Below are 461,373 nucleotides of genomic sequence, written 5' to 3'. Positions count from 1 at the left end.
TGTTTATGTGGGATTACGTTGGCATTGTGCGTACCACCAAACGTCTGGAACGCGCCTTACGACGTATTACTTTGCTCCAGCAGGAAATTGACGAGTACTACGCCAATTTCCGCGTGTCGAACAATTTGCTGGAGCTACGTAACCTGGTGCAGGTGGCGGAGCTTATCGTGCGCTGCGCTATGGAACGTAAGGAAAGCCGCGGCTTGCACTATACGCTGGATTATCCGGATCAGTTGCCTGAATCCGGCCCAACGGTGTTGTCGCCACGCACTTACATGAATAAATAGAAAGCCTGAGTGAGCGCGGTGTAACTTTCAGAATAATGCTGATCGGCACCGCGGATCGCCAGCCAGTCGGTGAAGCATTCCCCCGGCGTTGGCGAAAAGGCCATTAATACGCGATGCGGCGGGCGATTTTCATACTCCGCCACATCCGTACGTAACCGTAAGTGCCAGCCTATACCCTGCGCTTTTTGGGCAAAGGCTTCACTCACGTCCACCGGGAGGATCACGCAGAAGAAACCGTCTTCGGTGATAAGCGACGCCGCACAATCCAGCAGCGCTGCGTGATCCAGCGTCGTGGTATAGCGCGCCTGTTCCCGCTCCGGGGTCGCACATTGCACGCCCTGCGCAAAAAAAGGCGGGTTACTGACAATCAGATCGTAACGTGCCGTTTGCCCCGCACACCAATCGCGAATATCCGCATGATGGACATGAAAACGCGCAGCCCAGGGTGTCGCCTGGCCATTCTCCTGCGCCTGTGTGGCCGCTTGCTCATCGAGTTCTACTGCATCGACGATAACCGCATCGGTTGTTCTCTGCGCCAACATCAGCGCCACCAGCCCGCTGCCCGTGCCAATATCCAGCACCCTTTTCGCCCGCGAAACAGGCGACCACGCACCGAGTAAGATGCCGTCGGTGCCGACTTTCATGGCGCAACGATCGTGTGCAACAAAAAACGTTTTAAATGTGAAACCATCGCGGCGCAACTGCGCCTTCTGGTGGGGCATCTTTACAACCTCTATACGGAAACAGACGTAGCATAGGTGAAAGCAAAGCGCCGGAAAAGTAATAAGCTTACAAACAGATGAAGATTGCAGCCGTAACGTCTATAATCAGCGCCCCACACAGAGGTAGATCATGACTGTAACGACTTTTTCCGAACTCGAACTCGACGACAGCCTACTGGACGCGCTCCAGGAGAAAGGTTTCACACGCCCGACCGCCATCCAGGCCGCCGCCATTCCGCCTGCGCTTGAAGGGCGTGATGTACTTGGCTCAGCGCCGACCGGTACGGGTAAAACGGCGGCATATTTGCTGCCAGCGTTGCAGCACCTGCTGGACTTCCCACGTAAGAAATCCGGCCCGCCGCGCATTCTCATCCTGACGCCGACTCGTGAACTGGCGATGCAGGTTGCCGACCACGCCCGCGAGCTGGCAAAAAATACCCACCTGGATATTGCTACCATCACCGGCGGTGTGGCCTATATGAACCACGCCGAAGTGTTCAGCGAAAACCAGGATATCGTGGTCGCAACCACAGGCCGACTGCTGCAATACATTAAAGAAGAGAATTTTGACTGCCGTGCGGTCGAAACATTGATCCTCGACGAAGCGGATCGCATGCTGGATCTGGGCTTTGCGCAGGACATCGAGCATATTTCTGGCGAAACACGCTGGCGCAAACAGACCATGCTGTTTTCCGCAACGCTGGAAGGCGAAGCGATCAAAGACTTCGCCGAGCGTCTGCTGGAAGATCCGGTTGAAGTTTCTGCAACGCCGTCCACCCGCGAGCGTAAAAAGATCCACCAGTGGTACTACCGCGCGGACAACTACGAACACAAGCTGGAACTGCTCAAGCATTTGCTCAAGCAAGACGGCGTGACCCGTTCAATCGTCTTCGTGCGTAAACGCGAGCGTGTCCATGAACTGGCGGAGCAGTTACGTGCAGCGGGTATCAACAACTGCTATCTTGAGGGTGAGATGGCACAGGCGAAACGCGTTGAAGGCATCAAACGCCTGACCGAGGGTCGCGTTAATGTGCTGGTTGCCACCGACGTCGCCGCCCGTGGTATCGATATTCCTGACGTGAGCCATGTGTTTAACTTTGATATGCCGCGCAGTGGTGACACCTATCTGCACCGTATCGGCCGTACCGGTCGCGCGGGACGCAAAGGAACCGCGATTTCACTGGTCGAAACCCACGATCATCTGCTATTGCAAAAGATTGGTCGCTACGTTGAAGAACCGCTGAAAATCCGCGTGATTGATGAACTGCGCCCCACTACGCGCGCGCCGAGCGAAAAAATGACCGGCAAGCCGTCGAAGAAAGTGCTGGCTAAGCGTGCAGAGAAGAAAAAAGAGAAAGAAAAAGAGAAGCCGCGCGTTAAACAGCGCCACCGCGATACCAAAAATATTGGTAAGCGTCGTAAGCCAAGCGCCGCCACGACAGAACAACAAAATAACGAAGAGTAAAAAAACGCCGGGATAGCCCGGCGTTTTTATTTCTGCAGCCTGCGAATTACAGGCTTTCAGTAAAGGTACGAGCGATAACGTCGCGCTGCTGTTCCGGCGTCAGAGAATTGAAACGTACGGCATAGCCAGAAACACGGATGGTCAGCTGTGGGTATTTTTCCGGATGTTCTACAGCATCCAGAAGCGTTTCGCGACGCAGCACGTTTACGTTCAGATGCTGACCGCCTTCTACACGGACTTCCGGTTTCACTTCCATCGGAATTTCACGGTATTCAATGTCACCCAGTTTGCTAACGGCAACGACTTCGTCTTCGGAATAACCGGCTTTTGCACAAACACAGCGCGCTTCGCCTTTTTCGCTGTCGAGCAACCAGAAAGAGTTCAACAGATCATCGTTTGCCGCTTTAGTAATTTGGATACCCGTAATCATGATGTGCCTCCCTTAGGCATTATTTTTGATTTGATCGGCCTTGTGGCGGCCAATTGGTAAAACCATTGTTGCTTGAGTGTATATATACCCTCCACACACCCCTGATTCTTTGATTAAAATCAATAAAAACCACACCACGAAAAAGGTAATAGGCGGAATTTATTGTTTTACATCAAGTTAGCGACTTTTCACCCCTTAAAATTTTTGTAAATTTTCAATTTTTTTTAAGCATCTAACGTTCTGTTTTACGTGTCGATTTTGCGCCAGCAGAAGAAGCAGTTAAGCTACAGTCACTGAAATTGGCAGGAGAGCGGGATGACCACCTCATTAACATGGCACGATGTGCTGGCAGAAGAGAAACAACAGCCTTACTTTATCAATACCCTCAGCGCGGTAGCGACAGAACGGCAGTCCGGTGTCACCATCTATCCGCCGCAAAAAGATGTCTTCAATGCGTTCCGTTTTACTGAACTGGGCGATGTCAAAGTCGTGATCCTCGGTCAGGATCCCTATCACGGCCCCGGTCAGGCTCATGGGCTGGCATTTTCGGTACGTCCCGGTATCGCCATCCCGCCATCATTACTGAATATGTATAAAGAGCTCGAACAGTCGGTACCCGGGTTCGTTCGCCCGACGCATGGTTATCTGGAAAGCTGGGCGCATCAGGGCGTGCTGCTTCTCAATACTGTCTTAACGGTACGCGCCGGGCAGGCGCACTCCCATGCCAGCCTTGGCTGGGAGACCTTTACCGATAAAGTGATCAGTCTCATCAATGAACACCGTGAAGGCGTGGTGTTTTTACTTTGGGGATCGCATGCGCAGAAGAAAGGGGCAATTATCGATGGTAAACGCCACCATGTATTGAAAGCGCCCCACCCGTCACCGTTATCCGCACACAGGGGCTTCTTCGGGTGTAAGCACTTTGTTCTGGCAAATGAATGGCTGGAAAAACACGGCCAGACACCAATCGACTGGATGCCTGTGTTACCGGCGGAAAGTGAATAAATATCGCAGATCACATCCCGCAGCGATGGCGGGATGTGTCGAACACATTTACAGGTACTCCTCTCCCGTCGCAATTTCCCGCACGGCCCGTTCCCGAAACTGACTGGGACTTACGCCCGTATGTTTATGAAAGAAACGGGTAAAATAAGCCTCATCGTTAAATCCCAGAAAGGCAGCCAGTTGTTTGATGGTCTTTGAGGTATAAACCAGCTCGCGCTGCGCTTCCTGAATCACCCGCATATTAATCACATCCAGACTCGACATGCCCAGCGTTAAACGGCACAGACGCGAGAGATGTCCGGGCGACATTCCCATTTCACAGGAGTAATCATTCACCGTCAGCCGCTGGCGAAATTTCTGGTCAACGATGGCGAGGAATTTGTTGATCTGCGATGCCTTGCGCGATGAGTTATCCATCTGCTGATCGACGAGACCGGGCTCGGTAATCCGCGATAGATGAACAAACATAGAGATAAACAGCGACGCGCACATTGCTGTCTGGTTAATCATGGGCACGCGTAATTCATTCAGCATAGAGTAATAAAACGCCCAGATGGCATCCTTCTCGTCGGGGAAATACTCCAGCGAAATAATGCACGGTTTATGCACCAGCTTGAGGATATCGGGTGCCAGCACGCCAATGACCGACTCAAGCGGCCGCTGCGAAGCCGTAATAGTGAGTCCTTCGGTATCTGGCGTGTAGTGAAAACCGTGAACAGTCTGCGCAGGGACCAGAATCAGACAGGGGGCTTTGGCCAGTTGTCGCGTGCAGTTCATCAATACTTCGACCTGCCCTCGCTGGATGAATAGCACCTGAATAAGCGAGTCATGTACATGCGGGCTTGCCCGCCAGTTCAGATCCTTTGATCGCAAGGAGATCATCTCGACATTGAAAAAATTCTCCCAGCTAAGCCCAGACTGCTCACCGTATAATGCATAAGTAGGAATAGTGGTTGCCATCAATGCTCCTCTACTCTTCTCAGTGCTGCTGCACGGCCTGGCTGGTCTGTCGGGAACTGTGAAAACAGCGGACTTATTCCGCAATATCTGCGTTCAGCACTCGAAGACCAGCGCAGCAAACGATTTAAAAAACGAGATCGTCAGGCGGGTAAAATGACTGCCCCCTCCTGACGTAACGACTCGATATCTTTAGCTGAGTATCCATATTCATTCAGAATTTGTTGTGAGTGATATCCCAGTCGCCGGGACGGTTGGATCTGCGATTCTCCCATGCCGTGGATCGTAACAGGCGGCGTCACCAGCACCCGTTTGTTTCCCGTGGGGTACTCAACGTGACGCAGGCAGTCGGTCGCCCATGCCTGGTCATCTTCCAGAATCTCATCCGGGGTATATCCTTTCTCATGGGCAAAATCGTTTTCTTTTAAGAGCCGCATCATCTCGCTAAGTGGACGTTTGGCGACCTGCTCACTGATAATATTGATAATGTCCCGATTACGACCAAACTGGTTCACATCGGCAATACGGCAAAATTCCGGACTGTCGACCAGATCCTCACGGCCAAGAAGCACCATAAACTTATTGAAGAAGCGATCGTATTCCGGAATACAAATCACCATCCATCGCCCATCAAGGGTTTTATAGGTGTTGTTGAACGGGTTGGAGACTTCACAGCGCGACTTCGGATAGACGTTGCCGTACTGTGCTGAGGTCACAGCAATGCTCATCATAAACAGCGCCGTATGGTGCAGGCTAACCGTCACCTTCTCGCCCGTTCCCGAAAGCGTACGCCCGTACAGCGCAGCGCAAATACCCGACACCAGGCACATGGACGCCTGAAAATCACCAAAGCCGTTTACCGAGTTGATCGGGGTTTCGCCGCGCTCATTGGTTGACCCAAGGATCCCGCCGCGACAAACGTAAGCCGTCGCATCAAACCCGGCGGTGTCTTTTTCCGGCCCTTTTTCGCCATACCCCAGGATCTGCGCGAAGATTAAGCGTGGAAAGCGCAAGTGCAACTCTTCCCAGGAAAACCCAAGCCGTTCAAGCGCTTTTGTGCGATAGCTGGTCACAACGACATCTGCCGTCGAGAGGATGCGGTACGCAATAGCTTTCGCGCTCTCTTTTTTCAGGTTCAGGCACAGGAATCGTTTATTAGCGTTAGAGATATCAAATGCCGGGTTTTCGTCATCCTCGTAAGGCATGTTGAACACAGAAGCCTGAGTACGTCCCGGATCGCCAGACGGCGGTTCGATTTTGATCACATCCGCCCCCCAGTCACCCAGAATACGTGCCACGGTGGGTGCTGCCAGGAATGACGTTAAATCCACTACTTTAATGCCTTCTAATGGCCTCATAAGTCATGCTCCTTCATTTTGGAAAAACCCTGTCGCCCCGCCAGTCCGCCCGCGCCGCGCAAATTCCCGTGCAATCCTTTCTTTTCAATGGGTTTAATCCGGGCGATAAGCATGAAGAATGCGCCCAGAATGGCGATGCTTGCCCCCAGATAGAGCGCGTACTCATACTGTCCGGAAACATCAATAACCCATCCCGCCAGAACCGGCGAAAGAATACCCGCCAGCGTGCCAAATACGCCGTTCAACCCCACCAGCATGCCGGTGTTTTTCTGGGAGAAAATAATCGGAATGGAGAAATGCGCAGCCATGGTGAAACAGAGGAAAAAATTCGAGGCGGAGATGAGCGTAGCCGCGCTCCAGAGGCTGTTTGCTCGCGTCCCCAGAATCAGAAACACCCCGGCCAGCAGCAGTCCGGCAACCGGAGAGAGCTTACGCCCGATATTTTGCCCAAAGCGCCGACAGGCGGCGTCCGTGACCAGACCGCCGAGCGGATAGGCCAGAATGGCCACCAGATACGGGAGCATGGAGTAAATCGCGCTTTGTTTAAGATCGATACCGCGTCCCATCGCGAAATAGGTCGGCAACCAGGTCATAAAGAGAAAAAACAGATAATTCGTACAGAAGTAACACAACGCGCAGGCCCAGATAGAGGGTGTTGACAGGATATCGGCTTTCGTCAGATCGCCCCCTGCCGTCTCTTTCTGAGCGGATGGTTCCGCGTTAGCAACAGCCTGCCCCGCCTGAATATACGCAAGCTCCTGACGGTTGATGCGATTATCCATTTGCGGGCGACTGTTACCCAGCCACCACCACAGCAGGCACCACACTAACCCCGGCACAGAGACGATGTAAAAAACGGATTTCCAGCCCCAGGTTTGAATAATCCAGGCCGCCAGCACCATGGCAAAGGCGATCCCCGCAGGACAACCAACCTGTAGTAAGCCGGTCGCTTTGCCGGATTCACTTTTAGGTACCCATCTGGCCGCCAGCGAAAAGTTCGCCGGAACCAGCAGCCCCTGCCCGACGCCAACCAGAATACGCAGCAGCATCATGATGCCGAGCGTGGAACCTAGCGGTGTTAAGAAAGTAAAAACGACCCACCACAAGGTACCGGTTACCAGCACAATCCCACCGCCAAAGCGGTCAGCCAGCAGCCCTGCCGGCAACATTGTTATCGCGTAACCAATAAAAAATGCGGTGGAGACCCAGCCAAACTGAATGGCGGTCCAGCCATATTCATGCATCAGTGCCGGCCCGCACATCGACATACTGCTACGGGCAACAAACATAACGAAATAATCAATAATCAGCAGAACAATAATGCCCCAACGTCTATTCCCAGGTGATGTACTCATAGGTCACTCTCGCGAGAAAATAAGAATGATCGCACCCACGAAATCACGCGCAGTGTGCGATCACAGGCGGGATATAACGGAATAACATCCCGTGATATCCCTTCGTTGCATGGGCTCAGGCGGATTAGCGAATTTCACCCGCGGCGGCAATCAGCGGACGTGCAATCGTCAGGCGCTGAACGGTACGCGGGCCTTCTTCAAACCACAGCGCGCGTGCATCGCGATACATTCTTTCCACCGGGCCATACGGGTTATCTTCGAAGTAACCAATCCCACCGAAGATCTCCAGGCAGCTATCCGACACAGTTCGCACCGTATCAATACCGTGCAGTTTGCACATCGCCGAAACCATCTCGATGTCTTCGCCGCGGTCGAATTTCTGCGCGCAATCACGCAGCATTACGCGCAGGGCATGAACCTGAGTGCCCATGTCTGCCAGCGTTTGCTGAATGGCCTGACGCGCTACCAGTGGCTTACCGAACGTCACACGATCCTTCGCACGGGCAATCGCCAGTTCCAGGAAGCGCTGCGACATGCCCAGGCAGGTAACAGCAATCATCGCTCTGGAGTGCGCCAACGCATCCATGAAGATATCCAGACCATCGCCCTCTTTGCCCATAATGTTGTGCGCAGGCACTTCGCAGTTTTCAAAACGCAGATACGCATGGCCCGCGCCACGGCAGCCCATCATGTGTGGCATCGGATCGATGTAATAACCCGGCGTGTTGGTTTCGATAAAGAAAGCGGTTAATCCCCCTTTTTTGCGTTTGCTTTCATCCGTTACTGCAATAACGTAGCTACCGTCAGAAATATCCGTATGGGAGATCAGGGTCTTGGTACCATTGAGAATGTATTTATCCCCTTTTCTTACTGCGGTTGTCCGGATATCCGCCCCGGAACCACACTCTGCTTCGGTCAGTGCAAAGTTGATGTAAGCATCTTTATTGGCCAGTAACGGCAGCCATTTAGCGCGAAGGTCGGGGGCGCCATGGTCATACATGATGCGCCAGTTCAGGCCGTTAGCATGGTGCAGGTTCATACGCATACCGCCAGGGCCGCGGCAGAACTCCTCCATGACGGAAAAGAATTGCTCGCAGTTCAGTCCCAGACCGCCAAACTCTTCAGGAATGGCCAGGCGAAATAAATCATTTTTGCGACATACGTCGTAATAGGAGTCCGGGAAGACATTAGTTCGCTCAACCACCAGTTGGATTTCCTCCAACTCTGTTTCCGTGACTTTTCTGACTTTTTGTTTCAGTGCTTCCAGTTGCTGTTGAGATAAAATAGCCATATACCAACCCCACTTCATATTAAATGATTAAATAACCATTGAAGAATTCAGACGATACCAATGTAAGTTGCAATAAATCCTGGGCCCCTTTTCGTCTTTCTTCACGAATTGACACCGGGATTATAAAAAGTGGCGCAAAGGCTTGATATTGACATATCCAACCAATTATTGGACAAATCGAACATACATGATGTAGCGATAGCATATAAAATAACAATAAAAACAAATATATAAATAAAATAATCAGGCGATAAAAAATTTAAAAATTACCAACACGCATCACAAAACGGGCTTTAATGTTCGTTTTGTCCAGGATCAAGTGAGATATGTCTATATATCCTCGCAACACCTGTAATTATTATTCCAGATAAAACAACATTCGAACCAGTAATTATAAAAGCTGGCGAAGCGGACAGAATGATCGGCGATAAATAATGCCGGGGAGTGCTTTATTTTATAAATCCCCACCGGAGAACCTATCAAGAGGATGCGTCATGGACTTTAGCCTGACCGAAGAACAGGAATTACTATTAGCAAGTATTCGGGAGTTGATTACCCGTAATTTTCCCGAAGAGTATTTCAAAAGATGCGATGAGACACGGACTTTCCCGCGCGAGTTCTTCAATGCCTTAGCCGAAAGCGGCATTGGTTTATTGGGCATTCCCGAAGAGCTGGGCGGCGTGCCCGCCGACATGATGACCCAGGTACTGGTGCTCGAAGAGATTGCCCGCATGGGCGCCCCGGCCTACATCATGACCGAGGGGCAATGCATCCATAACATGCAGCGGTTTGGTAACGCAGAGCAACTGGCCAAAACCGCCGAGGTGGGCCTGACGGGGATCCCCGCCTACTCTCTGGCATTTACCGAACCCCAGGCCGGTTCAGACAACAATCGCATCGCCACCACCTACACCCGTAAGAACGGCAAAGTGTATCTGAATGGTCAAAAGACCTTTATCACCGGTGCAAAAGATTACCCCTACATGCTGGTGCTGGCACGCAATCCCGAGCCGGAAGATCCTAAGCGCTGTTTCACCTTATGGTGGCTGGATCCCAATTCCCCCGGCGTCAAACGCAACAATCTGCATAAAGTCGGCTGGCATATGGTCAGCAACTGCGAAGTCTTTCTGGATAACGTTGAGTTAGAAGAGAGCGACATGGTGGGCCAGGAAGGTTATGGCTTTATCCATATGATGCAAAACTTCGATATCGAACGCCTGGTCATTGCCGCCCACTCGCTGGGGGTGGCGGAATGCGCCTTCGAAGATGCTGCGCGCTACGCCAATCAGCGCATTCAATTCGGCCAAAACATTGGCCAGTTCCAGATGATACAGCTCAAGTTGACCCAAATGGCCATCAAAATTCAGAACATGAAAAACATGGTCTACCGCACCGCCTGGGAGTGCGACAACGATTTATCGATGCGTCTGTCCGCCCCGATGTGCAAGTTGTACTGCGCTCAGTCGGCCTGCGAGGTGATTGACGATGCGATGCAAATTCTGGGCGGTCTCGGCTACACCGATGACAGCCGCGTATCCCGCTTCTGGCGCGACACCCGCGTAAACCGCATTGGCGGCGGCACAGACGAGATTATGGTTTACATCTCCGCTCGCCAGATCCTGAAACAGTATGAAAAATAATAGGATATGCCATGAGATTTATTGCCTGCTACAAACTGGTTCCTGAGGAACAGGATATCGTTATCACGGCTGACAGAACCCTGGCGACAGACAAGGCCGGGGAAAAAATCAGCCCCTTTGATCTCAACGCGATTGAGGCCGCCGTTCAGCTCGCGGGGGAAAGCCATGAAGTGGTGGCCCTGAGCGTAGGGGGAAAAGCGCTCGATAACGCCAAACTGCGTAAAGACGCCCTTTCACGTGGTCCCAATGCGCTTTACCTGGTTCGCGATGATCGTCTGGCCAGTTCCCTGCCCTATGACACCGCACGCGCTATTGCTGCCGCGAGCCAGAAAATCGCCTTCGACCTGCTGATCTGTGGCGAAGGTTCCGGCGATATGTACGCCCAGCAAACCGGGCTGCTGGTCGGTGCAATGTTGCAGCTCCCGGCGGTGAACGGCGTCAGCAAAATTGAACTCAAAGAGGGCTTCGTCACCGTTGAGCGCACGCTGGAAAATGAAATAGAAGTGCTGGATGTGCCACTCCCGGCGGTACTGTGCGTCTCATCGGATATCAACCTGCCACGCATCCCCTCGATGAAAGCCATCCTCGGCGCCGGGAAGAAAAGCGTCACCCAATGGAGCGCGGGTGACATTGACTGGGCACCGGATTCAGCGCGGACTGAATTAGCTGGCGTCTACGCGCCGCAACAGACAGAACGCAAACACATCATCATTGAAGGCGACGGGCAGGAAGAGGTCTCTCGCCTGCGTGATTATCTGACCAACGCGTTGAGCTAAGGGCAGCGGAGAAGCATCATGGGCAAAATCAATAATGTTTGGGTATTCAGCGACAGTGCCGATCGCTATGCAGATCTGCTCGCTGGCGCACGACAACTGGGTGAACACGTTAACGCAGTGATATGGGATGAGCGTGACGTTACTGAGGTTAAACAGGCAGACGCGGTCTATTTGCTGTGTGGCAAAACCGATAAGCAGCGCGTCGAAAACTATGCGGAAACATTCGCCTCGCTTGTCAGAAAAGAAGACGGCAAAACGCTGATTCTGCTGGCCGCGACACGCCGTGGCAAAGGCCTGGCGGCAAAACTCAGCGTGCTGCTGCAATCCGCGCTGGTGAATGACGTGACCCTGCTGGAACGCAACGGCGACGACCTGTACGCCGAACATCGCATGTATGGCGGGCTGGCATTTGGGCGGGAAAAAGTGAATACCCCTGTCGCCGTCATCACGCTGGCGAGCGGTGTTTATGAGCCGTTGGCCGAAGTAAACGCCGCTACTCCCCCACTCACTCAGGTGGATTACATCCCACCCGCCAATGAAATGCTCTGTCGTGAACGGCGGTCAAAAACGGCCAGCAACGTCGACCTTGGCAAAGCGCGCCGTGTCATCGGTATTGGCCGTGGCCTACTGGCGAAAGAAGATCTGCAAATGGTCTGGGATCTGGCCTCTGCGCTGGATGCCGAAGTGGGCTGTTCGCGTCCGATTGCCGAAGGCGAACACTGGATGGATCGCGAACGTTACGTTGGCGTTTCCGGCGTGCTGCTGAAATCCGATATCTATCTCGCCCTGGGCATTTCCGGGCAGATCCAGCATATGGTCGGTGGCAATGGCGCCAAAACCATTATCGCCGTTAACAAAGATAAAAACGCGCCGATTTTCCAGTACGCCGATTATGGTCTGGTGGGCGATATCTATAAGGTCGTCCCCCTGTTAACGGAATTATTAAAACGATAAGACGCAAGCCGCCAGTCTTTCTGGCGGCAATGGAGTAAAAGTATGTCGGACGAAAAATTTGACGCGATTATCGTGGGTGCCGGAGTGGCGGGATGCACCGCCGCGTATGTGATGGCGAAAGCCGGGCTGGACGTACTGGTCATTGAGCGGGGGGATACCGCAGGCAGTAAAAATATGACGGGCGGGCGGCTCTATGCCCACAGCCTGGAAAAGATCATCCCCGCTTTTGCGCAAAGCGCCCCCGTTGAGCGAAAAATTACCAAAGAGAAGATCTCTTTTCTGACCAATGACAGCGCCGTCACGCTGGATTATCAGGCGCCGTCTCGCAATGCGAACCCGGAACAAGCGTCCTGGACAGTTCTGCGTCATGGATTTGATAGCTGGTTGATGGAACAAGCCGAAGCGGTTGGCGCACAGTTCATCACAGGCGTGCGGGTGGATGCGTTAATCCGCCAGCAGGGGCGGGTAACCGGAGTTCAGGCCGGGGAGGATGTCCTTGAGGCAAACGTGGTGGTGCTGGCCGACGGGGTAAATTCGCTGTTAGGTCGTTCAATTGGACTGGTACAAAAATCGAACCCTCATCATTACGCCGTCGGGGTTAAAGAGCTCATTTCACTGCCAGCCCAAACCATTCAGGACCGCTTTGGCGTAACGGGTGACGAAGGCGCGGCCTGGCTGTTTGCCGGTTCCCCGTCGGATGGCTTAATGGGCGGAGGGTTTCTCTATACCAACCGTGAATCCATTTCACTGGGTCTGGTGTGCGGCCTGGGGGGTATTGAAAAAGCGCAAAAATCGGTTCCGCAGATGCTGGAGGATTTTAAACAGCACCCGGCGGTGCGCCCCCTTATCGAAGGGGGAACGCTGCTTGAGTATTCCGCTCATCTGGTACCAGAAGGTGGAATCGAGATGCTGCCAAAACTGGCGGGCGATGGCGTGCTGGTCGTGGGTGATGCCGCCGGAATGTGTCTGAACCTCGGCTTTACCGTGCGGGGTATGGATCTGGCGATTGAGGCCGCGAATATCGCAGCGCAAACCATCATTGCCGCAAAAGAGAGTAATGATTTCAGTTATGCCCGGCTTGAAAAATACGCGCAGGCGCTGGAGAAAAGCTGCGTCTTGCAGGATATGCGGCACTATCGCAAGTTGCCTGGCCTGATGGAAAACCCGCGCCTCTTTACGCAATACCCACAGATGGCGGCCAATATCATGTCCGAACTTTTCACTGTGGATGGCGCCAAACCGACGCCCTTCTGGAAGACGATATTGAAACAGGGAAAACGCGTCGGGTTAATGAATTTATTAAAAGACGGCATCGCTGGAGGGCGCGCATTATGAGCACGGTAAATGTCGATGTGAAACTGGGCGTCAACAAATTCATAGTGGATGAAACTAACCCACACATCATTCTTGTGGCCGACCCTGACAAAGCGCAATTTCGTAAATTGATCACTGCCTGCCCTGCCGGGCTATATCGCGAGGATGAGGCAGGAAATATCCATTTTGATTATGCCGGCTGTCTGGAATGTGGCACATGTCGTGTGTTGTGCGAAGGGACAATATTAGAGAAATGGGAATATCCGCAGGGGAACTTCGGCGTTGAATTTCGTTTTGGCTGATCCCCTCTTTTGCTCGCGTCACCCTTTGTGGTGAACGTCACTCTCCCGTGCGGGGAGGATTTATGTCAACTCAGGAAAAAATTGATATCAGTACCGTTCTGGATAAGCACCCGATTAGCCGACGCCAGTGGCTGATAGTTTTTTTAGGGTTCTTTGTATTAGGTATTGATGGCTTTGATGTTACCGCAATAGGTTTTATTGCTCCGGCCTTGATCGATGACTGGCAGATATCCCGCCATATGTTAGGTCCGGTGATGATGAGCGGCTTATTTGGTCTGGCTGCCGGTTCACTTATTTCCGGGCCGCTGGCTGACCGCTACGGGCGTAAAAAACTCATCATTGGCTCTGTCATATTTTTTGGTGCAAGCAGCCTGCTTTCTGCGTGGTCGTGGAATTTATCCAGCCTGACCTTTTTTCGCTTTATTACCGGCCTGGGGCTGGGGGCTGCGATGCCCAATATCACCACGCTGGTGGCAGAGTATGCCCCCTGGCGTTATCGCTCGCGCCTGGCAACCGTAATCCACTGCGGTTTTAATACCGGTGCGGCATTGGGCGGTCTGCTGAGCCAGCAATTACTCGGTACCTTTGGCTGGCGTTCCGTCTTAATTACCGGCGGGGTATTACCGTTAATATTCGCGCTCATCCTGATACGTTACCTGCCGGAATCGATGCAATATCTGGTTCAAGACCCCGCGAATAAACAGCGTCTGACGCACTTGCTGAATAAATTCGTCCCCGGCATTGCCGACGCAAAGACCCATTTTTATACCTCTGAGCCGCAAAAAGCACATGCCAGTACTGCCAGATCGCTTCTGCATCCGCCATACACCTTTGGCACCCTCGCGCTGTGGCTAACACTGTTTGCCGGTTTGTTCTGTGTCTATCTGTTATCAAGCTGGCTGCCGCTGATGGTCAGGGACACCGGGATGACGCTGTCACAGGCCGTCATCATGGGTTCGGTATTTCAGATTGGCGGCATGATGGGCAATTTCTGCATCGGCATTGAAATGGACCGCTGGGGCAGGCATTGCGCCATCATTCTGACCCTGCTGGGGGGCGCCTGCAGCGCACTGATTCTGGGGATGCATATCCCGTCACTGCCGGTGCTATGTGTTCTGGTTCTGATGCTCGGGTTTACCGTCAATGGTATCAGCCCCGGTTGTTATGCGCTGGCCGCCCATTTTTATCCAACGTCCATTCGGGCCACCGGCGTGAGCTGGGCGACGGGAGTTGGCCGTCTGGGTGCCATAACCAGCGCAGGTGCGGGTTCAGCCATGCTGGCGGCGGGCTGGACATTCAGTGAAGTCTTTATGTTTCTGCCGCTTCCTCTGGTGGCAGGCGCGCTGGCGCTATATTGCAAAAAGCAACGAAGAGCTATCGCCAAAACTCATTAGGCCAGGTTATGTCCAGGGACAACGACGGAATGACAACCATGAAAATCAACGAGGCGCTGAAAATGCGTTATCGACAACAAGGATACTGGGGTGACGCGACGCTGGCGGATTACTGGCATCTGTCGGCAAAGGCGTCGGCGGATAAAATCGCCGTCAGCGACAACCACGGCACAGCGTATACCTACCGTGAACTCGATAACGCAGCAGGCGCGCTGGCGATGTGGCTTGTGGAAAACGGTATCCAGCCGGGTGATCGGGTCGCCCTGCAACTTCCCGGCTGGTGTGAGTTTACCGTTATCTATCTTGCCTGTCTCAAATGCGGCGCCGTCGTCGTGCCGCTGCTCCCGGCATTTCGGGAGTCTGAACTGGCATGGATCATGAACAAATGTCAGGCTCGTATTCTCTTTACCGCAACGCGCTTTAAAAATGTTCGTCCCATTCAAATGCTGCCCGCGCTGCGCCCGCTGCTTCCCTGGCTGGAGAAGGTGATTGCGGTCGATAAGCTCGAGCCCGCCCGGCACGAGTTGTCTTTGAGCCAGATACTGGCAAACACGCCACCATTAGCTCAGGCCATTGCGACAAAAAGCGATGACCTGGCCGCACTGCTGTTCACTTCCGGTACAGAGGGCCGCCCTAAAGGGGTAATGCTGACGCACAATAATATCATCGCCAGCGAACGGGCCTACTGCGCAACGCTTAATTTGAACAGCACGGATATTATGCTGATGCCAGCACCACTCGCCCACGCCACGGGTTTTATGCATGGGGTCACCGCCCCGTTTATGATGGGTGCCCGCAGCGTATTGCTGGATATTTTTAACCCGGAGCAGTGCCTTGAGATCATTGAACGGGAAAAATGCACCTGCATTATGGGGGCAACACCGTTTGCGTGCGATCTGCTTAAGGCGATGCAGGCCCGCCAGTGCGATATCTCTTCTTTGCGCTTTTTTTTGTGCGGCGGGACCACCATTCCGGGCAAACTGGTGCGTGATTACCACAAAGCCGGAGTTCCATTGCTGGGGGTATATGGCAGTACGGAGAGTGCGCCACATGCCATCGTCCGTCCCGAAGACTCGCTTATTCGCCAGGTAAATACGGATGGGGCGGCGGTAAACGGAGTGGAGATCAGAGTCGTCGATAAAAAGGGAAACACTCTGCCGGAATATACCGAAGGTGAAGAAGCTTCTCGCGGCCCGAATGTGTTTGTCGGCTATTTCGATGAACCGGAATTAACGGCACAGGCACTTGATGATGAAGGCTGGTATTACAGCGGGGATTATTGCCGGGTCGACAAGGCAGGGTATCTTAAAATTACCGGGCGAAAAAAAGACATCATTGTTCGCGGCGGTGAAAATATCAGTAGCCGGGAAGTGGAAGATATTCTGTTGCAACATCCTGATATTCGAGACGCCGCCGTCGTCGCGATGCCAGACCAGCGGCTGGGAGAACGTTCATGTGCCTATGTGGTACTGACCCATAAAGAACAACCTCTGGTACTGGCTGACATCATCCGTTTCTTTACCCATAAACGCATCGCTAAATATAAATATCCGGAGCACCTGGTGGTGGTCGACAATTTACCGCGAACGGCCTCCGGGAAAGTCAAAAAGTTCATGTTACGCAAAGATATCGTTCAGCGCCTGGCTCTTGCCTCCCGAGAAAACGCATCCCCGGCACTCGACGAGGCCATATCCAAATAAGGATACCAATGTGCTTATTAACAATAACCTTTCCGGCAGAACACAGCCTAAAACATCGACACGAATAAAAAACAGCACCAAGCCGTCTTTTATCCAGGGGGAGCCTACGTTTTATCACTGTCCCCGGTGCGGACAATTTCTTGTGACCATTAATAACAACGGCGGCGAGACACAACTACGCTGTTGTGACGAAACGCTGAGTGCATTAACCCCGCAGAATACAGACGATGCGCTGGCAGAAGACCACCTGCCGCAGATGACGATTTCCGGCGGCTTTGAATCAAATACCCTGACGGTGAATATCGGTACAACGCCACATCCGATGACAGACGATCACCGCCTGCTGTGGATCTACGTTTATACCTTTCAGGGTAGCCAGTTTAAATTCCTCAGGCCAGGCGATCTGCCAGAAGCCACCTTCGCACTGGCCGAAAACGATGCGTACGTCTACTGCGATCGTCCGGTCTGTAAAGGCAGCCGATGCAAATTTAACTGTAAACGAGGGTTCACCGCATACAGTTGGTGCAATCAGCATGGGTTATGGAAGCATTCATTTTGATGATGCATCTGCTCTGGGGGTAAAGCGAACAGACAGAGGAGAGAAGAAATCAGCATGCCGTGAAGGCATGCTGATCGTGGTTTTATCAGGCTTTGTTTTGACGCCACCATTCTGCCAGCAACACACCCGTTGCTACAGACACGTTAAGACTCTCAACGTTATTGGTGCCGTTAATCGAGATGCTCAGATCCGCGTTATCAAGCGCAGCATCGGAAAGACCGTCACGCTCCTGACCCAGCACCAGCACCATTTTCTTCGGCAACGTGGCGCTAAACAGCGGCGTGCCTTTATGGCTGGATGTGGTCACAATGGCATAACCGGCTTTGCGGAAAGCATCCAGCGCCTCGATAACGCTATCGCCCGTAATCGCCTGCACGTGCTCCGCACCGCCTTCCGCCGTACGAACTGCAGCACCGGATTCGATAACGGCCGCATCCTGCAACAGAACGCCTTTCACGCCGAAATGCGCGCAACTGCGCATCATCGCACCCAGGTTATGCGGGTTACCCACATCTTCCAGCGCCAGAACGCAATCTTCGGCGCCGGCCTGTGCCACCCACTGCTCAACACTGGTACCGTTACGTTTTTTGATCAGGAAGCAAACGCCACCGTGATGTTCAGTACCGGACGCTTTTGCCAGCTCAGCCTCATCAACCACATGGTAGGCTTTGCGGTTAGCCGCCATCCAGCGCAGTGCTTCTTTAAAGCGCGGGGTTACGCTCTGAACAAACCAGGCGCGCACGATGCAGTCAGGACGGCTGGCAAACAGCGCCTGACAGGCATTCTCGCCATAAACGCGGGTCTCTTCCGCACGCTGACGACGCAGTACTTCCGGATCGATAAAGCTTTTACCGCTGATACCGCCGTGATCCGGCTTTGTTGGTGTCTCGTCACCCGGCGCGCGGGAAACGGTACGCCACGGGGAATCACTCTGTGGACGGTCACGGTCGCGACCACGATCATTGCTTCGCTCTTCGCGAGCAGGACGGCGGCCACTGTTTTTCTCTTCGCGAGCGGGGCGACGGCCAGCATCGGCACGAGACGATCCGCTACGAGCAGGCCCTTTCCCGGTACGCGGGTTTTGGCTGCGTTTATCGGAATCATCATCACTGCGGACATACATCACTTTGACTTTGCCGCTTTTGTTTTTCAGTTCATCGTTCATGCTTTTCTCCACCAGCGCTGCGCGAGCGCGCAGATTACCTGATGTGTCGGCGCTTAGCCATTAATTCGTTCAAAAGCTATCGACTATTGTACTCATTGAATAAAACGCGTTGTCGTTTAAAACCACTTCATCAATAATATGTAACATATTAGAAACATATCGGCCTTGTGCCACTCTGTACCACTGCTCTCCCGAGGTTAGTTATGAATACCGTATGTGCAAGCTGCCAGGCGCTTAACCGCATCCCCGAAGCGCGCATTAGCGATGTCGCAAAATGCGGACGCTGTGGACATGAGCTGTTCGACGGCGATGTGATTAACGCCACTGGCGAAACACTGGATAAACTGCTGAAAGATGACCTGCCGGTCGTTGTCGATTTCTGGGCACCCTGGTGTGGTCCGTGCCGTAGCTTCGCACCGATTTTTGAAGACGTGGCGGAAGAGCGTAGCGGCAAAGTTCGCTTCGTCAAAGTGAACACCGAAGCTGAACGCGAACTCAGTGCACGCTTTCGTATCCGCAGCATCCCAACCATTATGTTGTTCAAAAATGGCGAGGTTGTCGACATCTTAAGCGGCGCCGTTCCCAAAGCCCCTTTTAATAGCTGGCTTAACGAATCTCTCTAATCCTGGCGGGGCACATCTTGTGCCCCGTTTTCAGCTCTGCGACAATGGCGTTTTTCACGCGATTCTCATGACTGATAACGCCGTACTCACGCTCCGGGCAATGCGTATTGCTCGTTCCACTCGCCCTTTCCTCGCCCGAGGCAATCGCGTTATTCGCTGCCAGCGCTGCCTGCTGCCAAAACAACAGTGCCTGTGCGACACCTTGCAACCCAGTACGGCCCGCAGCCGGTTCTGCCTGGTGATGTTCGATACGGAACCCATGAAGCCCAGCAATACTGGCAGGCTTATCGCCGATATTCTGCCTGACACAACGGCGTTTCTCTGGTCACGTACTGAGCCACCCCAGGCGCTTATTGATTTATGCAACAGCGAAGACTATCAGCCGATGGTCGTCTTTCCCGCATCCTATGCAGGAAACGAACGGCAGGTATTATCCGCACCGCCCTGTGGAAAACCGCCGCTATTTATCATGCTGGATGGGACCTGGACCGAAGCACGCAAAATGTTTCGCAAAAGTCCCTATCTGGACGCCCTGCCGGTTATCTCCGTCGATCTTTCACGGATATCAGCCTATCGTCTGCGCGAGTCGCATGCCGACGATCAGTACTGTACCGCTGAAGTCGCGATTGCGCTTCTCGATTTAGCAGGCGATCAAGCTGCCGCGAAAAGTCTCGGCGCCCATTTCTCCCTCTTTCGCGAACGTTACCTGGCGGGTAAAGCGAATCATCAGCGTAGCGTCACAGCAAAAGAAGCAGAAAACGTTTAAAATCATCGGGTCACTCTTTACTGGAGGCCGGTATGAGCCAACGTGGGCTGGAAGCGTTGTTACGTCCCAAGTCGATCGCCGTGATCGGGGCATCAATGAAACCGGATCGCGCCGGTTTCCTGATGATGCGCAATCTTCTGGCTGGCGGTTTTGCCGGGCCGGTTTTACCAGTGACACCCGCGTACAAAGCCGTACTTGGTGTACTGGCCTGGCCCGATATCGCCAGCCTGCCCTATGTGCCGGACCTCGCTGTGCTCTGTACCAATGCAAAACGTAATCTGCCTTTGCTGGAAGAGCTTGGTAAGAAGGGCTGTAAAACGTGCATTATTCTTTCTGCCACCCCTGAGCAACACGCCGAACTGCTGAACTGCGCAGGGCGTTACCAGATGCGCCTGCTCGGGCCAAACAGTATGGGGTTACTCGCGCCCTGGCAGGGTCTTAATGCCAGCTTTTCCCCGGTACCGATTACCCGTGGCAAGCTTGCATTTATTTCGCAATCCGCCGCCGTATCCAACACCATCCTGGACTGGGCTCAGCAACGTGAGATGGGGTTTTCCTATTTTATTGCGCTGGGTGACAGCCTGGATATTGACGTCGATGAACTGCTGGACTTCCTGGCACGTGATACCAAAACCAGCGCCATTCTGCTCTATCTCGAACATTTAAGCGACGCGCGCCGGTTCGTCTCGGCGGCTCGCAGCGCGTCACGCAATAAACCGATTCTGGTTATCAAGAGTGGCCGTAGCCCCGAAGCCCAGCGGCTTTTGCAAACCCGGGCAGGGCTGGATCCGGCTTGGGATGCCGCCATTCAGCGTGCCGGTCTGCTGCGTGTGCAAGATACCCACGAGCTGTTTTCCGCCGTCGAAACGCTCAGTCACATGCGCCCGCTTCGCGGCGACCGGCTGATGATCATCAGTAACGGCGCCGCCCCTGCCGCGCTGGCGCTCGATCAGCTGTGGTCGCGTAATGGCAAACTGGCAAAGTTGAGTGACGATACGCTGGCAAGGCTTCGCAATGGATTACCCGATTATGTCAATGTGGGTAATCCGCTGGATTTACGCGATGATGCCAGCAATGATCGCTACACCACCGCGCTTGAGATCCTGCTCGACAGCCAGGATTTTGATGCGCTGATGGTTATTCATTCTCCGAGCGCCGCCGCCCCCGGCAGAGAGAGCGCGCTGGCGCTCATTGAGGCGCTGAAAAAACATCCGCGCGGTAAATACGTTACGGTGCTGACAAACTGGTGTGGCGAGTATTCTTCCCAGGAAGCGCGACGGTTATTCAGCGAAGCGAGCCTGCCGACCTACCGTACGCCCGAAGGGACGATCACCGCATTTATGCATATGGTCGAGTACCGGCGTAACCAGAAGCAATTACGTGAAACGCCCGCCTTACCTACTCACCTGACGGCCAATACGGCCGAAGCCCATCAGTTACTGCAACAGGCGATAACAGAAGGGGCAACCACGCTCGATACTCATGAAGTGCAGCCGATACTCAGCGCCTGGGGTATCCAGACACTGCCGACGTGGATTGCTGGCGATAGCGCCGAAGCGGTACATATTGCCGAACAGATTGGTTACCCCGTAGCGCTAAAATTACGCTCGCCGGATATTCCGCATAAATCTGAGGTCCAGGGGGTCATGCTTTACCTGCGCACCGCGACAGAGGTCCAACAGGCCGCAGATGCGATTATCGACCGCGTCAAAATGAACTGGCCGCAGGCGCGTATTCATGGCTTGCAGGTACAAAGCATGGCAAACCGTGCCGGCGCACAGGAACTTCGTGTGGTCGTCGAATCCGATCCGGTGTTCGGTCCGCTTATCATGCTGGGGGAAGGCGGCGTCGAGTGGCGCGCGCAGGAGCAGGCCGCCGTTGCGCTACCACCGCTGAATATGAATCTGGCGCGTTATCTGGTTATCCAGGCCATTAAAAATAAGAAGATCCGCGGGCGTAGCGCCCTGCGCACACTGGATATCGCCGGGCTAAGTCAATTCCTGGTGCAGGTCTCAAACCTTATTGTGCACTGTCCGGAAATCCAGCGCCTGGACATTCATCCTCTGCTTGCCTCCGGCAATGAATTCACGGCACTTGATGTCACCCTCACGGTCGGGGCGTTTAGCGGCAACGGTGAAAGTCGTCTCGCGGTTCGCCCCTATCCGCAGCAACTAGAAGAGACCGTTGAGCTAAAAAACGGCGAGACCACGCTTTTCCGCCCTATTCTTCCTGAGGATGAACCGCAGCTACAGGCGTTCATCGCCAGGGTAACAAAGGAAGATTTGTACTACCGCTATTTCAGCGAGATCAACGAATTTACCCATGATGATTTAGCGAACATGACGCAGATCGACTACGATCGGGAAATGGCATTTGTTGCAGTGCGTCAGGTAGAAGGAAAGGATGAGATCCTTGGCGTAACCCGCGCCATCTCTGACCCGGATAACATTGATGCCGAATTCGCTGTGTTGGTTCGTTCCGATTTGAAAGGATTGGGTCTTGGGCGACGGTTACTGGAAAAGCTCATCAGTTACACTCGGGATCACGGACTTAAGCGTTTGAATGGTATTACTATGCCAAACAATCGCGGCATGGTGACTCTGGCGCGTAAACTGGGATTCGAGGTCGACATTCAGCTTGAGGACGGGATCGTTGGATTGTCCCTGAATCTGAAGCAGACCGGTGAATCCTGAGTAAGGTACTGGAAATGTTGACCACTTTCACAGGTACTGGTGTTATCATTGTCCGCTTCTGTCGGGGTTATCGGACAGAAGCCCTTTCAATAAACAGAGAAGAAACGCACTGTGATGTTGTCAAAATTTAAGCGTAATAAACATCAACAACACCTTGCCCAACTACCCAAGCTTTCCCAATCAGTTGATGATGTAGAGTTTTTCTACTCTCCCACTACTTTCAGGGAGACATTGCTGGAAAAAATTGCCAGCGCAACACGCCGTATCTGCATCATCGCTCTTTACCTTGAGCAGGATGATGGCGGTAAAGGTATCCTGAACGCCCTCTATGATGCCAAACGTCAGCGCCCTGAGCTTGAAATCTGCGTGCTCGTCGACTGGCACCGGGCACAGCGTGGTCGTATTGGCGCGGCGGCATCCAACACCAACGCCGACTGGTATTGCCGTATGGCGCAGGAAAACCCAGGCATTGATATTCCCGTTTACGGCGTGCCTGTAAATACCCGAGAAGCGCTTGGCGTACTGCATTTTAAAGGCTTCATTATCGACGATAGCGTGCTGTATAGCGGCGCGAGCCTGAACGATGTCTATCTCCACCAACACGATAAATACCGCTACGACCGCTACCAGCTTATTCGCAATCCCAAAATGGCGGATATCATGCTGGGCTGGGTCAAACAAAACCTGATTGAAGGGCGCGGCGTAAACCGCCTCGACAACGCGCAACGTCCGAAAAGCCCTGAAATCAAAAATGATATTCGTCTGTATCGTCAGGAATTACGCGACGCGGCCTATCATTTTGAGGGCGATGCCGATAACGATCAGCTTTCAGTTACGCCATTAGTTGGACTTGGAAAAACCAGCCTGCTGAATAAGACCATTTTTCATCTGATGCCCTGTGCGGAAGAGAAGCTGGTTATCTGCACGCCTTATTTCAACCTGCCAGCTGTGCTGGTACGCAATATTATTCAGCTCCTGCGTGAAGGAAAAAAAGTCGAAATTATCGTTGGCGATAAAACGGCTAATGACTTTTTTATTCCAGAAGATCAACCTTTTAAAATTATTGGCGCCCTGCCTTATCTGTATGAAATTAACCTGCGCCGCTTCCTGAGCCGTCTGCAGTATTACGTCAATACCGATCAATTGGTCGTGCGTTTGTGGAAAGACGACGACAACAGCTATCACCTGAAAGGGATGTGGGTTGATGACGAATGGGTGCTGCTGACGGGGAATAACCTTAATCCGCGTGCCTGGCGTCTGGATCTGGAAAATGCCATTCTGATCCACGACCCGAAACATGAATTAGCGGCTCAGCGTGACAAAGAGCTGGCTCTTATCCGTACCCATACCACAGTAGTTAACCATTATCGCGATCTGCAAAGTATCGCCGACTACCCGGTAAAAGTACGCAAGCTCATTCGCCGCTTACGTCGAATTCGTATCGATAAACTTATCAGCCGCATTCTGTAACACCCGGCCCCGTCATTTGATGGGGCTTTTTTTCAGGTTCCTCTATGATGCGATGCTTAATATTGACGAGTGTACTGTGTTTAACCGGATGCGCGCACATGGCAAATGACCAATGGAGCGGGCAGGATAAAGCACAGCATTTTATTGCTTCTGCCATGCTCTCAGCTGCGGGCAACGAATATGCACAACATCAGGGGATTAGTCGCGATCGCAGTGCCGTTTATGGCCTGATGTTTTCTGTTAGCCTTGGCGCATCAAAAGAGCTTTGGGACAGCCGCCCGGCAGGAAGCGGCTGGAGCTGGAAAGATTTTGCCTGGGATATTGCAGGCGCTACCACGGGTTACGCCGTCTGGCAGCTAGCCAATCACTAAAGACGAATACCTTTACCTTTCCGGTGCAGCATCAACGAAACAATAAATGCCAGTGCGCAAAACGCAGTGACATACCAAAAGAAGGCCGTCTCGATACCTGCCGATTTCAGCAACAGCGCAACATATTCAGCCGACCCGCCGAATAACGCATTGGCAATGGCGTAAGATAACCCCACGCCCAGCGCACGGACCTGTGCCGGGAACATTTCGGCTTTCAGGATACCGCTTATTGATGTATAGAAACTCACGATGAGCAGTGCCATCATCACTAATGCAAAGGCGGCATAGGGTGATGAGACATACTGTAGCGCGCTTAAAATAGGTAAAGTGAAGAGCGCCCCCAGCCCACCAAAACAGAGCATGGAAGCACGGCGACCAATACGATCGGATAAGGCGCCTATCAGGGGCTGAATAAGCATAAAAACAAATAACGCTACGGTCATCACAATGCTGGCCACATTGGCATGCATACCGGTCGTGTTAACCAGATATTTTTGCATATACGTCGTGAAGGTGTAGAAGCTCAATGAACCGCCTGCGGTAAAGCCGAGCACCATCACAAACGCCCGGCGATTACGCCATAACCCTTTAAGCGACCCAGCCTCTTTTAATACTCGTACCTCTTTTTTCGATGTTTCATCCAGTTGACGACGCAACCAGAGCGCGACTACAGCCAGTGCGGCGCCAATTGCAAAAGGAATACGCCAGCCCCATGCACGTAACTCAGCATCATCAAGGATCTGCTGAAGAACAACGACCACAAGAAGTGCCAGCAATTGACCACCAATTAAAGTTACGTACTGGAAAGAGGCATAAAACCCTTTACGTCCTTCAACGGCAATCTCACTCATATAAGTTGCACTGGTGCCGTATTCGCCACCCACGGATAACCCCTGGAACAGTCTTGCCAGTAATAACAATGCCGGAGCCCACGTACCAATGCTTTCATAGCCCGGTAAGCAAGCGATCACCAGAGATCCCAGACACATCATGCATACTGAGATCAACATTGACGTTTTGCGCCCATGTCTGTCAGCAATACGCCCAAACAGCCAGCCGCCAATCGGACGCATGAGAAATCCGGCGGCGAAAATGCCGGCCGTCTGAAGTAGCTGGGTCGTTGTATTTCCGGCAGGGAAAAAGATGTGAGCAAAGTAGAGCGAACAGAATGAATAAACATAGAAATCAAACCACTCCACCAGATTTCCCGATGACGCACCAACGATTGCCCACACTCTGCGACGTACATCGGTCAAATCGGTTGTTTTATGCTCAGGACGAGTGGTGACATCTGCCATATTTCCCCCTTTGATTGGACATCTTCGATTTTTTTATATAAATCAGATTACGCCGGGGTAAAAAGTTAATACAGTGTAAATGATTTGCCTGCTATCAATTCAGAATGTTAGCCTAAGAATGCGCTTATCCCCAGCGTGTGATATGTTCGCGCTTGCGCTGGAGATAATCTTTATCCTGGCGGATCTTATCCCACCATTTTTTAAAGATCGCCGCTGCGGCTGCTTTTACCGGGTTATTTCCTCTTTGCTGAACGCTACCGTCCTCAGCATACTTTTTACCCCCTTTATAGTTGGCGTAACGCCGGGCGCGGGTATACCCCATTTGTATAAATTTACGGGCCATATCCATGCCAACAAAGTCATTTTGCTGTCGATAGGTTTCGAATAATTGGTAAATTTTTTCAGCTGATGTTGTGGCGGATTCAGGATCTTTGTAACGCCACCAGGGAAGGATTTCACTCTTATAGGGCTCAACCAGCAAAACGCCTTGTTCACCACGCCCCACCTGATAGCACTCAGGATGATCACGAAAATTAATGCTGGCGAAATCTTGATGGTAATTGAAGGAATGGCTGGTCAACTATCGTCTCCTTAAACATCTCGAATGGATAAGGATAGGCTATTTAAAAGGCAATGCTATGCAGGCTGGAGAGAAGGAAAACTGTCGGAAATCGTTTTCAGGGGATTAAAACGCAAAAAGCCCATCCGTGAGGATGGGCTTCTTACTTGTTTGATGCCTGGCAGTTCCCTACTCTCACATGGGGAGACCCCACACTACCATCGGCGCTACGGCGTTTCACTTCTGAGTTCGGCATGGGGTCAGGTGGGACCACCGCGCTAAAGCCGCCAGGCAAATTCTGTTGCCAGAAACGAATCTTTTTCACTGTGGCTGCGTTGGCTGCATTCGCAAAGTCAGTCACATACTCATGTATGCTCCTTCCTTTACTTCATTTGCCGCCTTGCCTCAGCGTAAAATCTTTCGTTCCCGAAAATCTGTAATCAATGCTGAAAATCTTCTCAAATCCGCCAAAACATCTTCGGCGTTGTAAGGTTAAGCCTCACGGTTCATTAGTACCGGTTAGCTCAACGCATCGCTGCGCTTACACACCCGGCCTATCAACGTCGTCGTCTTCAACGTTCCTTTAGTGTCCTTAAAGGACAAGGGAGAACTCATCTCGGGGCAAGTTTCGTGCTTAGATGCTTTCAGCACTTATCTCTTCCGCATGTAGCTACCGGGCAATGCCATTGGCATGACAACCCGAACACCAGTGATGCGTCCACTCCGGTCCTCTCGTACTAGGAGCAGCCCCCCTCAATTCTCCAGCGCCCACGGCAGATAGGGACCGAACTGTCTCACGACGTTCTAAACCCAGCTCGCGTACCACTTTAAATGGCGAACAGCCATACCCTTGGGACCTACTTCAGCCCCAGGATGTGATGAGCCGACATCGAGGTGCCAAACACCGCCGTCGATATGAACTCTTGGGCGGTATCAGCCTGTTATCCCCGGAGTACCTTTTATCCGTTGAGCGATGGCCCTTCCATTCAGAACCACCGGATCACTATGACCTGCTTTCGCACCTGCTCGCGCCGTCACGCTCGCAGTCAAGCTGGCTTATGCCATTGCACTAACCTCCTGATGTCCGACAGGATTAGCCAACCTTCGTGCTCCTCCGTTACTCTTTGGGAGGAGACCGCCCCAGTCAAACTACCCACCAGACACTGTCCGCAACCCGGATCACGGGTCCACGTTAGAACATCAAACATTAAAGGGTGGTATTTCAAGGTTGGCTCCACGCAGACTGGCGTCCACGCTTCAAAGCCTCCCACCTATCCTACACATCAAGGCTCAATGTTCAGTGTCAAGCTATAGTAAAGGTTCACGGGGTCTTTCCGTCTTGCCGCGGGTACACTGCATCTTCACAGCGAGTTCAATTTCACTGAGTCTCGGGTGGAGACAGCCTGGCCATCATTACGCCATTCGTGCAGGTCGGAACTTACCCGACAAGGAATTTCGCTACCTTAGGACCGTTATAGTTACGGCCGCCGTTTACCGGGGCTTCGATCAAGAGCTTCTCCTTACGGATAACCCCATCAATTAACCTTCCGGCACCGGGCAGGCGTCACACCGTATACGTCCACTTTCGTGTTTGCACAGTGCTGTGTTTTTAATAAACAGTTGCAGCCAGCTGGTATCTTCGACTGATTTCAGCTCCACCCGCAGGGGCTTCACCTACATATCAGCGTGCCTTCTCCCGAAGTTACGGCACCATTTTGCCTAGTTCCTTCACCCGAGTTCTCTCAAGCGCCTTGGTATTCTCTACCTGACCACCTGTGTCGGTTTGGGGTACGATTTGATGTTACCTGATGCTTAGAGGCTTTTCCTGGAAGCAGGGCATTTGTTACTTCATCACCGTAGTGACTCGTCATCACACCTCAGCCTTGATTATCCGGATTTGCCTGGATAACCAGCCTACATGCTTAAACCGGGACAACCGTCGCCCGGCTAACATAGCCTTCTCCGTCCCCCTTCGCAGTAACACCAAGTACAGGAATATTAACCTGTTTCCCATCGACTACGCCTTTCGGCCTCGCCTTAGGGGTCGACTCACCCTGCCCCGATTAACGTTGGACAGGAACCCTTGGTCTTCCGGCGAGCGGGCTTTTCACCCGCTTTATCGTTACTTATGTCAGCATTCGCACTTCTGATACCTCCAGCATGCCTCACAGCACACCTTCGCAGGTTTACAGAACGCTCCCCTACCCAACAACACATAGTGTCGCTGCCGCAGCTTCGGTGCATGGTTTAGCCCCGTTACATCTTCCGCGCAGGCCGACTCGACCAGTGAGCTATTACGCTTTCTTTAAATGATGGCTGCTTCTAAGCCAACATCCTGGCTGTCTGTGCCTTCCCACATCGTTTCCCACTTAACCATGACTTTGGGACCTTAGCTGGCGGTCTGGGTTGTTTCCCTCTTCACGACGGACGTTAGCACCCGCCGTGTGTCTCCCGTGATAACATTCTCCGGTATTCGTAGTTTGCATCGGGTTGGTAAGCCGGGATGGCCCCCTAGCCGAAACAGTGCTCTACCCCCGGAGATGAATTCACGAGGCGCTACCTAAATAGCTTTCGGGGAGAACCAGCTATCTCCCGGTTTGATTGGCCTTTCACCCCCAGCCACAAGTCATCCGCTAATTTTTCAACATTAGTCGGTTCGGTCCTCCAGTTAGTGTTACCCAACCTTCAACCTGCCCATGGCTAGATCACCGGGTTTCGGGTCTATACCCTGCAACTTAACGCCCAGTTAAGACTCGGTTTCCCTTCGGCTCCCCTATTCGGTTAACCTTGCTACAGAATATAAGTCGCTGACCCATTATACAAAAGGTACGCAGTCACCCCATTAAGAGGCTCCCACTGCTTGTACGTACACGGTTTCAGGTTCTTTTTCACTCCCCTCGCCGGGGTTCTTTTCGCCTTTCCCTCACGGTACTGGTTCACTATCGGTCAGTCAGGAGTATTTAGCCTTGGAGGATGGTCCCCCCATATTCAGACAGGATACCACGTGTCCCGCCCTACTCATCGAGCTCACAACCTGTGTGCTTTCGTGTACGGGGCTGTCACCCTGTATCGCGCGACTTTCCAGACGCTTCCACTAACACACAAGCTGATTCAGGCTCTGGGCTGCTCCCCGTTCGCTCGCCGCTACTGGGGGAATCTCGGTTGATTTCTTTTCCTCGGGGTACTTAGATGTTTCAGTTCCCCCGGTTCGCCTCGTTTGACTATGTATTCATCAAACGATAGTGCAACGGATTGCACTGGGTTTCCCCATTCGGACATCGCCGGGTCAAAGGTTCATATCACCTCGCCGGCGCTTTTCGCAGATTAGCACGTCCTTCATCGCCTCTGACTGCCAGGGCATCCACCGTGTACGCTTAGTCGCTTAACCTCACAACCCGAAGATGTTTCTTTCGATTCATCATCGCGCTGCAAAAATTTGAGAGACTCGAACACACCGTCATCTGTTCTTATTACGGAGAACAGACACTGTGTGTCGTTTCAATTTTCAGCTTGATCCAGATTTTTAAAGAGCAAATATCTCAAACATCACCCGAAGATGAGTTTTGAGATATTAAGGCAGGTGACTTTCACTCACAAACCAGCAAGTGGCGTCCCCTAGGGGATTCGAACCCCTGTTACCGCCGTGAAAGGGCGGTGTCCTGGGCCTCTAGACGAAGGGGACACTTAAGTCTCACTCGCAAGACGCCTTGCTTTTTACTTTTCATCAGACAATCTGTGTGAGCACTACAAAGGCAGGTTCTTTAAGGTAAGGAGGTGATCCAACCGCAGGTTCCCCTACGGTTACCTTGTTACGACTTCACCCCAGTCATGAATCACAAAGTGGTAAGCGCCCTCCCGAAGGTTAAGCTACCTACTTCTTTTGCAACCCACTCCCATGGTGTGACGGGCGGTGTGTACAAGGCCCGGGAACGTATTCACCGTGGCATTCTGATCCACGATTACTAGCGATTCCGACTTCATGGAGTCGAGTTGCAGACTCCAATCCGGACTACGACATACTTTATGAGGTCCGCTTGCTCTCGCGAGGTCGCTTCTCTTTGTATATGCCATTGTAGCACGTGTGTAGCCCTGGTCGTAAGGGCCATGATGACTTGACGTCATCCCCACCTTCCTCCAGTTTATCACTGGCAGTCTCCTTTGAGTTCCCGGCCGGACCGCTGGCAACAAAGGATAAGGGTTGCGCTCGTTGCGGGACTTAACCCAACATTTCACAACACGAGCTGACGACAGCCATGCAGCACCTGTCTCACGGTTCCCGAAGGCACTAAGGCATCTCTGCCAAATTCCGTGGATGTCAAGACCAGGTAAGGTTCTTCGCGTTGCATCGAATTAAACCACATGCTCCACCGCTTGTGCGGGCCCCCGTCAATTCATTTGAGTTTTAACCTTGCGGCCGTACTCCCCAGGCGGTCGACTTAACGCGTTAGCTCCGGAAGCCACGCCTCAAGGGCACAACCTCCAAGTCGACATCGTTTACGGCGTGGACTACCAGGGTATCTAATCCTGTTTGCTCCCCACGCTTTCGCACCTGAGCGTCAGTCTTTGTCCAGGGGGCCGCCTTCGCCACCGGTATTCCTCCAGATCTCTACGCATTTCACCGCTACACCTGGAATTCTACCCCCCTCTACAAGACTCAAGCCTGCCAGTTTCGAATGCAGTTCCCAGGTTGAGCCCGGGGATTTCACATCCGACTTGACAGACCGCCTGCGTGCGCTTTACGCCCAGTAATTCCGATTAACGCTTGCACCCTCCGTATTACCGCGGCTGCTGGCACGGAGTTAGCCGGTGCTTCTTCTGCGGGTAACGTCAATCAACACGGTTATTAACCGTACTGCCTTCCTCCCCGCTGAAAGTGCTTTACAACCCGAAGGCCTTCTTCACACACGCGGCATGGCTGCATCAGGCTTGCGCCCATTGTGCAATATTCCCCACTGCTGCCTCCCGTAGGAGTCTGGACCGTGTCTCAGTTCCAGTGTGGCTGGTCATCCTCTCAGACCAGCTAGGGATCGTCGCCTTGGTGAGCCATTACCTCACCAACAAGCTAATCCCATCTGGGCACATCCGATGGCAAGAGGCCCGAAGGTCCCCCTCTTTGGTCTTGCGACATTATGCGGTATTAGCTACCGTTTCCAGTAGTTATCCCCCTCCATCGGGCAGTTTCCCAGACATTACTCACCCGTCCGCCACTCGTCACCCGAGGAGCAAGCTCCTCTGTGCTACCGTTCGACTTGCATGTGTTAGGCCTGCCGCCAGCGTTCAATCTGAGCCATGATCAAACTCTTCAATTTAAAAGTTTGATGCTCAATGAATTAAACTTCGTAATGAATTACGTGTTCACTCGTTGAGACTTGGTATTCATTTAGTGTCCGAGGACATTAAGAATCCATGTCACTTTGAGTGCCCACACAGATTGTCTGATAAATTGTTAAAGAGCAGTGCAACGCGGCTTTCGCTCACCGTTGCGAGGTGGCGTATATTACGCTTTCCTCTTTCAGAGTCAAGCGTTTATTTTCGCTTTTCTCTGCCGGGACTCTCAGGAGAACCCCGCTGACCCGGCGGCTTGTTTGCCGTTGTTCCGTGTCAGTGGAGGCGCATTATAGGGAGTTCTTAGGAAGTGACAAGTATAAAATTCAAAAAAAACGTCGTTTGCTCACTTTCCAGGCAAAACAGATATTGAGAGGCAATTCTTGCCTGGTTTTTAAACAAAAACGAGCCCCTGGAGGCTCGTTTTTGCTGTTTTGTGACTTACTGCACTGCCACAATCCGATCATCTTTCACAACTAATTGAATTATTTTGCCCGGTAAAAGTTCGCCAGACAAAATTTGCTGCGCCAGCGGGTTTTCAATCTGCTGCTGAATTGCACGTTTTAAAGGCCGTGCACCATACACCGGATCAAAACCATTCTCGCTCAGCAGTTTCAAAGCTTCATCGGAAAGGTTGACTTCATAACCACGCTCTTCCAGGCGCTTGTACAAACGCTGCAACTGGATTTGAGCAATAGAGGCAATGTGTTTTTCACCAAGCGGATGGAACACAACCACTTCATCTATACGGTTGATGAATTCCGGGCGGAAGCTATGGCTGACCACACCTAATACCAGATCTTTCATATGGCCGTAATCCAGTTCGCCAAACCGCTCCTGAATTAAATCCGACCCAAGGTTAGAGGTCATGATGACCACCGTGTTACGGAAGTCTACCGTTCTACCCTGCCCGTCGGTCAGGCGGCCATCATCCAACACCTGCAATAGGATGTTAAATACATCCGGATGCGCTTTCTCGATCTCATCAAGCAAGATGACGGAATAAGGACGGCGGCGGACCGCCTCGGTCAGATATCCCCCCTCTTCATATCCGACATATCCCGGAGGAGCACCGACGAGACGCGATACCGAGTGTTTCTCCATAAACTCAGACATATCGATACGCACCATGGCGTCATCACTATCAAACATAAAGTTAGCCAGCGATTTGCACAGTTCGGTTTTCCCTACCCCGGTCGGCCCAAGGAATAAGAAGGAACCAATCGGCCGATTCGGATCGGACAGCCCGGCGCGGCTACGGCGGATGGCATTCGATACAGCTTCAACAGCTTCATCCTGGCCAATCACACGCTGATGCAGCTCTTGCTCCATACGCAGCAGTTTGTCGCGTTCACCTTCCATCATTCTGGAAACCGGAATACCGGTCCAGCGCGCCAACACTTCGGCAATTTCTGCATCCGTCACTTTATTACGTAACAGACGCATCGTTTTACCTTCAGACTGAGTGGCCGCTTCCAGTTGTTTTTCCAGTTCCGGGATCTTGCCGTATTGCAGTTCAGACATCCGCGCCAGGTCACCAACACGACGCGCTTGCTCAATAGCAATTTTTGCCTGCTCAAGTTCGGCCTTTATCGACTGAGTACCGGAAAGCGAGGCTTTCTCAGCCTTCCACTCTTCTTCTAATGTGGAATACTGCCGTTCTTTATCTGAAAGCTCGTCGTTGAGCATCTCCAGACGTTTTTTACTGGCATCATCCGATTCTTTCAGCAACGCCTGCTGTTCAAGTTTGAGCTGGATAATACGGCGCTCGAGTCTGTCCAGTTCTTCCGGCTTAGAGTCGATCTGCATACGAATGCTGGACGCTGCTTCGTCGATCAGGTCAATCGCTTTATCCGGCAACTGGCGGTCAGCAATATAGCGGTGCGACAAAGTTGCAGCCGCCACGATAGCCGGGTCAGTGATCTGCACGTGATGATGCAGCTCGTAGCGTTCTTTCAGGCCACGCAGAATCGCGATCGTGTCTTCAACAGACGGCTCAGCAACAAACACTTTCTGGAAACGACGTTCCAGTGCCGCGTCTTTTTCGATGTACTGGCGATACTCATCAAGCGTCGTGGCCCCCACGCAGTGAAGCTCACCACGTGCCAGCGCCGGTTTTAGCATGTTCCCGGCGTCCATAGCACCGTCTGCTTTCCCCGCTCCCACCATAGTGTGCAACTCGTCGATAAAGAGAATAACGTTACCTTCCTGTTTGGAGAGGTCGTTAAGCACACCTTTTAAGCGCTCTTCAAATTCACCACGGTATTTCGCCCCGGCCACCAGCGACCCCATGTCCAGTGCCAATACCCGACGGCCTTTTAAACCTTCCGGGACTTCACCGTTAACAATACGCTGTGCCAGTCCTTCAACAATGGCGGTTTTACCGACACCAGGTTCACCAATAAGAACAGGGTTGTTTTTGGTACGACGCTGCAGTACCTGGATGGTACGGCGAATTTCTTCATCACGCCCGATAACCGGATCGAGCTTGCCTTGTTCAGCCCGCTCAGTCAGATCGACCGTGTATTTTTTCAAGGCCTGACGTTGGTCTTCGGCCCCTTGATCGTTCACGTTGTCACCTCCACGCATTTGATCAATTGCCTGAGTCACATTTGCCGTCGTCGCACCGGCTGATTTCAGCAGGTCGGCAAGCGAGCCGCGTGATTCAAGCGCCGCCAGAATAAAAAGCTCTGACGAAATAAAGTTGTCCCCTCTTTTCTGCGCCAGCTTGTCGCAGAGATTCAGTACTCGCATGAGGTCTTGCGAAGGCTGCACATCGCCGCCGGTGCCCTCCACCTGCGGCAAACGGCTTAACGCCTGCTCAATAGCCGTACGCAATTGCCCGGCGTTCACGCCAGCAGAGGTTAATAAAGGACGTACCGATCCCCCTTCCTGATTCAGCAAGGCGCTCATTAAATGAAGAGGTTCGATGAATTGGTTGTCGTGCCCCAGTGCAAGCGACTGGGCATCGGCAAGAGCAAGCTGGAATTTATTGGTAAGACGATCCAGACGCATAACTCCCCCCATAACAGGTCAAAATTGCTACTGGAGATTAAATGAGGTCATCCCTCAATTATTCAAGGTGAATGACCTGAATTATGCGAAAAGAAAGTTACACGTGCCGGATCGTCTTGATTCGATAGGTTATATCAGCCAAATGAAACTTGCCATACGGCCTGTGTTTTTGTCCCGACGATATGAGAAAAAATCATCCTTTTGGCTGAAAGTGCAACGATCGCCGCCGAAGACTTGCGTCACGCCGACGCTTGCCAGGCGCTGACGCGCAAGGGTGTAGATATCCGCGTAATATTTTTCCCCTGCCGGGCGAAACGCACTGTCTGCAATAGACTGTACTGCCATAAAAGCATCGCGCACTTCCGGGCCGACTTCGAAAGCATCGGGCCCAATAGCCGGTCCCAGCCAGGCAAGAATATTTTCGGGTTTATCAGCGAAGCAGTTCACGGTCTCTTCCAGTACACCCGCACAAAGCCCACGCCATCCCGCGTGAGCCGCTGCCACTTCTGTACCCGCGCGATTGCAAAAAAGTACGGGCAGACAGTCCGCGGTCATTACGGCACAAACTGTCCCTGCCGAATTGCTGTACGAGGCATCGGCACGCTTGCTGGCATATGGTTCACCGGTAAGTTTAAGGACATCCTTACCGTGCACCTGTTCAAGCCACACCGGTTTTGACGGAAGATTTCCCGCCATAAACGCTCGCTTACGGTTCTCTTCAACATGTGTCAGGTCATCACCGCAGTGCGCCCCCAGGTTGAGCGAATCGTAAGGTGGCAGGCTCACGCCGCCGATACGTGTAGAGCTACATGCCGCTACGCCTGAGGGAAGCGGCCATTCAGGGACAATCAGTTTGGTCATAACCAGGCCACATCATCCTTATGGGTTTCGAAGTCGGCACGCATGGCGTCAATCAGGTCAATCATGTCCTGCGGGATTGGCGCATGCCATTCCATCTCAATGCCAGTGATTGGATGGTACAGGCGAAGCATCGTTGCATGCAGCGCTTGTCTGTCGAACTTACGCAGCGCGGCAATAAATTCATCCGACGCACCTTTTGGCGGACGCGGGCGACCACCGTAGAGCTGGTCACCGACCAACGGATGCGTGATGTGCGCCATATGAACGCGGATCTGGTGGGTACGCCCCGTTTCCAGACGCAAACGCAGGCGCGTGTGAATACGGAAATGTTCCATGATGCGATAGTGCGTCACCGCAGGTTTACCCATCGGGTGTACAGACATATGCGTACGTTTGGTCGGGTGGCGACTAATAGGCTCTTCAACCGTACCGCCTGATGTCATATGACCAATCGCCACTGCTTCATATTCACGAGTTATCTCACGCAGCTGCAAAGATTCCACCAGGCGCGTCTGTGCCGGGACTGTTTTTGCCACCACCATCAGACCGGTCGTGTCTTTGTCCAGACGGTGAACAATCCCGGCGCGCGGAACATCCGCGATAGGGGGATAATAATGCAATAACGCATTGAGCACTGTCCCGTCGGGGTTGCCGGCGCCCGGGTGAACCACTAAATCACGCGGTTTGTTAATAACAATAATGTCGTCATCTTCATAGACAATATTAAGCGGGATATCCTGCGGTTCGAAACGCGCCTCTTCTTCTATCTCAGCGTTGATAGCAACGCTTTCTCCACCCAACACTTTTTCTTTGGGTTTGTCACACATTTTACCGTTGACCAGTACTTTCTGGTCGAGAATCCATTCTTTTATACGCGAACGCGAATAATCCGGGAACAATTCGGCCAAAGCCTGATCTAAGCGTTGACCGAGTTGATTTTCGGTAACCGTTGCGGTGAGTTGTACTCGTTGTGCCATATACAGCTTCTTCGTTAACGTTGGGTTTTACGGCTTTGCCGTTTAATATAGTGTGCTATTGTAGCTGGTCTTAGTCGGGAGCAGGAAAGACAATCTCCCGCATACACATTCTGAGGAAAGTCTAATCGTCATGACGCGCATGAAATATCTGGTGGCAGCCGCCACGTTGAGCCTGGCTTTGGCGGGTTGCTCCGGTTCAAAGGAAGTGGTGCCTGATAATCCGCCAAATGAAATCTACGCGACTGCCCAGCAAAAACTGCAAGACGGTAACTGGAAGGCAGCCATAACGCAACTGGAAGCGTTGGATAACCGTTATCCGTTTGGACCTTACTCGCAGCAGGTGCAGCTGGATCTGATCTACGCTTATTACAAAAATGCCGATCTTCCGCTGGCTCAGGCCGCAATCGACCGTTTCATACGTCTGAACCCAACCCATCCTAACATTGATTATGTCATGTATATGCGTGGTCTGACTAATATGGCGTTAGATGACAGCGCTCTGCAGGGTTTCTTTGGCGTTGATCGCAGCGATCGCGATCCGCAACATGCGCGTGAAGCATTTAAAGATTTCTCTAAATTGGTTCGTGGCTACCCGCGTAGTCAATACGTTACCGATGCAACCAAACGTCTGGTTTTCCTGAAAGACCGCCTCGCGAAATATGAGTACTCTGTGGCGGAGTACTACACCAAACGCGGCGCATGGGTCGCAGTGGTGAATCGTGTTGAAGGTATGATGCGTGACTTCCCGGATACCAAAGCAACGCGCGATGCGCTGCCGTTGATGGAAAATGCCTACCGTGAAATGCAGATGACCGCTCAGGCCGATAAAGTGGCAAAAATTATTGCTAGCAATGGTTCCAGTAGTTGAGTCATTCCAAAACGCAAAACGGCAGCCACGAGCTGCCGTTTTTTATGCCTGCAAGGCAGAGCTGAAGCGGTTTAGCTTCAAATCATCCTATCAACTATGACGGGTATTCCGGCCTTCGACAAGTAATATTTGCCCTCTTCCTGTCCTGCCTCACAAAACGTCTCCCTTGACAAAAAGTGACAAAATAATGTGATTTAAATCACACATTTTGACATTGGTCGAGGTATGCTGGAATCACCAAGACGGAAAGACAAGAGGTAAAATTTATGACAGTGAACATTACCAGCAAACAAATGGAAATCACCCCAGCAATTCGCCAACATGTCGCAGACCGTCTCGCCAAACTGGAAAAATGGCAAACACATCTTATTAATCCACATATCATCCTGTCGAAAGAACCGCAGGGCTTCATTGCAGATGCCACTATTAATACGCCAAACGGACATCTGGTCGCCAGCGCAAAACACGAAGATATGTATACCGCTATTAACGATTTGATCAACAAGCTGGAACGGCAGCTCAATAAAGTGCAGCACAAGGGTGAAGCGCGTCGCGCCACTACCTCGGTGAAAGACGCGGACTTCGTTGAAGAAGAATAACCTCACAGCATTGAGTTAATCAGCAACGCGCCTTCGGGCGCGTTTTTTATTGACAGAGAGAAAACAGTACAGGTACTTTAGTCTGACACTCAAAAGGAAATTTTCATGAAACATGTTCCGTTCTTCTTCGCATTCTTTTTTACCTTCCCATGACCGGGAGGCGATTCGTTTTGTGATAAAGAATGCGAAGACGAACAACAAGGCCTCCCACTCCGGGAGGCCTTTTTTATTGATAACAATTAAGGCAACAACATGACAGCGGATAACCCTTTACTGGATTTACGTGTAAAAATAAGCGCCCTGGATGAGCAGTTACTTTCCCTGTTGGCCGAGCGGCGTCAACTGGCGGTTGAGGTGGGTAAAGCAAAACTGGCTTCTCACCGCCCTGTTCGGGATATTGATCGTGAACGTGACCTGCTGGAACGTCTAATTCAATTAGGTAAAACGCATCACCTCGACGCCCATTACATCACTCGCCTGTTCCAGCTTATTATCGAAGATTCCGTTCTTACCCAGCAGGCGCTGCTCCAGCAGCATCTCAACAAAATTAACCCACACTCTGCCCGTATCGCTTTCCTCGGCCCGAAAGGTTCGTACTCTCATCTGGCTGCGCGCCAGTATGCCGCTCGTCATTTCGAGCAATTTATTGAGAGCGGCTGTCTGAAATTTCACGATATTTTTAATCAGGTTGAAACAGGTCAGGCTGATTACGCGGTCGTGCCACTGGAAAACACCAGTTCCGGGGCCATCAATGACGTTTACGATTTGCTACAACACACCAGCCTGTCGATTGTGGGTGAGCTGACCGTGCCAATTGACCACTGCGTGCTGGTATCCGGTTCCACCGACCTGGATAAAATCCAGACCGTTTACAGCCATCCGCAGCCTTTCCAACAATGTAGCCAGTTTTTGAATCGCTACCCGCACTTGAAAATTGAATATTGCGAAAGTACCTCCTCCGCCATGGAACGTGTGGCACAGGAAAACTCTCCGCATGTGGCCGCACTGGGTAATGAAGCCGGCGGGGCGTTGTATGGATTACAAGTACTGGAACGCAATCTGGCAAACCAAACGCAGAATATCACTCGCTTTGTGGTACTTGCCCGCAAAGCGATTGATGTCTCCGATCAGGTCCCGGCCAAAACCACACTGCTGATTGCAACCGGTCAACAGGCCGGTGCGCTGGTTGAAGCATTACTGGTGCTGCGTAATCACAACCTGATCATGACCAAACTGGAATCGCGCCCGATCCACGGCAACCCGTGGGAAGAGATGTTCTACCTGGATATTCAGGCGAATTTACACGCGTTGGATGTGCAAAAAGCCCTGCGTGAGCTGACATCCATTACCCGCTCGCTTAAGGTGCTCGGCTGTTATCCCAGTGAAAACGTCGTACCTGTCGACCCGGCTTAACGTTCTATAAACGGTGACTTCTTCATTCCTGCCACCTCAACCGGCAGGGTGAAGATCGCCCCCGAAAGAGGATAATCTGCTATCTCCTGCTCATCCATATTCTCCCGCGTGGTCGTAATAAACAGCGTTTTCATATCGGGTCCGCCAAAGCAGACCATTGTCGGGCAACGTACTGGCAGGCGATACTCTGCCAGTTGCTCTCCCTGCGGTGAAAACCGTGCAATACGCCAGCCATCGAACATTGCGCTCCAGTAGCAGCCTTCAACATCCATTGCCGCACCGTCCGGGATCCCTTCACCGACTTGAAATCTCCGGAAGACTTCGCGCGCACCAGGCTCCCCATGCTCATCCAGCGGCGTTCGATAGATGACCCCGTTTGGTGTATCAGATGTAAACATCCACTGCTTGTCGTGGCTGAACGCCAGACCGTTATGGCCTTGAATATCGCATTGGATCACCCTGGGTTTAAGGTCATTATCAATACGCATCAGAAGCGCACCGTTGTAATCGCCCGGCCCCCAGAATGTCCCTGCATAGAAACGGCCAAGGTGATCGGTGCCACCATCGTTAAAACGCGCCAGTTGCGGGTTTGACGGGTTATCACACACTTTCTGTACCAGCAACCCTCGCTTATCGGCGAGCCAGATAGCATTGCGCATCGCGACAATAAAACCGCCCTTTTCTCTCAATGCGAAGCAGCCAACCTCCTCGGGAAAACAAAGCACCGAGTGCTCACCGGTAGCAGGATGATAACGATGCAGTTCGCCTTCAAGAATATCGGCCCACCAGAGCGCCTGCTCCTCTTCACTCCATGTCGGGCATTCCGGCAGGTGCCCGGTATAATCAAACAGCAGTTGCGGTTCAGCCATATCTGTCCCTTAAAAAGAAAAAAGCCAGCGGTATACCACTGGCTTTTCAGTATAAACGGCTTTTTATTTATTGGCGGCTGTCATTTGCCTGACGCAGCAAGACGCGGCTTTCATTCTGGAAACGTTTAGCATAATCGCCAAACCAGTGTTCCACCTTACGGAAGCTGTCAATAAACGCCCGCTTGTCGCCGTGCTCCAGCAGGCTAATCGCCTCGCCGAAACGCTGGTAGTAGCGCTTTATTAGTGCCAGGTTATTTTCCGACGACATAATAATGTCGGCATAGAGTTGTGGATCCTGTGCGAACAAGCGGCCAACCATCGCCAGTTCAAGGCGATAAATAGGCGACGAGAGTGCCAGTAACTGCTCAAGCTGTACATTCTCTTCGGCCAGATGCAGCCCATATGCAAAAGTGGCAAAGTGGCGTAACGCCTGGATAAACGCCATATTCTGGTCATGCTCTACGGCGCTGATCCGATGTAAGCGCGCACCCCATACCTGAATTTGCTCCAGGAACCACTGGTAAGCATCCGGGTTTCGACCATCGCACCATACGACAACCTGTTTCGCCAGGCTACCGCTGTCAGGGCCAAACATCGGATGCAGACCGACGACAGGTCCTTTATGTGCTTCCAGCATCGCCTGCAATGGCCCGCTTTTTACTGACGCCAGGTCGACAAGGATACAATCGTCCGGTAACGGCGGTAACTGTGCGATCACCTTTTCAGTGATATGAATAGGAACACTCACAATGACCATGCCCGCATCAGCAACGATTGTCTGCGCCTGTGCCCAGTCATCTTTTTCCAGAATACGCACCTGGTAGCCAGAAAGTGTCAGCATTTTGGCAAACAACTGCCCCATTTGCCCATTGCCACCGACAAGTACGACCGGTCGTAGCGAAGGACAGAGGGTTTTGAACCCCTTGTCGTTTTCACTGGAATAGGATTCACGCATAACGCGACGCAGAACATCCTCAATCAAATCCGGTGACACCCCCAGGGCTTCAGCTTCCTGACGACGGGACGCCAGCATCGAGGCCTCGCGTTCCGGAACATAGATCGGCAGACCGTATTGGCTTTTTACTTCACCGACTTCGGCAACCAGCGACATACGGCGAGCCAGGAGTTCCAGCAACGCTTTATCGACTTCATCTATTTGATCGCGTAACGCGGTCAGCTCTGCAACCATAACACCCTCTTAAGCCAGACGTGCCGCAAGGCTACTGCGCAAGTCATTGCCGATTTCACGAAGCAACACCTCAGTGGTTTCCCAGCTAATACAAGCATCGGTGACGGATACACCGTATTTCATTTCATTACGCGGCTGCTCGGATGATTGATTGCCTTCGTGGATATTACTTTCAATCATCAAGCCAATAATTGAACGGTTTCCGTCTTTGATCTGCGCAACAACCGATTCAGCCACTGCTGGCTGGCGGCGATAATCTTTATTCGAATTGCCATGGCTGCAATCTACCATCAGTGCTGGCTTGAGTCCCGCCTGCTCCATCTCTTTTTCACACTGAGCAACATCCGCAGGGCTGTAGTTTGGCGCTTTACCACCGCGCAGAATCACGTGACCATCAGGGTTGCCTTGCGTTTGCAACAGGCAGACCTGGCCGGCCTGGTTAATACCGACGAAACGGTGCGGCATTGCTGCAGCGCGCATCGCGTTAATCGCTGTTGCCAGGCTGCCGTCAGTACCGTTTTTGAAGCCCACTGGCATTGATAAACCGGAAGCCATTTCACGGTGGGTTTGTGATTCCGTGGTGCGTGCACCAATGGCGGACCAGCTAAACAGGTCGCCCAGGTACTGCGGGCTATTCGGGTCGAGCGCTTCGGTTGCCAGCGGCAGCCCCATGTTGACCAGTTCCACCAATAACTGGCGAGCAATTTTCAGCCCGGCTTCAACATCAAACGAACCATCCATGTGGGGATCGTTAATCAACCCTTTCCAGCCGACGGTGGTACGGGGTTTTTCAAAATAGACGCGCATCACCAGATAGAGGCTATCGCTGACCTCTGCGGCTAGTGCTTTAAATCGACGAGCATATTCAAGTGCGGTTTCTGGATCATGAATTGAGCAGGGGCCGCAAACGACTAACAAACGCGGATCTTCTCCGGCGATGATGTTGGAAATCGTCTGGCGGGACTGCGCGATCTGCGCTTCCTGAGCAATACTCAGCGGGAAAGCGGCTTTCAGTTGATCCGGAGTAATCAGAACTTGTTCGTCGGTAATGTGTACGTTATTCAGCGCGTCTTTTTGCATGATTGGTGATCCTGTATGGCTCGTTTGCGATAGTTATTCCTCAGTGAGGAGGTGACACGATATCACAATCAGTAAAGAATTCAATCCAAAATACGTACATTTATCTTTACACATCAATTTTTATCCTCATCACATGGCAATAAAATGTAAACAATTTAATACACGCAATTTTCCAGAAGCCTGTAAGACCGCATATGAAGGCTTGCGCAAAAGTACCATGCAGGGCAAGCCATAAGCATCCATTGTATGGACGTTAGGCCGGTGTTCGACGACGAAGCAATTGTCTGGACTGGGGAGCAAGAACATGATGCTGGGGTTGGGACTTTGGATAAGCATTACCACTGCGGGTCATACGGATAAATGCAATTTCATATCCTTTTTTAAACCATAAAAAAAGGGCCAACCCACAGGCCAGCCCTTTCTAACAGGATGTCGCGAAAGCGAATCTTAGTTAAGACGCTCTTTGATACGAGCAGACTTACCAGTGCGCTCACGCAGGTAGTACAGTTTAGCTTTACGTACAGCACCACGACGTTTAACAGCAATGCTATCAACTACCGGAGAGTGGGTCTGGAAGACACGCTCAACGCCTTCGCCGTTGGAAATTTTACGAACAGTGAATGCAGAGTGCAGACCGCGGTTACGAATAGCGATAACCACGCCCTCGAATGCCTGCAGACGTTTTTTGGAACCTTCAACAACCCATACTTTCACTTCCACGGTATCACCCGGACGGAAGGAAGGTACGTCCTGCTTCATCTGTTCTTGTTCAATTTGCTTAATAATGTTGCTCATAATTTAATCTCTTATCCTGGGTAAACTGATATTGGGGGCTTACGCCGTCCCATCATGTTTATGTTGCTGTTATGCGTGTTCTTTTTTGAACTCCGCCAGCAACCTTGCTTGCTCTTCAGTCAGAGCCAGGTTTTCCAGAAGTTCAGGTCTTCTAAGCCAGGTGCGGCCCAGCGACTGTTTCAAACGCCAGCGACGTATCTCGGCATGATTTCCCGACAGTAACACTGGCGGTACTTCCATCCCTTCTAACAGCTCAGGTCGAGTATAGTGTGGGCAGTCCAGTAATCCATCAGCAAAGGAATCTTCCGTTGCCGAAGCTTCATGTCCCAGAACACCCGGAATAAACCGGGAGACCGAATCAATCAGCGTCATGGCTGGTAACTCACCACCACTGAGAACGTAATCGCCGATAGACCATTCTTCGTCAATCTCGGTTTGGATTACGCGCTCATCTATCCCTTCGTAGCGCCCGCACACCAGAATCAGTTTCTGATTCGTTGCCAGTTCGCTGACGCCCGCTTGATCAAGCTTACGCCCCTGAGGTGACAGATAAATCACTTTTGCGCCTTCACCGGCCGCATCTTTTGCTGCATGAATGGCATCCCGCAAAGGTTGCACCATCATTAGCATCCCCGGTCCGCCGCCGTAAGGACGATCGTCCACGGTACGGTGCCGGTCATGAGCAAAGTCACGTGGACTCCAGCTCTGGATGCTCAGCAGGCCATTTTTAACTGCCCGGCCAGTTACCCCGTAGTCGGTAATCGCGCGGAACATTTCAGGAAACAGGCTAATTATGCCAATCCACATAGCGCCGTCTTTTACCGTATATCCGGAGGTTTAAAAACCAGGATCCCAATCTACTTCAATGGTTTGAGTAGCGAGATCGACTTTCTTGATAACCTGCCCATCGAGGAACGGAACCAACCGCTCCTTGATACCAAATGCATCTTTCAGGTTTGCCTTGATGACGAGAACGTCATTTGACCCGGTTTCCATCATATCGATGACTTTACCGAGGCTATAACCTTCGGTGGTCACTACCTGGCAGCCCATCAGGTCTTTCCAGTAGTAGTCACCCTCTTCCAGTTCCGGCAACTGCGATGAATCTACGACAATTTCGCAATTGGTCAGCAGATTCGCGGCATCTCTGTCATCAACACCTTTCAGTTTGATGACGATGTCCTGATTGTGGTAGCGCCAGCTTTCCAGCTCAATGCTCTGCCACTGACCCGCCCGTTCAATAAACCAGGGCTGATAGTCAAAAATGCTTTCGGCGTCTTCGGTGGAAGAAAACACTCTGAGCCAACCACGGATACCGTAGGAAGATCCCAGTTTACCCAGAACGATAGGATTAACAGGGCTCTGCGCGGCGTGTTGCTTGCTCATCATGACCACCGTGACAGATTAAGCTGCTTTGTTTACTTCTTTGATCAGCGTAGCTACGCGATCAGAAACGGTAGCGCCCTGGCCAACCCAGTGAGCGATACGATCCAGATCCAGGCGGGTGCCTTCTTCTTTCTCGGACGCGATCGGGTTGAAGAAGCCAACGCGCTCAATGAAGCGACCGTTGCGTGCATTACGGCTGTCGGTGACAACAACCTGGTAGAACGGACGCTTTTTAGCGCCGTGACGTGCTAAACGAATAGTTACCATAACATCCTCTTGTGTGAATAAAACAACCGGGCCCCATCGAGGAACGGAGCCCGGTGTCATATTAAAAGCCCGAAAATTTTACTGATTTCTGGGGAAATTGCAATCAACAGTTTAGAAACTGTGATATCAAGGCCGTCGGCGTTGCAGTCAGTTTGGTGCTGCGTGCGCGCAGCCACCGGAACGTACACGCAGTACGTGAGGATGGCGAGCACACCCCGGCACCAAAATGGCCAATAAGCCAGGCCGATTTAGTCTTAGCGGCCAGGGAACCCCGGCGGCATCATCCCCTTCATACTTCTCATCATCTTCGCCATACCGCCCTTCTTCATTTTCTTCATCATGCGCTGCATGTCGTCGAACTGTTTCAGAAGGCGGTTAACATCCTGCACCTGCATCCCGCAGCCTGCAGCAATACGGCGCTTACGAGAGCCTTTGATGATTTCAGGATTCGCACGCTCTTTAAAGGTCATTGAGTTGATGATCGCTTCCATACGCACCAGGACTTTGTCATCCATTTGCGCTTTAACGTTGTCCGGAATCTGCCCCATGCCCGGCAACTTGCCCATCAGGCTCGCCATACCGCCCATGTTTTTCATCTGACGCAGTTGTTCCAGGAAGTCGGTCAGATCGAAACCGTCGCCTTTTTTCAGTTTGGACGCCAGTTTCTCAGCCTGAGCGCGGTCGACCTTGCTTTCGATATCTTCAATCAGCGACAGGACGTCACCCATGCCGAGGATACGCGAAGCAATACGGTCCGGATGGAACGGCTCCAGTGCTTCGGTTTTCTCGCCGACACCGAGGAACTTAATCGGTTTGCCAGTGATATTGCGAATGGAGAGCGCCGCACCGCCACGGGCGTCACCGTCCACTTTGGTCAATACAACACCCGTCAGCGGTAGCGCTTCGTTAAACGCTTTCGCGGTATTCGCCGCATCCTGACCGGTCATCGCATCAACAACAAACAGGGTTTCTACCGGGTTAATCGCGGCATGAACCTGTTTGATTTCATCCATCATCGCTTCGTCAACGTGCAGACGACCGGCGGTATCCACCAGCAGCACGTCGTAGAACTTAAGCTTCGCTTCTTTCAGCGCCGCATTAACGATATCTACCGGCTTTTGCGCGACATCAGAAGGGAAGAAGTCGACTTCCACCTGCTGCGCAAGGGTTTCCAGCTGTTTGATCGCCGCCGGGCGATAAACGTCCGCGGAAACCACCATTACCTTCTTCTTGTGTTTTTCACGCAGGAACTTACCCAGTTTACCTACGCTGGTAGTTTTACCTGCACCTTGCAGACCCGCCATCAATACAACGGCTGGCGGCTGAGCGGCCAGGTTAAGGCTCTGGTTCTCTTCGCCCATCGCCGCAACCAGTTCGTTGCGCACGATTTTGACGAACTCCTGACCCGGGGTCAGGCTCTTATTCACTTCATGACCAACCGCTTTTTCTTTTACGCGGTTGATGAAATCACGCACGACCGGCAAGGCGACGTCCGCTTCCAGCAGCGCCATACGCACTTCGCGTAGCGTGTCTTTAATGTTGTCTTCAGTGAGGCGTCCACGACCACTGATATTGCGCAGGGTGCGCGACAAACGATCGGTTAAATTATCAAACATTGTCTCTCGCCTGAGGTAAAACGATGGGCCGCCAGGGCGACGCATAACAGAAATTTGCGTCAGTATAACATGAAGACATTCGTGATGTATGTGATGCAACGGTTGGAGCCAGAGTCACGTAACGTTATACTGCTTCTCTTTCTTCTTAGGTCAACTGTCGACGTCACTATGCCCGTGTTCGCCTTAATTTCTCTTGCCGCCTATTCCATCAGTCTCGCACTGATCGTTCCCGGTTTGCTGCAGAAAAACAGCGGCTGGCGCCGCATGGCGATTTTATCAGCGGTTGTCGCGCTGATGTTTCATGGCTTCGCGCTTAAAGAGCGGATTTTCCCGGACGATGGTGGGCAAAACCTAAGTTTATTAAACGTCGGTTCGCTGGTCAGTTTGATGATCTGTACGGTCATGACCATTGTGGCGTCGAAAAACCGTGGCTGGCTGCTGTTGCCCATCGTCTATACCTTTGCGCTGATCAACCTCGCCTTCGCTATTTTTGTGCCGAACGAGTACATCACGCATCTCGAAACCACGCCTGGTATGATGATTCATATTGGGCTTTCACTCTTCTCGTATGCCACGCTGATTATCGCGGCGATGTATGCACTACAACTGGCGTGGATTGACTACCAACTGAAGAATAAACGACTGGCATTCAGCAGCGAAATGCCGCCGTTAATGAGTATTGAGCGCAAAATGTTTCATATCACGCAGATTGGCGTGGTTCTGCTGACTTTAACGCTCTGTACAGGTCTCTTCTTCCTCAAGAACCTGTTCAGCATGGAGAATATCGACAAAGCTGTCCTGTCGATCATCGCCTGGTTCGTCTATATCGTATTGCTGTGGGGCCATTACCATAAAGGGTGGCGCGGGCGCCGTGTCGTGTGGTTTAACGTCGCAGGTGCGGGCATTTTAACGCTGGCCTATTTCGGTAGCCGCGTTCTGCAGCATTTCCTAAGTTAATAAGGAGTTCCCCCTGGAACACATTTCCACCACGACGCTGATCGTCACCCTGATCATCATGGTGGTGATTTCGGCGTACTTCTCCGGTTCTGAAACCGGTATGATGACCGTTAACCGTTATCGCCTGCGTCATCTGGCAAAGCAGGGCCATCGAAGCGCTAAGCGCGTCGAAAAACTGCTGCGTAAACCTGACCGACTCATCAGCCTGGTATTGATTGGCAATAACCTCGTCAACATCCTCGCCTCTGCGCTGGGGACTATTGTTGGTATGCGTTTATACGGCAACGCTGGCGTGGCAATTGCAACCGGTGTGCTGACCTTTGTCGTGCTGGTATTTGCCGAAGTCCTGCCAAAAACCATCGCCGCTCTTTATCCCGAAAAAGTCGCTTTTCCCAGTAGCGTTCTGTTAGTACCACTGCAAATCATTATGATGCCGTTGGTCTGGCTGCTTAATGGTGTTACGCGGGTTCTGATGAGGATGGTGGGCATCAAAGCTGATGTCGTTATCAGCGGGGCCCTCAGTAAGGAGGAGTTGCGTACGATCGTGAACGAATCCCGCTCCCAGATATCCCGACGCAACCAGGACATGCTGTTGTCGATACTGGATCTGGAAAAAGTAAGCGTCAATGACATCATGGTGCCGCGTAGCGAAATCGTCGGTATTGATATCAACGACGACTGGAAGTCGATCGTGCGCCAGCTTACCCATTCGCCTCATGGCCGTATCGTGCTCTACCGGGATTCGCTTGACGATACCATCAGCATGCTTCGCGTGCGCGAAGCCTACCGCCTGATGACGGAGAAAAAAGAGTTCACCAAAGAGGTCATGCTGCGCGCCGCTGATGAGATTTATTATGTGCCGGAAGGTACGCCGCTCAGCATTCAACTGGTGAAATTCCAACGCAATAAAAAGAAAGTCGGCCTGGTCGTGGACGAATACGGCGATATTCAGGGGCTGATTACGGTTGAAGATATTCTTGAAGAGATTGTTGGGGACTTTACGACATCGATGTCGCCGTCGCTTGCCGAAGAAGTAACACCGCAGAATGACGGGTCTGTGATCATTGATGGCAGCGCCAACGTACGTGAGTTGAATAAAGCATTTAACTGGCAGTTACCGGAAGCAGAGGCCCGGACAATTAACGGAATGTTACTTGAAGCCCTGGAAGAGATCCCGGCCGCTGGCACCCGTGTGCGCATTGAACACTATGATATCGATATTCTCGATGTGCAGGACAATATGATTAAGCAGGTGCGGGTTATTCCGGTCAAATCCCTTCGCGATAGCGTGGCGGAATAATGCTTATAACCCTCTCCCGGCAGGGAGAGGGTTAACGTGAGGGGAAAATTAACCCTTCGCTTTTGCCACCGTCACCATCGCGGCACGAATCGTACGGCCATTGAGGGTAAAGCCTTTTTGCATCACGCCCAGCACGTTGCCCGGCGCCACCTCTTCTGACTCCACCATCGCGATAGCCTGATGCACATTCGGATCCAGCGGAACGTTGGTATCGGCCACAACTTCCACGCCGAATTTTTTCACCACATCCAGCATAGATTTCAGCGTCAGTTCAATACCTTCGACCATGGAGGACATGTCGGCATTGTTCTTGTCCGCAACTTCCAGTGCGCGATCCAGGCTATCAATTACCGGCAGCAGTTCGTTGATGAATTTTTCCAGCGCAAATTTATGCGCCTTTTCAACGTCCAGCTCGGTACGACGACGCAGGTTTTCCATTTCTGCTTTCACACGCAGAATACCGTCACGCTCACGGTTCTGCGCTTCAATCAGTTGCGCTTCGAGGTTGGCAATCTTCTCATCGCGCGGATCCACCTGCTCAGCAGAAGCGTCTGGTTCAACCGCCTCAATATCTTCGTGCTGATCCATGATAATTTCTTCCGGGGCTTGCCCGTCAGGCGTTTTCTGTTCTTTACTACTCATGAATTTCTCCGCGTTTTTTCGCATTCATCTCGCTAACTTCGCTTATTATGGGGATCAGTTTCCGGGTTTCAAGGGAACGCGACAGATTGTCATCATTCATTTGGCACAAGGACCACCAGAAAATGGCTCATCATTTCAAGTGTATTGGTATTGTCGGTCATCCACGCCACCCCACCGCGCTGACCACACATGAAATGCTCTATCGCTGGCTGTGTACAAAAGGGTATGACGTCATTGTCGAGCAGCAGATTGCACAAGAGTTACAGCTAAAAAACGTGCGTACCGGTACGCTGGCCGAAATTGGTCAGCAGGCGGATCTGGCGGTTGTCGTCGGCGGTGACGGTAATATGCTTGGCGCCGCACGCACGCTGGCGCGCTACGATATTAAAGTCATTGGCATCAACCGTGGCAATCTGGGCTTTCTGACAGACCTTGACCCCGACAACGCACAGCAGCAGTTGGCTGACGTTCTGGAAGGTTATTATATTGCGGAAAAGCGCTTTTTGCTGGAAGTACAAGTCTGCCAGCAGGACTGCCAGAAGCGCATCAGCACTGCCATCAATGAAGTCGTTCTCCATCCGGGTAAAGTTGCCCATATGATTGAGTTCGAAGTTTATATTGACGAGGTTTTTGCCTTCTCCCAACGTTCAGATGGCCTGATCATCTCCACGCCGACAGGTTCGACAGCCTACTCGCTTTCGGCGGGCGGCCCAATCCTGACCCCGTCATTGGATGCCATCACTTTGGTGCCCATGTTCCCGCATACGCTCTCAGCACGCCCGCTGGTCATTAACAGCAGCAGCACCATTCGCCTGCGTTTCTCACACCGTCGCAGCGATCTGGAAGTAAGTTGCGACAGCCAAATCGCACTGCCTATCCAGGAAGGCGAAGATGTATTGATTCGACGCTGCGACTACCATCTCAATCTTATACACCCTAAAGACTACAGTTATTTCAATACATTAAGCTCGAAACTCGGCTGGTCAAAAAAATTGTTCTGAAAACGTGCCCCAGGGCTTTACTGTATATAAAACCAGTTTATACTGTATTTAAACACAGTTATGGTTATTCATACAGGAAAGCAACCATGTTGGCACAACTGACTATCAGCAACTTTGCGATTGTTCGTGAACTCGAGATCGACTTCCATAGCGGAATGACGGCTATCACGGGTGAGACCGGCGCAGGTAAATCCATCGCTATTGATGCGCTGGGGCTTTGCCTGGGTGGTCGTGCCGATGCCGACATGGTGCGCGCGGGTGCTGCACGCGCTGACCTTTGCGCGCGTTTCGCCCTGAAAGATACGCCTGCGGCACAGCGCTGGCTGGAAGAAAACCAGCTTGAAGACGGTCGTGAGTGTTTACTTCGTCGCGTTATCAGCAGTGACGGGCGCTCTCGTGGTTTTATCAACGGCACGGCAGTTCCCCTTTCGCAATTGCGCGAACTGGGGCAGTTGCTGATTCAAATCCACGGCCAACACGCGCACCAGTTGCTCGTAAAATCTGAGCATCAAAAAGCGTTGCTGGATGGCTACGCAGGTGAGTATGCACTTACTCAACAGATGGCAGAACATTACCGCCAGTGGCATACAAGCTGCCGCGAACTGGCGCAGCATCAGCAGCAAAGTCAGGAGCGTACCGCGCGTGCCGAACTACTGCATTATCAATTGAAAGAACTGAACGAATTCAACCCGCAGCCGGGTGAATTTGAGCAGATCGATGAAGAGTACAAACGCCTCGCCAACAGCGGTCAGTTACTTAGTACCAGTCAGCATGCGCTGAATTTGCTGACCGACGGCGAAGATGCCAATCTGCAAAGCCAGCTATATACCGCACGCCAAATGGTTACCGAACTGGCAGGTATGGATGCCAGCCTGTCCGGCGTTCTCACGATGCTCGAAGAAGCGGCAATTCAGGTCAGCGAGGCCAGCGATGAACTGCGTCATTACTGTGACCGTCTGGACCTCGATCCGAACCGCTTGTATGAGCTTGAGCAGCGTATTTCAAAACAGATTTCGCTGGCACGCAAACACCATGTCAGTCCGGAAGCACTGCCGCAATTTCATCAGGCATTGCTGGAAGAACAGCAACAGCTTGATGACCAGGCTGACTCCCAGGAAACCCTGAAGCTTGCGGTGGCGAAGCACCACCAACTGGCACTGGACGCAGCCCGTCAGCTTCATACGCAGCGGGTACACTACGCGCAAGAACTGGGACAATTAATTACAGACAGCATGCATATGCTCTCGATGCCCCATGGGGTATTTGATATCGATGTTAGCTTTGATGAGTACACGCTCACGGCAGATGGCGCAGACCGTATTGAGTTCCGCGTTACAACGAACCCCGGCCAGCCCTTACAGGCTATTTCTAAAGTCGCTTCCGGCGGTGAGTTATCACGTATCGCATTAGCCATTCAGGTCATCACCGCCCGGAAAATGGAAACCCCGGCGCTGATTTTTGACGAAGTGGATGTAGGGATCAGTGGTCCAACTGCAGCGGTTGTTGGCAAACTTCTCCGCCAGTTAGGCGAATCTACCCAGGTGATGTGCGTGACTCACCTGCCTCAGGTTGCGGGCTGTGGGCACCATCACTTCTTTGTTAGCAAAGAGACCGATGGCGCAATGACCGAAACACATATGCTGCCTTTAGATAAACGTGCACGTTTACAGGAACTGGCACGGCTGTTAGGCGGTAGTGAAGTCACCCGAAATACACTGGCAAATGCGAAAGAGCTACTCGCTGCGTAAACTTTTTGCCATTAGTAAGGTCTCAGTACACGATAAATTCGCCGTCAGACCAGGTAGCAAAGGTTTTAAACTGGCTAAAGGTCTATTATTATCGGCACATTACAAATGAGCCACGTACTGTTCGGGCCCGAAAAGGAATCAAATCACTATGCGCTGTAAAATGCTGACTGCTGCCGCAGCGGTTCTTCTGATGTTGACCGCAGGCTGTTCCACTCTGGAGCGAGTGGTTTACCGTCCTGATATCAATCAGGGGAACTACCTGACTCCGAATGACGTTTCTAAAATCCGCGTAGGGATGACGCAACAGCAGGTTGCATACGCATTGGGTACGCCGATGATGACCGATCCGTTCGGAAGCAGTACCTGGTTCTACGTATTCCGTCAGCAGCCAGGGCACGAAGGTGTGACCCAGCAGACGCTGACTCTTACCTTTAACAGCAGCGGTGTATTAACCAACATTGATAACAAACCCGCCCTGACAAAAGAGTAATCGCAGGATTAGAAATGGCGCCCAATGGCGCCATTTTTCATTTCAGGGGAAGAGAAGATGGCCGTGCCAGAAAGCAAAACTGCCTTACTGGAAGCAATGGAAAAATCGGCAGGCGCCCTGCGCAAAAAACTCATCCGCATTCCGACGGACATCGCTTATCAGCAATGCCTGGAAGGGCACGTGGCCGGTAGTCGCATGAGTGTTGCTAATCTTGTCAGTTATCTGATTGGCTGGGGAGAGCAAGTTCTCTACTGGCACCAACAGGAAGCCGCAGGCGAAGAAGTAGACTTCCCGGCAAAAGGCTTTAAATGGAATGAACTGGGGAAGCTTGCACAAAAATACTACGCTGATTACCAGCATATTACGTCATGGCCAACGCTGCTTGCCATGCTGGAAGAGAATCAACAGCAACTGGTATCACTGGTGAATGGCTTTAGTGACGATGAGTTATACCACCAACTCTGGTACGGAAAATGGACACGAGGACGTATGATTCAATTCAACAGCGCCTCACCGTATAAGAATGCCAGCGCCAGGCTGAACAGCCTGTTAAAAACACTCGCCGAAGCCTGACTGAACAGACCTATTTCTTCGCCGCTCTCTCCGCACGCTGCCTGCGCAATTCTTTCGGATCAGCAATCAACGGGCGATAAATTTCGATACGGTCACCATCAGTAACAACATCTTGCAGTTTCGCCGGGCGACTATAAATGCCCACTTTGTTGCGGTTGAGATCGATATCTGTACGTAACTCAAGCAGGCCAGAGGCAACAATCGCCTGTTCGATGGTTGCCCCCTCTTCCAGGCTCACCCGCTGCAGGTACTGCTTTTCCGGCAACGCATACGCCACTTCCACCACAATCTTACCCGGCACTGTAGACCTCTTTGGCACGTACGGTAAAAGCATCTACCATATTGGCGGCCAGCTCTTTGAAAATACGACCAAACGCCAGCTCAATCAGCTTATTGGTAAATTCAAAATCAAGGTTAAACTCGATGCGGCACGCATCCGCTGATAGCGGAGTAAACTTCCACCCCCCCATCAACCTCTTGAATGGACCATCGACAAGGTGCATCAAAATGGTTTGGTTTGCCGTTAAGGTATTTCGCGTTGTGAAAGTCTTGCTGATTCCCGCTTTCGAGACATCCACTGCCGCCGTCATCTGCGTAGGGCCGGACTCCAACACGCGGCTTCCGGTGCACCCAGGCAGAAACTGCGGGTAAGATTTCACATCGTTAACCAATTCATACATTTGTTCCGCGCTGTAAGGCACCAGCGCAGAGCGACTAATCTGAGGCATAGCATTTCCTGCGATCACACAATCATCAAATAATAACATTTCCCATACATGAAAGGAAAACGCTACGCCGGAACTCGTGCTAAGATAACGCGTTGAACCTCACAGGATGCAATGAGGTCTTTTTGGATATCAGATTACCAATGGCTTCACGACACTTATGACGAAGAAAAAAGTACACAAACCCGGTTCCGCCACCATCGCGATGAATAAGCGCGCCCGCCATGAATATTTTATCGAAGAAGAGTTTGAGGCGGGTCTGTCTCTGCAGGGCTGGGAAGTCAAATCCCTGCGAGCGGGCAAAGCCAACATCGGCGACAGCTATGTGATTCTGAAAGATGGCGAAGCATACCTGTTCGGTGCCAACTTCACTCCGCTGGCGGTGGCTTCGAGCCACTATGTTTGCGATCCAACCCGTACGCGTAAGTTGCTGCTCAACCAACGTGAACTGGACAGCCTCTATGGTCGCGTAAACCGCGAAGGTTATACCGTTGTCGCGCTTTCGCTGTACTGGAAAAATGCCTGGTGTAAAGTCAAAATCGGCGTTGCGAAAGGCAAGAAACAGCACGATAAACGTTCCGATCTTAAAGAGCGTGAATGGCAACTGGATAAAGCCCGCATTATGAAAAACGCAGGCCGCTAATGACGCCAACCGGATGCTTCCGCAGCGGGAGTGTCCGGGCAACACATCTTTCCCGCAGAGCCTCGCTCACTTCGGGTGTAGAGAAATGTTTGAACATCAAGATTTCTCGTATGTCATGCCCTTCTCTTCCCATATCGCTTCTCTGAATTTTCCCTCTGAACTTAATCATCTTTATTCGTAACGGCATCAGTGGCTATTGTTCATATTCTCGCCAGACAGCTCTGGCAAAAGCATTACAGCGATATGGACTGGTGTGCTGCGTCATAAATCTGTTATACTCAGCGCAACACTTTTGGGGCTGATTCTGGATTCGACGGGATTTGCGAAACCCAAGGTGCATGCCGAGGGGCGGTTTGCCTCGTAAAAAGCCGCAAAAAATAGTCGCAAACGACGAAAACTACGCTTTAGCAGCTTAATAACCTGCTCTGAGCCCTCTCTCCCTAGCTTCCGCTCTTAAGACGGGGATCAAAGAGAGGTCAAACCCAAAAGAGATCGCGTGGAGGCCCTGCCTGGGGTTGAAGCGTTAAAACTAATCAGGCTAGTCTGGTAGTGGCGTGTCTGTCCGCAGGTGCCAGGCGAATGTAAAGACTGACTAAGCATGTAGTACCGAGGATGTAGGAATTTCGGACGCGGGTTCAACTCCCGCCAGCTCCACCAAAATTCTCCGTCGGTGATTACCAGAGTCATCCGATGAAGTCCTAAGAGCCCGCACGGCGCAAGCCCTGCGGGCTTTTTTGTGCCCTCAATTTGTCCTGCGAAGTCCGAAGAAAACTTATTAAATCCGAACCTTTTAGGCCCATTGATAGGCCCAACGAAAAGCTCTATTGTTTTCGTTGGGCCTAAATGCATGGAGACTCCCATGGCAAGAAAAACCAAGCCGTTAACCGATACGGAAATCAAAGCCGCCAAACCTAAAGATGCCGATTACCAGCTGTATGATGGTGACGGGCTTACTCTGTTAATCAAGTCCAGCGGTAGTAAGCTCTGGCAGTTCCGTTACTACCGACCTCTGACCAAGCAGCGAACCAAGCAGAGCTTCGGTGCCTACCCTGCCGTCTCACTTTCTGATGCGCGTAAACTCAGAGCCGAATCTCGAGTTTTATTGGCAAAAGATATTGATCCTCAGGAACATCAGAAAGAACAGGTGAGGAATTCTCAAGAGGCCAAAACCAACACCTTCTTGTTAGTTGCCGAGCGTTGGTGGAATGTGAAGAAAGCCAGCGTAACAGAGGACTATGCCGACGATATCTGGCGCTCGCTTGAGAGAGATGTTTTCCCGGCAATCGGTGATATTAGTGTCACTGAGATTAAGGCTCATACTCTGGTTAAAGCAGTACAGCCGGTTCAGGCCAGAGGTGCATTAGAGACTGTTCGCCGCCTTTGTCAGCGTATTAACGAAGTCATGATTTATGCGCAGAACACAGGCCTGATTGATGCAGTTCCCAGTGTAAATATCGGAAAAGCGTTCGAGAAACCGCAAAAGAAAAACATGCCGAGTATCCGTCCGGATCAGCTTCCACAGTTAATGCAAACAATGCGTACGGCAAGTATCAGTATGTCAACGCGGTGCTTGTTCATGTGGCAGCTTCTCACCATTACCCGCCCTGCCGAAGCCGCTGAGGCACGATGGGATGAGATCGATTTCAGTGCTAAAGAATGGAAAATTCCAGCAGCTCGTATGAAGATGAACCGAGACCATACGGTTCCACTATCGGATGAGGCTCTTTCTATTCTGGAAATGATGAAGTCACTCAGTGGTGGCCGAGAGTTTATCTTTCCCAGTCGCATCAAACCAACCCAGCCAATGAACAGCCAAACAGTTAATGCCGCACTTAAGCGTGCTGGCTTAGGAGGCGTACTCGTATCACACGGTTTACGCTCTATCGCTAGTACGGCACTCAATGAGGAAGGATTCCCGCCTGATGTCATTGAAGCAGCACTGGCTCATGTAGACAAAAATGAGGTACGTCGCGCTTACAACCGCAGTGATTACCTTGAGCAACGTCGTCCGATGATGCAGTGGTGGGCTTACTTTGTGAAAAAGGCAGATAGTGGCAGACTCACTGACGTTGAATTAACAACATTAAAGCTCACTGGATAAGACCAATTCTTAATCCACACAATGAATCGCCACGGGTTTAACAGACACCTCAGAGTCATTTAAGATGGCTTAAAGAGAGGTGCCCATGAGCGGTAAGCGTTATCCCGAAGAGTTTAAAACTGAAGCAGTCAAACAGGTTGTTGATCGCGGTTATTCTGTTGCCAGCGTTGCAACACGTCTCGATATCACCACCCACAGCCTTTATGCCTGGATAAAGAAGTACGGTCCGGATTCTTCCACTAATAAAGAACAGTCAGATGCTCAGGCCGAGATCCGCCGTCTCCAGAAAGAGCTGAAACGGGTTACCGACGAACGGGACATATTAAAAAAAGCCGCGGCGTACTTCGCAAAGCTGTCCGACTGAGGTACGCCTTTATCCGTGACAACTCCTGTTGCTGGCCTGTTCGCCTGCTCTGTCGGGTGCTGGATGTTCATCCCAGTGGTTTTTACGCCTGGCTTCAGCAGCCGCATTCACAACGCCATCAGGCAGACCTGAGACTGACAGGACAGATTAAACAGTTCTGGCTGGAGTCGGGATGCGTCTATGGTTATCGCAAAATCCATCTGGATCTGCGTGACAGCGGGCAACAGTGCGGAGTAAACAGAGTCTGGAGACTGATGAAACGTGTCGGAATAAAGGCTCAGGTCGGATACCGAAGCCCGCGGGCACGTAAAGGCGAGGCCAGTATCGTGTCACCCAACAGGCTCCAGCGACAGTTCAATCCGGATGCTCCTGATGAGCGTTGGGTAACGGACATAACCTACATCAGGACCCACGAAGGCTGGCTGTATCTTGCCGTTGTTGTTGATCTGTTCTCACGCAAAATTATCGGCTGGTCCATGCAATCCCGGATGACAAAGGACATTGTCCTGAACGCACTGCTGATGGCTGTATGGCGGCGTAATCCCGAAAAACAGGTGCTGGTTCATTCGGATCAGGGCAGTCAGTACACAAGCCATGAGTGGCAGTCGTTCCTGAAATCACACGGCCTGGAGGGTAGCATGAGCCGTCGCGGTAACTGCCATGATAATGCGGTTGCAGAAAGTTTTTTCCAGTTGTTGAAACGTGAACGGATAAAGAAAAAGATCTACGGAACGCGGGAAGAAGCCCGCAGTGATATTTTTGATTACATCGAAATGTTTTATAACAGTAAGCGTCGGCATGGTTCTAGCGAACAGATGTCACCGACAGAATATGAAAACCAGTATTATCAACGGCTCGGAAGTGTCTAGATTATCCGTGGCGATTCATGTAATGGAAAACCAGGTACGTGTGTCATTGTGATGAATACTACAAATCTGGTGGCAGTGATTAATCATAAATCGCTCAACGGGTGTGCCATGGGGGATTTCTACGTTGTCAGCAGACCAGAGCAGTTTTGGAGCCAGTATGATACGGGAACATGCAGCAAAGACGCCATATTTGCTGAAGGAACAATGAACAATGGTCAATATCGAACCATTGATATTCGTCTTCATGGTGAACTGGTTAAACAGTTTCCGATTGAATACTGGTCATTGGTCAAATCCTTTTCGGGCAAAAATCGCCCTTCGTGGGATAAAGCGAAGCAAAACCGTCAGCAGTAGGGTTGACTGATAACAATAAGACTCAATATTTTTCAAATCATCAGCCCCTGTCGCTTTAGCGCCGGGGGTTAATGCATTAAAAGGCATGAGGAAATGTCAGAACTTTCTCTATTACCATCTGAACCTTTGCTCCGCCAGTACACTGAAGTAATCACTGACCTCTATCGCAACATCACTATCGAGGGCAACCAGGCCAGTCACTTCCACGTGGTTGTTCGTGACTCTGAAAGCCGGATGGCCTGGCGGCATAGACTTTTGAAACAAGTGCCGAAGCTTGCCTTAATCGCGCTCTCCGACGGAACGGTACCCCATAGCTTCATCCTTTGACTGACCACTGCTATTCATCAGAAGACATTTAACATTCCCACACGTTCTTTACCCCCTTGTACGCCAGCCATCGCCGCTGGCGTTTTTTATTTACGGAGAAAATCCATGACGACACAAACTCAATGCGAGTTGGTACCCGCGAAAGAACCGCAACTCAACCTTACCGCCACGTCAGTTCCTGACGAACAGCGTATCCATTTCTGGCCTCAACTCTTTGGCTCCATCCCGCAGTGGATAACGCTGGAACCACGCATTTTCACCTGGATGGACCGCTTCTGTGATGAATACAGCGGTGGTATCTGGTCCTTTTACACGCTCAGTAATGGCGGAGCGTTTATTGCCCCTGATGCTGACAGTGACGATAAATGGCCTCTGTTCAACAGCATGAACGGCAATGGTGCGGAAATGAGCGTGGAAGCCGCAGGCATCGCTGTCTGCCTGATTGAATACAGCCATCACGCCTGTCGCACTGAATGCGATGCCATGACTGAGCACTATTACCGCCTGCGGGGTTATGCCCTGCAGCACCCTGAATCCAACGCAATTATTCGCATTACTGACTGAGTGATCGTAATGAATAGTGAAGAACTGTCCCGGTCTGATGCCCTGTGGGAGTTGCTAAAACACGCGCTGGTAACAGAGGAGGATGACGAAGTGGTTATAAGCGAGCCTTTCTTACATTTTCCAGCCGGAACTGGCATCACGACTATCTGGGCATGGTTTGAAGCCATCGATCCAACCTTTAGTGTGGCCCTGAAACTGTATGGTAAGACCGCGGGCCTTTTGAAGTAATACTTCCCTCATCAATATTCCTTACTTAACGGAAAACAGAAAATGGATACATCTCTTCATCCGGAGCATGGCTCGCTGTCCCTGAACACGCAGAGGACAGTAAAACGAGCTCTTAACCTGCTTGACCGACATCTGCGCGAAACAGGCGTAGCATTCACCTCTACCCAGGCCGCCCGTGACTGGCTGAAATTGAAAATGGCGGGGCTGGAGCGCGAAGAGTTTATGGTGCTGTATCTGAATCAGCAGAACCAGTTGATTGCCCATGAAACCCTGTTTGCCGGTTCCATTAGCAGCACCGAGGTACATCCCCGTGAGGTGGTCAAACGCGCCCTGTATTTCAATGCAGCCGCAGTGATACTGGCGCATAACCATCCCTCCGGCGACGCCACGCCCAGCCAGGCAGATAAGACCATCACGCAGCGTCTGGTGCAGGCGCTTCAGCTCGTTGATATCCGTGTGCCTGACCACCTTATCGTAGGTGGTACGCAGATATTGTCTTTCGCTGAACACGGTCTGCTTTGAGGTATGACATGAAAATTATCAGTAAACGCCGGGCGATGACGATTTACCGCCAGCATCCGGCCTCCCGCATTTTTCGATACTGCACCGGCAGATACCAGTAGCACGGCAGTGTCTGTCATTACACCGGTAAGGTGATTCCTGACATTCCCGGCGTGCTGACTGTATACGCCGAATGCCGCCAGGACCGCAACGGGCCCTATGCCTGTCTGATGAGTATCACTCTGAACTGACAATAAAGGTGGTTATAAATGAGCAACATTACATGGGGCCTGCAGCGGGATATCACGCCGCGTCTGGGAGCCCGTCAGGTACAGGAGGGCAACCGGCTGTACTATCTGGCTGACCGGGCCAGTATCACCGGTAAATTCAGTGACGCTGAATGCCGGAAGCTGGATGAAACATTCCCGCACTTTATCAGCCAGATGGAATCGATGCTGACCACTGGTGAAATGAATCCCCGCCATGCCCACTGTGTCACCCTGTACCACAACGGTTTCACCTGCGAAGCCGACACTCTTGGCAGTTGCGGCTATGTATACATCGCCGTCTATCCCACTCAACGCTAACGAATTTCACGAGAGCAAACATGAAAACTCTACCTGCTACAATTTCGCGGGCGACGAAGCCCTGTCTGTCGCCCGTGGCTGTCTGGCAAATGTTACTGACACACCTGCTGGAACAACACTATGGCCTGACGCTAAACGACACGCCGTTCAGTGATAAAACAGTTATTCAGGAACATATTAATGCTGGAGTATCGCTAAGCGATGCGGTGAACTTCCTTGTCGAAAAATACGAACTGGTTCGAATCGACCGAAAGGGATTTTCGTGGCAAGAACAAACCCCGTATATTTCCGTAGTGGATATTCTGCGAGCAAGGCGCTCTACCGGCTTGCTAAAAACTAATGTGAAATAAACGCTTAAATACAGAGCAGACTTAAGGAAAGCAAAATGCTAATCTCACAGACGAAGAGACTCCTGCTGTAACCTCCCCTCCCTGCAAAATACCTGACATTTTCTTTTAGGACCAACAATGGGACCAAAATGAAAATTGAACTGAAGGTTATCAGCCATTAAACAACAAGTTACAAACCCAATTCAGACTCCGCCAGCCCCAAAATTCTCCATCGGTGATTACCAGAGTCATCCGATGAAGTCCTGAAAGCCCGCACGGCGCAAGCCCTGCGGGCTTTTTTGTTGTATATGACCCGTCCTGAATAGCGTTGACACGTTCCATTCGTTTAGCAAAACTTCTCCCAGCGCCTTGTCTGTTCCACCGCAGGGGAGAAAAGAATGCATATTGCCGAAAGCGCGCTGGCGAGCCGCGTCCCTGTCTGGTATGCATTATCGGAGCTTTTCACGGGGCGGGAACTCCAGGATTATGACTATCGATGGATGGCTCAGGTAATAAAGGAATCCGGGCTTAGCCGGGAAACGATCTTCGTGATCCTGGATGAGGAGGTTGCCCCAGCCCTCCAGGCTAATATTATTTATAACCCAACACCGGTAATGGAAGGTTGGTCAGTAGAAGATATTAAAAAACTTGTAGCTGAGTATATAAAGAAAAAACCGACAATCATCGAGCGGATCATTCCGGCCCGCTTGCTATTAAAACAGCGTCGGAAGCACATTCAGTATGAGCTAAACAGACTTCTTGTCGAGCTGGATAAATGCACTTAGCAAAAAGCGTGAAGAGAAGACACCTGCAGTTGGTATTTCTTAAAGCGCTATTTCACACGCTTAGCTTGCCGCTTATCAAGTACAATGCATCTTCCTGACGCAACTGGTTGGCCTGAACAAACTGTGCGACATGATTTTGAATTCGCGACAAAGCGCACAAATCTTTCTCATTCTATTTCGGATATAAGCAAAGCGTGACGGTCAATTACCGGGAGTAAGGGTATTGAGAAGAAAAAAGACCCGTTGCGAAAGGGGTTTTCAGAGATGACTACCCATAAAATTGATAAGGATGAGGGAAGTGGTTATGCTTTTACTGAGCAGCGAAATACTCTACTTAGAAAAAAAAGAGTAATGACACTAAAAGACAGACATTTCCATTCATAATTTGCTATAAATTATTTTGCATCGGCGGTATATATATTGTGTCCACCTGAGAAACAAAAGTGATACGCTCGTTTGGTTTCCAGGAACCATTCGCAAAGAAGCAATTCGAAACACCACCAAATTCAAGTAAAAGGATCTGCAAATGTCAGAAGCACTGAAAGCCTTAAACAACATTCGCACACTGCGTGCTCAAACGCGTGAAGTTAGCCTGGAATATCTTGAAGATATTCTCGAAAAGTTCACGGTCATCGTTGAAGAACGCCGCGAAGAAGAAGCCTCTCAGCGTAAGGAACTCGAAGATAAACAGGCAAAACTCGAAGCGTTTCGTGTGAAACTTCTTGAGGAAGGCATTGACCCGGCAGAGCTCATCTCCTCCTTAAAAGGACAAGCGACAAAAACCAAATCGACCCGTGAACCTCGCCCGGCGAAATACAAATATATCGACGAAGACGGCAGCGAAAAAACCTGGACAGGCCAGGGCCGCACGCCTAAAGCGATTACCTCCGCGCTTGAGAAAGGGAAAAAACTGGAAGATTTCGCAATCTAATATCCAGCTATGGGGGGAGGCACGCTCCCCCGCAATGCTATGAAAAGTTTTATATAGTGAAACCCGCCCACCCTGCCGATAACATAAGATGATTGACCATCAACTACAGAATAATCTTAAGCACATGACAGAGAATTAAAACACACCGTCATATTCTCCCTTGTACTACTGCGCTTTATCGCACTCGCCTGATATTCACATCCCCGTCGCAGCAAGTCGGTTTAGCTAAATGTAATCCTTTACTCTCTATTACAATAAAACCATCCGCGTCTAATATAAGCAGCAGAGCCTGATAAACAGATGTTCAGGTTACCAGGCCAAACCGGGCCAATAACATCCCAGGTCGGTTCCCGAAAGGCCGGATCATTAAAATTAATACCCGTTGCAATATACTTTTGAAACGCAACGGCCCGGCATCAAGCCGATGCTGACACCCGACTATCAAATAACCAGGCAGGATAAAATGGCAACCAGCCACAAAAGTCTTCCTTGCTACCCATACCTGGCGCATCGTGAAAAAGCTCCGCATTTAAATCGCTTTTTCACTGAGGAAAATTTTTTACCCCAGGCGAAACTTTCCCGCGACATCCAGCGAACTGTCTATGAGCGTTAAATTCCCTAACCCCATGGAGCGCAACATGACACCGATGAAAAAACTCTTTTTGAGCCTTACCTCTGCCGTACTTCTTAGCGTCTCAATGCCGATGTTCAATGCCCAGGCCGCATTGCCAACCGGTGCACAGGCCCCCGATTTTCAATTGCAGGGCGCACTGGCGGGCAAGCCTTTGACGTTCTCACTGAAACAAGCCCTACAAAAAGGCCCGGTCGTGCTCTATTTTTTCCCGGCGGCATTCAGTAAAGGCTGCACCATCGAAGCCCACGCCTTTGCCGAAGCCACGGATGACTTCAAAAAACTGGGCGCGACCGTCATTGGCGTGACCGCAGGTAATGTGGACCAGGTGGATGAGTTCTCTAAACTGGAGTGCCGCGATAAGTTCACCGTCACGGCTGACCCTGGCGCAAAAGTCGCCTCTGAGTACCAGACGCTGATGCAGATGAATGGCAAAACCCTTTCTGACCGTACCTCATTTGTTATCGCGCCGGACGGTAAGATCCTGCTGAGCTACACTGACAGAAACCCGGAAACGCATATTCAGAAAACGATGGATGCGGTGAAACAGTACGCAAATTCGCACTCGTAAAAGGCGGACGTCACCCCCCCCATTAGCCATCAGAGACTCACTATGTTAACCGCAATGCTGGCCGCCTTCGCAGGCGGCATTATCCTTAATTTTATGCCCTGCGTTTTCCCGATAATCTCGCTTAAGGCGCTGGGGCTGGTTCGCCATTCGCACAGTACGGTGCAGACGCGCAAAGAAGGGCTTGGCTTCTTACTCGGCACGGTTGTCACCATGCTGATACTGGCCGCGGTTTTGTTAGCCCTACGCGCGGGTGGTACCGCCGTCGGTTGGGGGTTTCAGCTCCAGTCGCCGCTGGTGATTGCCTGCCTCGCACTGGTTATTCTGGGCGCTGCGCTGAATTTACTTGGCGTGTTTGAAGTGGGTCTGTCGATGCAGCGCGCCGGGGAAATTTCCGTTGAGCGCGGTGCGTTTGTCCGGGCAGCGCTAACCGGGGCGCTGTCGATCATTGTGGCAACCCCCTGTGCCGCCCCGTTTATGGCAGGCGCTATTGGCTATGCGCTGGTGCAACCACCTGCCGTGGCGCTGGTTATCTTCTTTGCACTCGCACTCGGTTTCGCCGCGCCATTCACTCTTATCTCCCTCTTCCCGGCGTTGGGAAAATGGCTACCGCGCCCCGGCGCCTGGATGAATACGCTAAAACGTGGCCTGGCGTTTCCGATGTTCGGCGCCTTCGGCTGGCTGGTATGGGTGCTGGCTCAGCAGGCAGGTACCACCGCGCTCGCCGCGATTCTGGCGGCCGCTGTAGTGTTGAGTTTCGCCGCCTGGCTCTATGGTATGGCGCAGCAACGGCGCTTTGCCGGTAAGCGACATCTCGCGTTGTTTGCAGTCACCGCTGCGCTGATTCTGGCAGGGATTGTTCCGCTGCCGTCGGTAATCAAAAATGGCGCCCTGCTTGAGACGACGGCACATGTCGAAGAGGTAAAATGGTCGCCGCAGAATGTGGCGGATAATCGTGGCCACGGCAAAGCGATTTTCGTCAATTTCACCGCATCCTGGTGTATCACTTGTCAGGTAAACGAGAAGACATCGCTGTCTACGCAGGCCGTGAAAGAGGCGCTGGCGCGCACGGGCACACTTTATATGGTGGCAGACTCAACCAAATTTAATGCCGATATCGATGACACGATGAACGCCCTGGGTCAGGGCAGCCTGCCGCTGTATGTGGTCTATCCGGCAGATGGCAGCGAACCGAAAATTTTGCCGCAGGTGCTCACCCCGTCGATAGTGGTCAACGCCCTGACACAGGCCAGCGGTAAAAAGACATGAGGCCGTAAGTAAGGCGGAATATGGAAAAACATGAGGCAACACGTGAGCAATGGCCGCAATTGATGGCGCTTGCCCAGGCCGGCGATCAGGCGGCCTACACGCAGTTGCTAAAGGCGTTGGTACCGGTTATCCGCTCGCTGGTACGTAAGCAGGTTGACGATGACATGCTGGTTGAAGATGTCATTCAGGATGTGCTGCTGACCGTGCACAGGGTACGTCACACCTACGATCCCGCTTCGCCTTTTTTACCGTGGCTGATGGCTATTGCCCATGCCCGTTCGGTTGATGCGCTACGCCGTCGTGGCCGTCATCGCCAGCGCGAGCAAGACGACAGCGAGGCGTCTGAGTACGCAAGCGAAGACCGTTATCTGGCCGAACAACACCAGTCGAGGGAAGAACTCGCCATGCTGTTAAACCAGCTTCCGGCGCGCCAGCGGCAGGTAATTGAACATGTACACCTGCACGAAATGACCCTTTCAGAAACCGCGACGCACAATAACCTGACGGTGGCGGCCGTTAAGTCTCTGCTGCATCGCGCATTAAGTAACCTTCGTCGGTTAGGAGCGCATCATGGCCGATCATGATCTTTTTATTGAGCAGTTAAGTCGTACTATCGAGCCCGTAAAACGTCCGTGGCAGCCAGGATGGCGGGTTGTAGCGTGGATCGTGATGGCATTGCCCTGTGGGGCGCTGGCCAGTTTTCTGGTGCACCGGACCTTTACCGACTGGTCTCAGACAGGCGCTGCGTGGGTTATCTTGCAGCTATTTCTGACCTTTATTACCGGCGCGCTGGCTATCCGTAATGCCTTTTTGCTGAGCATTGCCGGGCAGCAATCCCTGAGCTGGAAATGGTTTACGCCGCTGGTTAGCCTCTGGCTCGCACTTTCCTTTGCCAATATGCAGTTGCATCACCACCTCCCGGTACAAGGCAGCGAGGCGGGAACAAATTGTTATCTCTTTATGGTTGTGGTGAGCGTGCCGATGATGGCGATCGTGATTGGTTATCTACGCCGTACCCGCACGTTATTTCCCGCCCGGAGCCTGGCAGCCGCCGGGGCTGGCGTCGCCTGCATGGCGCTGACATTACTGGCCCTTTGCCACCCAACCCATGTGAGTGCGCTGGATTTTCTGATGCATCTCAGCGCCACGGCAACGATCATCCTTGGCACCATGCTGTTGGGCTATAAATGGGTGTCGCTGCCCCACCATTAGACGTATACCGTTCCCTTTGCTGGATAACACGCAGAGCGCACGCGGTTTTGCGTACCGTCCCAACATTCACTGATAACAGCAGGTAAAACTCTCCTCTGGGTCAAATGAGTGATATATTTTCACGCATTAACCCAAGGAGACGTCATGTCGGAATTTGATTCAATCGCGCAGGAGCTTCAGCGCCAGGCCGAAGCAGAAGACAAACGGCAACGAGAAGACGACAACGCATTGCTGGGCCGGGTACTGGAAATCTACGGACAAAAGTATGTGGCGGAACAGTTACGCAAACTGGGTCAAAACGAATGGAGTCGTGAAAGATTAAACCGGCGGGTCAACGGCAAAGGCACCCCTGCGCCATTGACCGCCGCCGAGGAAGCCTTACTGCGCAAAATGCTTCCTTCGCCGCCTGCGCACCATCCGCATTATCAATTCCGCTTTATCGACTTGTTCGCCGGTATTGGCGGTATCCGCAATGGTTTTGAAGCCATTGGCGGACAGTGTGTCTTTACCAGTGAATGGAATAAAAATGCGGTGCGGACTTACAAAGCTAACTGGTACAACGACGAAAGCAGCCATTGTTTTAATCAGGATATTCGCGAAGTTACGCTGAGCGGTAAACCGGACGTCACCGACGCGCAGGCCTATGCGCATATCGACGCACAGATCCCCGATCATGACGTCCTGTTGGCAGGATTTCCGTGCCAGCCGTTCAGCTTAGCCGGGGTGAGTAAAAAGAATGCCCTCGGTCGCGCCCATGGTTTTGAATGCGAAGCGCAAGGCACGCTCTTTTTCGATGTCGCGCGGATTATTAAAGCCAAACGCCCGGCTATCTTTGTGCTGGAAAATGTCAAAAACCTGAAAAGCCACGATCAGGGGAAGACCTTTACCGTGATCATGAATACCCTTGATGAACTGGGGTACGACGTGGCCGACGCCGAAGCGACCGGTAAAGATGACCCGAAGATTGTAGATGGCAAACACTTTCTGCCCCAGCACCGCGAACGTATTGTTCTGGTGGGTTTTCGCCGCGATTTACAGCTAAAGCAAGATTTTACCCTGCGTAATATCGACCGCTTCTATCCGCGCAGCAGACCGACCTTCGGTGAGCTCCTTGAGCCCACTGTTGATGCGAAGTATGTGCTGTCGCCCAAACTGTGGGATTACCTTTTCCATTATGCGAAGAAGCACGCGGCGAAAGGCAACGGTTTTGGATTTGGACTGGTTGATCCCACGAATGCAGCCAGCGTGGCACGAACCTTATCTGCCCGCTATCACAAAGATGGCTCAGAAATTCTGGTTGATCGCGGCTGGGATAAAGCGCTGGGTGAAAGCAACTTTAGCGACGCCGCCAACCAGCAGCGTCGTCCGCGCAGGCTAACGCCACGCGAATGCGCGCGCCTGATGGGTTTTGAGAAACCTGGCGAAAAACCGTTTCGCATTCCGGTGTCGGACACACAGGCCTATCGTCAGTTTGGTAACTCCGTGGTGGTGCCGGTGTTTGCTGCGGTCGCCCGGCTGCTGGAGCCCTGTATATTGCGCGCTGTCACTCTCAGGAAGGGGCAACCCACGCGTTGATATGGTCGAGCAAATGAGCAACATAGCGAGTGAGCTTAGGTAACGGACGGCGCTGCTGGCGATAAAGCAGCCACACCTGGCGCGGCTGTGGCGCAAAGTCCGTTAACACGCGTACCAGTTTGCCGCCTGCCAGCTCATCGGTCAGTAAGATCTCCGGCTGGAGTAATAACCCCGCTCCCGCAACAGCGGCAAGGCGCAATGCCTGCCCGTCATTACAACGAAATACCGGGTCTCGCCGCCAGGACATGTCACCGTCCGTTCCCGGTAGTTTCCATTCGTTATTCGCGTTCCAGACCATGTGCGACAGGCAGCGATGATGCTGTAAATCATCCGGCGTACGTGGCTCACCGTGCCGCGCCAGGTAATCGGGTGAAGCACAAATCACCATGCGATAAAGGCATAGTGGCTTTGCAACCACGTCATCGTTGTGTAACCCACCAATGCGGATCGCCAGATCGAATCCTTCATCAACCAGATCAACCCGTCGGTTGCTCAGATCCAGTTCGACGCGTACCTGCGGATGCGCATTAAGAAAGGCGGCAGTCAGCGGAGCCACTACGCAGGCGCCAAACGTCGTGGAGGCACTTACCCGCAACGTACCGGCGGGAGTATCGCGCAGTCGTTCAATGGAGGTATCCGCCATATGTACCTGCTCAAGCACCCGGCGTGCCTCTTCATAATAGACACGCCCGGCATCCGTCAGACTTTGTCGCCGGGTATTGCGCTCCACCAGCCTTGCGCCAAGCTGCTCCTCCAGCGCACCGATGTATTTCCCCACCATCACCGCCGACAGATTCAATTGACTTGCCGCCTGGGTGAAACTGCCGCAATCCGCAACGGTAATGAACACTTCCATACTGCGCAGCTTATCCATATTGCTAACCCACAGTTAGTAATCAATTAACGTTTAGCTCATTTATCTTATAAATAATTAGCGGAAGAATAGCCACTACTGCAACAGAGGAGCATAACGATGAAAATTTTACTGATTGGCGCAAGTGGTACCGTAGGTCGGGCGGTTGAGCAGGAGCTGAGCCAGGGTCAGCATGACATTATCCGCGCAGGGCGCACCAGTGGTGATGTCCATGTTGATATCACGTCCGATGAGAGCGTGGCAGCACTGTTTGAAAATGTGGGGAGAGTCGATGCTATCGTCGCCACCACCGGCAATCTTTTCTTTGGGCCGCTGGAGAAAATGACCAGCCGGGATTTTGCAATTGGCCTGCAGGATAAATTGCTCGGTCAGGTACGTCTGGCGTTGACAGGGCAACATTACCTGAACGAGGGTGGCTCAATTACGCTAACCAGCGGGATTGTTGGCCAGGAGCCTATCGCGCAAGGGGTCAATGCCACGACGGTCAACGCGGCGCTGGAAGGTTTTGTGAAGGCAGCGGCGTGCGAACTGAAACACGGGCAGCGTATAAATGTCGTTAGCCCGACCATGCTGAGTGAATCGCAAGAAGCTTACGGCTCCTTCTTTCCGGGGTTTGAGAGCGTGCCAGCCGCGCGGGTGGCGCTGGCTTATCGCCGCAGTATTGAAGGCGTGCAGACAGGGCGCGTCTATACCGTGGGCTATTAATCGCCCCTCATCCGTCAATGAGGGGCAGCGGATTAGACATCCGTTTTCAGGCCCGTGACAAAACTCTGCCACTGCTCCTGTAGTGCGCTGATATGGCCTTGCTCAATTTCACGGATGTAGGGTAACGAGCGATTTTTCGCAACCCAGTTGTTGATTGAAGAGAACCAGGCATCACTGTCTGTGGTACTGGCGGTGAGGCTCAGCATTGCATTGCGGACTGTCTGGGAAGAGTGCGTTCCTTCTGCCAGTTGTGCGAGGGCATCCTGATGATGCTGTGCCTGGTCGCGATCCCCCAGGCTTTCCGCCAGTCTGCTCGCCTGAGTGAGGACCACTTTGGTCATCTGATCGGCCTGTGAAGATTTATCACTAATAAACTGAGCGACAAATGCGCTGGCCTCAGTCTGGTAATCCGTTGCCACATACTTCTGTACCACCAGATTCAGCTTGGCTTGTGTTAAGGCCAGATCCATCGCATTGGTGGTGTAATCCCCGTTTTGAGTTGGGGATGTCAGGGCTTTATGCAGTGCGTCAGCCATCTCATCGGCGTTAACCGTGGCGTTCTGGAAAAAGGCCTGAAAACTGACCGCGTCGTTGGCGGTGGCGGGATCGGAATAGAAATCACTGGCAAGGCTCGGTCCCGTTGGCATACGCGCTATCGCCTGGTTACGCAGGTTGAGCACTTCGCGGGCGCTCGCGTCTATCTCCTCCTGAGTCGGCGGCGTTAAGTTATCCCTCGCTTGCGCCATCGCTTCCGGCGACAGACTGACCTCAACGGAATCAACGGGATCAACGTTTTTCCCCGTCACGGCATGCACCGTTTCCAAACGGGTAGTGGCAGGCATGTCCCTCAACGAGGCAGCCGAACTTACATCCTTAATGCTCATATCTTCTCCTTAGAATTGATGCCAAACGTATTTTTTATCGTCTCAATGGCGAAGAACTTTACGGACTCGCACAACAAAACGGAGAAAATATCAGGTTAACAATCAGTTATAAAAACATAAGGGCGAAAGCTCTCGCCCTTCGCCACTTAGTCACGTGACTGAACCCAAAAAGCGTGAATCAGGCCAGGGAAATAGCCAAGCAACGTCAGAATTACGTTGAGAATGAAAGCCCAGCCAAAGCCTTTACCAATGAGTACGCCCAGCGGGGGAAGAATAATCGTAAAAATAATACGCCAGAAACCCATAACTTCTCCATTGCGATAAAAATGCAGGTGATTGTTAAAAAAGGAATTTAATGTAAAAGCTTAGCCACTTTACGGAACACCGCCAGCCGGGCCTTGCGCTTTTACCCTCTTTTACGCAAAACAACATTTCATCAATAGCAGTCATCATCCGGCCCAACTGTACCTTGCGAGCAGTTCGCGCTAAGGTTTAATGACCAGGAAATAAGGAGGACAATATGATTACTGTTGGTGATGTAGTGCAGCCGCGTATTGGCGGACCGAAGTTAAAAGTCATTGAAGTGCATGAGGACCAAATCGTTGCCGTACCGGTGCATAATGACGCGGCAGAGAAAATTACCCTTAAAGCTGCGGACGTGTCTCTTTATAAAGAAGACGGCGATTTCGGCGTCTGCTAATTCCTTTTTGCGGTGAGCATTTCTCACCGCAACTTATCTGTATTTCCCCACCCTTCATCACCTTTCTTTATGCAAAGAATTCGCATATTTACCCAATCAAAGAAACAGCATTTAACGCTGGTAAAAGCGTTTGTATAGCATAAAAAATGCTACTGATTGAATTATGAACATCAGGGAAGGATTGTTCGCTAAAAGTACGCTTTGCTACGGTAAGTCATTTTGTGAATAACATCACAACTCATCCATAAGTTAATGATATCAAATGCTTTTACTGCCCCTCCCAACAAAAATAACGAAATGCGTAAAAAACAGGCAAAGGCAGAGCAATTTATCCAGAAAAAGAAAATAAATAAAAATTATTAGCTAGTTGTTAGTTTATATCCAGACATATAATCTAGCACCATAAAATGTGCCACAGCAAACCGCTAGTTACCGTCCGGTATCAGCTTATTTTCTCTTTTCAAGGAGCAGTACCATGTTCTCTTCGCAGTCCCGCCTGCGTCATGCCGTAGCAGACACCTTTGCAATGGTTGTCTATTGTTCGGTAGTGAACATGCTCATTGAAATATTCCTCTCTGGAATGACCTTCGAGCAGTCACTTTCATCACGTCTGGTTGCTATTCCGGTCAACATTATTATTGCCTGGCCTTATGGTCTGTATCGCGATGCGATCATGCGTTATGCCCGCCGTATTAGCCCGAAAAGCGGAATGCGAACACTGGCGGATGTTGTGGCCTATGTCACCTTCCAGTCACCGGTATATGTCGCTATTTTGCTGACTGTCGGCGCCGACTGGCATCAAATTGTCGCAGCGGTGAGTTCAAATGCGGTACTGTCGATGCTGATGGGTGCGCTGTACGGCTACTTCCTGGATTACTGCCGCCGTCTGTTTGGCGTGAGCTTTCAGCAGGCGAAAGCCTGAGGGTAGAGTGACAGGCCTGCGCCTGTCACTGCTTATTGAAACTCGCCGAACAGGCCCGATAAAAAACGCTCAAGCGCCAGCCGGGAACTGAAACCGTGTGGAATACCGTAATGTTCCTGCGCGTCCCCGCCTAAATATAACGGGAAGTTTTGATAGTGATCGCACGTCTTGATTTCCGAGGCGGGCTCCGCAAGGGACAGACTTCGTTCTTTTAGCGTGGGGTGAATGATCAGCGCCGTACGGCCCATGCGCGCCTCTCGATTTACATACACATAATTGTCACCACGGCGGTAACCATAAGCTTTCGTCGTCGCAACATCCATTCTAAAACCCACTTTCTCAAGAACGCGTGCCACCTCATCGGGTCGTAAATACATATATTTTCCTCGTCATCTTTTTACTGCACCGCAACCTTACATTACTCAGCATTAGCAACGCTTTCAGAAAAGTCCATAAACGAGGGCAAATGCCGTTTCGGTGATTAGCGGCACAAAATTATGGTCTAAACTAAAATTCACATCGAAAACAAAGGAGGATCCGATGTTTAACAGACCTAATCGCAGTGATGTAGATGATGGCGTTCAGGATATCCAGAATGATGTTCATAAACTGGCCGATAGCCTGGAAGATGTACTCAAGTCTCTGGGTAGCGATGCAAAAGACGAAGCGGATACCGCGCGTCGTAAAGCGCAGGCGCTGTTAAGAGAGACTCGGGCGCGTCTGCATGGTCGGACACCAGCACATCAGGCAGCGCGTGACGCGGTAAGCTGTGCGGGTACCTATGTGAAAGAGAATCCGGTCTATGCACTGGGGGCAGTTGCCGCCGTCGGGATTTTCCTGGGTGCGCTGATTTGTAACCGCCGTTAACCCCGTTTACTCTCCCCTCCTCAACCCCGGACGTGATGCACGTGCGGGGTTTTTTATTGCCTGCTGGCCTGTTTTACGCATATACAGCCCCCTCCTCGTTGCGCTCATCAAACAGGAAAAACCAATCTCAATTTCCTATATGTTGTGTGGTTGAAACTTTTATCAACTACATCTAGTATTCCTTTTAGTAACGAACACACGACTGACGCGAACCTTCGCGTCGTTCTCTTATTTTAAATGGAAACACGAATCATGCGCATTACTATTTACACTCAAAATGACTGTGTACAGTGCCACGCCACAAAACGGGCAATGGAAAGCCGCGGCCTTGAATTCGAAATGGTGAATGTCGATCTGGTACCGGACGCTGCAGATGAACTGCGCGCAATGGGTTTTCGTCAGTTACCGGTCGTGGTTGCAGGTGAAACCCAATGGTCTGGCTTCCGCCCGGATATGATCAACCGCCTGCACACCGCACCGCGTGTGGCCAGCGCATGAGCACCCTCGTCTACTTCTCCAGCAGCTCGGAAAACACGCAGCGGTTTATTGAGCGACTGGGGATATCGGCGGTGCGTATTCCACTCAATGAGCGTGAGCGCATCCGGGTAGACGAACCCTACATTCTTGTTGTTCCCAGTTATGGCGGCGGCGGTACGGCAGGTGCCGTGCCACGTCAGGTCATCCGCTTTTTAAACGATCAGCATAACCGTGCGCTGATTCGCGGCGTGATCGCCTCCGGCAATCGCAATTTTGGCGAAGCCTACGGGCGAGCCGGAGATGTGATCTCGCAGAAATGCGGCGTGCCGTATCTCTACCGTTTTGAGCTGATGGGAACCCAGCAGGACATTGAAAACGTGCGTAAAGGAGTGAGCGAATTTTGGCAACGACAACCGCAGAGCGCGTAATGCAAGCCGCACCGGATTACCATGCGCTGAACGCCATGCTGAATCTGTACGATAAAGCAGGCCGCATCCAGTTCGACAAAGACCACCAGGCGGTAGACGCGTTCTACAGCAACCATGTTCTGCCCAATAGCATGACATTCGCCAGCCAGGATGAGCGCCTTAACTATCTGGTGCAGGAAGAGTATTACGATGAAAGCGTGCTGGCGCGTTATGATCGCGCTTTCGTGGTCGACCTTTTTGCTCACGCCCATGCCAGCGGTTTCCGTTTCCAGACGTTCCTTGGCGCATGGAAGTACTACACCAGCTATACGCTGAAAACCTTCGACGGCAAACGTTATCTTGAGCATTTCGAAGACCGCGTGTGCATGGTCGCGCTTACCCTCGCCCAGGGAGATAAAACCCTGGCGCAGCAGTTGACCGATGAGATCCTGGCTGGTCGCTTCCAGCCAGCAACACCGACCTTCCTCAACTGCGGCAAAAAGCAGCGCGGCGAGCTGGTCTCCTGCTTCCTGTTACGTATTGAAGACAATATGGAATCCATTGGCCGCGCGGTGAACTCAGCGTTGCAGTTGTCCAAACGCGGCGGTGGCGTGGCCTTTTTGCTCTCAAATCTGCGCGAGGCCGGTGCGCCGATTAAACGCATTGAGAACCAGTCGTCGGGTGTGATTCCGGTGATGAAGATGCTGGAAGATGCCTTCTCTTATGCAAACCAGCTAGGCGCGCGCCAGGGAGCGGGTGCCGTTTATCTCAACGCGCACCACCCGGATATTTTGCGTTTTCTCGATACCAAACGGGAAAACGCCGACGAAAAAATTCGTATTAAAACGCTCTCACTGGGTGTGGTGATCCCGGATATCACTTTCCGTCTGGCAAAAGACAATGCTGACATGGCGCTGTTTTCACCCTATGACGTGGAGCGCCTGTACGGCAAACCCTTCGGTGATATCGCAGTAAGCGAGATGTATGAACAACTGGTTGCCGATGACCGCGTACGTAAGAAATACATCAACGCACGCGATTTCTTCCAGACGCTGGCGGAAATCCAGTTCGAATCAGGCTATCCGTACATCATGTTTGAAGATACGGTGAACCGCGCCAATCCCATTGCCGGGCGTATCAATATGAGCAACCTGTGCTCCGAGATTTTGCAGGTGAATAGCCCGTCCACGCTGGATGAAAACCTGGACTACGCGGATATTGGCCACGATATCTCTTGCAATCTCGGCTCGCTCAATATCGCCCATACCATGGATTCGCCTGACTTTGGCCGCACGGTGGAAACGGCGGTGCGTGGCCTGAGCGCGGTCTCAAACATGAGCCACATCCGCTCGGTTCCCTCGGTAGAAGCGGGGAATGCGGCATCGCACGCTATTGGCCTGGGGCAGATGAACCTGCACGGCTATCTGGCGCGTGAAGGCATTGCCTACGGCAGTGAAGAGGGGCTGGATTTCACCAACTTCTATTTTTACACCATCACCTGGCACGCGCTGAATACCTCAATGATGATGGCCCGCGAACGCAACCAGCGTTTTACAGGCTTCGAACAGTCGCGCTATGCCAGCGGGGAATTTTTCAATCAGTACCTGGAAAAGAACTGGCAGCCAAAAACAGAGAAAGTCCGTGCGCTCTTTGCCCGAAGCGGCATCACCCTCCCTGACCGCAATATGTGGGAGCAGTTGCGTGAGAGCGTGATGCGCTACGGCATTTACAACCAGAACCTGCAGGCGGTTCCGCCCACCGGGTCTATTTCTTACATCAATCACGCCACGTCGAGTATTCACCCTATCGTGTCGAAAATTGAGATTCGCAAGGAAGGCAAAACCGGGCGCGTTTACTACCCTGCCCCGTTTATGACCAACGAAAACCTGGCGTTTTATCAGGATGCCTATGAAATCGGGCCGGAGAAGATCATCGACACCTACGCTGAGGCCACGCGTCATGTGGATCAGGGGTTGTCATTGACGCTGTTCTTCCCGGACACCGCCACCACGCGCGACATTAATAGAGCGCAGATTTATGCGTGGAAGAAAGGTATCAAAACGCTGTACTACATCCGCCTGCGCCAACTGGCGCTGGAAGGGACTGAAATCGAGGGTTGCGTGTCCTGCGCGCTGTAAGGAGAAAAGGATGAAACCACTATCACGCGTGAGCGCCGTCAACTGGAACAAGATTCAGGATGATAAAGATCTTGAGGTCTGGAACCGCCTGACCAGTAACTTCTGGCTACCGGAAAAAATACCGCTGTCGAACGATATCCCCGCCTGGCAGACGCTGAGCCACGCGGAACAGCAACTGACGATCCGCGTTTTTACCGGGCTGACGCTGCTCGATACCATTCAGAATACCGTGGGTGCGCCGACATTAATGGCCGATGCGCTGACGCCTCATGAAGAGGCGGTCTTATCGAACGTCAGCTTTATGGAAGCGGTGCATGCTCGCTCTTACAGCTCGATTTTCTCCACGCTGTGCCAGACGAAAGATGTGGATGCGGCCTACGCCTGGAGTGAAGAGAACAGCGCGTTGCAGCGTAAGGCACAGCTCATTCTGGAGTATTACCGTGCCGATGATCCGCTGAAGAAGAAAATTGCCAGCGTCTTCCTGGAGTCGTTTTTGTTCTATTCCGGCTTCTGGCTGCCGATGTACTGGTCCAGCCGCGGCAAACTGACCAATACGGCGGATCTGATTCGTTTGATCATTCGCGACGAGGCGGTTCACGGCTATTACATTGGCTATAAGTATCAGAAAGGGCTGGAAAAAGTCAGCAGTGAAAAGCGTGAAGAATTAAAAAATTTCGCGCTGGAGTTGATGATGGATCTCTACGATAACGAAGTGACCTACACCGAGGACTTATATGCGGAGTCGGGTTGGGCCGAAGATGTGAAAGCCTTCCTCTGTTACAACGCCAATAAAGCGCTAATGAACCTGGGCTATGAGCCCTTGTTCCCGACGGAAATGGCAGAAGTAAACCCGGCAATTCTCGCTGCCCTCTCACCGGGAGCGGATGAAAACCATGACTTCTTCTCGGGTTCCGGTTCGTCTTATGTGATGGGCAAAGCGGTGGAAACCGAGGATGAGGACTGGGATTTTTAATCTTCCAGTAAGCAGGAATATCCCCGGCGGCGCTGCGCTTACCGGGGCTACGGTTTTGTCACCCGGATAAGGCGTTTACGCCGCCATCCGGGACTCTCGCATATCAAATATAATTCCTTACAATCTCGCCGAATATTCCCCCCTATTTCCGGCGTCATTCCCTCGTCATATTCTTCTGAAACAACGTGCGTCATATCAAAATTCAACAGCAAAACGAGAAAAATCTCATAAAAATTCAATCACCGCTCAGCCCTTATCTCATGGGAAATTCAGGCGATTTTACACTTGCAAAATTCCACCAATACAAGTCATGAGGGTTGTCACAGAATCTCAGTATGCTAGGGTATACGCGGTCAATTATTCGCATCAGGTAACATATCGACATAAATAAATAACAGGAAACGTTCTATTGCATGGCAATTAAATTAGAAGTTAAAAACCTATATAAAGTATTTGGCGAGCATCCGCAGCGAGCTTTCAAATATATTGAAAAGGGATTTTCGAAAGAACAAATTCTGGAAAAAACAGGGCTATCGCTTGGCGTTAAAGACGCCAGTCTGGCCATTGAAGAAGGCGAGATATTTGTCATCATGGGATTATCCGGTTCGGGTAAGTCCACAATGGTACGCCTTCTCAATCGCCTGATTGAACCCACCCGCGGACAGGTACTGATTGATGGCGTGGATATCGCCAAAATATCAGATGCCGAACTCCGTGAGGTGCGCAGGAAAAAGATTGCGATGGTCTTCCAGTCATTCGCGCTAATGCCGCATATGACAGTGTTAAATAACACTGCGTTTGGCATGGAATTAGCGGGCGCGAGCGCCAGTGAGCGTCAGGAAAAAGCCTTAGACGCATTGCGTCAGGTCGGGCTGGAGAATTATGCCCACGCTTATCCGGATGAACTCTCTGGTGGTATGCGCCAGCGCGTAGGTCTCGCTCGCGCATTAGCGATTAATCCCGATATCTTATTAATGGACGAAGCCTTCTCGGCGCTCGATCCATTAATTCGTACCGAGATGCAGGATGAACTGGTGAAATTACAGTCGCGCCATCAACGCACTGTGGTCTTTATTTCCCACGATCTGGATGAAGCAATGCGTATTGGCGATCGGATTGCCATTATGCAAAACGGCGAAGTTGTTCAGGTCGGAACACCGGATGAAATTCTGAATAATCCGGCGAATGATTATGTGCGAACCTTCTTCCGTGGCGTGGATATTAGCCAGGTATTCAGCGCAAAAGATATTGCCCGCCGCACGCCGGTCGGCCTTATTCGCAGAACGCCAGGTTTTGGCCCACGTTCAGCGCTGAAGATGTTGCAGGATGAAGACCGTGAATATGGTTATGTGATTGAACGCGGTAATAAATTTGTTGGCATTGTCTCCATCGACTCTCTGAAAACGGCGCTAAGCCAGAATCAGGGGATCGATGCGGCGTTAATCGACTCCCCGCTTGCCGTGGACGCGGAAACGCCGCTCAGCGAGTTGCTCTCTCATGTTGGCCAGGCACCCTGCGCGGTACCGGTGGTCGGTGAAGAACAACAATACGTCGGCATCATCTCCAAACGGATGCTGCTACAGGCTTTAGATCGCGAGGGAGCAAACAATGGCTGATCAAAATAACCCGTGGGAGAGCGCACCGGCAACCGACAGCGCGGCACAATCGGCTGATGCATGGGGATCATCACCCGCCCCCGCACCAACGGATGGCGGCGGTGCCGACTGGCTCGCCAATGCCCCGGCACCTGCGCCGGAGCATTTTAATATTATGGATCCCTTCCATAAGACGCTGATCCCTCTGGATAGCTGGGTCACACAGGGGATCGACTGGGTGGTGACGCACTTCCGCCCGGTGTTCCAGGGCATCCGTGTCCCGGTGGATTACATCTTAAGCGCCTTCCAGCAATTGCTGTTGGGGATGCCTGCACCGGTCGCGATCATCGTCTTTTCACTGATCGCCTGGCAGATTAGCAGCGCAGGAATGGGCGTCGCGGCACTGGTGTCACTGATTTTGATCGGTGCCATTGGCGCCTGGTCGCAGGCGATGGTCACGCTGGCACTGGTGCTGACCGCCCTGCTGTTTTGCATCATTATCGGGCTACCGCTTGGCATCTGGCTGGCGCGCAGTGAACGTGCGGCGAAGATCATCCGTCCGTTGCTCGACGCCATGCAGACAACGCCTGCGTTTGTCTACCTGGTGCCGATTGTGATGCTGTTTGGTATCGGCAATGTGCCGGGCGTGGTGGTGACGATTATTTTCGCCCTGCCGCCGGTGGTGCGTTTGACCATCCTGGGTATTAACCAGGTGCCGGAAGATTTAATTGAAGCATCACGTTCATTTGGCGCCAGCCCGCGCCAGATGTTGTTCAAAGTACAGTTACCACTGGCCATGCCCACCATTATGGCGGGGATCAACCAGACGCTTATGCTTGCCCTCTCCATGGTAGTGATCGCATCGATGATCGCCGTCGGTGGACTTGGTCAGATGGTACTTCGCGGTATTGGCCGTCTCGATATGGGGCTGGCAACCGTCGGTGGCGTGGGGATTGTTATCCTCGCCATCATCCTCGACCGCCTGACACAGGCGATGGGTCGCGATGCCCGCAGCCGGGGTAATCGTCGCTGGTACAGCACCGGCCCACTTGGGTTGATTACTCGCCCGTTCATTAAATAACGATGTAGCTCGCCCGGAGACACGCGCTCCGGGCCTACTGAGTCCTACCTAAAATTGAAGGAATAACAACGATGCGACAGAACATTATTCTCGCCACAGCGTTTGCCACCCTTGTCTCCACCAGCGCATTTGCGGCCGACCTGCCCGGCAAAGGCATCACCGTACAACCTTTCCAGAGCACTATCTCTGAAGAAACATTCCAGACCCTGCTGGTCAGCCGTGGGCTGGAAAAACTCGGCTATACCGTCAACAAGCCCAGCGAAGTGGACTACAACGTCGGTTACACCTCACTGGCGGCGGGCGATGTGACCTTTACCGCCGTGAACTGGCAACCACTGCATGATGATATGTACGCGGCGGCCGGCGGAGATAAAAAGTTCTACCGCGAGGGGGATTTCGTTACCGGCGCAGCGCAGGGGTATCTGATCGATAAGAAGACCGCTGAGAAGTACAACATTAAAAGCATCGATCAACTTAAAGATCCCAACATTGCCAAACTGTTTGATACCAACGGCGACGGGAAAGCAGACCTGACAGGATGTACGCCGGGCTGGGGCTGTGAAGCGGTGATCAACCACCAGATTGACGCCTTTGGCCTGAGTAAATCCGTGGTGCATAACCAGGGCAATTACGCGGCGATGATGGCCGATACCATTACTCGCTTTAAAGAAGGCAAACCGGTGCTCTATTACACCTGGACGCCGTACTGGGTTAGTGACGTACTGAAACCGGGGAAAGATGTGGTCTGGCTGCAGGTGCCATTCTCTTCTCTGCCGGGCGAGCAGAAAAATATCGACACCAAACTGCCTAACGGTATGAACTACGGCTTCCCGGTGAACACAATGCACATTGTCGCCAATAAAGCCTGGGCCGAGAAAAACCCGGCGGCGGCGAAACTGTTTTCCGTAATGAAGCTGCCGATTTCTGATATCAATGCGCAGAATGCGATGATGCACGCCGGTCACGCCTCCGAAGCGGATATTCAGGGTCATGTTGATGGTTGGATCAAAGCCCACCAGCAGCAGTTTGACGGTTGGGTGAAAGAGGCGCTGGCCGCGCAGAAGTAAGGGTTTGGCTTTTAGTCGCCCTTCCCCTCGGTTTTCTCCCTCTCCCCGTGGGAAAGGAATCCCACAAAATAATACGAGCACTATCGGTCCCCTCGCCCCTGCGGGGTGAGGGCAATAAACCGCACAAATTCTTAACCGCACTAAGCGACACGCGATCCCTCCCACCTTTTTCTCTTCATTAGTTATTATTGATATCCACGAAAATAATCAGCTAATGAATCAGTCACAGAAAAATGACCAAACAACATCAAGGGCTTAGCCCGGCGCTGATCGCGCTCATGTCCGTCGCCACCGGTCTATCCGTCGCCAGTAACTATTACGCGCAGCCGCTGCTCGATGCGATTGCCCGCGCCTTCGCGCTTTCTCCCAATCAGGCTGGCTTTATTGTCACCGCGGCCCAACTCGGCTATGCCGCAGGCTTGCTGTTCCTGGTTCCCCTGGGGGATATGTTTGAGCGCAGACGGCTTATCGTCTCCATGACCCTGCTGGCTGCGGGGGGCATGTTGATCACGGCCAGCAGCACCACGCTTGGGATGATGGTTCTTGGAACCGCGCTGACGGGCCTTTTCTCAGTGGTGGCGCAAATCCTCGTTCCGCTGGCCGCCACCCTTGCCGCGCCGGAAAAAAGAGGCAAAGTCATCGGCACCATAATGAGTGGCCTGCTGCTTGGCATTCTGCTGGCGCGAACCGTTGCCGGATTGCTGGCAAGCCTCGGCGGCTGGCGCACGGTCTACTGGGTAGCCAGCGTGCTGATGGTTATCATGGCGATTGCACTATGGCGTGGTCTGCCAAAGGTCAAACAGGACAATCACCTGAATTACCCACAGCTTCTGGGATCGATCTTCACCCTGTTTGCCAAAGAGAGAGTACTGCGCACCCGTGCCCTGCTGGGCTGCCTCTCCTTCGCCAATTTCAGCATTCTCTGGACCTCGATGGCCTTCCTGCTCGCCTCGCCACCCTTTAACTTCTCAGAGGGAGTGATCGGGCTGTTTGGCCTGGTAGGCGCCGCAGGCGCACTGGGCGCGCGTCCTTTTGGTAGCCTGGCGGACAAAGGCAAAGCTCACCTGACCACCACCGTCTCACTGGGGTTACTGCTTCTCTCCTGGCTGGCGATTGCCTGGGGCCAAAGCTCGGTGCTGGCGCTGATCGTCGGAATTCTGGTACTGGATTTGACCGTACAGGGTGTCCACATCACCAACCAGACCGTCATTTATCGTCTCAAACCCGAAGCCCGTAACCGCCTGACCGCCGGTTATATGACCAGTTATTTCGTCGGTGGCGCGGCCGGATCCCTTATCTCCGCATCGGCATGGCAACATGCAGGCTGGACCGGGGTGAGTATTGCAGGTGGCAGTTTCGCTGCCCTTAACCTGTTGGTCTGGTGGCGAGGCTATCAGCCCCCGCAAAAAGCAGAATAAAATCCCGCCCACGCCAGGTCGCAACACCAAAAAACCGGGGTGTTAAGGTGCCCCTGAGTCTGATATGGTTATGCGACTTATTTATCCCGGTGATTTTAACGTGGGTGATATTTAACAAATACTATGGATAGTAGAGATACAACAACCGACCCCTTCCCCGTTGCACTTGCAACCTTTCCGGAAGGGTTCAGAAACCGTCTTCCTGACGTATTACGTTACGTTCCTGTGGCATTCCCATTCGGCCTGAATGCCACGAAGCCAGATTTTTCGCCACCCGGCGAGTTCATCTCCCGCGTCACTCTGTTCTCCATCCCCGCCGCGCCCCTTACGGGCTGCGTTAACGTTTTATTTATCTTTCTGGGGCTGCGTTTCTGGAAAACGCGCAGCCTGATTCTTGCTGGATTATTGCGCGCGCTCGCTTACGGAATCGTCTGGAAATTACTGACAGTCCCATAACTAAAGCAAATTTATTAGAGAAAATAATACATTTACTTTATTTGTCACTGTCGTTACTATATCGACTGCAATTAATGAGGTTATGCCCAAATGGATAGTTCGTTTACGCCCATTGAACAAATGCTTAAATTCCGCGCCAGCCGCTATGAAGATTTCCCGTTCCAGGAAATTCTGCTCACCCGCCTGTGTATGCACATGCAGGGCAAACTGCTGGAAAACCGCAACAAAATGCTGAAAGCTCAAGGGATTAACGAAACATTATTTATGGCGTTAATCACCCTGGAGTCGCAGGAAAATCACAGTATTCAGCCATCGGAACTGAGCAGCGCGCTAGGCTCTTCCCGCACCAATGCGACCCGTATCGCCGATGAACTGGAAAAACGCGGCTGGATTGAACGCCGTGAAAGCGACAATGACCGTCGCTGCCTGCATCTGCAGTTGACCGATAAAGGACATGAATTCCTGCGTCAGGTTCTGCCACCGCAGCACAACTGTCTGCACCAACTCTGGTCTTCGCTGACTACCGCTGAAAAAGACCAACTCGAGCACATCACACGCAAGTTGCTCACTCGCCTGGATCAAATGGACGAAGACGGCACCATCCTTGAGGCGCTGCGCTAACGCTGAGATCCGCTCGAACATCCAGATTGAATAAGAATTCCGTCAGGCCGGCACGTCACACTGCTGGCCTTTCTGACAAAACAGGTCGGCCTTGCCGATATGAAATAATAAGATCGTGGAGAAAAGCATGAGCGCAAATGCGGAGAGTCAAACCCCGCAGCAACCGGTCAAAAAGAAAGGCAAACGCAAAGGCGCCCTTCTGCTGTTGACCTTGCTCTTTATTGTTATTGCCGTGGCATATGGGATTTATTGGTTTTTAGTACTGCGTCATTTTGAGGAAACCGATGACGCCTACGTGGCAGGGAACCAGGTTCAAATCATGGCGCAGGTATCCGGCAGCGTGACGAAAGTCTGGGCTGACAACACCGACTACGTCAAACAAGGGGATGTGCTGGTCACCCTCGATGCTACCGATGCCCAACAGGCATTTGAAAAAGCGCAGACCGCGCTGGCCTCAAGCGTTCGCCAGACGCGTCAGTTGATGATCAACGGCAAGCAGCTTCAGGCAAGCATCGAACTGCAACGTACCGCTCTGGCTCAGGCGCAAACGGATTTAAATCGCCGTGTGCCGCTGGGCAACGCCAACTTAATTGGCCGTGAAGAGCTGCAACATGCGCGTGATGCTGTCGCCACCGCACAGGCGCAGTTGGATGTTGCTATTCAGCAATATAACGCCAATCAGGCGATGATCCTGGATACCCGTCTGGAAGATCAGCCTGCGGTAAAACAGGCCGCCGCTGAACTGCGTAACGCCTGGCTTGCGCTGCAACGTACCAAAATTGTCAGTCCGATCACCGGTTATGTCTCTCGCCGTGCCGTTCAGCCTGGCGCGCAGATAAGCCCGACAACCTCACTGATGGCCGTCGTACCGGCCACGGGTTTGTGGGTGGACGCAAACTTCAAAGAAACTCAGCTTGCGCATATGCGTATCGGCCAGACAGCTACCGTCGTCAGCGATCTTTACGGTGATGAAGTGAAATACACCGGCAAAGTGGTGGGTCTGGATATGGGTACAGGTAGCGCCTTCTCTCTGCTTCCGGCCCAGAACGCCACCGGTAACTGGATCAAAGTGGTTCAGCGCCTGCCGGTACGTATCGAACTCGATGCAAAACAGTTGAGCGATCACCCGTTGCGTATTGGCCTCTCTACGCTGGTCAATGTTGATACCACCAACCGTGACGGCCAGGTACTGTCTAGCCAGGTTCGCACCAGCCCGGCCTATGAGAGCAACGCACGTGAGCTTGACCTGAAACCGGTCAATACCCTGATTGAAAATATCGTGAAGGCCAACGCGGGTTAATCCGAGGTACGCGTAATGCAACAGAGAAAACCGCTGGAAGGAGCGCAACTGGTCATTATGACCATTGCGCTGTCACTGGCGACCTTCATGCAGGTGCTGGATTCCACCATTGCTAACGTCGCGATCCCAACGATTGCCGGCAACCTTGGCTCTTCCCTGAGCCAGGGTACCTGGGTTATCACCTCTTTCGGGGTGGCAAACGCCATCTCGATTCCGATAACCGGCTGGCTGGCGAAGCGTGTGGGTGAGGTCAAACTGTTCCTCTGGTCTACGGTCGCTTTTGCTATTGCCTCCTGGGCATGCGGTGTCTCCAATAGCCTGAGCATGCTGATCTTCTTCCGCGTCATTCAGGGGATTGTCGCCGGGCCGTTGATTCCACTCTCCCAGAGTCTGTTGCTGAGTAACTACCCGCCCGCTAAACGTTCCATTGCGCTGGCGCTGTGGTCGATGACGGTGATCGTAGCCCCCATTTGCGGCCCGATCCTCGGCGGTTATATCAGTGATAACTACCACTGGGGCTGGATCTTCTTTATCAACGTCCCTATCGGCGTACTGGTCGTACTGCTGACTCTGCAATCGCTGCGTGGCCGTGAAACACGCACCGAACAGCGCCGTATCGACGGTGTGGGCCTGGCGTTACTTGTGATTGGTATCGGTAGCCTGCAGGTGATGCTCGACCAGGGTAAAGAGCTGGACTGGTTCAACTCCCGCGAGATCATCATCCTGACCATTGTCGCCGTGGTGGCGATAAGCTTTCTTGTGGTGTGGGAGTTGACGGATGAGAACCCGATAGTTGACCTGTCGCTCTTTAAGTCGCGGAATTTTACCATCGGCTGTTTGTGTATCAGTCTCGCCTATATGCTCTATTTCGGCGCGATTGTTCTGTTGCCGCAGCTATTGCAGGAAGTTTACGGCTACACCGCGACATGGGCGGGGCTCGCCTCTGCGCCAGTTGGGGTGATCCCGGTCCTGCTGTCGCCGATCATTGGTCGTTTTGCCCATAAGCTCGATATGCGCAGGCTGGTTACATTCAGCTTTATTATGTACGCCGTCTGCTTCTACTGGCGTGCATATACCTTTGAGCCGGGAATGGATTTTGGCGCTTCCGCGTGGCCGCAATTTATTCAGGGTTTCGCCGTGGCCTGCTTCTTTATGCCACTGACGACGATTACCCTGTCCGGTCTGCCGCCGGAACGTCTGGCGGCGGCGTCGAGCCTGTCGAACTTTGCCCGAACGCTGGCAGGTTCCATCGGGACATCGATCACCACCACCATGTGGACCAACCGGGAATCGATGCATCACGCGCAACTGACCGAGTCAGTAAACCCTTACAACCCGAACGCGCAGGAAATGTATAACCAGCTGCAGGGGCTGGGGATGTCACAGCAGCAGGCATCCGGCTGGATAGCCCAGCAAATCACCAATCAGGGGCTGATTATTTCCGCCAATGAGATTTTCTGGATGTCGGCCGCGGTATTCCTGGTCTTGCTGGGCCTTGTGTGGTTTGCCAGACCGCCGTTTGGTGCTGGCGGCGGTGGTGGTGGTGCGCACTAGGCACCGCTCATTCCGGCAGAAAAAAGCTTTCACCTGAGGGATCTTCGGATCCCTTTTTTATGCCCGCACTCGCAGGTGGTTGTTTTATCATCATAACGCGTGTATCTTTACGCCCGCCCCGAAATCTTCCATTCACCCTAACCGGTTCTGAGCAACGCGCTCAGGTTGTTTATCCCTCTGACGTCGTCCACCCCTTTTGCGGGTGATTGTTAACCTCACATTTTTAACCCACTCAACCTGGCATTCGCACGCCGCGCGGGCGAACAATAATTATACAAAAAGTAATGGATTATCATGAATTCACAACGAAAATACGGGAGAACCTGGCACTATCCTTTCTCCCCTGGCACCACCAGCGATGACCGCATCAATGCCGATTACTGGCGTGATGTGCAATCTATCGCGTCGCTGGTCCATACGGAAAAGCTGGACGGTGAGAATAACTGCCTGAACCGCTATGGCGTTTTTGCGCGCTCGCACGCTGCGCCTACCCAATCCGCATGGACACATAAGATTCGCCAGCGCTGGCAATTGCTGAAAAACGATCTCGGCGATCTCGAACTCTTTGGTGAGAATCTTTACGCCGTCCATTCCATTGAGTATCACGCGCTGGAGCACGATTTCTTCCTCTTTGCGATCCGCTGCCGGGACGTCTGGTTAAGCTGGGAGGAGGTCAAATTTTATGCTTCGCTCTTTGATTTTCCTTGCGTACCAGAGATGAAAGGCCCACAACCAGGGAATGATGAAAAGGCGTGGCAGCGTGAGTTTCTGGCGCTCACAACCGGCAGTGGCGCATTTGCGCCCTGGGATACCCAGACCGGCAAGCCGTGTACGCTCGAAGGTGTGGTCACCCGCAACAGTGAAGAATTTCCTGTTGATGAATTTGCGCATAATGTCTTCAAGTTTGTGCGCAAAAATCATGTGAAAACCACCGAGCACTGGAAGCGCAACTGGCAACGCGCTCGTATGGCGTATGAGTTTGCGGCAGGAGGCAAGCGATGATCTGGCAGCTAAGCGAAGACAAAAACTGGGCCACTTTACGCCAGCGTTTTAACTGGGTGGAAGAGATGCATCAGGTTCCACAGGATCCCTTTCACCATGCGGAAGGCAATGTGGGGATCCACACCGAGATGGTCCTCAATGCGTTGACGGAAATGGATGCGTATCAGCAACTGCCACGCCAGCAGCAGGAAATCATGTGGGCCGCGGCGCTCCTGCACGATGTCGAAAAGCGCAGTACCACGCACCAGGACGATGACGGACGTATCCACTCGCCTGGCCATGCCCGCAAAGGTGAGCTCACTGCACGGCAAATTTTGTGGCGTGACATCCCGACGCCATTTGCCCTGCGCGAGCAGATTGCAGCGCTGGTGCGTCTGCATGGCCTCCCCTTATGGCTGCTGGAACGTCCGTCGCCTGAGCGCTTACTGCTGAGCGCTGCGATGCGAATTGACACTCGGCTTCTGGCATTGCTCGCGCGTGCCGACATGGAGGGGCGTCATTGCGAGGACAAACAGGAAATGCTTGATCGCATTGCTTTGTTTGAGCTCTTTTGTCAGGAGCAGCACTGCTGGGGGCAAGCGCGCCCCTTTGTATCCGATACCGCACGCTGGCATTACCTGACGCATGAGAACAGCCCGGCAGATTTCGTGCCCTGGGACACGGAGTCCTTCGAGGTGACCTTGCTTAGCGCGCTGCCCGGAATGGGGAAAGATCGCTATATCAGCGAACATTGCAAAGGGTTGGCCGTCATAAGCCTGGATGATATTCGCAGGCGACTGGGCGTAAGCCCCGCCGATCGCTCAGCAACCGGGCAAGTCGTACAATTGGCGAAAGAGGAAGCGCGCGTGCTTTTGCGGCAAAAAACGCCCTTCGTGTGGAATGCAACAAACATCAGTCGGCAACTGCGAACTCAGCTTATCAGTCTGTTCACGGCTTACGGGGCGAGGGTAAAAATTGTTTATCTGGAAGTGCCCTGGCCGCAATGGAAAACGCAGAATGCCAATCGCCAGCATGCCGTACCGGAAGAGGTCATTCTGCGCATGTCGTCCAGGCTTGAGGTTCCCCAGTCCGATGAAGCACATTGCGTTGAGTACCGGGTCACGGATGCATAACCTAAGCGCCTCCAGTCAGGAGGCGCTTCTTTTGTTATTTCACGATGCCAAGAATTTCGAGGGTTATCTCTGAGGCCACGCCTGGTGGCACAGAACCGGGTATCCCCTGTTCACCATAGGCAAGTTCACTGGGGACAGTGATCCTGACCTTGCCTCCATTGCCAACACGCAGAACACCTTGCTGCATTAATTCCGGAAGCTTACTCACCATACCAATTCGTACTTCGCCGACAGAGATGCTCTTTCCGGTACTGATTTTCTCATCAAGACGGAAACGAACCGTATCGCTTGCGGTTAACAGCGGTGTTTTGCCTCTATTTATGACCTGGTAAACCACGCCGTTATGGGTCCGCTCAGCTCCTTTGACTTTCGCAGCCTGCGCAACAAACTGGATGCTCTGTTTTTTGTTACGCACCCTTTCTCGCTCGTTCGCCGCACTCACCTGCTGATCAAAACGAGTAAGAGTCTGACCAACTTCGTCTTCGCTCAGTTGCATCGTGTTGGCGAGCTTATCTTTGAACCCCTGCTGGAAGGCCAAAGGTAAGAACTTGTGCCCGGCATTCTCCAGTACTTTGAATTCGTAGAGAACCTTAACCGCGTAATACGCACCGTAGGCATAGTTTATTTTTGCCTCCTCAGACTTGTGCTTTTTCAGTGAGTAGGCAGACTGCTTTGCTTTAACCAGTTCAAGGGAAGTCGCATCGTGTTCTTTCTGTAATGTTGACAGACTGTCCAGCGCCTGCTTTTTCTCTTCGTCGGCTTTTTTGGCCTGCTGCTCAAGTTTAGCAAGACGTGCGAACTGTTCTGCGATCTTGTCTTTGGCTGTATTAAGCTGAGCGAGCTGTTCGCTGTTTTGTTTACTGGCTTGCTCAAGTTGAGTAGTCAGCGCTTTATCGCTGTCGGACAGCTTCGCCAGTTGCTGCTCCAGCAGCGCTTTCTGGCTGGTGGCCTCTTTCAGGCTCTGTTCGAGTGCGGCGGTGCGCGCGGTATTCACCTGCGCGGTTTTCTCCAGTACGGCGATATTCTTGCCAAGCGTCGTGGTTTTCTCATTCGCTGCCGCAAGCTGGGTGCGCAGCTTTTCAGCCTCCGCCCGCTGCGTCGCCAGCGTTTTATCGCTGTCGGACAGCTTCGCCAGTTGCTGCTCCAGCAGCGCTTTCTGGCTGGTGGCCTCTTTCAGGCTCTGTTCGAGTGCGGCGGTGCGCGCGGTATTCGCCTGCGCGGTTTTTTCCAGTTCTGCGATATTCTTGCCAAGCGTTGCGGTTTTCTCATTCGCTGCCGCAAGCTGGGTGCGCAGCTTTTCAGCCTCCGCCCGCTGCGTCGCCAGCGCTTTATCGCTGTCGGACTGCTTCGCCAGCTGTTGCTCCAGCAGCGCCTTCTGGCTGGTGGCCTCTTTCAGGCTCTGCTCGAGCGTGGCGGTGCGCGCGGTATTCGCCTGCGCGGTTTTCTCCAGTTCGGCGATATTCTTGCCAAGCGTCGTGGTTTTCTCATTCGCTGCCGCAAGCTGGGTGCGCAGCTTTTCAGCCTCCGCCCGCTGCATCGCCAGCGCTTTATCGCTGCCAGACTGCTTCGCCAGTTGCTGCTCCAGCAACGCCTTCTGGCTGGTGGCCTCATTGGCAGCCAGCTGAAGGCGGGTCATCAGCGTCTGTAATTCTTCTGCTCGCGCGGTCAGCACGCCAACCTGTTTTTCATAGCGACGCGCATTTTCAGCCAACTGTTTCTCACTCGCTATTAGCTGCTGGTGTAGCTGTTTATTTTCATCTCTGAACGCTTCGTCCTGTTCCGTTAACAGGCCTGGCTGTCGATTTTTGAGTGATTCATTCTGCTTACGAAGTGCCTGCAACTCACGCTGCATAGAACTGAGCTTTCGTTTAAGGTTACTGAGTTCCGATTGTTGCGCGGCACTCTTTTTGACGCCTGCGGTACTTTGTACCTGCGTTGCAGGTGCAGAAGGCGTTATCAGAGGAACAGCAGGCGTAGTACTTTGCGATTTTTCACCCGCATTTTTAAACAGAATATTCGGTTCGGGTGCCAGCATCCCTTCTTGCTGAAGCCGTTCAATTAATAACGTTGAGTCAGCCTTAACCATATCTGAGAAAATCACACCCGACATTATTACAGCAACAGATAATAATTTTCTCATAATTTATTCAATTCATTTGCACGCCTTGACATATTGGCAAACACGGCGCTACGCACACGAGCACAAACAATATCAACCTTATTATTTAGCTCAAGCTTAAAGATCTCAGAAGAATTCCCATCTATAAGAGATTGATTCTTTTTATATATGGCATAATTATTATTGATAACACTGAATTGTTGCTGGTACTTTTTGAAGGATGCGTTATCGAGTGACTTCAATGCCGTAAACATTTGATAGCACTGAACTTCATTCTGCTTTCCCGATATTGAAGTCAGAGGTATCGATGATTTTTTCGCTGAACACCCTGCCAGCAGTAGTGCGAGTGTCATTATTATTAATCTGACGTGTGATGACCGCATAATAGCCTCATACCTGAGCATAATATCCCCTGTAAATGCATCCATAATATGAATACATTCATTCCCGTTTGGTTATCAACCACAAAATAAGAAAAATAGAACCTACCACGACAGAAAGGAAATGACAATAAGCAGAAATTAAACAGATGGTTAGCAATCCGAATCTTGTCAATAAAATCATTCAGAGAAAACATTTAAAGCCGAATAATATTTATAATAAAAATACACCAATCGCAGAATACAATTCATGAATGGTGTAATAAACAAAGTATGCGTACAGGTTTCAGGGATTTTACCCCGGTTATTGACAGCCAGATTGTCCGTTTCTCAGTAGTTTCTGTCCGCTGCGCTAAAGCATCGTTTCTCGTCTGCCGCCAGGATAATTCATAGACAAAAGGAGAAGACAATGCTTAAAAACCCTGCACAAAAATACCGCCCCTATACGCCGATTTCGTTACCCGATCGTCGCTGGCCTGAAAAGCAACAAATCCACGCGCCACGCTGGCTCTCTACAGACCTGCGCGATGGCAACCAGGCACTGGCAGAGCCAATGGACAGTGAGCGTAAGTTGCAATTCTGGGATCTGCTTCTCGCCTGCGGTTTCAAAGAGATCGAAGTAGCATTCCCGTCTGCATCACAAACCGATTTTAACTTTGTACGCCAGTTGATTGAAGAAAACCGCATTCCCCAGGATGTCACTATCCAGGTATTGACCCAGGCGCGCGAGGATCTGATTCACCGAACCTTCGCTTCATTGACGGGAGCGCACAGCGCCACCATTCACCTCTACAATGCGACGGCACCGCTGTTTCGCAAGCTGGTGTTTGGCATGGAAAAGGCCGACGTGATCGCCCTTGCGGTACGTTCTACACGGCTCATTCGTCAACTTTGCGAACAGCATCCACAGACCCGCTGGCAATACGAGTATTCCCCGGAAACCTTCTGTTTTACCGAACCAGAATTTGCGCTGGAAATCTGTGAAGCTGTAGCCGATGTATGGGAACCTGGAACGGAACGACCCATGATCATTAATCTGCCCGCAACGGTGGAAGTGAACACCCCCAACGTTTACGCCGATCAGATTGAATATTTCTGCCGCAACTTTAGCCGTCGCGAGGCGGTGAGTATCAGCGTGCATCCGCATAACGATCGCGGAACTGGCGTGGCAAGTGCTGAGCTGGCGCTGCTGGCAGGTGCCGATCGCGTTGAAGGCTGTCTGTTCGGTAATGGCGAACGCACCGGCAATGTTTGTCTGGTTACGCTGGCGATGAACCTTTATAGCCAGGGTATCTCCCCGGAACTCGATTTCAGCAATATGCAGCAGGTGGTCGATGTGGTGGAAAACTGTAATCAGTTGCCCGTTCACCCACGTCACCCGTGGGCCGGGCGCCTGGCTTATACCGCTTTTTCTGGATCGCATCAGGATGCGATTAAAAAAGGCTTCGATGCCCGCAAAGCTGACGAGCGCTGGGAGATGCCCTATTTGCCCGTCGATCCGCAGGACATTGGTTGTACCTACGAAGCGGTGATCCGCGTGAACAGCCAGTCCGGTAAGAGCGGTAGCGCGTGGCTGATTGAGCAAAATCATGGGCTGAAATTACCCCGCGCGTTACAGCAGGATTTTAGCCAGCATGTGCAGCGCGAAACGGACAGCCACGGTAAAGAGATGACGCAAAATGCGCTGTGGCAGCTCTTCCGCCAGCGCTACGGTCTGGTTGCGCAGCCTGCGCTGGCCCTGGTGGATTATAAAAGCGAAAGCCGTCAGGATGGTCAGTTACATTTGCAGGCCACATTACTGCTACAGGGGATCCATCGTAAAATCGAAGGTCAGGGCAATGGATTACTGTCTGCCGCCGCCGGCGCGCTAAGCCAGTTGCTTAAGAAGCCTTTCAGTATTAAGGATTATCACGAACATACGCTCGGAGAACGTAGCGACAGCCGCTCTGTGGCCTACATTCACTGTCTGTATCCGGACGGTAGTGGAAGCTGGGGGGTGGGTATCGATAATGATGTTGCGAGGGCATCTTTACAGGCGTTACTGAATGCGCTGAGCTGACATCACTCATTTTCCGGTGCGCGGAAATAATCGCTGGGTGATATCCCCATCACCCGGCGAAACATCGCCGTAAATGCACTATGGCTGCCGTATCCCAGATCCAGCGCGACACGCAGCACTGAGTGACCTTGCGCAAGCCTGACCAGCGCTTCCATCAGCTTTGCCTGCCGAACCCATTCGCCATAAGTTAGCGCCGTTTGCCGTTGAAAATGGCGGTTAAGGGTCTTTTCACTCATGCCGATCAGCGCCGCCGCCTGTGCGCTGCTCCAGGGCTGGGCTATCGACTCGCGAATGCGCAGACACAGATTTTTCAGCACCTCACTCTCCGGCTCCGGCAAGAAAAAGGGCAGCACGCGCATACCGCGGATTTCATCGAGTATCAGCTCATAAACGTGCTCATCACGACTGGCCGGCGCATATTTTTCGGCAAGAGAAAACGAGGCGACAATCAGCTCGCGTAGCAGCGGTGTGATTTGCACAATCTGGCAGGAGGCGGGTAAATCCGCGCGGGCAAGTGGGTCAATAAACAGCGTGCGTGCGGCAACTTTGCCCGTAATGCGAATCGCATGTTGCGTTCCGGCAGGCAACCAGACGCCGCGCCCTGGCGGTACAACCCAACTACCTGATGCCGTGTCCACCCGGACGACGCCACTTAAGATATGCAGCAATTGGGCGCACTCATGCTGATGCCACGGCTCGCTTTCTCCGTGTTCATAATCATGGGCAAAGGGGACCAGAGGGCGATGGGTAAAGGAGAAGGTTAAGGCAGTAGACATCGCTTAACCTCCTTTGCCCATCCCTCTCCCGTTGGGAGAGGGAACATTCGCACTAGATGTGCAGTTCCTGCAGTTTCTCTTTCGGCAGCGCCAGCTCTTCATTGCTATTTACACGCACGTCTTTTTCGAGAATATGGCGCGCAATGTCCTGCGCTTCGCTCAGAGAGTGCATCTGATATGTGCCGCACTGATAGACGTTAAGTTCCGGAATCTGATTCTGGTTCTGCACTTTCAGGACGTCAGCCATCGCCGCTTTCCAGGCATCGGCCACACGTTGCTCATCAGGCGTACCGATCAGGCTCATATAGAAGCCAGTACGGCACCCCATCGGGGAGATGTCGATAATCTCCACGCCATTCCCGTTCAGATGATCACGCATGAAACCTGCGAACAGGTGCTCCAGCGTATGGATACCTTTTTCCGGCATAACTTCTTTGTTAGGCACGCAGAAACGCAGGTCAAAAACGGTAATGGCGTCGCCATGGGGAGTGTTCATGCTCTTTGCAACACGAACCGCAGGCGCTTCCATACGGGTATGATCGACAGTGAAGCTATCCAACAATGGCATTTAGTCACCTCCGCAGTGATTTTTTTTAAAATAAAATGAACTCTTCATTCAGATGCGAGTCTGAGTATATGAAAGACGCGCATTTGTTATCATCATCCCTGTTTTCAGAGATGAATATTTTGGCCACAGTAATGTGGCCTTTTTCTTTTCTGTCAGGCGTGTCTCGCGACCAGCGCCTCGAATGTTTCAGTGTCCGACGCTTCAACGTCTTTCTGGCGCGCCCAGGATACATCGCACTCTTTTCTGAAATCCTCTTCGCGCAAAATTTCCAGCGGTTCTTCACGCAACATAGAACGATACTCTTCTGAGAGCGCTTTGCCCGTACCGCCAATACCTTTATCAAGCATAGAACGCAAAATGCGCGCCGAGAATGTCAGTTCCGGGTTGTCAAAACAGGCCAGAAGTTCATCGCAAACCTGCTCATAATCGTTGCCGCCATACAGTCCATCAAGCGTCTGCGCGACACGTTTAAGGTCACGGAACAGATCTTTCCCGACTTGTGGTAGTGGGAATTGCGCCGTTTCGCAGCCCATTCCCAGCGTCAGGCCTGGTTTACGCCCTTCCAGAATCACGCGATTCCAATTTTTACGCGTACACAGAAGCTCATCGCTACTCATTTCCGGTGCATCCGCCAGCACACACCAGACCATAAACAGATCGAGGAAACGGATCTGCTGCTCATCCACGCCAATCGGGGTGAACGGATTGATGTCCAGCGAACGCACTTCAATATATTCAATTCCGCCGCGCAACAGCGCATCTGACGGCGATTCACCGCTACGCGTTACGCGTTTCGGGCGAATCGGGGCATAAAGTTCGTTTTCAATCTGCAGGATATTAGTATTGATCTGCAGGTACTTACCGTCTTTTTTCAGACCAATCTTCGCGTATTCCTCAGAGGGCGTTTTAATCGCGCGTTTCAGCGCCACGACATAATCAGACAGGTTGTTAAAGGTGATACCAAGATTGCTTTGTGACTTATTGGTATACCCCAGATCACTTAAACGCAGCGAAGTGGCATACGGCAGATAATACATGCCGCCAGGGGTTTTCTCGAAAGGCAGCGTCGAAGGTTTGCCCTGCAGAAAAGAGGGGCAAATCGCCGGGGACGCGCCAAACAGATACGGAATGACCCAACCAAAACGGTAATAGTTACGGATCAGACGGAAGTAACCGTCAGAAACGGATTCTTTATCAGTTTCCCCACATTTGGCTTCCCAAAAGGCCATCGGCAGCGAAAAATTGTAATGCACGCCTGAAATGGTCTGCATCAACGCGCCATAGCGGTTTTTCAAGCCTTCACGGTACAGTGTTTTCAGACGACCAATATTTGACGAGCCATACTGCGCCAGTTCGATATCCTGGCCGTTTTCGATATAGCACGGCATGCTGAGCGGCCACATGCGCTCATCGCCTATTTCACGAGCAGCAAAGCGGTGAATATCACGCATGATGGTCAGCATATGCTGAATATCACCGTCTACCGGAGTAATAAACTCCAGCAATGCTTCGGCAAAATCTGTCGTAATCCATTTATGGGTCAACGCGGAACCAAGGGCGTGCGGATGGCCGGTGGTTGCCAGCGTGCCATCTGCCTTGACGCGCAGCGTTTCGCGCTCAAGACCACGTTGAATCCCCTTTAGAGCCTGAGGATTTTTTTCCAGCCAGGACAATGCCTGTGATACGTCCGGGATCAAATTGACCTCCCGCCTGTAATATTCATTTTATTAAGCATAATTGTAATGGTTGACGATTAAAGGTCACTCACTCAGTCCAATTAGTGCCACCACGTCATCCCCTGGAGCGTTGCCATCGCGACAATCACATAGCGCAACGCTTTCCCAAGGCACAAAAAAAACACGACCGGCCCCCAGGGAATGCGCATCCATCCCGCCAGCAGGCACAGCAAATCGCCGATTACAGGCATCCAGCTTAATAACAGTGTGGCTGCACCATAGCGTCTTAGCCAACCTGTTGCTTTTTCTTGCCAGCGCGACTTTTCACGCATTGGAAAGAAACGCCCAAGAATAACGTTAGTCAACCCTCCAAGGCTATTACCCATTGTTGCTATTAATACGAGTAACCACGGCTGACTAAGGCCGGAAAGCAGCATAGCAATCAGCACCACCTCTGAGTTACCTGGAAGCAAGGTGGCGCTAAGAAAACTGCTGGCAAACAGTGAAACAAGAGAAAGCGCTTCACTCACAACAGGCGCACATCCACAGCTTCCATCCCGGCCGCGCGTGCCGCCTGCAGGCCAAAGTCCGCATCCTCAAAAACCACGCATCTTTCCGGTGCGACACCCATTTTTTCCGCACAGAGCAAAAAAGTATCAGGCGCCGGTTTATGGTTTTTTACATGATCGGCTGCAACCACGGCAGCGAAATAGTGACGCAGACCAAGATGGGATAACAGTGCTTCGGCGATCGCGCTTTCGCTCCCCGTCCCGACCGATAACGGACGGCGACCATACCACTCTTTGACAACATCAATCAGCGGTAGCGGACGAACGGTATCCAGAAGCATCGCTTTTACCGCTTCTGTTTTTTCACGTGCGAGCGCATAAGGGTCAAGATCGGCCTGATTGAGTTCAATTACCGACTGGGCGATGCGCCAGGTAGGAGAACCGTTCAGCGCAATCATCGCCTGTATATCGTAACGCAGACCATAATGCCCCAGCACCTCATGCCAGGCTTTACGGTGAGTCGGTTCGGTATCCAGGATGGTGCCATCCATATCGAAAATCAGACCATCGTAACGTTCGTACATCGTGTTCTCATCGAGCGGATAACAAAACGTTACTTTATCGTAAACAAAGATTTTTGTCGCTGCCGGACGTAGAGACAACAAAGACGCCCTGGGGCGTCTTTGTGTTTTGCGGAAGATTATTTGATCCTCAAATCGTTCTCGACCACCCGCACGCCCGGAACCCGGCGAGCGACCTCCACCGCGCGCTTAGCACTTTCAGCCGAGGAGACAAAACCACTCAGTTGCACACGCCCTTTAAAGGTTTCAACGCTGATTTCCGAAGATTTAATGTTTTTATCATTGAAGAGCGCGGTTTTGACTTTAGTTGTCACGACGGTGTCGTCTATATAGCCGCCGGTGCTTTCCTTTTTAGATGAGCCCGCACAACCGCTCAGGGTCAGTGCGACAAGTAACATTGCGCAAAACGCAGAAATAGCTTTGTACCCTTTCATGATATCTCTCCTTGCCTTCGCCTTACTCAATTTACATCGTTACGAGCAGATAAATTATAGAGGAAAGAATAACCTGCCAATAAAAATCTGTCAGGGAAGGAAAAAGCATACGTGAAAAATGTGTACGAATGATAAGAAGACGGAGAAGATGGTGCATTCAGGAGGATGACTCACTACGTTCGCCCTACGGGCCGTTGCTGACGCAACGTTATCCTCCCTGGTGCTGGCGATTAACTCGCAGCCCATGAAACAACAATAGTGACGTTATTTCGGAGAAGATGGTGCATCCAGGAGGATTCGAACCTCCGACCGCTCGGTTCGTAGCCGAGTACTCTATCCAGCTGAGCTATGGATGCATCGGGATTACTGCTTTACTGCTGATATCAAATACCGCTCTTGAAGCGCTACCTGACAAATGAGGGTGCATCCAGGAGGATGACGCACTGCGGGCCGTTGCTGACGCAACGTTATCTTCCCTGGTGCTGGCGATTATTACGCAGACCATGAAACAACAATACTGATGTTATTCCGGAGAAGATGGTGCATCCAGGAGGATTCGAACCTCCGACCGCTCGGTTCGTAGCCGAGTACTCTATCCAGCTGAGCTATGGATGCATCAGGATTTACTGCTTTACTACCGATTCAATGTCGCTTAACAAGCCGAAACACTGAGAAAGATGGTGCATCCAGGAGGATTCGAACCTCCGACCGCTCGGTTCGTAGCCGAGTACTCTATCCAGCTGAGCTATGGATGCATCAGGATTTACTGCTTTACTACCGATTCAATGTTGCTCAACAAGCCGCAACACTGAGAAAGATGGTGCATCCAGGAGGATTCGAACCTCCGACCGCTCGGTTCGTAGCCGAGTACTCTATCCAGCTGAGCTATGGATGCAAATGGCGGTGAGGCGGGGATTCGAACCCCGGATGCAGCTTTTGACCGCATACTCCCTTAGCAGGGGAGCGCCTTCAGCCTCTCGGCCACCTCACCACACGCCTCTTACGAGTGCTTCGAAGAACTTGTTTCTGCTCATCGTCGCTGCGTGGCGCACATATTACTTTCTGGGACTTATAAGTCAAACAATTTTTCCAGCCCCTGAATCGTTTGCACACTTCGCAGACAATTAGCCGGTTAAAAGTGCAAAAAGGATGTTTTATCAGCAGAAATTACCGATGCGTCCCATACGCCAGTACGGACAAAAGGCTGAGAAAAAGAAGTGAGAATAGAGAGTGTGAAATAAAAAGGTAACGCGATTGAGAGAGAATTGGGGAAAAATGTTGCGTCTCGCCGGAACGGCGAGACGCGGTAATATCAATAACTGGACTGCTGTGATTTTTCAGCCTGGATACGCTGGTAGATTTCTTCACGATGAACAGATACTTCTTTAGGAGCGTTAACGCCAATACGCACTTGGTTACCTTTAACCCCTAAAACAGTCACAGTGACCTCATCCCCAATCATGAGGGTCTCACCAACTCGACGAGTCAGAATCAGCATTCTTTGCTCCTTGAAAGATTAAAAGAGTCGGGTCTCTCTGTATCCCGGCATTCTCCATCATATAACGCCAAAAAGTAAGCGATGACAAACACGTTAAGTGTAAGCAGTCACGGCATCACATTCTGTTAGACGTAAGTTTAGCCGATATACACAACTTCAACCTGACTTTATCGTTTTCAATAGCGTAGTGGCAAGAACGCCATGGCGACAAGGCCATGGCGACTGCTATTCGCTTTGTAATTTTTACAGTTTCGCGCCGACCCAGCCTTTTACGCTGGCCATTGCTGCCGGAAGTGCTGCCACATCCGTGCCACCGGCTTGCGCCATATCTGGACGCCCGCCACCTTTACCGCCCACTTGCTGGGCAACCATCCCAACCAGCTCCCCTGCTTTAACGCGGTCGGTCACATCCTTAGACACACCCGCAATCAGAGAAACCTTACCTTCTGCCACTGTGGCCAGAACGATAACGGCAGAACCTAATTGGTTCTTGAGATCGTCGACCATGGTACGCAGCATCTTCGGTTCAACACCCTCCAGCACGCTGACAAGGAGTTTAACGCCGTTGATATCCTCAGCCTTCCCGGTCAAGCTTGCGCTTTCCTGAGCGGCCTGTTGTTCTTTGAGCTGTTGCAGCTCTTTCTCAAGCTGACGGGTACGCTCCAGCGTGGAACGGACTTTGTCACCGAGATTGGCACTATCGCCTTTCAGCAACTGGGCAATATCCTGCAACTGGTCGCTTTGCGCATGCAGGGCCGCAATAGCGCCTTCGCCAGTGACCGCTTCAATACGACGGACGCCCGCAGCAGTGCCGGACTCAGATACAATGCGGAACAGGCCGATATCGCCCGTACGCGATGCGTGAGTACCGCCACACAGTTCAGTGGAGAAATCGCCCATGCGCAGAACACGCACGCGGTCATCATATTTCTCACCAAACAGCGCCATTGCGCCAGAGGCTTTTGCCGCGTCGATATCCATGATGTTGGTTTCGATAGGCAGGTTACGGCGAATTTGCGCGTTCACCAGATCTTCTACCGCACGGATTTCAGACGGTTTCATCGCTTCGAAATGTGAAAAGTCGAAACGCAGCGCCTTATCGTTAACCAGTGAGCCTTTCTGCGCCACATGCGTCCCCAGCACATCGCGCAGTGCGGCATGCATCAGGTGCGTTGCAGAGTGGTTCAGACGAATACGCAGACGACGAGCTTCGTCGACTTCGGCTTTCACGCCGTCGCCCACTTTCAGTGAACCTGTGGCAACGCGCCCCAGATGACCGATCGCCTGGCCGTATTTCTGCGTATCATTGACGGTGAACGTAAAGCCGTTGCCTTTCAGTTCCCCTTTGTCACCCACCTGACCACCGGATTCGGCATAGAACGGGGTCTGATCCAGAATCACAACAGCGTCCTGACCGGCGTTCACCGCATTCACAGCTTTACCATCAACAAACAGCGCGGTCACTTTGCCGGTCAGTTCCAGATGGTCATAACCTTTAAATTCTGAGCTGCCATCGACACGGATCATCGCATTATAGTCAGCGCCAAAACCACTGGATTCACGCGCACGACGACGCTGCTCTTCCATTGCGGCTTCAAAGCCTTTTTCGTCGACTTTCAGATTACGCTCGCGGCATACGTCAGCCGTCAGATCCACCGGGAAGCCATAGGTGTCGTACAGGCGGAAAGCGGTTTCGCCATCCAGCGTGTCGCCTTTGAGTTTCGCCAGCTCTTCGTCCAGCAGCGCCAGGCCACGCTCCAGCGTACGGGCAAACTGTTCTTCTTCGGTTTTCAGAACTTGCTCAACCTGCGCTTGCTGGCGTTTCAGTTCTTCACCGGCAGATCCCATAACGTCGAGCAGCGGCCCAACCAGTTTGTAGAAGAACGTATCTTTCGCGCCCAGCATGTTGCCGTGACGGATTGCACGGCGAATGATACGACGCAGCACATAGCCACGGTTTTCATTCGACGGGATCACGCCGTCAGCGATCAGGAAGGCACAGGAACGAATATGGTCCGCGATCACGCGCAGGGATTTGTTACTCAAATCGGTCGCGCCGGTCACATCAGCGACCGCTTTGATAAGTTTGCTGAACAGGTCGATTTCGTAGTTGGAATTCACATGTTGCAGCACCGCAGTGATACGTTCGAGCCCCATACCTGTATCAACGGACGGTTTCGGCAGCGGTTCCATGGTACCGTCAGCCTGACGGTTGAACTGCATAAAGACGATGTTCCAGATCTCAATGTAGCGGTCGCCGTCTTCTTCCGGGCTTCCCGGAGGGCCCCCCCAGATATGGTCGCCATGGTCGTAGAAAATCTCGGTGCAAGGGCCGCACGGACCGGTATCGCCCATCTGCCAGAAGTTATCGGAAGCATAAGGCGCGCCTTTGTTGTCTCCGATACGGATAATACGCTCGCGCGGAATTCCGACTTCTTTTTCCCAGATTTCGTAGGCTTCGTCGTCGGTTTCGTACACCGTTACCCACAGACGCTCTTTTGGCAGTTTGAACCAGTTATCACCGGTCAGAAGTTCCCATGCGTACTGGATAGCATCGTGTTTGAAGTAGTCGCCGAAGCTGAAGTTACCCAGCATTTCGAAGAAGGTATGATGGCGCGCGGTGTAACCGACGTTTTCCAGGTCGTTGTGTTTACCACCCGCACGCACGCAGCGCTGCGCGGTAGTAGCACGGGAATAATTACGCTTGTCGAGCCCAAGGAATACGTCCTTGAACTGGTTCATCCCGGCGTTGGTAAACAGCAGAGTCGGGTCGTTATTCGGCACAAGGGAGCTGCTCGCAACTACCTGATGGCCCTTGCTATGGAAAAAATCGAGAAACGCCTGACGGATCTCAGCGGTGCTCTTGCTCATAATTATCCTGAAATCAAGCTAACGAAATGTCGTAACGGGTTACTGCCCTTTGACAGACAGCAACCCGCTACTGGAAAAAGTGGGAATAAGATAAGTTTTCTTTACTACGAAGTAAAATCCCGTATGCGGTCAACCGGCAAAATTTCGCCAGATTTCCTGAATATCTTCCAGTAAATAACCGCGATAGAGTAAAAAGCGTTGCACTTTTACTTTCTCCGCAAAAGCCACGGGTAGCGGCTCGCCGAATTTGCGTTGCGCCTGTTCCCGGGCAAGTTCGCACCAGTCGATATCACATTCTCGCATCGCGCTTTCGCAGATATCCCGCGCCAGCCCCTTCTGGCCCATTTCCTGGCGGATACGCGCAGGGCCGTATCCCTTGCGACTGCGGCTGGCAATGAACTGACGGGCAAAACGCACATCGTCGAGGTAGTTATTTTCCATGCACCAGGCAATGACTTTATCGACATCTTCCGGCGTGGCATCCGTTTTTTCCAGACCATTTTTCCCCATAACCGGGGCGGTAAGTTTTCTGCGAAGTTCCTGTTCCGCATGGTCACGCATGGCCAAAATGCGTAAGGCGCGGTCAAGCAGGCGGGCGTAAGCGGAGCGTCGGGGCGTGTTGTCAGACATGGTTAAATCCTGGCAGACTCTGAAAAACAAAAGGGCTGCATCCGCAGCCCTTGATTGTCATTCAGATTATCAGAAATCTTCGTTGGTTTCTTCGACACCTTCACCGCTGTCGTCCACCGAGAAATCGGCACCGGAGGAAGGGTTGCTGAGCAGGATCTCACGCACTTTCTTCTCGATTTCTTTCGCCGTTGCCGGGTTTTCTTTCAGCCAGTTTGTCGCATTCGCTTTACCCTGACCGATTTTCTCGCCGTTGTAGCTGTACCAGGCGCCCGCTTTTTCAATCAGCTTCTCTTTCACGCCCAGGTCAACGAGCTCGCCGTAGAAGTTAATACCTTCGCCGTAGAGGATCTGGAACTCAGCCTGTTTGAACGGTGCAGCGATTTTGTTTTTCACCACTTTCACGCGGGTTTCGCTACCCACCACATTGTCGCCCTCTTTCACCGCGCCAACGCGACGAATATCCAGACGCACAGAGGCGTAGAATTTCAGCGCGTTACCACCGGTGGTGGTTTCCGGGTTACCGAACATGACGCCAATTTTCATACGGATCTGGTTGATAAAGATCAGCAGCGTGTTGGATTGTTTAAGGTTACCCGCCAGTTTACGCATCGCCTGGCTCATCATACGTGCCGCGAGGCCCATGTGAGAGTCACCGATTTCGCCTTCGATTTCTGCTTTCGGCGTCAGCGCCGCAACGGAGTCGACAACGATAACGTCAACGGCACCAGAGCGTGCCAGCGCGTCACAGATTTCCAGCGCCTGCTCACCGGTATCCGGCTGAGAACACAGCAGGTTGTCGATATCAACGCCCAGCTTACGTGCGTATACAGGGTCCAGCGCGTGTTCGGCGTCGATAAACGCACAGGTTTTGCCTTCACGCTGCGCCGCAGCGATAACCTGGAGGGTCAACGTCGTTTTACCGGACGATTCTGGTCCGTAAATTTCAACAATACGGCCCATTGGCAGACCGCCCGCACCTAGTGCGATATCCAGCGAAAGTGAACCGGTGGAGATCGTTTCGACATCCATAGAACGGTCTTCACCCAGACGCATGATGGAGCCTTTACCGAATTGCTTTTCGATCTGACCCAGTGCGGCCGCAAGCGCCTTTTGTTTGTTTTCGTCGATAGCCATTATTACTCCTGTCATGCAAGGTGAAGCGACTATGCTCCGCCGTGAATTTCTGTTCTGTTGTCGCAATTATACTGTATGGTCATACAGTATCAAGTGTTTTGTAGAAAATGTTGCCACAGTGTTTGCAACGCATACACCGTCGCCTGACGACGCACCGCTTCGCGGTCTCCATCGAAGCACTCGCGGCGGGTAATGCCCTGCCCGCTAACGCTGGCAAACCCAAACCACACGGTGCCGACAGGCTTGCTGTCGCTGCCACCGTCCGGCCCGGCAATGCCGCTTATTGAGATAGCGTAATCCGCCCGCGCGGCTTTTAGCGCGCCAATCGCCATCTCCACCACTACGGGTTCACTCACTGCGCCATGTGCCGCGAGCGTGTCGGCCTTGACGCCAATCATCTGCGACTTGGCCTCATTACTGTAGGTGACAAAGCCACGCTCAAACCAGGCAGAACTCCCGGCGATATCGGTAATGGCTTTTGCCACCCAGCCACCCGTACAGGACTCCGCCGTGGTGACGGTCGCCCCACGCGCCTTGAGCGCCAGCCCTACACGCTCACTTAGTTGCATTAATTCACTGTCAGTCATAGTGACCCCTGTCGTGCAAAAACCGTGGCGCAAAAGATACCACTTTCAGGATAAAGGTGGGGATGCGGTGACGAATTTACGAGGAGGCTTCAGAAAAAAGCCAGCTTTCGCTGGCTTAGAGAGGTTATTTCATGCTGTTAGCGATGGTTTCAACATTGTGGCGAAACGCTTTGACGTATGAGTCCGCCACGCCCCCTTTTTTGCTCAGCGCCTCAGGATAGAGCTCTCCGCCAGGCTGTGCGCCGGTCGCGCTGGCAATCTGTTTGACCAGGCGCGGATCAAGCTGGTTTTCCATAAACCAGGTATGCACGCCGTCGGCTTTAATCTGCTTAATCAGCTCAGCCACCTGCTGCGCGCTGGCTTCACTTTCCGAAGAGATACCCTGCGGGGCCAGGAACGTTACGCCGTACGCCCGGCCAAAGTAACCAAACGCGTCATGGCTGGTCAGCACTTTGCGTTTCTCTTGCGGTACCGCGTCAAACTGGTTTTTCGCCCAGCTATCGAGCTGCTGAACCTGCTCAATATAACGCTGGCCGGTCGCCTTCAGCGCCGCTTCATCCTGAGGATCGGCTTTGATGTACGCCGCAAGAATATTCTTCGCATAGAGCGCGCCGTTAGCCGCACTGTTCCAGGCATGCGGGTCAGTCACAGTTTTGCCGTCTTCTTCCAGCGTATGAGTCGAAACGCCCTCAGAAGCGACAACCACAACCCCTTTAAAGCCAGACGCTTTGACCAGCCGGTCCAGCCAGCCTTCCAAACCCAGACCGTTAACCACCACCACATCGGCCTTATTGAGCAACGCGCTATCTTTGGCGCTCGGCTCGAAGGTATGCGGGTCGCCATCCGGCCCGACCAGCGTAGTGACTTTCACATGATCGCCACCGGTTTTGGCGGCGATATCCCCCAGTATCGAGAAACTGGCGACCACGTTTAATGTTTTCGCCATGACACTTTGCGTCATCAGCCCAAGCGCTAATGCCAGAACCACACCTGCCTTTTTCATCATGTCTCCTTGCCTGTTTTTTGTGCGCGTAAGGTGCTGCGCACGCCGAATAAGATGGAAAAAATAAACACGACGCTCGCGCTCAGGACGATAGATGGCCCTGCCGGTAGCCCAGCCATCCACGAAAGACTCAGACCAAACCATGCGCACAGCGCGCCGCTAACGCCTGCAAATAAAAGCAGTCCAGGGAGTGTCCGCGCCCAGCATCGTGCCGCTACCGCCGGTAAAATCATTACCCCCACCGCCATTAATGTGCCCAGCACCTGAAACCCGGCCACGAGGTTTAACACCAACAGTGCCAGAAACAGGCTGTGGAGCAGCGCGGGAAGTCGTGGCGCGTTAATCTGCAAAAAACTGCTGTCAAAGGCTTCACTCACCAGTCCGCGATAAAACAGCGCCAGGCACAGCAGCGTCAGGCTGGCGACGCCCGCGACAAACAACGCCGCGTCCTGATCGACCGCCAGGACCGAGCCAAACAGTAAATGCAGCAGGTCAACGTTTGAACCACGCAGCGAGACCAGCGTCACCCCCAGCGCCAGTGACGCGAGATACAAACCGGCAAAGCTGGCGTCCTCTTTGAGCGGCGTACGTCGGCTGATGATCCCGGCCACCAGCGCCACGATAATTCCGGCAAAAAAACCGCCCAGACTCATCGCCAGTAAAGACATGCCGTTAAGTAAGTAGCCTGCCGCCACGCCCGGTAAAATCGCGTGCGAGAGCGCATCACCCATCAGGCTCATACGCCGCAGTTGTAAAAAGACACCCAGCGCCGTGGTGCTAACGGATAAAGCCAGACACACCACCAGCGCGCGGCGCATAAAGCCGAACTCAATAAACGGCTGGAAAAAGAGATGCCATATCATGCCAGGCACGCTCCGCTGTTCTGCGTCAGGGTCACGTCAGTCGCCCCCCAATGAGCGCTTTCTGTATCCAGACGCAGCGTCTGGGGGAAGTAGCGTTTGACACGTTCGCTATCGTGCAACACGGCGAGGATGGTTTGCCCCTGCTGATGCATATCGACAATCTGCTCCATCAGCACCTGGCTTGTGGCCTCATCAATGCCGGTAAAGGGTTCATCGAGCATGACGAGCGGCGCATGCTGTAACCACATGCGGGCAAAAAGCATGCGCTGAAACTGACCACCGGAGAGGGCTTCAATGGTGGTTCGCGCCATCATCAGCAGCCCCACCCGCTCCAGCGCTTCAGCAACATGCGCTCGGGCCTGGCGATTGAGACCGCGAAACAGCGAGATACGCGGCCAGGCACCCATGCTGACCACATCCTGCACCGTTATGGGAAAATGCGGGTCCAGCGTCTGCCGCTGTGCCAGCCAGCCGATAACCGGGCGTGAAGGCATCCAGCGCAGCGTGCCACTGACCGGCGGCAGTATGCCTGCCAGCGTTTTGAGTAACGTCGATTTGCCGCAGCCATTGGCCCCGACAATCGCGGTCATGCTGCCGGCTTCAATGACACCGCACAGAGAGGGGGTAATGGCGCGCGAGCCGTAGCCCGCTACCAGATGATCAAGCTCAATCATGCCAGCGCCACCGACCATGCCGTAAGCAGCCACAGCGCAACTAACAACGCCGCAGCCAGTCCAAGCCGGACCGCGCTGGCGCAGGAGAAAAGGGTTACATCCATCATCACCGAACCTTCATAATGTTATAACATAACAATAATCAGAAGCGGTGATGAAGTAAACGGGAATTTATCGGGTGAATGCGTCGAAATGTTTCAACCCCTCCCGCAGGAGGGGCTGACAATTAGCGAACGCGCGCCAGCGCAACCGCCTGACCAAGCTGCCAGACGGCCATCGCGTAGTGCGTGCTGCTGTTGTAACGGGTGATGGTGTAGAAGTTGGGTAAGCCGTACCAGTACTCATAATTGGTGCCAACATCCAGGCGCAACAGGCTGGCCTGTTGGTGGTTCCCCAACGGTTGCTGCGGCGTTAAACCCGCTGACGCCAGTTGTGCCACGCTGTAGTTGGTTTTAAAGCCATTCGCCAGCCCCGGAGCCTGGCCATTAGCAGGCACCGCCACCAGATCGCCTTTCACCCAACCATGTTCTTTAAAGTAGTTTGCCACGCTGCCGATGGCATCGACAGGATCCCACAGATTGATATGCCCGTCGCCATTAAAATCAACGGCATATTGTTTGTAAGACGACGGCATAAACTGACCGTAGCCCATCGCACCGGCGAACGAACCTTTCAAATCGAGCGGATCATCACTTTCATCTCGCGCCATTAGCAGGAACGTTTCCAGTTCGCTGGAGAAATACGCGGCGCGGCGTGGATAGTCGAAGGAGAGCGTCGCCAGCGCATCAAGGATACGCGTTTTGCCCATCACGCGGCCCCAGCGGGTTTCCACGCCGATAATGCCAACGATAATTTCCGGCGGTACGCCGTAGACCATCCATGCGCGATTCAGCGCGTCTTCATATTGATTCCAGAACGCCACGCCGTTTTGCACGTTATCCGGAGTGATGAACTGGCTGCGATAGCGCAGCCATGCGCCATTCGGCCCAACCGGTGCCGGGCCGGTAGGTGCCTGGCGGTCCATCAGGCGCAGCACGTAATCGAGTCGCTTCGCTTGAGAGAGAATTTCGTGTAACTGCTGACGGTCAAAGCCGTGTTTGCTCACCATCTCATTGATGAACTGCTCCGCCGCCGGGTTATTGGCGAAGTCGCCGCCCATTGCCATCACATTATGCTGCGGCTTGAGCAGGAAACCGCCAGAGGGTTCCGCAGGTTGACCGGTAATCACACCGTCGGTAGATGCTGCGGTTTGATGAGGTTTGCTGCTGCAGGCGGCAAGTAAAACGAGCGCAGGGAGGAGCGCTGCGTAACGACGCTTAAACATGGGACATCCATTTAACAATTCATTCAACCAGGAGGAATTATGGTAAAGCATGCGGGCTTCCACAAGGAAGCGGCTTCCATGTTTCTTCTCTCTCCTCTTATCTGAAATGCCGCGTTTGTCTTCACTTCACACCTTCCACTTACCAAAAACTTTCACAATGATCATTTTATCTTTCATATTGAGATCTAAATAACACTTTTTAACCTTTCATAATGATTATTATAAGACCCAGTTTTGCAACAACGAGAAAACCCTACAGGAGAGAACAATGATCGAAACCATTACTCATGGTGCCGAATGGTTCATCGGGCTGTTTCAGAAAGGCGGGGTTGTGTTTACCGGGATGGTGACCGGTATTCTGCCGCTGCTGATAAGTCTGCTGGTTATCATGAACGCACTGATCAATTTCATTGGTCAGCACCGTATTGAACGGCTGGCGCAGCGCTGCGCTGGCAATCCGGTGACCCGCTATCTGCTGCTGCCGTGCGTGGGCACCTTTGTTTTCTGCAACCCGATGACGCTCAGTCTCGGACGCTTTATGCCGGAACGTTACAAACCCAGTTATTACGCCGCCGCCTCTTATAGTTGCCACTCAATGAATGGCTTGTTCCCCCATATCAATCCCGGCGAATTGTTCGTCTATTTAGGCATCGCCAACGGCCTGACTACCCTCGGTTTGCCGCTGGGGCCGCTTGCCGTGAGCTACCTGCTGGTTGGTCTGGTCACTAACTTCTTCCGTGGCTGGATTACCGATCTGACGACCGCGATTTTCGAGAAAAAAATGGGCATTCAGCTTGAGCAGAAAGTACAACTGGCAGGAGCAACATCATGAGCCGCATTGTGATTGAAAAAGGTACCGGCGGCTGGGGCGGCCCACTGGCACTCGATCCCACCGCGAACAAGAAGATCGTCTATATCACGGCCGGAACGCGCCCGGCGATCGTCGACAAGCTGGCACAAATGACCGGCTGGGAAGCGGTGGATGGCTTTAAAGAGGGGGAACCGGCAGAAGCGGAAATCGGCGTTGCAGTCATCGACTGCGGCGGTACGTTACGCTGCGGCATTTACCCGAAACGACGCATTCCCACCATCAATATCCATGCCACCGGCAAGTCAGGCCCGCTGGCGCAGTACATCCTGGAAGATATCTATGTCTCTGGCGTAAGAGAAGAAAATATCTACTGGCAGGACGGCGAGTTGCCCCGTACACCGGCACAACGCGAAGCCACTGTCCGTGATTATGACACCAGCAAAAAAATCACCGAGCAGAGCGATGGTCTGCTGGCCAAAGTTGGCATGGGTATGGGCTCAGCCGTCGCTGTACTGTTCCAGGCCGGGCGCGACACCATCGATACGGTGCTGAAAACTATCCTGCCGTTTATGGCATTCGTCTCGGCACTTATCGGGATCATTATGGCCTCCGGTTTGGGTGACTGGATAGCCCACGGCCTGGCCCCCCTTGCCAGTCATCCGTTAGGGCTGGTGACGCTGGCGCTGATTTGTTCCTTCCCGTTGCTGTCACCGTTCCTCGGCCCAGGGGCGGTCATTGCTCAGGTTATTGGCGTGTTGATTGGTGTGCAAATCGGTCAGGGAAATATCCCACCGCACCTTGCCCTGCCAGCCCTGTTCGCCATTAACGCCCAGGCCGCATGTGACTTTATCCCCGTTGGGCTTTCCCTGGCAGAAGCACGCCAGGACACCGTTCGCGTCGGCGTGCCGTCTGTACTGGTTAGCCGCTTCTTAACGGGTGCGCCAACGGTGCTTATCGCCTGGTTTGTTTCGGGCTTTATTTATCAATAAGAGGTTGCTCATGAGCGTGATTTATCAAACCACCATTACTCAGATTGGCGACTGCGCACGCGACGCGCTTAGCGACCGGATGCTGATTACCTTCCGGGAAGGCGCGCCCGCCGATGTGGCTGAGTTTTGTTTTATCCACTGTCATGGCGACTTTTGCGGACAGCTTAAGCCTGGCGCCCGCTTCGAGTTGGGCGGTAAGCAGTATCCGGTTACCGCCGTCGGTGAGGTGGCAGAGCTGAATCTGCGCGAGCTTGGCCATATTACCCTGCGCTTCGATGGACAGACGCAGGCGGAATATCCCGGCACGGTGCACGTCGCAGGTGACGTGCCGGAAAGCATTAACCCTGGTTGCACACTGAAATTTGTCGCTTAAGTCGTAAGGAGAAAAGTATGAAACAGGTTGCCGTTGTCATTGGTGGGGGACAAACACTCGGGGCGTTCCTCAGCCGTGGGCTGGCCGCAGAGGGCTATCGCGTGGCGGTAGTGGATATTCAAAGTGATAAGGCCGCAACCGTGGCACACGAAATTAACGCGGAGTTCGGTGAAGGAGTAGCCTACGGTTTTGGCGCGGATGCCACCAGCGAGCAGAGCGTACTGGCGCTCGCCCGTGGCGTTGATGAGATTTTTGGCCGCACGGATTTGCTGGTCTATAGCGCGGGGATTGCCAAAGCGGCGTTTATCAGCGATGTGCAACTCGGGGATTTTGACCGCTCATTGCAGGTCAATCTGGTGGGCTATTTCCTGTGTGCCCGTGAGTTTTCCCGGCTGATGATTCGCGACGGGATTAAGGGGCGCATTATTCAGATCAATTCGAAGTCTGGAAAAGTGGGCAGTAAGCACAACTCGGGCTATAGCGCGGCGAAGTTTGGCGGCGTGGGCCTGACACAATCCCTGGCGCTGGATCTCGCGGAATATGGGATTACGGTTCATTCGTTGATGCTGGGCAACCTGCTGAAATCACCGATGTTCCAGTCCCTGATCCCGCAATATGCCAGCAAACTGGGGATTGCCGCCGATCAGGTAGAGCAGCATTACATTGATAAGGTTCCGCTTAAACGTGGCTGTGATTATCAGGATGTGCTGGATGTGCTGCTGTTTTACGCAAGCACGAAGGCCTCTTACTGTACCGGGCAATCAATCAATATTACCGGCGGGCAGGTGATGTTCTGAACCGGGTGGCCTGATGCCTTCCGCCCGTTCCTGAGGGCATCCCCCGGTGGCGCTACGCTTACCGGGGCTACCAAACCGTAGCCTCTCCCACAGGGAGAGGGAGGAAACCGGGCACCACCCGGCACATAAACCGTAACCCGGATAAAGCGCTCGCGCCGCCATCCGGGAAAAGGAGACATGATGGTTTCTGCACTCATCACCGTAGCTGTCATCGCCTGGCTCAGCCAACTGGCACTGGGCGGCTGGCAGATTCGCCAGTTTAACCGCGCCTTTGATGCTCTCTGCCAACAAGGGCGCGTTGGCGTCGGGCGCTCTGGCGGACGTTTCAAACCGCGCGTTATCCTTGCGGTTGCCTTCGATAAACAAGACCGCGTCACCGATACGTTGCTCATGCGCGGACTCACCGTTTTCGCCAGACCCGCAAAAATCGACGCCCTGCTCGGCATGAAACGTGAGGAATTAGAGCCTGATGTGATCTTTCCCCATGATCCGGGCTGTCAGAATGCTCTATTATTGGCGCTTAAATTGAAACATGGATAATTTCGTTGTGAACGCAATGAGCTTGCGAAATTATCATTTTGCAACTTAACGCAGGATAAAAGCGCCCATGAAACCACGTCAGCGGCAGGCAGCCATTCTTGAGCATCTGCAAAAGCAGGGAAAATGTTCTGTTGAAGAGCTGGCAGCACACTTCGACACCACGGGCACCACCATACGGAAAGATTTAGTGGTGCTGGAACACTCCGGCGCGGTCATCCGCACCTATGGCGGTGTCGTGCTCAATAAAGACGAAGCCGATCCCCCGATCGACCATAAGACTCTCATCAACACCCTGCAAAAAGGGCTGATTGCCGAAACCGCCGTGGGCTTTATTCAGGATGGCGATTCCATCATTCTCGACGCGGGCAGCACCGTGCTGCAAATGGTTCCTTTACTGAGCCATTTCAATAACATCACCGTGATGACCAACAGCCTGCATATCGTCAATGCGCTATCCGAACTCGATAACGAGCAAACCATCCTGATGCCGGGCGGAACCTTTCGTAAAAAATCCGCCTCCTTTCATGGGCAACTGGCGGAAAACGCCTTCGAGCATTTCAGCTTCGACAAACTGTTTATGGGTACCGACGGCATCGATTTGAATGCAGGGGTCACCACCTTCAATGAAGTTTTCACCGTCAGTAAAGCCATGTGCAACGCGGCACGGGAAGTGATCCTGATGGCGGATTCGTCCAAATTTGGCCGCAAAAGCCCGAACATTGTGTGCAGCCTGGAAAGCGTCGATAAATTAATCACCGATGCCGGGATCCCGGCAGATTTTCGCGCCGCACTGGAAGAGAAAGGGATTGAAGTGATCTTAGCCGGAGAAAAAAATGAGTGAGCTTTTACTGAACACCGCACGTCAGACGCTGCTGCTAGAGTTGCAAGAAGCCAGCCGCCTGCCGGAGCGTCTGGGCGAGGCGTTTTTACGTGCCGCTGATGCCATTATTCATTGCCGGGGCAAAGTGATTGTCTCGGGCATTGGTAAATCCGGACATATTGGCAAAAAGATTGCCGCCACCCTCGCCAGCACTGGCACCCCTGCCTTCTTTGTCCATGCGGCAGAAGCCCTGCACGGCGATTTAGGGATGATTGAAAGCCGCGATGTGCTGCTCTTTATCTCCTATTCCGGATCGGCTAAAGAGCTGGATCTGATCCTGCCGCAGTTAAAGGAACGGTCGGTGACCGTGCTGGCCATGACCGGCAAATCTTTGTCGCCGCTGGCACTGGCGGCAGACGCAGTGCTGGATATTTCCGTTGAACGTGAAGCCTGCCCAATGTTGCTGGCCCCTACCTCCAGCACCGTCAATACATTGATGCTCGGTGACGCGCTGGCCATGGCCGTGATGCAGGCGCGCGGCTTTAACGAGGAAGATTTTGCCCGTTCACACCCGGCAGGGGCGCTGGGTGCGCGTCTGCTCAACAAGGTCCATCACCTGATGCGTAAAGAAGATATCCCCCATGTACGCATTGACGCCACGGTAATGGACGCGATGCTGGAACTTAGCCACACGGGGATGGGGATGGTGGCCGTCTGCGGTGACGCGGAGGAGATTCTGGGTATCTTCTCTGATGGCGACCTGCGACGCTGGCTGGTTGCAGGCGGTGCGCTGGATGCAAACATCAGTGACGCGATGACGAAAGGGGGCATCACCCTTAACGCCGGGAGCCGCGCTATCGATGCCAAAGAAGTGCTGATGAAACGCAAAATCTCCGCGGCTCCGGTGGTGGATGACAGCGGTAAACTGGTTGGCGCGATTAACCTGCAGGCCTTTTATCAGGCCGGAATTATTTAATCCTTCAATCCCAGACGTTTCGCCAGCCGATGCAGGTTGGCGACGTCCATCTCCAGCAGCCGCGCACTGGCTGCCCAGTTATACTGGCTTTGTTCCAGCGCCCGGCGAATGGCGGTACGCTGAAAATTATCGGTCGCTTCCCGCAAATTTTGTCTCTCCACGGGCAATGTCTGCGCGGTGACACCACTCTGTTCCGGCTCATCGCTCAGCGCAAAATGGCGCGTTTCCAGTACGATGTCATCCCCGCTTCGCGTACCGCGCGCCAGCACAATCGCACGGTGAATAGCATGTTCCAGCTCACGCACATTTCCCGGCCAACGGTACGCCAGCAGATGCGCCCGCGCACCGGGGCTAAGCACGACACGACCAAGGCCAAGACGCAGGCGGCACTGCTCGCAAAAATACCCCGCCAGTAACACCACATCCTCACCGCGTTCACGCAGCGGCGGGACAACCAGCGGAAAGACGCTCAGGCGGTGAAACAGGTCAGCGCGAAAACGCCCGGCCAGTACCTCTTCGCGCAGATCGCGGTTGGTGGCGGCCAGCACGCGTACATCCACCCGCAGGCTGCGATCATCCCCGACACGCTGAATATCGCCGTATTGCAATACTCGCAGCAGCTTGGCCTGCAGCGCCAGCGACAGCTCGCCAATCTCATCCAAAAACAGCGTGCCTTTATCGGCCATTTCAAACTTGCCGCTACGGTTGCTGATGGCCCCGGTAAACGCCCCTTTCACATGGCCAAACAGTTCGCTTTCCGCCACGCTTTCCGGCAGTGCCGCGCAATTCAGATAGACCAGGGCGTCTGCCGCGCGGGGCGAGTTTTCGTGGATAGCTTTTGCCACCAGCTCCTTACCGGTGCCGGTTTCACCGCTTATCAGCACGTTCAAATCGGATCCGGCGACAATCTCTATCTCTTTTTTAAGCTGCGCCATGCCCTCCGAAAGACCGATCATTTCGGTGTGCGCGACCTGTTCAAAGGTTGTCGGCAGGCCGGGCGCCATGTTCTGGCTTTCGAGCTTTTCAATCAGCAAAGCATTGTTGAGCGCCCCTGCCGCCAGCGCCGCAATCAGACGCAGTTCTTCATCGCTAAAGCTATCGAACTGATCCGGCGCCATGCCATCCAGAGTGAGCGCGCCAATCAGGCTCTGCCCGGCAAACAGCGGTAAGCCCACACAGGCGTGGACTTTCAGGCTCTCCTGGCCGGGGATCAGCCCGTCATAGGGGTCCGGTAATGCGCTGTCGGCAGGGAAGCGCACCACATCCCCGGCGCGGGCAATCGCCTCCAGCCGCGGGTGCCCTTCCAGCGTAAAGCGCCGCCCCAGCACATCCTGGGCCAGGCCATCAATCGCCAGTGGGATAAATTGCCGTGCCTCATAGCGCAGCAGCGCTGAAGCGTCACACTCCAGCACCTGACGCAGGGTGGTAATCAGGCGCTGAAAACGGTCGGCATGGCCTATGCCGCTCTGTAATTCAATGGCGATACCCGCCAGCACGTTCACGGAAAAACTCATCGTCGCCTCGCAGTCATTTTGACAATGCAGGTTGTCATAATGACCGTCTTTTTCATAGTCTTTTTGACTACCCATCAGGGGTTAAATAAAAATAAATTTATATAAATCAATAAAATAAAAACTGGCACGCATCTTGAAATAGCTATGACATCTTATTTAATACAGAACAGGTAAGCAAAATGACTATTCACGTAAAAAATAACATTCATTGGGTTGGGCAACGTGACTGGGAAGTTCGTGATTTCCACGGTACCGAATACAAAACACTGCGCGGCAGCAGCTACAACAGCTATCTCATCCGTGAAGGCAAAAACGTACTGATTGATACCGTCGATCATAAATTCAGTCGCGAGTTTGTGCAGAACCTGCGCGCGGAGATCGACCTCCACGCCATTGACTACATCATTATCAACCACGCGGAAGAAGACCACGCGGGCGCACTCACCGAACTGATGTCCTGGATTCCGAATACCCCGATTTATTGCACCACCAACGCCATCGACTCCATTAACGGTCACCACCACCACCCGGAGTGGAATTTCCGCACCGTGAAAACCGGCGACGCACTGGATATCGGCAACGGCAAACAGCTTATCTTCGTCGAAACGCCGATGTTGCACTGGCCGGATAGCATGATGACCTATATGACCGGCGATGCCGTGCTGTTCAGTAACGACGCCTTCGGCCAGCACTACTGTGATGAGCGCCTGTTCAACGACGAAGTGGACCAGACCGAACTGTTCGAGCAGTGCCAGCGTTACTACGCCAACATCCTTACACCGTTCAGTCGCCTTGTGACGCCAAAAATCACCGAGATCCTTGGCTTCAACTTGCCGGTGGAGATGATTGCCACTTCCCACGGTGTGGTATGGCGCGAAAATCCGACGCAGATCGTTGAGCTGTACCTGAAATGGGCCGCGGATTATCAGGAAGACCGTATCACCATTTTCTACGACACCATGTCGAACAACACTCGCATGATGGCAGACGCGATTGCGCAGGGCATCAATGAAGTTGACCCGAACGTGGCGGTGAAAATTTTCAACGTCTCCCGCAGCGACAAAAACGACATTCTGACCAACGTCTTCCGCTCCAAAGGTGTGCTGGTCGGCACGTCCACCATGAACAACGTGATGATGCCGAAAATCGCTGGCCTGGTCGAAGAGATAACCGGCCTGCGTTTTCGTAACAAACGTGCCAGCGCTTTCGGCTCCCACGGCTGGAGCGGCGGCGCGGTGGATCGTCTGTCCACCCGATTACAGGATGCGGGCTTTGAGATGTCGCTGAGCCTGAAAGCCAAATGGCGCCCGGATATCGATGCGCTGGAACTCTGCCGTCAGCACGGTCGGGACATTGCCCGCCAGTGGGCGCTCGCTCCGCTGCCAACACCGCTTAACACTACACCTGTTGAGGAGTCCGCCTGCGCCTGTGCTGCGAAAGCCGCCGCTGATTCAGGCCCGTCTATGCAGTGCAGCGTCTGCCAGTGGGTTTACGATCCGGCAAAAGGCGAACCCATGCAGGATGTCGCGCCAGGAACCGCCTGGTGTGATGTGCCGGATAATTTTCTTTGCCCGGAATGTTCGCTTGGCAAAGAGGTCTTCGATGTGCTGGCAACGGAGGCAGTATGAGCGCAGGTATTGTGATTATCGGGTCGGGCTTTGCCGCCCGCCAACTGGTAAAAAACATCCGCAAGACCGACACCACCACGCCGCTGACGCTGATTGCCAGTGACAGTATGGATGAGTACAACAAGCCGGATCTGAGCCATGTCATCAGCCTTGGACAGCGCGCCAGGGATCTCACCCGCCAGTCGGCGGGGGATTTCGCCGAGCAGTTCAACCTGCACCTGTTCCCCCACACGCGGATGACGGCGCTGGATGCTGAGGCGAAAGCCATCAAAAGTGCAGATCAACAGTGGCAATACGACAAGCTGGTGCTGGCAACCGGGGCCCGTGCGTTTGTTCCGCCCGTCGCAGGCAGCGAACTGATGCTTACCCTTAACAGCCAGCAGGAGTACCAGGTCTGTGAAGCGCAACTGCGTGACGCGCAGCGGGTGCTGATTATCGGCGGCGGGTTGATTGGCAGCGAACTGGCAATGGATTTTTGTCGCGCGGGGAAAGCAGTGACGCTGGTGGATAGCGAAGCCAGTATTCTCTCTTCGCTGATGCCGCCAGAAGTGAGTAGCCGTCTGCAGCACCGACTGACCGGGATGGGCGTGCATCTTCTGTTGAAATCACAGCTTATGGCGCTTGAGAAAACAGAAACGGGCATCCGCGCCACGCTGGACAGGCAGCGCGATATAGAAGTAGATGCGGTGATTGCCGCGACCGGCCTGCGTGCAGAGACCGGGCTGGCCCGGAGCGCCGGGCTGACGGTCAATCATGGGATTTGTGTGAACAGTTATCTGCAAACCAGCAATCCGGATATTTATGCGCTCGGCGACTGTGCGGAGATTGACGGTAAGCTGCTGCCGTTCCTGCAGCCGATTCAGCTTAGCGCCATGTATCTGGCGAAAAATCTGTCTGGCGTGGCTGTGCCGCTTAAGCTGCCTGCCATGCTGGTGAAGGTCAAAACGCCTGAAATGCCGTTGCATCTGGCAGGCGAGACCGCACGCCGCGATTTGAACTGGCATATCACCACCGAAGCCCAGGGTATGGTCGCCCGCGGCCTGAACGATGAAGGGCAGTTGTGCGCTTTTGTGGTGAGCGAAGATCGGATGAAGGAAGCGTTCGCGTTGTTAAAAACGCTGCCCGTTTGAGAGCCGTAATAAAACCTGTGACCATTCCCGGATGCGGCGCGTCGTACCGAAGCGCCAGCGGGAGTCAGTGCCCGATGCGAGCACGATCGGTCTCCTCTCCCTTGAGGGAGAGGGTTGTTGGATACGCCGCAAACCCCTCGTAGCCCCGGTTAGCGCAGCGCCACCGGGGACGATGCCTCACCCCTGCGCCAGACACCGCGCGGCGGCGATAACCCCCTGCCCCAACGCGATTGCGCCATCGCCTGCAGGAAAACGCTGCGGGAAGAGCAACGTATAATCCGCAAGATAATGCGATAAACGGGCTTTCAGCAGACGGTTATGCAACACACCACCGCCAAAAGCGAGCGTGGTAATCTGCCGCGCATCCGCCTGCTTACGCACAAGCTGCGCCAGCCCGCACGCCAGCGCGTCGTGAAACGCCCAGGCGCGTTGTGCGGCCGGAGCCTGCCACGCCAGCCATTGCTGCCAGAAGGTGGCTAAATCAAGCTGATTGCCCTTAAGCGGCAGCGTGACCGGGTGCGTAACATCCGCACCGCGCATCGCCAGCGCTTCCAGTCGGCAGGCCGCCTCCCCTTCATAGCTCAAATGTAGCGGCGCGCAGTCCAGCGCACAGGCAACGGCATCAAACAGTCGCCCGGTCGACGACGCCAGCGGCGCGTTGATATTGCGCGCGATGGCCCGCGCCAGCACAGGCCAGTTCTGCCGTTGCAGCACGGCGGTTTCCGGGAAATTTTGCCAGTCAGGGACAAACGCCAGCATCTGTGCCAACAGGTTGCGCCACGGCTGGGTTGCCGCCAGATCGCCGCCGGGGAGCGCCACGGCGGGCAACCCACCCAAATGCTCAACCTCGCGATAATTCACGCGCAGGCATTCGCCCCCCCACAGCGCGCCGTTCTCCCCCATGCCGATACCGTCCAGCGCCAGGGCAATCACATCTCCCCCGTCGCGTGGCCAGCCATGCTCTGCAAGCGTTGCCGCGATATGTGCGTGATGGTGCAACACGGTGTGCTGCGAAAGCCCCGTCTCCTGTGCCCAGTGGGTGGCGCGATAGCCCGTGTGCGCGTCGGCGACCACCTGCTGTGGGGTAAAGTCATAAATCGTCTGCATCAGACGCAGGGCGTTACGCCACTGTGTCTCTACCCCTTCATCGGTTAAATCACCGAAATGCTGACTTAACACGGCGCTGTCATCCCGCACCAGGCAGAAGGTGTTTTTCATATCCGCCCCCAGACACAACATGGGCGGGATATGGTGAAATCCGGGCGGCAGTTGCACGGCATCCGGCACGTAACCACGCGAGCGGCGTAACATTTCGCCGCTCTCGCGTATCACCGAATCGTCCATACGCTGCACAATATCGCGGTTGTGCAGCAGAAACCCGTCCGCTATCTCTGCCAGGTCGTCAAGCGCCTGGCGATTTGTCAGCGCAGGCGGCTTGCCGCTCAGGTTGCCGGACGTCATCACCAGCGGGCGCTGCAACGCCTGGGCTAACAGATGTTGTAACGGATTGGCGGGCAGCATCACCCCCACCTCATCAAGCCCCGGAGCAATAGCCGGGCACAGTTCTGGCAGCAACGTTTTCGCCACCAGCACGATGGGTGCCGCGGGTGTGGTCAGCAAACGGGTGGCCGCCTCGCTCAGGCCGCTTGCTGAGGGGAGCATCACCGCCAGCGGTTTCGCCGGGCGATGCTTACGGGCGCGCAGATGCTCCACCACTGTCTGTCGCTGTGCGTCACATGCCAGATGAAAACCGCCTATACCTTTCAACGCAACGATACCGCCGGATTTGAGCAGCGCAATGGCGGCCTGTAGCGCCGCCTCGCCGGTCAACTGCTGTTTTCCGCTGCGCCACTCAAGCTGCGGGCCGCACGCCGGGCAGGCAACGGGCTGGGCATGAAAACGGCGGTCAGCCGGATGGCGATACTCCGCCTCGCAGGCAGGGCACAGGGGAAATGCCGCCATCACGGTGTAGGGGCGGTCATAAGGCATGGCGTGAATAATGGTGAAACGCGGGCCGCAGTGGGTACAGTTGATAAATGGGTAGCGATAGCGACGTTCTGTCGGGTCATTCATCTCCGCCAGACAGGCAGGACAGGTGGCGGCATCGGGCACAATTTGCGTATTCATCGTGCCGCCCGCGCTCTCGCGGATAGTAAAACTGAGCGGCGCTTGTGGCCACTGATAGGGCGTAACCTGCGTATTGTCAATGCGCGCCAGCGGCGGGCATTGCTGATACAACAACGGGAGAAAACGGCGTTCATCGCCCCATAAGCGTACTTCGACGCCCTGGGCGTCATTACAGACATCACCGGTGAGATTGAGCTGTTGCGCCAGTTGCCAGACAAAGGGGCGGAAGCCCACCCCTTGTACTTTTCCATAGACGCGAATACAAACGCCGTTGTGGGTCATCGTTTATTTATTGCAACGCTGCATGCCGCAAGCGTGTCTTCATCTGCTGATAGGTCGACTGAGTGTACTCCTCGGCCCAGGCCTGATCGTTGATCGCACTCACCCGCACCGCGCAATATTTGGTTTCCGGTGTTTTAGAGATGGGATCAAGATTATCCTGCGTCAGTTCATTACACGCGCCAATCCACCATTGATAAGTCATGTACACGCAGCCGGTATTAACACGCTCATTAACATCGGCACGGCTGATGACTTTCCCCCTGCGTGACTCCACCCACACCAGTTGCCGGTTTTTAATCCCTAGCTGTGCGGCATCGTGCGGATTTATCTGCACGAAACCCGGCTCATCCGCGAGCGTTTGCAACGCCGCACAGTTACCGGTCATTGAGCGACAGGAGTAATGGCCGACTTCGCGCACGGTGCTGAGTACCAGCGGGAAGTCCGCGTCCGGCACCTCGGCTGGGGCACGCCATGGCGCGGCGAACAGCAGGCCTTTCCCGTCCGGAGTATCGAATTTGTTATCTTTATACAGATAACGCGTTCCCGGATGATCCAGCGTCGGGCACGGCCACTGAACGTGTCCCATATCGCCCATTTTTTCGTAGGTTACGCCGTAGAATAGCGGGCACAGCTCGCGCATTTCGTCCCAGATTTGCTGGTTATTGTCGTAATGCATCGGGTAGCCCATTTCGGTAGCGATAAGGCTGATAATCTCCCAGTCACGCTTGACGTCATATTGCGGTTCGATGGCTTTTTCGAAACGCTGGAACCCGCGATCCGCGCAGGTAAAGACGCCGCCGTGCTCGCCCCAGGAGGTGGCAGGCAGCAGCACATCCGCCTGTTCCGCGGTCTTGGTCATAAAGATGTCCTGTACGACCACAAAATCCAGCGCCTCAAAGCCTTTGCGCACCAGGCTGAGATCGGCTTCGGTCTGCAACGGATCTTCACCCATGATGTAATAGGCTTTAACTTTACCTTCCAGCGCCAGATGCGGCACCTCGGTGATACGCACGCCGACTTTGTCATCCATTACCGCCGGATCGATCCCCCAGGCTTTGGCGAATTTGGCGCGGACATGCGGATCAACCACATCCTGGTAGCCAGGGAACTGGTTCGGGATCACGCCCATGTCGCAGGCACCCTGCACGTTGTTCTGCCCACGCACCGGGCCGACGCCGACGTTCTCACGCCCGAGGTTACCGGTCAGCAGCGCCAGGCTCGAAAGCCCTTTTACCACGTCCACCGCCTGACCAAATTGCGTAACGCCCATCCCCCACATAATGGTGGCGGTCGGCGCGGCGGCATAAGTACGCATTGCTTCACGGACCTGGCGTGCCGGAACCCCCGTCAGATGTTCAACCGCTTCCGGCGCATAGTCTTTGACGATTTCCCGATAGGCATCCAGCCCGGTGGTGAAGTTCGTAACGTAGCGCTGGTCGTAGAGTTTTTCTTCCAGCAGGACATAACCAAAGGCGTTCACCAGCGCCATGTTGCAGCCGTTTTTGAGCTGTAAATGCTGGTCGGCGATGCGTGCGGTTTCGATGCGGCGCGGATCGCAGACGATAATTTTCGCCCCGTTCTGTTTTGCTTTGACCACCCTTCTTGCCACAATTGGGTGCGAATCGGCACAGTTGTAGCCAAAGACAAGCAGGCAACGGGAGTTTTCGATATCGCCGATGGAGTTACTCATTGCGCCGTTGCCCAGGGTTTGCTGTAACCCGGCAACGGAAGGACCGTGGCAAACACGTGCGCAGCAGTCGACGTTATTGGTATGTAAGACCCCACGGGCAAATTTCTGCATCACGTAGTTGGTCTCATTGCCGGTGCCGCGAGATGAACCGGTGGTCATAATGGCGCGGGGGCCGAACTTAGCTTTGATTTCACTGAGCCGTTTTGCGGTATAGCGAATGGCCTCCTGCCAGCTCACCGGGGTGAGTTTACCGCCGCGCTCATAGCGGATCATCGGTTGTGTCAGGCGAGGCGTCAGCAGTTTGGTATCGTTAAGAAAATCCCAGCCGTAGTAGCCTTTCAGGCAGAGTTCATTCTGGTTGGTTTCCCCGTCCGCCGCTTCGGCACGGATAATTTTGCCATTATCCACGACCAGTTTCAGTTTGCAGCCAGCGCCGCAATAGGGACATACGCTCGTAATTTTTTTCATCAGTAACAGACCTGTTAAAAGTGAAAGTTATTTTTTAAAAACCCAGCGACACGGCACTTTCCAGCGCAGTGCGACGACGTTTCTCTTCGCTCATGTGTTCCAGTATTTCCCGATCGACGCAGACCAGCGCCTTGGTCGGACATACGGAAATACAGGCCGGACCACTTTCGTGTTGGTAGCATAAATCGCATTTGTTGGCTTCGGCCTTCTGCCCGGACATGGTCAGGCCGATGCCGTTATGGCGAACGACCGGGCGGACCACGACCTCCATGGCACCGTAGGGACAGGCAACCACGCAGGTTTTGCAACCAATGCAGCGTTCCTGCATGACATGAACAAACCCTTTGTCGCGGCTGATGGCGCCATTCGGACAAACATTGGCGCAGGGTGCGTCTTCACACTGGCGGCAGAGTGTTGCCGTCGATACGTTGACGCCTTTGATAACGTGAATGCGGGGTAAAAAGGTTTCAGGGGTAAGGGCCGCACAGTCCTGTTGTTCCTGATGTGAGACCACACAGGCAACTTCACAGGTGCGACAGCCAATACATTTACTGGCATCCGCCATAATAAAACGGTTCATCGTCTTCTCCAGCAATGAGTTTCATCACGCCGGATATACACGTTTCATGCCAGTTATTATGTTCTTGTTATTTATCAGATTTTATAAGGTGACATTCTGTCATCGACAGAAGTGACGATGACAGTTGACGAGGTTAGCGTGTGGGGCCTGGAATGAGTGAGTCACGTAACATTAATTCGCCAAGAAATGGCTGGTGGTAATTAAACTCACCGCCATCAAGCATAAAAATTAACCGCTCGATGGTTTCTTTAATCATCTCCGTGACCGGGATTTTAACGCTGGAGAGTGCGGGAATAACATACGGGGCAATGGCAATGTCATCAAATCCAATAACCGAAACCTGCGTGGGTACAGCGATTCCCCGCTCATCCAGTCTCTTCATGGCGCCAATCGCCATATCATCATTGCTCGCCACCAGCGCACTAAAACTGACACCCTTTGCCAGCAGCGTTTCCACGCCTGCCGCCCCGCTTTCCGGTGACCACTTCCCTTGTACAATCAAATCATTACGTAACGCAATGCCGTGCTGCGCCAGGGCGTCTTTATAGCCAGAAAGCCGCTCAATACCGGTCGGGGAATCCAGCGAGCCGGTAATAAATGCAATATCCTGATGCCCCATCGCAATTAATGTCGCCACCGCGTTAAAGCTGGAGGCTTTTTGATCGCACCAGACACAGTGGCTGCTGTTTTTACGTAATCGACGATTAAGCACCATAATGGGCTGACTGTGGCTTTTGACGATAGTGTCCATTTCATCGACGCTTAAAAAGCGCGGATAAATAATGATCGCATCGCATTTTAAATCGAGCAGATATTGAATCGCTTCGCGCTCTTCTTCAGCGCTGTGTTTACCGTCCGCCAGAATTAAACGCCGCCCCTGATCTTCGGTCATCCGCGCGGCATGAAACAGCAGCTCGCTAAAATAGACCCCGTGATACAACGTGTTGGTAACCACCAGCCCCAGCGTTTGCGTTTTGTTCGTCGCCAGACTGCGCGCCAGCAGGTTCGGGCGATATCCGCTCTCTTCGATCGCCTGAAACACCCGGTCTTTGGTCTCCTGGCTGACGTAGCCGTTGCCCGATAGCACACGGGAGACTGTCGCCTTCGACACCCCTGCCCGCTTTGCCACCTCAAGCATTGTGGTCATGTTGCTTATCCGTTTGATTTCGATGCCATGCAGTGTACTTCACCCGCTAAAGAATGTCGCAACGGGATAAAAGCGGTCAAAAAATATTAAGCGATCATCATCACAAAAATAGATAAAGATGAATTTTTGATCTTGTTTGAATACATGAAACTCATCATGATTTTGTGGAACCGGTTTCCTATATGATGTTTCATTGCCTGCGTAAAACAGAGCAATGAAGCCGTACCTTATTGATAAAACAGGATATAACCCGATGTCGAAGAATTATGCGGCGCTTGCCGGCTCGGTGGTGAACGCGTTAGGTGGTGTTGACAACATCGCTGCCGTCACCCATTGCATGACGCGTCTGCGCTTCGTGGTGAAAGACGACGCCAAAATTGACAGCGCGACGCTCAAAGGCATTAGCGGCGTTATGGGCGTGGTACGCAACGACAGCCAGTGCCAGGTCATCATCGGTAATACGGTGTCGCATGCCTATCGTGAAGTGGTGGCATTGCTGCCCGGCGATATGCAGCCCGCTCAACCGGTCGGTAAACAGAAGCTGACCCTTAAGCGCATTGGCGCAGGTATTCTCGATGCGCTGATCGGCACCATGTCACCGCTGATCCCGGCGATCATCGGCGGCTCGATGGTCAAACTGCTGGCGATGGTGCTGGAAATGTCCGGCCTGCTGCCAAAAGGTTCTTCAACGCTCACTATTCTGACGGTGATTGGCGACGGTGCCTTCTTCTTCCTGCCGCTGATGGTGGCCGCGTCTGCCGCCGTGAAATTTAAAACCAATATGTCGCTGGCGATTGCCATTGCGGGCGTGCTGGTACATCCAAGCTTTATCGAGCTGATGGCGAAAGCCGCGCAGGGTGAGCATGTGGAGTTCGCGCTGGTGCCGGTGACGGCGGTGAAATACACCTACACCGTGATTCCGGCGCTGGTGATGACCTGGTGTCTGTCGTATATCGAACGTTGGGTGGACAAAATTACCCCGGCGGTGACCAAAAACTTCCTGAAACCGATGCTGATTGTGCTGATTGCCGCACCGCTGGCTATTGTGCTGATTGGCCCGCTGGGGATCTGGATTGGTAGCGCCATCTCCGCGCTGGTCTACACCATTCATGGCTATCTGGGCTGGCTGTCCGTTGCCATTATGGGTGCCCTGTGGCCGCTGCTGGTGATGACCGGGATGCACCGCGTATTTACTCCCACTATCATTCAAACCATTGCCGAAACAGGCAAAGAAGGCATGGTAATGCCGTCAGAGATTGGCGCTAACCTGTCGCTCGGCGGCTCGTCGCTGGCGGTGGCGTGGAAAACAAAAAACCCTGAACTGCGTCAGACTGCCCTTGCGGCAGCGGCTTCGGCTATCCTGGCCGGTATCTCTGAACCGGCGCTGTACGGCGTGGCTGTTCGCCTGAAACGTCCGCTGATTGCGAGCCTGATAAGCGGCTTTATCTGCGGCGCCGTCGCGGGGATTGCCGGGCTTGCCAGCCACTCCATGGCGGCGCCTGGTCTGTTTACCAGCGTACAGTTTTTCGATCCGGCTAATCCAATGACCATTGTCTGGGTATTCGGCGTGATGGCGCTGGCGGTGGTGCTCTCCTTTGTTCTGACGTTGCTTCTCGGTTTTGAAGATATCCCGGTGGAAGCAGAGGCGCAGAAACCGCAGGCGGCAAACACAGCCGTTGTTCATGAAGCCCGGGCGCAATAAGCGAGGTAACGCATGTCTGTATTTCCGAAAGGATTTTTATGGGGCGGCGCCATTGCCGCCAACCAGGCCGAAGGGGCGTATCTGGAAGGCGGTAAAGGGTTAACCACCGTCGACACCATTCCCCACGGCGCGAACCGTCTGCCGGTGAAACTCGGTCTGGAAAAACGCTTCACTTTGCGTGAAGACGAATACTACCCCAGCCATCAGGCGATCGATTTCTATCATCGTTACAAGGAAGATATCGCGCTGATGGCGGAGATGGGCTTCACCGTCTTTCGCACCTCGATCGCATGGAGCCGCCTTTACCCGCAGGGTGATGAGCTGACGCCGAACGCCGAGGGCATCGCGTTTTACCGCGACATGTTCGCAGAGTGCAAAAAGTACGGTATCGAACCGCTGGTGACACTGTGCCACTTTGATGTACCGATGCATCTGGTTACCGAATACGGTTCCTGGCGTAACCGCAAGATGGTGACGTTTTTCACCCGCTACGCCCGCACCTGCTTTGAAGCCTTTGATGGTCTGGTGAAATACTGGCTAACCTTTAATGAGATCAACATCATGCTGCATAGCCCATACTCCGGTGCCGGGCTGGTGTTTGAAGAGGGCGAAAATCAGGACCAGGTAAAATATCAGGCGGCGCACCACGAGCTGATTGCCAGCGCACTGGCGACCAAAATCGCCCATGAGGTGAACCCGGAAAATCAGGTGGGCTGCATGCTGGCAGGCGGCAATTTCTATCCCTACTCCTGCAAGCCGGAAGATGTGTGGACGGCGCTGGAAAAAGATCGGGAAAACCTGTTCTTTATTGATGTGCAGGCGCGCGGTGCCTATCCAGCCTACGCGGCCCGCGTGTTCCGCGAAAAAGGCGTCAGCATTGTAAAAGAAGCGGGCGACGACGAGATCCTGAAAAATACCGTCGATTTTGTATCATTCAGCTATTACGCCTCGCGCTGTGCTTCTGCCGAAATGAATGCGCAAAATACCTCGGCGGCCAACATCGTCAAATCGCTGCGTAACCCGCATATTCAGGTAAGCGAATGGGGCTGGGGCATTGACCCGCTAGGCCTGCGTATCACGATGAATATGATGTATGACCGTTACCAGAAACCGCTGTTTCTGGTGGAGAACGGGCTGGGTGCAAAAGATGAATTCAATGCCCAGGGTGAAATAGAAGACGATTACCGTATCAGCTACCTGCGCGAGCATATCCGTGCCATGGGAGATGCCATTGAAGACGGTATTCCGGTGATGGGTTACACCACCTGGGGATGTATCGACCTGGTGGCGGCCTCCACCGGTGAGATGAGCAAGCGCTACGGGTTTATCTATGTCGACCGTGATGACGCAGGTAACGGTACGCTGGAGCGTAAGCGCAAAAAATCGTTCTGGTGGTACAAAAAAGTGATTGCCAGCAACGGGGCAGATTTGGACTAAGCGCTGGCGGCGATTTTCCTGGCCGGGAGCGCGGGTCGCCAGGGGGGCGGTGAGCCACCCTGGCACGTTCACGGGTTCTGTCGCGACAGTAAAGCAAGAAACATAAGGTGAACGGAATGACCATCAGAGCCGCATCTTCCCCCTCACCCTGGCCTTCTCCCTCAAGGGAGAGGGGACCGTTCGTGCTCGCATTTTTGTGGGGATTCCTCACCCCACAGGGCGAGGTGACTATTTCGTGCGGCCTGAACGTCTGGTAGCCCGGATCAGGCGCTTGCGCCGCATCCGGGATGGCCAACTACTCCTCTTCCCCGGCTTCCAGCAGCGCAAACCCACCGTTACCCTGCCAGGTGGCAAGGCGTGCATAGACAGTTTCGACGGCCTCTTTTACCGGGGGCGTCATCGGGTAATAAAAGCCGACGATATCCGGCTGAATACCGAGGAAAATCACCTCGCCCACATCCTCTTTTAACTGATCTATCAGGTAATTAAGCGGCATATTATGGGTGGTCATCAGGAACATCTCGGCAATATCGTCCGGATCGACAATACGAATCTCGCCAGGGATAAGCCCCATGTCTGTCGCATCGACAATCAACAGCCTGTCGGGGCGAAGTTCGCGGATCGCGACGACGTCGTTTTCCGGCGCGCTACCACCGTCAATCACCTGCCAGTTTCCGGGCGGAGTCGCCGCACACATCTCCGCCAGCAGCGGGCCAGCGCCATCATCCCCCATCATGCTGTTCCCCACACAGAGCAATACGTCCGTCACGTTCTCTCCTCGCCACCCGCTGGTGGTGTTTACCCGATCAATAGATGTTGCCTGGTCATTTTTGACGTCCGGGAAATGCGCGATCGTCATTTTCGTCATCAATGGAATGCCCGAAGCTATCAGCGGCGGCTATTTTGCCGGAAAACAATGCATTAACGCCTTGATCCTCACCGCAATAAAGCGAATAACCCTGGCACCGTAATTGCAACACGCGCCTGATTAATGAGGAGGCAGTATGCATGAAATTACCTTGTGCCAGCGTGCGCTGGAGATTATTGAACAACAGGCGAAACAGCACGCCGCCAGGCGCGTAACTGAGGTCTGGATCAAAGTTGGCGCATTTTCTTGTGTAGAACCTGCCGCATTGACGTTTTGTTTTGATCTGGTCTGCCGTGGCACCCTGGCTGAGGGCTGTACACTGCACGTCGAAGAACAACAGGCGGAGTGCTGGTGCGAAAGCTGCCAGCAATACGTGACCTTACTAAGCCAGCACGTGCGTCGCTGCCCACAATGCAACAGCGACAATTTGCACATCGTCGCCGACGACGGCATGCAGATTCAGCGGCTGGAAATCGAGGAGTGAGCAATGTGTACGACATGTGGTTGTCAGGAAGGTAACCTCTATATCGAGGGCGACGAGCATAATCCCCATTCTGCGTTTCGCAGCGCGCCTTTTGCTCCCGCTGCCCGTCCGACAATGAAAATCACAGGCGTCAAGACCGACAATTTCAGCCCGACGGCGGCGGAAAATGGTGATTTACATTATGGGCACGGCGCAGCCGGAACCCACGCGCCAGGGATGAGCCAGCGGCGGATGCTGGAAGTGGAAATCGATGTGTTAGATAAAAACAATCGCATCGCCGCGCATAACCGCGCCCGCTTCGCCGCCAGACACCAGTTAGTGCTGAACCTGGTCTCCAGCCCCGGTTCCGGTAAAACCACCCTGCTGACCGAAACCCTGACCCGTCTGAACGCCCGTGTGCCTTGTGCGGTAATCGAAGGGGATCAGCAGACCGTTAACGATGCCGCGCGCATCCGCGAGACCGGCACCCCGGCGATTCAGGTCAACACCGGCAAGGGGTGTCATCTGGATGCGCAAATGATTGCCGACGCCGCACCGCGCCTGCCGCTGGCGGACAATGGCATTCTGTTTATTGAAAACGTCGGCAACCTGGTGTGCCCGGCCAGTTTTGATCTCGGCGAACGTCACAAAGTCGCCGTGCTGTCGGTGACCGAAGGCGAAGACAAGCCGCTGAAATATCCGCACATGTTTGCTGCGGCCTCCATTATGCTGCTCAATAAAATCGACCTGCTGCCTTACCTCAAATTTGATGTCGAAAAATGCCTCGCCTGTGCCCGCGAAGTGAACCCCTCTATCGAAATTTTTCTGGTTTCTGCCACCAGCGGTGAAGGTATGGACCGCTGGCTGGACTGGCTGGAGACCCAACGATGTGCATAGGCGTTCCGGGACAAATTAGCGCCATTGATGGCAACCAGGCGAAAGTCGATGTCTGCGGTATTCAGCGCGACGTCGACTTAACGCTGGTGGGCAGCACGGACGAAGCGGGGCATTCTCGCCTTGGGCAGTGGGTGCTGGTGCATGTGGGCTTCGCCATGAGCGTGATAAACGAAGACGAGGCCCGCGAGACACTGGCGGCCCTACAAAATATGTACGATGTCGAGCCGGATGTTGGCGCGCTGCTGTTTGGTGAGGAGAGATAATGCGTTTTGTGGATGAATACCGCGCGCCGGAACAGGTCATGCAGCTTATCGCTCACTTAGGTGAGCGGGCCGCGCTGCTCACTTATACCGCGAAGCGCCCGCTACGCGTGATGGAAGTCTGTGGCGGCCACACCCATGCGATCTTTAAGTTCGGCCTCGACCAGTTGTTGCCGGACAACATTGAGTTTATCCACGGGCCAGGTTGCCCGGTGTGCGTCCTGCCGATGGGGCGCATTGATACGTGCGTGGAGATCGCCAGCCATCCGGAAGTGATCTTCTGTACCTTCGGCGACGCGATGCGTGTACCGGGGAAAAACGGCTCTCTGTTGCAGGCGAAAGCGCGCGGTGCGGATGTACGTATCGTCTATTCCCCGCTGGATGCGCTGGCCCTGGCAAAGCAGAACCCACAGCGCAAAGTGGTCTTTTTTGGTCTCGGCTTCGAAACCACCATGCCCGCCACTGCCATCACGCTGCAACAGGCAAAATTGCAGGATGTGAGTAACTTTTTCTTTTTCTGCCAGCACATCACCATCATTCCGACCCTGCGCAGCCTGCTGGAAGAGCCGGATAACGGTATCGACGCGTTTCTTGCGCCGGGCCACGTCAGCATGGTGATCGGCACCGATGCCTACGGTTTTATCGCCGGGGAGTTCCAGCGCCCGCTGGTGGTGGCCGGGTTTGAACCACTGGACCTGCTGCAAGGCGTATTGATGCTGGTCGAGCAGAAAATCAGCGCCCGTCATCAGGTAGAAAACCAGTACCGTCGCGTGGTACCGGACGAAGGCAACCCTCTCGCGCAACAGGCCATTAGCGAAGTGTTTGAGGTCAGGGGCGATAGCGAGTGGCGCGGGCTGGGGATGATTGGCGACTCCGGGGTGCGCTTAACCGCGCCCTATCAGCGTTTTGATGCCGAAGCCCACTTTAACCCTGCGCCGCAGCAAGCCTGTGATGACCCGCGCGCACGCTGCGGCGAAGTACTGACCGGCAAATGTAAGCCCCATCAGTGCCCGCTTTTCGGCAATACCTGTAACCCACAAACCGCGTTTGGCGCACTGATGGTCTCATCTGAGGGAGCCTGCGCCGCCTGGTATCAATATCGTGCTCAGGAGTGCGAAGTATGAATGAAGTCCAACTGGCGCACGGCAGCGGCGGTCAGGCGATGCAACAGCTTATCAGCCAGCTTTTTATCGATGCGTTCGCGAACCCGTGGCTCAGTGAACAGGAAGATCAGGCGCGTCTCGATCTCGCGACTCTCGCCGCCAGCGGTGACCGACTGGCCTTTTCCACCGACAGCTACGTCATCGACCCGCTGTTCTTCCCCGGCGGCGATATCGGCAAGCTCTCCATTTGCGGCACGGCGAACGATGTGGCGGTAAGCGGCGCCGTTCCCCGCTATCTCTCCTGCGGGTTTATTCTTGAAGAAGGCCTGCCGATGGAGACCCTGAAAGCCGTGGTCACCAGCATGGCGGAAACCGCCCGCCGCGCGGATATCGCCATTGTTACCGGCGATACTAAAGTGGTGCAGCGCGGGGCGGCAGATAAGCTGTTTATCAATACGGCGGGTATTGGCGCCATTCCGGCCAATATTCGCTGGGGCGCCAGCACCCTTGAGGCCGGTGATGTGCTGCTGGTCAGCGGTACGCTCGGCGATCACGGCGCGACCATTCTCAATTTGCGCGAACAGCTGGGGCTGGATGGTGAGCTGACCAGCGACTGTGCGGTGTTAACCCCGTTGATTCAACAATTGCGCGATATTCCGGGCGTGAAAGCACTACGCGATGCGACGCGCGGCGGAGTCAACGCCGTGGTGCATGAGTTCACCGCCGCCAGCGGTTATGGTATCGAACTTAACGAACGTGACCTGCCGGTGAAAACTGCGGTGCGCGGCGTGTGCGAGCTATTAGGGCTGGAAGCGCTGAATTTTGCTAACGAAGGAAAGCTGGTGATTGCTGTACAGCGCCAGTCGGCGGAGCAGGTGCTGGCTCAGTTACGCGCCCACCCGCTCGGCCAGGATGCCGCGATCATCGGCGAAGTGGTGGAGCGTAAAGGGGTACGGCTGGCGGGTTTATACGGTGTGAAGCGTATTCTGGACTTACCGCACGCCGAGCCCCTGCCGCGGATTTGCTGATGTTGTGTCTGCGTGGAAGCGCCACGTTATCAGCATCTGTCTGAACAGCTATACCCATGATAAGAAAATGGGTATGGATAAACAGGCAATGACCTGAGATAACTTACTCTTTCTCATTATCCAGGAGGCAACATGGCCGTTTCAGCTCGTAACCAACTTGTCGGTAAAGTCAGCGCAACCGCGCACGGTGCCGTAAACGATGAAGTGGAATTAACCCTCGCCGGAGGCGCGAAGCTTGTCGCTGTCGTCACATCCAGCAGTAAGGAAGCACTGGGTTTGAACCCCGGAAAAGAAGCCATCGCACTGATTAAAGCGCCGTGGGTTACGCTGGCAACCGAGGACTGCGGCCTGAAATTCTCCGCCCGTAATCAGTTTGCCGGAGCGGTAAGCGCCGTGACCGAAGGGGCGGTAAACGCAACCGTACATGTCGCCACTGATGCTGGTTTTGAAATAGTGGCAATAGTGACCAACGAAAGCAGCGAGGCGTTGCAACTGACACCGGGAAAACGCGTCATTGCCCTGATTAAAGCATCGTCCATTCTTATAGCCACTCGCGCCTGAGAATAGATAACGCCGTGCCCGCCACGGCGTTATTTTTTAGGGCGGTATTTTTCCGGCAGTTCGGGAACAGGACGTTTGTCATCAATCAGATGACGGATAGTCAACACAGGGTGTCGCCACAGCATCCTCGGCCCGGCCCAGCGCATAATCTGCTTCATCTCTTCACGTTTAGCTGGCTGGTAACAGTGCACAGGGCATTGTTTGCAGGCCGGTTTCTCTTCGCCAAACACACATTTATCCAGCCGTTTATCCGCGTAATCATTCAATGCCTGATAGTGCGCATCATCCGCCAGCGCCTGCGGACAGCGCTGCTGGTAAAGCGCAATCATAGAGCGAATGGTCAGTTTTTCGCGGCGAATGCGTTTTCCCGTCATCATAGCCCCCTTTAAAGATGCATTTATTTTACCCCTTTAAAGGGAACAGGCGAACACTTATTACCGCTTTTCCGGCTGGTGCAGCCGTCTTTACACTTGCACCAACTTTCCCCTTTTTCTGCCGTCTGAACGTCATCGTGGTGCGTTTTTACGCCTGCGGCTCCTCATAACGGTGCACCCCGCCTCGCCATAGCGTGATAAGCCGCGCTTTTGGTGCGCTGGCATGTTTTCTGCATTTTAACTCTATCTTCATCAAGCGGAATGCAGGGGATGACAATGATAAAAATGACGCTTCCGAGCGCGCCTTACTACGATGAAATGCTCACCGCAGAAGGTCAGCAGCGCCAGCATTATGACGCCTGGTGGCACTGGTTACAGCAAACTGACCAGCATGCCATTCACCAGAAGAAAGAGCAGGCAGAGCTGCTGTTTCACCGCGTCGGCATTACGTTTAATGTTTACGGTGAAGAAGGAGGAACAGAGCGTTTAATTCCATTCGACAGCGTGCCGCGTATCATTCCGGCCCACGAATGGCGGATGCTTGATGCAGGAATACGCCAGCGGGTAAAAGCGCTCAACGCCTTCTTGTACGACATCTACCACCACCAGCATATTCTCAATGCCGGTATTGTCCCCCGTGAGCAAGTGCTTGCTAATGAGCAATATCAGCCCTGTATGCAGGGCGTCGATCTGCACAATAATATTTATGCCCATATCACCGGCATTGACATGGTCCGCGACAGTGACGGCGGGTACTACGTGCTGGAGGATAATCTGCGCACCCCATCCGGCGTCTCTTATATGCTGGAAAACCGCAAGATGATGATGCGCCTGTATCCGGATCTGTTTGCCAGTTCGCATATCGCGCCGGTTGAACGTTACCCCAGTTATCTGCTGCAAACCCTGCGTGAAAGCACGTACGTTGATGACCCCTGCGTGGTGGTACTGACGCCTGGTCGCTTTAACAGTGCCTACTTTGAACACAGTTTTCTTGCCCAGCAAATGGGGGTAGAGCTGGTAGAAAGCGCCGACCTGTTCGTCAAAGAAGGCGGCGTCTATATGCGCACCACCGAAGGCCCGTGCCGGGTCGATGTTATCTATCGCCGTATTGACGATGCCTTCCTCGACCCACTGGCGTTTCGCTCAGATTCAATGTTGGGTGTACCGGGCCTGTTGTCGGTCTATCGTTCAGGTGGCGTGGTGCTGGCCAATGCGATTGGCACCGGCGTGGCGGATGACAAATCCATCTATCCATACGTGCCGGACATGATCCGCTTTTATCTTTCTGAGGAGCCTATCCTCGGCAATATCCCCACCTGGCAGTGCCGTAAAGCCGAAGACCTGAGTTACGTGCTGGCCCATCTGGATGAGATGGTGGTGAAAGAGGTCCACGGCGCAGGCGGGTACGGCATGCTGGTCGGCCCCCGCTCGACCCGGGCGCAGATCGATGCGTTCCGTCAGCGGCTGCTGGCAAACCCCGGCAACTATATTGCACAAAACACGCTGGCGCTCTCTACCTGCCCGACCTTTGTCGAGGAAGGGCTGGCTCCACGCCACATTGACCTGCGTCCGTTTGCGCTGTACGGCGAAGAGATCAGGCTGGTGCCTGGCGGGCTGACCCGCGTGGCGCTGACCGAAGGATCGCTGGTGGTGAACTCCTCGCAAGGGGGTGGCACGAAAGACACCTGGGTGATGGAGGAGGATGAATAATGTTAAGCCGCACCGCCAGCGAACTGTACTGGATGGCCCGTTATCTGGAACGGGCAGAGAGCTTTGCCCGCGTCCTTGACGTGACCTACAAATTATCAATGATGCCGCGCCACAGCCAGCAACAGCATGATTTAGCCCTGCCGCTCAATCTGACGTTCGGGCATGAGCTGTTTCAGGAGCGTTATGCCCGGTTCAGTATGAATAATCTGCTGAATTTCTTTGCCCTTGATGGGCAGAACCCGAGCAGTATCTACAGTTGTATAGAAATGGCATGGAACAACGCCCATGCCGTGCGCGGCAGTCTTTCATCGGAAGTGTGGGAGTGCATCAATACCACGCGTATCGATATCCGCAATCTGCGCCAGACCGGGGTGGATAAAATTGGCATCGACGCCTTTTTTGACTGGGTGAAAGAGCGTGCGCATCTGTTCCGTGGTGCCATGTTCGGCACCCTGCTGCGTAACGACGCCCAGTGTTTTATCCGTATCGGTACCCTGATTGAGCGTGCGTTCGCCACCGCCCAGTTGCTGGCGCTAAAAGATCAGCAACTCAGCAATGACCCGGATCCGGTACGCGAATATTACCGTCTTGATACGTTATTGCGTGCGGTGAGCGCCCGGGAGGCCTACCACAGTATTTATCGCCAGCCAATCAGCCGGGAAACCGTCACCGAATTACTGGTGTTTCGCAATGACGTACCGCGCTCGCTGCATGCCTGCGTCGGCGACCTGGTCCAACAACTGGAGATGATTGGCAGCGAGCGGGCGCGCGTTCCGCTGCGTCTTGCCCATCAGTTGCATGTGGAGCTACGTTTTGGCTCCCTTGATGATGCCCTGGCCGACGACCTTCAGGAGTGGTTAAACCGTTTTCTTACCAAAATTAACGAGCTGGCCGACAGTATCCGCCAGACCTATCTGGAGGCGTTATGAAACTGACCATTAATCACCTGACGCATTATCACTACGATGAAGAGGTGAAGTTCAGTACGCAGTATCTGCGTCTGACGCCGCAAACCTCTGGTCGCCAGTATATTAAGGAATGGAACCTGCTGTTGCCCGCCTCGGCGGTAGCGACGACCGATGCATACGGGAATCTGATGCATGTCTTAACCCTCGATCACCCTCATCAAGAGATAATCATTCATGCTCAAGGTGTGGTTGAGATCGCCGATAATGCAGAAGAAGAGGAAGAGATCAGTGAGTCACTCTCTCCGCTGGTGTTCCTGCGCACAACCCCGTTAACCGACCCGGACTCGCCGATCCGCGAATTTGCCCGGCGTTATTACCGTGAAGAGGATGCGGTTGGCAGCCTGGGAGAATTGATGGCGGAATTACGCCTGAAAATGCCTTATACGCCCGGCGCCACCCAGGTCCACGACACCGCCGCCGTCGCTTTTGCCAAAGGAAAAGGGGTGTGCCAGGATCATACGCACGTTTTCCTGGCCTGCTGTCGTAGCCTGCGCATTCCGGCGCGCTACGTCAGTGGTTATGTTTATAGCCGGGATACCGAGCATGTGGCGATGCATGCCTGGGCAGAGGCCTGGCTTGATGGCCGCTGGCAAAGTTTTGATATCACCAATAACACGCGTGATCTGAACCAACATCTTCGCCTGGCGATCGGAATGGATTATCTGGATGCCTGCCCGGTGCGGGGTAGCCGCTTTGGCGGCGGCTGTGAAGAGATGTTTTCCGCTGCTGAGGTAAGTCTGTTTGAGCGACAACATCAGATGCAGCAGCAACAATGAATCAATAAAGGTATTTTAATGACTTACTGTGTGGCCATGCGTCTTTCCGACGGGCTGGTTTTTGCTTCCGATTCCCGCACCAATGCGGGTGTCGACCACATCGCAACGTTTAAAAAACTCCATGTGTTCAGCAAGGAGGGGGAACGGGTGCTGGTGATCCAGTCGGCGGGGAACCTGGCCACAACACAGAGCATTGTCAGCCTGCTTAACGAACGGATACAGGGCCAGCATACGCCAAACCTGATGCAGATGGGGACGATGTATGACGCCGCCACGCTGATCGGGGAGACCGTGCGCGAAGTGATTCACCGCGACAGCGCGGCGCAGCAAAACAGCAGTACCAATTTTGGCTGCAATATGCTGCTCGGTGGGCAGATTGGCAACGAGGTCCCGCGCCTGTTTCATATCTATCCCGAAGGTAATTTCATTGAAGCGACGAATGACACTCCCTACTTTCAGATTGGCGAGAGCAAATACGGCAAGCCGATTATCGACAGGGTGTTGACGGTCGATACCCCTCTGGAGCACGCTATGTGCTGCGCCTTGATCTCCATCGATTCGACGTTACGCAGTAATCTGTCCGTCGGTATGCCGCTGGATGTCATGATTTATCGCGCGAATACCTATGATGCCAGCGAACAGCGACGCATCACGGAAAACGATCCCTATTTTACCGGTATCCGCAAAGCCTGGTCGGAAGGCCTGGTTAACACCTTCCGCCAGTTGCCGCCTTTTCCGGCGCAGGGCTAAGTTGGGCGATACCTGTAATAAACAAAGAGCTTCTCAATGAGACTGGCAGTCATTAGCACCTTATTTTTGCTTGCAGCGTCAACATCCGCGCTGGCATCAACATCGAACGAAGAGACAGTCGCGGCAGCGAAAGTTACCCTGGGCCAGGCGCTGTATAAGTCTGCGCTACTTACTGGCACCATGCCGGAAGAAGGCAAAGCAGACCCGGCAAAAATGGGCCAAAAAATGGGGGCCGAAATGTCCGAGCGCCTCAATAACGTGGTGATTGGCGGCCTGAATCAGGGGGCAAATTGCGACGACATCACCGCGAATATTCAAAAAAGTTTTGAGATCATGCAAAGGGACGCGGTAAACCAGTTCTCCTCCTCTTCCGCCATTAAAAAGGCATTGGATAATGTGCCGCTCAGCGCCGCGCAGTATGCCGCCGCGGAATGCCAGAATTTAACCAGTCAGTAATATATTGTTCGATCCCGGCGGTGAAAGCCGCTGAGGTCACTCTTCTGCCTCCCCTTTCCGGTATTGTTAACAAGCACTACACTGGCACAATAATAGTGTTAAAACTAACTCCTAAGAAAATATTCAATCGTATGGTTTTTCATATCTTTATTACGGAAATTTATCTTATGGTCGATAAAAAAAATACCACGAGCACGAAATAAACGCCCGCTTAATAATTACGCATTACGCCGTGAAGTTATTTTATTACCGGGAAACACGATCATGATCGTATTATCAAAAAGCAACCGTTGATATAATTAGCATTACGATGCAATGGCCTTTAATTCAGTCAGAATTACATTCATTTAAGGGGGAGTGTTATGCAATATAGAAATAGCTACGGCCAGTGCCTGGGGCAGGAAATGCAAGACTGGACGCCCAGAAGCACCCCTGAAAAATTCTCCCTTAGCGGAAATTATTGCATGGTTACACCGTTATCTGTCGATCATGCAGAAGATTTATTTCATGCCTGGCAAAGTATTGATGATGATCGTGACTGGACCTATTTACCAGGAAAACGCCCCGCTACCAAAGAGGCGTGTTATAACTATTTTCGCGAGCTTATCGGCGCAAAAAATGGCATGCACATGTCGGTTATTGATAAAAATGACGATACCGTGAAAGGCATTTTCTGCATCACAAGGATTAATCCAATACACGGCACGTTCGAGCTTACGGATATCAACTGGACGCCAGCGTTAAAAAAAACACGCATCAGCACCGAAGCGATCTATTTAGTGTTGGCTTATTTTATTGATGCGCTCCACTACCGCAGATGTGAATGGCGTACAAACATTTTCAATGACGGGGCGATTAAAGCCGCTGAGCGCTTCGGCTTTCGCAAAGAAGGGATATTGCGGGACAAAAAAGTGACCAAAGGCCATTCGGAAGACCTCGCGCTGTTTTCAATCACCGCCAGCGAATGGCAAGATTTAGAGGTCCCGATCAAAGCCTGGCTGAGGGAGAATAATTTCGACGGTCTGGGGCGGCAATTGAAAAAACTTAAGGATTTCCGCTAAGTAAACCGCCGCCACACCCGATATCGCAAAGCCGTTGCCCAGGGTATCATCATGCTTAATACGTTCTGTGCGACAGGAAGAGACGATGAGTCAACGTCGGGTGCTGATAATTGAAGATGATGCCGATGCGGCGGGCGTTCTTGAGGCCTACCTTAAGCGGGAAAATTTCGAGATTGCGATTTGCGGCGACGGACGCATCGGGCTTGATATGGCCCGGCAGTGGAAACCGGATCTTATTCTGCTTGATATCATGCTGCCGTCGATGAACGGCAGCGAGGTGCTGGCCGCAGTGCGTCGCGACGGGCTTACGCCTGTGATTATGATTTCGGCGATGGGCGATCTTCCCGATAAAATTGGCGCCCTGCGCTACGGTGCGGATGATTACATCGTCAAACCCTACGATCCCAAAGAGGTGGTTGTGCGAGTCCAGGCTGTATTGAGACGCTGCCATCATCAGGCTGAATCGCAAGAGATCCTGCGCTGGCAAGGTCTGGAAGTCGACACCACAGCAATGACCGCCACGGTAACGGTCGACCATCAAAAACCGGTTTTACTTGAGCTAACGCCCACCGAATTTTCATTATTAACCCTGCTTATGCGCTCACCCGTTCGCGCCTGGTCGCGCCTCTCATTACTGGAACAGTGCCTTCCGGAAAGCGATGCTCTTGAGCGTGTCGTGGATACCCATATTTATAATCTGCGCAAGAAACTCGAATCCGCCGGAATCACAGAGGTGCTGCTCAACGTGCGCGGCATCGGCTACCGGTTCCGACAGCCATAACTCCTCCGGGCGATCGTGTCGCACCCGGTCTGCGGGTGCATGATGCCTTACTAAGCCCTGCGTTATACCTCCTCCTTTCGCATCAGCTTGCGGGAAAATCCGATCAGGCTACAATTCTCGCGCTGGATTAACACCGGCCACCTGCAAACAATAAAACAAAAGACCGTAAAGGAATCCGTATGATCATACGTCCGCCCCAGAGCTGGTTTGTGCGGCTCTTTAACTGGCATGGCTCCGTGCTGTCGATGATTATCTTCCGGCTGGGACTGAACCTGTTCATGTCTATCGTGGCGATCATTGCCTGGCCGTACTACGAGAATCTGAACATTCACCTGACCGTTGCCCCGTTTAGCCTGCTGGGTATCGCCATTGCTATATTTCTTGGCTTTCGCAACAACGCCAGTTACAGCCGTTACACCGAAGCGAGAATGATCTGGGGTTCGGTGACGATCACCTCCCGCAGCCTGATGCGACAGACCATCAGCGCCCTGCCTGACGATACGGCGATCCAGCAGAAGCTTTCCCACTACCTGACCGCGTTCAGTTGGTGTCTGAACCACCAGCTTCGCCAACAAGATGCCACGCGGGATATGCAACGTTTGCTGCCTGCGGACGTAGCGGCCGAGGTGATGAAAAGTACTTCGGCCTGTCATCGCATCCTGATTTTTATTGGCAAGGAGTACGCCAGCCTGCGCCGGGAAGGCAAGATTAATGATTTTGTCTGGCAGAATATTGATGAGAATCTTAACGAGCTGTCGCGTTGCCTGGGGGGCTGCGAGCGTATCGCCAACACGCCGGTTCCCTTTGCTTATGCCTTGATTTTGCAGCGTACGGTCTATCTGTTTTGTACCCTTCTGCCGCTGGCGCTGGTGTCCGACCTTCACCTGATGACACCGTTTGTTTCAGCGTTTATCTCTTACGCTTTCCTGTCATGGGATTCGATTGCCGAAGAGATGGAGCATCCGTTTGGCACAAACCCCAATAACCTGGCGCTGAACGCCATCTGCACCACGATAGAACGCAATCTGATGGATATCACCGGGCAAAGCCCGCTGCCGCCATTGCCTGTACCGGATAAGCGTTTCAACCTGATTTAAACGCCCACTCATGCGGTTATCGCGACCTGAAACGGGTCGCGATAACACCGACGCGCTTAGCGTCCGGGGGCAGCTAACGTCTGCAACTCTTGCTCATCATGGCTACAGAAAAAGGTAATTTCATCGCCGTGGCGGCAGGAAAGCGCCCGAAGCCGCTGCTGGTTATGGCGTCTGGCATCATTATCCATTGCCATCATCCACTGATAAAAACGCAGGCCCGGCGTACAGTGGCGCGTTGGTTGTCGCATTTCGCCACGATAAAACCATGCATCGCCACCATGTAGCAGCCAGCCCTGCGGCTGGCGAATGGCAATACCCGCATGTCCCAGCGTATGACCCGCCAGCGGAACCAGCAGGATGTCTGGCAGCAATCCTTCAAGCGCGGTCACCGCCTCAAAGCCATACCAGTTCTCCCCTTTTGGCTGGTAGCCAATCCAGCCGGAAGTACCGCCCCACTGTCCGGGTCGATAGCGTTCACGCGCAAGCCAACTGTAGCGCTGATGCGCGGTATCTATCTCTTGTTGCAACAGATGAATCCGGGCGTGAGGAAAGTCGGTAAGCCCACCCGCATGGTCAAAATCAAGATGTGTCAGAATAATATGCCGCACATCCGCCGCGTTAAACCCGAGCGCTTCTATACGTGCAAGCGCCGTCAGCTCTTGCCGCCGTTGGATATTATTCATCAGGCGGAAAAAGCCAGACAAACGCTGACCGGGGTGGCGTATATCGTCACGACCGAACCCCGTATCCACCAGAATCAGCCCGTCCCGCTCCGTTTCAATCAGCAAACAGTGGCAGACCAGATGCGCGTGAAGCCCTTTACTGAATCCATCATAAAACGCGCCGCCAAACGGGCACATGCAACCACAGTTGAGGTGGTGAATTTTCATTAGACCTCCGGATCATCGTCACTTTACCTGCCGGGTTTGCTCGGATGCGCCAAAATGCGCGGTTTCGCCCTGTGCATGCTCACCGCCGCCGGTTGTCCGCTTGAGTTGAATCACCTCACCGCGTTGCCATGCGTTAGCGCCGTCAACGACAGGATGGGCCACCAGATCTTCACGCTCACCTTTGATAGCCTGCGTTTGCACATTAAACCGACGATCTCTGTCGGCCAATAGCCGGGGATCAAGCTGCCCTTCCCCGGTAAAACCCATCATTAGTGCCGGAATACCCAGCGGCAGGGTCTTGTCACGATCGGTATGCCAGGTGTGCCAGGTTTTCCCGTACGTATTCACAATCTTTTTCATCAGTGACTTATCCGCCACTGCCGGTAAACCAGGGGCAATGAGACTCCCGGACTTCACTTCATACTGGTGGCTATGCCAAAGCTTTTTTTCTTCTGGCGGCAGGGTCTTAAATAAACGTTCGCTAATGATGTACTCAACGCCCATCAGCCGGGCATCTTTGGTGTTGCTGTCATAAATCACGGCCTGCATGACATCGTCATTGAGTACCGTCACATAATGATGGGCTTCCATCTGACCATTTTTATCGCCGTTATAGAAATGGAACCCGTCGAGGTAGGCGCTTATCGCATCGACTGGTGGGCGGGATTGAATTACTTGCGCACCGGTTTCGAGGGTGCGCATTTGGGCAGAGGTTTTTTCGCCGGGAACGGGGGTTTTGGGCGGCGAATTATTCGCCCCACATCCCGCTAACGCCAGGCTTGTTAACATCAATAGAGATAATGGTTTCATCCGCTCTCCTCACCACAGTGACATTATTGAACGTAGTACACTAAAGGAGATTGAACGATAAAAATCTTAAACTAAGCGGGATAATAAAAATAATGCGCTGAGGATTTACTGCATTTGGCATGATATTCCCCAATGCGTCAGACGTTCTCCTTATGTCCGTCAGCCAACAAAGCGTCACTTCCATCCGACTAAATTATAAAAGCACGACATGGATTTTACTTACTGTCGCGGAGGTGTAGATTGCCTTGCGTGGATCTTCACTGGATAGCTTAATGAATATTATTGATGTCATTATGTCAGCAGGAAAGGCGTCTGTTGATGTTGCGCTTTACACGCTTATTCCCGTCATGGTTGTCATGCTCATTGTGATGAAATACCTGGAAGCAAAAGGCGTTGTCGATGCCGTTGTTCGGCTGACCGCGCCAGTGCTCAAACCCTTTGGTATTTCCGGGATCGCCATCTTTGCCCTGATACAACTCAATTTCGTCAGCTTTGCCGCCCCCATTGCCGCTCTGGCCATTATGGAAAAAAGAGGCACCTCAGAGCGCCAGCTTGCCGCCGCGCTGGCAATGTTATTTGCGATGGGCCAGGGCAATGTCTTCTACCCGTTAATCCCTTACGGGCTGCACTGGGGAAACGCCATCATCATTTCGATTTTTGGTGGTCTGGTCGCCGCTGCGGTCACTTATCATCTGTTCGGGAAAAAACTTTCCGGCACCGTTCAGAACGCGGCACCTGCCGAAGCGTTTAACGATAAGTCATCGTCCAGTCTGATCGGTATCATTAATGGCGCGGGGGCAGATGCAATACGCCTGGCGCTGGGTTCGCTACCCATGTTGCTTCTTTCGCTGACCATCGTCGGCATACTAAAAGAAGCGGGAGCGATAGACATTCTGACCCGGCTACTCTCGCCGCTGATGGCCTATTTCAGCCTTCCCGAGGTGTATGTGCTGCCAACGCTGACCAAGTGTCTGGCGGGTGGAACAGCCTACTTCGGGGTGATGTCAGAGCTTCTGCGAAAAGGGCTGGTGACGCCAGAACAGATGAACGCCTCGGCGGGCTTTCTGATCCAGACCTTCGACCTGCCAGGTATCGGGATTTACCTTGGGATCGCCAGCCGATTTGTCAGGCTTTTCCGCTATGTTATCCCCGGTGTGATTGTCGGGATCGCGGTGCGCAGCATCATCCACACAATGTTGTATTAGCGATAAGCGAGTCGTTTACCTGATAAAAAAGGATTACCGGCCCCCTACTGGCCAGTAATCCTTTTACGGTCATCGCTAACGTTTTTTGCCTTGCAGTAATACTCTCGGGATTTAACTGAATCTGCGTTTAGCCGTTAACTAAAGCGTGATTCACTCCCCTTCCAGCTATAAGTGTCGTTTGCAACTAACGAATCACCCAGTTCCTGATAAGCGAAATGGTAAAACTCTGCGCTGGCGCCATAGCCAGAGTAATCCACTACCGCCAGACCAACGAACGCCCCGGTAAAGAATCCACCATAACTTTGCAGAACATAATCATCAGAGAGAATGGCGGCATCCAGTTTGACCGGGATTTCAGTGAATTTCACCCCATCAAAACTATATTCATAGGTATAACTTTGCTTACGCACTTTGGTGCGGAACCAGACATACTCAACGCCTTCCGGGATCTTGATGGCCTCATCTTTCAGATACGAGGTATATTTCCCGCGATTATTCTCACCTATTTCGATCACTGATCCATTAATTTCATTCCAGGTGATGAAAACAAAGCTCCAGTGACGATCATTATAGTAATTCGTTAACCCTGCCATTTGTTGATAATTAAACGGGTTAAATTTTACTTTAACTTGAGCATCAAAATAAAAAGCCTGCCAGCGTCGGGCAATAAGCGAGAGGTCATGGGTATTTGCTAACGAACCTTGCCCGACTAAGGTTAATTTCCCATTACCCGTGGTGCCCATTTTTTCGCTGAACGGGACACGGAGCGTATTCCAGTTGGGATCGAGCGTTGCGGTTTTAAACTCGTCATACTGGCTATGGTCTTTTGCGCTTTCGGTGTAAATGGCATCGACGGGGCCTTCAACAAAGGTTTTCCCCCCGTGGCCGCCTTCGATACGCGGCCAGCCCTCTTCATCCCAAAATACTTTCTGAATAGACGTTTCCCGGCCCAGGGTTGACCAACCGCGAGGATCATAGGCGGACTCACCGGCACGATTCCATGGACGAGCGCAGAGCGAAGCGTAATACCATTCACCTTTGGGCGTCGAAACCAACGCGCCATGCCCCTGTTTTTGGATGTAGCTGTCCGGGGTATCGACGTTCGTTAAGAAAACATCGCCGGGCTCTGTTTCAAAACTATTGGCATCCAGGGTTTTCGAACGCGCAACCACCTCCTGGTGGGTGAAAACGGTGCCTCCCTGAGCGGCAAAGAGATAATAATATCCGTTTATTTTGTAGAGATGCGGCCCTTCAACAAGTGCAACGGCAGTGCCCCGATAAAGGGTACGCGCGGTTTCTGGTTTCAATTTTAGGGTGTTGCTATCAAACTCAGTCAACGTGATACCGTCAAAGGGGTGATGGTATTCCCGATGGTCCCAGGTTTGTTGAACTAAATATTTACGGCCATCGTCGTCATGGAAAAGTGAAGCGTCAAAACCGACGCCATTAAGCTTAATGGGATCTGTCCAGGGCCCACGAATGTCGGTTGCGGTGGTCAGGTAGTTTGTCATGTCTTTAAAGGCACCTTCTGTGACTTTGACATCCGTATACACTAACCAGAATTTGCCGTCAGCATAAGAGAGATCCGGAGCCCAAATCCCACCAGAGGAAGGATTGCCTTTCATATCTAACAGCGCGGTTGTTGATAATGGCGACGGCAGAAGATTCCAGTGTTCCAGGTCTTTTGACTCATGTAAACGAACGCCAGGGAACCACTCAAATGTGGAATTAGCAATATAATACGTGTCGTCTACACGGATAATACTCGGGTCTGGATTAAATCCAGGTAATATAGGGTTTTGAATAACCGACATATCATTTACCTTTTTAAATTATTCATTTTGTATTTATTATCATTTTTAATTTTTTAACTATACGCGAATTTCATCAAGCTGACGGTTGATATCATTGACATTGTCATCTGAAATTGGATAGAAGTGAATAGCAACCATCGACATAATGGCTAACACCACCGGGATCCAGATAGCCGTCATATTTATTCCGGCGATAGCATTGGCATGTTGATATACACTGGTTTCGTTAAAGCCATAACCGGCCAGTAACCACAGAGGAAGCGCACCGCCAATCGTAAAACCTATCTTGAAGAAAATACCCATAATCGCGTTAATGATTGCGGCATTTCGCTTGCCTGATTTCAATTCGCCATAGGCAATCACTTCCGGAACAAGCGCCCACATAAAGCCAGTAGCCGATGTTAAGCCCCATTGTTTAATAAAGGTGGCGATGTACGCAAGCCAGAGGGCATCATGCATTCCGTCGAGTGACCAAATGTAAGTGAGAAATTCACCGACAATAAACATGCCAAGGAAAAGATGGAAAAAACCTTTTTTACCGAAAATCTTCTTAAGCTTTGGCCAAAACACCGGGAATAAGATACCAGGAATTGAGGCTACCAGACCTACAGCCCCCATCCATTCTGAGTGGCCGACAACAAACTGATTGAAAAAGCCATTAGCCGTGTTCATGACAAACATGAAGGTAAAGGCCAGCATGAAAAACAATCCGAGAATAACAAGCGGTCGGTTATTTTTGAGTTCAAGGAAGAGGTCTGTCGTTTTTACGTTAGCTGTTTGTTCTTCGGTAGCGACGACGCGTTCTTTGGTTAATTTATAGCAGAGGAAGAGCGCAACGGCTCCAATAACCATATAAATAGAGTAAACACCAAACCAGGCGTAGTTAGCAGAAGGATCGGTATAATTTCCCAGGTTGAGATGCAGACCAAAAAAACCCGTATCCTTGAGGCTTCTATCTTTTGGCGCAGCCATTTGCACAAACATGGGGAACAGCGTGTAGACAAGCAAATTGGCACTGTTGGCCAGCATCATTCGTGTACTTGTAAGCTTATCAATTGATTCAGGATCCCTTGTTAATGAAGCATTAAGAGAACCATAAGGAATATTTACAACGGAATAGACTAAATCCAGGGCAAGGTAAATAATAAAAGCAAAGGGAACTGAACCTCTCACCCCAGGAATGGGGGCAAAGAGTAAAGCAGAAAGAATAACGAGAGGAATACCTGCTCTTAAAAGCCAGGGGCGATATTTACCAGCTTTTGAACTTCTTTTGTCAACATACGTTCCTACCATCGGGTCCCAAATGACATTGATGATACGGACAAAAAGAAATATAAACCCTGCAGTTGCTGTACTGATCGTATTCACAGTGAGCATGTGAAGAGCAAGGAAACCACCTATCGTACCAAAAACAAGGTTTTGGGCAAAGTCGCCCATCCCATAACCAATGCGTTCCACACGAGTTAACTTATGATACTCATCATGTCGATTGTGTATTAAGTTTTCACTCATTTTAATCACATCTCCGGTTTATTTTATAAATGAGGAATACTTTCTGACACAGGTAAGCCCGCAAAATCCATTACGTTTTTGGATTAAGTAATTATGTTTTTTTACTAGTGTGATCATTAGAACAAAGGACTTATACAAGCCGCACAACCCCGATGTTGACTGGTAATTCGCCAGTAATACCTTCGGCAGATGAACGCACCTGGCAAAACCGACATTTTATTTCAGCGCTTTTCACCTCTAAAAGCGAGAACGCCAGATGACTCCTGGGGTTTTGAATACCTTGCCACATTTTTTTGCGACACTGCTCACAATTAAGCATTCTCTTAGCCATCGAGTGAAATAACGTAATTGAACGACCGGCCAGGAGAACAGAGGATGTACGCAGTCATCGTTTATTCATGGTTTCGTTCATGCACAGAAACGTTCGCGATATATTGCCATCGTGCTTCATTGCTCAACACATTAATACTTAGCATGGGTAATGGAGCTGGTGAGACGCTGTCGTATTTATTTCTGAGTTGTCGTGTCGTTGCCACGCGTTGAGAATCTCCAGACGCACAGTAATGTCAATGCGGCTTCGGATTTGTATAGTGATGCGACAGGCGTATATGCTGGCAGCACAATAGCAGCACGGGAAATAAGCGGATACCAGGATTAATGATGTTCAGGCAGCTCGATAACGTTACGCTTCAAATCAGAGAAGAACCCACCACGACAGCGATGGGGAAATACGAGGTGCTGATTGCTAAAAACAGGACAGGTATTACCGTTCCGGTTCAGATACTGGAGGCTGCTGTTCAGGTGGATGACAAACGGCTGTTGTTATTCCTTACTGATGATACGCCCTTCGAGGAAATGCTTAATATTGCGCTGATTGATCTGGATGATGGGGTGAAAGAGATACTGACGCTGGGTGGCGCGTACCTGACAGGATCGTTTGCAAACCTGCATATAGCGCCGAATGCCGTTGAATTCAGCTTTATTGGTGAGACAACATGGCGGGTTGAAATCCCCCCGTCACCCTTTGTGAAAGTGCCTTTTACCGGCGATCCGCGTGGTGTTTCGCGGTCTGTAGCCGTGAAATATTACATTAAAATTACTGCCAACCCTCCACCCGCGCGGATAGACGGTAGTCGGTAAAGGTGGAATAAGCTGGCAGTGTCGGTGTTGCCTGTTACGGTATTACCATCATGGTTTTCCCGGATGGCGATGCAGGCGCCTTATCCGGGGCTACACTTGCTTAATCAGGGCATGAGGTTACTCGTCCACACGCCGCCTTCGTTTTCAGGTTAAACAGTAAATAGCTCGCCAGAGACAGGCAACCTACCCCCACGGCTCCGTATATCAGCACGCCGGAAAAGCCTTCGGTAAGCACCGCTGTAATGATATCGCGGCTCAGCGAAACCTCAGCCCCACCGGCTATGCGTTCTGCCAGTACAGACTTGTCGCTCACGGTGTTCATATGGTTTTGCAAACTTTCGGCTATACCGGAGACCAGAAGGCTTCCCATGAGGGCAATATTGATGGAAAGCGTGATGAAGCGCGCGCTGATATCAATCCCGGATGCCATGCCAACGCGGTCAGGCTCGACGGATCCCGTGGTGGCGTTAGTGACAGGCGTATTGGTCAATCCCAAAGCGATCCCTGAGAGCAGCGCTCCAGGCAGCAAACTGAGCTGATATGTGACTGCCAGCGCCATCAGCGCAAACCCCAGGCCTATACAAAATAGCCCCAGCGGAATGACGCGCGAAGCGTTGAATCGCAGCGCTAATTTTTCCCCCACTGGCGGCATTAATAATGTCGGCAGGGTGTAGGCCAGAAGCGCCATGCCGGTTGCCATACTGCTGTACCCAAGCCCACTTTGATAATAAACCGGCAGATAAATCATCAGCGGCCAGAAGCTGAAATTCATGCCAATCGCCCCCATAAGCGCACCGGAAAAAGGCCTTATGCGAAACACAGAGAAATCAAACATGGGGTGTGAATGCCGTGTCTCAATAATGACAAAGAGTGCAGAACTGATTAAGGTCGCAAGAAAAATTAATCGCACTTCCAGGCTACTCCAGCCGATACTCCCGCCCTGAGTAATAAGCCAGGTGACGCCAACAACGCTCATCGTCAGGGTAATTAAACCAGCAACATCGAGTTTTTTTGTCGTGTTATCACGTGATTCCACGACGTTGTTCAGCGCCAGAACCAGGGTGAGCAAAGCAATAACACCATGCACCAAAAACACCCATTGCCAGCTAAACCACGCCACTAACATCCCGCCAATAATGGGGCCGAATCCAAGCCCAAATCCAAAGGTGATCCCCCAGGCGGCAAACGCCCGGCTACGTGCTTTTCCTTGTGGAAACTGGAACGACAGTATGGCGATCAGGCTGGTTAACATCGCGCCGCCGCTTAATCCTTGCAAGAAACGCCCAACGATAAGCCAGAATGCGCTCTCAGCCATGCCGCATATTACCGAGGTCAGGCCAAAGCCAATGATGCTGATAATAAAAATGCGTTTACGCCCATATCTATCCGCTAATGTTCCGGTCGCCATTAATACCGCCGTACATGAGAGGGTATAGGCATTCATGATCCACTGCAGCTCGCGAAAATTGGCCTGCATCTGCTTTTCCAACACCGGCAAAATAACCGGAACACTGGATATTTCCAGTCCCGACATTAATGCGGCCAGACACACCGCCATCAGCGCTAAGATGTTCTTCATACTCAGTTCCTGTGAAACGTTAACAGGGCGCCAGCATGAAAGATTTACGTGGCAGTAGAAATCCATGCCCGTGTCAGTTATCGTCAAGATCGTGCCATTTTCAGCAACAAGGTTTCTATGCAGATCGCCTCCCCCCTTCACCGCCCTTCTTTTACGCTTAAAAACCGACGCATGGTGCTGCTGGCATATGAATGCCTCTGTACTTTTGAATTTGGTATTGCCACCGAAGCGTTTGGACGCGTTGATGAGGTGCTGGGTCACCCCCTTTATGACCTGCGTGTGGCGTCGTTAGAAGACGGTGCTTTTGGCGCGCAGGGAGGTGTTCGAATGGTGGTTGATGGCGGACTGGAGCTGCTGGAAGATGCCGGAACCATTGTCATTCCCGGCTGGCGCAACGTCTATGAATCGGCCCCGGAAAAGCTTATCGCGGCATTACAAAAGGCCCACCAGAAAGGCACACGGCTTGTCGCGATTTGTGCCGGGAGTTTTATACTCGCAGAGACGGGATTACTGAACGGCAAACGCGCGACTGCCCACTGGAACAGCACAGAAATTCTTGCGCAGAGGTTTCCTGAAGTGCAGGTGGAACATAGCATGATCTATGTTGATGAAGGCAGTATTGTCACCTCGGCGGGCGGCGCTGCGGGTGTCGATTTATGTCTGCACCTTATCCGGCGCGATTACGGTATTGAAGTTGCCAATCGGTGTGCGCGCCGAATGATTACCCCGCCCCTGCGGGAAGGCAGCCAGGCGCAGTTAATCCAACAACCCGTCCCGCAACGTCAGACCAAAAGCCTCGCGCCATTGCTGGACGATTTACGCAATCACCTCAATACGCCCATGGTGATTGAGCAACTGGCTCGTAAAGTGGGCATGAGCCGTCGAACTTTTATACGTCGATTTTATGAAGCCACCGGCACCTCACCGGGAGAGTGGATGCTCAGCGTTCGTCTTGAAAAAGCCTGTACTCTTCTTGAAAGCGAAAGGATAAGCATCGATCATGTTGCAGAGCAGGCCGGGTTCGGCTCACCTGAAACGCTGCGCCATCATTTCAGACGGCGATTTAAAACGACGCCCACGCAATGGCGCAAGGCATTCCGCGAGCGAGCAATGATGCCCGCCTGCTGATACAGACAGTGTCATTGCCCACGGCTTTTATTTTTAGCGGTAATCAGCTATCTGGATTATTAATTTTGTACATAAACGTTGTGGTATGAAGCGTATTATCGATAGACCTTGCATAACAGGGGATTGTCCCGGCTATCTGCCAGCCCAGGGAAAGATATAAATCACTGGCGACATCGCCACTGCGTGTATCAAGAACGAGCAATGAAATCTCTTTTTCCCAGGCCATAGCCTCTGCCCGATTCATTAACTCTCTGGCAATCCCCTGACGACGCGCCTGCGGGTGAACGAGCAGTTTGGATATTTCAGCACGATGACGCCCATTAGGCGTTCGGCAATAATTAATGATAACGGTTGCGGCTAAAAACCCGTTATCGCGGGCGATAAATAACTCACAGTCGTGACTGGCAAGACTATAAATTTTATCTTTCCAGAAGCTATCTATTGCCCGACGATCGTTGGGATCGGTAAAACCTACGCTTGCCCCATCCTTTACACAAGCCTGTAATACGTCACCTAATTCCGGTAAGCATTGATGCGCCTGTGTAGCACTGAGAATTTCATATTCAATCATGATTTACATACCACCAAAATGTAACGGGCACCGAGGCTTTCATGCGCGCTAAAAGATGAAGAGCCTGATAAATGAAAACGTAAACTGTCACCTTCTTTCAAGGTCCAGTGTTCACTGTTCATCGCAATGGTTAATTCACCGGAAGATAACCATATATATTGTTCAAGCCCCTGAACGGGAGGGTTTGAATATTCAATGAAAGCACCCGGACGCAATTTTCCTTCAATCATCTCGCATCTGAATTGATTCGAAGGGGGTATTAACATGCGTCGCTCAAACCCATTAAGCTCATCCTGCCACAGGGTTTGTTGGTCAACCCTGAACAGATTATCCGCAGCCTGTTCAACCTCGCTAATAAGCCGGGACATCGTCATTCCGTATACAATACAGAGTTGGTTGAGGACCTCTGCTGTCGGGCTGACTTCACTGCGTTCAATGCGTGACAAAGATGCCCTGCTGATGCCTGACGCAGCGGAAAGCTCCTCAAGCGACCAGTTATGTTGTAAGCGCAGCGCCGCCAGACGTGCGGCTAAGCGTGCTCTGTAATCTTCATTGTTCATGACATATCTCATATAAGAGAATTTATTCCCACAAATGAGATTAGCGATTACTGAAACACTGTCAAGCGCTATTGCACCGCTTAGCGTTTAATCTCCTCCCCTGACTGCGTGCGCTGGGGTGGCTAAGGGCTTCATTGTGTTTCAGGTAAGGGAAGCTGAAAACGCGTTCGAATCGCTGTAGCGATACCCTGTGTATCGAGCCCGCAATCAGCCAGTAGCGTTAGCGGGTCGCCATGGTCAATAAGATGGTCAGGCAAACCCAGATGTAAAATGGGTAAGTTCACACACAGCGCCGACAACGCCTCTGCGCACGCTGAACCCGCGCCGCCCATTACGCACCCCTCCTCAACCGTCACGATGGCATCATGCGTTGTGGCTAAGCGGTAAATCAGATTGCTATCAAGTGGCTTGATGAAACGCATATTTGCCAGCGTTGCGTCGAGTAAACTGGCCGCCCCCAGTGCCGGTGCGACCATGGCGCCAAACGCGAGAATAGCGATGCGCATCTTCGACGTTTGCGACACATGCCGGAGTATTTCCCCTTTGCCAATGGGAATTGCGCTCATCGGTTTAACCGTTTCGACACCTGTGCCGGTTCCCCGTGGATAGCGCACCGCGGTGGGCGACGCTTGTTGCAGTGCGGTGTAAAACATTTGACGGCACTCGTTTTCATTGGACGCTGCCATCACGATCATGTTGGGGATACAGCGAAGGAACGCGATGTCGTAGCTACCCAGGTGGGTGGCGCCATCGGCACCAACCACGCCTGCCCGGTCAATAGCAAAGACAACAGGCAGATTCTGCAACGCTACGTCGTGGATAAGCTGGTCATAGGCCCGCTGGAGAAAGGTTGAATAGATAGCGACAACGGGTTTAAGGCCGTCCGCCGCAAGCCCTGCGGCGAAGGTCACAGCATGCTGTTCTCCGATACCCACATCAAAGTACCGTTCAGGGAACGCTTCTGCGAACCTCACCATTCCTGACCCCTCCCCCATCGCAGGCGTAATACCTACCACCCGCGAGTCCAGCTCAGCGACATCACACAGCCATTCTCCGAAAACCTGTGACCAGGTTTTCTTCGCTGTCGCTGCCGACGGCGTTATACCCTCTTCAAGACTGAATGGTCCCTTAATCTGGTGATAAAGCACGGGATCGTGTTCAGCGAAGAAATACCCCTGCTCTTTTTTGGTCACGACATGCAGAAAATGGGGGCCGGGTTGCTGCTTTATCGCTTCTAAAACGGTAATCAGCGCATCCAGGTCATGGCCGTCTATTGGCCCGACATAGTGAAACCCAAATTCCCCGAATAAGGTATCAGGGAGATTCGGCCTCGTTGTGTGTTCGGCCTCTGTCGATCGCCGTGCAATGCCACGGCCTGAGGTGAGGCGGGAAAGAGAGGCACTTAAGGCACCGACGGGTGGCGAAATCGACATTCCGTTGTCATTTAAAACGACGATGAACGGCATGCTTTGCGCGACGCCAACGTTGTTCATGGCTTCAAATGCCATACCCGCACTCATCGCACCATCACCGATAACGGCAATTGCATGCCGTTTCACTTTTTGCAGTTTCGCGGCGACAGCCATTCCCAGTGCGGCGGAGATGGACGTGCTCGAATGCGCAGTGCCAAACGCGTCGTACGGTGATTCTGATCGCACGGGAAAGCCTGAAATTCCACCGCTCTGTCGCAATGTTCGCATCCGCTCTCTCCGCCCCGTCAGGATCTTATGTGGGTAGGCCTGATGGCCGACATCCCAGACAATCCTGTCGTCAGGCGTGTCGAACACGTAATGCAAAGCGACAGTCAGTTCAACCACGCCCAGGTTCGAAGAGAGATGCCCTCCCGTGCGGGAAAGGCTATCGAGCAGGAAGGCACGCAACTCCTGGCTCAGTTGCGGTAATTCGCGACGATTCAGGCGTCTGAGATCTGAGGGAAAATCGATAGTTCTCAATAAACGGTATCTCTTCATCGCCCAGGCACCTGGATAGCTGTTGGGTCAATTTTTTCCGGATCAATGTTGTAACGAAGGAGCGCGTCCTGGATTTTCTGGCGAGGCAGACGGCCTTCATCGGCCAGCACTTTGATCGCGGCGAGAACAATAAAATGGCGATCGACTTCGAAGAATGCACGCAGCGACTGGCGCGTATCTGAACGTCCGAAGCCATCCGTACCGAGGCTGATGAATCGTCGGTCGTTAATAAAAGGACGGATCTGGTCGCCAAAAATCTTCATGTAGTCAGTCGCCACAACGACAGGGCCAGCCCGGTCTTGCAAGCATTGTTGAACATACGGGATGCGCGGTTCCTGTTCGGAATGGAGCATATTACAGCGTTCTGTCGCAAGCCCGTCCCGGCGCAGTTCAGTAAGGCTTGTCGCACTCCATACATCACTTGAAACGCCGAAATCCTGTGCCAGAAGCTCACTGGCGGCAATCACTTCACGCAGGATCGCGCCGCTGCCCAGCAGTTGCAGATGCGCCGCGCTGCTCTGCCCCGCCACGGATTGCTGTTTCTGGCCGTCGTGCAATAAATAGAGTCCCTTGAGAATGCCATCCTCACTGCCTTGCGGCATGGCAGGGTTCGGATAGTTCTCGTTGAGCAGCGTAATGTAGTAGTAGATGTCTTCCTGGTCGGCGTACATGCGTCGCAGGCCATCCTGAATGATAACCGCCAGTTCATAAGCAAAGGTGGGGTCATACGAGATACAATTGGGGATCACTGACGACAGCACATGGCTGTGGCCATCATCGTGCTGCAAACCTTCCCCCATAAGCGTGGTGCGCCCTGACGTGGCCCCCAGCAGAAAGCCTCGCGTGCGCGCATCACCAGCGGCCCAGGCCAAATCACCAACGCGCTGCAAGCCGAACATGGAATAGAAGATATAGAAAGGGATCGTCGGCAGACCGTGGTTGCTATAAGCCGTCCCTGCCGCAATCCACGAGGCCATTGCGCCGGATTCATTGATACCTTCCTGCAGGATTTGACCATCCTTCGCCTCTTTGTAATAGCTCAGTTGTCCGGCATCCTGCGGGGTATAAAGTTGCCCCAGGAATGAGTGGATGCCTATCTGGCGAAACAGACCTTCCATGCCAAAGGTGCGCGATTCGTCCGGCACGATGGGGATGACGAGTTTGCCCAGATGAGGGTCTTTGAGCAGCGTGGTCAGAATACGCACGAAGGAGATCGTGGTCGAAATTTCGCGCTCACCACTGCCTTTTAACTGCGAATCGAACGTACTGAGCGGCGGCACCGCAAGTGGCTCGACCTGTCGGGATCGCGATGGAATATAACCGCCGAGCATCTCTCTGCGTTGCGCGAAGTAACGGGCTTCTTCGCTGTCGGGTGCGGGCTTGAGGTAAGGCATCTCTTCAAGCTGGTCATCGCGTACCGGGAGTGAAAAACGATCGCGAAAGGCACGCACCGCATCCGCACTCATTTTCTTCAACTGATGGTTGATATTCTGACCTTCGCCAGCCTCACCCATCCCGAACCCCTTGACCGTCTTGGCCAGCACGACTGTAGGGCGACCTTCTGTGCTGACCGCTTCTGCGTAGGCGGCATAGACCTTTTCTGGATCATGGCCGCCACGTGTCAGCGCCCAAATCTCATCGTCTGACAGGTGCGCCACCAGCGCCAGCAACTCAGGATATTTACCGAAGAAGTGCTCGCGCACATAGGCGCCGTTTTGCGACTTGAAGGTCTGGTATTCCCCATCGATACACTCCATCATGCGCTGGCGCAGCAGCCCGCTGGTGTCGCGCTTGAGCAGGTCATCCCAGCCGCTGCCCCACAACACCTTGATGACATTCCAGCCTGCGGCCCTGAAGGTCCCTTCAAGTTCCTGAACGATCTTGCTATTGCCCCGAACCGGGCCGTCAAGACGCTGGAGATTACAGTTGACGACAAAGATAACGTTGTCGAGCCGTTCTCGCCCTGCAACCGAGATAGCTGCCAGCGATTCAGGCTGATCCATTTCGCCATCGCCCAGGAAGGCCCACACTTTGCGCCCCTGATGTTCCAGCATTCCACGATATTCGAGATAACGCATAAACCGGGCCTGATAGACCGCAGTCAACGGGCCAAGCCCCATAGATACCGTCGGGAATTGCCAGAAGTCGGGCATCAAACGGGGGTGTGGGTAGGAAGAGAGGCCATCACGCCCGGCTTCACGACGGAAATTGTCCAGTTGTGATTCGCTGATGCGCCCTTCCAGATAGGCGCGCCCGTAAATACCGGGGGCGGAATGGCCCTGGATATAAATCATATCGCCGCCGAAGGTCCCGGTGCGACCACGGAAAAAGTGGTTAAATCCCACGTCATAAAGCACCGCCGCGGACTGGTAAGTAGCGATGTGTCCGCCAACATTGGAGTGCTTGCCGGCGCGCAGCACCATGACCATCGCATTCCAGCGTATGTACGCATTTAAGCGCTGCTCAATGTCGAGATTGCCGGGATAGGCGGGTTGCCTGTCTTTATCAATCGTATTGACATAGGGAGTGGTGACGCGGCCATAGAAATCACCGTGCCGGGTCGCATCGAAATCGGTAAGTCGGTCAAGCAAGTAGTGCGCACGTGAACGGCCTTCAACCGTCATGATTGCCTCCAGCGCCTCCAGCCACTCTCGCGTTTCCAGCGGGTCAATATCGACCAGTTCAGGGTGTGAATTCATGGTGGTTCTCCTTAAAAAATAACGAGTTGAAGCACGCTCACAGGCGGACATATCAAGCGAATGTGGTACAACCATTACGCCCAAATTATGAATTGCAAATGCAATCCTGGCATTCGCAATGCTAAGTCAGGTATAATTGCAATTGCAACTAAAAAAAATGAAAGGAGCCCGCCATGGAGAAGAATCAAACGGATCTCTGGTTTTCGTTTGTACGCGCTCATCGCTTGATGATTCGTGAAGTGGAGAGCCGTCTGGCAGCCGCGAAACTGCCTGCCTATGCCTGGTACGACGTACTTTGGGGGCTGGAAAGTGGGCAAGGCGGCACCCGTCGGATGCATGAACTGGCCGATGCGCTGGCGATAGAGCGCTACAATCTCACGCGTCTGGTAGACCGCCTGGAACAGGAAGGGCTGGTCGAGCGCACCCGTTCGCCGGAGGACGGCCGTGCGGCGTATGCCACCATCACTAAGGAAGGGCGTGCGCTACGCAAGAAGATGTGGAAAGTCTATGAAAGTGCGGTGGCAGAACTTTTTCTGAGCCAGTTCAGTACCGACGAGCAAAGCACCTTTTCTGCCGCGCTGGACCAGGTTGCTGCTGCGGCCCGTGCACAAAAGGCGCTGCGTTAACAGCGCCACAGAATAACGCCCGTATGCCTGTGGCATGAAGGCGTTCACCCGCACAGACATGGTTCGAACCGCCAGGCGCGTTACACCTTTTTGCCGAAAACGTCTGTAAGAGTGAACCCGCCGAATTGCTGGCCACATTCATTACCGACAGCCATTGTGGCCCCCTTGTGATACCTGAGTGAGGATTTCCCAGGGCAAATCATCAAGTCTGGAATATGAAAATAATTCCCGCTCAAGCAGGGTTGTCAGCGTGTATTCTGACCCGTGCGTGAATACGTTTTTTTGGATGCAGCAACGGTAAATACAGGTGAGATGATGACTGAACATATAACGAATAAGCCGGGTGGCAATTATGTCCCCGTTATTATCCATGACGGGCTGGCTTATGTGAGCGGGCAGCTTCCGCGTAAAGGTGAAACTCTACTTTATTCAGGAAAAGTGGGAATGGACGTTGATCTCCCTGACGCCCAACAGGCTGCTGCTTTTTGTGCAGACCTCTGTATTGCGGCAGTGAGTGAGGCCGCAGGCGGCGAGGAGAATATTATCCAGGTGCTTAAAGTGGTTGGGTATATCGCTTCTGCACCTGGTTTTACCCAGCAAAGCCAGGTGATGAACGGGGCTTCCGATCAACTCGTCGCAAGGCTTGGGGCAAGGGGCACACATACCCGAACCTCGGTAGGTGTCGCTGAACTCCCTCGGGGCGCGCCTGTTGAGCTGGAAATGGTAGTCGCAGTGCGAAAGTAGAAATTATTCCCGGTAGAAAGCCTGGGCTGTTGCAATAGTTTTTATAAGCCTCCAGGGATACGGAGGCGAATCGGTTTGCAGATAACGGACATAGTGTTGAGAGAGAATATTAATTTATTCCCGAAAATTTCCATCTACATAATACCCATCAGGCGTTTCTGGTTATTTCCGGGAAATGACAAATGCCTGCGTTATTTCCATAGCGGCGGTATTTATCCGTACAGAGGGTTATGATGAAAGAAAAGCCTGTTTATATCCCCGTTCTGGAATTTTTGCAGCGCCAGTTGCAAGGAACACTGGACGAGACAATGACAACGCATATGAATTATCCCACTGCCATCTCACGACTGCTTGGTTTCAGTATTGTGGATGTCGGGGAAGCGACAGCGACCCTTGCGCTTGATGCCGATCCTGCAATTCACGGAAATCAGCAAGGTACCGTCCACGGCGGGCTATTATGCGAACTGGCGGACGCGGCGATTGGAACGGCGCATTCTACCTTAATGAAAAAGGATGAAAGTTTTACCAGCATCGACATTAAAACCACGTTCCTGCGCCCCGTATGGCGTTCACGTTTGTTGGCTACCGCCAGGGTGGAACATCGCGGTAAAACGATCAGCCACTACCGGTGCGAAATAGCGCGCGAGGACGGTAAAGTCGTCGCCATTATCACAAGCACGGTGTTAACGCTGGCCGGTGAAAAAGCCAGGGGAAGATAAGATCTGCGTTATTACCGATAAAATAAGAGGTAAATGCTCCTGCCAATATTCTCTGTTTTAGCACAGCGGCCTGTTAAGCCACTGTGTCATTAACGTAGAGGCACTACCGCCAGCCGGGCCAATGATGCGCTTACCCCGTTGTTTCGCAGAAACGTAATCCGATAATGCCAATAAAAGCCAGCCCCATAAAACACATCCGGGGCCAGCTCATCTCATCCTGAAAAATCAGCATACCCGCCAGCACCAGCCCAATCGTTCCTGTGCCGGTCCACATGGCATAAGCCATTCCAACAGGCAGGGAACGCAACGCCAATGCAAGCAAGTAAATACTGCCCAGCCCCGCCATAACGGCAATGATACTTGCCCCGAGCCGGGTCCACCCCGCGTTTAATTTGAGGGAAACGCCCATCACGATCTCAAGGGCAGCGGCAAGAAACAAACAGGTCCACGCCATAGACTTACTCCTCACTGGAGGTTGATCGTTGCTTCGTTGCTCTGGAAGTCGGCTTACTCGCATGAAGTCCCGCTTGTACCGCCGGTCGCGCGGCGATCACATGAAGCCACCGCTTGACGTGCGGGTAAGGCGTAATGTTCAGTCTCAGTTCGTCCCAGGTTCGCAGCCAGGTGAATGCGGCAATATCAGCAATGCTGTAGTTTTCACCGGCAAGGAAAGCAGACTCACTGAGCCGCGTATCCACAACCTGGTACAGACGCAGTGATTGCGCCTGATATCGCGCTATTGCCTCGTCATTGACCGTTTTGGCGCCATGCAAAAACCACCACAACTGCCCCAGCATTGGGCCGATACTGCCGACCTGGAAAAATAGCCATTGTTGTACGGCAACGTTTTCCGCTTCTGTCGCGGGCAGCAAACACCCCGTTTTCGATGAGAGCCAGGAAAGGATGGCACCCGACTCAAAAATGCGCAGGCCGGTTTGCCGATCAACAATCGCGGGGATCTTGCCAATGGGGTTGATCTTAAGGAAATCGGGTTGATGCTGATCCCCCTTGCTAAGATCAAGATCGAACTGCTCATACGCCAGGCCGGCTTCTTTCAGAAAAATGCTGACTTTTTGCCCGTTTGGCGTGTCCGCCGTATAAAAAGCGAGGTCGCGGGTTACCTGTGTCATGTTTATCCTTATTGCGTGATTGAATTGCAAATGCAATCATTGCAATTGCAATCATAGGCCACTCAACATGGCCGTGCAACAAGCATCTCAACCGCGATCATTCATGCGGCTGGAACCGCTTCATATCGCAGATATGATTTTCAAAGGAGAACAACAGGTATCCGGGAGATTGGCCAGGCAAAAATAGCGGACTTAGGGAGTCGGGGGCTGTATTTAAGATGCAGAGTACGCATTCCGGCACGTCCCTGAGCCGGACATACGAATTACTGACGCATGCCGATCGCCAGGCGGTTAAATGCGCTCATCAGTGCAATCGCAAAGGTCAGATCGGAAATTTCAGCTTCGCTGAAATGGGCCGCCAGAGGGGTATAGTCTTCGTCAGGAGCATGCGTTTTATCGACATGCGTCAGCGACTCCGTCCACGCGAGGGCAGCACGTTCACGTTCACTAAATAATTCGCTGACCCGCCAGCCTGCCAGGCTGTCCAGTCGCGCAGCGCTTTCACCGTCGGCACGCAGGGCTTTGGCGTGCATCTCAAGGCAAAATGCGCAGCCGTTAATCTGCGAGATGCGCAGCCAGACTAACTCAATCAGCGCTTTCCCGAGGCTGCTCTTACTGAGCGCCTTTTTGGTCGCAGTAAAGCCGTTATACGCTTCCGCGGAAAGGGTGTAATAGGGTAAACGTTGTGGGGTGCTCATCAGGTTATCTCCGGTTATTAAAAAACGTCATATTAAGGACTGGCGAAAGTGCATACCTACCGCCAGCAAGCCTTGTCGATAGTAGAAACGTTGGCCCAGCGCATTACCTAAACCGGTATCCAGCACCAGGTGAGTACAAGTCTGAGTGCGCGCCTCTTCACGCAGAGCATCAATTAATATCGCGCCCAGACCGAGGCTGCGGGCACAGGGCACCGTTACAAGGTCATCAACATACAGAAAACGCCCGTACAGCAGATTTTCAGAGATCCGGTAGCCCGCCAGAGCCAGTAGCTCTTGCTCCTGCCAGACGCCCAGCAGGCAATACCCCTTCTCAGCCTGGCGATGAACGCGAGTGATAAAGTTCTCTGCATCGGTCAGGTGTGGTCGCAACTCCCGCATAACCCAATACGCGGCATGGAGCGCCCGTTCACTTTCCACCTTATGTACTTCAAATGTCGCCATACGTTTCTCCTGTCTGATGGCTGCAATATATCGCTGCAATGACCTATGCTACAGTGACAAGAATTATCTAAATGACCAGGACAAAGAACGTGAAAGCACTGATGCCTGAAGCCACCTGGCAGCCCGACACACCGCTCTATTTGCAGCTTTATCAGCGATATCGCGACGCCATCACTGCCGGTCGGTTACGTCCAGGGGAACGCGTGCCATCAATACGTAATCTCGCCAGCGAGCTTCACGTGGCGCGGGGAACGGTGGAAATGGCTTATCAGATGCTGGTGAGCGAAGGCTATCTTGTGACGAAGGGAGCGGCAGGTACCCAGGTTTCCCCCCAACTGGCGAGGCTGCCGAACGCCGGAAGTCCGCCACGGCGGCGCAAAACCTCTGAGGCACAGGCGTATCAGACGCGCCTGACGGGAAATATTTTACCGTTTCAGCCAGGTGTTCCGGCGCTGGACGCGTTCCCACGGAAAATATGGTCTCGCCTGTCAGCACAAACACTGCGCCTGATTGAGTCAACGGTGATGACTCAGCCCGATCCGGCCGGATATGCGCCGCTTCGGGAAGCCATCGCCACCTATCTGGGCATCTCTCGCGGTATCGCCTGCACGCCGGAGCAGGTCTTTATTACCATCGGTTATCAGGGGGCGCTTGAACTGCTGTGTCGCACCGTTTTACGGAGCGGCGACGGAGGCTGGTATGAAAACCCCGGCTACTTCCCTGGCAGATATTTTTTGCAGCAAATGGGCATGACACTGACACCCGTTCCGGTAGATAAAGAGGGGCTACAGGTTGCCACCGGGGAGCAACTGGCACCGAACGCCCGTTTTGCCGTCGTCACTCCTTCCCACCAAAGCCCTACGGGCGTCGCGCTGTCCTTACCCCGACGTCTGGCATTGCTGGCATGGGCGAACCAAAAAGACGCCTGGATCATAGAAGATGACTACGACAGTGAGTTCCGCTACCACGGCCACCCACTCCCGGCCCTGAAAAGCCTCGACCATGAGCAACGTGTGCTTTATACCGGCACCTTTAGTAAAGTTCTTTTTCCCGGCTTACGTCTGGCCTACGTGGTGGTGCCCCCCTCTTTGCAACTGACCTTTGACGAGGCCGTTAACCGCTGGCCAGGGCCGGGATCGATTCTGCCGCAAGCGATGGTGGCAGCGTTTATGCAACAGGGGCATTTTGCCCGCCATTTGCGCAAAATGCGTCAGTTGTACACTATCAGGCGCGGATATCTTGTAGAGGCACTTGAACGTGTTTTCGGCTCATCTCTGCACATCCAGCCACAGGCCGGGGGAATACAGGTTCTGGCTTACCTGAATGAACATCAATCCGATAAAGCACTGGCAACAACGGCGCTGGCGGCTGGGCTGGGCGTCAAGGCGCTCAGTGAATGGGATGCAGGCACCCCGCCGCAAAACGGGCTATTGATGGGATTTACCAATTTTACCAGTGCGGAAGAAGCACATGCGGCGGTGAAACGGCTGTCAGCGCTGTTATCGCCCTGATGTAGTATTGTGCAAACAGACTAAGCGTTACCTCCATCATCACACGACGAGACGGGTGCGGGCAAAGCGCGTCGGCTTCATCCGTTCTGAATACTTTGCTTGCCAGTGAATGTTTTCCGGGGAGGACGGAGGGCTGTTCAGACGAGACAGGACCAACATTCGTGAAATTTCCTCACGGAAGGAAGCCTGTCTCTGATAGCTACCCTCATTAACAGCTGAAAATGTGTCAAAATGTTTACGGAAAATGCGTACATCCCGGCTATTCGCTGGGAAAAAGTGCAGGCTCAGGTGTCCAGGCTAAACCTGCATGGAGTGTTGTTTCGCAACGGATAATCCGCCGGACTTCGGCCGGATCTTAATCCCTGAAATTCAGCACCATTGGGATGTAGTTTTTATCAATACTGTGGGCGAGCAAGAAATTACTTGCCGGCCCTTTTTCGGAAAACAGATTCGGATAGGCGTAATATCCCAACATATTTGAAAGGCGGATGCATCCATAAAAATGCAGACCCGTGCCAACCGGATCGCGGGGATCAACAATATTGAAACTGGAAATTTTCTGTTCTCCTCCAGTTTTATTATTGTAATAAAATGCTTCATTATAAAATGCATCATTAATGAATGGCGGGGCGCCAAAGGTATAACACACAACTTTTGTTTGTTGCGTTATAATACTACAGGTGGCCAGCCAGTGAGCCATTAACTGCGCCAGGGCTCCTCCAAGACTATGGCCGCATACATAAATATTTTTTACGGAAAGAAGATCGTGCGCTCTGAGGATATCAATAATTTTTTCACGCACAGCTTTATAACGATCATAAAAACCCGTTACTACTTTGGCCGTGTCAGAGCTGTCATAACTGGAATACCGAAATAAATCTGCATTATTCACCCAGTCTTCTATTTCCTGTGATCCACGAAAGACAATATAAACAGCATTATTTTCAATATTTTTCAGTACTATAATCTGGGAATTTCGGTTCAGTAGTATTCCTAACGGGCCATCAGAATCTTCAACCAGATCCACTAGTTTTAATGGTACGAAAGAATGAAAACCATATTCCTTCATTTTTTTTATAAATTCACTACTGATTTTGTAAGATATCATGGTGAAGTTATATACTATTGATGAGAGCAATGCGCAGGCGACAGCATCGGCTTTCCGGTACTGATTATACTGATAATATGAGCGAGGGTGAGGTAAGGCAGTGAATGGCCTGGCAGCTACCACAGAGAGATATGCACTGTTACTGGCCTTAAACAACGTTGTTGTATTATTTACGTAGACAGCGCCAAAGGTCAGAATGGCACCATTCTGATCATCAATATTTAATGCTGCCTTCCCGAGATCAATTTCCTGTGCATTGTTACGGGTTAAATCTGTGATTGTTTTAACCAGATAGGTCGTGTCCTTATCGCGCTCTTCGTAAAAAATATTGATGGACGAATCTTTCTTACTGGCACAGCTGCTGTAATTCAGGTTGAGTTTAACGCTACTGATTGCCACTTTTTCAAGTTTTAACTCAATTCTGAAAGTGTCGCTGGTAACCGGTGGTAACATCAGCAGACCATCATGGATACCGGGCGCAGGCTCTTTTGGCTGCGCTACCGGTTCAATATGTTCATTCAGCAGATGCTGGTCTGTGGAGTGCAGACGAGACCATATCATCACGCAGGCCCGGTATTTTTCTTCATCAGTGAGGGAGCCGTACTCATCCAGTGTGCTCTGTACATCATCTGGCAGGGGGGCGGTCAGAATCGGCACAGTGTCAGCGGGAGGCTGGAGTGCTGACGACAACTTATGAGGGTCATATGCACCATTGTAATCAACAGCCGACGAGCAGGTGACCATAAAATCGGAATAATCCACGATCTGGTCATTCAAAATCAGTGCGGCAATATAACTTATCTGACGGTTTGTCGACACACTGTCTTCTGGCACAGAGGCTGTCAGCCAGCCAAAATCATAACTGCCTTTAAGTTTATCAGCCCAAAAGTACCCAATATAATTCTTTGGGTTAATAAAAAGGCTCGCGTTCCCGACATCGTCCTCAGAAACGATAACGGGAAAAATGCCAATCCAGTATTTAGCATTGGAATTTGTGAATTCATAACTTACGGTCACACTGAACTTCATGGCAGCAAAAATAGATCCGAGAACAATGTCACCATAATTGACTTTTTTCTGTTTATCTCCGAAAAGTTCAGTAGCCCTGACGTTCCCGAGTGGATTATCCGAAAGAGGCAGGGCGCTGCGTTCAAACATCCTTTTCTGTGTGTCGTAAGATAAATGTTCTTTAATGGCAAGAACAATCTGGTGTTTTATTTCCGGCTCTGCTTTTGTTATTGCTGATGCCAACGCAGATACGATGTGCTCAGATTTCACTTTAATCTCCTTATTTGTGTTAAGGAATATAACGGGAATATTAAAATGTTGTTGTGGTATCATTAATGCTGCACTGTCTCTCACTGTTTATCAGGATCGTTTTTCTGCTGTGGCATTTCTGGATCAGGGCAGCGTTCCTCTTTTCTGAGGAGTGCGTTGCACTGACCTGCATAACTCGCAACCAGAAAAGAGCCGGATGAAATATCTGGAGTGAGATCCGAACAGGCAATATCAAGAATAGTCTAAAAAATTGCCACCAACGGATATATGCTGGTCCAAAAATTAAATTAAGGTGATATTTGCGTTAAGTCAGGATGAGGTACAGGAATATGAGAATGAACCCGCATGTTTAATGCAACGCTGGTCTGACAATATCCGCTATGGCATGGCAAAGCGGAATGATTCGCTTTGTTTCTGATTAATTAACCCAACCTTCCAGCATCAGACCCGGCACCTGCGCAAATTCTCTCATATTGTTTGTCACCAGCACGGCGCCTGCAGCGATGGCATGCCCGGCAATGGTCATGTCATTCGGGCCGATCGGCGTGCCGGCGACACGCAACGCCACTTTAATCTCCGTGGTGGCATCCACCACGGCGCGGTCCCAGGGCAGGCTGGCATCGAGGCGGGCGCAGAACGCGTCAACCAGCGCAATATGGCGGGGCGAGGCCTTCGCGCCGGTGGCGCCGAAGCGCATCCCGGAGTAGGTGATGGCTGAGATAGAGTTTCCGGATGCGTTTTCCCTGGCCGCAGTGGATGTGTAACGGTAGAAAAAAGGCTTAGCACCTGCCGCACCACAGAAGAAACGTAAACCACGAATTTCGCTAATATCAGCCTTATCTTTGTCACCAGACCTCATCATTTCTCTCGTTTTAAACAACAGCGGCCTTCCCTCTGGTTTTCCTCCCTCACAGACTCCGTTATCATGCAATCTGCGCATTTATGAAATGCCCCGGCATTCATGAAAATCAATGAGACGTGAAACTCAATGAGAACAACAAACATCACTAACTCATTAAAATTTAAGAAAATGGACATCATAAACTGATGAGTACACTAGAGAATTTCGACGCCCACACGCCAATGATGCAGCAGTATCTGAAACTGAAAGCGCAGCATCCGGATATCCTGCTTTTCTATCGCATGGGCGACTTTTACGAGCTGTTTTATGACGATGCGAAACGTGCATCTCAGTTGATGGACATCTCGTTGACGAAACGCGGCGCTTCCGCAGGTGAACCCATCCCGATGGCCGGGGTGCCGCATCACGCGGTAGAGAACTATCTGGCAAAACTGGTCAGCCTGGGTGAATCGGTCGCCATTTGTGAGCAAATCGGCGATCCGGCCACCAGCAAAGGGCCGGTTGAGCGTAAAGTGGTGCGTATCGTCACCCCCGGCACCATCAGCGACGAAGCGTTATTGCAGGAGCGTCAGGACAACTTGCTGGCGGCCATCTGGCAGGACAGCAAAGGATTTGGCTATGCCACGCTGGATATTAGCTCCGGGCGTTTTCGCGTCAGTGAACCCGCTGACCGTGAAACCATGGCGGCAGAACTGCAGCGCACTAACCCCGCTGAGTTGCTCTATGCCGAAGACTTCGCCGAAACATCGCTGATTGAAGGTCGTCGTGGCCTGCGTCGTCGCCCACTGTGGGAATTTGAAATCGACACCGCACGCCAGCAGCTCAATCTGCAATTTGGTACCCGCGATCTGGTTGGCTTTGGTGTGGAAAATGCCCCGCGCGGCCTCTGCGCTGCGGGTTGTCTGTTGCAGTATGTCAAAGATACCCAGCGCACCGCCCTGCCCCACATTCGTTCCATCACCATGGAGCGCCAGCAGGACAGCATCATTATGGATGCCGCAACGCGCCGCAATCTGGAAATTACCCAGAACCTGGCGGGCGGTATCGAAAACACCCTGGCATCCGTGCTCGACTGCACGGTCACGCCGATGGGCAGTCGTATGCTCAAACGCTGGCTGCATATGCCGGTACGCGACACCAAAACCCTGCTGGAACGTCAGCAGACCATTGGCGCATTGCAGGAAAACACCGGTGAATTGCAGCCAGTACTGCGTCAGGTTGGTGATCTGGAACGTATTCTTGCCCGTCTGGCACTGCGAACTGCCAGACCCCGCGATCTCGCGCGCATGCGCCATGCGTTCCAGCAACTGCCGGAGCTGCGCGCCCAACTGGCGCAGGTGAAGAGCGAGCCGGTGCAAAACCTGCGGGAAAAAATGGGTGAGTTTACGGAGCTACGTGAACTGCTGGAACGCGCCATCATTGATGCCCCGCCGGTGCTGGTGCGCGATGGCGGCGTTATCGCGCCGGGGTACAACGCCGAGCTCGATGAGTGGCGAGCGCTGGCAGACGGCGCAACGGACTACCTCGACAGGCTGGAAATTCGAGAGCGCGAAAAGCTCGGTCTCGATACCCTTAAAGTCGGCTATAACGCCGTACACGGCTATTACATTCAGATTAGCCGCGGGCAGAGCCATCTTGCCCCCATTCACTATGTTCGCCGTCAGACGCTGAAAAATGCCGAGCGCTACATTATTCCTGAACTGAAAGAGTATGAAGACAAGGTCTTGACCTCAAAAGGCAAAGCGCTGGCGCTGGAAAAACAGCTTTATGATGAACTGTTCGACATGTTGCTGCCGCACCTTGGCGATTTGCAGCAGAGCGCCACGGCGCTCGCAGAGCTGGACGTGCTGGTCAACCTGGCAGAGCGTGCGGACACGCTGAACTACTGCTGTCCGACATTCAGCGATAAACCGGGTATCCGTATTGTTGAAGGCCGTCACCCGGTCGTGGAGCGTGTGCTCAATGAACCGTTTATCGCCAACCCCTTGAACCTTTCGCCTCAGCGCAGGATGCTAATCATTACCGGGCCGAATATGGGCGGTAAAAGTACCTACATGCGCCAGACGGCGCTCATCGCATTGCTGGCCTATATCGGCAGCTACGTTCCGGCGCAGAAGGTGGAAATTGGCCCTATTGATCGCATCTTTACGCGTGTGGGCGCGGCAGATGATCTGGCAAGCGGGCGGTCGACCTTTATGGTGGAGATGACCGAAACGGCCAATATCCTGCATAACGCCACGGAAAACAGCCTGGTGCTGATGGATGAAATTGGTCGCGGCACCTCTACCTACGACGGTCTGTCGCTGGCCTGGGCCTGTGCAGAGAATCTGGCCAATAAAATCAAAGCATTGACGTTGTTCGCCACCCACTATTTCGAACTCACCCAGTTGCCAGAAAAAATGGAAGGCGTGGCCAATGTCCATCTTGATGCGCTGGAACATGGCGACACCATCGCCTTTATGCACAGCGTGCAGGATGGTGCGGCGAGCAAAAGCTATGGTCTGGCGGTTGCCGCACTGGCAGGTGTTCCTAAAGAGGTGATCAAGCGCGCGCGTGGAAAATTGCGCGAGCTGGAAAGCCTGTCGCCGAGTGCCGGCGCCACGCAGATTGATGGCACACAGATGTCGCTGTTAGCCGTACCGGAAGAGACCAGCCCGGCAATGGAAGCGCTGGAAAATCTGGACCCCGATTCCCTCACGCCGCGTCAGGCGCTCGAGTGGATTTACCGCCTCAAAAGCCTCGTCTAACTCCCCCGGCCCGCAATGACCTTGCGGGCCATGCTTTATCGAATAATTTCCCCGAATGCCAGGCAAGCCCGATATCGGCTTCTATACTTTTTATTTGTCTCGACTGATTTCTCTCAATAATGAAAAGGAACCATGCTATGGCAATTCACAAGAAAGGGCAGGCTCACTGGGAAGGTGATCTGAAACGTGGGAAAGGGACTGTTTCAACAGAAAGCGGTGCCCTTAAAGAACTTCCTTATGGCTTCAACACCCGTTTTGAAGGCGTTCAGGGGACTAACCCGGAAGAGCTGATCGGCGCGGCACATGCGGCCTGTTTCTCAATGGCGCTTTCGCTCATTCTGGGCGAAGTAGGCTACACGGCAGACAGTATCGACACAACGGCAACCGTCACGCTGGACCAGGTTGACGGCGGGTTCGCGATTACCAAAGTCGCCCTGAAAAGTGCGGTAAAAGTACCGGGTGCCGACCCTGCTAAATTTGATGAAGCCATTCAGAAAGCCAAAGCCGGTTGTCCGGTATCGAAAGTATTAAATGCGGAAATCTCGCTGGAATACACGCTGAACTAATACGTCGTATTTTGCAGGAAACACTCCGTCCGGTTTGTTTCCTGCCCTTCCCTACTGACTCAGCGCATCATCCGACGAACAAGCTGCGTGAATTGCTCACGTTCTTCCTCGCTTAACTTGCCAAGAAACTCTGCGTCCACACCATTACCTACCGGGATGCTCGCTTGCAGCACCGCTTCACCTTCCTCGGTCAAAAATAAAAAACGGCGTCGTTTATCGTCCGGATCGTGCTCACGGCGGACCAGACCACGCGTCTCCATACGGCTGAGCATTTCCGCGAGGGTCGCTTTCGTGCTGACCGCCACCTCTGTCAGGGCGACCTGTTCTATGCCGGGATTTTCGGCAATAGAACGCATCACCGCATATTGAGGTTTGGTCAGTTCCGGCAGTACCTGTTGCCAGCGCGCCGTGTGCTGCTGGAATAGCTGACGTAGCAGGTGAAAGGCCTCTTTTCTTAACTCCATGAATGCTCCGTTATGGGTTTCTCCTCCCTATGATAGCCATTAACTTGCCGAATTTTAACGCGACTTTTTTTAGCAAAAAATGCGCATGTATACGAACAATCTTGTCTGTGACGATCCTCAGGAGTAGGTTATTTCAAAACGTTCGCATACGAACAATTATTGAGGTGGTGAATGAAACTGATAATCGGGATGACGGGGGCAACCGGCGCACCATTGGGCGTGGCGTTATTGCAAGCGCTACGGGAGATGCCAGAGGTTGAAACTCATCTGGTGATGTCGAAGTGGGCGAAAACCACCATTGAACTGGAAACGCCCTGGACTGCCCGCGAAGTGGCGGCACTGGCAGATGTCACTCATAACCCGGCCGATCAGGCAGCCACCATCTCCTCAGGCTCGTTTCACACCGACGGCATGATAGTTATTCCCTGCAGCATGAAAACGCTGGCAGGTATCCGTGCGGGCTACGCCGAAGGGCTGGTTGGTCGTGCCGCTGATGTGGTGCTCAAAGAGGGCCGCAAACTGGTGCTCGTCCCGCGTGAAATGCCGCTTAGCACCATTCATTTAGAAAATATGTTAGCGCTTTCCCGCATGGGGGTGGCGATGGTCCCTCCCATGCCCGCGTATTACAACCATCCGCAGACCGTTGATGACATTACCCAGCATATCGTGACACGCGTGCTTGACCAGTTTGGTCTGGAGCACCGCAAAGCACGCCGTTGGGAGGGCCTGCAGGCGGCACAGCATTTTTCACAGGAGAAAGAATATGGCTTTTGATGATTTACGAAGTTTCTTGCAGGCCCTTGATGATCAGGGGCAACTGCTGAAAATCAGTGAAGAGGTTAACGCCGAGCCAGATATTGCGGCGGCGGCCAATGCCACCGGGCGTATCGGCGACGGCGCGCCTGCACTGTGGTTCGATAATATTCGCGGCTTTACCGATGCGCGCGTGGCAATGAACACCATTGGTTCCTGGCAGAATCATGCGATCTCTATGGGTTTGCCATCGAACACGCCGGTTAAAAAGCAGATTGACGAGTTTATTCGCCGCTGGGATACCTTCCCTGTCGCACCGGAGCGCCGTGCAAATCCGCTGTGGGCGGAAAATACCGTCGACGGTGAAGAGATAAACCTGTTTGACATCCTGCCGCTGTTTCGTCTGAACGATGGCGATGGCGGTTTCTATCTTGATAAAGCGTGCGTTGTCTCCCGCGATCCGGTCGATCCTGACCATTTTGGTAAGCAAAACGTCGGCATCTACCGTATGGAAGTGAAAGGCAAACGCAAACTGGGCCTGCAGCCGGTGCCGATGCACGACATTGCGCTACATCTGCATAAAGCGGAGGAGCGCGGCGAAGACTTGCCGGTTGCGATCACGCTCGGTAACGATCCGATCATCACCCTGATGGGTGCCACTCCGCTGAAATACGATCAGTCAGAATACGAAATGGCCGGGGCGCTGCGCGAAAGTCCTTACCCCATCGCCACAGCGCCGCTTACCGGTTTTGATGTACCGTGGGGCTCGGAAGTGATCCTCGAAGGGGTTATCGAGGGGCGTAAACGCGAAATCGAAGGCCCCTTCGGCGAATTTACCGGCCACTATTCCGGTGGGCGCAGTATGACGGTCGTGCGCATCGATAAAGTCTCTTATCGCACAAAACCGATTTTTGAATCGCTTTACCTGGGCATGCCGTGGACTGAAATCGACTACCTGATTGGCCCGGCGACCTGCGTCCCCCTCTACCAACAGTTAAAAGCTGAGTTCCCGGAAGTGCAGGCAGTGAATGCCATGTACACCCACGGCCTGCTGGCCATCATCTCCACCAAAAAACGCTACGGTGGTTTTGCCCGCGCGGTGGGCCTGCGCGCTATGACCACGCCGCACGGTCTGGGCTACGTAAAAATGGTGATTATGGTTGATGAAGACGTTGACCCGTTCAACCTGCCGCAGGTGATGTGGGCGCTGTCGTCAAAAGTGAACCCGGCAGGCGACCTTGTGCAATTACCGAATATGTCGGTACTGGAGCTGGATCCTGGCTCAAGCCCGGCAGGCATTACCGACAAACTGATTATCGACGCGACGACGCCGGTCGCACCGGATACGCGCGGTCACTACAGCCAACCGGTACAGGATCTCCCTGAAACCAAAGAGTGGGTTGAAAAACTGACCGCTATGCTGGCCGCACGTAAATAAGGAGAAGAGAATGATTTGTCCACGTTGTGCCGATGAGCACATTGAGGTGATGGCAACCTCACCGGTAAAAGGCATCTGGACCGTTTATCAGTGCCAGCATTGTCTGTATACCTGGCGCAATACAGAACCACTACGCCGCACCAGCCGCGAACACTATCCGGAGGCGTTTCGTATGACGCAAAAAGATATTGATGACGCGCCGCAGGTGCCAACGATCCCACCGCTGCTGGCGGCAGATAAGCGTTAAGCCGGAAAGCACGCAAGAAAAAGGCCGGTCATTTGACCGGCCTTTTGATGTTCAATACTTATTCGCGGAAAAGCGCTTCGATATTCAGCCCTTGCGCCTGCAGAATTTCACGCAGACGGCGCAGACCTTCAACCTGAATCTGACGTACGCGCTCGCGTGTCAGACCGATTTCACGGCCCACATCTTCCAGCGTTGCTGCTTCGTATCCCAGCAGACCGAAACGACGTGCCAGCACTTCACGCTGTTTGGCGTTCAGTTCGAACAGCCATTTGACGATGCTCTGTTTCATATCGTCATCTTGCGTTGTGTCTTCCGGACCGTTTTCTTTTTCATCGGCCAGGATATCCAGCAGCGCTTTCTCGGAATCACCGCCCAGCGGTGTATCCACCGAGGTGATACGCTCGTTGAGGCGCAGCATGCGACTCACATCATCGACCGGCTTGTCGAGTTGTTCGGCAATCTCTTCAGCACTCGGTTCGTGGTCCAGTTTATGGGACAACTCACGCGCGGTACGCAGATAAACGTTCAGCTCTTTAACAATATGGATTGGCAGACGGATAGTTCGGGTTTGATTCATAATCGCCCGTTCAATAGTCTGACGAATCCACCAGGTCGCATAGGTGGAGAAACGGAAACCACGTTCCGGGTCGAATTTTTCAACCGCACGGATCAGGCCCAGGTTCCCTTCTTCAATCAGGTCCAGCAACGCCAGGCCACGATTGCTATAACGACGGGCAATTTTCACTACCAGACGCAGGTTACTTTCGATCATGCGGCGGCGCGAAGCAACGTCACCACGCAAAGCGCGACGTGCAAAATAAACTTCTTCTTCGGCCGTTAGCAGTGGGGAATAACCAATTTCCCCAAGATAAAGCTGAGTCGCATCCAGCACACGCTGGGTAGCGCCCTGCGATAACAATTCCTCTTCGGCCAGGTCGTTATCACTGGGTTCCTCTTCAACTAAGGCTTTCTCATCAAAAGCCTCTACTCCGTTCTCATCAAATTCCGCATCTTCATTTAAATCATGAACTTTCAGCGTATTCTGACTCATAAGGTGGCTCCTACCCGTGATCCCTGGACAAAGCACCTGAAAAGCACTTCATTACTGACCATTGCAGCGGCATCTGCGCGCGCTGCAACGACAACAATGAGGAACGGTTCAACCACTTTGCCGATTTATCGCTGCGGCAAATAGCGCAGCGGGTTTACGGATTTCCCCTTGTAACGAATTTCAAAATGCAAGCGTGTAGAACTGGTTCCGGAGCTACCCATGGTAGCGATTTTTTGCCCCGCCTTAACTTCTTGTTGTTCCCGGACCAGCATCGTATCGTTATGGGCGTAGGCACTCAGGTAATCATCGTTATGTTTGATGATAATAAGATTACCGTAACCGCGAAGCGCGTTACCGGCATAGACGACGCGTCCATCTGCGGTCGCGACGATTGCCTGTCCTTTGCTACCTGCGATATCAACACCTTTGTTGCCACCTTCGGTAGCAGAGAAGTTGTCGATAACTTTGCCATCTGTCGGCCAGCGCCAGGAAGCAATCGGCGTACTGGTTGACGTGCTGCTGATGGTCGGTTCGGTCGTGCTAACAGTTGGAGCCGTAACAGGCGCTGTGACAGGGGTCGCAGGCTTGTTGTTCGGCAACATTTTGTTAGCACTTTGTTCACCTGAATCCTCAGAATACGTAATTGTTGGTTTTGAAGCAACAGCTACGGTGGAATTTTGTGCAGGTTTTGAGACAATTCCTTGTGCGCTCGCATCTGCCTGAGTTATCGCGTTTCCGCCCGTTATTGGCGTACCTGATGCATTACCCACTTGCAAGGTTTGACCCACTGTCAAACCGTAAGGTGCAGCAACATGGTTGCGTTGGGCAAGATCGCGGAAATCGTTCCCGGTTATCCACGCAATATAAAATAAAGTATCACCGCGTTTTACGGTATAGGTACTGCCGCCGGTATAGCTCCCTTTCGGAATGTTCCCATACTGACGGTTATAGATGATTTTGCCATTAACAGTCTGAACAGGCTGCTCCGGAACAGACTGAACAGGCGCGGTCTGTACCGGGCGCTGAACGGGCTGTACGGGCTGAATTTGCGGCTGTGACGCGGTACCGATTTTTGGTGGCGGAGTGATTAACATTCCGGAATTGTTGCTGGAGCTGGTATTGCCACCTACCGAACTGACCGGAGCGGGTGCGTTGCTGGAGCTTGTACAGCCTGCCAGCCAGATAGAAACCAGTGATAGTGCCGCAACACGGCTTACGGTGAATTTAGGGCTTCCCGTGCTCATTTATCCCCCAGGAATGTGTTAGCTACCAATGACTTAAAATTAACCGTGAACGGTTTCGGCAAATTTGCCCACCATACGCTGATGCGGCATGAAAGCATCAGGAAAAATCTGTTTATCAGGCCAGTTCGCCTTTAACCAGCGGCACAAAGCGCACGGCTTCCACGGTATCGATTACAAATTCGCCTCCCCGCCGACGAACACGTTTAAGAAGTTGCTGCTCGTCGCCCACAGGTAAAACGAGAATGCCGCCTTCATCCAGTTGCGACATCAACGCCGCCGGAATTTCTGGCGGTGCGGCGGTGACAATAATGGCATCAAATGGACCCCGTGCCTGCCAACCCTGCCAGCCATCGCCATGTCGAGTTGAAACATTATGTAAATCAAGTTGTTTAAGGCGACGTCGTGCGTGCCATTGCAGGCTTTTAATGCGTTCAACCGTACAAACGTGATGCACAAGATGCGCCAGTATTGCAGTCTGATAACCAGACCCTGTGCCAATTTCCAGCACTCTGGATTGCGGCGTCAGCTCAAGTAAAGCCGTCATCCGCGCCACCATATAAGGCTGAGAGATAGTCTGGCCCTGTCCGATAGGCAGCGCCACGTTATCCCAGGCCTTATGTTCAAACGCCTCATCGATAAATTTCTCGCGCGGTACCAGCGAGATGGCTTCCAGCACATGCTCATCGGTAATGCCCTGCGCGCGTAATTGATCAAGCAGTGTTTGTACGCGTCTGTTCACCATCGTTCAGTCACTCCGGCGCGATCCAGCCAGCCCGAAACCACATCATGCGCGCTATGCGCAGTTAAATCCACGTGTAGCGGGGTGACAGAAACAAAACCCTCATCGATGGCGGCAAAATCGGTATCCGGTCCGGCGTCGTATTTCTCGCCCGGAGGGCCAATCCAGTAAAGCGTGTTGCCTCGTGGATCCTGCTGCGGAATGACCTTATCCGCAGGATGACGACTACCGCAGCGGGTAACACGAATACCCTTGATTTCACTGAGCGGCAAGTCCGGGACATTAATATTCAGAATACGCCCGGTACGTAACGGCTCGCGCGACAGCGCGCGCAGAATGGAGCAGGTGACAGCCGCGGCTGTCTCGTAATGCGTCTGGCCGTTTAACGACACCGCCAGGGCCGGAAAGCCCAGGTGGCGTCCTTCCATCGCTGCCGCGACAGTACCAGAATAGATAACATCGTCCCCGAGGTTCGGCCCGGCGTTAATGCCAGAGACGACAACGTCCGGGCGCGGGCGCATCAGCGCGTTGACGCCCAGATAGACACAGTCGGTCGGGGTGCCCATCTGCACCGCAATGTCGCCGTTTTCGAAGGTGAAAGTTCGGAGGGAGGATTCCAGCGTTAACGAGTTGGATGCGCCGCTACGGTTACGATCGGGAGCCACGACCTGTACGTCGGCAAACTCCCGCAGGGCCTTTGCCAGCGTCTGAATACCTGGCGCATGAATCCCGTCATCGTTACTCAGCAATATTCGCATAATCACCCAAAGTATTGATAATTTCCCTTACCACACTGGTGGCGAAGCTACCTGCCGGCAGCCAGAAGCGTAACTCGACGGTCACGTCATCCCACCAGTTCCAGCTTAATTGTTGCGGAAAGAGCAGCATTGCGCGGCGCGAGGCCTCAACCTTTTCACGCACCAGCAACGCCTGCAGCTCCGGCGCATCGGCAACGGCGGCCTGCTCAAATGACAGCGCTTCGCCCTGCGTTCCCCACTCGCCGCTTCCCGGCATTGAGGCGGTAATCATCAGCGCTTTATCATCAACGCGCGTCTGCAGTTCAGCATGCTCTTCTGCGGTTGCCACAAACCAACTTCCGCGCCCCGATAATTGTAGCGCATCGCCGTCAACAACTTGATTAAAGTCTGTTTTTTTCAGGCGCTCGCTAACAATCTGATTAAACAATGCACTGCGTGCCGCCGACAACCAAAAACTGCGCTTATTACGATCGCGCACCGGGGCATCGCTCTGTGCCCAACGTAGCGCACCCTGTAGATTGCTGCCGCCGATGCCAAAACGTTGCGCACCAAAATAGTTCGGCACGCCGCCCTCGCGGATTGCCTGCAGGCGGGATTCCACGTCGTCACGGTTGCTGATTTCGCGCAGCACAAGGGTGAAACTGTTGCCTTTCAGCGCGCCTAAACGCAGTTTGCGCTTATGGCGGGCATATTCCAGCACTTTACAACCTTCAGGCTGAAACGCGCTCAGGTCCGGCATCTCTTTACCCGGCACGCGCGCGCACAACCATTGCTCGGTCACCGCGTGTTTATCTTTCTGCCCGGCAAAGCTGACGTCACGGGCGTGTATTTTAAGGAACTTCGCCAGCGCGTCGGCAACAAAGCGCGTATTGCAGCCGTTTTTCAGAATTCGCACCAGAATATGTTCACCTTCACCGTCGGGTTCGAAGCCTAAGTCCTCGATAACCACGAAATCTTCCGGATTGGCTTTCAGTAAACCGCTAGCCGCAGGTTTACCGTGCAAATAGGTTAGCTGGTCGAAGCCGGTCATTTCGCCGCCTTAAGCAGGAGCGCCACCGCCTCACAGGCAATACCTTCGCCACGTCCGGTAAAACCGAGTTTCTCGGTCGTGGTTGCTTTCACGTTCACGTCGTCCATGTGGCAGCCCAAATCTTCGGCGATAAACACGCGCATCTGCGGGATATGCGGCAACATTTTCGGCGCCTGCGCGATGATAGTGACGTCCACGTTGCCAATCACGTAGCCTTTGGCCTGGATGCGACGCCATGCCTCACGCAGCAGCGCACGGCTGTCAGCCCCTTTGAACGACGGGTCGGTATCCGGGAACAGCTTACCAATATCGCCCAACGCCGCCGCGCCTAACAGGGCATCGGTCAGCGCATGTAATGCGACGTCGCCATCGGAGTGCGCCAGCAGGCCTTTCTCCCAGGGAATACGAACGCCACCGATAATAATGGGGCCATCGCCGCCAAATGCGTGTACGTCAAAACCGTGTCCAATGCGCATTATGCCTTCTCCTGGTGTTAAGAATGGGTGAGATAAAATTCTGCAAGTTTCAGATCCTCAGGACGCGTCACCTTAATATTATCCGCGCGTCCGGCGACCAGTTCCGGGTGGAATCCACAATATTCGAGTGCCGAGGCTTCATCGGTGATGGTCGCGCCTTCGTTGAGCGCGCGCGTCAGGCAGTCGTGGAGGAGTTCCAGAGGGAAAAATTGCGGCGTGAGCGCATGCCATAAATCGTTACGCTCAACGGTGTGGGCAATAGCCGTTTTACCAGGTTCAGCACGCTTCATGGTGTCGCGAACCGGTGCGGCAAGAATACCGCCGACCCGGCTGGTTTCACGCAGTTGTAGCAGGCGATTTAAATCATCCTGATGCAGGCAAGGACGTGCGGCGTCATGCACCAGCACCCATTGTGCCCCTTGCGCGGCTTTCAGCCCCGCCAGTACGGAGTCCGCACGTTCAGCGCCACCAGCCACAACGGTAATGGCGGGGTGTTGCGCCAGCGGCAAGCGGGCAAAACGCTCATCACCGGGGCTGACGGCGATAATGACACGCTCCACGTTCGGGTTGACCAGCAAGGCCGCTACCGCGTGTTCGAGGATCGTTTTATCGCCAATGGAAAGATATTGCTTGGGACATTCCGTTTGCATGCGGCGGCCAAATCCGGCAGCCGGCACCACCGCACAAACGTCCGGAATAATTACAGACATGTCGTAAGCCCGGGATTGTTTATCGATTATTTTGTGTGTTCTGTACTGACCCCTGGTTGCGTTTGGACGCGTCCGGCACCAGACGATAAAAGGTTTCGCCCGGTTTGGTCATCGTTAATTCGTTGCGAGCGCGTTCCTCAATCGCTTCCTGGCCGCCATTGAGATCGTCAATTTCAGCAAAGAGTTGATCGTTTCGCGCTTTTAATTTGGCGTTTGTCGCCTGCTGTGCGCCCACATCTTCGCTGACACGGCTATAGTCGTGAAGACCATTTTTGCCAAACCACAGTGAATACTGTAGCCAGACCAGCAAAGCCAGCAATAGCAGCGTTAGTTTACCCATCCTGCCCCCTGAAAAACGGCATCATCATCCCATAACTTTTTCTCAGACTCCACACCGGGGCCGGGTGATAACGAGTCACCGCGACAGAATGTAACATATTTACGCACCTTTCCGTAGGGTTGTCCCCAGGACACATCGTCTTAATGTGAGTTACGGTTTGAAGTATGGATGGCTTTAGCCCATCAGCCACATAAACAACGCGCCAAACATGGCCACAACCGTGAGCGCTGTGAGGACAACGCTGTAGAGCAGCTTGCCATTGACGATGGAGTGCAGGGCGATGCCCACCACAACCGAAACGGGCATCAGCGCAAGGAAGAAAGGCCAGGTGTAGAGGAGGAAGAACAGCGTGTTAGGACCGTAAATCAGAAAAGGGATAGCCAGCGCCAACAGCCACGCGACAAAGCCCACTGCGGCCCCAGGCAGGGACCAGGTGGTCTCTTCGCTGGTCGTGATGGTATCCGACCTTGAGATGGTGATGTTCTGACTATTACGCATATCTGATCCCATTAACTGACTGGCCGACGAAACAGGATACGCCCCACGTTCTGCGTATCCCCGGCACTGTCTCAGGATCTGATCATATCGTCCCGTCTCATGAGGTCTAATAATTGGCTCACCAAATTTGTTACCAATTGTTCACCTTGCAGGTGAACTTCGGGTGTTTCAGGCGCTTCGTAAACGGCGTCGATGCCGGTGAAGTTGCGTAACTCCCCCGCGCGCGCTTTTTTATAAAGCCCCTTCGGGTCGCGTGCTTCGCAAATCGCCAGCGGCGTATCCACGAAAACCTCAATAAAACGCCCCTCCCCCACACGCTCACGCACCATCTGTCGCTCAGCACGGTGCGGGGAGATAAACGCGGTCAGCACCACCAGCCCGGCATCAGCCATCAGGCTGGCGACTTCCCCGACCCGGCGAATGTTCTCTTTGCGGTCTTCATCGCTAAAGCCCAGATCGCTACACAGGCCGTGACGCACATTGTCGCCATCGAGCAGGTAAGTACTGACACCCTGCTGATGTAATGCCTCTTCCAGCGCCCCCGCTACCGTCGATTTACCGGAACCAGACAGCCCGGTAAACCACAGCACAACCCCACGGTGGCCGTGGAGTTGCTCACGCTGCGCAACGGTCACCGGATGAGGATGCCAGACGACGTTCTCATCGTGAGCGGCCATTACTTACCTCCCAACAAATCACGCGCGCCCCAGTGTGGGAAATGTTTACGGATAAGCTGATTCAGCTCCAGCTCAAAGGCGCTGAACTGCGACGGTACAGTCGTCTCCTGCTGATGCACTTCACGCACCATGCCGGCGCCTACGGTCACGTTGCTCAGGCGGTCGATAAAGATAACACCACCGGTCACCGGGTTTTGTTGATACGCATCCAGGGTCAGCGGCTCATCAAAGGTCAAATCGACCAGACCGATACCGTTTAACGGCAGCGTATCCACCTGACGCTGGGTGAGATTGTTAATATCTACCTGATATTGAATGGCGTCGACACGGGCGCGGGTCTTTTTACCGGCCACTTTGATGTCAAAGCTCTGTCCTGGCGCCAGCGGCTGCTCAGCCATCCAGACTACGTCGAGGGACGCGCTCTGCACCGCAGGCACGCTCTCCTGCGCATCCAGGATCAGATCACCACGGCTGATGTCGATCTCGTCCTTAAGCACCAGGGTAATCGCTTCACCCGCATGGGCTTCCTGTAGGTCGCCATCAAAGGTCACGATGCGCGCAACGGTGGATTCCACCCCAGACGGCAGTGCTTTGATGCGCTGGCCAACCTTCACGCTGCCCGAGGCCAGCGTACCGGAGAAGCCACGGAAATCGAGGTTCGGACGGTTAACGTACTGCACCGGGAAACGCATCGGCTGGGTATCCACAACGCGCTGAATTTCGACGGTTTCGAGGACTTCCAGCAGCGTCGGACCGCTGTACCACGGAATGTTGGCGCTCTGGCTGGCGACGTTATCCCCTTCCAGCGCCGACAGCGGTACAAAGCGAATGTCCAGATTGCCCGGTAGCTGTTCAGCAAAGGTCAGGTACTCCTGACGAATGTTCTCAAAGGTCTCTTCGCTAAAGCCGACCAGATCCATTTTATTGACCGCCACCACCAGGTGTTTAATGCCCAGCAGGGTGGAGATAAAGCTGTGGCGACGGGTCTGATCCAGCACGCCTTTACGGGCGTCAATCAGCAGGATCGCGAGGTCACAGGTTGACGCACCGGTAGCCATATTACGGGTGTACTGTTCGTGCCCGGGGGTGTCGGCAATGATAAATTTGCGCTTCTCGGTTGAGAAGTAACGGTACGCCACATCGATGGTGATGCCCTGCTCACGTTCCGCCTGCAGGCCGTCGACCAACAGGGCCAGGTCGAGTTTTTCCCCCTGGGTGCCGTGACGTTTGCTGTCATTGTGCAGCGTAGAGAGCTGATCTTCATAAATCTGGCGCGTGTCATGCAGCAGGCGGCCAATCAGGGTGCTTTTCCCGTCATCGACGCTGCCGCAGGTCAGAAAACGCAGCAGGCTTTTGTGCTGCTGTGCGTGCAGGTACGCTTCGACGCCGCCTTCGTTGGCAATTTGTTGGGCAATAGTGGTATTCATGGCGGCTCCTTAGAAGTATCCCTGACGTTTTTTCAGCTCCATGGAGCCTGCCTGGTCGCGGTCAATCACGCGGCCCTGACGTTCACTGGTGGTGGAAACCAGCATCTCTTCGATAATTTCCGGCAGCGTCTGCGCTTCGGACTCCACTGCGCCGGTCAGCGGCCAGCAGCCAAGCGTACGGAAACGCACCATCCGTTGTTCGATCACTTCGCCAGGTTGCAGGTCGATACGATCGTCGTCGATCATCATCAGCATGCCGTCGCGCTCCAGCACCGGGCGCTCTGCGGCCAGATACAGCGGAACAATTTCGATATTTTCCAGGTAGATATACTGCCAGATATCCAGCTCGGTCCAGTTGGAGAGCGGGAAAACGCGGATGCTCTCGCCTTTGTTAATCTGCCCGTTGTAGTTGTGCCACAGTTCAGGACGCTGATTTTTCGGGTCCCAGCGGTGGAAGCGATCGCGGAAAGAGTAGATTCGCTCTTTGGCGCGGGACTTCTCTTCGTCACGGCGTGCGCCGCCGAAGGCCGCATCAAAACCGTATTTGTTCAGCGCCTGCTTAAGCCCTTCGGTTTTCATGATGTCGGTGTGCTTGGCGCTGCCGTGGACGAATGGGTTAATGCCCATCGCCACCCCTTCCGGGTTTTTGTGCACCAGCAGCTCACAGCCATACGCTTTCGCTGTGCGGTCACGGAACTCATACATCTCACGGAATTTCCAGCCGGTGTCCACATGCAACAGCGGGAATGGCAGCGTACCAGGATAGAAGGCTTTACGCGCCAGATGCAGCATCACGCTGGAGTCTTTACCGATGGAATACATCATCACCGGATTGGAGAATTCGGCGGCCACCTCGCGAATGATATGGATGCTTTCGGCTTCCAGTTGTCGCAGGTGAGTGAGTCGTTTTTGATCCATAACCGTTCCTTAAGCCAGATTCACCACGGAGGCGTCAAACGCTTCCGGGCCTGTCGTGTGTTGAAACCAGGCGAGTTCATGATGCAGTTGTACCACCTCGCCCACGACCAGCAGGGCGGGCATTGGCGCATCTTTCGCCAGTTCCTCAAGTTGTTGTAATGTGCCGGTTCTGACCTGCTGGTCAGCCCGTGTGCCGCGCGAAATCACCGCGACTGGTGTCTGTGCCTCTCGCCCGTGAGCGATGAGTTGTTCGCCGATTTCAGCCGCTTTCATCGTACCCATGTAGATAGCCAGCGTCTGGCGACTTTGCGCCAGTTGCGACCAGTCAAACGGTGCGCTGTCGGCTTTGTAATGTCCGGTAACAAAGGTGGCACTTTGTGCGTAGTCGCGGTGTGTCAGCGGAATGCCTGCGTAAGCCGTCGCGCCGGATGCCGCCGTCACGCCCGGCACCACCTGGAAGGGGATACCTGCTGCCGCAGCCGCCTGTAACTCTTCGCCACCGCGACCAAAGATAAACGGGTCGCCGCCTTTCAACCGCACCACGGTTTTGCCCGCCTGCGCGGCCTCAACCAGCATGTGATTGGTGTCATGCTGTGCAACCAGGTGCGAGCCAGCGCGTTTACCCACGCTGATCAGTTCCGCATCGCGGCGTACGAGTTCCAGCACACCATCGGTCACCAGATGATCGTAAAACACCACGTCAGCCTGCTGGATAACCTGCAAACCACGCAATGTTAGCAGCCCGGCATCGCCCGGCCCGGCACCAACCAGAATGATTTCGCCGGTGCTACTGCCCGGGTTCGCGAGTTCATCTGCCAGCACCTGTTCCGCTGCCTGCTCTTTGCCCGCCGCCATCAGGCTGGCAAAGCGGCCACGAAAGGCGCTCTCCCAGAAACGACGACGTTCATCGGTGGTTTTACGAAATGCTTTAATGCGCGTGCGCCAGCGCCCGGCCATCTCAGCCATACGGCCTAAGTTTGCGGGCAACAACGCTTCAATTTTTTCACGCAGCAATCGCGCCAGTACCGGTGCGTTGCCACCGGAAGAGATAGCCACCAGCAGCGGCGAGCGGTCAACAATCGACGGGAAGATAAATGAGCACAGCGGCTGGTCATCTACCACGTTGACAAGACGATGGCGGGCATTTGCGGCGTCAAAGACAAGACGGTTGACGTCCCCGTCATCCGTTGCCGCAATCACCAGAAAGACGTTGTCGAGTTGCGCTTCATCGAACGTATCCGCCAGCAGGTGGATCTCTTGCTCATCCACCAACTGTTGCAGTGAAGGTTCGAGATGTTTTGTCACCACCAGCACGCGTGCCCCCGCGCGACGTAAAAAAGCAATCTTACGAGCGGCAACGTCGCCACCACCGACAACCAACACGGGGCGGTCTTTGACGTCAGCAAATAAAGGAAGGTAATCCACAGGGCAACAACTCACTCGCAACCAGTAATAGTGGGACTATAGGGGGGAGAGTAGAGTGAATGAAATTACGAATTGGAATGAGTAGTTCCGCAAAGGAATAACGAGCTAAAAAAGCAAATGCCAAAAAGTGCTTAACCACCAGATTTTTGCAGAGTTAAGAACAAATGAAATTGTGTAAACCGGGTCACAGTTTCATACTAAGCGCGATAAAATTTTTGTCGTAAAAGGACTCTCTATGCTCTCCGCATTGCGCCACCGTACCGCTGCCCTGGCGCTCGGCGTATGCTTTATTTTTTCTGCTCAGGCACGAGCACCTCATCCCGGTGAATTTGCAAGCAATCAGGCGCGCCATATCGCCACCTATTTTCCCGGTCGCATGACCGGCTCGCCGGCTGAAATGCTCGCAGCGGATTATATACGCCAGCAGTTTGCGCAGATGGGTTATCAGAGTGACATCCGCAAATTCAACAGCCGCTACAGTTGGACTTCTCGTAGTAATCAGCACAACTGGCAGAACGTCACCGGCAGCACCGTTATTGCCGCGCATGAAGGCAAGCACCCACAGCAGATCATTATTGTGGCGCATCTGGACACCTATGCGCCGCGCAGCGATGCGGATACCGACAATAATCTGGGTGGTCTGACGCTACAGGGTCTCGATGATAACGCCTCAGGAGTGGGGGCGATGCTGGAGCTGGCGGAACAACTGAAATCGGTGCCAACGGAATACACTATTCGCTTTGTGGCGACCAGCGGTGAAGAGCAAGGCAACCTGGGGGCAGAGAACTTCCTCAAACGCATGAGCGAGCATGAGAAGAAGCAAACGCTGCTGGTGATTAATCTCGATAACCTTATTGTCGGCGATAATCTCTATTTCAACAGCGGTAAGAAAACCCCCGCATCGGTGCGTAAGCTCACCCGTGACAGGGCGCTGGCTATCGCACGCTCTCTGGGGATTAGCGCGACCTCCAATCCGGGTCTCAATCCTGACTATCCTCAGGGAACAAGCTGCTGCAATGATGCAGAAGTGTTTGATAATGCCGGTATTCCGGTGCTATCCGTTGAGGCCACCAACTGGAATTTGGGGAAAAAGGATGGCTATCAGCAGCGCGCGAAATCGAAATCCTTCCCGGATGGCGTGAGCTGGCATAACATCAAGCTCGATAACGTCCAGCATATCGATCAGGCCCTGCCGGGGCGTATCGACCGACGCAGCCGCGATGTCGTGCGTATTATGCTGCCGTTGGTCAAAGAACTGGCAAAGGCGGGGACAAAGTAAATCTGCCGTCCGTAAAAACGAAAAAGGGAGCATCGGCTCCCTTTTTGTTATTTGATGCCCAGTGAGGCATTAAGTTGTTTTACTGCCGCCAGTCCCTGCTTACAGCCTGCATCCTGTTGCTCTACGCTGTATGTCTCAAGCTGTTTTCTGCCTTCCGCGAGCTGGGTTTTCAGCATGTCCACCTGCGCTTTCGCTTCTTCATGTTTTGACGCTTCTTTAATGAAGCTGTCCATTTCAGCGAAGTATTGTTTGCAGGTTTCGGTTTCCGCATAAGACGCAGTGCACATCCCCATCAGCAGCGCCGCCAGCGCGATCTTTTTCATTGTCATATCCCTGAGTGATTAAATTAACGCCATCCCAAATGGCGCCAATACGATAGCAGAATCCGTGCGTGGGAATATGTCCGGAATCGGATATGGGTATGGGATATGTGGCGGGGGAACCCCGCTGGAGCGGGGAACACGGGGAGCACTGCAAGACCAGTTCCTCGCCGAGCGGTTTATCCCCGCTGGCGCGGGGAACACAGGACTGAATCCGCGATGACCATGCAGGGGCACGGTTTATCCCCGCTGGCGCGGGGAACACACCTTCAACTTCCTGCGGGCTTTGCCCATGCGCGGTTTATTCCCGCTAGCGCGGGGAACACATGCAGGAAGGGCTGTGGGACGACATGAAGCACGGTTTATCCCCGCTGGCGCGGGGAACACTCTCCATTGGTTTTTACTTCGTATTCCGTGGGCGGTTTATCCCCGCTGGCGCGGGGAACACTGGGGATCCGTCAGTAAATACAACTACTGATCCGGTTTATCCCCGCTGGCGCGGGGAACATGCACTGTCAGCAACTGCTACGGTGATCAGCCGTGGTTTATCCCCGCTGGCGCGGGGAACACCTGTTATTCTACAAAGCCACGGCATCAATAATCGGTTTATCCCCGCTGGCGCGGGGAACACTTTCCCGCTGGCAACTCAACCTGGATTCACTGCGGTTTATCCCCGCTGGCGCGGGGAACACTCTAAAGGCATATAATTGTTTTCTATTATCTTTTTTATGACAAAACAATCTACCAACATAATAATAACAATTCCTCTTTATTAAAGAACATATAAATTATTGATTTTCAACAGGAAGAAAAGAAACCAATCTCAGTCCATCCAAATCTACCGGAATACGTCTATTTTCACCCCAGGTTTGAAACTCAAAACCGGACTCTGTATTCGTGGCCCAGGCCATTACCACGTTTCCGACGCCCCCCAGTTGTGTAACCTGCTGCCAGATCATCTCCCGTACACGTTTTGAGATATCACCAACATATACACCGGCCCGGATCTCCAGTAGCCAGATGGCAAGCCGTCCTCGCAGGCGCGGTGGAACATTTTCCGTGACAACAACGACCATACTCATCAACCATGCCCCCGATGCCCGCCATCGCCGAGCAATTGTGGCTCCGGTATTGCTGGCGGCAACATATCTGGCGCTGGCTGGGGTGGCTCTATTCCACCCGCCGCGAGCACTTCTTCAATTAAAGGAATCAGTTTTCCGGTAAGCTTCGTACTACGAAAAATATCACGACAGGCCAGTCTGACTTCACGATCGGGTTCAGAGGGCGCTCGAGCGGCGATTTCAAATGCCTTAGGAACGACTGACTCAAACTTGATGATGTCAGCAATGTCATAAACAAATGAAAGAGGTTTGCCGCTATGGATAAAACCAATCGCTGGCGCGTAACCAGCCGCCAGTACCGCGGCTTCAGAAATGCCATAAAGACATGAAGTTGCGGCGCTGATGCACTGGTTTACCACATCGCCTTTTTCCCAGTCTTTAGGATCATAATTACGTCCATGCCACTTCACACCATACTGTTTAGCGAGTAGCGAATAAGTCTGACGGACGCGGGCCTCTTCAATACCGCGCAACTGCTCGACAGAATGACGTGCCGGCGGTGGTTCACGAAAACGCAGTTAATACATTTTTCGCACCACTTTCAGGCGCAAATCATCATCCAGCGCCAGCTTCGCCTGATAAAGCAGCTTATCCGCTCGCGCACCGCCGCATGAGAAACCCGAGTACCCGGCTCCAGCATGATACAGGCCACCGATCCCACCGGAATATGGGTGCGGATTCCCGTCTTATCGATCAACACAAATGCACCATCCAGCACGTCAACCTACCCGTACTGGAGAAAAATCATCGACGTGCGATCTTTAAGGGGTATCGGACTTAGCGGCACAAATGTCACTCGCCGTCTCCAGGTTTAATCAACATCAAACCACAGCCGAAAGCCCGGCTTTTACCGTATCCCTGAATCAAGCGTTGCAGAAATAACCTGGGATCGTTAACCACCAGCACGCCAGAATAATCCACGCTGCTAAACTGGATCACCTGACGGGACTTCGCTCGTACAACCTGCTGCTGGCGATAGGCATCCACATTCACCTCGCGCAGTGAGAACCCGTTCTGCTCACCCTGACGCAGCAGCCAGTCCTGCGCCGCCTGCTGCTGATACTGCCAGATATCCGGGCCATTAACCTGTCTCCTTACCTGGCGCTTCGCTTCCATCAATAGATCGTGACGTTTACCGGACTTACAAATCGTTGGGTTAGCGCGCAGGCTAAAACGAAAGGTCTGCCCTATGCTCAGGGTCGGTGCAAACGGTCGGTATTGAATACCAAAGATCTCACTTTCAGCAGGAGGCTCAAGGGAAAGAACAAAGAAACGAAACGCCCCCTGAAGCTCCTCCCGGCGATAAAGAAACTGCCGCTCCTGCACACCGGGAAATAACTGCCAAAGCCACTGGTGCATCACATATTCACCGCGATCCACCAGTTGTAATAGCTGTGATGGTGAAAGCTGACTGGTATGCAGCGTTATTTTTGCGAGGTACACGGTTCCTCCTTGATGAACAGCGGTCCTTGGTTAACGGTACGCTCGCCAAACGTCCACTGCCGACGGCTCATCGGCCTATCGCGACGACGTAAGACTTTATTAGCATTCAGACCGTCATGCTCGCCTTCCCACCAGCACTCAGGTTGCAGCTCCGCTAATCGGATATTTATCTTGTTGAACTTCTCCCGGTACTGTCGATACGCCTCGTTCAGCACATCCGATGCGGTACCCTCCAGCAACAACGGCGCAAGTGGCAAAGCCAGCGGATGACTTTTTCGCCCCAGATACAATTGAAATATCGGCTGCTGTAGCGCATCCCGTAATTGCTCCAGCGTATAAGGCGCATTGGGCGTTGACGCGAGCGCCACCATCCACCAGGCGTCAGTGTAATAATCTCGCCGGGAGATAATCGCGCTGAGGAGCTCAGGATCGCTCAGCTCTTCGCGGCGGCTAAAATAACGGGCTTTTCGCACCTCTTTTGGCATTTGAACGGTGTGATAATCCCGCGCCCAGCGGGGGTTTTTGCTGGCACACAACAGAAACGAGTAATGCTGATTGAAATTCTTCAACCGCTCTTCTTCATCGCGCCGGATGCCCAGCGCAGCGGCCAGTAAACCCAGCAGTGCTGAACGTGAGGGCAGCTCGTGGCTATGGCGCACCTCGCCGGGTGCATCCACGCCCCAGGAGGCCATCGGCCCGTGAAGCTGAAAAACCAGATATTGGCTCATAGCCGCCCCTTACGCGCAGATAAAGTCCAGCACTTCTTTCATGCTTCCTTTACCGCTCACTACATCAAAATCAACGGATTGCGTTTGCTGTTCATAAACCTTATTCATATTTTTACGCAGTTCGGTGATACGTTTTACGGCGGCATCCAGTTGATTGGTGCCGTTGATCGGATTGTAAAATGCCGCAGCCAGTGAGCGTGGTTGTTCGGTCCCTTTTTCCGCCAGCGTCCAGGACGCATAGGCGCGGCTGGCGAAGCTGTTTTGCTTTCCGGTTGGCGAGACTTTCAGCGCTGCTTCGGTGAAGGCACGCAGCGTTTTATTCGCCAGCTCCTCATTACCACCCAGATTTTTGACCAGCAGATCTTTGTCGATGCAGATATAGGTATAAAAAAGCGCAGAGCCAAATCCGGTTTCGCCGAGGTGTCCGGCACCGGCATCTTCTAGCGAAGTCTTACGAAGATCATCAACAGCGGTAAAGAAATCGTCTTCGACAATCGTTTCGCTGACGCCGAAAGCATGTGCGACCTGACAGGCGGCTTCAACATTGAATTCCGGCTTATTGGCCAGCATGCGGCCAAACATGGCGATATCGACGGCCATACGATCGTGGCGCAATAAATTGAGTTCTTCTTCCTGGGGAGCACGCTTTTCTTCCGCCAGACGCTGCGCCAGCGCTTTTACCGCTTCAAATTCTGCCGGGCTGATATGCACCAGTTGCTCGGTTTCGGTGTTAGTCAGCAGATCTTTTGCTTTTTTATCTGCTTTTGCCTTACCTAAGTAATCCGCAATCTTTGCCGCCCACTCGATGGACTTTTTCTCATCAATACCCTTTTCAATGAGGATCTTCGCCGCCTCGCGGGCAATACGTCCGCTACGGATACCAATATTTCCCGCCAGCGTCTGCTCAAAAAGTTCAGAAGTGCGCCATGCGCGCTTCAGGCTTTGCGAAGAAACGCGCAGACGCGTCGCGCCGCCGAGCACGACTGTTTTCGGGGAACCGGTGTCGTCGCGGTTCAGGTTGGCGGCCGGGTAAGCAGTCAGTAAATGTAGCTGAATAAATGTGGTCATCTGATAGTCCCTTATTGATCGTCGTTGTTAGCTTCACCGGCCTGGTAGTACTCCAGCGCCCAGCGGATACGGATAAATTCAGTCGGCCGCTGCTGGCGGCGGATATGGTTAAGTAGCTCGTCGTTTTCCCGGCACCAGTGGAAGACGTCGTCCGCCAGTGAGGGAAGGTTCACCACACCATTAAGCAGCCGAACGGCACGCAGTAACTGACGCAGTAGTTCGTCAGGCGTTTTTACCGCAGACAGCCTGGAAAAACGCAGCTCCGACATGACCTGATTATTGCCCGTCATCTGACCTAACTGCGCAGCAAAATTCGGCTCTTTAACAATAGATTTAACATGTGCGGCCAACGCCGCGGTTATCGCCAGCGCGGTAAAACGCCACTCTTGCCCTTCGACTTTCCATAACGTGTGAGTCTGCATCAGCAGGGAACGAAATCCTTCCGACAGACAGGTTTCATTCACCGTTTTGCTGCGCCGCAGGCTGGCGCGCAGGCCGCGTTTTTCCTGTAAATATTCATGCCATCGGCAAAGCGTGGCCTTATGGTCGTCCTTCACAATACTCATTCAGTAGCCTCCTGCTTTTTTGCCCTGGCGGCTTTCGCGCTCTGCTTCTCCGCCGATTGGGTGAAATATTTTTTACGCGCCAGCATGATGCGTTTGAGATCGACGCCCTCGTAAGGGTTGGTAAAAACATGGTCGTCAAAGTAGCTGCGGGTAAACAGCCAGATGTTCGTTTGCCACCGGTTCAGCCTTTCGTCTGCGTTCTGGCCGTTTTCAAGATCGCGAATAAGCTCAAGAAAGCGTCCCTGCGTCAGATGCCAGAAGTCGATATCAATAAAGCTGAAATCTCCGCGAGCGCCTTTAGCATCGGAAAACCAGGCCTCTTTCAACGCGCTGCGCAGCAGGCTAAGGTTGCGCGATGCCGTTAGCGCCGCCTTGTGTAGATCGGGAATAATATTTTCGGTTAATAGCAGCGGAAAATGATGTTCATACCAGCAGCGGGCTTTCATATTGTCGAAATCATAGCCAAAGCCCCACAGCCCGGATTTTACGTCATTAAGGCTGCGTGCACTGAATGTTGTAACGACTAACGCTGGATATTCAGTGTTATTTTCCGAAGCGCCTTTCTGATTTAAACCCAGCCAGTCGCGCCAGATAAGCCCGCCGGGTTGCGGCTTGACGGAATAACGCTCGCTGCCCTCCTTCAGAGGCAGTCGATAAGGCGTCAGCGGATGAGTCCATCCCGCGTAATTGACGCCATAATTCTTCACGGTCATCCCGCTAAGTAATTCATCACTTTCGGTTTCACAGAGATCGCAGCGGCCTGAATGGGTCGCGTCAAAATCGATGCGAACGCGTCGCGGCATTCCCCAATAGGCCTGAAGTGGATTCACCTGTTCTGGCGTAGTGACTGCGCTTGCCAGTTCACTGGTGCGGGTTGGGGCCAGCCAGGGGAAAATCGTTTCATCATACCTTTCAGGCACAGGCATTCCGGCGCTATCCTGCGGCATAACGTTGAGCCACAGCTTGCGCCACAGCGGCGTTTGTCGGTTGCCCTGATATTCCTGTAATTCAATCAACGTTGTCATCGGCCCGCCGCCGCGCAGACCGGTGCGGTAACCTTTGCCGCCCGATGGGGCATTTAGTTGCAACGAAAATAACGCCAGCGCCGCGCAATGCGGGCAAAAGTGCTCCGTGACGCCGCGCTTAACAAAATGGTCTTTATTAAACTTTGTGGTTTGCGCGCCGGGGATTTCTGGCAGCAGCGAAGCTATCGAGACTTTTTCTCCGCTTAACGCTTCGAAATCTTGCATAAAAGAAGGGGTATCGGCACCAAACCGAAAGGCGGTCTCCAGCGGTTCCAGCGCACGCTGAAACACATCCTCGCTCAGCCCATCAATCCAGATATCCTCCCAGCGAGAATAATTTTTCGGTGCCATACTGCACTGCAATAAACCCAGCAGAAATTGCCAGGCCGCACCTTGTAAATCCGCCCGCGCAGCGGCTATATCCACCACGTTTTCATCTGCCAGATTAACCGGCGCCAGCTTGCCCGTAGAGCCGTCTTTTAAACGCACGGGGAGCCAGGGGGTTGTTAAAAGTGAGAAACTATTCATGTGGTTAGCTGCTAGACCTCCGTTCTTCCGATTAATCCTTCGCAGGCTGAATAACCGCTGTTTTCAACCTCCGACACCACAATCACCACAGCGAACTCCTTATTCTGATGCTGTTCAATGCACCACTGCCGGAGTCGCTCACCGTCAAGCAGAGTAAAATCCCCCCGGTGTTTTTCCCACCAACCCTGGCGCACCCGCAGCACACTCATTTCCCAGGCATGTTCGCCTGGCGCATAAGGCTTAACCGCCCCATCGACAATTTTCGCCAGCCACAGCGAAACCGACTCTTCGGCCAGACGCGTCGAAAGCTTTTCCGGCAAAAAATCGCTGCTTTCAGGGCTGTAGCCCGGCGCAAAGTTGATAATGTTTTGCTTAGCGAATGCCCGGTCGCAGTAGTATTTTCCTTCCTGCAACTGTTCCGTCTTCGCAAACCCCTCAGGCATATCAACGTCTTCACCGTAGACCGATTCAATCAGCAGCCGGGCAGACTGCGGCATCCTAATTTCACCCTGTTCGCGCAGCACGCGCTGGGTCAGCCACAGGCGACCATGATCGGGGTAGACGTAGGCGCTGTTGCGCATCGCGCCTGAAAACCAGTCCTCTCGTGGCGAGTCATCCCATTCCGGCGCGAAGATCAGTAGCTCCGGCGCGGGACGTTCGTCTTGTCCGGAAGCTTTCAACAAGCCGTTACGATCGCGGATATGCCGCTGTAGACGTCCAGCTCGCTGAATCAACAGGTCCACTGGGGCTAAGTCAGTGATCATTTCATCAACGTCAATATCAACAGAACTTTCAATGACTTGGGTACAGATAAGAACTTTTTGGGCACGTTGAGAACTGTCTTTTTTACCAAACTGCGTCAGCGCCTGGTTTTCAATGCGCTGACGATCGTGAAAAGCAAAGCGGCTGTGAAATAGCAGAAGGCTTTCAGCAGGAATAACCTCTCTGGCGAGAAGCTGGCGATATATACCAATCGCGTCATCAACAGAGTTGCGTATCCAGGCAATGCATTTTCCCAGGCTTACGGCCTGTTCAATGCGTTCAATGCACTCCTGTTCGCCGTGCATCCAGCCAACTTTAACGCTGCGCTCAACTTCTTTACGGGTCTCCACATGTTGAGAAACTACCGCCGAACTCGTCACCTGCGTTAGCCAGGGATAGTCGTCATAGCCCAATAATGGCGCTTCAACCCGGCTCTTTGCGCCCTTAGCAAAAGCGGCAACCAGCCTGTCTCGTTGCTGTTGTGATAGCGTGGCGGAAAGCAGAATCGTGATATTGCCATCACTGGCTTGCTTCTCAACCAGGCATTCGAGGATCCGCGACATGTAATTGTCGTAAGCGTGAATTTCATCAGCCAGCAGGATTTTATGGCTCAACCCCAGCATCCGCAGGTTGTTGTGCTTGAACGGCATCACCACCATCATCGCCTGGTCAAGCGTACCAACACCGACTTCAGTCAATAGCGCTTTCTTATTACTGTCGGCAAACCAGGCGGCGCAGCCCTGGCTGGAAGGTTCCTTATCATCCGGCTCTTCGGAACCCGCTAAATCCCCGGACCAGACTGACTGATTGAAGCGATCCATTAATCCACGTGCGCTATGCGCTAGCACCAGGCTTGGCCGAGAGCCTGGTTGATACAGCGCCAGCCAGCTCTCCGACATCCGGTCGAACATAGCATTCGCCGTCGCCATCGTCGGCAGACCAAAATAGAACCCCTGCGCCTTTCCCGCCGCCATCAGGCGATGCGTTAAAATCAACGCGGCCTCTGTTTTTCCGGCACCTGTGACATCTTCAAGAATAAATAATTGCGGACCTTCTTTATTAATATCCAGCTCCAGCGCTTTTTGCTGTAACGGAGTTGGCTGTTGAATAAAGGGAAATAGCGTCGTTATTCCGGAAAAAGGGGCAACGGTAGAGGAAGGAGGGAAAACAGAAATCGCGAGTTTCGCTTTAACCAGCGCATGCTGTTGCCAATATTCATTGATACATATTGGCTTAGCGATTCGGGGGAAATGTTGGGTTGAAGAACCAACCCAATCTGCCAGGACTATGACTGCGGAAATAAGCCATGACAAATGTTTAAAGAGAGCAATACCCTCATCATCATCCCAAAATTCGGGAATCTCAACCAGTGGGAATAATGATTTAATCCTGGCAAGAAAATCACGGGCTGCTTCTTTATCCTGCTGGCGGAAATTTTTCAGTTCCGTTACTGACGAAGGTGGTCGCCCATGATGACCTGTCGTAAGCGGCATCCAAAGCGCAATAGCGCGCTTAAGTTTACGGGCTGCAAGAGAAGAGTTGGGAAAAAGCTCAGGAAACTCACTAAGGTAATTATCCCAGAGCCAGAAGCCTAATGTTGCATGAGGGATTTTTTCATAATGTTCTATATATTCGTCATGTAAATTCAAGTCATTATGAATATAAATCTGCTGAAAAGAGTGGGCGAATTTTCCGATATCATGCCAGCATAATAACCAGGCAAAAAACTGCGCGGCCTTGTTCTTATCATGGAGCCCTACTTTTTTAAGATAATCAGCAGCGCCATAGATATTGCATTGCACCATCCAGTAACCAACAGCAGCAACATCCAATGAGTGCCAGCACAGCAGGTGGTATTCATCTCCACCATCTTTATTTCCTCGACTGGTCTTCCCCCAATAATTAAATATTGTCAAGCGACATCCCTTATCCGACTGTTATCGTTACATACTGCGCTTTTTATAAAGTATATTTTGTGATTTAAATCACCAGAAGGTTACATATATAAATTTTGTATTTGTTACCATGAAAATGATTTAACAGGCAATATATCTTATAAGTTCAGTATCTATTATAGCTTTCTTAGTTTATAGAGATGCAATGAAACCGTCGGACGATATCTGTCCATAAAGAAAATATTAATGATAACGAGCTATTTTTATCAGGCATAAAGAGTTATCCCCGCTTGCGCGGGGAACACGTCACGCTGGAATCACCAGACGCAGTGGTGCACGGTTTATCCCCGCTCGCGCGGGGAACACACCCGTCATACGCTGGCATTTTCGGGTGGAAACGGTTTATCCCCGCTCACGCGGGGAACACATAAGCCCTTTGCCGCATACCTTGCATTTGTACGGTTTATCCCCGCTCGCGCGGGGAACACCAGGCAGCAGGAACCATAACGCCAAATCAGGCCGGTTTATCCCCGCTCGCGCGGGGAACACTCTAAACGTAACTCATTAAATTTAAACAGCAATTACCACTCCCAAAATTCTACCAACATTTCCGTCTTTTTTAAGATCGGTAATTGTTTGATTTTACTTATTAAAGAAAACCACACCATGTACAAACTCTCATTTCACCAACGTATAACCCATAAAAAAAGCCCGGTGGTTAGCCGGGCGCTTATCTTATCTATTTACTGAAAAGCCAAAAATCAGCCTTCGTGCAGGCCGCACTCGCGTTTCAGGCCGAAGAAGCGGGTGTCCTCTTCTGCCATACCCGGCTCCCATTTACGGGTGGTGTGCGTATCGCCCACAGACAGATAGCCTTCATCCCACAGCGGGTGATATTTCAGGCCGTGTTTTTGCAGATACTGATACACCGTACGGTTATCCCAGTCGATAATCGGCAGCACTTTGAAAACACCGCGCTGAATATCCAGCACAGGCAGGTTGGCACGGCTACTGGACTGCTCACGACGCAGGCCCGCGAACCATGTCCGGGCGTTCAGTTCTTTCAGCGCCCGGTTCATCGGCTCAACTTTGTTGATGTCGTTGTATTTTTCAATACCCTCAACGCCCTGCTCCCACAGCTTGCCGTAGCGCGCTTCCTGCCAGGCAGGGCTTTGCGGTGCACGGTAAATCTGCAGATTCAGACCGAGCTTCTCGGTCAGTTCATCAATAAACTGATAGGTTTCCGGGAACAGATAACCTGTGTCCGTCAGGATAACCGGAATGTTCGGGCGCACCTGATTCACCAGATGCAGGCTCACCGCCGCCTGGATACCAAAACTGGACGACAGCACATACTCACCCGGCAGATTTTCCAGCGCCCAGGCCACGCGTTCCTCCGCGGTATGCGCTTCCAGTTGGGCGTTAGCCTCCGCCAGCGCCAGCGTGCGGTCATCTTTCGACAGAGCATTCAGGGCAGATAGATCGAGTACGGACATAATTACCTCTCGTATGTTTACTTCCTTCACCCCTCCCTAAGGAGAGGGGGAAGGCAAGGAAGCTTAATCCCAGAGATCGCGCGCCGGGTCCAGCACCGGGCGGATAATGCCCGCTCGGATGGTGAAATCACCGAACCCTTCACCCGCTTCACGCTCTTTTGCCCAGCGCCCTACCAGTTCATCGAGCGAGGCAATGATTTCCGGCTCGGTAATGTTTTCTTTGAACATGCGCGGGATGCGCGTACCGATGCGGTTACCGCCCAGATGCAGGTTATAGCGACCAGGCGCTTTCCCAACCAGGCCCACTTCCGCCAGCATCGCGCGGCCACAGCCGTTCGGGCAACCCGTCACACGCGTCACGATATGCTCATCACTCAAACCATGCTTCGCCATCACCTCTTCCACTTTATCGATAAACGACGGCAGGAAGCGCTCTGCTTCGGCCATCGCCAGCGGACAGGTCGGGAATGACACACAGGCCATCGAATTTTCACGCTGCGGCGTTACGGCATCCATCAGGCCGCTCTGGCGCGCGATTTTTTCGATTTTCGCCTTCTGGCTATCCGGCACACCGGCAATGATCAGGTTCTGGTTTGCCGTAATACGGAACTCGCCTTTATGGATCTTCGCGATCTCCAGCAGACCCGTTTTCAGCGGACGCCCCGGATAATCGAGAATACGACCGTTTTCGATAAACAGCGTCAGATGCCATTTATTATCGATCCCTTTCACCCAGCCAATGCGATCGCCGCGCCCGGTAAATTCATACGGACGAATCGGTTCGAATTTGATACCTGCGCGACGCTCAACTTCCGCTTTGAAGGTCTCAACACCCACACGCTCCAGCGTATATTTGGTTTTCGCGTTTTTACGGTCGGTACGGTTACCCCAGTCACGCTGAGTGGTGACAACAGCTTCGGCAACCGCCAGCGTATGCTCAACCGGCAGATACCCAAACTCGCTCGCCGTGCGGGCATAGGTTTTCTTATTACCGTGCTCAATGGACAGACCGCCGCCCACCAGCAGGTTAAAGCCCACCAGTTTGCCGTTTTCCGCGACCGCGACAAAGTTCATGTCGTTGGCGTGCAGATCGATATCGTTCTGCGGCGGGATCACGACCGTGGTTTTAAACTTACGCGGCAGATAGGTCTGACCGAGGATCGGCTCTTCATCGGTGGTCGCTACTTTTTCCTGATCGAGCCAGATCTCTGCGTAAGCGCGGGTACGCGGCAGCAGATGTTCAGAGATCCTCTTCGCCCATTCGTAAGCTTCAGCGTGCAGCTCAGATTCATACGGATTCGAGGTGCAGAGCACGTTACGGTTCATATCGTTAGCGGTCGCCAGGGCGTCCAGACCAACGGAGTGCAGCATCTGGTGTACCGGTTTCACGTTCTTTTTCAGAATGCCGTGGAACTGGAACGTCTGACGGTTGGTCAGGCGGATACTGCCGTAAATGGTGTTCTCAGCGGCGAATTTATCAATCGCCTGCCACTGTTTGGTGGTGATCACGCCTCCCGGCAGGCGGCAGCGCAGCAGCATCGCATGACGCGGCTCCAGCTTCTGTGCAGCACGCTCAGCGCGAATATCGCGATCATCCTGCTGGTACATGCCGTGGAAACGGATCAGCAGAAAGTTGTCGCCTTTAAAGCCGCCGGTCAGCCCGTCGTTAAGATCTTCCGCAATGGTCCCGCGCAGATAGTTGCTTTCCAGCTTCATGCGCTCGGCGTCTGTCAGTTTACCTTCGACCACCAGTGGGCCTGGATGTTTTTCACTCATTAGTAGACATCTCGCTGGTAACGGCGCTCTACGCGCAGCTCACTTAAATATTCGTCCGCCGCTTCGGCGTCCATCGCGCCAAATTCGGCAATCACGTCCAGTAAAGCCTGCTCAACGTCCTTCGCCATGCGATTCGCGTCGCCGCAGACATAAATGTGCGCACCGTCATTAATCCAGCGCCACAGTTCCGCGCCTTGCTGACGCAGTTTGTCTTGTACGTATACTTTTTCTTTTTGGTCACGCGACCAGGCCAGATCGATACGGTTCAGCACGCCTTCTTTGACGTAGCGCTGCCACTCAACCTGGTAGAGGAAATCTTCCGTGAAGTGCGGGTTGCCGAAGAACAGCCAGTTTTTGCCTTCTGCCCCATCTGCCGCTCGCTGCTGCATAAAGGCGCGGAACGGTGCGATACCGGTACCCGGCCCAATCATGATGACCGGCGTTTCCGGGTTGGCAGGCAGACGGAAGTTATCGTTATGTTCGATGAACACACGCACTTCGCCCTCTTCTTCCACGCGATCGGCGAGGAAGCTCGACGCCCCACCCGCACGCGCGCGGCCTTCAATGTCATAGCGCACCACACCGACAGTGACGTGCACTTCGGTTTCCACTTCCGCCTGCGAAGAGGCGATGGAGTAAAGACGCGGCGTCAGCGGACGCAGCAGGCCAATCAGCGCAGTGGCATCCAGTTGTGCCGGGGAGAAACGCACCATATCCACAATCGGTGTGGTCGCCGCATAGTGCTGTAATTTGGCCTTATCGCCCACCAGCGGCAACAGTGATTCACTGCGGGTCAGAGTGGCATAGTTTTCCACGATATTGCCGGTGTTGACCGTCAACTCGAAATGCCACTGCAGCGCTTCGGACAGCGGCAGGGTTTTGCCGTCGACGCTAACCGGTTCATCGCCTTTAAGCCACAGCAGCTCAACCAGCTCTTTCACCAGCGCGGGATCGTTCTGATACCAGACCCCCAGCGCGTCGCCCGGCTGATAGCGCAGGCCGGAATCGCCCAGATCGATTTCGATATGACGCACGTCTTTTTCTGAGTCACGGCCCGTGATTTTTTGATTCACTGAGAGAGTCGCGGTCAGCGGTTCTTCTTTCGTGTAAGGGCTGGAGAAAACCTCATTCACCGCACCCGTTGCCGTCACAGCGGCCTGGGCCGGCGTCTCTTTCGGGACTCGTGCTTTCAGTACTTCAACTACACGCGCGCGCCATTCAGCGGCGGCAGCCTGAAACTCAACGTCTGCGTCGACGCGATCCAGCAGGCGCTCGGCACCCAGTTCAGCCAGTTTGCTGTCAAAATCTTTGCCTGCCTGGCAGAAAAATTCATAAGACGTGTCGCCAAGCCCCAGCACGGCGAAAGCAGTGCCATCAAGCTTCGGCGCTTTTTTCGAGAACAGGAACTTATGTAACGCAACGGCCTCTTCCGGTGGCTCACCTTCCCCTTGTGTGGAAGCAACAACAACCAGCAGTTTTTCGTTAGCGATTTGTTTGAATTTATAGTCGCCCGCGCTCACCAGTTTGACATTGAGTTTCGCCGCCAGCAGATCGTCACGCAGTGCTTCCGCAACGCGACGGGCATTACCGGTTTGCGAGGCGGAAAGTAGCGTAATGGTCGGGGTCTCGGTCGCCGCAGGTGCTGCCGTTGCAACTGCCGCACCGGGTTGCTGGTTCAGCACGCCCCAAAAATAGCCGGAAACCCAGGCAAGCTGGGTGGGAGTTAAATCGGTTGTGACCGCCTGAAGGCGTGCCAGTTGCTCCGGGTTCAGCGGAAGCAAAGCGGAAGGTGGGACCTGAGTCGTCATGCGTCGTTATGTTCCAGTAAGCAAAAGCTGCTTATACGCCCTGTCAGCGCCATAAAAGCAGAAGAGAAAGTAAGGTTAACGGCGGGGATAATAACAATTAAAGAAAGGTTGGAAATAATAAATAACCAAAAGAACTAACCTGTTTTACTCATAGTTTATAACAGTAAAATAGATTAATTAATCCATTGATTTATAATGAAAAAATATAGGGTATCAGGCAAAGCGTAACGGTTAATCGCTTTTGCCGATTTTAGTTAATGATAAAAAAGGTCATTTCGGCTACCATGCCGCGGTTTTTCTAGCCAGTCAGAGAGTTCAGTATGTCCACCACGTTATTTAAAGATTTCATGTTTGAAGCCGCTCACCGTTTGCCACATGTTCCAGCAGGGCATAAATGCGGTCGTCTTCATGGTCACTCATTTATGGTGCGTCTGGAGATCACCGGCGAGGTGGATCCGCATACGGGCTGGATCATGGATTTTGCTGAGCTTAAGACGGCGTTCAAACCGACCTATGATCGTCTGGATCACTACTATCTTAACGATATTCCGGGCCTTGAGAACCCGACCAGCGAAGTACTGGCAAAATGGATTTGGGATCAGTTGAAACCCGTCGTTCCGCTGCTGAGCGCCGTGATGATCAAAGAGACCTGCACCGCTGGGTGTATCTACCGCGGCGAGTAATTTCGCTTCTGTGTCGTCAGCACACCTGAGTGCGCTGATTTTATGGCTCGGTTTATCCCCGCTCGCGCGGGGAACACTTTCAACTTATCGACGTAATCGGCTTTGCTTGCGGTTTATCCCCGCTCGCGCGGGGAACACTTGAGTATTTCCAGACGGACCTGATTGATACCCGGTTTATCCCCGCTCGCGCGGGGAACACAATCACACTAGCACCCGCACTACTTACGAATGCGGTTTATCCCCGCTCGCGCGGGGAACACTGACTTCCGTTTCATCAACCCCGCAGCAAATGCGGTTTATCCCCGCTCGCGCGGGGAACACGCCCGCATCAGCGGGCGGGTTTACTTCGCGGCCGGTTTATCCCCGCTCGCGCGGGGAACACAATGAATGCGTTGATATCGCCGTTATCAAGTACGGTTTATCCCCGCTCGCGCGGGGAACACGGACTCGCTAACGGATGGTCACAGGCGTTTATCGGTTTATCCCCGCTCGCGCGGGGAACACTCTAAATATAACCCATTGAATTATAGAATCATTTATCACAGCTCAAATTCTACCGATTTTATCGACGCAAGCTGAATAATTAACCCATTGATTATTAATTAAAATAAAAACACACCGCAGGCAAAAGCTGATTTCACCGAACAGCGTTGTTTCACAAACCTATATCCTGCCCGCCGGCAGGTAAACGAAAACGCCCGGCCATAAGGCCGGGCGCTCAGGTAATACCTGTCTTGTCGGTGCAATAACACCGGCAGAAACCGAATCAGGCAATATTCAGATACTTATGCGTTTGCATCGACAGCCGCCAGTTGCGGGCGATACAGGTTTCAATGCACAGACGGGTGGCATCCTCTTTTTGGCTGATAGGCTGCAGTGCAATGACCCGGTGTTTATCATCGGTCAGTTGCGTCAGTAGCTCATCAAGCGCCTCAATGTCTCGGGTACGTCCAACCGGGTGTTTGATCTCATCGGCGCGTTCCAGCGCCTGCTGGAGGATGTCATAGCCTCCGCGCATATTCACCTTCGGTGACACGGTGACCCAGGTCGCATGAGACGTGCGCACTTCATGGGTACCGCTGGTCTCAATCTGACAACTGAACCCCTGTTTTTCCAAAAGATGGGTCAATGGAATCAGATCGTGAATACAAGGTTCGCCGCCGGTGATCACCACATGGCGCGCAGTCCAGCCCTGACGCTCAATAATAGCCAGCAGATCTTCACTGCTCGCAGCGCCCCATTTATCGCTCTCTTTGGTCTTAGCCAGAATGCTGTAGAGGGAGACTTCCCGATCTTCAAGCTTATCCCAGGTGTGTTTGGTGTCGCACCAGGCGCAACCAACCGGGCATCCCTGTAAACGAATAAAAATGGCGGGAACGCCGGTAAAATAGCCCTCGCCTTGCAAGGTCTGGAACATCTCATTAATCGGGTACTGCATAATCAACTCTGATCGGGGAAAACATTAATTATTACAGATTTCGCTCTTGAGGGCGAGTTGAGGTAGGGGTAAATGTTGCGTGATTGTCATCGAAATAAAGCAAAAAAATGGACAATGGATAGCAGGCTTAGCATCATTTTATTTGTAATTAATTATTTCAATAACGCTAACTTAAATAAGAAAACCATTAAAATAAAACGCTAAACCAGAGAATAAAAATACTTTAATTTCAATATTTTATAAATATTTTTATTTTTAATGAATTTATTTCTGCGTTTGCCTGTCCAATTAACCTTGTTCCGCATTTAAAGCTTAAAATTACCTTAAGAAATCGATTTATTCCCGCCTCTCTTATTTAAGCATTGTTTAATTTTCGCTGAATACAATCCGCGAATTAACAACAATGAGCATGCGATCATGAAAACTCTACTGATCACCGGCGTCACCGGATTCCTCGGTGGTGCAGTGTTTGAGAAAATACTTAATGATGATAGTCAAATCAACTATTTACTTTTAGTCAGGGCAACGGATAGCCAGGCTGGCGTTGAGCGCGTAAAAGAAAACATGCGCAAATTCAACATCAGCGAATCTATCCTCTCCCGTCTGACCTGCGAACATATCATCATCGGTGATCTGGGTACGCCGGAGCAATTTCTGGACGACCCTCGTCTGGACAGTGTCACCCACGTGCTGAACTGCGCAGCCGTCGCCTCTTTTGGCAACAACCCGCTCATCTGGAAAGTGAATGTTGAAGGCACTCTGGCCTTTGCCGGACGTATGGCGAAAGTACAGGGGCTACAGCGTTTCCTGCATGTCGGCACCGCTATGTCGTGTGCGCCAGAAGCCGATTCGCTGGTCTATGAGAGCCAAGAATTCAAAGAAAACGCCGAGCATCTGGTGGAGTACACCCACTCCAAGTCCACCATCGAACACCTGATGCGCAAAACCTTTCCGAATCTGCCGCTGGTTATCGCACGTCCGTCTATTGTGGTGGGGCATACGCATTACGGCTGCCAGCCCTCCAGCAGTATTTTCTGGGTGTTCAGCATGGCGCTGATGCTGCAAAAATTCATGTGCTCACTGGAAGACCGTATTGACGTGGTCCCGGTGGACTATTGCGCCGACGCGTTGATCATGATGCTGAAAAGCGACATCCCGGCGGGTGAGGTCATCCATATTTCCGCAGGTGAAGAGAACAGCGTGAAGTTTTCTGATATTGATGCCGCGATGGCGTCCGCGCTGGAAACGGTGCCGGTTAAAGATGTCTACACGCAGGTCAGCTACGAGACGCTGGTGAAGATGCGCCGTGAATTGAAAAACATCTTCGGGCCCTGCAATGAGCGCCTGATGCTTAAAGCCATGCGTTTGTACGGTGCGTTCGCCATGCTGAATGTCCGCTTTAGCAATGACAAGCTCATAGAGCTGGGCATGCCGAAGCCGCCACGCTTTACCGATTATATCGCTCAGTGCGTACAGACCACCCGCGGACTTTCCATTCCGCAGCAAATGGCTGTCGATTTTAAATAACGGTTATTGCAGGTAAAAAAATGCCAGCCCGAGGGCTGGCATTTTCATTTCAGAGAAAGACAGGCTTATGCCTGACCTTTGATCTCTTTACGACCGTTGTACGGCGCTTGTTCACCCAGAGCTTCTTCGATACGAATCAGCTGGTTGTATTTAGCAACGCGGTCAGAACGGCTCATAGAGCCAGTTTTGATCTGGCCAGCAGCGGTACCAACAGCCAGGTCAGCGATGGTAGCGTCTTCAGTTTCGCCAGAACGGTGAGAGATGACAGCAGTGTAGCCAGCGTCTTTCGCCATTTTGATCGCAGCCAGAGTTTCGGTCAGAGAACCGATCTGGTTGAATTTGATCAGGATGGAGTTAACGATGCCTTTTTCGATGCCTTCTTTCAGGATTTTGGTGTTAGTTACGAACAGGTCGTCACCAACCAGCTGGATTTTGTCGCCCAGAACTTTGGTCTGGTAAGCAAAACCAGCCCAGTCAGACTCGTCCAGACCATCTTCGATGGACACGATCGGGTACTGTTTGGTCAGGTCTTCCAGGAAGTGAGTGAATTCTTCGGAGGTGAATGCTTTGTTGCCTTCGCCAGCCAGAACGTATTTACCGTCTTTGTAGAATTCAGAAGCCGCGCAGTCCATCGCCAGAGTGATGTCTTTGCCCAGCTCGTAACCCGCAGCTTTAACAGCTTCTGCGATAACAGCCAGCGCTTCAGCGTTGGAACCCAGGTTCGGCGCATAGCCGCCTTCGTCACCAACAGCCGTGTTCATACCTTTGGATTTCAGAACTTTAGCCAGGTTATGGAACACTTCTGAACCCATACGTACCGCTTCTTTCAGGGATTTCGCGCCAACCGGCTGAATCATGAATTCCTGAATGTCTACGTTGTTGTCAGCGTGCTCACCACCGTTGATGATGTTCATCATCGGAACCGGCATGGAGTATTTGCCCGGGGTGCCGTTCAGTTCAGCGATGTGTGCGTACAGCGGCAGGCCTTTAGAAGCAGCAGCAGCTTTAGCAGTCGCCAGAGAAACAGCCAGGATTGCGTTAGCACCGAAGTTAGATTTGTTTTCAGTACCGTCCAGGTCGATCATGATCTTGTCAATGCCAGCCTGATCTTTGGCATCTTTGCCCAGGATTGCCTGAGCGATCGGGCCGTTAACCGCGCCAACCGCTTTCAGTACGCCTTTACCCAAGAAGCGGGATTTGTCGCCATCACGCAGTTCCAGCGCTTCGCGGGAACCGGTAGAAGCACCTGACGGAGCAGCTGCCAGACCAACGAAACCACCTTCCAGGTGTACTTCGGCTTCAACAGTCGGGTTACCACGGGAGTCGATGATTTCACGACCGATGACTTTAACGATTTTGGACATTAGGATTTCCTCAGTACAAGTTAAACTAAAACTCCAGACAAACAGTGCACCCATTTGGGTGCACTGCCGTTCTAACTCTTACTTCGCCTGACGCTTCTGGTACTCACTGGCGGCTTTCACGAAGCCAGCAAACAGTGGGTGCCCATCACGCGGCGTAGAAGTAAATTCCGGGTGGAACTGACAAGCGACAAACCACGGATGATTTGGCACCTCGATGATCTCGACCAACTGATCATCGCCGGAACGGCCTGCAACACGCAGACCCGCAGCTTCAATTTGTTTCAACAGCAGATTGTTCACTTCATAGCGATGGCGATGGCGTTCGACAATGGTCGGCTCGCCATACAGTTGACGGACCAGGCTGTCGTCGCCAAGCTGGCACTGCTGTGCGCCGAGGCGCATGGTGCCACCGAGATCGCTCTTTTCCGAACGTACTTCAATCTTGCCTTCTTCATCACGCCATTCGGTAATGAGCGCCACAACCGGGTACTTACAGTCTGGCACAAATTCCGTCGAGTTGGCGTTCTCCATACCTGCAACGTTGCGAGCAAACTCGATCAGCGCAACCTGCATCCCCAGGCAGATGCCCAGATAAGGAATATTGTTTTCACGCGCGTAGCGTGCAGTGGCGATCTTACCTTCCACACCGCGATAACCGAAACCGCCAGGGATCAGGATAGCATCCAGACCTTTCAGAATTTCGACACCACGTGTTTCAACATCTTGCGAATCGATCAGTTTGATGTTGACGGTAACACGATTTTTCAGGCCACCGTGTTTCAGCGCTTCGATAACTGACTTATAGGCATCCGGCAGTTCAATGTACTTACCGACCATACCGATGGTGACTTCGTCTACCGGGTTCGCCTGCTGGTAAATAACCTGTTCCCATTCGGCCAGATTTGCTTCCGGGCAGTTCAAGCTGAATCGTTTACAAATATAATCGTCCAGCCCCTGCGATTTCAACAGGCCCGGAATTTTATAAATGGAATCGACGTCTTTAAGGGAGATAACCGCCTTTTCCGGAACATTACAGAACAAAGCAATCTTTGCACGCTCGTTTGCCGGCACGGCACGATCGGAACGACAAATCAGAATGTCAGGCTGAATACCGATAGAAAGCAGCTCTTTTACTGAGTGCTGAGTCGGCTTGGTTTTGACTTCACCCGAAGCGGCCATGTAAGGCACCAGCGTCAGGTGCATATACAGTGTGCGTTCGCGACCCACTTCAACGGCCATCTGGCGAATCGCTTCGAGGAACGGCAGCGATTCGATATCGCCTACGGTACCGCCGATTTCCACCAGCACCACGTCATGGCCTTCACCGCCTTCGATGATACGCTCTTTGATAGCATTGGTGATGTGCGGAATAACCTGAACAGTCGCGCCCAGGTAGTCGCCACGGCGCTCTTTGCGCAGCACTTCGGAATAGATACGGCCAGTCGTGAAGTTGTTACGACGGGTCATCTTGGTGCGGATGAAACGCTCATAGTGACCCAGGTCCAGATCGGTTTCAGCGCCGTCTTCGGTAACGAACACTTCCCCGTGTTGGATTGGGCTCATGGTACCCGGATCGACGTTAATATACGGATCCAGTTTCATCATGGTCACATTGAGGCCACGGGCTTCAAGAATGGCTGCGAGGGAGGCTGCGGCAATGCCTTTACCCAGAGAGGATACGACCCCGCCGGTCACAAAAATATAGTTCGTTGTCATGCTGAACCTGAGAAGTTAGGGTGAAACGATGGAATAACCAGGACGGGAAAGTAGTATACCTGAACAGGGCGTGCCTCACAAACTTTCATTCTCACCCCTTATCCCTAACCTCACCTGTAATAAGGAGTGAGAAAATAGCCACTTTCAGCAAAATGATTTTGACGTAAATCAAGCGCTTGTTATTTAAAAAATCATACAAATCGCACTTGAAAGCATAATATCTTTAGATATCAGTTTCCTGGCGTTTTACCTGCTGCCATACCTCTTCCATCGCTTCCAGGTCGATTCCGCTCATTTCCAGGCCGCGAGCGGCAACGATCCGCTCAACTTCGCGGAAACGACGTTCAAATTTCAGGTTCGCTTTTTGCAAGGCGACTTCCGCTTTTACCCCCAAATGACGCGAAAGATTGACCGTTGCGAACAACAAATCGCCCATCTCTTCTTCCAGTTTCGCCTCATCCACGACAGCCTGTTTTGCCTCATCCATCACTTCGTCGATTTCTTCGTAGACTTTGTCCAGCACCGGCCCCAGGGAGGTCCAGTCAAAGCCCACGGTTGCGCAGCGCTTCTGGATTTTGTGGGCACGCATCAATGCCGGGAGGCTATGGGGAATGTCATCGAGCGCGGAATGCTGTGACTTTTCGGCGCGTTCAGCGCTTTTAATCTGCTCCCAGCGGGCCAGCACTTCACTGCTGTTTTCCGCCTGCGCGTCACCAAAAATATGCGGATGACGGCGCTCCAGCTTGTCACTGATGGCCGCACACACATCGTCGAAGTTGAACAGATTTTGCTCCTGGGCCATTTGTGCATAAAACACCACCTGGAACAGTAAATCGCCTAATTCGCCGCGTAAATCGTCGAAATCCTCACGGGAAATAGCATCCAGCACTTCATACGTCTCTTCCAGGGTATAGGGTGCGATGGTGGCAAAGGTCTGTTCTTTATCCCACGGGCAGCCATTTTCCGGGTCGCGCAGACGTTGCATGATGCCCAGCAGGCGGGTGATTTGAGTCATAGTTCTGTCCTGATGAAAAAAAATGCCGGGTGCGGCATCGCCTTACCCGGCCTACAGAAGAGTGGATTTAACCGCCGTGCAATCGACGCGCGTCGATAACGTCCGGCACCTGGTTCAGCTTGCCAAGCACACGGCCCAGCACCTGCAGGTTGTAGATTTCAATATTCATATCGATAGTGGCCAGTTGCTCTTTGGTATCACTGCGGCTGGCGACGCCCAGAACGTTAACTTTCTCGTTAGCGAGAATGGTCGTGATATCGCGCAGCAATCCGCTGCGATCGTTGGCGGTCACACGCACCACCAGCGAGTAACCTGCCGAATAGCTTTCCCCCCACACTGCATCGACGATGCGCTCAGGCGCGTGGGTGCGCAGCTCTTCCAGTTGGTCACAGTCCGCCCGGTGAATAGAAATCCCACGGCCCTGGGTGATAAAACCAACAATGTCATCACCGGGGATCGGCTGGCAGCAGCGTGCAATGTGATGCATCAGGTTACCTACCCCTTCCACCACTACCCGGCCATTATCTTTGCTACGGTTTTGCGGCGCGTAGGTCTTCTGCTGCAACTGTTTCAGTGCCGCGGCATCCTGCTCTTCCGCGCTCGGCTTGTTGAACTGCGACTGCAGGAAGTTGACCATCTGGTTGAGGCGAATATCGCCTCCGCCAATCGCCGCCAGCAGCTCTTCCAGATCGTTAAAGTTGTAACGCGGCAGTAGCTGTTTTTCCGCCTCTTTCAGGCTGATACCGAGATGTGCCAGCTCGTCATCAAGGATCTGACGCCCTGCCAGGACGTTTTTATCCCGATCCTGCTTACGGAACCAGGCGTGGATTTTGGAACGACCACGGCTGGTAGTAACGTACCCCAGGTTCGGATTCAGCCAGTCACGACTTGGATTCGGCTGCTTCTGGGTGATGATTTCTATCTGATCGCCCATCTGCAACTGATAGGTGAACGGTACGATACGTCCGCTGATTTTCGCCCCAATGCAACGGTGCCCCACATCGCTGTGGATATGGTAAGCGAAGTCGAGCGGCGTGGAGCCGGCAGGCAGGTCCACCACATCGCCTTTCGGCGTAAACACATAGACCCGATCGTCGAACACCTGGCTGCGTACCTCATCGAGCATTTCGCCCGAATCGGCCATCTCTTCTTGCCAGGCAATCAGTTTACGCAGCCACGCGATACGGTCTTCATAACCACGCCCGCCGCTGTTGGTGCCTGTCGTTGCGCCCTCTTTGTACTTCCAGTGCGCGGCCACGCCCAGCTCGGCGTCTTCATGCATCTGCCGGGTACGAATCTGGATTTCTACGGTTTTGCCCCCCGGTCCTAAAACTACCGTGTGGATAGACTGGTAGCCGTTGGGTTTCGGATTCGCGACATAATCATCGAACTCATCCGGCAGGTGGCGATAATGGGTGTGGACGATACCGAGCGCGGCATAGCAATCCTGCAGACGCTCGGCAACGATGCGCACCGCCCGGACATCAAACAGTTCATCGAAGGCGAGATGCTTCTTCTGCATTTTGCGCCAGATGCTGTAGATATGCTTAGGACGGCCATAAACCTCGGCTTTTACGCCCTCTTCTTTCATTTCTGAACGCAGGTGCCCAACAAACTCTTCGATATAGTGTTCGCGGTCGATACGGCGCTCATGCAGCAATTTGGCGATGCGTTTGTATTCCGCCGGATGCAGATAACGGAAGCAGTAATCTTCCAGCTCCCATTTGAGCTGGCCGATCCCTAAGCGGTTCGCCAGCGGCGCGTAGATGTTTGTGCACTCTTTCGCCGCCAGCACGCGTTCGTCTTCCGGCGCTTCTTTCACTTCGCGCAGATGGGCAATACGTTCGGCAATCTTGATGACGACACAGCGGAAATCATCCACCATCGCCAGCAGCATACGCCGCACGTTATCCACCTGCTCAGAGGAGACGGAATCGGTATGGGTGGCTTTTAACTGCCGAATAGCCGCCATATCCCGGACGCCATGGATAAGCTCAACAATCGATTTGCCCACGCTTTCACGCAGGGTATCTTCACTGACGACATCGGCATCTGCCAGCGGGAACAGCAACGCCGCTCGCAGCGTATCGAGATCCATACTGAGCATGGAGAGGATTTCCACCATCTCAACACCGCGCCATAACAGCAGATCGGCGTGAGGATGTCCCTGTGTTTGTCGCAGACAATATTCCCAGGTTTCGGCTAAGCGTTCACACGACGGCTGGCTGGAGATACCCAGACTGGCGATCCACTTCTTAGGATCGAATTCACCCGCTTTGTTCAAATGCGCACTTCTTACCGCAACCATTGTCCTCTCCTTTAAGGGACCGAGCCTGTCGAACTCGACAAGCCGAAATTAATCACTTGTGCTCGAATAACACCATGGATTCCAGATGCCCAGTGTGCGGGAACATATCCAGCATCGCCAGCCGCTTAATCTGGTAACCCGCATTGACTAACGCTTCGCTGTCACGCGCGAGCGTCGCCGGATTACAGGAAACATACACTACTTTGCCGGGCGCTAATTTTACAATGTATTGCATAACACCAGCGGCACCCGCACGCGCGGGATCAAGAAGTATTTTATCAAAACCCTGACGCGCCCACGGCTGCTTTGTGACATCTTCTTCCAGATTTTCATGAAAAAAAGTCACGTTCTGCAAACCATTTTGTCGGGCATTTTCACGCCCTTTCGCGACCAGTTCGCCAACCCCTTCAACGCCCACCACGCTTGCCGCCATTTTTGCCAGCGGCAAGGTAAAATTGCCCATCCCACAGAAAAGATCCAGTACGCGCTCATCCGGCTGCACATCAAGCCATGACAGCGCACGGGCAACCATTTGCTGATTTACGCCGTCATTGACCTGAATAAAATCCCGCGGGCTGAACGTTAAGCGTAGCCCGTCAGAGTTATACCAGGGAGATTCTCCCGTAACCTGTTCAAGTATCTCGCTTTCGGGCGCCAGAAAAAGCGCCAGTCCCTCGGAATGCGAAAAGCGTTCCAGTTTTTCCCGGTCAGCCGCACTCAGCGGCGCGGTATGGCGCAAAACCATCAGCGGACCATTATCCGCCAACACCAGTTCAACATGCCCCAAATGGCGCACCGCTTTTAAGCTCGCCAGACAGGTGTGCAAGGGCGCAAGTAATGCCTCAAGACGGGGCACCAGGACCGGGCAACGTGAGACGTTAATGATGTCGCTGGCATTTGCCTTACGAAAACCCATCTCCAGACGCTGAGTTTTAGGCTGCCAGCTTAGACTCAGACGCGCCCGACGCCGATAGGCCCAGGGCGTCGCGCAGATAACCTCTTCGACATCGTGCTTCATTAAACGGGCAAGGGCGGCGCTTTTACTGCGCTGTTGCAGGGCCACGCTCGCATGCTGCTGCTGGCAGCCGCCGCAGACCCCGAAATGAGGACATACCGGCGCAACACGGTCAGGACTGTCGTTCAGACGGCGTTTTACTTCACCACGTGCAAACTGTCGCTTGTCTTCAATCAGGGTAATTTCCGCCGTTTCTTGCGGCAACAATCCGGGGATAAACAACGCCTTACCATTATGTCGCGCAACCCCCTGCCCAAAGGGATCGAGGTCGTTTACTGTGACAGTTATGATCTGACGCGTCGTCACGCGTCGCTTTGCAGAGTAGAATTGCGCCATTGCCGAGAATTTTCTCAATTACAGATAATGACCACATTCTCCCATAACGGAACCCCATGACCAACTACAGCCTGCGTGCGCGCATGATGATCCTGATCCTCGCCCCGACCGTATTGATCGGTGTGCTGTTGAGTATCTTCTTCGTCGTTCACCGCTATAACGACTTACAGCGTCAACTGGAAGACGCAGGTGCCAGTATCATTGAACCGCTCGCCGTCTCCAGCGAATACAGCATGACGTTGCAGGACCGTGAGGCCATTGGGCAACTGATTAGCGTATTGCACCGTCGCCATTCCGAAATCGTGCGCGGCATTTCCATTTATGATGAGCAGAACCATCTGTTCGTCACCTCAAATTTTCAGCTCGATCCGGGTGAGTTACGCCTTGCTGACGGGTCGGCACTCCCCCGGCGATTAAGCGTAACGCGTAAGGGAGATCTGATGATCCTGCGCACGCCTATCATCTCGGAGGGTTACTCGCCGGATGAGTCCGCCATATCCGACGCCAAACCTGCCGGTAATATGCTGGGGTATGTGGCGCTGGAGCTGGATCTCAAATCCGTTCGTCTGCAACAGTACAAAGAAATTTTCATCTCAAGCCTGATGATTTTGTTCTGTATCGGTATTGCGCTCATTTTCGGCTGGCGGCTCATGCGCGATGTCACCGGGCCGATTCGCAATATGGTTAACACGGTAGACCGTATCCGCCGCGGCCAACTGGACAGCAGGGTGGAGGGGTTTATGCTCGGCGAGCTGGACATGCTTAAAAACGGCATTAATTCGATGGCAATGTCGCTGGCGGCCTATCACGAAGAGATGCAGCACAATATCGATCAGTCCACCTCGGATCTGCGCGAAACCCTGGAGCAGATGGAGATCCAGAACGTTGAACTGGACCTGGCGAAAAAGCGCGCCCAGGAAGCGGCGCGTATTAAATCTGAGTTTCTGGCCAATATGTCGCACGAGCTGCGTACACCGCTCAACGGGGTTATCGGTTTCACCCGCCTGACGCTGAAATCGGAGCTGAATCCCACCCAGCGCGACCATATGCTGACCATCGAACGCTCGGCCAACAACCTGCTGGCTATCATCAACGATGTGCTCGATTTTTCGAAACTTGAAGCCGGGAAACTGATTCTGGAGAGTATCCCGTTCCCGTTACGCAGCGCGCTGGATGATGTGGTGACGTTGCTGGCGCACTCCGCTCACGATAAGGGACTGGAGCTGACGCTAAATATCAAAAATGATGTGCCGGATAACGTCATTGGCGACCCGCTGCGCCTGCAACAGGTGATCACCAATCTGGTGGGCAATGCCATCAAATTCACCGAAAACGGTAATATCGATATCCACGTTGAACGGCGCTCGATAAGTAACAATAAAGTGCAAATTGAGGTGCAAATCCGCGATACCGGGATTGGTATTCCGGAGCGGGATCAGTCGCGCCTGTTCCAGGCATTCCGCCAGGCCGATGCCAGTATTTCACGTCGCCACGGCGGTACCGGCCTGGGGCTGGTTATCACCCAGCGGCTGGTCAACGAAATGGGCGGCGACATCTCTTTCCACAGCCAGCCTAATCGCGGCTCCACCTTCTGGTTCCACATCAACCTGGACCTGAACCCGAATGCGGTTTCCGAAGGCCCTGTTACCGGTTGTCTGGCGGGTAAACGCCTTGCCTATATCGAACCGAACGCCGCTGCGGCACAAAGCACGCTGGATGTACTGAGCACCACACCGCTCGAGGTGATTTACAGTCCCTCGTTCTCAGCGCTGCCGCCGGATCACTATGACATTCTGCTGTTGTCTGTTCCGGTCACCTTCCATGAACCGCTGACCATGCAGCATGAGAAACTCGCTGCCGCCGCGGCGATGACCGATCATCTGCTGCTGGCGCTGCCCTGCCACGCCCAGATTAACGCCGAAGCGCTGAAACAAGATGGCGCGGCGGCTTGTCTGCTCAAACCGTTAACCTCAACGCGACTGCTGCCCGCCCTGACAGAGTATTGCTGTTCAAGCCGTCAGATGGACTCGGTAGATATGAGCAAGCTGCCGATGACGGTGATGGCGGTGGATGACAACCCTGCCAACCTGAAATTGATCGGTGCGCTGTTGGAAGACCAGGTGCAACAGGTTGAATTGTGCGACAGCGGACCTCAGGCGGTGGAAAGGGCCAGGCAGATGCAGTTCGATCTCATTTTGATGGATATTCAGATGCCGGGCATGGACGGTATCCGCGCCTGTGAGCTGATTCACCAGCTTCCGCATCAACAGCAAACGCCGGTGATTGCGGTGACCGCCCATGCTATGGCGGGGCAGAAAGAGAAGCTGCTGAGCGCAGGCATGAACGACTATCTGGCAAAACCGATTGAAGAAGACAAGCTTTACAATTTGCTGCTGCGCTACAAGCCCGGCGCGCTGGCCAGTAATGTTGTTGCAGCGCCGGAGCCTGTCGAACCCGACGTGCCGGCGGACGTGACGTTGGACTGGCAACTGGCGCTGCGTCAGGCGGCGGGAAAACCGGATCTGGCGCGCGAGATGCTGCAAATGCTGGTGGCTTTCCTGCCTGAGATTCGCAACAAAGTGGAAGAACAACTGGTTGGCGAGGCGCCAGAAGGATTGCTGGATCTGATTCACAAGCTACACGGAAGCTGTGGTTACAGCGGCGTACCGCGGCTGAAAAACCTCTGTCAGCTTATTGAGCATCAGTTACGCAGTGGTGTGCCTGCTGAGGAACTGGAACCGGAGTTTCTGGAACTGCTTGATGAGATGGACAACGTCACCCGCGATACCCGTAAAATGATGGGATAACCCTGATACCCTCTCCCACAAGAGAGGGTAATAACCAGGACAAAGCGTTTTATCTGCCCTGCCCAATTTTCAGGACAGCCGCCACGTTACGCGCGGTCATACGCACGTTTTCACCGGCGTTGGCCAGCGCATCTTCCAGCGTACAAATTTTATAAATCACGCTGAAAACCGCATCGATACCGTGACCGTGCACAACACCCACATCCGCCGTCAAACTACCCGCAATGCCAATAACCGGCACGTTATAGCGTTTCGCCACTTTCGCAACGCCAACCGGCACTTTGCCATGCACCGTCTGGCTATCAATACGACCTTCGCCAGTGATCACCAGGTCGGCATCAGCAACATGTTTATCCAGCGCTAACGCATCGGTCACGATTTCAATGCCCTGACGCAGTTCCGCGCCGCAGAACGCGTACAGCGCAGCACCCATTCCCCCTGCCGCGCCACCACCTGCAAGGTTCAGCACATCCTGATCCAGATCGCGGGCAATGATCTTCGCGTAGTGCCCCAGCGCCTGATCCAGTCGGGCGATCATTTTCGGTGTCGCGCCTTTTTGCGGGCCGAATATTGCCGAAGCGCCTTCTTTACCCGTCAGCGGGTTCGTCACATCGCAGGCCACTTCAATGCGGCACTGCGCAAGACGTTTGTCCAGCTCACGAATATCGATCTTCGCGAGCGTTTCCAGTGCCGCACCGCCCGGCCCAATCTGCTGGTCTTTGTTATCCAGCAATTTCGCCCCCAGCGCCTGCACCATCCCCGCTCCACCGTCGTTGGTGGCGCTGCCGCCAATCCCGATGATGATATGCTTTACGCCTGCGTCCAGCGCGTGGCGAATCAGCTCGCCGGTTCCCCATGAGGTGGTGACAAGCGGATCGCGTTGCGCGGGTGGCACCAGTTCAAGGCCGCTGGCCGCCGCCATCTCGATAAACGCACATTTTTCGTCGCCTGAAAGGCCATAAAATCCATCGACGTGTTCGCCAAGCGGGCCTTTGACTGTAACCGAAACGATGCGCCCGCAGGTCGCGGCAACCATGGCTTCAACCGTCCCTTCTCCACCATCCGCAACCGGCAATTTTACATATTCAGCCGTCGGGAAAATTTCGCGAAACCCGCTTTCAATCGCGGTCGCCACATCCAGAGCACTCAAACTTTCTTTATAAGAGTCAGGTGCGATAACTATTTTCATAAGCCATCCTTACGCATATTCACTGCCGCAAGCATATACCCGGAAGCTTCTGGAAAATGCCAGCCCGGGCATGGGCTGGCAATTCCATTAACGCACCATGCAAGGACGTTTGTTGTCGAACGTCCAGCCGGGGATAAGGTACTGCATCCCCATTGCATCGTCGCGCGCGCCCAGACCGTGTTTCTGATACAGCTCGTGCGCCTTCATCACCTGATCCATATCCAGCTCCACGCCCAGACCCGGCGTTGTCGGCACCTGCACCATCCCGCCTTTAATCTCAAACGGCTCCCGGGTCAGACGCTGGTTGCCCTCCTGCCAGATCCAGTGGGTGTCGATGGCGGTGATTTTACCCGGCGCCGCTGCCGCCACGTGGGTGAACATCGCCAGCGAGATGTCGAAGTGGTTATTGGAGTGGGAGCCCCAGGTCAGGCCGAACTCGTGGCACATCTGCGCCACCCGCACGGAGCCCTGCATGGTCCAGAAGTGCGGGTCCGCCAGCGGGATATCCACCGACTGCAGCGACAGCGTGTGCCCCATCTGACGCCAGTCGGTGGCAATCATGTTGGTGGCGGTCTGCAGGCCGGTGGCACGGCGGAACTCCGCCATCACTTCACGCCCGGAGAAGCCCTGCTCCGCGCCACACGGGTCTTCCGCGTAGGCCAGCGAGCCTTTCAGGTACTTACCGATGCTGATGGCTTCGTTCAAAGACCATGCGCCGTTCGGGTCGAGGGTGACGCGGGCCTGCGGGAAGCGCTTCGCCAGGGCGACAATGGATTCCGCTTCTTCTTCACCGGCCAGCACGCCGCCTTTCAGTTTGAAGTCATTGAAGCCGTATTTTTCATACGCGGCTTCCGCCAGACGCACCACGGCATCCGGGGTCATCGCCTCGTCATGACGCAGACGGTACCAGTCGCATTTGTCATCCGGCTGGCTCTGGTAGGGCAGCGGCGTCGCCTTGCGGTTGCCGACGAAGAACAGGTAGCCGAGCATTTCCACTTCGCTGCGCTGCTGGCCGTCACCGAGCAGGGAGGCGACGTTGACGCCCAGATGTTTGCCCAGCAGGTCGAGCATCGCCGCTTCAATGGCGGTGACCACATGGATGGTGGTGCGCAGGTCAAAAGTCTGCAGCCCACGGCCTGCGGCGTCACGGTCAGCAAAGGCGCTGCGCACCTCATTAAGGACATTTTTGTAGGCGCCGAGGGTTTTGCCGACAATCAGCGGCGTCGCGTCTTCAAGAGTCTGGCGGATTTTTTCGCCGCCGGGGACTTCGCCGACACCGGTGTTGCCGGCGTTGTCGGTGATGATAACGATGTTACGGGTGAAGAACGGCGCATGCGCACCGCTCAGGTTCATCAGCATGCTGTCATGCCCGGCGACCGGGATGACCTTCACTGACGTAACAACAGGAGTCGAACTTTGAGCGCTCATATTTTATCCTTTTACTCTGTCACTGACGTCCAAATACCGGGCGTTTTCTGTCAAATTTCCAGCCGGGGATCAGGTACTGCATCGGACCTGCGTCGTTACGCGCACCGCCTGGCAGGCTTTTATAGATGGCATGGGCTTTTTCAATCTGCGCCCAGTCAATCTCCACGCCGAGTCCCGGCGCATCCGGCACCGCAATCTGCCCGCCTTTGATTTCCAGCGGCTGTTTCGTCAGGCGCGCCTCGCCTTCCTGCCAGATCCAGTGGGTGTCGATGGCCGTCGGATTACCCGGCGCCGCCGCGCCAACGTGGGTGAACATCGCCAGTGAAATATCGAAGTGGTTATTGGAGTGGCAACCCCAGGTCAGCCCCCAGTCATCACACAGTTGCGCCACACGTACCGCCCCGGAGAGCGTCCAGAAGTGCGGGTCCGCAAGAGGGATGTCTACCGCATTCAGCATTACAGAGTGGCCCATTTCACGCCAGTTAGTGGCGATCATGTTGGTGGCAACGGGCAGACCGGTGGCGCGACGGAATTCCGCCATCACTTCACGCCCGGAGAACCCCTGCTCTGCGCCACATGGATCTTCCGCGTAGGTCAATACATCCTGGAGGCCTTTACACAGTTCAATGGCTTCATCAAGCAGCCAGGCACCGTTCGGGTCCACGGTGATGCGCGCATCCGGGAAGCGTTTTTTCAGGGCGCGGGCCGCGTCAATTTCCTGCTCGCCCGGCAGCACGCCGCCTTTCAGTTTGAAGTCTTTAAAACCGTAACGGTCCTGAGACGCCTCGGCCAGACGCACAACCGCGTCGCTGTTCATCGCTTCCTGATGACGCAGACGGTACCAGTCGTGGTTGCCGTCGGTTTTATCAAGGTATGGCAGGTCGGTTTTGGTGCGGTCGCCGATATAGAACAGATACCCCAGGACGGTTACGGCATCACGCTGTTTGCCCGGCCCCAGCAGCTCGCAGACCGGCACGTTCAGCGCTTTACCTAACAGGTCGAGCAGTGCGGCTTCAAGTGCGGCTACGGCATTAACGCGCAGTTCAAACGTCCATGCGCCTTTGCCAAAATTATCGAAATCGCTCGCCTGATTACCCTTATGAACGCGCTGAACCACTTTGTTCAGCCGCGCCACCTCCTGCCCCAGCACCATCGGAATAGCATCCACCAGCGTCTGGTAAATCACTTCCCCACCCGGTGCTTCGCCAACGCCGGTGTTACCGGCGTTGTCTGTCAGTACTACGATGTTACGTGTGAAATAAGCGTTATGCGCACCACCAATGTTCATTAACATGCTGTCATGACCGGCAACCGGAATGACTTTCATATCTGTAATGACGGGGCTTGCTTGCGTACTCATAATTATCGTCCTGTGACAGGTTTCAATTCGATACGTTTGATATCTCCCACCAACACCAGGTAGCTCAGTACCGCCACCAGGGCATGGATACCAACGTAGATCAGCGCGCCGTTAAACGAGCCTGTAGTCCCAACGATGTAACCGATAGCAATCGGGGTAACGATACCGGAAATGTTACCGAACATATTGAACAGACCACCGCTCAGACCGCTGATTTCCTTCGGCGCCGTGTCGGCCATAACAGCCCAGCCCAACGCACCGATGCCTTTACCGAAGAACGCCATGGACATGAAACCGATAATCATCCATTCAACGTCGGTGTAGTTACAGAACACCATCACCATGGAGAGCAACATGCCAAGTACGATGGGTGTTTTACGTGCAATATTCAGAGAGCCCGTACGACGCATTAACCAGTCAGAGATAATCCCGCCGAGCACCCCACCCGCAAAGCCGCAAATTGCCGGGATGGACGCGATAAAACCCGCTTTCAAAATAGACATACCGCGAGCCTGAACCAGGTAAACCGGGAACCAGGTGATAAAGAAGTATGTCAGGGCGTTGATGCAATACTGACCCAGGTAAACACCAATCATCATACGGGAGCCAAGCAGTTGCTTGATCTGACCCCATTTTTCGCTGAACGGGACTTTCGCTTTCCCGCTTTTCTGATCCATGTTGATCAGTGCGCCGCCTTCTGCGATGTATTCAAGCTCTTTCTTGTTCACCTTCGGATGCTGGTTCGGTTCGTAAATCACTTTCAGCCAAATGAAGCTGATAACGATACCCAGCCCACCCATAAAGAAGAACACGTGCGACCAACCCACCTCATGGGTTAACCAACCCATAATCGGGGCGAAAATTACCGTTGCGAAGTATTGTGCGGAGTTGAAAATCGCGACTGCCGTACCCCTTTCCTGTGCCGGGAACCAGGCCGCAACGATGCGACTATTACCAGGGAAAGATGGCGATTCGGCCAGCCCTACCAGGAAGCGCAGGGTGAATAGCGCAACGATGATACCGAAGCCACTGAATACATCGACAAACCCTTGCAGCAGGGTAAACAGGGACCAAATGAAAATGGACCAGAAATAAACACGTTTGGAACCGAAGCGGTCAAGCAGCCAGCCACCCGGAATCTGCCCTATAACATAGGCCCAAGAAAACGCGGAGAAAACATAACCCATACCGATTGGATCAAGGCCGATATCTTTGGCCATTTCTGACCCGGCGATCGACAGCGTGGCGCGGTCACCGTAGTTGAAGGATGTGACGATAAACAACATCACCACTATCCAGTAGCGAGCATTGGTGCGCTTTTCAGCGCTGCTCGCTGCTTGGCTTAATGTACTCATTGTTGTACTCCCGAAGCATAAATGTTCATGTACATTCATCCGGAACAGGACAACCTGTAGGGGTGAACCGAATGATGTATTTGTGTTTTTTGCAGTTTTACTGCCGGGTCGCTATTCCCTGCGTACTGCGTTTTTTTAACTTGCGGGAAAAGTATAAAAAGGGGTACCTGAACACTCACCGTGCAACAACACAACATTGTGTGGTCACGGCATGAAGGTTTCTTGCAAAAGCCCAGGGGGATGGGGACTAACTCACGGAAATGAAAAGTTGAGGCGCTAACATTTGATTAAAAGTCAGCCTGTTTTGAATAATGTGAAACGCATCGCTTGACGCAGTGTAAATGCACTTTTAACCCCTCAGGAGAAGAGGGTTTTTACTGGCAAACGCCCAATGCTTACTCGATTCAGTTACCGCATAATGTGCCGCGTCGCTATTTTACCGCTTACCGCCAGATAAGTGGGTTGCCCTCCTGTAGGGGGAGGGCAAAACCTCATTTTAACAATGTCGCCCAGTGTTCCACCCACGGGTTAGAAACCGACTCAGGCTCGGGATCCTCGCTGGCATCGATCAGCAAAACGTCTCCCACGCGCTGCGCACTTTGTTCCTGCAATAACGCGTCAAACTGTTTTCCGCCGCCGCAGAAATTTGTATAGGTGCTGTCGCCCAGGGCAATCACACAATAACGCAGCGCTGGCTGATAGCCGATTTTGTCACGAATGTACTGAAACAACGGCACAATACTGTCCGGCAAATCGCCCTGCCCGGTCGTTGATGTCACCACCAGCGCATACTTATCTTTATAAGCATCCCAGTCCGCAGGTTCTGGATCTTCAAATACCGTAGCGCTGTGCCCCTGTTCGCCCAGAATCGTTTGTGCCTCTTCGGCCACCAGCAGCGCATTGCCGTACATGGTGCCAACGAAAATTCCGACTTCCGCCATGGTGCTCACTCCTTGCGTTAAATGTGAATCCCGCCATCCTGACCGCACGGCGAAACAAACTCAACCCTTTCATTGTCAGGGAGAAGCCCCTGCCAGCCAAACTGCGACAACGCCCGCATCCAGACATCATCCAGCCCGGCATGCAGTGTCAGCGGTTCGCCGGTAAAGGGGTGAGTGAGTGTTAACTGACTGGCATGGAGCATCAGACGGTTACAGCCAAAATGTTCTGCCGCGCTGCGGTTCTGACGCAAATCACCGTGTTTACTGTCACCGATAATCGGGTGGCGTAAATGAGCGAGATGGCGACGGAGCTGATGCTTACGTCCGGTTTGTGGGAGCAGTTCAACCAGGCCGTAACGTGTGGTCGGAAATTTACTGGTCGCCACCGGCATTTCGGTCGTCGCCATCCCGCGATAATGCGTCACCGCTGGCTGTGGGCCTTTATCGTCCCGGGCAAATTTGTCCGCGATTTTATCCAGCTCTTCAACCAGCGGGTAATCCAGTACCGCCTCGTCCATCAGCCAGCCGCGCACGATCGCATGGTAGCGTTTCTGAATTTGGTGCTGCTCAAATTGCTGCGCCAGAAGACGCCCCGCCTCGCTCGACAGCCCCATCAGCAATACACCGGAGGTTGGTCTGTCGAGACGATGCGCAGTAAAGACATGCTGGCCTATCTGGTCGCGGACGGTTTGCATCACCACCACTTTTTCATCCCGATCAAGCCAGCTTCGGTGTACCAGCCAGCCTGAGGGTTTATTCACCGCAACCAGCCATTCGTCCTGATAGATAATCTCAAGCATCAGGCATCATCATTTGAGAAGAGCGCGTCGAGCTCTTGCAATTGCACAAGAATGACATCACGCGCGGGATCCGTCGCCTCGAGCGCAATTTCATAGTAAGGCGCAATGGCGAAGGATTCAGGCAGCGGATGCTCACCGTCCAGCAAGGCGTGCATGCGGGGAATCAACACCCATTGCAGCCACTCGTACGGTTCGAGGGTATCCATACAGAAAGGTTGAGTACTGTTGAACACGCTGGCATCCGGCGCAACGGACTGCCATTGGTTATGCTCACGTAACAGCGCCTCGATAAGCTGTAATTGCTGGCGCACGCGGGAAGGAAGCGTCATGAAAACCTCGATAACAAACGAAATGGCGCGCAGGATAGCATCTGTAGCGAGAAATAAAAAAAGGGAGCACTGTAAAAACAGTGCTCCCGGTTCGTTTCGCAGCAATCCAGCTACTTTTCGTGCTCCCTGCTCATCCTTGACAACTTTTCCTGCGGGTCTCCTGACCCTTATTCATCCTTAAACTAGCGCATCCTGCCCACACCACCCCGATGTGGATTAGCCTCATCCGTAAAGCGTGTCCTTGATCTTCCTGATCCACCGAACATCCTGACCGGCTCTCGTTCTCCCTCCTGGAGGTGTCCTTTAATGCGTTCCTGCATTTTCCCTTTTACTTCATCCAGAAGCCTGTCCGTGAAGCACCATCCTGGTGTATCCCGTCTCGAAACAACATCATCCTGATGTTCGTTTCAGTGTGCGACTCCTTGTCGACGCAGATAGAATTACCCATTCCTCTTCGTCTTACAAGTGCGCCTAAGGCAAATATTTCCCCTGCTAACTATAATTTAACTAAGGTTATTAGTTTCAAGTAATTGATTTTATTATCAAAAATCAATAAAGATACGTAGACCATAGCAAAGCAAGCAGGCGATCTCTCACAAGCTTTGTAAGAGATCTCTCACAAGAGGAATAGCAATAAAGATTACAGAACAGGCTCAAGTTGATTGAGGAAGTCCGCAAGATCTGAGGAAAGAACCGTACGCTGGCGGGTACCCAATGTCTCTTTAATGACTTCACCGCTCAAGTTACACAGCGAAATCACATCAATGTCGCTGTCCAGAGTAGCAATAAAAAGTGTAGGCGAAAGCTTAAGTCTTTTCTGGGTGACCAGGTGGCCAATCAGGTTCTCCTGAACTCGCTGGAAATCGTCAGCGCTCCAGGTTTGCAGTAGTGTAAGCGTTTCCCCACGGAAGGTCGCTTGCATATCCCCGGCAAATTGTGTGGTGTAAAACACGCGAAGCGCAGGTTGTACCATAATATCAAGCGCGCGTTCAATCGCGTTTACATTTTGCTCCGGTAAAAACGGCTGCGGCTGCCACGTGACGAGGGTATCGGTCGAGGAGATAATGCACGGTGAAGGCACGCCATACAGTTCTTCACTTTGCGGCCAGGTACCGTACGACTGCTGCCATGCATCGCAATAGCGCGTAGTAAACGCTTTCAGGGCAAGGGCTATCTCTTTTTCCACCGCTTTCTCTCTTTATCTAAGCCAGGATACACTTTGCCTATTAGTGTACCCGTAAATATGGCGATGAAACATGTCTTCCTATGATAACCACCAGGCGCTGTCTGGCCTGACGCTTGGCAAAACCACCGACTACCGTGATCGCTACGACGCCAGCCTGCTGCAAGGTGTTCCCCGCAGCCTGAACCGCGATCCACTGGGATTAAAAGCAGAGAATCTTCCCTTCCAGGGCGCAGATATCTGGACGCTCTATGAACTCTCCTGGCTTAACGCCAACGGTCTGCCGCAGGTGGCGGTCGGCCATGTGGAGTTAAACTACGCCAGCATCAATCTGGTGGAGTCAAAAAGCTTTAAGCTTTACCTTAACAGTTTTAATCAGACCCGCTTCGCGAGCTGGGATGAGGTACGTGAGACGCTTGAGCGCGATCTTAGCGCCTGCGCGCAAGGCGAGGTTTCCGTCGCGCTATACCGGCTCGATGAAATTGAAGGCCAGCCTATTGCCCACTTCCACGGCACCTGCATCGATGACCAGGATATCGTGATTGATAACTACGACTTCGACGCGGCACTGTTGACTGACGCGGCGAGCGGCAAAGTGGTGGAAGAGACGCTGGTTAGCCATCTGCTCAAATCGAACTGTCTGATCACCCACCAACCCGACTGGGGCTCCGTGCAAATCCAGTATCGTGGTCCGAAAATCGACCGGGAAAAGCTGCTGCGTTATCTGGTCTCCTTCCGTCATCATAATGAATTCCATGAGCAGTGCGTCGAGCGCATCTTTACCGACATTCAGCGTTTTTGTCAGCCAGAAAGCTTAAGCGTTTACGCCCGTTACACCCGACGTGGTGGGCTGGATATCAACCCGTGGCGCACAAATACCCGGTTTATTCCCGCAACCGGGCGTCTGGTTCGCCAGTAAACACACAATTTTTTGCTATCTGCGAGGGAGATTCATCGCGGCAGGTTGTTAAACGTCATAACCCGAGGCTATTGTAATCATCAGGGAAGATACAATTTTCATCCCGTAAGGAGTTCACTTGATTACACATATTAGCCCGCTTGGCTCGATGGATATGTTGTCGCAACTGGAAGTCGACATGCTGAAACGCACGGCCAGTAGCGACCTGTATCAACTGTTTCGTAACTGTTCACTCGCAGTACTTAACTCCGGAAGTCTGACTGATAACAGCAAAGAGCTGCTCTCTCGTTATGAAAGTTTTGATATCAACGTCTTACGCCGTGAACGCGGCGTAAAACTGGAGCTTATTAACCCGCCAGAAGATGCGTTTGTCGACGGGCGTATTATTCGCGCGTTGCAGGCAAACCTCTTCGCCGTCCTGCGCGATATTTTGTTTGTGAATGGACAAATTCACAGCGCCGGGCGACTCCAGCATCTGAATCTTGAAGATTCAATTCATATCACCAACCTGGTCTTCTCCATTTTGCGCAATGCCCGCGCGCTGCACGTTGGCGAAGCGCCGAACATGGTCGTGTGCTGGGGCGGTCACTCCATCAACGAAACGGAATACCTGTATGCGCGCCGCGTCGGCACCCAGTTGGGCTTGCGCGAACTGAACATCTGCACCGGTTGCGGTCCAGGTGCGATGGAAGCGCCGATGAAAGGCGCGGCGGTGGGACACGCGCAGCAACGCTATAAAGACGGGCGTTTTATCGGGATGACCGAACCCTCAATCATTGCCGCTGAGCCGCCTAACCCGCTGGTCAACGAACTGATCATCATGCCGGACATTGAAAAGCGTCTGGAAGCCTTTGTCCGCATCGCCCATGGCATCATTATCTTCCCGGGCGGGGTGGGTACAGCAGAAGAGCTGCTCTATCTGCTGGGTATTTTGATGAACCCGGCCAACAAAGATCAGGTGTTGCCGCTGATCCTTACCGGGCCGAAAGAGAGCGCCGACTATTTCCGCGTGCTGGATGAGTTTATCGTCAATACGCTGGGGGAAAGCGCACGTCGCCACTATCGTATCGTCATTAACGACGCTGCCGAAGTGGCCCGCCTGATGAAAAAAGCCATGCCGCAGGTGAAAGAGAATCGTCGCGAAACCGGCGATGCTTACAGCTTCAACTGGTCAATTCGCATAGCGCCGGATCTGCAGGTACCGTTCGAACCGACGCACGAAAACATGGCGAACCTGAAACTGTATCCTGACCAACCCGTGGAAGTTCTGGCAGCCGATTTGCGCAGGGCCTTCTCGGGCATCGTCACCGGTAACGTGAAGGAAATGGGTATCCAGGCCATTGAAAAATACGGCCCGTACAAAATCCATGGCGACCGCGACATGATGCGTCGTATGGATGATTTACTGCAAGGCTTCGTCGCTCAGCACCGTATGAAGCTGCCGGGCTCGGCCTACATTCCTTGCTACGAAATCTGCACCTGAACCATAAGGGCGGCCTATGTCGCCCTCTCTTTTTCCTGGCCAGCCAATCGTTTGCGTCGCTCTGACGCCACATATAAATATTCATAAAACCTATATTAATGCTGATAAAACGCTAAAACACGCAAATCAGGCAGGCCTTTTATCGCGTTTTAACTTACATACTTTGCTTGTGAATCCCGCCAATGATAGCCTTCGCGCCCATAAATTTCATGCGGCGATCTGTTCGCAGAGCTTTACCCCAACAATAACCGTATAAAAAGTGGATTATTGCATTTGCGATCGGGATCACTGATCCATCCATAACATAAATGTATCGTGCCGCCCGCCAATAGTTACGAGATGAAATTATAAAAAAACCGTAAAAGTGCAGAATTTCGTATTACCGCCGTGTTCTTTGGCATTGGATTTGACCAAAAAGCGGCATTTACTTTCCCTGGAGATATTAGATGGAAACGACTCAAACCGGCACCGTTGCTTCAATCGAGACCCGAAGCGCATGGCGTAAAACGGACACCATGTGGATGCTCGGACTGTATGGCACCGCCATTGGCGCAGGGGTTCTGTTCCTGCCGATTAACGCGGGCGTAGGTGGGATGATCCCACTGATTATTATGGCGATTCTCGCCTTCCCAATGACCTTCTTCGCCCACCGCGGCCTGACCCGTTTCGTCCTCTCAGGTAAAAACCCAGGGGAAGACATCACCGAAGTTGTAGAAGAACATTTCGGCAAAGGCGCCGGTAAGCTGATTACCCTACTCTATTTCTTTGCTATCTACCCAATCCTGCTGGTGTATAGCGTGGCGATTACCAATACGGTGGAAAGCTTTATGACCCACCAGTTGACCTTAACCCCGCCGCCGCGCGCTATCCTGTCGCTGATTCTGATCGTCGGCATGATGACCATCGTACGTTTCGGTGAGCAAATGATCGTCAAAGCGATGAGTATTCTGGTGTTCCCGTTCGTGGTGGCACTGATGATGCTGGCGCTGTACCTGATTCCACAGTGGAGCACCAGCGCGCTAGATACTCTCTCTTTGAGCAGCGCAAGTGCGTCAGGCAACGGTCTGTGGATGACGCTGTGGCTGGCGATTCCGGTGATGGTCTTCTCCTTTAACCATTCGCCGATTATTTCCTCCTTCGCAGTCGCAAAACGTGAAGAGTATGGCGTGGAAGCCGAACGTAAATGTTCGCGCATTCTCTCTTACGCGCACATCATGATGGTACTGACCGTGATGTTCTTCGTGTTCAGTTGTGTACTGAGCCTCTCCCCGGCAGACCTGGCGGCGGCAAAAGCACAGAACATCTCCATTCTGTCGTACCTGGCAAACCACTTTAACGCACCGATCATCGCCTGGATGGCACCGATTATCGCGATTATCGCCATTACCAAATCCTTCCTCGGCCACTATCTGGGTGCGCGTGAAGGTTTTAACGGGATGGTGATTAAATCCCTGCGCGGTAAAGGTAAATCCATCGAAATCAACAAACTGAACAAAATTACCGCGCTGTTTATGCTGGTAACCACCTGGGCCGTTGCGACGCTGAACCCGAGCATTCTCGGCATGATCGAAACTCTGGGCGGCCCGATTATCGCGATGATTCTGTTCCTGATGCCGATGTACGCCATTCATAAAGTACCGCCCATGCGTAAATACAGCGGCCATATCAGCAACATCTTTGTTGTTGTAATGGGTCTTATCGCTATCTCCGCCATCTTCTTCTCTCTGTTCAGCTAATCCCTTAGCGCCGTCAGCACGGCGGCGCTTTTCCCTGATCTTTTTAGCCATGGATACTGCATCATGATCAGCGTATTCGATATTTTTAAAATCGGTATTGGCCCTTCCAGCTCCCACACCGTTGGGCCAATGAAAGCCGGTAAGCAGTTCACGGACGACCTGATCGCACGCGACATGCTGCAAAACGTCACCCGTGTTGTGGTGGACGTTTACGGTTCCCTCTCACTGACCGGGAAAGGTCACCATACGGATATCGCCATCATTATGGGGCTGGCGGGAAATCTGCCGGACACGGTGGATATCGACGCCATTCCTGACTTTATTCAGGACGTTAATACCCACGGACGGCTGCTACTGGCAAACGGCGCCCATGAAGTGGAGTTCCCGGTTGATAAGTGCATGAATTTCCACGCAGATAATTTATCACTGCATGAAAACGGGATGCGCATCACCGCCCTGAACGGTGAAAACGTGCTGTACAGCCAGACTTATTACTCTATCGGCGGCGGCTTTATTGTTGATGAAGCTCATTTTGGTCAGAGCAATGACGCCCCTGTCGACGTACCTTACCCGTACAAATCGGCTGCGGACCTCCAACAACACTGCCGCGAAACCGGGCTCTCCCTTTCCGGCCTGATGATGCAAAACGAGCTGGCGCTGCACAGCAAGGCAGAGCTGGAGGCGCATCTTTCCGCCGTCTGGGACGTCATGCGCGGTGGAATTGAACGCGGCATCACCACCGAAGGTGTGCTGCCAGGCAAACTGCGTGTGCCGCGCCGGGCGGCGGCATTGCGCCGTTTGCTGGTGAGCAGCGATAAAACCACCAGCGACCCGATGGCGGTGGTCGACTGGATTAACATGTTCGCGCTGGCCGTCAATGAAGAAAACGCGGCAGGCGGGCGCGTGGTGACGGCCCCGACCAACGGTGCCTGCGGCATTGTCCCGGCGGTACTGGCCTACTACGACAAGTTTATCCGTGAGGTCAACGCCAATTCGCTGGCGCGCTATCTGCTCACCGCCAGTGCCATTGGCTCACTCTATAAAATGAACGCCTCAATTTCCGGCGCGGAAGTGGGTTGCCAGGGCGAAGTCGGCGTCGCCTGCTCCATGGCCGCCGCCGGGCTGGCTGAACTGCTCGGTGGAAGCCCGGCCCAGGTATGTATCGCCGCAGAAATCGGCATGGAGCATAACCTTGGCCTGACCTGCGATCCGGTGGCCGGACAGGTGCAGGTGCCCTGCATCGAGCGTAACGCCATCGCCTCGGTAAAAGCGGTCAACGCCGCGCGGATGGCGCTACGCCGGACCAGCGAGCCGCGTGTTTGCCTGGATAAAGTTATCGAGACAATGTACGAAACCGGCAAGGATATGAACGCCAAATATCGCGAAACCTCGCGTGGTGGTCTGGCGATGAAAATCGTCGCCTGCGATTAATCATCCGGCGCCTCGTTTTGCGAGGCGTCTTCCCGAATCCCCTGCTGCGGATAGTCTCACGGCCCCGTCAATGTTACCCTGAATGCCTGTATCATGGCCTGGAGGGAACAGTGGCTATCCATCTGCTTATTGTTGACGCACTCAACCTTATTCGACGTATTCACGCAGTTCAGGGTTCGCCCTGCGTCACCACCTGCCAGCACGCGCTGGATCAGCTGATACTCCACAGCCAGCCTACCCACGCGGTCGCCGTGTTTGACGATGAGGCCCGCAACCAAAGCTGGCGGCACCAGAGGCTGCCCGATTACAAAGCCGGAAGGCCGCCAATGCCGGAAACCCTGCATGATGAGATGCCGGACCTGCGTGCCGCTTTTGCTCAGCGCGGTGTACAAAGTTGGGTGTCGCCGGGTAACGAAGCCGACGATCTGGCCGCTACGCTCGCCTGCAAAGTAGCAAAAGCAGGACATCAGGCCACCATCGTCTCGACGGATAAAGGCTACTGCCAGCTTCTGGAGCCGGGCATCCGCATTCGCGATTACTTTCAGAAACGCTGGCTGGATGCCCCCTTTATCGCCAGCGAGTTCGGCGTTTCCCCCCAGCAGCTCCCCGACTACTGGGGCCTTGCGGGTATCAGCAGTTCAAAAATACCCGGGGTTGCGGGGATTGGCCCGAAAAGCGCGGCCCAGTTGCTGACCGACTTTCAGGATCTGGAGGGTCTGTATGCCCGTCTGGATGAGGTGCCGGAGAAGTGGCGCAAGAAGCTCGAAGAGCATAAAGAGATGGCCTTTGTCTGCCGCGATATCTCGCGCCTGCAAACGGATATCCATATTGATGGCAACTTACAGCAGTTGCGTCTTTCCCGGTAACCACCAACCAGCGTTTAGCCTGTAAAGCGGGAAAGTAAACTGACCTGCCAGGCAGGTCAGTTATATGGGAAACGCTTAGCGCTCGTCGCGACGCCCACCCACCGCAGCCCACCAGCGACGGACGTGAACCGTCACCTCTTCGCGGTCATGGTAAAGCTGGCGCGCCTGGATCTCGGCATTGATGCCGTGCGCCTGAAGCTGTTCCTGAATATACGCCAGGTTTTGCTGCACCTCTTCGTAGCGCTTTTTCATCGGCAACTTGAGGTTAAAAATGGTTTCGCGACACCAGCCGTTAACCAGCCATTGCGCCATCAGCGCGGCCACTTTAGCTGGTTTTTCTACCATGTCGCAGACCATCCAGGAGATGTTGTTACGGTTTGGACGGTAGCGGAAGCCATCTTCCGGCAGCCAGGTCACCTGCCCGGTATCCATCAGGCTTTGCGCCATCGGACCATTATCCACGGAGACAACCCACATATTGCGTTTGACCAGTTGATAGGTCCAGCCGCCAGGGCAAGCCCCCAGATCCACCGCGTGCATACCGTTCGCCAGGCGCTCGTCCCACTCATCGGCCGGGATAAACACATGGAAAGCTTCTTCCAGTTTCAGCGTTGAGCGGCTTGGCGCATCGGAAGGGAACTTGAGACGCGGGATGCCCATATAAAATGGTGAGTTATTGGTAGTGTAAGAGTACCCGGTATAGCAACAGCCCGGCGCGATAAAGAACACATGCACCACCGGGCGCTTCGACGTCTCGTAGTTCACCAGAATGCCCGCCTCACGCAGCGCCGCACGCAGCGGCACGGTGAATTTGCGGCAGAACTTCATCAGCTCTTTGCTTTCGTTGGTGTCAGCCACTTCAACGCGTAAGTCACCGCCTTTCTCCACGACACCCTGCAACATCCCCACGATCGGAGTAATGCGATCTTCCGGCGGCAGATTCTGTAATAACTCGCCGACCACAAACATCTGACGGGCGAAGATCAACGAGCTGAACGGCAGTTCACGCGCCAGCTTGTCTGCGTCATCAGGCTGATAACATTCGAAAATGACATAGCCCGCGTTCTCTTTGACGCGGGCAAAACCAAACACCTCGCGGCGCCCGGCTTTGTCGGTAATTTCTGCGGCACACTCTTTCTCGAAACCAGGGCGGCACAGTAAAACAACTTTATTCATGAACAACGCCCTTACGTTTCAGACGGATTGCACCAATAAACATTAACACCCATCCTGCCAGGAAGCAGACGCCGCCAACAGGGGTAACAAACGCCCACAGGCGCAGATGCGAAAGCGCCAGGCAATACAGACTGCCGCTAAATAACACCGTGCCCAGGGCCAGAAATACACTACTCCAGTAAAACCAGATGCTGATACGACGTTGCATCGCCACCGCCAGCCCCAGAACCGCCAGCGTATGGAATGCCTGATAGTTGAGGCCGGTTTGGATCCAGCCCATCTCAACAACGCCCATCGATTTACTTAAAACATGTGCGCCGAATGCTCCCAGCGCAACATAAACAAAACCGCTCACTGCGGCGAAAATCAACATGAAACGGCTGGTCATGTGCGTACCCTAAAGTCATGCGCTTACCGCGCGTACAATTATTGTTCGTAGCGGAAACGAAATTTTTCCTGCTCGCTTGCCGCTTTTGCCAGGATCCACTGTCGAAAGGCGGCTATTTTACCCAGTTCTGCCTGGCTGTCATGACAAACCAGATAAAACGCGTTCTTACTGACCAGAACATCATTAAAAGGGCAGACCAGACGGCCTGCTTCAATTTCGGACTGTGCCATCACATTGTTGGCCAGTGCGATCCCCTGTCCATGGATTGCCGCCTGTAGCACCATCGCGCTATGGCTAAAAATAGGTCCCTGCTGAACGTTAAGATTAAGACCCAATTGCCGCGTATAAGTTTGCCAGTCCCGGCGGGATGCATCGTGCAACAGCGTGTGCTGCGCCAAATCCGCTGGCGTTTTCAAGGGCTTATCACCGGTTAATAATAACGGTGAACAGACCGGCAACAGATATTCCGCGTACAATTTTTCAACACGCAGTCCAGGCCAGTTGCCGCGACCATAAAAAATGGCCACGTCGACGTCATCCGCCAGTTTGTCTTCCTGGCGATCTACAGCCTGGATTCGAACGTCGATTCCCGGATAAGCTGAGTTAAAGCTAGAGAGGCGGGGTACCATCCATTGAATGGCAAAACTGGGCAGCAAACTGACCGTCAATGCCCCTTTAGCACTGCGGGCCTGGAGCTTACGCGTCGCTTCGGTCAGTTGGGAAAATATCTCTTTAATATCCTGAAAATAACTCTGCCCTTCCTCGGTTAATAGCAGAGAACGATTACGCCGACGAAACAATTTGAGCCCCAGAAAATCCTCGAGAGACTTGATTTGGTGGCTTACTGCGGCCTGCGTCACAAATAACTCATCTGCCGCGCGCGTGAAACTTAAATGGCGCGCCGCAGCATCAAAAACACGTAATGCATTAAGGGGTGGTAATCGCTTGGACATGGTTATCAGGCTTAGATGTTAAGGCGTTTTAACAAACAGGAAACAATGCGTAACCTATTAGTTTTTTTTATCTGAGCCATTATAATTTGTCCGTTGAGCTTCTACCAGCAAATACCTATAGTGGCGGCACTTCCTGAGCCGGAACGAGAAGCTTTTTTTGGAATGCGTGTTCTGAAGGGCTTTTGGCTTACGGTTGTGATGTTGTGTTGTTGTGTTTGCAATTGGTCTGAAATTCAGGCCACGGTAGCGAGACTACCCTTTTTCACTTCCTGTACATTTACCCTGTCTGTCCATAGTGATTAATGTAGCACCGCAAGATTGCGGTGCTTTTTTTTGCCCGAAAAACGGCGTTATTTCTTCTCCAGCGCAACCATCTCTTTCACATCGCTACGGTTGATTTGCTGTTCGTTGCCGTTGGCATCTTTATAAGAAATCATACCGGTCTGATCGTCAGTTTTCGGTTTCCCGTCGGAGACAATCGTACGCCCGTCATTGGTATGTAAGGCGTAGTTAGGACCGGAACAGGCGCTCAGTGCAAAAGTAAATAAACAGGCAGAAATAATTGCAGCAGTCTTTTTCATCTTCTTTCTCCTCATAGCAATTAATGCTAAATAAACCTCAATAACTGACAGGCTTAAACATCCATCTAACAGTAATTAGCATAACCTGCTTACAGAAGGTTGCCTGGACAAACAGACAATTCCGATGGTTATCAACCTCCTTGCTCCGGGGATGAATTTGCGCGACGATCAACAGATTGATACGAGGAATACCATGAACGCTTTCAACCCGGCGCAGTTTCGCGCCCAGTTTCCCGCGCTTGCCGATGCCGGTATTTATCTGGACAGCGCCGCCACAGCGTTAAAACCGCAGGCGGTCATCGATGCAACGCAGCAATTTTATAGCCTGAGCGCCGGTAACGTTCACCGCAGCCAGTTTGCCGAAGCGCAAAAACTGACAGCGCGTTACGAATCTGCCCGCGATCAGGTGGCGACGCTGCTCAATGCCCCGTCGGGTAAGAACATCGTCTGGACACGGGGCACCACCGAAGCCATCAATATGGTGGCGCAAAGCTACGCACGCCCTCGCCTGAATGCCGGGGATGAAATCATCGTCAGCGAAGCCGAGCACCATGCCAACCTGGTACCGTGGCTGATGGTCGCAGAACAGACCGGCGCACGTGTGATTAAGCTGCCGCTGGGAGTGGATAACCTGCCGGATATCAGTCAATTACCACAGCTCCTTACTCCACGCAGCCGAATTCTCGCTCTGGGACAGATGTCGAACGTCACCGGCGGGTGTCCGAATCTGGAGCAGGCTATCGCCATTGCGCATGAGGCAGGCATGGTCGTGATGGTGGACGGCGCACAGGGGGTTGTGCATTTCCCGGCAGACGTTCAGCGTCTGGACATCGACTTTTATGCCTTTTCCGGCCATAAGCTGTATGGCCCAACGGGCATCGGCGTGCTGTACGGTAAATCGCATCTGCTGGATGCCATGTCACCGTGGTTAGGTGGTGGAAAAATGATTACCGAAGTGACATTTGACGGTTTTCAGACGCAGCCTGTGCCGTACAAACTTGAGGCGGGTACGCCAAACGTGGCCGGAGTAATTGGCCTCGGCGCGGCGCTGGAGTGGCTTAACGGTGTCGATATCGCCCAGGCGGAAAGTTACAGCCGTGGCCTGGCGACGCTTGCCGAAGACGCGCTCGCAAAACGGGCGGGCTTTCGCTCTTTCCGCTGCCAGGATTCCAGCCTGCTGGCCTTCGATTTTGAAGGTGTACACCACAGCGATATGGTCACTCTGTTGGCGGGTTATGGCATTGCACTGCGGGCCGGGCAACATTGCGCACAACCGCTGCTGGCGGCGCTTGGGGTAAAAGGGACGCTTCGCGCCTCTTTTGCACCCTATAATACCCAACATGATGTGGACGCGCTGGTTGACGCCGTTGACCGCGCCTTAAATTTACTGGTGGATTGATGATTAATGCCGCATTTGCCGGGCATCCCTTTGGCCATTCGATTACCGAAGAGACGCTACGCCAGACCTTTCTTCCTCTTAAACAGTGGGAAGATAAATACCGTCAGCTCATTTTGCTGGGCAAACAGTTACCCTCGCTTTCCGACGAACTGAAAGCGCAGGCGCGAGAAATCGCAGGCTGTGAAAACCGTGTCTGGCTGGGGTGTACAGCCGCAGAAAACGGCGCGCTGCACTTTTTTGGCGACAGCGAGGGTCGAATCGTTCGCGGTATGCTGGCCGTACTGCTGACGGCCATCGAAGGCAAGCTGCCACAGGTCTTGCTGGCAGGCGATCCGCTGGAACTCTTTGACGAACTGGGATTGCGCGCGGAGCTCAGTGCTTCACGTAATCAGGGGCTGGCGGCCCTGGCGGCCGCCGTGCAGGATGCCGCACGTCAGGCGCTTGCCTGACGCTCCGCTTTTGCCATCATTTTTTTCAGTGCATGGGACACCGCCACAAAACCAAAGGTGGCGGTCACCATGGTCGCGGCGCCAAAACCTGACGCACAATCCATCCGTTTTGGCCCTTCTGCCGTGCTTTTCATCGCGCACACTGAGCCATCTGCCTGCGGGTAAACCAGCGCTTCGGTGGAAAAAACACAATCCACGCCCAGTTTGCCTTTGCTGTTTTTGACCACGCCAAAATCGCTTTTGAGGCGCTCACGCAGTTTTGCCGCCAGCGGATCCTGAATGGTTTTTGCCAGATCGGCCACCTGGATTTGCGTCGGATCGATCTGTCCGCCTGCACCGCCTGTGGTCACCAACGGGATTTTATTGCGGCGGCACCAGGCGATCAGCGCCGCTTTCGGGCGCACGCTGTCGATGGCGTCAATCACGTAGCTGTAACCGGCCGCCATGTACTGGGCGACGTTATTGGCCGTCACGAAATCGTCAATCACGGTGACGCGACACTCCGGGTTGATCAGCGAAATACGCTGCGCCATCACTTCCGCTTTTGCCAGACCAACGTTGTCACGCAGGGCATGAATCTGCCGGTTGGTATTGGTCACGCAGACATCATCCATATCGATCAATGTAATAGCGCCAATTCCTGTTCGCGCCAGCGCTTCGGCAACCCATGAACCGACTCCGCCGATGCCAACGACGCAGATATGCGAATCGGCAAACAGTTGTAGCGCTTTTTCACCGTATAAACGCGCCGTGCCGCCAAAACGCTGACGCCAGGCATCGCTGATTACCACAGACATAAGACCTCAGATGTAAAAAGGGTGAGGTTTATCCCTCACCCATGATATTGCTGACAACCCTGGAGCGATGAAGTTAGGAGAACTCCCCGGTGGCGCTTCGCTTACCGGGGCTACAAGACCGTAGACCGGGTCAGGCACTTGCGCCGCCATTCGGGGCGACGCCACTCCATAAATCCGTTATTCTTGAAAACCAATTTTAGCGTATCACACTCAACCGCTAAAGACGTTACCCGTCCCCGGCGCGGTTTTCAGCACCCACACGCGACCATAATGGTTGTACCATCCGGCACGGTGACCAGCATCCGGGCCAATCCCCTGATAGATATCGAAGTGCTGGCCCTTAATGGCGCCGCCAACATCCAGCGCCACCATCAGCCGTAACTCATACTGACCGGTAAATTTGCCATTCGCATCAAGCAGCGGCACTTCTGCCAACAGCGTGGTGCCCGCCGGGATAATACTGCGGTCAGACGCAACGGATGCGCGGCCAATCAGCGGTACCGCACTCGCCCCTTTCACCGGTGCGTAGGATTGCGGTTTAAAGAAGACAAATGACGGGTTTTCTTCCAGTAAGGCACGCACTTCCGCTTCACTGTGGGTTTCACCCCAGTGGCGGATTGCCTGCATCGACATGTCTTCTTTTTTATACTCGCCCCGGTCGATCAGCACTTTACCGATACTGCGATAGGGATGACCATTTTTGCCAGCATAGCTAAAGAAGTTCAGCGGGCTACCGTCGCCAAAATCAATATAACCGCTCCCCTGAACGTCCATGATGAAGTTATCCATCAGCGAGTTGCTATAGGCCAGCACGTAGCTGTCGCTCAATGCGCCCGCGTAAATCTCGGCGCGGGAAGGCAGACGCCCGCGTTTGGACGGCATGCGATAAATCGGATACTGGAACTCGCCCTGGCGGGTATGGCGCGCCTGCACAACCGGCGTGTAATAACCGGTGAACTGGACGTTACCGTAGTTATCCGCCCCTTCCATCTGCCAGGCATCAATACCGTACTGACGCATCATGCGGGTATCGCCTCCGGCACGCAGCCACTGCTGTACCGCGTTATAAACGTTGCTCTGTCCTGAATAGAGGCGCGGAGAAGCGCTGCGGATTTGATTTACCTGCTCGGCAAAGTCGCCCGCGTTAATCGGCGCGCCAGTCGCATCAGGCTGGTTTACCAGAGAGAAAGGCTGGGAGAATTTCCCGTCCTTATATTGTTGACCGCGATCGGTCGGCTTTGAAGTACAGGCGGCGAGAAGTGCTGCCATTGCGCCTGCGAGTAGATATTTTGCCCAACGTCCTTTCATTTCTCTCATCTTCTGGTTAATCCGGAGCGTGATGAAGATAACAAACCGCCCCTGCGAATGAAATGCGATTGCGCAACCTGCCGCAAATGCAGTACAAAAAACACCCTTATCGTACTGTTTTTATACAAATGTCGCGCTAATAAGCTATTCCGTTAAAAAAGGGTTGCATCAAAATGTTAGCGGAGTATAGTGCGCATCCACGGACGCGGGGTGGAGCAGCCTGGTAGCTCGTCGGGCTCATAACCCGAAGGTCGTCGGTTCAAATCCGGCCCCCGCAACCAATTAAAATCAGAAGTAAATTTACTCGATGGAAGAGTAAACGCGGACGCGGGGTGGAGCAGCCTGGTAGCTCGTCGGGCTCATAACCCGAAGGTCGTCGGTTCAAATCCGGCCCCCGCAACCAATTACAATCTGATGCACATTTACTCGATGAAGAGTAAAGACGGACGCGGGGTGGAGCAGCCTGGTAGCTCGTCGGGCTCATAACCCGAAGGTCGTCGGTTCAAATCCGGCCCCCGCAACCAATTTCATAAGCACCCTCAAGGGTGTTTTTTTGTTTTTATTCTTCACCCTTCAGGCTGTGCCATTGTTGGCTGCCCTCATTCACCCCAGTCACGTACCCTTGTACGCTCCCGGGGATTCATTCCGTTGCCGCCTCGGCACAACCTGAATGTTTCGAATAAAAATCCTGAGTTCACCCTTCAGGCTGTGCCATTGTTGGCTGCCCTCATTCACCCCAGTCACGTACCCTTGTACGCTCCCGGGGATTCATTCCGTTGCCGCCTCAAATAAATCCTGACTAAAACACTAGCCTCTTCTTGCCAGCGTTGCGCCATCGGCAAAGTACGCCTTAATCCCTGCAAGGATCGACTCCGCCACCTCTCGCTGGAATTTCGCCGTCTTAAGCTTACGCTCTTCTTCCACGTTACTGATAAACGCCGTTTCGACCAGAATCGACGGAATATCCGGTGCTTTCAGTACCGCGAACCCAGCCTGCTCGACACTGTTTTTATGCAGGTTGTTAACATTGCCCAGCTTGTTGAGCACCGCTTTGCCAAATTTCAGGCTGTCGTTAATGGTTAATGACTGCACCATATCGAACATCGTATGGTCGAGATAACGATCCCCGCTCTTGCTAACCCCACCGATTAAGTCGGAGGCATTCTGCGTTTCTGCAAGGTATTTCGCCGCCGTACTGGTTGCCCCTTTGGTTGAGAGGGCAAAGACCGACGAACCGCTAGGCTGGCGGCTGCTAAAGGCATCCGCATGAATTGAAACAAACAGGTCGGCGCGCTGCTTTTGTGCTTTGGCGACACGTACTTTCAAGGGGATAAACACATCCTCATTGCGCGTCATGTAGGCTTTCATATTGCCTTCCTGCTCAATCAGCGCGCGCAGGCGACGGGCGATTTGCAGCACCACATCTTTTTCGCGGGTCCGGTATTTCCCGATGGCGCCCGGATCCTCACCGCCATGGCCAGGATCGAGCATAATAACGATCGGACGATCCCGCCCCGCTTTGCCCGGCTGTGGCCCGCTTTGCGCTGGTGGCACCTGTTTTTCCAGGTCGCCCTGGTTGTACTCTTCCAGAAGCGCGAGCAGCGGATCCTGAACATCTTTCGCATTCGCCGGATAAAGATCCATTACCAGACGTTCTTTAAACCCTGCCACCGGCGCAAGGGCGAAGAGCTGCGGTTTAATATCCTGCTTAAGCTCAAACACCATACGCACCGTTTTTGGATCGAACTGCCCAACGCGCGCAGATTTGATAAAAGGATCATCGCCGCGAATTTGTGTCCCCATTCCTTTCAAAACGGAGTTCAGGTTAACGTCTTCAATATCAACAACCAGCCGATCCGGATTGCTGAGCGCAAACTGGCGATATTTCAGCACACGGTTAGACTCAACGGTCACGCGAGTATAGGTTGACGCAGGCCAGACACGCACCGCCACCACCTGACTGACGGCGGCAAGACCGACCTGACTCACGCTCAATAACCACATAGCGCCCGCCCCTTGTAACAATCGGCGGCGGCTCAGCCTTGATTGACTTCCCGACATGCTTCTCCCGAGCAAAAAAGATGAAATACTAAGTAAACGTCAGATTTGACCGAAAACTTTAACGAATGACGCATAAACTGTCATCTATAAAAGGGTAAACATACACAATCCATGCAATGGCACGCAGGAATTATTCTTTGTCTAAGGCGAATTTATGGCTTGCACCCAGCACCATAAAAGAATAAAAATACACAATTTACGAATAATCATGCAGTGAGGGTTGGCCGTGGTAAAGGAACGCAGAACCGAACTGGTACAGGGATTTCGCCATTCTGTTCCCTATATTAATACCCATCGGGGAAAAACGTTTGTCATCATGTTGGGTGGCGAAGCCATTGAACATGAAAACTTTTCCAGCATTGTCAGCGATATAGGCTTACTCCACAGCCTCGGTATTCGCCTGGTGGTAGTGTATGGCGCACGTCCGCAGATTGATGCCAATCTTGCTGCGCATAATCACGAACCGGTGTATCACAAACATACCCGTGTGACAGATGCCAAAACGCTTGAACTGGTGAAACAGGCCGCCGGTCTGCTGCAACTGGATATTACCGCTCGCCTCTCCATGAGTCTGAACAATACGCCATTGCAGGGCGCGCACATTAACGTGGTGAGCGGCAACTTCATCATCGCCCAACCGCTGGGCGTGGACGATGGCGTTGACTATTGCCATAGCGGACGTATCCGTCGTATCGATGAAGAAGCCATCCACCGCCAGTTAGACAGCGGCGCTATTGTGCTACTCGGCCCCGTTGCGGTGTCTGTCACTGGCGAAAGCTTTAACCTCACATCGGAAGAGATTGCGACACAACTGGCCATCAAACTGAAAGCAGAAAAGATGATTGGCTTTTGTTCATCGCAGGGCGTCTACAACGAAGATGGGCAGATTGTCTCCGAGATGTTCCCGAACGAAGCCCAGTCGCGGGTCGAGTCACTGGAAGAGCAAGGCGATTACCACTCCGGAACAGTACGTTTCCTGCGTGGCGCGATGAAAGCCTGCCGCAGTGGCGTTCGCCGCAGCCACCTGATCAGTTATCAGGAAGATGGCGCCTTATTGCAGGAACTGTTCTCTCGCGACGGTATCGGTACGCAGATTGTGATGGAGAGCGCGGAACAGATCCGTCGTGCCACCATTAACGATATCGGCGGCATTCTTGAGCTGATTCGTCCACTGGAGCAGCAAGGTATTCTGGTGCGTCGTTCGCGCGAACAACTGGAGATGGAGATCGATAAATTCACCATCATTCAGCGCGATAACCTGACCATCGCCTGTGCGGCGCTCTATCCGTTCCAGGAAGAAAAAATCGGCGAAATGGCCTGCGTAGCGGTACATCCGGACTATCGCAGTTCATCGCGCGGCGAGGTGTTGCTTGAGCGCATTGCGGCCCAGGCGAGACAGATGGGTCTGAGCAAACTCTTTGTCCTCACCACCCGCAGCATCCACTGGTTCCAGGAGCGCGGCTTTACCCCGGTGGATATCGATTCCCTGCCGGAAAGTAAAAAAGAGATGTATAACTATCAGCGGCGTTCAAAAGTGCTGATGGCAGATTTGGGCTAAGTTGCCTCATAGCCCTCACCGCCGGGTGAGGGCTATGTTCTACATCGTTTCAAAAATGGCATTCAGCCCGCTTCGCCGTTCGGTACGCGTGGCAATAGCCTGCGCCAGTATGCGTTCATCGGCATACAGCGACAGCCGTTTTTTCGCACGGGTAATCGCGGTATAAACCAGCTCTCTCGTTACCACCGGCACAATCTGGCCTGGCAAAATCAGTGCCGCATGATCAAACTCCGAGCCCTGCGATTTATGCACCGTCATCGCCCAGGCGGTATCATGTTCCGGTAAACGACTGGGCTGCACCGATTTCAGACTACCGTCAGGTAACGGGAACCAGACACGAATGCCCTGCCCCTGATCGAGCGCAATCCCAATATCGCCGTTAAACAACCCCAGCGAGGCGTCATTACGCGTGATCATGACCGGCCTGCCGTGATACCAGCGCGCATGCGCCGGGCGGGTAATCCGTCGCTGCCGGACCAGCGCCTGCTCAATACGATCGTTCAGCCCACTCACGCCAAATGGCCCTTCACGCAATGCACACAACAGTTGATACTCACCAAAAGCGGCGAGGACCTCTTGTGGCTGCGCGCCATCGCGTACCAGCCCAAGAAAATGACCGTAGCCTGCCAGTGCATCATCAATCATGCCCTGATAGTCTTCTGCGCTTTGCAGGTGCTTGTTTTCGATATCGCTAAAGCCCTGGCTCAGCACCGCGCTTGCCGCCGTTTTATCACCACGGTTAACCGCCGCCGCCAGTTGCCCGATACCCGAATCACTGCCGAAGCGGTAACTTTTTTGCAGCAGGCACAGACTGTCACGTAGCGCACTGGCCGAAGTGCCTTCTCCTGCGGGTACGGTTGTTCCAGTTATCCGCGAGAGCTGCGCGGCACGCTCTGGCGTAAACCCTTTATTGACCCAGGCGCAAATGTCTCCAAGTACCGCCCCTGCCTCTACGGACGCCAACTGGTCTCGGTCTCCGAGGAATATCACCCGGGCATGTTGCGGCAGTGCATCTATCAGTCTCGACATCATCGGCAGGTCAATCATCGAAGCTTCATCCACCACCAGCACATCCAGATGCAGTGGATTGCCAGCGTGATAACGCAGCCGTTGGCTACCGGGCAGCGCCCCCAGAAGACGATGCAGGGTACTGGCTTCATCAGGCAGCGTCGCCTTTTGTTTGTCAGTCAACGGCAACTGGCGAAGCGCCGCTCCTAAAGATTCCGTCAGGCGAGCGGCTGCTTTTCCGGTTGGTGCGGCAAGACAAATGCGACAGCGTGCGCCATCAGCCATTTGCACCAGCGCTGCAAGCAGCTTCGCCACCGTCGTGGTTTTCCCGGTGCCAGGCCCGCCCGAGATCACCGATACGCGGCGGGTAAGCGCAACCGCCGCTGCCACCTTCTGCCAGTTAATGTCATCCGAAGGCTGAAACAGGTCGTCCAGCGCCTGCCGCAGACGGTTTTCATCTACCTCCAACGGTTGATTAACCCTGGCAAAAAAGGCGGCAATACTGCATTCGTTGCACCACATACGGTTCAGATACAGTCGCTCACCCACGAGGATCATCGGCGTTGCCACCTCCCCCTCACTCACCGCAGGCGAGGCCAGCAACGTTTTTCGCCAGTCCGCCGGATAACCGGCTTCTTCATAAAGAGAAGCCAGTAGCGGATGCGCTCTGGCGGGCAGGTTTTCCGGCGCTAAACGGGAGAGGGGCAAGCAGACATGCCCTTCTCCGGCATCAAAGCTCAGCATTGCCGCTGCCAGCATTACCGCCGGTTCATCATCGCTGGCCACGGTCAGGGCGAATTGCACATCCAGCGGACGCAAGATTTTTAGCTCTACGGCGTGTTGCAGTAACGTACGCAGTCTCATTGCGCCACCTCCAGTGTTTCCCCGGCAAACAGGGCATCCATCTGGCTTATCAGCGCCGCGTCAGGCCGGGTGGTAAAGATCCCCTGCTGCGAATTATCGGCCTCGACGCCACGCAGGAAGAGGTAAATAACGCCACCAAAGTGGTGCTCATAATCGTACCCGGCGATGCGGTGGCGCAGGTAACGATGAAGGGCAAGTGTATAAAGCTGATACTGCAAATCGTAACGGTGAGATTGCATGGCGGCAGCCATTGCCTCACGGGTATAGGCCTCGGCGGATTCTCCCAGCCAGTTCGATTTATAATCCAACAGGTAGTAACGCCCTTCGTGGCGGAATACCAGGTCAATAAACCCTTTTAACATGCCGCGCACCTCGCGAAAATCCAGCGGCGGACAGCCGGCCGACAACGGATCGTACTGGCGTATCAGCGCATCGAGCGCCCCGGCGCGCAGATTTTGGGCAATCGGGATATAGAACTCCATCTCTACCTGCTTTTCCTTTGCCGTTAACTGATGCAACGACGCCCCCGTATCGGCCAGGGGAACGTGAAGGATCGTGTCAATCCATTCGCTGATAACCGGCTGCCAGTGCTCTTCAAAACCGCCGCGCTGGAGTTTCTCTGCCACCCAGGCTGGGGCAATCGGCTGGGTGAAATCCAGATCTTCAAACAGGCTGTGTAAGAACGTCCCCGGCGAGGCGCCACGTGGGAACTGATGCGGCGTCAGCATTGGCTCCGCCAGCAGATCTCGCTCCCCGGCGGCATCAAGGTCCAGACGCGGCAATAAATCCTGCGCAATGCCATGCGCACGCTGTTGCAGCCCGGAATAACTGGTCACGCGCCAGTCATCACGTACGGTTCGTGTCATCTGGCGGGCCGTTAACGCCTGCACGACGTCTTGCGGAGCCTGCCAGCGAACGTTGTCCGACACATCGGGCACACAAAGGGCGATATTATCGTTACACAGCGCCTCGACGCAGGCCCGAAGCCCCTGCGCATCGCGAGGTTGTCCCTGCTGAATAAGCCGTCCCAATGCGTTGAGATGGAAATCGCTGTCACCCGTTTTCTCGCCGCGACGACGAGAAATAGGGGCAATTCCCAGACTGCAATGCCAGACCGAGCGCGTCAGCGCCACATACAGCAGACGCAGATCTTCCGCCAGGCGTTCCGTCTCCGCCAGTTCAATGCTCTCCTCGGCTTTGCTGAGGTCCAGCACTGGCGCAAACGACGTGCGGTCGTGGTAAAACGCCTGATCCTGAACGCGGAAATTGGCGATAAAAGGCAGCCAGACCAGCGGGTACTCCAGCCCTTTCGATTTATGGATGGTGACGATTTTCACCAGATGTTTGTCGCTTTCCAGACGCAACTGTTCACTCGACGAATTCGCATCCGGTTCGGCGATATGCTGTGCCAGCCAACGCACCAGCGCATGTTCGCTCTCTACCTGTGTGCCCGCTTCCTGCAGTAATTCACTCAGGTGCAAAATGTCCGTCAGACGGCGTTCGCCACCCGGTGTCGCCAGCAGGTTTTCCGCCACGTGGCGCGCACTCATCAGTGCACGTAGCATTGGCATAACGCCGCGCTTAAGCCACATGTCCCGCCAGCCAGCAAACTCTTCTACTATCGCATCCCAGGCGGCTTCGTCCTGGTTAAGCGTTTCGATATCCAGCGCACTCAAACCGAGCATGGATGTCGCCAGTGCGCTACGTAACGTGTTTTCACGTTCCGGCGCCAGCACCGCCTGTAATAGCCAGAGCAGCTCCTGGGCCTCCGGCGTATCAAACACGCTGTCACGGTTAGAAAGATAAACCGAGGGAATATTAAGAAGACCCAACGCATCGCGAATCAGTGACGCCTCATGGCGGCTACGAATCAGCACGGTAATATCAGAAGCTTTCACAGGACGAGTCGTTTTTCCCTCATGCAGCAACGCCTCCCCCTTCTGCCCGGCTATCAGCCAGTCGCGGATTTGCGTCGCGCAGAGTTCAGCCATAAAGGTTTGATAATCCCCGACGCCGACCCCCTCGCTTTTCATCAGCCACATCGCCATTGCCGGCTGTTTTTCTCCTTTTAGCGTAAAACGCAGCGACTGGTTCTTCGCCGCTGATTTCACTGGCAGGAAAGGAATTTGCCGAAACATAAAGGCGTTGTCGGTCTGGCTGAAAAGCTGATTAACACTCTCCACCATTCCCGGCGCGGAACGCCAGTTGGTATCGAGCGTATAACGAGCGTTTACTTCATCGCGCGCTTTCATGTAGGTAAAAATATCGGCCCCGCGAAACGCGTAAATAGCCTGTTTCGGATCGCCTATCAGAAGAAGCCCGCTTTCCGGCTGGTGGTGCCAGATACGACGGAAAATACGATACTGCTGGGGGTCGGTATCCTGAAATTCATCAATCATGGCGACCGGGAAACGGGTGCGGATCGCCGTTGCCAGCGCCTCGCCACTCGCGCTTTGCAAGGCGCTGTCCAGCCGACTCAACATGTCGTCAAAACCGAGTTCGCCACGGCGACGCTTTTCTCTGGCCACCGCTTCACGGATCTCGCGCATCGCGCTGGTTAGCATCAAATCATTGAGCGTCAGCGGTGCATTCAGTAAGGTTTCAATCGCCTCGAAAACCGCATGTTCCGGTACCACACCGCCCTCTTTGGTCCGCTCACGCAGGAACGATTGTGCAAACTTTTCCAGCGCTTCCGGCAACTGATAACTACAGGTCGTCTCATTGGCCCAAGCGCTGATCTTCTCGATCCAGCGGGCCTGGTTGGTACGATTGAATTTTTGCCGCATGATCCCGGAGCCTTCAATTAGCGGCCCCAGTTCGTCCACGGACGCAACCCACTGCTGCTTAACGCCATCGATCTGCTCAATGATTTTCTGATGGCGACTCTCCAGCGTTTCATCTGCTGGCGGTGCGGCTTTGATTTGCGGCGCTTCCCCCTGCAAATACCGGTCAATGGCTTTGAGCAAATCATGCGGGCCTTTCCACGACTCGTGAACCACCTGTGCCAGGTCACGCGGCAAGGGGTAACAGTGGCGACGCCAGAAGTCTGCGCAAGCCTGGTAGCGCAGCAGTGACTCGTCTTCGATCAGTTGCTGTTCAAACAGCATGCCGGATTCAAAGGCATTGAGGCTAAGCATGCGCTGGCAAAAGCCGTGGATAGTAAAGACGGCCGCTTCATCCATCTGCCGTTCAGCGAGCATTAGCCACTGCGCGGCCTGTTGCTTATCAGTGATCTCGCGCAACAGGCTGGCATATAACGGGTTGTCGGTTGTTTCGCGCAAACAGGCGATGCGAAGTTCATGGATATTGCTGCGAATGCGACCGCGAAGTTCTTCGGTGGCGGCCTCGGTAAAGGTCACCACCAACAACTCTTCGACGTTTAACGGGCGTGGAAAGGCGGCATTGCCGCCTAAACCAAGTAGCAGCCGCAGGTAAAGTGCGGCGATGGTGAAGGTCTTACCGGTGCCCGCAGAGGCTTCAATCAGGCGCTCGCCGGTTAGCGGCAAGCGGAGTGGATCAAGGGTCTCAGCGGTTTCACTCATTTTTCTCGCTCATCAGGGGTAAAGATTGCTGCAACGCGCTGACGCTGTCCCAGACTTTCCACCCTTCGGGCTGCGCGTACTCCGCTTTCCCACTTTGGCTTCCGGAAATCTGTGACAATACCGCCATGCCCTGCGGCTCAACCACCGCCTGATGGAAGAAATCGGCAAGTTTCTGCGGCGTCAGCAGTTTTATCTGAGCCACTACTTTATCACGTGAATCGAAGCGCATATTGCCCCGATCAAAATCTTTACTGAGTTTTGAGGCTTCTTCGCCCAGCGTCTGCGGCGCCTGCTGGATTTGCGCGATAACCCCTTGTTGGATTTGCGCAAATTCTTCCGGCTTCATGGCACGCAGCTTCGCTTCCGCGGTGGGGAAGAAGGCCTTATAACGCTCCCACAACCAGGCAGGCTGCTTGCTGTTGCTCTGTAATAAGAAACCCATCCCCCACTGACGGCCAATGCTCATTGGGAAGGCGAACACCGCATAACCAAGCTGCTCTTCGGTACGCAATTGGTTATAAAACCACGGCTGGATGATCTGCCCGAGCATTGCGCTATAAGCCGAGCTGGTGTACTCATCGACCCCTGACGGAACAAACACGGCGGCCAACGCGGAATCGGTGCTGTTGCCTGCTTTTTCGAATATCACCGACTGCGGTTTGTCGATCAGTACCTCTTTGTTGCGACACCATTCGCTGCCTTTCGCGCCCAATTGCTCCTGAACGCCGTGCGCCAGGTCTTTAGCCTGCTGGTCGGTAAGGTTCCCCACCACCAGAAATTCAGGACGCGCATTGGTTTTCAGTGCATCACGATAAGCAAGAATGTCATCCAGTGTGATTGACGGCAGCAGCGCACGACGATCTTCTCGCTGGAAGTAAGGCACCTGAGAGAGCATCTGGACTGGCATGATAGCCTGATCAAATGCTTTGCCTTTATCCGCGGAGTCCATCATTTGCGCATACCAGGATTTCGCCTGTTCAAGTTGCTCTGCGGTCGGCGTATAGCTGAAATATCCCGCCAGCAACGCCTGGAACAACTGTGGCAAACGCTGGGTATACCCGTTGGCGTTGAGCATCAGACCATTATTGGCATTGGTCGAGAAACTGATGCCGCCTGCCGCCGCCTGATTACTTAACTGGTCCAGCGCGATCCCCGCCAGATAGTCGTTCAGGGCGAACATTACCTGGTTTTTCGCGCTATCCATCGCTTTTGGATTACGCAGCACCACGCTCACATCCGCTTTCGGTTCGTTCGCGAAATAGCGGCTCGGCATGTAGACCACCCGCAGGTTTGGCTCGTCAACGATCAGCTCCGGATTGGTGTACTCTTTCGCCGGTTTGATCAGCGTAAAGTCATCCGGAATATACGGATTAAGTTCGGGAGTTTTCAGCGTAATTTCGGCCGACTGCTGCTGCCACTGTGCAAATAGTTGCGGGGTGATTTTATTCACCTGATACGGCGCGTCGACAAAATATGCTGTTTTGTCATGTGGCTCAGTAGGGCTGATATACCAGATACGGGCATTTTGCGGCGTCATTTCATCCAGACGTGTCTGCACGGCTTTGGCGTCATACTGGTCGGCAATATTTACCGAATCCAGTGTGTGCGCCACCGGCACGCGGATCATGGTGTCCGCCAGCCATTCCACGTATCCCATATCACGCGTAATCGACGGGTAGCGAAAATCGAGATCCAGAATGTGCGCCAGTTCGTCAAAATAGCGCTTATCCACGCCCTTATCGCGCAGCATAGTGAGATAGCTAAAAATAGCCGCCACCACCTTATCACGGTTGGCCTGGCCTTTATCCGTCAGGGTGGCAGAGATAGCCAGCACACCGCTATTTCCGTTCACGACCGGGTCAGAATCTGCCCGGATACCTTCTGCCAACCCCTGTTTTTGCAGCCAGTCAGAGAGCGTTCCCGGGCTACGGTTACCGATAAGATAGGTGATCAGCTCATCCGTTTTGCTACGAAATTGCGCGGTGTTGTTATCAATGCGAAATTCAACGCGCAGCACCTTGCGCGGCACCGCCGGGACGTAGTGAATAATGATGCCTTTTTGCGCATCGGTAACTACCGGAACATCGATAGTTGGACGTTCAATGTTTTTATTCGGCACCCGGCCAAAGGTATCAACCGCAATTTTCGCCAGCTCCGGCAAAGGGCGATTACTGTAAATCACCGCTTTCATCAGATTGGCAGAATAGTATTTTTCGTGAAACGCGAGCAGCGCTTCGTGCACCGGACTACCGGGCTTATCACTCAGCGTTTCGAGGTTACCACCAGAGAAGCGTGCGCCAGGGTGCGCCGGGTTGATGGTCTCCGCGCTCACCTGCGCCATACGCATCCCGTCACGGGTACGCGCCATGGTCAACTCTGCATTGACAGCGTTGCGCTCGCGATCGGCATATTTTTTCTCAAGCAACGGTGCGGCAATCGCATCAGCCAGTCGGTCAACGGCCCCTTCCAGCGCGTTGTTTTCCACTTCCAGATAAAACGCGGTGCGATAGGGCGCGGTGCTGGCGTTATGGCTACCACCGTGCATTTTCAGAAATTCGGAGAGGCTATCCGGCTGCGGGTATTTTTTCGAGCCCATCAGAGACATATGCTCAAGATAATGGGCAAGGCCGGGATGCGCGGCAGGGTCTTCAAGGGAACCTACCGGGACGACAAGTGCAGAAAGGGATTTTACCGCCTGGGAATCGGAAACCAGCAGTACTACCATGCCGTTGTCGAGACGAATCGCCTGATACTGGCGGGTATCTTTATCGCTCTTACGGATAGTTTCCTGTATCGGCTGCCAACCATTATCTGCCTGACTGTACGACGCCCAGAGGGCAAAGAACACAACGAAAGCTTTTAACCAGGTGCTGCGGGGCATTCACGAACCTCATCATTAACAATCCCCTCGCTTTCCAGCCTTGCTGAAACTTTCGGGGCAAACGTGCGTCGGCAGCATGCCGAACTCTTGGTATATCAGTCCGTGACCCGTCGCGCATAATAAAGGATGGTTCTTACTTGCGCAATTTTTATACAGTCATTTGGACTGATTAAATCGATACAGCGGTAACAGGTAACGCTGCGAAAGTGTCGTTATCTGCAGGTAATGCTCAGGGGTGAGGGTTCTCCACAGCCTCTGATACCAGATATCTTCACCTTCGCCGGTTGAAAACAAACCGCCTTCATACGCTTGCAAGAATTTACTTTGCGCTTTTTGCAGCGTTGTCTCATCCGATAACATGGCATCAATTGCTGCGTCGTAACAGGCTTTTATCCATGCGCCACCGCTTTCTGGTAGCAGCAGCAATGGTTTTGCCATCCCTTCGCGATAGCCTTCAATCATGAGCGCCAAATGTTGCAATGCGTCGTCCGGCTTCATCGCAGGAAAACGCCATTCGCCACCACTGCGGACAAATAAACGACTCTCCCCAACCCCGCCGCTAGCACAGTAGACAAGATGCTCAAGCCAAAGTTGCAAGCCCTGGGTAACGCTGAGTTTTGATGGTCGCCAGCGTAACAGGCCATCGGGCTGTACATGCGCCAGCCATCCGCTCAGATGCACACCTGCGCATTCCAGATCAACCTCCATGCTTTGACCAGGCTGGCGCTGCGCGATCACCCGGTCTGCCAGCTCCTGCATTTCAAGCTGCTGGGCTTCCCAGATAATCTCGCCAAACGCGCCATAGGGCAATGCTCCTGCCGCACGATAGTGACGAAAAAGCTTTTCAACGTCCTGTTGGTCCACCAGCGCATTGAGCAGTTCCTGGTTGAGCTGGTAGCGACTTAGCCCTTCCAGAATAAAAGGTTCGGCATCGGGGATATCGCTCTCTTCCGCACGGAAATTGACGCGTAGTCGCATCTGGAAAAAGGCGCGCACCGGGTGTGCCCAGAAACGCAACAGTTGCTCAAGCGTGAGCGATTCCAGCGCAAGCGGGGAAAGTTGCTGAATAAATTCAGGGTGCGCCGTGCCCTGTTGGCTTGCTGCGGGCAACCAGTCGCTGGCAAAGCTTTGCCACTCGCCAGGGCGGAAATTAGCAGCATCAAACGGCATACGAGGGTGCAGATAGCAAATATGTTCTTTAACGCGCTTTTCACTCTCATCGCAATTTAGCGCTTCATCACCCGGCAGGCAGTGGCTTTGCCCAATATAATCAAGTAACTCCTGCACCAGCACAGACGGAAAACGTTCGCTGTTATCCTGAATCGAGCGACCGATATAGCTGATGTAGAGTTTTTCCTGCGCGGAAATCAACGCCTCAAGGAACAGGTAGCGGTCATCATCACGACGGCTACGGTCACCGCGCTGGGATTGATGGCTCATCAGGTCAAACCCCAGCGGTGCAAGGGTTCGCGGATAGACGCCGTCATTCATACCCAACAGGCATACCGCTTTAAAAGGGATAGAACGCATTGGCATCAGGGTACAGATATTCACCGGCCCGGCCAGAAAGCGCTGGCTGATGCGCTCCTGATCGAGACGCTGCGCCAGTTCGTCGCGCAAGACGGAAAGTGGAATATCTTCGCCGTACGCTGCATCAATACCCTGTGCAATTATCGCCTGCCACTGCTGTTCGATAAGCGCCAGCGCAGCTTCTGTGTCCTGGTCGGGCAGGAAAAAGTCATTGAGCATCTCCCGACAGACCGGCAGCCACTCTTCAAGCGGACGCGCCTGCACCAGTCCCTGCCGCCAGGTATTAAGCTGCATGAGCAAGGAAGCGAGATGACCGACCAGCTCAGCAATCAGCCCGCTGGATTCATCATAAGGCAGAATGGATTGCCATTCCCCCTGACGACTTTCCATCGCGTATCCCAGCAGCATGCGGGTTAAACCAAATTGCCAGGTATGTTGTCCGGTCGCCGGGAGTTCCAGTTCACGGACATTATCGTCATCCATACCCCAGCGAATGCCCGACTCATTGACCCACTGGCGCAGGTAACGCAATCCCTCTTCATCAATATTGAAACGCGCCGCCAGTACGGGGACATCCAGCAGCGCCAGTACGTCTTCCGAAACAAATCGGCTATCGGGTAACGACAGCAAACTAATAAATGCCTGTAGCGCCGGATGCGCCTGACGTGCACGGCGGTCAGAAATGGCGTAAGGAATGTAACGCTCACCCACAGCGCTACCAAAAACAGACTGGATATACGGACTGTAGCTGTCGATATCAGCCACCATCACCACAATGTCTCTTGGCGTTAGCGACGGATCGGCCTCCAGCATCGCCAGCAGATTGTCATGTAATACTTCAACTTCCCGCTGTGGGCTATGACAGATATGAACCGTCACACTACGGTCGTCGGGCTCAAGCAGGCGCTTTTTATCGCTGCGCTCATACTCCTCGGCATTCACTCCTGCGACGGCGCTATTTTGCAGTTCCAACATGTCGTATTGCAGGTTCTGTAGAATGTGCCCAGGCGTAACATCGACAAACGCATCCAGGTCCTGGTAATTCTCCAGCCCGGCAAGCAGGTGCACATAATCGCGCCCCAGTTTGCCCCACGAGGCAAGCAGTGGGTTCGGTAAATTTTGCTCACCATCGCTGTTAAACAAGCCTTGTACAGCGCTCGCATCACGAAAAAGAGGGAGCGTTCGCTCGTCGCGATGATGTCGACGCTGGCGGGTCAGCAGTTTGGCTAAAAATGCCGGGTCTTTAATATCACCCCAGTAGTAGCGGCAAGGGTTGGTAAAGAGCAGGTGTACATCAATATGCTTACCCAGCGCCTGTAACGCCTGTAGGTAGACTGGCGGCAGCGCTGAAATGCCACATATAAATACGCGCGACGGTAACCCAGGCGGGCACTGTTCAGCAGATTCAAGCACATTGATAAAGCGCTGATAAAGATTGGCGCGGTGCCAGTGTGGCTGTCCAAGCTCGGCTGTATGCTCCACCAGGCGACGCCATAGCGGCGCCTGCCAGATTTGCGCCTCATCAAGACCATCCACTTTTTTCCCGGCTTCCCACAAGGTGAGCCACTCCGGTCGATAGACAAGGTATTGGTCGAAAAGATCTGCAATACGGGAGGAAAGCTGAAACAGCTTGCGCTTGTCGTCGTCATCGCTCAGGTAGTGGCGCAACATGACAAATTCGTCGTGCTCCAGCATCTCTGGTAGCAGCGACATCAGTTTCCAGCTCATACTCTGTTTATTAAATGCGCTCTCTTTTGGGATGTCCGGCAGGACACGCACAAACATATCCCAGATAAAACTGGCGGGGAGCGGAAAGTCGATATTGGCGGCTATGCCAAACTTCTGCGCCAGCGTCATTTGCAGCCATTGCGCCATACCCGTGCTCTGAACCAGCACCACTTCGGGTTCAAAAGGATCGCTGAGGTGATCGCGTTCAACGATAAACTCCATCAATGCTTCCAGCACATCCAAATGATTGGAGTGATAAACCCTTAGCATACGTGCTCCTGACTACTGGCTGTTTGGGCAAAATGTTCGCGTCATTTGCCCTTTTCTGCCCACTGGCGAAATGATAATAACCCTGATGCTGACACATCCCTGGTCGCTTGTCTGCTCCTTCTGTACCTGCCACCCTGCGGGTAGCGGCGGCGGATACATTTGCGCCTGCTGCCAGGCGTGGCGCCACAAAAGCCGGTACTGGCTCCATGCGTGAAAACCGGAGGCAAGCGCCCGATGATAGCCTCCCAGCGCGGTGACCACCATCACCAGCAAAACCATAGCCAGCAGCACTTCGGGCAGGCTAAATCCGCGCTGTCTTATGGAATCTGACATAGCGCCCTATCCTTACGTGGGCAAAAATCACTCCAGCCATGTGCGGAAAACACCACATTGTTACGCTCAATCTGCCCGCCTCGCCATAAACGTTGTTTGCCACTTCCCACGGTTAATAACACGGTCTGGTCACTGAGCACACGCAGGCATGCCTGCCAGGGTTCAGTGAGGTGTTGCAGACATTGCAACGCGGGCTCCCTGTGCCAGGGGTGCCTTTGCGCCCACATCATCGCCGACTGCACCTGCGCATACTGGCGAAGGTGCTCGCTCTCCGTGCTCACCCGGCGAATATGGGTCTTCAATTGCTGGTTTAATCCATTAAGCATCAGGCTACCGAGCATGAGCATAAGCAGCACCAGTGCCAGTGAAGACATCCCGCGTTCACGGTTCACAAGTTAAAACCACTCACGCTAAAGGCAGCCGAAATATGTTGCGTGTTCTGCTCTTTGATTTGGCCTGCAAGACTGATGGTAAAGACAGGCGCAAACCCAGTCGTTTTCTGTCGGGTAACCGTAAACAGGGTAATATCTACCGTGTTGGGATCCGTCATTTTATCCCAGCCCTTTCCTTCGCAGGATGTCGCGCCGCGCAAGGTTTCCAGCACACCGTTTTGCAGGCGAAACCCCGTCTGGTCGGCATCGCTGACCAGCGATGTTTCCCATCGTCCGTTGCTGTTAGCATCCCATTGCACCACCACGCAACTCCCATTACGCCCGATAGTCAACGCTTGCCCCACACATTCACCATTGCAATATCCGGCACGCTGAATGTGCCTGGCAACGGTATAGAGGCGCTGCCAGAGTTCATCTTCAAGCATCTGATGACGAGTCTGTTGCAGCACAGCAAACTGTAATGCGGGAAGAAAGCGCGCCGCCGCCAGCAGAATAACGCTCCCTATTGCCATCGCCAGCAAGGTCTCCAGCAAGGAAAACCCCTGTTGCCGGTCTAACATGATTCGTCCGCCACACGTTGACACAACCGTATCCTCCCCCAGCCCGACACCACGATCCGCCACTCACCCGCCTCACTTGCGACCCGAATATGCCCTCCCCATGCCGTATTACGCAGGCCATAGAAACCTAATGAAGGTGTAATTTCCACGAGGTTAACCTCAGGCCATACCGGGCGCATAAGATACGGGGAATCGATCGAGCAGCCTGTTTGCAGCTCCTGAGTATGCAGGCACCAGGCATCCTCAGAACGGGATGCCACAATAAGCCGCTCCTGGTTATGCCAGTTGGCATCATCGCGCAGCATCTCCAGGAAATGCCGCACCTGTAACGCGGTTTGCCATAAGCGCTGCTGGGCCTGCCAGGTACGCCAGCCGGTAATCCCGATGCCGCTCAGAATAACAATCAGCGCCACCGCAACCATCGTCTCAATCAGAGTAAATCCGTGTTCGTTTTTCATGGCGGCAGTCTGGCGCAGCATCGTCATAATGGCGAGCGGCCGGCGCCCGTTTTACGAGACGTCACGAAACAAACTGGCGGATTTGCAGCGGGTTACAAACGGTCTGGAAGATATGCCGAAGAATGCGTAATGAGGATAATAAATATCCTCCGGCATAGCCGGAGGTTTTTCAGATGCGCCTGTAAGGCTCTGTTACCAGCCGCGCCCTAACAGGCGCATACGATCTGACATTTGCATCAAACTTCCTTACTTACGGCCCGTAAACGGGCTGCCCGGATAAGGGATCGACAACTGCTCACCCATTTTATCCTCTTCAAGCTGGTGCTTTATGTATTCCTGTATCTTCGCTGTGTTCTTCCCTACCGTATCCACGTAGTATCCCCGACACCAGAACTCCCTGTTCCTGTATTTGAATTTCAGATCTCCAAACTGCTCATAAAGCATCAGACTGCTTTTCCCTTTCAGATATCCCATAAAGCCGGATACGCTCATTTTGGGCGGGATTTCCACAAGCATATGGATATGATCTGCACAGCATTCAGCTTCCAGGATCCGTACGTTTTTCCACTCACACAGCTTTCTTAAAATGCTGCCTATCGCCAGACGTTTCTCTCCGTAGAACGCCTGTCTTCGGTATTTCGGCGCAAAAACTATGTGATATTTACAGTTCCATCGGGTGTGCGCTAAGCTCTTTTCGTCCCCCATCGGGACCCCCTTTTGATTTCTTGTTGAACTTTTGCAGTTGCCAGACCGCAAGCTGTTTTAACAAATCAAAAGGGGTTTTAATAACTGGCTTAAAGCTGAAAGCTTTCCGGAACCCCCAGCCTAGCTGGGGGTTTTCTATAGACAAAAAAAACCGGCGCTCTGTGGCGCCGGTTATGCGATGCTGCGTTCGGTCAGATAGCGACCGGGGCTTTAATCGCCGGGTGCGGATCGTAGCCTTCGATTTCAAAATCATCGAAGCAGTAATCAAACAGCGATGCGGGCTTACGCTTGATTTTGAGCGTGGGCAGTGCACGCGGTTCGCGGCTCAGTTGCAGGCGCGTTTGCTCCAGATGGTTGCTGTACAGATGAGTATCGCCACCGGTCCAGACAAAATCTCCAGGTTCCAGGTCACACTGTTGCGCCATCATATGCACCAGTAATGCGTAGCTGGCGATATTAAAAGGCAGACCAAGGAAGATATCGCAAGAGCGCTGGTAGAGCTGGCAGGAGAGCTTGCCGTCCGCGACATAGAACTGGAAAAACGCGTGGCACGGCGCCAGAGCCATTTTATCCAGTTCGCCCACGTTCCAGGCTGACACGATGATACGGCGCGAATCCGGATCGTTTTTCAACTGGTTCAGGACGGTCGAGATCTGGTCAATATGACGGCCATCCGGCGTTGGCCAGGCGCGCCACTGTTTGCCATAAACCGGCCCGAGGTTGCCCTGCTCATCAGCCCATTCATCCCAGATAGAGACCTTGTTCTCTTTCAGGTAAGCGATGTTGGTATCGCCCTGCAGGAACCACAGCAGCTCATGAATAATGGAGCGCAAATGGCAACGCTTGGTGGTTACCAGCGGAAAACCATCCTGCAGATTAAAGCGCATCTGATGGCCAAAAATAGAGAGCGTGCCCGTCCCTGTACGGTCGTTTTTCGGAGTGCCCTCATTGAGCACCTTTTGCATCAGTTCTAAATACTGTTTCATGGTTCCTCAGGAAACGTGTTGCGGCGCACGACGACGATACGCCCAAACCATCATGATAATACCCGCAACAATCATCGGGATGGAGAGGATCTGCCCCATGCTGATGTATTGTACCCACGTCCCCGTAAATTGTGCATCCGGCTGGCGGAAGAACTCAACGATGATACGGAAAGCGCCATAGCCAATCAGGAACAGACCAGACACAGCCCCCATCGGGCGAGGTTTGCGAATATAGAGATTCAGGATAATGAATAACACGATGCCTTCCAGCACCAGCTCATACAACTGGGAAGGATGACGAGGCAGAACGCCGTAGGTGTCAAAAATGGATTGCCACTGCGGATGAGACGGCAGTAATGCGGCATCTTCTGCGCGCGACCCCGGGAAGAGCATTGCCAGCGGGAAGCTCGGATCGACACGGCCCCACAGTTCGCCGTTGATAAAGTTACCCAGACGTCCAGCACCCAGACCAAAAGGAATCAGCGGGGCAATAAAATCTGCGACCTGGAAAAAGTTACGTTTGGTGCGTTTGGCAAAGACAATCATCACGACGATAACGCCGATCAAGCCGCCGTGGAAAGACATGCCGCCGTCCCAGACGCGGAACAAATACAGCGGATCGTTGAGGAAGATCGGGAAGTTGTAGAACAGAACGTAGCCAATACGCCCGCCCAGGAACACCCCAAGAAAGCCTGCGTAGAGCAGATTTTCAACTTCATTTTTCGTCCAGCCACTGCCAGGACGGCCAGCACGACGGGTTGCGAGCCACATGGCAAAGACAAAGCCAACAAGGTACATCAACCCGTACCAGTGAAGGGAAACCGGCCCAATGGAAAAAATTACTGGATCAAATTCAGGAAAACGCAGATAGCCACTATTCATCTGTCACCACAACATGTTGTTATTCCGCCGAAAGTGGACAGCGGTATAGATGCGCGCCCGTTCTGGCGGGCGCTCCAAAGGCGCGAATGATAGCATAAGGAGGGCAGGCTGGATGCGGCGAAGTTGTAAAAGATATGTATACCCGTCATCCTTTACGCCGCAGGTGCGTTAGCTTCCCCAGCGCGCCCCGGTCACATAGTTATCTATGCTCCCGGGAACTTGCTGGCTTGCCGCCTTCCTGCAACGCAAATGATTTAGGGTATTACCCGCCATCCTTTACGCCGCAGGTGCGTTGGCTTCCCCAGCGCGCCCCGGCCACAGAGTTATCTATGCTCCCGGGAACTTACGTCTACAACCCACCGCGAATAAGACCACCCAGACCGCGTCGCTCCATAAATGCCGCGACCTGATGTCGTACTTCGGTCGCCAGTTGCGCCTCAAGCGTACGGTTGGCCAGCGTTTGCGCCTCAGCGAAATCAATACGCCGTAGCAGATATTTAATACGTGCCACCGACTTACCGTTCATCGACAGATGGCTAAAGCCAAGGCCAATCAGCACCGCCACACACATGGGATCTCCTGCCATTTCACCGCACAGACGCAGATCGACGCCCGCCTGTTCGGCTTCTCTGGCAATCATCGCCAGCGCGCGCAACACGGCAGGATGCAGGCTGTCATACATATTGGCCACGCGCGTATTGTTACGATCGACCGCCAGAATATACTGAGTAAGGTCATTAGTGCCGATAGAGATAAAGTCGACCCGATTCGCCAGGTGCGAGAGCATAAACACCATTGACGGCACTTCAATCATCACGCCAATACGCGGTTTCGGAATGGCGTAACCAATCATCTCTTCGACTTCACGCCCGGCACGTTCAATCAGCCGTTTTGCTTCATCCACCTCATCAATGCTGGTGATCATCGGCAACAGAATGCTGAGATTTCCGGTGGCCGCATTCGCACGCAGCATTGCGCGCACCTGCACAAGGAAGATTTCCGGCTGATCGAGCGTAATTCGGATGCCACGCCAGCCCAGGCACGGGTTCTCTTCGCTTATCGGCATATACGGCAACTGTTTATCCGCGCCGATATCCAGCGTACGCAGGGTCACCGGCTTATCGTTAAACATCTGCAGCATGCCCTGATACTGCGCGACCTGCTCTTCCTCAGACGGGAAACCACTTTGCAACATAAAAGGAATTTCGGTGCGATAAAGCCCGATGCCGTCAATACGACTACCGAGCTTCTCTTCATGCTCCGGACTGAGCCCCGCGTTGAGCATCACCCTGATGCGCTCACCGCTTTTAAGCTGCGCGGCGAGGTTCACATCATCTTCGGCAAGCCGGGTTAATTCATTCTCTTCGGTGATAAGTCGCTGGTATTCCTGCAACAGAACGGGCTCTGGATCCACCAGCAGCTCACCGCGATAGCCGTCCACCACCAGCGTGCGACGATGCAGCACAGAAGGCTGAATATCCGCCCCCATAACCGTCGGGATCCCGAGCGCACGAACCATGATTGCCGCATGGGAGTTGGATGCGCCATCGCGTACTACAACACCCGCGAGCCTGTCATGCGGAAGCTCCGCCAGCGTTGTCGCAGATAACTCATCGGCAACAAGGATAAAGCGTTCCGGCCAGGTATTGGGGCCCTGGATATTATCATCGAGATGGAACAGTAAGCGCTGGCCGAGCGTGCGTAAATCGCCAGAGCGCTCTTTCAGATAACCGTCACTCAATGCCGCAAACTGCTCGGCGAATCGTTCAATGACCGTTTTGACCGCCCACTCAGCGACCAGACCTTTATCTACCTCGGCAAACAGCTCACGGCGCAGACGCGCATCGGAAAGCAGATGCGAGTAAAGATCGAAAATCGCCGCCGTCTCTTTTTGCGCCCCCGCAGAAAATCGCTTGCTATAACGACGAAACTCACCCGCCGCCTCTTCCAGTGCGCTGGTCAGCCTTTCCCGTTCAAGCGTTGTGTTGAGGGTCGAGGCTTCATAAACCTGCTCCATCAACGGCAGCGTTTCATCCATCCAGCCTTCGGCAATGGCCACGCCGGATGACGCAGGAAGCGCGCGAATACGCGTCTGGCGATACTGACCAAACAGCGCGGTTAGCTGCGACTGAGAGAGAATGGCTGCCATTTGGGTAGCCAGCGTAACCAGGAAGGACTCTTCGCTTTCATCGTACTGGCGCAGTTCACGTTGCTGAACAACCAGAACACCGAGAAGCTGACGACGCTGAATAATCGGCACGCCGAGGAAAGCGCGAAAACGCTCTTCTTTTACGGCAGGGATGTATTTAAAACTGGGGTGTTTTTGCGCATCAGCAAGGTTAATAGGTTCCGCCAGCCTGCCTACCAGGCCGACGATACCTTGATCAAATGCGAGAGTGACCGTACGCCCGCGCGGCTTTTTTAAACCGCGAGTCGCCATTAAGTAATAACAACGCCGGTCATGGTCTGCGAGGTAGACGGAGCAAACTTCCGTCTCCATCGCCTCGCAAATATCTGTGACCAGTATTTCCAGCGCTTCGTTCAGTCGCGGCGCGCTGGCAACTTTTTCAACGATTTCTCGCAAGCGGGTGAGCATAATGTGCGTGGCTTAACCTCTTTTACGTCGCCAGGCAGGTGCACTTTGTGGCTTAGGCGGAATCTCCTGAAGCGCCATCACGGCCCCTGCAAACTCTTTCATCACCCGTCGGTAGACATCGCGTTTGAACGACACTACCTGACGAACAGGATACCAGTAGCTCACCCAGCGCCAGCCATCAAACTCAGGGGTACTACTGGTTTGCATATTGACATCAGCATCACTGCTGACCAATTGCAGAAGAAACCATTTTTGTTTCTGGCCGATACAGACCGGCTTTGTATCCCAACGCACCAAACGTTTCGGTAACTTGTAACGCAACCAGTTACGGGTAGAAGCAAGGATTCGAACATCTTTACGATTTAAGCCTACTTCCTCGAACAGCTCCCTGAACATCGCCTGCTCCGGAGACTCGCCTGGGTTGATTCCCCCCTGGGGAAACTGCCAGGAGTGCTGCCCGAAGCGTCTGGCCCACATGACCTGGCCCTGTCGATTACAGATTACGATACCCACATTTGGGCGGTAGCCATCGTCATCAATCACCGGACTACCTCAAAATAAACCTGAATTAATCGATTGTTTCACACTCGTGGAAAACGGTAAACCACTCAATTACGGCGGAACAAACGGATAACATTTGAATAACTCACAATTATCGGCAAAGTTATAAACAGACGCTCCCTCGCTTGCCCGCTTTTATTCACCTTTTCTGTGGATAGACTTGTGAAGAACCGGAGATTTAACATTGGAAAACCCGGAGTAGTCTGAATATGCTAACAATCAACCCAGTGAATAATTACCTTAAATTCATTGAGTTAATAGGTTTATTTCTGTATTTGCATCACATAATGTGATGATCGTCACTATAGTGATCCTTGTACTGATGAAAGATCGAACAACGTCGTTTTTATCCACAGATTATGCCAATAACTTAGGCACATTTTGTGCAGAAATTCGATTTTCGTCGCACGTCAAGGCTGTAAATCGAAACAGTAGTGACACTTTTACCCAGTTATCCCATTTTTCTGTGGATAACATGGTGTAAGATCCTGTTCATTGTCAGTGACCAGATTTGAACAACCGCGCAGTGAGTTGCGCAACGCCACCTTTTTCACGGAAAATTCTCTTATGAATCAGTCCTTTTATCAGGACGGGTGGAAAAAGATCGCAGCCATCGACGGTGTGCATAATTGCAGTTCATTTTTTAATCAAGGTTTTAGCATGTCCGCCATACGACCTTTACTATCGTCTCCCGAGTCTGAAATTCAGTTGCTTACCCAGGCGCAACATCTCGCAGGCTACACCCTGGGCGAACTTGCCCGGCTTGCCGGATTGCCCATTCCTCGCGATCTGAAACGCGATAAAGGCTGGACGGGTATCCTGCTGGAGCAGTGGCTTGGCGCCAGTGCAGGCAGTAAACCGGAGCAGGATTTCGCAGCGCTGGGCGTAGAGTTGAAAACGATCCCCATCGATAGCGCGGGCCGGCCGCTGGAGACGACATTTGTCTGCGTCGCCCCGCTAACAGGCAATACAGGGGTGATGTGGGAAACCAGCCATGTACGTCATAAATTGCGCCGCGTGTTATGGATCCCTATTGAAGGTTCGCGCGACATTCCCCTTGCCGAGCGCCGCGTAGGCTCGCCGCTGCTCTGGAGCCCCAGTGAAGAGGAAGAAACCCAGTTGCGCATGGACTGGGAAGAGTTGATGGACTTGATTGTGCTTGGCCAGGTTGAGCGTATTACAGCGCGTCATGGCGAGGTATTGCAGTTGCGCCCGAAAGCGGCAAACAGCAAAGCGCTGACCGAAGCCGTCGGCGCACATGGAGAACCAATCCTGACGCTGCCGCGTGGTTTCTATCTGAAAAAGAATTTCACCGGCGCGCTGCTCGCCCGACATTTCCTGGTGCCAGGGGATTAACTTTTACCTCCGCGCGGCTGGCGCTTATAATCAGCCTTTCTTTTTTGGCAGGACTTTATAGATGTTATTTGCATGGATTACCGATCCCAATGCCTGGCTTGCCCTTGGCACGCTAACGCTGTTGGAGATTGTGCTTGGGATCGACAATATTATTTTCCTCTCACTGGTTGTGGCGAAGCTGCCCACTGCGCAGCGTAATCACGCCCGAAGGCTCGGTCTGGCTGCCGCGATGGTCATGCGATTGCTGCTGCTGGCCTCAATTGCCTGGCTGACAAAACTGACCACCCCGCTGTTTAGCGCATTTGATCATGCGGTATCAGCGCGCGATCTGATCCTGTTTTGTGGCGGCGTGTTCCTTATCTGGAAAGCCAGTAAAGAGATCCACGAAACGATCGAAGGTGATGAAGAGGATCTGAAAACCAATGTTCACTCGTTCCTCGGGGCAATCGTACAGATTATGCTGCTGGACATTATTTTCAGTCTTGATTCTGTCATTACCGCGGTTGGCCTGTCCGACCATCTGTTTATTATGATGGCGGCGGTGGTGATTTCGGTTGGTGTGATGATGTTTGCCGCACGCCCTATCGGTGAGTTTGTGAATCGCCATCCTTCGGTGAAAATGCTGGCGTTATCCTTCCTGATTCTGGTGGGCTTTACCCTGATTCTGGAAAGCGTCTCGATTCATGTACCGAAAGGGTATATCTACTTCGCGATGTTCTTCTCTATCACAGTTGAGACGCTCAACTTGATGCGCGGCAAGAAAAACCCGTCGTAATACAAGGCTTCCCCGCAAGGGGAAGCTATTTTCCTCGTCTTTTTGTCCCTGCCCACACTTTAAGATTTTCCCCCCTTTTTTGCACTGATACATCAGGTTATTACTAGAATGATGTGAGACACGAGCCAAATGAGGACAGAACGATGAAAAAATGGGCAGTGATTATCTCTGCAGTTGGATTAGCATTTGCAGTTTCAGGTTGTAGCAGTGATTACGTTATGGCAACCAAAGATGGCAGGATGATCCTGACTGATGGCAAGCCAGAAATTGACGATGAAACCGGCCTGGTCAGTTACCATGACCAGCAAGGCAATAAGATGCAGATCAACCGTGATGATGTTTCTCAGATCCTCGAGCGCTAAAAATCTTTAAAAAGGTCAGTCACCTGCTGACCTTTTTTGGTCTCCCCTCTTTCCCTTTGTTCTGCCCTCTGCCATGTTTATATTCCTTTGTCAGGACAACTGACGCAGTACAGTAAGTTAAAGGAAGCCGGCTATGCACTACCACCGTATCCCCCACAGTTCACTTGAAATAAGCACCCTGGGGCTGGGCACAATGACGTTTGGTGAACAGAACAGCGAAGCCGACGCCCACGCACAGCTTGATTACGCCATCAGCCAGGGGATCAACCTGATTGATGTCGCAGAGATGTATCCCGTCCCACCGCGCCCGGAAACACAAGGGCTGACGGAGACCTATGTCGGTAACTGGCTGGCGAAGCGCGGCAATCGTGAGAAAGTGGTCCTCGCCTCGAAGGTTAGCGGCCCCTCGCGCAATAATGACAATAGCATTCGACCAAACCAGGCGCTGGATCGTAAAAATATCCGCCTCGCGCTTGAAGCCAGCCTGAAACGCCTGCAAACCGATCATCTCGATCTCTATCAGGTGCACTGGCCGCAGCGCCCTACCAACTGTTTTGGCACACTGGGCTATAAGTGGACGGAATCCGCCCCTGTCGTCACGCTACTGGAAACACTGGAGGCGCTGACCGAGTTCCAGCGCGCGGGCAAAATTCGCTATATCGGCGTGTCGAATGAAACGGCCTTTGGCGTGATGCGCTATCTGCAACTGGCGGAAAAACACGAATTACCGCGCATCGTCACCATTCAGAACCCCTACAGCCTGCTTAACCGTAGCTATGAAGTAGGTCTGGCTGAGGTGACGCAATATGAAGGGGTTGAGCTGCTAGCTTACTCCTGCCTGGCGTTCGGCACCCTCACCGGGAAATACCTGAACGGTGCGAAACCCGCTGGTGCTCGCAACACCCTGTTCAGCCGCTTTACCCGTTACAGTGGCGAGCAGGCGCAAAAAGCGGTTGCTGCCTACGTGGATATCGCCAAACGCCACAATCTGGATCCGGCGCAGATGGCGCTGGCATTTGTGCGTCGTCAGCCGTTCGTTGCCAGCACCCTTCTGGGCGCTACAACAATGGAACAGCTAAAAACGAATGTGGAAAGTCTGCATCTTACGCTCAGCGAAGAGGTGCTCGCCGAAATTGAAGCGGTGCATCAGGTCTATACCTACCCGGCACCCTAATATGAATCAGGCCGGGTAACCCGGCCTGTCTCTTAGCGGCGGCGTTGCCAAATCCACAGTGCCGTGATTGCCAGCGCAAACAGTACGCCGAACCCGACACCGACACCAATCACCGGCACACCCACTTTGACCGCCAGGGAGTAGAGTCCCAGCATCAACAGCATGGCGGTGTTCTCGCCGAGATTCTGTACCGCAATAGCGTTTCCTGCGCCAACAGAACGTTTACCGCGCTCCTGCAACAGCGCATTAAGTGGCACCACGAAAAAACCACCCAGCATGCCGATAAGCATTAAGATTCCATAAGCCGGAAGTACTGCATGTTGTAACGAAAAGAAGGTTACTGCCACGCCAATCAAAATCCCGGCAGGCATACATCGCGCCACCGTCTCAAGCGTAACCAGTTTTGCGGCAAGCCCGGCCCCCACCACAATGCCCACCGCCACCATGGCATTGAGATAGGTCGGCGTGGCGTTATCCGTAATGCCCAGTGCAACGGGCACCCACAGTACCAGCAGAAAACGCAGCGTTACACCCGCGCCCCAAAACAGGCTGGTACCAACCAGTGAAAAACGCGTCTCGCCATTGCGCCACAACAATGAACAGGCAGAGAAAAAACTGCGCGTCATCGGTGTGAAACGCCAGGATTGCCCTGGCCGCGCAGCCGCCAGGCGTGGAATCATCAAGTTTGCCGCCACCGCGCCTGCATAAACCAGCGCACAGACGCCCAACGAAGCCAGCACATGCCAGTCAGCCAAAATACCGCCCGCCATGGAACCCAACAGGATCGCGGCAATCGTTGAGGACTCCATCAGCCCGTTCGCTTTGACCAGTTTGTCGCCGGTTGTCAGTTCACCCAGGATACCGTATTTCGCCGGGGAATAGGCCGCCGCTCCGACGCCCACCAGCGTATAGCCAATGAAAGGGTTGATACCGATGCAAATGCTGGCCGCCCCCAACAGCTTGAGGCCATTAGCGACCATCATCACGCGCCCTTTGGGGAAGCTGTCGGCGATCTGCCCGACAAAGGGGGCAAAAAGGATGTAAGCGCCCACAAACACCATCTGCAGGATCGGTTGACTCCAGTCGGGGTAGAACTCCGCTTTCAACAGCGCCAGGGTGGCAAACAGCAGCGCATTATCACCAAAGGCCGACAGGAACTGGGCGACAATGACCGCTTTCATCCCCTTCGACCACAGTGATGTGTTAGTGGGTACTGACTCATGCATTTTGGGTTTCCGCCTCTTCAACCATGCCTTTTAACGTCACAAAGTCAGGCTTCCCGCTGCCCAGTAACGGCAACTGTTTGAGGAAGCGTATATCGCGCGGAACCGCCAGTTCCGGTACGCCTTGCGCACGCGCCTGCTGCTGGAGTTTCTCGCGCGTCAGTTGTTCATCGGTGGTGAACAGGACCAGCGCCTCACCTTTGCTGGCGTCGGATTTGATCGCCGTGGCATGCATCTTCTCAGGCGATACCGCCAGCGCCAGTTGCTCCACCATCTCCAACGAAATCATCTCACCGGCAATTTTTGCAAAGCGTTTGGCACGGCCCTGAATCTGCACGAAACCTTGCTCATCAAAGCGCACAATATCACCCGTGTCATACCAGCCGCTTTCCAGCTCACCCTGGGCATTTTCTGCCGCAGGCGCTTCCAGTACGCCGGGTTTCTCCACGCGCAGATAACCGTTCATGATGTTCGGTCCTTTCAGTTGCAGTCGGCCACCGTCATCAATACCCGGCACTTCAAGCAGGCGCGCGTCCATACCGGGCAGAATACGCCCAACGGTACCGGGCTTCGCCGCCATCGGCACGTTGATCGACACCACTGGCGCGCACTCTGTTACCCCGTAGCCCTCCAGAATGCGCAGACCAAATTTGTCCTGCCAAAGCTGACGGGTGCTGTCCTGGAGCTTTTCAGCCCCTGCTACCACATAACGCAGGCGGAAAAAGTCATACGGATTGGCGAAGCGGGCGTAATTCCCCAGGAATGTCGATGTGCCGAACAGCACGGTACAGTTCCGGTCGTACACCAGCTCCGGCACAATGCGATAGTGCAGCGGGCTTGGGTAGAGGAACACTTCTGCCCCGGTCAACAGCGGCGTAAACAGCCCCACCGTCAGACCAAAAGAGTGGAACAGCGGCAGCGCCGACATAAAGCGATCATTGGCGGTGAAATCGGCAATGGTGCGGATTTGCTCGACGTTCGCCAGAATACTTTTATGACTGTGGACAACCCCTTTCGGATTGCCCTCAGAACCGGAGGTAAAGAGTATGATCGCCGCATCTTCGGGTTTTTGCGGCACCTGCGCCAGACGTGGCATCAGCACGCGGCTAAAGATCCACAGCTTATCTTCCAGCGTGACACTGCCTTTTAAATCTTCCAGATAGACCCAGCGCACCTGGGTTAGCTGTTCCGGCAGATGCCAGAGCTTCCCTTTGTCCATAAAGGTACGTGAGGTAAATACCGTTTTGATTTCCGCCGCGGTAATGGCGCTGGTCAGCCCTTTAACACCGGCGGTGTAGTTCATCATCGCCGGAATGCGTCCGCGGGCGATGGCGCCAAAAATCACCGCGGCGCTGATACCGGCGTTCGGCAACATCAGGCCGATTTTCTCGCCCTGTGCCGTGTATTTGTCGAGAATACGGGCGACAAACAGTGTCTTGGTCAGCAGCTTACGGTAAGTGTCCGGGGTGAAATTAATGTCTTCTACGCAGTGCTTGCCTGCGCCGTAACGATATTGTGCGGCAAGGAAGGCGTCGAATAAGGTTTCGCGCGGACGCACCGCCATGCGGGCTTCCATCATAATCTGATGCAGCATCTCACCAGCAATCTTACGGCGGTCGCGGGCGCGCGGCGCTTCCGGCATGGGCAGTTGCGTTGGCGGCAGAACATGCAGATGAATCTGTGGGAATAAACGCTGTTTAACCAGCCCTTTCAGACGGCTGAAAAAGGTCAGCTCCGCCCCCTCTATACGCAGCGGTACGACGGTTGCCGCCGACTTCGCCGCCACAAACCCCGCACCATCGTAGATTTTCATCAGCGAGCCGGATACCGAAATGCGCCCTTCCGGGAAAATCACTACCGGACGCCCTTCGCCAATCAGGCGGACAAGGTGTTTGACGGACATCGGCTTCGTCGGATCCAGCGGCACAAAATCGATGATCGGTTTAAGCCAGCGCATGTACCACTGCTGGCTGATGGAGGTATAAACCGCAAAGACCGGGCGAACAGGAAGAAAGAGCGCCAGCAAAATCCCATCTATAAAGGAGACATGGTTGGGGACAATCAGCACGCGCTCGCCGTGCAACGCCTGTGTATTGCCCGTGAGTCGCACACGGAACAGGACGCGAAAGAGGCCACGAAAAAAGCCAAATAACATTTCAACTCCTTTTGTTAGTCAATTCGACAGGTTATGAATAAATTGTGGCAGATTACACGAGAAGTGGGGGGCGGCGAAATGCGGGCGAAAAAAAACCTGCGCATCCGCGCAGGTTGGTGCAAGAAATTAAGTACGAAATGCGTACCGAAATAATCACCAATCAATACCTCTGGGATCTTGATTGTGGCTGGCGGCGCGTTAGCCCGCCAGCAGTAAAAAGCAAGCGAATGAGCCTAAGTGCAACGAGGTGTTTCTAATCATCCAGCTTGTTACACATTGACTTAATGGCAAAAAAAAACCTGCACATCTGCGCAGGTTGGTGTAATTCAAGTGTTCAACCCTCAGGTTGACTTCACCTATCAATACCTCTGGGATTGCTACTGTAGCAATCCGACCAAATGCTTCTCCAGCAGACAATAGAAACAGCATTTCGCAAAGTGTAACTAAAGGTTCGAACTGTATATTTCCGGATATATTTTCCATGTAACGTTTTCACGCCATTTCACCGCGTCAGCTCACGTTTGCGGAAAGTGCACTGGCGACAACCTTGATTAGCCAGCGCATTCCCGTAACATAAGTGGGTGTGTAAACGCTTACCCCTAAATGAAGGTGCTCAATGGCGACAATAAAAGATGTAGCCCGGCTTGCAGGTGTCTCTGTCGCTACGGTCTCTCGCGTAATTAACGACTCCCCGAAAGCCAGCGAAGCCTCACGGCTGGCGGTCCAGACCGCCATGGAGAGTCTGAGCTATCACCCCAACGCCAATGCCCGAGCGCTGGCGCAGCAGTCGACGGAAACGGTCGGACTGGTGGTCGGTGATGTTTCTGACCCTTTTTTTGGCGCCATGGTGAAGGCGGTTGAACAGGTCGCCTCCAGCACTGGCAACTTCCTGCTCATTGGCAATGGTTATCACAATGAGCAAAAAGAACGTAATGCGATTGAACAACTGATTCGCCACCGCTGTGCGGCACTGGTTGTCCATGCCAAAATGGTGCCGGATGCTGAACTCATTGCGTTGATGAAACAGATCCCCGGCATGGTACTGATTAACCGCATTCTGCCTGGTTTCGAGCAGCGCTGCGTGTCGCTGGATGACCGCTACGGTGCCTGGCTGGCAACGCGCCACCTCATACAACAGGGCCATACCCGGATAGGCTATTTGTGTTCCAACCACGCGATTTCCGATGCCGAAGACCGCCTGCAGGGTTATTACGACGCCCTCAAAGAAAATGGCCTGCCGTGTAATGAGCGTCTGGTCACCTTCGGCGAACCGGACGAGAGCGGCGGTGAACAGGCAATGACCGAACTGCTCGGGCGTGGCAAGAATTTTACGGCGATCGCCTGCTATAACGACTCGATGGCAGCGGGCGCAATGGGGGTGCTCAACGATAATGGCATTACTGTGCCAGATGAGATCTCGCTGATTGGCTTTGACGATGTGCTGATATCACGCTATGTCCGCCCGCGTCTGACCACAGTGCGCTATCCCATCGTGACGATGGCGACACAGGCAGCAGAACTGGCACTGGCGTTGGCAGAAAACCGTCCGCTCCCTGATGTCACGCATGTGTTTAACCCGACGCTGGTAAGACGCCACTCGGTCGTGACGCCGCAGGACAACTAGAGGGTAAAGCGATAGAGGTGGACGGTCCTGTCCGGGTAATCGAGGCCGTCGCCGATATACTGCCAGCCAAAGCGCTCATAAAATTCACGGCAGGCGGAGTAAAGATGAAGCTCGCTAAACCCCATTTCCCGTGCAGACTCAATCACATGCTGCTGTAAAGTACGCGCCAGCCCCTGCCCGCGTGCGGACTCATCAACATAGAGCGCCGCCAGCCAGGGGAACAGATCCTGGCGGCTTATCAAATCGCAACGCCACAACCCTACGGTGCCAAGCAGCGTATCGTCATCCACCAGCACAAAGGTTAGCGGCAGATTGCCCGGCGTCTGGCTGTGGTCAATAATGCTTTCGAAGAACGCGCGCGGCAGCGAGTCACCAAACTCGCGCCAGAGCCACTCGGTCACCTGTTCAGCATGCTGTGGCGCGTCGTATAACGGAACCACTTTCACATTAATTTCCCCTGAAAAATCGGTACGGATTCAAACAGATAGCCGTCAAAATCCGGGGCATCCTCGTCCGAGAGCTCCAGCAAACTCTTTTTTACGTTTTCAAGATGCTGCCACATGGCCTGCCAGGCGCCCATCACATCGCGACGACGAAGGGCAGCGAGTAGTGTCTGCCTGTCGCCAAGCCATTTCAGGCGATAAGGACGGCTGGTAATGTGCACGTTGAACTGCTGCCACAGCGGGCTGCTGTCCATGTGGTGCCAGACGCTTTCTACTGTTGCCAGTAGCATCTGGTTTTGCGAAGCGCCCGCCAGCACCAGATGAAACATTTTGCTGTTGTCCTGGCTGGTGTCGTTCAGGGCAATCGCGCGTTGTTCTTGCTCGAGGATGCGGCGCAGGTTATCGATATCCGCCCGCGTCGCCATTTTGGCGGCAAAGGCGGCGATGTTGCTCTCCAGCAACTGACGAGCCTGCAATATTTCAAACGGGCCGACATCACTGCTGAGAAAGCGCTCTTCTTCGTTTTCATGCTCCTGAGGAATACGCATCACATAGACGCCGGAGCCCTGGCGAATATCAACGGTGCCCTGGAGTTCAAGCATTAAGAGAGCTTCACGAACAATAGTACGGCTGACGCCATACTTTTCGGCAATATTGCGCTCAGGCGGAAGGCGGGATCCCACGGGGTAATGCCCCTGGATTATTTGCGCGCGTAAATCTTCGCCAATCTCCTGGTACTGTTTTTTTTCCGGCGGGATTACAGCTTTTTCCACAATATCACCATCACCTGTACAGACCTTTAGTTGAAGCTCAGGCCGGAGATCCCCGGCCTTTGGGCGCGCTATCTTACCAAATTTAGTGCCTGATCGAGAACTTTCGCGCCATTTAAGGTGCCATATGCCACCGGATCGATCACATCAATAGGGATAGCGTATTGGTCGGTAAGTTTCTTATTTTCCGCGAGCTTAAAGCGCACCTGCGGCCCCAACAGTACAGCGATAATCTCGCCGCTGTGGTTGTCTAATTCATCGCGTAGCGCCTGCTCAGCGATGGCATAGATTTTCAGTTCAAGACCGCGCTCGGCGGCGTTTTTTTCCATCTTAGTGACCACCAGTGATGTAGACATCCCGGCAGAACAACACAGGACAATACGTTTCATCACAGCTCCTTATTTCCATTCATCATCAAAAGAGATCGTAAGCTGGCGTTCGTCGCTTAACCGGCGATACCAGGAGAGCGACTTCTTCGCCCGTCGGTCACGGTTGTGGGCCAAATCGATCTCCACCAGCCCGTAGCGATTTTTAAAGGCATTCATTGGCGATACATTGTCCGTAAACGCCCAGAGCATATAACCGTGACAGTTGGCCCCATCCTCCCGCGCGCGCAACGTCTGGTACAGATGCTCACCAATAAACGCAATGCGGTAATCGTCGTCAATCACCCCATCGGCATTGCGGAACTGCCCTTCGTTCTCAACCCCCATCCCGCTTTCCGCCACAAACCACGGGATGTTGCCGTACTCGTTTTTAATCCGCATCGCCATGTCATAAATGATAAACGGCCCAATTTCCCAGCCGCGCGACTTATTCATGCGCCGCCCCGGTAGCTCAAAGGGTTCGTAGTAATAAGCCGGGTGGAACGGCGTGTCGGGGTGCCAGGCGCGGGAAGGGGCTTTTACCCGATGCGGGTAATAGAGGTTAATACCCAATTCATCCACGGTATTTTCACGAATGATCGCCAGTTCGTCGTCGGTATAGTCCCAATTCACCTGATGCTTCTCAAGCAGGGTAAACAGCTCCGGCGGGTACGCCCCTTTTACCATTGGGTCGAGGAAGACACGGTTATAAAAGAGATCATACATGGCTGCCGCATGGACATCGTGCGGCGCACGGGAGCGCGGATAGGTCACTTCCGGGTTCAGAATGCACCCCACCGTTCCCGCGTACCCTTTCTCGCGAAACAGTTTCACCACTTTCGCCGTGGCAAGATTTTTATGGTGATTCCATTGCATCCAGGTGCTGGTGTTCTGCTCATACGGCCAGCGCAGCGCATCCAGATAGACTCTGGTTTGCACCACGATGGGCTCGTTAAAAGTGAACCAGCGCGTCACTTTTTGGTGAAACCGTTCAAAGACCTTTTCGACGTAAAGCAGATAGAGTTCGACCACTTTTTTCGATGCCCAGCCGCCGTAGGTTTCCAGCAGGTAACCGGGCAATTCGTAATGTTCGAGGCAGATCATCGGCACAATGCGGTTACGCGCCATCTCGTCAAAGAGCTGGTCGTAATACGCCGCGTATTCTTCATCCACGACGCCATTTTCATAGTCGGTCAGAAAGCGCGACCAGTTAATGGAGGTGCGGTAGTGGGTCAGGCCAGCCTGCTTCATCAACTGTACGTCTTCGCGAAAACGGTGATAAAAGTCAGTCGCCACCGCCGGGCCATAGCCCTCATGCCAGACCTGCCTGTCGTTTTTGTACCAAAGATCGGGCCATGAATCCTGCCCCTCTTTTTTGCCGCCCCAGCCCTCGGTCTGCCAGGCTGAGGCAGCAGCACCAAGCATAAACGTCGGCGGGATGGTGAGTGTTTTCGTGCTCACGTCAGGCTCCTTTAGGCATTTTTCGCCATGTCAGTGGATTCAGCCTGCAGTTGCGCCTGCTCCGCGCGGCGGGATGCAATCTTCACAAAAGGCAGGTAAATAAGGATCGAGGCCAGGATACACACCAGTTGTGTCACTACCGCCCCCATCGAACCGGCGGTGGAAAGCCAGGCGTTAATCAGCGGCGGCGTGGTCCAGGGCACCATCACCACGGCCTTGCCCGCAAACCCGGTAACCGTAGCAAAGTAACCGATTGAGCCGGTCACCAGCGGGGTGATGATAAAGGGGATCGCGAGGATCGGATTGAGCATGATCGGCATGCCGAATATCACCGGTTCATTGATATTGAAGATGCCAGGGCCGATGGAGAGCTTGGCGATCTCTTTCATCTCTTTGCGCTTGGTGGCAATCATCACCGCGATCAACAGCCCAATGGTCAGACCGGAGCCGCCGATACTCATATACACATCCCAGAACGGCATGGTGATGATATTCGGCACCTCTTTACCCTGCTCAAATGCGCTCATATTGACCGTGATCGCACCGAGCAGCAGGGGTTCGCGGATCGGCTTGATCATCTGGTTGCCATGAATGCCGATAACCCAAAACAACTGAGCGACAAACATCAACAGCAGGATACCCGGCAGGCTTTGTACCACGCGCTCCAGCGGCTGTTGCACCACCTGATAAACAGCATCATAGAGGTACATGCCGGTGATCTGATGGAAGACAAAACCAAAAGTCGCGATAACCGTGGTGGTGATAATGGCGGGGATCAACGCAGAGAATGAGGCCGAGACATTAGGCGGCACTGTATCCGGCATTTTGATTTTCAGCCCTTCACGGTTTTCCAGCCAGCAGTAAATCTCAACGGAGAGAATCGCGATAAACATGCCGAGGAACAGGCTACGGGTATCTGAGAACTGGCGCAGCAGCACATCTTTCACCACGTGCATTTGACCATCGACCAGCATTTCCACCGTGGTTGGCGTCACGCAAATAAAGCAGATGACCGCCAGCAAACCGGGGAACAGGGTTTTGATGCCGTTGATACGCCCAAGCTCAATACCAATCAGGAATACCGCGCCGATATTCAAAAAGTTGAGCGTGGCGTAGTTGATGGCGCTGGTAATCGGCTTGAGCGCGGCCAGGAACGATAGCGCGTCAAAGCTGGCGAGGCCGTTTTTCGGATCCAGCACCATATTGGAGATAAGCACGGAGAAGGCGCCGACGATGATGACCGGCATCAGGGTAATAAACGAAGCCTTGATCGCCATAATGTAGCGATAGCTGTTGAATTTGGTCGCGAAGCTACCCAGAGAATCGATTAACTTTTCCTGTAGAGCCATTAGAGGTACCTCAGTAAAAGGGCTTTTTATCGTGTCAGGTATACAGCTCAATACCTTTTGGCATACCAAAAATAGCTATCGCTGGAAAATAGTTCTGTGATTAAGGTCGCAACGCGACATCTGGTATTCCAGATTTGCCATATTTAGCAGATTTGGCATACCACCATAAATAAACCAGGGTTTTCTCCCCGTTGCATCAAAAGCGTGATCGGCCCGGTTATTGTCTCTCCCTTGCCCCGCTGCGCTTTGATGAATGTGATAAAATAGCGACCTTCATGTGATACAGGATCAGGTCATGGCGACAATGCTGGATGTCTCACTGCGCGCGGGTGTCTCCAAGGCTACGGTATCGCGCGTGTTGAACGACACAGGTCAGGTAAAAGAGAGCACCCGTAAACGGGTTTTTCAGGCGATGGAAGAGTTGGGGTATCGGCCTAATTTTCTTGCCCAGTCGCTGGCAACCCGCACCAGTAATAACATTGGCCTGGTGGTTTCCAGTTTTAACGGTTTCTATTTTGGCCGCCTGTTACAGCAGGCATCGCGCCAGGCGGAAGCCTATGGCAAACAGCTCATTGTGACCGACGGGCACGATGCCCCGGAACGCGAAGAGTTGGCGGTGCAGATGCTGGCCGACAGACGCTGCGACGCCATTATTCTTTACACCCGCTTTATGAGCGAGAAAGCGATCATCCGCCTGATCGATACCACCCCAATGCCGCTTATCGTCATTAACCGCGAGGTATTTCAGGCCCACGATAAATGCGTTTTTTTTGAACAGCAGGATGCGGCGTTTCAGGCAGTGGATTATCTGATAAATCAGGGTCATCACGATATTGCCTGTATCACCGCCCCTATCCACACGCCAACCGGCAAAGCCCGCCTGATGGGATATCGCAAGGCGCTGGAAAAACACGGTATTCGCTGGGATCCGGACAAAGTGAAATACGGCGATTCAACCATGTCGCGCGGCTATGAACTGTGCCAGGAGATCTTACAAAAGGGCATCAAAGTCAGCGCGCTGTTCGCCTGTAATGACGATATGGCGCTGGGTGCGTCTAAGGCGCTGCATCAGGCGGGGTTACGTATTCCGCAGGATATTTCACTGTTTGGCTTCGATGATGCTCCCAGTGCCCGTTGGCTGGAGCCGGGGCTGTCGACGGTCTATCTGCCGATTGACACCATGATCACCACCGCCATCGATCAGGCTATGCGGCTGGCGAATAAAGAATCGATCGAAGCGATCCCGCCTTTTACCGGCACCCTGGTGCTGCGTGATTCAGTCGCCCCCGGGCCATTTTTCCCCGGATGCGGCGGCGCCTGATCCGGGCGACCGATAGCACCAACCGTAGCCCCGGTAAGTGCCAGCGCCACCGGGGATAATTCCCGGATGCGCCTTATTCGGGTTACGTTTTTGAAAACCGTTGATACCCTCGCCCCTCGGGGCGAGGCAGGACTTATACCTGCTCCAGCGCCAGCAGTTCTTCAATGGTCTGACGGCGACGAATCAGCCGTGCAACGCCTTTATCAAACAGCACCTCCGGCAGCAGCGGACGACTATTGTAGTTCGACGACATTGACGCACCATAAGCCCCGGTATCATGCAGCACAAGGTAATCCCCTGGCGTCACGGCAGGCAGTGCGCGGGTTTCGACTTTACCGCCCTCCTGCTGGGTAAACACATCGCCAGACTCGCACAGCGGCCCGGCCACCACGGTATCGATACGCGGCACGGTGGTTAAATCACGCCCGTCCGCCGCCAGTGCGGTAATGTGGTGATAGCTGCCGTACATGGACGGGCGCATCAGATCGTTAAAACCGGCGTCAATCAGTACAAAGTGGCGGCTGCCCATCTCTTTCACGCTGCGCACCTGTGCCACCAGCACTCCGGATTCCGCCACCAGGAAGCGTCCCGGTTCGATCTCCAGTTTTACCGGATGCCCCAGATGTTTCGCCACCTGTTCACGTGCGGCATTCCACAGGCTGTAATAGTGGTCCGTATCCACCCCCTCCTCCCCTTCATGATAAGGAATAGAGAGACCGCCGCCTGCCGAAATAGCCTGCAGATCCTGGCCAAATTCCACCACCTGACGCACCATCGCACCGCACACCTGCTCAAGGTGGCCGTAATCCACCCCGGAACCAATATGCATATGAATGCCGATCAGTTTCAGGTTAAAACGCTGCATCACTTCCAGCGCGGCAGGCAGGTCGCTATACCAAATGCCGTGCTTGCTGTTTTCGCCACCGGTATTGGTTTTCTGGCTGTGGCCATGACCGAAGCCGGGATTAACGCGCAGCCAGACCGGGTGACCGGGCGAAACCTGCCCCAGTTGTTCCAGCATATCCACTGACCCGGCGTTAACCGGAATACGCAGCTCGCTCACGCGGGCCAGCGTCGCGTCATCAATCACATCCGCCGTGAAAACAATATCCTCCGGATGCTTTTTCGGGTCGTAACCTGCGGCCAGCGCACGCTCAATTTCCCCTAACGACACGGAATCCACCTTCACACCCTGCTCACGCATCAGGCGCAGGATATGAATGTTCGAGCAGGCTTTTTGCGCGAAACGGATCACATCAAACTGCGTCAGGCGGGCAATCTGGTCGCGAATAATTTGCGCATCATAAACCCAGACCGGGCAGCCAAATTCAGCAGGCAACCGAAGAAGATTAGCGGCATTAAGGTCGGTTGTGGTTTGTGTCAGTGGGCGTGGCATAACAGACTCCGAAAACGTTTTTTTATGATTACGCCACAGGCCAGGAGGAATAAAAAATATCGTTTTATCGTGAGTCTATGCAAAAATGATATGGATTCTCTTACCAGGATGCCGCCATGCCCGCCGTAAACTTACGCCACATTGAAATTTTTCATGCCGTGATGACCACCGGGAATTTGACGGAAGCCGCTCAGTTGCTGCATACCTCGCAGCCTACCGTCAGCCGGGAGCTGGCGCGCTTTGAAAAAGTGCTGGGGTTGAAGTTATTTGAACGCACGCGCGGGCGTTTGCATCCTACGGTGCAAGGGTTACGTCTTTTTGAGGAAGTACAGCGCTCCTGGTACGGGCTGGATCGCATTGTCAGCGCCGCCGAAAGCCTGCGCGAATTCCGTCAGGGTGAGCTGTCGATTGCCTGCCTGCCAGTCTTTTCCCAGTCATTTTTACCGCTACTGTTGCAGCCTTTTCTGGCCCGCTACCCGGACGTTAGCCTTAATATCGTGCCGCAAGAGTCGCCGCTGCTGGAAGAGTGGCTCTCCGCCCAGCGTCATGATCTGGGGCTGACGGAAACAATCAGCACGCCTGCGGGGACGGAGCGCACGCCGCTGCTGACTTTTAACGAAGTGTGTGTCCTGCCGGAAAACCACCGACTGGCGCATAAAGCGCAGCTTACGCCAGGAGATTTTCATGGCGAGAATTACATTAGCCTGTCGCGCACCGACAGCTACCGGCAATTGCTCGATGCTTTGTTCAATGAACATCAGGTGAAACGCCGTATGGTGCTGGAAACGCACAGCGCGGCGTCAGTCTGTGCGATGGTCCGCGCCGGGGTGGGAATTTCGGTGGTCAACCCGCTGACCGCGCTCGATTACGCCGCCAGCGGGGTGGTAGTGCGCCGTTTTAGTATTGACGTTCCCTTCACAGTGAGCCTGATTCGCCCGTTGCATCGCCCCTCTTCGGCGCTGATCGAGGCATTCAGTCGCCATTTGCAAGAGGCGATGCCGTTGATTACCGGTCCACTGAACGCAGTGCTGAACGCCGTTTAAGAGAGCATAAACGTTACGGCATCGGCAGCATGCAGGGCAGCCGTATCAAATACCGGGATCGGCGACTGATCTTGTGCAACCAGCAGGCCAATTTCAGTGCAACCGAAAATCACCCCCTGCGCCCCCTGCTCCGCCAGTTGCGCAATCAGACTGACATAATAGGCACGCGAAACATCGCTAAACGTACCGAGGCAAAGTTCGTCAAAAATAACCTGATTGACCCGCGCGCGGTCTGACTCACCCGGAATCAGCGTTTCAATACCAAACGCGTCACTCAGACGACCACGATAAAAATCCTGTTCCATGGTGTAGCGGGTGCCAAGCAGCGCCACTTTGGATTGCTTCTGCGCCACGATCGCCCGCCCGGTGGCATCGGCAATATGTAAGAAAGGCACATCGCAGCGTGCTTCAATCTGCCCGGCGATTTTATGCATGGTATTCGTACACAACACGATACCCTGCGCACCGGCGTTTTGTAGCCCGACGGCCGCATCGGCCAGGATATCCCCGGCCTTTTCCCATTCGCCGCTGCGCTGGCACTCTTCAATCTCATGAAAATCTACGCTATGCAGCAGCAGGCTGGCAGAGTGCAGACCACCCAATTTCGCCTTCACCCCTTCATTAATCAGGCGGTAATACGGAATGGTAGATTCCCAGCTCATGCCACCCAACAGTCCAATCGTTTTCATTATGCCTCTCCCTCTGAGTAAGCACCCAGTCAAGCAAACTCAGGGGGGAGTTTCAACCTGTCATGTCGAATTGCCGTCATGCCGCAACCAGACACTCATTCTTTATGAACTCTTAGTTTTCCTTTGTTGCACATCAAATCTCTTCCTGGGCACAGCGCAATCTGTAATCATCAATTTTTTAGTAAAAATTTTCGTATTTAAAACATTATCAGCCCCGACATCATTTTGTTATTTATAATAAGGATATTTTTAATGCCACAGCTTGAAAATTTTACAGTCGCAAAACCAAAACGTGTAAAAGAAGGCGAAGAACCCTATATTCATCATGTAATAATAAGTAGACCAAAAAGATATGATGCGATGATTGCCTACGGCGGACATGGTGGTGCTGAAATGCTGAAAGCCGCAGAGTTTAAAAGAAAGCGACTACTGGAGAAAGACCCTGAGAGTGTGATCCCGGCACCTAAGATATTCAGAAGCCAACAGGAATTTAAAGATATCTGGACAAGTATCTTTAATGACCTGCAATTACGGAATAAATCGGGAATGTACACCTATGAGCTGTATGAAATCCATATTTTTGCGCATAGTAATTCTGATTTCATCATCATCAAAGAGGGCGAACATATTACAGAAGAAGTAGTAAAAACACTGGAGAAACTTAGGTGGCATCCACAAAATGGTTACCTGGTACTGCATAGCTGCCGGTCCGGGCGTTTTGAAGATGATGATATCATCGAACGAAATAGCAAAGAATGTATCGCCCGCTCGTTCTCCAAATTCCATGAAACGAACGTTATTGGACAAATGGTGTTTGCTTCTTACAATTCCATCATCCATTCGAGTGAAATCAGATATAGAGAGATGGCCAATGATTATGTCGAAGTCGACATTCTGGGAAGTAAAAATCTTGTACTTTGGGGGTATAAATCAGGAAACAAAATCAAAAAGCATTATTCGAAACAAGAAGAGTTCTCAGCATTAAACGATGGGCAAATCTGGCCGTGTAGGAAATTTCGCAATGGAGAAGAGTATAATCGTCATGTTGCACCAGAAAAGTTTAACTTTGATGATTTAACCTTTATATAAAATGAAGCTTCAATAACAGGCCGCAATCCATGACATTAATACGTTCATTATTCCTGGTGGTTATGACGCTACTTACTAACTCTGCGCATGATGGTACAATTGATATGGCTTTTTCTATAAAACCATCACTACTTCCCAGGTCTGAATTATGGACAGTGAAACAGTCATGGATAATGCAACGAAAAGCCATAACGCCAGAAACGCATATAATTGAAAGTGATGAAAATCTGATAAACCTTATTATACATGCCTGGCAGGGTGATAAAAATGCGATGATTCAATATGCACGCATTCAGTTTCTCGTTGACGACAACGTTTTTCTTGAAGATTTTTATAAAAAAAATGCGCACCGTATTGTCAATCGCTATGGGCATCGTCTTAAACGCCCTGATGTATTTAATATGGATTACAGCGAATTTATTACCACACTGGCTGAAATGCGTTATCCCCTGGCTGCCAGACTAGCTACCGGAAGACTTAAATGGACAGCAGGTACAACCTACACAAAATTTAATCCATTAACGCATGAAAACCGCAATAAGCTTATCCGGTATATGCGATATGCCATTAAGGGTGGGTATCATGAATATTCATCATTAGCAGATTATATACTCTTCCCATCAGGATTCGCATTCAAGAACAGCTACTTTAGCGAAGTAAATTCACTATCAGACAGAATCACCAACTTGTCTAAAGAACAACTGATGGAAAGTTTTTCTGCCTATAAAATGAGCGCGCTCCATGGCTCACAATATGCCCAGATAAGAATAAGTGAATTTTATCTTTATGGTGCGGGTATAGAACAGAATCTGGAACAGGCATATGCATGGTCTTTAGTCGCTCAAATGAATTATCGTAATTTTCAACAGAAATACGCTGACCAATACCGTTCTGAATCAGAAAATGAAGAAATATTCGACAATTTTAATAAAACTATACGTGTCAAACTCAAAGAAAAAGGGCTTAGCCCCGAACAAAAAGAAAAAGGCTTGAAGATTGCTATACAAATTAAAGATAACATATCAGAATGGAATTATTATACGTGGCGATCCGAGCATGATCCTATAATGCCAGAACCTTGAATTATCGATGTCTGAGTGATAAACAAAAAACGCTGAATATAATACGCTATTTGGCTGTCAACTCTGGCCATGTAAAAAGTACAGAAATGGAAAGAAGACAAACAGAAAAGTGGCTTAAGATCAGTTTAATGACGATGATCTTAATTTTATGTGAGAGAACAAGAATAAAATCGTTGACCAGCATGGCAGGCATCTCAGACGGACGGACATCCTGGATTTACATTACCAAGATCTTATTCTCAAACTGGCAGATATGCAGTATCCCACGGCAGCGGTGTTGGTTTTAGGACGATTCCGGTGGAGTGCTGACAGAACAGGTTTAATTCATAATCCATTGATACAGGAAAATCGTAAAAAGTTAATACACTATACTCGTTATGCCATAAGAGGCGGGTTTCCTTATCATTTATCACTTGCCATTGCGATACTTTTTGCCAGTGGTTTTGATTATTAAAGACAGTAATCACACACGGATTAATACCCTACAGGAAAGGATTCCCAATCCTATCACCAATGGTGCTGGAGGAGAGTTTCCTTGCATATAAAAAATGTGCACTACAAGACTTGCTTTATACCCAGATTAAAATGATTCAATACCACTACCATGGTTTTAGCGTAGCCCGGGACGTGGTGCAGGCTGGGCCTGGTCATTAATAGCCAGTAAAAACTTTCTCAATTTCATCAAAATCAATCACCACCTCCCCAGGAGGTGGTTTAGGGGTGACAATAAAAAGCCAGTCAGCTTACCACTGACTAGCTTTTTTATTACCCTTCAAAGAAGAACGGTATCAGGCGAATTAACGCGCCAGCCAACCGCCGTCGACCGCGATGGTATAGCCGTTAATGTAATCAGATGCACTGGAGGAGAGGAAAACAATCGGCCCCATCAGGTCACTCGGTAAACCCCAGCGCCCCGCCGGAATACGGTCGAGAATAGCCGCACTGCGCTCTTCGTCAGCACGTAATTGCTGGGTGTTATTGGTCGCCATATAGCCCGGCGCGATGGCGTTGACGTTGATGTTGTGTTTCGCCCACTCGTTCGCCAGCAGACGGGTCACGCCCATCACACCGCTTTTAGAAGCGGTATAAGACGGCACGCGAATACCGCCCTGGAAGGAGAGCATGGAGGCGATATTAATGATCTTGCCGCCATTGCCCTGAGCGATGAAGTGTTTCGCCGCAGCCTGGGACATAAAGAAGACGCTTTTGATGTTCAGGTTCATCACGTCATCCCAGTCCTGCTCGCTGAAATTGATCGCGTCTTCGCGACGGATCAGGCCAGCGTTATTGACAAGAATGTCGATTTTGCCGAACTCGGCCACCGCACGATCCAGCAGTGCCGGGATACCGTCGATTTTACGCAGGTCAGCCGTCAGGCTCAGGAAACGACGGCCCAGCGCCGTAACGCGCTCGATGGTTTCGGTCGGTTCAACAATGTTGATACCCACGATATCGCAACCCGCTTCCGCCAGACCCAGCGCCATGCCCTGGCCCAGACCTGTATCACACCCGGAAACGACAGCCACTTTACCTTGAAGAGAGAATGCATCCAGAATCATGTTGGTTCCTTAATCTTTCTACGCCTGCACCCGCAGGCATATTTTCGTTATGCCTGTGGTGCTTAGCGCAGATCTTTAACCGCGACGTGATCCATGTCATCAAAGACCTGGTTTTCACCAACCATACCCCAGATAAAGGTATACGCTTTCGTCCCCACGCCTGAGTGAATAGACCAGCTCGGCGAAATCACCGCTTGTTCGTTATGTATCACAATATGGCGGGTCTCCTGCGGCTGCCCCATCATGTGGAACACGCATGCGTCCTCATCCATATTGAAGTAGAAGTAGACTTCCATGCGGCGCTCATGGGTATGGCACGGCATGGTGTTCCACAGGTTACCCGGCGCGAGTTCGGTCAGCCCCATGCTCAACTGGCAGGTTTCCAGCACGTCCGGCACGAAGTATTTATTGATGGTGCGACGGTTGCTGGTGAGGTTGTCACCCAGCGTGACCGGAGAAACATCCGCAGGCGTCACTTTTTTGGTCGGGTAAGTAGTATGTGCCGGTGCGCAGTTGTAGTAGAACTTCGCGGGTGTCGCGGTATCGACGCTGGCAAACACCACTTCTTTCGCCCCTTTGCCGACATATAACGCGTCGCGATGGCCAATTTCATAGCACTGACCATCAACGGTAATGGTGCCCGGGCCGCCGATATTGATAACGCCCAATTCACGGCGTTCCAGGAAGTAGCTTACGCCCAGTTGCTTGCCCACTTCGCCGCCAACAGAGACGGTTTTGGCGACCGGCTTAATGCCACCGACGATAATACGGTCGATGTGGCTATAGACCATGGTGTATTCGTCATCGACGAATACCTCTTCAACCAAAAATTCATTGCGCAGTCCCTGGGTATCCAGCGTTTTCGCATGCGCACTGTGGATGCTTTGTCTTACGTCCACATTTACCTCCGCAGTCAATGTTTCATTCGAATCGCACGTAACGGAGCGAATAAAAAACGTTCCGTTTTGCAGTATGGGCACATCTTATCCCGGCTAAAACACGTTTTCAATGTTATATAAAACAACGTTTCATTTTTTTCGTAATATATTTCTAAAACTGTAGTTGCGATCACGAACGTCTGGCATTTACATAAGGAAGAGGGGCGGTTTATTGGGCATGAGAACAGAATTTAATGATAACAAACAAATAGTTAATAACATCTTGAAGTTTTAACAGTCTGCAGGCATTTTTACTGCGCGAAATCTAAGATTCTTTTTGATATCGCAACGTTATCGCGTTTTTCAGGATGCGAAGCGCTAGGTTTTCTTTTAAACTGCGCAGGTCGTCACACAAAGTAAAACGATGTTTTGATAAATTAACACCAAGCTTTTGAAATGTTGATGGCGCGTATAACGGCACGAAAATGAATGCGTATACACCAGGGAAGTATCGACAAAGAAACAACAGGGTAGCGCGGCGCGTTGCCCGGGGACGTTTGAGTTAGTGTTTCTGTAACTGGCCTTGCCCTCCTTAACGGAGGGCTTTTTTTTAGGGGGAAAAGGACGTTATCTGCAAGAAGGACTCAGTCGCGTTCTATCGCCAGCGCCACACCCTGCCCGCCACCGATACATAAGGTCGCCAGCCCTTTACGGGCATTACGTTTTTTCATTTCATGCACCAGCGAGACCAGAATACGGCAACCGGATGCACCGATAGGATGGCCAAGCGCAATGGCACCGCCGTTTACATTCACCCGCTTTTCATCCCACTCCAGCACTTTACCGACAGACAGCGCCTGGGCGGCATAGGCTTCATTGGCCTCAATCAGGTCGACGTCATCCAGGTGCCAGCCCACGCGCTCAAGGCAGCGACGGGTGGCATAAACCGGTGCGATGCCCATCAGGGCGGGATCGACGCCTACGCTGGCAAAGGCACGAATACGCGCCATCACCGGCAAATTCAGCTCCTGCGCTTTGGCTTCACTCATCATCATCACAGCGGCGGCACCGTCATTAATGGACGAGGCGTTACCCGCGGTGACCGACCCCGTCAGTTCAAATGCCGGAGAGAGTTTCGCAAGCCCTTCTGCGCTGGCGTCGGTGCGCGGTTGCTCATCGGTATCAACCAGTAATGGTCGCCCGTCGGTGGACAGCGCTTTCACCGGCACGATTTCATCGCGAAAACGCCCGGAATCAATAGCGGCGCGCGCTTTTTGCTGCGAACGGAGCGCCCAGTCATCCTGGTTGGCACGGCTGATGCCGTACTCCCGCGCCAGGTTTTCTGCGGTCACGCCCATATGGTAATCGTTGAAGGCATCCCATAATCCGTCGTGAACCAGGCTGTCGATAAGCTGGCTATTGCCCAGTCGCGCCCCGGTACGGCTGTCGGTCAGCACATGGGGGGCACGGCTCATATTCTCCTGACCGCCCGCAATAACCACATCGGCTTCGCCGCACTGAATCGCCTGCGACGCCAGATGCAGCGCTTTCAGCCCTGACCCGCACACATCATTAATAGTGATAGCCGAAACCGTCATTGGCAGCCCGCCTTTAATTGCCGACTGGCGGGCAGGGTTTTGCCCGGCGCCTGCGGTAAGCACCTGGCCTAAAATGACTTCATCAACGGTCTGGGGGTGAATCCCGCTGCGATCAAGAAGTGCCTGCACGACATAACTTCCCAGCTCAACGGCAGAATGGTGCGATAGCGCCCCCTGAAAACAGCCGATAGGCGTGCGAACCGCAGCCACGATAACGACATCTTTCATTTCTACCTCAGCGCAAATTGACCCAGGCAATAGTAGTACGTTGTTATCAAGTATTATCGCAATTGTTTAAAATCGGTGAGATTCATCACACAGGCGGGCAGGAACAGGTTCGGGAAAGGAGGTGCGACAGGCAAGCCCGTCGCACAGAAACAGCAGTAATCAGTTGTTTACCGGGATTACCGCACCTTTGTATTTGGTGCGGATCCAGTCCTGAATCTCTTTAGAGTGCAGGACGTTTACCAGCGCTACGATGTCTTTTTTCTTCTCATCGCCACGGTGTACGGTAATGATGTTGGCGTACGGGTTGTTTTCGCCGCTCTCAACCGCGATAGGATCGTGTACCGGGTCCAGGCCTGCGTCAATGGCGTAGTTGGCGTTGATCACCACCGCGTCACCTTCGTCGTTGTTATACATCTGCGGCAGCAGCGCCGCTTCTACGTTCGGCTGGAACTGCAGTTTTTTCGGGTTTTCAACGATATCGCTGATACGCGCAGAGACTTTATCCACGCCCGGTTTCAGCTTGATCACGCCCTCTTTTTCGAAGATAGAGAGGATACGGCCTTCTTCGGATACCGCATCACGCATGATGATTTTGCCCCCCTGCGGCAGGTCTTTCAGCGACTTGTATTTTTTGGAGTAGATACCAATCGGCTCAATGTGGATTGCGCCCGCGCTGACGAAATCATAGGTTTTATCGCCCGCGTGATCTTTCAGTACGCTGTTCAGGTACGGAATGTGCTGGAAGTAGTTGGCGTCGATTTCACGGCCAGCCAGCGCGGTGTTCGGCAGAATGTAATCCTGGAACGGTTTGATCTCCAGATCGATACCTTGTTTTGCGAGAATCGGTTTCGCCTGCTCCAGAATTTCAGCGTGCGGCACGTTAGAAGCGCCCACGGTCAGTTTGTCGGCCCAGGAGGAGAAGCTCATTGCACCCAAAGTCATGGCGGCAATCAGTGTCAGTGTTTTTTTCATGATGTGTTTCCCTAATTTTATTAGCGTTTATCTAACAGAGAAGTCACTGCGTCGCCGCAGAACTGGATGATGAAGACAATAATCAAAATGGTCACTGTCGCCACCAGCGTGACGTCGCCATGGTTGCGCTGGAATCCTTCCAGATAAGCCAGATTTCCTAAGCCACCCGCACCGATAACCCCGGCCATAGCGCTGTAGCTCACCAGAGCAATCAGCGTCACCGTGATACCGGAAACCAGTGCAGGCGATGATTCAGGCAGTAAAACCCGAAAAATCAGTGTGCTAAGGCGTGCCCCCATCGAACGGGTCGCCTCGATAACCCCTTTGTCCACCTCACGCAGGGCAATCTCCACCAGGCGGGCATAAAACGGCGCGGCTCCGACAATCAGTGCGGGCAGCGCGGCGTTCGCCCCGAGGATGGTGCCGACAATCGTTTTGGTAAACGGAATCAGCAGAACAATCAGAATGATGAACGGGATCGAGCGGAACACATTCACCAAAATCGATATCAGGCTATAGAGCACGCGGTTTTGAAATAATCCGCCGCGGGCGGTCAAAAACAGCGCCAGTCCAAGAATGATCCCCAGCACAAAAGTCGCCGCGCCAGAGAGTGCCGTCATGTAGAGCGTCTCCTGCGTGGCCGCCCACAGTTGGACCAGTTTCAGGTGCGGAAATAGTGTCTCAAGCATGTTTAATCACCTCGCCTTCAATATCGCTATGGCGTAAATCCGCGAGGATATTGTTTACCTGTTCCTCTGTGGCGACGACGTGCACCCACAGTTGACCAAACACGCCATGAGCGGTTTGGGTCATTTTTCCATGCAAAATGTTGAACGGCAGGCCGTAGCGCAGCGTCAGTTCACCGACGACAGGCTGATGCGTGTTATGCCCGGTAAAGGTCAGCTTGATGACGGTACCGTCGAGACCCGCGTTCAGCTCAGGGTTAAATTCTGCTTCTTCATACTGGCTAATCTGGCGCACAAACTGGCGGGTGATCGGCTGCTGAGGATGCGTAAAGACGCTGATCACATCCCCCTCTTCCACCACGCAGCCATTTTCCATCACCGCCACGCGGTCACAGATTTTGCGCACCACATGCATTTCATGGGTGATGAGCACAATCGTCAGTTGGAAACGACGGTTAATGTCCAGCAACAGATCGAGGATCTGATCGGTGGTTTGCGGATCCAGAGCCGATGTCGCCTCATCACACAGCAGCACATCCGGGTTGTTTGCCAGCGCACGGGCAATCCCCACGCGCTGCTTTTGTCCACCGCTCAATTGCGACGGGTAAGCATTTTCACGGCCTTTCAGCCCCACCAGCTCAATCAACTCCGCCACGCGGGCATTGATTTTCGCTTTTGGCGCACCGGCAATCTGCATGGAAAAGGCAATGTTTTCTGCCACCGTGCGTGACCACAACAGGTTGAAGTGCTGGAAAACCATGCTGATTTTCAGCCGGGCCTGGCGCAATTGCTCGCCCTTTGCCGCAGAGATGTCCTGACCGTTTATCACTACGCTGCCCGAGGTCGGCTTTTCCAGACCGTTCAGCAGACGAATCAGCGTACTTTTTCCGGCGCCGCTGTAGCCGATAATCCCGTAAATTTGCCCCTGCTCAACCGACAGATTGACGCTGTCTACGGCGGTAATCGACGCCTTTCCCTGGTCGAAAATCTTAGAAATATTCCTGAGAACGATCATTGCGTTACTTTTCCGTTTGGCGGTTTAGCAGTATGGAAGTCCAAACGATAATAATCAGTCATGAATATAATTCAAATAACTAAATAGACATTAGATATAACTTTCGGCGCTAAGAGGCAGCGATTCTCACTATTCTGTCTAATGACTAAATTCAGCAATGGTTATCTGCTAAACGCATAATACGCAGGAAGATTGCTGGCAAAGTGGCTAAAAATAGAGCAAAAATGCCAAATTCTGGCAATCGACACATCCGGACGGCTAACCACCTTTCCCTCCTGATGTCTAAATAGCACTTCATATTTCTTTTTGTTCTAATTGCCGGAGAAACGTTCTTTAAACAGGCAAATTGACAGACCTATCATCCGCTCATCACGTTTATCTGTGGGTGATTAACCATGTCAGTATTGCATTCGATTAGTGAACTTATCGGCCAGACTCCGCTCCTCCAGTTGCATAAGCTGGAGACGGGCCCCTGCAGCCTGTTTCTGAAGCTGGAAAACCAGAACCCTGGCGGTTCTATCAAAGACCGCGTTGCGCTGTCGATGATTAACGAAGCCGAACGACTGGGCCATTTACAGCCAGGCGGAACGATCATAGAGGCGACGGCGGGCAATACTGGCCTTGGTCTGGCGCTGATTGCCGCGCAAAAAGGCTATTCATTGATTCTGGTGGTGCCAGACAAAATGAGCCGGGAGAAGATCTTCCACCTGCGGGCGTTGGGGGCGAAAGTGGTTTTAACGCGCTCTGATGTCAACAAAGGGCACCCGGCCTACTACCAGGATTATGCCCGCCGCCTGGCGCAAGAGACGCCGGGTGCATTTTACATTGACCAGTTTAATAACGAAGCCAATCCGCTGGCGCACTTTAGTACCACCGCGCCGGAAATTTACGCCCAGCTTGACGGTGATATCGACGCGATTGTCGTTGGCGTCGGTTCCGGCGGCACGCTGGGGGGATTGCAGGCATGGTTTGCCGAACACTCGCCGAAAACCGAATTTATCCTCGCCGACCCGGCAGGTTCTATTCTGGCCGATCAGGTTGAAACCGGGCAATACGGTGAGCCCGGCTCCTGGCTGGTCGAAGGCATCGGTGAGGATTTTATCCCACCGCTGGCGCATATCGACGGCGTACATAAGGCCTACCGGGTTACCGATGCTGAAGCGTTTGCCGCCGCGCGAGCTCTGCTACAAACCGAAGGCGTGCTGGCCGGTTCTTCAACCGGTACGCTGCTCAGCGCCGCGCTGCGTTATTGCCAGGCGCAGACGACCGCCAAACGTGTGGTAACGCTCGCCTGCGACAGCGGCAATAAATACCTCTCCAAAATGTTTAATGATGACTGGATGCGCCAGCAAGGCTTGTTAAGCCGCCCGACGCGCGGCGACCTGACCGATTTCATTGCCCTGCGCCACGACGAAGGGGCCACCGTCACCGCCGCGCCGGATGACACCCTGGCCGCCGTGCTGGCGCGCATGCGTCTGTATGATTTCTCGCAGCTTCCCGTGCTGGAAAACGGCCGGGTCGTCGGCATTGTCGATGAGTGGGATCTGATAAGCCACGTACAGGGTGATAGCGCGCGTTTTTCATCACCGGTGAAAGAGGCGATGACCCGCAACGTGGAAACCCTCGACAAGCACGCGCCGGAAAGCGCGCTGAAAGCCATTTTTGACCGGGGCCTGGTGGCTGTGATTGCCGACAATGACCGCTTTCTTGGCCTGATTACCCGCAGCGATGTTCTGACCACCTGGCGTAACCGCCTGGAACAATAAAGGAGTACAGATGAAAACGTTGAATACGTTGAGCGTGCACAGTGGCACCTTTACCGACCAGCACGGCGCGGTGATGCCGCCGATTTATGCCACGTCCACCTTTGCGCAGCCTGCGCCCGGTCAGCATACCGGTTATGAATATTCCCGTAGCGGTAACCCGACTCGTCACGCGCTGGAAACCGCGATTGCCGAACTCGAAGGCGGCACGCGTGGTTATGCCTTTGCCTCCGGGCTGGCGGCGATTTCCACGGTACTGGAATTGCTGGATAAGGATAGCCATATTGTCGCGGTTGATGATGTATACGGCGGCACTTACCGGCTTATCGAAAATGTGCGTAAGCGCAGCACCGGCCTGCGGGTGAGCTGGGTGAAGCCCGACGATCTGGCAGGGCTGGAGGCCGCCATCCGCCCGGACACGCGGATGATCTGGGTTGAAACACCGACAAACCCATTGCTTAAGCTGGCAGATCTGGAAGCAATTGCGACCATCGCGCAACGGCATAAGATCCTGAGCGTGGCGGATAACACCTTTGCTTCGCCGGTGATTCATCGCCCTATTGAACTGGGTTTCGATATTGTGGTGCACTCCGCCACCAAATACCTGAACGGGCACTCTGACGTGGTGGCCGGGCTGGCGGTGGTGGGTGATAACCCGGCGCTGGCAGAAAAACTGGGCTATTTGCAAAATGCCATAGGCGGCGTGCTTGACCCGTTCAGCAGTTTCCTGACGCTACGCGGAATCCGCACGCTGTCGCTACGTATTGAGCGCCACAGCAGTAACGCGCTGGCCCTCGCCCAGTGGCTGGAGCAGCAGCCGCAGGTGGAGAAAGTGTGGTTCCCGTGGTTGCCGTCGCATCCGCATCATGCGCTGGCGCGTAAGCAGATGGCGCTGCCAGGCGGGATGATTTCGGTGGTAGTGAAAGGCGATGACCAGTACGCCACTGCGATTATCAGTAAGCTAAAACTGTTTACGCTCGCCGAGAGTCTGGGCGGTGTGGAGAGTCTGGTGAGCCAGCCCTACAGCATGACGCACGCCTCTATTCCGCTTGAGCAGCGGCTGGCGAATGGCATTACGCCGCAGTTGATTCGGTTATCAGTGGGCATCGAAGGGGCGGATGATTTGATTGCCGACTGGCAGCAGGCGCTGGCGTAACGGCATTGACCTTCCCCGGTGGCGCTGCGCTAACCGGGGCTACAACGCCTCTCCCTCAAGGGAGAGGGCCAGGGAGAGGGGCAATACGACTTAGCGCTTATCGATACCGTTGAGGATATCCAGCACATCATCTGGCAGTGTCAGTTGCGCGCTGGCCAGGTTTTCCTGCAGATGCACAGGCGACGAGGTACCCGGAATCAGCAGAATATTAGGCGAACGTTGCAGCAGCCATGCCAGTGCAACCTGCATTGGTGTGGCATTTAAACGTTGCGCCACCGCGTTCAGTTCCCCGGATTGCAGCGGCGTAAAGCCACCCAGCGGGAAGAACGGCACATAGGCAATGCCCTGTGCGTTCAGCACATCAATCAGCGCATCATCTTCACGGTTTGCCACGTTATACATATTCTGAACGCAGACAATCGGCGTCATCGCCTGCGCATCAGCAACCTGCTTCGCCGTCACATTACTCAGCCCGATATGACGGATCAGTCCGCGCTCTTTAAGGGTAATTAATGTTTCCAGTTCAGCTTCCAGCGAACCTTCCGCAGGCCCGTGCACACCATGCATACTGCGTAAGTTGACCACTTCTATAGCGTCGAGGCCAAGATTACGCAGGTTATCTTCTACCGCGCGCGTTAGTTCTTCGGCGCTAAACGCAGGCAGCCAGTTGGCTTTGTCATCACGACGCGCCCCAACTTTAGTCACGATGCACAGATCGGCCGGATACGGGTGCAGCGCTTTTTTGATTATTTGGTTAGTGATATGCGGACCATAGAAATCGCTGGTGTCGATATGATTAACACCAGCCGACACGGCGTCACGAAGCACCTGAATCGCCTTCGCTTCGTCAGCCGGCGGCCCGAACACGCCGGGACCGGCCAGTTGCATTGCGCCATAGCCAAGACGACCAACTTCGCGATCGCCAAGACGATAAGTAAGCGTGGGTTGAGACATGGAATACCTCCTGGGTGATAAGTGAACACATTGTAGGACGGCGCAGACAGAGGCAACAGCGTAATCTGTGCCATGCTACACGAGGAGAATATTTCTCATACAACGTAAAGGTGAGTCTTGAGGCGCTACCTAAATAAGAAACCTCTGATATAGTAATCCTATAGCTAATGAGGCCTCACTATGAAATTTCCTGAAATACCAGAAAACGAAACCGAGCGTCTTAAATCTCTTTATATGATGGACCTGCTCGATAAAAAGGATGACGAGCGCTTAGATCGCCTGACTCGTCTGGCAAAAACTGCGTTTGACGTTCCAATAGGCATAATCAGCCTGTTAGATCGCGATCGGCAATGGCTGGTTTCCTGCAGCGGCGAAGTGAAAGTCCGTGAGACATCTCGCAATATATCTTTCTGTGCACATGCGATCCTGGCACAGGGGATTTTTATTGTGAAAGATACCAATGTGGATGAGCGTTTTCACGATAACCCGTTTGTTATTGGTGAACCATATATACGTTTTTACGCGGGCTGCCCGGTACGCCTGCCAGATGGCTCGATCGCCGGAACAATATGTATTATTGATGACAAACCGCGTGACTTTACCCCGGAAAATATCAATGCGTTGCTCGATTTGGGTGCCATTGTCGAGGACGAGTTTCATATCATCAGTATGGCAATGACGGACACGCTGACCGAATTGCCCAATAAACGCGGTTTCTACAAACTGGGTGATAAACGCTTCTCATGGTTAACTGATAATAAACGATCGTTTAGCCTCGTTTACTTAGATGTAGAAAACATCACCGCTATTAATGAATTTTTCGGTCATAACGAAGGCGACAGTACGCTCAAAAAATTTGCGTCGGTGCTTTTGCGCTGTCTGAAAAAGAATGACGTTGCCGCACGCCTGGAAGGAGGCAAGTTTGTCATCCTGCTGGGCCATGACGATGATCGGGATGTGGACACCTTCCTGTTCAGCTTGCAGTCAAAAATTGATGATCTCAATGAAAAATCAATGAAAAAATTCCGGCTACACTATTCTTACGGCATCGTGGAGTACGATCCAGACAGACACGGCAACTTGCTGGAGATGATGAACAACAGCGAGCACGTGATGTATCTGGAAAGAAAAAAACCGCCGCTAAACCCGACGCAGGCGCATAAATCCAGCGAAAACTCATAGCTCGCCGGAGCATAAGCACTTATCACGAGGGTAAATGAAAATTTACCCTCTTTTTTTGAAATAATACCATCGCAAATTCAGCCATTACTGAATTGCCTCTCTTATTCAGCCATCAATTTATTTATACAAACCCACTCAACTCTTTATTGGTCATAGATAGCGTCTATCTATATAAATAAATTTAAAGAAAATCATTTTTCTCATGTATTTTTCAACCGCACCCGTTATTATCAAATTTAGGTTTAGTCAACAGCCTGCATTTCGACCAACGAATATTCAGACAGCCACGTTTTTTTGATTATTCCTCCCGGTATCAACGGCGACTTTATATTCCTATCCGTTTTTTTTGGTTCACCGCAAGCCCTTGCGGTGGTTACGATTTATTAACGTTCATCTGAAAGTAACATTCTAATGCGTATCGAAAATAGTCATAGTAAAACCACCAGCACGAATCCTGTATATCGTTCTGGTCGTCATATGTCCTGGGGTGTGCTGGGATTTTGTTTGCTATTACTGATACTGAAATACATCAGTTGATCTTGCTTTTAATAACGGCATAAAAATAAACACCACCAGATGATATATCCTGGTGGTGTTTATTAACAGGCAAAACAGACTAAGCGTAAACGCAAGCTATTACTCAAGCACAATTTCGCTACGCAGACGATTTTTCACCCATCCTGCTAGTGCCGAGGCATTTAACGCCCGTTCCGTTCGGGCAACCAGCCTCCCAAAACGAAAAATCCGTGATTCCTTTCGCATTTGTTTTCCAAAATGGCAGCTTTTATAAGCCCTGCTATTTCGGCCATGTACATGGCCGGAAAGCCCTGGTTTCAAACTTTCATCAAGAAGATAACCCAAACTCAACAATGACCATTTGTGAATGATCTGAGGGGCTCGCCAACTCCTGTTTTAACGCAAATGTTACTTTGGCGTTGTATTTCGTGAATACCGTCGCGCTAAACTGGGCAAACGACAGAAAAACACCTTTATTACAGGGTGGAAAAACAGGCAAAAGCACAGCGAAAAAGCGCATAAAAAAACCTATAATTTGGTTAATTTGCCGATGTTTTGCGGCAAATTTTATCCCCTCAACCACGTTCATTTTCAGTTCTTCGCCTGCCTGTACATGATCATATTTTAATGGCACCACACAGTTTGAAAAATAATATAACTATTTAATAATTAAAGAATTACTTCATTTTTATTGATTCAATTATTGAATCAATAAAGCACTAAGTCAGTCTATTTTTGTTGGAATGAAAGTCATAGAATCCTGGCAACACGCAATTCAGCGCCACGTTTTATATCCATGGCAGATGACCGTTTATGACGTCGGTATTCGGTTACCATCTATCCGCAGGAGGAATTATGTCAGGCCAGTCTTCAACTCCAGTCGTAACATCCGTCAAAGTGATCCCGGTCGCCGGGCATGACAGCATGCTGATGAACCTGAGCGGTGCGCATGCGCCGTTCTTCACCCGTAACATCGTTATCATCACCGACAACGCCGGCAACACCGGTGTCGGCGAAGTCCCCGGCGGCGAAAAAATCCGCCAGACTCTTGAAGACGCGACGCCGCTGATTGTCGGCAAAACCCTCGGCGCCTACAAAAATGTCCTTAATGAGGTGCGCAGCGCCTTTGCTGACCGCGACGCCGCGGGCCGCGGCCTGCAGACTTTTGACCTGCGCACCACCATCCACGTGGTCACCGCCATTGAAGCGGCGATGCTCGACCTGCTGGGCCAACATCTGGGCGTCAACGTCGCCTCCCTGCTCGGTGACGGCCAGCAGCGCAGCGAAGTGGAAATGCTCGGCTACCTGTTCTTCGTCGGCAACCGCAAGGCGACGCCGCTGCCCTACCAGAGCCAGCCGGATGAAAAATGCGACTGGTACCGTCTGCGTCATGACGAGGCGATGACCCCGGATGCCGTGGTGCGTCTGGCGGAAGCCGCGTATGAAAAATACGGCTTCAATGACTTCAAACTGAAAGGCGGCGTGCTGGCCGGTGAAGAAGAAGCGGAATCCATTGTCGCCCTGGCGAAGCGCTTCCCGCAGGCCCGCGTCACCCTCGACCCGAACGGCGCATGGTCTTTGAACGAAGCCATCAGCATCGGTAAGTACCTGAAAGGCTCGCTGGCCTACGCGGAAGACCCGTGCGGCGCGGAGCAGGGCTTCTCCGGGCGTGAAGTGATGGCGGAGTTCCGCCGTGCCACCGGCCTGCCGACCGCCACCAACATGATTGCCACCGACTGGCGTCAGATGGGGCACACGCTGTCGCTGCAGTCGGTGGATATCCCGCTGGCGGACCCGCACTTCTGGACCATGCAGGGCTCCGTGCGTGTGGCGCAGATGTGCCACGAGTTTGGCCTGACCTGGGGCTCCCACTCCAACAACCACTTCGACATCTCACTGGCGATGTTCACCCACGTGGCGGCCGCGGCGCCGGGTAAAATCACCGCCATCGACACCCACTGGATCTGGCAGGAGGGCAACCAGCGTCTGACCCGGGAGCCGTTTGAGATTAAAGGCGGGATGGTGCAGGTGCCGACAACGCCGGGTCTGGGCGTGGAGCTGGATATGGATCAGGTGATGAAGGCGCACGAGCTGTATCAGAAACACGGTCTGGGCGCGCGCGACGATGCAATGGGGATGCAGTACCTTATCCCCGGCTGGACGTTCGACAACAAACGTCCTTGCATGGTGCGTTAACCCATAGTGATTCATACAAGGCCCGCAGGCGTAAACCTGCGGGCTTTTTTACAGCATGTTGATGACAAAGAAGCCCAGTGCGGTCATCAGCAATGAGCCAAACACATGCACCATCACCGACGTGATGGCCCACAGATAATTGCCTACCTGTAGCTGGGAAAAAATTTCCACTGAAAACGTTGAAAACGTGGTCATTCCCCCGCACAGCCCGGTGGTAATCAGTAACCGCCAGGTCGGATCCAGATGTGGCTGTCGCGTAAAGAACGCCAGCGCCCCGCCAATAATAAACCCGCCAGTCAGGTTCACCAGCAACGTGCCAGGCGGTAGATTCGGAAAGAGCGCATTCAGGCGCACTGAGAGCAGCCAGCGGATCACGCAGCCAGCCGAACCACCGACAATGACGGCAATGAGAGATTTCAGCATGTTTTCCTCAACAACAATAAAAGTGTCCGAGGCATGCAGGAGGGAAAAAGATAAGCGCCCGACATGCCTCCATTAAAAGAGTCATACCAGGCGTCATCAGCTTCGCTGGGAAGCGGTTGGGTAAGGTGGAACGCCATCACCTTGCATGCATTGTTCAACGTTTTTTGCCGGGAGGCAAGAAAGGAACATTCATAGCCCGAATGCATCCACATAAACGCAACGGCACAATACCACGAGCTTACGTCACATCAGCCCAGCGCAACACCTTCATTCTGCAACGATAAAACCAAACATAGCCAGTGCAATAAAACATAGCCAATACTATATCTTATTGATTTATAAGATATTTTTGCATTTATCATATTTACATGGCAGCATAGCGCTCTCTGATATTTGATGCATTTGACCCGTTTCGACATAGACGGGTATTAAAAGGTACGCACATGAGCTTTTACGCACTCCTCATTCTGGCATTTGGAATGTCTATGGATGCCTTCGCGGCATCGATCGGTAAAGGGGCGGCACTTTATCGCCCGCCGCTGAGAGAAGCGCTGCGCACTGGCATCATCTTTGGCGTGGTCGAAGCCATCACTCCGGTGATTGGCTGGGGGATTGGCCTGGCCGCCAGCCAATACGTTATGCGCTGGGATCACTGGATTGCCTTTGCTCTGCTGATGCTGCTCGGCGTGCGTATGGTAGTTGAGGGAATGAAAAAAGACGGGCAGGAACCGGTAAATGCACCCAAACGTCACGGTTTCTGGCTACTGCTCACCACCGCTATCGCGACCAGTCTGGATGCTATGGCTGTCGGTGTGGGTCTGGCGTTCCTCGAGGTGAACATTGTCACCACCGCCTTGCTGATAGGTCTCGCCACCACCATTATGGCCACGACAGGGATGCTGCTGGGCCGTTTTCTGGGTGCCGCGATGGGTAAATGGGCCGAAGTGATGGGTGGCGTAGTGCTGATCGGCATCGGCTGCTCCATTTTGCTGGAACACCTGGCAGTCTTTGCCTGATGTTTCTGAAACCCTACTGGCATGACAATGCCAGTAGGATCTGTGTCTGCTTAAAGATAGAGGAGCAAATGCTCAGCCATACACAATATCACCACCATCTGCCCCTACGGCAGTTGCGTTCGGGAACCGTGGGACTATCGAAAAAAGGCTATATAGCGTTTTCCGTGTTTCGTACTGCCCTTTTGAGCGCCCTACTCATTTGAAATGATTGCGAATAAAACGTCATTCGTTTTTATATATGTTTTAATTATTTTTCCAGATAACGATCTACAATCTATAGATATACACACTATTTTTCTATTGTCTTATACATCCGCACAATAAGCTTGCTTGCTTTATATTTTCTGAAAATTGCAAAAAGAATCGCCCTGCGCGTTAAATATGCTTTTTAAAAAATAAAAAGAGTTGTACTTTTGTCACCCCCGATAATGGGTAACATTTTTCTTATAAATGACAATAATTCAATTAGCTTAACAGATCATACTGAAGGGAATTCTTATGAAAAAGCTTAAAACGTGGTTTGCTGCAGTTATTGTTGCCACTGTTCTGGTGGGTTGTGCAAATACAGCACCCATTGATAACATACAGACCTCTGTTGGCGCGGGGCATACGACCGCTCAAGTGAAAAAAGCCATCTTCAAAGCAGGCACGCAGCGTGAATGGATAATGAATGAAGCGGGGCCGGGTGTTATTAAAGCACGTCAACAAAACCGCGATCATGTTGCAGAAATCCGTATTAATTACACCGCAACAGGTTATTCCATTACCTATGATAACAGCCTCAACCTTGAGGCCGCTAACGGTAAAATCCATAAGAATTATAACCGTTGGGTGAATAACCTGAACAAAGATATTCAGGTCTATCTCTCCTCAATTTCAGCACAATAAGACAATATTAAGTTGGGCCACTGGAAGGGCCCAACTGTCGCTATTTTCATCACAGACAGGTAAGTCATGTATACAAAGGACACTCTCAGCGCACTGGATGCTATCACAGAGGCGCAACGTATCGCATTCGCGCCTATGCTGTTTCAAACCGCACGTTGCTTACGTGACTCAAACGTCCTTGCCCACCTGGATAAACAAGGAAAGGTGGGAGCAACACTGGAAGAAATAACGGCCTGCAGTGAACTGAACGACTATGCCATTAGCGTCTTACTGGATATGGGACTCAGCGGTCGAATCATTACTTGCAATGAGGGGCGTTATTACCTGTCAAAAGTAGGTCATTATCTTTTGCACGACACCATGACTCGCGTAAATATGGATTTCACGCAAGACGTCTGTTATCAGGGATTATTCTTCTTAGATGAATCATTAAAAGAGAACCGCGCCGCCGGGTTAAAGGTATTTAGCGACGCAACAACGATCTACCCGGTACTTTCCCAGTTACCGCAATCCGTGCGCAAAAGTTGGTTTGCTTTCGATCATTACTATTCGGATGGCGCGTTTAATGCTGCACTACCGCATGTTTTCGCCCACAACCCAACGACACTCTATGATGTAGGCGGAAATACCGGAAAATGGGCGCTACGTTGTTGTGAATTTGACGACAATGTTGCGGTCACCATCCTTGATTTACCGCAACAGATTGCGCTGGCCCGCCCGAATATCGAAAACGCAGGTTTATCACATCGTATCCACTTCCATGGGGTGGATATGCTCAGTGAAGCGCCACTGCCAGCTGAGGCTGATATCTGGTGGATGAGCCAGTTTCTGGATTGTTTCTCTCCTGAACAAATCATTGCCATGCTGGGTCGCATCCGCAGCGTAATGAAACCAGGCGCGCGGCTTTGCATTCTGGAGCTCTTCTGGGATGCGCAACGATTCGAAGCCGCATCGTTCAGCCTGAACGCCACCTCGCTTTATTTTACCTGTATGGCAAACGGCAACAGTCGTTTCTACAGCGTCGAGAGGTTTTATCACTTTCTTAACGTAGCCGGATTTAAGGTGGAAAAACGGGTGGATAGCCTTGGCATGGGTCACACCTTATTGCTGTGCGAGAAAAACTAATTTTTATATTGCCTGGCAGCAATATGCAAAAGTGCCGGGTTTATCGTTTTAAGACGGACGCGCATTGATGAAATTTGCCCTGAAACTGGTCGACTGGCAGGCGCGAGCACCAGGCTTATGCGAAACGCCCGAATGGCAACAATGGGCACAGCAGCCCCATGCCATAAACCCTGACGCGCCTCAGGCCAAACTGACAGAACTGCCAATGATGACGGCAAGACGATTAAGTTCAGGCAGTAAACTTGCCGTGGAATGCGGCTTGTCTATGTTGCGTCGTCACACCATTGATGCGGTACTTTACACCAGTCGTCACGGCGAACTTGAACGCAATTACAGCATTCTGAGCGCGTTAGCAAAGCATCAGGACGTCTCACCCACTGATTTTGCGATGTCGGTGCATAACTCATCCGTAGGTAATCTGACTATTACCGCGAAGCATCCCATTGTCTCCTCATCCTTATCCGCTGGTATGGATACTTTTCAACAAGGGCTATGCGAGGTTATTACACTGCTGCATGCAGGTTTCAAACGGGTGCTTATGGTTGATTTCGACGGATATTTACCTGATTTTTACCATTCGGACCTGCCCGAAAAAATGCCGACCTGGCCCTTTGCTGTTGCGCTGGTTTTTTCCTCAGGTGAGGAACTGCAGTGCACCACGCAAAGCGGAAGCGATGGCGAAGAGGCGCTGTTGCCCCAAAGCGTGCAATTTTTACAGCATTATCTTAGCGATGCGCAATTCTTTACCATCATGGGTGAGAAAACTCTGTGGCAATGGAGGCGCTCATGACGGGCCTCCTGGCCAAACTGAACCGCCTGTGGCGGATACCAATGACCGGCTTTTGTTTCGCTCTGTTCGGTCTTGGGGGCGTATTGCTCTCCGTTATCTGGTTCAATCTTTTGTCGCTGGTCATTCGTGACAAACAGACCCGGCGGCGCTACGCCCGCCGCAGCATTTCAGCGTGTTTCCGTTTCTTCCTGACCGTGACCAGGACCGTCGGCGCAATGGAATATCGCATTGAAGGCAAGGAACTTTTATGCCAGGAAAGTGGCTGTCTTGTGGTGGCCAACCACCCATCACTTATCGACTACGTGATAATTGCATCGGTGATGCCGGAAACCGACTGTCTGGTGAAAAGTACCTTACTAAACAATCCCTTTTTAAGCGGCCCCATTCGGGCAGCCGACTATCTGATTAACAGCCAATCCGACACGCTGCTGCCACAGAGCCAGCAACGCCTTGATCGTGGTGACACCATATTGATCTTCCCGGAAGGGACGCGGACTCGCCCCGGCGAAAAGATGATATTGCAGCGCGGTGCAGCCAACATCGCCATTCGCTGCGCCAAAGATTTACGCGTGGTCACTATCCACTGCAGTGAAAATTTTCTGAATAAAAAGAGCAAATGGTATGACGCTCCGCCATCCAAACCACTGTTTACCGTAAAGGTTGGCGAACGGGTACCTATTGATCGTTTTTATGATGCGACGACACAAGAGCCGGCGCTGGCAGCAAGGCAGCTAAACCGACATCTTTTACAGCAATTACAATCAGTTGAAACACCGATATCAGGACTTAATGATGCAAGCGCTATATCTTGAAATTAAAAATCTCATTATCAATACGTTAAATCTTGATGAATTGACGGCAGAAGATATCGACACCGATGCAGCCTTATTCGGTGACGGTTTGGGTCTGGATTCTATTGATGCCCTGGAGTTGGGATTGGCAGTGAAAAATCAGTATGGAATTGTGCTGTCCGCAGAAAACGAGGAAATGCGACAGCATTTTTATTCCGTGGCAACGCTGGCCTCTTTCATTCATTCACAACGTGCCTGAGAACGAGTCCTCTATGACAGAACAACACGCTATTTATCAGGAAGTTTCCACGCTGCTGATCAAACTGTTTGAAATCGATCCCGACAGCATTAAACCTGAGGCACGCCTGTACGAAGACCTGGCGCTGGACAGTATTGATGCTGTCGACATGATCGTGCAGTTGCAGAAGAGAACAGGCAAAAAAATCAAGCCTGAGGAGTTCAAAACGGTTCGTACGGTGCAGGATGTCGTCGAAGCGGTAGAACGCCTGCTCAAAGAAGCCTGATTACATGCGCGGTTTCAAAACACTGCCGGGGATTCAGACAGCGACAGGGATTTTACTGTTGGCCTGGCCGGTTATTATCTGGATTGGCCTGAGGTATAACTGCCTGCAGTGGTTGCTACCATTGATGGCGGTCATGCTGGTATTACGCTTACGTCAGGTGCAACAAAAAGCCGGGCCGATGCGCTTTGTTATGCAAAGCGTGGCGCTGGCGGGAATCGTGCTGTGTATCGCCAGCATCCTGCTCAAAACCCACCAGCTCGTGCTGTTTTACCCGGTCGTCGTAAATATCGTGATGCTCACTGTCTTTGGCGGATCGCTGTGGACGGCAATGCCGCTGGTCGAACGTCTGGCTCGTCTGCACGATCCCTATCTGCCGCCCGAGGGCATTCGGTATACCCGCCGCGTTACCCAGGTATGGTGCCTGTTTTTCGTCATCAACGGCGGAATTGCGCTCTTCACGGCACTACAGGGCGATATGACGCTGTGGACCGCCTGGAACGGCATAATCGCCTATCTGCTGATCGGTGCACTAATGGGTGGCGAGTGGCTGGTACGCAGCCGATTAATAAAACGAGAAAACCCATGAATCAGCCACTTCCCCTCGCGCAGTGGCTCAGCACGACTCGTCCGGACGATACGCCCGTGGCCTGGCTTGGTGAGCAAACCTGGACGCTGGGGCAGCTTCGCTATGATGTCTCACGGATGGTCAATGCGCTGCAACAGCAGGATGGCGAGCGCTGGGCGCTATGCTTTGAAAATAGCTATCTGTTTATTGTCGCGCTGCTGGCGACGCTGAGCGCAGGAAAAACGCCTGTCGTTCCCGGTCACAACCGTATCTCATTGCTGGAAGAACAATCTGGCCTGTTCAACGGCGTCTTGAGCGATAAAACCTTCGGCTGGAAGGGTGCGCTTCTGGTGGTCAATTCGGCCAAAACCAGGCAATTACCGATCTCATCACTGCCCACCATCAGCGGGAATCAGAATATTGAACTCTTTACCTCCGGTTCCACTGGTCAGCCGAAGCGGGTAAAGAAAAGCATTGCCTCACTCGATGAAGAAACCAGGCTTCTGAGTGCTTGTTTTGGCGAACGACTGGAAGGCTGCCGTGTCGTTTCTTCTGTGGTTTTTCATCACCTGTACGGCTTAACATTTCGCATTTTTCTGCCAATGTCGCTGGGTCTGACGCTGCATGCCACGATGATTTATTATGCCGAGCAGCTCAGTGCACTACCCCGTCAGCACATGTATGTGTTCGTCAGCAGTCCGGCGTTTCTTAAGCGTCTGGATAGCCAGTTGACGCCCCCGCCACTCACCCTGGTCCTCTCCGCAGGCGGCATGCTGCCCTGGAAGAACGTGTTATCCACACAAAGCTGGCTTGACCTCTGGCCGGATGAAATCTATGGCAGCACGGAAACAGGCATTCTGGCCTGGCGTCATCGTGTGCAGGATAACGCGCCATGGATACCGTTCCCTGGCGTCGACATAGCGCCGCACGGCGATGCGTTTCGTGTTATATCGCCGATGATTGACGAAAAAGCCGGGTTATTGATTGATGATATTTTGCATTTTGAAGAAAACGGGCAGTTTCACCTGCGTGGACGTCGTGGCCGGGTAGTGAAAATCGAAGAAAAACGTATTTCATTAAGTGAGATTGAACGTCGTCTGATGGCGCTGAACGGCATTATTGATGCCGCAGCGCTCCCTGTATCGCGTGGGGCCGACAGTGTATTGGCGTGTTACTGGTACTTGACAATACCCTGCGCCAGACCTGGCGAAACAACAATGGCGAGGCGCTGGAACTGTCGTGGCGACGTGCACTCATTCCCTGGCTTGAGCCTGTCGCGATACCTCGCTACTGGCGTGTTATTGATGAAATCCCGGTCAACACGATGAACAAGCGTGTCTATGCGCAATTACAGGAGTTATTTTATGAAACCCCGTGAAATTGAACGTCATCAGACATCGCCAGAGCAGATCAGTGTTGTCCTGTACCTTGACCCAGGGCTGTTCTGGTTTCAGGGGCATTTCAACGTTCAGCCGCTCCTGCCTGGCGTCGCGCAACTCGACTGGGTAATGCACTACGCCAGCGAGCTACTTGCGCCAGGCTTTCATTTTCACAGTGTCCAGAACATTAAGTTCCAGTCGCCGCTGGTTCCGGGAAACACGCTGACGCTGACACTGACCTGGCAGGAAGAAAAACAGACGCTGACGTTCTGCTATCAACGTCATGATGGCGAGGCGCGCCATACCGCAAGCAGTGGGAAGATCCGTTTATGTCGTTAACCTACTCCCCCTGCGTGGTGATCCCTTGTTACAACCATGGGGTGATGATGGCGTGCGTACTGGCTCGTCTTGCGCCGTTTCAACTGCCGTGCATTGTTGTTGACGATGGTAGTGACGACGATACCCGCCAGATCCTTGATGATCTCACCGTCAGTCATCCCACGTTAACCTTGATCCGTCTCACACGGAACGCCGGAAAAGGTGTCGCCGTCATTCGCGGTCTGGAAGCGGCGGAACAGGCGGGCTTTACCCACGCGGTACAGGTTGATGCCGACGGGCAGCATGCCATTGAAGATATTCCGGCACTGCTGACGCTGTCAAAACAGCACCCGGACGCGCTGATATCTGGTCAGCCCATCTATGACAACTCTATTCCGCGTTCACGTCTGTATGGCCGTTGGGTTACCCATATCTGGGTGTGGGTCGAAACGCTCTCACTGCAACTCAAAGACAGCATGTGCGGGTTTCGCGTCTATCCCGTCGCACCGACCCTGCAGTTGGCAAAACGCGCCAGACTCGGTCAGGGAATGGATTTTGATACCGAAGTGATGGTGCGTCTCTACTGGCAGGGCAATACCAGTTACTTTGTGCCGACACGCGTGACCTACCCGCTGGATGGCCTGTCACACTTTGACGCCCTGAAAGACAATATTCGTATTTCACTGATGCATACGCGTCTGTTTTTCGGCATGTTGCCGCGTATCCCTTCGCTGCTGTTTCGTCGCCGCCACTCACACTGGGCAAAGCAGCGGGAAGTGAAAGGGCTATGGGGTATGCGGGTCATGCTGACCGTCTGGCGATTCCTTGGACGCCGTGCATTTTCACTGTTGCTCAGACCGGTGGTGGCGGTTTACTGGCTAACGGCCACATCCGCACGCCACGCTTCGCAAGGGTGGATTGGCCGCGTTAAAGCGCAGCTTGCCAGTCGCGGTCTGCCAGAGCCTTCGCACCTCAATAGCTATCAGCATTTCCTGCGCTTTGGCAATGCCATGCTCGATAAAGTGGCGAGCTGGCGCGGTGAGCTTCGTCTGGAAAGCGATGTGATCTTTGCCGAGGGCGCAAAAGCAGCGCTGGCGGTTGAATCGCCACAAGGGAAACTGCTGTTGGCATCGCATCTGGGCGATGTTGAAGCGTGCCGCGCGCTGGCGCAACTGGATGGCACTAAAACCATAAATGCGCTGGTCTTTAGTGAAAATGCACAGCGCTTTAAGCAAATCATGCAAGAGATGGCACCTCAGGCGGGGCTCAATCTGTTGCCTGTGAACGATATTGGGCCAGACACCGCGATAGTGCTCAAAGAGAAGCTGGATCGCGGAGAGTGGGTGGCGATTGTCGGCGACCGCATTGCCGTGAAACGCCAGCGGGGTAGTGACTGGCGAGTGGTCTGGAGCCCGTTTATGGGTCAACTCGCCCCTTTCCCGCAGGGTCCGTTTATCCTCGCATCCATTTTGCGCTGCCCCGTAGTGCTTATTTTCGCCATCCAGCAACAGAACAAACTGCATATACACTGCGAACCCTTTGCCGATCCACTGCTACTGCCTCGTCCGCAACGCCAGGCAGCACTGCAAGACGCGGTCAACCGCTATGCCGCCCGGCTTGAACACTACGCGCTGCTCTCGCCACTGGATTGGTTCAACTTTTTCGATTTCTGGCAGTTGCCAGATGCAGTCACCGATAAGGAGTAAAGGTGCTTAACGATCCCCGTTTTACAGCCGAAGTAGAGCTAACCATTGCGTTTCATGACGTCGATATGATGGGCGTGGTGTGGCACGGCAACTACTTCCGCTATTTTGAGATTGCCCGCGAAGCCCTCCTGAATCAGTTCAATTACGGCTATCGCCAGATGAAAGAATCAGGCTATGTCTGGCCGGTGGTTGACACCCGGGTGAAATATCGCGATGTGTTGACCTTCGAACAGCGTATCCGCGTTCGGGCAACGCTTGAAGAGTATGAAAACCGCCTGCGGATCGCCTATCAAATTTTTGATGCGACAACAGGTAAACGCACTACCACTGGCTACACCATCCAGGTTGCCGTCGAGGAGAAAAGCCGCGAGCTGTGCTTTATCAGTCCGCCGGTTCTGTTTGCATGCATAGGAGTTACGCCATGAAGTACTGGCCCCTGCTTATGTTATTGCTCAGCCCATGGGTTAACGCCGTCACGCTTGATGAACTCCAGCAACGTTTCACCGCACAACCGGTCATCCGCGCCCATTTTGCCCAGACGCGAGTAATAAAAGATCTACCGCAGCCGCTGCGCTCTCAGGGTGAAATGCTGATTGCCCGCGATAAAGGTCTGCTTTGGGATCAAAAAGCGCCGTTTCCGATGATGCTGATGCTGGATGACTCCCGTATGGTGCAGGTCGTCAATAATCAGCCTGCGCAGGTGATTACCGCCGAAAATAATCCGCAAATGTTCCAGTTTAATCACCTGTTGCGCGCGCTGTTTCAGGCCGATCGTCACGTACTGGAGCAAAACTTCCGTATCGAGTTTCATGACAAGGGTGAAGGGCGCTGGACGCTTAGCCTGACGCCTGTCACTACGCCGCTGGATAAGATCTTCGCGTCGATCGACCTCGCCGGACAGACCTATCTTGAGTCGATCCAGCTTAACGATAAACAGGGCGATCGTACCGATATCGCCCTTTCCCAACACCGACTGACGCCAGCTACGCTTACCGATGACGAACGCCAACGCTTTGCCGCACACTAACGCCCGTCGCGCGATGCTGCTGTGGGTCTGCGCCTGCCTTGCGATGCTGGGTATTCTGCTCATGCTCATCCCACAGGCCAGAATGAATAGCAGCGTGCTGGCAATGCTGCCCAAACAGGCGATGGGTGCCATTCCACCAGCGCTCAACGATGGCTTTATGCAGCGCCTGGACAAGCAGCTTGTCTGGCTGGTCAGCCCCGGTAAAACCGCTAACCCGGCGGTGGCTCAGGCGTGGTATGCACAACTGAGTAAAACGCCGGAACTCGTGGACGTAAAAGGGCCAATGGACGCCGTTAGTCAGCAGGCATGGGGCACTTTTTTCTGGCAGCATCGCAACGCACTGATTGATAGCATCACACGCGAACGCCTGCAAAACGGCGGAGAAAAACAGGCGCAATGGATCCTGTCACAGCTTTACTCAGGGTTTTCCGGTGTCAGTGGTAAGGAGTTGCAAAACGATCCGCTGATGCTGATGCGCGGACAGCAAATGGCGATGGCGCAAAATAGCCAACGCTTGCGATTAATGGACGACTGGCTGGTTACCCAGGACGATGACGGCAATTACTGGTATTTGCTGCACGGCGAACTGGCGGGCAACTCTTTCGATATGCAGCAAACCCATCAGTTGGTTAACCGACTCGCCTCGCTGGAACAAACGCTCACGGCGCAGTATCCGCAGGCCCGCCTGCTATCTCGCGGGACGATGTTCTATAGCGATTACGCCAGCCAACAGGCAAAGCGCGATATCTCAACGCTCGGCGTGGCGACAATCCTGGGGGTGATTCTGCTGATTGTCGCGACCTTCCGCTCAGTGCTGCCGCTTTTCCTGTGCCTTGTTTCTATAGCCGTGGGCGCGCTTACCGGGACAGTCGCCACCTTGCTGATTTTTGGCGAACTTCATCTGATGACGCTGGTCATGAGCATGAGCATTATCGGTATCTCTGCAGATTACACGCTCTACTATCTGACAGAGCGGATGGTACATGGCGAGCACGCCACCCCGTGGCAAAGCCTGACAAAGGTACGCAAAACGCTGCTGCTTGCGCTGCTCACCACTGTGGCCGCTTACCTTATCATGATGCTTGCCCCCTTCCCCGGCATTCGCCAGATGGCCGTATTCGCCGCCTGCGGCCTCAGTGCCGCCTGCCTGACAGTTATCTTCTGGCACCCGTGGCTCTGTCGTGGGCTGCCGGTACGTCCCGTGCCGGCAATGGCACTTATGTTGCGCTGGCTGGCGGCCTGGCGACGCAACAAGGCCCTCTGCATTGGACTCCCCACGGCACTCGCGCTCTTCTCGCTGGCAGGGCTTTCCCGTCTGCATGTTGATGACGATATCGCACAACTACAGGCGCTACCGCAGTCTATTCTGGCGCAGGAAAAAGCCATCACCCGCCTGACAGGACAGAGCGTCGATCAAAAGTGGTTTGTGGTGTATGGCGATACCCCGGAAGAGACGCTGACCCGCATGGAGAATTTTATCCCGGCCCTTGAACAATCACGCCGCGAAGGGAAGATCGGCGGCTGGCGCACGATTCCACTCAATTCGATGGCCCGCCAGCAGCAAGACCTTTTGCTCTTACAGCAGGCGGTACCGACAGTGAAGAAGACACTGCAGAGCGCCGGGCTAACCAACGTCGATCCCGATCTGAGCCCAATGACCGTCTCCGTGGACGCATGGCTTGCCAGCCCGGCCAGTGAAGGCTGGCGTCTGATGTGGCTGACGATGCCCGGCGGCGCAAGCGGTGTGCTGATTCCGGTTAGCGACGTCAAAGAAAGCGCTGCGCTGAGTGCGCTGGCCCAAAAACAATCGGGCGTAGCCTGGGTGGACCGAAAACAGACGTTCGATTCACTCTTTGCGCTGTATCGCGGTGTTCTGACCAGCCTCCTGGCGGTGGCGCTGGCGGTGATTGCTTGCGGTGCGATGGCACGCCTGGGCTGGCGTAAGGGGCTTATCAGCATGGTGCCGTCGGTGTTATCGCTGAGCTGCGGGCTGGCGGTGCTCTCCTTGAGCGGTCATTCGGTGAATTTGTTCTCACTACTGGCGTTGGTGTTAGTACTGGGAATCGGCATCAATTACACGCTGTTTTTCAGCAACCCACAGGGGACACCCCTGACGTCGCTGCTGGCTATCACGCTTGCGATGCTCACCACCCTGATGACACTGGGCATGTTGGTCTTTAGCGCCACCCAGGCAATCAGCAGCTTCGGCATTGTCCTTATCAGCGGTATTTTTACCGCGTACCTGCTTTCCCCGCTGGCGATGCCCAATAAAAAAAGAGAAAAAAGATGACGATACGAAATTTCTGGCAGGCCTGCGCCCTTGGCGCAACACTCCTGCTGGCAGGCTGTAGCCACTCAACGAAACAGGATGAAAACGGTCGCCCTCAGGCCTGGCTGGAACCCGGCGCTCGCGTCACACTTCCCGCCCCCGGCATTACACCTGCGGTGAGTTCACAGCAACTGCTTACCGGTACCTTTAACGGGCAAACGCAGTCGCTGATGGTGATGCTCAACGCGGATGAGAAAAAAGTCACCTTAGCCGGGCTGTCATCTGTCGGTATCCGCCTGTTCCTGGCCACCTATGACGACAAAGGGCTGCATACCGAACAGTCGATCATCGTGCCACAGCTCCCACCCGCCAGCCAGGTGCTGGCAGATGTGATGCTCAGCCACTGGCCACTTTCAGCCTGGCAGCCGCAGTTGCCGAAGGGCTGGACGCTGCGCGATATCGGCAACAAGCGCGAGCTACGCAATGCGCGTGGCAAGCTGGTCACTGAGATTATCTATTTGCAGCGCAAAGGCAAACGCGAGCCGATTAGCATTGAGCAGCATGTCTTCAAATACCACATCACCATTCAATATTTGGGTGACTGATATGATTTATATTTCTGCCGTTGGCATCATTAATGCGCTCGGAAAAACGTCAGCCGAGGTTGCAGACAATCTGGTGCGCGGCGTTTCTCCAGGGATGCGCCCACGCAAGGACTGGCTAGTGAACCAGCCAGATGCCGTACTGGCAGGCGTGGATGGCGAGTTGCCCGCAATACCCGATGCTTTTTCTGCCCACCGTACGCGCAATAATCAACTTTTATTGGCCGCGCTGGCGCAAATCCAACCGAAGGTGGAAGACGCCATCGCCCAATATGGACGAGAACGCGTTGGGGTGGTGTTGGGTACCAGCACCTCCGGGCTGAATGAAGGGGACGAGCATGTTAATTTACGTCTCAACAACGAACCCAGCCTGCACTGGCAATATCCGCAGCAGGAGCTTGGCGACCCCTCGCGTTTTCTCAGCCGCTGGCTGGCACTGGAAGGCCCGGCGTATACGTTGTCTACCGCCTGCTCTTCCAGCGCCCGTGCCATTATCAGCGGTCGCCGCCTGATCGAGGCCGGTCTGGCAGATGCTGTTATCGTCGGCGGTTCAGATACGCTGAGCCGCATGCCGGTCAACGGTTTCAATAGTCTGGAGGCGTTATCGCCCACACGTTGTCTTCCTTTCGCGCGCGACCGCAGCGGCATTACCATCGGTGAAGGCGCGGCGCTGATGCTACTCACCCGAGAACCACAGCCTGTCGCGCTGCTTGGCGTTGGCGAGTCGAGTGACGCCTGGCATATCTCCGCGCCGCATCCTGAAGGTGAAGGGGCTATCCGCGCCATTAAGCAGGCGCTGGCAGATGCCGGAATACAACCGGACGAGGTCGGCTACATCAATTTGCACGGTACGGCGACCACACTCAACGATCAGATAGAGTCGAAAGTTATTCACGATCTGTTTGGCGAAAGCGTACCTTGCAGCTCCACCAAACATTTAACCGGGCACACGCTGGGGGCCGCAGGCATTATCGAAGCCGCCATAAGCATGCTTATCCTGCAGTTGAACCTTCCGCTGCCGCCACAGGATTTTTCCCTCTCGCCTATTGATCCGGCGCTACCCGCCTGTGGCATTTTGCGCCAGCCTCAACCGCTGATGCGGCCGGTGATTTTGTCTAATTCGTTCGCCTTTGGCGGTAATAACGCCAGTATTCTGCTGGGGAGGATCGTATGAGCCGTTATCTCCCCCCTTCAGAGTACCTGCCACACGATGCGCCGATGATGCTGCTCGAAGAGGTTATTGATGTCACCGACAGTTCGACGCATTGCCGGGTGAGCGTTACAGATGACAGCGTATTGGTCCCCTTTATTGATGCGCAGGGTAATCTGCCAGGCTGGTTCGCACTGGAACTGATGGCGCAAACTGTTGGCGTCTGGTCTGGCTGGCATCGTCGGCAGAATGGTCAGCAGGCCATCACGCTGGGAATGATGCTGGGCGCCCGCGAATTTATCTGCGCCAGGGGGATTCTTCCCGCCGGAGCGACACTGGACATTGATGTTAAGTTGCTGATGCAGGACGAACGTTTCGCCAGTTTTGATTGTGCCATTTTCGTAGGTGAAGAGCGCGTGGCCACCGGTCGCGTCAATACCTTCCAGCCTACGCCAGAAGAATTAACTTCGCTTTTTACTCAGGGAGATACACCATGATTCGTTCCGTTCTGGTTACTGGGGCCAGTAAAGGTATTGGGCGAGCGATTGCCTGCCAGCTTGCCGCTGATGGTTTTGTTATCGGCGTGCATTATCACCGGGATGAGACGGGAGCAAAAGAGACACTGGCAGCGATTGAAAACGCGGGCGGACAGGGACGCGTGCTCTGTTTTGACGTCGGCGATCGCCAGCAATCCAGAGACATTATTGAGGACGATATTGCCCGTCATGGCGCGTGGTACGGGATTGTCAGCAACGCGGGTATCGCCCTTGATGGGGCATTTCCGGCGCTAAGCGAAGAAGACTGGGACAGTGTTATCCACACTAACCTCGACAGTTTTTATAACGTCATTCACCCCTGCATTATGCCGATGATTGGCCTACGCAAAGGGGGGCGAATTATTACGCTGTCGTCGGTTTCTGGCGTGATGGGCAATCGGGGACAGGTGAATTACAGCGCCGCAAAGGCAGGCATTATCGGGGCGACAAAAGCTCTGGCCATTGAGCTGGCAAAGCGAAAAATCACCGTGAACTGTATCGCGCCGGGGCTGATCGATACCGGCATGATTGAAATGGAAGAAGCGGCGCTGAACGAAGCGATGGCTATGATCCCCATGAAACGTATGGGTCAGGCGGCAGAAGTTGCCGGACTGGCCAGCTATTTGATGTCAGATATTGCGGGTTATGTGACCCGCCAGGTTATTTCCATCAATGGAGGAATGTTATGACACGTCGCGTCGTGATTACGGGCATGGGCGGCGTGACCGCCTTCGGCGAGAACTGGGAAAGTGTTTCAAAACGTCTGCTGGCCTATGAAAATGCGGTGCGCAAAATGCCGGAGTGGCAAGTTTACGACGGGCTGCACACCCTGCTGGGCGCGCCGATTGATGACTTTACGCTACCGGATCACTATACGCGCAAGCGTATCCGCGCCATGGGGCGCGTCTCGCTATTTTCCACCCGAGCCACAGAGCTGGCGCTGGAGCAGGCGGGATTGATTGATGATCCGGTGCTGACCAACGGTCAGACAGGCATTGCCTACGGGTCATCAACCGGCAGTACGGGGCCAGTAAGTGAATTCGCCACCATGCTGACGGAAAAACACACCAACAACATCACTGGCACCACCTATGTACAGATGATGCCGCATACCACCGCTGTTAATACGGGCCTGTTTTTCGGTCTGCGTGGTCGCGTGATTCCCACCTCCAGCGCCTGCACCTCTGGCAGCCAGGCCATTGGTTATGCCTGGGAAGCCATTCGCCATGGTTATCAGACGGTGATGGTGGCTGGTGGTGCAGAAGAACTCTGCCCTTCCGAAGCGGCTGTCTTTGATACGTTATTTGCCACCAGCCAACGCAACGACGCGCCAAAAACCACACCATCGCCGTTCGACCAACAGCGCGACGGACTGGTGATTGGTGAAGGCGCGGGTACACTGATCCTTGAAGAACTCGAACACGCCAAAGCCCGTGGCGCCACGATTTACGGTGAAATTGTGGGCTTTGCCACCAACTGCGATGCGGCGCATATCACGCAGCCCCAGAAAGAAACCATGCAAATTTGTATGGAGCAGGCGCTGAATATTGCCGGGTTAAGCCCGCTGGATATGGGATACATTTCCGCTCACGGCACCGCCACAGACAGGGGTGATCTTGCTGAAAGTCAGGCAACCGCGGCTATTTTCGGCGAAAACGTCCCTATTTCTTCGTTAAAAAGCTACTTTGGTCATACTCTGGGTGCCTGTGGCGCACTGGAAGCCTGGATGAGTTTGCAGATGATGCGGGAAGGCTGGTTTGCTCCTACAATCAACCTGCAACAACCGGATGAGCGCTGTGGTGCGCTGGATTACATCATGGGCGAAGCACGCCGCATCGACTGCGAATATCTGCAAAGCAACAACTTTGCATTCGGCGGGATCAACACATCCATCATCATCAAGCGCTGGGCCTGATAATGCTGCGCGTGGGCATGGGGAAAGTGTCGGTGCTTAGTGAAATGGCGCCTTCGGCACTGCGTCAACAACTGCCGGAGAGGTCTCACCGTGCCTCCTGGCTTGCAGGGCGCGTACTGCTTAGCACCTTGCTCTCCCCGGCCTGCGTCCCGGCTATCGTTTATGGACGAAATGGCAAGCCGTACTTCGAAGAAAACATTCCGCTATGGTTTAACATCAGCCATAGCGGCGATGACATTGCGATAGTGGTCAGCGATGAGGGGGAAGTAGGCTGCGACCTTGAAGTCATACGTCCCAGAAATAACGTGCAGCGGATTGCCCATGCGATGTTCACTGACGCGGAACAGCAGGAGCTTGCCTCTGCGGATGAAGCGCAGCAGTCCTGCATCTTCTGGCATATCTGGACGCGCAAAGAAGCCATCTTAAAACAGTGCGGCAGCAGCGTCTGGCAAATGAACACTCTGGACAGCCATGAAGGGCTTTTTATTAGCCAGTTTTGTCTGGCAGATTCACTTATTCTGGCCGTTTGCACCGCCCACCCGCACCAGCTCACCCCCTGCGATTTCTCTTTTCCGGGCTATATTGATGCGCTTCTTCCGACAGATAAAATCATCCGTCTCCAGTAAATTTATTTCGCGGACGGGGCAACAGAACGCTCAGCGGCCCGTTCGTTACGCTGATTTCGACAGATGAGCGCCAGTTTTGACCGTACGTTTAAAAGCCCCGCCTCACCTGACGGGGCGACATTGCGGTTGTTAGCGGAATACAGAAATGGCTTCCGCCAGGCGTGTCACCTGACTGTTCAACCGCTCTGACGCTTCTGCGCCCTCCTGAACACGGTCGGCATTTTGGTGTGTGAGTTTATCAAGCTCTTCTACCGCCAGACTCATTTGGCTTATTGCAGATGCCTGTTCAGCCGTTGCCTGGCTGATATGTTCTATCAATTGGGTGACATGTTTCACCTTACCGACAATCTCCTGCATTGCTTTCCCGGCATCATCGGCCAACTGGCTGCCGGAGCGAACCTGTGTCACGCTGGACTCAATCAGCGCTTTGATTTCGCTGGCTGCGCTGGCGCTACGCTGGGCAAGGGTACGAACTTCACCGGCCACCACGGCAAAACCTTTCCCCTGTTCACCCGCTCGTGCAGCTTCCACTGCGGCATTCAGTGCGAGGATGTTGGTCTGAAAGGCGATACTATCGATAATGCTGGTAATACTGGCGATTTGATCGGAGCTGGAGCCAATATTGCCCATCATCTCAATCATGCCGCTCATCACTTTACCGCCCTGCTCAGCGGCTTCACGCGCACCCTTTGATAAAGCACTGGCTTCGGCGGCGGTAAGAGTATTGCTTTTTACGGTGGCCGCCAGCTCGTTCATTGTCGCAGCGGTTTGCTGCACATTCGCCGCCGCCTGATCCGTCTGGCGACTCAGGCTATCGTTTCCTTTACATAAGGCATCCGCTGCGTTCAGCACGCTCACCGCCTGACTACTGACATCGTTGATCAGCCATCGGAACATCAGCCCAAGCTGGCCGATGGCCCGCAGAGTAACGCCGACTTCGTCGATCCGTTTCGGTTGTTCAACCTGCTGCGTTTCTCCCGTTGCCACCTGCAAGGCCTGATGACACAAACGCTCGACGGGGCGCACAATTTGCATTTCCAGCCATACCATCAACGCCAGAAGCAGGACGACCATCGCCCCGGTAAATATGCCCATCTGTCCGGGCGTTAACTGACATAACGTCCCGACGAGAATACTCAATAAAAAGGTCGTCATTAACGCCGTTCGAAGCCGCCAGCGTAATGGCATAGTGACAAACAACGAGCGCCAACGCATAAAACCTTTGCGAATGATCAACCCTTTGAAAAGACGTTTACCGTTTGCACTCCCCTCGCGAAATTGTTGATACAACGTTTCTGCCCTGGTAACTTCGTCGGCATCAGGCTTGGTGCGTACCGACATATATCCTTTCACATCACCTTTGCGGATGATCGGGATTGCGTTAGCGCGAACCCAATAATGATCGCCATTTTTACAACGGTTTTTTACCAGGCCGCTCCACGGCTCTCCCTGCTTAAGGGTAAACCACATATCTGCGAATGCGTGCGGCGGCATATCAGGATGACGAACCAGATTATGCGGCTGCCCCTCAAGTTCACTGAGCGAAAAACCAGACACCTGAATAAAGGCATCATTAGCGTAATTAATATAACTCTCAGGATCGGTTGTAGACATTAACGTCGCATCATTATCAAAAACGCGTTCTTGCTGTGTTACAGGGTGATTCTCACGCATAGAATGTATTCCCCATAAAGCTTAAGAGAGTTTAATTTATATTGAAGGCCTGTCGTTATGTTGGAAGAAACAAGATAAACATAATGAAATTATGCTATTGCAATAATAAAGCCATTAATTTCATCATAGCTTACAAACAGATTCTATCACCAGAAAATGCTACTTCTATAATCTACGACAATTATTTCCAATAAAAAAACTAAGCTTGCTTATCATTTTGTCATCAATAAATGCAGACTCATGGGCGGAAATGAAATTAAAACCCGGCCTTAAAGCAAATTATTAAAGTTATTTTAAATTGATATTTTAGAGATGCTGAATAATATTTTAAATATACTTCAATTAATGATGATATATTTGAGTTAAGTAAATGGGGCTACAGCCCCTTACTTTAAGACAGGCGGTGAACTAAGCGGTTATTGCCCGGTATGCCCCTCCTGAGCAGACTCGCTATTCGCTTGATTTATAATAGCTTTGGCCATCCATTGCACGTTATCAATGACTTGTTGATTGTCCATGCCCCAGATATCTTTCATTACCAGAAAGACTTCCGAACCGTACAATAACGAAAAGGCGGCAATAACTTTGCGATACATCTCGGGGGAATATTTATCCTTCACCGGTTCCATTACGCGAGCGAGCGTCGCTTTACGATTACCACGGACCAGCTTTTTTTCCATTTTATCCGGGGAGTGACGCTCAAGCGCCCATTGCTGCAATGAAACAAGCAGCGCGGCGCGCAAGGCACCTTCATGGCGAAACATTTCAGGGAACGCGAAATCAAACAACTCGGCGATACGCTCATCGACTTTGTCATCGCTTTTGGGTTTCCATTCACGAATGGTTTTCAGACTCGCACCAACGGCAGCGGCAATAAGATCGCTTTGCGTGGGGAAGTAACGGTAAGCCGTCGCCCGCGAAACACCTGCTTCCGTGGCTAACCTTGAAATGGAGGGAATCTCCCCTTGCTCAAACAAAAATAACGCTTTATTCATTAACAAATCATACGTTTTCTTGCGCGTTACAGATGGCTCCAAAGCTTCCTCTCCATACATCATGACTTTCCCAACCACACTCGTTGTAACACAAACATAGCAAATCAACACTCGCCCATCCAGGCAGTGCAAAATGCAAAGTCATGATCGACTAATATATTAATTACCTTAAAAAACATGTGGTTAATTTTAACACTAAAAATTATTTGAGACAACCGTCTCATTTATGCTAGCTTTTTTGAGACGACAGTCTCAATCACTGCTACATTTTTTGAGACGGCAGTCTCAATCGTTGTCACCAGCAATGCATTTCACTCTTCCGAATCTGAAATACTCGTTCGTTACAAAAGTGAGTTTAGTTAAGGAGAACACGTGAGCAAAGACAATGGCTACATATACGTCGTAACAACTCTTGACACGAAAAGCACGGAAGCTTTTTACGTTAAGTCGTTAATAAAAAAAACAGGCGCCGATGCACGCATCGTTGACCTGACGACAGTAGCTGATAGCTCCGCAAGAGGTGCGGATATTTCAGCAACTACCGTGGCCCGTTTTCATCCTGAGGGAGAAAGTGCTGTCTTTTGTGGTGACAGAGGAAAAGCGATCACTGCAATGTCTCTCGCCTTTGAGTTGTTCTTAAAAAGCCGTGAAGATGTGCTTGGGATAATCGGCTTAGGGGGTTCTGGCAATACCGCATTAATTACGCCAGCCATGCAGGCCCTGCCAATTGGCGTTCCCAAACTGATGGTGTCAACAATGGCATCCGGAGACGTGTCCGGTTATATCGGTGCCAGCGATATCGCCATTATGAACTCCGTCACCGATATTTCAGGCTTAAACCGAATTTCCCGCAAAGTATTAAAAAGCGCAGCTAACCAGATTGCCGGTGCGGTGGTGTTTTATCAGGACGACAGCGAAGCCGTCACGGATAAACCCGCCATTGGTCTGACGATGTTCGGCGTCACCACGCCCTGCGTACAGCAAATCACACAAAAATTAGAAAACGATTATGACTGTCTGGTTTTCCATGCCACCGGTAGCGGGGGTAAGGCAATGGAAAAACTGGCAGATAGCCACTTATTACACAGCGTACTGGATATCAGCACCACAGAAGTATGCGACTTCTTATTTGGCGGCGTTCTGGCCTGTAGTGATGACCGCTTCGGCGCGATCGCCCGCTCTAAAATCCCGTATATCGGCTCTTGCGGGGCACTTGATATGGTTAATTTTGGGTCCCGATCTTCGGTACCCGAGCACTATCGGGGTCGTCGGCTTTATCAGCACAACCCACAAGTAACATTGATGCGCACAACACCAGAGGAAAACGGCAAGATGGGGACATGGATTGCCGAGCGTTTAAATCGATGTGAGGGAGAAGTCAGATTTGCTATCCCCATGGGCGGTTTTTCTGCCCTGGACAATGTTGGTGGGGATTTCTGGGATCCAGAAGCAGATCGGGCTTTTCTCGATGCGTTTAAGGCAACATTTATCGAAACGCCGCACCGTAAACTTATCGTCAGCCCACACCACATCAATTCTGCCGAATTTAATCAGCTACTTATAAATTTACATAAAGAATTAATCCACTAAAGACGGAAGTAAGGCCATGAAACATACGCGTGAAGGATTATTGCAAAAATTTCATCAGATGATTGCCCGGGGGGAACCCATCATCGGCGGCGGAGCGGGCACAGGTTTGTCGGCAAAATGCGAAGAGGCCGGCGGAATCGATCTGATTGTTATCTATAACTCTGGTCGTTATCGCATGGCGGGCCGTGGTTCATTAGCCGGTCTGCTGGCTTACGGCAACGCCAATGAAATTGTTATGGATATGGCAAAAGAAGTGCTGCCGGTCACCAAGAAAACGCCTGTCCTTGCGGGTGTGAACGGTACCGATCCCTTCTGCCAGTTTGATAAGTTTCTGGATGATATTAAAGCGATTGGCTTTGCTGGCGTACAGAACTTCCCAACCGTGGGGCTGATCGACGGTAACTTCCGGGCCAATCTTGAGGAGACCGGAATGGGATACGCGTTAGAAGTGGATATGATTCGTCTGGCGCATGAAAAGGGCCTCTTCACGACGCCTTATGTCTTTAGCCGCGATGATGCCATTGCGATGACCGAAGCTGGTGCAGACATTATTGTGCCGCATATGGGGTTAACCACCGGGGGGAATATCGGCGCGGAAACGGCTCTCACCTTGAAAGACTGCGTGCCATTAATTAATGACTGGGCGAAAGCGGCAAAAGCAGTGCGTCCGGATGTTATCGTCCTGTGTCACGGCGGCCCTATTGCGACACCAGAGGATGCGAAATTCATTTTAGAGAACTGCCCGGAGTGTAACGGCTTCTATGGCGCCAGCTCTATGGAGCGTCTGCCGACTGAAATAGCATTAACTGAGACCACAAGGCAATTTAAAGCAATAAGAAACTGATCGGGAGCACGTCTAGCCTGATAATCGATCCACCTTTTACCGGGGTTTGTATATGCACCCCGGTTTTTTATTGCCTGTGATTTTGACCAGACAGACATCTCGCGACATTCAACTAATTTTGTTGAACGCATCAGCAACAGCAAACTTGCTCCGCAATCGGGCCCGCAATCGCACGTTGCCGTGACATAGCAGCGCTCCCCATAATGGCGTATCAGTTCCTCATGCGGACCCTTTGATTAAATAGCACGCTTATTATATACAACTTTCCGTTTTCCAAACATACTATAGTTAATTCTTCAATATTTCCATATCCGATCGCCTCCTGTATACTTCACAATCAAGTAAAACAAATGCGCTCGTTATAATTTGATTATTTTTATTGGCTACCAGGTAAAATAATGAATAACACAGCTCTTTTCCTTAAAAACATTCATTTCCTTGCACAAAAACTCAGTTGGATTGAAAGTGATTCGGTCATTGATGAGTTGAAGGATTTGTTTATTACAAATAGTGGTCTTTTGCATGACGATGAGAATACTGCATCTTTTATCAATGAGCTTATTTATTGTGCTGAAAAAAACGTCACGCCAGAAGATGTTGAAAAATTACTATCGCATTTAAATTCCTTTTTTATACACTATTTTTCAACACAATCATTTCACGTTATTTTTGTAGGTGAAGACTGGAATTCATATCAACGCAACGCACTTTTCCTTCCATTCAATATGGAAAGAGTCACCTCATTTGTGGTTAATATGGAAACAGATCCAGAAGACATACATGTGGATCTGGATGACGATACATTAGTGCCAATACTTGTCACCGATTATATTGGATTTAACTTCCTCAAAAAGAATAACATACAATTCCCTGATATACTGACGGCGCTTCAATTCCCGGAAAAAAACACAAGCCGTTTTCATACAGATATTGGATATATTCCGCTTCTCAACTCGCGTTATGAAAAGCTCATCAATGAACCAGATATTAAGAGTGTAATATTAGGTTCATCATATGCATACCAGGGGTTCCCTCAGGAACTATTAGCGAAGAGCGTAAATCTATCACTATTTTCGGGTGACTTTACTTTATCTTATAGTCTAATTAAAAAAATAACCGAAATAACAAACACAAGAAACTTTATTGTATGCATTGGCCTTTATGATGTTTTTTTCGAATTTTCAATGGGCGAAGCAACAACATTTCCAGTGTCTCGCTATTTCTGCAAAAGCCATAATATTGAATATAATTTCAGAAGCAAAGTTGAAAAACCGAAAAGCGAAACAGACAATCACTCTATCCTGGGGCCTCTGGATTTACTCGTTCAGCAGATCTGTAAAAAAAACCATCCTCATTATTTTAATGATGAAGAGTTATCAAGGTTAAACAGTTTATTGCTTGATGAAGCAACAGTGCAACAATCCGTCGACTTCATTAACACAAGAAACTATTCTACTGACTTTTTTTATTCATCAGTTGATATTCTCAAGCGCGTAAAAGCACTAGCAAAGAATTGCCAAAGAAAGCATAGCTATGAAAATAATAAAAAAATCCTCTCCTCTTTACTATCGTTAATTAATGAAACAAATTCAAACCTTCATTTTATCGTTATGCCGTTCACTCAGTTTTACGTTGAAAACTTCGATAAAACCCTTAAAAATGAAACGCTGGCATATATTAAAAGCATTGTTAATGACAATAATGTTTTCATGACGGATTTGTCCACACATAAAGCATTTACCCCAGAAGATTTTTATGATTCGGACCATTTAAATTTTAATGGTGCGAAAAAACTCTGTAACCTTGTTAAGGAATTAGGGTTCGATATTTAATATACGAAAATTAAACACCCAAAAGAGTGTTTTTCTTTATGATTTAACGCCAGGAAAGCAGTTCTGCGGCCTCTGCCCTGGCGATTTTCGCCGGGGCGGAGGCCAGGATTTATCATTATCTCTCATTCATCAGCGCCCTACGAAATGAAGTGCTTATTAACGTGGCCTCATTACGGCTCAATCCAGACCATAAACAATTCTTATTCATGCGGAATCGCATTCATAAGCCGCTAAAACTTCTGTTGCAGCCTGGCTTTTTCTGGTTGATGAGCCGTAGGATTATAGGGATATTCTCTATAAAACATCGCTTTTAGTGTTATAGAGGTAAACTAAGCTGAATCTGAAAGAAAGGAGTCTGGAGCGGGTGAAGGGAATCGAACCCTCGTATAGAGCTTGGGAAGCTCTCGTTCTACCATTGAACTACACCCGCCTTGTGGTGTGACAGGCATTATAAACCTTAAACACCGACTGGCAAGACGCTAAACGACTAACTGACCATAAATTAATCGCTTAGCGCAAATCTTAACACTTAGGTGGGCTACCCTGTGGCGGCAGATAACGCAGCGGATCAATAGCTGTTGCCTTATAACGGATCTGGAAGTGCAACTGTACTCCGTCTGCATCAGTGCTGCCCATCGTGGCAATTTTTTGCCCAATCTTCACACTCTGCCCGTTATTAACGAGGATAGTGTCGTTGTGCGCATAGGCCGTGATGTACTCGTCGCTGTGCTTAATCATGATCAGGTTGCCATAACCGCGCAATTGGTTCCCGGCATAGACCACTTTCCCTGCTCCGGCGGCGTAAACCGCCTGCCCGCGAGAGCCTGCGATATCAATCCCTTTATTACCGCCTTCGGATGTGGAATAGGGTCTGATCACTTTGCCTGTGGTCGGCCAACGCCAGCAGCGCTGCCCAACGGGCGGCCAGGAAGAGAGCGGCACAGCCGATGAAGGCACAACTTTAGCCGTTTGGGTGCCGCCTTTTGCAGAGGACGATTTCGACGCGCCATTCAGTTTCAGACGTTGACCGACCTCAATGGTATACGGCGGGGAAATCCCGTTAAGCCGGGCAAGGTCATTCACGCTGGTGCCGGTCTGGCGCGAAATTTTGTATAGCGTATCCCCACGTTTTACCGTGTAAACATTGCCGCTATCAGACGATTTGCTGCCAGAACACCCCGCCAGCAATAACGCCACGGCCAGGCAAATGACAATGTGGAATGGGTTTCTTGTCAGGCTTCCTGCACGCAAAACAGATCCTCTGGAAAAATGAATGACCCCTTATTCTAGGCAGGCAACGTCAGGATGCCAACCACTTACCGCTTACTGTCGATAAAGGGGGAGCCGTGAGCAATAATTTCCATGATTTCAGGTAGCCAGTTCGTGGCAACGGGGTTGCGTATCTGCAATATAAAACCGTTTCCGGTCGCCAATATGCTACCCGGTCTTTTGCTGGTAATGCCCTTTTCCGCCCTCTGGGCCAAACTGTTTGCCTGAGAACGGGTATAATGTTTAACCGTTGGCGCGACGCCACCGGGCGGGCTACGGAGTTGCGCCGTAGCCACACTGGCGTCGCGTCATACGGTTTTATATCGATCCGGAGAAATCATAAGCATGCAAGAACATGTCATTTTACTGGATGAGTACGGCTCACCCATCGGCATGGAAGAAAAGTATACCGCTCATCACCATAATACCCCGCTACATCTCGCCTTCTCTTCCTGGCTTTTCAATTCACGCGGCGAATGTCTGGTGACCCGCCGGGCCATGAGCAAAAAAGCCTGGCCGGGTGTATGGACCAACTCCGTTTGCGGACACCCGCAAGAGGGGGAAACGCCTGAGCAGGCTATGGTTCGTCGCTGTCGCTATGAAATAGGGGCAGATATTATCGACATCACATCTATTGCTCCGGGTTTCCGCTACCGCGAGACCGATCCATCCGGGATTGTCGAAAACGAAATTTGCCCTGTCTTCGCTGCACAAATCATCACACCATTGAATATCAATGCAGAGGAAGTCATGGAGTATCGGTGGGTAGAACTTGCTGCCCTCTGCCATTCGCTGGTTGCGACACCCTGGGCATTTAGTCCGTGGATGGTGCTGGAGGCAGAAAACGCAAACGCGCAACTCAGAGCGTTTGCCGCCAGCGTCAGGCAATAAAAAAGCCCCGTGTTTGCACACCGGGGCTTTTTGACTTCTTAGCGACTTATTTTACCGGACGCATCGCCGGGAACAGGATCACGTCGCGAATGGTGTGACTGTTGGTAAACAGCATAACCATACGGTCGATACCAATGCCCAGACCCGCAGTCGGCGGCAGACCGTGTTCCAGCGCGGTCACATAGTCTTCGTCATAGAACATCGCTTCGTCATCGCCTGCATCTTTGGCGTTAACCTGATCCTGGAAGCGTTGCGCCTGATCTTCCGCATCGTTCAGTTCGCTAAAGCCGTTACCGATTTCACGACCACCGATAAAGAACTCGAAGCGGTCAGTGATTTCCGGGTTCACGTCGTTACGGCGCGCCAGCGGAGACACCTCAGCCGGATATTCGGTGATGAAGGTCGGCTGAATCAGATGTGCTTCGGCCACTTCTTCGAAGATCTCGGTCACGATGCGGCCCAGGCCCCAACTCTTCTCAACTTTAATACCAATGCTTTCTGCGATGGCTTTCGCTGAGTCGAAGTTATCCAGATCCGCCATGTTCGTTTCCGGGCGGTATTTCTGAATTGCTTCACGCATAGTCAGTTTTTCGAAAGGCTTGCCGAAATCGAACACTTCATCGCCATAAGGCACTTCGGTTTTACCCAGAATATCCTGCGCCAGCGTACGGAACAGGGATTCAGTCAGTTCGATCAGATCTTTGTAATCTGCGTACGCCATGTAGAGTTCCATCATGGTGAACTCAGGATTGTGGCGAACAGAGATACCTTCGTTACGGAAGTTACGGTTGATTTCGAACACGCGATCGAAGCCGCCAACCACCAGACGTTTCAGATACAGTTCCGGCGCGATACGCAGGTACATGTCCAGGTCCAGCGCATTGTGGTGGGTGATAAATGGACGTGCAGACGCACCGCCAGGAATCACCTGCATCATCGGGGTTTCCACTTCCATAAAGTCGCGATTCACCATGAACTGGCGAATGCCGGCCATGATTTTGGAACGCACTTTGAACGTGTTGCGGGAATCTTCGTTAGAGATCAGATCCAGATAACGCTGACGATAGCGGGCTTCCTGATCCTGCAGTCCATGGAATTTGTCCGGCAACGGGCGCAGGGCTTTGGTCAACAGACGCAGCTCAGTACAGTGAATGGACAGCTCGCCGGTCTTGGTTTTGAACAGCTTACCTTTCGCGCCCAGGATATCGCCCAGGTCCCATTTTTTGAACTGCTCGTTGTAAACGCCTTCTGGCAGATCGTCACGGGCAACGTAAAGCTGAATACGGCCCCCCACATCCTGCAGGGTGACGAAAGACGCTTTACCCATAATGCGGCGGGTCATCATACGGCCAGCGACAGCCACTTCAATGTTCAGCGCTTCCAGCTCTTCGTTTTCTTTTGCATCGAAGTCAGCGTGCAGAAGGTCTGAGGTGTGGTCGCGACGAAAATCGTTCGGGAACGGCACGCCTTGTTCACGCAGCAATGCCAGCTTTTCGCGGCGAGTTTTCAGTTCATTATTAAGATCGACTGCCGCGTCAGCGCCCTGTGCTTGTTGTTCAGACATGTTGGTTCCTCATAACCCTGCTTTCAAACTTGCTTCGATAAATTGATCCAGGCTGCCATCCAGCACCGCCTGCGTGTTACGGGTTTCAACTCCGGTGCGCAGGTCTTTGATGCGAGAATCATCGAGGACATACGAACGGATCTGGCTACCCCAACCGATGTCGGACTTGTTGTCTTCCATCGCCTGTTTCTCAGCGTTCTTCTTCTGCATTTCCAGTTCATAAAGCTTCGCTTTCATCTGCTTCATGGCCTGGTCTTTGTTCTTGTGCTGTGAACGGTCGTTCTGGCACTGGGTTACCGTGTTGGTCGGAATGTGGGTAATACGTACCGCAGATTCCGTACGGTTAACGTGCTGACCACCCGCGCCGGATGCGCGATAAACGTCGATACGCAGATCCGCCGGGTTGATTTCGATATCAATATCGTCATCCACTTCCGGGTACACGAACGCAGAGCTGAATGAGGTGTGGCGACGGCCACCGGAATCGAACGGGCTCTTACGCACCAGGCGGTGAACGCCGGTTTCGGTACGCAGCCAGCCATAGGCGTAATCACCGGAAATCTTGATGGTAACGGATTTGATACCCGCCACTTCACCTTCGGATTCTTCGATGATTTCGGTCTTAAAGCCGCGCGCTTCTGCCCAGCGTAGATACATACGCTCCAGCATGCTCGCCCAGTCCTGCGCCTCGGTGCCGCCGGAACCGGCCTGAATATCCAGGTAGCAATCGGCGTTGTCGTATTCACCAGAGAACATACGGCGGAATTCAAGCTGTGCCAGCTTCTCTTCCAGCGTATCGAGTTCAGCGACAGCTTCGTTGAAGGTCTCTTCGTCATCGGCTTCGACAGCCAGCTCCAGCAGACCGGAAACATCTTCCAGCCCCTGACTCATTTGGTCGAGCGTTTCAACAATGGCTTCGAGGGAGGAACGTTCTTTACCCAGCGCCTGTGCGCGATCAGGTTCGTTCCAGACATCCGGCTGTTCCAGCTCGGCGTTTACTTCTTCCAGACGCTCTTTCTTGGCGTCATAGTCAAAGATACCCCCTAAGAACGTCGGAGCGCTCCGTGAGGTCCTGAATGCGATTTTTTACCGGGTTAATTTCAAACATGGTCTGATTTCTTTAGATGGACTTGTCAAAATGCGGTCATAAGGGCGGAATTTTACCGGATTTCAGCCCTTATTAGTAGAGAATACTGGCGTTAAATTGGCCACAGGTGATCAATGATTAATTGCACGCTGCGATTGCCGCGAAACTCATTCACATCCAGTTTATAAGCGATATTGACGACGCGCACGCCGTTATCAGGCCAGCAGGTGGTGTCGACATTAAAAACGATACCGTCGAGCAGCGGGCCGCCGCCGACCGGTTCGACCATCACTTTCAGATGGCGCTCCCCCACCAGCCGCTGTTGCAGAAGACGAAATTCGCCATCAAACAGCGGTTCCGGGAACATCTGCCCCCAGGGGCCGGCATCGCGCAACATTTCGGCTGTATCGAGGGTCATTTCATCAGGTTTTAACAGGCCATCAGAAACGATTTCACCTTGCAACAGTGCCGGATCCAGCCACTCGGTGACCAGTTCGCCAAAGTAGCGCTGGAACTCCTCGAAGCGAGTCTCCTCAAGCGACAGCCCCGCCGCCATGGCATGGCCGCCGAATTTGAGCATCAGCCCTGGGTAGAGCGTATCCAGACGCTCCAGCGCATCGCGCATATGAAGGCCCTGGATTGAGCGTCCTGAGCCTTTTAAAGTGCCATCCCCGGCAGGCGCAAACGCGATAACCGGACGGTGGAAACGCTCTTTAATGCGCGACGCCAGAATACCCACCACCCCCTGGTGCCATTCGGGATGATACATAGCAAGACCGCCCGGCAGGGTATCTCGGCTACGTTCCAGCTTCTCGCACAGCGTCAACGCCTCTGCCTGCATGCCCTGCTCAATCTCTTTGCGCGTCTGGTTTAGCGCATCAAGTTCGCTGGCCAGCACCCGAGCTTCGCCAAGGTTGTCACTGAGCAATAGCGCCACGCCAACGGACATATCGTCCAGACGACCTGCGGCATTCAGACGTGGGCCAAGCGCAAAACCTAAATCGCTGGCCGCCAGTTTTTGTGCGTCGCGGTTGGAGACTTCCAGGAGCGCTTTGATGCCAGGGCGGCACTTTCCGGCACGAATGCGGCTTAAGCCCTGCCAGGTCAGAATGCGGTTGTTGGCATCCAGAGGTACGACATCGGCAACGGTACCTAAGGCCACTAAATCGAGCAATTCCGCCAGATTAGGGATAGCCAGCCCGCGCTCATCAAACCAGCCTTTGTCGCGTAAAAAAGTTCGCAGTGCCAGCATCAGATAGAAGGCCACACCCACCCCCGCCAGCGACTTCGACGGAAAATCGCATTCGCGCAGGTTCGGGTTAATGATGGCTTCCGCATTCGGCAACGTTTCGCCCGGAAGATGGTGGTCGGTGACCACCACCGGAATGCCCAGCGCATGTGCCCGTTCAACCCCGGCATGTGACGAAATACCGTTGTCCACGGTCAGGATCAGTTGCGCGCCGCGCGCGTGAGCCTGATCCACCACTTCCGGGCTTAACCCGTAGCCGTCTTCAAAACGGTTCGGCACCAGATAGGCGATATTAGTGCCGCCCACCGCACGTAAGGCCAGCACACTCAGTGCGGTACTGGTTGCGCCGTCGGCATCAAAATCACCGACAACCACAATACGCAACCCCTCGCGCAAAGCGTTATAGAGGATCTCTACCGCTTTATCGATGCCATACAGCCGCTGCCAGGGCAGCATGCCTTTCACCCCGCGCTCCAGATCCGCCGCGCTACAAACACCGCGGCTGGCATAAAGGCGACGCAGAAGTGGGGGAAGATCGGCAGGTAAATCCGCCGCGTCGTTTGCCTCGCGGCGGCGAAGTCGAATTTCGGCTTTCACGTGAATTACTTACCGCCAGTCTGTTTTTGATGTTCGTCGAGGAAGGCTTTCATCTCTTTCGGCCCCTGATATCCCGGCACAAGGTAGCCGTCGTTTAACACCATGGCTGGTGTACCGTTCACGCCAAACTGCACGCCGAGCGCATAGTGATCGGCGATATCAAGATCGCAACTGGCTGGCTTAACACCCTTACCGCCCATCGCATCGTCTAAGGCTTTGTTGCGGTCTTTCGCACACCAGATAGCTTTCATATCCTGCTCGGCCTGACTCTGCAGCCCCTGGCGCGGGAAGGCCAGATAACGCACGGTGATACCCAGCGCGTTGTAGTCTGCCATCTCTTCATGCAGTTTGTGGCAGTAGCCGCAGGTGATGTCCGTGAAGACGGTGATCACATGCTTTTCCTGCGGCGCTTTATAGACAATCATCTCTTTTTCCAGTGCGTTGAGATGCGCTGTCAGCAACTGGTTGGTGACATTCACCGGCTGGGCGCCGCTGACGTCGTACATCGGCCCCTGAATGATGTGTTTGCCGTCATCGGTGACATACAGCACACCGCTATTGGTCAGCACAGTTTTCATTCCGGCAACTGGCGCAGGCTGAATATCGGAACTCTGTACACCCAATTTTGCCAGCGATTGCTTGATAGCGGCATCGTCCGCGTGCGCGGTACTGGTCAGCGCTGCCGCCAGCAGGGTGAACATGATTAAACCTTTTTTCATAACGTATCCTTTAAAAAACAACTATCACGCCCGCGGGTGATGTTGCTGATGAAGCTGTCGCAGCCGCTCAGTCGCGACATGCGTATAAATCTGGGTCGTGGAGAGATCGCTGTGGCCAAGCAACATCTGAACCACACGTAAGTCTGCACCGTGATTCAGTAAATGGGTAGCAAACGCATGACGCAAAACGTGCGGCGAGAGTTTTTCGCTGTCGATACCCGCCAGTTGCGCATAATGTTTGATGCGGTGCCAGAACGTTTGCCGTGTCATCTGCTGAGCACGCTGGCTCGGAAACAGCACATCGATTGAGACACCATTCAATAACCAGGGACGCCCATGTTCCAGATAGTTTTCTACCCAGTACACCGCCTCTTCCCCCAGCGGAACCAGGCGCTCTTTATTTCCTTTACCGATGACGCGTACAACCCCCTGGCGCAAGCTGATGTCGCTCATCGTCAGCCCTACCAGTTCCGAGACGCGAAGCCCGGTAGCATAAAGCACTTCTAACATCGCTTTATCGCGTAACTCCAGTGGCTGGTCAATGGCTGGCGACGCTAATAGGCGCTCAACCTGCGCTTCACTGAGATCTTTCGGAAGACGTTGTGGCAGTTTTGGCGAAGCAAGTAATGCGCTGGGATCGTCCTGACGAAACTTCTCCCGGTACAGATGCTGGAAGAAACGGCGCATCGCGCTGAGCAAACGTGCTGAGCTGGTTGCCTTGTAGCCGCCGTCCATTCTTTGCGCCAGCAGGTTTTGCAAATCACCCGCCTGTGCGCTTTCCAGCGATAGCCCCTGATGATGTAGCCATTCCACAAGACCCTGCAAATCACGGCGATATGCACTGAGGGTATTTTCCGCCAGGTTTCGCTCCAGCCAGAGGGCATCAAGAAATTGTTCGATACGTGCGAAATCTTGTTCCACCTGTGCTCCTCCTTGCTTCGAATCGTTGCATTATGCCTGATTGCGGTGTGATTCTGGTACACTGCTCGCAAAGACACATCCGGAATTGAGACGTTTACGTTATGAACATCGGCCTGTTTTATGGTTCCAGTACCTGCTACACCGAAATGGCGGCAGAAAAAATCCGCGATATCATTGGCCCGGAACTGGTGACGTTACACAACCTGAAAGACGACGCCCCCGTATTAATGGAGCAGTATGATGCTCTGATTCTTGGCATTCCCACCTGGGACTTTGGTGAATTGCAGGAAGACTGGGAAGCCATCTGGGATCAGCTCGACACACTCAATCTCTACGGAAAAATCGTCGCACTGTACGGCATGGGTGACCAGCTCGGCTACGGCGAATGGTTCCTCGACGCGCTCGGAATGCTGCACGATAAGCTGGCTCCGCGTGGAGTAAAATTCATTGGTTACTGGCCAACAGAAGGCTACGAATTCACCAGCACCAAACCGATCATTGCCGATGGACAGTTGTTTGTGGGTCTGGCGCTGGACGAAACCAATCAATATGACCTGAGCGATGAACGTATCCAGAACTGGTGCGAACAGATTCTGGTAGAAATGGCCGGACAGTTCGCCTGAGCTTAGTGCTGACGCTGCGCCGATTGTTGCAAAATCAGTCGGCGCAAATCACGCCACTCTTGCGCATCCATGCTATCTGCGGCCAGCCACAGATGCTGTCGGCGACCATCTTTTTCCCGACGCAAACGCAGAATCATGCCAATATTCAGCATCCACGGTGTTCCGACGATTTCCCACTCCACGCCTTGCCAGCGCAAACGTGCATCCATCAGCAGTTTGATCTCTCCCTGACAGGCATTAATGCGGCGTTGACTCCGTACGCTGTCGAACACCACCAGTGACAAAAGCAGTAACCAAAGCGGCGTATAGCTCAATGGCCAGGGTAACAGCAACACGAAAGCCGCCATCAAGCCATGGAGTAAAAGTGAGAGCCATTGTGAGCGCCAGGAGACGCGTATATCAGATTGCCACAGGACCACGTTCCCGATTCCGTGTCTGAATTAACTGGATCATTCGCTGCAACGCCTCGTCCTGAGGTTTGCCGTGATTCATCAGCCAGTTAAATAAATCCGGGTCATCGCTCTGCAGAAGACGCACAAACACACGTTTGTCATCATCACTCAGCGAATCATATTCATGTTCAAAGAAAGGCATGATGGAAATATCCAGCTCACGCATTCCACGTCGACATGCCCAATGAATACGGGCTTTGTTGTTAATATCCATGTTCTGAAACCTGCATAGCCACGATGGGTTGCCATTGTAACGTGTTTTTAATCATCCATTGGCGGAATATTTATGTTTACGAGGAGACTTCCAGAATAAATCCCATGCATTGCAACTATTACGGCCATTTTGCGTGCTTTTTCCCATACTCTTTATAAGGCACAAATCGCCTGTTTTTATCGCTTGCATTGGACAACGGCTCTTTTACCATTAGGTGAAAATACGCATCAGGCTAATCAGGACAATACTATGGCTTTTACTCCGTTTCCTCCGCGCCAGCCGACCGCATCAGCGAGACTGCCGCTGACGCTTATGACTCTCGATGACTGGTCGCTGGCGACTATCAAGGGCGCAGACAGTGAGAAATACCTGCAAGGCCAGGTTACAGCCGATGTGGCGAAACTGACTGACGATCAACATCTGCTGGCTGCGCACTGCGATGCAAAAGGCAAAATGTGGAGCAACCTGCGTCTGTTCCGCACCGCTGAGGGTTTTAGCTGGATTTTACGCCGCAGCGTTGCGGAGTCTCAGCTTAAAGAATTGAAAAAATACGCCGTGTTCTCCAAGGTCACTATCGAAGCTGACAACGAACATGTCCTGCTGGGTGTCGCGGGGTTCCAGGCTCGCGCCGCGTTGGCCAATCTGTTTTCGGCCCTGCCGGATGCAGACAAACAGCTTGTGCATGAGGGTGAAACGACACTTCTCTGGTTTGCCCATCCGGCAGAACGTTTTTTACTGGTAACCGACGTCGCCACCGCAGAAAAAGTGACAGAAGCCCTGCGTGGCGAAGCACAACTCAACAACAGCCAGCAGTGGCTGGCGCTCAATATCGAAGCGGGCCTCCCGGTCATTGACACCGTTAACAGCGCGCAATTTATTCCCCAGGCCACAAATATTCAGGCATTGGGCGGTATCAGCTTCAAGAAAGGGTGCTACACCGGCCAGGAGATGGTTGCCCGCGCGAAATTCCGTGGCGCGAATAAACGCGCACTGTGGTATCTGGCGGGGAAAGCCAGCCGGGTGCCGGAAGCAGGTGAAGATCTGGAACTGAAAATGGGTGAAAACTGGCGTCGTACCGGTACAGTGCTGGCTGCCGCGCAACTGGATGACGGCAAACTGCTTGTGCAGGTTGTGATGAACAACGATATGGAGCCAGATAGCGTGTTTCGCGTGCGTGATGACGCGAATACTCTGGCTATCGAGCCGCTGCCTTATTCGCTGGAAGAAGAGTAACGGACAGGAGCGTCTGCTGCGCTCCCCTGTGCTTAATATTCAGGCTGACAAATCCCAGCTATCCGTAGCCCCGGCAAGCGCCACGCCGCCGGGGAATTTTCGGCTAACGCTTCAGCTTTTAAGCCTGCCCGACATACAGATAAATCGCCAGGAAGTGACATATGCTGCCGCCCAGCACGAAGCCGTGCCAGATAGCGTGGTTATAGGGAATACGCTTACAAACGTAAAATATCACGCCCAGCGAGTAAACCACCCCACCCGCGGCCAGTAACGTCACCCCGCCAATCGACAGTTTGGTCGCCAGTTGGTAAACCACAATCAGCGACAGCCAACCCATGGTGAGGTAGGTCACCAGCGACAGCACTTTGAAACGGTGGGCAATGGTCAACTTGAACAGGATCCCCAGCAGTGCCAGGCCCCAGATAACAACCATCAATCCCCGTGCCAGCGGCGAATCCAGTCCCACCAGCAGAAAAGGTGTATAGGTTCCGGCAATCAATAGATAGATTGCGCAGTGGTCGAATTTCTTAAGCCACACTTTTGCCCGCTGATGCGGTATAGCGTGATAAAGCGTGGAGGCGAGAAACAGCAGAATCATGCTGCCGCCATAGAGACTGTAGCTGGTGATCGCCAGCGTGCCGGCATTACTGTCAACGGCCTGCACCAGCAGAAGCACCAGTCCAACAATACCAAACACCAGCCCGATGCCATGGCTGATGCTGTTGGCTATTTCCTCAGCCAGCGTATATCCCTGTGCGATTAATGGTTTATCCACCATAGTTAACTCCGGGAGAACTCAAAATAAAACGTCGCGCCTATAGAGTAACTGAGAATGATTCCAGTGCACACCAGTTCGCTTAAATAAATCATGATATTAATATGAACAGATAAATATCAATTAGTTATATAAGAATTTAAACTAACAGGTGTTACTGTTTTTCTAAAGAACCTTGAAATCAATCACATAAAACTGGTTCTGTCCGGGGTAGATATCGGCAATGACATTTTTGAGCTCAGGCAGGGACATGTTCTCCTGCTGCGCATGTTCTTCTGTCAGGTTGTCAAGGGTGGTCGTTGAGGTACCACTCACCTTGATGGTGCAAAAATAGCCGTCATCCTCATAACGTCCCACGCGCAAGATATCCCCGACGCGAAAGTGCGATTCACTTTCATCGCGGATAGTAATTGTTTTGCGGCCTGCCAGAATGTCGTCCTGAAAGCGCTGAAAAAAAGTGATGTCGTTCGGCTGCATGTTATTATTCCCTGATGATAAATCTGATAAGTGAGTCGTTGACACAGTGAGTATGTTCTCCCACGCCGCTATCGCCAGTCTCAACAATCTTGAGATGATGGTCTACAACTATGTCGTCAAAAATCGTGACAAAGTGATGTACATGACCATCCGAGAACTGGCAGACGGCGCTGGAGTCTCAACCACCACGGTGCTGCGTTTCTGCCGCAAACTGCAATGTGAAGGTTATTCAGAATTTCGCGTCCGCTTTAAATTATATTTAGAGCAAAACGAACCCCAGCAGGCTAATTTTGGTGCCAGCGAAATTATCAGCTTTTTTAAAAGTGTGAATAACGACGAATTCGACACATTATTAGATAAAGCGGTCGATATTATTTTATCGTCGGAGCGTATTATTTTTGTTGGTGCAGGCACATCCGGTGCTCTGGCAAAATATGGCGCACGCTTCTTTTCCAATGTCGGAAAATTTAGTAATCATATCGATGACCCTTATTTCCCGGTCACAAATGACATGGCCAGAAATGCACTGGCTATCGTGTTGTCTGTCTCCGGGGAAACGGAGGAGATCCTGCGTTTCGCCAGCCAGTTCAGCCTCCATCATTGCAAAGTCCTGACCATCACCAGCCATGAGCATTCGCGCCTGGCAAAACTGGCGGATTTCAATCTTTCCTGGCATGTCCCACAAACACGCATTGCCGGTGTTTATGATATTACGACGCAAATTCCGGTGATCTATATTCTGGAATCACTTGGCCGGAAACTGGCGAAGAAAATAGCATAAAAAAACATATTGTTTTATTGGTGTAACAAATCACCATAATGGTAATTTGTTATATCGTGACATTTTTATTCCCTTTGCTAGACTCGAGCGCAGATTTTATTACCAGGGCGAGAGTAGCAACGATGAAAAAATTGACCTTACCGAAAGACTTTTTATGGGGCGGCGCCGTTGCCGCACATCAGGTTGAAGGCGGCTGGAATCAGGGCGGAAAAGGCCCGAGCATTTGTGACGTGCTCACCGGTGGCGCGCACGGGGTTCCACGCGAAATCACCCGGCAGGTCATCGAAGGAAAATATTACCCGAACCATGAAGCGGTCGATTTTTACGGCCACTACAAAGAAGACATCAAACTCTTCGCCGAAATGGGCTTCAAATGCTTCCGTACGTCTATCGCCTGGACACGCATCTTCCCGAAAGGCGACGAACTGCAGCCTAACGAAGAAGGCCTGAAATTCTATGATGATATGTTTGATGAACTGCTCAAATATAACATCGAACCGGTAATTACCCTGTCTCACTTCGAAATGCCGCTGCACCTGGTGCAGGAGTACGGCGGCTGGACCAACCGTAAGGTCGTGGATTTCTTTGTCCGCTTCGCCGAAGTGGTGTTTGAGCGCTACAAAGCGAAGGTTAAATACTGGATGACCTTCAACGAAATCAACAACCAGCGTAACTGGCGCGCGCCACTGTTCGGCTACTGCTGCTCCGGTGTGGTCTATACCGATCATGAAAATCCGGAAGAGACCATGTATCAGGTCTTGCACCATCAGTTCGTGGCCAGCGCGCTGGCGGTGAAAATAGGTCACCGCATCAATCCGGAAATGAAAATCGGCTGCATGCTGGCCATGGTGCCGCTGTATCCGTTCTCCTGTAAGCCAGAAGATGTGATGTTTGCACAGGAATCCATGCGTGAGCGCTATGTCTTTACCGATGTTCAGTTGCGTGGTTACTACCCGTCTTACGTGTTGAACGAATGGGAACGCCGTGGTTTCAACATCAAAATGGAAGCGGGCGACGAGCAGGCTCTGCGTGAAGGGACCTGTGATTACCTCGGCTTTAGCTACTATATGACCAATGCGGTAAAAGCCGAAGGCGGCACCGGTGATGCCATTTCCGGCTTCCAGGGCAGCGTACCGAACCCGCACGTAAAAGCGTCCGACTGGGGCTGGCAGATTGACCCGGTAGGCCTGCGTTATGCGCTGTGCGAACTGTATGAGCGTTATCAGAAGCCGCTGTTTATTGTTGAAAATGGCTTTGGCGCGTACGACAAAGTAGAAGAAGATGGCAGTATCATCGACGATTATCGTATCGATTATCTGCGTGCTCACGTTAAAGAGATGGTTGAGGCGGTCACATATGATGGTGTTGACCTGATGGGTTACACGCCGTGGGGCTGTATCGACTGCGTCTCTTTCACCACCGGCCAGTACAGCAAACGTTACGGCTTTATCTATGTGAACAAGCATGATGACGGCACCGGCGACATGTCCCGTTCCCGTAAGAAGAGTTTTAACTGGTATAAGGAAGTGATCGCCAGCAACGGCGAGAATATCTAACCGGGATACTGTTCATCCTGCCCTTCTCCCCATCGGGGAGAAGGGCCGGGCTGAGGGGGAGTCGCTTACTTCCCTCCCGCCAGTTCGATAAAGCTTCCCGTCACGTAGGATGCCTTATCGCTCAGTAGCCAGACTATCGCCTGCGCCACCTCTTCCGGCTGACCGCCACGCTGCATCGGCAGCATCGATTTCACCCGATCGACCCGCCCGGGTTCACCACCAGAGGCATGCATTTCCGTATAGATAAAGCCTGGTCGAACGCTGTTAACCCGAATACCCTGCGCCGCGACTTCCACCGACAAGCCCGTGGTAAGCGTATCCATCGCCCCTTTTGACGCGGCATAATCAACATACTCGCCGGGCGAACCCAGACGTGCCCCGGCCGAAGAGACATTCACTATCGCACCGCCTTTTCCGCCGTGTGGCAGCGCCATACGTTTAATGGCCTCCCGACAGCAGAGAAAGGTGCCCGTCACGTTAGTCCGCAGAACCTGGTTGATGCGCTCCGCCGTCATCGCTTCCACGCGACTTTGGGTAAACAGGATCCCGGCGTTATTCACCAGCGCGGTCAGCGGTTCATCCGCCTCATCAATGCGCGCGAACATCGCGGTGACCTGCTCTTCTTCGCCAATATCCGCCTGAACCGCGAACGCTTTTCCGCCTGCCGCGATAATGGTTTCAACCACTGACTGCGCGGCCTGCACATTGTGCTGATAATTGACCGCGACCGTATATCCTTCTGCGCCCAGCAACAGCGCTGTCGCCTTTCCTATTCCCCGGCTACCGCCAGTGACCAGTGCAATTGCCAATCTGTATTCCTCCCAATAAAAAGGCCGGGCAACGCGAACGTTCACCCGGCCTGTAGAAGCGTAGCGCTAATTACTGGTATTCGCTCATCGGCACGCAAGAGCAGAACAGGTTGCGGTCGCCGTAAACGTCATCAAGACGTTTTACCGTCGGCCAGTACTTGTTCGCTATACCCGCCGGGAAGACAGCCTGCTCACGGGTATAACCGTGATGCCACTCCGCCACCAGCTCGTTCTGCGTATGTGGCGCATTCACCAGCGGGTTATCGGCAAGCGGCCATTCGCCTGCTTTTACGCGGTTGATCTCGCCACGAATGGCCAGCATCGCGTCAATAAAGCGATCCAGTTCCGCTTTGCTTTCTGACTCCGTCGGCTCAACCATCAGGGTACCCGCAACCGGGAAAGACATAGTCGGCGCATGGAAACCGTAGTCAATCAGGCGCTTCGCAATATCCAGTTCACTGATACCGGTCTCTTCTTTCAGTGGGCGAATGTCGAGAATACATTCATGCGCCACGCGACCATCGCGACCCGTATACAGAACCGGGAATGCCTCTTTCAGACGGCTGGCAATGTAGTTGGCATTCAGAATCGCCACCTGGCTTGCCTGTTTGAGCCCTTCGGCGCCCATCATGCGAATGTACATCCAGCTGATCGGCAGAATCGACGCGCTACCAAACGGGGCGGCGGATACCGCGCCCTGACGGGTCAGCATGCCTTCAATCTGCACCACGCTATGGCCCGGTACGAACGGTGCCAGATGCGCTTTCACGCCAATCGGCCCCATACCCGGACCGCCACCGCCGTGCGGAATACAGAAGGTTTTATGCAGGTTGAGATGCGACACATCCGCACCGATAAAGCCCGGAGAGGTAATCCCCACCTGAGCATTCATGTTCGCGCCGTCGAGATAAACCTGCCCGCCAAATTGATGCACAATTTCGCACACTTCACGGATAGTCTCTTCGTAGACGCCGTGGGTGGACGGGTAGGTCACCATGATGCAAGAGAGATTTGTCGCGTGTTGTTCTGCTTTCGCGCGCAGATCGGCCAGATCGATGTTGCCGTTCTTATCACAGGCCACAACCACCACCTGCATACCCGCCATCTGTGCGGATGCCGGGTTGGTACCGTGTGCAGAGCTTGGGATCAGGCAGATATCGCGATGGCCTTCGTTGCGGCTCTCATGGTAGTGACGAATCGCCAACAGGCCCGCATATTCCCCCTGCGCGCCAGAGTTCGGCTGCATACAAAGGGCATCGTAACCCGTCAGTTTCACCAGCCACTCGGAAAGCTGGTTGATCATGTGGTGGTAGCCTTCGGCTTGTTCTGCCGGGCAGAACGGATGCAGTTCGGCGAATTCAGGCCAGGTGATCGGAATCATTTCCGCTGCGGCGTTCAGCTTCATGGTGCAAGATCCCAGTGGGATCATCGCCTGATTGAGCGCCAGATCTTTGCGCTCCAGAGAGTGCATGTAACGCATCATCTCGGTTTCACTGTGATAGCGATTAAAGACCGGGTGGCTCAGGATCGCATCATCACGCAGCATGGCGGCAGGCACAGAGCGGCTGTCGAGCGCCACGTCTTTATCCAGCACGTCAATATCCAGTCCGTGCGCATCGCCCAGCACGACGGCAAAAAGTTTCTGCACATCTTCACGGGTGGTGGTTTCATCGAGCGTGATACCCACGGCATTCAGAATGTCGCTACGAAGGTTGATTTCAGCCGCTTGCGCACGCGCCAGCACGGCGGCTTTGTCGGCCACTTCCACGCACAGCGTGTCAAAGTAGTGCGCGTGACGCAGCTTAAGCCCTTTTTGCTGCAGGCCGGCCGCCAGAATATCGGCCAGACGATGGATACGGCTCGCAATACGTTTCAGACCAACCGGACCGTGATACACCGCGTACAGGCTGGCGATGTTGGCCAGCAGTACCTGCGAAGTACAGATGTTGGAGTTCGCTTTTTCGCGACGGATATGCTGCTCGCGGGTCTGCATCGCCATACGCAGTGCGGTATTGCCCGCCGCGTCTTTGGAAACACCGATAATACGTCCCGGCATTGAGCGTTTGAATTCATCTTTTGCGGCAAAGAATGCCGCATGCGGGCCACCGTAGCCCATCGGCACACCGAAGCGCTGCGCAGAACCGAAGACAATGTCTGCCCCTTGTTTGCCCGGCGCGGTCAACAACACCAGCGCCATAAAATCGGCGGCCACGCTGACCACAATTTTACGGGCTTTCAGCTCGGTAATCAGTGCGCTGTAGTCATGCACTTCGCCGGTCGTGCCCACCTGCTGCAACAGCACGCCAAACACATCCTGATGATCCAGCACCTTGCTGGCATCATCCACAATAACGTCAAAACCGAAGGTTTCGGCACGGGTGCGCACCACATCGAGCGTTTGCGGATGAATATCGGCGGCAACGAAGAAACGATTGGCATTTTTCAGTTTGCTGACGCGCTTTGCCATCGCCATCGCTTCGGCAGCGGCGGTAGCTTCATCCAGCAGAGAAGCCGAGGCCATGTCGAGGCCAGTCAGGTCGAGGGTTACCTGCTGGAAATTCAGTAAGGCTTCAAGGCGCCCTTGTGACACCTCCGGCTGATACGGCGTATAGGCAGTGTACCAGCCTGGGTTTTCGAGCATGTTACGCAGGATAACCGGCGGTAATTGCACGGCGGTATAACCCATGCCAATGTAAGACTTAAAGCGCTTGTTGCGACCAGCAATCGCTTTCAGCTCCGCCAGTGCGGCGTATTCGGTCGTGGCTTCACCCACCTGCGGCGGCGTGGCAAGCTGGATATCTTTCGGCACGATCTGGGCAATCAGTGCGTTTAACGAATCCGCGCCAACCGTTTTCAGCATCTCCTGCTGTTGCTGAGCATCCGGCCCAATGTGACGTTCAATGAAAGCGCCACGGTTTTCAAGCTGGCTTAAAGTCTGTGTCATGAGCGATGGTTCCTGAAACGTGCGGTGATTTTAAAATTGCCTCTTCGTCAGGAAGAGGTTTGGGGCGAAAGCGCTAATATCTTTCACCCCGCCCTCTCCCTGTGAGGGAGAGGGAGAAAACCATTATTCGTCTTCGAGTAAGGCTTCGTAAGCGGTCGCATCCAGCAACGCAGCAACTTCCGATTCATCACTGGCTTTGATTTTGAAAATCCAGCCTTCGCCGTACGGCGCGCTGTTAACCTGCTCAGGCGCATCGCCCAGTGCTTCGTTAACAGCAACGATTTCGCCGCTGATCGGCGCATAAATATCGGAAGCCGCTTTCACGGATTCCGCGACGGCGCAATCATCACCTGCGGCAACGGTTGCGCCCACTTCTGGCAGATCAACAAACACCATGTCACCCAGCAGTTCCTGAGCATGTTCAGTGATACCGACGGTGTACGTGCCATCCGCTTCTTTACGCAGCCACTCGTGTTCTTTGCTGTATTTCAGTTCTGCAGGTACGTTGCTCATCACTAAATCTCCAAATAAGAATGAATCACGCGACGGCTTTGCCAGCGCGTACAAAAATAGGTTTCGTCACTTTTACCGGCATTTCACGATTACGGATCTGAACGATTGCCGTGTCGCCAATGCCCGCTGGCACACGCGCCAGTGCAATACTGTAGCCCAGCGTCGGCGAGAACGTACCGCTGGTGATCACGCCTTCTTGCGCGTTACCGTGGGTATCTGTGAACCGCACCGGCAATTCGTTACGCAGCACGCCTTTCTCGGTCATGATCAAACCGACCAGTTGTTCGGTGCCTTTCTCGCGCTGTAATTCGAGCGCTTCGCGACCGATAAAATCACGGTCCGCCGGTTCCCAGGCAATGGTCCAGCCCATATTGGCGGCAAGCGGCGAAACGCCCTCGTCCATCTCCTGACCATACAAGTTCATGCCCGCTTCAAGGCGTAAAGTGTCGCGCGCGCCCAGGCCACAAGGCTTAACGCCCGCCTGCACCAGCTTCTGCCAGAAATCGGCTGCCTGTTCGTTCGGCAGCGCGATTTCATAACCTGCTTCGCCGGTATAGCCGGTGGTCGCGATAAACAGATCGCTGGCCTCAACGCCAAAGAACGGCTTCATGCCTTCTACCGCCTGACGCTGTGCGTCAGTGAACAGGGTCGCGGCTTTAGCCTGCGCGTTCGGCCCCTGGACAGCAATCAACGACAAATCGTCACGGACGGTGATATCAATAGCGAAAGGTTCAGCGTGTTGGGTAATCCAGGAGAGGTCTTTTTCGCGGGTGGCGGAGTTTACAACGAGGCGGAAGAAGTCTTCGGTGAAGTAGTAGACGATGAGGTCATCAATGACACCGCCCGACGCATTTAGCATGCCGGTATATAGCGCCTTGCCGGGTTTGGTGAGTTTCGCTACGTCATTTGCCAGCAGGTAGCGCAAGAATTCCCGGGTTCGACTGCCACGCAAATCGACAATCGTCATGTGCGATACATCGAACATGCCCGCATCGGTACGCACCGCGTGGTGCTCATCGATTTGCGAGCCGTAATGCAGCGGCATCATCCAGCCATGGAAATCCACCATGCGTGCGCCGCACAGCGTGTGTTGTTCATACAAAGGAGTCTGCTGGGCCATCTTTTCCTCGTCGAATAAGCGGGGCTTTCACGTTTTCAGCGGTGAAAAAATCATCGCATGACAAGACGTCGACACCGATCCCGGTCGCCGACGCAAACGTTCACTTTCGCCTGAACTTATCACCGAAAGCGGCACTTAACCATAAGAGAAAATGGGTCATCACATTAGCTTATGACCATTTTTCGCAAAAACCCTAACAGAATATTACACCAGAATTAAGAGCGAAATGGCGCATAAAGAATCACTCACGCATAGTTAGTATCGCAAATTGCGATATTTACCACCATAAAAGAGATAATTTTCCCGACAGCAAAAAAACGAGGAATGAGAAAAACTAATCTGAAAAATGGCGTGAAATTAGAATTTTTCAAATGAGGGAAGGTTTCCCTTCCCGCGAGGGGGAAGGGAAAGTGTGACGCAGTTAACGCAACCACTGAGGGAGGTCATTCAGTCCCATCGCCTGACGCAACAACTGTGGTTTTACCCCAGGCAATCTGTCCGCCAGTTTCAGACCAATGTCCCGGAACAGCTTTTTCGCCGGGTTGGTGCCGGAAAACAATTCACGGAAACCCTGCATCCCGGCCAGCATCAGCGCGGCACTGTGTTTACGGCTGCGTTCGTAGCGGCGCAGATACATGTGCTGACCAATATCTTTGCCCTGAGCGTGCAGCCGCTTGAGTTCACTCACCAGTTCGGCCGCGTCCATGAAGCCCAGGTTAACGCCCTGCCCGGCAAGAGGATGGATGGTGTGCGCCGCATCGCCCATCAATGCCAGACGATGCCCGGCAAAATGACGCGCGTAGCGTCCGGTCAACGGGTAGACCTGCCGCTCGCTTTCCACGTGACACAACCCCAGGCGATTATCAAATGCGACGCACAGCGCCTGGTTGAAGGCCTCTTCGTCTGCCTGCTGCATTTCTGCAGCCAGCTCAGGCGGCAGCGACCAGACGATTGAACACAAGTGCGGGTCGGCCAGCGGCAAAAACGCGAGGATGCTTTCATCGTGGAAAACCTGCCGCGCGATAGCCTGATGCGGCTCATCGGTACGGATGGTCGCCACCAGCGCATGATGGTTATAGTCCCAGAAGGTCAGCGGAATATCGGCTTTATTGCGCAACCATGAGTTAGCACCATCGGCCCCGACGACCAGCCGGGCGGTTAACATATTGCCATCTTTGAGGGTAAGAAACGCTTCGTTCTCACCCCAGGCCACTTGTTGCAGTTCCGCTGGTGCCAGGATTGACACATCCGAACACTGCCGGGCTTTGTTCCACAACGCCTGATGAATGACACTGTTTTCAATAATATGACCGAGATGGCTGTAACCCATACTCTGATCGTCAAAGGCAATGCGGCCAAAGCTGTCTTTATCCCACACTTCCATGCCGTGATAACAGCTGGCGCGATGGGCAATAATCGATGACCAGACGCCCAGGCGCGTCAGCAGTTTTTCGCTGGCGGCGTTGATCGCCGAGACACGCAGTTGTGCAGGGGCATCCTCTTTCAGGGGGACGGGCGCATGCTGTTCCAGCACCGCCACTCGCAGGCCACTACCCTGTAATCCACAGGCCAGCGCCAGTCCCACCATGCCGCCGCCTACAATTGCCACATCAACATTTTGCACAAATAGCTCCTGAAGACCTTAACGCGCCACCCAGCCCAGAGTACGCTGCGCCAGCGCATCACGCGCCGGGGTAAATAATTCCATTGCCATCAAACCGACGTTACGCCCGACAACCAGCGGCGCCCAGCGATTAGCAAAAAGATGCACTAACCCATCTGTCACGCCAATCGTAGCGCACTTATCATCACGGCGACGATCGCGATAGCGTGTCAGCACGCCATAACCGCCAACATCCTGCTGCTGCGTCCAGGCATCGGCCAGCGTTTCGGCCAGGCTCATCACATCACGCATCCCCAGGTTAAAGCCCTGCCCGGCAATCGGGTGGAGCGTCTGCGCGGCATTTCCAACCAGCACAGTACGATGTGAAATAGGCGAGGAGGCGGTGGAGAGAGAAAGCGGATAAGCGTTACGGACTCCCGCCTGCATGATTCGGCCCAGCCGCCAGCCAAAGGCTTTTTGCAGCTCATGGCAGAAGGTCTCATCGCTCCAGTTCAGGATCTGTTCCTGTCTGTCGAGCGGGTGACACCACACCAGCGAGCAACGTCCGTGCGACATCGGCAGCATTGCCAGCGGGCCGTGAGCGGTAAAACGCTCAAACGCGCGCCCCTGATGCGCCACCGAGGTCGTGACGTTAGCAATCACCGCAACCTGCTGATAGGGTGCCTGTTGCCAGCTAATACCACATTGCGCACCCAGCGCAGAGCGGGAGCCATCCGCGGCGACCAGTAGGGTTCCGTTAATCGTCTCCCCACTTTCCAGTGCGACCGCCACGCGGTCTTCATCCCTGGAGAAGAAGCTCACCCGTGCGGGGCAATGGAGCGTCACGCCAGGCGCTTTTTTCAGAAGACTAAAAAGACGGGTACCGACATCGTGCAGTTCCACCACCTGGCCGAGCGCCTCAATGTGATAATCATCAGCATCAAGGGTCACGAAACCGGCATGGCCGCGATCGCTGACATGCACGGTGGTAATCGGCGTGGCTTTCTCGACGATATGTGACCAGATCCCCACTCGCGCGAGCTGCTGGCACGTTCCCGCCGCCAGCGCGATAGCGCGCGCATCAAAGCCTGGGTGATCCTGAGAACTCGGTTCGGTCGCTTCGATGAGATGAACAGGAAGGCGACCACCGGTTAAATGCGAAATCGACAGCGCGAGCGTCGCGCCTGCCATACCGCCACCAACAATAATCACACTCATAAGCGACGTGCCGCTGCCATCAGCGCCTCAATGTCATCGGCTTTTTTAACGACGCTGGCGGTGAGGTTTTCATTACCGTTTTCGGTGATCACAATGTCATCTTCCACGCGAATGCCAATCCCCCGATAGGCTTCTGGTACGTCGGCATCCGGGGCGATATAGAGACCCGGCTCAACGGTCAATACCATCCCCGGTTCAAGGATACGCGAGCGATCCTGACCATAGACACCGACATCATGGACATCCAACCCCAACCAGTGGCTCAGACCATGCATAAAGAAAGGGCGATGCGCATTCTCAGCAACCAGCGTGTCAACCTCGCCCTTAAGAATGCCCAGTTTCACCAGCCCGGTTACCATGATGCGCACCACTTCCCCGTTCACTTCCTGAATAGAGGTGCCAGGGCGGAACAGGCGCAGGGCCGTTTCCAGTGATTCCAGTACAATGTCATACACTTCACGCTGCGCCGGGCTGAACTTGCCGTTAACCGGAAAGGTACGGGTAATATCGCCGGCATACCCCATGTATTCGCAACCCGCGTCGATCAGCACTAAATCACCATCACGCATCACGCTTTCGTTTTCGGTGTAATGCAAAATACAGCCGTTCTCCCCGGCACCGACGATAGTGTTATAGGACGGAAAACGGGCGCCGTGACGGTTGAACTCGTGGTGGATTTCGCCTTCAAGCTGGTATTCAAACATCCCGGGTTTACAGGTTTGCATGGCGCGGGTATGTGCCAGCGCTGAAATCTCTCCGGCGCGACGCATTACCTCGATTTCTTCGGCTGACTTGAACAGACGCATTTCATGCACGATAGGCCGCCAGTCGGTCACCGTGGCCGGGGCAGTGAGATTCTGTCGAGAGCCTTTACGCAGTTTATCCAGCGCGGCAAAGACAATCTCATCAGCATAAGCGTATTCGCCCTGGGCGTGATAGACCGCGTCCAGGCCGTTGAGCAATTGGTAAAGATGTTTGCCTATTTCCGGAAACGCCAGCGCCCTGTCTACACCCAGTTTTTCTGGCGCCGCCTCCTGCCCCAGACGGCGGCCAAACCAGATTTCCGCCGTCTTATCGCGAATCCGGTTAAACAGGACGCTGTGGTTATGGGTATCATCACTTTTAATCAGCACCAGCACCGCTTCCGGCTCATTAAAACCGGTGAAATACCAAAAGTCGCTGTTCTGACGATACGGGTATTCACTGTCGGCACTGCGGGTCGCTTCCGGCGCCGCGAAAATAAGCGCCGCGCTGGCTGGCGCCATCTGCGCCAGCAACGCCTGACGGCGTCGGAGAAACTCAAGCTGTGTCATGACATCTCCTTTGAGCGGAATAGATTAATGCAGGGTTGGCTTACGCACTTCGGGTGCCGTTGGCTGCGGACGGGTAAATGTGTCATGGCACAGCAGCGCCGCAACGCGCACATATTCGATGATCTCTTCGAGCGACATCTCCAGCTCTTCCTGATCTTCATCTTCGTCATAACCGAGCAAAGCAATGTTACGCAGATCGTCAATCGCTTCACCGGTTTCGCCGGTCACTTTGTCGAGTTTCGGCTGCGTGACGCCAAGCCCCAGTAGGAAGTGGTTAACCCAGCCTGCCAGCGCATCGGCACGGTCAAACACGCTCACGTCGTCGCCGGTCGGCAGATAAAGCTGGAACAGGAAACCGTCATCCTCCAGTGAGTCGCTGGTAGCGGCATGCATGCTGCGCAGCGCCTGAGCGAGCTCATGGCCGAATGCTAACCCTTCGTTAGTCAGGTCATGCAACAGCGGCTGCCAGGAGCTGTCGTTGTTGCCGCCACAAAGCATCCCCGCGATAAGCCCGTGCATTTCCGCAGGAATCAGTCCAACACCTTGCTGATTGAGCAACTGGCCTACATCGTTGTAACCAGGTATTTCGTTCTGTATAGACATGCGCATTCATCGTCGTTGGGGAGAATATTCATGGTATGCTACCACTTTGGACCCTGGTGATATACCCGTCATGCTTCACGTTACATGCCTTTGCATGCGCTATGAGTGAATTAAGGTATAGCAAAGAGCTTGAATCCTCTCACCAGGGTGGCTATAGTGACGCCCCTTCGCAGCCAGGACTCGGCTGTGAAGGCAGAGCGCAGTCAAACAGCAGGAAGGTGGCATGTCTGCACAACCCGTCGATATCCAAATTTTTGGCCGTTCACTGCGAGTGAATTGCCCGCCTGAACAGAGAGATGCTCTGAATCAGGCCGCGGAGGATCTGAATCAGCGGTTGCAAGATCTGAAAGTTCGCACTAGAGTCACAAATACTGAGCAGTTAGTCTTTATCGCAGCGCTGAATATCAGCTATGAACTGACTCAGGAAAAGGCAAAAACCCGTGACTACGCATCCAGCATGGAACAGCGTATTCGGATGTTACAACAGACCATCGAACAGGCATTGCTTGATCAGGGTCGCATATCCGAAAGACCGGGGCCGAAGTTTGAATAACACTTCAAGGTTAACTATGGTAGAGTGACCGTGAAGAAAAAATTTCTCTGAGATGTTCGCAAGCGGGCCAGTCCCCTGAGCCGATATTTCATACCACAAGAATGTGGCGCTCCATGGTTGGTGAGCATGCTCGGTCCGTCCGAGAAGCCTTAAAACTATGACGACACATTCACCTTGAACCAAGGGTTCAAGGGTTACAGCCTGCGGCGGCATCTCGGAGATTCCCTTCTTTCTACCTGGTACCATGACACAACTTTCTGCTCTTCCCCCGTCACGTCAGGAAATCCGTAAAATCATACGGCAGCGTCGTCGCGCCCTCACCGCCGGGCAACAAGAACACTTTTCGATTGCAGCGGCAGCGCGCATGATGGCGTATCCGCCGGTCGTGATGGCGCATACTGTCGCCCTTTTTCTCTCCTTCGATGGCGAGCTGGACACCCAACCGCTTATCGAACAGCTCTGGCGCAGCGGCAAACGCGTTTATCTGCCGGTTCTGCATCCGTTCAGCCCGGGCAATCTGCTGTTTTTGCAATACCATCCGCATAGCGAGCTGGTTATCAATCGCCTGAAAATTCAGGAACCGAAACTGGACGTACGCGATGTTTTACCGCTTGCACAGTTAGATGTCCTGATAACCCCGCTGGTTGCCTTTGACAGCCAGGGGCAACGTCTGGGAATGGGCGGTGGCTTTTACGACAGAACGCTACAAAACTGGCAACGATATGGGTTACAGCCGGTGGGTTATGCGCATGATTGTCAGCATGTTGATATGCTTCCTGTGGAAGAGTGGGATATTCCGCTCCCTGCGGTGGTGACGCCGTCGAGGTTGTGGAGTTGGTGAAACCACAGGGTGAGTGAGAACACATAAAAACGGCAACCCTCAGGTTGCCGTTTTGCATTTATCTCGCCATCCGGCACTGCATAATCAGTACAGCAGGCGTGCGCGAATCGTACCCGGGATCGCCTTCATGCTCTGCAGCGCTTTTTGCGCCACATCTTCTTCGGCTTCAATATCGATAACCACATAGCCCATATACGGGGTCGTTTGCAGATACTGAGCCGCGATATTGATACCGTCGCCAGCAAAGATCTGGTTGATTGCGGTCAGCACGCCTGGACGGTTTTCGTGGATATGCAGCAGACGACGACCGCCGTGCAGCGGCAGCGACACTTCCGGGAAGTTAACGGCAGAGAGCGTTGAGCCGTTATCAGAGTATTTAATCAGTTTACCCGCCACTTCCAGACCGATGTTTTCCTGCGCTTCCTGGGTTGAACCGCCAATATGCGGCGTCAAAATCACGTTATCGAATTCGCAAAGCGGTGAATTAAACGGATCGCTGTTGGTTGCAGGCTCAGTCGGGAACACGTCGATTGCCGCGCCCGCCAGGTGTTTACGTTTAAGCGCATCGCACAGCGCCGGAATATCAACAACCGTACCACGTGCGGCGTTGATCAGCAGTGATCCCGGCTTCATCAGCGCCAGCTCTTCCGCGCCCATCATGTTTTTGGTCGAGGCATTTTCCGGCACGTGCAGACTGACAACATCACTCATATTGAGCAAATCGGACAGGTGCTGAACCTGGGTCGCGTTACCCAGCGGCAGTTTGCTTTCAATATCATAGAAATAAACGTGCATACCGAGTGACTCAGCCAGAATGCCAAGCTGCGTACCGATGTGGCCGTAGCCAATGATGCCCAATTTTTTACCGCGCGCTTCGTAAGAGCCCACGGCCAGTTTGTTCCAGATACCGCGGTGCGCTTTGGCATTCGCTTCCGGAATACCGCGCATCAGCAGTAACAGCTCGCCAATCACCAGTTCCGCCACGGAACGCGTGTTAGAGAACGGGGCGTTAAATACCGGGATACCGCGCTGTGCAGCCGCATCCAGATTGACCTGGTTGGTACCAATACAGAAACAACCAATCGCAACCAGTTTTTCAGCGGCGGCAATAACATCTTCGGTCAGGTTAGTACGGGATCGAATGCCAATGAAGTGGGCATCACGGATAGACTCTTTGAGCTGCTCACTGTCGAGCGCGCCTTTGTGATACTCGATGTTGGTGTAACCTGCTGCACGAAGGCTATCGAGTGCTTTCTGATGCACCCCTTCGACGAGCAGAAATTTAATCTTGTCTTTCTCCAGTGATACCTTTGCCATTTACCCGACCCTGTTTTTTGTCATAACTGATGTTGTGTGGATATTCATCCGCTGTAGTCAACATATCAAAAAAAACTATTGCAGCAATATGAACGTTTGCGTCGGCCCTGTGAAGGAATGTCATACAGTGAGAAATGGCAGAGGAATATGCTGGAAATAGCCACAGAGGCGGGAGGATTATCAGGGCGAATCCAGAAGCGTGACAGATGTCACCAAATTTGCTCTTTGAGATTTTTTTCATGGGGGAACACGTCCCCCACACAGATCATTTTGTGATGGTTTTGACGCCATCGGCGCTGCCGATCAAAGCCACATCCGCACCACGGTTGGCGAACAAGCCCACGGTCACCACACCCGGAATGCCGTTAATCGTATTTTCCAGCGCAACAGGATCGATAATCTCCAGACCAAAAACGTCGAGGATCACGTTGCCGTTGTCGGTGACCACATTCTGGCGATATTCAGGGCGACCGCCCAGCTTCACCAGTTCACGCGCTACAGCGCTTCGTGCCATCGGGATCACTTCCACCGGCAGCGGGAATTTACCGAGGATTTCGACCTGTTTGGACGCATCGGCAATACAGATAAATTTATCGGCTACCGAGGCAATGATCTTTTCGCGCGTTAACGCGGCGCCGCCGCCTTTGAGCATCTGCATCTGGCCGTTGATTTCATCCGCGCCATCAACATAAATTCCCAGACGATCGACTTCGTTCAGATCGAATACGGTGATACCCAGGCCTTTCAGTTTTTCTGTCGAGGCATCGGAACTGGAGACCGCCCCTTCAATCTGACCTTTCATGGTACCGAGCGCGTCAATAAAGTGCGCAGCGGTGGAGCCGGTACCAACACCTACGATAGTACCCGGTTCAACATATTTCAGCGCTGCCCAACCCACTGCTTTTTTTAATTCGTCCTGCGTCATCGTTGTTCGCCTGTGGTGAGAATGGTGTGGAATTCGAAGCGCATTATAGAACATGGAAGGGGGAAAAGTCCCTGTGAGCTGTGTCACATTACCAGCAGGTACATTTTCGTCTGTAAGAGACAAAAAATTATGTCATAGTGCTGAGTAATTATTTTGCAGGAGTATGTCAGTCAGATGAAACGTCCGGACTACAGAACGTTACAGGCGCTCGATGCGGTCATTCGGGAACGTGGGTTTGAGCGCGCCGCGCAGAAGCTGTGTATCACTCAGTCCGCCGTATCGCAGCGTATTAAACAGCTCGAAAATATGTTTGGTCAGCCTCTGCTGGTGCGCACCGTCCCACCGCGCCCTACTGAACAAGGGCAAAAATTGCTGGCGCTGCTGCGCCAGGTAGAATTGCTGGAAGAAGAGTGGCTGGGTGATGAGCAAACCGGCTCCACCCCACTCCTGCTGTCGTTGGCGGTGAACGCCGACAGTCTGGCAACCTGGCTGCTGCCCGCGCTGGCACCGGTACTGGCCGACTCGCCAATTCGTCTGAATTTACAGGTGGAAGATGAAACCCGCACTCAGGAGCGTCTGCGTCGAGGCGAAGTGGTCGGTGCGGTAAGTATTCAGCCGCAGGCTCTGCCAAGTTGCCTCGTTGACCAGCTTGGCGCGCTTGATTACCTGTTTGTCGGTTCAAAAGCCTTTGCTGAACGTTACTTCCCGAATGGCGTAACCCGCTCGGCGTTACTTAAAGCGCCAGCCGTGGCGTTTGATCATCTCGACGATATGCATCAGGCCTTCTTACAGCAAAACTTCGACCTGCCGCCGGGCAGCGTACCCTGCCATATCGTTAACTCGTCGGAAGCATTTGTGCAACTGGCAAGGCAGGGAACGACCTGCTGTATGATCCCGCATCTGCAAATCGAAAGAGAGTTGAATGCCGGAGAGCTGATCGATCTGACGCCGGGTCTCTTCCAGCGCCGAATGCTGTTCTGGCACCGGTTTGCGCCAGAAAGCCGCATGATGCGCAACGTCACCGACGCACTGCTGGCGTACGGCCACAAGGTGTTAAGGCAAGATTAAAACATTGTCTTACCGGGGCGACATATTGTGCAAAATGTAGCCCCGGTAAGCGTGGCACATCGGGGATTTCCCAGATGCGACCACATATCCCACTCATTTGAAATTACTGCGTTTTGTCCGTTGTTGCTGGTTGCTGAGTCTGGCTCTGCGTTGGCTCAAGCTGGAACACAACGTCTACCTGATCGGCAAACTGAATGGTCGGCTGTTCGTACGTTTCCTGTGCGGATACCGGTGCCGCATCTGCTTTCATCATGCGAACCATCGGGCTCGGCTGATAATTGGAAACGTGGTAACGCACGCTATATACCGGGCCAAGCTTCGCGTGGAAACCGGCTGCCAGTTGTTCGGCTTGATGAACCGCATCATCAATGGCGGCTTTACGCGCCTTATCCTTGTAAGAATCCGGTTGCGCAACACCCAGCGAAACGGAACGGATTTCATTCAGACCGGCTTTCAGCGCACCATCCAGCAGAGAATTGAGCTTCTCCAGATCGCGCAGGGTTACTTCCACCGTACGTACGGCGCGCCAGCCTTTCAGCACGCTTTTACCGTTTTGGTAATCGTAATCCGGCTGGGTACGCAAGTTGGCGGCGTTGATGTCTTTCTTCACTACGCCATTCTTGTCGAGGAAGGAGAGATACTCGGCGACGCGGTCGTCTGCCTGTTTCTTGGCGGTTGCAGCATCTTTCGCCTGGATGTTCACTTCAATTGCCAGGGTGGCAATATCCGGCACTGCGTCCACGCTCGACGTACCCGAGGTAATAATGTGCGGGCCATCAGGCAGTTCACTTGCCTGTACCGACATGACACTCAGTCCCACTAATGCCGCCAGGGCCATCACTTTGAATTTCACGGTTGCTCCTCCATGTTGCTTATTACGTCCGTAACAAAACGGCACGCCTGGGAAAAGCTTAGCGGATACCGTTGGTTTGTCTATCAGACCAGACTTAGTTTAATAACGCCTGCATATGGGCCACGCCCTCTTTTGCCAGTTGCGCGGCAATAACCCACATTACCGCCCCGACGATCAGATTGATGATACGTTGTGCTTTTGCCGTACGCAGACGCGGGGCAAACCAGGCCGCCAGCATCGCCAGGCCAAAAAACCAGATAACAGACGCACTGATCGTCCCCATCGCAAACCAGCGCTTCGGCTCCGCCTCCAGTTGCCCGCCGAGACTGCCGAGTACAACAAAGGTATCCAGATAGACATGAGGATTAAGCCAGGTCACCGCCAGCATAGTCGCGATGATTTTCCAGCGTCCCTGCTTCATCGCTTCGGCGCTGGCAAGCTCGATATGACTGCCGAACGCGGCTTTCAGCGCGCCATAGCCATACCACAACAAAAAAGCGACGCCGCCCCAGGTGACCAGGCCCAGCAGCCAGGGAGATTGCATCAACAAGGCGCTGCCGCCGAAGACCCCAGCGCAAATCAGCAGCAAGTCGCTCAGCGTACACAGCAAAGCCGTCATGATGTGGTACTGGCGACGGATCCCCTGGTTCATGACAAAGGCATTTTGCGGCCCCAGGGGCAAAATCAACGCTGCACCCAATATAAGCCCTTGAAAATAATATATTATCACAATACATTCTCACTCATCTTTTTCTGGATGCAGACTATAACGCGCGAGAATCATTAGCGGAAATTGAATATTTTAATGAGTAATAAGGTCAACTAATAATAGAAAGCAGTAAAAAGGCCAGCAGTGCCGGCCTTATTCTTTACTCTTCGACAGGCTCTTTCACCCGCTTGAAATTCACATCCATTTGCGGGTAGGGGAAACTGATGCCGTGCTCATCAAAGCTGCGTTTCACTTTCTCCAGCACATCCCAGTAAACGTTTTGCAGATCGCTACTGTTACTCCAGACGCGTACCACAAAGTTGATGGAAGACGCCCCGAGTTCATTCAGACGCACCGTCATTTCCCGGTCTTTCAGAATACGGTCGTCAGCCTGGATGATATCGGTCAGTAGTTTCGTGACCAGATCGATGTCGGAATCGTACGCAACGCCAATAATAAATTCGTTACGACGAACTGGCTCGCGGGAAAAGTTAATAATGTTCCCGGCGATAATTTTACCGTTGGGAACCACGATTATGCGGCCATCGGCGCTGCGCAGCGTGGTGGAGAAAATCTGCACCTGCAGAACGGTACCGGCGACGCCCCCCAAATCAACATATTCCCCGGAACGGAACGGGCGGAATGTCACCAGCAGTACCCCGGCGGCCAGGTTCGAGAGTGACCCTTGTAGCGCCAGACCGATTGCCAGACCTGCGGCACCCAGTACAGCGATGACCGAGGCGGTTTGTACCCCCACGCGCCCCAGTGCGGCTATCAGGGTAAATGCAATGACGCCGTAGCGCACCAGCGCAGAGAGAAAATCGGCAACGGTGGCATCAATGTGCCGCGCCCGCATCAGTTTATTGACGGTGTTTGAAATCATGCGGGCAACGATCATACCCACAATAATGATGGCAATGGCGGCAACAATGTTAACAGCGTAACTCAGCAGTAACGCCTGATTGGTCACCAGCCAGGAGCCTGCGTCATTGATGCTATCGACGACGTGAAGATCTTCCATTCTTTGTTCCTTATGTTGATCCGTACGAGAACAAGCCTTCCCGACGGTGGCGGACAGACACCTAAAGGGTAAACAATAAGGGACGATTTTGCCAAATGGATCACATTTAATGATGAGTGCAGGCTATTGAATCGGAAATAAAAAAGGCCCGCATAAGCGGGCCTGATTCAGGAAACAAGGCAAAAATTACAGAACGTCAACCGCGTTCAGTTCTTTGAAAGCCTGTTCCAGACGCGTGATCATAGAAGACTGCGCTGCACGCAGCCATACGCGTGGATCGTAGTATTTCTTGTTCGGCTGGTCTTCGCCTTTCGGGTTGCCCAGCTGACCTTGCAGATACGCTTCGTTGGTTTTGTAGTAGTTCAGAATACCTTCCCAGGTCGCCCATTGGGTGTCGGTATCGATGTTCATTTTGATAACACCGTAGCTTACGGAGTCTTTGATTTCCTGAGCAGTAGAACCGGAACCGCCGTGGAATACAAAGTTCAGGGCGTTGTGCGGCAGGTTATGTTTCTTGCAAACATATTCCTGAGAGTCGCGCAGGATAGTCGGGGTCAGTTTCACGTTACCCGGTTTGTACACGCCATGCACGTTACCGAAGGAAGCGGCGATGGTGAAGCGCGGGCTGATTGCGTTCAGTTTGGTGTACGCGTAATCAACGTCTTCCGGCTGAGTGTACAGTGCAGAAGCGTCCATGTGGCTGTTGTCCACGCCGTCTTCTTCGCCACCGGTGCAACCCAGTTCAATTTCCAGCGTCATGCCGATTTTGGACATGCGCGCCAGATATTTGGAGCAGATCTCGATGTTTTCTTCCAGGGACTCTTCAGACAGGTCGATCATGTGAGAAGAGAACAGCGGTTTGCCCGTAGCAGCAAAGTGTTTTTCACCCGCGTCCAGCAGACCGTCGATCCACGGCAGCAGTTTCTTCGCGCAGTGGTCAGTGTGCAGAATAACCGGAACACCGTAGTGCTCTGCCATCTGGTGTACGTGATGCGCACCAGAGATAGCACCCAGGATAGCAGCGCCCTGAGGAATGTCGGTTTTCACGCCTTTACCCGCGATGAATGCAGCACCACCGTTGGAGAACTGAACGATAACCGGTGCTTTCACTTTCGCAGCGGTTTCCAGAACGGCGTTAATGGAATCGGTGCCCACGCAGTTAACTGCTGGCAGCGCAAAGTTATTTTCTTTCGCTACCTGGAACACTTTCTGTACGTCATCACCGGTAATGACGCCCGGTTTTACGAAATCAAAAATTTTAGACATGTTTTCGAGTCCTGTATCTGTATCTTCGACCGTTGGAAAAAAGTTCGCGAGCATGACGCGCGCTGAAAATTGGGCAGGTTTCCCTGCCCATTGAATACTTACTTCTTAGCGCGCTCTTCGAGCATTGCGACTGCCGGCAGCACTTTGCCTTCCACGAACTCGAGGAACGCACCGCCACCAGTGGAGATGTAGGAGATTTTGTCAGCGATACCGAACAGGTCGATAGCCGCCAGAGTGTCGCCGCCGCCTGCGATGGAGAACGCTTCGCTGTCAGCGATGGCGTTAGCAACGATTTCAGTACCTTTGCGGAAGTTCGGGAATTCGAACACGCCAACCGGGCCGTTCCACAGAATGGTTTTCGCGTTTTTCAGGATATCAGCCAGTTTCTGTGCAGAAACATCGCCCAGGTCCAGAATCTGCTCTTCGTCTTTGATGTCAGAAACAGATTTCAGGGTAGCGGTCGCGGTTTCGGAGAACTCGGTAGCAACACGAACATCTGTCGGAACCGGAATATCGCAGGTGCCCAGCAGGCGTTTTGCTTCGTCAACCAGGTCAGCTTCGTACAGGGATTTACCCACGTTGTGTCCCTGAGCAGCAACGAAGGTGTTGGCGATGCCGCCACCGACGATCAGCTGGTCAGCGATTTTTGACAGGGAGTCCAGAACGGTCAGTTTAGTGGAAACTTTAGAACCACCAACGATAGCGACCATCGGGCGAGCAGGCTCTTTCAGCGCTTTACCCAGCGCTTCCAGTTCGTCAGCCAGCAGCGGGCCTGCGCACGCAACATCAGCGAATTTACCAATACCGTGAGTTGAAGCCTGTGCACGGTGAGCAGTACCGAAAGCGTCCATAACAAATACGTCGCACAGTGCAGCATATTTTTTGGACAGCGCTTCGTCGTCTTTCTTCTCGCCTTTGTTGAAACGAACGTTTTCCAGAACAACCAGTTCACCTGCAGCAACTTCAACGCCATCCAGGTAGTCTTTAACCAGACGTACCGGGTTGGACAGTTTGTCTTTCAGGTAATTAACAACCGGCAGCAGAGAGTACTCTTCGTTGTACTCGCCTTCGGTCGGACGACCCAGATGGGAGGTAACCATCACTTTCGCGCCTTGTTTCAGCGCCAGCTCGATGGTCGGCAGAGAAGCACGGATACGCGCATCGCTGGTCACTTTGCCATCTTTAACCGGTACGTTCAGATCCGCACGGATGAAAACGCGTTTACCTGCCAAATCCAGATCGGTCATCTTAATTACAGACATGGTGAATCCTCTCAATGATTCATAAAGTTTTGCGAACGCAATGTGCGCCCTACCTGAAACCTTTTGCGGCCATCTCTAACGTCGTGTCGAGCATTCGGTTAGCAAAGCCCCATTCGTTATCGCACCATACCAGGGTTTTAATAAGGTGCGCGCCACTGACCCGTGTTTGCGTGCCATCAACAATGGCACTGTGCGGATCATGGTTAAAATCTGTTGAGACCAACGGTAATTCCGTATAGTCAACTATACCATGAAATGTTCCCTGTGCTGCTTTTTGCAGCAACGCATTGACTTCACACGCTTTTACCGGATTTTTCACCGTCACGCTCAGGTCGATGGCCGTCACATTTATGGTTGGTACGCGCACCGCAATCGCCTCAAACCGGTCATAAAATTGCGGGAAAATACGGGTGATACCCGCCGCCAGTTTCGTGTCCACAGGAATAATAGACTGGCTGGCTGCACGCGTACGGCGTAAATCAGGATGATAGGCGTCAATCACCTGCTGATCGTGCATTGCGGAATGGATCGTGGTGACAGTACCCGATTCGATTCCCCAGGCGTCGTCAAGAAGCTTAATAATCGGAATAATGCAGTTCGTGGTGCAGGAGGCGTTGGACACAATACGATCGTCAGGTTTTAAGGCATCCTGATTGACGCCAAACACAACCGTCGCGTCGAGATCGTTACCGCCGGGATGCGAGAACAACACTTTCTTCGCCCCCGCCGCCAGATGCGCTTCGCCATCGGCACGGCTGCCAAACACGCCAGTGCAATCGAGCACTACATCAACGCCCAGCTCACGCCAGGGAAGCCCGGCAATATCGCGCTGGTGAAGAATACGAATCGCGTCTTCACCGACAAACAGCTGCTCACGCTCCTGATGTACATCCCATGCGAAACGCCCGTGGCTGGTGTCATATTTCAATAAATGGGCCATGCCTGCCGCATCTGCCAGTTCATTGATTGCCACCACGGTGACTTCAGCCCGACGCCCGGATTCATACAAAGCACGAACCACGTTGCGCCCGATGCGACCGAAGCCATTAATCGCTATGCGTACGCTCATAGATCTCCTGCAAGGTTACCCAATTTGAGGTGGCTCACAGAGTAATGCAGCAACCTTTACAGGGGAACCTCGCCTGTCACAAACTGCGTTTGATTGATTAATTGTCGAACATTTAAGCGACTGAAACGCTTCAGCTAGAATAAGCGAAACACAGAATAAAAGGAATCCATGTCCAGCCCTGGCGACCATTTATCTGACTTGCGTCACATTTTTGCGGGAATACGTCGAGTTAAAAAACAAAACGGTAACCTGTCGGTTACCGTTTTAGTATACGTCCCCTCTCCCATCGGGAAAGGGGCAGAGTGAGGGCATCAGCCCTCAATCCAATAACAATTACAGCAGCGCTTTCGCTTTAGCGATCACGTTGTCTACGGTAAAGCCGAACTCTTCAAACAGCAGCTCTGCCGGTGCAGACTCACCGAAGGTGGTCATCCCGACGATAGCGCCGTTCAGGCCCACATATTTGAACCAGTAGTCAGCGATACCCGCTTCAATTGCCACGCGTGCAGAAACCGCTTTCGGCAGTACGGATTCACGGTAGGCGGCATCCTGTTTGTCGAACGCGTCGGTGGACGGCATGGAAACCACGCGCGCCTTCACGCCTTCGGCAGTCAGTTTTTCCCATGCGGCAACCGCCAGTTCAACCTCAGAACCAGTGGCGATGAAGATAAGCTCTGGCTGACCAGCGCAATCTTTCAGCACGTAACCACCACGGGCCACGTTTGCCAGTTGCTCAGCGGTACGCTCCTGCTGCGCCAGGTTCTGACGGGACAGAATCAGCGCGGTCGGGCCATCGGCACGCTCAACGCCGTATTTCCATGCCACTGCAGATTCCACCTGGTCACACGGACGCCATGTGCTCATGTTCGGGGTTACGCGAAGGCTTGCCACCTGCTCAACCGGCTGGTGAGTCGGGCCATCTTCGCCCAGACCGATAGAGTCGTGGGTGTAGACCATCACCTGGCGCTGTTTCATCAGGGCCGCCATACGCACCGCGTTACGGGCATATTCCACAAACATCAGGAAGGTGGAGGTGTACGGCAGGAAACCACCGTGCAGGGAGATACCGTTAGCGATAGCGGTCATACCGAACTCGCGCACGCCGTAGTGGATGTAGTTACCGGCAGTATCTTCGTTAATCGCTTTAGAGCCGGACCAGATGGTCAGGTTAGAAGGCGCCAGGTCAGCGGAGCCGCCGAGGAACTCAGGCAACAACGGGCCGAAGGCTTCAATCGCATTCTGGGACGCTTTACGGCTGGCGATTTTGGACGGGTTCGCCTGCAGCTTCGCGATGAATTCATTGGCTTTTGCGTCGAAATCAGACGGCAGCTCACCGCTCATACGGCGGGTGAACTCTGCGGCTTCCTGCGGGAAGGCTTTGGCGTAGGCTGCGAACTTCTCGTTCCAGGCGGATTCTTTCGCCTGACCTGCTTCTTTTGCATTCCACTGGGCATAGATTTCAGACGGGATTTCAAATGCCGGGTGTTTCCAGCCCAGCGCTTCGCGGGTCAGTGCGATTTCCGCGTCGCCCAGCGGCGCGCCGTGGGAGTCGTGAGTACCCTGTTTGTTCGGCGAACCGAAGCCGATGATGGTTTTGCACATCAGCAGGGACGGTTTGTCGGTGACTGCACGCGCTTCTTCTACTGCACGTTTGATGGAGTCAGCGTTATGACCGTCAACACCACGTACTACGTGCCAGCCATAGGCTTCAAAGCGTGCGGCGGTATCATCGGTAAACCAGCCTTCAACGTGGCCGTCAATGGAGATACCGTTGTCGTCGTAGAACGCAACCAGTTTGCCCAGTTTCAGGGTACCGGCCAGGGAGCATACCTCGTGAGAGATACCTTCCATCATGCAGCCGTCGCCCATGAACGCGTAAGTGAAGTGGTCAACAATGTCATGGCCCGGACGGTTAAACTGCGCCGCCAGGGTTTTCTCCGCAATCGCCATGCCCACAGCGTTGGCAATGCCCTGACCCAGCGGGCCGGTGGTGGTTTCCACACCTGCGGTGTAACCCACTTCCGGGTGACCCGGGGTTTTTGAATGCAGTTGACGGAAGTTTTTCAGCTCGTCAATCGGCAGGTCGTAACCGGTGAGGTGCAGCAGGCTGTAAATCAGCATTGAACCGTGGCCGTTGGACAGCACGAAACGGTCGCGGTCAGCCCATGCCGGGTTCTGCGGGTTATGGTTCAGGAAATCACGCCACAGGACTTCGGCGATGTCAGCCATACCCATCGGGGCACCCGGGTGACCGGATTTGGCTTTCTGTACCGCGTCCATGCTCAGCGCACGAATGGCATTGGCAAGCTCTTTACGTGAGGACATTTTGACTCCAGATCGGACTGTTAAAGGCCATGCCCGGAACGACTTGACTACAGCGCGTTATGGGCTACGCCGGAAAAAAGTGCCAACAATGTAACCCAAGCGGCAAGTCATGTACATGGAGCATCCTTTTGAGGATTAAGAAATCTCTGGAAGGTGTATGGTCGTTGCGCAATGGACTCGCCCCGTAATCCTTCTATTCTTTATACTTGTGCAACTGCACCGGCTCGTTTGTGCGCGGCGCATTATCAGAATTATGAATTAACCTGCGTGGAAGATAAGAGATGAAAATTCGCCCGGCTTTGCTTGCTCTGACAACAGCGACCCTGTTGGCAGGTTGCCAGAATATGGACTCCAACGGTTTTATGACCTCCGGTGCAGAAGCTTTTCAGGCCTACACATTGAGCGACGCTCAGGTTAAAAGCCTGAGTGACGAAGCCTGTAAGCAGATGGACAGTAAAGCAACGATAGCCCCTGCGGGCAGTCAGTATAATCAGAGACTTAGCAAGATTGCCGCCGCGCTGGGCGATAATATCAACGGCCAGCCGGTGAACTACAAGGTTTACGTAGCAAAAGATGTTAACGCCTTTGCCATGGCGAATGGCTGTATCCGTGTTTATAGCGGTCTGATGGATATGATGAATGACAACGAGGTCGAGGCGGTAATTGGCCATGAAATGGGCCACGTTGCGCTCGGTCACGTGAAGAAAGGCATGCAGGTGGCGCTTGGCACCAATGCCGTGCGTGCCGCTGCCGCATCGGCGGGCGGCGTAGTAGGCAATTTGTCGCAATCACAGTTGGGTGACCTGGGCGAGAAACTGGTGAATTCGCAGTTCTCGCAGCGTCAGGAGTCCGAAGCGGACGATTATTCCTATGATCTGTTGCGCAAACGCGGAATTAGCCCGATTGGGCTGGCCACCAGCTTCGAAAAATTAGCAAAACTCGAAGAGGGTCGCCAGAGTTCTATGTTTGACGATCACCCGGCCTCGGCTGAACGTGCGCAACATATCCGCGATCGCCTGGCGGCGGACGGTATTAAGTAATTTGACATATAACATCCCCGGTGGCGCTGCGCTTACCGGGGCTACGAGTTACGCGCGTCGGTCACATCCTTCTCCACACTATCCATAAGCCGAACAGGCGCTTCATGCTTTCCAGGACGCTATAAATAAAAAACTGACCGATTTACATGATTAAACCGGTCAGTTAAAGGTGAGTCCTGATTACTCGTCTTCGAGGTAGGTATACCCGTACAGCCCTGCTTCAAACTCTTCGAGGAACTGCTGTTGCAGCGCATCGTCCAGATCGGTCTGTTTCACCTGATCGCGGAACTGAATCAGCAAAGTTTTCGGATCGAGCTGCACATATTGCAGCATATCGGCCACGGTATCGCCTTCATCCGACAGTTCAACTTCCACGCTGCCGTCAGGGAAGACAAAGACGTCCACCGCTTCGGTATCGCCAAACAGGTTATGCATGTTGCCGAGAATTTCCTGGTACGCGCCAACCATAAAGAAGCCCAGCATCGGCGGGTTTTCCGGGTCGTACTCCGGCATCGGCATCGTGGTCGCAATACCATCGCCATCCACATAGTGATCGATAGCGCCGTCGGAATCGCAGGTGATATCCAGTAACACCGCACGACGTTCCGGCGCATGATTCAAACCTTCCAGCGGCAGCACCGGGAAGAGTTGATCGATACCCCAGGCATCCGGCATTGACTGGAACAGGGAGAAGTTGACGTAAATCTTATCCGCCATACGCTCCTGCAGTTCGTCAATAATCGGACGATGCGCGCGGTTACTCGGGTCGAGCTGCTTCTGCACTTCATGGCACATGTTCAGATACAGTTGCTCTGCCCAGGCGCGCTCCTGAAGATTAAAGGTGCCGGAGGAGTAACCGATATGAATATCGTGCAGGTCCATCTGGCTGTCGTGCAACCATTCGCGCAGTGAGCGGCGGTTGCCGGTCTCATGCATCTCCAGCCAGGTTTCCCACATGCTTTGCAGGGGGCGGGCAGCGTCTTCTGGCGGAGGTGTCGCGTCGGTATATTCGTTACGCTCCACGCCGATGATGTTAGACACCAGCACAGTATGGTGTGCTGTCACCGCACGGCCCGACTCGGTAATCACTGTTGGATGCGGCAGACCATTCTCTTCGCAGGCATCGCCAATCGCCCAGATAATATTGTTGGCATACTCATTCAGGCCATAGTTCACCGAGCAGTCTGACTGGGAACGTGTACCTTCATAGTCCACACCCAAACCGCCGCCCACGTCGAAGCACTGAATGTTGACACCCAGCTTATGCAGTTCAACATAAAAACGTGCCGATTCACGCACGCCGGTGGCGATATCGCGAATGTTGGCCATCTGCGAACCAAGGTGGAAATGCAGCAGTTGCAGGCTGTCCAGACGACCGGCATCACGCAGAATATCCACCAGTTGCAGAACCTGCGTCGCCGCGAGACCAAATTTGGATTTCTCGCCGCCGGAGGATTGCCATTTACCGGAGCCCTGCGACGCCAGACGCGCACGCACACCCAGGCGCGGCACCACATTCAGGCGCTCGGCTTCTTCCAGCACAATCGCGATTTCCGACATCTTCTCAATGACCAGATAGACCTTGTGGCCCATTTTCTCGCCAATAAGTGCCAGACGGATGTATTCACGGTCTTTATAGCCGTTACAGACAATCACCGAGCGGGTCATGCCCGCATGGGCCAGAACCGCCATTAATTCGGCTTTCGAACCGGCTTCAAGACCCAGCGGCTCGCCGGAATGGATTAGCGACTCAATAACGCGACGATGCTGGTTTACTTTAATCGGGTAAACCAGGAAGTAATCGCCGTTATAGCCATAGGATTCGCGCGCGCGTTTAAAGGCGGCGTTAATAGAGCGCAGACGATGTTGCAGGATCTGCGGGAAGCAGAACAGCGCAGGTAAACGCTGGCCTTGCGCCTCACGGGCTTTTACCAGTTGAGCCAGGTCAACACGGGCTTCCGGGACATCAGGATCCGGGCATACGCTGATATGGCCCAGTTCGTTGACGTCATAATAGTTATTACCCCACCAGGCAATATTGTAAGTACGAAGCATCTTGCTGGCTTCCTGGGAGCTCATCGCAACCTCCTGCATGGAACGTAGTACACCGTGTTCGCCTGCTGACGAAGGCGAAAATGAAGACATGTCGTCAGACATAGCGAACCTCAACTCTTTGTATTAAGTGTAAAACAGTTAACTACTATCACAACGTTACGTTGCGATAACAACCCATAAACAGTCTGGCTATGCAGCATAAGATGCTGAAACGCCGACTGTGCGACCGGTTTCTTGTTCATAACATTGTAAAACACGTGACCGAACGAAATATGACGGTTCGGCGAAACCACGAGAAAACCCCTGAATCAACAGGAGAGCCCTTGTTCAGTCATCACTGAGCCATACCGGCCCGGGAGTCCTGAGAAGCGCCGAAATGGGTATAACATCGGCAGGTTTGCAGATTTGAAATGCGGGTTGCGGGGAATAAACGCGCGTCAGAACGACGCAACGGATTCTGCTGAAAGCAACGGTTCATTATCTCGTATCACCTCCACACACGTCTTGCGACCTGCGACAAGCCAAAGCCATAAATTGCTTAACCCGGCTGGAAGTGGCAACACGAGGAGTCCCGTGCGCTTTTAATATGAGCCGCGCGCGGCGTTTTATACCGATAACGGGGTGAAAATGCAAAATAAAAAATTACGTTGACGCTATCCATAGGGAAAATTTCTGTAACCAATTCAAACAGAACATCTGGAGGCTCAAAAAACGCTGGCAATGGGATTAAGAATTAACCTAGAATAGCCATCCAGATGTTAATCCATCTATACTGATTAACACTTAGACAGTCCGTGTCGCTACCTGCACGTCCTCGCGGAACAACCGTGAAGGCATCCTGACACAGTGTCTAAGCCAACCGTATTATTCCAGGGTGAAAACACAATATGGCAAAACACCTTTTTACGTCCGAGTCCGTCTCAGAAGGGCATCCTGACAAAATTGCTGACCAAATCTCCGACGCCGTGCTTGATGCGATCCTCGAACAGGATCCGAAAGCGCGTGTTGCCTGTGAAACCTATGTAAAAACCGGCATGGTGCTGGTCGGTGGTGAAATCACTACCAGCGCATGGGTGGATATCGAAGAGATCACCCGTAACACCGTTCGTGAAATTGGTTATATCCATTCTGATATGGGTTTTGATGCCAACTCTTGCGCGGTACTGAGTGCAATTGGTAAACAGTCTCCTGATATTAACCAGGGCGTTGACCGTGCCGATCCGCTGGAGCAGGGTGCAGGCGACCAGGGTCTGATGTTCGGTTATGCGACCAACGAAACCGACGTGCTGATGCCAGCGCCGATCACCTACGCGCACCGTCTGGTTGAGCGTCAGGCAGAAGTGCGTAAAAACGGCACCCTGCCGTGGTTGCGTCCGGATGCGAAAAGCCAGGTCACTTTCCAGTATGACGACGGCAAAATCGTCGGCATCGACGCGGTCGTTCTCTCTACTCAGCACGCAGAAGATATCGACCAGAAATCGCTGAAAGAAGCGGTAATGGAAGAGATCATCAAGCCGGTCCTGCCGACCGAGTGGCTGAACGAATCCACCAAATTCTTTATCAACCCGACTGGCCGTTTCGTTATCGGTGGCCCGATGGGTGACTGCGGCCTGACCGGTCGTAAAATCATCGTTGATACCTACGGCGGCATGGCGCGTCACGGTGGCGGCGCGTTCTCTGGTAAGGATCCGTCTAAAGTTGACCGTTCCGCAGCCTACGCAGCCCGTTATGTGGCGAAAAACATCGTAGCGGCTGGCCTGGCTGACCGTTGTGAGATTCAGGTCTCCTACGCTATCGGCGTGGCAGAACCGACCTCTATCATGGTGGAAACTTTCGGTACTGAGAAAGTGCCTGCTGAACAGTTAATCCTGCTGGTGCGCGAGTTCTTCGACCTGCGTCCGTATGGCCTGATTCAGATGCTGGACCTGCTGCACCCGATCTATAAGCAAACGGCGGCTTACGGCCACTTTGGTCGCGAAACCTTCCCATGGGAAAAAACCGACAAAGCGGCTCAGTTGCGTGAAGCTGCCGGCCTGAACTAACAGGACGGCGTAGCCCCGGTAAGCGTCTGGGGTGTTTCCCGGATGCGACAGAGTTTAACAGGCCAGCCTTGTGCTGGCCTGCTACTTTTCAGAGCCCGGTAATCCCGCGCGTTTACAAAAATTGACTAAACTTCTAAAGCGTTTTCAATACGTTAATGATAACGATTACATAGCCGCTTTGCTGTTATCGATGCTGCTTATTATCCGGTCTTTATTAATTAAAGTCCCGCTGTTACATCCTCCTTTCGGTTTAGTCCGAAACTACCGTCATCCCCTCCCGCCTCTATTTCTTATATCTATAATATTTATCAGTTTTATTTGCCTGCCCGTTTTTGGTCGAATGTAACCGATTACACTTGCGTGACATTCATCACAAAAAACAGCCCGGCATTGACCTACGTTTACCATCGCAAAAACTGATATAACGAATGGAGGGCATCATGCCTGACAATAAAAAACAGGGACATTCAAACAAGGCGATGACCTTTTTTGTCTGCTTCCTTGCTGCACTGGCAGGACTTCTCTTTGGCCTGGATATTGGTGTTATCGCCGGGGCGCTGCCCTTTATCACCAATGACTTTAAAATTGACTCCCACGTACAGGAGTGGGTGGTCAGTTCAATGATGTTTGGTGCCGCCGTCGGCGCCGTGGGTAGCGGATGGATGTCGTGGAAACTCGGGCGTAAAAAAAGCCTGATGATCGGCGCAATTCTCTTTGTTATTGGTTCTCTGTGTTCTGCCGTTGCCCCTAACGTCGAAGTACTGATTATTTCCCGCATTATTCTTGGTCTTGCTGTGGGGATCGCGTCTTATACCGCCCCGCTCTATCTGTCCGAAATAGCACCGGAAAAAATCCGTGGCAGTATGATTTCGATGTACCAGTTGATGATCACCATCGGTATTCTCGGTGCTTATCTGTCGGATACGGCATTTAGCTATAGCGGCGCATGGCGCTGGATGCTCGGCGTGATTGTTATTCCGGCGATCCTGCTGCTTATCGGCGTGTTCTTCCTGCCGGATAGCCCGCGCTGGTATGCCGCCAAACGCCGTTTCCATGACGCGGAACGCGTGCTGTTACGCCTGCGTGATACCAGTGCCGAAGCCAAAAACGAGCTGGATGAAATTCGTGAGAGCCTGCAGGTGAAACAGACCGGCTGGGCGCTGTTTAAAGAGAACAACAATTTCCGTCGCGCGGTCTTCCTTGGCGTGCTGTTGCAGGTTATGCAGCAGTTCACCGGCATGAACGTCATCATGTATTACGCGCCGAAAATCTTCGAGCTGGCAGGCTACAGTAATACCACGCAGCAAATGTGGGGGACGGTCATCGTCGGTCTGACCAATGTCCTGGCCACCTTTATCGCGATCGGCGTTGTCGACCGCTGGGGCCGCAAACCCACGCTGGTGCTTGGCTTCCTGGTGATGGCTGTCGGCATGGGGATTCTGGGGACCATGCTGCATCTGGGCATTCACTCGCAGGGCGCACAATACTTTGCCGTCGCCATGCTGCTGATGTTTATTGTCGGGTTTGCCATGAGTGCCGGTCCGGTCATCTGGGTGCTGTGCTCGGAAATTCAGCCGCTGAAAGGGCGTGATTTTGGTATCACCTGCTCAACAGCAACCAACTGGATAGCGAACATGATTGTCGGCGCCACGTTCCTCACCATGCTGGACTCCCTTGGCAACGCCAATACCTTCTGGGTCTACGGTGGCCTGAACGTCCTGTTTATTATCCTGACGCTGTGGCTGGTTCCGGAAACCAAACATATTTCGCTGGAGCATATCGAGCGTAATCTGATGAAAGGTCGCCCGCTGCGCGAAATCGGTTCCCATAATTAAGTTGATGGCGTGCCTGTAAACCACAGGCACGCTCTTTCACATGCGATACCGCAGGCCAGCCCTCATCCGACGGCTGGCCTGCTCACCTTCTGGCAGAATAATCTGAATTTTCTCCCCCGCTACGGTGATATTCACAGCGGCAAAAATTTCCGCCGTTCTGCGCTTGCTGCGGCCAATACGCCATTTTTTATCTGCCAACGCCCCCGAAGAGTGAAACGTTAGTTATTACGCCATTCATTTTTATTATTTTCATTTGAAACATGATAATGATAATTATTGTGTTAACATTCAGTTATTCTTTAGTAAAAACATATGTATGTCACTGTAATGTAAGGAACATGACGGGTGTCGATTCCCATCAGTCTTTTCCTTGCACAGGCATATTCTTTAATAGCCAGGAACACGCATGGATCACATTGTTTACGTTGTGGACGATGATAATTCCGTCAGGCAGGCTCTGGTCAGCCTGCTGCGAGCAGAGGATTATCGGGTGGCCGACTTTTCCTCAGCGCAAGCGTTTCTGTCCCACCCTTTTACCTCACAGCCAGGCTGTCTGATTCTGGATATGAATATGCCCGGTGCCAGCGGTTTCGACGTCACCGACGCCCTTTCCAGGCTTGGACATGCGATTCCGGTTATTTTCCTGACCGGTTTTGGCACCATTCCGCTCTCGGTCAAAGCGATGAAGGCAGGGGCATATGAGTTTATGACCAAACCCGCTGTTCCCGGTTTGTTGCTCCAGGCCGTTGCCGATGCCCTGAAACTGGCGGAGAAAACCCTCGACGAAACGCAAGAGATACAGGCGTTGACCACCCGTTATGACTCACTGACGCCGCGCGAAAAAGAGGTGTTTCAACTGGCCATTGGTGGCCTGCTGAATAAACAGATCGCCACCGAAATGGGCGTCAGCGAGATCACCGCCAAAGTACATAAAAAGCGGGTGATGGAGAAAATGCAGGTCCGTTCCCTGACCGATCTGGTCAGGGCTGCAGATCGTCTGAATATTCAAAAAACCCTCGGGCGATAACGGCCAGGTTCAGGCTTCAGCGGGGTGTGTCGGCAAGGTAAAGGTAAAGACACTGCCGCAAGGCTGGCGAGGTTCCGCCGTCAATTTACCGCCGTGCTTTTCAATAATGCCGTAGCTGATACTCAGCCCCATCCCCATGCCCTGCTCCTTGGTGGTATAGAAGGAGTCAAACAGACGCTTCTGCACTTCGGGCGTAAAGCCTACGCCGGTATCGGCGATGGCCAGGCGAATTTTACCAGGTTGCGGATTCTCTGAACTCACCGTCAGCATTAGCGGATGATCATCTATCCCCGCCATGGCATCAATCGCATTGACGATCAGGTTTAACAGCACCTGCTGTATTTGTACGCTATCGCCAAAAATCTCAGCATCCTGCGCCGCAAGATGGTAATGCAATGCGATCTCCTGGCGTTCCAGCTCGCTGCGCGACAGCGCCACAATATGGCAGACAAGGTGATGCAGGTTAATGCGCGTGCAGGCAGAGGTCTGGTTGCGCGTCAGCGCCTGCAAGCCGCGGATAATATTACCCGCCCGCTCTCCCTCGCTGATGATCTCCTCAAGGCTTGCGCGCGCATTACCGAGCATTGCAGGCTCGCGGCTCAGCCAGCGCAGACTGGCGCCCGCATTGGCCACAATCGACATCAGCGGCTGGTTAATCTCATGGGCGATAGAGGCCGTCAGTTGACCAACGGTGGTCGCGCGGGAAACACGGGCGAGATCGGCCTGCGCCACGCGAACCGCATCCTCAGACTGGCGACGCGCCGTGATATCCGTGATAACGCCGAAATACTCCGCGACGTTAGCCTCATATTCCACCGGGTTGCCCACGCCCAGAATATAACGGCATTCCCCGTCCGGGCGGAAAATACGAAACTCCGCCCGCATGGAGACGCCATTACGCACACTATCGTTAACCAGCGTGTTGATCCGTGGGAAATCCTCCGGATGCACCAGCGTCATAAAGTCGGCCATTGATAATGTACGCTGATGGTCGGGCAGGCCAAGAATGCGCGCATACTCGTCGGAAACAAACATCACATCCTGTTCCAGTTCCCAGCGCCAGGTACCGGTATTGCTGATTTTCTCCCCAAGCATTAGCGAGGTCTGGCTGGCGCGTAGCTCTTTTTCCGCCCGGCGACGCTGCACGTTCTCTTCGACTCGCTCGGCATAAAGGCGCGCAGTCTCCAGCGAAACCGCCGCCTGCGCCGCCAGCATCCTGACGATACGCGAATGCCCGGCGGTGAAAATCTCCGGCATTACCCGATTTTCCAGATACAGCACCCCTACCAGTTTGCCCTGTTTATGCATCGGTACGCACATAATGCCCGCGCCGGACGTTACCAGATAGGGATCCTGACTGAACGGGCCGAACAACTCAGACTTGCTGATACGAATCTCCTGCCCGGTACGCATCACCGCCGCCAGTACCGACAGCGGCATATCGGTAGCCGAAGGGCGCTCCCGGACAATCTGTACCTTCACCCCTTCCGAGGAGGTTTCCGCCCACGCCTGGGTTTCGGGAATGGTATTATCAAGGATGCGAATCAAGAGCCCACGCAGTGCCCCCGCCCGCTCCAGTAACATCGTCATCAACGTATGGACGAGGCGGTCGAGGTCAATCTCCTCGGTCATGGCACGCACCGCCCGCAAAACACTTTCCAGGTCGTGCATCATTTCATTTTGCGCGAAAGTGATGGTGTCATAAGGCGAACGTGGCCCTGAGGAGGCCAGATGGGGGTACAGTCGTTCAAGCTGACGCAGTTTTGCCACCGCCCCCCAGCGCCGCCAGGCGGAGAAAGCATTTTTGAAATAGCCGTCTGCGGCTACATGCCAGCCCATCGCTTTGGCAAAACCCCCGGCCAGTTCGCACGCCAGCCCGTTCACCGGGTGGCATTCAGTCTCTGCGGAAAGGGCTATCGCGTTTTCGTACCAGGCGATGGCGATATCGTTGGTCTGCTCCAGTCTCGCCAGCTCCGCACGCACCAGCGCCGCCTTGTCGGCAAAGGTCGTCGGGTTATGCTCAGCCCAGCGTGCAATAACGTCATAATGGGCGACAAGGGTTTCCCGCTGTGCGGGCGTCACGGTTGCCGGCGTCACCCTCTGTGCCAGTGAGAGGGCGCTGTAGAAATGGTAATCCAGCAGATGCAGATAACCCGGCACCATATCGGCTACCGGGGCCGCCTTTTCCAGGCAACGGGAAGCATCGTCATACTCACCCGCCATAAAATGGGCCATTCCCTGATAGAGCCAGAACCAGAAAATGGTCAGCGGTATCGGCTGACTCTCATGCTTATTGGTCGCGTTCAGGAGCGCCTCGGAATAGAGGTTATGACCACTTAAATTGCCCGAACCGGCGCTACGCAAATGGTTAACGTACAGACGCTGGATAAGAAGCATGACCTCGACATCCGGGAAACGTAGTTTGCGGATAAAACTCAGCCCACCTTCTATGGTCGTCAGCACCCCGTCGAGGTGATCGCCACGGATCAGGAAGTTCATGGTCTGATGTCGGATAATAAAGCAGGCGGCGGTTAAATCCCCGTGCTCGACCGCCGCCGTAAAGCACGCTTTAGCGTGATCCACCGCAACGCTAAGCGGCTTCACCCAGGCACTGCACAAATCCACCGCCAGAAAGGTACGGCCCATAAAGGGGGTTAGAGGTTGCTCCTCAACCAAATCGCGCCCCAGCAGCGTATACCTGTACCCCTTTTCGTAGGCATGATAGCGACAACCAATCATGACGCCGTACCAGGCAATCGCCGTGGTAAACGCGCCGCTAACGCCATGCTCCAGGGTCATCAGTATGACCCGGCAGAGTAAAAGAAAATGCAGGCGCGGGGCGGTAAACGCGGCAAACATACTGGCGCTGAGCATCAGGTTGATGACGGCTTCTGCCTCGGGGTTATTAATCCGCGCAAGCTGGCGAAAATGGCTCTCCGGCTCATCCCCAAGACGGGCCTCAATGATTTGCCAGCCCTCGTCGCACTCCGCATCAGTCGGCGCACGGCTCAGGTGAATACCGAACACCGCAAGCCAGGCCAGTGCGGTCTCCAGCGCAAGGCTCATATCCGACTGTCGCATCTGCACTTCCGCCATCATGCCTGCGGTAATCGCCTTTTGTTGCAAGCTGCCGGGCGCGCGCAGAAGTTGATGACACAGGGTCAGCGCAGATGGAAGATTACCCTGCAAAAACTCACACTCCGCCTCTTCAAAAGCGAGCGCGAAATCCTCATCAGGCGCGGTCATCAGGGCATCGTCTTTCAATAACCGCGCTGTACGCAGATAGCGCACCGCCGAGGCGTAATCCCCGGTCAACCGGGCGCGCTGCGCGGCAAGACGGCAGACCGCACGATAATGGTCGCGTTCGGGAGATAAGCGAATACAGTCGATGGATGACGCAATGTGGTGGACCGCCAGAAACAGATTTTCATTGCTGTCATTTTGTGACACGGCCTCAGTAAAGAACCGCGCGGCAGCAAAATTGAGATGACAAATATCATCCGCTTCGAGCAGTGCCTGCGCCGCCTTCTGCACCCGATCATGGGTAAAGGCATACTGGTCGCCGCTGCGGCCGATCAGTCGGGCGGCAACCGCAGGCAGCAGATGTTCATGTAGCAGCTCCGGCGCTATCTTCTGCATTGCGCTGAGCAGTGCGGGATTACCGTTTCCTCCCACGCAGGCCAGACAACCCAGCAGTTTGCGCGTCAGGGAGGGCATCTCTGCCAGTTGTTGCAGGACCAGGCTTGCCACATTTTCCGTGTAATTACGTGAACGGATCGCCTGTGCGTCGTAGTGCAACTTGCCGTGCTGTTTGTGATGGGTAATCAGCCCGTCTTTGACGATGCGCTGAATAAACTCATGGGTAAAGAGTGGGTTACCACCGGTTTTTTCGTGGATCAGCGCCGCCAGTTCGCCAAGGCAGGCGGCCCGCGTCTGCAACAGTTCCGCCAGCCATCGCGACACCGCTTTCACGCTCAACGGCTCAGGCCGCAGCTCGACGGTATAGCGGGCACCGACGCGCAGTGTCGACAACAGCGCCTGTTCGCTGGCATCCGCAAACACACCGCTGTCAGCGTACGAAACCACCAGCAGCAACGGCAACGACTCACTGCAACTGATAAGGTGTTCCAGCAGATGCAGGCTGGCCTGATCTATCCAGTGAATATCATCAATTAGCAGAACCAGCGGTCGGTCCGGGGTGGCAAACGCCTCAACCAGCCGATGCGCCATCATATTGAAACGCATTCGGCTATCCGCCGCCTGGGTATTCACAACAGCCAGGGGTGGGTTTTCAAGCAGTAGACCTAACTCCGGCACCAGATTGACCGCCAGCGCGGCATGAACGCCAAGCGCCCGTGTTAAACGCATTTTCCAGCGGGCCACCTCTTCCGCGCCCTGGCCGAGTAACCAAAGCGTCAATGCGCGAAACGCAGAGGCAATGACCGTATAAGGCAGAACCGGCGAATACTGGTCGGCCTTACTCACGGCGAGTAACGCCTGCCGCTGTTGCAGCTTCCTGAGCGCCGAAGCAATGAGTGAAGATTTACCGCAGCCCGGCGGTCCACCGATCGTGACCAGGGCATGCGCGCCACTTTCCACCACCCGGTCAAATACCGTCAGCAGTTGATGGTGCTGCGGATGGTCGAGAAAAAGCGGGTCCGGCTGCAGACGCGCGGCAACCCGGTCCTGCAAGCCGGGAATAAACGGCGTAATTTCACCATTTTTGGCCAGCGAAGCCTCGCAGCGACGCAGGTCGGCAATCAACCCGTCGACCGTCTGGTAACGATGGTCCGGCGATTTTTCCAGCAGTCGCAAAATAATATCCGACAGCGTTGGCGGAACCGATGAGCGTACCTGCCGTGGTGGTCTGGGAGCGGAGGCAATATGGTGATGGGCCCATTCCGCCTGCCCGCCCTCGCTGAGATCGAAAGGCAGCTCGCCGGTCAGCAACTCGTAGAGCACAATGCCAAGACTATAGAGATCGCTGCGGCTGTCGACCCTGTCCGGCGTACGGGAAGTGTGCTCCGGCGACATATACGCCAGCGTACCGCCAGGTTCCGTCAGGCGAGACGGGTCAAAGGCATCCGTCCCTTCGCTGGCAAGGCCAAAACCGCCCAGACGGTAAGCGCCGCCGGGGTCGATAAAAAAGTGGCCGGGTTTGATATCGCTGTGCATCAACCCCTGCGCATGCATCTGGCGTAGCGGGGCACACAGGCCAATGGCAACGGAAAGAAAATCGGCAATGCTTCGGGTGCGCAGCCGGGGCAGTTGTGCAAGCGTGCGGAAAGGAAATGGCGTATAGACCAGCGCGTAATGTCCATGATAACTGGTACTGCTGAACGGCTTTACCGCCCATGCGTCAGAGAGCCGCCTGCGCAGCGCAAATTCATTTTTTAAGCGTTGGGTGGTATGAAACGCGGCTTCATCGCTTGATACGGCCGCGCAGGCAAGAATAAAGCTGCTGCCGGAGTGTAGCGGCTGGCAAAGTGTCCAGGCGATCCCTCCTTCCTGCGTCAGCGGAGTGAAAATGATGTCATCGGTTAAGGTGACAACCTCACCATCCATCATTTTACCGGCAGCAGAAAGTTTCTCGCTCATTAGCGCTCCTCACACAGAGAGTTCGCGGCGGATCTGTTCCAGCAGCGTTTCAATTTTAATGGGCTTACGCAGTAGCGTAACGCCCCCGAACTCTGGAGCATAACGCGACAGGTTTTCATCTTCATGTCCGGAGATAAAAATCACCGGCGGCGGTGCGGAAAGTAGAGCTACCCGGCGATACAGGTCCAGGCCACTCATGCCTTTGAGCTTGATATCAATAATAAGCAGAGATGCGTCAGACAGCGCGGATTCATGATGAAGAAATGCCTCCGCAGAGTCGAAGGCGTCAGAGTCGTACCCCTCCGACTGGAGCAGGTTGCTTAATCCACTACGGACGGAACGTTCATCATCAATAATGACAATGCGCGGTGACAGCCTCATGCCGTACTCCTCTGTCTGCCCTCAGGCTAAGGGGCGCGTTTGTCGTCAGGAGGTGGCGTGCCGCTGATTTTGGGCACACATTCATGACGAAACCAGGCCATTGTCACCGGCTCGCGGCGCAGAAGTCGACGGGCGAGCGGAATCAGCTGTTCGCCGACCAGCATACCAAAAAGGCCCAGCAGGGCGACGATCGGTGGTGCGGGTGAGTGAACCTGCATTGCGCCATAGATAACACCCACTAACAGGCCCGTTGCCAGGGAAATTACGTACGATTTCAACATGGTTAGCCTGCCTCTGGATGACGGCGTGGAGAAGGGGTCGCGTTGTCCGCCGTTTGCACTGCGGCCTGCGGCTGACTTAGGGCGGCCTGGGGTTCATGGTGTGAGCGCAGCGCAGAGATCGCCTGCTCTCCCGCCAGCATGCCGAGCAGCCCCACCAGGGCGACCGCCGGCGGGGCTGGCGAACGGACGTTCAGCAAAGCATAGACCAGCCCAATAAACACCCCTGCGCCGAGGGAAATGAGCGCTGTACTCATGGTCATTCTCCCCTTATCGGGTTCAGAACCGGGCGACGCTAACGCGCCGCCCCTGCACATTATTTATTGGCTGGCACCGGCGCCAGAGTACGGTGCGCACCTTTGGCACGCGCTGGCGCTTTGTGCACCATGGTATAAGCGTAATCAACGCCCATCCCGTAAGCACCGGAGTGTTCTTTGACGATATCCATCACCGCGTTGTAGGTCTCTTTATGCGCCCAGTCGCGCTGCCACTCCAGCAACACCTGCTGCCAGGTCACCGGGATCACACCCGCCTGAATCATGCGCTGCATCGCGTAATCATGTGCTTCTTTCGAGGTACCGCCGGAAGCGTCAGCCACCATGTAGATTTCATAGCCGCCTTCCAGCATGGCACACAGGGCGAACGTGTTGTTGCACACTTCCGTCCACAGGCCGGATACCACCACTTTTTTTTGACCATTTTTCGCCAGCGCATCACGCACTTTCTGGTCATCCCAGGAGTTCATGGATGTACGCTCAAGAAGGTCATGCTCGGGGAATACGTCCAGCAGTTCAGGGAAGGTATTTCCGGAGAAGCTTTCCGTCTCAACGGTGGTGATGGTGGTCGGAATATTGAAAACTTTTGCCGCTTTCGCCAGGCCAACAACATTGTTTTTCAGCACCTGGCGGTCAATAGACTGCACGCCGAACGCCATCTGCGGCTGCTGATCGATAAAAATAATCTGGCAATTCTGGGGAGTCAGTACTTCAAGCTTAGCGTTGGTCATAAGAATACCCGTTGTCGTTAAGTAGCAGTTTCCCGTGAAAGGGGAGCGGACGTTTTGCTGACAGTGACCGGGGTATTCTCGCGCTGCTCAAACAGGCGAAATGATGTTCGTCCCGGACGCTGCTGTCGGGACGGATAGTAAGAGTTGTCAGAAATGAGAACTATTATCTCTGTGTATAACTATACGTTCGTATAGGTATACCTTCGTATAACTAGACGCCGTTTTCGCCAGCTCACCATAATCCCTCCCACTTCCACGCTCTGTTCTGACGGAGCATCGCATCTTATCGTCCGGCGGGATTATGCCTGCTTCGGATGTCTCAGACAGGAGGATTTATGGTCTCGCTCGGCAAAGCTGAACTGATATTACTCAACGGCAAATTTCATACGGTAGACAGGGAAAACCCGGTTGCAGAGGCGGTCGCCATCCGTGACGGCAAATTCCTGGCGGTAGGCTCCCAGGCCGAAGTAATGGAATATCACAGCGACGGCAGCAAAGTGGTGGATCTCAAAGGCAGCACCGCTATTCCAGGGCTTAACGACTCGCACCTGCACCTGATTCGCGGCGGTCTCAACTATAACCTCGAACTGCGCTGGGAAGGAGTACCGTCGCTGGCGGACGCCCTGCGGATGCTGAAAGAACAGGCGCTGCGCACCCCCTCGCCACAATGGGTACGCGTGGTGGGCGGCTGGAGCGAATTCCAGTTTGCCGAACGCCGGATGCCGACCCTGGAGGAGATCAACGACGCCGCGCCGGATACCCCGGTCTTTATCCTTCATCTCTATGACCGCGCCCTGCTCAACCGCGCCGCGCTGCGCGTTGTTGGCTACACCAAAGATACGCCGAACCCGCCAGGAGGAGAGATCCAGCGCGACAGCAACGGCAATCCCACCGGCATGCTGATTGCGCGGCCAAATGCCATGATCCTCTATGCCACGCTGGCCAAAGGGCCGAAACTGCCACTGGAACAGCAGGTTAACTCCACCCGCCAGTTTATGCGTGAGCTAAACCGTCTGGGCCTCACCAGCGCTATCGACGCGGGTGGCGGCTTCCAGAACTACCCCGAAGACTATGAAGTGATAAGCGAACTGCACGCCAAAGAGCAGATGACTATCCGCATCGCCTATAACCTCTTTACCCAGAGCCCCGGCCATGAGCTGGAAGATTTCGAGAAATGGACCGACATGCTGACACCGGGTCAGGGCACCGATTTCTTCCGTCACAACGGCGCGGGTGAAATGCTGGTCTTCTCTGCCGCGGATTTTGAAGATTTCCTTGAACCGCGCCCGGACCTCGCGCCTGGCATGGAAGATGAGCTGGAGCGCGTGGTGCGCCATCTGGTCGAGCACCGCTGGCCGTTCCGCCTGCACGCCACCTATAACGAATCCATCAGCCGTATGCTCGATGTATTCGAGCGCGTGAACCGCGATATTCCGTTCAATGGCCTGCACTGGTTCTTTGACCACGCAGAAACCGTGACCCAGCAAAACATTGACCGCATCAAAGCGCTGGGCGGCGGTATTGCCGTGCAGCACCGTATGGCGTTTCAGGGTGAGTACTTCGCGGAACGTTATGGCATGGACGCGGTGCGCCACACGCCGCCGGTGACGAAAATGCTCGAAACCGGCGTACCGGTCGGGCTGGGAACCGATGCGACCCGCGTGGCCAGCTACAATCCGTGGACTGCGTTGTACTGGCTGGTCTCCGGGCGCACCGTCGGCGGTATGCAGATGTACGATGTTAATGCGCGCCTGGATCGCGACACCGCGCTGATGCTCTGGACACAAGGCAGCGCCTGGTTCTCAAGCGAGCAGGGCAAAAAAGGCCAGATTAAAGTGGGCCAACTGGCTGACCTCGCCGTGCTGAGCAAGGACTATTTCCGCATACCGGAAGAGGAGATCAAAGGCATTGAGTCGGTACTGACCGTAGTCAATGGCAATATCGTCTATGCCGCTGGCGGTTTCAGCTCAGAAGCCCCGCCTGCAATTCCGGTGCTGCCGGAGTGGTCGCCGGTGGTCAACGTGCCGGGTCACTACCGCAGCGCGCCGCCACAGCAAACACGTGTCGGCATGATGCCCGCCGCACACCACTGTAGCGGCCCCTGCGGCGTGCATAACCACCAGCACGGTGTGGCACGCGGATCGTCCATTCCGGTTTCAGACGATAACGCCTTCTGGGGCGCGCTCGGCTGTAGCTGCTTTGCGTTCTGATGCCTATGAAAAATACAACGCTGATGTCGCCCCGAATTGATGCGGGGCTGTTCTTCCTGCGCCTGACCGGCGGGCTGCTGCTGCTCTATGTGCATGGTCTGCCGAAGGTGCTGAATTTTCATGAAGAGCTCACCCGCATTGAGGATCCGTTCGGCTTTGGCCCCTGGTTCAGCCTGCTACCTGCCATTCTGGCAGAGGTGGTATGTCCGATATTCATCATTCTCGGTGTTGGCACGCGGCTGGCCTGTCTGCCGATTATTGGCGTGCTGCTGGTTGCCATGCTGGCTGTGCACCCGCAATGGAGTATCGCGGAAGGGCAATTTGGCTGGCTGCTGCTCATCATCTTCACCACGCTGGCATTAACCGGCCCGGGTAAATGGCGGGTAAGTATGCCAGGCAACCAGGAGTTCAGGCATGGCGCAAGTCAATGATGTTCACGCGGCGACGGTACAAACCCCGTCTGCCGCATCCGCTGGCGCGTCCTCCTGGCAGCCACTGCGCCAGCCGGTATTTCGGATGCTATGGATTGCCACGGTGGTCTCCAACATCGGTTCATGGATGAACGATGTGGGGGTGAACTGGACCATGCTGACGTTAAGCGCCAACCCGCTTTCCGTGGCCCTGGTTCAGGCGGCGAGCAGTCTGCCGATGTTTCTCTTCGCCCTCCCTTCCGGGGTGATGGCGGACATTGTCGACCGACGCAAATATCTGCTGTTTTCCCAGTTGTGGGTGTTTATTGCCGCCAGCGGGCTAACCCTGCTCTCTTTTGCCGGGTTAGTAACGCCAACGGTGCTGCTGGTTGCGGCCTTCTTATTAAGCACTGGCGCGGCCATGAGTTCTCCGCCGTTTCAGGCCATCGTGCCGGACCTGGTGGAAAAACGCGAACTGGCCCCGGCCATCGCGCTGAATTCGCTTGGCATCAACATCAGCCGCGCCATCGGCCCGGCGCTGGGCGGGCTGATCCTCTCTTTTGCCGGACCGTGGGTGGTATTCGCGCTCAATGCGACATCAGTGCTGGGCGTCGCCTGGGTGCTGTGGCGCTGGAAAGCAGAACCGTTGATTCAGCGCCTGCCGCCGGAGCACTTTTTCCCCGCCGTTCGCGCCGGGCTGCGCTATGTGCATGCCGCTCCGGTACTGCGTAACGTGCTGGTGCGTACCGTGGCGTTCTTTACCTTCGCCAGCGCAGGCTGGGCGCTGTTGCCGCTGGTGGCCCGCCGTGAACTGGGCCTTGGGCCTGGCGGTTACGGCATCATGCTGGCCTGTATCGGCCTGGGGGCGATTTGCGGTGCGATTGTGCTACCGCGTTTACGTAAGCGCTTCAACCCGGACCGGCTGATGGTGATTAACAGCGTGATTTTCGCGATCAGCATGCTGGCGCTGGCGTTTATCCGTCATTTCTGGCTGCTCAATGCGTTTGAATTCTTAACCGGTTTCGCCTGGATTGCGGTGCTCTCTACCCTCAATGTCGGGGCGCAGCGTAGCGCCGCCAAATGGGTGAAAGCTCGCGCGCTGGCGGTCTATCTGACCGTCTTTTTTGGCTCGATGACGCTCGGTAGCGCCATCTGGGGCCAACTGGCATCGCACTTTAGTATTCCTGCCTCATTGTGCGTGGCAACAGTGGGCATGCTGCTGGCAAGCCTGACGGTGCTGCGCTGGCAACTGAATAAAGATCCTGACCTCAATCTGGACATTCGTGATATCGACAGTAATGCCCAGGCGCTCGATATCTCACATGAACGTGGCCCGGTCATGGTGATGTATGAATATCTGATCGATCCCGAGGATGTCTCCCGTTTCGTCGTCTGTATCCAGGAGATTCGCCGGGTGCGGGTACGCGGCGGGGCACTGAGCTGGTCTGTGTATGAGGATATCCAGCGCCCCGGCGTCTTTGTGGAGTCGTTCGTGGTCGGCACCTGGATTGAACATCTGCGCCAACTGGAGCGCCACACGGTAAATGACCTGCTGATTCAAAGTAAGGTACAGGCCTTCCATCGCGGCGGACATCTTCCCGAAGCACGTTATCTGATAGCACCCATAATGTAACAGTTACCCACATCAACCCAAGCAAGAGCGACAGTGAGGATTTACGTATGAGCACAATCAAAACGCAGGACGGTACGCAGATTTATTACAAAGACTGGGGCGCGGGAAAACCGGTATTGTTTAGCCACGGCTGGCCGCTGGATGGCGATATGTGGGACAGCCAGTTGAATTTCCTGGCCGAACGGGGCTATCGCGTCATCGCCTTTGACCGCCGCGGTTTTGGCCGCTCCGACCAGCCGTGGGAAGGGTACAACTACGACACCTTCGCCTCCGACATTAACGATCTCATCACCACGCTTGATCTGCAGGATGTGACGCTGGTGGGCTTCTCCATGGGCGGCGGCGATGTCTCGCGCTATATCGGTCGTTACGGCACGGCGCGCGTAAAAGCGCTGGTTCTGCTGGGTGCGGTGACACCGATTTTCGGCAAAACGGCGGACTACCCACAGGGTGTCGATGCCAGCGTTTTCGAAGGCATTCGCGACGGACTACGCAAAGACCGGGCGCAGTTTATCAGCGATTTCGCCACGCCGTTCTATGGCATTAACGCCGGGCAGACGGTTTCCCAGGGTGTCCTGACTCAGACGCTGAACATTGCTTTGCTGGCCTCACTCAAAGGGACCATTGATTGCGTCACGGCTTTCGGCGAGACCGATTTCCGTTCGGATATTGCCAAAGTTGACGTGCCGACGCTGGTGATCCATGGCAGCAACGACCAGATCGTACCGTTTGAATCGACCGGTAAAGTGGCTGCAGAAATGATCCCGGGCGCGCAGTTAAAAGTGTATGACAACGCGCCGCACGGTTTTGCGGTCACCCATCAGGATCAACTGAACAACGATCTGCTGACCTTCCTGCAATCGCTGTAAACCAGAATGAAGCCTCGCTCCCTGTCCGGAGGAGGCTTTTTCTTGCACTCCCCCGCTCCCCGCCCTATCCTCTGCGATTATGAAAACCTCCCGTCTCCCCATCGCTATACAGCAGGCCGTCATGCGCAGCCTGCGGGAAAAACTTGCCCTGGCCAATCAGAAACTTGAGCGTAACTATCCGGAACCCAAACTGGTTTATCAGCAACGGGGCACAGCGGCAGGCACGGCCTGGCTCAATACGTATGAAATCCGCCTGAACCCCGTGTTGCTGATGGAAAACCAACAGGCGTTTATCGACGAGGTGGTGCCGCACGAGCTGGCGCATTTGCTGGTGTGGAAACATTTCGGCCGCGTTCCGCCACACGGTAAAGAGTGGAAATGGATGATGGAAAGCGTGCTCGGCGTTCCTGCGCGCCGTACTCACCAGTTTGAACTGGAGTCGGTGCGGCCCAATACCTTTCCCTACCGCTGCAAGTGCCAGCAGCATCAGTTGACCGTGCGGCGACACAATCGTGTGGTGCGCGGTGAGACCACCTATCGCTGCGTACAGTGCGGCGAAGCGCTGGTACCTGAGCGCTAATTACATGAACCATTAAGAATGTTTTCCGCGCCAACTGATTGCATCTGACAATCGCTTCCGCTACGTTGCGCACTCCAGTTGACAGGGAGTTTTCAATGTTACGCGTTATCTCATCTTTACTGCTTATCCTCAGCGCGCCGGTACTGGCGGACGGCATCAATAGCTTCGCGCAGGCCAAAGCCGCCGGGGTTAAAGTCAACGCCGACGTTCCGGGCGACTTTTATTGCGGCTGTAAAATTCAGTGGCAGGGAAAAAAAGGGGTGGTCGATCTGGACTCCTGCGGTTATAAGGTGCGCAAAAATGAAAACCGCGCCAGCCGTATTGAATGGGAGCATGTTGTCCCGGCCTGGCAATTCGGCCATCAGCGTCAGTGCTGGCAGGATGGCGGGCGGAAAAACTGCGCTAAAGACCCTGTTTATCGCAAGATGGAAAGCGATATGCACAACCTGCAACCCGCCGTGGGTGAAGTGAATGCCGATCGCGGCAACTTTATGTACGGCCAGTGGAACGGTGGCGAAGGCCAGTACGGGCGCTGTGAAATGAAGATCGACTTCAAGGCCAAACTGGCCGAGCCGCCTGCCAGCGCCCGTGGTGTGATTGCCCGCACCTACTTCTATATGCGCGATCAGTATCAGCTCACCCTGTCGCGCCAGCAGACACAGCTTTTTACCGCCTGGGATAAACTCTACCCGGTGACCGACTGGGAATGTACGCGTGAGTCACGTATCGCTCAGGTCCAGGGGAATCATAACCCTTACGTGCAGCGCGCTTGCATGGCGCGAAAGAGCTAACCTACACTAGCGGCAATTGTAAATTTTGCAGGTGTATTGCCCCTCACCCCCCCTCTCTCTACAAGGGAGAGGCCGCAAATCGCGACCTGTTAAGGTGAGGGGAAATGCGCCACACTTCACACGGAAATCTGAACTATGCGCGTCCCACGCATCTACCACCCTGAACTCATCCAGACTGGCACTGAAATCGCCCTCGCCGACGATGCGGCAAACCATGTTGGCCGCGTATTACGTATGGGCCAGGGGCAGGCTATTCAGCTCTTTGACGGTTCGAACCAGGTGTTTGACGCCGAAATCACCCGCGCCGATAAAAAGAGCGTTATCGTTAAGGTGACCCAGGGAGAGGTGGACGATCGGGAGTCACCGCTGCATATTCATCTGGGCCAGGTGATGTCTCGCGGCGAGAAAATGGAATTTACTATCCAGAAATCGATCGAACTGGGTGTAAGCCTCATTACGCCACTTTTTTCTGAGCGCTGCGGCGTTAAACTGGATGCCGAGCGCCTGAATAAAAAGATTCAGCAGTGGCAGAAGATCGCCATCGCCGCCTGTGAACAGTGTGGTCGTAACCGTATTCCTGAGATTCGCCCGGCAATGGATCTCGAACAGTGGTGTGCAGAAGAAGAGAACGGCCTTAAGCTGAATCTTCACCCGCGCGCCAGCCAGAGCATTAATACTCTGCCGTTGCCGGTGGAACGCGTACGATTACTGATTGGCCCGGAAGGCGGGTTGACGACAGACGAAATCGCCATGACCTCGCGCTACCAGTTTACTGATATTCTGTTGGGACCCCGCGTATTGCGCACAGAGACAACTGCCCTTACCGCCATTACCGCGCTGCAGGTGCGTTTTGGCGATCTGGGTTAAACGGAGAAGCCTATGATTAAGCTCGGCATCGTGATGGACCCCATCGCGCAGATTAATATCAAAAAAGACACCAGCTTCGCCATGCTGCTCGAAGCGCAGCGTCGTGGCTACGAACTGCACTATATGGAAATGGCGGATCTTTACCTGATCAACGGCGAAGCCCGTGCGCGTACCCGTCTGCTTTCCGTCGAGCAAAACTACGACAAATGGTACGAGTTTGGCGGCGAGCAGGATATCGAACTCGCCTCGCTGGATGTAGTGCTGATGCGTAAGGATCCGCCGTTCGATACCGAATTTATCTACGCCACCTATATCCTTGAACGTGCGGAAGAAAAAGGCACGCTGATCGTCAATAAGCCGCAGAGCCTGCGCGATTGTAACGAGAAGCTGTTTACCGCCTGGTTCCCTGACCTGACCCCGGAAACGCTGGTGACGCGCAATAAAGCGCAGCTTAAAGCGTTCTGGCAAAAGCATACCGATATCATCCTCAAGCCGCTGGACGGCATGGGCGGCACCTCGATTTTCCGCGTCAAAGAGGGTGATCCGAACCTGGGGGTTATCACCGAAACGCTGACCGAGTTGGGCACCCGCTACTGCATGGCGCAGAACTATCTGCCGGCTATCAAAGATGGCGACAAACGTGTGCTGGTGGTGGATGGCGAGCCGGTTCCATACTGCCTGGCGCGTATCCCGCAGGGTGGCGAAACGCGTGGTAACCTGGCCGCCGGTGGCCGCGGCGAACCGCGTCCGCTGACCGAAAGCGACTGGGCGATTGCCCGCCGCGTCGGCCCGACGCTGAAAGCCAAAGGGCTGATTTTCGTCGGTCTGGATATCATTGGCGACCGTCTGACCGAAATTAACGTCACCAGCCCCACCTGCGTGCGCGAGATCGAGGCGGAGTTCCCGATCTCTATTACCGGCATGCTGATGGACGCAATCGAAAAACGCCTGGCGAAATAATAAATATATTTACCCTCGATAATTCGGGTTGCTCAAAGGTGCCAGGGCACAGACAGCGCGAATTATTGCAGGTAAAGGGATGGCGGGAGGGAACCCGCTCATAAACTCCAAAGTCTGGCTAGTGACAGCGTGCAGCTTTCCCCTCATACTAGGCTGCTGCTTTTTTGAACCAGGAAACAGAACCTCTGACAATGAATTTACAGCATCACTTTCTTATTGCCATGCCTGCTCTCCATGATCCCCTTTTTCGGCGATCGGTGGTTTATATTTGCGAATACAACGAAGACGGTGCCATGGGGCTTATCATCAATAAGCCGCTGGAAAACCTGAAAGTTGAAAGCGTCCTGGAGAAACTGAAAATTAACCCGGAAGCACGCGATCCGGCCATTCGTCTGGATAAACCCGTGCTGCTTGGCGGCCCACTGGCGGAAGATCGCGGGTTTATTCTGCACACGCCGCCTGCCAGCTTCTCTTCCAGCATTCGCGTCTCGGATAACACCGTGATCACTACCTCGCGCGATGTTCTGGAGACCCTGGGCACGGCCGATCAACCTAAGGACGTGCTGGTCGCGCTGGGCTATTCCTCATGGGAAAAAGGCCAGCTTGAACAGGAGATCCTGGATAACGCCTGGCTTACCGCTCCTGCAGATCAAAATATCCTGTTTAAAACGCCTATCGCTGACCGCTGGCGGGAAGCGGCAAAACTTATCGGCATTGATATTTCGACCATGCCGGGCGTGGCGGGACATGCCTGATGAGCGGAACCCTGCTGGCCTTTGATTTTGGTACCAAAAGTATTGGCGTCGCCATCGGACAACGTGTGACCGGTACGGCGCGCCCGCTGAATGCTCTGAAAGCGCAAGACGGGACGCCGGACTGGAAGCTTATCGAGAAGCTGTTAAAAGAGTGGCAGCCGGAAGCCGTTATTGTCGGCCTGCCGCTGAATATGGATGGCACAGAGCAGCCCCTGACCGCGCGTGCGCGCAACTTCGCCAATAAAATCCACGGCCGCTTCGGCGCAAAAATTATTTTGCATGATGAGCGGCTGAGTACGGTAGAAGCCCGGGCGGGTCTGTTTGAGCGCGGCGGTTTTCGTGCATTGAATAAAGGCAGTGTTGATTCTGCCTCTGCGGTTATCATCCTCGAAAGCTACTTCGAGCAGCATCTGTAATTCTCAGGCTGAGCGCCGCTCAGCCTTTTTTGTCTTCTCCCTTCCCCAAAACGCAATCCCCCGATCCCCCTCACATTTCCAGGGCGTGCTTTTTGCTTTTTCACCAATGTTTCTATAAAAGAAACATTAGTCAGGAATGAAATGCGTCAGGGTTTCTGTGTCAGACGCCGTGCCAAGGTGTGAAGTTCGCTCAGGCGTTCATCAATGACAGCGTCGTCAACCTGCCACATACCGGCAAACGCCAGCGCGGCAGAGTGCGCGCCAAGAGGCTTCGCCATTGATACCTCGCCGTCATCGTGATGCCAGACCACGCGTCCAAGCTCACGCTGTTGGGCGATATGAGGCGCAAGTTGCTGCCACTGTTCGTCGACAAAACGTTTTTGCAGTTCTTCATCGCTCTCTGCCGCCAGGAGCGACATACCGATGACCGACTGCCATGCAGGAAGCATATGAAAACCGGCCAGCGCCTGGCTCATCTGGCTACCGGGTTCAGAGTGATAGATATAAATCACCTGATCCTCCCAGAGCACGCCCATTGCCACCACGATATCTTTGGGCGCGTAGCTTTCCAGCAGGGGGAGCGCCTGGGAAAAGAGGGCCGAGCCGCGTATCGCTTGTGCCGCCAGCGCATGAATGCCGGGGCCGGGAAGGTAACGACGCTGCTCATCCTGCATCGTCAGGCCGATGGACGCCATCGTCATCAGCAACCGGTTTACACGGGTAGTATTTATGCCCATCAGACGCGCCAGTTCGCGACAGCCAATCGCGCGGCCGCTGGAGACCAGGTACTGCAGGCAGCGAATGCCATCAATCAGGCTTTGGTTCGGTTGTGAGGACATAACAGGCTTTATCTCTCAGGTGGCAGGAATTTTCGATTTTACCGTCAGTTCAGTAAAGAAGGATACAAGGTATGAACATCTATCCGCAAACTGCGTCCAGAACCTTTCCCTCTGCACAGTTGCATGCCGATCTTCTGGTAGCGGGCGGTGGCCTCGCGGGTCTTTGCGCTGCGCTCGCCGCCGCCAGGGACGGGCTACAGGTCGTGTTGATCCAGGACCGACCGGTACTCGGCGGCAATGCGTCCAGCGAAGTTCGCCTGTGGGCCAACGGCGCCACATCGCATATGGGCAACAATAACCGCTGGGCGCGTGAAGGCGGCATCATGGGAGAAATCCTCGAAGAGAATCTCTGGCGCAACAAAGAGGGCAACCCGGTTATGTTCGACCTGGTGCTACTGGATATGGCAAAAAGCCAGCCTGGGCTGACATTGCTGCTCAATACCACGATTTACGAACTGGAGAAAAACCAGCGAACCCTCACCCAGGTCAGCGCCTTTAACGCCATCAACGAGACATTTTATACCGTCACCGCCGACCAGTTTTGCGACGCAACGGGGGATGGCGTGCTGGGCTTTCTGGCCGGGGCAGAGTACCGCGAAGGCGCCGAAGAGGTGGACGAACTGGGGGAAAAAATGGCCCCCGGCGACAACTTCGGCCACAAGCTCGGGCACTCGATCTATTTCTACACCAAACAGACGAACGGCCCGGTGAATTTTGTTCCCCCTTCGTTCGCATTAAAAGATATTACCGCGATTCCCCGCTACAAACGCCTGACATCCACCCTCAATGGTTGCGACCTGTGGTGGCTGGAATGGGGCGGACGGCTGGACACCATTCACCAGAGTGAAGAGATCAAATGGGAGTTGTGGAAAATCGTCTGGGGCGTGTGGGATTACATTAAAAACTCCGGCGAGTTCCCGGAAGCGGCCAACATGACCATCGAATGGGTTGGCGCCATTCCCGGTAAACGCGAAAGCCGTCGTTTTATGGGCGATCATCTGCTTTGCCAGCAGGACATCATTGAACAGCGCGACCACTATGATGCCGTGGCCTACGGCGGCTGGTCTATCGACCTGCATCCGGCGGACGGGGTCTACAGCACCCATGATGGCTGTCGCCAGTTTCACAGTAAAGGCACCTATACCATTCCACTGCGAAGCCTTTACAGCCGCTCGCTGGATAATCTCTTCCTGACCGGACGGCTTATTTCCGCCTCTCACGTTGCCTTTGGTAGCGCCCGGGTGATGTGCACCTGCGGTCTGCTGGGCGAGGTCGTTGGCCGCGCTGCCGCGCTGTGTAAAACGCATGACATCACCCCGGCAGAGCTGGCCCAGCGGGATAATGTCGGCCAGTTGCAACAGCGGTTGCAGGCCAGCGGTTGCTACATTCCCCGTCAGTGGTTACAGGACCCGGCACTCGGCGCGTCGGTCACCGCCAGCAGTGAATACGCTCTCAGTACGCTTGCCCCTAACGGCCACTGGCATTCGCTCGGCGAAAGAATGGCGCTGCTGCTGCCTGTCAAAGCCGGGGAGTCATTGCCCGACATGACCTTTACCCTGCGTTCCGCTTCTCAGCAGCCACTTGAGATCTCGCTTCTGGGCAGCGCACGCAGCGGTAATTTCACGCCCGATTATCAGTACGCCAGCACAACGCTGTACGTTGAGGGCGAGCAGGCGCAGACGGTCCATTTCCCGTGGCAAAGCGAGCGCGATCAGTATGTCTTTATCGCCTTTGGAGCGTGTGAACAGGTGGACATTGCCCTCACCGACACCCACCTGCCCGGCATTATGACCGTTTTTAATAGCCTGAATGCCCGCGTCGCCAAACATACCCGTCAGGTGGTAGATGGCGACTATGGCGTCGATGAGTTTGACTTCTGGTTGCCGCGCCGTCGCCCACATCAGGTAATGCCTGCGTTGCGTTTTAGCCAGCCGTTAAGCTGCTATCGCGCCGACAATGTGCTTAATGGCCGCCTGCGCCCCGAGCAACAGGCCAATGCCTGGGTACCTGCCGCCGATGACGTCAAACCGGTATTACGCTGGCACTGGGATGCGCCACAAACCTTCACCAGCATGACTCTGGTACAGGACAACGATTTCGATAACGCCATGGAAACCGTGCAGATGGGCCATTTCCTGCCGGTGACGCCGCACTGCATCACCCACTATCGTCTGTGGGCCGATGACACCCTGTTGGCCGAGGAAACAAATAACCACCACTCCGTGCGTGAACACCGGTTATCTACCCCCATTACCGCGCAAAATGTACGTCTGGAGATCATTGCCACCGCAGGCGCTTTACCGGCGGTTTACGCACTGAACATCCGCTAAAGTCGCCCCTGCGCCTGCCGTTGCTGACGGCTTTGGTCGAAGGTCTGCATTCCCGCCTGCTGCCCGGTCTGTAACACGCCGGGCAACTGGTGGTTTTTCCCTTCACGGATAAGGTTGGCTATCGCAGGTGTATTGATAAGCAGTTCAAACAGCGCCACACGTCCGCCCTGCCTGTCTGCCGCCAGCCGCTGGGACAATACGGCCTGCAGGCTTCCGGCAAGCTGGCTACGCACCGGATCTTTCTCCTGGGCGGGGAAACTGTCCACCAGCCGTTCAATAGCCTGCGGTGCGCCGCGTGTATGTAATGTTGCCAGCACCAGATGCCCGGTTTCGGCGGCAGTCAACGCCAGGCGGATGGTCTCGCTGTCACGCAATTCCCCCAGCAGAATGACATCCGGGTCTTCGCGTAATGCCGCGCGTAACCCCGCCGCAAACGAGGCGCAGTGCGGGCCGATTTCCCGCTGTTGGATCAGGCAACGTTTACTCGTATGGATAAACTCCACGGGATCTTCCAGGGTCAGGATATGCCCGTCGAGATGGTGATTAAGGTTATCCACCATCGCCGCCAGCGTGGTGGATTTACCGCTGCCCGTCGCCCCGGTAACCAGAATAAGACCGTTGTCGCGCCTTAGTAATTCAGGGATAACGGCGGGCACATCCAGCATATCCAGCGTCGGGCAGGTGTCAGGCAACAGGCGCAGCGCAAGCGACACCCCTTCGTGATGTAAAAACGCACTGGCGCGAAGGCGTTGAACCCCTGGGGTACTGAGGGCAAAATCTATCTGTCCGCACGCCTGCCACTGCTGTTGCTGCTGCGTGTTTAAACTTTCGGCGAGCAGCGCGTGAATATCCACCGCGTCGAAGGGTGCGGCTTCCAGCCGTCCTTGCCTTCGCCACCGTGGTGGACGGCGATCGCACAGGTGTAGATCCGAGACATTATGCTTTACACTAAGCTCCACTATTTTTTCCATATCCATAAAGCCACCTGGGAACATGAACGATATTGCGCATAACCTGGCACAGGTCAGGGACAAAATCTCAGCCGCTGCAACGTCCTGCGGCCGTGCTCCAGAAGAAGTTACGCTGCTTGCAGTCAGCAAAACAAAACCTGCGAGCGCCATCGAAGAAGCTTACGCGGCGGGTCAGCGTGGCTTTGGTGAAAACTACGTACAGGAAGGCATTGATAAGATTCGCCATTTCAAGGATTCGGGCATCGCGGATATCCAGTGGCACTTTATCGGCCCCTTACAGTCCAACAAAAGCCGCCTCGTGGCTGAACATTTTGACTGGTGCCATACCGTGGACCGTCTCAAAATCGCCAGCCGCTTAAGCGAGCAGCGACCCGACTCTCTGCCACCGCTGAACGTGCTGATTCAGGTCAATATCAGTGATGAGCAGAGCAAATCCGGCATCTCCCTTGCTGAGCTGGACGCGCTGGCGGCGCAGGTGGTGGAATTACCCGGTCTTTGCCTGCGTGGACTGATGGCGATCCCTGCTCCCGAGGCTGATTATGAACGGCAGTTTGCCGTGGCCCGCCAAATGGCTGTCGCATTTGACGCACTTAAGGTACGTTACCCTGGCGTGGATACCCTTTCGCTGGGCATGTCAGACGATATGCAGGCCGCGATTGCGGCAGGCAGCACCATGGTGCGCATCGGAACCGCCATTTTTGGCGCGCGCGATTACACAAAAAACTAAGGAAAACTGAGGAACGCCATGAATACGTTGTCCACTCTCCTGTCACTGATTATCCAGGCTTACACGATGGTGCTGTTGCTGCGTATCTGGATGCAGTGGGCGCGCTGTGATTTTTATAACCCGTTTTCCCAGTTTATCGTGAAAATCACCCAGCCGATTGTTGGCCCGCTGCGTCGCATTATTCCGTCGATGGGGCCCATTGACAGCGCATCGTTGCTTATCGCGCTGCTGCTATGTGTCGTGAAAGTCTTCCTGAACCCGTACGTCTCCATGAACGGCGTGTTCATCGTGCTGGCGGCGGTGCTGATTGTTATTAAAACGCTCGGTTCGCTGATCTTCTGGGTGCTGCTGTTAATGGCAATCATGAGCTGGGTCAGCCAGGGCCGTAGCCCGGTGGAATATGTGCTGCTGCAGCTTACCGAACCGCTGCTGCGCCCGATTCGCCGCCTGCTGCCATCAATGGGCGGTCTCGATTTCTCGCCGATGATTCTGGTGCTGCTAATGTATGTCATCAATATGGGCGTGATGGAGTTTCTGGCTAACACCATTGTACCGTTAGCCTATATCTGGAACTGGGCATGAGTGCTGTCACATCCTGTGACGACGGGCTGGTGCTGCGGCTGTATATTCAGCCAAAGGCCAGCCGGGACAGCATTATTGGGCTGCATGGCGACGAGCTAAAAGTCGCCATTACCGCCCCACCGGTCGATGGGCAGGCCAACGCCCATCTGGTGAAATATCTCGCCAAACAGTTTCGGGTGGCCAAAAATCAGGTGCTGATTGAAAAAGGCGAACTGGGCCGCCATAAACAAGTCAAAATTACCCATCCGCAACAGATACCTTCGGCCGTCACGGCCCTGATGAATTAGGATCTATTATGCAAAAAGTTGTTCTCGCAACCGGTAATGCCGGTAAAGTGCGCGAGCTTGCCTCGCTGCTGAGTGATTTCGGTCTGGATATCGTGGCGCAAACCGAGCTGGGTGTGGAATCCGCCGAGGAGACCGGCCTGACGTTTATTGAAAACGCGATCCTGAAAGCGCGCCATGCCGCTGAGGTGACCGGTCTGCCCGCGATTGCCGACGATTCCGGCCTGGCTGTTGATGCGCTGGGCGGCGCGCCGGGGATCTACTCCGCACGTTACTCTGGCGTGGATGCCACTGATGAAGCGAATCTGCAAAAATTACTGACCACCCTGCAGGATGTGCCGGACGATAAACGTCAGGCTCAGTTCCACTGTGTGCTGGTCTATCTGCGTCACGCCGCTGACCCGACGCCGCTGGTGTGCCACGGTAGCTGGCCTGGTGTGATTACCCGTGCGCCTGCCGGTCAGGGCGGGTTTGGTTACGATCCGATTTTCTTCGTCCCGACGGAAGGTAAAACCGCCGCCGAACTGACCCGCGAAGAAAAAAGCGCTATCTCCCACCGTGGGCAGGCGCTGAAACTGTTACTGGAAGCATTACGTAATGGCTAATTTGCCACCTTTAAGTCTTTATATTCATATTCCGTGGTGCGTGCAGAAATGCCCGTACTGCGACTTTAATTCCCATGCATTGAAAGGCGAAGTGCCTCACGATGATTATGTGCAGCACCTGCTCGCCGACCTTGATGCTGATGTGCCTTACGCACAGGGGCGTGAAATAAAGACGATCTTTATTGGTGGCGGTACGCCGAGCCTACTCTCCGGCACAGCGATGCAGACGTTGCTGGATGGCGTGCGTGCGCGCCTGACTCTGGCGGCGGATGCGGAAATCACAATGGAAGCCAACCCCGGAACGGTCGAGGCCGACCGCTTCGTTGAGTATCAACGTGCCGGGGTGAACCGCATTTCGATTGGCGTTCAGAGCTTTAGCGAGCCGAAATTACAGCGGCTGGGGCGTATCCACGGCCCGGAGGAAGCCAAACGCGCTGCGCGGCTGGCAACTGGCCTTGGGCTGCGCAGTTTTAACCTCGATTTGATGCACGGCCTGCCGGATCAGACGCTGGAAGAGGCGCTGGACGACTTGCGCCAGGCCATTGAACTGAACCCGCCGCATCTTTCCTGGTATCAGTTGACCATCGAACCCAACACGCTGTTTGGCTCGCGCCCGCCGGTGCTGCCGGATGACGATGCATTGTGGGATATTTTCGAGCGTGGCCACCAGTTACTGACCGCCGCGGGCTATCAGCAATACGAAACCTCAGCGTACGCGAAACCGGGCTACCAGTGTCAGCACAACCTCAACTACTGGCGCTTTGGCGATTACCTGGGTATTGGCTGCGGTGCGCATGGCAAAGTGACCTTCCCGGATGGGCGCATTTTACGCACCGCGAAAACGCGCCACCCGCGCGGGTATATGCAGGGTCGCTACCTTGAGCGCCAGCACGATGTGGAAGCCGCCGATAAGCCGTTCGAGTTCTTTATGAACCGCTTTCGTTTGCTGGAGGCCGCGCCGCGTGCGGAGTTCGCGTTGTTCACGGGGCTGGATGAAAGCGTGATTCGCCCGCAGCTCGACAAAGCCCTGGCGCAGGGCTACCTCACCGAGTGCGAGCAGTACTGGCAAATCACCGAGCACGGTAAGCTGTTCCTCAACTCCCTGCTGGAACTTTTCCTGAGCGAATAATATGTACAGAACTATCCCGCTCGCTTTATTAAGCGGGATACCTGTTTCCCCGCCAATTAAAAACCTGATATTGCCATACCGCTTATCGGCCAAATATATTCTCATAATAAATATTGCCATTCCAATTTATTCATCACGATAATATTTAACGCCTTTTAAAAATATCCACACTGACAAAAAATAAAAACTGTGAGACAGACACCTTAAAGATGTCAGACAACCAGGATAATATGTCATACAGAAATAAGGATTATTGATTTCAGATATAGACCATTAATGTGCATGGAGCCAAACAATGAGCAAACTCTCTCTTTCCAAAACACTTGTGTGTGCATCGCTTATTTCATTATTTTCTTTGAATGCTATTGCGCAGGATAAAGTCACGTTAAAACTTGCGCATAACCTTGAGCGAAGCCATGTTGTACATCAGGCTTTAGATGAAATGGCTAAAGAAGTCAAAAAACTGTCTGATGGTAAAATGACGATCCGCATTTACCCCAGCAGCCAAATGGGGAGCGCAAGAGAGACCCTGGAATTATTACAAAATGGTGCCCTTGATATGACGAAAGGTTCCGCCAGCGATCTTGAATCTTTTGATAATGTATACGCTATTTATAATCTTCCATTCTTGTTTAAAGATCAGGCGCATTTTAATAACGTTGTTTTCGGTAACGTGGGTAAAGAAATCATGGAGTCTACAAAAGACAAAGGTTTCTTCGCGCTTTCTGCTTACGTTGCTGGTACAAGAAGCTTTTATGCCGGAAAGCCCATTACGAAACCGGAAGATTTGAAAGGACTGAAAATACGCGTTCAGGCCAGCCCAACCACAATAAAAATGATTGAGTTAATGGGTGGCTCGCCTACGCCCATTTCATTTGGTGAGGTTTATACTGCCATGCAACAGGGCGTTGTAGACGGAGCAGAAAATAATGTACCTTCCTGGGTACAAACGCGTCATATCGAAATTGCAAAAGTCTTTTCGGAAGATGAGCACGCTTCCATTCCTGATTTCCTGGTTATTTCAACTAAAACCTGGAACAAATTAACAGCTGAACAAAAAGACATTTTACAAAAAGCAGTTAAGCATTCAGAAACATACCAGCAAAAACTTTGGGCTCAAATCGATGCCGATACCCGTGCTCAGGCAATATCGCAAGGCGGTACAATTGTGAAAGTGGATAAAGCTCCCTTCCGCGCTGCCGTGCAACCTCTGTTTGATGAGTTTAAAAAAGATCCTAAACAGGCCGCATTATTAGCAAAATTCGAAGCCGCTGCTGAATAATATCTACCAGGGCCAGTCATTGGCCCTTATTCACCGGGATAATTAAAGATGATATTTAACCGCATAAAGCTGGCGGTCGATCGCACGATCGCGGCGTTTTCTATTATGGTGATGAGCGTACTGGTTATTTGCGTTGTATGGCAGGTATTTAGTCGTTATGTTCTCAATCAGCCCAGCACGTCAACCGATGAACTTGCTCGCTTTCTGATGATTTGGGTAGGTTTACTCGGTGCAGCCTATACAGTTGGCGCTCAGCGACATCTGTCAATTGATCTCCTGTCAATGGCGCTACAACCGCGTAAACAGGCCCTATTGACCGTCTTAGTAAATCTGTTGATTTTCCTTTTTTCTGGCGGAGTCATCGTCACGGGGGGAATGAAATTAATCGGCAAAACGCTGGCAACCAACCAGGTGTCAGCCGCGATGCAAATCCCTATGGGTTATGTCTATCTTATTTTGCCACTGACCGGAATCGTAATGATGTTCTACGCCTTGTGGTTCATAAATGTTGGTATGGATAAACTAAAAAATCCCATCGAAGGAGTAGATTAATGGATGGCTATATCGCATTAACGTTATTTGGATCCTTTTTCATCCTGGTTTTCCTTGGCGTACCTATTTCATTTGCTATTGGTATTTCGACCGTTAGCTCTATGCTCCTTATGTTTCCCTGGGACATTGCCGTTATTACGGTTTCACAGCGACTGGCTAATGGGTTGGATAATTTTGCCCTGCTGGCTATTCCTTTCTTTATTTTTGCCGGAACACTGATGAATCGAGGCGGAATTGCTCTACGCCTGATTAACCTCGCGCAGGTCATGGTTGGCCGCGTGCCCGGTTCTCTGGGGCATGTTAACGTACTGGCAAATATGATGTTTGGTTCTATTTCAGGCTCTGCGGTTGCCGCAGCGGCGGCGGTAGGTGGAACACTTCATCCAATCCAGACTCGACAGGGTTACGACCCTACCCTTTCAACCGCCATTAACGTTTCGTCCTGTATTACCGGCCTCTTAATACCACCATCGAATGTATTGATCGTTTTCTCACTCACAGCTGGGGGCGTCTCCGTTGCCTCGCTGTTCATGGCGGGTTATTTACCCGGTATTTTGATGGGGCTGGTCATCATGATGGTTTGTGCGGTTATCGCCAGCCGACGCGGGTATCCGCTCTCAGAAAAACCGTCGCTCAAACAGGCACTGACAGCGTTTTTTGCTGCGTTGCCTAGTCTGTTGCTGGTTATCATTGTTATGGGTGGCATCCTGGGTGGTGTATTTACCGCAACAGAAGCATCTGCTATTGCAGTGGTTTACACTTTCATCTTGTCAGTTTTCGTTTACCGCGAAGTGAAGTGGAGTGAGTTACCGGCGTTGGTCCTTGAATCAGTGGTAACAACATCTATTGTTTTATTGCTGATCGGTTTTTCCGTTGGGATGTCATGGGCAATGACAAATGCAGATGTACCCTACATGATTAGCGATGCGCTGATGTCTATTTCTGAAAATCCGCTCGTTATTCTTTTATTAATTAATCTTGTTCTTCTTATTGTTGGCGTTTTTATGGATATGACCCCAGCGGTACTTATTTTCACGCCAATTTTCCTGCCTATTGCGCAGGACTTAGGTATGGACCCGGTACACTTTGGTATCATGATGGTTGCGAATCTGTGCATCGGATTATTAACGCCACCGGTCGGCAGTGCCTTGTTTGTTGGCTGCTCTATTTCGGGCGTTAAAATTCAACACTTGATTAAGCCACTGCTTCCTTTTTATGCCGCGCTACTCGTAGCGCTGGCATTGATTACTTATATACCGCAAATCTCGCTATGGTTCCCCCGCATACTGGGTTTGATGTAACTCGGTCAGGCAGGGAGAAACAACGCCCTTTCTAATCCGAAAAAATGAAATGGGCCACCACGGTGGCCCATTTCATTTTCCTCGCCGAGGAGTGATCTGAATCCAGCCCGGCACACACGGGCTGGAAGATTTACTTGATAATGCCTTGCCGACGCATAACGGCGATGTCCCGTTCCCAACCTTCGTAATCCATCCGGGCTTTGCTATTGGTGATATCCAACTTGCTCAGTTCGCTGCGAAGTTCGTTACGCTTTTTGCGCAGCGGCTCCCGCTTTTTATCGTAAGCCTCCAGGGTTTTCATGACCTCTTCGCGCTTGAGCTGAAACTTAAGTTGGTAGTCCCGACGCTGGTCCACGAGTGCCGTAGCACGCGCTTTTCGCAGCGGTGTGGCATCGCAATCCGGTTTTTTCTGGCACTCGGCCAGCGCCGGTTCATAAATCGTTTTGTTGTAGTTATTTTCAAAATGCAGCGGATCGTTCTGCCTGCCCACCTCCTGAAGCTCCTCCAGCAGCGCGTGTTGCACATCATCACGGGTTAACTGTTTGCCGTTTTTGTCTTTGCCCCACGAAGCGGCAATTTGGGCGTCCAGCGCGTCAATCTCCTTTTGGAGCTGCTCTTGTTTCTCAAGGGATTTATCCAGCGCTTTTTTCTGGGCGGCCCTGTCGGCTTCAATTTTGGCGAGGCGGGGATAAAAATCGCTGTCGGTGACCACCAGATACTTCTCTTTGTTGTTAATGTCCGGTTTCGGATACCCGGCAGGTTTCGCCGCCATCTGCATGGAGAAGAACTCGGTGGTCCAGCCGGAATCTTTTGTCCCCACCGCAGTGACCATCGCCGAGAACTTCACCGGGCGCCCTTTGGTCCAGGTCTGCTCCATAAACTGATAGTTTCCGGCCATACCGACCATGGAATAGAGATCTTCCGTGGCGGAGATATCCCCTTCGGCGGCATAGGTCGCCTGGTTTCCGCGCGAATCAAGCAGGCGCAATGTGATGCTGTCCAGTTGCATTAGCCCTTCCTGCGCCTGGCTAAACTGCTTTTTCAGCACCTCATCGGTGGGGGTATTGCTATCGGCCAGCACACTGCCCGACAGAAGTATCAACGCCGCCAGTCCTGCGGCCCATTTCATTTTCATCGTCAAAATCCTTTTTATGTCTCTTCCATTAATAACCTTGCGGACTATAGGACAATTATTTGGAAGGCGGGTTCCAGTGTCAGCAAAAGGTTGTGGTGAAACAGGGAGAGGGTGGCAGAGTGTGGGGATGGAAATAATACGCTCACATGCAAAACAACTCAGACGCGAACTGACACAAGAAGAAAGACTGCTTTGGTATCTGTTACGCAGCCGCCGATTTTCTCGTTACAAGTTTCGTCGGCAGCACCCTGTCGGTCATTACATTCTTGATTTCGCCTGCTGCGAGGCACGGCTTGCCATTGAGCTGGATGGTGGTCAGCATGATGAGCGGTACGAATATGATGTTCAGCGAACGGTATGGTTAAACAAAAAAGGCTGGATGATCATGCGGTTTTGGAACAATGAACTCTGGCAAAACGAAGAGGCCGTGCTGGAGCGGATATTTGAGGCGCTGCAAATGCTGTTACCCTCACCCCGGCCCTCTCCCTAAAAGGGAGAGGGGGAAATCAGCACCGTAGTCTCAAATCGCACTATCGGTCCCCTCGCCCCTCCGGGGAGAGGGTTAGGGTGAGGGGAACAGACAGAAGAGAAACAACAGAACCTTACTTAAGCCCGCTCACCAGCGCTTTACGGTTAGCTTCCAGCGACACCACGCGGCTACACACATCTTTACCGAACTGCTGGAAATCCGCTTCCTGGTTTTTCCACTCGTTCTGAATGGCGGTCTGCAAACCGCCGAGGCTACCGAGCACACCCTGCAGCGGGTTGCCGCCGCCTTTCAGTACCGCTTTGGCGCCCATCTCGTTAATGCTGTCCTGCAGAATACCGCCCATCGCCTGGTTCACCAGTTGTTGACCATTAGCCTGCACGTCATCAACCGCTTTATAGTGGAACGCCAGGCCATCGCTGCGATGCTCAATAATTTTGTTCATCTGCTCTTTAAGCTGGGCATCCAGCTTGGTCAGGCGGCCACGCATATTGCTGCTCTCGCCCACTTCCTTGACGATGATTTGGTCCAGCGCCACGCGACTTTTCTCTACGCGTGAGCGAGCACCTTCATCAATCCACGGCAGCGCGCTGCGCAATTCAGACTGATAATCCCGTGCCTGCTCGCGTTGTGCGGCGCTCAGCGAATACTGTTTACCGTTGAAGGTCACGTTACCTTCCGGCGTTAGGATCAGATTACCGTTCTCGCCTTTCACCTGGACGGTTTGCGGGCTTAGAATCACATCATCACGCGGGTTCACGCTACATTTGTAATCCGCATTCGCGGCAAAAGCCGTTGCCGTCAGTGCTACCGCCAGTAGCGTCTTGCGCATCATAACCACTCCTGTAGAGACAAAATGGGCCGGCAATTGCCGACCCTTTCATTCTTAGTCCCACCAAATATCGAAAAGTTCGCTGACGCTGACCTCTTCGAATTTGTGCTCCTCGAGCCACTTACGAATCAGCGCCCGGTCCTCTTCGGTGCAATGACCAATGTTCGGTTTGCAGACCAGACCTTCCCATGCCAGGAAACCGCTACCGCCAAAGATCAGGCCGTTAGCTTCAACGGCTTCGCTGATAAACTCATCGACCAGTTTATCAATCTGTTCTTCAGTGGTGCCTTCCGGAAAACGCCATTTGACGGAAAAACCGATCTCCTGAAACTCGTCAATGTGCATCTTTTTACGCAGACGACGACTACGGTTCTTTGCCATTATTTTACCCTCTCGAACATTAAGTCCCATACGCCGTGGCCAAGACGATGACCACGTTGTTCAAATTTGGTTACCGGGCGCGAATCCGGGCGCGGCACATAATCTTTAGTCGACGACAGGTTCTGATAACCCTCAATAGAGGACATAACTTCCAGCATGTGTTCTGCGTAGGCTTCCCAGTCTGTCGCCATATGAAACACGCCGCCCAGTTTCAGCTTGCTCTTCACCAGTTCAGCAAACGGCACCTGAACGATACGGCGCTTATTATGACGTGCTTTATGCCACGGGTCAGGGAAAAAGAGCTGAACCATGTTTAATGAATTGTCAGGAATCATTTTGTGCAGCACTTCGACGGCGTCATGACACATCACGCGCAGGTTCCCGACGCCCTCTTCATGTGCCGAAGAGAGACATGCCCCCACACCCGGAGAGTGCACTTCAATACCTAAAAAGTTCTGCTCAGGACGGGTTTTCGCCATTTCCACCAGCGATGCGCCCATACCGAAGCCAATCTCCAGCGTCACCGGCCCGCTATTGCCAAACAGGGCGGCAAAATCGAGCGGCTGCTCAGCAAACTCAACGCCCATCACCGGCCAGTAATTATCAAGCGCGTGCTGTTGCCCTTTGGTCAGGCGCCCCTGGCGGCGGACAAAGCTGCGGATACGGCGCAGCGGGCGGCCGTTTTCATCAAATTCTGGTGAGATGACGTCGTTATTCATAAATAAGTCTGCTTGTGAGAGTGTTCAGGAAACGGGCATTATCCAAAGTTCGATACAGTATGCAAGATGAAAGCACCGGAAAGTTCCGGTTTACACGTTCATGCCGCTGTGCTGCAATCAGCCCCCCTGTTAACGCGATGTTGGTGACCATGCAAGCGTCTCAATTTTCAGCCCAGGTTCTGGACTGGTACGACAAATACGGGCGTAAGACCCTGCCCTGGCAAATTGAAAAAACGCCTTACAAAGTATGGCTATCCGAAGTGATGTTGCAACAGACCCAGGTCGCAACTGTTATCCCTTATTTTGAGCGTTTTATGGCACGGTTTCCCACCGTCACCGACCTGGCTAATGCGCCGCTTGATGAAGTGCTGCATTTATGGACCGGACTCGGCTATTACGCCCGTGCGCGTAATCTGCACAAAGCGGCAAAACAGGTGGCCGAACTGCATGGCGGCGTCTTCCCGCAAACCTTTGAAGAGGTTGCCGCACTGCCAGGTGTTGGACGTTCGACTGCCGGCGCCATTCTTTCTTTATCACTGGGTAAACACTTTGCGATCCTCGACGGCAACGTGAAGCGCGTTCTTGCGCGTTGCTACGCGGTTGCAGGCTGGCCGGGCAAGAAAGAGGTGGAGAAACGTCTGTGGGAGCTGGCTGAACAGGTGACCCCGGCCAAAGGGGTGGAACAGTTTAACCAGGCGATGATGGACTTAGGCGCCATGGTCTGTACACGTTCAAAACCCAAATGCACGCTTTGCCCGCTGCAAACAGGTTGTATTGCCTACGCGAACCACTCATGGGCCGAGTATCCTGGCAAAAAGCCCAGACAAACGCTGCCGGAGCGCAGCGCATATTTCCTGTTGATGCAACATGGCGATCAGGTCTTCCTGCAACAGCGTCCACCGGTTGGGTTATGGGGCGGCTTGTTCTGTTTCCCGCAGTTTGAAGATGAAGCGTCATTACATGACTGGCTGGCGCAACATCAGATTAAGGCCGATAATCTCAGCCAACTGATTGCGTTTCGCCACACGTTCAGCCATTTCCATCTGGATATTGTGCCTATGTGGCTTACCGTGTCCTCGTTCAGTTCTTGCATGGATGAAGGTACAGGTCTTTGGTATAACTTAGCGCAGCCGCCGTCAGTGGGCCTGGCAGCCCCCGTGGAGCGCCTGTTACAACAATTACGCATCGGCGTGGCGATGTAACGCCGCGCAGAGTAAAGAGGACTATTTATGAGCCGCACTATTTTCTGTACCTTCCTGCAACGTGATGCAGAGGGGCAAGACTTTCAGCTCTATCCGGGGGAACTGGGTAAGCGTATTTATAACGAAATCTCCAAAGAAGCCTGGTCCCAGTGGCAGAAAAAGCAGACGATGCTGATCAACGAAAAGAAACTCAACATGATGAACGTTGAGCATCGCAAACTGCTTGAGCAGGAAATGGTGAGTTACCTGTTCGAAGGCAAAGATGTGCATATTGAAGGCTATACGCCGGAAGATAAAAAATAAATGCATGGCCGCAGCGATGTTCCGCCGTCTGCGGCCTGATTCAGGGTCATTTGTGCAACCAACAATACTTCCGGAATGATGAAAAAATTTTTAGCGCTAGCGATCATTGCGCCGTTGCTTATTTCTTGTTCCAGCTCAAATAAAAATGGCGAGACCTATAACGAAGCCTGGGTTAAAGATACCAACGGTTTTGACATTTTAATGGGGCAGTTTGCCCACAATATCGAGAACTTATGGGGATTTAGCGAAGTACTGATTGCCGGTCCAAAAGATTACGTCAAGTACACCGATCAGTACCAAACCCGAAGCCACATCAACTTCGACGAAGGCACCATCACCGTCGAGACCATCTCCGGCACAGACCCTACGGCACATTTACGCCAGGCCATTATCAAGACCCTGTTAATGGGTGATGATCCGGGCTCTATCGATCTCTATTCCGACGCGGATGATATCCAGATTTCCAAAGAGCCGTTCCTGTATGGCCAGGTGGTGGATAACACGGGCCAGCCCATTCGCTGGATGGGGCGTGCGACCAGCTTCGCGGATTACCTGCTGAAAACACGGCTGCAAAAACGCAGCGTCGGGTTAAAAATCATTTACAGCGTGACGTTTAATCTGGTGCCAAACCATCTGGATAAACGTGCGCATAAATATGTTGGCATGGTCCATCAGGCCGCTCGTCGCTACGGCGTTGACGAATCGCTGATTCTGGCCATTATGCAGACCGAATCGTCATTTAACCCTTATGCGGTCAGCCGCTCCGACGCGCTGGGGCTGATGCAGGTGGTGCAGCATAGCGCCGGTCGTGATGTGTTCCGCGCGCAGGGCAAATCCGGTACACCGAGTCGCAGCTACCTGTTCGATCCGGAAAGCAATATCGATACCGGCACGGCTTACCTGGCGATGCTCAATAATGTCTATCTTTCCGGGATAACCAACCCCACCTCGCGCCGTTATGCCGTCATCACCGCTTACAATGGCGGTGCGGGTAGCGTTCTGCGCGTCTTCTCCAGCGACAAAGTGCAGGCCGCGAATATCATCAACACGATGGCGCCGGGCGATGTCTATTCCACCCTGACCACACGCCACCCTTCTGCGGAGTCACGTAATTACCTTTATAAAGTGAATACCGCGCAAAAAAGCTATCGTCGCACGAAGTAAGAGGTGACTTATCCCCTTCCGTTTAGCGGGAGGGGATAAGAATTCCCTTTGAACACGGGTGTCCCCCGCATACAAATGTGACGAATGTCACTATATTCGACTGCAACCATATCAAGTTTGCATTTATATGTCGGATGTAACAATCTCGCCCCAGCTTCGATGATAGAATCGCCTCACATAACAACAGTAATTGTCTTAATTCCAACATCTATACCCTAAATAATTCGAGTTGCAGGATGGCGGCAACGCAGCGAATCCCCAGGAGCTTACTCTGGTAAGTGACTGAGATGAGTGAGAAAAGCCAACGCACATGCAGCCTGAAATATGACAGGTATATCAGACGCCTTCGGTGAGGAAACTAACATGAATCTTAAGCTGCAGCTTAAAGTGATTATCTTCCTGCAGTTCTGCCTGTGGGGGAGCTGGCTGACTACGCTTGGCTCTTATATGTTTGTCACCCTGAAATTCCAGGGTGCGGAAATTGGCGCGGTCTATAGCTCCCTGGGTATTGCCTCGGTCTTTATGCCTGCGTTGCTGGGTATCGTGGCTGATAAGTGGCTGAGCGCGAAATGGGTTTACGCTATCTGCCATCTGGTGGGCGCTATTACCCTGTTTATCGCCGCTGGCGTGACCACACCGGGTGCGATGTTTGCGGTTATCCTGCTCAACTCGCTGGCGTATATGCCCACGCTGGGCCTGGTCAACACCATCTCCTACGCGCGCCTGCAAAACGCCGGTTATGACATCGTTACGGACTTCCCACCGATTCGTATCTGGGGCACCATCGGCTTTATCCTGGCGATGTGGGCGGTGAGCTTCTCTGGCTTCGAACTGAGCCATATGCAGCTCTATATCGGTGCCGCACTCTCCCTGGTGCTGAGTGTGTTCTCGCTGACCCTGCCGCACATGCCGGTAAGCAACACCCAGAAAAACCAGACCTGGGTGGAAATGCTGGGCCTGAACGCCTTCGCGCTGTTCAAAAACAAACGCATGGCGATTTTCTTTATCTTCTCCATGCTGCTGGGCGCGGAACTGCAGATTACCAATATGTTTGGTAACACCTTCTTGCACAGCTTCGACTCAAATCCGCTGTTCGCGAATAGCTTCATCGTGACGCACGCCTCCGTGCTGATGTCTATCTCGCAGATTTCAGAAACTGTCTTTATCCTGGCGATTCCGTTCTTCCTGGGCCGTTACGGCATCAAGAACGTCATGCTGATGAGTATCGTTGCCTGGATGCTGCGTTTCGGCCTGTTCGCTTACGGCGATCCGACCCCGTTCGGCACCGTCCTGCTGGTTCTCTCCATGATCGTTTACGGTTGTGCGTTCGACTTCTTCAACATCTCCGGTTCTGTATTCGTCGAGAAAGAAGTGAACCCGGCTATCCGCGCCAGTGCGCAGGGTATGCTGCTGATGATGACCAACGGCTTCGGCTGTATCCTTGGCGGTATGGCGAGCGGTAAAGTGGTTGAGATGTACACCGTTGCAGGTGCAACCGACTGGAAAACCGTGTGGCTGATTTTCGCCGGTTACTCTGTGGTTCTGGCCTTTGCGTTCATGGCGATGTTCAAATACAAACATGTTCCGCAAGCGGCTGGCGTCGTGCAGAAAGCATAAGCCTGACTGATTTAATGCCTGCCCGGTGCGCGTGATGCCACCGGGCTTTTTTATGTCTGGCGGTTAGCGTCTGCCGCTAGCCCAGCGTCGCCAGCACATACGAGACCGCCAGCAGATCGGCGCTGCCGCCGGGGCTGAGATTGCGACTGATTAATGCCTTATCCATCTCTTGCAGGCGCGCAATGTTCCAGCCGTTTTTTAACAGCGTCTGCGCATATTCCTGCACATAGCACAACCCGTCGATACCGCCGCGGGAGACCAGATTACTGTCGGGATTTATCGCCATTAAGCGCAGCAGCGCATGGTGAAAACGCCGTTCACCCGCCTCCTGATACCAGTATGGCAGCACATGTTGGCGTATCGTGGGAAAGCCCAGTTCCGCCTCACCGCGCGCGCCGGTCAGGCCAAACTGTTGATACTGTTTTTCACCCGCCGTTGTCGCATGCGTGCGGGAAGCCAGCTCTCGCGCCACCAGCCCTTTGCAGATCTCAGCCACCTGCTGACAGACCGATTGTGCACAGACCAGACGGTTCAGACCGCGTAAACGCCCCGCCGCAAAGCAGATCAGCCCCAGGGAAAAGATGCCGCCTTTATGGGTATTTACACCGTCGGTCGCCTCGAACATAGCCTGTTCGCAGGCCATTCCTGCCGGGCGCAATAAGCGCAACTGTTCGCTGGCGGGTTTTAAAGCATGCTCGAACCCGGCTTTTTCGAAGATGCGAAACCAGGGGGTGATGGCATCGATACTGCGTAAAAATAACGCGTGATCCATATCGCTGTGCGAACCGTTGTTCGCCATGTCCACCAGCCCCGGTTTGGGGGTGAGATTGACTTCAAGACGCAGTGCCGTGGCGGCCAGCGCCCAGACATCAAAACGGGCGAGTTTAGTCGCGAGCGAACCAGCCATCGATCAGGGTCTCCACACGTGACACGACCTCTTCCATGGGATGACGGCGCGACCGGGCGCAACCGTGGGCAGGTTCATCGCAGACCAGGCAGCGCCGGGTACTGAGATCCAGAGACTGACGTCCCACCTGACCGTTTTTCGGGCATATCACATCAAAATCCCACAGTCTGCCAAGCGGATGCGTCTGTTCCAGTTCAATACACTGGGCTTTAATTTCCGCCGCGGCATGGTCAACACACCACAGAGCTTCCGCACCGGTCGGCAACCACAGTACCTGGCGATCCAACACTGGCCAGTGATTCTGCCACAGCAGTTGATCGCACGCCTGTAGCGCCACCCCCATGGTGTTACGGTAACGGATACTGTCTTTCTGCGCGCCGGGGGTGACCAGCGTCAGGGAGATAACCGGATGGTGATAATGAGTGAGCCAGTCAGCCTGGCGCGCTGCACGGTTTTCTTTCGCCGTCAGCAGCGCTTCAAGGCTGACGCCCGCTCTTACGGGCGTCAGTAATGTCATTAGATGTTCTCCTTCACCTGACGCACAACGTCAATCACGCTGCCGTCACGATAGCGAATCACCCCGACGATACGGTCGGTGAATTCAATGGGTTTCGGTGTCCCGGTCAGCGAGATCGCACGCGCGTACAGGGCTTCGATATCCACCACTTTCAGTCCGGCATTCACCAGGCGCTCGCGGATTTCCGGGCGTGCCGGGTTCACCGCGATGCCGTGGTCGGTGACCAGCACATCAATGCTTTCGCCCGGCGTGAGCAGCGTGGTGACGCGTTTTACTACAGTCGGGATGCGGCTGCGCAGAAGCGGTGCCACAACGATGGTCAAATTCGCTGCCGCTGCAACGTCGCAGTGGCCGCCGGATGCGCCGCGCATCACGCCATCGGAACCGGTGATAACGTTGACATTGAAGTCAACGTCGATCTCCAGCGCGCTGAGGATAACCACGTCCAGTTGGTCACAGCAGGCCGCTTTGCTGCCAGGGTTGGCGTAAACGTTGGTAGAGATTTCCACGTGGTTCGGGTTACGCGCCAGCGATGCTGCCGCCTCACTGTCAAAGCACTGCGTATCCAGCAGTTTTGCCACCAGACCTTTTTCGTGCAGCGACACCAGACCACCGGTGATACCGCCCAGCGCAAAGCCTGCCTTCACGCCGAGACGTTCCATTTTCTCTTCCATAAAACGTGTACAGGCCGTTGAAGCCGCACCGGAACCCGTCTGCATGGAGAAACCATTTTTGAAATAGCCGGAATGCTCGATAACATCCGCCGCATAACGGGCAATCATCAGTTCACGCGGGTTGCTGGTCACGCGCGCCGCGCCAACGCTGATTTTCGCCGGGTCGCCTACGCTCTCGACCTGCACAATGTAATCCACCTGATCCTGTACCAGGCTGGCTGGCATGTTCGGGAACGGCACCAGCTCTTCGGTCAGCAACACCACTTTTTTAGCGAACTGCGCATCGACCATGGCATAACCCAGCGAACCACAGCAGGATTTACCCTGGGTGCCGTTAGCGTTACCAAACTCGTCGCTGCACGGTACGCCGAGGAAGGCGACATCGATATTCAGCTCGCCATCCTGCAGCAGTTTCACGCGGCCACCGTGCGAGTGGATTTGCACCGGCTCCGCCATCAGGCCGTGGGAAATCGCATCCGCCAGCTTGCCGCGCATGCCGGAGGTGTAGATACGGGTGATAACGCCATTTTTGATATGCTCAATCAGGCTTTCGTTACAGGTCATCAGCGAGCTGGAAGCCAGCGTCAGATCTTTAAAGCCCAGTCGCGCCAGGATTTCCACCACGTTGTTGATCACCCGATCGCCTTCGCGAAACGCATGATGGAACGAAATGGTCATGCCGTCTTTCAGGCCACTGCGGGCAATGGCATCTTCCAGGGTAGCGCACAATTTGCGGTTATGTTTGCTGTCGAGATCGGCAAGCCACGGCGTGCTGGCATGGGCGCTATCGAACGGTTTTAAATCGCGCAGATGCGGAAAGTTAACGTGGAGAAGCTCTGTCTGATTCATTGTTCTGTCCTTACCGACGCACGCCGGACGCGGCGGCACGTTCCAGCACCATTCGCGCATGATTAATAATGGGGCCGTCGATCATCTTACCGTTCAGCGACACCACGCCCAGCCCGTTGCGTTCGCCCTCTTCTGCGGCTTCGATCACTAACTTCGCGTGATCCACTTCGTGCTGCGTTGGCGCATACGCGTTGTGCAGCAGATCGATCTGGCGCGGGTTGATCAGCGACTTGCCGTTAAAGCCCATTTTGCGGATCAGATCGACTTCGCGCAGGAAACCGGCCTCGTCATTTACGTCCGACCACACCACGTCAAAGGCGTCGATCCCGGCGGCACGTGCCGCATGCAGTACGGCACAGCGGGCGTAGAACAGCTCGGTGCCGTCGCCGCGTTCGGTTTGCATGTCCATCACGTAGTCAAACGCCGCCAGCGCGATGCCGATCAGACGCTGTGAACTGCGTGCGATCGCCACGGCATTGATAACGCCGATCGCGGATTCGATCGCGGCCATCACCTTCGTGGATCCGATCTCACGCCCGCAGGCCATTTCGATGCGTTCAAGATGGCGTTCGAGTTCGTAAATATCTTCCGGCGTGTCGGTTTTTGGCAGACGAACCACATCCACCCCGGCGCGGACCACGGCTTCCAGATCTTTCAGGCCAAACGGGGTATTGAGCGGGTTGATACGAACGACGGTTTCGATGTCTTCGTACATCGGGTGTTGCAGCGCATGAAAGACCAGCAGACGCGCAGTGTCTTTTTCACGCAGCGCCACGGCATCTTCCAGGTCAAACATGATGGAGTCCGGGCGGTAAATAAACGAGTTGGAAAGCATGGCGGCGTTGGCGCCTGGGAGAAACAGCATGCTACGACGAAGCTTTTTCATTGCAGTTTCTCCCAGTCAATATTGTCACTGTCACTGGCGCGTAATACCGCGCTCTGTAGGCGGGCGCGGATCACACAGTCCAGCGCACCTTTATCTTCAATAATGATCAGTCCCTGGTGGACTTCCATGGCGCGCAGCGTGGTGGTCACCACATGGCGAATTTGATCGCCAAACTGCTTAATCACTTCACTGTGAATGACGATATCCAGCTCGCCATCAGCGGGGGCTATTTTCACCATCAGGTCGCTGGACTCCATAGTCCCGGCCAGCGCCTCCCTAACAATTTTCATAATTTATTTCCTGAGTTTTTTAAGCGACTTCCGCGCTGTAGTGCGTTTCGAGATGCACGAAAGTGGTATCCGGTACTATTTCCCGAATACGGGAAAACTGGTGCGTCTTAAGTAGACGACGAACTTCCGAGGCAGAGATGGCATTGCCCGTGGCTTTGATGCGCGGGATCTCCACCACCTCTACCGCGCCTGTAAGCAGGCGGTGCATAGTCTGGTTGTACTGGCGCGTAATATCGCAAAACGGCTCTGAGCCGATAAATCGATGGGTAATACCCAGCGCGGGGGCGATGTGGTCGCGAAAAATCAGCAGATCGATTTCGCTCCACGCCTGCTGTACCTTGCCGGTCTCTTTGAGGAAATAGGCCGGAAATGTCGCCCGCGAAATGATGTATTCCGATCCCTTGTGAACGGTCACGTTTGGCAGATGAGCGACCCCTGCCCGTACCATGTCCAGACGGTCGGTGAAGGGGAAAAACGACGCATCCTCCTGAACCACGAACAGATGTAAGTGGTCGCAGGAATGCGCCGCTTGTTCCACCAGATGGCGGTGCCCAAGGGTGAACGGATTAGCGTTCATCACGATAGCCCCAACGCGCTTTCCTTCTACGCGATAGGGCTGCAATGAGCGGCAGTAACGGCTGATGCCAAAGGGCGTGTTTTCCATTAACACCGCGTTGTTGCCGCTCTGCGCAATAGGCCAGAATCCGCTGTGTGCAAAGCGCTCCTTGTTACAGGGGCGCGTACAGAGGAACAGATGAAAATGTCCCCGTGACAGCGCGAGGTGTTCCACCTCAGCCAGCAAACGGGCGCTAAGATTTTCTCCGCGCAGGTTTTCATCTACCGCCACACATTTGATGACATTGGCGGCCAGGCCCGCACAACCCACCAGCCGGAGTCCCGACCAGGCTTCAACGAAAGTGGTGATATCGTTGTCCATGCCTAAGCCGCTGTCCGCGAGCAGATTACGAATCTGCGTAAAACGCTGCGCGCCGCTCGTGACATCCGCAATGCGAAAATCAATGGGAGGTTGTGCTTGCATAAATCCGCCGCGTTCCTTAGTGCATGGGCGACAGCGATAAGGCTGGCGCGTCCATAATCACATTGCTGAGATGACCGATATTCTCGATCTCCACTTCGATGCGATCGCCCGCGTTCATGAACAGCGGTGGATTCCGTTTTTTGCCAACGCCACCCGGTGAACCGGTGATGATCACATCGCCAGCATTCAGGCGCGTGAAGGTACTGATGTACTCGATAAGCTCCGCCACTTTGTGGATCATGCTGGCGGTGTTGTCTTCCTGCACCATGCGGCCATTCAGCCAGGTGCGGATCGCCAGACTGTGCGGATCCGGAATCTCATCCGCCGTGGTCATCCACGGACCGAACGCACCGGTCTGACGCCAGTTTTTACCGGCGGTAAACCAGGTGTGCTGCCAGTCGCGTGCAGAACCGTCCATATAGCAGCTGTAACCGCCAACGTGGCTCAATGCCTCTTCACGGGAGATGTTCTCTCCGCTTTTGCCGATGATCACCGCCAGTTCACCTTCGTAATCAAACTCGCTGGAGTGACGCGGTTTGAGTACCGGGGTCTGGTGGCCGGTTTGCGAATCGGCAAAACGGACGAACAGCGTCGGTGCCGGGTTGTGCTGATCAAACTCTTTACGTTTGTCGGCGTAGTTCATGCCGACGCAAAGAATTTTCCCTGGGTTATCAATCACCGGCAGAAATTCCAGCGCATCGAAGCTCAGATCCGGTTTTTCACCAGACAACTGCTGCGCTTCATTTAACGCGTTGGCAGCGAGCAACGATTTCAAATCGCTGTAACGATCGCCCAGACGGCGTCCCAGATTGATCACACCATCCGCCTTCACGATCCCATAACTACGGATCCCCTGATGGACAAAGCTTGCGAGTTTCATATCAGTTCCTGTAACACATGAATCAGACGAGGAAGTTGCCGAGAACCAGCAGTGATACCGAGACGTTGATCGCGCCGCCGATACGGGTAGCGATCTGTGCGAACGGCATCAGGCTCATACGGTTACCTGCAGTGAGGATGGCAACATCCCCGGTGCCACCCTGCCCGCTCTGACAGCAGGAGACGATGGCGACATCAATCGGATGCATACCGATTTTTTTACCTACGAAGAAGCCCGTGGCGACCAGCGCGGACACGGTGCTGACAATCACCAACAGGTTAGTGAGGGTGAATGCGTGTACCAGCTCCTGCCACGGGGTGATAGCCACGCCCACAGCGAAGAGGATTGGGTAAGTCACAGAGGTCTGGAAGAATTTGTAAACGACCTGAGAACCTTCGAGGATCTTCGGCGATACGCCGTGAACCAGTTTGACCAGCACCGCCATAAACAGCATGCCAACCGGCGCCGGCAGACCAATCAGTTTGTGGCCCAGCATACCCAGCATGTACAGCAGCACGGCCAGCAGCGCACCGGATGCGATAGTGGTGACGTCAGCTTTACCGCTGAACGCAGGCGTAGCAGGGGCTTTCTCATCGGTGTTATCACGATTCGGCATCAACTGGCCTTCACCGGTCAGGTGCGGGAAGCGTTTACCCAGTTGGTTCAGACAGCCAGAGATAATGATGGCTGTCAGGCCGCCAAGCATTACCATCGGCAGTACGCGACCCAGCGCAACGCCCTGATCCATATGCAGAATGGTGGCGTAACCGATAGAAAGCGGAATGGCGCCTTCACCCACACCACCCGCCATGATTGGCAGAATGATAAAGAAGAAGATCTGGAACGGTTCGAGACCGAGCAGCAGCCCCACGCCCATCCCAACCAGCATGCCGACGATTTCGCCACACAGCATCGGGAAGAAAATACGCAGGAAGCCCTGAATCAGCGTGGTGCGATTCATGCTCATAATACTGCCGACAATAATGCAGCAGATGTAGAGGTACAGAATGTTAGTGGATTTGTAGAACTTGGTGGTGGACTCGACAACCACATCCGGCAGCAGGCCATAATAGACCATTGCAGAAGGGATGAAGGTAGCGCAAATCGCCGCCGCACCCAGTTTACCGATAATCGGCAGGCGTTTACCGAACTCACCACAGGCGAAGCCGAAAAACGCCAGTGTTGCGACCATCACAACGATATCGCTGGGTAATTTACCGCCCAGACAATCGATGGCGATTAATGCACCAGCAAGTAAAAACAACGGCAATGGAATAATCCCGACTTTCCAGGTATCCATAATGTGCCACCATCTGTCTTTCAATGATGGTTTTTGAATCGATAGTGACTCAGAGGTAATAGAAAAAGAATCGTCAGTTGTGCTCATAATTAAGCCCCTTGGTTATTTTGCATTTGTAGCTTAAAGGGCCAGGTTTTTACGTTATGTGAGGCGCAGCATAATAAAACCGAAGTTTTAATGGCACCTATGGTTTTTATGGTTTCTTTAATTTAGTGTGATTAATGCCGTAATTATTTCCGTGGTTTTTATGGTTTTTTTAAATAAAAAAACAAGTTAATAACATTTCCAGAAAGTCTTTGTTTCTTTAGCATCGCCAGTCAGCATCAGGTGTGCAAGGGATCACAAGTTTCCAGTAAACTCGCCACTGTCAACAGGAAAGATGTTACATTACCGTTTTTATTGCTCTGTGCGTACCACACTATGAAAGTTTCCTTCCAGATTAAGCTCTTTATTTCGCTGGTACTGTTTTTCTCCGGTTTGTTCATCTTACTGGGTGGTTATTATTATATCGATGTTGGTCGCCAGCTTTATCAGGAAATGAGTACGCGAGCAAAAATACAAGCTGAAGAAATAGCGATAATTCCGAATTTACGCAAGTCTGTTGCTGAAAAAGATATTCCCGCGATTGCAGAATTTATGCAACAAGTAGTCGATCGCAGCGATGCCAGTTTTATTGTCATTGGTGATGATAAAGGCATTCATCTATTTCATTCAGTTTATGATGATCGGGTGGGGACGACGCTGGTCGGGGGCGATAATCAGGAAGTGTTGCAGGGTAAAAGCCTGACCACTATCCGCCAGGGCGGCCTGGGTATTTCCTTACGCAGTAAAGCACCGATATTCAATGACGCAGGCAAGGTGATTGGTATTGTTTCCGTGGGTTATCTGACCAGCTATCTCGATACCATCACCCTCGGCAAGGCAATCAATATCTTTATTGCCGCCGTACTGTTGTTAGCGGCGCTGTTTATCTTCTCGTGGTTCTTTACCCGCAGTATCAAGAAGCAGATCTTTTCACTGGAGCCGCGAGAAATCGGCCTGCTGGTGCGCCAGCAAAAAGCGATGATGGAGTCGATTTACGAAGGGGTGATCGCCATCGACAGCAATCTGCGCATCGAGGTGATAAACCAGGCCGCGAGAACATTGCTCAATCTGAGCCAACCCACGCGCGAACTGCGGGGGCAATTGATCACGGACGTGATTCCGGCCGTGCCCTTTTTCTCCCGCAGTGCGATGCTGGCGAAAGATACACATGATGAGATCTGCCGTTTTAATCACGCGACGGTCATTGCCAGCCGTGTGCGCATTATGCTGGAAGATAAGCTTCAAGGTTGGGTCATTACCTTTCGCGATCGTAATGAAATCGACAGCCTCAGCGCCCAGTTGAGCCAGGTGAAACGTTATGTCGATAACCTGCGTATCATGCGCCACGAGCAGCTTAACCGGATGACGACACTTTCCGGCCTGCTGCATATGGAACGCTACGACGAGGCGATTCGTTATCTTCAGGCCCAGTCGGAGCATGCGCAGGAGCTGCTCGACTTTATTTCGTCACGTTTTAGCTCCCCTACATTGTGCGGTTTGCTGCTGGGTAAAGCGGCCCGCGCCCGGGAAAAAGGGGTAGAGTTGGTTTTTGACCCTGGCTGCCAGATGTCGCGCCCCGCGCACCTGCTGGTGGAAGCCGAACTGATATCGATTATTGGTAACCTGCTGGATAACGCCATTGAAGCAACGCAACGCGCCGCGTTGCCGCACGAGCCCGTTGAGGTCTTGATCCTGCAAAATGAGCGCGAGCTGATTATTGAAGTGGCAGATCGCGGCATCGGGATCGACCCGTCCATTCGGGATCGTATTTTTGACCGAGGGATGACAACGAAACGCAACGGCGATCATGGCATCGGCCTGTATCTGATCTCCAGCTATGTCACGCAGGTGGGCGGCACCATTGAAGTTTCTGATAACGCGCCGCGCGGAACGATTTTCTCTTTATTTATTCCGGAAACGGGTCAGATACAACGCCCCGCTCCGACTCTGGAAGATCAGAATTATGCGACATGAACAGATAGATGTGCTGATAGTAGAAGATGAAAACGAGCTGGCGCAGCTCCATGCAGAACTGATTGGTAAGCATCCACGATTGCGGCTGGTGGGCATCGCCACATCCCTGGCAGAAGCGAAGGCGCTGCTCGCCAGTAAGCAACCACAACTGGTGTTGCTCGATAATTATCTACCGGATGGCAAAGGGATTACGCTGATTAGCGACCCGATGATCATTCGCGCCAACTGTTCGGTTATTTTCATTACCGCCGCCAGTGACATGGATACCTGTAGCCAGGCGATTCGCAACGGCGCGTTTGATTACATTCTTAAACCGGTGTCGTGGAAACGTCTGAGCCAGTCACTGGAACGTTTTGTGCAGTTCACCGAGCAGCAACGGGTGTGGAAGATCGTCGATCAGCAGAACGTGGATTCGCTGTATCAGTTGCAGGCAAAGAACTACAAGCTGGATAACGGCAGTAAAGGGATCGAGGAGAATACGCTGTCTCGCGTACAGACCCTGTTTGCCGATGCGGGTGAGCGCTGTTTTTCCGTGGATGAAGTGGTGACGGAGACGGGGCTCAGTAAGACCACCGCCCGCCGCTACCTGGAGCACGGCGTGGAGTCCGGTTTTTTATCGGTTGAGATGCAATATGGCAAGATTGGGCATCCACGCAGGATGTACCGCCGTGCGGGCGAAGGGGTATAGGTTTCGCGGTTTTCACCTCACCTGAACGTATCCCGGATTAGTAAGCAGCATCCGGGCTATCCGCCCTCTCCCTGTGGAAGAGGGCTGGGGTGAGGGCATCAGACCGCAGAGGACTGTTTCAACACATTGCCGTATAAGCGCTTAATCCCATCGGCATCTGTCTCGGAGTAGACCCCCTGCAGCTCCGGCGAGAAACCTGGCAGCAAATTGACGCCCTCTTCCAGCGCCAGGAAGTAGCGCTGCACCGCGCCGCCCCACACTTCACCAGGCACCACGCATAGCACGCCAGGCGGGTACGGCAGCGCGCCTTCTGCCGCAATCCGTCCTTCCGCCTCACTGATGCGCACCAGCTCCACGTTGCCGCGAATATACTCCTGATGGGCATCCTGCGGGTTGACGGCAACCGCCGGGAAACTCGCCTTGCGAAACATCTCTTTTTGCAGATCTTTCACATCGAAGCTGACGTAAAGATCATGCATCTCCTGACAGAGCTGGCGGAGTGTATAGTCACGATAACGCACCGGATACTTGTTGTAGATGGTCGGCAACACATCTGCCAGCGGCGTATCGTCTTCTATGTGACGCTCAAACTGCGACAACATGGCCACCAGATGGGCCATCTTCGCTGTGCTTTCCGCTGGGGTCAGCAGGAACAGAATAGAGTTAAGGTCGCATTTTTCCGGCACAATGCCGTTCTCACGCAGGTAGTTGGCGAGGATCGTCGCCGGAATACCAAACTCAGTGTACTCACCCGTTTGCGCATCGATGCCCGGCGTGGTGAGCAGTAGCTTACAGGGATCCACAAAGTACTGATCCTGCGCGTAACCTTCAAAACCGTGCCAGCTTGCACCGGGCTCAAAGCTAAAGAAGCGACGCTCGCGAGCGATGACCTCTGTCGGATGATCCTGCCACGGTCGCCCGGCAATGACCGGCGGCACGAACGGCTGGATCATTTTGCAGTTGGCGATAATCGATTTGCGCGCCTCGATCCCCACTTCTACGCACTCGGCCCACAGGCGGCGACCACTTTCCCCCTGATGGATTTTGGCGTTCACGTCGAGTGCCGCAAACAACGGGTAGAATGGGCTGGTCGAGGCGTGCAACATAAAGGCGTTGTTCAGGCGCTTATGCGGGCAGAAACGCGCCTGGCCGCGCAGATGATTATCTTTTTTATGGATCTGCGAGGTTTGCGAGAAACCGGCCTGCTGCTTATGCACGGACTGGGTAACGAAGATCCCCGGATCGTTCTCATTGAGTTCCAGCAGCAACGGCGACGTGTCGGCCATCATCGGAATGAACTGTTCGTACCCCACCCATGCCGAGTCAAACAAAATGTAGTCACACAAGGTGCCGATTTTGTCGATCACCTGACGGGCGTTATAGATCGTGCCGTCATAGGTGCCGAGCTGGATCACCGCCAGACGAAACGGGCGCGGCTGGTTGGCTTTTTCCGGCGCTACTTCGCGGATCAGTTCGCGCAGGTATTTTTCATCAAAACAGTGTTCATCAATGCCACCGATAAAACCGAACGGGTTGCGGGAGGCTTCCAGATACACAGGCGTCGCCCCGGCCTGAATCAGCGCGCCATGGTGGTTGGATTTGTGGTTGTTACGGTCAAACAGCACCAGATCGCCACGCGTCAGCAGCGCGTTGGTAACAACTTTATTCGCGGCAGAAGTGCCGTTCAGCACAAAGTAGGTTTTATCTGCGTTGAACACTTTCGCCGCAAACTTCTGCGCATGTTTAGCGGAGCCTTCGTGAATCAGCAGATCCCCCAGCTTCACGTCGGCATTGCACATGTCGGCGCGAAAAACATTTTCCCCAAAGAAATCGTAGAACTGCCGGCCCGCGGGATGCTTTTTAAAGAACTCACCGTGCTGATGACCAGGACAGGCGAAGGTGTCGTTTTTCATCTCGACATATTGACGTAGCGTATCGAAAAACGGCGGCAGCAAATTATCTTCATAATCACAGGCGGCGGTCTCCAGCTCCAGCCAGTCCTGCTCTTTGCCATTAATCACCGCCGTGACGCCGTCCGGTGTTTCTTCCAACGTCTGGTCAAATAAGAATACCGGCACGTTGAAGCCCGTCCGTTTGAGCAAGGCCAGAATGCCGCTACGGCTTTCCGCCAGCGTAATGACGACTGCCGCCACATCCGTAAAATCGGTACTGTCCAGCGTCACCATCTGGCGGTGGGTAGACAGGGTGGAGATCAGCTCGCGGCTGACGGCAATTTTCATTGTTTTCATAAGCACAGATACCCGTTTCAGGGGAAGAAAAGGCCCCGGGCAAAGCAGGCGCCTTACCCAACGAACGTGTCTGACTGGAACCCGCTCCGACCGCCAGACATCAGTAAAAGCAGATACACTCTGATTTTAATGTTGTCCTGAAGTGAGCGTACGGTAGCCTCACCGCATGGTGAGTGTAGTATGGGATAAAACTGAACGGGTGCACGTACGCAGCGTGGCGCGGCGTCTCTGTATGAGCGATAAAATCTGCGTCATTTCAGGTGTCCCCGTGAGGTTGTGAAGAAAATTCGCGCAATCATGTCATCATTTTTTCGCAGGTGCAACCAACGAAGCGAAGACCAAATGCAACATAATGCAATTGCCTTTTCAGTCATTTCCATAAGTGATTATATTCAAAAGCTAAATACAGTTATTACCCGCATTAATCGGGCATAATAATGTGCTTCGTTGCGTCATACTATGCAGTTGTGTTCGCAAAACCTCTGGAGAAAAAACGTGTTAACAGGACCTTATATCAACGCCGCCGCCGTTTTGCTGGGGGGAACGATTGGTGCACTGCTGAGCCACCGTTTACCGGAGCGGGTTCGCTCCTCAATGCCCTCGATCTTTGGTCTTGCCTCGCTGGGCATCGGCATTTTGCTGGTGATTAAATGCGTCAATCTGCCCGTTATGGTGCTTGCAACCCTGGTTGGCACCTTGATAGGTGAACTCTGTTATGTGGAGCGCGGTATCAGCGGCGCGGTGAACGGTTTACGTAAATTAGTGCAAAAGCGCCGTTCAGCAAGCCATGCGCTGGATGCTCACGAATCGTTTATCCAAAGCCTGGTGGCGATTATCATTTTGTTTTGCGCCAGTGGTACCGGGATTTTCGGCGCCATGCGTGAGGGGATGACCGGTGACCCAAGCCTGCTGATTGCCAAAGCATTTCTCGATTTTTTCACGGCGGTGATATTCGCGACTTCGTTAGGTTTTGCCGTCGCGTTCATCTCCGTACCGATGCTTATTATTCAACTGACGCTCGCTACCTGCGCCACGCTTATTTTACCTTTGACCACACCCGCGATGATGGGTGATTTCACTGCCGTAGGCGGCGTGCTATTGCTGGCTACGGGCCTAAGGATTTGTGGAATTAAGATGTTTGCGGTGGCGAATATGCTGCCTGCACTGGCACTTGCGATGCCGCTCTCTGCCCTGTGGACCACTTTTTTTGCCTGAGTTCGCGTGCATCATCAGCAAAGTGGTGATAGATTGTGCAGTCTGCAACGATTTGAAGAAATTTCGTTGACGAGGCGAGGCGGATCGGGTTTAATGCGCCCCGTTGCCCGGATAGCTCAGTCGGTAGAGCAGGGGATTGAAAATCCCCGTGTCCTTGGTTCGATTCCGAGTCCGGGCACCACTTATTCAGAGAACCCAGCCTATGGCTGGGTTTTTGCTTTTCTGCAACCGGACTCTCCATCGAACTCCGTTCGATTATTCGCCGCAAGCGGCTCACCCCTTCGGGGCCAGCGCGACACGCGCGCTGTTCAACGCCTCCGGCGTTAGTCCGGGTCCGGGCACCACTTATTCAGAGAACCCAGCCTATGGCTGGGTTTTTGCTTTTGGTTTCCCCTTCTCCTTCAGGCAGAAAATCGGTGTGAGGGGGAGTATCCCCCCTTGAACTCTAAAGACCCGCCAACATCCCATTCCCGCACCATAAACCACATAAAAATCATGCCATTAGAGAAATATTTTTTAACATAAACTGTTTACATGGTAACGATAATTCATATCATCTTGATAATCACTATCACCACTGAGGTGATGCGCTTGCGGCACGGGAGAATCAACGCCGCCGTACCTTTGGATTAATCAGGATTACCACAATAATGAAACCTCGTTACTTTTGGACGTTAAGTCCTTGTTTACTGATGATGTTAAATGCTAATGCCGCAGCTGAAGGTCAAAAAGAAGAGACACTGGTGGTGGCCGCCAGCCGTGCGAATCACAGCATTACCGACATGGCGCAGACCACCTGGGTCATTGAACAGGCAGAAATTGAACAGCAGGTTCAGGGCGGTAAAGAGTTTAAAGAGGTGCTGGCGCAGTTGATTCCCGGTATGGATGTCAGCAGCCAGGGACGCACCAACTACGGTATGAATATGCGTGGTCGTTCGATGATGGTGATGGTCGACGGGGTACGTTTAAACTCCTCGCGCAGCGACAGCCGCCAGTTGGATTCAATCGATCCATTTAATATCGCCCGTATTGAAGTTATCTCCGGCGCAACCTCCCTCTATGGCGGCGGCAGTACCGGTGGTTTGATCAATATCGTGACTAAAAAAGGCCAGCCGGAAACAGAAGTCGAGTTTCAGACTGGCATGAAGACGGGCTTTAACAGCCATAACGATAATGACGAAAACGTCGCGGCGGCGGTCAGCGGCGGCAACGACAATGCATCCGGACGCCTGTCGGTGGCGTATCAGCGCTTTGGCGGTTGGTATGATGGCAAAGGCAACGAGGTCAATATTGATAACACCCAGACCGGCCTGCAGTACTCAGACCGCCTGGATGTCATGGGTACCGGTACGCTGAATATCGACGCTCATCAGCAGTTGCAGCTCACCACTCAGTATTACAAAAGTGAATCCGACGGTAAGCACGGCCTGTACCTCGGCGAGAACTTCTCGGCGGTAACCGGTTCTGGCAATGCGTATAACAAAAACAACCTCGACTCCGACCGCATTCCGGGCACCGAGCGCCACCTGATCAACCTGCAATATTCCAACACCGATTTCTGGGGCCAGGACCTGCTCGCACAGATTTACTACCGTGATGAAAGCCTGACGTTCTACCCCTTCCCTACCCTCTCCGGCGGCCGGGTGACCAGTATTGGCGCATCGCAGCAAAAGACCGATTTCTACGGCGGCAAGCTGACCATCAACAGCAAGCCATTGGAGGATTTAACCCTGACATGGGGCGTGGATGCCGAACATGAAACTTTCGACGCCAACCAGCAATTTTTCGACCTTAACAAAGCGGCGGCCAGCGGTGGCATGAAGCTGGACAACGCCTGGAACGTCGGGCGTTATCCGGGTTACAGCATCACCAACCTCGCCCCTTTCCTGCAAAGTAGCTACGACATCTCCGCTATCACCCTGAGCGGCGGCGTGCGCTATCAATACACAGAAAACCGGGTCGATGACTTTATTGGTTACGCGCAGCAGCAGGCGATTGCCACAGGCAGAGCCACCTCAGCAGACGCGGTGCCGGGCGGGAAAACCGATTACAACAACCTGCTGTTTAACGCAGGCATTCTGGGCCATCTGACGGATCGCCAGCAGTTGTGGTTTAACTTCTCACAAGGCTTTGAGATCCCGGATCTGGCGAAATACTACGGCTCCGGCACCTACCAGTTGAGTAATGGACACTATCGTCTGGTCAACAGCGTGAACGTCAACGACTCAAAACTCGACGGTATCAAAGTCGATGCGTATGAACTGGGCTGGCGTTTTACCGGGGATAATCTGCGCACCCAAATTGCCGGTTACTACTCGCTTTCTGACAAAACCATCAACATCAATAAAACCGACATGACCATCAATATTGAAGATGACCAGCGTCGTATTTATGGTGTTGAAGGCCAGGTGGATTACTTCTTTACTGATAGCGAGTGGAGCACCGGCGCGAACTTTAACGCCATTAAATCGCAAACCCGCGTTGACGGGAAATGGCAAAAGCTGACGGTCGACAGTGCAAGCCCGTCGAAAATGAGCGCATGGGTCACCTGGGCGCCGGGCGACTGGACACTGCGTCTGCAAAGTACCCAGACCTTTGATCTCTCTGACGAAGCCGGGAAGCACATCGATGGCTATAACACCGTTGACCTGTTAGGCAGCTATGTACTGCCCGTGGGCAAGCTGAGCTTTAGCGTCGAAAACCTGCTGGATGAAGATTACACCACCGCCTGGGGACAACGCGCACCGGGCCTCTATAGCCCAACCTACGGTGCTGAGAACCTGTATACCTACAAAGGCCGCGGTCGTACCTTCGGCCTGAACTACTCGGTATTGTTCTGATAGCCGCTGCCGCCTGCGATGTGGACGGCTGTTTTTGCCAAGAGCAGCTTCACCCTTTGAGTCGTGCGAAGCCAGCGCGGGCAGCGTCAAGAACGAAATCAGTTCGGTTCTTACCTCCGGCTTTCGCGGCACGATCAATTAGCTCCCGCTCCGCAGGTTTGATGCGTAAATTTAACGTTTCGCGTTTAGCAGAATTGCTATTTGAAACTGGCATAGTTAATTGCCCTCTCTTTTTCTGAGCGTTAAATACACACGATGTAACGTCAACGTTATTACATGCACACCTGACTCATTAAAAAACCCGCCCTGATGCACTGAGGGCGGGTTTGAGTTTTCTTGCTCGACAATTCAACACTCAGTTCTTCGAACCCCAGACAAATGCGCCCTGGTCTTGCGGACCGGTTCCTTTATAGACACACAGGTTGCCGTCATCCTGCATAATCAGGAAGAATTTGCCACCATCGGCAAGCCGCTGTGTACCCCAAAGGTATTTCCCCTGGTTACCCATGGTACCGAAGTAGGTACAGAGGTTGCCGTCGGCTTGCACCACTGTAAAGAACTGTCCTCCCGGCCCCGTTTTCTGACTGCCCCAGACATATTTACCCTGATTATGGGGTGTGCCCTGATAAACGCAGAGGTTACCATCGGCCTGCATGATGGCGAAATATTGCCGATTGCTGGAAATCAACGTGCCATTCACCCCAAGCGGTTCCATCAGCGTGAGGTAATTGCTGCGGATATCGCTTGAGCCCGAAATACTGTGGGGGCCGGAATATTGCCACAGCGGGTTCCAGTACGTATTGATCATCTGGCTGACCGCATCCTTCCCTTCTATAAGATAATCAATCTCCGAGAGGAAGCCTGGATAGAGATTATCGGAACCGACCACATACACCTCGTCATCGATAATCATAATTTTGGCGTGGTTGCCCGGTGCCGAGGGCACTTTGGAATAGATGTAACCACTGGCGTTGATCACTGCCCAGGCGGCACTGCCGATAACACCTTTCACTGGTGGCTCAACGGAAAGCGGCGGCTGTTTCAGGGTTGCCGTGTAACCTTCGGGGCTCAGATCTGGCCATTTGTATGTCACCCCCTCCTGCGTTTTGTTCGCCGGGACTTTGTCCGTGTAATACAGCGGCGCGATATGCAGACGTTTCAGGGCGTTAGCACGTATACCGCCAGGGTCGCTAATGGGCGCATCCGTGGCGGCATCATGCGTCATGTAATACTCCATCAGCTCGAATGTTCGGGAGGCACCAGAACCAAAAGAATATTGATCGCCCGCCGCGCCGGCTCCGGCATCCAGCGGCGAAACGACAATTTGCACCTGTAATGCCGTATTATTCAGTAACGCCTCCAGCAGCCACTGACAAACTTTATGATCGGACCAGTTTTTCTTCCATGCGCTCACCAGGTCCATCTGCGACATACGAATAGTCTTTTTGGCATGCTTGATTAGCTGTTCTTTCATGATCTCTGCCGCTTTCTGAAAGCTCGTTGCCGGGTCAGGGCCATTCCAGTATTTCCCCAGCACCAGATTACGCGTGGCGAGTTTGTACTCTTCAAATCCGGCATATTTCGTATAGATTACACGTAGCGGGAAGACCGGAAGTTTCAGATCCAGCAGCGTTTTTAAATCCTGATCGCGAATGTCCAGGCTCGCCGGGGCGTACTCCTCATGGTTTACCCCCTGTTCGCCGCCATCAGGCTGAACGCCCCCCTTATGAAGGGCAATAATCGCTTTTTGCTGGGCCTCGAGATAAGCCGCAACCTCAGGTTGCACGAAGGGGTCGCGAGGTAATGTGGGATCACTATCCTTGTTTTGCCAGCTCAGGTTGCTTACGTTCAGCGTCTCTTTGGTAATAAGGTCTTTGCCGCATACCCACATTTGATTTAGGAAAAGCTGCGACCCCTGAGCAGGCTTGCCATGGACAACCACCGACACATCGTGCACGGGAGGATAGCTGCGAAACAGATCCATATTCAGGTTATGTCCGCCAACCAGCGCCGACGTGCCATCCATACTGATAATTTTGGTGTGGTTCCACGTCATTTTCGTGTCGTCGACACCAATTACCGCGCTACCAAACACTTTGGCCTGAATCGCCGAAATGATCCCGGCACCGAGCCGATAGAACCGCCCCATCCAGATCTCGGGCATCACTTCCCACTCTTTACCGCGCTCCTGAATCAGGCGAATCAGCCCCGCTTTAAACTCGGTATAGTTAGCCGGTTCGCCAACCGGCGTGGTGGGGGTCTGGCCAAAAAAGAAGCGGAACTGTGTCGGCTGAGTTCTGCCCATGCGTTGAGTTAAACAGGTATCAATGGCGCCAAAAATCACCCGCTGCCAGTCCGGGTCCGGACTATTTAGTGAGGACACATCACAACGAAATTTGGTTTTTTGAATGATTTCATCAATGGCCCGGGAGAAATCCCTTTGTCGATTACGGGCCTGGGTCATAATATCCCGCCCGAAATCCATTCCCCAGATATGGGGCGTATCCATAATACGAATATACGACGGGCCGCTTAACTGATTGAAATAGCCTTTAACGGCCTGTTCAACCCGGTCGATAAAAGGCATATCCTCACCGGAAAAAACGCCGGGGGCGGAATATGCGACAGCGCCAACGGGGCTCGCATTATTATGGCTCGGTGACTGGTCCGTCGCATTCTGTCCGGCGAAAGTGTAATAAGTCACCAGGCCTGGCTCCGTGCCAGTCAGCGGTTGATTCATTTGCGTGCTAATTTGCGCTGCGGATAGTGCAATATTCCAGACACGAACTTCATCAAGCTCGCCATTAAATTGATTATATTGTTCTTGTCGTTGCGCCGTAGCCCCAATGTACAGTGGCAAGGCGTTATTCACGTTGACAGGTGGTGTAATATTGTTTTTTGGGCTTGATGAAACTAGCGTGCCATCTACATAGACAGAGAGCTGGCTATTCTGACGAACACCCGTTAAAAAATGCCAGTTTCCATCACTGATATGGGTGGCAACCGTATTAATTTCATAGAAGCCAAATCCATTATCCGTCGCGAGTTTAATCAGACCGCCAGGTTTAATGACCAGCAAAAAACCACCGTTACCGGCACCGCCTTCGGTTGCTTTGCGTGAAATAACGGTGCCGGATGCGCGGGTTTTTACCCAGCACTGAAGCGTAAAGTCACCTGTGCCAAAATTATAAACCGTGCTATTTGGCGCAGACAGATAAGACGGATTTCCCACTAAATTGAGTGCATAGCTCATGATAATCTTTCCTGTGAATGATAATCAGGTATGTCCGTTAATTGGCTGGGCGTTGAATTATAAAAACGTCCATTTAACCCATCCGGAGTCGGTTCGTTCATTCGTGACCGGGTAGGCCATTGAATAAGGCGGGTTGCCAACAACGTTATCCATGTAGTAGCTATTTGCCGGGTTGATTCCATAAATGGAAGAAACTCTGCGCACATAAGGTCGGTAGGGAAGAGAGCTGGTTCGTGTCTCTCCTCCGCCCATCGCGTCGAAATCGCGGTGGTCAGTGTTGATAGCCTGTCGAAGCGGAACAACATCTTCACCTACGGCGCTCGCCGTCGGGAAAACGGTGCCCCACTGAGTAAGATAACCGCGTGCCATTTTGTAGATAAGCTCAGGTACGGGTGCGACCGAAGCCGATACGTTTGCCGCATCATATTTTGCGTCTGCGGTGTAATTGCCCGCGACGGTGCTGTGCCTGCCGCGTATGGCGTACAGCGTATAGCCCACGGGTTGCGGATAATTGCCTTTCTCCAGAGGGTCGGTCAATTGCGCGTTATCCGCGATGTATTTCCATCTGTCCCACCATAAAACTGAGTTGTAGATTTTGGCGGTATTGTCTTTTCCTGTCATGAGCCCGTTGGGACGAGGGACCAGTGCCATAAAGGGTTTATCACCCGGTTGTATGCACATATCCCAGGCATAGACACCGACATAATTCACCACGTTGGGGGGAAGCTGCGTAAGCATGCTGTACCACTGGCCAGTCCCGGGAACAGGATCGATCGCAAAAATATTGATGGGGATTTTTTTGAGTTGCTCCGAACCGTAGGCATAGATAAACCAGGCCGCCATGATGCACTCAACGGCTCCCCGGCTGTGTCCGATAAAATTAAACTGCTGTTTGCCACTTTTGCATGCGATGTTAGCGCCATGCAAAGCCAGTGCCGGGGCGGACCAGCCATCAAGCTGAGTGGCATAAGAATACTGGTCGCCGCCTGAGTAGCTTTTTACATAGTTAAGCAGGCTGGAATCTGCATCAAGTGGTCCATTAAAGACCAGCGGTTCACTGTCGTTGCGGGGAACCGCCCAGTCATTTTCACCTACACCACGAACAGAAATACTCGGCATGACGGCCTGTAATGAGCCGCTGATCTCTTTGTGGATCCGTACCGGAATATTACCCGTATTCGGATAATAGATATTTTTATCACTACCAGGACGTGATACCTCACCCTCATCGCGAGTACAGGCGGTGCCACTAAAGCAGACGGTAAACACAGAAGGAGAGCTTCCTGCCGCAGCCGCTTTTAACACATGTACAGAAGGTTGCTCCGTCAGCGTATCGGGTTCGTTGAGCGGTAGCGGATTGCCGGATTGATCAAGGGGAATAATTTCGAAGATATCATCGTCCGTTGGATTCAGAGAGTTGGCCTGCAAAATAGCACCTGCGGCCTTGATATCGACATACATCTTATTCGCTGCCAGCAGGACGATTTGCTCATCTGAATGCCAGTTGAACATCTCAAAGTTTTCGTTTTCCCCCACCGAGTCACTTATTGCGGCTAATGAATTACTTTCGCCCGGCTTAATTGTCACATATTTTCCATTAAACGCTTGCAGAGCGAAGATCATGTCTTGCTGGTAAACCAACTGAAAAATTTCATTGTTTCCACACGTTGAACTCGTCGCCGCTAATAGATTAGCCCCACTGTCGACAGTAACGTAATGTCCGCTACTCTTTTTCAACGCGATCTTAATCGGTTCTGTACTCATCATGTAGTTCCTTTTTTGAAATTAGAATGACATTCTGACGTTCACAGCCGAGCAAAATAAATTAAGGTATATCCCTCCTTACTGATTGAAGAATAATGGGTTATTTAAAAAACGAATCTTTCCTGGCACACAGGAATTAACACACCAAAATACCTAATATTTCAGCATCAAACAATTTCGATGTTAGACTGGCTTAAATAACAACTAACCTGGAAGATTAAATAGAGATAAGAAAAAACAATCCAAACTTAGGTATGCTTTACGGGTATTGTGATAATTATCAGACCATACATTTTCAGAAATGAATCACAAGCAGGTCTTTTTAATATAATGAGCAGGTTATGTTACCAACGCATGTCAGGATGGGAAAAATATTGGCTAGTAATAGTTAAGCACTAAAAGGAAAGAAGTCAATATAGAAAGAATAATTTACATCTGTAATGTCAATCCTCAAAAAAAAACCATGTGCGCGTCGATTCAGCACGTAACTTTATTAATATTAACGCAGCAAATTTCGCCTGAACGGTAAAAAAATAAAATAAATAACATTATTGAATGTTACAGGAATGATGGTCATCCACAATATAAACATATTTAAAAACATATATTTTCGCAGCAAACATAAGGCCGCAGCAGAGTGAACTACGGCCTTGAGACGGTATCAAAACAGCGTACAACTATGCGAAAACGGCATGCCCCAGCGTCAACGCTTTATCCAGATACGCCTCCCCGCTTCCCAGTTCCGGCACTAATAGCAGCTCAGATGCTTTCACCTGCGCACCGCAGTAGTCAAAAATGCCGTGGGCAATTTGTGCGTGAAAGGCGGCGGTAAAGCCGTGCCGGTCGTAGGCGCCCTGGCTTGCCGCGCCGAGGCCAATAACATGGACCGGCAGGTGGCCCAGCTTTTTCACCACCTCTCCTTCGGCGGTCTCTTCATAAGCCCAACCGTTGGTAAACACGCGGTCAATCCAGCCTTTCAGCAGTGCGGGCATTGACCACCAGTAGACCGGGAACACCAGCACCAGCGCATCGGCCTTATCAATTCGAGCCTGCTCTGCCACAATATCCGCCGGGACAGGTGCGGTAAGCTTGAACGCGGCAAAGTCCTGCGCGGTGAAGGTCGGGTTAAAGCCTTCGGCGGTGAGATCGACAATCTCTGCGGTATGTTGCGGATGAGTGGTAATCCCTTTCGCCATGGCGGCAGCGACACTGTGGCTCAGAGAGTGTGTATCCGGGTGAGAAACGACGATTAAAGCATGCATTTAGCGACTCCTGGTTGCGGGATGGCGTAAGCAAACGTACTCTATATACCAAAGGTAACCTACCAATAGTAACTTACCTTTGGTATATAAGCATGTCAACGGAGAATTTTTACGATGGGCAGTCAGAGCACACGCCAGCGTTTATCACGGCAGGAACGCTATACCCAGTTGATTGAGGTGGCCTGGCAGATCATTCGGGAAGAAGGCACAGAAGCCCTGACACTCGGCCATCTCGCAGAACGCGCCGGGATCACAAAGCCGGTGGTTTATGATCATTTCACCAGCCGTTCGGGCCTGTTTGCCGCACTTTATCGGGAATACGATCTTCGCTCGACGGCACGTATGGACACACAGCTTAGCCAGACAGAACCTGTGCTGGAGAAGCTCGCGGCGGTCATTGCCGATGCGTACATTGAGTGTGTGCTGCTATCAGGGCGCGAAATGCCAAGTGTCATTGCCGCACTCAGCGGCACGCCTGAACTGGAGCAAATCCGTCAGGAGTACGCCACGACATTTACCGAGAAATGCCGGGCGCTGTTCACCCCTTTCTGCAATGGCAATACGTTACAAACACCCGCGCTATGGGCGATGCTCGGTGCCGCAGAAGGGTTATCCTGGGCGGTAGTGATTGGCAAAATCAGCGCGCAGCAGGCGAAGGATGAACTGGTGCAGGCGATCGTGACGATGGTGCGTGGCAGCCAGCAATGACGAACATAAGGGGAAGCCCCTTCCCCTTGTGTTATCAAAATGGTGACACGCATTACCGTTACATCAGCCAGCCTGACCAGGCGCTGCGTTTTTCAAACGTTCATTGCGCAGGCGCAGTGTGGCGGGCAAAATGCGTTGTTGTTCGGTCGGCTCATTGCCCTCAATCAACTGGGTGATAAGGTCAAAACAGTCATACGCCAGGCGCGGAATGTTCTGCTCGACGGTATCAATACTCAAGGTGAGGGAGTCGTAGAGATAGTGATCGTCGAAGCTGGCAATGTGAATATCACTTTGCAGTAAATGGTGCTGACTCATATAACGCAGCACCCCCTCAAGCAGCCCACATGCCGCCGTAAACAGGGCTTTGGGCGGACGTCCCAGCTTCGCACACAGGGCGGCAAACATTTCGTAGCCGCTGCTGGGGTGATAATTGCCATGAATAATCCACTCAGGGCGCAGCGCCACCCCTGCTCTCTCCAGCCCTTGCGTGAAACCCGCCAGACGATCTTTGGTTGGCGACAGTCGCGGTTGCCCACCTAAAAAGTATATTTCATCCGGATTCGCACGGGCCAGACGTTCAACCAGATCGGCGGTGGGTGTCACCGCATCGGTGATAACCAGCGGCAACGGCGTGCTATTCATATGGCGGTCGAACAGCACAACGGGCAGTTGCTCGCTGAGTTTCAGGTAATCGGCGTCGTTGAGCATGCTGGAGGCGACGATCAGCCCGTCCACCTGGCGGGAGACCAGATTGTTGACCACCACCGACTCCTGGCTGGCGTTTTCATCGGTACAGGAGATAAGGAGCTGCAAGCCCGCCTCACGACACAAGTTTTCCAGTTCATGAGAAAAGGCGGCAAACCCGTGGTTGGTTATCTCAGGGACCACCAGGCCGAGCGTGTGGCTGCGATCCTCGCGCAACAGGCGGGCATGAATGCTCGGCTGATAGTGGTGCTGTTGAGCAAGCGAAAGCACACGCTGACGGGTTTCCTGCGCCACGCGTAACTCTTTACCTCGTCCATTGAGAACCAGGCTGGCGGTGGCTTTTGAGACCCCCGCCAGCGCGGCAATATCAGTGATGGTAACGCGTTTTGTTTTTCTCACGACAATGCATCGGTTAATGAAACAAGCGGTTATTCTACCATGCAAGGACGTAACGACCAGTATTGCGCCCGCAGTTCGCCACTTCCGCTAAAGGTTATTTGTGCAGGATGTGACGGGAAGTAGCGGCTGCTCATTACGCCAGCGCCCTCATTGATGAAGATCTCAACGCTTGAGCTGTCACATAAAATTTGCAGCACATTTGCCTCTCCGTCCCAGTAACGCGAGAGCCATTCGCCATTTTCCAGGCTACGACGGTCAAGACGCAGATGGTCTTTATGCCAGTGCAGGATAAGCGTATCGCCAATATTCAGTGTCAGCTCACCTTCGCACTCGACCCATAGCTCCAGGCTCCGGGCGTCCATCACCGGTGCGTCATCCACAGGCCCTGCAAAACGGCGCTCATTTTCGCGCAGCGCCTGCAATTCCCTGACCGGCTGTTGATACAATTTACCGTTGCGGTTGGAAAGCTCACGCACGCAGGTCATTTGATGGATCCAGCCCTGCGCTACCGTCGGCTGGCGCATCTCTTCGCCATCCGGCACACCCATCCAGCCCACCAGCAGGCGCCGACCGTCAGCGCTTAAGGTGGTTTGCGGGGCGTAAAACTCAAATCCGGCGTCAAGCTCATGCAGCGCGCCATGTTCAAACGTCGCCTGTTCAGGGGAGAATGCCCCACTCAGGTACGCGCTCGGGTGGGTATTAAGGAAACGGTGCGCTTCACGTGCCACCCCTTGCGGGCAACAGATGAGGAAAGTATCAGCGCCCAGAGTGAACAGGTCCGGGCACTCCCACATGTACCCTGCCTCCCCTAAACCGCCGAGGCCGCTACCGGCGAGCTCACCGAGTAACTGCCAGTGATGCAAATCGTCGGAACGAAGCAGCAGCACTTTGCCGCGTAGCGCCAGATCCTGGGCGCCGAGCACCATGTACCACTGGTTTTCGTGCTGCCAGACTTTCGGATCTCTGACGTGCCCGGTGTAGCCCTCCGGCAACGCGATGACGGGCCCCAGCTTATCAAACCCACCTTCGGCGTTCTGCACCGCCAGACATTGCCAGGCCGTGCGCCCACCCCCGGCGAATTTCACGTTGCCGGTATAACACAGCGTCAGTGCGCCCTGGTTGTTGACTGCGCTACCGGAATAGCAACCGCTGCGGTCATACTCCTCTTCCGGCATTAGCGCTATCGGCTCATGCTGCCAGTGCAGTAAATCCGCTGAACTCCAGTGCCCCCAGCATTTGTGATTGTGCTGACAGCCGAGCGGGTTCCACTGATAAAACAGATGAAACCGCCCCTGAAAATGGATAAAACCATTGGGGTCATTCAACAGCCCCGTCGCCGGGGCCAGATGCCAGGCCGGATAGTGGCTGTCACGCAGTGCTTTCGGTTGGCCTTTAAGTACTGACAGTAAAATCTTCGGCAACAGGGCTGATGGCGTCATTATTCGGAGTCCGTTTTGTATTTAAGCAGGTAAGAGATAACAAAGGCGACGCTGAAAGCAATCACCATCCCGATAGCGTAATTCAGTAACGAGCTGGCCTGTACAATCGCCATGCCCGGAATGCCCGTTAACCCTACGGCTGTCATATAGACATGGACCGAGACCACCCAGGCACCACCAACCGCCCCACCAATCAGCGCTGCAATAAAGGGTTTTACAAAACGCAGGTTGATACCAAAAATAGCGGCTTCTGTAATGCCAAGGAGCGCCGAAAACGCCGATGGCAGGGTAATGGCTTTGATTTTGGCATCTTTGGTTTTGAACCACACCGCCAGACAAGCACCGCCCTGAGCCACGTTGGCCATCGCCCAGATAGGCAGCAGGAAGTTCACGCCAATAGACGGGTTGCCCAATAACCCCGCTTCGATCGCATGGAAACTGTGATGCACGCCGGTAATGACAATCACCGAATAGAGACCGCCGAACAACAACCCTGCCAGCCAGCCGGCATGGGTGATGAGCGTGCTCAACACAAAGGAGATACCGTCACCCAGCGCACGCCCCGCCGGGCCGATGACCAGCAGCGCGACAAAACCGGTGATAATAACCGTCAAAAACGGCGTCAGAATCAGATCCAGCGCGTCAGGAATGACCCGGCGCAACTGTTTTTCCAGGACACTCATAAACCAGACGGCAAGCAGCACCGGGAAGACCGTGCCCTGATAGCCGATCATCGCTACTTCGATACCAAAAAAGTTCATGGTATGGAACCCGGCGGCTACGCCCCAGGCGTTGGTCAGCGCCGGGTGCGTCAGAATGCCGCCCAGCGTCGCGCCCAGGAAGGGGTTACCGCCAAATTCACGCGCCGCGGTGAAACCAATCAGGATAGGCAGAATAATGAACGCCGCCGAGCTGAACATATCCAGCATGATATAGAGCGCGTTTTCCGGATTGACCCAGCCGTAGGTTTTCACCATTCCCAGCAGCCCCATCAACAAACCCGACGCCACGATGGCTGGGATGATCGGGACGAAAATGTTCGATAACAAACGGGCCGCGCGCTGGAACGGATTCAGTTTGCGGGCAGCAATGGCAGCGGCCTCGGACTTGCTCGTTTCGCCAATACCCGCCTCTTTGATAAAGGCGGCATAGACTTTATTCACCACGCCGGTGCCGAAAATAATCTGCAACTGTCCGGCATTGCGAAAACAACCTTTCACCCCTTCAACCTTGCCGATCGCCGTGGTGTCTGCTTTGGCATCTTCCGCCAGAACCAGCCGCAGTCGCGTAGCGCAATGCGCTGCGCTGACGATATTGTCCTTGCCGCCCAGCAGCGGTAAGAGCGAGCGGGAAATTTGTTCAAAGTCCATATAAGCCCCTGTTTTATGGAGATTTGTAATAATTAGCGCGTCAAGAAGCCCCTTAACGGGGCTTCATTATCAGAACCAGGTTTCCATCTGCACGCCGAAGGTCCATTCGCCGCCAGACTTAAAGCCGTTGCTACCCAAAGCATCATCGCTGGCATAGTTGTCCAGCTTGTGATCCCAATCCATCCAGGAGGCGAAAAGACGCAGTTCCGGACGTTTCAGGAACTCACCCACATCACCCGCTTTCAATGTTGGCGCAACGGTGAGTTTGTAGAAGCTGCCGTTGACCGCATTGCGGCTGTTGTAACCCTCCGGTTTGAGATCCATATACTGATAGCTGCCTTCATACTGCATCTCGAAATTCTGCGTCAGTTCCTGAATCAGTCGCATGTTAACCGTCGCCCACTCGTAGCTGTCGCCTTTGACGTAACGGTCTTTGCTGCTCTGCGCCAGTACCGCAGGGGCAATATGCCAGCCACCACCCAGTGGGGTCATGCCGTAGGTCGCCAGACGCCAGGTATCCGCCTGAGGTAACAGCGCGCCATCCGCCCCTACTGTTTTCACCTCAGCACCGAGGCCATGGCCGTAAAGCAGCGCAGTTTTCGACATCCCCTCACGCAAGCCATAGAAACTTTCGTTGTGCAGCCCTAACAGCGCATGGACACCGGTGTTAGCCGCATCGCTTTTCACTTTGTTGCCATCGAGGTCAACGCGGTCGTTGTTGTCTTTTGCACGCATGCCGCTAACCATCGCCTGCACCGGGCCAAAGTAGTTGTTCAGCGTCAGGATGTAGTTCTGGGCATTATTTTCACTGTTTTCGATATCGCCAAAGGTGCGGCCATAGAGAGAGAAGTTGCTATGCGCGTTATCGCTCCACTTCATGTCATAGATACCTGCGCCGGTCCCGGCGAGGAAAATCACGTCCGAATCAAGCCAGTGAATATCGAAGTTATCGCGGTCAAAGCGTTTCCCGGCCCAGACGGTAGTGTCTTTAAACGCGCCGGTGAAGGTGGGCAGATGGCCCAGCTCGGTAAAGGCCTGACGCAGGTTGAGGTCGCTGCTCGATGCCGTCCAGTCGTTGTAGCTGCGCTGTCCGTCGGCCAGCATCACTTTAAAGCGCGTGGTGGCGCCGTTAGCCAGCGTCTGTTTATGTTCAAGATTCATCTCAACATAGGTATCCGGCTCGTTGCCCAGACGGCCAACATGTCCACCCGTTTCACCGGCTGGCGTCATCCCTGGCCCACCCTGGGTTTTAGCCGCGGAGTCGCTCATCAGCAGTCCCGAACGGGCATAGCCATGGAACTCAAAGCCACCTTCTTGTGATGATTTCTGCTCCAGTTGCGTGGTGCGCTGCGCCACCTCAGCCGTGGTGGTCTGCGTTTTCTGCTGCTCGGTTGCCACATTTCTTGCCTGCAACTCGGCGGCTTCTGCTCTTTTTTCTGCGTTAGTCGCCCGCTGTTCGGCGGCCTGTAAACGTTGTTCCAGCGCGGCAAGGCGCGCCTCGATGCTGCTGGTCCCCGGCTCTGCTGCAAGGGCAGAACCCGACCCCATTAACAAACCAAGCGTGATAGCGAGCGTGCTTTTTCTCATTGTTTTTGCGTCCCTATGAAAGAGGTAAGAGTGCTGAATGTTTTGCTAAACCGGTTTAGTCGCGAATCATAATCGTGGTGAATTTCAACCTGCAAACAAATTAGCTAAACCGGTTTAGTGAATGTGAGGAGGGTCGCAAATCGTTATGGAAATCAGCCCTGCGGCGCCATCAAAGCCGCAAGATGGGGTAGCGCGGTCATCGCCCCTTTCGCCGTGGTCGCCAGTGCACCGCATCGTTGCGCATACTTAAGGCCCAATGCCAGATCTGGCTCGCTTTGGGGTAAACCTCTTTGCGCCAGTTGCCACAGCAACCCGGCCACAAAGGCATCACCCGCACCGGTGGTATCCACGCTTGCTACGGGCTCGCTGGAATAATGGAAAATGTCGCCCTTGAAGAGCGCCTGCACGCCAGCTTTGCCCTGAGTGACCAGCAAAAGTTTGATCGCAAAACGTTCTGCCAGCGTTTTCATCGCGATACGCAAATCCGAGGAGGCCGTCATAAAAGCCAGCTCTTCTTCAGAGAGCTTTACCACATCGGCCAGTGCGAAGGCTCGCTCCAGATACCGCTGCAGCATCTGCGGATCCTGCCAGAGATCGGTACGAATATTAGGATCAAAACTGACAAAGCCGCCGGCTTCACGTATGCGCTGCATGGCGAGTAACGTCGTGGTCCGCGAAGGTTCAGCCGAGAGCGCAATAGAACAGCAGTGTAACCACTCCCCCTGCCGGAAAGCTGGCAAATCATCAGCCTGCAAGAAAAGATCGGCGCTGGGGCGCACCATGAAGGTGAAGGAACGCTCGCCTTCGTCGTCAAGGGCGACGACAACGGTGGATGTACGCTGTGCCTCGTCAAAGGTCATATAATCCGTGTTCACCTTTTCCTGACGTAGCGAGTCGTACATAAATTTGCCAAAAGGATCCTGCCCCACCCGGCCGATAAAACCGCTTTTCCCTTCCAGCCGCGCAATGCCAACGGCGACATTGGCCGGGGCTCCCCCCGCGCACTGCATTAATCGCCCGTCGCCCTCTGGCAACAGATCAACAACGGCATCACCCAGACACCAGACTTGAGCTGACATGGTTTTCTCCCAGTAGAATGTATTGCTAAAATCTAATTAAACCGGTTTAGCAAAGCAAATCTATTCTGCTGCCAATGCAAAATGAGGTGCGCTACATCAACCGCAGGGTCTTGCCTGGCGGTCTGTTTGTGGCATTGGCTTTTTGGGCGGTTTAGCCGTCACTCCTGCCAAATTCATCAATTCCAGTGCCTCACGAAATCACATCCTGATATTCTCTTTGGTCATCGCAACGTTCACATCTGCCACAACATCGTGCTAACCATCAGGAGTCAACATGAGCCAACCGTTACATGCCGAGCCGCTGGTCTGGGGTCACGGCCCACGCACTTTTGAAGTTTTTCTGGAACCCACCTGCCCGTTCTCCGTGCGCGCGTTTAACAAACTGGATGCGCTGCTAAAAGAAGTGGGTGAAGACAAGGTGACGGTAAAAATTCGCCTGCAATCGCAGCCCTGGCATTTGTTTTCTGGCGTCATTGTGCGCTGCATTCTTGCCGCCTCCACGCTGCCCAATGGTCGCGATGCCGCACATAAGGTGATGCAGGCTGTTGCCGATCACCGGGAAGAGTTCGAGTTTACCGACCACTGCAGCGGCCCGAATATGGATGCCACCCCGCAGCAGATCATCGAGCGAATTGAAAATTATAGCGGCGTGAAGGTGAGTGAAGCCTTCGCGCGCCCGGAATTGCAGACGGAAATCAAATGGCACTGTAAATATGCGCGCCAGAACGGTATCCACGTCTCCCCCACCTTTATGGTCAACGGCCTGGTACAGGCGGATCTGGGCAGCGGTGATGATATCAGCGCCTGGGCGGCGCGTATTCTGGCCTGATTGGAGCGGGGAAACACGCCCCTATCCGACGGCTGCTACACTGCTTCAATACCTTAACGAAAAGGCAGGTCAACATGTCAGAGAACACCTATCAACCCCCAAAAGTCTGGACGTGGGATAAAGACAGCGGCGGCGGCGCGTTTGCCAATATAAACCGCCCCATTTCCGGCGCGACCCATGACAAAAAATTACCCGTTGGTAAGCACCCGCTACAGCTTTATTCGCTGGGTACGCCGAACGGTCAAAAAGTGACGATCATGCTCGAAGAGCTACTGGCGAAAGGCGTGAAAGAGGCGGAGTATGACGCCTGGCTCATCCGCATTGGTGAAGGCGATCAGTTCTCCAGCGGCTTTGTGGATGTGAATCCGAACTCCAAAATTCCGGCGCTGCGTGACCACTCCACCACCCCGCCAACGCGTGTATTTGAGTCCGGCGCCATTCTGCTTTATCTGGCAGAGAAGTTTGGTCACTTCCTGCCCAAAGACCTCGCCGGGCGGACTGAAACACTGAACTGGCTGTTCTGGCTGCAAGGCTCAGCGCCGTTCCTCGGCGGCGGCTTTGGTCACTTCTATAATTATGCGCCGGTAAAAATCGAGTACGCTATCAACCGCTTTACGATGGAAGCCAAGCGACAGTTAGATGTGCTCGACAAGCAGCTCGCAACACACAAGTTCGTGGCGGGTGACGAATACACCATCGCCGATATGGCCATCTGGCCGTGGTATGGCAACGTGGTACTGGGCAATGTTTACAACGCCGCCGAGTTCCTTGAAGCCAGTGGCTACCAGAATGTTCTGCGCTGGGCCAAAGAGGTTGCTGAGCGTCCTGCCGTGAAACGTGGGCGTATGGTCAACCGTACCTTTGGTGAGCCGAGCGAACAGTTGCACGAACGCCACGATGCCAGCGATTTCGACACCCACACCGAAGACAAACGCAACGGCTAATCCCCCTCTTCCCGGACGGCAAGCGTCCGGGAATTCCCCTTCCCAGACCAGCCTGAGACTGTTTTTATCACTTCATATTTACAACCTCTGAGATAACCAGTAAGAATGCCTTTTATTTACCCATAATCACGCCAAATGTCTGAAAATGCGCTAAAACAGCAGGTCCAGAACCTGAAAAAGCATAACGCCCGTCTGGTGCGAATTGCGCGTGATGCCCGTAACAAGCTCAGCGCGGCGCTGGATGGCACAGGCCTCTGTTTATGGCAGCTTGATGTGCCCAGCGGGAAACTGATTATCTACAACCGACGCTGGGGATCGATGCTCGGCTATCAGCCAAAAGAGCTCAGCGCCCACTTTAATGTCTGGAAAGAGCATCTGCATGAGGATGACCGCCAGCGCGTTCTCGATGCGTTTTACGACCACCTCAACGGCAAAACCCCGTTCTATGAAGCGCTGCACCGTATGCAGCATAAAAACGGCACCGTCACCTGGGTGCTGGACCGTGGGCGTGTCACTGACCGGGACAGCGACGGCAAGCCGTTAAAGGTCACCGGTACCCACATCGACATGACCAAAGAGAAGCAGTATGAAGAGCAGCTTGCGGCGCTGGCGAACCACGACCCGCTGACCGGGCTGGCGAACCGCCACGCGCTGATTCATCATTTCGATACGCTCAAGGCGGCTGGCCCGTTGTGCATCGCGTTTATCGATCTGGACGATTTTAAAGTCGTCAACGACACCTTTGGTCACCGTAGTGGTGATGAATTGTTGATACAGTTAAGTCGGCGCCTGCGTGAAGCCTGCCCGGAAGGGTCAGTGGTAGGGCGTCTGGGGGGCGATGAGTTTGTCCTGCTGCTGCCGTTTGCGCTCAACAGTTTGCTTATCAACAGCACCGCGCATAATTGCCTGCACGCCGCGCTAACCCCCTTCGAGCTGGATAATGGCGAGGCACAGGTGGGGGCATCCATCGGTATCGATGAAGTACAGCGCGGCGACGATTTTGTTAACGCACTACGCCGCGCAGACCAGTCGATGTATCAGATAAAACATACCGGTAAAAATGGTGCAGCCATTGGTCACACGCTGCTGTCCCTTTCATACCGGCAGGCGGAACCGACATGAAAATGACACGCCAGGCTTCGTTGATTCAGCTACTGGCAGAACATGAGACATTGACCACCGACGCACTCGCCGGGCAGCTTGGCGTCAGCAAAGAGACCATTCGTCGGGATCTAAAAGCGCTACAGACGCAGGGAAAAATTGTGCGCCGCCACGGTCGGGCGCGATTACTTCACACGCCGCAACAGAGTGATGGCGAGCCGTTTTACGCCCGGCGTAAAAGCCATTATGCAGATAAAGCCGATATTGCCCGCCACGCCCTGAACTGGATTGAGCAAGGGATGACGCTGGCGCTGGATGCCAGTTCGACCTGTTTTCATCTGGCGCGCCAGTTGCCGGATATCCCCCTGACAGTCTTTACCAACAGCCTGCCCGTTTGCCAGGAGATGGCGCGCCGCCAGCATATCGATCTCATCTGCTCTGGCGGACGGCTGGAGCGGCAAAATCGCTGCTACGTGAACCCGGCGCTGGTCACGATGCTGAAATCGCTTGAGGTCGACCTGTTTATTTTTTCCTGCGAAGGGGTGGATGCCAGCGGAGAGATGTGGGATTCAACGAAATATAACGCCACCTATAAAGCACATCTTCTGCGCCGTGCAAATCAGTCTTTATTGCTGATTGATAAAAGTAAATTTTACCGGGCCAGCGAGGCGAAAATCGGTAATCTGGCGCTGGTCACCCAGATGATTACCGATGCCAAACCCGGTTTGGTTCATCTTTGAGGTTCGGTGAAATCCATATCCAGTTCGCGCAGAGCTTCCAGCGTTGCCAGGGCTTCTTCCTCATCAATGACGCTCATGGCAAACCCCACGTGCACCAGCACCCACTGACCAAGCAGCGCGGCGGGTTCGCTTTCACACACCAGCATAATATTCACGTCGCGGCGAACGCCGCAGACATCGACCTGCGCCAGATGATGAGCGCTTTCACCAACGCTCACCACCTGGCCGGGCACACCAATACACATAGCTACTCCTGACCGACTTCGATACTTTTGATTTGCATGCCGCTGTCGTTTTCCCGCTGCAAGCCGGGGCTGTGGCAATGCGGACACACCTCATCCCCGCTCACCTCAACGCTTTCGTTGCAGTTCCAGCACCAGGCCAGAGAAGGACGCTGTGAAAGGTGCAACTGGCACCCTTCTGCCACCGTTCCCCGACAGGTTATCTCAAAGCCAAAACGCAGAGCGCTCTCCTCAATACAGGCAAACGCCCCCAGTTCCAGCCAGACGCCTGTTACCCGCTTTGCCCCATGCTGCTGAGCCTGTTGTTCAAGGATCTCAACCAGGTTCTGGCACAGGGAAAGCTCATGCATACTCGCCGCCTTTAAGGCCAGCAAACAGAGCACGGCGGCTGAGCTGCGGGTCACGCACCGGCAGAGAAAGCACCATGCGCAGGCAATCCTGGGCCAGCGTTTTCCCCTGCCCGACACAGAGATCGTGCGCCAACGGCGACATCAGTGAACAGGCGCAGTACTGGGATAGCCCATCCAGTTCGCCGACAGTAAACATCATCTCGCCAAAGGGAAGTTGCAGGCCGATCTTCTCGCCCACTTTTCGCGGGGGCCAGGACTGATCCGGGCCTGGAAAGATAGCCAGGCTCAGCATCCAGGGCGTCAATACGCAGCCGATCCATTGCCCTTCAAACAACGTAAAGCCGGGGACAAAAACCGGCATAGTCGGATGTAAAAAGGGCAAATCCTGCATCTCATCTGTGGCAATGCGTGCAAACGCAGCTTCCACCAGTTCATGCGGGGAATGTTGAAAACCGAGGAAATCAGACATCCGCGCGCTCCCGTAATGCCGGCGTTACGCCAGATTCCTGTAGCGCCATAAGTACCGCCTGTAACGCAGGCTCCAGGCTTGCCTCAACGATTGGCGTCAGCCCGATGTTCGGCTCCAGCGAGTGGGGAATCACCCCCACCAGGGTAATGTTATCCGGGAATTCGCCGGTAAAGCGCAGGGCGGAAAGGACATCAGATAGCCCCAACTGATGGGGCGAGATTTTATTATTGAACAGCACCGGCACCTCTTCATCACGCAGGATAAGCAGCGCGCCCGGCTCGCTTTTGCGCGACACGATCGCATCAACGATGATCAGGTGGGTGCGATTCGCCATGGCTTCCAGTAACTCCATGCCCGCGGTGCCGCCGTCCAGCACCTCTACGCCTTCCGGCATAACATAGCGCTGCTCCAGCGCTTCAATAACACGAACGCCAATGCCTTCATCGCTCAATAAAATGTTACCGACACCCAGTACCAAAATACGCATCACAGCACCTTCACCGAGACAACATCGTTACCGTCCGCATCAACCACGTGCACCGCGCAGGCCATGCAAGGGTCAAACGAGTGAATGGTACGCACGACTTCCAGTGGTTTATTCGCATCCGCAATCGGGGTGCCAATCAGCGACTGCTCATACGGCCCGATATCGCCATTAGCATTACGCGGACCGGCATTCCAGGTCGACGGCACTACGGCCTGATAGTTGCTGATTTTGCCGTCCTTGATCACCATCCAGTGCGACAACATACCGCGTGGCGCTTCCAGGAAACCTACCCCTTTAAACTCGCCCGTCGCCGGAATATCCGGTTTCACGAACGTTACATGGTCGCCTTTGCCGATATTGGTAATCAGCGCCTTGTACTGATGCTGCAGAATATGCTGTAGCTCGCAGGCGTGAACGGTGCGGCCAATCACGCGGCCAAGTGTGGAGTGCAACTGCTCGACGCCAAGGGTTTTCCCGGTAAGTTTCTGGTAGATCGCAATGATATCGTTAAGTTTTTCCCAGGTCGTTTCCCGTTTCGCGGCCAGCTTATTGAGCATGTTCGCCAGCGGGCCAACTTCCACGGTTTTGCCATAGAAGGTGGGAGATTTCACCCAACTGTATTTGCCCTCGTCCTGCCAGCCCGTGTAGGCAGGCACAGTCGTCCCTTCCCACGGCGCCTGCGGTTCCTCATCTTTATACCAGGCGTGTTTCGCGCTCTCCTGAATCCCCTTGATCAGGTATTCGTCACTGTGGGAAGTGATTTCACGGCGGGTAGCGAGGTCCCCGTTGGCAATGTAGCCGCCGGGGAAAAGGAAGCTGCCATTCTGAGCATCAGTAGGGAATTCCGGTGCGCTCAGATAGTTAACCGCGCCTTTGCCCATCGTCAGCCATTCCGGGTAGAACGCCGCGATCACCGCCGTATCGACCTTATAGACCTGCTCGACAAAGTCTTCCAGCCGGTCAATAAAGGTTTTGATGTACATCAGGCGCTCAAGATTGAGCACGCCCAGCCCATCGAGGTTAATCGGGTTAGCCACGCCGCCAACCGCCAGGTTCTGGATATGCGGGCTTTTGCCACCAAGCAACGCCACCACGCGGTTGGCATCACGTTGGCACTCCAGCGCCTGCAGATAGTGCGCCACGGCAATCAGGTTAATTTCCGGCGGCAGTTTCATTGCCGGATGTCCCCAATAACCGTTGGCGAAAATACCTAACTGCCCGCTGGCAACCAGCGCTTTGATTTTCTGCTGCACTTTGGCGAACTCTTCGGCGCTGTTTAGCGACCAGTTCGAGATGCCTTTTAGCAATGCCGATGCTTTTTGCGGATCGGCCTGCAAAGCCGAGGTGATATCTACCCAGTCGAGTGCGGAAAGCTGGTAGAAATGCACGATATGGTCGTGGGTGGTGTGCGCCGCCAGAATAATATTACGGATGTACTGAGCGTTCAGCGGCACATTGATTTTCAACGCGCTTTCCGCCGCACGCACCGAGGAAATCGCATGGGTGGTGGTGCAAACGCCGCAAATGCGCTGCACGATCATCCACGCGTCGCGCGGATCCCGCCCCTTCACAATCTCTTCCATTCCGCGCCACATGGTTCCCGATGCCCAGGCACGGGAAACCACGCCGTTTTCAATTTCGCAATCAATGCGTAAATGACCCTCAATACGGGTCACCGGATCGATGGTGATACGTTGACTCATGCTTTACTCGCCTCATGGCTTTCTGATTGTTTTAACGGGGGAATTATGGGTAACAGGCGGATAAGTAGGATGTACGCGCAAATCTCCGTTGCCACAAAACCAATGGAAATGATCAGCTCTTCGGCCGTTGGGAAGTAGTGGTAGCCGTCACCGGGATTGAATGCCAGCAAAGAGTAGGACAGACGCCACAGCGCACAACCCAGCAGCATACTCACCGCACCGGTAAACAGGAACCGGGCGTCGTTGCGCAGGCGCGGCACACGAAACACCACCAGCGGGAAAGCCAGCAGCAGTATTTCGGTCCAGAACATCAGGCTGTAACCATCCCCGGCAAAAGCGAACGACAGTTTGTTACGCCAGATAAGCTCGCCAAAGCGCGCCACCAGAAACAGCGCCAGCAGCACGCTCAACGTACCGGTAAGTTTACTGAACAGGTGCCGTTCATCCGGCCCGTTTCCTTTTAACCCCGCCTGTAGCAAAGAACCTTCAAAAATGAGGATGGAGAAGCCCATAATAAACGCCGTCAGCAACGAGAAAAGCGGCAGCATTTCATAGCTTTGCCATAGCGGATGTACTTTGTGCCCGGCGGCAATCATCAGCGACCCCATTGACGACTGGTGCATGGTAGGCAGTAACGCACCCAGCGCAATGATGAAAAACATCACTTTATTGAGCCGTTTTAGCGACACCTTCCAGCCCAGACGCTCCAGCAAAGCAGGGGCAAACTCCAGCGCCATCACGCCGATATAAATCGTCATGCACACCGCGGTCTCAAATAGCACCGAGTTGACGTTAAAATGGCCCGGAATGTAGAAATACGGCAGGTTCCAGTAGCGACCAACGTCGACGGTAATGGATAAGCCCCCCAGCGAATAACCGAACAGGCTGGCCAGCAGTGCCGGACGCACCAGCGGATGATATTCGCCACGATTAAAGGCATAGACCATCCAGGCGAGCGCCCAGCCGCCACAGGCGAAACCGGTGCCGATGAGCAAGTCGAAGGCGATCCAAATCCCCCACGGATACCCACCATTCAGATCGGAAACGGATCCCAGACCGAAAACCAGGCGCTTGAGGATAAACAGCCCGCACAAGACGATCAGCGGCCCAAACATATAGATCGGTTTACTGAGTAACTTTCCGCCAAGCGGCTGCGGATCATGATGCATCGTCATCCCCTCCCTTATGGTCATCGCTTCGGGTATGGCGATACACCAGCGCGGTCAAACCCGCAAGAACGGCCAGCGGCAACATCATCCCCTTGTACACCGTATGCTGAATGTTTTCTGAACGCGCACCGGTCGAAACATCATCCAGCTCCGGCAAGCCCAGACAGGTATAAGGCACGCCCGTCAGTACCATGACCTGCGTGCCTCCCCCTTCATGCTCGCCATAAAGGTGCGGATGATATTTCGGGACTTCGCGAACGTTAGGATCGTTGGCATCCAGCGTCTGGCGCGGGTAAGAATATTCACTGCCGGGTTGCAGTTTCAGACGCTTTTGCGCCTCAGCCAGCAATGCTTCGCGCGTACCGAAAATCACCGCGCCGGTTGGGCAGACTTCGACACACCCCGGCAGCCCCCCTTTGTTGAGCCGCTCCACGCCCGCCTGATTACAGAGCTCACATTTATGCAGCGCGCCGAAGGGGTTGTTGTAATCGTACTTCGGCACGTTGTAGGGACAGGCAACCATGCAATAGCGGCAACCGGTACAGACGCTGGCGTCGTAATGGACGATGCCGGTTTTGGGATCTTTTTTCAGGGCCGAAACCGGGCAGACAGAAACACAGTTCGGGTCAACGCAGTGCATGCACTGTTTTTTGATGTAGGCATAACCGTCTGTCGGCTGATCTTTATGCTGCGCCGTACCGCTACGCCACACCTGGATAATATTGTTGGTATAGGGGGTGAGTTTGGCATTATTCGACCAGGTCTGCTCACCCTGTGGGTTACGTGCCGGGAAGTTGATGTCCTGACAGCGGGTGACGCACGCCTGGCAACCGACACACAGGGTGGAGTCGTAGAGCATTCCCCACGCGCCCGGTATCGCCGGGCGGTTATGCACAGCGGCGGAAACGGGTAGTGCTCCCCCCGCCAGTAGCGCTCCGCCGGAGGCCACCTTCAGAAAGTTACGTCTGTTCACGGTCACTCTCCCTGTGAGTCAGCGTTGTTTTTCTTTTGCTGGCGGCCCAGCTCGCGCACCGTCATTACCCCGACGCCTGCCAGTAATCCCACCACCCCACCCAGCAGACCAACAGCGGAAGCCGACATCACACCGCCTTCTTTGCTGTTCACCTGCGGCTTATCAACGCGAGGCGTGGTGTTTTCAACATGCGCCAGTTGGTGAATGCCTTTGTGGAAGCCAACACCTTCTTCGTTACAGCCATAGCAAGGGTGACCAATCGAAACCGGCCAGACGCCGCCCACGTCGCAGAATTGCAGCGTTGAACAGTTGCCCCAGGTTTCCGGACCTTTACATCCCAAATGGTAGAGGCACCAGCCTTCACGATGCCCGTCATCGCCAAACTCTTTGGCGAAACGTCCGGCATCGAAATGAGGACGACGTTCGCAATGTTCGTGAATCAGCCGACCATAGGCAAAGAGCGGACGGTTTTTCGCATCAAGCTTCGGCGGTTTGCCAAAGGTAATAATGTGCGCCACTGTGGCGAGGAAATTGTGTGGGTTGGGCGGGCAGCCTGGAATATTAATCACCGTTTTGCCTGGGAGCACTTCTTGCAGACCCACCGCCCCGGTGGGGTTAACCCCGGCTGCGGCCACACCGCCCCATGCAGAACAGGAACCAATCGCGATAATCGCCGCGGCATTTTCTGCCGCTTTACGGATGTGGTCGATAATCGGTTCGCCCGCCACCATGCAATAAATGCCGTTGTCTTTAAGCGGAATCGAACCGTCTACCACCAGAACGTACTGCCCTTTATAGGTTTCCAGAGCGTGGTGTTTGTTCTCTTCGACCTGGTGACCAAACGCGGCGCTCAGTACTTCGTGGTACTCCAGCGAGATGGTTTCCAGCACAAGGTTTTCAACGGTGGGATGTGTTGCGCGAAGCAGCGATTCAGTACACCCAGTACACTCCTGCGCGCCAATCCAGACCACGGGCGGGCGCTTGCTCTGTGTAACGGCTTGCGCCATCTTCGCAGCAGCAGTGCTGCTAAGCCCCATCGTGGCTGCCAGTGCGGTACAAAGCTTCATAAAATCGCGACGATTAATGCCGCAGGAGGTAAAAGAAGTCAGTTGAGGAATTTCGTCGGCCATGCATTGTCATTCCTTTGCCAAAAATTAGCCCTGTTTTTACACTGGATTCAGGCAATGGGTGTGCGCGTGCGATCAAGTAATCATACAAAAAGTGTGTCTATACGAACGAAACATTCAATATCAGCGTGGTATGTCACAAAGTACAGAGGATTTACACAGGGGATAAAAACGAAGAAAGCCACGCAGAAGAGTGGCTTTCTAAAAGGCTAAAAACGGTGCCGGTATGCTTAGCGTTCGGCCCGGTAGCCTGCCATAAAAAAACGCATCGCCGTGCCGGAATGGCTCTCACGGAAAAAATCCATGATCATCTCTTTATCCAGCCCATAGCGTCGCGTCAGCACGCCTGCCTCCCAGGCACTCAGTTGCCTGTCACCGGTTTTTTCGAACATACGATGCGAAAAACCGAGCACAAAACCGCGTTTATAGTCAGAACAAAAATGCGTGACCCTACTGGCGTCATCCGCCTGTGTTGCCTTGAGCCCTGCCATCAACCCTTTGCCAAAATGGTTTTCCATTCTTACTGCCCTCAAACGATATATACATAACTATATAGCGATATTTTGAGCAGCAACAGTGTTATTTAAAACGAGACCCATTCATCTGACGAAGAAGCGGCTTTCTTAGCGGTACCGCGCAAGGCAGGTGTTTTCACTGCTGTCGGCGCAGCGACGTTGACCTGCTCATTAGCAGACAAACGGAACTGTTGTACAGAACGCTGCAACTCTTCTGTTTGTACCTCAAGCGCCGCCGCTGCAGCAGAAATTTCTTCTACCAGCGAGGCGTTCTGCTGGGTGACACTATCCATCTGGGTGATGGCGACGCCTACCTGCGAAATGCCTTTGCTCTGCTCCGCAGATGCAGCAGCAATCTGTTTCATGATGGTGGTCACTTCGGTAACCGCACGCAGAATGCCTTCCATTGTAGTGCCGGTGTCATTGACCAGTTTGGCGCCTTTCTCTACGCGGGTAACGGAGTCTGCGATAAGCGATTCGATCTCTTTCGCCGCGCCTGCGCTTCGGCTGGCCAGGTTACGCACTTCGCCTGCAACAACCGCAAAACCACGCCCCTGCTCACCCGCACGAGCAGCTTCGACAGCGGCGTTAAGGGCCAGAATGTTGGTCTGGAAGGCAATGCTATTAATGACTGTAGTGATTTCTGCAATTTTCTTCGAGCTTTGAGAGATGCCATCCATTGTACTGATGACTTCCTCTACCAGCGCGCCGCCCTTACTTGCCGTTGAGGAGGCGACATCGGCCAATTCACTTGCCTGGCTGGCGTTATCGGCGTTCAGTTTCACCGTTGCCGTCAGTTGTTCCATGCTGGCTGCCGTCTGTTCCAGCGCTGCCGCCTGCTCTTCGGTACGGGAAGAGAGATCATTGTTGCCGCTGGAAATCTCGGTCGCGCCGCGCCAGATATTCTCACTACCGTTACGGATAGAGCTGACCGCATCTCGCAGGCTATCCTGAGTCGCACGCAGCAATGGCACGACACGTCCTACGCAATTGCGACCAAAATCCGGGATTGGCTGGCTAAGGTCACCCTGTGCCATTTTCGTGAAGTGAGCACGGATGGCATCTAACGGTCTCACCAGCATGGTCACCAGGTAGCGGTCGGTGAATAGCAGAATCAGTAACCCCAGCACCATTGCCACAATAATAATCACGCGGATGATGTGGGTCTGGCTGTCAACCATGACACGGGTTTCGTCAAGACTGGCACCTGCCGCTTTATTAAAGCTGTCAGTGGTTGCGCCAAATGCCCGACTCAATGCAGGGGTCACGTTGTTTGCCTGCTGACGATAGGCTTCAACCGACCCTTGTTGAGCCGCCTGCATCTGCGGTGTGACACCCTGATCAAGCAGTGCCTGCCAGGCAGCGATTACCTGCTCTGATACCTTCGGATCCATAGGTCCGGGAGAGATAGCTTTAAACTCGGTGAGTTTTTTCGCCATGCTCTCAAGCGACTGCTGTGCAGGGGCAAAATCGACTGCACCGCCTGCGCTTTTTGCCTCCATCGCACGACTAAGGCGCGTAACAAAACGGAAGTACTGGTCATTGCCCTGGCTAAGCAACGTCATTTGTGACACAAGCTGGCGATCAACTTCATTGCCATCTGCCACTTTTGAAAGAGAGAAAACGCTATACAAACCGACACCGGACCACAGCAGGCCAAAAATGCCCAGGATCACCAGCATGACGATTCGGATAGTAAAGTTTTGAAGCATACGCATAATTATTTCCTTGCAGTGAAGGGACATGCTTACTCGGAATTGAGAGTTAATTCCTTTATCGGCAACATTCAGGGAATTTGTATGGTTCAAAGTAAAAAATTGATCACAAAATGGGCAATATTTGTCCATATCCCATCGTGGTTTACCTTCACTTATGAATGTTATTTTTTGAAAACAAGGCGCGATTTATCATTCGATTTTTAAGGTTAGCAACCTAACTAAACACTATGTAACTGCTTTATATTATGAGAGAAATTTATTTATGAGTTATTAGAACCGCAATTAAAATAAAAATGCAAAACGTTTTTTTATAAATAAAAAATCAAAAAAAGCCCTGAGAAAATATTATAAATAAACAAAAAAAGACACGCAATAAATAAAAAACAACAATCCAGCCCTGTATTGGAATTTAAAACAACAATACAAAAATCATTATAAAATATAAAAATAAGCATTAACCATGCTGCCATAAATAAAATCAAAGAAATATTAACCATGCAATTAGTAATGTTATGTGCTTTTTTGTTACCCGTAATGGTGACAAACGGCGGTCTCCACCGTGACGTACAGAGAGAATGATAACCTTCTGATAAAAATGCGATAAATGGAACAGTGCATTGCTTTGAAAGTGACACTGCGCAGGCAGGATTACGGGAGGCGTGGAAAACCAACGGTTATTTCGATCATATTCAATAAATATAATTTATCGTTTGTCCATCTCATCGGAACAACGATGCACGAACGTCATAACCTAAGAATTTTCTCAGAAAATTTGCGCATCTTCAGAAAAAACTCGCATGCCGTATCGCCGACAGCGCTGTCGATATGAAGCATTTGCGCAAGCCTATTTTACCTTGCCGTAACGTCTTAAACACAATATTACCTCAAAGCACTGCCCCCTCTTCTTCCTGGCCAGTTTCGACAATGCATTTCAGCACCATATAATTGTCAAAAAAAATAATCACGAAACTTTATCATTTGAAAAAGCGAAGTTAACGACGAGACTGTTTTACCCCAACGAGAATCATTACCTGGCTCGTTCTCGTTCGGGCGCGGCTTTAAACCTGGCGTACCAACACGCGCTTTCCCAAAAATCCGCCGCATTAAAAACGTAAAGTCTTGTTGTGACACGATGACGATATAGAATAAAAACACTGTTTCGACCCTACATCTACAAGAAAGGAGACATCATGCCCTGGTTTGCCAACCCTGCTCGCTATGAGCAGATGCAGTATCGTTACTGCGGTAAAAGCGGCCTGCGCCTGCCCGCACTGTCGCTGGGTTTGTGGCATAGCTTCGGCCATGTTCAAGCCCTTGATTCCCAGCGTGCGCTGTTACGTAAAGCCTTCGATTTAGGCATCACCCATTTTGATTTAGCCAATAACTACGGTCCGCCTCCGGGTAGCGCGGAAGAAAACTTTGGGCGTTTGCTGCGTGAAGATTTCACCGCTTACCGCGATGAGTTGATCATATCCACCAAAGCAGGATATGACATGTGGCCCGGCCCTTACGGTTCCGGCGGCTCCCGTAAGTACTTACTCGCCAGCCTCGATCAAAGCCTGAAACGCATGGGGCTGGACTACGTCGATATCTTCTATTCGCACCGTGTCGATGAGAATACGCCGATGGAAGAGACCGTCGCTGCGCTGGCCCAGGCCGTACAGAGCGGTAAAGCGCTCTATGTCGGTATCTCCTCTTATTCAACGCCGCGAACCCAGACAATGGTAGCGCTGCTGCGCGAGTGGAAGATTCCCCTGTTGATCCATCAGCCTTCTTACAACTTACTTAACCGCTGGGTCGATAAAACGGGCTTACTGGATACGCTAGACGCCAACGGCGTTGGCTGTATCGCCTTTACCCCGCTGGCACAGGGATTGCTGACCGGAAAGTACCTTAACGGGATCCCGGAAGGTTCGCGGATGCAGAAAGAAGGGAAGAAGGTTCGCGGCCTGTCGGAAAAAATGCTGACCGAAGCCAACCTGAACAATCTGCGGTTGCTTAACGAGATGGCCACCGCGCGTGGGCAATCCATGGCCCAGATGGCGCTGAGCTGGCTGCTGAAAGACGCCCGTGTCACCTCCGTGTTGATCGGCGCAAGCCGTCCGGAGCAACTGGAAGACAACGTGCTGGCGCTAAACAATCTGACATTCAGTGAACACGAACTGGCGCAGATCGATAAGCATGTTGCCGACGGTGAACTCAACCTCTGGCACGCCTCCTCCGATAAGTAAAAATGAAGGGGGCGTAGTTCCCCCTTCTTTTATTACCATTCAGGTGGTTTATCGGCATTTCATAGAAAAATTCGCACTATTTACCCCAGCAATGACGCACTTTCCGAGGGTAACTCCCGTTATCCCGCTTTTTATCCCCGCTAATCACCGCATTGCCATCTGGTCATTTATAGCATCATAAGTCATATCGACTGTATAACCAGAGGCACTCAGTATGTCGTTAACGTCAGAGCCGGAAGCTCAATCGTTGCCATTCCTGGGAATGGCGCCGTTTTTACGTATGAGCATCGCAGGTGTTGACTTCTCCTCTATGGCACAAGAAATGATCGCCCTTGCGGAAAAAGCACCGGAAGATGCGACCCTGTGGATGAACCTTGCCACGGCCATGATGAGCCTGAAACATGAAGAGTTAGGTCTGCAAATTCAAAACCAGGCGCTGCAGATGCAACGCGTTTACCACTGGCATGCGCGTCAGCCAACGAAACTGCGTGTACTGATGCTGATGGTGCCGGGTAATCTTTCGGCCAATATTCCGCTCGACTGCCTGCTTGAAGATAGCGACATCGATCTCATCAATTACTATGTTGATCCCACCGCGCCGCATCCGTTGACGTCACCCGTGCCGGAACACGATCTGGTGATGGTGGCGATTGGTGCCAGCGACGAACAAAGTGCCGTTTTGCAGCGCCTGGAGAATGTTCTGCGCGACTGGCCTACGCCGGTCCTGAATCCGCCTCAAAACGTCCCCAATTCTGAACGCCACAACGCCAGTATCCTGCTGCAAAATGTACCCGGTCTGGTGATCTGTCCGGCGCTGCATATCAGCCGCCAGTCCCTGCAATCTGTGGCAGCGGGAGAGAAGTCCGTCTCCGATATCGCCGACGATCACGCCTTCCCGATTATTCTGCGCCCGGTCGGCAGCCATGGTGGTCACGGTCTACAAAAAGTGGATAACCGTGAGGCCGTCGCATCCTATCTGCAGCAGAACGAAGAGGATACGTTTTTCTTGTCCCGTTTCGTGGATTACAGCGGTGAAGACGGTCTGTTTCGCAAAATGCGCCTGGTGCTAATCGACGGCAAAGCGTATGCCTGCCATATGGGCGTGTCGTCCAACTGGATGATCCATTATGTCAACGCAGGGATGTACGAAGACGAAAACAAACGCGCTCAGGAGGCTCGCTTCCTGAACGAATTCGCTGATTTTGCCGCACGCCACCGTGATGCACTGGACGCAATTAGCCAGCGCACGGGTCTTGAGTACATCGGTATCGATTGTGCCGAGACGCAGAACGGCGAACTGCTGATTTTTGAAATCGATCCGGCGATGGTCGTGCACGCCATGGACGACGAAGTGATGTTTCCCAACAAGCAGATTCATATGCATAAAGTCAAAACTGCGATGCGGGAAATGTTGTTACAACGGGCCGGTAAAACGCTCTAACCCATTTATGCTACACAGGTATGAACATGTCATTGAATCCGAATAACGCACTGAATTTCTCCGGCGGCCCAGGCGCGCTGCCTGAGGTGGTATTAAACCAGGTCCAACAGGCGATCATTAATGTCCCTGAGGCGGGGCTGTCCATTCTGGGTATCAGCCACCGTTCAGACTGGTTTGAAAATGTGGTGCGTGAAACCGAAAACAATATCCGCACGCTGTTGGGCCTGCCTTCCAACTACCATATCCTGTTCCTGCAGGGTGGTGCGACACAGCAGTTCTCTATGGTCCCGATGACCATGCTGCGGGGGAAAAAACATCCGGCAGAATATTTTGATACCGGCTACTGGAGCCGTAAAGTGGTGACCGAGGCCATGCGTGAAGGCCCGGTTCGCGTCATCTGGAGCGGTGAGGAACATGGGTATCGCCGTCTGCCGACCGATGAAGAGTTAGATTTTTCGCCGGACGCTCCGTACATTCACTATGTCTCCAACGAGACGGTAGAAGGTCTGCAGTTCAATCGTATTCTGGGCCGCGACGACGTGCCGCGCGTCTGTGACATGTCTTCTGACTTTTTGTCTAAGCCGTGTGAGGCCGATAAATTCTCGCTGATTTATGCCCATGCGCAGAAAAACATTGGTCCGGCCGGCGTTACCATCGTACTGGTTCGTGACAGCGTGGTACAAAACGCCCCGGATAACCTGCCGTCATTCCTGGATTATCGCCGTCAGGTTGAGTCACACTCGAACTTCAACACCCCGCCGGTCTTCGCAATTTATGTTGTACTGCTGGTCACACGCTGGCTGCTCAATGACGTCGGTGGGCTGGAAAATATGGCTCAAATCAACCAGCAAAAAGCGAAATTGCTGTATGGCCTGATTGACGGCAGCAATGATTTCTACCGCCCGTGGGGTGAAGCGGCTTTCCGTTCTGATATGAATGTTGCGTTCAATTTGCCGACGAAAGAGCTGGAAGCGTTGTTCCTGAATGAAGCGACGGCCGCTGGATTCTCCGGCCTTGGCGGTCACCGCGCGATTGGCGGCGTACGCGCTTCAATCTATAACGCGCTGACGCTCGGTGCGGTAGAGAAACTGACCGGCTTTATGGAAGATTTCCGCTTTAAACACCACGCGAAATATTGATTCGCCAGCTCCACTGCTGCTCCGGCAGCAGTGGAGCGTCACGACAGGTTACACCTGTGCAGGGTCTATCTCCGGACGCTGATATTCCGGCCATACCAGCACGACCAGTTCCGGGTAGGCTTCCATGCTGAACTCGCGAAAACACTGGCGCAGGTTCAACACATCAAGGTCAGAGTGCATCACTTTTTCGCCGTTTAAACAGCGCTTTTTAATATTGTCATAATACTTGTAGACGGCAGAATTGAGATCGCTGCAACGGCGCTGCGCCTCAAATAACCCAGGTACACTATTTATCTCCGCCATGTTCATGCGTTTAATCGTCGCATGAAGAAAATCGATATATTCATGATTCACACGCCAGTACCACACCGGGGTAATGGCATTCATTAGCATTGCGAAATGGTCTTCGCCCTCCTCTTTGGACAGAGGCTTAGCTTGCGGCGCCAACGTTTCAGTTTCAGCTATGGACGGCTTTTTATTGTTTTCGCGCATCAATAAAAGTACGCCGCCCGTTAACAGCAATAAAATGACAACAGAATAATAAATACTGTTCATATGCAGGCTCCATTTTTTTTGATTTTAAAAGTGCGCCATGATATTGTCAACGAACCTCACGCCTGAACTTCTCCTACCTTATTGATATTAAAGGATATTAGAAATGCTCCCCGAGAATCTTGTCCCGGCTCGATTTCACATTTCCGTTACGGAAACAGAACCGGGAGAAGCAGAAAAAGACACGAATTTAACTCAGGGAAAAAGAACGCTCTCTGATTATGCCAGCGATATATTAGCGAATGCCAATCGTACCGGTCAGTCGCGGAATATGTTGCTTGAAGAGCGCGATCGTCATATAAAAGATCGATTATATCGTGTGGTAAAAATCGAAACTTTTGCCCGACTGCTGAACGATTTGCAAGCCGAAGGCGAGATTGATGCACAGACATTAAGCCAAATAATTTCCGAAAAGACCAAACAAATTAATGAAGCAGGAAATGAAATTTGGCTTAATCTCATTACCCGCGAAAAAGATACGCCTTTGTTTTATAAGCTAGGGGATGAATGACGTGGAGAAAATAGATAATAACGACGTTTATTTGACTTTAGACAATCAACCCAGCGACGAATTTATCTTAAAGCAAAATATCGATGCACTGATTCAGAGTAAGAACGCCACCATACAGCGTATTGCCCATGAGCTCATCTCTATCCCTGCGGCCCTTGTACGACTCAAGTGGCAAAATCGCCGGGAAATCTACGCCTTTCAGGTAAAAGAAGAGATCTATGGTGCGACCATAAACGCTATCGTGGAGGAGCGCCCTGAACTGCTGGAAAAAATAATGGCCAGGCTGGAAGCCAATTACCAGCATATCCTTGCCAGAGAGACAGCAACACTGCGTATCAGTCGTAAGCTTGCCGATGAAGAATACCGTACCGCGGTTGTGACGACCGTTGCGCCTGAGGAAAAACCTGCGTCAGAAGACGCTGCAACGCCCCCCACGTCAGAGCCTGCGCAAGCAGCGAAATAACCTTATAATCCCTCCCCTTATTATCAATAATTATTCACCCTATTTGACTATTCACTGAATCATTCCCGTTGTATTGGTTTACGTATTCTCAGGTTAACATCCCCTGAAATAAGGTGTTATATCGTCGGCTGAGCAGAACCCGGAAAACAAAAAGGCCGACCCGCAGGCCAGCCTTAATAAGCAAACGCGAAGGTTACTTCGCGGCTGCAACCTCTTCGCCGACCAGGCCAATTTTGAGATAGCCCGCGCGATGCAGAGTATCCATCACCTTCATGATGGTTTCGTAATCAACCGTCTTATCCGCACGGAAGAAGACCGTCGTGTCTTTCTTCCCTTCGGTGATGGCATCAAGCTGATTCACCATCGTTTCGTCAGTCACCGGATCGTTACCAATGAACATGCTGTTATCCGCTTTGACGGACAGGTAAATCGGTTTTTCCGGACGCGGCTGCGGCTGACTGGTTGAAGCTGGCAGATTAACTTTCACATCTACCGTTGCAAGCGGCGCAGCCACCATGAAGATAATCAGCAGAACCAGCATAACGTCGATAAACGGCGTTACGTTGATTTCGTGCATTTCGCCGTTATCGTCGAGGTTTTCATTAAGACGCATTGCCATGGGGCATCAACCTACTCGTAGTTTCTGGGCGGCGTGAACGGGTTTTGCAGCGGCGCTGGCAGCCAGATCCAGATCGCGGCTTTGCAGCAGCAGAACCTGTGCGGCAACATCACCCAGCGTCGCTTTATAACCACCGATCATGCGGGCGAAGATGTTATAGATAACCACCGCAGGAATCGCCGCCACCAGACCGATCGCGGTGGCCAGCAACGCTTCCGCGATACCTGGTGCAACCACAGCAAGGTTAGTGGTCTGCGTCTGGGCAATACCAATGAAGCTGTTCATGATACCCCATACGGTGCCAAACAGCCCCACGAACGGGGAAATAGCGCCAATTGTCGCAAGATAACCATTACCACGGCCCATATGACGGCCCGTAGCGGCAACGCGACGCTCAAGGCGAAAACCAGTACGCTCTTTAATACCTTCGTTATCTTCGCTACCCGCGGACAACTCCAGCTCATTTTGGGCTTCGTTAATTAACTGCGTGCTGAGGCTTCTGGCATGGAAAGCGGAGGCGATGTCACTGGCCTGATCCAGCGAACGGGCATCAGCCAGCAGTTGCTGTTCACGTTTAAGGCGGCGTTTATGCGCAATCATCTCAGCACTTTTACTAAAGAAGATTGCCCAGGTGACCACTGATGCCAGAATCAACCCGATCATCACAATTTTTACTACGATGTCGGCATGTTGATACATACCCCAAACGGAAAGATCCGCCTGCATCAAATTATTACCCACTGTGTATCTCCACGACGCATATCACAAAATCTGAGCATAATAATATCAAAACACCGTCGAATTGATAGTAGTTCTCATTAGTATTTACATACTGCCGCAATATTCCCGCTTTTTCCTTGCGCTCACGCAGTAAAAAAGTTTCATCGCCGAATATTCATAAAATTTTATGCTTTATCAGAACAGGCACCGATGCATCGTCTGGCATTCATGGTAGTCTGGACATCCAGACGTATAAAAACAGGTTAGGCGAACATGACGGCGAAGCATATTGATACCGCTCTGGTGAACGCGGGGCGCAGCAAGAAATACACGCAGGGTTCGGTGAATAGTGTCATTCAACGGGCTTCCTCCCTGGTTTTCGACACTGTCGAAGCGAAAAAGCAGGCCACGCGTAATCGCGCAAAAGGCGAGCTTTTTTACGGGCGTCGCGGCACGCTGACCCATTTCTCGTTACAGGACGCCATGTGTGAGCTGGAAGGCGGCGCGGGATGTGCCCTTTTCCCGTGTGGCGCAGCGGCAGTGGCAAATACCATTCTGGCGTTTGTAGAACAGGGCGACCATATCCTGATGACCAATAGCGCCTATGAACCAAGCCAGGATTTTTGTACGAAGATCCTCACCAAACTCGGCGTGACCACCAGCTGGTTTGACCCGATGATCGGCTCAAGCATTGTGCGTCTGATTCAGCCCAATACGAAAATCGTGTTCCTCGAATCCCCAGGCTCCATCACCATGGAAGTTCATGACGTACCGGCAATTGTGCAGGCGGTCCGAAGCGTTGCGCCAGAGGCGATCATTATGATCGACAATACCTGGGCGGCAGGCATTCTCTTTAAAGCCCTTGAATTCGATATCGATATTTCTATTCAGGCCGCCACCAAATACCTGATTGGCCACTCTGATGGGATGATCGGCACAGCAGTTTCCAACGCCCGTTGTTGGGATCAACTGCGTGAGAATGCCTATCTGATGGGGCAAATGGTCGATGCGGATACGGCGTATATGACCAGCCGTGGCCTGCGTACCCTTGGCGTACGCCTGCGTCAGCATCATGAAAGCAGTCTGAAAATCGCCGAGTGGCTGGCTTCGCACCCGCAAGTCGCGCAGGTTAACCATCCGGCGCTGCCCGGGAGCAAAGGTCACGAGTTCTGGAAGCGCGATTTTAGCGGTAGCAGCGGCCTGTTTTCTTTCATTCTGAACAAGCGTCTTAACAATGAAGAGCTGGCGGCATACCTCGATAATTTCTCACTGTTCAGCATGGCCTACTCCTGGGGTGGGTATGAATCATTAATTCTGGCAAATCAACCGGAACAGATCGCGGCTATTCGTCCTGATGGTGGCGTGGATTTTAGCGGTACTCTGATTCGTGTTCATATTGGTCTGGAAAATGTAGATGATTTAATTGAAGATTTGGCCGCAGGTTTCCAGCGTATCGTTTAAATTGTTAACTGCCAGTTGAAAATTCTGATTACGCTAGCAGAATACTCTGTATTAATTGCGCCTGGGATCAAGGTGTTTCGGGCGATAAGCAGGTACAATAGCCTTCTCTAAGCGGTACCACAGGAAAGTCCATGGCTGTAATTCAAGACATTATCGCTGCGCTCTGGCACCACGACTTTGCAGCGCTGGCGAACCCACATATTGTTGGCGTCGTCTATTTCGTGATGTTTGCCACACTCTTTTTAGAAAACGGATTGCTTCCGGCCTCGTTTTTACCCGGGGACAGTTTGCTTTTATTGGCTGGCGCACTGGTGGCGCGTGGTTGCATGGACTACCTGTCGACACTCCTGATCCTGACGTCTGCCGCCAGTCTGGGCTGCTGGTTAAGCTACCTGCAGGGACGTTGGCTGGGGAATACGCGAGTGGTGAAGAGCTGGCTGGCGCAGTTGCCGGAGAAATATCACCAGCGCGCAACCTGCATGTTTGACCGTCACGGTTTGCTGGCGCTGCTGGCCGGGCGTTTCCTGGCTTTCGTGCGTACTCTGTTGCCAACCATGGCCGGAATTTCAGGCTTGTCCAGCCGCCGCTTTCAGCTTTTCAACTGGCTCAGTGGCCTGCTGTGGGTCGGCATGATCACCACGCTGGGCTATGCCATTAGCATGATCCCCTTCGTCAAACGCCACGAAGATCAGGTGATGACATTCCTGATGATTCTGCCCCTTTTCCTGCTGGTCGCCGGGCTGGTGGGTACGCTGGCCGTCGTGATTAAGAAAAAATACTGCAGCGCCTGATACCTTTCCTTTTTCCTTCTCCCAAAAGGAGAAGGAAAATCAACCCGCTTGCATCATGCGAATTCTCGCAGCATCTTCCCCCGGCGTGACGCCAAAATAGCGTTTAAACTCGCGGCTGAATTGTGACGGGCTCTCATACCCCACACGAATGGCCGCAGCACTGGCTTTCATACCATCATGGATCATCATCATTCGCGCTTTGTGCAGGCGGTAGCTTTTAAGGTACTGCAACGGCGAGGTGCTGGTCACCGACTTAAAGTTATGGTGAAACGCAGAGACGCTCATATTGGCTTCCGCCGCCAGTTCGTCGACACTCAGGTTTTCCGTGTATTGACTCTCAATGCGTTTCAGCACCCGGCTGATTAAGCTGAAATGGGTCTGGCGACTAACCAGCGCCAGCAGTGCGCCGCCACGCGGCCCAGTGAGCACGTGATAGAGCAGCTCACGAATGATCTGTTTTCCCAGAATACGGGCATCCAGGGGGCGTTCCATCACGTCGAGTAAACGCTCCGCCGCACACAGGATCTCTTCGGACAGGGTGGCAGAGTTGATGCCGCTTGCCGCCATCGCAGGCTGAAAAGATTCATCCTCGCCAATATCCATCAGCAACTCCTGTAGCTGCAGAATGTCGACGTTAAGGCGTACCCCCGCCAGCGGAACCTCCGGCGTTGCATAGGTCTCACACTCAAAGGGTAAGGGTACGGTAAGCAGTAAATATTCATTGGTATCGTAGCGAAATACACGCTCGTTGATATAACCAATCTTATGGCCGGAGAAGAGAAAAACGATCCCCGGTTGATACATCACCGGCGTGCGGGTTCCCGGTTCAGTACCATAAAGTAAACGGATATCCGGAAGCAGCGTACTGAAATAGTTTTCATTATTTTTCAGTAGTTTTACTTTTTGCGTTAGCGCCTGGCAAATCTCGTCACGGTTCATAGCTCGCCGCTCCTTCACTGTTTTTCGACCGCTACAGTGTGCAATCTTTTGTGCGGTTTCTCCAGCAAGCTGGAGAAACAGGCAAGACATCGGCAGAAATGTGCATTGAGAGGAAAGCCCACCACGGCCACAATCATTGCCATCGGGCAGCATACTGCCTGCTCATCAATCACCCACATAAAGGGAACGAGCAATGAACAACTTTAATCTCCATACCCCTACCCGCATCCTGTTTGGTAAAGGCGCGATTGCCAATTTGCGTGAACAAATCCCGGCAGACGCTCGCGTCCTGATTACCTACGGTGGCGGTAGCGTGAAGAAAAACGGTGTGCTGGATCAGGTGCATAGCGCGCTGGAAGGTCTGGATGTGCGGGAATTCAGCGGTATCGAACCCAATCCGTCTTACGAAACGCTGATGAAAGCCGTCAAAATCGCGCAGGATGAAAAAATCACCTTCCTGCTGGCGGTCGGCGGCGGCTCAGTGCTGGATGGCACCAAATTCATCGCTGCAGCGGCGCATTACGCGGAAGGCGTGGATCCGTGGGAAATTCTGCAAACTTACGGCAGCAAAATCACCAGCGCAATCCCGATGGGTTCCGTGCTGACGTTGCCGGCAACCGGCTCTGAATCCAACAAAGGCGCGGTTATCTCCCGTAAAACCACTGGCGATAAACAAGCGTTTATGTCTGAACACGTTCAGCCGATTTTTGCCGTGCTGGATCCGGTTTACACCTACACTCTGCCGCCACGCCAGGTCGCTAACGGTGTTGTGGACGCCTTCGTGCATACCGTCGAGCAATATGTCACTTACCCGGTAAACGGCAAAATCCAGGATCGTTTCGCTGAAGGCATTCTGCTGACGCTGATTGAAGAAGGTCCGAAAGCGCTGAAAGAACCGGAAAACTATGATGTCCGTGCCAACGTCATGTGGGCGGCCACCCAGGCGCTAAACGGCCTGATTGGTGCGGGTGTGCCGCAAGACTGGGCGACCCATATGCTCGGCCATGAGCTGACGGCAATGCACGGTCTTGATCATGCCCAGACGCTGGCGATAGTACTCCCTGCCCTGTGGAATGAAAAACGCGACACCAAGCGCGCCAAACTGCTGCAATACGCAGAACGCGTCTGGAATATCAGCGAAGGTTCTGAAGACAGTCGTATCGATGCCGCTATTGAAGCAACCCGTGGTTTCTTTGAGCAGATGGGTGTGCCGACGCGTCTGTCCGGTTACGGTCTGGACGGCAGTTCTATCCCTGCGTTGCTGGCAAAACTGGAAGAACATGGCATGACAAAACTCGGTGAACATCAGGATATTACTCTTGAGGTCAGCCGTCGCATTTACGAAGCGGCACGCTAAGCTTTTTACTCCGCTGCCTTTCGTTTTTGGACTTTTCGTCCAGACTTAATGCACACAACCTTACCGGGACTTGTCCCGGTAAGCTCATACAGGAGGAATGCATGACACATCCAACCGTGATTAAGCTTTCGGACGGCAACCTGATGCCGCAGCTGGGTCTTGGCGTGTGGAAAGCGGGCAATGAGGAAGTGGTTTCCGCCATTCACAAAGCGCTGGAAGTGGGCTATCGCTCTATTGATACCGCTGCCGCGTATAAAAATGAAGACGGCGTCGGCACGGCATTAAAAAGTGCAGGCGTTGCGCGTGAAGACCTGTTTATTACCACAAAACTGTGGAATGACGATCAGAAACGCCCACAGGAAGCATTGCAAGAAAGCCTCGATAAACTGCAGCTCGATTATGTTGATCTCTACCTGATGCACTGGCCGGTTCCGGCTATCGATCACTATGTTGAGGCCTGGAAAGGAATGATCAAACTCCAGGAACAGGGGCTGGTGAAGAGCATTGGGGTATGTAATTTCCAGATTCATCATCTGCAGAAGCTGATCGATGAGACGAACGTGACCCCGGTTATCAACCAGATTGAACTGCACCCTCTTTTGCAGCAGCGCCAGTTGCATGCCTGGAATGCCACGCACAAAATCCAGACCGAATCCTGGAGCCCACTGGCACAGGGCGGCGAAGGGGTATTTGACCAGAAAATTATCCGCGAGCTGGCGGATAAATACGGCAAGACCCCTGCACAGATTGTGATTCGCTGGCATCTGGACTGCGGTCTGGTTGTGATCCCGAAATCTGTCACTCCGGCGCGCATTGCCGAAAACTTTGACGTCTGGGATTTCCGTCTCGATAAAGACGAACTGGCCGAAATCGCTAAACTCGATCAGGGTAAACGTCTTGGCCCTGACCCGGATCAGTTCGGCGGCTAATGCCTTTTACTCTCCACCCGCCCGGCGTCCATGCCGGGCTTTTTTTTGCTCTGAAATCAGAAACATCAGGAAACAATTTAGCCCTATTCTTATTGTGTATTTGTTCACATTTGTAGCGCAGCATAATTTATGCTGAAACCACATAATCACTTGTAATGATTATTTATTCGCGATGTTTATTTACACCATGAATAGGGATGACTTTATGGCCGAAAAAACCACGTCAGGAGTCCGATGGCTCCCTTTAATTATTATCGTTGCTATCGCCACCGGCCTCTGGCAAGTAGCCCCTCCGGAAGGACTCAGCGCCCAGGCCTGGCATTCAGCTATTGTCTTTGTCGCAACCATTGCCTCGATCGTCGCGAAGGTGCTGCCCATTGGCGCTGTCGGCATCATCGGTATCACCGTGTTCGCCCTCACCTACGCCGCGGGTGATAAAACCGCTAATGGCGCTATCCTCACGGCATTAAGCGAGCTGAACAGTTCACTTATCTGGCTTATCGTCGTCGCCTTTATGATCGCCCGTGGTTTTATCAAAACCGGGCTTGGTCGACGCATCGCACTACAAATGATCCGCCTGCTCGGTAAGCGCACGCTTGGGCTGGCATATGGTCTGGCGTTTGCCGATCTGATCCTCTCCCCCGCCATGCCAAGTAATACCGCACGCTGCGGTGGGGTCATCTACCCGATTGCCGACTCACTGGCCCGCAGCTTCGACTCTCGCCCGGAAGATGAATCGCGTAGCAAAATCGGTACCTTTCTCATTACCTGTATCGGCAACGTTAACGATGTCACCGCCGCGCTGTTTATGACCGGCTATACCGGTAACCTGCTGGCGGTGAAGCTGGCGGCAAACGCAGGCGTCACGCTGACCTGGGGCGGCTGGTTTATCGCCGCGCTGGCCCCCTGCGTTGTCTCCTTGCTTATCGTACCGGTATTGGTTTACTGGATAACGCGTCCGGAAATCAAACACACCCCGGATGCACCCGTCCTGGCGCAGCGTGAGCTGGCATTGATGGGGAAAATGAGCCGGGGCGAATGGCTGATGCTCGGCACCGTCCTGCTTCTGCTGATACTGTGGATCTTCGGTGATGCGCTGGGGGTGGACCCGACAACCGCATCTTTTGTTGGCCTGTCGGTACTGTTACTTTCCGGAGTACTGAGCTGGGAAGATGTGAAAAGCGAGAAAGGGGCCTGGGATACGCTGATCTGGTTTGCGGCGCTGCTGATGATGGCGAACCAGTTGAAAAAACTGGGCTTCACCACCTGGTTTGGCGGCGTGATTGGTGAAAGCATCGGAAACGCAATGGGTGGCACCAGTTGGGTGATTGTACTGTTGCTGCTGAACGCCGCCTATTTCTATACCCACTACTTTTTCGCCAGCGGTAATGCGCAAATCGCCGCACTGTACGCCGTCTTCCTCGGCGTGGGTATTCACCTGAATATTCCCGCCGCACCAATGGCGCTGATGCTGGCGTTTACCAGTAGCCTCTATTGCTCTCTGACGCAGTACACCCACGCACGTGGTCCTATTCTGTTTGGCGCCGGTTACGTGCCAACAGGCACCTGGTGGCGAACAGGGTTCTTGATTAGCCTGTTCAACCAGGCTGTGTTTATGACCATCGGCCTTGTCTGGTGGAAAATGCTGGGGCTGTACTAATGAGTCCTTTTAGCCCGGCTTGAGTGCCGGGTTGATTTCCACCGACTCACTCTGCCGTGCGGGATGACTGTATTTCTTTATACGGCACCCGCTGGCAGATATCCGGCGTTGTGCCCTCTTTATCCGTTGGCAGTTGCGTTTCAGGTAGCGTACACAGTACACCCACTTCCGACGGACCCGAGCCGTAAGGTCCACTCAACCCATATGAGAGCAACACATCGTATTGCTGCCCCTGCGCACTGATAAGCAAGCGGGAAAGGTTAATCTTGTCGATTGGCCCAACGGGTAAAAAGAACGACCATTCATGCTCGCCTGCAAAAGCGAAGAAGCCCTTGCTATCGGTTACGGTGCTGGTCCCTGGACGATAGCTTTTCAGCGTAATAGTGGCCGCGGGTATGGGTTTTCCGCTGCTATCCACCAGGCGGCCTTCCAGTGCGGGTTGAGACTGGGTGTATGCCACACACCCGCTTTGTAATAGCGCTAAAAGCGCGATACCCGGCCAGAATCGTGTTGCCATCACTCGCTCCTTGAATTCAGATAAACATCTCTTCGTATATGAAGACTTACGCCTGCACAAAGGCAATGCTACTCTGGGTACAGTGCCCCACAAGAAGAATCGACTATGCGAAAACTATTGGTATTGCTTTTTATTTGCAGCTTTTCCGCGTTTGGTGAATCTCCTCAGCGTAGCGTGGAATTGCTCTATCAGCACTATAAGGATAATCAAGCCGGGGTCATTTTTGATGCTTCCGGCAAAGATCAGGTGATTTCCAGTCGGCTCATGAAAGAGGTCGCAGAGGATCAAAGGCTGACGGCGGAGGGAGATGTAGGCTATTTGAATTACGATCCTATCTGCGGTTGCCAGGATTATGACAACCTGGTGCTGGAGCAGGTCGATATCGTACCCCATGATAGTCAGCACGTTGACGCGGTGGTCCGCTTCCGCCCATTCAGCGATGGGCCGGAGACCGTTACACAGACGCTCTCCCTGGTGGATGAAAACGGCCGCTGGTTGATTGACGACATCGTCAATGAAACCCAAAGCTTATATCAGGGGATTAAAGAGTATAACCGCGAGCGACAGCAGGAAGCGCTGAGCGATAAAGCGGACGAAAAACATGTCACCAGCACACCTTCTTCCCAGCCTTCTCCCTAGCAGAGTGGCAGGCAAGTTAGCGCGTTCCCGGATGCGGCGCAAGCGCCTTATCCGGGCTACAGCCCCTCTCCCGAAGGGTAAGGGGCAGGTGAATCGTTAGCTCGCCTTACGCTTCACCGCTTTTTTCGCGTTATCGTTTTTCATTACGCCGCTTTTCACAGTGCCACTCTTCACAGCACCCGTTTTCACAGCATCACTTTTCACTGCGCCGTTTTTCGCAACGCCACGCTTTGCGGTTTCGCTGCGTGTGGAACCGTTCTGACGCTGATGAACAATCGGGGTGTGTTTAGTCAGCGCCGGACGGGTATTACGATTCTGGCGACGCGCTTCACGCATTTCATCCAGCGTCGGGGCCGGTACCAGACAATCGCGACGTGAACCGATCAGGTGCTTTTTACCCATCTCTTCCAGTGCCTGACGGATCATCGGCCAGTTCGCCGGATCGTGGTAACGCAGCAGCGCTTTATGCAGACGACGCTGTTTGTCGCCCTTCGGCACCACCACATCTTCACTCTTATAACCAATCTTACCGAGCGGATTTTTCCCGGTGTAATACATGGTCGTTGAGTTAGCGAGCGGTGACGGATAGAAGTTCTGTACCTGGTCGAGGCGGAAACGGTGGCGTTTGAGCCACAGCGCCAGATTGACCATATCCTCATCGCGCGTACCGGGGTGAGCAGAGATAAAGTACGGGATCAAATACTGCTCTTTACCGGCCTGCTTCGAGAAGGTATCGAATAGCTCTTTGAAACGGTCATAGCTCCCCATGCCCGGCTTCATCATCTTAGACAGCGGCCCTTCTTCGGTATGTTCCGGGGCAATCTTCAGATAGCCACCCACGTGGTGCGTCGCCAGCTCTTTAATATAACGCGGATCTTCTACGGCGATGTCGTAACGTACCCCGGATGCGATCAGAATCTTTTTGATGCCTTTCAGATCGCGTGCGCGGCGGTACAAATTGATCGTCGGCTCATGGTTGGTATCCATGTGCTGGCAAATATCCGGGTACACACAGGACAAACGGCGACAGGTTTGTTCCGCGCGCGGCGACTTACAGCGCAGCATATACATGTTGGCCGTTGGGCCACCCAGATCGGAGATGACGCCGGTAAAACCCGGAACCGTGTCGCGAATGGCTTCGATCTCGTTGATGATCGAATCTTCCGAACGGCTCTGAATAATGCGCCCCTCGTGTTCGGTGATCGAACAGAAGGAACAGCCACCAAAGCAGCCGCGCATAATATTGATGGAGAAACGGATCATTTCGTACGCCGGAATACGGCTGTTACCGTAGGCCGGATGCGGAACACGCTTGTACGGCAGAGCAAAAACACTGTCCATCTCTTCGGTAGAAAGCGGGATCGCTGGCGGATTAATCCAGATGTAGCGATCGCCATGTTTTTGCATCAGTGCACGAGCACAGCCGGGGTTGGTTTCATGATGCAAAATACGCGAAGCGTGGGCATACAGCACTTTGTCGCTTTTGACCTTCTCAAAGGAGGGCAGTAGCACGTAGGTTTTTTCCCACGGTTTCGGACGCGGTGGCTGAACAACGACAGCTTTCGCTTCGGCTTTCTTCGGCTCGACAGGTTTGTTGTCCGCGCACGGCAAATCTTCACCGTAGGGATGCGGAATCGGGTCGATTTTACCCGGCATATCAATAATACGTGAATCCACGCCGCTCCAGCCCGGCAGCGCTTCTTTCACCATGATCGCGGTGTTACGGACATCGCGAATCTCTGAGATAGGCTCTCCCTGTGCCAGACGGTGCGCCACTTCCACCAGCGGACGCTCACCGTTACCGAACATCAGCATGTCGGCTTTGGAGTCCACCAGCACCGAACGGCGCACGGTATCGGACCAGTAATCGTAATGGGCGGTACGGCGCAGGCTCGCTTCAATGCCCCCGAGGATCACTGGCACATCTCTCCAGGCCTCTTTGCAACGCTGGGTATACGCAAGCGTCGCGCGATCCGGACGTTTACCCGCCACGTTATCCGGGGTGTAGGCATCGTCATGGCGCAGCTTACGATCCGCCGTATAGCGGTTGATCATCGAGTCCATGTTGCCTGCGGTCACGCCGAAGAACAGGTTTGGTTTACCCAGACGCATAAAATCGTCTTTGCTGTTCCAGTCCGGCTGGGCAATGATGCCAACGCGAAAGCCCTGAGCTTCGAGCATACGACCACAGATAGCCATACCGAAGCTCGGGTGATCGACATACGCATCGCCGGTAACCAGAATGATGTCGCAGCTATCCCAGCCGAGTTGATCCATTTCATCGCGGGACATAGGTAAAAACGGAGCCGGACCAAAGCAGGCCGCCCAGTACTGGGGCCATGAAAAAAGGTCGCGATCCGGCTGGATCAGGGATATTGCGCTCATCTTGCTTCCAAAAAGTGGCAAAAAAATAAACAAAGGGCGTGGATTATACGCTGGATCAATACATGAAATGAAGGAATATGTGTGGGGTTTTCGCCTCAGAACCCGAAGAGGATATAGCCCGGATAAGGCGTTTACGCCGTCATCCGGGAACGCTGTCGGGCGACAGAGTAGCATTCATATCGACTAGGCCGCCGGGTTCACCAGCAGTTGACCAATCGAGCCGCGATCCGCCATCTCCAGGGTCTGACTGCCATACTGGAACGGGAAATGCGGCCATGACGGTTGCCCGTAATAGACCAGCAACTCCACCTGGCCATCAACCCACACGGTATCTTTCCAGCCACGATCTTCCGGGAACGGCATTGCGCCATTGACATTACGCACCTGGAACTGTACGCCTTCCATATGGAATGATTGCGGCATGTCCGCACGCACTGTCCAGCGCTCCCAGGAGCCCTGCTGAGCGGTAATGTCGATACGCTGCGGATCCCACAGTTGCCCGTTGATCCCCGGATCGCTGCCCAGTGTAATATCGCGGCTGCGCACAGGCGTACCTGTCATGATGTCCGATGGCAAAAGCCGCATCGGTAAGGTATCGGTGACCAGTGGCAGCAGCCCGGTAGGCCGCAGCGTCAGTACGAGGGTCGAAATCAAAATACTGGAGGGCTCAAAAAAGCCGCGCAGACGATCCATGATGCCAGCCGCTTCACCGCAGGTGACGGAAACCTCATCACCGTTGGTCATATCAACCAGCACCTCACGACGTTCACCCGGCGCCAGCGCCAGTTGCTTGATCGACACAGGAACAGGCAAAAACCCCTGATCGCCGGAGATCACATGCAGGGGACGTCCGTCACTCATCTGCAACTGATAGCGACGAGAATTTGAGGCATTGAGCAGACGTAAACGCACCCAGCCGCGCGACACCTCGACAAACGGGCTTTGCGCGCCGTTGACCATCAGGGTATCGCCGACAAAGCCGCCGCTGCCTGGCTCGCTGTATTCCGGGGTACCAAAATTATCCAGCCGTTTATCCTGGATAATAATCGGGAAATCATCCACACCGTAGTGGTTCGGAATGGGCAGCGATTTGCTGACTTCATCTTCCACCAGCCACATTCCGGCGAGGCCATTGTACACCTGCTGTGCGGTACGGTTTGGCGTGTTGGCGTGATACCAGAGCGTGGCGGCACTTTGGCGAATCGGCAGCACTGGCGCCCAATCATTATTCGCAGTCATCATCCGCGCGGCACCGCCAATTAATGGCCCAGGCACTTGCAGTCCGCTCACCGTCATAGAGACATTTTCTGCCAGACGGTTGCTGTAAATCATTTTGACGTCATCGCCGCTCCAGACCCGGATTGTCGGCCCAAGATAACGCCCGTTAACTCCCCAGACCTGCGCGCGCGTTCCGGTGGCAAATGACCAGTGCGTACGCTGAAGAGTCAGGAAAAGCGGCTGTCCGCGACGGGATTCAATTAACGGAGGTATCGGCAGCGGCGGTTGCTGCCCGGCGGCGTTCGCCCTCAGCGGTATCGCGCCTGCGCAGAATGCAGCCCCGGATACCTGAATAAATTGACGCCGACTGAGTGACATAGTTGCTCCGTGTAAAAACTGAATAAACCGCGCGGGAAATCATTTCCCGGCATCAATATAGCAAAAAGACTAGACCCGTCCTGTGGCCTCGCGCTCAGCCACTTCTTTGTCCAGCTCATCGATTTTCGTTTTCATCAGCTCATGGCATTGCGCGGCCAGTTCACGAATCTGATCTTTACCGTAACCGGTGGTATCGATGGGTGGCAGCATTTCGACAATTACCAGCCCGTTTTTCAGGCGGTTAAGATTGATTTTATTCGACGTACCAGAGACACAAACCGGGATGATCGGCACGCCAGCGGCGATGGCCGCGTGGAACGCCCCCGTTTTGAACGGCAGCAACCCACGCCCACGGCTGCGGGTGCCTTCCGGGAACATCCAGACAGAAATATTGCGCTTCTGAATATGTTTCACCACCTGTGCAATGGTGCCATGCGCCTTTGCCCGGTTATTACGATCAATCAACAGGTTGCCCGTTAACCAGTAAAGCAAACCAAAAAACGGCACCCACAGCAGACTCTTTTTGCCGACGGTGACAGTTGGCGGTTGAACGATGTTAGACGCGGTGACCATATCGTAGTTGTTCTGGTGATTCGCGATATAGATAGCCTTGCCATGCTGCTCGTAACCCTGCGGGAAACGCTTTTCGACCTTTAAACCAAATACCGGAGCCAGGCGGCCAAACATATGCCCGAAGGTAGCAACATGCTTCGGATTACGTGGGCTGAACAGGCAGTAAAGAGAACCAAAGACACACACCAGAATGGAATAAATAACAACGATGATGAAGCGAACAATAAATAGCATAGCTACCTCGAAAACCCATCCCTATGTGCATAAACACTAGCCTGCAACACTCAGGCCTGGTTAGATGCGGGGTCGTAAAAACGTATTGTTAATCGCAACTCTGGAATAAACAACGCTTTTACGGGAAAAATTAGTCATTCCCCCACCGATGCGTGGGGGATGAATGCGGAACAATTACTCTTCGCTGTTTCCGACGCTGGGGCGGGACGGTGAATCAATCTCAACGCGGTCGATACGCTGCAAGCCGCGCATCAGCGTCCCGCGACGGCCACGTTCTCCCTGCACTTTCTGCAGTTCTTCCGGGCGCAGTTTGATTTTACGTTTGCCCACATGAATCGTCAGCGTGCTCTGCGGCGGCAGCAGGTAGAGATGCGCCAGGCCGTCTTCGCCTTTGGCGGCTTCCGCCGACGGAATGCCGATTATCTTGTTGCCTTTGCCTTTTGACAACTGCGGCAGATCCCCCACCGGGAACATCAGCATGCGGCCTGCCGTGGTGATCGCCAGCAGCATATCCGCGTCGTTTTCAATTTCCAGCGGCGGCATCACACGGGCGTTGTCCGGCAGACTGATCAGCGTCTTACCCGCACGGTTACGCGCCACCAGATCGTTGAATGTGCAGACAAAACCGTAACCAGCATCGCTCGCCATTAGCAGTTTCTGGTCTTCGTTGGTCATGACCATATGCTCAACAACGGCACCGGGCGGCAGGGTCAGTTTACCGGTTAACGGCTCCCCTTGCCCACGCGCGGAAGGTAACGTGATCGGGTCAATGGCGTAGCTGCGCCCGGTCGAGTCGATAAAGACCACCGGCTGATTGCTCTTGCCCTTCGCCGACGCTTTCCAGCTATCGCCCGCTTTGTAGCTTA

At 53.2% G+C, this 461,373-nt stretch carries 425 protein-coding genes, 11 tRNA genes, 3 rRNA genes, 2 other RNA genes, 7 pseudogenes, 2 CRISPR repeat arrays, 1 riboswitch and 1 other annotated feature (2 of these 452 only partly in view); of the genes and pseudogenes, 212 read left to right on the top strand and 236 right to left on the bottom strand.

Features of this window, described 5'->3' with window-relative positions; all coding sequences use genetic code 11:
- Positions 1–287, top strand: the end of a protein-coding gene (gene nadB / locus ACS0RQ_RS06120; RefSeq protein WP_039079563.1) for an L-aspartate oxidase. It extends 1,333 nt beyond the left edge of the window; the window shows 287 of its 1,620 coding nt (coding positions 1,334–1,620); the start codon falls outside the window, past its left edge; it ends in the stop codon at positions 285–287.
- Here the strand turns inward: nadB and trmN are convergent.
- The gene (gene trmN, locus ACS0RQ_RS06115) at positions 272–1,009 is read right to left on the bottom strand and encodes a tRNA(1)(Val) (adenine(37)-N(6))-methyltransferase TrmN (protein ID WP_271849565.1); all 738 of its coding nucleotides are present in this window, start codon (positions 1,007–1,009) and stop codon (positions 272–274) included. The two genes, nadB and trmN, sit on opposite strands and share 16 nt — an antisense overlap.
- 130 nt (positions 1,010–1,139) lie before the next feature.
- On the opposite strand from trmN, the gene srmB reads away from it, so the two are divergent.
- Entirely contained in the window at positions 1,140–2,474 is a 1,335-nt protein-coding gene (gene srmB / locus ACS0RQ_RS06110) for an ATP-dependent RNA helicase SrmB (RefSeq protein WP_271849564.1), read from the top strand.
- A 46-nt stretch (positions 2,475–2,520) separates the two neighbouring features.
- On the opposite strand, the gene grcA is transcribed toward srmB, so the two are convergent.
- Positions 2,521–2,904, bottom strand: coding sequence for an autonomous glycyl radical cofactor GrcA (gene grcA / locus ACS0RQ_RS06105; RefSeq protein WP_039079560.1), 384 nt, complete (start codon positions 2,902–2,904; stop codon positions 2,521–2,523).
- A 315-nt stretch (positions 2,905–3,219) separates the two neighbouring features.
- On the opposite strand from grcA, the gene ung reads away from it, so the two are divergent.
- Entirely contained in the window at positions 3,220–3,909 is a 690-nt protein-coding gene (ung, locus tag ACS0RQ_RS06100) for a uracil-DNA glycosylase (protein WP_071193442.1), read from the top strand.
- A 48-nt stretch (positions 3,910–3,957) separates the two neighbouring features.
- Here ung and ACS0RQ_RS06095 read toward each other — a convergent pair whose 3' ends face one another.
- From ACS0RQ_RS06095 to ACS0RQ_RS06080, 4 genes are all read right to left on the bottom strand, one after another.
- Positions 3,958–4,869, bottom strand: a complete 912-nt coding sequence (locus ACS0RQ_RS06095; protein WP_271849563.1) for a helix-turn-helix domain-containing protein — start codon at positions 4,867–4,869, stop codon at positions 3,958–3,960.
- A 140-nt stretch (positions 4,870–5,009) separates the two neighbouring features.
- Positions 5,010–6,224, bottom strand: a complete 1,215-nt coding sequence (locus tag ACS0RQ_RS06090) for a CaiB/BaiF CoA transferase family protein (protein ID WP_079496141.1) — start codon at positions 6,222–6,224, stop codon at positions 5,010–5,012.
- On the bottom strand, positions 6,221–7,579 hold the full coding sequence (locus ACS0RQ_RS06085; protein WP_107224236.1) for an MFS transporter: 1,359 nt from the start codon (positions 7,577–7,579) through the stop codon (positions 6,221–6,223). Before ACS0RQ_RS06085 ends, ACS0RQ_RS06090 begins: the two co-directional genes overlap by 4 nt.
- Positions 7,580–7,703: 124 nt before the next feature.
- Positions 7,704–8,870 carry an acyl-CoA dehydrogenase family protein gene (locus tag ACS0RQ_RS06080; protein ID WP_039079556.1) on the bottom strand — a complete coding sequence of 389 codons (1,167 nt, stop codon included), beginning with the start codon at positions 8,868–8,870 and terminating at the stop codon, positions 7,704–7,706.
- 494 nt (positions 8,871–9,364) lie between these two features.
- Between ACS0RQ_RS06080 and ACS0RQ_RS06075 the strand changes: the two genes are divergently transcribed.
- From ACS0RQ_RS06075 to ACS0RQ_RS06040, 8 genes are all read left to right on the top strand, one after another.
- Positions 9,365–10,510: an acyl-CoA dehydrogenase gene (locus tag ACS0RQ_RS06075; RefSeq protein ID WP_039079555.1), complete on the top strand. Its 1,146-nt coding sequence runs from the start codon at positions 9,365–9,367 to the stop codon at positions 10,508–10,510.
- A gap of 11 nt (positions 10,511–10,521) precedes the next feature.
- Entirely contained in the window at positions 10,522–11,286 is a 765-nt protein-coding gene (locus tag ACS0RQ_RS06070) for an electron transfer flavoprotein (protein ID WP_039079554.1), read from the top strand.
- 18 nt (positions 11,287–11,304) lie between these two features.
- The gene (locus ACS0RQ_RS06065) at positions 11,305–12,240 is read left to right on the top strand and encodes an FAD-binding protein (RefSeq protein WP_271849562.1); all 936 of its coding nucleotides are present in this window, start codon (positions 11,305–11,307) and stop codon (positions 12,238–12,240) included.
- A gap of 42 nt (positions 12,241–12,282) precedes the next feature.
- Positions 12,283–13,575, top strand: coding sequence for an FAD-dependent oxidoreductase (locus ACS0RQ_RS06060; RefSeq protein ID WP_271849561.1), 1,293 nt, complete (start codon positions 12,283–12,285; stop codon positions 13,573–13,575).
- Positions 13,572–13,856, top strand: a complete 285-nt coding sequence (locus ACS0RQ_RS06055; RefSeq protein ID WP_271849560.1) for a ferredoxin family protein — start codon at positions 13,572–13,574, stop codon at positions 13,854–13,856. Before ACS0RQ_RS06060 ends, ACS0RQ_RS06055 begins: the two co-directional genes overlap by 4 nt.
- A 62-nt stretch (positions 13,857–13,918) precedes the next feature.
- The gene (locus ACS0RQ_RS06050; protein ID WP_039079550.1) at positions 13,919–15,250 is read left to right on the top strand and encodes an MFS transporter; all 1,332 of its coding nucleotides are present in this window, start codon (positions 13,919–13,921) and stop codon (positions 15,248–15,250) included.
- 29 nt (positions 15,251–15,279) lie between these two features.
- Positions 15,280–16,950, top strand: coding sequence for a medium-chain fatty-acid--CoA ligase (fadK, locus tag ACS0RQ_RS06045; protein ID WP_271849559.1), 1,671 nt, complete (start codon positions 15,280–15,282; stop codon positions 16,948–16,950).
- Positions 16,951–17,092: 142 nt separating this feature from the next.
- Complete coding sequence (locus tag ACS0RQ_RS06040) at positions 17,093–17,509, top strand: desulfoferrodoxin family protein (protein ID WP_271849558.1); 417 nt, start codon at positions 17,093–17,095, stop codon at positions 17,507–17,509.
- Between the two features lie 85 nt (positions 17,510–17,594).
- On the opposite strand, the gene ACS0RQ_RS06035 is transcribed toward ACS0RQ_RS06040, so the two are convergent.
- On the bottom strand, positions 17,595–18,674 hold the full coding sequence (locus ACS0RQ_RS06035) for a tRNA/rRNA methyltransferase (protein ID WP_039079548.1): 1,080 nt from the start codon (positions 18,672–18,674) through the stop codon (positions 17,595–17,597).
- A gap of 203 nt (positions 18,675–18,877) precedes the next feature.
- On the opposite strand from ACS0RQ_RS06035, the gene trxC reads away from it, so the two are divergent.
- The 5 genes from trxC (at position 18,878) to ACS0RQ_RS06010 (ending at position 24,597) form a co-directional block, all read left to right on the top strand.
- Positions 18,878–19,297 (top strand): thioredoxin TrxC, encoded by a 420-nt coding sequence (gene trxC, locus ACS0RQ_RS06030; protein WP_039079547.1) that lies wholly within the window; start codon positions 18,878–18,880, stop codon positions 19,295–19,297.
- A gap of 67 nt (positions 19,298–19,364) precedes the next feature.
- Positions 19,365–20,063, top strand: coding sequence for a tRNA-uridine aminocarboxypropyltransferase (locus tag ACS0RQ_RS06025; protein ID WP_132439091.1), 699 nt, complete (start codon positions 19,365–19,367; stop codon positions 20,061–20,063).
- Between the two features lie 32 nt (positions 20,064–20,095).
- Entirely contained in the window at positions 20,096–22,756 is a 2,661-nt protein-coding gene (locus ACS0RQ_RS06020; protein ID WP_296441660.1) for a bifunctional acetate--CoA ligase family protein/GNAT family N-acetyltransferase, read from the top strand.
- A gap of 114 nt (positions 22,757–22,870) precedes the next feature.
- Positions 22,871–24,226, top strand: a complete 1,356-nt coding sequence (gene pssA / locus ACS0RQ_RS06015; RefSeq protein ID WP_271849661.1) for a CDP-diacylglycerol--serine O-phosphatidyltransferase — start codon at positions 22,871–22,873, stop codon at positions 24,224–24,226.
- A 47-nt stretch (positions 24,227–24,273) separates the two neighbouring features.
- Entirely contained in the window at positions 24,274–24,597 is a 324-nt protein-coding gene (locus ACS0RQ_RS06010) for a YfiM family lipoprotein (protein ID WP_271849660.1), read from the top strand.
- Here the strand turns inward: ACS0RQ_RS06010 and ACS0RQ_RS06005 are convergent.
- From ACS0RQ_RS06005 to rluD, 9 genes are all read right to left on the bottom strand, one after another.
- Positions 24,594–25,895 (bottom strand): MFS family transporter, encoded by a 1,302-nt coding sequence (locus ACS0RQ_RS06005; protein WP_271849556.1) that lies wholly within the window; start codon positions 25,893–25,895, stop codon positions 24,594–24,596. The two genes, ACS0RQ_RS06010 and ACS0RQ_RS06005, sit on opposite strands and share 4 nt — an antisense overlap.
- A 124-nt stretch (positions 25,896–26,019) precedes the next feature.
- The gene (locus ACS0RQ_RS06000) at positions 26,020–26,475 is read right to left on the bottom strand and encodes a DUF4385 domain-containing protein (RefSeq protein ID WP_271849555.1); all 456 of its coding nucleotides are present in this window, start codon (positions 26,473–26,475) and stop codon (positions 26,020–26,022) included.
- A gap of 155 nt (positions 26,476–26,630) precedes the next feature.
- Positions 26,631–26,746, bottom strand: a 5S ribosomal RNA gene (gene rrf, locus ACS0RQ_RS05995).
- A 196-nt stretch (positions 26,747–26,942) separates the two neighbouring features.
- Positions 26,943–29,842 (bottom strand): 23S ribosomal RNA (locus ACS0RQ_RS05990).
- Positions 29,843–30,060: 218 nt separating this feature from the next.
- Positions 30,061–30,136, bottom strand: a tRNA-Glu gene (locus tag ACS0RQ_RS05985).
- 85 nt (positions 30,137–30,221) lie between these two features.
- Positions 30,222–31,763: ribosomal RNA gene (locus tag ACS0RQ_RS05980) — 16S ribosomal RNA — on the bottom strand.
- Together the 16S, 23S and 5S rRNA genes with 1 tRNA gene alongside form the textbook arrangement of a ribosomal RNA operon.
- 457 nt (positions 31,764–32,220) lie before the next feature.
- A complete protein-coding gene (clpB, locus tag ACS0RQ_RS05975) occupies positions 32,221–34,794 on the bottom strand; it encodes an ATP-dependent chaperone ClpB (protein WP_271851828.1) in 2,574 nt (857 codons plus the stop codon).
- A 129-nt stretch (positions 34,795–34,923) separates the two neighbouring features.
- Positions 34,924–35,655, bottom strand: coding sequence for a purine nucleoside phosphorylase YfiH (gene yfiH / locus ACS0RQ_RS05970; protein WP_271851830.1), 732 nt, complete (start codon positions 35,653–35,655; stop codon positions 34,924–34,926).
- Positions 35,652–36,632, bottom strand: a complete 981-nt coding sequence (gene rluD, locus ACS0RQ_RS05965) for a 23S rRNA pseudouridine(1911/1915/1917) synthase RluD (protein ID WP_039077551.1) — start codon at positions 36,630–36,632, stop codon at positions 35,652–35,654. The genes yfiH and rluD overlap by 4 nt, the downstream gene beginning before the upstream one ends.
- A gap of 130 nt (positions 36,633–36,762) precedes the next feature.
- Between rluD and bamD the strand changes: the two genes are divergently transcribed.
- From bamD to pheA, 4 genes are all read left to right on the top strand, one after another.
- On the top strand, positions 36,763–37,500 hold the full coding sequence (gene bamD / locus ACS0RQ_RS05960; RefSeq protein ID WP_039077552.1) for an outer membrane protein assembly factor BamD: 738 nt from the start codon (positions 36,763–36,765) through the stop codon (positions 37,498–37,500).
- 266 nt (positions 37,501–37,766) lie between these two features.
- Positions 37,767–38,099 (top strand): ribosome-associated translation inhibitor RaiA, encoded by a 333-nt coding sequence (gene raiA / locus ACS0RQ_RS05955; protein ID WP_039077553.1) that lies wholly within the window; start codon positions 37,767–37,769, stop codon positions 38,097–38,099.
- 104 nt (positions 38,100–38,203) lie between these two features.
- Positions 38,204–38,329, top strand: a sequence feature (Phe leader region).
- Positions 38,205–38,252, top strand: a complete 48-nt coding sequence (pheL, locus tag ACS0RQ_RS05950) for a pheA operon leader peptide PheL (RefSeq protein WP_103245904.1) — start codon at positions 38,205–38,207, stop codon at positions 38,250–38,252. (Overlaps the previous feature by 48 nt.)
- Positions 38,330–38,351: 22 nt before the next feature.
- A complete protein-coding gene (gene pheA, locus ACS0RQ_RS05945) occupies positions 38,352–39,512 on the top strand; it encodes a bifunctional chorismate mutase/prephenate dehydratase (protein ID WP_271851833.1) in 1,161 nt (386 codons plus the stop codon).
- Here pheA and ACS0RQ_RS05940 read toward each other — a convergent pair.
- The 8 genes from ACS0RQ_RS05940 to ffh form a co-directional block, all read right to left on the bottom strand.
- Positions 39,509–40,381, bottom strand: coding sequence for an SMP-30/gluconolactonase/LRE family protein (locus ACS0RQ_RS05940; protein ID WP_271851835.1), 873 nt, complete (start codon positions 40,379–40,381; stop codon positions 39,509–39,511). The two genes, pheA and ACS0RQ_RS05940, sit on opposite strands and share 4 nt — an antisense overlap.
- A gap of 67 nt (positions 40,382–40,448) precedes the next feature.
- Positions 40,449–41,570 (bottom strand): bifunctional chorismate mutase/prephenate dehydrogenase, encoded by a 1,122-nt coding sequence (tyrA, locus tag ACS0RQ_RS05935; protein ID WP_271851838.1) that lies wholly within the window; start codon positions 41,568–41,570, stop codon positions 40,449–40,451.
- 9 nt (positions 41,571–41,579) lie between these two features.
- A complete protein-coding gene (aroF, locus tag ACS0RQ_RS05930; protein WP_271851839.1) occupies positions 41,580–42,650 on the bottom strand; it encodes a 3-deoxy-7-phosphoheptulonate synthase AroF in 1,071 nt (356 codons plus the stop codon).
- 447 nt (positions 42,651–43,097) lie between these two features.
- Complete coding sequence (rplS, locus tag ACS0RQ_RS05925) at positions 43,098–43,445, bottom strand: 50S ribosomal protein L19 (RefSeq protein WP_006178051.1); 348 nt, start codon at positions 43,443–43,445, stop codon at positions 43,098–43,100.
- 69 nt (positions 43,446–43,514) lie between these two features.
- Positions 43,515–44,252, bottom strand: coding sequence for a tRNA (guanosine(37)-N1)-methyltransferase TrmD (trmD, locus tag ACS0RQ_RS05920; RefSeq protein WP_039077558.1), 738 nt, complete (start codon positions 44,250–44,252; stop codon positions 43,515–43,517).
- A gap of 30 nt (positions 44,253–44,282) precedes the next feature.
- The gene (gene rimM, locus ACS0RQ_RS05915; protein WP_047369183.1) at positions 44,283–44,831 is read right to left on the bottom strand and encodes a ribosome maturation factor RimM; all 549 of its coding nucleotides are present in this window, start codon (positions 44,829–44,831) and stop codon (positions 44,283–44,285) included.
- Between the two features lie 18 nt (positions 44,832–44,849).
- On the bottom strand, positions 44,850–45,098 hold the full coding sequence (gene rpsP, locus ACS0RQ_RS05910; RefSeq protein ID WP_039077560.1) for a 30S ribosomal protein S16: 249 nt from the start codon (positions 45,096–45,098) through the stop codon (positions 44,850–44,852).
- Positions 45,099–45,352: 254 nt separating this feature from the next.
- The gene (gene ffh, locus ACS0RQ_RS05905) at positions 45,353–46,714 is read right to left on the bottom strand and encodes a signal recognition particle protein (protein WP_039077561.1); all 1,362 of its coding nucleotides are present in this window, start codon (positions 46,712–46,714) and stop codon (positions 45,353–45,355) included.
- A 168-nt stretch (positions 46,715–46,882) separates the two neighbouring features.
- Between ffh and ACS0RQ_RS05900 the strand changes: the two genes are divergently transcribed.
- Positions 46,883–47,671: a cytochrome C assembly family protein gene (locus tag ACS0RQ_RS05900; protein ID WP_296414770.1), complete on the top strand. Its 789-nt coding sequence runs from the start codon at positions 46,883–46,885 to the stop codon at positions 47,669–47,671.
- A gap of 13 nt (positions 47,672–47,684) precedes the next feature.
- Positions 47,685–48,971: an HlyC/CorC family transporter gene (locus ACS0RQ_RS05895; protein WP_271851855.1), complete on the top strand. Its 1,287-nt coding sequence runs from the start codon at positions 47,685–47,687 to the stop codon at positions 48,969–48,971.
- Between the two features lie 48 nt (positions 48,972–49,019).
- On the opposite strand, the gene grpE is transcribed toward ACS0RQ_RS05895, so the two are convergent.
- Positions 49,020–49,613, bottom strand: coding sequence for a nucleotide exchange factor GrpE (gene grpE / locus ACS0RQ_RS05890; protein ID WP_039077564.1), 594 nt, complete (start codon positions 49,611–49,613; stop codon positions 49,020–49,022).
- Positions 49,614–49,735: 122 nt separating this feature from the next.
- Between grpE and nadK the strand changes: the two genes are divergently transcribed.
- From nadK to ACS0RQ_RS05870, 4 genes are all read left to right on the top strand, one after another.
- The gene (nadK, locus tag ACS0RQ_RS05885) at positions 49,736–50,614 is read left to right on the top strand and encodes an NAD(+) kinase (RefSeq protein ID WP_039077565.1); all 879 of its coding nucleotides are present in this window, start codon (positions 49,736–49,738) and stop codon (positions 50,612–50,614) included.
- 86 nt (positions 50,615–50,700) lie between these two features.
- Positions 50,701–52,362 (top strand): DNA repair protein RecN, encoded by a 1,662-nt coding sequence (gene recN, locus ACS0RQ_RS05880; RefSeq protein ID WP_271851847.1) that lies wholly within the window; start codon positions 50,701–50,703, stop codon positions 52,360–52,362.
- A gap of 148 nt (positions 52,363–52,510) precedes the next feature.
- Positions 52,511–52,852: an outer membrane protein assembly factor BamE gene (gene bamE, locus ACS0RQ_RS05875; RefSeq protein ID WP_039077567.1), complete on the top strand. Its 342-nt coding sequence runs from the start codon at positions 52,511–52,513 to the stop codon at positions 52,850–52,852.
- 57 nt (positions 52,853–52,909) lie between these two features.
- The gene (locus ACS0RQ_RS05870) at positions 52,910–53,425 is read left to right on the top strand and encodes a ClbS/DfsB family four-helix bundle protein (protein ID WP_334634637.1); all 516 of its coding nucleotides are present in this window, start codon (positions 52,910–52,912) and stop codon (positions 53,423–53,425) included.
- A 10-nt stretch (positions 53,426–53,435) separates the two neighbouring features.
- On the opposite strand, the gene ACS0RQ_RS05865 is transcribed toward ACS0RQ_RS05870, so the two are convergent.
- Together ACS0RQ_RS05865 and ACS0RQ_RS05860 are read right to left on the bottom strand one after the other, a co-directional pair.
- Positions 53,436–53,726: an RnfH family protein gene (locus ACS0RQ_RS05865; RefSeq protein WP_271851848.1), complete on the bottom strand. Its 291-nt coding sequence runs from the start codon at positions 53,724–53,726 to the stop codon at positions 53,436–53,438.
- Positions 53,716–54,153 (bottom strand): type II toxin-antitoxin system RatA family toxin, encoded by a 438-nt coding sequence (locus ACS0RQ_RS05860; RefSeq protein WP_197718602.1) that lies wholly within the window; start codon positions 54,151–54,153, stop codon positions 53,716–53,718. The genes ACS0RQ_RS05865 and ACS0RQ_RS05860 overlap by 11 nt, the downstream gene beginning before the upstream one ends.
- A gap of 157 nt (positions 54,154–54,310) precedes the next feature.
- Here ACS0RQ_RS05860 and smpB point away from each other — a divergent pair, with 157 nt between their 5' ends.
- The 19 genes and pseudogenes from smpB (at position 54,311) to ACS0RQ_RS05765 (ending at position 67,988) form a co-directional block, all read left to right on the top strand.
- Positions 54,311–54,793: an SsrA-binding protein SmpB gene (smpB, locus tag ACS0RQ_RS05855; RefSeq protein WP_039077570.1), complete on the top strand. Its 483-nt coding sequence runs from the start codon at positions 54,311–54,313 to the stop codon at positions 54,791–54,793.
- 294 nt (positions 54,794–55,087) lie between these two features.
- Positions 55,088–55,450: a transfer-messenger RNA gene (gene ssrA / locus ACS0RQ_RS05850) on the top strand.
- A 202-nt stretch (positions 55,451–55,652) separates the two neighbouring features.
- Entirely contained in the window at positions 55,653–56,894 is a 1,242-nt protein-coding gene (locus tag ACS0RQ_RS05845) for an integrase (RefSeq protein WP_038416539.1), read from the top strand.
- 85 nt (positions 56,895–56,979) lie between these two features.
- Positions 56,980–58,127 (top strand): IS3 family transposase gene (locus tag ACS0RQ_RS05840; protein WP_085949497.1). Its coding sequence is split into 2 segments (ribosomal slippage): positions 56,980–57,217 and positions 57,217–58,127, totalling 1,149 coding nucleotides; the frame shifts between segments, so codons are not numbered across the junction.
- A gap of 48 nt (positions 58,128–58,175) precedes the next feature.
- Positions 58,176–58,481: a hypothetical protein gene (locus ACS0RQ_RS05835; RefSeq protein ID WP_334634577.1), complete on the top strand. Its 306-nt coding sequence runs from the start codon at positions 58,176–58,178 to the stop codon at positions 58,479–58,481.
- 93 nt (positions 58,482–58,574) lie between these two features.
- Positions 58,575–58,808 carry a DUF905 family protein gene (locus ACS0RQ_RS05830; protein ID WP_235016469.1) on the top strand — a complete coding sequence of 78 codons (234 nt, stop codon included), beginning with the start codon at positions 58,575–58,577 and terminating at the stop codon, positions 58,806–58,808.
- Positions 58,809–58,913: 105 nt separating this feature from the next.
- On the top strand, positions 58,914–59,372 hold the full coding sequence (locus ACS0RQ_RS05825) for an antirestriction protein (RefSeq protein WP_256025400.1): 459 nt from the start codon (positions 58,914–58,916) through the stop codon (positions 59,370–59,372).
- 9 nt (positions 59,373–59,381) lie between these two features.
- On the top strand, positions 59,382–59,600 hold the full coding sequence (locus tag ACS0RQ_RS05820; RefSeq protein ID WP_256025402.1) for a hypothetical protein: 219 nt from the start codon (positions 59,382–59,384) through the stop codon (positions 59,598–59,600).
- A gap of 42 nt (positions 59,601–59,642) precedes the next feature.
- Positions 59,643–60,122, top strand: coding sequence for a JAB domain-containing protein (locus ACS0RQ_RS05815; protein ID WP_105628386.1), 480 nt, complete (start codon positions 59,643–59,645; stop codon positions 60,120–60,122).
- An 8-nt stretch (positions 60,123–60,130) separates the two neighbouring features.
- A pseudogene (locus ACS0RQ_RS05810) lies at positions 60,131–60,352 on the top strand (DUF987 domain-containing protein).
- Between the two features lie 18 nt (positions 60,353–60,370).
- Positions 60,371–60,688: a type IV toxin-antitoxin system YeeU family antitoxin gene (locus ACS0RQ_RS05805; protein WP_047028247.1), complete on the top strand. Its 318-nt coding sequence runs from the start codon at positions 60,371–60,373 to the stop codon at positions 60,686–60,688.
- Between the two features lie 20 nt (positions 60,689–60,708).
- Complete coding sequence (locus ACS0RQ_RS05800; protein WP_032733644.1) at positions 60,709–61,038, top strand: TA system toxin CbtA family protein; 330 nt, start codon at positions 60,709–60,711, stop codon at positions 61,036–61,038.
- Between the two features lie 377 nt (positions 61,039–61,415).
- Complete coding sequence (locus ACS0RQ_RS05795) at positions 61,416–61,802, top strand: DUF7079 family protein (protein ID WP_271849982.1); 387 nt, start codon at positions 61,416–61,418, stop codon at positions 61,800–61,802.
- A 526-nt stretch (positions 61,803–62,328) separates the two neighbouring features.
- Complete coding sequence (locus ACS0RQ_RS05790) at positions 62,329–62,733, top strand: H-NS family histone-like protein (protein ID WP_039077584.1); 405 nt, start codon at positions 62,329–62,331, stop codon at positions 62,731–62,733.
- Between the two features lie 638 nt (positions 62,734–63,371).
- Entirely contained in the window at positions 63,372–63,935 is a 564-nt protein-coding gene (locus ACS0RQ_RS05785) for a peroxiredoxin (RefSeq protein ID WP_039077585.1), read from the top strand.
- Between the two features lie 42 nt (positions 63,936–63,977).
- Entirely contained in the window at positions 63,978–65,201 is a 1,224-nt protein-coding gene (locus tag ACS0RQ_RS05780) for a protein-disulfide reductase DsbD family protein (protein WP_271849984.1), read from the top strand.
- Between the two features lie 20 nt (positions 65,202–65,221).
- Entirely contained in the window at positions 65,222–65,785 is a 564-nt protein-coding gene (locus ACS0RQ_RS05775) for an RNA polymerase sigma factor (RefSeq protein WP_271849985.1), read from the top strand.
- Positions 65,772–66,413 carry an NrsF family protein gene (locus ACS0RQ_RS05770; RefSeq protein WP_271849986.1) on the top strand — a complete coding sequence of 214 codons (642 nt, stop codon included), beginning with the start codon at positions 65,772–65,774 and terminating at the stop codon, positions 66,411–66,413. Before ACS0RQ_RS05775 ends, ACS0RQ_RS05770 begins: the two co-directional genes overlap by 14 nt.
- A gap of 144 nt (positions 66,414–66,557) precedes the next feature.
- Positions 66,558–67,988, top strand: a complete 1,431-nt coding sequence (locus ACS0RQ_RS05765) for a DNA cytosine methyltransferase (RefSeq protein ID WP_271849987.1) — start codon at positions 66,558–66,560, stop codon at positions 67,986–67,988.
- Here ACS0RQ_RS05765 and ACS0RQ_RS05760 read toward each other — a convergent pair.
- On the bottom strand, positions 67,963–68,862 hold the full coding sequence (locus ACS0RQ_RS05760) for a LysR substrate-binding domain-containing protein (protein WP_271849988.1): 900 nt from the start codon (positions 68,860–68,862) through the stop codon (positions 67,963–67,965). The two genes, ACS0RQ_RS05765 and ACS0RQ_RS05760, sit on opposite strands and share 26 nt — an antisense overlap.
- Positions 68,863–68,961: 99 nt before the next feature.
- On the opposite strand from ACS0RQ_RS05760, the gene ACS0RQ_RS05755 reads away from it, so the two are divergent.
- Complete coding sequence (locus ACS0RQ_RS05755) at positions 68,962–69,567, top strand: short chain dehydrogenase (RefSeq protein WP_271849989.1); 606 nt, start codon at positions 68,962–68,964, stop codon at positions 69,565–69,567.
- Positions 69,568–69,599: 32 nt separating this feature from the next.
- Here the strand turns inward: ACS0RQ_RS05755 and ACS0RQ_RS05750 are convergent, their stop codons facing one another.
- Together ACS0RQ_RS05750 and ACS0RQ_RS05745 are read right to left on the bottom strand one after the other, a co-directional pair.
- Positions 69,600–70,451 carry a hypothetical protein gene (locus ACS0RQ_RS05750; RefSeq protein WP_271849990.1) on the bottom strand — a complete coding sequence of 284 codons (852 nt, stop codon included), beginning with the start codon at positions 70,449–70,451 and terminating at the stop codon, positions 69,600–69,602.
- 146 nt (positions 70,452–70,597) lie between these two features.
- Positions 70,598–70,756, bottom strand: a complete 159-nt coding sequence (locus ACS0RQ_RS05745) for a YqaE/Pmp3 family membrane protein (RefSeq protein ID WP_039077593.1) — start codon at positions 70,754–70,756, stop codon at positions 70,598–70,600.
- Between the two features lie 215 nt (positions 70,757–70,971).
- Between ACS0RQ_RS05745 and ACS0RQ_RS05740 the strand changes: the two genes are divergently transcribed.
- On the top strand, positions 70,972–71,151 hold the full coding sequence (locus ACS0RQ_RS05740) for a GDFGVC terminal motif YodC-like protein (RefSeq protein WP_071194717.1): 180 nt from the start codon (positions 70,972–70,974) through the stop codon (positions 71,149–71,151).
- Positions 71,152–71,626: 475 nt separating this feature from the next.
- On the top strand, positions 71,627–72,073 hold the full coding sequence (gene alaE, locus ACS0RQ_RS05735) for an L-alanine exporter AlaE (RefSeq protein WP_047369158.1): 447 nt from the start codon (positions 71,627–71,629) through the stop codon (positions 72,071–72,073).
- A gap of 32 nt (positions 72,074–72,105) precedes the next feature.
- Here the strand turns inward: alaE and ACS0RQ_RS05730 are convergent, their stop codons facing one another.
- Positions 72,106–72,450, bottom strand: a complete 345-nt coding sequence (locus ACS0RQ_RS05730; RefSeq protein WP_271849991.1) for a DUF2002 family protein — start codon at positions 72,448–72,450, stop codon at positions 72,106–72,108.
- 163 nt (positions 72,451–72,613) lie between these two features.
- Here ACS0RQ_RS05730 and ACS0RQ_RS05725 point away from each other — a divergent pair, with 163 nt between their 5' ends.
- The 15 genes from ACS0RQ_RS05725 to ACS0RQ_RS05655 all read left to right on the top strand — a co-directional run bounded on the left by ACS0RQ_RS05725 (position 72,614) and on the right by ACS0RQ_RS05655 (position 88,141).
- Positions 72,614–72,940 carry a DUF883 family protein gene (locus ACS0RQ_RS05725; protein WP_193794190.1) on the top strand — a complete coding sequence of 109 codons (327 nt, stop codon included), beginning with the start codon at positions 72,614–72,616 and terminating at the stop codon, positions 72,938–72,940.
- A gap of 252 nt (positions 72,941–73,192) precedes the next feature.
- Positions 73,193–73,438: a glutaredoxin-like protein NrdH gene (nrdH, locus tag ACS0RQ_RS05720; RefSeq protein WP_271849992.1), complete on the top strand. Its 246-nt coding sequence runs from the start codon at positions 73,193–73,195 to the stop codon at positions 73,436–73,438.
- Positions 73,435–73,845 carry a class Ib ribonucleoside-diphosphate reductase assembly flavoprotein NrdI gene (gene nrdI / locus ACS0RQ_RS05715; protein WP_271849993.1) on the top strand — a complete coding sequence of 137 codons (411 nt, stop codon included), beginning with the start codon at positions 73,435–73,437 and terminating at the stop codon, positions 73,843–73,845. Before nrdH ends, nrdI begins: the two co-directional genes overlap by 4 nt.
- Positions 73,818–75,962 (top strand): class 1b ribonucleoside-diphosphate reductase subunit alpha, encoded by a 2,145-nt coding sequence (nrdE, locus tag ACS0RQ_RS05710; protein ID WP_271849994.1) that lies wholly within the window; start codon positions 73,818–73,820, stop codon positions 75,960–75,962. The genes nrdI and nrdE overlap by 28 nt, the downstream gene beginning before the upstream one ends.
- 10 nt (positions 75,963–75,972) lie before the next feature.
- Positions 75,973–76,935 carry a class 1b ribonucleoside-diphosphate reductase subunit beta gene (gene nrdF, locus ACS0RQ_RS05705; RefSeq protein WP_271849995.1) on the top strand — a complete coding sequence of 321 codons (963 nt, stop codon included), beginning with the start codon at positions 75,973–75,975 and terminating at the stop codon, positions 76,933–76,935.
- A gap of 413 nt (positions 76,936–77,348) precedes the next feature.
- Positions 77,349–78,551, top strand: a complete 1,203-nt coding sequence (proV, locus tag ACS0RQ_RS05700; protein WP_271849996.1) for a glycine betaine/L-proline ABC transporter ATP-binding protein ProV — start codon at positions 77,349–77,351, stop codon at positions 78,549–78,551.
- The gene (gene proW, locus ACS0RQ_RS05695) at positions 78,544–79,611 is read left to right on the top strand and encodes a glycine betaine/L-proline ABC transporter permease ProW (protein WP_039077603.1); all 1,068 of its coding nucleotides are present in this window, start codon (positions 78,544–78,546) and stop codon (positions 79,609–79,611) included. The genes proV and proW overlap by 8 nt, the downstream gene beginning before the upstream one ends.
- A 71-nt stretch (positions 79,612–79,682) precedes the next feature.
- The gene (gene proX, locus ACS0RQ_RS05690; protein ID WP_039077604.1) at positions 79,683–80,678 is read left to right on the top strand and encodes a glycine betaine/L-proline ABC transporter substrate-binding protein ProX; all 996 of its coding nucleotides are present in this window, start codon (positions 79,683–79,685) and stop codon (positions 80,676–80,678) included.
- Between the two features lie 233 nt (positions 80,679–80,911).
- Positions 80,912–82,096: an MFS transporter gene (locus tag ACS0RQ_RS05685; RefSeq protein WP_271849997.1), complete on the top strand. Its 1,185-nt coding sequence runs from the start codon at positions 80,912–80,914 to the stop codon at positions 82,094–82,096.
- A gap of 123 nt (positions 82,097–82,219) precedes the next feature.
- Complete coding sequence (locus ACS0RQ_RS05680; protein ID WP_271849998.1) at positions 82,220–82,552, top strand: hypothetical protein; 333 nt, start codon at positions 82,220–82,222, stop codon at positions 82,550–82,552.
- Between the two features lie 90 nt (positions 82,553–82,642).
- Entirely contained in the window at positions 82,643–83,173 is a 531-nt protein-coding gene (mprA, locus tag ACS0RQ_RS05675) for a transcriptional repressor MprA (RefSeq protein WP_047369148.1), read from the top strand.
- A gap of 127 nt (positions 83,174–83,300) precedes the next feature.
- Complete coding sequence (gene emrA, locus ACS0RQ_RS05670; protein ID WP_039077608.1) at positions 83,301–84,473, top strand: multidrug efflux MFS transporter periplasmic adaptor subunit EmrA; 1,173 nt, start codon at positions 83,301–83,303, stop codon at positions 84,471–84,473.
- A 15-nt stretch (positions 84,474–84,488) separates the two neighbouring features.
- Entirely contained in the window at positions 84,489–86,027 is a 1,539-nt protein-coding gene (gene emrB, locus ACS0RQ_RS05665; protein WP_039077609.1) for a multidrug efflux MFS transporter permease subunit EmrB, read from the top strand.
- 294 nt (positions 86,028–86,321) lie between these two features.
- The gene (locus tag ACS0RQ_RS05660; RefSeq protein WP_271849999.1) at positions 86,322–87,029 is read left to right on the top strand and encodes an RNA ligase family protein; all 708 of its coding nucleotides are present in this window, start codon (positions 86,322–86,324) and stop codon (positions 87,027–87,029) included.
- Entirely contained in the window at positions 87,026–88,141 is a 1,116-nt protein-coding gene (locus ACS0RQ_RS05655) for an AAA family ATPase (RefSeq protein WP_271850000.1), read from the top strand. The genes ACS0RQ_RS05660 and ACS0RQ_RS05655 overlap by 4 nt, the downstream gene beginning before the upstream one ends.
- Before the next feature lie 34 nt (positions 88,142–88,175).
- On the opposite strand, the gene ACS0RQ_RS05650 is transcribed toward ACS0RQ_RS05655, so the two are convergent.
- Together ACS0RQ_RS05650 and ACS0RQ_RS05645 are read right to left on the bottom strand one after the other, a co-directional pair.
- Complete coding sequence (locus ACS0RQ_RS05650) at positions 88,176–90,281, bottom strand: FKBP-type peptidyl-prolyl cis-trans isomerase N-terminal domain-containing protein (RefSeq protein WP_271850001.1); 2,106 nt, start codon at positions 90,279–90,281, stop codon at positions 88,176–88,178.
- Positions 90,278–90,613: a YuaE family lipoprotein gene (locus ACS0RQ_RS05645; protein WP_271850002.1), complete on the bottom strand. Its 336-nt coding sequence runs from the start codon at positions 90,611–90,613 to the stop codon at positions 90,278–90,280. The genes ACS0RQ_RS05650 and ACS0RQ_RS05645 overlap by 4 nt, the downstream gene beginning before the upstream one ends.
- A 436-nt stretch (positions 90,614–91,049) precedes the next feature.
- Between ACS0RQ_RS05645 and leuA the strand changes: the two genes are divergently transcribed.
- Complete coding sequence (leuA, locus tag ACS0RQ_RS05640) at positions 91,050–92,699, top strand: 2-isopropylmalate synthase (protein ID WP_271850003.1); 1,650 nt, start codon at positions 91,050–91,052, stop codon at positions 92,697–92,699.
- Between the two features lie 2 nt (positions 92,700–92,701).
- Here the strand turns inward: leuA and ACS0RQ_RS05635 are convergent, their stop codons facing one another.
- The 20 genes from ACS0RQ_RS05635 to mltB all read right to left on the bottom strand — a co-directional run bounded on the left by ACS0RQ_RS05635 (position 92,702) and on the right by mltB (position 107,827).
- Positions 92,702–93,475, bottom strand: coding sequence for an AraC family transcriptional regulator (locus ACS0RQ_RS05635; protein WP_271850004.1), 774 nt, complete (start codon positions 93,473–93,475; stop codon positions 92,702–92,704).
- Positions 93,476–93,527: 52 nt separating this feature from the next.
- The gene (gene luxS / locus ACS0RQ_RS05630; RefSeq protein WP_039077615.1) at positions 93,528–94,043 is read right to left on the bottom strand and encodes an S-ribosylhomocysteine lyase; all 516 of its coding nucleotides are present in this window, start codon (positions 94,041–94,043) and stop codon (positions 93,528–93,530) included.
- 152 nt (positions 94,044–94,195) lie between these two features.
- Positions 94,196–95,740 (bottom strand): glutamate--cysteine ligase, encoded by a 1,545-nt coding sequence (gene gshA / locus ACS0RQ_RS05625; RefSeq protein ID WP_271850005.1) that lies wholly within the window; start codon positions 95,738–95,740, stop codon positions 94,196–94,198.
- Positions 95,741–95,820: 80 nt separating this feature from the next.
- Positions 95,821–96,249 (bottom strand): YqaA family protein, encoded by a 429-nt coding sequence (locus ACS0RQ_RS05620; RefSeq protein ID WP_271850006.1) that lies wholly within the window; start codon positions 96,247–96,249, stop codon positions 95,821–95,823.
- Entirely contained in the window at positions 96,246–96,812 is a 567-nt protein-coding gene (gene yqaB, locus ACS0RQ_RS05615; protein WP_271850007.1) for a fructose-1-phosphate/6-phosphogluconate phosphatase, read from the bottom strand. Before yqaB ends, ACS0RQ_RS05620 begins: the two co-directional genes overlap by 4 nt.
- Positions 96,813–96,928: 116 nt before the next feature.
- On the bottom strand, positions 96,929–97,243 hold the full coding sequence (locus ACS0RQ_RS05610; protein WP_039077619.1) for a BON domain-containing protein: 315 nt from the start codon (positions 97,241–97,243) through the stop codon (positions 96,929–96,931).
- A 279-nt stretch (positions 97,244–97,522) separates the two neighbouring features.
- Positions 97,523–97,599: transfer RNA gene (locus tag ACS0RQ_RS05605), tRNA-Arg, on the bottom strand.
- 182 nt (positions 97,600–97,781) lie between these two features.
- A tRNA-Arg gene (locus tag ACS0RQ_RS05600) sits at positions 97,782–97,858 on the bottom strand.
- A 63-nt stretch (positions 97,859–97,921) separates the two neighbouring features.
- A tRNA-Arg gene (locus ACS0RQ_RS05595) sits at positions 97,922–97,998 on the bottom strand.
- A 63-nt stretch (positions 97,999–98,061) separates the two neighbouring features.
- Positions 98,062–98,138: transfer RNA gene (locus ACS0RQ_RS05590), tRNA-Arg, on the bottom strand.
- Positions 98,139–98,141: 3 nt separating this feature from the next.
- Positions 98,142–98,234 (bottom strand) — tRNA-Ser (locus ACS0RQ_RS05585).
- A 321-nt stretch (positions 98,235–98,555) separates the two neighbouring features.
- Positions 98,556–98,741: a carbon storage regulator CsrA gene (gene csrA / locus ACS0RQ_RS05580; RefSeq protein ID WP_000906486.1), complete on the bottom strand. Its 186-nt coding sequence runs from the start codon at positions 98,739–98,741 to the stop codon at positions 98,556–98,558.
- Between the two features lie 243 nt (positions 98,742–98,984).
- Positions 98,985–101,612 (bottom strand): alanine--tRNA ligase, encoded by a 2,628-nt coding sequence (alaS, locus tag ACS0RQ_RS05575; protein ID WP_039077620.1) that lies wholly within the window; start codon positions 101,610–101,612, stop codon positions 98,985–98,987.
- Positions 101,613–101,741: 129 nt separating this feature from the next.
- A complete protein-coding gene (recX, locus tag ACS0RQ_RS05570) occupies positions 101,742–102,242 on the bottom strand; it encodes a recombination regulator RecX (protein WP_079497810.1) in 501 nt (166 codons plus the stop codon).
- A gap of 69 nt (positions 102,243–102,311) precedes the next feature.
- On the bottom strand, positions 102,312–103,376 hold the full coding sequence (gene recA, locus ACS0RQ_RS05565) for a recombinase RecA (RefSeq protein ID WP_039077622.1): 1,065 nt from the start codon (positions 103,374–103,376) through the stop codon (positions 102,312–102,314).
- Between the two features lie 89 nt (positions 103,377–103,465).
- Positions 103,466–103,963, bottom strand: coding sequence for a nicotinamide-nucleotide amidase (pncC, locus tag ACS0RQ_RS05560; RefSeq protein WP_271850008.1), 498 nt, complete (start codon positions 103,961–103,963; stop codon positions 103,466–103,468).
- Positions 103,964–104,087: 124 nt separating this feature from the next.
- On the bottom strand, positions 104,088–104,966 hold the full coding sequence (locus tag ACS0RQ_RS05555) for a metal ABC transporter substrate-binding protein (protein ID WP_271850073.1): 879 nt from the start codon (positions 104,964–104,966) through the stop codon (positions 104,088–104,090).
- Positions 104,966–105,829, bottom strand: a complete 864-nt coding sequence (locus tag ACS0RQ_RS05550; RefSeq protein ID WP_271850009.1) for a metal ABC transporter permease — start codon at positions 105,827–105,829, stop codon at positions 104,966–104,968. The genes ACS0RQ_RS05555 and ACS0RQ_RS05550 overlap by 1 nt, the downstream gene beginning before the upstream one ends.
- The gene (locus tag ACS0RQ_RS05545) at positions 105,826–106,503 is read right to left on the bottom strand and encodes a metal ABC transporter ATP-binding protein (RefSeq protein ID WP_271850010.1); all 678 of its coding nucleotides are present in this window, start codon (positions 106,501–106,503) and stop codon (positions 105,826–105,828) included. Before ACS0RQ_RS05545 ends, ACS0RQ_RS05550 begins: the two co-directional genes overlap by 4 nt.
- 226 nt (positions 106,504–106,729) lie before the next feature.
- Positions 106,730–107,827, bottom strand: a complete 1,098-nt coding sequence (gene mltB / locus ACS0RQ_RS05540; RefSeq protein WP_172600622.1) for a lytic murein transglycosylase B — start codon at positions 107,825–107,827, stop codon at positions 106,730–106,732.
- A gap of 268 nt (positions 107,828–108,095) precedes the next feature.
- Between mltB and srlA the strand changes: the two genes are divergently transcribed.
- The 7 genes from srlA (at position 108,096) to gutQ (ending at position 113,133) form a co-directional block, all read left to right on the top strand.
- Positions 108,096–108,659 carry a PTS glucitol/sorbitol transporter subunit IIC gene (gene srlA, locus ACS0RQ_RS05535; protein ID WP_039077628.1) on the top strand — a complete coding sequence of 188 codons (564 nt, stop codon included), beginning with the start codon at positions 108,096–108,098 and terminating at the stop codon, positions 108,657–108,659.
- Positions 108,656–109,627, top strand: coding sequence for a PTS glucitol/sorbitol transporter subunit IIB (srlE, locus tag ACS0RQ_RS05530; protein ID WP_271850011.1), 972 nt, complete (start codon positions 108,656–108,658; stop codon positions 109,625–109,627). The genes srlA and srlE overlap by 4 nt, the downstream gene beginning before the upstream one ends.
- Before the next feature lie 10 nt (positions 109,628–109,637).
- Positions 109,638–110,000, top strand: coding sequence for a PTS glucitol/sorbitol transporter subunit IIA (gene srlB / locus ACS0RQ_RS05525; RefSeq protein ID WP_271850012.1), 363 nt, complete (start codon positions 109,638–109,640; stop codon positions 109,998–110,000).
- 17 nt (positions 110,001–110,017) lie between these two features.
- Complete coding sequence (gene srlD / locus ACS0RQ_RS05520) at positions 110,018–110,797, top strand: sorbitol-6-phosphate dehydrogenase (RefSeq protein ID WP_271850013.1); 780 nt, start codon at positions 110,018–110,020, stop codon at positions 110,795–110,797.
- Between the two features lie 180 nt (positions 110,798–110,977).
- Entirely contained in the window at positions 110,978–111,337 is a 360-nt protein-coding gene (gene gutM / locus ACS0RQ_RS05515) for a transcriptional regulator GutM (RefSeq protein WP_039077632.1), read from the top strand.
- Between the two features lie 67 nt (positions 111,338–111,404).
- On the top strand, positions 111,405–112,178 hold the full coding sequence (srlR, locus tag ACS0RQ_RS05510) for a glucitol operon DNA-binding transcriptional repressor SrlR (protein WP_271850014.1): 774 nt from the start codon (positions 111,405–111,407) through the stop codon (positions 112,176–112,178).
- Entirely contained in the window at positions 112,171–113,133 is a 963-nt protein-coding gene (gene gutQ, locus ACS0RQ_RS05505) for an arabinose-5-phosphate isomerase GutQ (protein WP_271850015.1), read from the top strand. Before srlR ends, gutQ begins: the two co-directional genes overlap by 8 nt.
- Here the strand turns inward: gutQ and norR are convergent.
- The gene (gene norR, locus ACS0RQ_RS05500) at positions 113,130–114,647 is read right to left on the bottom strand and encodes a nitric oxide reductase transcriptional regulator NorR (RefSeq protein WP_271850016.1); all 1,518 of its coding nucleotides are present in this window, start codon (positions 114,645–114,647) and stop codon (positions 113,130–113,132) included. The genes gutQ and norR overlap by 4 nt on opposite strands.
- A 179-nt stretch (positions 114,648–114,826) precedes the next feature.
- Here norR and norV point away from each other — a divergent pair, with 179 nt between their 5' ends.
- Both norV and norW read left to right on the top strand, forming a co-directional pair.
- The gene (gene norV / locus ACS0RQ_RS05495; protein ID WP_271850017.1) at positions 114,827–116,275 is read left to right on the top strand and encodes an anaerobic nitric oxide reductase flavorubredoxin; all 1,449 of its coding nucleotides are present in this window, start codon (positions 114,827–114,829) and stop codon (positions 116,273–116,275) included.
- The gene (norW, locus tag ACS0RQ_RS05490) at positions 116,272–117,405 is read left to right on the top strand and encodes an NADH:flavorubredoxin reductase NorW (RefSeq protein WP_271850018.1); all 1,134 of its coding nucleotides are present in this window, start codon (positions 116,272–116,274) and stop codon (positions 117,403–117,405) included. The genes norV and norW overlap by 4 nt, the downstream gene beginning before the upstream one ends.
- Positions 117,406–117,582: 177 nt before the next feature.
- Here norW and hypF read toward each other — a convergent pair whose 3' ends face one another.
- From hypF to ACS0RQ_RS05470, 4 genes are all read right to left on the bottom strand, one after another.
- Positions 117,583–119,814 (bottom strand): carbamoyltransferase HypF, encoded by a 2,232-nt coding sequence (gene hypF, locus ACS0RQ_RS05485; protein ID WP_271850019.1) that lies wholly within the window; start codon positions 119,812–119,814, stop codon positions 117,583–117,585.
- Positions 119,815–119,821: 7 nt separating this feature from the next.
- Entirely contained in the window at positions 119,822–121,972 is a 2,151-nt protein-coding gene (gene fdhF, locus ACS0RQ_RS05480; protein ID WP_071194743.1) for a formate dehydrogenase subunit alpha, read from the bottom strand.
- Between the two features lie 34 nt (positions 121,973–122,006).
- On the bottom strand, positions 122,007–122,552 hold the full coding sequence (gene hydN, locus ACS0RQ_RS05475; protein ID WP_039077640.1) for an electron transport protein HydN: 546 nt from the start codon (positions 122,550–122,552) through the stop codon (positions 122,007–122,009).
- 133 nt (positions 122,553–122,685) lie between these two features.
- Positions 122,686–123,699 (bottom strand): LacI family DNA-binding transcriptional regulator, encoded by a 1,014-nt coding sequence (locus ACS0RQ_RS05470; RefSeq protein WP_222556365.1) that lies wholly within the window; start codon positions 123,697–123,699, stop codon positions 122,686–122,688.
- A 253-nt stretch (positions 123,700–123,952) separates the two neighbouring features.
- On the opposite strand from ACS0RQ_RS05470, the gene ascF reads away from it, so the two are divergent.
- Positions 123,953–125,401, top strand: coding sequence for a PTS cellobiose/arbutin/salicin transporter subunit IIBC (gene ascF, locus ACS0RQ_RS05465; protein ID WP_271850020.1), 1,449 nt, complete (start codon positions 123,953–123,955; stop codon positions 125,399–125,401).
- A gap of 12 nt (positions 125,402–125,413) precedes the next feature.
- Positions 125,414–126,838: a 6-phospho-beta-glucosidase gene (locus ACS0RQ_RS05460; RefSeq protein ID WP_271850021.1), complete on the top strand. Its 1,425-nt coding sequence runs from the start codon at positions 125,414–125,416 to the stop codon at positions 126,836–126,838.
- 295 nt (positions 126,839–127,133) lie between these two features.
- On the opposite strand, the gene hycI is transcribed toward ACS0RQ_RS05460, so the two are convergent.
- Positions 127,134–127,607, bottom strand: a complete 474-nt coding sequence (gene hycI, locus ACS0RQ_RS05455; protein ID WP_334633403.1) for a hydrogenase maturation peptidase HycI — start codon at positions 127,605–127,607, stop codon at positions 127,134–127,136.
- Positions 127,608–127,842: 235 nt separating this feature from the next.
- Here hycI and hypA (ACS0RQ_RS05450) point away from each other — a divergent pair, with 235 nt between their 5' ends.
- From hypA (ACS0RQ_RS05450) to ACS0RQ_RS05425, 6 genes are all read left to right on the top strand, one after another.
- Complete coding sequence (hypA, locus tag ACS0RQ_RS05450) at positions 127,843–128,190, top strand: hydrogenase maturation nickel metallochaperone HypA (protein ID WP_271850022.1); 348 nt, start codon at positions 127,843–127,845, stop codon at positions 128,188–128,190.
- A 3-nt stretch (positions 128,191–128,193) separates the two neighbouring features.
- Positions 128,194–129,066, top strand: a complete 873-nt coding sequence (hypB, locus tag ACS0RQ_RS05445) for a hydrogenase nickel incorporation protein HypB (RefSeq protein ID WP_039077646.1) — start codon at positions 128,194–128,196, stop codon at positions 129,064–129,066.
- Positions 129,057–129,329, top strand: a complete 273-nt coding sequence (locus tag ACS0RQ_RS05440) for a HypC/HybG/HupF family hydrogenase formation chaperone (RefSeq protein ID WP_039077647.1) — start codon at positions 129,057–129,059, stop codon at positions 129,327–129,329. The genes hypB and ACS0RQ_RS05440 overlap by 10 nt, the downstream gene beginning before the upstream one ends.
- Complete coding sequence (hypD, locus tag ACS0RQ_RS05435; RefSeq protein WP_271850023.1) at positions 129,329–130,450, top strand: hydrogenase formation protein HypD; 1,122 nt, start codon at positions 129,329–129,331, stop codon at positions 130,448–130,450. Before ACS0RQ_RS05440 ends, hypD begins: the two co-directional genes overlap by 1 nt.
- Entirely contained in the window at positions 130,447–131,457 is a 1,011-nt protein-coding gene (hypE, locus tag ACS0RQ_RS05430; RefSeq protein WP_271850024.1) for a hydrogenase expression/formation protein HypE, read from the top strand. Before hypD ends, hypE begins: the two co-directional genes overlap by 4 nt.
- Positions 131,458–131,589: 132 nt before the next feature.
- Positions 131,590–132,018: a TOBE domain-containing protein gene (locus ACS0RQ_RS05425; RefSeq protein WP_271850025.1), complete on the top strand. Its 429-nt coding sequence runs from the start codon at positions 131,590–131,592 to the stop codon at positions 132,016–132,018.
- A gap of 29 nt (positions 132,019–132,047) precedes the next feature.
- On the opposite strand, the gene ACS0RQ_RS05420 is transcribed toward ACS0RQ_RS05425, so the two are convergent.
- Entirely contained in the window at positions 132,048–132,392 is a 345-nt protein-coding gene (locus tag ACS0RQ_RS05420; protein ID WP_079497795.1) for a nitrous oxide-stimulated promoter family protein, read from the bottom strand.
- A 276-nt stretch (positions 132,393–132,668) separates the two neighbouring features.
- Between ACS0RQ_RS05420 and ACS0RQ_RS05415 the strand changes: the two genes are divergently transcribed.
- The 8 genes from ACS0RQ_RS05415 to ACS0RQ_RS05380 all read left to right on the top strand — a co-directional run bounded on the left by ACS0RQ_RS05415 (position 132,669) and on the right by ACS0RQ_RS05380 (position 139,991).
- Positions 132,669–134,102, top strand: a complete 1,434-nt coding sequence (locus tag ACS0RQ_RS05415) for a circularly permuted type 2 ATP-grasp protein (protein ID WP_039077653.1) — start codon at positions 132,669–132,671, stop codon at positions 134,100–134,102.
- The gene (locus ACS0RQ_RS05410; protein WP_039077654.1) at positions 134,102–135,031 is read left to right on the top strand and encodes an alpha-E domain-containing protein; all 930 of its coding nucleotides are present in this window, start codon (positions 134,102–134,104) and stop codon (positions 135,029–135,031) included. The genes ACS0RQ_RS05415 and ACS0RQ_RS05410 overlap by 1 nt, the downstream gene beginning before the upstream one ends.
- Positions 135,028–135,846 carry a transglutaminase family protein gene (locus tag ACS0RQ_RS05405; protein ID WP_039077655.1) on the top strand — a complete coding sequence of 273 codons (819 nt, stop codon included), beginning with the start codon at positions 135,028–135,030 and terminating at the stop codon, positions 135,844–135,846. The genes ACS0RQ_RS05410 and ACS0RQ_RS05405 overlap by 4 nt, the downstream gene beginning before the upstream one ends.
- Positions 135,847–135,864: 18 nt before the next feature.
- Positions 135,865–136,596 carry a proteasome-type protease gene (locus ACS0RQ_RS05400; protein ID WP_271850026.1) on the top strand — a complete coding sequence of 244 codons (732 nt, stop codon included), beginning with the start codon at positions 135,865–135,867 and terminating at the stop codon, positions 136,594–136,596.
- Positions 136,597–136,632: 36 nt separating this feature from the next.
- The gene (locus tag ACS0RQ_RS05395; protein ID WP_271850027.1) at positions 136,633–137,052 is read left to right on the top strand and encodes a hypothetical protein; all 420 of its coding nucleotides are present in this window, start codon (positions 136,633–136,635) and stop codon (positions 137,050–137,052) included.
- Between the two features lie 404 nt (positions 137,053–137,456).
- The gene (locus ACS0RQ_RS05390) at positions 137,457–138,113 is read left to right on the top strand and encodes a GNAT family N-acetyltransferase (RefSeq protein WP_271850028.1); all 657 of its coding nucleotides are present in this window, start codon (positions 137,457–137,459) and stop codon (positions 138,111–138,113) included.
- Positions 138,114–138,198: 85 nt separating this feature from the next.
- Positions 138,199–138,894 carry a response regulator gene (locus ACS0RQ_RS05385; protein ID WP_271850029.1) on the top strand — a complete coding sequence of 232 codons (696 nt, stop codon included), beginning with the start codon at positions 138,199–138,201 and terminating at the stop codon, positions 138,892–138,894.
- A 179-nt stretch (positions 138,895–139,073) separates the two neighbouring features.
- Entirely contained in the window at positions 139,074–139,991 is a 918-nt protein-coding gene (locus ACS0RQ_RS05380; RefSeq protein ID WP_271850030.1) for a bestrophin family protein, read from the top strand.
- Positions 139,992–140,047: 56 nt separating this feature from the next.
- Here the strand turns inward: ACS0RQ_RS05380 and ACS0RQ_RS05375 are convergent, their stop codons facing one another.
- Positions 140,048–140,881, bottom strand: a complete 834-nt coding sequence (locus ACS0RQ_RS05375) for an MBL fold metallo-hydrolase (RefSeq protein WP_271850031.1) — start codon at positions 140,879–140,881, stop codon at positions 140,048–140,050.
- An 18-nt stretch (positions 140,882–140,899) separates the two neighbouring features.
- Positions 140,900–141,691, bottom strand: a complete 792-nt coding sequence (locus tag ACS0RQ_RS05370; protein WP_271850032.1) for an OBAP family protein — start codon at positions 141,689–141,691, stop codon at positions 140,900–140,902.
- Positions 141,692–141,963: 272 nt separating this feature from the next.
- On the opposite strand from ACS0RQ_RS05370, the gene ACS0RQ_RS05365 reads away from it, so the two are divergent.
- Complete coding sequence (locus tag ACS0RQ_RS05365; RefSeq protein ID WP_271850033.1) at positions 141,964–142,896, top strand: nucleoside recognition domain-containing protein; 933 nt, start codon at positions 141,964–141,966, stop codon at positions 142,894–142,896.
- A gap of 134 nt (positions 142,897–143,030) precedes the next feature.
- Here the strand turns inward: ACS0RQ_RS05365 and ACS0RQ_RS05360 are convergent, their stop codons facing one another.
- Together ACS0RQ_RS05360 and ACS0RQ_RS05355 are read right to left on the bottom strand one after the other, a co-directional pair.
- Entirely contained in the window at positions 143,031–144,710 is a 1,680-nt protein-coding gene (locus tag ACS0RQ_RS05360) for a glycoside hydrolase family 43 protein (RefSeq protein ID WP_271850034.1), read from the bottom strand.
- 57 nt (positions 144,711–144,767) lie between these two features.
- Positions 144,768–146,207 carry an MFS transporter gene (locus tag ACS0RQ_RS05355; RefSeq protein WP_162303324.1) on the bottom strand — a complete coding sequence of 480 codons (1,440 nt, stop codon included), beginning with the start codon at positions 146,205–146,207 and terminating at the stop codon, positions 144,768–144,770.
- A 672-nt stretch (positions 146,208–146,879) separates the two neighbouring features.
- Between ACS0RQ_RS05355 and ACS0RQ_RS05350 the strand changes: the two genes are divergently transcribed.
- Positions 146,880–147,362: a hypothetical protein gene (locus tag ACS0RQ_RS05350; protein ID WP_271850035.1), complete on the top strand. Its 483-nt coding sequence runs from the start codon at positions 146,880–146,882 to the stop codon at positions 147,360–147,362.
- 100 nt (positions 147,363–147,462) lie between these two features.
- Here ACS0RQ_RS05350 and ACS0RQ_RS05345 read toward each other — a convergent pair whose 3' ends face one another.
- Positions 147,463–148,941: an MFS transporter gene (locus tag ACS0RQ_RS05345; RefSeq protein WP_271850036.1), complete on the bottom strand. Its 1,479-nt coding sequence runs from the start codon at positions 148,939–148,941 to the stop codon at positions 147,463–147,465.
- Positions 148,942–149,058: 117 nt separating this feature from the next.
- Between ACS0RQ_RS05345 and ACS0RQ_RS05340 the strand changes: the two genes are divergently transcribed.
- On the top strand, positions 149,059–150,069 hold the full coding sequence (locus ACS0RQ_RS05340) for a helix-turn-helix domain-containing protein (RefSeq protein ID WP_271850075.1): 1,011 nt from the start codon (positions 149,059–149,061) through the stop codon (positions 150,067–150,069).
- 43 nt (positions 150,070–150,112) lie between these two features.
- Here ACS0RQ_RS05340 and ACS0RQ_RS05335 read toward each other — a convergent pair whose 3' ends face one another.
- From ACS0RQ_RS05335 to aceE, 4 genes are all read right to left on the bottom strand, one after another.
- Entirely contained in the window at positions 150,113–150,640 is a 528-nt protein-coding gene (locus ACS0RQ_RS05335) for a GNAT family N-acetyltransferase (RefSeq protein WP_271850037.1), read from the bottom strand.
- Complete coding sequence (locus ACS0RQ_RS05330) at positions 150,637–151,200, bottom strand: helix-turn-helix domain-containing protein (RefSeq protein WP_271850038.1); 564 nt, start codon at positions 151,198–151,200, stop codon at positions 150,637–150,639. Before ACS0RQ_RS05330 ends, ACS0RQ_RS05335 begins: the two co-directional genes overlap by 4 nt.
- A gap of 131 nt (positions 151,201–151,331) precedes the next feature.
- Positions 151,332–153,170: a 1-deoxy-D-xylulose-5-phosphate synthase gene (gene dxs / locus ACS0RQ_RS05325; protein ID WP_271850039.1), complete on the bottom strand. Its 1,839-nt coding sequence runs from the start codon at positions 153,168–153,170 to the stop codon at positions 151,332–151,334.
- Positions 153,167–155,869: a pyruvate dehydrogenase (acetyl-transferring), homodimeric type gene (aceE, locus tag ACS0RQ_RS05320; RefSeq protein ID WP_334633380.1), complete on the bottom strand. Its 2,703-nt coding sequence runs from the start codon at positions 155,867–155,869 to the stop codon at positions 153,167–153,169. Before aceE ends, dxs begins: the two co-directional genes overlap by 4 nt.
- A 173-nt stretch (positions 155,870–156,042) precedes the next feature.
- On the opposite strand from aceE, the gene ACS0RQ_RS05315 reads away from it, so the two are divergent.
- From ACS0RQ_RS05315 to ACS0RQ_RS05305, 3 genes are all read left to right on the top strand, one after another.
- Positions 156,043–156,495: a MarR family winged helix-turn-helix transcriptional regulator gene (locus ACS0RQ_RS05315; RefSeq protein ID WP_271850041.1), complete on the top strand. Its 453-nt coding sequence runs from the start codon at positions 156,043–156,045 to the stop codon at positions 156,493–156,495.
- A gap of 312 nt (positions 156,496–156,807) precedes the next feature.
- Positions 156,808–157,239 (top strand): RidA family protein, encoded by a 432-nt coding sequence (locus ACS0RQ_RS05310; RefSeq protein WP_334633377.1) that lies wholly within the window; start codon positions 156,808–156,810, stop codon positions 157,237–157,239.
- Positions 157,240–157,469: 230 nt separating this feature from the next.
- Positions 157,470–157,958, top strand: coding sequence for a PaaI family thioesterase (locus tag ACS0RQ_RS05305; RefSeq protein WP_271850043.1), 489 nt, complete (start codon positions 157,470–157,472; stop codon positions 157,956–157,958).
- 130 nt (positions 157,959–158,088) lie between these two features.
- Here ACS0RQ_RS05305 and ACS0RQ_RS05300 read toward each other — a convergent pair whose 3' ends face one another.
- The 4 genes from ACS0RQ_RS05300 to ACS0RQ_RS05285 all read right to left on the bottom strand — a co-directional run bounded on the left by ACS0RQ_RS05300 (position 158,089) and on the right by ACS0RQ_RS05285 (position 160,248).
- On the bottom strand, positions 158,089–158,412 hold the full coding sequence (locus tag ACS0RQ_RS05300; RefSeq protein WP_107223851.1) for a DMT family transporter: 324 nt from the start codon (positions 158,410–158,412) through the stop codon (positions 158,089–158,091).
- A gap of 4 nt (positions 158,413–158,416) precedes the next feature.
- Positions 158,417–159,088, bottom strand: a complete 672-nt coding sequence (locus ACS0RQ_RS05295) for a glutathione S-transferase family protein (protein WP_271850044.1) — start codon at positions 159,086–159,088, stop codon at positions 158,417–158,419.
- A 263-nt stretch (positions 159,089–159,351) separates the two neighbouring features.
- The gene (locus ACS0RQ_RS05290; RefSeq protein ID WP_039077671.1) at positions 159,352–159,786 is read right to left on the bottom strand and encodes a carboxymuconolactone decarboxylase family protein; all 435 of its coding nucleotides are present in this window, start codon (positions 159,784–159,786) and stop codon (positions 159,352–159,354) included.
- A 27-nt stretch (positions 159,787–159,813) separates the two neighbouring features.
- On the bottom strand, positions 159,814–160,248 hold the full coding sequence (locus tag ACS0RQ_RS05285; RefSeq protein WP_271850045.1) for a GNAT family N-acetyltransferase: 435 nt from the start codon (positions 160,246–160,248) through the stop codon (positions 159,814–159,816).
- A 71-nt stretch (positions 160,249–160,319) separates the two neighbouring features.
- Here ACS0RQ_RS05285 and pdxR point away from each other — a divergent pair, with 71 nt between their 5' ends.
- A complete protein-coding gene (gene pdxR / locus ACS0RQ_RS05280) occupies positions 160,320–161,759 on the top strand; it encodes a MocR-like pyridoxine biosynthesis transcription factor PdxR (protein ID WP_271850046.1) in 1,440 nt (479 codons plus the stop codon).
- A 355-nt stretch (positions 161,760–162,114) separates the two neighbouring features.
- Here the strand turns inward: pdxR and ACS0RQ_RS05275 are convergent, their stop codons facing one another.
- Positions 162,115–164,145, bottom strand: a complete 2,031-nt coding sequence (locus ACS0RQ_RS05275) for a lipase family protein (protein WP_271850047.1) — start codon at positions 164,143–164,145, stop codon at positions 162,115–162,117.
- A 418-nt stretch (positions 164,146–164,563) separates the two neighbouring features.
- Positions 164,564–164,866: pseudogene (locus ACS0RQ_RS05270) on the bottom strand (PIN domain-containing protein); the annotation flags it as partial.
- Positions 164,867–165,192: 326 nt separating this feature from the next.
- Here ACS0RQ_RS05270 and mutS point away from each other — a divergent pair.
- Together mutS and ACS0RQ_RS05260 are read left to right on the top strand one after the other, a co-directional pair.
- Entirely contained in the window at positions 165,193–167,754 is a 2,562-nt protein-coding gene (gene mutS, locus ACS0RQ_RS05265; protein WP_334633372.1) for a DNA mismatch repair protein MutS, read from the top strand.
- Between the two features lie 137 nt (positions 167,755–167,891).
- Positions 167,892–168,320, top strand: a complete 429-nt coding sequence (locus tag ACS0RQ_RS05260; protein WP_039077674.1) for an OsmC family protein — start codon at positions 167,892–167,894, stop codon at positions 168,318–168,320.
- A gap of 59 nt (positions 168,321–168,379) precedes the next feature.
- Here ACS0RQ_RS05260 and ACS0RQ_RS05255 read toward each other — a convergent pair whose 3' ends face one another.
- Positions 168,380–168,784, bottom strand: a complete 405-nt coding sequence (locus tag ACS0RQ_RS05255; protein ID WP_110296194.1) for a MarR family winged helix-turn-helix transcriptional regulator — start codon at positions 168,782–168,784, stop codon at positions 168,380–168,382.
- A gap of 171 nt (positions 168,785–168,955) precedes the next feature.
- Between ACS0RQ_RS05255 and ACS0RQ_RS05250 the strand changes: the two genes are divergently transcribed.
- From ACS0RQ_RS05250 to ACS0RQ_RS05240, 3 genes are read left to right on the top strand one after another with little or no spacing between them, the layout of a single operon-like run.
- Entirely contained in the window at positions 168,956–169,558 is a 603-nt protein-coding gene (locus ACS0RQ_RS05250; protein WP_271850050.1) for a non-oxidative hydroxyarylic acid decarboxylases subunit B, read from the top strand.
- Positions 169,548–170,975: a non-oxidative hydroxyarylic acid decarboxylases subunit C gene (locus tag ACS0RQ_RS05245; RefSeq protein ID WP_271850051.1), complete on the top strand. Its 1,428-nt coding sequence runs from the start codon at positions 169,548–169,550 to the stop codon at positions 170,973–170,975. The genes ACS0RQ_RS05250 and ACS0RQ_RS05245 overlap by 11 nt, the downstream gene beginning before the upstream one ends.
- A gap of 10 nt (positions 170,976–170,985) precedes the next feature.
- The gene (locus tag ACS0RQ_RS05240) at positions 170,986–171,222 is read left to right on the top strand and encodes a non-oxidative hydroxyarylic acid decarboxylases subunit D (protein WP_271850052.1); all 237 of its coding nucleotides are present in this window, start codon (positions 170,986–170,988) and stop codon (positions 171,220–171,222) included.
- A 58-nt stretch (positions 171,223–171,280) separates the two neighbouring features.
- On the opposite strand, the gene rpoS is transcribed toward ACS0RQ_RS05240, so the two are convergent.
- From rpoS to cysG, 13 genes are all read right to left on the bottom strand, one after another.
- Entirely contained in the window at positions 171,281–172,273 is a 993-nt protein-coding gene (gene rpoS, locus ACS0RQ_RS05235) for an RNA polymerase sigma factor RpoS (RefSeq protein ID WP_039077679.1), read from the bottom strand.
- A 125-nt stretch (positions 172,274–172,398) separates the two neighbouring features.
- Positions 172,399–173,457, bottom strand: coding sequence for a murein hydrolase activator NlpD (gene nlpD / locus ACS0RQ_RS05230; RefSeq protein ID WP_271850077.1), 1,059 nt, complete (start codon positions 173,455–173,457; stop codon positions 172,399–172,401).
- 175 nt (positions 173,458–173,632) lie between these two features.
- The gene (locus ACS0RQ_RS05225) at positions 173,633–174,259 is read right to left on the bottom strand and encodes a protein-L-isoaspartate(D-aspartate) O-methyltransferase (RefSeq protein WP_039077681.1); all 627 of its coding nucleotides are present in this window, start codon (positions 174,257–174,259) and stop codon (positions 173,633–173,635) included.
- Positions 174,253–175,014, bottom strand: coding sequence for a 5'/3'-nucleotidase SurE (gene surE, locus ACS0RQ_RS05220; protein ID WP_039077682.1), 762 nt, complete (start codon positions 175,012–175,014; stop codon positions 174,253–174,255). Before surE ends, ACS0RQ_RS05225 begins: the two co-directional genes overlap by 7 nt.
- Entirely contained in the window at positions 174,995–176,044 is a 1,050-nt protein-coding gene (gene truD / locus ACS0RQ_RS05215) for a tRNA pseudouridine(13) synthase TruD (RefSeq protein WP_271850053.1), read from the bottom strand. Before truD ends, surE begins: the two co-directional genes overlap by 20 nt.
- Positions 176,041–176,520 (bottom strand): 2-C-methyl-D-erythritol 2,4-cyclodiphosphate synthase, encoded by a 480-nt coding sequence (ispF, locus tag ACS0RQ_RS05210; protein WP_039077684.1) that lies wholly within the window; start codon positions 176,518–176,520, stop codon positions 176,041–176,043. The genes truD and ispF overlap by 4 nt, the downstream gene beginning before the upstream one ends.
- A 17-nt stretch (positions 176,521–176,537) precedes the next feature.
- The gene (gene ispD / locus ACS0RQ_RS05205) at positions 176,538–177,230 is read right to left on the bottom strand and encodes a 2-C-methyl-D-erythritol 4-phosphate cytidylyltransferase (protein WP_271850054.1); all 693 of its coding nucleotides are present in this window, start codon (positions 177,228–177,230) and stop codon (positions 176,538–176,540) included.
- Between the two features lie 19 nt (positions 177,231–177,249).
- Entirely contained in the window at positions 177,250–177,570 is a 321-nt protein-coding gene (gene ftsB, locus ACS0RQ_RS05200; RefSeq protein WP_039077686.1) for a cell division protein FtsB, read from the bottom strand.
- Positions 177,571–177,744: 174 nt separating this feature from the next.
- On the bottom strand, positions 177,745–178,068 hold the full coding sequence (locus tag ACS0RQ_RS05195) for a DUF3561 family protein (RefSeq protein WP_132438666.1): 324 nt from the start codon (positions 178,066–178,068) through the stop codon (positions 177,745–177,747).
- Positions 178,069–178,139: 71 nt separating this feature from the next.
- Positions 178,140–178,745: an adenylyl-sulfate kinase gene (gene cysC, locus ACS0RQ_RS05190; RefSeq protein WP_039077688.1), complete on the bottom strand. Its 606-nt coding sequence runs from the start codon at positions 178,743–178,745 to the stop codon at positions 178,140–178,142.
- On the bottom strand, positions 178,745–180,172 hold the full coding sequence (gene cysN / locus ACS0RQ_RS05185) for a sulfate adenylyltransferase subunit CysN (protein WP_039077689.1): 1,428 nt from the start codon (positions 180,170–180,172) through the stop codon (positions 178,745–178,747). Before cysN ends, cysC begins: the two co-directional genes overlap by 1 nt.
- A 9-nt stretch (positions 180,173–180,181) precedes the next feature.
- Positions 180,182–181,090, bottom strand: a complete 909-nt coding sequence (gene cysD, locus ACS0RQ_RS05180; protein ID WP_039077690.1) for a sulfate adenylyltransferase subunit CysD — start codon at positions 181,088–181,090, stop codon at positions 180,182–180,184.
- A 9-nt stretch (positions 181,091–181,099) separates the two neighbouring features.
- Complete coding sequence (gene cysG, locus ACS0RQ_RS05175; protein ID WP_334633362.1) at positions 181,100–182,515, bottom strand: siroheme synthase CysG; 1,416 nt, start codon at positions 182,513–182,515, stop codon at positions 181,100–181,102.
- 235 nt (positions 182,516–182,750) lie between these two features.
- Between cysG and ACS0RQ_RS05170 the strand changes: the two genes are divergently transcribed.
- Entirely contained in the window at positions 182,751–183,794 is a 1,044-nt protein-coding gene (locus ACS0RQ_RS05170) for an aminopeptidase (RefSeq protein ID WP_271850056.1), read from the top strand.
- A gap of 47 nt (positions 183,795–183,841) precedes the next feature.
- Here the strand turns inward: ACS0RQ_RS05170 and ACS0RQ_RS05165 are convergent, their stop codons facing one another.
- The 12 genes and pseudogenes from ACS0RQ_RS05165 to cysJ form a co-directional block, all read right to left on the bottom strand.
- Positions 183,842–184,117 (bottom strand): DUF5339 domain-containing protein, encoded by a 276-nt coding sequence (locus ACS0RQ_RS05165; RefSeq protein WP_039077693.1) that lies wholly within the window; start codon positions 184,115–184,117, stop codon positions 183,842–183,844.
- Positions 184,118–184,902: 785 nt separating this feature from the next.
- Positions 184,903–185,196: a type I-E CRISPR-associated endoribonuclease Cas2e gene (gene cas2e, locus ACS0RQ_RS05160; RefSeq protein WP_271850057.1), complete on the bottom strand. Its 294-nt coding sequence runs from the start codon at positions 185,194–185,196 to the stop codon at positions 184,903–184,905.
- Positions 185,196–185,953 (bottom strand): annotated as a pseudogene (gene cas1e, locus ACS0RQ_RS05155) (type I-E CRISPR-associated endonuclease Cas1e). Before cas1e ends, cas2e begins: the two are co-directional and overlap by 1 nt.
- Positions 185,954–186,027: 74 nt before the next feature.
- Entirely contained in the window at positions 186,028–186,678 is a 651-nt protein-coding gene (cas6e, locus tag ACS0RQ_RS05150; protein ID WP_271850058.1) for a type I-E CRISPR-associated protein Cas6/Cse3/CasE, read from the bottom strand.
- Positions 186,660–187,406 carry a type I-E CRISPR-associated protein Cas5/CasD gene (gene cas5e, locus ACS0RQ_RS05145; RefSeq protein ID WP_271850059.1) on the bottom strand — a complete coding sequence of 249 codons (747 nt, stop codon included), beginning with the start codon at positions 187,404–187,406 and terminating at the stop codon, positions 186,660–186,662. The genes cas6e and cas5e overlap by 19 nt, the downstream gene beginning before the upstream one ends.
- Positions 187,407–187,415: 9 nt before the next feature.
- The gene (cas7e, locus tag ACS0RQ_RS05140) at positions 187,416–188,474 is read right to left on the bottom strand and encodes a type I-E CRISPR-associated protein Cas7/Cse4/CasC (protein ID WP_271850060.1); all 1,059 of its coding nucleotides are present in this window, start codon (positions 188,472–188,474) and stop codon (positions 187,416–187,418) included.
- 11 nt (positions 188,475–188,485) lie between these two features.
- The gene (gene casB / locus ACS0RQ_RS05135) at positions 188,486–189,040 is read right to left on the bottom strand and encodes a type I-E CRISPR-associated protein Cse2/CasB (RefSeq protein ID WP_271850061.1); all 555 of its coding nucleotides are present in this window, start codon (positions 189,038–189,040) and stop codon (positions 188,486–188,488) included.
- A complete protein-coding gene (casA, locus tag ACS0RQ_RS05130; RefSeq protein WP_271850062.1) occupies positions 189,037–190,593 on the bottom strand; it encodes a type I-E CRISPR-associated protein Cse1/CasA in 1,557 nt (518 codons plus the stop codon). Before casA ends, casB begins: the two co-directional genes overlap by 4 nt.
- Positions 190,594–190,604: 11 nt before the next feature.
- A complete protein-coding gene (gene cas3 / locus ACS0RQ_RS05125; RefSeq protein ID WP_271850063.1) occupies positions 190,605–193,271 on the bottom strand; it encodes a CRISPR-associated helicase Cas3' in 2,667 nt (888 codons plus the stop codon).
- Positions 193,272–193,526: 255 nt separating this feature from the next.
- Positions 193,527–193,799: a CRISPR direct-repeat array (repeat unit 29 nt; unit sequence CGGTTTATCCCCGCTCGCGCGGGGAACAC).
- A 212-nt stretch (positions 193,800–194,011) separates the two neighbouring features.
- Positions 194,012–194,746 carry a phosphoadenosine phosphosulfate reductase gene (gene cysH, locus ACS0RQ_RS05120; RefSeq protein WP_271850064.1) on the bottom strand — a complete coding sequence of 245 codons (735 nt, stop codon included), beginning with the start codon at positions 194,744–194,746 and terminating at the stop codon, positions 194,012–194,014.
- A gap of 63 nt (positions 194,747–194,809) precedes the next feature.
- Positions 194,810–196,522, bottom strand: a complete 1,713-nt coding sequence (gene cysI / locus ACS0RQ_RS05115) for an assimilatory sulfite reductase (NADPH) hemoprotein subunit (RefSeq protein ID WP_271850065.1) — start codon at positions 196,520–196,522, stop codon at positions 194,810–194,812.
- The gene (cysJ, locus tag ACS0RQ_RS05110) at positions 196,522–198,330 is read right to left on the bottom strand and encodes an NADPH-dependent assimilatory sulfite reductase flavoprotein subunit (protein ID WP_079497740.1); all 1,809 of its coding nucleotides are present in this window, start codon (positions 198,328–198,330) and stop codon (positions 196,522–196,524) included. Before cysJ ends, cysI begins: the two co-directional genes overlap by 1 nt.
- A 320-nt stretch (positions 198,331–198,650) precedes the next feature.
- On the opposite strand from cysJ, the gene queD reads away from it, so the two are divergent.
- Positions 198,651–199,013, top strand: a complete 363-nt coding sequence (gene queD / locus ACS0RQ_RS05105; RefSeq protein ID WP_271850066.1) for a 6-carboxytetrahydropterin synthase QueD — start codon at positions 198,651–198,653, stop codon at positions 199,011–199,013.
- Positions 199,014–199,061: 48 nt separating this feature from the next.
- A CRISPR array of direct repeats spans positions 199,062–199,517; the repeat unit is 29 nt; unit sequence CGGTTTATCCCCGCTCGCGCGGGGAACAC.
- A gap of 262 nt (positions 199,518–199,779) precedes the next feature.
- Here the strand turns inward: queD and queE are convergent.
- Positions 199,780–200,451: a 7-carboxy-7-deazaguanine synthase QueE gene (gene queE, locus ACS0RQ_RS05100; RefSeq protein WP_193794270.1), complete on the bottom strand. Its 672-nt coding sequence runs from the start codon at positions 200,449–200,451 to the stop codon at positions 199,780–199,782.
- Positions 200,452–200,868: 417 nt separating this feature from the next.
- On the opposite strand from queE, the gene ACS0RQ_RS05095 reads away from it, so the two are divergent.
- Positions 200,869–201,978: an SDR family oxidoreductase gene (locus ACS0RQ_RS05095; RefSeq protein ID WP_271850067.1), complete on the top strand. Its 1,110-nt coding sequence runs from the start codon at positions 200,869–200,871 to the stop codon at positions 201,976–201,978.
- Between the two features lie 65 nt (positions 201,979–202,043).
- Here the strand turns inward: ACS0RQ_RS05095 and eno are convergent, their stop codons facing one another.
- The 5 genes from eno to rlmD all read right to left on the bottom strand — a co-directional run bounded on the left by eno (position 202,044) and on the right by rlmD (position 209,732).
- Positions 202,044–203,342, bottom strand: coding sequence for a phosphopyruvate hydratase (gene eno, locus ACS0RQ_RS05090; protein WP_271850068.1), 1,299 nt, complete (start codon positions 203,340–203,342; stop codon positions 202,044–202,046).
- A gap of 78 nt (positions 203,343–203,420) precedes the next feature.
- On the bottom strand, positions 203,421–205,058 hold the full coding sequence (gene pyrG, locus ACS0RQ_RS05085; protein ID WP_039077701.1) for a glutamine hydrolyzing CTP synthase: 1,638 nt from the start codon (positions 205,056–205,058) through the stop codon (positions 203,421–203,423).
- Between the two features lie 223 nt (positions 205,059–205,281).
- Positions 205,282–206,073 carry a nucleoside triphosphate pyrophosphohydrolase gene (gene mazG / locus ACS0RQ_RS05080; protein WP_108700705.1) on the bottom strand — a complete coding sequence of 264 codons (792 nt, stop codon included), beginning with the start codon at positions 206,071–206,073 and terminating at the stop codon, positions 205,282–205,284.
- Between the two features lie 67 nt (positions 206,074–206,140).
- Positions 206,141–208,381 (bottom strand): GTP diphosphokinase, encoded by a 2,241-nt coding sequence (gene relA / locus ACS0RQ_RS05075; protein WP_039077703.1) that lies wholly within the window; start codon positions 208,379–208,381, stop codon positions 206,141–206,143.
- A gap of 52 nt (positions 208,382–208,433) precedes the next feature.
- Entirely contained in the window at positions 208,434–209,732 is a 1,299-nt protein-coding gene (gene rlmD / locus ACS0RQ_RS05070; protein WP_271850069.1) for a 23S rRNA (uracil(1939)-C(5))-methyltransferase RlmD, read from the bottom strand.
- A gap of 56 nt (positions 209,733–209,788) precedes the next feature.
- Here rlmD and barA point away from each other — a divergent pair, with 56 nt between their 5' ends.
- A complete protein-coding gene (barA, locus tag ACS0RQ_RS05065; protein WP_271850070.1) occupies positions 209,789–212,539 on the top strand; it encodes a two-component sensor histidine kinase BarA in 2,751 nt (916 codons plus the stop codon).
- A gap of 49 nt (positions 212,540–212,588) precedes the next feature.
- Here the strand turns inward: barA and ACS0RQ_RS05060 are convergent, their stop codons facing one another.
- From ACS0RQ_RS05060 to syd, 8 genes are all read right to left on the bottom strand, one after another.
- A complete protein-coding gene (locus ACS0RQ_RS05060) occupies positions 212,589–213,728 on the bottom strand; it encodes a glycerate kinase (RefSeq protein ID WP_271850071.1) in 1,140 nt (379 codons plus the stop codon).
- Positions 213,729–213,815: 87 nt separating this feature from the next.
- Positions 213,816–215,156 (bottom strand): glucarate dehydratase, encoded by a 1,341-nt coding sequence (gene gudD, locus ACS0RQ_RS05055; protein WP_499052453.1) that lies wholly within the window; start codon positions 215,154–215,156, stop codon positions 213,816–213,818.
- 19 nt (positions 215,157–215,175) lie between these two features.
- Positions 215,176–216,516 carry an enolase C-terminal domain-like protein gene (locus ACS0RQ_RS05050; protein WP_271851721.1) on the bottom strand — a complete coding sequence of 447 codons (1,341 nt, stop codon included), beginning with the start codon at positions 216,514–216,516 and terminating at the stop codon, positions 215,176–215,178.
- Positions 216,517–216,518: 2 nt separating this feature from the next.
- A complete protein-coding gene (locus ACS0RQ_RS05045) occupies positions 216,519–217,871 on the bottom strand; it encodes an MFS transporter (RefSeq protein ID WP_039077080.1) in 1,353 nt (450 codons plus the stop codon).
- Between the two features lie 491 nt (positions 217,872–218,362).
- Complete coding sequence (locus ACS0RQ_RS05040; protein ID WP_039077081.1) at positions 218,363–218,812, bottom strand: flavodoxin; 450 nt, start codon at positions 218,810–218,812, stop codon at positions 218,363–218,365.
- A 17-nt stretch (positions 218,813–218,829) separates the two neighbouring features.
- Positions 218,830–219,612, bottom strand: coding sequence for a tRNA pseudouridine(65) synthase TruC (gene truC, locus ACS0RQ_RS05035; protein ID WP_271851723.1), 783 nt, complete (start codon positions 219,610–219,612; stop codon positions 218,830–218,832).
- The gene (locus tag ACS0RQ_RS05030) at positions 219,612–219,941 is read right to left on the bottom strand and encodes a YqcC family protein (protein WP_271851724.1); all 330 of its coding nucleotides are present in this window, start codon (positions 219,939–219,941) and stop codon (positions 219,612–219,614) included. Before ACS0RQ_RS05030 ends, truC begins: the two co-directional genes overlap by 1 nt.
- A 640-nt stretch (positions 219,942–220,581) precedes the next feature.
- Positions 220,582–221,127 carry a SecY-interacting protein gene (gene syd / locus ACS0RQ_RS05025; RefSeq protein WP_039077083.1) on the bottom strand — a complete coding sequence of 182 codons (546 nt, stop codon included), beginning with the start codon at positions 221,125–221,127 and terminating at the stop codon, positions 220,582–220,584.
- Between the two features lie 70 nt (positions 221,128–221,197).
- Here syd and queF point away from each other — a divergent pair, with 70 nt between their 5' ends.
- The 5 genes from queF to xni all read left to right on the top strand — a co-directional run bounded on the left by queF (position 221,198) and on the right by xni (position 227,559).
- On the top strand, positions 221,198–222,043 hold the full coding sequence (queF, locus tag ACS0RQ_RS05020) for an NADPH-dependent 7-cyano-7-deazaguanine reductase QueF (RefSeq protein ID WP_079498496.1): 846 nt from the start codon (positions 221,198–221,200) through the stop codon (positions 222,041–222,043).
- A gap of 118 nt (positions 222,044–222,161) precedes the next feature.
- Positions 222,162–223,526, top strand: a complete 1,365-nt coding sequence (gene ppnN, locus ACS0RQ_RS05015) for a nucleotide 5'-monophosphate nucleosidase PpnN (RefSeq protein WP_039077085.1) — start codon at positions 222,162–222,164, stop codon at positions 223,524–223,526.
- Positions 223,527–223,972: 446 nt separating this feature from the next.
- The gene (locus tag ACS0RQ_RS05010; RefSeq protein ID WP_271851726.1) at positions 223,973–225,262 is read left to right on the top strand and encodes an HAAAP family serine/threonine permease; all 1,290 of its coding nucleotides are present in this window, start codon (positions 223,973–223,975) and stop codon (positions 225,260–225,262) included.
- A gap of 63 nt (positions 225,263–225,325) precedes the next feature.
- Complete coding sequence (locus tag ACS0RQ_RS05005) at positions 225,326–226,693, top strand: L-serine ammonia-lyase (protein WP_271851727.1); 1,368 nt, start codon at positions 225,326–225,328, stop codon at positions 226,691–226,693.
- Positions 226,694–226,803: 110 nt separating this feature from the next.
- Positions 226,804–227,559 carry a flap endonuclease Xni gene (gene xni, locus ACS0RQ_RS05000; protein WP_271851728.1) on the top strand — a complete coding sequence of 252 codons (756 nt, stop codon included), beginning with the start codon at positions 226,804–226,806 and terminating at the stop codon, positions 227,557–227,559.
- Positions 227,560–227,634: 75 nt separating this feature from the next.
- Here xni and rlmM read toward each other — a convergent pair whose 3' ends face one another.
- The 4 genes from rlmM to ACS0RQ_RS04980 form a co-directional block, all read right to left on the bottom strand.
- A complete protein-coding gene (gene rlmM, locus ACS0RQ_RS04995; protein ID WP_271851729.1) occupies positions 227,635–228,735 on the bottom strand; it encodes a 23S rRNA (cytidine(2498)-2'-O)-methyltransferase RlmM in 1,101 nt (366 codons plus the stop codon).
- Positions 228,728–229,123 carry a DUF423 domain-containing protein gene (locus ACS0RQ_RS04990; protein ID WP_039077090.1) on the bottom strand — a complete coding sequence of 132 codons (396 nt, stop codon included), beginning with the start codon at positions 229,121–229,123 and terminating at the stop codon, positions 228,728–228,730. Before ACS0RQ_RS04990 ends, rlmM begins: the two co-directional genes overlap by 8 nt.
- 38 nt (positions 229,124–229,161) lie before the next feature.
- Positions 229,162–230,076: a glycine cleavage system transcriptional regulator GcvA gene (gcvA, locus tag ACS0RQ_RS04985; protein ID WP_039077091.1), complete on the bottom strand. Its 915-nt coding sequence runs from the start codon at positions 230,074–230,076 to the stop codon at positions 229,162–229,164.
- 350 nt (positions 230,077–230,426) lie between these two features.
- Positions 230,427–230,657, bottom strand: coding sequence for a YgdI/YgdR family lipoprotein (locus tag ACS0RQ_RS04980; protein WP_039077092.1), 231 nt, complete (start codon positions 230,655–230,657; stop codon positions 230,427–230,429).
- 193 nt (positions 230,658–230,850) lie between these two features.
- Here ACS0RQ_RS04980 and csdA point away from each other — a divergent pair, with 193 nt between their 5' ends.
- A complete protein-coding gene (csdA, locus tag ACS0RQ_RS04975) occupies positions 230,851–232,056 on the top strand; it encodes a cysteine desulfurase CsdA (protein WP_271851730.1) in 1,206 nt (401 codons plus the stop codon).
- Entirely contained in the window at positions 232,056–232,505 is a 450-nt protein-coding gene (gene csdE / locus ACS0RQ_RS04970) for a cysteine desulfurase sulfur acceptor subunit CsdE (protein WP_271851731.1), read from the top strand. Before csdA ends, csdE begins: the two co-directional genes overlap by 1 nt.
- Here csdE and tcdA read toward each other — a convergent pair.
- Both tcdA and mltA read right to left on the bottom strand, forming a co-directional pair.
- Positions 232,490–233,302, bottom strand: coding sequence for a tRNA cyclic N6-threonylcarbamoyladenosine(37) synthase TcdA (gene tcdA, locus ACS0RQ_RS04965; protein ID WP_271851733.1), 813 nt, complete (start codon positions 233,300–233,302; stop codon positions 232,490–232,492). The genes csdE and tcdA overlap by 16 nt on opposite strands.
- 210 nt (positions 233,303–233,512) lie before the next feature.
- On the bottom strand, positions 233,513–234,610 hold the full coding sequence (gene mltA, locus ACS0RQ_RS04960) for a murein transglycosylase A (protein WP_271851734.1): 1,098 nt from the start codon (positions 234,608–234,610) through the stop codon (positions 233,513–233,515).
- A 204-nt stretch (positions 234,611–234,814) separates the two neighbouring features.
- On the opposite strand from mltA, the gene ACS0RQ_RS04955 reads away from it, so the two are divergent.
- The 3 genes from ACS0RQ_RS04955 to ACS0RQ_RS04945 all read left to right on the top strand — a co-directional run bounded on the left by ACS0RQ_RS04955 (position 234,815) and on the right by ACS0RQ_RS04945 (position 235,134).
- Positions 234,815–234,891, top strand: a tRNA-Met gene (locus tag ACS0RQ_RS04955).
- 45 nt (positions 234,892–234,936) lie between these two features.
- Positions 234,937–235,013 (top strand) — tRNA-Met (locus ACS0RQ_RS04950).
- A gap of 44 nt (positions 235,014–235,057) precedes the next feature.
- Positions 235,058–235,134, top strand: a tRNA-Met gene (locus ACS0RQ_RS04945).
- Positions 235,135–235,417: 283 nt separating this feature from the next.
- On the opposite strand, the gene amiC is transcribed toward ACS0RQ_RS04945, so the two are convergent.
- Entirely contained in the window at positions 235,418–236,671 is a 1,254-nt protein-coding gene (gene amiC, locus ACS0RQ_RS04940; protein ID WP_271851736.1) for an N-acetylmuramoyl-L-alanine amidase AmiC, read from the bottom strand.
- 226 nt (positions 236,672–236,897) lie between these two features.
- Here amiC and argA point away from each other — a divergent pair, with 226 nt between their 5' ends.
- Positions 236,898–238,229 (top strand): amino-acid N-acetyltransferase, encoded by a 1,332-nt coding sequence (gene argA, locus ACS0RQ_RS04935; protein WP_039077099.1) that lies wholly within the window; start codon positions 236,898–236,900, stop codon positions 238,227–238,229.
- Between the two features lie 39 nt (positions 238,230–238,268).
- On the opposite strand, the gene recD is transcribed toward argA, so the two are convergent.
- The 13 genes from recD to rppH form a co-directional block, all read right to left on the bottom strand.
- Positions 238,269–240,101: an exodeoxyribonuclease V subunit alpha gene (gene recD, locus ACS0RQ_RS04930; RefSeq protein WP_271851738.1), complete on the bottom strand. Its 1,833-nt coding sequence runs from the start codon at positions 240,099–240,101 to the stop codon at positions 238,269–238,271.
- Entirely contained in the window at positions 240,098–243,643 is a 3,546-nt protein-coding gene (gene recB / locus ACS0RQ_RS04925) for an exodeoxyribonuclease V subunit beta (protein WP_271851740.1), read from the bottom strand. Before recB ends, recD begins: the two co-directional genes overlap by 4 nt.
- Positions 243,636–246,524 (bottom strand): pitrilysin, encoded by a 2,889-nt coding sequence (gene ptrA, locus ACS0RQ_RS04920; RefSeq protein ID WP_271851741.1) that lies wholly within the window; start codon positions 246,522–246,524, stop codon positions 243,636–243,638. The genes recB and ptrA overlap by 8 nt, the downstream gene beginning before the upstream one ends.
- 156 nt (positions 246,525–246,680) lie before the next feature.
- Positions 246,681–250,052 carry an exodeoxyribonuclease V subunit gamma gene (gene recC / locus ACS0RQ_RS04915; protein ID WP_271851742.1) on the bottom strand — a complete coding sequence of 1,124 codons (3,372 nt, stop codon included), beginning with the start codon at positions 250,050–250,052 and terminating at the stop codon, positions 246,681–246,683.
- A 12-nt stretch (positions 250,053–250,064) separates the two neighbouring features.
- Positions 250,065–250,385 carry a prepilin-type N-terminal cleavage/methylation domain-containing protein gene (locus ACS0RQ_RS04910; RefSeq protein ID WP_039077104.1) on the bottom strand — a complete coding sequence of 107 codons (321 nt, stop codon included), beginning with the start codon at positions 250,383–250,385 and terminating at the stop codon, positions 250,065–250,067.
- Positions 250,370–250,777, bottom strand: coding sequence for a DUF2509 family protein (locus ACS0RQ_RS04905; RefSeq protein WP_271851745.1), 408 nt, complete (start codon positions 250,775–250,777; stop codon positions 250,370–250,372). Before ACS0RQ_RS04905 ends, ACS0RQ_RS04910 begins: the two co-directional genes overlap by 16 nt.
- Positions 250,774–251,337, bottom strand: a complete 564-nt coding sequence (locus tag ACS0RQ_RS04900; protein ID WP_271851747.1) for a prepilin peptidase-dependent protein — start codon at positions 251,335–251,337, stop codon at positions 250,774–250,776. The genes ACS0RQ_RS04905 and ACS0RQ_RS04900 overlap by 4 nt, the downstream gene beginning before the upstream one ends.
- On the bottom strand, positions 251,331–251,795 hold the full coding sequence (locus ACS0RQ_RS04895; protein ID WP_334633335.1) for a prepilin peptidase-dependent protein: 465 nt from the start codon (positions 251,793–251,795) through the stop codon (positions 251,331–251,333). Before ACS0RQ_RS04895 ends, ACS0RQ_RS04900 begins: the two co-directional genes overlap by 7 nt.
- Positions 251,796–252,041: 246 nt before the next feature.
- Positions 252,042–252,500: an IS200/IS605 family transposase gene (tnpA, locus tag ACS0RQ_RS04890; RefSeq protein ID WP_038918153.1), complete on the bottom strand. Its 459-nt coding sequence runs from the start codon at positions 252,498–252,500 to the stop codon at positions 252,042–252,044.
- A 191-nt stretch (positions 252,501–252,691) separates the two neighbouring features.
- Positions 252,692–253,486, bottom strand: a complete 795-nt coding sequence (thyA, locus tag ACS0RQ_RS04885) for a thymidylate synthase (RefSeq protein ID WP_071193780.1) — start codon at positions 253,484–253,486, stop codon at positions 252,692–252,694.
- A gap of 6 nt (positions 253,487–253,492) precedes the next feature.
- Positions 253,493–254,368: a prolipoprotein diacylglyceryl transferase gene (gene lgt, locus ACS0RQ_RS04880; RefSeq protein WP_039077108.1), complete on the bottom strand. Its 876-nt coding sequence runs from the start codon at positions 254,366–254,368 to the stop codon at positions 253,493–253,495.
- 349 nt (positions 254,369–254,717) lie between these two features.
- The gene (gene ptsP / locus ACS0RQ_RS04875) at positions 254,718–256,964 is read right to left on the bottom strand and encodes a phosphoenolpyruvate--protein phosphotransferase (RefSeq protein WP_271851601.1); all 2,247 of its coding nucleotides are present in this window, start codon (positions 256,962–256,964) and stop codon (positions 254,718–254,720) included.
- Positions 256,965–256,976: 12 nt separating this feature from the next.
- A complete protein-coding gene (gene rppH / locus ACS0RQ_RS04870; protein WP_039077110.1) occupies positions 256,977–257,507 on the bottom strand; it encodes an RNA pyrophosphohydrolase in 531 nt (176 codons plus the stop codon).
- Positions 257,508–257,959: 452 nt separating this feature from the next.
- On the opposite strand from rppH, the pseudogene ACS0RQ_RS04865 reads away from it, so the two are divergent.
- The 5 genes and pseudogenes from ACS0RQ_RS04865 to ACS0RQ_RS04845 form a co-directional block, all read left to right on the top strand.
- Positions 257,960–258,034, top strand: a pseudogene (locus ACS0RQ_RS04865) (hypothetical protein); the annotation flags it as partial.
- Positions 258,035–258,185: 151 nt separating this feature from the next.
- On the top strand, positions 258,186–258,881 hold the full coding sequence (gene mutH, locus ACS0RQ_RS04860; protein ID WP_271851600.1) for a DNA mismatch repair endonuclease MutH: 696 nt from the start codon (positions 258,186–258,188) through the stop codon (positions 258,879–258,881).
- Between the two features lie 61 nt (positions 258,882–258,942).
- Positions 258,943–259,656 (top strand): TerC family protein, encoded by a 714-nt coding sequence (locus tag ACS0RQ_RS04855; RefSeq protein WP_271851599.1) that lies wholly within the window; start codon positions 258,943–258,945, stop codon positions 259,654–259,656.
- A gap of 143 nt (positions 259,657–259,799) precedes the next feature.
- The gene (ygdR, locus tag ACS0RQ_RS04850; RefSeq protein ID WP_039077112.1) at positions 259,800–260,018 is read left to right on the top strand and encodes a lipoprotein YgdR; all 219 of its coding nucleotides are present in this window, start codon (positions 259,800–259,802) and stop codon (positions 260,016–260,018) included.
- 133 nt (positions 260,019–260,151) lie between these two features.
- On the top strand, positions 260,152–261,192 hold the full coding sequence (locus ACS0RQ_RS04845) for an NADP(H)-dependent aldo-keto reductase (protein WP_039077113.1): 1,041 nt from the start codon (positions 260,152–260,154) through the stop codon (positions 261,190–261,192).
- Between the two features lie 32 nt (positions 261,193–261,224).
- On the opposite strand, the gene lplT is transcribed toward ACS0RQ_RS04845, so the two are convergent.
- From lplT to ACS0RQ_RS04830, 3 genes are all read right to left on the bottom strand, one after another.
- A complete protein-coding gene (lplT, locus tag ACS0RQ_RS04840; RefSeq protein ID WP_271851598.1) occupies positions 261,225–262,418 on the bottom strand; it encodes a lysophospholipid transporter LplT in 1,194 nt (397 codons plus the stop codon).
- Positions 262,411–264,570, bottom strand: coding sequence for a bifunctional acyl-ACP--phospholipid O-acyltransferase/long-chain-fatty-acid--ACP ligase (gene aas / locus ACS0RQ_RS04835; protein ID WP_193794296.1), 2,160 nt, complete (start codon positions 264,568–264,570; stop codon positions 262,411–262,413). Before aas ends, lplT begins: the two co-directional genes overlap by 8 nt.
- 198 nt (positions 264,571–264,768) lie before the next feature.
- A complete protein-coding gene (locus ACS0RQ_RS04830) occupies positions 264,769–265,053 on the bottom strand; it encodes a hypothetical protein (RefSeq protein WP_271851596.1) in 285 nt (94 codons plus the stop codon).
- A gap of 133 nt (positions 265,054–265,186) precedes the next feature.
- Here ACS0RQ_RS04830 and galR point away from each other — a divergent pair, with 133 nt between their 5' ends.
- Positions 265,187–266,194, top strand: a complete 1,008-nt coding sequence (galR, locus tag ACS0RQ_RS04825; protein ID WP_071193776.1) for an HTH-type transcriptional regulator GalR — start codon at positions 265,187–265,189, stop codon at positions 266,192–266,194.
- Here galR and ACS0RQ_RS04820 read toward each other — a convergent pair.
- The 5 genes from ACS0RQ_RS04820 to ACS0RQ_RS04800 all read right to left on the bottom strand — a co-directional run bounded on the left by ACS0RQ_RS04820 (position 266,191) and on the right by ACS0RQ_RS04800 (position 270,582).
- Positions 266,191–266,640 (bottom strand): GNAT family N-acetyltransferase, encoded by a 450-nt coding sequence (locus ACS0RQ_RS04820; protein ID WP_271851595.1) that lies wholly within the window; start codon positions 266,638–266,640, stop codon positions 266,191–266,193. The genes galR and ACS0RQ_RS04820 overlap by 4 nt on opposite strands.
- Positions 266,637–267,410 carry a GntR family transcriptional regulator gene (locus tag ACS0RQ_RS04815; RefSeq protein ID WP_039077118.1) on the bottom strand — a complete coding sequence of 258 codons (774 nt, stop codon included), beginning with the start codon at positions 267,408–267,410 and terminating at the stop codon, positions 266,637–266,639. The genes ACS0RQ_RS04820 and ACS0RQ_RS04815 overlap by 4 nt, the downstream gene beginning before the upstream one ends.
- A 68-nt stretch (positions 267,411–267,478) precedes the next feature.
- Positions 267,479–267,796 (bottom strand): PTS sugar transporter subunit IIB, encoded by a 318-nt coding sequence (locus ACS0RQ_RS04810; RefSeq protein ID WP_071193774.1) that lies wholly within the window; start codon positions 267,794–267,796, stop codon positions 267,479–267,481.
- 9 nt (positions 267,797–267,805) lie between these two features.
- The gene (locus ACS0RQ_RS04805) at positions 267,806–269,197 is read right to left on the bottom strand and encodes a glycoside hydrolase family 1 protein (protein WP_499079322.1); all 1,392 of its coding nucleotides are present in this window, start codon (positions 269,195–269,197) and stop codon (positions 267,806–267,808) included.
- A gap of 47 nt (positions 269,198–269,244) precedes the next feature.
- Positions 269,245–270,582 (bottom strand): PTS sugar transporter subunit IIC, encoded by a 1,338-nt coding sequence (locus tag ACS0RQ_RS04800; protein ID WP_039077121.1) that lies wholly within the window; start codon positions 270,580–270,582, stop codon positions 269,245–269,247.
- Between the two features lie 295 nt (positions 270,583–270,877).
- Between ACS0RQ_RS04800 and ACS0RQ_RS04795 the strand changes: the two genes are divergently transcribed.
- Positions 270,878–271,903: a LacI family DNA-binding transcriptional regulator gene (locus ACS0RQ_RS04795; protein WP_271851592.1), complete on the top strand. Its 1,026-nt coding sequence runs from the start codon at positions 270,878–270,880 to the stop codon at positions 271,901–271,903.
- Between the two features lie 133 nt (positions 271,904–272,036).
- Here ACS0RQ_RS04795 and lysA read toward each other — a convergent pair whose 3' ends face one another.
- The gene (lysA, locus tag ACS0RQ_RS04790; RefSeq protein ID WP_271851590.1) at positions 272,037–273,299 is read right to left on the bottom strand and encodes a diaminopimelate decarboxylase; all 1,263 of its coding nucleotides are present in this window, start codon (positions 273,297–273,299) and stop codon (positions 272,037–272,039) included.
- Positions 273,300–273,415: 116 nt separating this feature from the next.
- On the opposite strand from lysA, the gene ACS0RQ_RS04785 reads away from it, so the two are divergent.
- The gene (locus tag ACS0RQ_RS04785; RefSeq protein ID WP_271851589.1) at positions 273,416–274,342 is read left to right on the top strand and encodes a LysR family transcriptional regulator; all 927 of its coding nucleotides are present in this window, start codon (positions 273,416–273,418) and stop codon (positions 274,340–274,342) included.
- Here ACS0RQ_RS04785 and ACS0RQ_RS04780 read toward each other — a convergent pair.
- Entirely contained in the window at positions 274,339–275,031 is a 693-nt protein-coding gene (locus tag ACS0RQ_RS04780; protein WP_271851588.1) for an aspartate/glutamate racemase, read from the bottom strand. The two genes, ACS0RQ_RS04785 and ACS0RQ_RS04780, sit on opposite strands and share 4 nt — an antisense overlap.
- A gap of 252 nt (positions 275,032–275,283) precedes the next feature.
- Here ACS0RQ_RS04780 and ACS0RQ_RS04775 point away from each other — a divergent pair, with 252 nt between their 5' ends.
- Together ACS0RQ_RS04775 and ACS0RQ_RS04770 are read left to right on the top strand one after the other, a co-directional pair.
- The gene (locus ACS0RQ_RS04775) at positions 275,284–276,120 is read left to right on the top strand and encodes a hypothetical protein (protein WP_271851587.1); all 837 of its coding nucleotides are present in this window, start codon (positions 275,284–275,286) and stop codon (positions 276,118–276,120) included.
- Between the two features lie 29 nt (positions 276,121–276,149).
- The gene (locus ACS0RQ_RS04770) at positions 276,150–277,202 is read left to right on the top strand and encodes a hypothetical protein (RefSeq protein ID WP_499079263.1); all 1,053 of its coding nucleotides are present in this window, start codon (positions 276,150–276,152) and stop codon (positions 277,200–277,202) included.
- A gap of 797 nt (positions 277,203–277,999) precedes the next feature.
- Here ACS0RQ_RS04770 and kduD read toward each other — a convergent pair.
- The 6 genes from kduD to ACS0RQ_RS04740 form a co-directional block, all read right to left on the bottom strand.
- On the bottom strand, positions 278,000–278,761 hold the full coding sequence (gene kduD, locus ACS0RQ_RS04765) for a 2-dehydro-3-deoxy-D-gluconate 5-dehydrogenase KduD (RefSeq protein WP_039077128.1): 762 nt from the start codon (positions 278,759–278,761) through the stop codon (positions 278,000–278,002).
- A 62-nt stretch (positions 278,762–278,823) separates the two neighbouring features.
- Positions 278,824–279,660, bottom strand: coding sequence for a 5-dehydro-4-deoxy-D-glucuronate isomerase (kduI, locus tag ACS0RQ_RS04760; protein ID WP_271851583.1), 837 nt, complete (start codon positions 279,658–279,660; stop codon positions 278,824–278,826).
- A 623-nt stretch (positions 279,661–280,283) separates the two neighbouring features.
- A complete protein-coding gene (locus tag ACS0RQ_RS04755; protein ID WP_039077130.1) occupies positions 280,284–281,465 on the bottom strand; it encodes an acetyl-CoA C-acetyltransferase in 1,182 nt (393 codons plus the stop codon).
- 159 nt (positions 281,466–281,624) lie between these two features.
- Complete coding sequence (locus tag ACS0RQ_RS04750) at positions 281,625–282,437, bottom strand: MetQ/NlpA family ABC transporter substrate-binding protein (RefSeq protein WP_039077131.1); 813 nt, start codon at positions 282,435–282,437, stop codon at positions 281,625–281,627.
- 20 nt (positions 282,438–282,457) lie between these two features.
- Positions 282,458–283,126 (bottom strand): methionine ABC transporter permease, encoded by a 669-nt coding sequence (locus ACS0RQ_RS04745; protein ID WP_271851581.1) that lies wholly within the window; start codon positions 283,124–283,126, stop codon positions 282,458–282,460.
- A complete protein-coding gene (locus tag ACS0RQ_RS04740; RefSeq protein WP_271851580.1) occupies positions 283,119–284,138 on the bottom strand; it encodes a methionine ABC transporter ATP-binding protein in 1,020 nt (339 codons plus the stop codon). Before ACS0RQ_RS04740 ends, ACS0RQ_RS04745 begins: the two co-directional genes overlap by 8 nt.
- 395 nt (positions 284,139–284,533) lie before the next feature.
- On the opposite strand from ACS0RQ_RS04740, the gene ACS0RQ_RS04735 reads away from it, so the two are divergent.
- Positions 284,534–285,904: a pyridoxal-phosphate dependent enzyme gene (locus tag ACS0RQ_RS04735; protein WP_039077134.1), complete on the top strand. Its 1,371-nt coding sequence runs from the start codon at positions 284,534–284,536 to the stop codon at positions 285,902–285,904.
- 10 nt (positions 285,905–285,914) lie between these two features.
- The gene (locus ACS0RQ_RS04730) at positions 285,915–287,057 is read left to right on the top strand and encodes a trans-sulfuration enzyme family protein (protein WP_271851579.1); all 1,143 of its coding nucleotides are present in this window, start codon (positions 285,915–285,917) and stop codon (positions 287,055–287,057) included.
- A 90-nt stretch (positions 287,058–287,147) separates the two neighbouring features.
- Here the strand turns inward: ACS0RQ_RS04730 and ACS0RQ_RS04725 are convergent, their stop codons facing one another.
- Positions 287,148–288,011 carry an aldo/keto reductase family oxidoreductase gene (locus tag ACS0RQ_RS04725; protein ID WP_271851578.1) on the bottom strand — a complete coding sequence of 288 codons (864 nt, stop codon included), beginning with the start codon at positions 288,009–288,011 and terminating at the stop codon, positions 287,148–287,150.
- A gap of 180 nt (positions 288,012–288,191) precedes the next feature.
- Here ACS0RQ_RS04725 and ACS0RQ_RS04720 point away from each other — a divergent pair, with 180 nt between their 5' ends.
- Complete coding sequence (locus tag ACS0RQ_RS04720) at positions 288,192–289,193, top strand: sensor domain-containing diguanylate cyclase (RefSeq protein ID WP_271851577.1); 1,002 nt, start codon at positions 288,192–288,194, stop codon at positions 289,191–289,193.
- Positions 289,194–290,037: 844 nt separating this feature from the next.
- Here the strand turns inward: ACS0RQ_RS04720 and ACS0RQ_RS04715 are convergent.
- Positions 290,038–290,298 carry a hypothetical protein gene (locus tag ACS0RQ_RS04715; RefSeq protein WP_271851576.1) on the bottom strand — a complete coding sequence of 87 codons (261 nt, stop codon included), beginning with the start codon at positions 290,296–290,298 and terminating at the stop codon, positions 290,038–290,040.
- Between the two features lie 266 nt (positions 290,299–290,564).
- Here ACS0RQ_RS04715 and gudD (ACS0RQ_RS04710) point away from each other — a divergent pair, with 266 nt between their 5' ends.
- Positions 290,565–291,905: a glucarate dehydratase gene (gudD, locus tag ACS0RQ_RS04710; protein WP_337259722.1), complete on the top strand. Its 1,341-nt coding sequence runs from the start codon at positions 290,565–290,567 to the stop codon at positions 291,903–291,905.
- A 48-nt stretch (positions 291,906–291,953) separates the two neighbouring features.
- Here the strand turns inward: gudD (ACS0RQ_RS04710) and crcB are convergent, their stop codons facing one another.
- On the bottom strand, positions 291,954–292,328 hold the full coding sequence (crcB, locus tag ACS0RQ_RS04705; protein ID WP_169038861.1) for a fluoride efflux transporter CrcB: 375 nt from the start codon (positions 292,326–292,328) through the stop codon (positions 291,954–291,956).
- An 80-nt stretch (positions 292,329–292,408) separates the two neighbouring features.
- Positions 292,409–292,478: riboswitch (Fluoride riboswitch) on the bottom strand.
- A gap of 293 nt (positions 292,479–292,771) precedes the next feature.
- Here crcB and mntP point away from each other — a divergent pair.
- The 20 genes and pseudogenes from mntP (at position 292,772) to acpT (ending at position 309,555) form a co-directional block, all read left to right on the top strand.
- Positions 292,772–293,344 carry a manganese efflux pump MntP gene (gene mntP / locus ACS0RQ_RS04700; protein WP_271851926.1) on the top strand — a complete coding sequence of 191 codons (573 nt, stop codon included), beginning with the start codon at positions 292,772–292,774 and terminating at the stop codon, positions 293,342–293,344.
- Between the two features lie 498 nt (positions 293,345–293,842).
- Positions 293,843–294,232, top strand: a complete 390-nt coding sequence (locus ACS0RQ_RS04695; RefSeq protein WP_271851925.1) for a hypothetical protein — start codon at positions 293,843–293,845, stop codon at positions 294,230–294,232.
- 66 nt (positions 294,233–294,298) lie between these two features.
- Entirely contained in the window at positions 294,299–295,357 is a 1,059-nt protein-coding gene (locus ACS0RQ_RS04690) for a methyltransferase (protein WP_271851924.1), read from the top strand.
- Positions 295,358–295,424: 67 nt separating this feature from the next.
- Entirely contained in the window at positions 295,425–296,147 is a 723-nt protein-coding gene (locus ACS0RQ_RS04685) for a beta-ketoacyl synthase chain length factor (protein ID WP_271851923.1), read from the top strand.
- Positions 296,144–296,959: a lysophospholipid acyltransferase family protein gene (locus tag ACS0RQ_RS04680; RefSeq protein ID WP_271851922.1), complete on the top strand. Its 816-nt coding sequence runs from the start codon at positions 296,144–296,146 to the stop codon at positions 296,957–296,959. Before ACS0RQ_RS04685 ends, ACS0RQ_RS04680 begins: the two co-directional genes overlap by 4 nt.
- A complete protein-coding gene (locus tag ACS0RQ_RS04675; protein ID WP_271851927.1) occupies positions 296,940–297,197 on the top strand; it encodes a phosphopantetheine-binding protein in 258 nt (85 codons plus the stop codon). The genes ACS0RQ_RS04680 and ACS0RQ_RS04675 overlap by 20 nt, the downstream gene beginning before the upstream one ends.
- A 13-nt stretch (positions 297,198–297,210) precedes the next feature.
- Positions 297,211–297,462 (top strand): acyl carrier protein, encoded by a 252-nt coding sequence (locus ACS0RQ_RS04670; protein WP_271851921.1) that lies wholly within the window; start codon positions 297,211–297,213, stop codon positions 297,460–297,462.
- A 4-nt stretch (positions 297,463–297,466) separates the two neighbouring features.
- Complete coding sequence (locus ACS0RQ_RS04665; RefSeq protein WP_271851920.1) at positions 297,467–298,048, top strand: COG4648 family protein; 582 nt, start codon at positions 297,467–297,469, stop codon at positions 298,046–298,048.
- A pseudogene (locus tag ACS0RQ_RS04660) lies at positions 298,045–299,405 on the top strand (AMP-binding protein). Before ACS0RQ_RS04665 ends, ACS0RQ_RS04660 begins: the two are co-directional and overlap by 4 nt.
- The gene (locus ACS0RQ_RS04655; RefSeq protein WP_271851918.1) at positions 299,392–299,745 is read left to right on the top strand and encodes an ApeI family dehydratase; all 354 of its coding nucleotides are present in this window, start codon (positions 299,392–299,394) and stop codon (positions 299,743–299,745) included. The pseudogene ACS0RQ_RS04660 and the gene ACS0RQ_RS04655 overlap by 14 nt, the downstream one beginning before the upstream one ends.
- A complete protein-coding gene (locus ACS0RQ_RS04650; protein WP_271851917.1) occupies positions 299,736–301,430 on the top strand; it encodes a glycosyltransferase family 2 protein in 1,695 nt (564 codons plus the stop codon). Before ACS0RQ_RS04655 ends, ACS0RQ_RS04650 begins: the two co-directional genes overlap by 10 nt.
- A 2-nt stretch (positions 301,431–301,432) precedes the next feature.
- Positions 301,433–301,855 carry an acyl-CoA thioesterase gene (locus ACS0RQ_RS04645; RefSeq protein WP_334632625.1) on the top strand — a complete coding sequence of 141 codons (423 nt, stop codon included), beginning with the start codon at positions 301,433–301,435 and terminating at the stop codon, positions 301,853–301,855.
- Positions 301,852–302,457: an outer membrane lipoprotein carrier protein LolA gene (locus tag ACS0RQ_RS04640; protein ID WP_271851915.1), complete on the top strand. Its 606-nt coding sequence runs from the start codon at positions 301,852–301,854 to the stop codon at positions 302,455–302,457. Before ACS0RQ_RS04645 ends, ACS0RQ_RS04640 begins: the two co-directional genes overlap by 4 nt.
- On the top strand, positions 302,426–304,747 hold the full coding sequence (locus tag ACS0RQ_RS04635) for an MMPL family transporter (RefSeq protein WP_271851914.1): 2,322 nt from the start codon (positions 302,426–302,428) through the stop codon (positions 304,745–304,747). Before ACS0RQ_RS04640 ends, ACS0RQ_RS04635 begins: the two co-directional genes overlap by 32 nt.
- Complete coding sequence (locus ACS0RQ_RS04630; RefSeq protein WP_271851913.1) at positions 304,744–305,331, top strand: DUF3261 domain-containing protein; 588 nt, start codon at positions 304,744–304,746, stop codon at positions 305,329–305,331. Before ACS0RQ_RS04635 ends, ACS0RQ_RS04630 begins: the two co-directional genes overlap by 4 nt.
- A gap of 1 nt (position 305,332) precedes the next feature.
- Positions 305,333–306,502 (top strand): beta-ketoacyl-[acyl-carrier-protein] synthase family protein, encoded by a 1,170-nt coding sequence (locus tag ACS0RQ_RS04625; RefSeq protein WP_271851912.1) that lies wholly within the window; start codon positions 305,333–305,335, stop codon positions 306,500–306,502.
- Entirely contained in the window at positions 306,499–306,975 is a 477-nt protein-coding gene (locus ACS0RQ_RS04620) for a hotdog family protein (RefSeq protein WP_271851911.1), read from the top strand. The genes ACS0RQ_RS04625 and ACS0RQ_RS04620 overlap by 4 nt, the downstream gene beginning before the upstream one ends.
- Positions 306,972–307,703 carry a 3-ketoacyl-ACP reductase FabG2 gene (locus tag ACS0RQ_RS04615; protein WP_271851910.1) on the top strand — a complete coding sequence of 244 codons (732 nt, stop codon included), beginning with the start codon at positions 306,972–306,974 and terminating at the stop codon, positions 307,701–307,703. Before ACS0RQ_RS04620 ends, ACS0RQ_RS04615 begins: the two co-directional genes overlap by 4 nt.
- Positions 307,700–308,929, top strand: a complete 1,230-nt coding sequence (locus ACS0RQ_RS04610) for a beta-ketoacyl-ACP synthase (protein ID WP_271851909.1) — start codon at positions 307,700–307,702, stop codon at positions 308,927–308,929. The genes ACS0RQ_RS04615 and ACS0RQ_RS04610 overlap by 4 nt, the downstream gene beginning before the upstream one ends.
- A gap of 2 nt (positions 308,930–308,931) precedes the next feature.
- On the top strand, positions 308,932–309,555 hold the full coding sequence (acpT, locus tag ACS0RQ_RS04605) for a 4'-phosphopantetheinyl transferase AcpT (protein ID WP_271851908.1): 624 nt from the start codon (positions 308,932–308,934) through the stop codon (positions 309,553–309,555).
- A 129-nt stretch (positions 309,556–309,684) separates the two neighbouring features.
- Here the strand turns inward: acpT and ACS0RQ_RS04600 are convergent, their stop codons facing one another.
- Both ACS0RQ_RS04600 and ACS0RQ_RS04595 read right to left on the bottom strand, forming a co-directional pair.
- Positions 309,685–311,229 carry a methyl-accepting chemotaxis protein gene (locus ACS0RQ_RS04600; RefSeq protein ID WP_271851907.1) on the bottom strand — a complete coding sequence of 515 codons (1,545 nt, stop codon included), beginning with the start codon at positions 311,227–311,229 and terminating at the stop codon, positions 309,685–309,687.
- Positions 311,230–311,645: 416 nt separating this feature from the next.
- The gene (locus tag ACS0RQ_RS04595; RefSeq protein ID WP_271851906.1) at positions 311,646–312,287 is read right to left on the bottom strand and encodes a TetR/AcrR family transcriptional regulator; all 642 of its coding nucleotides are present in this window, start codon (positions 312,285–312,287) and stop codon (positions 311,646–311,648) included.
- A 309-nt stretch (positions 312,288–312,596) separates the two neighbouring features.
- On the opposite strand from ACS0RQ_RS04595, the gene ACS0RQ_RS04590 reads away from it, so the two are divergent.
- From ACS0RQ_RS04590 to ACS0RQ_RS04580, 3 genes are all read left to right on the top strand, one after another.
- A complete protein-coding gene (locus ACS0RQ_RS04590) occupies positions 312,597–313,814 on the top strand; it encodes a Tm-1-like ATP-binding domain-containing protein (protein ID WP_334632630.1) in 1,218 nt (405 codons plus the stop codon).
- Positions 313,815–313,830: 16 nt separating this feature from the next.
- Positions 313,831–314,658, top strand: a complete 828-nt coding sequence (locus ACS0RQ_RS04585; protein WP_039077962.1) for a phosphoenolpyruvate hydrolase family protein — start codon at positions 313,831–313,833, stop codon at positions 314,656–314,658.
- Between the two features lie 398 nt (positions 314,659–315,056).
- On the top strand, positions 315,057–316,490 hold the full coding sequence (locus ACS0RQ_RS04580) for a hypothetical protein (protein ID WP_271851964.1): 1,434 nt from the start codon (positions 315,057–315,059) through the stop codon (positions 316,488–316,490).
- 356 nt (positions 316,491–316,846) lie between these two features.
- On the opposite strand, the gene ACS0RQ_RS04575 is transcribed toward ACS0RQ_RS04580, so the two are convergent.
- Together ACS0RQ_RS04575 and actS are read right to left on the bottom strand one after the other, a co-directional pair.
- Positions 316,847–316,920, bottom strand: a tRNA-Gly gene (locus ACS0RQ_RS04575).
- A 92-nt stretch (positions 316,921–317,012) separates the two neighbouring features.
- Positions 317,013–317,741: an amidase activator ActS gene (gene actS, locus ACS0RQ_RS04570; protein WP_110296567.1), complete on the bottom strand. Its 729-nt coding sequence runs from the start codon at positions 317,739–317,741 to the stop codon at positions 317,013–317,015.
- Between the two features lie 126 nt (positions 317,742–317,867).
- On the opposite strand from actS, the pseudogene ACS0RQ_RS04565 reads away from it, so the two are divergent.
- Positions 317,868–317,987, top strand: a pseudogene (locus ACS0RQ_RS04565) (DUF554 family protein); the annotation flags it as partial.
- Between the two features lie 111 nt (positions 317,988–318,098).
- On the top strand, positions 318,099–318,650 hold the full coding sequence (gene idi, locus ACS0RQ_RS04560; RefSeq protein ID WP_271849772.1) for an isopentenyl-diphosphate Delta-isomerase: 552 nt from the start codon (positions 318,099–318,101) through the stop codon (positions 318,648–318,650).
- 46 nt (positions 318,651–318,696) lie between these two features.
- On the opposite strand, the gene lysS is transcribed toward idi, so the two are convergent.
- From lysS to xerD, 5 genes are all read right to left on the bottom strand, one after another.
- Positions 318,697–320,214, bottom strand: a complete 1,518-nt coding sequence (gene lysS, locus ACS0RQ_RS04555) for a lysine--tRNA ligase (RefSeq protein ID WP_039077966.1) — start codon at positions 320,212–320,214, stop codon at positions 318,697–318,699.
- A 9-nt stretch (positions 320,215–320,223) separates the two neighbouring features.
- A protein-coding gene (prfB, locus tag ACS0RQ_RS04550; RefSeq protein ID WP_103245268.1) for a peptide chain release factor 2 occupies positions 320,224–321,322 on the bottom strand; the annotation gives its coding sequence in 2 pieces (ribosomal slippage) (positions 320,224–321,246 and positions 321,248–321,322; 1,098 coding nt in all).
- A gap of 91 nt (positions 321,323–321,413) precedes the next feature.
- On the bottom strand, positions 321,414–323,147 hold the full coding sequence (gene recJ / locus ACS0RQ_RS04545; protein ID WP_271849762.1) for a single-stranded-DNA-specific exonuclease RecJ: 1,734 nt from the start codon (positions 323,145–323,147) through the stop codon (positions 321,414–321,416).
- Positions 323,148–323,152: 5 nt separating this feature from the next.
- Complete coding sequence (gene dsbC / locus ACS0RQ_RS04540) at positions 323,153–323,866, bottom strand: bifunctional protein-disulfide isomerase/oxidoreductase DsbC (RefSeq protein ID WP_271849761.1); 714 nt, start codon at positions 323,864–323,866, stop codon at positions 323,153–323,155.
- Positions 323,867–323,890: 24 nt separating this feature from the next.
- Positions 323,891–324,787, bottom strand: coding sequence for a site-specific tyrosine recombinase XerD (gene xerD, locus ACS0RQ_RS04535; RefSeq protein ID WP_271849760.1), 897 nt, complete (start codon positions 324,785–324,787; stop codon positions 323,891–323,893).
- 101 nt (positions 324,788–324,888) lie between these two features.
- Here xerD and fldB point away from each other — a divergent pair, with 101 nt between their 5' ends.
- Positions 324,889–325,410, top strand: coding sequence for a flavodoxin FldB (fldB, locus tag ACS0RQ_RS04530; RefSeq protein ID WP_271849759.1), 522 nt, complete (start codon positions 324,889–324,891; stop codon positions 325,408–325,410).
- A gap of 2 nt (positions 325,411–325,412) precedes the next feature.
- On the opposite strand, the gene ACS0RQ_RS04525 is transcribed toward fldB, so the two are convergent.
- On the bottom strand, positions 325,413–325,829 hold the full coding sequence (locus ACS0RQ_RS04525) for a protein YgfX (RefSeq protein WP_271849758.1): 417 nt from the start codon (positions 325,827–325,829) through the stop codon (positions 325,413–325,415).
- The gene (sdhE, locus tag ACS0RQ_RS04520) at positions 325,810–326,076 is read right to left on the bottom strand and encodes an FAD assembly factor SdhE (RefSeq protein ID WP_039077973.1); all 267 of its coding nucleotides are present in this window, start codon (positions 326,074–326,076) and stop codon (positions 325,810–325,812) included. Before sdhE ends, ACS0RQ_RS04525 begins: the two co-directional genes overlap by 20 nt.
- 249 nt (positions 326,077–326,325) lie before the next feature.
- Between sdhE and ygfZ the strand changes: the two genes are divergently transcribed.
- Positions 326,326–327,309, top strand: a complete 984-nt coding sequence (gene ygfZ / locus ACS0RQ_RS04515; protein ID WP_071196007.1) for a tRNA-modifying protein YgfZ — start codon at positions 326,326–326,328, stop codon at positions 327,307–327,309.
- 118 nt (positions 327,310–327,427) lie between these two features.
- Here the strand turns inward: ygfZ and trhA are convergent, their stop codons facing one another.
- Together trhA and yqfB are read right to left on the bottom strand one after the other, a co-directional pair.
- Positions 327,428–328,087, bottom strand: a complete 660-nt coding sequence (gene trhA / locus ACS0RQ_RS04510) for a PAQR family membrane homeostasis protein TrhA (RefSeq protein ID WP_271849756.1) — start codon at positions 328,085–328,087, stop codon at positions 327,428–327,430.
- A 162-nt stretch (positions 328,088–328,249) separates the two neighbouring features.
- Complete coding sequence (yqfB, locus tag ACS0RQ_RS04505) at positions 328,250–328,561, bottom strand: N(4)-acetylcytidine aminohydrolase (protein WP_271849755.1); 312 nt, start codon at positions 328,559–328,561, stop codon at positions 328,250–328,252.
- Positions 328,562–328,613: 52 nt separating this feature from the next.
- Here yqfB and ACS0RQ_RS04500 point away from each other — a divergent pair, with 52 nt between their 5' ends.
- Positions 328,614–329,342 carry a MurR/RpiR family transcriptional regulator gene (locus ACS0RQ_RS04500; protein WP_039077977.1) on the top strand — a complete coding sequence of 243 codons (729 nt, stop codon included), beginning with the start codon at positions 328,614–328,616 and terminating at the stop codon, positions 329,340–329,342.
- A gap of 122 nt (positions 329,343–329,464) precedes the next feature.
- Complete coding sequence (locus ACS0RQ_RS04495; protein ID WP_249572242.1) at positions 329,465–330,898, top strand: 6-phospho-beta-glucosidase; 1,434 nt, start codon at positions 329,465–329,467, stop codon at positions 330,896–330,898.
- Between the two features lie 65 nt (positions 330,899–330,963).
- On the opposite strand, the gene ACS0RQ_RS04490 is transcribed toward ACS0RQ_RS04495, so the two are convergent.
- The 8 genes from ACS0RQ_RS04490 to ACS0RQ_RS04455 form a co-directional block, all read right to left on the bottom strand.
- Entirely contained in the window at positions 330,964–331,707 is a 744-nt protein-coding gene (locus ACS0RQ_RS04490; protein ID WP_271849754.1) for an SDR family oxidoreductase, read from the bottom strand.
- Positions 331,708–331,777: 70 nt separating this feature from the next.
- Entirely contained in the window at positions 331,778–334,651 is a 2,874-nt protein-coding gene (gcvP, locus tag ACS0RQ_RS04485; protein WP_334632638.1) for an aminomethyl-transferring glycine dehydrogenase, read from the bottom strand.
- 123 nt (positions 334,652–334,774) lie between these two features.
- Positions 334,775–335,164 (bottom strand): glycine cleavage system protein GcvH, encoded by a 390-nt coding sequence (gene gcvH / locus ACS0RQ_RS04480; protein ID WP_271849752.1) that lies wholly within the window; start codon positions 335,162–335,164, stop codon positions 334,775–334,777.
- Between the two features lie 25 nt (positions 335,165–335,189).
- The gene (gcvT, locus tag ACS0RQ_RS04475; RefSeq protein WP_271849751.1) at positions 335,190–336,284 is read right to left on the bottom strand and encodes a glycine cleavage system aminomethyltransferase GcvT; all 1,095 of its coding nucleotides are present in this window, start codon (positions 336,282–336,284) and stop codon (positions 335,190–335,192) included.
- A 421-nt stretch (positions 336,285–336,705) separates the two neighbouring features.
- Positions 336,706–337,908, bottom strand: coding sequence for an FAD-dependent 2-octaprenylphenol hydroxylase (gene ubiI, locus ACS0RQ_RS04470; protein ID WP_271849750.1), 1,203 nt, complete (start codon positions 337,906–337,908; stop codon positions 336,706–336,708).
- Between the two features lie 18 nt (positions 337,909–337,926).
- The gene (gene ubiH, locus ACS0RQ_RS04465; protein ID WP_039077984.1) at positions 337,927–339,105 is read right to left on the bottom strand and encodes a 2-octaprenyl-6-methoxyphenyl hydroxylase; all 1,179 of its coding nucleotides are present in this window, start codon (positions 339,103–339,105) and stop codon (positions 337,927–337,929) included.
- The gene (gene pepP, locus ACS0RQ_RS04460) at positions 339,102–340,418 is read right to left on the bottom strand and encodes a Xaa-Pro aminopeptidase (protein WP_271849749.1); all 1,317 of its coding nucleotides are present in this window, start codon (positions 340,416–340,418) and stop codon (positions 339,102–339,104) included. Before pepP ends, ubiH begins: the two co-directional genes overlap by 4 nt.
- 24 nt (positions 340,419–340,442) lie before the next feature.
- Positions 340,443–341,021 (bottom strand): YecA/YgfB family protein, encoded by a 579-nt coding sequence (locus ACS0RQ_RS04455; protein WP_125123904.1) that lies wholly within the window; start codon positions 341,019–341,021, stop codon positions 340,443–340,445.
- Positions 341,022–341,244: 223 nt separating this feature from the next.
- On the opposite strand from ACS0RQ_RS04455, the gene zapA reads away from it, so the two are divergent.
- The 3 genes from zapA to ACS0RQ_RS04440 all read left to right on the top strand — a co-directional run bounded on the left by zapA (position 341,245) and on the right by ACS0RQ_RS04440 (position 342,415).
- A complete protein-coding gene (zapA, locus tag ACS0RQ_RS04450; RefSeq protein WP_039077987.1) occupies positions 341,245–341,574 on the top strand; it encodes a cell division protein ZapA in 330 nt (109 codons plus the stop codon).
- Between the two features lie 41 nt (positions 341,575–341,615).
- Positions 341,616–341,799, top strand: a non-coding RNA gene (gene ssrS / locus ACS0RQ_RS04445) — 6S RNA.
- A gap of 19 nt (positions 341,800–341,818) precedes the next feature.
- Positions 341,819–342,415 (top strand): 5-formyltetrahydrofolate cyclo-ligase, encoded by a 597-nt coding sequence (locus ACS0RQ_RS04440; protein ID WP_271849748.1) that lies wholly within the window; start codon positions 341,819–341,821, stop codon positions 342,413–342,415.
- Positions 342,416–342,499: 84 nt separating this feature from the next.
- Here the strand turns inward: ACS0RQ_RS04440 and serA are convergent, their stop codons facing one another.
- On the bottom strand, positions 342,500–343,732 hold the full coding sequence (serA, locus tag ACS0RQ_RS04435) for a phosphoglycerate dehydrogenase (RefSeq protein WP_039077989.1): 1,233 nt from the start codon (positions 343,730–343,732) through the stop codon (positions 342,500–342,502).
- 265 nt (positions 343,733–343,997) lie between these two features.
- Positions 343,998–344,657 carry a ribose-5-phosphate isomerase RpiA gene (rpiA, locus tag ACS0RQ_RS04430; protein ID WP_271849747.1) on the bottom strand — a complete coding sequence of 220 codons (660 nt, stop codon included), beginning with the start codon at positions 344,655–344,657 and terminating at the stop codon, positions 343,998–344,000.
- Between the two features lie 174 nt (positions 344,658–344,831).
- On the opposite strand from rpiA, the gene argP reads away from it, so the two are divergent.
- Positions 344,832–345,725, top strand: a complete 894-nt coding sequence (gene argP, locus ACS0RQ_RS04425) for a DNA-binding transcriptional regulator ArgP (RefSeq protein ID WP_039077991.1) — start codon at positions 344,832–344,834, stop codon at positions 345,723–345,725.
- Positions 345,726–345,828: 103 nt separating this feature from the next.
- Here the strand turns inward: argP and ACS0RQ_RS04420 are convergent, their stop codons facing one another.
- The 7 genes from ACS0RQ_RS04420 to tkt form a co-directional block, all read right to left on the bottom strand.
- Positions 345,829–346,578, bottom strand: coding sequence for an oxidative stress defense protein (locus tag ACS0RQ_RS04420; RefSeq protein WP_039077992.1), 750 nt, complete (start codon positions 346,576–346,578; stop codon positions 345,829–345,831).
- Between the two features lie 94 nt (positions 346,579–346,672).
- Positions 346,673–347,308, bottom strand: a complete 636-nt coding sequence (argO, locus tag ACS0RQ_RS04415; protein ID WP_271849746.1) for an arginine exporter ArgO — start codon at positions 347,306–347,308, stop codon at positions 346,673–346,675.
- Positions 347,309–347,447: 139 nt separating this feature from the next.
- Complete coding sequence (locus ACS0RQ_RS04410) at positions 347,448–348,308, bottom strand: small-conductance mechanosensitive channel MscS (RefSeq protein ID WP_039077994.1); 861 nt, start codon at positions 348,306–348,308, stop codon at positions 347,448–347,450.
- Between the two features lie 186 nt (positions 348,309–348,494).
- On the bottom strand, positions 348,495–349,574 hold the full coding sequence (gene fbaA / locus ACS0RQ_RS04405) for a class II fructose-bisphosphate aldolase (protein WP_271849745.1): 1,080 nt from the start codon (positions 349,572–349,574) through the stop codon (positions 348,495–348,497).
- A 98-nt stretch (positions 349,575–349,672) separates the two neighbouring features.
- A complete protein-coding gene (gene pgk, locus ACS0RQ_RS04400) occupies positions 349,673–350,836 on the bottom strand; it encodes a phosphoglycerate kinase (RefSeq protein WP_039077995.1) in 1,164 nt (387 codons plus the stop codon).
- Positions 350,837–350,885: 49 nt separating this feature from the next.
- Entirely contained in the window at positions 350,886–351,905 is a 1,020-nt protein-coding gene (gene epd, locus ACS0RQ_RS04395; RefSeq protein WP_271849744.1) for an erythrose-4-phosphate dehydrogenase, read from the bottom strand.
- Positions 351,906–352,238: 333 nt separating this feature from the next.
- Complete coding sequence (gene tkt, locus ACS0RQ_RS04390; RefSeq protein ID WP_334632645.1) at positions 352,239–354,230, bottom strand: transketolase; 1,992 nt, start codon at positions 354,228–354,230, stop codon at positions 352,239–352,241.
- Between the two features lie 281 nt (positions 354,231–354,511).
- Between tkt and loiP the strand changes: the two genes are divergently transcribed.
- A complete protein-coding gene (loiP, locus tag ACS0RQ_RS04385; RefSeq protein WP_039077998.1) occupies positions 354,512–355,270 on the top strand; it encodes a metalloprotease LoiP in 759 nt (252 codons plus the stop codon).
- 180 nt (positions 355,271–355,450) lie between these two features.
- Here loiP and speA read toward each other — a convergent pair whose 3' ends face one another.
- The 3 genes from speA to yqgG form a co-directional block, all read right to left on the bottom strand.
- Positions 355,451–357,427 (bottom strand): biosynthetic arginine decarboxylase, encoded by a 1,977-nt coding sequence (speA, locus tag ACS0RQ_RS04380; RefSeq protein ID WP_072039714.1) that lies wholly within the window; start codon positions 357,425–357,427, stop codon positions 355,451–355,453.
- Positions 357,428–357,435: 8 nt separating this feature from the next.
- A complete protein-coding gene (yqgB, locus tag ACS0RQ_RS04375; protein WP_271849771.1) occupies positions 357,436–357,525 on the bottom strand; it encodes an acid stress response protein YqgB in 90 nt (29 codons plus the stop codon).
- 134 nt (positions 357,526–357,659) lie between these two features.
- Positions 357,660–357,803 carry a small protein YqgG gene (gene yqgG, locus ACS0RQ_RS04370; RefSeq protein WP_418904020.1) on the bottom strand — a complete coding sequence of 48 codons (144 nt, stop codon included), beginning with the start codon at positions 357,801–357,803 and terminating at the stop codon, positions 357,660–357,662.
- Positions 357,804–358,212: 409 nt separating this feature from the next.
- Between yqgG and metK the strand changes: the two genes are divergently transcribed.
- Positions 358,213–359,367 carry a methionine adenosyltransferase gene (metK, locus tag ACS0RQ_RS04365; RefSeq protein WP_039078000.1) on the top strand — a complete coding sequence of 385 codons (1,155 nt, stop codon included), beginning with the start codon at positions 358,213–358,215 and terminating at the stop codon, positions 359,365–359,367.
- Between the two features lie 440 nt (positions 359,368–359,807).
- The gene (locus ACS0RQ_RS04360; RefSeq protein WP_271849743.1) at positions 359,808–361,202 is read left to right on the top strand and encodes a sugar porter family MFS transporter; all 1,395 of its coding nucleotides are present in this window, start codon (positions 359,808–359,810) and stop codon (positions 361,200–361,202) included.
- A 36-nt stretch (positions 361,203–361,238) separates the two neighbouring features.
- Here the strand turns inward: ACS0RQ_RS04360 and ACS0RQ_RS04355 are convergent, their stop codons facing one another.
- Positions 361,239–361,400 carry a hypothetical protein gene (locus tag ACS0RQ_RS04355; protein WP_271849742.1) on the bottom strand — a complete coding sequence of 54 codons (162 nt, stop codon included), beginning with the start codon at positions 361,398–361,400 and terminating at the stop codon, positions 361,239–361,241.
- Between the two features lie 208 nt (positions 361,401–361,608).
- Between ACS0RQ_RS04355 and ACS0RQ_RS04350 the strand changes: the two genes are divergently transcribed.
- Entirely contained in the window at positions 361,609–362,229 is a 621-nt protein-coding gene (locus ACS0RQ_RS04350) for a response regulator transcription factor (protein ID WP_271849741.1), read from the top strand.
- Positions 362,230–362,238: 9 nt separating this feature from the next.
- On the opposite strand, the gene ACS0RQ_RS04345 is transcribed toward ACS0RQ_RS04350, so the two are convergent.
- From ACS0RQ_RS04345 to ACS0RQ_RS04325, 5 genes are read right to left on the bottom strand one after another with little or no spacing between them, the layout of a single operon-like run.
- The gene (locus ACS0RQ_RS04345; protein WP_499079262.1) at positions 362,239–367,827 is read right to left on the bottom strand and encodes an ATP-binding sensor histidine kinase; all 5,589 of its coding nucleotides are present in this window, start codon (positions 367,825–367,827) and stop codon (positions 362,239–362,241) included.
- A 9-nt stretch (positions 367,828–367,836) separates the two neighbouring features.
- Positions 367,837–368,208, bottom strand: coding sequence for a response regulator (locus ACS0RQ_RS04340; protein ID WP_271849739.1), 372 nt, complete (start codon positions 368,206–368,208; stop codon positions 367,837–367,839).
- Between the two features lie 26 nt (positions 368,209–368,234).
- Positions 368,235–368,489, bottom strand: coding sequence for a XapX domain-containing protein (locus ACS0RQ_RS04335; RefSeq protein ID WP_079497176.1), 255 nt, complete (start codon positions 368,487–368,489; stop codon positions 368,235–368,237).
- Positions 368,490–368,491: 2 nt separating this feature from the next.
- Entirely contained in the window at positions 368,492–368,743 is a 252-nt protein-coding gene (locus ACS0RQ_RS04330) for a DUF1427 family protein (RefSeq protein WP_271849738.1), read from the bottom strand.
- Positions 368,744–368,802: 59 nt separating this feature from the next.
- Complete coding sequence (locus ACS0RQ_RS04325) at positions 368,803–369,492, bottom strand: hydrolase (RefSeq protein ID WP_039078007.1); 690 nt, start codon at positions 369,490–369,492, stop codon at positions 368,803–368,805.
- A 335-nt stretch (positions 369,493–369,827) separates the two neighbouring features.
- Here ACS0RQ_RS04325 and ACS0RQ_RS04320 point away from each other — a divergent pair, with 335 nt between their 5' ends.
- The 10 genes from ACS0RQ_RS04320 (at position 369,828) to ruvX (ending at position 378,983) form a co-directional block, all read left to right on the top strand.
- Complete coding sequence (locus ACS0RQ_RS04320) at positions 369,828–371,702, top strand: amidohydrolase (protein ID WP_271849737.1); 1,875 nt, start codon at positions 369,828–369,830, stop codon at positions 371,700–371,702.
- A gap of 5 nt (positions 371,703–371,707) precedes the next feature.
- Positions 371,708–372,133 carry a DoxX family protein gene (locus ACS0RQ_RS04315; RefSeq protein ID WP_271849736.1) on the top strand — a complete coding sequence of 142 codons (426 nt, stop codon included), beginning with the start codon at positions 371,708–371,710 and terminating at the stop codon, positions 372,131–372,133.
- Entirely contained in the window at positions 372,117–373,745 is a 1,629-nt protein-coding gene (locus ACS0RQ_RS04310) for an MFS transporter (RefSeq protein WP_334632651.1), read from the top strand. The genes ACS0RQ_RS04315 and ACS0RQ_RS04310 overlap by 17 nt, the downstream gene beginning before the upstream one ends.
- 47 nt (positions 373,746–373,792) lie before the next feature.
- The gene (locus ACS0RQ_RS04305) at positions 373,793–374,614 is read left to right on the top strand and encodes an alpha/beta fold hydrolase (RefSeq protein ID WP_071195988.1); all 822 of its coding nucleotides are present in this window, start codon (positions 373,793–373,795) and stop codon (positions 374,612–374,614) included.
- Positions 374,615–374,693: 79 nt separating this feature from the next.
- Positions 374,694–375,194 (top strand): SprT family zinc-dependent metalloprotease, encoded by a 501-nt coding sequence (locus ACS0RQ_RS04300; protein ID WP_271849734.1) that lies wholly within the window; start codon positions 374,694–374,696, stop codon positions 375,192–375,194.
- 95 nt (positions 375,195–375,289) lie between these two features.
- Entirely contained in the window at positions 375,290–375,985 is a 696-nt protein-coding gene (gene endA / locus ACS0RQ_RS04295; RefSeq protein WP_271849733.1) for a deoxyribonuclease I, read from the top strand.
- A 135-nt stretch (positions 375,986–376,120) separates the two neighbouring features.
- Positions 376,121–376,852 carry a 16S rRNA (uracil(1498)-N(3))-methyltransferase gene (rsmE, locus tag ACS0RQ_RS04290; RefSeq protein ID WP_039078014.1) on the top strand — a complete coding sequence of 244 codons (732 nt, stop codon included), beginning with the start codon at positions 376,121–376,123 and terminating at the stop codon, positions 376,850–376,852.
- A 12-nt stretch (positions 376,853–376,864) separates the two neighbouring features.
- Complete coding sequence (gshB, locus tag ACS0RQ_RS04285) at positions 376,865–377,812, top strand: glutathione synthase (RefSeq protein ID WP_108700646.1); 948 nt, start codon at positions 376,865–376,867, stop codon at positions 377,810–377,812.
- A gap of 191 nt (positions 377,813–378,003) precedes the next feature.
- Positions 378,004–378,567 (top strand): YqgE/AlgH family protein, encoded by a 564-nt coding sequence (locus ACS0RQ_RS04280; protein WP_039078016.1) that lies wholly within the window; start codon positions 378,004–378,006, stop codon positions 378,565–378,567.
- On the top strand, positions 378,567–378,983 hold the full coding sequence (gene ruvX / locus ACS0RQ_RS04275; RefSeq protein WP_039078017.1) for a Holliday junction resolvase RuvX: 417 nt from the start codon (positions 378,567–378,569) through the stop codon (positions 378,981–378,983). The genes ACS0RQ_RS04280 and ruvX overlap by 1 nt, the downstream gene beginning before the upstream one ends.
- Positions 378,984–379,129: 146 nt before the next feature.
- Here the strand turns inward: ruvX and ACS0RQ_RS04270 are convergent, their stop codons facing one another.
- A complete protein-coding gene (locus ACS0RQ_RS04270) occupies positions 379,130–379,822 on the bottom strand; it encodes an IclR family transcriptional regulator domain-containing protein (RefSeq protein ID WP_039078018.1) in 693 nt (230 codons plus the stop codon).
- Positions 379,823–379,893: 71 nt separating this feature from the next.
- Between ACS0RQ_RS04270 and ACS0RQ_RS04265 the strand changes: the two genes are divergently transcribed.
- On the top strand, positions 379,894–382,152 hold the full coding sequence (locus ACS0RQ_RS04265) for an FAD-dependent oxidoreductase (RefSeq protein WP_271849732.1): 2,259 nt from the start codon (positions 379,894–379,896) through the stop codon (positions 382,150–382,152).
- On the opposite strand, the gene ACS0RQ_RS04260 is transcribed toward ACS0RQ_RS04265, so the two are convergent.
- Positions 382,149–383,129, bottom strand: coding sequence for a type IV pilus twitching motility protein PilT (locus ACS0RQ_RS04260; RefSeq protein ID WP_271849731.1), 981 nt, complete (start codon positions 383,127–383,129; stop codon positions 382,149–382,151). The two genes, ACS0RQ_RS04265 and ACS0RQ_RS04260, sit on opposite strands and share 4 nt — an antisense overlap.
- A gap of 16 nt (positions 383,130–383,145) precedes the next feature.
- Here ACS0RQ_RS04260 and ACS0RQ_RS04255 point away from each other — a divergent pair, with 16 nt between their 5' ends.
- The 8 genes from ACS0RQ_RS04255 to ACS0RQ_RS04220 all read left to right on the top strand — a co-directional run bounded on the left by ACS0RQ_RS04255 (position 383,146) and on the right by ACS0RQ_RS04220 (position 389,585).
- Positions 383,146–383,850: a YggS family pyridoxal phosphate-dependent enzyme gene (locus tag ACS0RQ_RS04255; RefSeq protein ID WP_271849730.1), complete on the top strand. Its 705-nt coding sequence runs from the start codon at positions 383,146–383,148 to the stop codon at positions 383,848–383,850.
- 18 nt (positions 383,851–383,868) lie between these two features.
- On the top strand, positions 383,869–384,432 hold the full coding sequence (locus tag ACS0RQ_RS04250; protein WP_071195982.1) for a YggT family protein: 564 nt from the start codon (positions 383,869–383,871) through the stop codon (positions 384,430–384,432).
- Positions 384,429–384,719: a DUF167 family protein YggU gene (gene yggU / locus ACS0RQ_RS04245; RefSeq protein WP_039078023.1), complete on the top strand. Its 291-nt coding sequence runs from the start codon at positions 384,429–384,431 to the stop codon at positions 384,717–384,719. The genes ACS0RQ_RS04250 and yggU overlap by 4 nt, the downstream gene beginning before the upstream one ends.
- 8 nt (positions 384,720–384,727) lie before the next feature.
- Complete coding sequence (locus tag ACS0RQ_RS04240) at positions 384,728–385,321, top strand: XTP/dITP diphosphatase (protein WP_039078024.1); 594 nt, start codon at positions 384,728–384,730, stop codon at positions 385,319–385,321.
- Positions 385,314–386,450: a radical SAM family heme chaperone HemW gene (gene hemW, locus ACS0RQ_RS04235; RefSeq protein WP_271849729.1), complete on the top strand. Its 1,137-nt coding sequence runs from the start codon at positions 385,314–385,316 to the stop codon at positions 386,448–386,450. The genes ACS0RQ_RS04240 and hemW overlap by 8 nt, the downstream gene beginning before the upstream one ends.
- Before the next feature lie 295 nt (positions 386,451–386,745).
- Entirely contained in the window at positions 386,746–387,732 is a 987-nt protein-coding gene (locus tag ACS0RQ_RS04230) for a TRAP transporter substrate-binding protein (RefSeq protein WP_271849728.1), read from the top strand.
- 48 nt (positions 387,733–387,780) lie between these two features.
- Positions 387,781–388,284: a TRAP transporter small permease gene (locus ACS0RQ_RS04225; protein ID WP_271849727.1), complete on the top strand. Its 504-nt coding sequence runs from the start codon at positions 387,781–387,783 to the stop codon at positions 388,282–388,284.
- A complete protein-coding gene (locus ACS0RQ_RS04220; RefSeq protein WP_271849726.1) occupies positions 388,284–389,585 on the top strand; it encodes a TRAP transporter large permease in 1,302 nt (433 codons plus the stop codon). The genes ACS0RQ_RS04225 and ACS0RQ_RS04220 overlap by 1 nt, the downstream gene beginning before the upstream one ends.
- Positions 389,586–389,715: 130 nt before the next feature.
- Here ACS0RQ_RS04220 and ACS0RQ_RS04215 read toward each other — a convergent pair whose 3' ends face one another.
- Positions 389,716–390,720 carry a DUF1202 family protein gene (locus ACS0RQ_RS04215; RefSeq protein ID WP_271849725.1) on the bottom strand — a complete coding sequence of 335 codons (1,005 nt, stop codon included), beginning with the start codon at positions 390,718–390,720 and terminating at the stop codon, positions 389,716–389,718.
- 127 nt (positions 390,721–390,847) lie between these two features.
- Between ACS0RQ_RS04215 and ACS0RQ_RS04210 the strand changes: the two genes are divergently transcribed.
- Positions 390,848–391,210: an endonuclease domain-containing protein gene (locus tag ACS0RQ_RS04210; protein ID WP_271849724.1), complete on the top strand. Its 363-nt coding sequence runs from the start codon at positions 390,848–390,850 to the stop codon at positions 391,208–391,210.
- 112 nt (positions 391,211–391,322) lie between these two features.
- Here ACS0RQ_RS04210 and ACS0RQ_RS04205 read toward each other — a convergent pair whose 3' ends face one another.
- The 3 genes from ACS0RQ_RS04205 to trmB are packed head-to-tail and all read right to left on the bottom strand — an operon-like array spanning position 391,323 to position 393,139.
- A complete protein-coding gene (locus ACS0RQ_RS04205) occupies positions 391,323–392,042 on the bottom strand; it encodes a YggN family protein (protein ID WP_039078029.1) in 720 nt (239 codons plus the stop codon).
- A 51-nt stretch (positions 392,043–392,093) separates the two neighbouring features.
- Positions 392,094–392,420, bottom strand: a complete 327-nt coding sequence (locus tag ACS0RQ_RS04200; RefSeq protein WP_039078030.1) for a YggL family protein — start codon at positions 392,418–392,420, stop codon at positions 392,094–392,096.
- A complete protein-coding gene (trmB, locus tag ACS0RQ_RS04195; RefSeq protein ID WP_039078031.1) occupies positions 392,420–393,139 on the bottom strand; it encodes a tRNA (guanosine(46)-N7)-methyltransferase TrmB in 720 nt (239 codons plus the stop codon). The genes ACS0RQ_RS04200 and trmB overlap by 1 nt, the downstream gene beginning before the upstream one ends.
- Positions 393,140–393,288: 149 nt before the next feature.
- Between trmB and mutY the strand changes: the two genes are divergently transcribed.
- From mutY to ACS0RQ_RS04175, 4 genes are all read left to right on the top strand, one after another.
- Complete coding sequence (gene mutY, locus ACS0RQ_RS04190; RefSeq protein ID WP_172600620.1) at positions 393,289–394,341, top strand: A/G-specific adenine glycosylase; 1,053 nt, start codon at positions 393,289–393,291, stop codon at positions 394,339–394,341.
- Between the two features lie 27 nt (positions 394,342–394,368).
- Positions 394,369–394,644 (top strand): oxidative damage protection protein, encoded by a 276-nt coding sequence (locus ACS0RQ_RS04185; RefSeq protein ID WP_039078032.1) that lies wholly within the window; start codon positions 394,369–394,371, stop codon positions 394,642–394,644.
- A 75-nt stretch (positions 394,645–394,719) separates the two neighbouring features.
- Entirely contained in the window at positions 394,720–395,808 is a 1,089-nt protein-coding gene (mltC, locus tag ACS0RQ_RS04180) for a membrane-bound lytic murein transglycosylase MltC (protein WP_039078033.1), read from the top strand.
- A 363-nt stretch (positions 395,809–396,171) separates the two neighbouring features.
- Positions 396,172–397,425 carry a nucleoside permease gene (locus ACS0RQ_RS04175; protein WP_271849722.1) on the top strand — a complete coding sequence of 418 codons (1,254 nt, stop codon included), beginning with the start codon at positions 396,172–396,174 and terminating at the stop codon, positions 397,423–397,425.
- Positions 397,426–397,501: 76 nt separating this feature from the next.
- Here the strand turns inward: ACS0RQ_RS04175 and citG are convergent, their stop codons facing one another.
- The 8 genes from citG to ACS0RQ_RS04135 are packed head-to-tail and all read right to left on the bottom strand — an operon-like array spanning position 397,502 to position 404,854.
- Positions 397,502–398,332: a triphosphoribosyl-dephospho-CoA synthase CitG gene (gene citG / locus ACS0RQ_RS04170; RefSeq protein ID WP_271849721.1), complete on the bottom strand. Its 831-nt coding sequence runs from the start codon at positions 398,330–398,332 to the stop codon at positions 397,502–397,504.
- The gene (gene citX / locus ACS0RQ_RS04165) at positions 398,310–398,849 is read right to left on the bottom strand and encodes a citrate lyase holo-[acyl-carrier protein] synthase (RefSeq protein ID WP_047368905.1); all 540 of its coding nucleotides are present in this window, start codon (positions 398,847–398,849) and stop codon (positions 398,310–398,312) included. Before citX ends, citG begins: the two co-directional genes overlap by 23 nt.
- On the bottom strand, positions 398,849–400,372 hold the full coding sequence (gene citF / locus ACS0RQ_RS04160; protein WP_271849720.1) for a citrate lyase subunit alpha: 1,524 nt from the start codon (positions 400,370–400,372) through the stop codon (positions 398,849–398,851). The genes citX and citF overlap by 1 nt, the downstream gene beginning before the upstream one ends.
- A 10-nt stretch (positions 400,373–400,382) precedes the next feature.
- Positions 400,383–401,258 carry a citrate (pro-3S)-lyase subunit beta gene (gene citE, locus ACS0RQ_RS04155; protein ID WP_039078038.1) on the bottom strand — a complete coding sequence of 292 codons (876 nt, stop codon included), beginning with the start codon at positions 401,256–401,258 and terminating at the stop codon, positions 400,383–400,385.
- On the bottom strand, positions 401,255–401,548 hold the full coding sequence (gene citD / locus ACS0RQ_RS04150) for a citrate lyase acyl carrier protein (RefSeq protein ID WP_039078039.1): 294 nt from the start codon (positions 401,546–401,548) through the stop codon (positions 401,255–401,257). Before citD ends, citE begins: the two co-directional genes overlap by 4 nt.
- A 19-nt stretch (positions 401,549–401,567) precedes the next feature.
- Positions 401,568–402,587, bottom strand: coding sequence for a [citrate (pro-3S)-lyase] ligase (citC, locus tag ACS0RQ_RS04145; protein WP_103281496.1), 1,020 nt, complete (start codon positions 402,585–402,587; stop codon positions 401,568–401,570).
- Positions 402,588–402,603: 16 nt separating this feature from the next.
- Positions 402,604–403,467 (bottom strand): fumarylacetoacetate hydrolase family protein, encoded by an 864-nt coding sequence (locus ACS0RQ_RS04140; protein ID WP_039078041.1) that lies wholly within the window; start codon positions 403,465–403,467, stop codon positions 402,604–402,606.
- Positions 403,468–403,489: 22 nt separating this feature from the next.
- On the bottom strand, positions 403,490–404,854 hold the full coding sequence (locus tag ACS0RQ_RS04135) for a 2-hydroxycarboxylate transporter family protein (protein ID WP_039078042.1): 1,365 nt from the start codon (positions 404,852–404,854) through the stop codon (positions 403,490–403,492).
- A gap of 333 nt (positions 404,855–405,187) precedes the next feature.
- Between ACS0RQ_RS04135 and ACS0RQ_RS04130 the strand changes: the two genes are divergently transcribed.
- Positions 405,188–406,825 carry an ATP-binding protein gene (locus tag ACS0RQ_RS04130; RefSeq protein WP_169038830.1) on the top strand — a complete coding sequence of 546 codons (1,638 nt, stop codon included), beginning with the start codon at positions 405,188–405,190 and terminating at the stop codon, positions 406,823–406,825.
- Positions 406,815–407,513, top strand: coding sequence for a response regulator (locus ACS0RQ_RS04125; protein WP_039078043.1), 699 nt, complete (start codon positions 406,815–406,817; stop codon positions 407,511–407,513). The genes ACS0RQ_RS04130 and ACS0RQ_RS04125 overlap by 11 nt, the downstream gene beginning before the upstream one ends.
- A 98-nt stretch (positions 407,514–407,611) precedes the next feature.
- Here ACS0RQ_RS04125 and ACS0RQ_RS04120 read toward each other — a convergent pair whose 3' ends face one another.
- On the bottom strand, positions 407,612–409,762 hold the full coding sequence (locus ACS0RQ_RS04120; RefSeq protein ID WP_110295763.1) for an ornithine decarboxylase: 2,151 nt from the start codon (positions 409,760–409,762) through the stop codon (positions 407,612–407,614).
- A gap of 495 nt (positions 409,763–410,257) precedes the next feature.
- Between ACS0RQ_RS04120 and ACS0RQ_RS04115 the strand changes: the two genes are divergently transcribed.
- The 3 genes from ACS0RQ_RS04115 to ACS0RQ_RS04105 all read left to right on the top strand — a co-directional run bounded on the left by ACS0RQ_RS04115 (position 410,258) and on the right by ACS0RQ_RS04105 (position 413,817).
- Positions 410,258–410,977: a DUF554 domain-containing protein gene (locus ACS0RQ_RS04115; RefSeq protein WP_271849719.1), complete on the top strand. Its 720-nt coding sequence runs from the start codon at positions 410,258–410,260 to the stop codon at positions 410,975–410,977.
- A 105-nt stretch (positions 410,978–411,082) separates the two neighbouring features.
- Positions 411,083–411,158 (top strand) — tRNA-Phe (locus ACS0RQ_RS04110).
- Between the two features lie 469 nt (positions 411,159–411,627).
- Entirely contained in the window at positions 411,628–413,817 is a 2,190-nt protein-coding gene (locus ACS0RQ_RS04105) for a TonB-dependent siderophore receptor (RefSeq protein WP_193794367.1), read from the top strand.
- A gap of 73 nt (positions 413,818–413,890) precedes the next feature.
- On the opposite strand, the pseudogene ACS0RQ_RS04100 reads toward ACS0RQ_RS04105, so the two are convergent.
- From ACS0RQ_RS04100 to ACS0RQ_RS04085, 4 genes and pseudogenes are all read right to left on the bottom strand, one after another.
- Positions 413,891–414,031: pseudogene (locus ACS0RQ_RS04100) on the bottom strand (type II toxin-antitoxin system TacA family antitoxin); the annotation flags it as partial.
- Between the two features lie 141 nt (positions 414,032–414,172).
- On the bottom strand, positions 414,173–417,070 hold the full coding sequence (locus ACS0RQ_RS04095) for a LamG-like jellyroll fold domain-containing protein (RefSeq protein WP_271849718.1): 2,898 nt from the start codon (positions 417,068–417,070) through the stop codon (positions 414,173–414,175).
- A 57-nt stretch (positions 417,071–417,127) separates the two neighbouring features.
- Positions 417,128–418,837, bottom strand: a complete 1,710-nt coding sequence (locus ACS0RQ_RS04090) for a fascin domain-containing protein (protein WP_334632664.1) — start codon at positions 418,835–418,837, stop codon at positions 417,128–417,130.
- 674 nt (positions 418,838–419,511) lie between these two features.
- Positions 419,512–420,096 carry an NAD(P)H-dependent oxidoreductase gene (locus ACS0RQ_RS04085; protein ID WP_271849716.1) on the bottom strand — a complete coding sequence of 195 codons (585 nt, stop codon included), beginning with the start codon at positions 420,094–420,096 and terminating at the stop codon, positions 419,512–419,514.
- Between the two features lie 114 nt (positions 420,097–420,210).
- Here ACS0RQ_RS04085 and ACS0RQ_RS04080 point away from each other — a divergent pair, with 114 nt between their 5' ends.
- Entirely contained in the window at positions 420,211–420,804 is a 594-nt protein-coding gene (locus tag ACS0RQ_RS04080; RefSeq protein ID WP_271849715.1) for a TetR/AcrR family transcriptional regulator, read from the top strand.
- 63 nt (positions 420,805–420,867) lie between these two features.
- Here the strand turns inward: ACS0RQ_RS04080 and ACS0RQ_RS04075 are convergent, their stop codons facing one another.
- The 5 genes from ACS0RQ_RS04075 to cscK form a co-directional block, all read right to left on the bottom strand.
- The gene (locus ACS0RQ_RS04075; RefSeq protein ID WP_039078051.1) at positions 420,868–421,908 is read right to left on the bottom strand and encodes a substrate-binding domain-containing protein; all 1,041 of its coding nucleotides are present in this window, start codon (positions 421,906–421,908) and stop codon (positions 420,868–420,870) included.
- 29 nt (positions 421,909–421,937) lie between these two features.
- A complete protein-coding gene (locus tag ACS0RQ_RS04070; RefSeq protein ID WP_271849713.1) occupies positions 421,938–423,347 on the bottom strand; it encodes a sucrose-6-phosphate hydrolase in 1,410 nt (469 codons plus the stop codon).
- Positions 423,347–424,717: a sucrose-specific PTS transporter subunit IIBC gene (locus ACS0RQ_RS04065; RefSeq protein ID WP_039078053.1), complete on the bottom strand. Its 1,371-nt coding sequence runs from the start codon at positions 424,715–424,717 to the stop codon at positions 423,347–423,349. Before ACS0RQ_RS04065 ends, ACS0RQ_RS04070 begins: the two co-directional genes overlap by 1 nt.
- Before the next feature lie 69 nt (positions 424,718–424,786).
- Complete coding sequence (locus ACS0RQ_RS04060; RefSeq protein ID WP_271849712.1) at positions 424,787–426,304, bottom strand: carbohydrate porin; 1,518 nt, start codon at positions 426,302–426,304, stop codon at positions 424,787–424,789.
- 152 nt (positions 426,305–426,456) lie between these two features.
- Entirely contained in the window at positions 426,457–427,383 is a 927-nt protein-coding gene (cscK, locus tag ACS0RQ_RS04055; RefSeq protein ID WP_271849711.1) for a fructokinase, read from the bottom strand.
- Positions 427,384–427,657: 274 nt separating this feature from the next.
- On the opposite strand from cscK, the gene ACS0RQ_RS04050 reads away from it, so the two are divergent.
- The 4 genes from ACS0RQ_RS04050 (at position 427,658) to fucR (ending at position 430,997) form a co-directional block, all read left to right on the top strand.
- Positions 427,658–428,212 carry a DsbA family protein gene (locus ACS0RQ_RS04050; protein WP_110295754.1) on the top strand — a complete coding sequence of 185 codons (555 nt, stop codon included), beginning with the start codon at positions 427,658–427,660 and terminating at the stop codon, positions 428,210–428,212.
- Between the two features lie 74 nt (positions 428,213–428,286).
- On the top strand, positions 428,287–429,156 hold the full coding sequence (gene yghU, locus ACS0RQ_RS04045) for a glutathione-dependent disulfide-bond oxidoreductase (protein ID WP_271849710.1): 870 nt from the start codon (positions 428,287–428,289) through the stop codon (positions 429,154–429,156).
- A 135-nt stretch (positions 429,157–429,291) separates the two neighbouring features.
- On the top strand, positions 429,292–430,278 hold the full coding sequence (locus ACS0RQ_RS04040; protein ID WP_271849709.1) for a sensor domain-containing diguanylate cyclase: 987 nt from the start codon (positions 429,292–429,294) through the stop codon (positions 430,276–430,278).
- Entirely contained in the window at positions 430,275–430,997 is a 723-nt protein-coding gene (gene fucR, locus ACS0RQ_RS04035) for an L-fucose operon activator (protein WP_271849708.1), read from the top strand. Before ACS0RQ_RS04040 ends, fucR begins: the two co-directional genes overlap by 4 nt.
- Here fucR and hybG read toward each other — a convergent pair.
- The 10 genes from hybG to ACS0RQ_RS03985 form a co-directional block, all read right to left on the bottom strand.
- Positions 430,988–431,242, bottom strand: a complete 255-nt coding sequence (gene hybG, locus ACS0RQ_RS04030) for a hydrogenase maturation factor HybG (RefSeq protein ID WP_071194558.1) — start codon at positions 431,240–431,242, stop codon at positions 430,988–430,990. The two genes, fucR and hybG, sit on opposite strands and share 10 nt — an antisense overlap.
- Before the next feature lie 2 nt (positions 431,243–431,244).
- Positions 431,245–431,589: a hydrogenase maturation nickel metallochaperone HypA gene (gene hypA / locus ACS0RQ_RS04025; protein ID WP_271849707.1), complete on the bottom strand. Its 345-nt coding sequence runs from the start codon at positions 431,587–431,589 to the stop codon at positions 431,245–431,247.
- The gene (gene hybE / locus ACS0RQ_RS04020) at positions 431,582–432,058 is read right to left on the bottom strand and encodes a hydrogenase-2 assembly chaperone (RefSeq protein WP_271849706.1); all 477 of its coding nucleotides are present in this window, start codon (positions 432,056–432,058) and stop codon (positions 431,582–431,584) included. Before hybE ends, hypA (ACS0RQ_RS04025) begins: the two co-directional genes overlap by 8 nt.
- Positions 432,051–432,545 carry a HyaD/HybD family hydrogenase maturation endopeptidase gene (locus ACS0RQ_RS04015; protein WP_271849705.1) on the bottom strand — a complete coding sequence of 165 codons (495 nt, stop codon included), beginning with the start codon at positions 432,543–432,545 and terminating at the stop codon, positions 432,051–432,053. Before ACS0RQ_RS04015 ends, hybE begins: the two co-directional genes overlap by 8 nt.
- On the bottom strand, positions 432,545–434,248 hold the full coding sequence (gene hybC, locus ACS0RQ_RS04010) for a hydrogenase 2 large subunit (protein ID WP_039078064.1): 1,704 nt from the start codon (positions 434,246–434,248) through the stop codon (positions 432,545–432,547). Before hybC ends, ACS0RQ_RS04015 begins: the two co-directional genes overlap by 1 nt.
- A complete protein-coding gene (gene hybB, locus ACS0RQ_RS04005) occupies positions 434,245–435,417 on the bottom strand; it encodes a Ni/Fe-hydrogenase cytochrome b subunit (protein ID WP_271849770.1) in 1,173 nt (390 codons plus the stop codon). Before hybB ends, hybC begins: the two co-directional genes overlap by 4 nt.
- Positions 435,407–436,390: a hydrogenase 2 operon protein HybA gene (gene hybA, locus ACS0RQ_RS04000; RefSeq protein WP_079497108.1), complete on the bottom strand. Its 984-nt coding sequence runs from the start codon at positions 436,388–436,390 to the stop codon at positions 435,407–435,409. The genes hybB and hybA overlap by 11 nt, the downstream gene beginning before the upstream one ends.
- A 2-nt stretch (positions 436,391–436,392) precedes the next feature.
- Positions 436,393–437,520, bottom strand: coding sequence for a hydrogenase 2 small subunit (gene hybO, locus ACS0RQ_RS03995; protein WP_071194554.1), 1,128 nt, complete (start codon positions 437,518–437,520; stop codon positions 436,393–436,395).
- Between the two features lie 227 nt (positions 437,521–437,747).
- The gene (locus ACS0RQ_RS03990) at positions 437,748–438,035 is read right to left on the bottom strand and encodes a DUF2623 family protein (protein ID WP_271849704.1); all 288 of its coding nucleotides are present in this window, start codon (positions 438,033–438,035) and stop codon (positions 437,748–437,750) included.
- Between the two features lie 65 nt (positions 438,036–438,100).
- Positions 438,101–439,750, bottom strand: a complete 1,650-nt coding sequence (locus ACS0RQ_RS03985; protein WP_271849703.1) for a methyl-accepting chemotaxis protein — start codon at positions 439,748–439,750, stop codon at positions 438,101–438,103.
- 1,190 nt (positions 439,751–440,940) lie between these two features.
- Here ACS0RQ_RS03985 and ACS0RQ_RS03980 point away from each other — a divergent pair.
- From ACS0RQ_RS03980 to ACS0RQ_RS03970, 3 genes are all read left to right on the top strand, one after another.
- Complete coding sequence (locus tag ACS0RQ_RS03980) at positions 440,941–441,981, top strand: aldo/keto reductase (protein ID WP_271849702.1); 1,041 nt, start codon at positions 440,941–440,943, stop codon at positions 441,979–441,981.
- Between the two features lie 214 nt (positions 441,982–442,195).
- Positions 442,196–443,422 (top strand): ATP-grasp domain-containing protein, encoded by a 1,227-nt coding sequence (locus tag ACS0RQ_RS03975; protein ID WP_271849701.1) that lies wholly within the window; start codon positions 442,196–442,198, stop codon positions 443,420–443,422.
- A 26-nt stretch (positions 443,423–443,448) separates the two neighbouring features.
- Positions 443,449–444,561: a phosphoserine transaminase gene (locus tag ACS0RQ_RS03970; protein WP_039078071.1), complete on the top strand. Its 1,113-nt coding sequence runs from the start codon at positions 443,449–443,451 to the stop codon at positions 444,559–444,561.
- A gap of 48 nt (positions 444,562–444,609) precedes the next feature.
- Here ACS0RQ_RS03970 and ACS0RQ_RS03965 read toward each other — a convergent pair whose 3' ends face one another.
- Positions 444,610–445,116, bottom strand: a complete 507-nt coding sequence (locus tag ACS0RQ_RS03965; protein WP_039078072.1) for an ESA_00282 family adhesion-associated protein — start codon at positions 445,114–445,116, stop codon at positions 444,610–444,612.
- Between the two features lie 103 nt (positions 445,117–445,219).
- On the opposite strand from ACS0RQ_RS03965, the gene ACS0RQ_RS03960 reads away from it, so the two are divergent.
- Together ACS0RQ_RS03960 and ACS0RQ_RS03955 are read left to right on the top strand one after the other, a co-directional pair.
- A complete protein-coding gene (locus ACS0RQ_RS03960; RefSeq protein WP_039078073.1) occupies positions 445,220–445,624 on the top strand; it encodes a hypothetical protein in 405 nt (134 codons plus the stop codon).
- The gene (locus ACS0RQ_RS03955; protein WP_420372481.1) at positions 445,617–446,087 is read left to right on the top strand and encodes a cytoplasmic protein; all 471 of its coding nucleotides are present in this window, start codon (positions 445,617–445,619) and stop codon (positions 446,085–446,087) included. The genes ACS0RQ_RS03960 and ACS0RQ_RS03955 overlap by 8 nt, the downstream gene beginning before the upstream one ends.
- Before the next feature lie 193 nt (positions 446,088–446,280).
- On the opposite strand, the gene exbD is transcribed toward ACS0RQ_RS03955, so the two are convergent.
- Entirely contained in the window at positions 446,281–446,706 is a 426-nt protein-coding gene (exbD, locus tag ACS0RQ_RS03950) for a TonB system transport protein ExbD (RefSeq protein WP_271849699.1), read from the bottom strand.
- Positions 446,707–446,712: 6 nt separating this feature from the next.
- Positions 446,713–447,447 carry a tol-pal system-associated acyl-CoA thioesterase gene (gene exbB / locus ACS0RQ_RS03945; protein ID WP_039078076.1) on the bottom strand — a complete coding sequence of 245 codons (735 nt, stop codon included), beginning with the start codon at positions 447,445–447,447 and terminating at the stop codon, positions 446,713–446,715.
- 252 nt (positions 447,448–447,699) lie between these two features.
- Here exbB and metC point away from each other — a divergent pair, with 252 nt between their 5' ends.
- Positions 447,700–448,887, top strand: a complete 1,188-nt coding sequence (gene metC, locus ACS0RQ_RS03940) for a cystathionine beta-lyase (RefSeq protein WP_271849698.1) — start codon at positions 447,700–447,702, stop codon at positions 448,885–448,887.
- A 131-nt stretch (positions 448,888–449,018) separates the two neighbouring features.
- The gene (gene yghB / locus ACS0RQ_RS03935) at positions 449,019–449,678 is read left to right on the top strand and encodes a DedA family general envelope maintenance protein YghB (RefSeq protein WP_039078078.1); all 660 of its coding nucleotides are present in this window, start codon (positions 449,019–449,021) and stop codon (positions 449,676–449,678) included.
- Positions 449,679–449,717: 39 nt separating this feature from the next.
- On the opposite strand, the gene ACS0RQ_RS03930 is transcribed toward yghB, so the two are convergent.
- Complete coding sequence (locus ACS0RQ_RS03930; RefSeq protein ID WP_271849697.1) at positions 449,718–450,617, bottom strand: AraC family transcriptional regulator; 900 nt, start codon at positions 450,615–450,617, stop codon at positions 449,718–449,720.
- Between the two features lie 193 nt (positions 450,618–450,810).
- Here ACS0RQ_RS03930 and yqhD point away from each other — a divergent pair, with 193 nt between their 5' ends.
- From yqhD to ACS0RQ_RS03915, 3 genes are all read left to right on the top strand, one after another.
- Positions 450,811–451,974 carry an alcohol dehydrogenase gene (gene yqhD / locus ACS0RQ_RS03925; protein ID WP_271849696.1) on the top strand — a complete coding sequence of 388 codons (1,164 nt, stop codon included), beginning with the start codon at positions 450,811–450,813 and terminating at the stop codon, positions 451,972–451,974.
- Positions 451,975–452,075: 101 nt separating this feature from the next.
- Complete coding sequence (gene dkgA / locus ACS0RQ_RS03920) at positions 452,076–452,903, top strand: 2,5-didehydrogluconate reductase DkgA (protein WP_039078081.1); 828 nt, start codon at positions 452,076–452,078, stop codon at positions 452,901–452,903.
- 205 nt (positions 452,904–453,108) lie between these two features.
- Positions 453,109–454,563: a DASS family sodium-coupled anion symporter gene (locus ACS0RQ_RS03915; protein ID WP_107223709.1), complete on the top strand. Its 1,455-nt coding sequence runs from the start codon at positions 453,109–453,111 to the stop codon at positions 454,561–454,563.
- 46 nt (positions 454,564–454,609) lie between these two features.
- Here the strand turns inward: ACS0RQ_RS03915 and ACS0RQ_RS03910 are convergent, their stop codons facing one another.
- The gene (locus ACS0RQ_RS03910) at positions 454,610–455,080 is read right to left on the bottom strand and encodes a carboxypeptidase-like regulatory domain-containing protein (protein ID WP_271849695.1); all 471 of its coding nucleotides are present in this window, start codon (positions 455,078–455,080) and stop codon (positions 454,610–454,612) included.
- Positions 455,081–455,185: 105 nt separating this feature from the next.
- Between ACS0RQ_RS03910 and ACS0RQ_RS03905 the strand changes: the two genes are divergently transcribed.
- Complete coding sequence (locus tag ACS0RQ_RS03905; protein WP_079497100.1) at positions 455,186–455,719, top strand: DUF3828 domain-containing protein; 534 nt, start codon at positions 455,186–455,188, stop codon at positions 455,717–455,719.
- A gap of 96 nt (positions 455,720–455,815) precedes the next feature.
- Here the strand turns inward: ACS0RQ_RS03905 and ACS0RQ_RS03900 are convergent, their stop codons facing one another.
- The 4 genes from ACS0RQ_RS03900 to parC all read right to left on the bottom strand — a co-directional run.
- Positions 455,816–458,104, bottom strand: coding sequence for a YgiQ family radical SAM protein (locus ACS0RQ_RS03900; protein ID WP_271849694.1), 2,289 nt, complete (start codon positions 458,102–458,104; stop codon positions 455,816–455,818).
- Between the two features lie 183 nt (positions 458,105–458,287).
- The gene (ftsP, locus tag ACS0RQ_RS03895; protein WP_271849693.1) at positions 458,288–459,700 is read right to left on the bottom strand and encodes a cell division protein FtsP; all 1,413 of its coding nucleotides are present in this window, start codon (positions 459,698–459,700) and stop codon (positions 458,288–458,290) included.
- A gap of 69 nt (positions 459,701–459,769) precedes the next feature.
- A complete protein-coding gene (locus ACS0RQ_RS03890) occupies positions 459,770–460,507 on the bottom strand; it encodes a 1-acylglycerol-3-phosphate O-acyltransferase (RefSeq protein WP_271849692.1) in 738 nt (245 codons plus the stop codon).
- A 174-nt stretch (positions 460,508–460,681) separates the two neighbouring features.
- On the bottom strand, positions 460,682–461,373 hold the 3' end of the coding sequence (parC, locus tag ACS0RQ_RS03885) for a DNA topoisomerase IV subunit A (RefSeq protein WP_271849691.1). It continues 1,567 nt past the right edge of the window; 692 of the gene's 2,259 nt are visible here — the last part of the coding sequence; its start codon lies off the right edge, out of view; its stop codon occupies positions 460,682–460,684.

Origin of the sequence: Phytobacter diazotrophicus (assembly GCF_052061655.1) — a bacterium.
GTDB classification, from domain to species: Bacteria; Pseudomonadota; Gammaproteobacteria; order Enterobacterales; family Enterobacteriaceae; genus Phytobacter; species Phytobacter diazotrophicus.
This window is presented reverse-complemented; position numbering and strand designations above follow the sequence as displayed.

Excerpts from the sequence above, each read along its gene's own strand:
- trmN (WP_271849565.1), bottom strand. The coding sequence starts at position 1,009 with ATGCCCCACCAGAAGGCGCAGTTGCGCCGCGATGGTTTCACATTTAAA.
- srmB (WP_271849564.1), top strand. The coding sequence starts at position 1,140 with ATGACTGTAACGACTTTTTCCGAACTCGAACTCGACGACAGCCTACTG.
- grcA (WP_039079560.1), bottom strand. The coding sequence starts at position 2,904 with ATGATTACGGGTATCCAAATTACTAAAGCGGCAAACGATGATCTGTTG.
- ung (WP_071193442.1), top strand. The coding sequence starts at position 3,220 with ATGACCACCTCATTAACATGGCACGATGTGCTGGCAGAAGAGAAACAA.
- ACS0RQ_RS06095 (WP_271849563.1), bottom strand. The coding sequence starts at position 4,869 with ATGGCAACCACTATTCCTACTTATGCATTATACGGTGAGCAGTCTGGG.
- ACS0RQ_RS06090 (WP_079496141.1), bottom strand. The coding sequence starts at position 6,224 with ATGAGGCCATTAGAAGGCATTAAAGTAGTGGATTTAACGTCATTCCTG.
- ACS0RQ_RS06085 (WP_107224236.1), bottom strand. The coding sequence starts at position 7,579 with ATGAGTACATCACCTGGGAATAGACGTTGGGGCATTATTGTTCTGCTG.
- ACS0RQ_RS06080 (WP_039079556.1), bottom strand. The coding sequence starts at position 8,870 with ATGGCTATTTTATCTCAACAGCAACTGGAAGCACTGAAACAAAAAGTC.
- ACS0RQ_RS06075 (WP_039079555.1), top strand. The coding sequence starts at position 9,365 with ATGGACTTTAGCCTGACCGAAGAACAGGAATTACTATTAGCAAGTATT.
- ACS0RQ_RS06070 (WP_039079554.1), top strand. The coding sequence starts at position 10,522 with ATGAGATTTATTGCCTGCTACAAACTGGTTCCTGAGGAACAGGATATC.
- ACS0RQ_RS06065 (WP_271849562.1), top strand. The coding sequence starts at position 11,305 with ATGGGCAAAATCAATAATGTTTGGGTATTCAGCGACAGTGCCGATCGC.
- ACS0RQ_RS06060 (WP_271849561.1), top strand. The coding sequence starts at position 12,283 with ATGTCGGACGAAAAATTTGACGCGATTATCGTGGGTGCCGGAGTGGCG.
- ACS0RQ_RS06055 (WP_271849560.1), top strand. The coding sequence starts at position 13,572 with ATGAGCACGGTAAATGTCGATGTGAAACTGGGCGTCAACAAATTCATA.
- ACS0RQ_RS06050 (WP_039079550.1), top strand. The coding sequence starts at position 13,919 with ATGTCAACTCAGGAAAAAATTGATATCAGTACCGTTCTGGATAAGCAC.
- fadK (WP_271849559.1), top strand. The coding sequence starts at position 15,280 with ATGACAACCATGAAAATCAACGAGGCGCTGAAAATGCGTTATCGACAA.
- ACS0RQ_RS06035 (WP_039079548.1), bottom strand. The coding sequence starts at position 18,674 with ATGAACGATGAACTGAAAAACAAAAGCGGCAAAGTCAAAGTGATGTAT.
- trxC (WP_039079547.1), top strand. The coding sequence starts at position 18,878 with ATGAATACCGTATGTGCAAGCTGCCAGGCGCTTAACCGCATCCCCGAA.
- ACS0RQ_RS06025 (WP_132439091.1), top strand. The coding sequence starts at position 19,365 with ATGACTGATAACGCCGTACTCACGCTCCGGGCAATGCGTATTGCTCGT.
- ACS0RQ_RS06020 (WP_296441660.1), top strand. The coding sequence starts at position 20,096 with ATGAGCCAACGTGGGCTGGAAGCGTTGTTACGTCCCAAGTCGATCGCC.
- pssA (WP_271849661.1), top strand. The coding sequence starts at position 22,871 with ATGTTGTCAAAATTTAAGCGTAATAAACATCAACAACACCTTGCCCAA.
- ACS0RQ_RS06010 (WP_271849660.1), top strand. The coding sequence starts at position 24,274 with ATGCGATGCTTAATATTGACGAGTGTACTGTGTTTAACCGGATGCGCG.
- ACS0RQ_RS06005 (WP_271849556.1), bottom strand. The coding sequence starts at position 25,895 with ATGGCAGATGTCACCACTCGTCCTGAGCATAAAACAACCGATTTGACC.
- clpB (WP_271851828.1), bottom strand. The coding sequence starts at position 34,794 with ATGCGTCTGGATCGTCTTACCAATAAATTCCAGCTTGCTCTTGCCGAT.
- yfiH (WP_271851830.1), bottom strand. The coding sequence starts at position 35,655 with ATGACCAAACTGATTGTCCCTGAATGGCCGCTTCCCTCAGGCGTAGCG.
- rluD (WP_039077551.1), bottom strand. The coding sequence starts at position 36,632 with ATGGCACAACGAGTACAACTCACCGCAACGGTTACCGAAAATCAACTC.
- bamD (WP_039077552.1), top strand. The coding sequence starts at position 36,763 with ATGACGCGCATGAAATATCTGGTGGCAGCCGCCACGTTGAGCCTGGCT.
- raiA (WP_039077553.1), top strand. The coding sequence starts at position 37,767 with ATGACAGTGAACATTACCAGCAAACAAATGGAAATCACCCCAGCAATT.
- pheA (WP_271851833.1), top strand. The coding sequence starts at position 38,352 with ATGACAGCGGATAACCCTTTACTGGATTTACGTGTAAAAATAAGCGCC.
- ACS0RQ_RS05940 (WP_271851835.1), bottom strand. The coding sequence starts at position 40,381 with ATGGCTGAACCGCAACTGCTGTTTGATTATACCGGGCACCTGCCGGAA.
- tyrA (WP_271851838.1), bottom strand. The coding sequence starts at position 41,570 with ATGGTTGCAGAGCTGACCGCGTTACGCGATCAAATAGATGAAGTCGAT.
- aroF (WP_271851839.1), bottom strand. The coding sequence starts at position 42,650 with ATGCAAAAAGACGCGCTGAATAACGTACACATTACCGACGAACAAGTT.
- rplS (WP_006178051.1), bottom strand. The coding sequence starts at position 43,445 with ATGAGCAACATTATTAAGCAAATTGAACAAGAACAGATGAAGCAGGAC.
- trmD (WP_039077558.1), bottom strand. The coding sequence starts at position 44,252 with ATGTGGATTGGCATAATTAGCCTGTTTCCTGAAATGTTCCGCGCGATT.
- rimM (WP_047369183.1), bottom strand. The coding sequence starts at position 44,831 with ATGAGCAAGCAACACGCCGCGCAGAGCCCTGTTAATCCTATCGTTCTG.
- rpsP (WP_039077560.1), bottom strand. The coding sequence starts at position 45,098 with ATGGTAACTATTCGTTTAGCACGTCACGGCGCTAAAAAGCGTCCGTTC.
- ffh (WP_039077561.1), bottom strand. The coding sequence starts at position 46,714 with ATGTTTGATAATTTAACCGATCGTTTGTCGCGCACCCTGCGCAATATC.
- ACS0RQ_RS05900 (WP_296414770.1), top strand. The coding sequence starts at position 46,883 with ATGCCCGTGTTCGCCTTAATTTCTCTTGCCGCCTATTCCATCAGTCTC.
- grpE (WP_039077564.1), bottom strand. The coding sequence starts at position 49,613 with ATGAGTAGTAAAGAACAGAAAACGCCTGACGGGCAAGCCCCGGAAGAA.
- nadK (WP_039077565.1), top strand. The coding sequence starts at position 49,736 with ATGGCTCATCATTTCAAGTGTATTGGTATTGTCGGTCATCCACGCCAC.
- recN (WP_271851847.1), top strand. The coding sequence starts at position 50,701 with ATGTTGGCACAACTGACTATCAGCAACTTTGCGATTGTTCGTGAACTC.
- bamE (WP_039077567.1), top strand. The coding sequence starts at position 52,511 with ATGCGCTGTAAAATGCTGACTGCTGCCGCAGCGGTTCTTCTGATGTTG.
- ACS0RQ_RS05870 (WP_334634637.1), top strand. The coding sequence starts at position 52,910 with ATGGCCGTGCCAGAAAGCAAAACTGCCTTACTGGAAGCAATGGAAAAA.
- ACS0RQ_RS05860 (WP_197718602.1), bottom strand. The coding sequence starts at position 54,153 with ATGCCTCAGATTAGTCGCTCTGCGCTGGTGCCTTACAGCGCGGAACAA.
- smpB (WP_039077570.1), top strand. The coding sequence starts at position 54,311 with ATGACGAAGAAAAAAGTACACAAACCCGGTTCCGCCACCATCGCGATG.
- ACS0RQ_RS05845 (WP_038416539.1), top strand. The coding sequence starts at position 55,653 with ATGGCAAGAAAAACCAAGCCGTTAACCGATACGGAAATCAAAGCCGCC.
- ACS0RQ_RS05830 (WP_235016469.1), top strand. The coding sequence starts at position 58,575 with ATGTCAGAACTTTCTCTATTACCATCTGAACCTTTGCTCCGCCAGTAC.
- ACS0RQ_RS05825 (WP_256025400.1), top strand. The coding sequence starts at position 58,914 with ATGACGACACAAACTCAATGCGAGTTGGTACCCGCGAAAGAACCGCAA.
- ACS0RQ_RS05820 (WP_256025402.1), top strand. The coding sequence starts at position 59,382 with ATGAATAGTGAAGAACTGTCCCGGTCTGATGCCCTGTGGGAGTTGCTA.
- ACS0RQ_RS05815 (WP_105628386.1), top strand. The coding sequence starts at position 59,643 with ATGGATACATCTCTTCATCCGGAGCATGGCTCGCTGTCCCTGAACACG.
- ACS0RQ_RS05805 (WP_047028247.1), top strand. The coding sequence starts at position 60,371 with ATGAGCAACATTACATGGGGCCTGCAGCGGGATATCACGCCGCGTCTG.
- ACS0RQ_RS05800 (WP_032733644.1), top strand. The coding sequence starts at position 60,709 with ATGAAAACTCTACCTGCTACAATTTCGCGGGCGACGAAGCCCTGTCTG.
- ACS0RQ_RS05795 (WP_271849982.1), top strand. The coding sequence starts at position 61,416 with ATGCATATTGCCGAAAGCGCGCTGGCGAGCCGCGTCCCTGTCTGGTAT.
- ACS0RQ_RS05790 (WP_039077584.1), top strand. The coding sequence starts at position 62,329 with ATGTCAGAAGCACTGAAAGCCTTAAACAACATTCGCACACTGCGTGCT.
- ACS0RQ_RS05785 (WP_039077585.1), top strand. The coding sequence starts at position 63,372 with ATGACACCGATGAAAAAACTCTTTTTGAGCCTTACCTCTGCCGTACTT.
- ACS0RQ_RS05780 (WP_271849984.1), top strand. The coding sequence starts at position 63,978 with ATGTTAACCGCAATGCTGGCCGCCTTCGCAGGCGGCATTATCCTTAAT.
- ACS0RQ_RS05775 (WP_271849985.1), top strand. The coding sequence starts at position 65,222 with ATGGAAAAACATGAGGCAACACGTGAGCAATGGCCGCAATTGATGGCG.
- ACS0RQ_RS05770 (WP_271849986.1), top strand. The coding sequence starts at position 65,772 with ATGGCCGATCATGATCTTTTTATTGAGCAGTTAAGTCGTACTATCGAG.
- ACS0RQ_RS05765 (WP_271849987.1), top strand. The coding sequence starts at position 66,558 with ATGTCGGAATTTGATTCAATCGCGCAGGAGCTTCAGCGCCAGGCCGAA.
- ACS0RQ_RS05760 (WP_271849988.1), bottom strand. The coding sequence starts at position 68,862 with ATGGATAAGCTGCGCAGTATGGAAGTGTTCATTACCGTTGCGGATTGC.
- ACS0RQ_RS05755 (WP_271849989.1), top strand. The coding sequence starts at position 68,962 with ATGAAAATTTTACTGATTGGCGCAAGTGGTACCGTAGGTCGGGCGGTT.
- ACS0RQ_RS05750 (WP_271849990.1), bottom strand. The coding sequence starts at position 70,451 with ATGAGCATTAAGGATGTAAGTTCGGCTGCCTCGTTGAGGGACATGCCT.
- ACS0RQ_RS05745 (WP_039077593.1), bottom strand. The coding sequence starts at position 70,756 with ATGGGTTTCTGGCGTATTATTTTTACGATTATTCTTCCCCCGCTGGGC.
- ACS0RQ_RS05740 (WP_071194717.1), top strand. The coding sequence starts at position 70,972 with ATGATTACTGTTGGTGATGTAGTGCAGCCGCGTATTGGCGGACCGAAG.
- alaE (WP_047369158.1), top strand. The coding sequence starts at position 71,627 with ATGTTCTCTTCGCAGTCCCGCCTGCGTCATGCCGTAGCAGACACCTTT.
- ACS0RQ_RS05730 (WP_271849991.1), bottom strand. The coding sequence starts at position 72,450 with ATGTATTTACGACCCGATGAGGTGGCACGCGTTCTTGAGAAAGTGGGT.
- ACS0RQ_RS05725 (WP_193794190.1), top strand. The coding sequence starts at position 72,614 with ATGTTTAACAGACCTAATCGCAGTGATGTAGATGATGGCGTTCAGGAT.
- nrdH (WP_271849992.1), top strand. The coding sequence starts at position 73,193 with ATGCGCATTACTATTTACACTCAAAATGACTGTGTACAGTGCCACGCC.
- nrdI (WP_271849993.1), top strand. The coding sequence starts at position 73,435 with ATGAGCACCCTCGTCTACTTCTCCAGCAGCTCGGAAAACACGCAGCGG.
- nrdF (WP_271849995.1), top strand. The coding sequence starts at position 75,973 with ATGAAACCACTATCACGCGTGAGCGCCGTCAACTGGAACAAGATTCAG.
- proV (WP_271849996.1), top strand. The coding sequence starts at position 77,349 with ATGGCAATTAAATTAGAAGTTAAAAACCTATATAAAGTATTTGGCGAG.
- proW (WP_039077603.1), top strand. The coding sequence starts at position 78,544 with ATGGCTGATCAAAATAACCCGTGGGAGAGCGCACCGGCAACCGACAGC.
- proX (WP_039077604.1), top strand. The coding sequence starts at position 79,683 with ATGCGACAGAACATTATTCTCGCCACAGCGTTTGCCACCCTTGTCTCC.
- ACS0RQ_RS05685 (WP_271849997.1), top strand. The coding sequence starts at position 80,912 with ATGACCAAACAACATCAAGGGCTTAGCCCGGCGCTGATCGCGCTCATG.
- ACS0RQ_RS05680 (WP_271849998.1), top strand. The coding sequence starts at position 82,220 with ATGGATAGTAGAGATACAACAACCGACCCCTTCCCCGTTGCACTTGCA.
- mprA (WP_047369148.1), top strand. The coding sequence starts at position 82,643 with ATGGATAGTTCGTTTACGCCCATTGAACAAATGCTTAAATTCCGCGCC.
- emrA (WP_039077608.1), top strand. The coding sequence starts at position 83,301 with ATGAGCGCAAATGCGGAGAGTCAAACCCCGCAGCAACCGGTCAAAAAG.
- emrB (WP_039077609.1), top strand. The coding sequence starts at position 84,489 with ATGCAACAGAGAAAACCGCTGGAAGGAGCGCAACTGGTCATTATGACC.
- ACS0RQ_RS05660 (WP_271849999.1), top strand. The coding sequence starts at position 86,322 with ATGAATTCACAACGAAAATACGGGAGAACCTGGCACTATCCTTTCTCC.
- ACS0RQ_RS05655 (WP_271850000.1), top strand. The coding sequence starts at position 87,026 with ATGATCTGGCAGCTAAGCGAAGACAAAAACTGGGCCACTTTACGCCAG.
- ACS0RQ_RS05650 (WP_271850001.1), bottom strand. The coding sequence starts at position 90,281 with ATGAGAAAATTATTATCTGTTGCTGTAATAATGTCGGGTGTGATTTTC.
- ACS0RQ_RS05645 (WP_271850002.1), bottom strand. The coding sequence starts at position 90,613 with ATGACACTCGCACTACTGCTGGCAGGGTGTTCAGCGAAAAAATCATCG.
- leuA (WP_271850003.1), top strand. The coding sequence starts at position 91,050 with ATGCTTAAAAACCCTGCACAAAAATACCGCCCCTATACGCCGATTTCG.
- ACS0RQ_RS05635 (WP_271850004.1), bottom strand. The coding sequence starts at position 93,475 with ATGTCTACTGCCTTAACCTTCTCCTTTACCCATCGCCCTCTGGTCCCC.
- luxS (WP_039077615.1), bottom strand. The coding sequence starts at position 94,043 with ATGCCATTGTTGGATAGCTTCACTGTCGATCATACCCGTATGGAAGCG.
- yqaB (WP_271850007.1), bottom strand. The coding sequence starts at position 96,812 with ATGTACGAACGTTACGATGGTCTGATTTTCGATATGGATGGCACCATC.
- ACS0RQ_RS05610 (WP_039077619.1), bottom strand. The coding sequence starts at position 97,243 with ATGAAAGGGTACAAAGCTATTTCTGCGTTTTGCGCAATGTTACTTGTC.
- csrA (WP_000906486.1), bottom strand. The coding sequence starts at position 98,741 with ATGCTGATTCTGACTCGTCGAGTTGGTGAGACCCTCATGATTGGGGAT.
- alaS (WP_039077620.1), bottom strand. The coding sequence starts at position 101,612 with ATGAGCAAGAGCACCGCTGAGATCCGTCAGGCGTTTCTCGATTTTTTC.
- recX (WP_079497810.1), bottom strand. The coding sequence starts at position 102,242 with ATGTCTGACAACACGCCCCGACGCTCCGCTTACGCCCGCCTGCTTGAC.
- recA (WP_039077622.1), bottom strand. The coding sequence starts at position 103,376 with ATGGCTATCGACGAAAACAAACAAAAGGCGCTTGCGGCCGCACTGGGT.
- pncC (WP_271850008.1), bottom strand. The coding sequence starts at position 103,963 with ATGACTGACAGTGAATTAATGCAACTAAGTGAGCGTGTAGGGCTGGCG.
- ACS0RQ_RS05555 (WP_271850073.1), bottom strand. The coding sequence starts at position 104,966 with ATGAAAAAGGCAGGTGTGGTTCTGGCATTAGCGCTTGGGCTGATGACG.
- ACS0RQ_RS05550 (WP_271850009.1), bottom strand. The coding sequence starts at position 105,829 with ATGATATGGCATCTCTTTTTCCAGCCGTTTATTGAGTTCGGCTTTATG.
- ACS0RQ_RS05545 (WP_271850010.1), bottom strand. The coding sequence starts at position 106,503 with ATGATTGAGCTTGATCATCTGGTAGCGGGCTACGGCTCGCGCGCCATT.
- mltB (WP_172600622.1), bottom strand. The coding sequence starts at position 107,827 with ATGTTTAAGCGTCGTTACGCAGCGCTCCTCCCTGCGCTCGTTTTACTT.
- srlA (WP_039077628.1), top strand. The coding sequence starts at position 108,096 with ATGATCGAAACCATTACTCATGGTGCCGAATGGTTCATCGGGCTGTTT.
- srlE (WP_271850011.1), top strand. The coding sequence starts at position 108,656 with ATGAGCCGCATTGTGATTGAAAAAGGTACCGGCGGCTGGGGCGGCCCA.
- srlB (WP_271850012.1), top strand. The coding sequence starts at position 109,638 with ATGAGCGTGATTTATCAAACCACCATTACTCAGATTGGCGACTGCGCA.
- srlD (WP_271850013.1), top strand. The coding sequence starts at position 110,018 with ATGAAACAGGTTGCCGTTGTCATTGGTGGGGGACAAACACTCGGGGCG.
- gutM (WP_039077632.1), top strand. The coding sequence starts at position 110,978 with ATGGTTTCTGCACTCATCACCGTAGCTGTCATCGCCTGGCTCAGCCAA.
- srlR (WP_271850014.1), top strand. The coding sequence starts at position 111,405 with ATGAAACCACGTCAGCGGCAGGCAGCCATTCTTGAGCATCTGCAAAAG.
- gutQ (WP_271850015.1), top strand. The coding sequence starts at position 112,171 with ATGAGTGAGCTTTTACTGAACACCGCACGTCAGACGCTGCTGCTAGAG.
- norR (WP_271850016.1), bottom strand. The coding sequence starts at position 114,647 with ATGAGTTTTTCCGTGAACGTGCTGGCGGGTATCGCCATTGAATTACAG.
- norV (WP_271850017.1), top strand. The coding sequence starts at position 114,827 with ATGACTATTCACGTAAAAAATAACATTCATTGGGTTGGGCAACGTGAC.
- norW (WP_271850018.1), top strand. The coding sequence starts at position 116,272 with ATGAGCGCAGGTATTGTGATTATCGGGTCGGGCTTTGCCGCCCGCCAA.
- hypF (WP_271850019.1), bottom strand. The coding sequence starts at position 119,814 with ATGACCCACAACGGCGTTTGTATTCGCGTCTATGGAAAAGTACAAGGG.
- fdhF (WP_071194743.1), bottom strand. The coding sequence starts at position 121,972 with ATGAAAAAAATTACGAGCGTATGTCCCTATTGCGGCGCTGGCTGCAAA.
- hydN (WP_039077640.1), bottom strand. The coding sequence starts at position 122,552 with ATGAACCGTTTTATTATGGCGGATGCCAGTAAATGTATTGGCTGTCGC.
- ACS0RQ_RS05470 (WP_222556365.1), bottom strand. The coding sequence starts at position 123,699 with ATGACCACAATGCTTGAGGTGGCAAAGCGGGCAGGGGTGTCGAAGGCG.
- ascF (WP_271850020.1), top strand. The coding sequence starts at position 123,953 with ATGTCGAAGAATTATGCGGCGCTTGCCGGCTCGGTGGTGAACGCGTTA.
- ACS0RQ_RS05460 (WP_271850021.1), top strand. The coding sequence starts at position 125,414 with ATGTCTGTATTTCCGAAAGGATTTTTATGGGGCGGCGCCATTGCCGCC.
- hypA (WP_271850022.1), top strand. The coding sequence starts at position 127,843 with ATGCATGAAATTACCTTGTGCCAGCGTGCGCTGGAGATTATTGAACAA.
- hypB (WP_039077646.1), top strand. The coding sequence starts at position 128,194 with ATGTGTACGACATGTGGTTGTCAGGAAGGTAACCTCTATATCGAGGGC.
- ACS0RQ_RS05440 (WP_039077647.1), top strand. The coding sequence starts at position 129,057 with ATGTGCATAGGCGTTCCGGGACAAATTAGCGCCATTGATGGCAACCAG.
- hypD (WP_271850023.1), top strand. The coding sequence starts at position 129,329 with ATGCGTTTTGTGGATGAATACCGCGCGCCGGAACAGGTCATGCAGCTT.
- hypE (WP_271850024.1), top strand. The coding sequence starts at position 130,447 with ATGAATGAAGTCCAACTGGCGCACGGCAGCGGCGGTCAGGCGATGCAA.
- ACS0RQ_RS05425 (WP_271850025.1), top strand. The coding sequence starts at position 131,590 with ATGGCCGTTTCAGCTCGTAACCAACTTGTCGGTAAAGTCAGCGCAACC.
- ACS0RQ_RS05420 (WP_079497795.1), bottom strand. The coding sequence starts at position 132,392 with ATGACGGGAAAACGCATTCGCCGCGAAAAACTGACCATTCGCTCTATG.
- ACS0RQ_RS05415 (WP_039077653.1), top strand. The coding sequence starts at position 132,669 with ATGATAAAAATGACGCTTCCGAGCGCGCCTTACTACGATGAAATGCTC.
- ACS0RQ_RS05410 (WP_039077654.1), top strand. The coding sequence starts at position 134,102 with ATGTTAAGCCGCACCGCCAGCGAACTGTACTGGATGGCCCGTTATCTG.
- ACS0RQ_RS05405 (WP_039077655.1), top strand. The coding sequence starts at position 135,028 with ATGAAACTGACCATTAATCACCTGACGCATTATCACTACGATGAAGAG.
- ACS0RQ_RS05400 (WP_271850026.1), top strand. The coding sequence starts at position 135,865 with ATGACTTACTGTGTGGCCATGCGTCTTTCCGACGGGCTGGTTTTTGCT.
- ACS0RQ_RS05395 (WP_271850027.1), top strand. The coding sequence starts at position 136,633 with ATGAGACTGGCAGTCATTAGCACCTTATTTTTGCTTGCAGCGTCAACA.
- ACS0RQ_RS05390 (WP_271850028.1), top strand. The coding sequence starts at position 137,457 with ATGCAAGACTGGACGCCCAGAAGCACCCCTGAAAAATTCTCCCTTAGC.
- ACS0RQ_RS05385 (WP_271850029.1), top strand. The coding sequence starts at position 138,199 with ATGAGTCAACGTCGGGTGCTGATAATTGAAGATGATGCCGATGCGGCG.
- ACS0RQ_RS05380 (WP_271850030.1), top strand. The coding sequence starts at position 139,074 with ATGATCATACGTCCGCCCCAGAGCTGGTTTGTGCGGCTCTTTAACTGG.
- ACS0RQ_RS05375 (WP_271850031.1), bottom strand. The coding sequence starts at position 140,881 with ATGAAAATTCACCACCTCAACTGTGGTTGCATGTGCCCGTTTGGCGGC.
- ACS0RQ_RS05370 (WP_271850032.1), bottom strand. The coding sequence starts at position 141,691 with ATGAAACCATTATCTCTATTGATGTTAACAAGCCTGGCGTTAGCGGGA.
- ACS0RQ_RS05365 (WP_271850033.1), top strand. The coding sequence starts at position 141,964 with ATGAATATTATTGATGTCATTATGTCAGCAGGAAAGGCGTCTGTTGAT.
- ACS0RQ_RS05360 (WP_271850034.1), bottom strand. The coding sequence starts at position 144,710 with ATGTCGGTTATTCAAAACCCTATATTACCTGGATTTAATCCAGACCCG.
- ACS0RQ_RS05350 (WP_271850035.1), top strand. The coding sequence starts at position 146,880 with ATGATGTTCAGGCAGCTCGATAACGTTACGCTTCAAATCAGAGAAGAA.
- ACS0RQ_RS05345 (WP_271850036.1), bottom strand. The coding sequence starts at position 148,941 with ATGAAGAACATCTTAGCGCTGATGGCGGTGTGTCTGGCCGCATTAATG.
- ACS0RQ_RS05340 (WP_271850075.1), top strand. The coding sequence starts at position 149,059 with ATGCAGATCGCCTCCCCCCTTCACCGCCCTTCTTTTACGCTTAAAAAC.
- ACS0RQ_RS05335 (WP_271850037.1), bottom strand. The coding sequence starts at position 150,640 with ATGATTGAATATGAAATTCTCAGTGCTACACAGGCGCATCAATGCTTA.
- ACS0RQ_RS05330 (WP_271850038.1), bottom strand. The coding sequence starts at position 151,200 with ATGAACAATGAAGATTACAGAGCACGCTTAGCCGCACGTCTGGCGGCG.
- dxs (WP_271850039.1), bottom strand. The coding sequence starts at position 153,170 with ATGAAGAGATACCGTTTATTGAGAACTATCGATTTTCCCTCAGATCTC.
- aceE (WP_334633380.1), bottom strand. The coding sequence starts at position 155,869 with ATGAATTCACACCCTGAACTGGTCGATATTGACCCGCTGGAAACGCGA.
- ACS0RQ_RS05315 (WP_271850041.1), top strand. The coding sequence starts at position 156,043 with ATGGAGAAGAATCAAACGGATCTCTGGTTTTCGTTTGTACGCGCTCAT.
- ACS0RQ_RS05310 (WP_334633377.1), top strand. The coding sequence starts at position 156,808 with ATGATGACTGAACATATAACGAATAAGCCGGGTGGCAATTATGTCCCC.
- ACS0RQ_RS05305 (WP_271850043.1), top strand. The coding sequence starts at position 157,470 with ATGATGAAAGAAAAGCCTGTTTATATCCCCGTTCTGGAATTTTTGCAG.
- ACS0RQ_RS05300 (WP_107223851.1), bottom strand. The coding sequence starts at position 158,412 with ATGGCGTGGACCTGTTTGTTTCTTGCCGCTGCCCTTGAGATCGTGATG.
- ACS0RQ_RS05295 (WP_271850044.1), bottom strand. The coding sequence starts at position 159,088 with ATGACACAGGTAACCCGCGACCTCGCTTTTTATACGGCGGACACGCCA.
- ACS0RQ_RS05290 (WP_039077671.1), bottom strand. The coding sequence starts at position 159,786 with ATGAGCACCCCACAACGTTTACCCTATTACACCCTTTCCGCGGAAGCG.
- ACS0RQ_RS05285 (WP_271850045.1), bottom strand. The coding sequence starts at position 160,248 with ATGGCGACATTTGAAGTACATAAGGTGGAAAGTGAACGGGCGCTCCAT.
- pdxR (WP_271850046.1), top strand. The coding sequence starts at position 160,320 with ATGACCAGGACAAAGAACGTGAAAGCACTGATGCCTGAAGCCACCTGG.
- mutS (WP_334633372.1), top strand. The coding sequence starts at position 165,193 with ATGAGTACACTAGAGAATTTCGACGCCCACACGCCAATGATGCAGCAG.
- ACS0RQ_RS05260 (WP_039077674.1), top strand. The coding sequence starts at position 167,892 with ATGGCAATTCACAAGAAAGGGCAGGCTCACTGGGAAGGTGATCTGAAA.
- ACS0RQ_RS05255 (WP_110296194.1), bottom strand. The coding sequence starts at position 168,784 with ATGGAGTTAAGAAAAGAGGCCTTTCACCTGCTACGTCAGCTATTCCAG.
- ACS0RQ_RS05250 (WP_271850050.1), top strand. The coding sequence starts at position 168,956 with ATGAAACTGATAATCGGGATGACGGGGGCAACCGGCGCACCATTGGGC.
- ACS0RQ_RS05245 (WP_271850051.1), top strand. The coding sequence starts at position 169,548 with ATGGCTTTTGATGATTTACGAAGTTTCTTGCAGGCCCTTGATGATCAG.
- ACS0RQ_RS05240 (WP_271850052.1), top strand. The coding sequence starts at position 170,986 with ATGATTTGTCCACGTTGTGCCGATGAGCACATTGAGGTGATGGCAACC.
- rpoS (WP_039077679.1), bottom strand. The coding sequence starts at position 172,273 with ATGAGTCAGAATACGCTGAAAGTTCATGATTTAAATGAAGATGCGGAA.
- ACS0RQ_RS05225 (WP_039077681.1), bottom strand. The coding sequence starts at position 174,259 with ATGGTGAACAGACGCGTACAAACACTGCTTGATCAATTACGCGCGCAG.
- surE (WP_039077682.1), bottom strand. The coding sequence starts at position 175,014 with ATGCGAATATTGCTGAGTAACGATGACGGGATTCATGCGCCAGGTATT.
- truD (WP_271850053.1), bottom strand. The coding sequence starts at position 176,044 with ATGACCGGCTTCGACCAGCTAACCTATTTGCACGGTAAACCTGCGGCT.
- ispF (WP_039077684.1), bottom strand. The coding sequence starts at position 176,520 with ATGCGCATTGGACACGGTTTTGACGTACACGCATTTGGCGGCGATGGC.
- ispD (WP_271850054.1), bottom strand. The coding sequence starts at position 177,230 with ATGTCTGTAATTATTCCGGACGTTTGTGCGGTGGTGCCGGCTGCCGGA.
- ftsB (WP_039077686.1), bottom strand. The coding sequence starts at position 177,570 with ATGGGTAAACTAACGCTGCTATTGCTGGCTTTGCTGGTCTGGCTACAG.
- ACS0RQ_RS05195 (WP_132438666.1), bottom strand. The coding sequence starts at position 178,068 with ATGCGTAATAGTCAGAACATCACCATCTCAAGGTCGGATACCATCACG.
- cysC (WP_039077688.1), bottom strand. The coding sequence starts at position 178,745 with ATGGCCGCTCACGATGAGAACGTCGTCTGGCATCCTCATCCGGTGACC.
- cysN (WP_039077689.1), bottom strand. The coding sequence starts at position 180,172 with ATGAATACCACTATTGCCCAACAAATTGCCAACGAAGGCGGCGTCGAA.
- cysD (WP_039077690.1), bottom strand. The coding sequence starts at position 181,090 with ATGGATCAAAAACGACTCACTCACCTGCGACAACTGGAAGCCGAAAGC.
- ACS0RQ_RS05170 (WP_271850056.1), top strand. The coding sequence starts at position 182,751 with ATGCTCTCCGCATTGCGCCACCGTACCGCTGCCCTGGCGCTCGGCGTA.
- ACS0RQ_RS05165 (WP_039077693.1), bottom strand. The coding sequence starts at position 184,117 with ATGAAAAAGATCGCGCTGGCGGCGCTGCTGATGGGGATGTGCACTGCG.
- cas2e (WP_271850057.1), bottom strand. The coding sequence starts at position 185,196 with ATGAGTATGGTCGTTGTTGTCACGGAAAATGTTCCACCGCGCCTGCGA.
- cas5e (WP_271850059.1), bottom strand. The coding sequence starts at position 187,406 with ATGAGCCAATATCTGGTTTTTCAGCTTCACGGGCCGATGGCCTCCTGG.
- cas7e (WP_271850060.1), bottom strand. The coding sequence starts at position 188,474 with ATGACCACATTTATTCAGCTACATTTACTGACTGCTTACCCGGCCGCC.
- casB (WP_271850061.1), bottom strand. The coding sequence starts at position 189,040 with ATGAGTATTGTGAAGGACGACCATAAGGCCACGCTTTGCCGATGGCAT.
- casA (WP_271850062.1), bottom strand. The coding sequence starts at position 190,593 with ATGAATAGTTTCTCACTTTTAACAACCCCCTGGCTCCCCGTGCGTTTA.
- cysH (WP_271850064.1), bottom strand. The coding sequence starts at position 194,746 with ATGTCCGTACTCGATCTATCTGCCCTGAATGCTCTGTCGAAAGATGAC.
- cysI (WP_271850065.1), bottom strand. The coding sequence starts at position 196,522 with ATGAGTGAAAAACATCCAGGCCCACTGGTGGTCGAAGGTAAACTGACA.
- cysJ (WP_079497740.1), bottom strand. The coding sequence starts at position 198,330 with ATGACGACTCAGGTCCCACCTTCCGCTTTGCTTCCGCTGAACCCGGAG.
- queD (WP_271850066.1), top strand. The coding sequence starts at position 198,651 with ATGTCCACCACGTTATTTAAAGATTTCATGTTTGAAGCCGCTCACCGT.
- queE (WP_193794270.1), bottom strand. The coding sequence starts at position 200,451 with ATGCAGTACCCGATTAATGAGATGTTCCAGACCTTGCAAGGCGAGGGC.
- ACS0RQ_RS05095 (WP_271850067.1), top strand. The coding sequence starts at position 200,869 with ATGAAAACTCTACTGATCACCGGCGTCACCGGATTCCTCGGTGGTGCA.
- eno (WP_271850068.1), bottom strand. The coding sequence starts at position 203,342 with ATGTCCAAAATCGTTAAAGTCATCGGTCGTGAAATCATCGACTCCCGT.
- pyrG (WP_039077701.1), bottom strand. The coding sequence starts at position 205,058 with ATGACAACGAACTATATTTTTGTGACCGGCGGGGTCGTATCCTCTCTG.
- mazG (WP_108700705.1), bottom strand. The coding sequence starts at position 206,073 with ATGACTCAAATCACCCGCCTGCTGGGCATCATGCAACGTCTGCGCGAC.
- relA (WP_039077703.1), bottom strand. The coding sequence starts at position 208,381 with ATGGTTGCGGTAAGAAGTGCGCATTTGAACAAAGCGGGTGAATTCGAT.
- rlmD (WP_271850069.1), bottom strand. The coding sequence starts at position 209,732 with ATGGCGCAATTCTACTCTGCAAAGCGACGCGTGACGACGCGTCAGATC.
- barA (WP_271850070.1), top strand. The coding sequence starts at position 209,789 with ATGACCAACTACAGCCTGCGTGCGCGCATGATGATCCTGATCCTCGCC.
- ACS0RQ_RS05060 (WP_271850071.1), bottom strand. The coding sequence starts at position 213,728 with ATGAAAATAGTTATCGCACCTGACTCTTATAAAGAAAGTTTGAGTGCT.
- gudD (WP_499052453.1), bottom strand. The coding sequence starts at position 215,156 with ATGAGCGCTCAAAGTTCGACTCCTGTTGTTACGTCAGTGAAGGTCATC.
- ACS0RQ_RS05050 (WP_271851721.1), bottom strand. The coding sequence starts at position 216,516 with ATGAGTACGCAAGCAAGCCCCGTCATTACAGATATGAAAGTCATTCCG.
- ACS0RQ_RS05045 (WP_039077080.1), bottom strand. The coding sequence starts at position 217,871 with ATGAGTACATTAAGCCAAGCAGCGAGCAGCGCTGAAAAGCGCACCAAT.
- ACS0RQ_RS05040 (WP_039077081.1), bottom strand. The coding sequence starts at position 218,812 with ATGGCGGAAGTCGGAATTTTCGTTGGCACCATGTACGGCAATGCGCTG.
- truC (WP_271851723.1), bottom strand. The coding sequence starts at position 219,612 with ATGCTTGAGATTATCTATCAGGACGAATGGCTGGTTGCGGTGAATAAA.
- ACS0RQ_RS05030 (WP_271851724.1), bottom strand. The coding sequence starts at position 219,941 with ATGACGCTTCCTTCCCGCGTGCGCCAGCAATTACAGCTTATCGAGGCG.
- queF (WP_079498496.1), top strand. The coding sequence starts at position 221,198 with ATGTCTTCCTATGATAACCACCAGGCGCTGTCTGGCCTGACGCTTGGC.
- ACS0RQ_RS05010 (WP_271851726.1), top strand. The coding sequence starts at position 223,973 with ATGGAAACGACTCAAACCGGCACCGTTGCTTCAATCGAGACCCGAAGC.
- ACS0RQ_RS05005 (WP_271851727.1), top strand. The coding sequence starts at position 225,326 with ATGATCAGCGTATTCGATATTTTTAAAATCGGTATTGGCCCTTCCAGC.
- rlmM (WP_271851729.1), bottom strand. The coding sequence starts at position 228,735 with ATGAATAAAGTTGTTTTACTGTGCCGCCCTGGTTTCGAGAAAGAGTGT.
- ACS0RQ_RS04990 (WP_039077090.1), bottom strand. The coding sequence starts at position 229,123 with ATGACCAGCCGTTTCATGTTGATTTTCGCCGCAGTGAGCGGTTTTGTT.
- gcvA (WP_039077091.1), bottom strand. The coding sequence starts at position 230,076 with ATGTCCAAGCGATTACCACCCCTTAATGCATTACGTGTTTTTGATGCT.
- ACS0RQ_RS04980 (WP_039077092.1), bottom strand. The coding sequence starts at position 230,657 with ATGAAAAAGACTGCTGCAATTATTTCTGCCTGTTTATTTACTTTTGCA.
- csdA (WP_271851730.1), top strand. The coding sequence starts at position 230,851 with ATGAACGCTTTCAACCCGGCGCAGTTTCGCGCCCAGTTTCCCGCGCTT.
- csdE (WP_271851731.1), top strand. The coding sequence starts at position 232,056 with ATGATTAATGCCGCATTTGCCGGGCATCCCTTTGGCCATTCGATTACC.
- tcdA (WP_271851733.1), bottom strand. The coding sequence starts at position 233,302 with ATGTCTGTGGTAATCAGCGATGCCTGGCGTCAGCGTTTTGGCGGCACG.
- mltA (WP_271851734.1), bottom strand. The coding sequence starts at position 234,610 with ATGAAAGGACGTTGGGCAAAATATCTACTCGCAGGCGCAATGGCAGCA.
- amiC (WP_271851736.1), bottom strand. The coding sequence starts at position 236,671 with ATGTCGGGAAGTCAATCAAGGCTGAGCCGCCGCCGATTGTTACAAGGG.
- recD (WP_271851738.1), bottom strand. The coding sequence starts at position 240,101 with ATGAGACTGCGTACGTTACTGCAACACGCCGTAGAGCTAAAAATCTTG.
- recB (WP_271851740.1), bottom strand. The coding sequence starts at position 243,643 with ATGAGTGAAACCGCTGAGACCCTTGATCCACTCCGCTTGCCGCTAACC.
- ptrA (WP_271851741.1), bottom strand. The coding sequence starts at position 246,524 with ATGCCCCGCAGCACCTGGTTAAAAGCTTTCGTTGTGTTCTTTGCCCTC.
- recC (WP_271851742.1), bottom strand. The coding sequence starts at position 250,052 with ATGCTAAGGGTTTATCACTCCAATCATTTGGATGTGCTGGAAGCATTG.
- ACS0RQ_RS04910 (WP_039077104.1), bottom strand. The coding sequence starts at position 250,385 with ATGTCAGATTCCATAAGACAGCGCGGATTTAGCCTGCCCGAAGTGCTG.
- ACS0RQ_RS04900 (WP_271851747.1), bottom strand. The coding sequence starts at position 251,337 with ATGTTAGACCGGCAACAGGGGTTTTCCTTGCTGGAGACCTTGCTGGCG.
- ACS0RQ_RS04895 (WP_334633335.1), bottom strand. The coding sequence starts at position 251,795 with ATGAAAAACGAACACGGATTTACTCTGATTGAGACGATGGTTGCGGTG.
- tnpA (WP_038918153.1), bottom strand. The coding sequence starts at position 252,500 with ATGGGGGACGAAAAGAGCTTAGCGCACACCCGATGGAACTGTAAATAT.
- thyA (WP_071193780.1), bottom strand. The coding sequence starts at position 253,486 with ATGAAACAGTATTTAGAACTGATGCAAAAGGTGCTCAATGAGGGCACT.
- lgt (WP_039077108.1), bottom strand. The coding sequence starts at position 254,368 with ATGAATAGTGGCTATCTGCGTTTTCCTGAATTTGATCCAGTAATTTTT.
- ptsP (WP_271851601.1), bottom strand. The coding sequence starts at position 256,964 with ATGCTCACCCGCTTGCGAGAAATCGTTGAAAAAGTTGCCAGCGCGCCG.
- mutH (WP_271851600.1), top strand. The coding sequence starts at position 258,186 with ATGTCCGCCATACGACCTTTACTATCGTCTCCCGAGTCTGAAATTCAG.
- ACS0RQ_RS04855 (WP_271851599.1), top strand. The coding sequence starts at position 258,943 with ATGTTATTTGCATGGATTACCGATCCCAATGCCTGGCTTGCCCTTGGC.
- ygdR (WP_039077112.1), top strand. The coding sequence starts at position 259,800 with ATGAAAAAATGGGCAGTGATTATCTCTGCAGTTGGATTAGCATTTGCA.
- ACS0RQ_RS04845 (WP_039077113.1), top strand. The coding sequence starts at position 260,152 with ATGCACTACCACCGTATCCCCCACAGTTCACTTGAAATAAGCACCCTG.
- lplT (WP_271851598.1), bottom strand. The coding sequence starts at position 262,418 with ATGCATGAGTCAGTACCCACTAACACATCACTGTGGTCGAAGGGGATG.
- aas (WP_193794296.1), bottom strand. The coding sequence starts at position 264,570 with ATGTTATTTGGCTTTTTTCGTGGCCTCTTTCGCGTCCTGTTCCGTGTG.
- ACS0RQ_RS04830 (WP_271851596.1), bottom strand. The coding sequence starts at position 265,053 with ATGGAAAATATATCCGGAAATATACAGTTCGAACCTTTAGTTACACTT.
- galR (WP_071193776.1), top strand. The coding sequence starts at position 265,187 with ATGGCGACAATAAAAGATGTAGCCCGGCTTGCAGGTGTCTCTGTCGCT.
- ACS0RQ_RS04810 (WP_071193774.1), bottom strand. The coding sequence starts at position 267,796 with ATGAAACGTATTGTCCTGTGTTGTTCTGCCGGGATGTCTACATCACTG.
- ACS0RQ_RS04805 (WP_499079322.1), bottom strand. The coding sequence starts at position 269,197 with ATGCTTGGTGCTGCTGCCTCAGCCTGGCAGACCGAGGGCTGGGGCGGC.
- ACS0RQ_RS04800 (WP_039077121.1), bottom strand. The coding sequence starts at position 270,582 with ATGGCTCTACAGGAAAAGTTAATCGATTCTCTGGGTAGCTTCGCGACC.
- ACS0RQ_RS04795 (WP_271851592.1), top strand. The coding sequence starts at position 270,878 with ATGGCGACAATGCTGGATGTCTCACTGCGCGCGGGTGTCTCCAAGGCT.
- lysA (WP_271851590.1), bottom strand. The coding sequence starts at position 273,299 with ATGCCACGCCCACTGACACAAACCACAACCGACCTTAATGCCGCTAAT.
- ACS0RQ_RS04785 (WP_271851589.1), top strand. The coding sequence starts at position 273,416 with ATGCCCGCCGTAAACTTACGCCACATTGAAATTTTTCATGCCGTGATG.
- ACS0RQ_RS04780 (WP_271851588.1), bottom strand. The coding sequence starts at position 275,031 with ATGAAAACGATTGGACTGTTGGGTGGCATGAGCTGGGAATCTACCATT.
- ACS0RQ_RS04775 (WP_271851587.1), top strand. The coding sequence starts at position 275,284 with ATGCCACAGCTTGAAAATTTTACAGTCGCAAAACCAAAACGTGTAAAA.
- ACS0RQ_RS04770 (WP_499079263.1), top strand. The coding sequence starts at position 276,150 with ATGACATTAATACGTTCATTATTCCTGGTGGTTATGACGCTACTTACT.
- kduD (WP_039077128.1), bottom strand. The coding sequence starts at position 278,761 with ATGATTCTGGATGCATTCTCTCTTCAAGGTAAAGTGGCTGTCGTTTCC.
- ACS0RQ_RS04755 (WP_039077130.1), bottom strand. The coding sequence starts at position 281,465 with ATGAAAGATGTCGTTATCGTGGCTGCGGTTCGCACGCCTATCGGCTGT.
- ACS0RQ_RS04750 (WP_039077131.1), bottom strand. The coding sequence starts at position 282,437 with ATGAAAAAAACACTGACACTGATTGCCGCCATGACTTTGGGTGCAATG.
- ACS0RQ_RS04745 (WP_271851581.1), bottom strand. The coding sequence starts at position 283,126 with ATGCTTGAGACACTATTTCCGCACCTGAAACTGGTCCAACTGTGGGCG.
- ACS0RQ_RS04740 (WP_271851580.1), bottom strand. The coding sequence starts at position 284,138 with ATGATCGTTCTCAGGAATATTTCTAAGATTTTCGACCAGGGAAAGGCG.
- ACS0RQ_RS04735 (WP_039077134.1), top strand. The coding sequence starts at position 284,534 with ATGTCAGTATTGCATTCGATTAGTGAACTTATCGGCCAGACTCCGCTC.
- ACS0RQ_RS04730 (WP_271851579.1), top strand. The coding sequence starts at position 285,915 with ATGAAAACGTTGAATACGTTGAGCGTGCACAGTGGCACCTTTACCGAC.
- ACS0RQ_RS04725 (WP_271851578.1), bottom strand. The coding sequence starts at position 288,011 with ATGTCTCAACCCACGCTTACTTATCGTCTTGGCGATCGCGAAGTTGGT.
- ACS0RQ_RS04720 (WP_271851577.1), top strand. The coding sequence starts at position 288,192 with ATGAAATTTCCTGAAATACCAGAAAACGAAACCGAGCGTCTTAAATCT.
- ACS0RQ_RS04715 (WP_271851576.1), bottom strand. The coding sequence starts at position 290,298 with ATGAACGTGGTTGAGGGGATAAAATTTGCCGCAAAACATCGGCAAATT.
- gudD (WP_337259722.1), top strand. The coding sequence starts at position 290,565 with ATGTCAGGCCAGTCTTCAACTCCAGTCGTAACATCCGTCAAAGTGATC.
- crcB (WP_169038861.1), bottom strand. The coding sequence starts at position 292,328 with ATGCTGAAATCTCTCATTGCCGTCATTGTCGGTGGTTCGGCTGGCTGC.
- mntP (WP_271851926.1), top strand. The coding sequence starts at position 292,772 with ATGAGCTTTTACGCACTCCTCATTCTGGCATTTGGAATGTCTATGGAT.
- ACS0RQ_RS04695 (WP_271851925.1), top strand. The coding sequence starts at position 293,843 with ATGAAAAAGCTTAAAACGTGGTTTGCTGCAGTTATTGTTGCCACTGTT.
- ACS0RQ_RS04690 (WP_271851924.1), top strand. The coding sequence starts at position 294,299 with ATGTATACAAAGGACACTCTCAGCGCACTGGATGCTATCACAGAGGCG.
- ACS0RQ_RS04685 (WP_271851923.1), top strand. The coding sequence starts at position 295,425 with ATGAAATTTGCCCTGAAACTGGTCGACTGGCAGGCGCGAGCACCAGGC.
- ACS0RQ_RS04680 (WP_271851922.1), top strand. The coding sequence starts at position 296,144 with ATGACGGGCCTCCTGGCCAAACTGAACCGCCTGTGGCGGATACCAATG.
- ACS0RQ_RS04675 (WP_271851927.1), top strand. The coding sequence starts at position 296,940 with ATGCAAGCGCTATATCTTGAAATTAAAAATCTCATTATCAATACGTTA.
- ACS0RQ_RS04670 (WP_271851921.1), top strand. The coding sequence starts at position 297,211 with ATGACAGAACAACACGCTATTTATCAGGAAGTTTCCACGCTGCTGATC.
- ACS0RQ_RS04665 (WP_271851920.1), top strand. The coding sequence starts at position 297,467 with ATGCGCGGTTTCAAAACACTGCCGGGGATTCAGACAGCGACAGGGATT.
- ACS0RQ_RS04655 (WP_271851918.1), top strand. The coding sequence starts at position 299,392 with ATGAAACCCCGTGAAATTGAACGTCATCAGACATCGCCAGAGCAGATC.
- ACS0RQ_RS04650 (WP_271851917.1), top strand. The coding sequence starts at position 299,736 with ATGTCGTTAACCTACTCCCCCTGCGTGGTGATCCCTTGTTACAACCAT.
- ACS0RQ_RS04640 (WP_271851915.1), top strand. The coding sequence starts at position 301,852 with ATGAAGTACTGGCCCCTGCTTATGTTATTGCTCAGCCCATGGGTTAAC.
- ACS0RQ_RS04635 (WP_271851914.1), top strand. The coding sequence starts at position 302,426 with ATGACGAACGCCAACGCTTTGCCGCACACTAACGCCCGTCGCGCGATG.
- ACS0RQ_RS04630 (WP_271851913.1), top strand. The coding sequence starts at position 304,744 with ATGACGATACGAAATTTCTGGCAGGCCTGCGCCCTTGGCGCAACACTC.
- ACS0RQ_RS04625 (WP_271851912.1), top strand. The coding sequence starts at position 305,333 with ATGATTTATATTTCTGCCGTTGGCATCATTAATGCGCTCGGAAAAACG.
- ACS0RQ_RS04620 (WP_271851911.1), top strand. The coding sequence starts at position 306,499 with ATGAGCCGTTATCTCCCCCCTTCAGAGTACCTGCCACACGATGCGCCG.
- ACS0RQ_RS04615 (WP_271851910.1), top strand. The coding sequence starts at position 306,972 with ATGATTCGTTCCGTTCTGGTTACTGGGGCCAGTAAAGGTATTGGGCGA.
- ACS0RQ_RS04610 (WP_271851909.1), top strand. The coding sequence starts at position 307,700 with ATGACACGTCGCGTCGTGATTACGGGCATGGGCGGCGTGACCGCCTTC.
- acpT (WP_271851908.1), top strand. The coding sequence starts at position 308,932 with ATGCTGCGCGTGGGCATGGGGAAAGTGTCGGTGCTTAGTGAAATGGCG.
- ACS0RQ_RS04600 (WP_271851907.1), bottom strand. The coding sequence starts at position 311,229 with ATGCGTGAGAATCACCCTGTAACACAGCAAGAACGCGTTTTTGATAAT.
- ACS0RQ_RS04595 (WP_271851906.1), bottom strand. The coding sequence starts at position 312,287 with ATGATGTATGGAGAGGAAGCTTTGGAGCCATCTGTAACGCGCAAGAAA.
- ACS0RQ_RS04585 (WP_039077962.1), top strand. The coding sequence starts at position 313,831 with ATGAAACATACGCGTGAAGGATTATTGCAAAAATTTCATCAGATGATT.
- ACS0RQ_RS04580 (WP_271851964.1), top strand. The coding sequence starts at position 315,057 with ATGAATAACACAGCTCTTTTCCTTAAAAACATTCATTTCCTTGCACAA.
- lysS (WP_039077966.1), bottom strand. The coding sequence starts at position 320,214 with ATGTCTGAACAACAAGCACAGGGCGCTGACGCGGCAGTCGATCTTAAT.
- dsbC (WP_271849761.1), bottom strand. The coding sequence starts at position 323,866 with ATGAAAAAAGGTTTAATCATGTTCACCCTGCTGGCGGCAGCGCTGACC.
- fldB (WP_271849759.1), top strand. The coding sequence starts at position 324,889 with ATGAACATCGGCCTGTTTTATGGTTCCAGTACCTGCTACACCGAAATG.
- sdhE (WP_039077973.1), bottom strand. The coding sequence starts at position 326,076 with ATGGATATTAACAACAAAGCCCGTATTCATTGGGCATGTCGACGTGGA.
- ygfZ (WP_071196007.1), top strand. The coding sequence starts at position 326,326 with ATGGCTTTTACTCCGTTTCCTCCGCGCCAGCCGACCGCATCAGCGAGA.
- trhA (WP_271849756.1), bottom strand. The coding sequence starts at position 328,087 with ATGGTGGATAAACCATTAATCGCACAGGGATATACGCTGGCTGAGGAA.
- yqfB (WP_271849755.1), bottom strand. The coding sequence starts at position 328,561 with ATGCAGCCGAACGACATCACTTTTTTTCAGCGCTTTCAGGACGACATT.
- ACS0RQ_RS04500 (WP_039077977.1), top strand. The coding sequence starts at position 328,614 with ATGTTCTCCCACGCCGCTATCGCCAGTCTCAACAATCTTGAGATGATG.
- ACS0RQ_RS04495 (WP_249572242.1), top strand. The coding sequence starts at position 329,465 with ATGAAAAAATTGACCTTACCGAAAGACTTTTTATGGGGCGGCGCCGTT.
- gcvP (WP_334632638.1), bottom strand. The coding sequence starts at position 334,651 with ATGACACAGACTTTAAGCCAGCTTGAAAACCGTGGCGCTTTCATTGAA.
- gcvH (WP_271849752.1), bottom strand. The coding sequence starts at position 335,164 with ATGAGCAACGTACCTGCAGAACTGAAATACAGCAAAGAACACGAGTGG.
- gcvT (WP_271849751.1), bottom strand. The coding sequence starts at position 336,284 with ATGGCCCAGCAGACTCCTTTGTATGAACAACACACGCTGTGCGGCGCA.
- ubiH (WP_039077984.1), bottom strand. The coding sequence starts at position 339,105 with ATGAGTGTGATTATTGTTGGTGGCGGTATGGCAGGCGCGACGCTCGCG.
- pepP (WP_271849749.1), bottom strand. The coding sequence starts at position 340,418 with ATGACACAGCTTGAGTTTCTCCGACGCCGTCAGGCGTTGCTGGCGCAG.
- ACS0RQ_RS04455 (WP_125123904.1), bottom strand. The coding sequence starts at position 341,021 with ATGTCTATACAGAACGAAATACCTGGTTACAACGATGTAGGCCAGTTG.
- zapA (WP_039077987.1), top strand. The coding sequence starts at position 341,245 with ATGTCTGCACAACCCGTCGATATCCAAATTTTTGGCCGTTCACTGCGA.
- ACS0RQ_RS04440 (WP_271849748.1), top strand. The coding sequence starts at position 341,819 with ATGACACAACTTTCTGCTCTTCCCCCGTCACGTCAGGAAATCCGTAAA.
- serA (WP_039077989.1), bottom strand. The coding sequence starts at position 343,732 with ATGGCAAAGGTATCACTGGAGAAAGACAAGATTAAATTTCTGCTCGTC.
- rpiA (WP_271849747.1), bottom strand. The coding sequence starts at position 344,657 with ATGACGCAGGACGAATTAAAAAAAGCAGTGGGTTGGGCAGCGCTGAAA.
- argP (WP_039077991.1), top strand. The coding sequence starts at position 344,832 with ATGAAACGTCCGGACTACAGAACGTTACAGGCGCTCGATGCGGTCATT.
- ACS0RQ_RS04410 (WP_039077994.1), bottom strand. The coding sequence starts at position 348,308 with ATGGAAGATCTTCACGTCGTCGATAGCATCAATGACGCAGGCTCCTGG.
- fbaA (WP_271849745.1), bottom strand. The coding sequence starts at position 349,574 with ATGTCTAAAATTTTTGATTTCGTAAAACCGGGCGTCATTACCGGTGAT.
- pgk (WP_039077995.1), bottom strand. The coding sequence starts at position 350,836 with ATGTCTGTAATTAAGATGACCGATCTGGATTTGGCAGGTAAACGCGTT.
- epd (WP_271849744.1), bottom strand. The coding sequence starts at position 351,905 with ATGAGCGTACGCATAGCGATTAATGGCTTCGGTCGCATCGGGCGCAAC.
- tkt (WP_334632645.1), bottom strand. The coding sequence starts at position 354,230 with ATGTCCTCACGTAAAGAGCTTGCCAATGCCATTCGTGCGCTGAGCATG.
- loiP (WP_039077998.1), top strand. The coding sequence starts at position 354,512 with ATGAAAATTCGCCCGGCTTTGCTTGCTCTGACAACAGCGACCCTGTTG.
- speA (WP_072039714.1), bottom strand. The coding sequence starts at position 357,427 with ATGTCTGACGACATGTCTTCATTTTCGCCTTCGTCAGCAGGCGAACAC.
- yqgB (WP_271849771.1), bottom strand. The coding sequence starts at position 357,525 with ATGCTGCATAGCCAGACTGTTTATGGGTTGTTATCGCAACGTAACGTT.
- yqgG (WP_418904020.1), bottom strand. The coding sequence starts at position 357,803 with ATGAACCGTTGCTTTCAGCAGAATCCGTTGCGTCGTTCTGACGCGCGT.
- metK (WP_039078000.1), top strand. The coding sequence starts at position 358,213 with ATGGCAAAACACCTTTTTACGTCCGAGTCCGTCTCAGAAGGGCATCCT.
- ACS0RQ_RS04360 (WP_271849743.1), top strand. The coding sequence starts at position 359,808 with ATGCCTGACAATAAAAAACAGGGACATTCAAACAAGGCGATGACCTTT.
- ACS0RQ_RS04350 (WP_271849741.1), top strand. The coding sequence starts at position 361,609 with ATGGATCACATTGTTTACGTTGTGGACGATGATAATTCCGTCAGGCAG.
- ACS0RQ_RS04345 (WP_499079262.1), bottom strand. The coding sequence starts at position 367,827 with ATGAGCGAGAAACTTTCTGCTGCCGGTAAAATGATGGATGGTGAGGTT.
- ACS0RQ_RS04340 (WP_271849739.1), bottom strand. The coding sequence starts at position 368,208 with ATGAGGCTGTCACCGCGCATTGTCATTATTGATGATGAACGTTCCGTC.
- ACS0RQ_RS04335 (WP_079497176.1), bottom strand. The coding sequence starts at position 368,489 with ATGTTGAAATCGTACGTAATTTCCCTGGCAACGGGCCTGTTAGTGGGT.
- ACS0RQ_RS04330 (WP_271849738.1), bottom strand. The coding sequence starts at position 368,743 with ATGAGTACAGCGCTCATTTCCCTCGGCGCAGGGGTGTTTATTGGGCTG.
- ACS0RQ_RS04325 (WP_039078007.1), bottom strand. The coding sequence starts at position 369,492 with ATGACCAACGCTAAGCTTGAAGTACTGACTCCCCAGAATTGCCAGATT.
- ACS0RQ_RS04320 (WP_271849737.1), top strand. The coding sequence starts at position 369,828 with ATGGTCTCGCTCGGCAAAGCTGAACTGATATTACTCAACGGCAAATTT.
- ACS0RQ_RS04315 (WP_271849736.1), top strand. The coding sequence starts at position 371,708 with ATGAAAAATACAACGCTGATGTCGCCCCGAATTGATGCGGGGCTGTTC.
- ACS0RQ_RS04310 (WP_334632651.1), top strand. The coding sequence starts at position 372,117 with ATGGCGCAAGTCAATGATGTTCACGCGGCGACGGTACAAACCCCGTCT.
- ACS0RQ_RS04305 (WP_071195988.1), top strand. The coding sequence starts at position 373,793 with ATGAGCACAATCAAAACGCAGGACGGTACGCAGATTTATTACAAAGAC.
- ACS0RQ_RS04300 (WP_271849734.1), top strand. The coding sequence starts at position 374,694 with ATGAAAACCTCCCGTCTCCCCATCGCTATACAGCAGGCCGTCATGCGC.
- endA (WP_271849733.1), top strand. The coding sequence starts at position 375,290 with ATGTTACGCGTTATCTCATCTTTACTGCTTATCCTCAGCGCGCCGGTA.
- rsmE (WP_039078014.1), top strand. The coding sequence starts at position 376,121 with ATGCGCGTCCCACGCATCTACCACCCTGAACTCATCCAGACTGGCACT.
- gshB (WP_108700646.1), top strand. The coding sequence starts at position 376,865 with ATGATTAAGCTCGGCATCGTGATGGACCCCATCGCGCAGATTAATATC.
- ACS0RQ_RS04280 (WP_039078016.1), top strand. The coding sequence starts at position 378,004 with ATGAATTTACAGCATCACTTTCTTATTGCCATGCCTGCTCTCCATGAT.
- ruvX (WP_039078017.1), top strand. The coding sequence starts at position 378,567 with ATGAGCGGAACCCTGCTGGCCTTTGATTTTGGTACCAAAAGTATTGGC.
- ACS0RQ_RS04270 (WP_039078018.1), bottom strand. The coding sequence starts at position 379,822 with ATGTCCTCACAACCGAACCAAAGCCTGATTGATGGCATTCGCTGCCTG.
- ACS0RQ_RS04265 (WP_271849732.1), top strand. The coding sequence starts at position 379,894 with ATGAACATCTATCCGCAAACTGCGTCCAGAACCTTTCCCTCTGCACAG.
- ACS0RQ_RS04260 (WP_271849731.1), bottom strand. The coding sequence starts at position 383,129 with ATGGATATGGAAAAAATAGTGGAGCTTAGTGTAAAGCATAATGTCTCG.
- ACS0RQ_RS04255 (WP_271849730.1), top strand. The coding sequence starts at position 383,146 with ATGAACGATATTGCGCATAACCTGGCACAGGTCAGGGACAAAATCTCA.
- ACS0RQ_RS04250 (WP_071195982.1), top strand. The coding sequence starts at position 383,869 with ATGAATACGTTGTCCACTCTCCTGTCACTGATTATCCAGGCTTACACG.
- yggU (WP_039078023.1), top strand. The coding sequence starts at position 384,429 with ATGAGTGCTGTCACATCCTGTGACGACGGGCTGGTGCTGCGGCTGTAT.
- ACS0RQ_RS04240 (WP_039078024.1), top strand. The coding sequence starts at position 384,728 with ATGCAAAAAGTTGTTCTCGCAACCGGTAATGCCGGTAAAGTGCGCGAG.
- hemW (WP_271849729.1), top strand. The coding sequence starts at position 385,314 with ATGGCTAATTTGCCACCTTTAAGTCTTTATATTCATATTCCGTGGTGC.
- ACS0RQ_RS04230 (WP_271849728.1), top strand. The coding sequence starts at position 386,746 with ATGAGCAAACTCTCTCTTTCCAAAACACTTGTGTGTGCATCGCTTATT.
- ACS0RQ_RS04225 (WP_271849727.1), top strand. The coding sequence starts at position 387,781 with ATGATATTTAACCGCATAAAGCTGGCGGTCGATCGCACGATCGCGGCG.
- ACS0RQ_RS04220 (WP_271849726.1), top strand. The coding sequence starts at position 388,284 with ATGGATGGCTATATCGCATTAACGTTATTTGGATCCTTTTTCATCCTG.
- ACS0RQ_RS04215 (WP_271849725.1), bottom strand. The coding sequence starts at position 390,720 with ATGAAAATGAAATGGGCCGCAGGACTGGCGGCGTTGATACTTCTGTCG.
- ACS0RQ_RS04210 (WP_271849724.1), top strand. The coding sequence starts at position 390,848 with ATGGAAATAATACGCTCACATGCAAAACAACTCAGACGCGAACTGACA.
- ACS0RQ_RS04205 (WP_039078029.1), bottom strand. The coding sequence starts at position 392,042 with ATGATGCGCAAGACGCTACTGGCGGTAGCACTGACGGCAACGGCTTTT.
- ACS0RQ_RS04200 (WP_039078030.1), bottom strand. The coding sequence starts at position 392,420 with ATGGCAAAGAACCGTAGTCGTCGTCTGCGTAAAAAGATGCACATTGAC.
- trmB (WP_039078031.1), bottom strand. The coding sequence starts at position 393,139 with ATGAATAACGACGTCATCTCACCAGAATTTGATGAAAACGGCCGCCCG.
- mutY (WP_172600620.1), top strand. The coding sequence starts at position 393,289 with ATGCAAGCGTCTCAATTTTCAGCCCAGGTTCTGGACTGGTACGACAAA.
- ACS0RQ_RS04185 (WP_039078032.1), top strand. The coding sequence starts at position 394,369 with ATGAGCCGCACTATTTTCTGTACCTTCCTGCAACGTGATGCAGAGGGG.
- mltC (WP_039078033.1), top strand. The coding sequence starts at position 394,720 with ATGATGAAAAAATTTTTAGCGCTAGCGATCATTGCGCCGTTGCTTATT.
- ACS0RQ_RS04175 (WP_271849722.1), top strand. The coding sequence starts at position 396,172 with ATGAATCTTAAGCTGCAGCTTAAAGTGATTATCTTCCTGCAGTTCTGC.
- citG (WP_271849721.1), bottom strand. The coding sequence starts at position 398,332 with ATGGCTGGTTCGCTCGCGACTAAACTCGCCCGTTTTGATGTCTGGGCG.
- citX (WP_047368905.1), bottom strand. The coding sequence starts at position 398,849 with ATGACATTACTGACGCCCGTAAGAGCGGGCGTCAGCCTTGAAGCGCTG.
- citF (WP_271849720.1), bottom strand. The coding sequence starts at position 400,372 with ATGAATCAGACAGAGCTTCTCCACGTTAACTTTCCGCATCTGCGCGAT.
- citE (WP_039078038.1), bottom strand. The coding sequence starts at position 401,258 with ATGAAAAAGCTTCGTCGTAGCATGCTGTTTCTCCCAGGCGCCAACGCC.
- citD (WP_039078039.1), bottom strand. The coding sequence starts at position 401,548 with ATGAAAATTGTTAGGGAGGCGCTGGCCGGGACTATGGAGTCCAGCGAC.
- citC (WP_103281496.1), bottom strand. The coding sequence starts at position 402,587 with ATGCAAGCACAACCTCCCATTGATTTTCGCATTGCGGATGTCACGAGC.
- ACS0RQ_RS04140 (WP_039078041.1), bottom strand. The coding sequence starts at position 403,467 with ATGAAACTCGCAAGCTTTGTCCATCAGGGGATCCGTAGTTATGGGATC.
- ACS0RQ_RS04135 (WP_039078042.1), bottom strand. The coding sequence starts at position 404,854 with ATGAGCACAACTGACGATTCTTTTTCTATTACCTCTGAGTCACTATCG.
- ACS0RQ_RS04130 (WP_169038830.1), top strand. The coding sequence starts at position 405,188 with ATGAAAGTTTCCTTCCAGATTAAGCTCTTTATTTCGCTGGTACTGTTT.
- ACS0RQ_RS04125 (WP_039078043.1), top strand. The coding sequence starts at position 406,815 with ATGCGACATGAACAGATAGATGTGCTGATAGTAGAAGATGAAAACGAG.
- ACS0RQ_RS04120 (WP_110295763.1), bottom strand. The coding sequence starts at position 409,762 with ATGAAAACAATGAAAATTGCCGTCAGCCGCGAGCTGATCTCCACCCTG.
- ACS0RQ_RS04105 (WP_193794367.1), top strand. The coding sequence starts at position 411,628 with ATGAAACCTCGTTACTTTTGGACGTTAAGTCCTTGTTTACTGATGATG.
- ACS0RQ_RS04095 (WP_271849718.1), bottom strand. The coding sequence starts at position 417,070 with ATGAGCTATGCACTCAATTTAGTGGGAAATCCGTCTTATCTGTCTGCG.
- ACS0RQ_RS04090 (WP_334632664.1), bottom strand. The coding sequence starts at position 418,837 with ATGATGAGTACAGAACCGATTAAGATCGCGTTGAAAAAGAGTAGCGGA.
- ACS0RQ_RS04085 (WP_271849716.1), bottom strand. The coding sequence starts at position 420,096 with ATGCATGCTTTAATCGTCGTTTCTCACCCGGATACACACTCTCTGAGC.
- ACS0RQ_RS04080 (WP_271849715.1), top strand. The coding sequence starts at position 420,211 with ATGGGCAGTCAGAGCACACGCCAGCGTTTATCACGGCAGGAACGCTAT.
- ACS0RQ_RS04070 (WP_271849713.1), bottom strand. The coding sequence starts at position 423,347 with ATGACGCCATCAGCCCTGTTGCCGAAGATTTTACTGTCAGTACTTAAA.
- ACS0RQ_RS04065 (WP_039078053.1), bottom strand. The coding sequence starts at position 424,717 with ATGGACTTTGAACAAATTTCCCGCTCGCTCTTACCGCTGCTGGGCGGC.
- ACS0RQ_RS04060 (WP_271849712.1), bottom strand. The coding sequence starts at position 426,304 with ATGAGAAAAAGCACGCTCGCTATCACGCTTGGTTTGTTAATGGGGTCG.
- cscK (WP_271849711.1), bottom strand. The coding sequence starts at position 427,383 with ATGTCAGCTCAAGTCTGGTGTCTGGGTGATGCCGTTGTTGATCTGTTG.
- ACS0RQ_RS04050 (WP_110295754.1), top strand. The coding sequence starts at position 427,658 with ATGAGCCAACCGTTACATGCCGAGCCGCTGGTCTGGGGTCACGGCCCA.
- yghU (WP_271849710.1), top strand. The coding sequence starts at position 428,287 with ATGTCAGAGAACACCTATCAACCCCCAAAAGTCTGGACGTGGGATAAA.
- ACS0RQ_RS04040 (WP_271849709.1), top strand. The coding sequence starts at position 429,292 with ATGTCTGAAAATGCGCTAAAACAGCAGGTCCAGAACCTGAAAAAGCAT.
- fucR (WP_271849708.1), top strand. The coding sequence starts at position 430,275 with ATGAAAATGACACGCCAGGCTTCGTTGATTCAGCTACTGGCAGAACAT.
- hybG (WP_071194558.1), bottom strand. The coding sequence starts at position 431,242 with ATGTGTATTGGTGTGCCCGGCCAGGTGGTGAGCGTTGGTGAAAGCGCT.
- hypA (WP_271849707.1), bottom strand. The coding sequence starts at position 431,589 with ATGCATGAGCTTTCCCTGTGCCAGAACCTGGTTGAGATCCTTGAACAA.
- hybE (WP_271849706.1), bottom strand. The coding sequence starts at position 432,058 with ATGTCTGATTTCCTCGGTTTTCAACATTCCCCGCATGAACTGGTGGAA.
- ACS0RQ_RS04015 (WP_271849705.1), bottom strand. The coding sequence starts at position 432,545 with ATGCGTATTTTGGTACTGGGTGTCGGTAACATTTTATTGAGCGATGAA.
- hybC (WP_039078064.1), bottom strand. The coding sequence starts at position 434,248 with ATGAGTCAACGTATCACCATCGATCCGGTGACCCGTATTGAGGGTCAT.
- hybB (WP_271849770.1), bottom strand. The coding sequence starts at position 435,417 with ATGCATCATGATCCGCAGCCGCTTGGCGGAAAGTTACTCAGTAAACCG.
- hybO (WP_071194554.1), bottom strand. The coding sequence starts at position 437,520 with ATGGCCGACGAAATTCCTCAACTGACTTCTTTTACCTCCTGCGGCATT.
- ACS0RQ_RS03990 (WP_271849704.1), bottom strand. The coding sequence starts at position 438,035 with ATGGAAAACCATTTTGGCAAAGGGTTGATGGCAGGGCTCAAGGCAACA.
- ACS0RQ_RS03985 (WP_271849703.1), bottom strand. The coding sequence starts at position 439,750 with ATGCGTATGCTTCAAAACTTTACTATCCGAATCGTCATGCTGGTGATC.
- ACS0RQ_RS03980 (WP_271849702.1), top strand. The coding sequence starts at position 440,941 with ATGCCCTGGTTTGCCAACCCTGCTCGCTATGAGCAGATGCAGTATCGT.
- ACS0RQ_RS03975 (WP_271849701.1), top strand. The coding sequence starts at position 442,196 with ATGTCGTTAACGTCAGAGCCGGAAGCTCAATCGTTGCCATTCCTGGGA.
- ACS0RQ_RS03970 (WP_039078071.1), top strand. The coding sequence starts at position 443,449 with ATGTCATTGAATCCGAATAACGCACTGAATTTCTCCGGCGGCCCAGGC.
- ACS0RQ_RS03965 (WP_039078072.1), bottom strand. The coding sequence starts at position 445,116 with ATGAACAGTATTTATTATTCTGTTGTCATTTTATTGCTGTTAACGGGC.
- ACS0RQ_RS03960 (WP_039078073.1), top strand. The coding sequence starts at position 445,220 with ATGCTCCCCGAGAATCTTGTCCCGGCTCGATTTCACATTTCCGTTACG.
- ACS0RQ_RS03955 (WP_420372481.1), top strand. The coding sequence starts at position 445,617 with ATGAATGACGTGGAGAAAATAGATAATAACGACGTTTATTTGACTTTA.
- exbD (WP_271849699.1), bottom strand. The coding sequence starts at position 446,706 with ATGGCAATGCGTCTTAATGAAAACCTCGACGATAACGGCGAAATGCAC.
- metC (WP_271849698.1), top strand. The coding sequence starts at position 447,700 with ATGACGGCGAAGCATATTGATACCGCTCTGGTGAACGCGGGGCGCAGC.
- yghB (WP_039078078.1), top strand. The coding sequence starts at position 449,019 with ATGGCTGTAATTCAAGACATTATCGCTGCGCTCTGGCACCACGACTTT.
- ACS0RQ_RS03930 (WP_271849697.1), bottom strand. The coding sequence starts at position 450,617 with ATGAACCGTGACGAGATTTGCCAGGCGCTAACGCAAAAAGTAAAACTA.
- yqhD (WP_271849696.1), top strand. The coding sequence starts at position 450,811 with ATGAACAACTTTAATCTCCATACCCCTACCCGCATCCTGTTTGGTAAA.
- dkgA (WP_039078081.1), top strand. The coding sequence starts at position 452,076 with ATGACACATCCAACCGTGATTAAGCTTTCGGACGGCAACCTGATGCCG.
- ACS0RQ_RS03915 (WP_107223709.1), top strand. The coding sequence starts at position 453,109 with ATGGCCGAAAAAACCACGTCAGGAGTCCGATGGCTCCCTTTAATTATT.
- ACS0RQ_RS03910 (WP_271849695.1), bottom strand. The coding sequence starts at position 455,080 with ATGGCAACACGATTCTGGCCGGGTATCGCGCTTTTAGCGCTATTACAA.
- ACS0RQ_RS03905 (WP_079497100.1), top strand. The coding sequence starts at position 455,186 with ATGCGAAAACTATTGGTATTGCTTTTTATTTGCAGCTTTTCCGCGTTT.
- ACS0RQ_RS03900 (WP_271849694.1), bottom strand. The coding sequence starts at position 458,104 with ATGAGCGCAATATCCCTGATCCAGCCGGATCGCGACCTTTTTTCATGG.
- ftsP (WP_271849693.1), bottom strand. The coding sequence starts at position 459,700 with ATGTCACTCAGTCGGCGTCAATTTATTCAGGTATCCGGGGCTGCATTC.
- ACS0RQ_RS03890 (WP_271849692.1), bottom strand. The coding sequence starts at position 460,507 with ATGCTATTTATTGTTCGCTTCATCATCGTTGTTATTTATTCCATTCTG.